Here is a 461373-nt window from a genome sequence, read left to right on the forward strand (position 1 = left end):
TGGTTGCTTGGCCGTGACGCCCGGCGAGACAGCCAAGGCCTCGCTCAACACGTGCGCGCGATCTTTTCAGCCCTCCGCGCCACTTTTCTGCGTTCGGCGCCGTTCCCTATATCGCGGCGTCGTGCACTCCGCGACGCCTAGACCTTGCCGTCCTAAAGCGGCTTTGCCTCGCCGTGAAAGAGGACGAGAATGCGAACCTCGTGAAGCAGAAGCCGACCGGGCTCTACACTCGCACCGCATCTGCATTCTTTCTGGATAGCAACAAACTAAATCTGCCCGCGGTAAAAAAAGTCGCCTATGTCGATGCCGTCAATATCGAACTCCAATATGCGAGGTCCGGGGTAGAATTCGGTGCGGCATCGCGTCCGCAATAACTTGCCGGGATAACGGACTTCTGCCCGCTCGTTTCAAGACGCAAGCACTGCCGGGTCGTCGAATACACTGCCTGCCGTAAGCAGCGACGCATCTCCGGGGTCCCAAGTCGACGCCATATTGGCTCGACAAGCTGCCGCTGTCCGTTTGGTCAAGGATAGCGAGATGACATTGGGCCGGTTGTAGTCAAAAAAGTTGCCTGAGGGGGTCACCTTGTCCGGTGTCTGACGGCTGCACGAGCCTCTGTCAGTTTGAGAACAGCGGCGTCATTCGCCGGACCAAAGAATCTTACGTCCAATCAGTGGCTTAGATTGGGGCGCCATTGGCACGACCGTTGCTACCGAAATCTGGCAACATTAATTGGCGGAGTGCACGTAGATGCGTAAGACTACCGCGCTTCTTTGCTTGCGTTCGCATGCCTTGTTTCTGAGAGAGAAAGCCCCGCGCGACGTCCGGTGCAGCTAAGCGCACGAAGAGACCTTCCTTTTCGCCTTGCGCAACCGGCGCATGAGACAATCGATCGGCCCAGCAACAATGCTGGTCAGTAGAAAGCATGCTGCCGCCACGGCAATTCCAATGGGGGGTCTCGGATGACCACGTGCGCCGGCGAGCAAGCCTGAAGGTGCAGGATGCATCTCACACTCGGAGTCCTCGGGGAGAACGCCGAGCCCTTGGGCCGCAACGCAAGGCAGGCGTTTGGACCGGAAGGGGGCTCCATCGGTCGCGGGCGCGGTTGCTACTGGCGGCTTCCAGATCCAACCAACACGCTGTCAGGACACCACGCGTTGATCGCATTCAATGGCATCGGTTTCACGATTACCGATACAAGCACCAATGGTGTGTACATCAACACGGTGGACGCACCGCTGGGACGCGGCAATACCACGCCGCTAGCTGATGGCGATACGCTATACTTGGCGCATTACACCCTCTCGGTAATGATCGAGGACGATCCTGTCGAGGAACGTCAACTGCTAGGCTTGACGGGGTCGAAAGCGGTGCGTGTCGGCCGTACAACGCCGACGTTGCCGTCTCCTGCATTCACCCAAAAGTCCGCAACTGCAGCCGTTCCGACTGCCGGACCGTCGGTAAACGATGCGTATCTTCCGCCCGAACCCTCAAGAGTGACCGGCCCGCGCCAGATCTTCTATTCAGCGGCACAATGCGAGCCGCAGGCACCTCATCCGCCATCCTTGCCTGGAGGCAAGCCGCTCAGCAGCGACATCGAGGCTGTGGATCCGACACTGGCGGATCTTCCTCGGCGACCGTCGAGCGCTACCACGACCCAGAGGCCATCCTCGCACGCGCAATCGGGAAATGTCGGATCAATTCTGTTGTCATCGGTCGACACGCCATTTGTCAAGCCATCCCAACCGCTGCCCTCTGCCCCTTTCAATGGCAGGAATGTACTGCCGAATGGCCACCCTGCGCCAATCATCCCTGAGGATCTCGATCTTGGCGATCTATTGCCGGGGCCGGTCTCGTGCTGCACGCCGTCGGTGTCATCGCAGCGAACAAAAGCGCGCCTCAATGAGCGGAACGAGCTCCGGATCGCGCCTAAGCCGACCGCCTCTTCTCCGACGAATCACTTCGGGAAATTGCCGAATTCTGGTTCAAGGACGCCGCCGCCCGATGAGCGGGAGCTCGATCGGCTGCTGCTGAGACTAAAGGAAACTGCTCCGCCGCGCGTGGTCGGCACTCCTGAGACAAGAAGCTCGACAAGGAGCGGTGCTCCGCTGTTGCCTACGAACCCTCCTTCCGACACAGACGAATTGCAGGCGTTCTGGGATGCGCTTGGTTTCAATCCGGATCTTGTGCCGCCAGCACAGCGTCGAGAGTTTTTTGCCGAACTCGGCCATGCGGTCGCTGAGATGACGAACGGGCTGCATTCGATACTGGCGGCGTGGGCTATGCTCAAGAATGAGTGCCAAATCAGGCCCACGCAGACACGCGCCGGGAATGACAACGCAGTACAGTTCACCAACAGCAGTCACGTCCTCCGCGAGGCGCTCGCAAAGGATCACGGATTCCGGTTGCTCTCCCGGTCGGTGCGCGCAGGCTTCGATGACATCAAGGCCCATGAGGTCGCGGCAATGGCGGCAATGAGAGGCGCGGTCAGCAATGTGCTCACGCACATGAGCCCCCAGCGTATCGAGAGCGACGGTGCAATCAGCGGGCTTTTCGGCGCTCGCATCAATAAGGCCAAGTTGTGGGACAGATTTGTGGAACTGCACGCATCGATGGTCAATGACATTGATCGAACCGCTCGCTCCTTTGTCGCAGAAGAGTTTGCTCGAAGCTACGAAACGCGACGCTCAGAATCTGGCCGCAATGAAGGGAAGACGGCCTAATGGCGCCGCCGAATACAGCCCATCGGTTGTCCGTGGTTGGCGGTGCGTTGCTGATGGCCGCTGCAGCCACCAATTGTTCGACTGACAAGACCGCCAAGACGACGCCGATAAAGTTCGTGATCGAGGCCGATGAATTCGTCAATCCGAACGCGCACGGCAAGCCGTCGCCGGTCGTCGTCCGCATTTATGAACTGAAGTCGACGACCACCTTCACCCAGGCGCAGTTTTTCGAGCTGTTCGACGATGACACCAAACGACTTGGGCCGGATCTGGTGGCCAAGCGCGAAGTCGAGCTGGCGCCTGGCGATAAGATGGACTTCGAGCGCGATACGCCGATCGAGACCCGAAATATCGGCGTGATCGCGGGCTTCCGCACGGGCAACGATGCCCAATGGCGCTCAACTGCCGAAATCAAGCCCGATCGTGACAACAGAATCTCGGTAAAATTGACTGCTGAAGCTGTCAGCATTGAGCACGAAGCCAGCCGAAACTGGTGGAAAATCCTATGACCGGTTCGTCGTGACCACTAGCAGCCGCCGGGGGCACATGCACCTTTTGGAAAGTCAGCGAAGAGGCGACTGAACTGGTGTCTGCGACAAGCAAACCGATCTGGTCCGAAGGCATGTTGGTGCGGCCGCAGCACTTTCAGCAATATGACCGCTGGGTCGAACAACTAGTCGAAAACCGCGTTGCTGGTCTGCTCGGCTACGGCTGGGGCATTCGAAAAATTGCCTTTGATCGTAATCTTCTGGCGCTTGGCCAAGTCGCACTTACCGAACTTGAAGCCATTATGCCCGACGGCACGGCCCTTCATGCGCCGGAGCATGTCCGCCTTCCGGCCGGACGAATCCCTCCACCGGCTGCGAAAGATCTGCTGGTCAAGATCGCGGTGGGTACGCGCCGGCAGGCCGGCAGCGACGTCTGTTCCGGGAATGCACTCGCGCACCGCTACGATCAGGAAGTCTTGCAGATCCGCAAAGCGAGCGCGCCTGAAAAGGCTCCGGTCGATATCAAGGTTGCGTCGCTATCAACACATCTTATCTTTGACGGCGAGGAGCAGGGTGATCTGATCGCGCTGCCTATCTGTCGCATCCGTGATATCGATCCGGCTCGCGCGATTACGTTATCCGACACCTACGTTCCGCCTGCCATCGACATCCACGCAGCCAAGTCGCTGGTCGCGCTGTTGAACGAGGTCAGGTCGCTGCTGCGGACACGCGCAGAGGCGCTTGCTGCGCGCGCGGATCCCTCGCGCGCGACGGCGGACGGAGCCGGACTGATTGATCTTGTCACTTTATCGATCGTTAATGGCGCAGAAGCCGTATTCGACCACTTCGCAGCAACACGTGGGCATCATCCTGAAACCCTCTTCCGCGCATTGCTGAGCCTTACCGGACAGCTATCGAGCTTCGTTGGCGACCGCCGGAAGCCGCAAGAGGTGCCTTCCTATCGGCATGAGGACCTCGAAAGCTGCTTCACGCCGTTGGCTGATATTCTGCGTGGGCTGCTGGCTGTTGTGATCGAAAGCGCCGCAATATCGCTTCCGTTGCAGGACCGAGGCTACGGCATTCTAACCGGCCTGATCACCGATCGCACCTTGTTCCAGAACTCTCGGTTCGTTCTCATCGCCGTGGCAAGCGTACCGGGCGAGGCGTTGCGCAACCAGCTTCCGGCGCAGATGAAGGTCGGCTCGGTCGAGCAGATTCGCAATCTCGTCAATCTTCAGCTCCCGGGTGTTCCGATTCACGCGCTCGCCGTGGCGCCGCGCGAGTTGCCCTACATCCAGAATGCCGTCTATTTCGAGCTGGACCAGTCGGTGGAGCTGTGGCGGATCCTGCCGCGCTCGGCGGCCTTTGCGTTCCACGTCAGCGGTGACTACTCGGATCTCCATCTCGAGTTCTGGGCCATCCGTGGGCAACGTACGTGACGGGCCCGAAACACATGGATGAACCGACAGTCATCGGACGCAGGCCAGTCGGTCCGACCCGTAACACTCAAGTCGGGCAATCCTCCGCTTGCGTTGCGCCGAAGATCACCTTTCCGACGGGCGCTCTGCCGTCGCCTGTATCTGAATCCGACGAGGTGTGGCCAGCTAACCATGCCGAGATGGTCATGCAAGGCCTGTTCGAGCCAAAGGCAATGGAGGACGCCTTGGTCGCGGCCGCGACGCCGATCCTTTTGGTCGTCGCACAGCTTCGCGTCGTCAACAACGCCGATATCAGCGTGCTGCGACGTGAGATGGTCGAGGAAATCCACCGCTTCGAGGTGCGTGCGGCCAAAGATCAGGCGAGCGGCAGCGATGTCACAGCCGCCCGTTACGTGATATGCGCGTTGCTGGACGAAGCGGTGATGACCACGCGCTGGGGCAGTGAGAGCGCCTGGAGTGACAACAGCCTGCTTAACCAGTTCCATAACGAGACGTGGGGTGGCGAGAGGGTTTTCCAGATACTCGAACGCGTGCAGGCAAAGCCGGCTAAATACCTCGCCTTGCTCAAGCTCATCAACATCTGCTTGTTGATGGGGTTTGAGGGCAAATATCGCGTGGTGGAAGGAGGCCGCGAGCGGCTTGAAGACCTGCGTTCCGACGTTCGGCGTCTGTTGCGGGACTATACGAGCGAACCACCGGCCGAACTATCGATCCGATGGCGCGGCGTTAAAGTACGTACACGGATGCGTCGCTACGTACCGTTATGGATCATCTTCGCCGCTGCGGCCGTCATTGGGCTGATCGGCTATGGTGTCTTTCATTGGCGCCTATCGGACGAACTCGCGCCCGTTGAGCAACTGCTCGTCATGATCGGCCAGTCTGGACCACGATAAAAGGGAGGTGCAGGTGTTTGGCGCTCGATTCGCGGCCCTCTTTTCGGTTCGAGGCATCATCACGCTGGTCACCTTGTTGCTGGTCGACGCGTTGATCTGGTTCGGCGGCCCCCACCTTGACCTGTTCGATCAGCATCCGCTGGTTTCGATGACGGTTCGCGCGGCCACAATCGGCTGCCTCTCCCTGACGGTCGTCGTCACCATCCTTGTCCGTTACTGGCTGGCGCGCCGTGCTAACCGACGTGTTATCAAGTCATTGATGGCGAGCGAGGGCCTCGTCACGACCTCCAAAAATCGTGGCGAGGAGGAGATCGATCTCATCCGAGGACGCTTCGAGGGCGCGCTGAAGGTCCTGCGCGATACGGTGTTCGCCGGCAAGCGCGGACCGAGCTATCTGTTCGAGTTGCCCTGGTACATCATCATTGGACCATCAGGGGCCGGAAAGACAACGATCCTGCGCAACTCGGGGCTCGAGTTTCCGTTGGCCGAACGGCTCGGCGTCGATCCGGTGGCCGGTGTCGGCGGCACGCGAAACTGCGACTGGTGGTTTACCGAAGAGGCAGTGTTTATCGACACGGCAAGCCGTTATACGACACAGGATACGGATGCCGAGGTCGATCGCGCGGCCTGGCATGGCTTTCTCGATCTTCTTACCGTGCATCGGCGCCGGCGACCGATCAACGGGATCTTGGTTGCGATCAGCCTGCGCGATCTCTTATCGGGCGATGACAACCGGCGCAGGCTCGTCCAGTCGATTCGTTCGCGGATACAGGAGCTCGCCAAGACCTTTAGTATGCGTATTCCGGTCTATGTTCTGGTAACCAAATGCGATCTGGTAGTTGGCTTCACCGAGTATTTCGACGATCTCGACCTTGATGGTCGTGCCCAGGTCTGGGGCAGGACCTTTCCTCTAGAGGGACCAGGCGATCAGATCGACGGCGCCGTAACCCTCGAGATTCAGCAACTTGCCGAGCGGCTCGAGGGCAACTTGGCGTTCCGCATGCATGACGAACGCAATCATGACCGTCGTGCAATGATGTATATGTTCCCGAAAGAATTGTGGAGCATCGGGACCGCGGTCAGCGCCTTCGTTAGCGAGGTCTTCCGGCCGAGCCGATTCGAAGTGCAACCGATGCTGCGCGGGGTCTACTTGACTAGCGCTGCCCAGGAAGGAGGGCCGATCGAGAGGATGAGCGGTGCGATCAGGAGGAATTTCGGTCTGCACGCAAGCCCACCCACGCCGTCCATCGGACCAGGAAAAACATTCTTCATCAAGAAGTTGCTGACCGACGTGATCTTCGCTGAGCAGGGACTGGTCGGCCGCAATCTCAAACTCGAACGTAAGCTCGCGATGGTGCACTGTGGCGGCTATCTCGTGGCAGTCATACTGGCGGTCGCCGCACTGACGCAGTGGTATGGCGCCTTCGCCCGCAGCGAAGCACGCATCGCTGAAACCAAAATGGCCGCACAGACAATGCAAGCGCGCCTGAACGAACCACGCGAGCCGCTGGATCTGACTAGGCTCCTGCCGACCCTCAACGCCGCGCGCCGGCTGCGTCTGGCAGCCGGCGAGAACACTTGGGTTGCATGGCTCGGTGGCCTCGGGATTTCGGCGACCCCGGTGCTCGCGCCGGCTGCGCAACGAACCTATGACCAGATTCTGGTCGACCGCCTGCTGCCGGTTTTTGCTGGAAGGCTTGCCGTTCGGATTGATACGGTATTGCGGTCGGGCAACGATACTCTGCTGGACCAGGCCAAGGAAATGTTCCGCATCTATTTGATGCTGGGCGATCCGAGGCATTTCGATCGCGGCAAAATCGAACAGGCTATGCGAAGTGAAGTGGCGCTTACGTTTGCGCTCGAGACGACATCAGCTGGCGAACTGCAGGAGCATTTTTCACGTCTTATTGAGTTGCTGCCGAGACCCATCACGAGCGACCGGAAGTTCGTGATTGCGGTAGGCTTGCGGCTGATGGAACGTCCTCTCGTCGAGCAGGTCTACGCCCGGCTTTTGCGCGAAGCCGCTGAGAACACGCAGCTCCGGCCAATCGACCTCGTTAGTCTGCTGGGAGCCGGCCAGCTGGAGATAAAGCCCCAGGCTGTTTTCCCCACAATTGGCCAGCAGGAGCTCCCTTCTTCGGGCGGCACTGCGATCATCCCGGGCATCTTCACACGGGATGGTTTGATCGATTTCCTGCTGCCGCACCTTCCACTCATCGTCCAGGACGAGCAAAGCGGCGACTGGGTGCTTGCTGGCAGCTCGTTCGATGTGGCGGACACACAACAGCTCGTGCGCAAGGTCGTCGATCGCTATGTTGCCGATTACATTCGCATTTGGACAAGCGCGCTGAGCAGCGTTCGCGTCGTCAAATTCGACGATATGCAGCGTGCCTCGGCGATCCTGCGCGGGCTGGCCGGCCCGGAAAGCGCACTGCAGCAGATCATTTCCCTCGTACGCGACAATACGAACCTGCCGCCGCCCGGAGAGCAGACCGCGGTCAAGGCCAGGGAGACAGCGGCCGCCGTATTCTCGGCGGCATTCGGCGACGCCCCCTGGCCGGGAACACGGATCACCGAAGCCTTCCGGCCTCTGGTTCAACTGGGCATAGGCGGAGCCTCCGGACAGGCGGCCAGCATGGATCACATCCGCGATCTTTTCGGCGGCCTGTATGCAACGATGGCCAATATCGCGACCTCGCCCGATCCCGGCCAGGCTGCATTTCAGCTCTTTCAGCGACGCGTCAGGGATCCGAGCAACGATGCCTTTGGCGCCTTGCGCGCTGACTCGGCGCTACGGCCCGAACTGGTCCGTACCATCATGAACGACATCGCGCTCTCGACATGGAGCGTCTTGCTTCGACAGGCACACGGTCATGTCAATGCCGTTTGGACACGGGAGGTGGCGCCGATCTGCCAAGCTGGCATCTACCAGCGTTATCCATTGTTTGCGACCGCGACCGAGGACGTAACTTTAAAGGACTTCAGCGATCTCTTTCGCCCCGGCGGCATTCTCGATGATTTTTTTCAGAAGTACCTGTCGCCATTCGTCACCGAGGTCAGAACCGGCCTTGGGCCGGCAACTATCGACGGCGCGGCGGCGCCGATCCATGCCGATGCCCTGACTCAATTTCAACGCGCGCGAGAGATTCGCAAGTCCTTTTTTAGCGGCTCGGGCTCCACTCCAGCCGTGAAGTTCAGCATCAGACCGGCCTATCTCGCCTCTAAACTTCTGCGCGCGACTTTTGTCATGGATGGCAAGGAGATCGTCTATCGTCACGAGGCGCCCCGAGCCTACGACCTTGAATGGCCGAGTCGAACCGATGCAAGCATGGCTTCCGTCGCCCTTGTTTCCCTGGACGGAACCGAGGAGAGGATTGAGCGCTCAGGCCCTTGGGCTCTGTTCCGTCTCATCGATGCTTCGCGGCCCACCTCGCGTGGCGCTCCCGACCGTTTCACGATCACGATCGGTCGACCTGACCGGCCCGACGTGACCTATGAACTGCGGGCAGAAAGTGTAAGCAATCCGTTCAGCTCGGGTGTCCTTCGTTCGTTCCGATGTCCGGATCACCTATGATAGGAGCGCCGTGAGAGTTCTTCTTGGCTTTTAGGGAGGAGGAGGGCACTTGCCGCTGACGGCACCTTGGCGCGAGCGGTGGGGTCGGCCGCAACGCTGGTAGCCGCCCCTGGTGGCGATGAGTAAGCGACGCGACACGTTCCAGGCAGACCCCGATTAGATCGTAACGGCAACACCGTATCATGAGTCCAACGGATTATTGGCGGTCGGACGTTCCGACGGGCAGGGGCCTTCCTTGCGCTTTTGCGCAACATGCGACCAGCGACATGAATGCGATCATAGAATGCCTACTTGAGGCTGTGCTGTGAGTGAGGCTCCCTTGGGATACGTGCTCGGCGGCCGCTTCGACCTGGCAGAGATTATTAGCGAGGGCGGCACCAGCACCGTCTATCGTGCGATTGATCGGATCGGCCTGTGGGCGCGTGAGCAAAATCCAGAAGTCGCAGTGAAGGTCATCCAACCACATGCGAAGATGCGCCAGAAATTAGTCGAGTTATTGCACCGCGAGGCGCGTCTTTTGCGCGATTGCGTACACCGGAATTTGGTGCGGATCTACGATTCCGACTACGATGGCAAGTACCATTACCTGGTCATGGAGTTCTTAAAGGGCCGCTCGCTGGCGCAGGTCCTGGCGGATCGTCAGGGACGGGCGCTTTCGCCCTCCGTGTCCCTTCAGATCGTACGCGCCGCCGGGCAGGGCCTCGTTCACATGCATAGTCTAGGGATCGTCCATGGTGACCTCAAACCGGGAAACATATACATGACCTCGACCGGCGAGATCAAAATTGTGGACTTTGGGACAGCCCTCATGCTTGACCTTCCGCCGCAAGGCGACAGGGCCACCGCTCTGCTCGACGACATTGGACTATTGACGCCGGCTTATGCGTCGCCAGAGATGCTGATGGGTAAGTCACGGGCAGAAAGCGACGATGTCTATTCTCTCGCGGTGGTCGCCTATCTGACCCTGACCGGCAACCACCCGTATGCCGAGCGGCCAGCCGACGAGGCACTTAACGCAAATCTCACACCGGCGCCGCCGCCGACTATTTCGTCGGCGCAGTGGCGGGTGCTCGCTTCGGGCCTTGCCCTCAACCGCCGTGACCGGATCGACACCGTCGGTGAGTTCGTCCAGCGTCTTGCCCGCCCGCGCTGGTTCTATCGATGGTGCGGTTAGCAATCGCGGTTGCCTTAGCAAGCTTAGGGGCGATGGATGACAAGGATGCGGCCGTCTGGTCCTGATTCGGCTGTGTATCGCTCGCGGTGGATGTGGAACAGCGTCATTGGGACCTGATGGGTCGGCAGAAGTCCGAACTCTCTCAGTACGCTGGTCAGGAAGCGGTCGGCCACGCGCGGGCCGTGGATCCAGTCACGCCCGACCCTCTCTCCGATATCGGGCAATGGCCCGATTTGGTTTATCGGGTCAACTCGAGGGTGAGGCGGCAGCCCCAATTCGCTGTATCCAGGCGTGAGAATAAAATTTTCGCCTTGCGGATTATTTGGGGTCACGGGTGCCCGGCCTGGCCACAATACCGCAGCATAGCGCATACCGTTGATCAGCACACTTTGTGGCCGCAACGACGCTGGAAGGAGGCCGCTTTCTCGCAATTCGGCGATCAGCGGGTCCGGGGCAACGCCGCCCCTCCAACCGGGGAGGACATAAGCTCCGAAGTCACGCCGTGCCGAGTTAGCCTCTGCGCCGGCTGCAAGCATCGGTCCATCCGAAGGCATTGTGGGTGCCACTGGTGCTGACGATGGCCCGGCAATTTCGAAGGCTTGAAACATCGCCCCCCTCGCATGTGCCCAGTTCTCGAACTGGGCGCGGTGGAAATCCCGAAGCATATCTCGCAAATTGAGCAGACGGTTGCGAAATCCGCCAATCGTGGGTGCGTCGCGCCCTATATAGTCGCGTACATAGGCTTGTATGTCCGTATCCAGCGACGGCAGCGCAATCCGATCAGCCATTGGGGGTCTGTTGGTTTCGCGGATCCACTCGAGGAAATCGCTCATATCGTCTGCGGCATGATTGGCGCCGCGGGAGCGGCTGCTCGGGAGCTTCTCAGTAAGCCAATTCCAAAACTCCTCATAGAGGCGCAAGTCCACGTCATAAGCGCCGGGTCCCCGATTGGAGACGCTACTGTCTGTGGTATGGGTGCTACCGCTATTGGTGGTATGGCTGCTACTGCTGCCCGATAACGACGGCCTGGCTCCTTCAAAGCCCTCAAACATCAAATGCCTTTGACGAGCCCAGTTCTCAAATTGAAGGTCCCGAAGCATATCTCGCAAGTTCAGCAAGCGGTCACGAAACCCACCAATCAGCGGTAGATCGCGCCCTATATACTCAGCTGCATAGGCTTGCACGTCGGCGTCTAACGACGACTGTGCAATCCGGTTGGCCATTGGGGGTCTGTTGGTCTCGCGGATCCATGCAAGGAAGTCATATACATCGCCTGCAGCAACCGCGGCACCGTAGGAGCGGCGGCGCGGAAGCTTCGCCGCAAGCCAGTTCCAGAAATAGTCATAAAGCTGTGTATCCACCCGATAGGGGCGCGGCCACTGACTGGAGCCGGTGCTGCTGTCACTCACGCGAACCTCCGGCGAAAGATGCAATTGCAGCGTCGAGGCATGCTCGCTCGATCCGATGGGCGATGTTACGTGAGTTCGGTTGGGCCCGATGCCTTAAAATTGAGAAGCAGCGCGATTTACCGTCGCTTCTTCGCGATCAATCTTCCCGCAGCCCATACTTGCTCGTTAGGCAGCGCCATATATGCCGCGATGACCACGAGAACTCTGACGACCACAATCATCTTGGCTCCTTGATACTCGTTCTCCCGTTCTCTCATAGAAAGCAATTTCATGGGAGCAACAGCGAATCGATCGGCGGCAGTCAAGCCTGAGAGACGAGAAGCTCACGCGGGCGGCTCATCTGCCGCCCACGCTCTGCGGCTTGGAGTCCGTGGCCGTCCTCTCGCGTCGTAATGTCCGCGCCCTCGGTAGCTCCGGAGTTATCTCGGCCTTGCATCCAAAGCGGTTCGAAGATAGAAGCCGCAATCTTCGGCCGCGCCTGAACTGATCATAACGCTCCCCTCTTGCGAGCGTAAGGCGCTCGCGCCTTTCTGAGATGCTTAGGCTAGGAGAAGATATCCAATCCGAGCGCGATGCCGGGAAGTGAAACAGATCAGCCTGCACCGTCTGTTCGGTTACAAATTATCGACAGACCCTTCTGCCGGGCAATTCTTAGACCCGAAGTGCGATTTCCAATCTGGTATCTCAGCACCCGTCGAAGACTTATTTTCCAGCGCCGTACTTCGTTCGCCGATCATCTCGGGCCGTCCATCTGGATGTCGGCCATTTAAAAGTATCGATCCTTCTCGATCGACAAATCATGTGATCCGGCAAAAGGACCTCAGGGTTCGGGCCAGCTTGACGCCTTGTGGGGTATCTGACAGTCGCGCCGCCTCTGTCAGCTTGAGAACACTAACTGGCAAACCGCAGCTTTTCAAAACCTGATCAGCAGCTCAAAGAGGAAATGCCATTGGCACAACTGTTGCTATTGAGATGCAGAAACACCGATGCGCAGAGTACACGAACCGCTGGACGAATGACGAGCGCTTTCCCTTGAACCCACGCGCGTCGTTTCGAGAAGGAAACCCGACATATCCCTAGCGTACCTGAGACCACACGCAACAGGTGCATGGGCCAGTCGATTGGGCTCACAACAATGGCGCAACAGAGGTGGCCAATGCTAGTGCCTCAGCCAATTCGAAATGCATCACCACCCGGCTGTCGGTCCCTTGCTGAGGGACAAGGCTCATCGCAAGATGCGTCTTGCACTCGGAGCATTGGAGAGGCGATGAACTCTTCACAATCAAGGGCGCCAGATGCACGGTTGGGGCGTGCACCATGCGGCGCCAGCTATTTGCAATTTTCTATTCATGGCAACATTCACGGCAACGAGAAACTGACGTTGGGCTGGCTGGTCGCCTACCATTTCGCCAGTGGAACGGCGGGCTCCTTCGGGCACCGACGCGACCGTATCGAGCCTATCGGCGAGTTCGCCTCGCGCCTCGATCATACCGGGTCTGCCTCTGCTGTCGGCGTTTGCTGTCGTCGTAAAACGGGTCGGAACGCGAAATATCGTTTACGCTAGGTGCTTGCTCCTTATCCGCGGCACCGTGACAAACGTTGTTAGCTCTGCCGCAGTTGATTTGGTGCGCCGATGTCCAACAAATCCAATCTCAGCATTGACCTAAACATTCGCAGCAAGCGCAGCATTGAGCTCAACGTCCAAGGGTTCGAGGGCACAGAGTGTATTTCCTTGCCGTTTAGCTACGTGATTTACGCCACGACATCGAGCGATGTCGATACCAGCTCTTTGATTGGCGAGCGCGCCACGCTGGTTGTCAAAACCGCATGTGGGCGATGGCTTGCCTCGGGCCTGTGCGCCCAAATCGAGGAACTCGATCCTACGGTGACCGACCTGCGGGTGCTCCAATTTGTCCTGCGACCGCGCTTTGCGGTCGCCGAACTCTCCGTTGCGAGCCGCATTTATGGCCCTGACCAACCCATGGGTGTCGACGACATCATCAAATTGCAGTTGGGCAAGTTGAGCATCGCAATTCCCAGCGAATACAATCTTGATCGCTATCCGAAGCGAAATTTTAATGTGCAATACAACGAAAGTGATCTGACGTTCATCTCGCGTCTTTGCGAACGGAATGGAATTTTCTACTTCTTCAAGCAAGAAGACGACGGTGAAACCGTCGTTTTTGGCGACAAGAATCTGGCCTTTCCCAACGTCAAGTTCGGCGATAAGTCGAGGATTCTTTACGCGCGCCCGCACGAACGGCGGGCACCGCGAAGCGTCGACGAAAGCGCCGTTCGTTCGTTCCGGCAGCGCCGGGTTCTCTCGACAAAGACGATCGCGCTCCGCGATTACAATGAAACGGTGCCTTCCGTCGTCTCCGTCGATCAGCAGGTCGGGCAAGGCAGCGGTTTCGTGGGCAAGGCCTCACGCTTCGGCGGGCATTTTGCGGACGAAGCCGAAGCGACCGCGCTGGCCCGGATCCGGGCCGAACAGATCTGCGCCGGCCAGACAATGTACATCGCTCACAGCGACGCGCCGGAGCTACGAGCGGGCGTCATCTTCGAACTCGAGGGCCATCCCCGCTTCGATGGCAAGTATCTCGTTATCGCCGCGGATCACTCGGCCTATTGCCCGGCCCCGATTGGATTCCATGCATCCACGCAAAATGGGCGAGCCTACCAAAACATGGTCCATTGCATCCGCTCGGACGTACCTTATCGACCGGTTGCGATGACGCCCGTGCCTCTGGGCGTTGGCCTCCACAGCGCCACGGTCGATGGAGAAGCCTGGAATGGGCGGGCCGAGATTGACGACCAGGGACGCTACCGGCTGCAGTTTACATTCGCCGAGGAACTGGCAAAAGGCGCTGGCAGCGACTATGTGCGCAAGCTCGAACCTTATGTAGGTCCGAATCAAACCGGCTTGCATTGCCCGTTGGTACCTGGAACGGAAGTTCTGGTCGGCTACTTGAACGGTGACATTGACCGACCCGTTGTGATCGGCGCGGTCCACAACCCAGATATGAAGGGAGGCGTGACTTCGGACACGCACTTGTTCAATCGCCTCAAATCGCAATCTGGTTCCAGAATCGAAATCTTCGACGGACCTGCATCACCTTCGCCCTATGACCGCCTGGCGTCCAGCGGCTCGTGAGATCGACCCGCTATTGGAAGCGGTCGCCAATACGGCACGCGCAACCATCTTGCCGACAGCGTGGATCAACATACCGCCGCCATCGGCCGATGGCATTCGGTCGCAACGGCTTCGTGATGGACGAGAACTGCGCCTCAAATTATCTACGCACTGCCTCGGGCAGGAGCAACGCGGACCTCGCGCGGTGCTCGTCTACGCCCTGAAGGGCAATGTCATTATCGATAACAGCATGGGCTACGGTGTGGCCGGGCGGGCCATCCTCGACGTTGCCACGCGTGCATTTCTCGATGTCTCGTGTCAATTGAAGCAGGTTGGCCACGTTACGCCCTGACAGCTCGTTGTCACGATCGCGAAACGATGTCGTCGCTTGATGGTGCCGGTATCTGGACGACCGCGCAGCGCTGTGCCGTCAGATCGAGAAGGCTCGCGAGAGTTAGTAGCGGATACGCGGCGCTCTTGGCATGGATTTTGCGATATTCCATCGCGCCGGTGCGTGCCGGCGTAGGTCAGAAAACAGGAGAGGAAAGTGTCGCTTGAAGCCTACTTGAAGATAAAGGGAAAGAAGCAGGGTGACATCTCCAAGGATGCTTCCAAGCCGGACAGCATCGGGCAGGTGGCCAAGGGTGACTCGGGTAAGCAAGGGAAGATCACCGTCGTCGCCTTCACCAGCGGCATCATCGTTCCACGCGACGCGACGAGCGGTGTAGCCACGGGCGCTCGCAACCACCGGCCGGTGCTCTTCACCAAGTTCTTCGATCGTGCCTCGCCGTTGCTATGGCAGGCGCTGGCAACGAACGAGGTGCTCGAAGATGTGGTTTGCGAGTTCTATCGCACCGACCCCGGGGGCATGCCGCAGCCGCAGAACTTCTTCAAAATAAGCTGGAAGAACGCGACGTTAGTCAAAGGCAAGGCTTATGTACCGCTGACAATCAATCCGAAGAACAATTTCTTTCAAAACATGGAAGACTGGTTGTTCACCTACAAAGAAGTGAAATGGGAGCACGTTCCCGGCAGCACCAGCGGCGAGGATAAATGGTGACAACCCCGCCAGGTCTGCAAAGCCAACGACGATGACTTGGTCCGAGGCGCCGAGAGGGCAATGGTGGATATATTGCACACATCGACGCGTCCGGGCCTTCGAAGTGGTCATGCCGGGTCTGCCTCATCGCAGTGTTTAGACACAACGAAGAGTGGGTAGATCGGTCCAGCCTTGCTTAACAGAATGTTGGATAAGCCTTGCAGCATTGGCTCCTATTGCCAATGGGTGCGGTGAGACCAGGTGGTTTGAGCAAGCCGGGCTCACATGCTTGCAGCTCGAACGAATTGTCCGACGCACAACGTAGACACGCGGCAAAAATCCATCAATTCATTTGGTGGCTTTAGGATATCGCGGTGCATGAAGTCGATCGTCTTCGGACCGAAATGTCGCGCACGGCACGAGGGGCCGCAATCGCGCTGTTGATCCTGCATCATGGCCGTGATTGACGAGCATGAGATGTGACTTGGGAGTCGGCACTCAACCGGCGGATCGTTCGTGGACCGCCTGACAGCTTAGCTCGATGACCGCGCTCCACGAAATGGGCAATTCCATTGCTTCTCTACGTTCCCACGTTTGCCGGATCGTTGGCCAAGGGCAGGTATCCTCAGTGCGCCTCATCAAGCGGACCATTCACTTGCTGCGCTTCGCTCCCAGGTTTGGCCAGTCGTCGCGGACAGGCCGAGACTCCGAGTTCGGTGACCGCGCTCAGCGAGGCGGGCGACATCTTTCTGCAGATCGCGACGGGCTTCAATGCCGCCGCGCGCGATCTGCAATAGGGAGCTCAGACGACGCCCCAGTTCGGCAGTTCAGCGGATCGCCGATCGCGCGTTAGGCGGGATAGCAGACTAGAGGACTCACCCCGTGACGTCGTTGTCCGGTAACAATAGCCTTTGCAGGCCGTGCTCTGCGAGCACCTTCTGCATGAGCTCACCCTTGATCTCGCGGAAAATTTCGTCGCGGATTCGGGCTCGGAGGGGCGGCTCGGCGTCGCTGGTCCGCTGATGATCAGCCAGCCATTGCGCCAATCGGCTCTCAAACTCCTCGCCCATCCGGTCTTCCATCGCAGCATAAGCGTCGGGTGCGATGCGGTTCACCAGCGTGTCCCTGGGCTGCCGGAGGGTTGCCAGGAAATCGGCGAACTCCGCCGCCTCCTGGTTGCGCACGGACGTCTTAGCCGCGGCAAGATCGCCCTCGGTGACCTAGAAGACCCCACGAAGCGCATGTCCGGCGCGATGCGTCGTCCACGAAGGCGAGGTGACCTTTTCGCGCGCGATCCCCTCGAGCGCGACCAAGCGGAATATAATGTGGCCCTGCTGAAGGAGCTTGTCGAGATGCTCATTATAAGCTCCGTCCAGAACATCAGCGTTCACGCGTGCGTTTTGCATGCCATTCCAGTTCAACTTGATGCGATCCTCGCAGCTCTCGCTAGCTGCGACGGCCGCCTGGAGGAACTGCTCGCGCAATGTCGGGCTTCCCGCTGCCTGCCGCAGGTCTTCGGCCACCGCCTGCCGGAATGCGTCATAGTTCACGGTGTCCCGCAGCCTGTCGAGGAAGCGTGAATATTCCTCGGCTCCCGGCTCGTCGGCGAAGCTCCGCCAGATGCCGCCGCGTCCGGCTCGTCGACCCAATCCGCGACTGCCTCGGCCAGGAGCCGCTCCCGATCTTGTGCTGTTTCGTCGGGATCCGAGAAGAACACGTTCGGGCCAGCATAACTCTCAGCCTTCGTGGCCGCCATCAGGTTGGTCCGCACCCGCGCAGGCAGCGGGTTATCATTCAGATCAACGAGGCAGCCAGAGCCGAGCTGCGTTAGCAGGGGCTTGGGTAGGCTGGTCAACCGATTGTTATCGACGTGCAGTTGACGGGGTCCTGCCGGGAGAGTCGCGGGCAGGCTGGTCAGTCGGTTCCCGCTGGCGCTGAGCAGCGTGAGGCCCGCTGGAAGCGTTTCGGGGAGGCTGGTCAGCTGATTGTTTGGGACATACAGGCGCTGGAGCCCGACGGGAAGGGGTTGCGGGCAGCCTGGTCAGCCGGTTGCCGCTGGCGCGAAGGCATTCGACGCTGGCCGGGAGATTGGTGGGCAGGTTGGCGAGCCAATTGTTTCTGGCGTGGAGGGTTTGCAGACCGCTCGGAAGGATATCGGGCACGCTCGTCAGCTGATTGCCGTCGATATTCAGGTGTTGGAGCCCCGCCGGGAGGGCCGCAGGCAAGGTGGTCAGGGACAGCAAGGAAAGATCCGGCCACGGCGGCTCATGGGGCGCTGCTTCCTGCCAAGCTTTCGTTCGTCTTACCGCCTCTTGCCGATTCTCATGGTCGCCCTGCACCGCTTCGGCCGCCCAGGCCTCAAGGATCTGGTCTTGCGACGATTCGCCTGGAGCCGGAGCCTCGAAGTAGTTCATCGGATCGTCGGCGGCTGACGCCCGCGGCTCTGTCAAGGCCTTGCCCTTCTGCTCCGCGCGCTCCAACCTCTCTGATCCCCTTGTTCGGGAGTTTCGCAAGCCCTGCCAGCGCCCCGCTGGGCTTGTTCTGTGTTCATCAATGCCTTCTCAAGCAAGCAAATGCGCGACGACTCGTCTCCAACTCGATCGCTATCACCACGAATTGGTGATCACCGACGATTGATGAAGCAGGCGATCAAGGACCGCGGCCGAGCAGTTAGTGAGACGTCGTACGTCCGCACAACATCTGCGGCCGTCGCCGTGGTTGATGTTGTGAACGGGTTTCGTCACGCTCCTCGTTCTAGATCCGACCAGGTCAAACGGTGACTCCTAGAGCGTTTCACGTTTTAATTGAAGCGTACCTAGCGTTTGCGAAGTAGTTTTTGCATTCGTCTGGCTGGATGGTTTGGATGAGTTCGCCAAGGTGTCGGCTGATCTCGTCGATGGTGCGTTTTTGGGCGGCGCGCATCCAGTGCTTGACCTTGGCGAAGGCCTGCTCGATCGGATTGAGGTCAGGTGAGTACGGCGGCAGATACCAAAGTCTGGCTCCGGCTGCCCTGAGGATGCGGCGGAGCGCAGTCGATTTGTGGCTGCCGAGATTGTCCATGATGACGACGTCACCAGGCTTCAACGATGGCAGCAGGATCTGCTCGACATAGGCGCGGAGGCATTCCCCGTTGATCGGCCCGTCGAATAGGCAGGGAGCCGCGAGGCGGTCGTAACGCAGCGCGCCCAGGAAGGTCATCGTGCGCCAGTGGCCATGTGGCGCGAAGCCGCGAAGGCGAGCTCCTTTCGGTGCCCATCCGCGCAACGGAGCCATGTTGGTCTTGATCCAGGTTTCGTCGATGAAGACGAGGCGCTGAGGATCAAGGCCAGCCTGCCACGATCGCCAGCGTCGCCGTCGGCGGGCCACATCAACGCGGCCTTGTTCAAGAGCGAACAGCGTTTTTTTTGAACCGCAGCCCCTCGCGGCGCATGAACAGCCACACCGCATTATGCGCATCCAAAAGCGGACGAGCAACATTATTGCCTTGAACGTGACACTTTCATTGCGTTCAAGCCGCTTGATCACGTGCACGATGGGTTCGAGCCTCTTGGCTATTGCCGTCCTCCCGCCGATCGGACTCGTCCGCGAGGAAGCACCAATCGCAGCTTCAGCAATCAGCGACTTGCGCTCACCGCGATGCTGTGGGCGCGCGCCGCTTGGTCAATCGGTTGTTTGCGTAGCAGGGTCTCGAGGTGGCGCCGACCTTCGTCGATCGCGCCGGACCAATGCCCGAACCGTTCCTGCATGACAACTTCGAATGAAGGATACCACAGTGGCTTTCCGCCAGCCTGAGCCCAATACCACGGATAACCGCGCGGCACGAAAACCACGCCGGAAACGCCGAGCGCTCCGGCGATATGGACAGCGAAGCTGTCGGGCCCGACCACTGCGTCGAGATTGGCAATCGCTGCGATCATTTCCGCAGGGCTCTCGATGTGCACGCCAGCATCGATCGGACGACTCCATCGCTTCATGTCATGCCGTTGCGCGCCACTCGTCAAACTGACAGGCGTGACGGAGTTTGGAGTCGCAGCTGCGACTTGCTCCATCGATAGGCCGAGCGCGCCACCCTCCCACACGATGCCCACCAAAGGCCTTGCGAACGCAGCCAATGCATCCCGCCATTTGGTGAGCAGTGCGGCCTCGGGGCGCAGGTAGGGAATGCCATCGGCAATGTTGCGGGCGTCGGTCGGCAGAACGCGTAATAATGATTGCAGCGGCATAGCCGAGATCGCGGGGCTCGGTTCGTCCAAAATCACCTGCTCGGCGAGGTTGGTAAGAAGAGCCTGATGACGTGGCTGCGCGACCACATGCACGTCTTGCGGGCTTGGCAGCCGACGCAAGAGACGAGCGAGTGCGATCAACTCAAGGGCGCCCATCGTCGGCGGCACGACTATCCGCCTCACAGGTGCCAAGGCGGACGGCTCGGGCGTCGGGAAGCGGCCGAGCGTCAGTTCAAGCGTCGTCTGCAAAGACTTCGCTGCGTCGTTCTCAGGTCGCATGTGCATGACGTGAGCGACAAGTGTGAGGGATTCGTCGAGCCGGCCAACGAGCTGTAGGACACGCGCCAGAGCAAGCGCGGCGACAGGATCCGATTTGCGAGAGCGCACGAATTCCGTCAGTTGCGCAATGCCGCGGTCCACCTCACCCTTGGCAATCGTAACGCGGGCCAAGATTTCGCGCGCACCAACATTCGCGGGCGCATAGGCGAGCAGTTTCTTGCAGGTGGCCTCAGCTTGCGACCAGAGTCCAGTTGCGGCGCGGCAATAAGCCAGGTGCAAGAGCCCAGCTGTATCGAGCGGGGCGCGCAGATGCGCGCGCGCGGCAAGGCTGAGCGCCTCGTCGAGGCGCCCGCGTTCAAGCTTGAGCACCGATAAATTGCCCAGCGCATCGGGATCGTCCGGAGCAATCTCAAGCGCACGAACCAGGGCGGCTTCAGCCGCCGAGCTGTGGCCCAAGGCGAACTCGATGGCGCCAAGTTGAAGCAGCGCACGCGCATTCCTGGGCTCGTGGTGGACGACGGTCTCCGTCACCGCACGGGCTTCCGCAACCTCGCCGCGGCTCAGCAAGGCCTGAGCGAGCGCCAGCTTGATTTCCTCGTTGCGCGGTGCGAGAGCCGCCGCGCGTTCGAGGCAAATCACCGCCGCCTCAGCGCGGCCGAGCAATCCGTGGGCGATGCCGAGATTGGTGGTGAGACCGGCGTGTTCGGGGTAGATGGTCGCAGCTTCAGACAGCATGTCGAAGGCAAACTCGATCCGCCGGCGCGCAAGCGCCAGTGTGGCCCTCGCATTGAGCGTATCGGGATCACTTGTGGTGGTGACCTCCTCCAGCAGCACCTCCGCCTCCTCCAGACGGCCGGCGGAGATAAACTCCTGGGCGGTTCTAACCCTCTCCTGCCAGGTCGGAGCCGACATGCCAGTGGATAGCATCTGCGCTATGCAACCGTGACGCGCTTGCCATCGAGGCGGAGATCCTCGCTCACCGCGATGACCTTGCTGTGCGCCATCTCGGAGGCAATGCCGGTGACCCTAATGGCCTGGGTTTCGGTCTGCAATGTGTCGATACGCTCGATCACCGCGACACGCTCGACCGCTTTTACCGTAAATTGCTCGGCGCTCGCTTCCTGGATCCGGGCTGAGCATCGGAAACGGTCCGCGATCAACGTGTAGAGCTTGCCGATCCAGGTGCCTTTGTCCGCGAGCACAGCGAGCAGCTTAGTCTGCAAATCGATACTGCCGGCACGCAAGGACAGGCGCTGGCGTGCGGCGATCGTGATGGTCTCGCACTCAATCGACATACTGCGCTCCCCGGGCAGGGAGACCATCCCACCATTGGGAGCCGTCCGCTCCAGCACAGTGACGATAAAGACTTGCTCCACGTTGGTGAAGAGCAGCACCGCGTCTTGTGGCATGGGCCGAACCAGGCAGCCAAGGGCGACCGTCGCCGTGTGACGGGCGCCAGCGACCTCGACTACGACCGCAGAGCCATCCTCGCTGACCGACACGACACGGGCGGTGTGATGCCCAGGCTCAAGCAAGCGCTCGGCCATCGCCAATATGTCGTTGCTTGTGGCACGGATCGGCATCGTCATCCTTGTTCTCCAGCTCGCTACATGAAATTTATCGACTTCTTTTGTATGACTTCCTCATTACCGGAACTGGACGTGATCTCAGCTTTTCGGCTCACAAGCTTGTACTCTTCCGTGTTCGACTGTCCCTTTCTCAATTCTTCTTCTGATTTGGATACGCTGGTCTTGCAGAATTTGATGTCGCGACCGACCGACTTGAAGTCTTCGACAGGAGCGAGTTTGAAATCGCTTGTCCTGAGAATCTTGGTGTCGCTGTCAGCCGACTTGAAATCGGGTCCAAAAACACACTTGGTCGAATTTCCAATCACTTGCTTGACGTCGTGTCCCTCGACGATGTCAAGTTTGTTGCCGGTCGTCATAGAGTTCATATCACTGAGATTGACCGAACATTCTCGCGAGATCTTGAAGGTGAACGCTTCTCCAAAGAACATGCTGACGTTCTTGGCCATCGTCAGCGTGGTAGCTGCGCCTCTCATGCAGGTGAATTTAGTGCCTTGAAACAATTCCTTGGTGTCGCCCATCGTCTGCTTTTCCGAGTTGCCAACGGTCGTTTCCAGCTTATGGCCGTTGTTGATGAGCTTGACTCGGTTCGAGGCCGTCAGGATGATGTCCGCGGGCGTCCCATTAGCGCCAGCACTGATTGACACGCCATTCTCGGCGGAGATCTCATAAGTGCCTTTCGAGACCTGATGTTGGGAGTTGCCGTTCGTGACCTCCGTGGTCTGACCGCGACCGATTTTGAGCAGCGCAGCGCCTTCAATGTTGGCCTGGAAGTCCTTATTGGTGAAGGCAAGTAAGCCGGCATTGTCGCTTTCATGTTTGCCGATCGTAGCTGGACCTTCGCCAATAGTCGTTGTGAGACCAGTGACAAGTTTTTCTTCTTCGCCCGAATAAGAGCCCAGGCGCAGATAAGTTGACTTCGTCAGGGGAGAGGTCAGGCTGTCTGGAACGACCAGTCGCGTATAAGCATTTGGCATGGCGGATATCCTAATCGGATGGCTGTCGGCACATTAGCGCTGCGCCGTCAAACGGGTCTGAGAGGGTGATATCGAAAGTCCGAACGCGTTCGGGTTGGCGCCGTTCTGCTTCGTCGGCATCCCCGTTTTGCTTGCCGGTGACCCGCCGATTGACAAATTGTCCGATCCCGCTTTGGCGCGGCCTGGACCCATGACAAGGCCAGAGATGACGCCGAGGGCCACACCTGCGCTATCACCCGTCGATGTCGCGCGCTCGGTCGTCATGTTGTGTGCAGGCATACACATGATCAGGCACCGAGACTGCGTAGGAATAGCCGTCGTGTTCATAGCGACGTTTGGATAGGGGGTAGGCACAACGGCGAGTCCGGCTGGTGTGTTGCAGACGTCGGGAAACGCTTGATCCTGCGCCGACATCGGGCCACTTGAATTGACAAAAGTCATTTGTTTAGCTCACTCCATAGAGAGGGATGACGCGGCTTGCATCATAGAGTTCGGCGACGGCGCGTTCCGGCACAGTGTTTAAGACACTCCCATGCTGGGTCGCGAACCGACTGCCTTCGGTCGACGCGCAGTGAAAGTCAGTTCGCAGAAATCGCGAGCCGGAAAAATCGCTGCCGTCGACCATGGCGTGGTGCATCAGCGCATACGACATGTCGGCGCAGGCAAACGAGGCGCGCCTGGCCGATGCACGTGTGAAAACGGCTGTTCCCAATTGAGTGCCGGAAAGATCGCAGCCGTCGAGGCGCGCTTCTACGAAGATGCAATGCGTCAAATCGGCATTGCGCAGCCTGGCGGCTTGCAGGTCAGCCCTGACGAACAGTGTGTTCGGGGCGGTCGCGCCGGAGAGATCGGCGCCCACGAGGCTCGCGCCCGTCAACACGGAGCCGGACAGGTCTGTTCCGGACAGGTTTGCGCCTCTCAGCTTGGCACCGCTCAGATTCGCTCGCGCGAGCATCAGCCCGGAGAGATTCCGCTCCGACAGATCGCATTCGGAGAAATGGACCGTGTCGCAGCGCAGTCCCGTGAGCTGCGCACTACGCAAATCAGCCTGCGTTATGGCGGCGTTCGTCAGCGTGGCGTTGTCGAGCACGACATTGGCGAGGTCACAATCCATGAGAGCGCTTTGAGATAGGGTGGCCTTGCTCAGGATCGTCCGGGCCAACACGCAACGCATCGCTGTCGTCTGGCTGAGCCGCGTTTCGCCGAAGTCGCTCTGGCCGAAATCTGATGTCATGAACGTCGACTGGGTCAAGCGCGCCCGCCGCCAGTCGGATCCGCCAGCGTGGCAATCCACAAATGTGCACTTGTCAAGGTAAGCATCGGCGAAGGAAGCGCCCCTGAAATCGCAGTCCTGAAACGTCATGCCGGTCAGGCGGGCACGCGTGAACTGGCTGCCGCGAAAAGAGGAACTCAGCACAACGCCATCGTTCAGGCGTAGTCCAGATAGTGTCTCGCCATCGAGGTTAGCTTTGCGTACGGGGAACTGATGGTCGATCGACTGCAATAAGAGATCAATTGACATGGCGCGTGACCATCAGGACCGTGCGGTCGATATTTGCGTTACTCAAATCCGTCGCGACCAAGGAAGCATCCATCAGGTCTGCGCCATAGAGATTTGCATGGCGCAGGCTGGCGCCGGCTAGGTTGGCCTGGTTGAGATGCGCCTCGAGCAGGTTGGCCGCATAGAAGTCGCTGCCGCGCAGATCGTTGGCGGTGAAGACCGCGCGTTTCAGCGAGGTCATTCGGAAGGTGGCGCACGCCAGCGTCGACTTGCCGAAATAGGCACCGTTCAGTCGAGCCATGGTGAAGTCTGCGCCACTGAGGTTGGCCGTCTGAAAGGAGAGCGCCTCGGCGCTGCTACGGCCGAACCGGGCATCGCGCAGATCGATGTCGCCGACGAAGCTGACTTGGTCAAATTGCGCGTTCGAGAGATCGAGTTGGGCCGCTGCCACCTTGAGAAAGCAGGTTTGCTCAAGTCGCGCGCCAGCAAAGCTCGCACCAGACAGCGATAAATCTATGAATTGTCCGCGCTCGAGGACGGCGTCCCCCCAATCCGTGTTATCGAGGACGGCTTTGATGAAGGAGCATTGACGTATTTGCGCAGAGCGGAGGGTTGCCCCGATCATCGGCACTCGCAAAACTTGGAGCTCGCCAAGATGCGCTTGGTCAAAGCATGCGCCCACCATGCGCGCACCGAGAAGATTGGTGCGGACAAGCTGGCTGCCCGCGAAACGCGTTCCGCGGCAGTCGGCTTCACCGAGATTGGCTTCGGTGAGATCGGTGGCGCTTAAATCAGCGTTGATGAGCGTTGCGCCGGTCAGCGCGGCTTTCATCAGTTTCGCACCGGCCAGGTTGGTCCCGTTCAGCTTCGCGCGTTCAAGGAAGGCGCCGGAGAAGTCCGCGTTCGCGAACCTTCGCCCGGAGAGGTCGGCGGCGGCGAGATCCCGACCAGCAACCGGGCCGCCGCGTCGGAACTCCTCTTCCACCAGATCACCCAGCGCGCGTGCGACAGCCGGTGCCAGCATCGTGTCAGGCTTGAGCGGCTTGGGTGAGGCAAGCCTTGCCGCGGCTATGCCAGCTGCCAACTGCCCTTCCGCTTTGTCGATCTCGGTCCGTAGGTCAGTCAACGCTTTCGTAGATTGCGTCTTCGCTGCGGCGATCCCAGCTGCGGGCTCGTCAGCGCTTGCGGTTCGATGCGGAGCACTCAAGGCGCCAAACGGCGCGCCATCATCGGACGGTAACGCAGGAAGGCCCCTTCTGAGCGCCGCTTCAGCATCGGTGAGTGCCGTACGCGCGCGTTGGGCGGCGTCAGGCGGTGGATCGGAGGCTTCGATCTGCGCCAGTATCTCGTCAATGGTCAGGCGCGTCGGCGCCTCGGGTTTAACGCTCCGCGCTTCTTCCGGCAGGACCAGTGCGGGAACATCGGGAAGAGAAAAAGTATCGTCCGATACGGCGCTGCGTATCGGCTCGAGCGGTCGTCCAGCTGCCAAGTTAAAAAACCGAGCATGCGCGAGTTCGAATTGCTTTTGCTCGTCGAGCGATGGCCTTGCCGTATCAAGGATTTCGTCACGCCAGTTTTTCGCTCGCGCGAGCTTGTCTTTAATATCGCCCATGAAGCCCGGATCAGCGTCCGGAAGCTCAGCGAACGGCGGAGCTTGCGCAAAGCTTGCGTCGATCGACTGCGCGGCGTCCGTGGACGAGATTGCGGCAAGCAACGCGTCGATATCGCTCGATTCGGCATTGCCACTGGCAATCTTTTCATACGCCGCTCGGATTGGTTCATATTGAGCGTCAAGCTTGTCGACATCAGATTCTGCCTTGGCCTGGACCGTGTCCAAGGCGTCGAGGATCTCGTCCAATTCTATCTCGCCACTCTCGAGTTCCTCCGGCAACAATTCCGGAATGCTTGACGGTTCGATCGACGGTATCTCGATCGTCGGACGCAGCGAAGGCGGAAGCTCTATACGCGCGAACTCCTGATCGAGCGCCAAGCGCATGGAGGCCAGCTGCCGCGCTGAGCGCTCTTCGGCCAAATGGCGACGCCGCGCGACGCGGCGTGCGCGTTCGACAGCCGAAATCTCAGGGGCAAGTTGATGTTCCGAAAATGCATAGCGTGAGGCACTCGCCGGGTCGAGCCGCAGCCGCCGGACATTCAGATAATGATCGAACGGCCGCGGCGGCTCGCTTTGTCGCTCGTAAGCGACGATAACGTCGCCAACGTCGCTGCCGTCCAATTCCTGCACCGCAATCGCGGTGCGATAGATCATGACGCCGCGGCGGGCTCCCGCGAACAGCCACAGGGTATCGATGTGCGTCTGCAGTTCCGTGACGCCACGCATCGCATCGCGCCAGCCGATGAAGCAGCGCACGCGAAAGGTCGGCAGGCGGCCTTCGATCAACGGATGCTCGGCGGAGAAGTTCTGCAGCGCGTAGGGTTCTCCGCCGCAGATGAAGCCGCTCAAGCGCTGGTCTGGTGGCGCGAACAGAAAAAGGCGCGGATCGGCATCGCTCGCCAGAGCGGGGGCAACTGATTGCAGCCACGTGGCGTCATAGGTTCCCGCGTATTGTAGGCGCTCCTGATCATCAATCGCGATTGGTCCGAAGGTTGCCGGCGGTGCGATCGTGTCAATGAACTGAATCGCATGCTCGGGGCTTTCGACGTTGGGCAGGGCCACCAGTTCGCCGGCCATGCTGCGGCGGAGAGCCTCATGGCCCGCGCCGACCCGGTTCGCCGCGTAGCCGGGCCCGCCAAACGCGCGTTGGCGCGTGAGCGGCATTTGCTGGAACGGTTGCACGGCTGTCGGTCGCCAGCCGGAGGTGGTCATCTGCCAATAACGGTCGCCCGTCACCAGAACGTGCTTCTGGATCGGTCCGAGTGTCCAGCCCAACATCATCCGCTCGGTCGTCCGTTCCTCAGGCGCCGCCGCATGTCCGCCGATGAGCAGCTCGGCTTGCGGCTTGGGCATGCCGATGTCGAGAGGGGTGCCGAGCGGAAGCTCCTTCGCGGCCATCACCCAAAGCTCCTGCTCGCTCTGCAGACGATCGGCGCCCGGGTTCGCGAGGTCGAACATCGCGAAGACCGAAATGATGAGGCTCGCCCCTGGACGACAAGGCTCGCATTTGGTCAACAGACCTAGCGTGCGGGGCTTTACAAGAATGGGCATGAAGCCGGCCGAGACGATTTTGGTTTTTTTACCAATATTTCTCGATCGTGACGGACTTTCGGCCCCAACATCCAACCGCGTCTTTGTGCCACATACCAAGTTAGGTAGGCGGCCATTCAGCACCGTGTTGCATAAATGGTCGCTCCGCACCGCGACGGTTTGATGGTCGAGGTAGCCGCGATTTGCTCCTGCGGAATCATCGGCCCGTCAAGGCCGCTCGAACGGCCAGATAGAGACGAGAGTGCGCCTCGCCGAAAAGTACAGGCCGTTCTGTCTGCAGAAAACCGATGCTTCGTTGGCTTGCGAAAGCTGCCTCCGCGCGACGAAGCCGTTGGCGCATTCGGCGCCGGAATGATCACGTTCGCCTTGCGGGGAGGGCCTACGTGGTACGCCCGTTATTCGAAGCCGCGCGCTATATTCATTAGCAGCCGACGAGCCCGCATGAAATCGTCGAAGGAGGGCGGGTGTCAGACCGTAAAAACCAGCGATCAGGCGTGGCAAATTGATCGAACGCCCGGCAAACGCAGATCCAGACGGGAAAGGATGACTTGTGAATCTCGTCGTCGTCTCGAACCGGGTTGCCGGCAGCAACGCCCTTGAACCAAGGACAGGCGGGCTTGAGGCCGCGCTGGTTCCCGTGGTGCAACAATCCGGAGCGATTTGGGTGGGGCCGAGGCGCCCGTCGGAGGCTGAACCGCCAGTAATGCCGCTCGGCGTAGGTAAGCTCGTGAGGGTGGATCTGCCTGCCGAGGATTATCGCAACTATTATGAGGGCTTTTCGAATTCGGAACTATGGCCGGCGTTACATTCGCTGACGGAACGGGTCTCCTCCTCGGCAGGTGGTTATAATAGCTATCGCAAAATCAACGCCCTCATGGCGGACGCGCTGCTCGAGTACAGAGACCGGGACGCGTTCTGGGTGCATGATTATCATTTCTTCACGCTCGGCGCTGAGTTGCGTAATCGGGGCGTCGAGCGACCGATCGGCTTCTTCCTGCATACGCCATGGCCGGCGCCCGACGTGCAGTTGGTACCGCATCACCGCGAACTGATCGAATCGATGCTTGCGTATGATTTGGTAGGCTTTCAGACCGACGAGGACCGGCAGAATTTCCTTGCCTGCGTCCGTGCCGATCTCGACCTCACACCCAGCGAAGACAGTGTTGTGATTTCACACCGTGGTGGCATCACAAGATGCCAAGTATTTCCGATCGGCATAGATACAGAAAAATTTGCAAAATATGCTGCAGACGCGAGTTCGAATGCCGATGTCTCGTCGCTACTGGAAGGTCTCGATCGTGAGAAGCTTGCCGTCGGCGTCGACCGGCTCGACTACACCAAGGGTCTCGACAATCGCGTTCGGGCTATCAATCACGCTTTGAACAAAGACCCGCGCAGCATCTCCCTTTTGCAGATCGCGACCTTCTCACGATCCGGCATCAAAAGCTACGATGACTATCAGCAGGATGTCGCGCGTCTTGTCGACGATGTCAATGTTCGCCACGGCGCGGATGGCTGGGTGCCGATCCGTCACGAAACGAAGCCTCAGAGTCAGCCGGTGCTCGCGGGTCTGTACCGCGCCGCACGTGTCGGCGTGGTAACATCGTTGCGTGACGGGATGAATCTCGTAGCGAAAGAATATGTTGCCGCGCAAGACCCCAGCAAACCCGGCGTGCTCGTTTTGTCGAAATTTGTCGGCGCGGCCAAGGAACTCGACGGCGCGCTGCTCATCGATCCCAACGACATCGAAGACATAGCAGAGAAGATTTCGATCGCACTTTCAATGTCACTGCCCGAGCGCATCTGCCGCTGGGAGAAGATGATGGCGAAGCTTCGAGCGTATCCCATCCAGAAATGGTCGGCGCACTTTATCTGCGAGCTGGAGAAAATTCGGACCGAGAAACTCGCAAGGCAGAGCCCGCGGGATGTGGGGGAGTCCAGCAGTTCGAAACGAAAGGTCGAGGGGAGATTGGCCGGAGGCGGAAGCCATTTTGACCTGCCGCGGCAATGGACATTCCCCGCATTCGGTGTGCGGGCTAGAATATTAGATGAGGATTTCGAACCACTCGTCGGCTTAGGTGGACAGCAGGGCCCCCAACCTCGGATGTCGGCGATAGATCTTAGCCCTTGGGTTCCCTTGGGCTTCGATCACGGCGTGCGATCGGTTTCGGTACCGGATTCCGTGAGAGACGAATTGGTCACCCCCGGTAGCCCGCCGAGGAGTTCGCAGCCGTCACATCTTTACGTCCATGGCCGGGCCTATGCGGCGGTGTCGCCGGCAACGAGAAGGGAGGCAACTTTGACCAATCCGTCGGGCACTACCATTGCTCTTACCGTTCCAGTTGGAGCGGAGCCCTACTGGTCGTCAAGCACAGGCGTCACAGCCTCACTGGCATCCGCGCGAGGGGCATCGTCGTCTGCCATGGCAGGGCCCGGGGAGGAGGAGCAACTGCCGGATTTCGGAGATGTGGTCGGCGATAACTGGACCCACAGCGACTGGCACGACGGTAAGAAACAGGTTCCGGCGCACCTGGAGGATGCACTACGTGAACGAGGGCGGCTGCCGACCGCGCGCGGCGAAGAAGTTACGATTTTCCAAATTCACCGTCACCTCTACGCGGCCGAGTTGAAAGGTGATCGCTATTATCTCACGTACCACCCTAGTGGCTGAAATCGAGGACCATGGCCGACTGCATGGGAAACGGCGAACGGGCTGCGACGCGTTCCTGAGAAGTGAGGATCACCCGACGGTCTCATTTTCGGGCCCTAGGATAAATTTCGCTTATATGGCGCCAGCGTCATCGTAGTCCTTTGACACCTCGCGGTGGCCCGCGATCACTTTGAACGTCGGGTCGGTTAATTTCTTCGCTGATTACTATGATTGAGCTCCCGCCGTCAGGTCTGTGTCAGTTGGTCCAGTAACGTTGCTGTGCGCTGGTTCTCAGCACGGCGCCAGCATGCCCTTGCTTGGAAAGCTTCATCTGATGGTAACATCGGGTGAGGCTATTGCTTGTCCAGTTTGCCGGCGCGAGTGAAAACGAAACTCCCGCGAGCGAAGGTGGGTGCGCGAATAGCGCGAATATTTCCCGGCCGTCTGGGGTTAACCTGCGTCGGTGCTTAGTCAATCGTAACAGGGGGTCTCCATCCAGCGCTCACAAACAGCTCACCGGAAAGGTCGTCGCTGTGCTTGAGGATCGCTAATCCCGCCATCGGCAGCGGCGGCCGGCCTGTCCTCGTAGATCGCGCCGAACCGCTCCTCGAGGCACCACCAGTCCCGGATCGTCTGCGGCTGCGCTTAGCCGGACGGCACGCTATTTGCGTAGCTTTGAGCCCGTCAATTTAGCGAATGCTGTAAAGTGCGAGATATACGTGAATGCTCCGCTTGCCGGCCAACAGCATGGCTATGATGGTCAATTGAACATGCGACCAGATTATTGCGCAAACATCCGGCCGCACGGGATTAACGCTTGTTGGTATGCCTCCGCTCGTATGGTGTCATACTACTTTCGCCCAGAGCCCTCGCCTCGGGTTTGCCTACGCTTCGGCGGCCCGACTTAGGCCTCAACGTTCGCGAGTTTGACTGGTGGCTCTCTGCGAAGGATTAGAGAGGCTCGTAGAGCCACCTGACGGATTTACGCGCGATTTTGTCGTTGAGACATTGGAGACACGAGGGTCGATCTGGGCTGCGCTGCATCTGCCGTCAGTGGATCCGCATGTATTCGTACTGACTGGTCTGGAAGCAAACACATTGTACTACAACGATCCTTGGGAGCCAGAGCGCAAGCTAATTGACTTCTCTGATTTTCAGTTCGCAGGAGCTTTTCGTCAACAATCGCGATCCTCTGAACACTCCCCGATGTTTAGGCCCGGCATTTGCTGGGGTGGATTGAGTTAGAATCGTTCGGGCTGGGAAGTTCAGCATTTGCAGATGTATTCATAGGATGTGGGACCCTTCAGGGTCTTCAAGTCAGCGACACGAAGGGGAGATTTGGGAGTGGCTGATGAACCCACGCGGTTGCCGCTTTCGACGGAGTTTCGGTTGGGAGTGGACTTAGTTAACCAGTTGCCAGGCCGCAATTGGAATACACCTAGCCCTCTCCAGAGGGCGCCGTGGCCCACCTATATGGCTGAGCAAAGTGTACGCGCGCCTGCGGCTCCAAATTTAGCAATGTACGTACGAGCTTGGCAGCACGGCGACAAACCCGCGTCACCCGAGCTCAGGGCCGCAATGCTCTCCAATGGAGTACTGCCGAGCGCGTCTCGGCCGGAAACAAATTTCACGATCGGCCACGTGAACTACACGGCCATGTTCCGCCTAATAGGCAGACCAGACGAGATCATCGTCCGCCAAGCCGACACGTTATTGCCCCGCGTACATGACACCATTTTGGGCGGTGTTAGGGGACGTGATCATTTGCTTCCAACAGAAGACAAGGATTCGATAGCTACTCGACGGACTGACCGCCCCCCAAGGTCGCCGGCCTACGATATGGAGTACATGACAGTCGATGGGGACGTTCGTCACTCTCTCAAGCCGGCGCTGCCTCACCTCAGGAGCCTCACGTCTGACGGGCAGGAACTCCAATCGGTTGGGCCCAGGCCCCTCATGATGGGGCGCCGAAGAATGGATACTTATCTCGACGACGCCCGGATCATCAACATCGACAGCTATATCAATTATAACTTGTCGTCGCTGATCAATTCTTCAGGCCCCAATGGGGTCGAGATACGCGGAACGCCTCAACAATTGCACAACTACGAAGACATTGTTGCGAGAGACCATGAACGGGCGAAGGGCTTTGTTCGCTTCACCATCCAGAAGCTGGAAGCCTACCTGGATCCCGTCACGCGTGAAGACGTGGAGCAAGACGTGAGAGCGGCACTGGGCCGATATTTTGGTATCGCGGGCACGAGCAAACAGGACGTCGCCGACATCCGAGAAATCCTCGCGAACTACAGGAAGGTGCACAGCTATCTCAATCGCGACGAGCCACTAACGCGAGCGCAGCGTCTTAAGGCGTGGTTTGTCGATTTTCCTCTTTATCGGATCCGGCCGAAATCCAATGGCACGTTGGCTTACGTCAGGGGCGGCCCCATCCACTGGCCGGATTGGCGTATCGTTCCGCGGTCACTGCGGTCCCGTTCGGTTAGCTCGGGATGGTCGGGTTTGGTGCTGTTTCTGGCGGGAGTGAGTGCCTACCAACGCGGTGTTGCGACGCTCCGTGGCGGCAGGTCAGTTGAGGAACGGTACGTAGAGCGTGCTGCGGCGCTAGGTGCGGTGTTGTTCGGCGGATTTGCCACGTCATTGATCGGCGGGTCTTATGGGGTAAATAAACTCAGGCGCTTGACTTCCGAGAGCGGGATCAATCTGCATGAAGGGCACTTCGCCTACTCCGATCGCTTCCGATCCTCAACCGTCGTGCACGAGGCAACACATCTGTTGTTGGGCACCGACGACCATGCCTACGAGCACGAACCGAGATTCGGTCAGCTATCGACAACCCAACACATAACCAACGCCGATAGCTACGGCCGGTTCGCTGAAAGGGTCAGCCGCTCATGAATCTGCCATGGAATGCCGTCGGAAACATTCGATCCCAATTGTACTCCGGTTGCCGCCTCATACCGATCGATCCGGCTGAACGAGCGGCGCTCGCTCTGGAGTCTGGGACGAACCAGGTACTAATCGCGTGGCGCAAGAAGGAAGGGCGGCGCTTCGCCTATGACACCGCTCAGATCGAAGCACTCTTCATCGAGCTCCCCGAGCTTCCGGTTCCGACCGCCAGCTGGGCAGAATTGGGCTGGACGAAGCTCGGTTTCCAGACCGGCAATCTGGCCCTGTTCTTCGCTTCGATTACCGCAAGCGGCCGCGTCGGGGTGAGATGGGGCAGGGACTTTCTCACTCTCTTGATGCATCGCCGCCGCGCCGAAATTTGCGTCGATGCTCGTTTCACAGATCCGTTTATCGATGATTCCCACACCGACACGCTCGACGTTCACTGGACCTTCAGCGTGGATCTGCAGGCTTCTGCTATCACCGCTTTGCGCACGACCTCATTCTGGCACGCCGATGCCGTAGGGGCCGACCACGCAATCAACCTCCGAGGCTGAGATCGTCAAAGCGAATCGAGGATGACGAAGTTGCCTTTGTTTTTGACGGTCAGCACTTCAGCAGCCTTGAACCCGCAGTCGCTGACGTGGCCTGATGGCGGCAAGTTTCATCAAGTCGCCACGATTGGTGGGGACCTTGACAAAGACGAAGACTGCCTACGCGGCTGGAGAACTCTGACAAGTTTGAGGCTTGTAGCATCGCTGTTCTAAGTTGACTGGGGTGCGTCGCGCCCCGCAAGTTCCCGAATTCGAGGAATTGATCGCGACCGTCAGCTTTTGGTCAGGGCACGGGGTTAGTCAGTCGCTGCCCGAAAGGTGCCTGGGCAGCCCCACGAAGTTCCTTCACCGGTCATGCTCGATCAGGTGGAGGGAGGGGCAATGTCGTAGCGTTTGACGAACACGTATTGCACCTCGCGCGCGACGTTTGGTCGGCAACGCGTTAATGACAAATCACATATCTAGGTGTCCAAATGCGGCATGAATATCGCAGCCTTAGTGTTATCGTTCGGTCCCCGTCGGGCGCGAAGGACGATACCGGCGAGATAGCGGAAGGAGAACACAAGGTCGAGGATGGATACGTACTGCTTAACAAGTTCAAAGATAGTGGTGTTGCGTATCAGGCCGCCCTTGGCAACGACGATGATCCCATCGCTGTCGCGAAACGACACTTAAAATCCTGGTGGCAGACGCAGGACGTTTGCAGGAGCTTGGAGCCGCCTAAGCGGATTACTTGAGCCTATATTGGTGCGTCACAAATACGGCATCTGGAAACACATGCGGACGCGCTCCATCATCCGCGATGGCCGCTGTTCCCTGAAAGCGCTGTAATGGCCCAATACGCCGTCACGGCAGACGATGCCGATGTCTATCTGTCATTCGCCGCCGAGCTCGCGGATTCGGTCAGGCCCATCGCGCTGTCCTATTTCCGCACGCCGCTGGATGTCGTTGCCAAGTCCGATGCCAGCCCGGTGACGATCGCCGATCGAGCCGTCGAGTTGCGTCTTAGGGAAAGGATCGAGGCGCGCTTTCCGGAGCACGGCATCATCGGCGAGGAGATCGGAGCCAAGCCCGGCGGAGCGTTCACCTGGATCGTTGACCCGATCGACGGCACCAAGAGCTTTATCAGCGGCTTTCCCTTGTTCGGCACGCTGATCGCGTTGACCTATCAGCAGCAGCCGTTCTGCGGCCTGATCGACATCCCCTTTACGGGCGAGCGGTGGATGGCGAAGCCCAGCGTGGCGCGGTTTGGCGATGGATTGGCTCGGACCAGCGCATGCGAGAGCGTCGCCGACGCGCGCTTCTACACCACATCGCCTGACATGTTCCGCAAAGGCGAGATGGAGCCATTCGAGCGGCTGTCGCGAGTTGCGCGGATGCGCCGATTCGGCGGCGATTGCTACATCTCCGCAAATGGCTGTTGAAGCCGGAAACCGGCCAACGGTAGCTTGAGGAGGTGGCGCCCGGCCTGACACCTGAAATGGTCGCTGCGGTCTCGAAGATCATACGGTTACAGGATCTGATCTCGGTGGCGTCGAAGCGGGAAGTGGTCACGACATTCCGCTCGACGATCGGGCTCAAGGGACGGCTTTCGACGCGCAATCAGCCGAACCACCCGACCGATGATGCCTATGGCATCGCCGCGTCGGCCATCGATGGGCTCTTGATGGGATCGGCGACGCGGTGATCGGGGTCAATCCAGCTACCGATACGGTGGATGACTATATCCGGATGGTTTCTCTGCTGGACGAATTGCGCAGCCCCCTGTCGATCCCGACGCAAACCTGCTGTCTGGGCCATGTGACGATGGCCTTGAACGCCATCGCGGCGAACGCGTCTGTCGACGTTGTGTTCCAGTCCATCGCCGGCTCGCAGCTGATCCCGCCGGAGGCGGAGACGGTCGAGCAAGCCGTTATGGGGCATCAGACATTCGGGGTTTGGTGCAACTCCGACTGCCGCATCCAACCGCAGCCCATTAGCGACGGGCTATTTGAACACCTTCTCGAGAAGGGTCAATTGAAGGAAACGCCTCTCGACGAACTGGTTACCGAAACTCTCGAAGAGGGCAGGAATGTACCAAATGAAGAGATTATCGACATGTTCGAGACCCTGCATGAAGGGCTCGTACGTGCCACAAGCACAGTCGCTGACGAGATTGCGCGGCGCAGACGATGAAATCCCGGCGCGTGAGGGCTACGGTTGAGATGCCCAGCTCTGGTGGTCGCCGGGGGAACAGCATCGTCAGTGCATCGGAAACGATCCGACTCAAAGCTGACTGTACGGCAGCGCGCATCGACATGGAGTTGGCCATACCGCGGATGATCCGGACCCCCGCTGGGGAGATCGATAACCTCGTGTCCGTGGGCGACCGGATTTTCGGAATGGCTAGAGCATAAGCTGCACATGGCGGTCAAACAGGATTACGACGCGGCTGACCGGGTCACCGAAAGTCACTCCGCGTCGCTCCAGCGGACGCCAAGGATATATTCGTCGCCGCCGCCGTCTTCCCTGCGTTTCCATCCGTCGCGCTGTATCTCGCAATGGTTTGGTGCGGGGCAGGCACGCCTTGCGCAGTGCATTCGCGAGAGATCCGAAGCGATGGCGGATATGTTTGGGACATGGCAGGTCCGGGCAGCGTTCGATAAGCCGGTTCGAGATCCGGCCTTCGCAGCATGAAGCTGCTGCAGCCCCATGATGACCGCAGCCTCCGTCCAGTCCGTTGTTTCCAAAAAACATCCTGGTCGTGGGATCGTAGCCCGCAGCGGCGTAGGCAGCACAAAGCGAGCCAAAGTGGCGATCGACGGTGTCCGCAGACGGAGCACCCTTTGTGCTGTTGAGTAGCCGTTGGTATAGGTGCTCGTTTCTATCAAGCAGTCTCTTCAGTGAGGCGACAATCTTCTCTTTGTCCCAAGGGCGATTGCCGACAGCCAGACGCTCCTGTGCCTTGCGGAATTGTGCCGGCGGCACAATCGGTTCGAATGCCTGAAAACGCGCCCAAGCCGATTCCGGATTCTTTATCGCGCGGCCCTGCAATCTCTTCGTCGTGACATTGTAGGTCATCCGTCCCACGCAGAGTTCGCTGGCGAGAATGTTGTGTATGGTGTATCCCTCCAATGAGGGGAGTTGCGACGCTATATCGTCGACGAGAAACCCGGTCGTGGACAGGTCAACGAGGTCGATCCCAAAGCCTGGCTCGCTGACGTCCTCGCCCGTATCGCCGATCTTCCCGCATCGCGTCTGCACGAATTGTTTGACGGACGCGAGCGCTGCGGGTCCTAGGGGTAATCCTAGGAGAAGCGCTATGACGATTTCGCGGGCAGAAGTGATCACATCGGTCGAGCGGCGGCGGCGGTGGTCGCAGGATGAGAAGGAACGGCTGGTTGCAGCATCGCTAGAGCCCGGAGCCACCGCTTCCGAGGTGGCTCGCATGGCCGGCCTTCATGTGAGCCAGCTGTTCAGGTGGCGCAAAGAGCTTTGCAAGCAAGGCAATACCAGTATGGCGCCGTTAGTGCCGGTCGAGATTGGGCCGTCTGTGCCGCCGCGGGATGCGGCCGAAGCGCCATTGACGACGGCGTCGGCGCGTCGGCGGAAGACGCCAGGGCATCATCGAGATTTCAAGTGTCTTGCCTTCCCGTGCCACACCAACGAGCCGCTCGATAAAGGGCGTGGGCGTCCGTTTTCCCTTGGGCGCCATAATTGTACCGCCGCCGCGACGGCGCGACTTGGACAATTTGGACGTTCGCAATCGCGATTACGGTGGCTCTCACATCGGCAGGCTCGCTGGGGCGTCCGTCAATCTAAGTGAAGCGCCACCTGTCTCCGCTAGGATTCGATCGACCGGCAACTCGGTGCGAGGGCGCGGCCTCGGTCGAACGTTCCCGCAGCACAACTTGCGTTTGATGACGATATCGACGCACGAGCATATGTAGCCAGCGACTCTGGCGCGTGATGATCGGGACGCGCCAAGGCCAGCGTTCATCGGTTATCCAAACAGCAGGCGCGAGGGCCTCAGTGCCGTTGTCAGAGTAACGCGTGTTCAGATAAGGATGAGAAGCTCGCGCTCCGAAAAGGGGCCGTGAAGACGGGCGTTCTTGCAAATTGGCGGTCCGTCATCATACCCATGGAGGGCGAGGACATGCGCCGCCCGCGCGATAACTAACCGACGCTCCAGCATCCTCGAATGCAGCAAGGCCGCGGGCGTGGTGCAGAAGAAAGTGCAGCTTCCAAGCGTTGCCGTAACGAGGCATCTACAATCTAAAATGTTTCATCGCATTATTAGATGGTGGGCTTGGCGACGCCTTATTGATCGGATGTCACTTTGCAGCGGGGCAGCAAGCGGTTGACCAATAATGTCGCGCCAAAACTGTCGTGTGTTCTCGAACCCATCGAGTCATCTCTTTCGCTCCGCGCCGGCGCTGCCAATTGTAGTCGCTGCAATTTCGCAACGCGTGTTCGGTGAGCCTGATCAGAGAACGTTTGGGTTAAGCGATGGAAACTTAGACATCGCAATAGAAGAGGATGCCAGCGGACGATAGTAGATTGAAATACTCAACTATTGCGTTTGCATGGTCTGGACCTCTAAAGATCCTCTACCTTGATCATCCATTGCTCGCCCGGTCGGGAGTCCAAACGTTCCGATCGCGAATGCCATCCAAAACATGTTCCTGAAAAAGAGCTGGCTTCTTGATGAATTCTGGAGAACCGATGTGAGTGTACTCGTGTGGAATCAACCGGCCGCTGGAAACAGCGGTCACGTCGGCAACCTGCGTGCAAGGCCCGCCAAGCGGCTCAGAGGCCGCCGCATGAGGGGCTGGATGTCTTCGGTTAACTCCATGCTTCATCTTGGCTTAAATCTTCATGGTGCTGGTGGTCATTCCGCCGCGTGGCGCTGGCCGGGCACAAATCCAAGCGCCTTTTTCGACATCGAGCACTACGTCCGCGCTGCGAAGATCGCGGAGCATGGTTTGCTGGATGCTGTATTCCTCGCCGATACCCCCGCGATAAGTTCCGACATTACGCACCAGCCGCCGCTTAATGGGCTCGAACCGACGCTGGTTCTCGCTGTGATTGCACGAGAAACGGAGCGAATTGGCCTGATTGCGACGGCGTCAACTACCTACAACGAGCCATACAATCTTGCCCGGCGCTTCCAATCGCTCGACGTCATCAGCCGCGGCCGCGTTGCGTGGAACGCGGTCACGACGTCGAGTCCGGCGACGGTTGCAAACTTTGGCGGTCGAGAGATCGGGCGAGCGGATCGCTACAGACGTGCGGAGGACTTCGTTGAAACGGTCCGTGCTCTCTGGCTGAGCTGGAGCGCCGAGATGGTCATCGCCGATCAGGCTGCGGGTGTTTACGCAGATCAGAGTCAGTTCCGCCTGCTCGATCCCGCTACCAATAGTTTCGGCATCCGAGGCCCACTTACGCATCCCGCCTCGCTCCAAGGCCACCCAGTCATTGTTCAGGCGGGCGGTTCGGATCCCGGACTACGGCTTGGCGCCCGCAGTGCAGATGTCGTGTTTGCGGCAGCCGGGGACTTGTCAACGGCTCTGCAGGAGGCAGAGCGCTTGCGCGCGCTCTCTCGGCAATTCGGCCGCCCTGCGGCTCCGCTCATCCTGCCAGGCCTTGTCACCTGTATCGGGGGCACCGAGGAGGAAGCGGCTCGTCGCAAGGAAAACCTTGACGGACTGCTCGATCTGGAGCGCGCCATCGTCGCTCTTGCACGAAGCATGGGCGTGGCGGTCGAGAAGCTCAGCCTCGAAAGGCCAATCCCGGAGGAGATTTTGCCTACTGCAGATGATGTTCCGTTTTCTGTCGGTCACCATCGCACGATTGAGACTCTGGCGCGTCAAGGTCGGACGGTTCGCGAAATCATTAGCAGCGTTCAAGCGTTTGGCCACCGCTTGCTCGTGGGTGCACCCGAGCAGATCGCGGACTCGATTGAAGCATGGTTCCGCGCTGGCGCGGTTGATGGTTTCAACATCATTCCGGACGTGCTGAAAGATGGCACTTCAGCGTTTGTCGACAATGTGGTGCCCATCCTGCAGAAGCGCGGGCTCTTTCGCAAAGAATATCGGGGGCAGACGCTGCGAGAGCATTTCGGGCTTTCCATTCCTTTCGAGCCGGCACGAGCCACAGCTAGCTCACCGTTATGACGCTTCCTCAACATCAAATGATTTGGAGACGGGATATGCATTCATCAAATGCGAGGTCGACGAGGCGCTTCACTGGAAAGCCGAACTATCCAGCAAGAACCGTGAAGGCTACCCTCCTCGTGCTCTTGGGCCTGTCGCAACTGCCGTCAAGCATTCATGCTCAAGAAGGGTCAGCCGGTAGCGTAAAGCGAGGAGGCATTATTCGTTACGGGCATTTTCAAGAGCCGGCGTGCCTCTTCGGAGGATGGGTGCAGCAATGGTATCTGCAACGCCAGTACAGCGATAATCTGGTCGCCCGCAGCGAGGATGGCAAGATTGTGCCATGGCTGGCCGAGTCATGGACAATTTCCGATGACAAGAAGATATACACATTCGAGATAAAGCCGAATGTGAAGTTCACGGACGGCACTTCTCTGGATGCGCAGGCCATCGCGGACAATATCAACGGATGGCTCAGCAACGACCCTGATCTGCGTAATCCGACTGCTGCTCCGTATCTTAGCGATAGCTTCGAATCGGCAAGCGCAATCGCTCCTTTGAGGTTACAGGTAACCTTGAAGGTGCCATTTCAACCCTTGCTGAATGTGTTTGCTCAATCCTCACAAGGCATTCTCTCACCATCCGCGCTCAAACGCGGACTTGCGGTGAACTGCGAGAACCCAGTCGGCTCAGGTCCATTCATTGTCGACAAATGGCGTCATGGACGGGAGGTCACCTTCCGCCGTAATCCCGACTACAACTCGGCGCCGGCCACCGCCAAACATCAAGGGCCGGCTTACATTGACGGAATCAGCTGGAAGTTCCTGCCAGATCAGACCGTCCGGTACGGCTCATTCATCGCGGGCGAGACCGATGCCATATACGATATCCCAGCTATCGCATGGAAGGAGGCCAATTCCCGTTTTCCAGTATTGCGGCACATTACCGGCGGTACCCCTCTGCGCCTGGCGTTGTATACGGCCCGGCCCCCATTTGACGATGTGCTCGTCCGCAAGGCGTTTGCCTATTCTACTGACCGAAAGGCCGCAGTCGACACATCATTCCTTGGCTCTTTGCCATTTGAAGGCAACGGTGCGCTGAGTCAGAGCTCGCCGGAATACCTGCGCGAGCTCGGGCAGTCGTATACGTACGATATTCGGAAAGCCAATCAATTGCTTGATCAGGCGGGTTGGACCGAGCGTAATCCTAGCGGCGTTCGTGTTAAGAATGGCAACCCGCTCATCGTGCGCGTGTCCTATTCGAACGCTTTTCTGAAGCCAGATGGCGAGCAAGCCTTGCAAGTTATCCAGCAGCAGGCAAGAGCGGCCGGTTTTGACGTACGTCTTCAGCCTACCAATCCAGCTGATTTCTTCGCCGGAAGAAACCTCGGACCCGATGATTATGAGATTGTTCTCCTCTATTGGGTTGCCCCCGGCGCGGAGATATTCCGGATCTCGTGGAAGCCCGATCAGAAGGGCGAGACCAATCGCTTCAATCCCTCACGCTATCAAGATCTGACGCTTTGGGACGTCATTCAAAAGGCGGAGCAGGAACTCAATGGGGCGCAACGTACCGCCCTCTATCAGCAGGCGGAACGGAAGATCGTGGATGAGGCCCCTGTGATTGGCCTCACGGTGCTAGACGTAACGTTGGCGACCAAGCCGAACCTCAAAGACGTTTGGCTTGACCGCGGCTCGGTTGGCGAACCCGTTTTCTATGACGCTCATTTCGATGATGGGAAGTGACGCCGTGAAGATAGTAGCCCATCATCCTATTGTTTGGTTCGCGCGCCGGATATTCTCCGGCGTGGTCGTGGTGTGGGCGGCCGCAACCTTTGCGTTCTTGATTCAATGTGTGCTCCCTGGCGACCGCGCCCAGATCATCATCAATGCGACAAGTGGCAACGTCGGACTCGCGTCCTCGGCAGAACTTGCGGCGATCAATGCGAAATACGGATTTGACCAACCGCTCGCGATTCAATACGGAAAATACATACTGCGAATCCTTCATGGAGACCTTGGCGAGTCATACCAGCAGCATCGGCCTGTCGCAGGGATCATCGCGGAACAGATTGGCCCTACCATTATTCTGGCGGTCACCGCGCTGCTGTTCGCATGGATTATCGCAATCCTGACGACCTTGTTCATCGCCGGCAGAGACAACATATGGGCGAAGTTGCTCAATGACACGCAGGTCTTTTTTGCAACCGCGCCGCCCTATTGGCTGGCCACAATTCTGCTGGTCGTTTTTGCGGTAAAGCTGCGCATTTTCCCGGTCATCGGTGGAAGTTCTCCGACCGGGCTCATTCTGCCGACACTTGCGTTGGCTCTTGAATTATCGGGCTTTTTCGGACAAGTCGTTCAGAACGAGTTCACGCGCGTGCTCGAGCAGCCCTTCGTTACGTCCGCGCGCGCCCGAGGCATGAGTGATTTCGGCGTCAGGCTTCGCCATGTCCTCCGCCATGCCGCATTGCCTGGCATTACTTTATCAGGTTGGGCGCTCGGCAAACTTCTTTCGGGCGCGATTTTGATCGAGGTGGTTTTCGCCCGTCAAGGCCTAGGTGGAGTCCTTGTTGCTGCGACGTCCTCGCGAGACGTTCCGATTGTCTCGGGAGCTGTTTTGATTTCTGCGGGCCTGTTCGTTCTTGTCAGTTTGATTGTCGATCTGACTTACCGGGTCGTCGATCCCAGGATCAAGTTGACATGAGCATGTTCGCCGAAGCCACCGTGTCTCGGCCGCTCAAAGAAGTCCTGGCAATCGTCCGCCATGTTCCGTTCCGAGTTGCCGCCTGTCTTATCATCATTGGCCTCTTTGCCCTCGCGGCTGTGGCGCCAAAGGTGCTGCAGACGCACGATCCGCTCGCTATTGATTTGAGATCGTCATTGCAGTCTCCGTCGATCGCCCATTGGTTGGGAACTGATCAATTGGGTCGAGATCTTTACTCTCGAGTAGTCGAGGGGGCAGGCCAATCCCTGGCTATTGGACTAGGCGCAACGGCGCTGAGCATGTCCATTGCGATCGTTTTCGGCGTCACCGCCGCACTTTATGGTGGCGTATGCGACAGCATCCTGAGCCGGGTTGTCGACGTGCTCTTCGCAATTCCCACGCTCCTGCTCGCCCTTGTGTTCGTGACCGTTTTTGGGCCGTCGGTACTGACTGAGGTCATAGCTGTCGGAATCGGCACAGCGCCAGGCTATGCGCGCATGATCAGGGGCCAGATGCTTGCCATCAAGGGGACAGGGTATGTGGAGGCCGCTAAGGTGCTGGGCCATCCATTTCCCCGTATTGTCTGGAGGCATATTCTTCCCAACGCCATGAACCCGCTGACGGCAATGGTGACGATCGGCGTAGGTCAGGCGATTATATGGGCCTCCGGTCTTGCTTTTCTGGGACTCGGCGTCGCTCCCCCGGCGCCTGAATGGGGCGCGCTGCTCAATGCCGGGCGCAATTATGTAATCTACGCCTGGTGGCTGGAGATCATCCCCGGTCTGGCAGTTACGGCGTTTGCCCTCAGCCTCACCATCATCGGGCGCCATCTACAGGACCATCTGGAAGGAAAAACGTGAATGTCGCAGGGTCGCCTCCAGCCTGTCCCGCAGCAGCCGGACCTCCTCACGGTCGATTCGCTGCGTGTTTCCTTCGGTCGCGGCATCGACGAGAAAGCGGTTGTGCGCAGTATATCCTTCTCCCTCCAACCGGGACGGTGTCTTGCGATTGTCGGTGAATCCGGCTCGGGCAAGAGCGTGACTGCGCGGGCTCTCATAGGCCTCGCTGGTCGCTACGCCAATGTTCATGCACGCCAGCTAAGCTTCGACGGGACGGACCTGATGGGTCTTAACGATCGTGCCTGGCGGCGCATCCGCGGCAACGAGATTGGCTTTGTATTTCAGGATGCACTCGTCTCACTTGACCCGCTTCGCCGGATCGGCAAAGAGATTGGTGAAGGCTTGCTCCTCCACGGCGCGGTATCATCACGCGAGGAGCTCGCGCAGCGCGTCATTGCTCTCCTTAAGCTCGTCGGTGTCCCTGACCCCGAGACCAAGGCCGAGCAGCTGCCGCATCAATTATCCGGCGGCCAGCGTCAACGGGCTCTCATCGCGTCGGCACTTGCGCTCGATCCCCGCATCCTGATCGCCGACGAGCCGACGACCGCTCTCGATGTGACGGTGCAAGCTCATGTGCTGTCACTCCTTGAGGAGACCAAAACGAGGGGCAAGGCTCTGATCCTGATCAGTCACGATCTGGCGGTGGTCTCCCGCGTAGCGGATGAGATCCTCGTCATGCGAGGAGGCGAGGTCGTCGAACGCGGTAACGCCGTCCAGATATTCAAAGATCCGGGGCACCCCTATACTAAGCAGCTGCTGGACGCCGTGCCATCAGGCCGGCCGCGCGGCTCACGCCTCTCACCATCGACTATTGTGCGTTCGCCTGCCCGGCAAACGCAGCCAGCCGTGCAATCGCCGCCGAAATCTTGTCCCATCCTGCTCGAAGCGACAAGTCTGGTGAAGCGCTTCAAGGGCCCGGATGGCACTTTACGGGCGGCTGTGGACGGCGTCTCCTTCGAACTGCGATCCGGCGAGACTTTGGGCATCGTAGGTGAGTCCGGATCAGGAAAGTCAACGATGGCGCGCATGGTCCTGGCGCTCGAGGAGCCTGATGAGGGAGCCGTTCAGTTTGCAGGCCGGCCTTGGACCACGCTCGCCGAGCGCGAACGGCGAGCTCGGCGGCGGTCGCTATCGATCATTTACCAGGATCCTCTTGGCTCGTTTGATCCACGTTGGACGGTCGGACGCATCATATCGGACAGCCTTTCGAGCGACGTTGAGACACGGCGCAAGCGGCAGGAGCGTGTAATTGAGCTGCTCGATCTGGTTGGGCTATCCCAGGCCTTGCTCGACCGACGACCGCTCGAGCTCTCCGGCGGCCAGCGCCAGCGCGTTGCGATCGCCCGCGCGATCGCACCAAATCCTGCGGTAATCGTCTGCGATGAGCCGGTTTCGGCGCTCGACGTATCGATCCAGGCCCAGGTCTTGGACCTGCTCTGCTATCTGAAGGACCACCTCGGCGTAAGTTATCTCTTCATCTCGCATGATCTCAGTGTTGTTCGTCACATCAGCGATCGCGTCATAGTTATGCGCCGGGGGAGAATCGTCGATAGTGGCGCCACTGAAGAGATATTTCGCAATCCACAGTCTGAATATACCAAGAGCCTTATCGCCGCCATGCCGCGTCTTGTGCGCGACCACCAGATAGATCATTCAGCTACGATCCTCGAAGAAGGCATCGCATGAATGCCTTCGAATTCGATGCTTTATCATAAAATTGTCTATCTCCGATCGCGGGGGCATTCGCCTTTGCGCACCGAGTTGGTCACGATTGCGGGCTCGTTCATCGCTCGAGCCTGGACAGTCTCTGGCACGGGTTCCCACTAGATGGACCGGTCGGCGCGCGGAGCAGGGCTAAAGCGCGATGAGATTGGAATGAATCGTCATCGCGCTTTAGGTTGTTGTTTAAGCATGATCTTTTCGGAAAACCGCTTCGCACTTTTCCGGATCATGCTTTAGCCGAGTTCGAACACTCGCTAACCCTGAGGTCGGCGATCCGCAAATGTCGGATTGCCATCGATTGCGTGCCCGCAAGGAGGGGCGGCTCTTGCGCTCCTGCAAACGAGCTCGCAATCTTCGCTTTCACGATAGCCTTGCGATCATGGTGCGGTCCCTGACAACGAGAGCGTGTTTGTCAGGTTCAAAACATTCGGCGTCAATATCGATTTCATGACGCCTATTCAGCCCTTAATTGCGACTGATGCGGCTGGCACGGTCATTGCTATCGGAAATGAGGTAACGCCGAGTAGGGGCTGACTTCAGCCCTGTGAACGATCACTTTTCCGCCCGGAAGCCGTGGGTCCATTCTGAAAAAGGAGCAAGACCTTGAAATTTTCGCGCTCGGTTTGATGGAGAGCGATTTGGATTTGCCTATAAGAGCCGACGAGACAAACCGCAACTTCTGGACATATCGGTACTGTCAAACGACCGTTGCGTTGTCAGAGTTGCGGGGCTCGGTGAACAATCTCAGCGAGCGGCACTGGGGGGCGCATGACTAGAATTCGGCTGACGTGCTCAACTGTGCCAGCTGCGAAGGTCACCGACTCAATAGGCGCCTCATCGACGCATCGTGTCGCCATTTCGCCGACGAGTTCGCCACAGGTCGCATAGCGTACCTCCAAGGCGGAGCAAAAAGAGGTCAATAACAGGCCCCCCGTAATCCGGGCAATACGGAATCGTCGTCATGTCGCAAACGATCGGCGCTGATAGCAAGTGCACCGCGAATGAAGGGGCAGAGCACTGGTCAGATCCGAAACACAATCTTTTATCAGATGGCGACTTTGTTCGGTACTGGAGCCGAGCTGCCGATCGGCTGCGCGCGGTGGCCGCCGTCGGGAGGCGAACCCAAGAGGCGATCAGAAGGACCGGGATTGGCTTGCAGCTATCCTCCGAGAACTTTAACGGTCACGACCTGTCAGATTTCCCGTTGCGACGCTGTACTCTCAATCGTGCGCAGCTCTACGGAGCAAAGTTGGATCGGGCAGACCTTTCTGGGGCGAATCTTATCTGTCCGGGGCTAGAAAGGGCAAGTTTCCGCGGGGCCAAGCTCGATTTTGCGTATATGCATGCGATTGCAGCGCAGGTCTGCAACTTCGATGATGCCAGTCTGCGCAATGTAATTGATGCAACAGGCAGCCTGTTTCACGGTTGCAGCATGAAAAGGACACGCTTTGATAACGCCATGCTCAGCGGGCTTCTCGCTTACCAATGCGACGCGAGTGGTGCTGTATTCGATGGCGCGGAGCTACAGGGTTCGACCATCAATGAATGTTTCCTTCCTTCCGCTTCCTTCCGCTTTGCCAAGCTGAGCCAACTCACGATCACGAAAGCACATCTGGCGTCTTGCTCGTTCTTCCAGTCAAAGGGGAACTGTTTATCGATTGTGCGTCCCACCTCGGTCGATGGTCTTGTCCTGGAAGGCGCTCATCTTCCGTATCTGAGACTCTCAAAGGTAAGCGGCCGCATTGCAGCGAGAGCCATGAGCGCACCATATGCTGATATTCACTTGTCAAATCTTCCAAATGCGGAGCTTGAGCAGGTAGACCTGACCGAGGCGCGGCTTTTGTCCGTAAGCTTGTCCAACGCAAACCTCGTCGGTGCCGTGCTCAACGGTGCATCCATTCATTCCTGCCAGCTCGATGGAGCGAACCTGTCTCTGGCATCAGGCGAATGCATTTCGATAACAGAGAGCACCATGCGAGCAGCCAAATTATCGGGCTTTCGTGGCCGCTGTGCCTTTGTGCGCGACTGCGACCTCGAGCATGCGGACTTATCCCAGGCTTACCTCTACAGGTCGATGATCACCGGTGATCCCCCGCAATCAATGGCACTGCATGAGGCAAATCTCGAAGGATCGAATCTCGTTCAGGCATATCTCGCCGCAGGAATGACGAGAACCAATCTGGAGGCAACGCGGGCCGCGTACGTTCGCATGAACCAATCGTCCTTGCGCGAGGCGAACCTGAGTGGGATGTCGCCGTTCCAGGCCAGCTTCGTAAAGGCGGACTTTTCGGGCGCTAAGATAACCACATTCGAGCCACCGTTCTTTGCAGACCGATGCCCGGGCCTACAGGCCGCTCTGAAGGGGGATGAGCCACGCGAGCCATCAAGCTATCTAACTGAATTCTCATCGTTGATCAGACGGGGGCGAGAAGGGTCCACCTGACTGCTTCGGAGACTGCAAAATAGAAGGGAATGCAGTGTCGGTGAGCTTAGGACAGGTCTGGGCGGTCGTCCGAGCTGTGAGCGAGCGCTAAAGCGCTATGGGGCTCGTTGGCATTGCCGGCGGATACGAGAGGCAGGGCAGACCTTCTGCGCGATACGACCGATCAGATCGCTCTTTTGGCGTTCAAAGAGACTGGAGTAGGAAAATGCATCTGGCATGTCTTTCCGCAGGTAAAGCGTTCATCCGGGAGGTGGCGAGAACAGGGCAGACGATCGGGACGGTACATACTCTCGGCGCCCTGCATCTTGGGCATGCAGAACTGATCAGAAGGGCGGCATCGGAGAATGACGTCGCGATCGTCACAGTCTACCCGAACAAGATCCAGCTTAGACCAGGTGGGAGCTACGATTTCAATTTGGACGAGGACATTGGACTTGCATTGCGTTCGGGAGCAACTGCCGTAATTTCCTCCAACGACACCGAAATGTTCCCGCCTGGCTATCGAACCTTTGTATCGCAAGGCGACTGTGATTTGCGTTTAGGGGGCCGTGATGCGTATTTGAAGGAAGCCGTTACCGGGGCAGTCCGCTGGATCTGCTATGCTAGGCCAACTCGCAGCTACTTCGGCCTGAAAGATATCGGTCAGGCGATCCTGGTGAAGCGCGCCGTCGCAGACCTCCTTCTGGATTGCGAGATAAGGTTTGTGCCGACGGTGAGATACAAGAATGGAGTGCCCATTTCGTCGCGCTTGAGGCGATTTAGCCGTTCCGAGCTTGATGAGCTGTCGTGTCTTTTCACAGCACTCAACCATTCGAGGAAAGAGATCGCCCAAGGGTTATCTACCGTCAAGGATCTGGTCGCGTCGGCTACATCTCAGATCAAGTTCCGACACTTTAAGCTCGATTTTGTTCGAATCGTCGGCGCTGACAACTTCGAAGACCTGGAGCAAGTCAAGCTCCCTTTCATCATTTTTGGAGCGGCAACGGCTCATGGTCTCAGGATCTTCGATAATATCTACGTTCCAGATCAGGATACTCTCGTGAAGGGTCCTTCGGATATCTGGATCGATCTGCCTGAACAGTCCTAGCCAGACGATTAATCGTAACCGGCATGAGGCCCCCACCTAGCCACCCCTCGGCTTGCGCGCGATACAGCCTGGCATGAGCTGATCGGTGGAGGTGGAACGATGGCAAATGCCATGCTTGATGCCAGGCAGGAAGATGACTCCTATCGTCGCGTCGAGGTGATCACTGGGGAGCGCCGACGGCGTCGGTGGACGGGCGAGGAGAAGGCCCGGATCGTGGCGGAGAGCTTTGGGGAGGGTGCGAACATCTCCGAGGTTGCGCGGCGCAATGGCGTTTCGCGCGGGCTGCTTACGGTGTGGCGACGCCAAGTTGCGGCGGCGGTGGTGGGCAAGGCGCCGAACTTCGTGCCAATCCAAATTGATGCCGAGAGCGGTAGCGGGACAGCCAGCGAGCCCGAGCGTATTTCGCGGCTACAGACGAAGCCTTTGGAGATCGCCGCGCCGCCGGCCAAGGTTTGCGGGGTTGTCGAGATCGAGGTGAACGGGGCGCGCATCCGGGTCGAGCCGGGCGTGGAGCTGGCGACGCTGTCGACCGTGCTGGCGGCGCTTCGGGGCGTCCGGTGATTGCGCTACGCTCTGACCTCAAGGTGGTGCTGGCGACACAGCCGGTCGATTTCCGCAAGTCGGTGCATACGCTGTCGGCACTGGTGAGCGAAGCGCTGCGTGCGAACCCGTATTGTGGCGACGTCTTCGTGTTCCGCAGCAAACGCATGGACAGAGTGAAGCTTCTGGCGTGGGACGGCAGCGGCATGGTGCTGGTGACGAAGTGGTTGCACCAAGGGCACTTCACCTGGCCGCCGATCCGCGACGGCGTGGTGCATCTAAGTGCGACGCAGCTCGCGATGCTGCTCGACGGACTCGAGTGGACGCGCGTCTCTCCCAAGCCTGTGAAGCAGCCGGCCGTTGTCGGCTGAGAGGAGAGGATTTCGCTGGAGCCTCTGGCGCGCGCATGTATCGTCTGGTCATGGCGATTCGTCCCGACGCTCTCCCGACCGATCCGTCAGCTCTGACCGAGATGGTGCTCGCGCTTGACGCCGAGAACGAGAAGCTGCGCGTAGCAATGCAGACGCTCAAGGAGATGATCTTCGGGAAGCGCTCGGAGCGGCTTGCGGTGCTCGTCGACGAACAGCTTGCGCTCGAGCTGGGCGATCTTGAGGCCGACGCGAGGCTGTGTGCGCCCGCCAACGACGATGTGGCTGTGGCGAAGCCATCCGGCAAACCGCGCAAGAAGGCGCGCCGCAACATCGGCGCGCTGCCCAAGCACCTGCCGCGCTGTGAGCAGGTGCTGGAGCCGGAGGCGACCGCCTGCCCGTGCTGCCAGGGCCAGCTCCACAAGATCGGCGAGGACGTCAGCGAGGTGCTGGACGTGATCCCGGCGATCCTGCGGGTGCTGCGGACGATCCGTCCCAAATATGGCTGCCGCAGCTGCACCGATGGTGTGGTCCAGGTGAAGGCGTTGCCACGCCTGATCGAGAGCGGCATGGCCTCGACCGCACTCGTGAGCCACGTGGTGGTCTCGAAGTTCGCCTGGTATCTGCCGCTGTACCGACAGGTGCAAATCCTGGCCGGCCAGGGTGTCCATCTCGACCGGGCGACGCTCGCCGGTTGGGTGAAGCGTGCAGCCTGGTGGCTCAAGAGCCTTTATGAGCTCCAGCTGCGCGCGATCCAGGCCGCGCCGCGCCTGTTCTGCGACGAGACGCCGATGCCGGTGCTCGATCCCGGACGACATCGCACCCGCATCTGCCAGTTCTGGGCGCATGCGATGGATGACCGGCCATGGGGCGGCCCCTCGCCGCCGGCGGTCGCCTACGTGTTCGCCGGATTAATCATCCATGACCTTGAGAAAGCTATCCGTTCCGGCCGTATCCCAAGGCGAGGGTTACCGTATGAAGGTGTACTCGGCTTGATGTTGCCTCCAGCGCATAGCCATCTCTAACCAGCGCTGAGAGCTCTCACTGATCCCTGAGTAGATCGACTTGGAAAGTCAATGCGATCCTTACTGCCCGACATGGTAGGGCGAGGCTAGCTGCACTGTGAGGTAGCCTGGTCGAGCGGCCCGTCGCAGCCAAGCGCTGCGGCAGCTTGAAGCGATGAATCGCGCCACACCGTAAACTCGCGAGAGCAGAATCTGCAGAGATGATCATGACAAGGCGATCGGAAGATTATAGGGCTGAGGATTCGTGTGTTATCCCGCTGAGCAAGCTGGATGTAAGCGAGGGCAAGCGCTTTCAAGACGACAGCATCTGGGCTTGCTTTGAGCGGTTGCGAAAGGAAGATCCCGTTCACTACTGTCAAGACAGCGCTCATGGTCCATATTGGTCCGTAACGAAATACCGGGATATCGTAGCCGTAGACACAAACCACAAAGCGTTCTCGTCAGAAGAAGGTGTCACTATTGTCGACGTGCCTGGCGAGCACTGGACCCCGAGTTTCATCAAGATGGGGCCTCCAAAGCACGCCGAGCAGCGCAATACCGTGAGCCCGATCGTCGGACCGGAAAGCTTGACGAAGCTCGAAAGCTTGATCCGGTCTCGGGTCAGGGCGATTCTCGCGGGCTTGCCGCGCAATGAGGCCTTCAACTGGGTGGACATGGTGTCCATAGAGTTGACGACGCAAATGCTCGCCACGCTGTTCGACTTCCCATTTGAGGATCGGCGACTGCTGACCTATTGGTCAGACGTCGCTGTTACAGCTCCGAAAGCAGGCCATGCAATCGACAGCTGGGACAAGCGAAGCACCATCTTGTCCGAGTGCCTGGACTATTTCACCCGGCTTTGGAACGAGCGCATCAAAGCCGAGCCGCGCCTCGACCTGATTTCCCTGATGGCGCATTCGCCCGCCACACGGCAGATGGAGCCGAGCGAGTTTCTCGGAAATCTGATTCTGCTGATCGTTGGGGGAAACGACACCACGCGCAACTCAATTACCGGCGGCCTCCTGTTCATGAGTCAGTACCCCTCCGAGCTGCGAAAGCTAATTGACAATCCCAAGCTGATCTCAAGCGCCGTGCACGAGATCATTCGGTACCAGACGCCAATTGCACATATGCGCCGTACCGCCGCGATCGACAGCATCGTAGGCGGAAAACAGATCAGGAAAGGCGACAAGGTCGTCATGTGGTACATCTCCGGTAACAGGGACGAAGAGATCATTGAGAATGCCAACAATTTCGTGATAGATCGCAAGAATGTGAGGCAGCATCTCTCGTTTGGATTCGGCATCCATCGCTGTCTTGGTCGACATCTTGCGCAGCTGCAGTTGAGAGTCCTCTGGGAAGAGATTTTGTCTGCGGAATTGTGGTTCGAGATTGTCGGCGAACCCGAGCGGATTGCATCTAACTTCGTGCACGGCTATTCCGCTCTCCCCGTGCGGATTGCAGCCTAGGCCCAAATTGTTCGGCTCACGCAGGCGGCGGAGCGGGCTTGTCCTGAACCATCTTTGGTTTCTGCAAGCAGCGCAGCTGGGGTGATCGACGGGAAACAATGCTGCATGTAGGAAGCCAATTGCCGGCCCGGCAGACGCTTGGAAGGACCTGCGAGAAGCGATAGGTGAGGCGCGCGTCTCGACTCGCGCTTGGCATGCCGAAAATTGAAGCTCAACTGCTACTCCGATGCAGGTCTCTGGGCTGCCTTGAATAGCCGGAACCATAGAGGTCGATGACCTTGATGTTGAAAATTGCAGCTATGGCAGCCATTTTCCTTGGAGAAGCGCTTTCGATATGCGCCGAGTTGATTGCCTCAAGGCAATTCGCAAAGACCGGTGGCGATCTGGCGATGCTTTGGCCGATGTTTCTCCTGGTATGCTCGGGTGGCATCCTCCTCGTTTTCGGATACGCACTGGGCTACATGCATCTGAAGAATATCTGGATCATTGTCGCGATATCGGTGGGAGCTATCCTGGTCGTAGAGCCGATACTCGCGGTTCTGCTCTTCAGAGACGTGCCGACCGCCGGTTCGCTGATTGGGCTGGTTCTCGGTGCGTTTGGTGTGCTCGCTGCCATAGTTCTGTGAAGGTGATTTCACCAGGCCCGGATGAGCGCCGCACTTTTGCGAAATGCAGCCTGAGGATCTGCGGAAGGTCGATTCAGCCGGTTGGTACGAGGAAAAATATCGATGCTGATCGACCTTCAGCTTCTCGTCGTCATCGGTGTGTGGCCGCTAGATTGTTAAGCTCTTATGTCAAAGTCCACTTACCGTTAGCAGGACGCGTGTGGCGAGCGTAGGTCTGCCAATCTATAAGCTGGCCATTTCTGCTTGACCAAAATTCGCCGATTAGCCTCGACTGTTCTCCCGGCTACCAACGTTTGGGGACGACTTGACTCAGTCGGTGTGGACGGAGCTAACGGCAGAGGGCGACGCGCGTAGCGGAGCGCGTCGAGGCCAGGGCACCTCAGCCGCGATTACGTCGCGGCTGCTTACACGGACGCACTTACCCGCATCGCTCTCTTCAGCGACATTGGAGGTCCGATGGAATGGAACTTCAGGTGACATTGGCTTTCTTGTGCATTCGAAAGAACGCGTTTTGGTCAGCTAGTCGTCAGTCACATGGTCTATCCAGACGGGCTGCACATTCGCGACTTTTATCGGAGACGAAGCATGACAGGCATTGGCCGAGCCGGCGCATCGGAAGTTGGGGCCGCAGGAGCTGGCAATACCGGAGATGTGAGCGGTTCGAGCGTGGAGCCCAGCCTGTTCCCGGGAGGACGCAGTCAATCTTTCGATGTCATCATCGAGCGGATGCGCTCTGGGCCTCAAGACAGGACCGCGGCGCTTGACAACTCAAGTTCGGAGGTGGCAGCGCCCACCCGAGACGAGATAAAGGCAGCAAGGCGAAAAATGGGCGGCCTGTTTGAGGAGCTTGAAGCTAGCCGTCGAGCGGCCCCGCACGCCCAGACCTTCCAAGAGGCGCAAGAGCTGATCGATCAAGTCGTCAAAGCAGGCTCAACAGTTCTGGAGTACTACGCGGATTTGCCTGCCAATTTGGCGCGTCGCATTCTGCCCGACGATCGGGCTCGCCGGCTCCGCGATGACACGCTGAACGCGGCCGAAGAATGTAACGCAGTGGCCACCCGGATTATTTACGAGCTGGAGGACAAAAGAAAGGAAGCATTAGGCTGGCTCCCGAAGATCCAAGACACCGGTACGCCCGCCCAGGTGGCCGGCGCGTTTAAAAGCGTGGCGAAACGCTATGCAGCCTGCATGGAATGGTGGGGGAAGAAGGTGTTGCGCTCGGAGCGGATGCAGTCTGTCTGCGCGGCTACTGCCAACTTGCCAAGCAGCACGCCCGAGATGCGCAAGGCCGAAGAGGCCGCACTAAGACTGCATACCGGCTGGGCTCTCAATACGAAGTGCATGTATCTGCAAGCGCGGATCGCTCTCGCGGAGCTCTTGATTGACTCGCGAGCGAGCACGCTCGACCCAGACGTGCGCGATGCCTTGATGGAGGAGAGCGGGCGGGCGCGTCTGCTCGGGACCTTCGTCGAGGATGTTTTTCCGGCATTCGTCTCCACGTGCGACGCCGTTCTGTACCGCGATGGAGCAGTGCTTGACGCGGAGCATCGCGCCGTTCTGGAAGGAGTCATGGAGCGGCTTTCGGAATTTGCATCCGGGCTGAGCGGCATCGTTGCCAGCCTGAGGCAGATCGGAACGGGAGCTGAAGTTCCCCTGCAGTTGCTAGACGAGATCGTGGAAGGGGCGTGGGTGACCGCGAACGAGGTTATGCGGCTGCTGGCATTGCAGCCAAGTACGCCAGCTACAATCGAACCGCCCGCTTGGGCCGTGCTGCCGGAAAATACTGCCGGGGTGAGCCAAGGCACTCCAGGTCGCAGAAAAGGAAAAGGAAAAGAGAAAGGAAGGCGCGCAGCGGCTGCCGGCGAGGGGAGTTCAACGGCCAGCTCATCCGAGTCGCAACGGCCCGATGGCGCTACGGCCCCGGCGCGCAAGGTTATCGTGCGCTCAGATCTCGGTACCAAGAAGCTCGCTACCACCGAGGAAGCACGTGCCTCATCCGCTGCAACCGATCACCTCCAGATGTGGCAGGCGCCGCCGTCCAAGGAAGCTTTGGCGGGATTACTTGAGCGATTGGACAAGCTGCTGCAGTTCGATCTGCCGGCTCAGCAGAGGGCGGTCTCGCAGACGCGCCAGATGAAGCCCGAGGACGCCGAACACGTCTTGGATCGGGTTATCACGCACTTGCAGACGCAGGCCGCCGAGATTGAGGCCTGTGTGGCCGCGCTGCAGGAGCCTCGCCGACGTGGCTTGCTCACGCCTTCGCAACTTCCCGAAGTGCACGATAAAATAGTCCGGCTCAACGGGATGGGGTCCGAGCTGCAGGGGCAGGCAAAATCATTGAAAGCGCGGAAGGCAGCGATCACGAGCGATTGCATGAAGACCTACCCGTTTCCTTCGCAAGAGTATCTCGAGCAGTTGCGCGCGGCGGGGGAACTGGAGTCAGTGGGTCCACCGCAAGCGTTGAAGGGAGAGCCAGGTAAGCTATTCGAGATCAAGCTGCAGCCCAAGGCGCTTGGCAGCGGCGCAATGCCAAGGCCGATGTGGGTGCACATCCATACCGAGCGGCCGGTTTATGCTTGGCAATTGGCAACGTTGGGCGATCGCGCATTCGCCGCATGCCACGTGAAGTCCGACGAACAGCGCGGATACAATCAGCATTGGCAGAACGCTCGAGCCGCCGAGGGCCACGAGAACGTCGTGATCCACCGCGGCAAGCTGACGCCTGCGTTCTGTAGGTCCTTGTTGAGCACCGCCGCTGGCCAGCCGTGGCAGCCCCTTCCCGATCCCGGGCACGTTTCAGCGCACATGGCTCGACTGGGGATCTAGTGAGTGGGCTGTCTTGCGGTGAGCCGTTCGGTGGCAGCCTTCATGCCTTCGGATCGGCTCGGTGGATTGCCTGAGCAGCGCCGAGCCCTCTTGGGCCCATCTTACAAAAAGATGGAACTGGGAGAGAATGCACCTCACGCGAGGGGTAGCAGACGGCGATCCCGGAGGATTGTCCACAAGCAAGCTGCCATTCCGAGGTGTGGCAAACATCGGCGCTCGGGCGAGAAGCTAGGCCGCTGAGCATTGCAGACCGAAAACATGTACCTGATGCCGGCGGCGATCCGCTCGGATGTAACAGTGCTTTCGCCTGTTTGCCCGCTGCAAGCTGGCGCGCAAACCCTCGGCGGAGCTTCAACGGATCGCGGACGGTTCGGTGGCACGGGAGCTGAGCATCACGGCCGCTTTGACGAATCGGATCGGGCGGTGCACAACAACGCGGCCTGTTTGCTACTCTTGCATAAGGCTACGACGGCCCCAGCATCAAGCCTCCTTGGCCCCCAAAGATGCTGGGGCTGTCGTTCTTCCTCGAGCGTCTCTAGCCAAGTGGCGTCGGAGCTGCTTCGCTTCAACTGCAATGGCGCGCCGAGCCGCCCCGACGATCCCAATATATGGGCGTATGGTCTGTCATGTCGCTGCTTGTTCAGTCGCCGTCACGAGCGACCGACGGCGGCATCGCCCGAACAGCAGCTTCCACCGCCCGATCAGCTTGGCGGAGGCGGTCCATTGAGTTAAGGCCCGAGCTCACGATAGCAACCCGTACATAGGTCTGACCGTCTTTTTTAGCTCGATGCCATGCGCCCTAAGCACCCGGTGCATCGCCGCGCCTTTGATCTCGCGAGCGATCTCGTTGACAATTTGAGGTCCGACCGTTCGCTCGGCATCGGCATCGCCCGTTAGGCCTGCTTCGGCGAGCCGTTGGTTCAGCCGAGCGTGAAACTCGTCCTCCATCGCGTCGACGAGCTGCTCCTCAATTGCTGCATGATCTTCGGGAACACGCTCGCGGGTCAACCCGGCTCTCCCCTCGCGGCGCCGCATGTGCGGGACCATGCAAGCCGACTGTCGCCTTGCTCGGACGATACAGTCGGATTCAAGAAACGCTTAACTCGAGTGCTCCCAGACATGCATCGACCACTCCGAGGCTCCTCCAGCGTTCGATCAAGCAGATTGCAGGTTCCGAGCGGGCTAACATCGAGCCGTACGGTGATGTCCGGACTTATCCATTCCCTAGATAGATCTGATCAAGAAAATCAATTTTACCGCTTACAGCGTCCTCATATAGACGCGAGGAGGGTTGGGGCCAACCTAGGGAAGCGATTTCTCGGATGAAAACGTCTGTGTTAGTGACAGCGAGCGCCCTCGCGCTTGCAACGGCGGCGGTGCCTCCTTTTGCCGCAACAGTTGCCGCGCAACCGGTCGCCGCCAGGGTGCATTTGGCCGATACTTCGTATCCTCAGTGCGCGGACGACCCGTTGGATGGTATCTGCGACCTGTTTTTTTGTTTGACCGATCCCTCGTGCGTGCGACACTGAGAACGGAAAACAACTCAAGCAGAGAATGAGGATCGAGCCTCGTGCGGCCGCTTGCTCCAACAGCGGCCGCGCCCTCATGCCGTACAGTTACAATGGCAGATGGTGCAGGCAGCGCCATCTTATTCAAAGTGATCGCTCACTTTCAGCCAGTCGGTGGCTACCGCGCAACCGCCGCATCGGCGAAGGTTGGGTAGACGGGAAAAGCCGGCTTAGAGCGCCACGCTGTGTTCCGCTGCGAGCCCGTGCTCGATCCAAAACTGATCAAATCATAAGCATCTATTGCTTTTCCATGCCGCGCACATGGCTCTTCGGTTCGATGGTTCGCATTTCGGACGTCATGGATGTCCATTCTTCCCGCTATGCCTAGGGTAGCCGTCGTGGCGTCAGGAAGGATCGTTTTTGGTTGGGTCTAAAATTCAGTGGCGCCGTCTCCGGCATCATGAGCATGGCAAAGAGCCCGGCCGCGCTCGCGAAAAGCATGTACCATGCGGGCACGAGTGCGCTCCCGGTAAGGTGGATCAGCCAGGTGACGATTGGTTGAGCTGTGCCTCCGAAAATCGCTATCGCAAAAGCGTAAATCGTCGCGAAGGCGCCACCACGAATGTTTCTGGGCAAACCTTCGGCCATGCTCACGTAGAAGGCGCTATACGGAATCGTTCCGATCAGGGTGAGGGCGCCGAGACCTCCTAGAAGTGCGAAGGCACTGCGGCTCTCTGCAATCCACAAGAATACCGGATAGGTCATCAGCAATGCAGTAACCTGCGGCCATATCATGATGCGACGACGGCCTGCGCGGTCGGCGAGCAGGCCGCCCAGCGGTGCTGCAGCAATTCCGACCGCATTGCTGATGAGCGTGGTACCAAAGGCGACCGGCGCGGAAACGTGGAGAGTGTTCATCGCGTAGGTGGTCATATATCCGGTAACATAAGTAGTGATCGTGCAGCTGGCCAAGATGACAAATCCCAAGCACATGATGCGGCGATCGGCACGCGATTGGCCTCCAGGCTCGGAGACCAGAACAGGCGCCTCGGGCCGGTGCAACGTTTCGGGCAGGACGCTCCGCAACCAAAGTCCAAACGGCAACGTAGCGGCGCCGAGCAACAGCGCGATCCGCCATCCGTACGCATTTAGAGCTTCGCTTGTCATGGTGAGCGACAGTATTTCTCCAACCAACGCTCCGGCCGTCGCAGCTATCTGTTGGCTCGCGGGCTGAAAAGAGACAGCAAGACCGCGCGCGTCAGCGGGGGCCGCTTCCATCAAGTAGGCGGTCGTCGGACCCACTTCACCTCCGAGAGCAAAGCCTTGCAGCAAGCGTGCAAACACGACCAGCGACGGAGCGGCAAGTCCTATTGTCTCATACGATGGCGTGATAGCTAACAATAGGACCGCGGCACTCATCATGGTGAAGCTGGCGGTCATCGCGGGGCGTCGGCCGGCCCGATCCGAATACGAGCCGAGCACGATGGCCCCGAGCGGTCTGGTCACAAAACCTGCGCCGAAGGTTGCGAGTGACAGCATCAGGCTAGCGAACGAGTCGGTTGCCGGGAAGAACGCCTGACCGATCTGTATCGCGAAAAAGCTGTAGGTCCCGAAGTCGTAGAATTCGAGAATATTGCCGATGGTTGCGCCCAACACGGCGCGGCTCGTCAAGCGTTCGTCTGCGGGATCGAGGACCGGCTCCAGCCTCTCTCGAGTAGATTGCCTCGACATCCTCGACCTAATCTGAAGCGCGCTCCCTCACCCAAACATTTTGGCCAGGGAGGTCGTACTGTTGCATTCCACTCGCCGAACTCGTCCCTCACGGCCATTGCGCCAGTCAACATGTGGGCTGAAGCGTGTCACGACGAAGCTCACCGTAACGTCTGCAATAAAAATGCCTGTCTCCGCGCCACCATTTAGCCCTTGATCTGATGGTGGGCCTGGCCGGCAGGACAAATATGCGGACTTGCTGCAGTTGTCGGGCGCCGCAGACATTGAGCGGCTGTGGCGAGTTTGCGACAAATTGGCGGGCGCCGAACACGAGTCTCCACGACTCGAGCCATTTCAGCGTCGCCTGGTTGCGTCCACACCTTAAGGAGCAGTGGGCCACGCCCTTCACCGCCAGGCGCTTGCCCCCACTCAGGGCGCCTGCGGCGGTTTCTCGCGCGCGTGCAACATCACCATTTATAGGTGCTTCACTTACGGCCGCTCACGGGTCGCTCGCATCTGGCGACAATAAAGACCCAGACCGTCCGTCATCCGTGCGTTCGGCGCCGCTCGCCGTGCATCTCGGCTATCTCCGGCGCGAGGGGGACCCCGCGACGGGGACAAGGCGCGGCGTATTCGGCCCCGTGCCGACGATGCCGATCTCATGTTGTTCGGTGAGCGCTGCAAAGTTTCAAGGTCGTACATCTTGGTCAGCCACTTGGGGAGCTGTTAACGCAAATCAGTGACGCCTCACGTAGGAGCTACCGTTCGTGTGCCCGGACGGGCGAGCACGAATGCGGTCTACGTTTCTTCGCCAACGGACCGTTGGAATGAGAATTCACTCGTGTCCTGAATAAGGAAATTATCGTAATTCGTACACGCGGTGTTGAAGTCGCCGCTGAAATGTCCGCTTCGTCTAAGCGCGCCCTGACACGGCCGCCATCTGCATGACGCTGAGCGTCAATAGCAGCCGGGACAAGGTTGGCCGTTCGTATTGCCTCACCTGAGGATGTAACATTCCGCTTGACCGATGTAGCTCCGGCTGTCAGTCGGAGGTTGCATCATGGCGCGCAGGATCGGAGGCACTGGAGACGTCGCGGAGTGGCCATTACACGCAGTGGCAGCCGCAGCTCCGGGATCAGCGGCACCGCCGCGCCTGAATGATCGTCTCGGCTGCTTTGCGTCTGAGCGATCGTTCTTCATCCAATCAGGCGAGCAGTTCGCTCCGCGGTTGCCGGACCCTCACGTAGGTCGCGCTCTCGTCTGTTTTCGCGCTGGCGCGGCTACGGTTCAGGCGGAACGAGATTTGGCTCGGAGATGATCGCAACAGACGTGGCAGATGCGGCCGCGGGTTTGTCTCCCTTCTTCGACCTTTGTCAGCTTCTCGAAAGCCAGCCTCTTTAACATTCGAACTTGGCCTCTCGATGACGAAGCCGCCCATGTCTGAATTCGTAACGAACTTCAGCTCACTCCCTGGGGAGATCTTCAAGAGGCCTTTGTTCTCATAATAGAAAGGAGAGCTTTATGGATCCGAACCCGATCAACAATGCCCGTTCACCAGAATCACCAACGGCGCACGTCTGGACACAGGAAGATCATGATTTGTTCAGTCAGATCATGAATGAAGCTGGACCATCATCATCTGCTGCACCTGAGGAAGCGGTAGATGTCTCATTCGCCGCTCCCCAGAGATTTTCACACGGTTCGCAAATCGCGCCTGACTTCATGGTCGAAAGGCTGTTCCACCAGGGTCTCTTGCCGGACTCGGACCAGCCGACGATGACCTATGAAATCCGAGGTCACCGCTACACGGCCGGTTTGGATGGGTCCAATCGCGTTCTTCTTTTTCATAACCCTGCGGAGGACCAAGTGGTTGGGGCCGGCCGGGCGGGGCTACCGGAATTCGGAGCTTTCTGGACGGAGCACCGGCGCTTCGGAACGCCGCTACCACAGCAATGGGCCACACCTGCCCTGATGGACAAGCTGCGCGAAGAAGGTTTCATGCCGACCGAAAATAACCCGACAACAATCCAGCTTAACGGACGGGCCTACAAAGCCGAATTAGCCGAAGGAGGGTTCGTTAAGCTTACGCGGGTATGAGACGAAATCCGACGGTGAAGCGATCGCGCCGCTGCGGTCACTTTGGTTGGCCTTACCCGGATAGACAATTCACCGCTTAGCAGTGGATTGCTCGCGCCGCCAGTGGGTACGCATCATCGGACCCGCTGGCAGCGCACGAGATGCACGGTCATCCTGGCCATTTCGTCTGGGTGGTGCGGGACCCGTCATCCGGGCTGCAATATTGCCCCCCGTATTGCCTCACCTGAGGATGTTACTTGATCGTGTCCCTAGGCGTGGTGTAACTGGCGGTGGGACACCGCGTTCGCCGGCGAGGGCCGGACAAGTCAGCTGGCGATTGCCGGGAAGCTGACGGCGGGATCATCGCTCAACGGCGCGATGGTTTCCAGCGTCATGTAGCGGGCGCGCTGGACGGCCCATTCATCATTCTGCTCGAGCAGGATCGCACCGACGAGGCGAACGATGGCGTCCTCATTGGGGAAGATGCCGACCACCTCGGTGCGGCGCTTGATCTCGCCGTTGAGGCGCTCGATCGGGTTGGTCGAGTGCAGCTTGGTCCGATGCTGGGGCGGGAAGGTCATGTAGGCGAGCACATCGGTCTCGGCCTCGTCGAGGAAGCCGGCGAGCTTGGGGAGCTTGGGGCGGAGCTGGTCGGCGACCTTTCGCCATTGGGTCTTTGCGGCCTCGGCATCGTCCTGGGCAAACGCGGTGGCGATGAAGGCGGAGACGACACGCCGGCCGCTCTTGCCGGCATGCGCGAGCGCGTTGCGCATGAAGTGGACGCGGGGGTCGTTGAAGAAGTGGCCAATAGATTTCGCGCGATGCAGCGACCGGCCCCGTCGTGGCCCTCGCATCAAAACCCGCTACGGGGCGATCTGAAGCCGCAAACGCACTATGAGGACAATCCAAGGCAGAATAAGCGCAAGCAGAGCGGCTGCCAGCCGCTTCAGATTGATGGCGGCGGCCGTCAGGTAGGCTTGGATCTTCATGTTCGGTAGACCGCGCCGTATGGCGCGCGCTAGTCCGTGCCAGGTTTTGGCTTCGCCGTGGAAGCCCTCTGAGCGCCAGCGATGGCGTTGATAGAGCCGTCGATCCTGCTTACTCCATCGCTCGCGACGGCGGCGGGCGCGGAGCAGTGCCGGATAATCGTCACCGACAACGACCGCTTTGTTAACTCGCCCTTTGGATAGGCAATCGCCCTTGAGCGGACACCGGGCGCAATCCTTCGCCTTCGAGTAAAAGAAACGGCCGTGCTTGATGGGCCGCGCGGGGCGCAAGATACGTCCTCGCGGGCACTTCAAGATGTCGTTCTTGGCGTCGTACCGGAAGCGTCTGAGCGGTACGCGACTCTTGATTGGTTCGGCTTTAGCTGGGATCAGGGCATCGATGCCGCGCCGCTCGAGCGCACCGTAGACTTTAGCGTAGGCATATCCCGCGTCGGCGGTGACCACCTTGATGTCGATGCCCGCAATCGCTTCAACCTCATCGACTTGCGGCTCGATCATCTCCCCTTCGTTCGTTTGTCCAGTCGTGACCGCGACGTCCAGAATAACGCCGACCTTGTCATCGACGGCAGTGTGCTGCTTGTAAGCGGGCTCCAGCCGCCGGTTTCGGGCATTGGTGGCCATTGTCGCATCCGGATCGGTGGTGCAGATCTTCTTGTACTTGCCGCTTTGCCGGCCCTTCCTCTCAGCCTCGCTTTCATCTTCGCTTTGATTCTCGCTCAGCACATCCACCACATGCTGCTCGGTGAGGCTGTCCCAACTCACGTTGGCGCGGATCAGCGACGCATCGATGTGAACCACTTCGGCTGTTGCGATCTTGGCCTTCAGGCAGGCCTCGACCGTGCGTTTAAAGATCCTACGGAATCGCTCTTCGCCCCAGCGCTGGCGGATGCGCGTCAGGCTGGAATGGTGCGGTAGCTGCTCGTGCAGGCCATAACCAGCAAACCAGCGAATGGCGATGTTGACCTGAGCCTCACGCATCAGCTTGCGATCGTGTACGATGCCGGTGAGCAGACCCGCGAGCATCAGGCGTACCGCGGCTTCTGGATCGATGCCTGGCCGACCGTCGTTCGCGCAATAGCAGTCGGAGACCTCTTCCCTTAGCCAAGATAGGTCGAGCACACGATCGACCCGCGCCAGCACGTGCTCATCTGGGACGAGCTGTTTGAGCGAGCCAGTGATGAAGAGCTCCAACTGATCCCGCTCCTTGCGCCCCAGCATCTCGTTTGCTCCGCCGATCGCGAATCGCCGACGAAAACGAAATCAGCCAATTGCAGCTTTTTCAACGACCCCACGCGGCAACGCTGCCAGGAGGCGTTGAGCACCTTGGCGACGGTGGCCTTGATGCCCTCATGGGCATCAGACACGACCAGCTTGACGCCGCGTAGGCCGCGGCGCGCGAGCTTGCGCAGGAACGCGGTCCAGAACGTCTCGGCCTCGGACGGGCCAATATCCATGCCGAGAACTTCGCGCCGGCCGTCACTGTTGACGCCGACCGCGACAATCACCGCGACCGAGACGATGCGGCCCTGCTGGCGCACCTTCACGTAGGTGGCGTCGATCCACAAATACGGCCAGTCGCCCTCGATCGGACGGGCGAGGAACGCCTTCACCTTATCGTCGATCTCGGCGCAGAGCCGGCTCACCTGGCTCTTGGAGATGCCGCTCATGCCCATGGCCTGCACGAGATCGTCGACCGAGCGGGTCGAGACGCCCTGCACGTAGGCTTCCTGCACCACCGCGGTAAGCGCCTTCTCGGCCATGCGACGGGGCTCCAGGAAGCCGGGGAAGTAGGAGCCCTTGCGCAGCTTGGGGATGCGCAGTTCGACCGCGCCGGCGCGGGTCTCCCAAATGCGGTCGCGGTAGCCGTTGCGCTGGGCCAGGCGCTCGGGGCTCTTCTCGCCATAGGCGGCTCCGGTCTGGCTTTCCACTTCCAGCTCCATCAGGCGCTGGGCGGCAAAGCCGATCATCTCGCGCAGCAGATCCGCATCAGGGGTCTTCTCCACGAGCGTCCGCAGGTTCATCATCTCGTCGGTCATCGGTGGTTCCTCGAATCAGGTTGGTGTCAGCAACCCGACCCTACCGGCGAATCGCCGGTGACCACCGCAAAGCCGTCCGCCCGCTACGGCGCTATTGTAGGGCGCGCGTGCGGACGGCTTTGCTCTACCGAGCTACACCATCACTGGGGACACGACCTGTTACTTTCGCTTGACCGATGTAGCTCCGGCTGTCGGCCAGTCCGAGGTTGCACCATAGCACGCAGGATCGGAGGACTGGAGACGCCGCGGAATGCCTATTACACGCGGCCAGCGCCGCACATTTAGCCGCGCGCCGGATGATCCTCTCGGCTGCTTTGCCTCTGAGCGATCTCAACAAGCGCTGCACGATGGTGTGCTTGCGGTGGGCCGAGCTGTCCGGTGTTGCTCAGCGAGGCGGAGACTTGCCAGCGCGCTCAGACGGGGCTACTCGGCCACCAACCAGCGCTCGATGTCGGCTGGGCTCGCGCAAATTGGGCAGCGAAACCGGTGACCGTGCAAGGCATACGCGGGAGCGGCGTAGGCGGTGCCGGTGCGAGCCTACATGGTCTTGGCGGGCGCGGAGGTATTCTCAAGGAGGTCGCAGCAAAGGTCACGTAGCTGCAACGATCGTCGCGAGTGGCGCAGTCGCTTTGCGTAGCAGTGAGATTGCGCGAGCGTATCGGATGGGAATCCTGTCAAATGGCACTACCAGATCTGGGCGTTTTGCAAGCACTGCCTCCTCCGTAGGATCACAGCAAAATCGCATGCACATAGGCGTGTGCAAACAGCTTCGAACCGCGGAAAAGAGCGCTATGACTAACATCAATCTCAGCTCCCCGTCTATTGCAGGTGCACGCGGCGGACAGCGAGCCATCACCGACCAAATAGTCCTTAAATGGAGAGCGCTGGCCCCGAGACATCGAGGTTTCCAGATGATACGAGGAATGAAGCCGATGGCGCGGATGGCTGTAGCAAGAAGGCGCGCGCTCGCCATGTACGATCTCGACCGGTGCTGCGCAATCTGGTGGCTCTATCGTCTCCATTTCGGGTTCACCCGCGACGTGATGTTGGGGCTCGTCGCGGTCACGGTTGCTCAGAAGAGATCCCGCTGCGGAATTTAGGAATCGTGGCGTCGAGCGCCTTCCATAAGGCTCGGCCACCGAACCTACCGCAGGTTACGCGTTTGGCTGGCGGACAAAAGCGTTGCTCAACGCTAATCGCCTCGAGTCTCTCCCCAGCCAACAAAGCGGCAAATCACATCGAGTACCGGCGGCCTGCGCAGGGGCGCTGATGGTGCCGGCAAACGCGACCAGCAGGCCGCGAAGTTCGAACCTGTGCTCGCACTTCACACCACAACTTGAAACCGGTCGACGGATGATCCTGCCCACAGCCGAGTTGTGAGTGGCCGAACGGTGGCGCAAGCGATCGTCGAGGATCTACGTACTGCGACGATGAGCAAGGCGGCCGCTGCGCAACATGCCGTCCTTACTAAGAACCGATTGTCAGGTTTGAGATTGTCAGGTTTGAGCCGGACGTCCAAAAGTCGACACTTACATGGGTCGGAAACGCCTGGAGAACCTTCAATTTTCAAGCGGCACGCTGCTTGCTCCATCGAAAGCCAGCGGACGCAATTCCCGCATGCCCGCGCTTTGAAGCCGAGTATGCATCTTCCGAATGCTTCCACTCACCTAGCAAGACGCTCAAGTCCGGCTGGCTAACTTCAGGACACTCCCATGAAAAATTCGCTTTTTCTCGCCGCGTCACTATCCATGAGCTGTTTGATGGCCGCGGGACTGTCCCAGACGCTAGCGCCTGCGACAGGCGCTGAGGATCCTTTTCTTTGGCTTGAGGAGATCGAAGGGCCGCGCGCATTGGCTTGGGCTCACACCGAGAACGACAAGACACTCAGCGCGCTCCAATCCGATCCACGTTACCAGCGCTTTTACGGGGAGGCGCTCCACGTTCTTCAGGCCAAGGACCGGATTCCGTACGTCTCATTGGGACGGCGCGGTCTCGATAATTTCTGGCAGGACGAGAACCAGGTGCGCGGCGTCTTGCGGCGCACGACGCTTGAAAGCTATCGCACCCAGAGCCCGCGATGGGAGACCATCCTCGACGTGGATGCTCTCGCTGACGCGGACAAGAAGAACTGGGTCCTTAAAGGGGTGAGCTGCCTTCCGCCCGAAGAGCGCCTATGCTTGCTCAACCTGTCCGAGGGCGGAAAAGACGCTGTGTTCGTCCGTGAGTTCGACGCAGTTGCCAAAACCTTCGTCACGAACGGCTTCGAACTTCCCGAAGGAAAACAGGAGGTCACTTGGGTAAACAGCGACACGGTCCTAATTGCACGAGATTGGGGCGAAGGGACCATGACACAAGCCGGTTACCCTTTCGTTGTGAAGGAGCTCAAGCGCGCTCAGTCGCTCGCGGAAGCGCGCGAGGTCTTCCGTGGCGAGGCGACCGATGTCGGGGCCACTCCATTCGTGCTGCGCGACAGTGAAGGCAGGATCCATGCGACCGGCGCCGTGCGCGACATCAGTTCGTTCGAGCATGAGTATGTGCTCTTTGGGCCCGAGCCGATTAAGCTCAATCTGCCAAAGAAGGCAGCCATCGGCGGCATCGCCAGTGGTCGCCTGCTGGTGACGCTCAACGAAGACTGGATGCCACCGTCCGGAGACACCCCCTTCTCAGCCGGCTCGATCATCTCGTATGACCTGGCCGAATGGAAGCAGGATCCGCTGCGCGCCAGACCCACGCTCGTTTTCAAGCCTGGGCCTCGACAAGCGCTCAGCAGATTCACCGCCACAAGAAACTTGTTGATCCTGACGATTCTCGACAATGTTCAGAGTAAGGCGTTCGTCTACAAGTACCATCAGGGCGCTTGGCGGGCCACGCCGATCCCGCTTCCAGAGAATGCGAGTGTCGGTCTGGCTGCAGCATCGCATGAAACGGACGAGGCGATGTTCACGGTCTCCAGCTTTCTTAGCCCGACGATGCTCTGGTACTTCGACGCTGCAACCGAACGCCTTGAGACACTGAAGGCGACACCTCCTAGGTTCGACGCCTCGAGACTTGTCGTCGAACAATTCGAGGCAATCTCGCGCGATGGCACCCGCATTCCTTACTTTCTGCTACGACCCAAGAGCGCAAGGTTTGACGGATCAACTCCAACGCTTCTCTATGGCTATGGTGGGTTTCAGACTCCGCTCGTCCCCTCTTACGTGGGCCTCACCGGACGACTCTGGCTCGAGCAGGGCAACGCGTATGTTGTGGCGAACCTGCGCGGCGGGGGTGAGTTCGGGCCCCAATGGCACCAGACTGCCCAAGGAGCAACGAAGCAGCGCACATGGGATGATTTTATCGCCGTCGCGGAGGACTTGATCCGGCGCAAAATCACTTCTCCCCGCCGGCTGGGCGTAGTCGGCGGTAGCCAAGGAGGCCTCCTGGTAGGGACCGCAATCACCCAACGACCCGAGCTCTTCAATGCGGCCATCTTACAGGTTCCGCTGTTCGACATGGTTCGGTTCACCAAGCTGGGCGCCGGAGCCTCCTGGATCGGCGAGTATGGCGATCCCACCATTCCCGAACAGCGCAAGTGGCTCGAGGCCTACTCGCCCTATCAGAGGTTGGTGCCAGGCAAGACCTACCCGGCCCCCTTCATTCTCACGTCCACAAAGGACGACCGCGTGCATCCAGCGCATGGCCGCAAGGCAGCGGCGAGGCTCGCTGCGTTGGGCCAACCGTACCTCTACTATGAGAATACCGACGGGGGGCATAGCGCCGCCGCCAACCTCATTGAACAGGCACGCCGGATCTCTTTAGAATATACTTATGCATCCCGGCGGCTTGTCGATGAGTGAGGTCGAGGACTAAGATCTACTTCAATGATGACGATTGGCGGACGACGTTATCGGCAGCGGCGTCAGCAAGCCCGTCTTTGCTCATTCTCCGCAGACTATGGTATCGCCCTGGGGATGAATCCGAGCGATCAGCTACGCCCTCACTCTCGCCTATCAGTCCGGGTAGGTCACTCAAGGCCGATTTCTCGTTAATACCCACGAGGCCTTCCGTGTGAACAGCCCTCAGGGGCAAAGCCGGTGCGTTAGCCTCTTGATTCCGAGGCTAACTTCATTGGCAGTGCGGATGCGGATAGGGATAGCGCCTTGACTGAGAGCATGTCTGAGTGGTTGCAGGAATTTCCGTGGCAGATTGAGCGGATATTGATAACCCACACGCACCATTGACCGACTGCGCAAAGACCTGTCAGCTTGCGGTAAGCTATCACAGATACAGAGCCCTTTGGGGTTAGCGGGATGTGGCAGGGACAGCGCTATTGCTCCAGATCGATCAGCGCCGAGTCACCTTTCCGCTAGTCTCAACGGCAGTGCGGATGTGGTAGGGACTAGTTGGCCTGGCTTCAGCCCCGGGTGGGTTAGGACCGAGCCGCACCCGCACTGTTTTACATCTCGCTCCGACCGATCGCGGTGGCTATCTCGACAAGCTTCGCAGGTACTCTGGCGAAGGTCGGTACACCACCTGAAAAGCTGAGGGCCACGTGCTTCCATTTCTGCCGCGACGCGCGCAATGAGTGGCGTTGGACACTACATACCGCCACGAGAGCCGCCTGAATCGCGAGTTCGGCCGCAAGCGCTTCGGCGATGAAGGCTATGCCATGGAAGAGTTGGTCCGAGGCTGGCAGCATGAGCCTGAACACGACCGCCGTCCGGATCAGGGTAACGCTCAAGGACGTGAAGCCGGAGGTGATGCGTTGCCTTGTCGTACCCGTCACCCTGCGCCTTGATCGACTGCATCTGACGCTTCAGGCGGCGATTGGCTGGACGAACAGCCACCTCTTCGAGTTCCTAGCTGGCGAAGGGCGTTGGGGCATCCCTGATCCCGACGGTGATTTTGCCCCCCAGCCGATCGATGCCCGCAAGGCGCGGCTCTCCGATATCGTTCAAGAGGCAGGCGCCAAGACGATCCATTATCTCTATGACTTCGGCGACAGCTGGGACCATGTGATCAAGCTCGAAAAATGGTTCGACAACACGACGATAGAAAGACTTCCCCTCCTGCTCGAGGCCACCGGTCGTTGTCATCCGGAGGACGTCGGCGGTGCGCCAGGCTATGCCGACTACCTCGATGCCATCGGCGACCCTACTCATCCAGAACATGAAAATATGCGCCTCTGGGGGCCCGAACAGTTCGATCCCAACGTCGTCGACCGGAAGACGCTCGAGGCCGCCGTCGCGACGGCTTCTAGATTCACCCGCGTGTATTGCTTGTCAGTCATTTGGTCCTCAGTCCCCGTTATCTGGCGGCGCCGTGTAGGGCAGCCTCTCAACCGATAGCTGCTTCTGGATTTCTTGCGGCATGCGCTCGGCGAGTTGCTTCTCCGCCTCGGTCTGCCATGCCTTGCGTGCGGCAGCATCTGGTTGCGAAATGGCTGTGTTCGGCATTTCGGAATATAGCCCATGCCTGAGTATCGATCCTTGCTGCGACGGATAGCCACGAAGGTGCCCCGGTTTGCGTGCACCAAGAAAGCGTTCCGGACAGTGAGCTTCGTGCTCCCGCCTGGGGTGAGCCTAAACGTACTGGCCCGTAGTCCGGCTGCGTCAATACTTGCGCCGATTGTGTTCAAGATACCGATCCGCAGCTTTGATGCCGTGAACGAAGCGCTTAGGTCGGACTGTGTGGTCCGCCGCAACTTGGTTACGCCGGGCTTGATCCGAGCGACATGCACACCCGCTCGGCCGCGATTGTCTTCAGGGCAACCTGGTGATTCCGAGGGAAGTCGCCCCCGTTCCGAGATGATGTCGCCCCTTTGGTGAAGGATCCGGCGGGGCCGCTGGTAGCGCGTAGAGTGCCTCCTTTTGCCTGAAAGCAAGGGGGCTTCATGCCGGCGCAGAGGTAGCGATGCGGAAGGTGCGGGAGATTTTGCGGCTCAAGCTCGGCGTGGGGTTGTCGCACAAGGCGATCGCCCGGAGCCGGGGGATCGCACCTTCGACCGTGCGGCTGACATTGGAGCGCGTCGGCGCTGCCGGCTTCTCCTGGCCGCTGCCGGATAATGCGACTGATACGATCCTGGAGGAGAAGCTCTATGGCCGGGCCGGAACGAAGCAGGGCCATCGACGCCGCGCCGAACCCGGCCGGTCGGCACGAGACACGATCATGTGCAGCGCGGCCACCCGCTCGGCATGCCCGTCGGCCTGCGTCAGGCAGGCGTCGACCAACAGGCCGTGGCGGTTCTCCATCAGCCCATGCCCGATGAAGCACAGCTTCGTTTCCTTGCCCTTACTCTTGCGGTAGAGCCTGGCATCGGGATCGGTGGTCGAAGCATGGGTGTCGTTCGAGCGGGTCTCACCATGGAAGTCCGCTTCGGCATTGCGCCCACCGCCTCGCGCCGGCGGCTCGCCAGAGCCGTCCTTCGGCTTGACACTCTTCATCGAGGCCCGGCCTCGATCAGCGTGCCATCGACCGAGAAGTGATCGCTCGACAGAAGCTTCGTCACCTTGGGCTGCGCCAGCACCGCCGCCAGGAACTTGGCCGCGATGTCGCCTTCCAGCAGTCGGTCGCGGTTCTTCGAGAACACCGAATGGTCCCAGGCCGCGTCGTCGACGCCGATTCCTACGGACCAGCGGAACAGCAGGTCGTCTTCCAGCCGCTCCATCAGAAGCCGCTCCGAGCGGATCGAGTAAAACGCCTGCAACAGCATCGCCCGCAGCAGCTTCTCCGGCGGGATCGACGGCCGCCCAATTGGCGAATAGAGCGCGGCAAACTCGCGCTCCAGCGCCGACAGCGCCTCGTTCACGATCGTCCGGATCGCTCGCAGCGGATGATCACGCCGCACCCGCGCCTCCAGGTCCAGTTGCCGAAAAACTCTCCCTGCGTAAATTCGCCAACGGAATCGAAGTCGCAGACCCAACTCAATCTTGAATCCATGCCGCCTAGCCCGCTCCGGCACCAACATTCGGCGATAGCACTTTAACCCACGATAAGTCGCACCTTGGATCGAAAGACAAGTAATCGCAAGTCAGTTCTTCACCCGGTTGAACGTCACGGGCTGTGAAAATTCGGCAATGATCGTCTTGGTACGTGTTTGGTTGACTGCTGTGATTCATGAAACGGGCGTTGTCAGCATTGTACTCTAGAACACCATCATCAACGTCGAGGTCTCTCGGATAGGCATGCTTGTCGAGTAAAGCTTGAAATGTCCGAGGTAAACTTTCGTACTGTTCAGGTGTCACGGCAATGTCAACGAGTGGGTTGTGAACCCAAATTAGTGCACCTTTAGGCAAAAGAGTAGCAGCGAAAAGTCCAATACCGCCAAACTGGTCTGGCTTCAAAATAGTTTCAACAATCAACACTGACATATCTCCCAAAGTCACTAACACCAGCAAGCTAACTAACGTGAGCCGTGCAATCTCCTGCAAAAATTGGTAGGATTGTTTAATCGTATCGCCGTCACAATCTCGGTTTTTCTTCGATCTCTGCATTCGTTTCGGCAGCGGCTGCTACGGATCAGGATCTCGGCTATCGCTCGATGAGGAGATGCTGCAGGACTGACCACGGTTCGCCTTCCGCGGCGCCGACGTCCTGGAGGTGCTGGAAAGAGCCGGCAAGAAAGTGGGTTTCCCGGTAACGTTCGGCGTCGATCACGGCAGCAAGTTCGTGTCGCGCGATCTTGATGGGTGGGCCTATGAGCGCGGCGTCACCTTGTCTCGCGTCCTGGCTAGCCGACCGACAACGTGTTCATCGACGCCTTCAACGACCGCTTCCGGGCCGAATCCTTCGATGCCAACCGGATCCTGTCCCTTGCGGATGACCAGGAGAAACCGGAGACTTGGCGCAGATATTATAACGAAGAACGGCCCCATGGTGCGATCGGCGATCACCCCGGAATTTTGCTGCACAACCACGTCGGCGTCCAGCCCGCCAACGTGATCGCGGCGCAAAACTCTAATTCTGGGTGGTCCAAAGTTCGGTATCGCTGCAAAAACCCCGAGGCCGTTGCCCGATGAAAGTTCAGTGGCAGGTACCGGGCAATTTGCCCAGGTATCCAAAAACGATGCGGCGACGCGTGACCGCCGCTGGCCGCGCGGCTCGTAGAGCTCCTGGTGATCGTCCACCGCTTTCGCCGCGACGCCGTCCTGTGCGGACGCCAGACCTTCACTGAGCGTTTCGCCGACGGGATATTGGCGTCATCCGCGCGGCGCACGGCGCGGCTGGACTCGACGGTCCAGCATCTCGTGTGGTGCTTAGCGGTCGACGGACAGGGGCTTTGCAAAACGGCTGATGCTGCCCGTAAGCAAGGACAGGCCTATGCGTTTTGTCCGACGCCACAACCGTTCGCAGACCGATTGTCTCAAGGTCATCGGCACTCACCAGGCTCGGCTGGGGCGGCGCATGAACGAAACGGCTATGTTCTCCGCGTCGAGACCCCAGAGCGGAGCTGAACGCAAGGTAGACGTTCATTTCCCTGAATCGAAGGATCACCTCAAGGGATCATAGCCAACAGTTAATCGAGCCATCCACCAGTGCCTGCCTTACTTGTTCGGCCCGTTCCTTGGACAGCTTCTCGGCCAAGCTGTGATCCTTTAGCGTCGGGAGTGTTTCTCGGCATCTACATTCGTGGATGATGGATGAGCCGAACGTCGTTGGGCCCTCCCGGCCCCAAGAGGGCGGTGTAGCGCTCGCCGCGAATGTCGTAGTTCTTTTCCGGCTGCGCCGCGTCCGGCAAGAGGCCCCAGCGGCCGAGCTTCGAGATCATCGTGATTGGGGCGGGTTGGGTCCCGTGCGAAAAGCCCTCAGGAACGGCGAATGATGCGGCGTAAATCTCGCGGGCCGCGGGCGGCGTCGTCTCAGCTCTGGCGGACACCGGAGCGGCTTGCTCCATCGTCTGTGCAAGCAGTGCTGGCGAGGGCCGATTCGCCGGCTGTGCGCTCGGCTGCGAAACGCTTTCCGGTCGAGATCCGAAATGAATGGTTGCGCCTGACAGATTGAGTGGAGAGCTGCCCCTCATCGCCGCCGCGGGCACGAACAGCGCCGTGAAGCGGTCGTTGTGAACTATGAAAGGAGCGGGTGGGGTGTCCTGGCTCGGCGGGACGCTGCTACCCTCATGCGCGCCTGACGTGCGCTGGTCGTCCTGCCGCGAGTTGAAGGAACGAACGGCCGCTCCTGAATCCACGGCGTGGTCATGACGCTCGGTGGTCTCGAGAGACGACGATGAGCCGGCGTTTTCCAGCATCGCCCACAGCAGATCCTGAGCGTAGTCTTCGGCAGGAAGGATCAACGGACCGCTGGCCCGAAACGGTGTGCCAGCCTCTTCAATCAGCTCGCGAGCGGCTGAATTGCTAGGCTCGCTGGGCTGGTGCCCAATGGCATCGGCTTGCGTCTGGCTTAGTGTCCTCTGCCTCTTCGCAGGCCTCAACTGGCCGGTGTAGTCCTCACCCATCAGGGCAGGGGCGTCCTCGCGTCCGGTGACTGCGTGTTCAGGGTGAGAACCGTCGGCCCTCTGGTGCTCAAGTCCCAAGATCTCGGCGAGTCTAAGGCCTTGTTCAGACAGATGAGGATAGTAGGGATTAGCAGAAACAGGATCCTCTGCGACCGCAGAGGTGCCAACTTGCGGCACTTCTTCCAAGTACGGTTCAAACTCCGCTTGCTGCTGTTGTGCTTGCGGCGCCGCGGCGTTGTAAGCAGCGAACTCTGGGTCGAATGGGTTGATGCTGTTAAAAGGGTCCATGTCCCCCCCTCGGTTCGAGTGTGTCGCTCTCGCTCTATTAGGATCAGCTGTCGACAAGCTGACGCACTCAGAGAATTCGGTGAGCCAAATGAGCCTGCCCGATCGCCACACTTCGCTCGAAAAACGCGCAAGATGCCGGATTGCGCTTCAAGTGGCACGCCCTTGCGGCATTTCGCGGTGTCCTGATGGATCGAGGCCGACCTGAACTAAAAGCAGTTCAGACCTTTGCCGGCCATAGCAGTCAAGGACCGCAACTGCCATCTGTTCAAATCGGACGACCACAACACGGCGATGGATGTGATCGCGAAAAGACTCTTTCAATCAAAGGCATAAAGGTCTTGGGACCGCTCATCGACATGCCGCACTGGGTGGCGGCATTCAGCAGATGTCGGATTGCGTGGCCGAACGAACGCGCCCGCGCGATCCTGGTGAATATTTATCGAAACGCCGATTGTCGAGCGGACAGAGTGTTGTCTCGATCGAGCGGTGTCCCATAAAGGGCGCCATAAAATGATTGCAGACTGATCGCCTGTCTCTTGGGACCCATGCCTATTGTGAGGCAGAGACTTATGGTGGCCGCCTCGCGACTTAACGGAGGGAACCGAATTAGAGGCTTTCACCCGTACTGTCGACCTAAGATAATCTGGACTTCGGCTCGCGCTTTCCCAACTGCAAGCGCATCGAGATCAGATATGTTCACTCGATCTCGTGGTATTCGGCCCGGTCGAAATCCGAGCCGAACAGCGCTGCTGCGGCGTCGTAGAGCGCGACGGTATTGACGGTTGACTGCATGGCGTACCAGGCGCGCAATGCCTCGATCGCCGATGCATGGGCTCGCAACTGTCGCGACGGGGGTTGGCAATCGAGCACCTCCAGCTTGGGCGGCTCCCGCTTCGCGCCGCTCTCGAGGATATTCCGATTGATTGTCATTTCTCTGCCTTTACCGTCCTAGTTGGTCCGCCAGACGCTATGCGCTCGCGACCAGCCCGCGAGTCTGCGCCGTGTTGACGGATCATTTCGCGATGGGACCGTTTGATGAAGGCGCGCTCGACGCAAAAGCCGGCGGTGACTGAAGCGGCTACCGCTAGGCCGCAGGCGACGTAGTCATCCAGCAAACTCCAAATTATGTTACTGCCGGCGACGACGACAAAAGTGAGTCCCATGGCGGTATTGCGAAATGTTTTAACCATGCTTGTTCCTCCAGCCGATCCGCGAGGGATGTTAACATTGCAACCAGGACGTTCCGCGGCGTTTGACGGGCATGATCCGTCGTATTTCTGCTAGATCAGCTTGTGCTCGCGCGCGGCTACTCTCGAACATCAAGAGCGATGTGGATGACGAACCGGCAGAAGACGAGGAGACGGCTCCTGCTCAAGCTCCTCGAAATTCTTGATGTCTAGGCCCGAGCGGTCTTGACCTGTTGGCAAGCAGATCAGGCACTTCCCCGAGCTGCGGGTCCAACGCTAATCGCAGCGCCGTATGGCCAGTTGAGAGACCAGATCCTCGGCGCGATGAGAGATTGCGAAAGATTGCGACAATGTGTCGTTATTCTGGAGCGAGTTGTCGTCTGCCTTGAGGCAGCCACTCAAGAACAAGATCGCCGCGTCTGTGACGCGGCGCGATCAATGGAGCATTTAAACCAGCTACTGATGCAAAAGCGCGAGCAGTTGGCCAGGTCGCCCCTTCTTTGCGGAGCTGGCTTCGCGGGGCCTGAACATGCGCCTGCATTGATCATCTCCCACTATGGCGCTCCTGTGATGCTGCTTTCTTGACTTACCCAATGTTACCCAACTTCGATCTGAATGGGTGCATATGGGCGGAAAATGGCGGTTAGCGTTCCCAACACTCGCGGCCCTGGAAGAGGAGGGGCACGTGAATTGCGGGCCAATGAGCCCAGAGGAGGGACTAATGCCAAGGACGCTAGCCGCTTTGCGCGGCCATTCGGCTCATTTTGTCAAAACCGCTCTGACATGCTCAACTCTCTTGGCGAGTGCGGCCGCATTTCCCGTCCAGACGAAAGCGGAGGATATCAACTGGCGCCAGTTCGAGGGCTCTTCGATCGTATGGGCTTACGACATCCATCCGTATGCTGACGCCGTTGCAGCACAGCTGCCTGAGTTCGAGAAGCTGACAGGCATCAAGGTGACACCCGAGCTTTATCCGGACGACGCCTACTGGAACAAGCTGACCATCCAGCTGAGCACAAAGTCGCCCTCGTGGGACGTCGTCGGCACGGGGATTCAGCCGGCTTGGGATCTCGCGCCCGGTCAACTGCTCGAGCCGCTCGACGGCTATCTGAACGACCCCAAGCTCACCTCGGCAAGCTATGACTACAAGGACTTCTTCCCCGCATTGCGGGACGCGCTGACTTGGCAAGTCAATGGCGGGCAAATCGAAGCAGGCCGGGGTCAAGTGTGGGCTATCCCGCACGGGTTCGAAAACATCCAATTGTTCTACCGGAAGGACATTCTGGACAAGCACGGTATCAAGGTTCCGACAACCCCGCCGGAAATGTCCGCGGCTTGCGAGAAGCTGAAATCTGCGGATCCGGCGATCACACCTCTGGGCGTGCGGGGAGTTCGCTTTTGGAGCAGCATCCACACGGCCGCAATCTCGATCGCCAAGTCCTACGGTGTGCACGACTTCGTCGTCAAGGACGGCAAGTTAGAGACTGGTCTCGATTCGCCCGAGTCGGTCGCCTTCCACAAGGACTATGTGGAGATGATCAAGAAGTGCGCTGCTCCATCCTTTGCCAACGACAACTGGTATCAGGTGGTCGATGGCATCAGTTCGGGTCGGACGGCGATGGCGATCGATTCCAACATGTTCGGGTTCTGGAACGATGTCGCGGGCAAGCCCGCTTCGGGCAAAATTGCATTCGCTCCTCCTCTGCGCGCTCCGAACGGTCAGAATTTTGAATCGAACATCTGGATCTGGTCCCTGGCCATGAATGCAGCTTCTCAGAAAAAGAGCGCAGCCTGGCTGTTCATTCAGTGGGCGACGTCAAAGCAGGTCGAGCTCAACGGTGCCGTCGCCGGGAAGCTCGTCAATTCTCCGCGCGCCTCGACCTGGAGCGACAAGGTGTGGCTCGACTATGCGGCGAAACCGGAATTCACGAACTTCGTGGATACCTTCAAAAGCGTGCAGGGCAGGGCTGCATTGGCCTTTACGCCGCGCGCAGGATTTGCCGAGGCAATGAACGCCTGGGCAGTCGCCATGCAGAAAATGGTCAACGGCGCGGACGTGAAGGCGACTTTGACCGACCTCGCCTCCGAGATCCGCTCCTCCATGTAAGGCGGTTGGGGGCGGCATAAGGGTTTGCCGCCTCCACCACGCCCGAGTATCTTTTGAGAAGTGAGCGATGGACCTTCAAGGCATCGACGCAATCGTGACGCTACAATCATCGGCAGACCAGCTGGCCTCGTCCAAAAGCGAGCAGGTGCAAAAGGCCGAGCAGAATGCTCTTGATTGGTGGAGCCTTGCCGCGATTGCCCCCGCAATCATCATTCTGCTTGGATTTCTTTTTCTGTTTTTCTATGGGGTCTTTCAATCACTGACCGATCTCAAGTTTGGCCGTCCCGTGGTTCGCTTCATTGGATTCACCAACTATGAAGTGGCAATCAAGACCCAAGATTTCTGGAATAGCGTGCGGGCGACTATGGCGTATGCCTGCTCCGCCGTGCTCGCCGAAGCGTTCTTTGGGCTTGCGCTCGCCAAATTGTTCGCAAGTGGGGTGTTCCTTGCCCGGCTGATGCGGCCCGTCATTCTCCTTCCCCTGGTCCTGCCGCCAATGAGCGTCGCCTTGATGTGGACCACAATGATGGATCCGCAGAATGGGATCCTGAACTATTTGCTTTCGCTCGTTGGGATCGGTCGGTTCGCATGGATTTCGGACGCCAGTACGGCGATGTTCTCGCTGGTTCTCATCGACATATGGACTTACACACCATTTTTTGCGCTCATCATCTTCGCCGGCTTGCAGGGCATCAACGATGAGGTCAGAGAAGCCGCGCGGGTCAATGGCGCGCGTGGTTGGGCAACGTTCCTCCATATCGAGCTTCCCCTCATCTCGCCGTACATTCTGATCGCCGCGGTATTTCGGCTGATCGAATCGCTCAACCAGTTTGATATCATCTTCGGAACGACCCAGGGCGGCCCGGGCGACAGTACTTCCGTGCTCTCGGTTCGCGCCTACATCACGGCCTTTCAAAATCTCGCCTTCGGGCGTGGTGCCGCGCTCATGGTTGTCAATTGGATGATCGTGCTTCTTGGGGCCTTTGCCATGGTGAGATTGTGGCGGTTGGTCCGGCACCGCGTAAGCTAGAGGAGGCTGACATGCGTTTCAATCGCTCAACGCCTGCAAGCTTGTTCCTTAATCTGCTGATTGTTGCTTGTACGCTGATCCTGACATTTCCGTTGGTCTGGATCGTGATGATGTCGCTGAAGCAGCAAGCTGAGGTCATGACCTGGCCGCCTCGCTTTATCTTCACTCCAACATTTGAGAACTTCCGCGTTTTGTTCGATGCCGCCCACGCCGGGGCAACAAGCTACGGCACCATCAAGGTTGATTTCCTGACCCCGGTCACCAATAGCGTCGTGATCTCGCTTGGTGCGGTGCTCGTATCGCTCGTCGCAGGGGTACCGGCAGGCTACGTCCTGGCGAGGCGTGATATCCCTATGAAGGAGGACATCGCATTCTTCATTCTGGGCTTCCGCTTCGCGCCGGCGCTCCTTGTCGTCATACCGCTGTTCAGCGTGTTCCAGACAGTCGGCCTTTATGACACCTATTTCGGTATGATCTGGGTCTATCAGGTCGTCACGCTGCCAATGATCATTTGGCTGAGCCGTTCATATATCGAGGACATCCCAAAGGATATTGAGGAGGCGGCCGCTATGGATGGCGCAAAGCCATTCCGGGTTGTTTGGCACATCGTTCTTCCGCTTCTAAAGCCCGGCTTGATAGGCGCTTCTTTGCTTATCTTCCTGCTTGCGTGGCACAACTTCGCGCTCGGCCTAATCCTCAGTTCGACGAAAGCACCAGTCACGGTCGCCTTGCTCAAGCTGCTCAATCCGGGCGTTCAGTTCTATCCGGTCATGGCTGCGGGTCTGGTGGTGACCATGATTGTGCCGGTCATCCTGATCATCCTTGGCCAGCGTCATCTCGAACGTGGTCTTACCTTCGGGGCCGTGAAATGAGCCCCAGACCATTGATGTTCTTCGGAACGACCAATCTCGACCTCTGCTTCAACGTCGAGCGGCTTCCAACGCCGGGTGAAAGCCTGATGGGAAGCTTGAAGCGGAATGCGGGAGGCAAGGGCGCCAATCAGGCGGTCGCCGCCGCTCGATTGGGCCTTCGGCCGAGCTTCTACACCCGACTTGGCGATGACGACGCCGGTCGATCCTTGCTGCAAGCGCTGCGTGAGGCAGGTGTCCGTCTCGATGCCATTGCCCTGTGCCCAGGGGAGATATCGGGTTCTGCTCTCGTCCTGGTCGGCGACGACGGCTCCAATATCATTGTCATAGACCCGGGAGCCAATGCAAATGTGACACCAAGCATGGTCGAAAAGGCGGCCGAATTCATTGAGCGGGACGCAATCGTCGTTGCCGAGATGGGCATGCCGGTCCCCGCGCTCAATCATCTCTTTGCAATGAAGAGCGGCAAAGGATTCGAGCTCATTTTCAATCCGGCCCCCGTGAGGGCAGGCCTGTCCGCGGCGGCGTGGAGGAGTGTCGATTTCGTCACTCCAAACCAGACGGAAGCTTTCGAGCTCACCGGTGTCGAGGTGCACGACTTCGACAGCGCAGCTCATGCGGCCGGAAAGCTTCTCGATCTCGGGCCAAGAGCTGCCCTGATCACGCTTGGTGCGCAGGGGGCCTACTACGCCGATGCCAGCGCGTCTTTTGCGCTCAGGGCATTTCCTGTGAAGGTCGTTGATACGACCGCGGCGGGCGATGCTTTTAATGGAGCCTTCGCAGCGTCTCTTGCCCACCGGTTGCCGATACGAGAAGCGATCAAAAAGGCGCTCGCGGTTGCCGCCTTATGTGTGACGCGACGCGGCGCCCAAAGCTCGATGCCCAGCAGTGGAGCCGTCGAGGAATTCTTAAATTCTCAAACGATCTTGGAGTTGGAATGACCGAACAGTTCTCAGTTGCAGACAGGACCGTGCTCGTGACCGGTGCGGGTGGGGGCATTGGCTCAGCCATTGCCAATGCTTTCCGTCAAGGCGGTGCGAACGTCCTGGCAACCGACGTAAATGTGGAAAACCTCCGGGACATTCTGACGCGCTTGCCGCACGGCAATGGCATCCTGCCTATGAGCATGGACGTCTCACAAGAAGATGATGTCGGCAGGGTGCTTGATGAGATCGCCAAGCGCTTCGGCAGGCTCGATGTCCTGATCAACAACGCCGGAATAAAATCGGCTCAGGCGCTTCTAACCGGCAATGCCGATAGAATCGAAAAAACCATACAGATCAACTCCGTCGCGGTGCTTCGCTGTGCCAAGCAAACGATCGAGCGCTTCATGAAGAGCAAGGGCGGCCGCATCGTCAATGTCGGGTCCTCGTTGTCATCTCAAGGCGCGGTTTTCAACTACCAGGCTGGCGGCGCTGATTATTGCTTGTCAAAGGCCATCGTGCACGACGTGACGAAGCTGCTCGCTTATGAATGTGCTCCGCTCAAGATCAACGTCAACGCGATTGCACCCGGGATCATTGATACACCCATGCACGGGCGTCCGCGGGAGGAGACCGAAGCGCGTCACAGTGGCCGAATTCCGCTGGGCCGGGTCGGATTGCCGGAGGATATCGCAGGCCTCGCGGTGTTCCTGGCCAGCCCCGCGGCCTCCTACATGACCGGGCAGATCGTCCATGTGAATGGCGGGATGCTGATGAATGGTTAGCACCGGCTCAAACGTGAACTGGCCGCCAATAGAAGGGATCATCTCGGACCTGGATGGCGTCGTCTATCGTGGCAGCACCGCAATCGCGGATGCGATAGAAGCATTTACGCGATGGCGGGAAGCCGGCGTGCCGTTCTGTTTTGTGACGAACAATTCCACGCATACCCCTGAGGACGTCGTCCGCAAGCTGAGAGGATTTGGTCTTCCGATCGCACCGTCAGAGGTCGTTACAAGTGCTATCACCGCCGCAGAACTCATTCGAGCGAATTATCCGCAGTTGACGCGAATCTATGTCATCGGCGCTCCCTCGCTTGTCACAGCCATGCGCGATGTTGGGCTGGAGGTCACTGACCGAACGCCCGAAGCCGTTGTGATGGGGCTTGACCGGGATATCACGCACGAGAAGATGCGAATTGCCGTTGAGGCGATCCTCAATGGCGCTGTCTTCATCGGAACCAATCCCGATCTTCTGCTGCCGACGGCCAGCGGCTTCGAGCCTGGGGCTGGTGCGACGATTGCAGCTGTGGCTGCCGCTACGCAAGTGCAGCCTTCGATCGTCGGAAAGCCGCAAGTGCCGATGATCGAGACGGCGCTCTCACGCCTTGGTACGAACCGCGGTTCGACCATTATGATCGGAGACCAAGTTTCTACGGATATTCAAGCCGGAAAGAGGGCGGGTCTTGCCACGGTGCTTGTTACAACCGGCGTCCCGACGCGTCAGGATCCGTCCTTGATGGCCCCCGACTTCATCGTATCGAGCTTGCGCGAAATCGAGGTAAGTGCTGCTCGCGCGGCCGAGGTGCGACAGAGGAGGGCATAATGGCCAATGTTCGCCTGGAGGGCCTGAAGAAGGCCTATGGGACTATCGAGATCTTGCGAAATCTCGACCTGACCATCGATCACGGCGAATTTGTCGTCTTCGTTGGTCCGTCCGGGTCAGGCAAATCCACGCTTCTGCGCATGATTGGCGGGCTCGAGCCCATCAGCGGTGGGCGGCTCCTCATCGACAATGAGCTCGTCAACGACATCGATGCGGCCGATCGCAACCTCGGCATGGTCTTTCAGAGTTACGCTCTCTATCCGCATATGACGGTGAGAGAGAACCTGGCCTTTCCCCTGCGCATGGCCAAAGCCTCGAAAGCCGAGATCGCCGCCAAGATAGCCAAAACAGCGTCGCTATTGCAGATCGACCATCTATTGGATCGCAAGCCTCGACAACTTTCAGGCGGGCAACGCCAGCGCGTCGCAATCGGGCGCGCCATCACGCGAGAACCAAAAGTGTTCCTGTTCGATGAACCCCTGTCCAACCTCGACACCGAGTTGCGCGTGCAAATGCGGGTTCAGATCGCCAAGCTCCACAAGCAGCTCGGAAATACCATGATCTATGTGACGCATGACCAGGTCGAGGCGATGACCATGGCCGATAAGATCGTCGTCCTCAAGGACGGCAAAATCGAACAGGTCGGCAGCCCCCACGATCTATATCACAATCCGGCCTCGCGTTTTGTGGCAGGATTCATCGGCTCGCCGAAGATGAACTTCCTGGGCGGCAAGGTCGAGGCAGCTCACGAGCATGGCCTGGACGTCCGACTGGAGGCCGGTTCTACAATCTCCGTTCCGGTCCAGCCGGACCAAATGCTAGTTGGCAAGCCGGTCACTGTCGGAATCCGCCCGGATGACTTCTCCTCGCCGGCACCCAACCAGCAGGAGATCTCCATTGGACTCGAGGTGGATTTCGTTGAGCATCTCGGTAGCGTCACGTACATCTACGGTTTTGCTGGAGACGAAACGGTCGTCGCCAGGGCGCCAAAATCCGGCTCGCGCAAAGGCGCCGGAAAGCTCACCCTGACCGCCGCTCCAGCCGATTGCCACTTGTTCATGAGCAATGGAAAGGCGCTTCGGCGGTTGCAAGCGCCTGCGACTTGGAGCTAGTCTTGACGTCGAGCCGTGCGATGACGCCGGCTCTGGATCGACACGCGGACCACTGAGGTGAAGGGAGCCGGCATCAGGCAGTTCTTCCGGAATTCCCGTTCGTTTGTCCTTGGTGCGGGGATCGGATCGGGCATGACGGCCAGGGCCGCGGAGCGGGCGGGCGCCGATTTCGTGCTCGCACTCAATGCTGGCCGTTTTCGTGCCATGGGCGGGGCCTCGCCCGCCTCCATTCTTCCAATCCGCAATAGTAACGAGTTCGTAGCGGGGTTCGGACGGACCGAGATCCTGCCAAATACGAAACTGCCGGTCTTCTTCGGCACCTGTACATTTGACCCCGAGCTTGATCTGGATCGATGGCTCGACCGGATCATCAAATGGGGATTTGCTGGCGTGACCAACTTCCCGTCGGTCATACACATCGATGATGACCGCAGGTCGTTGCTCGAGAAGTCTGGCCTTGGCTATTCCCGGGAGATCGAGCTCCTTGTTAAGGCTGCAAAACGCGGCCTGATGACGATTGCCTATACTCGCAGTCAATCTGAAGCGCGTCGAATGGTCGAAGCCGGCGCCGAGGCCATTTGCATCAACTTCAATCTAAACCGCGCGGTTGAAAGCGGGTCCGATCCGTCGATCAGCCTGTCTGAACTTGCAGCGCGTACGAATGCCGTTGCGCGCGTTGCTCAAACCGTCAACAAGAGCACCATCTGCTTGCTTGGGGGCGGCCCGATCACAAAGCCGGACGAGCTCCTGGACATCTGCCGCGAAACCGGAATCCAGGGGTTCATCGGAGGCTCTTCGCTGGACCGCGTGCCTCTGGAGATGTCGGTCCTCGAGGTGACGTCGGGCTTCAAGACCATCCACCTGTTGCGCGAGAAGGTGGATCTGCTCGAAAGGAAGCTGCAGTTGAGTGGCTTCAGGCACGGCGTGATCGCGCAATCCTCGGCAATGAAGCGCGTCCTCGAGATGACCAAACGCGTTGCGGCAACCCCAAGCCCAGTCCTCATCTGGGGAGAGGCCGGCTCCGGCAAGCGTAGAATAGCAAGCCTGGTTCACGCGTTCAGCGACCGCAGGCACGCCAAGGCGACGCTGTTTCATTGCCGACCCGGTCCGGCGATGGATACACTCGGCCCTTTTTTCGGCGCCGAGCGCCTTGAGAGTGGCAGACGCCAATTGTCGCTCCTGGAGGCGTCGAGCGACGGCGCTGTCTTGCTGCTGCATGTTGATCAGCTTTCGCGCGAAGGCCAGGAGCGCCTCGCCGATTACCTGGAGACAGGCGGGTTTACCCCTCTGAACGGGGTAACTGTCATGCGTTCCCACGCCCGGATCATTGCGACCGCGACGGTGGCCCGAGGCGCCGGCCTTGAAACGGTTCTGTGCCCGCGGCTTCTCGACCTTTTTACCGGGCTGGATGTCCAGCTACCTTCGCTACCCGACAGGCTTGAAGATCTGCCGCAACTCGTTCAACACTTTACCGTCGAAGCCAAAGGAGATTCCAGCGCCCAGACGCTCACGATAGAAAACTCTGCATTCCTTGCGCTCGCCGGGCACGATTGGCCAGGCAATTTGCGCGAGTTGCGGCAGGTCGTGAACCAGCTCGTGACCCTGCCATCAAGTCACATCACCGGTGAGGTGCTAAAGCCGTTGTTGCAGCCACCTTCAGGCGCACGGCCCGCGGCCTCGCTGTCGGAGCGAGACTGGATTATCGAGGGCCTAAAGAGAAACCGGCTTCACCGCGGCAAGACTGCTCGCTCTCTCGGGCTTTCGCGCAAAACCCTCTACAACAAAATCAAGAAACTGCGGATCCTCGAATAAGGCCTCATGCCCGTCGGAGGGGCTGCTTGGCCGTGGCGGCATGCTCCAGGGAGAACTTCGGTACCGACGACGATCCATGAGAGCCAAGGCTTACGAGCCCGATGTCCGATCCAATCGGCAGCGCAAGCGCCTCGGGTCGCAGATAGACGGACCCATCCAGCTGCGAACCTAGCCGTTGCTCCGCTGCTGTCATCTTTGCCTCGTCCGCCGCGACAAACAGGACTTTGAACCCTCGGCTTGCAAACCACTCCATACGGCGAAGCTCGAGCTCCTGACCGCGATCGAGCGGCACTCCTGCCGGTGTCCGTTCAATCATGGAGGCAGGCGGAAAGTTCGTCACTCCGGTCATCCTTGCATCTTCCAACAAATCACCAAGATCTTCCCAGCATGCAAACGGGTCGATCATGACGATCGCCGCATAGCAGGAAGGGGGCACTTTGGGGCCCGCTTGCAAGTCCCGCAGGAGACAGTCGTTCCAGTCGATGACGGGAAGCGTGGCCATGACCAGCATGGCGTTCTGTGGAAGGGTCCGCAGTGACGGCGCATAGATCGTCATCTGATCACCGCGAGACGAGGAGAGGCTTGCGGCAAGGCGACCTAAGACATTGGCTCTCACGGTTTCTACCCAACCCTACCCAATTGATGCTTCCGCCGATCTTACACGCCGCTTCATCCAGGTCTAGACCACGACGTCGATCGTTACCGGAGCAACGTCCTGTCCTTCTTTGGCGCAGGAGCCAGGTTCGGCTAGGCAGGGATGGTCGTCGGCGCCGTTTCCTCCTGGCTGCTTAACTGGGCTCTCGCCGTCCTGAGTGTCGGATGCGATTTGCTGCAGGGTACTGAGCGAGCTCCGCTCGCTCAGAAAGAGGGCCCGTAAAGCGTCTCGGGTAAAAAAATTCGGGCGAGCTATCTGCGCCCTACGGATCCGCTAGCAGACCGACTCGTCTGCTTCCTCCCTGACTGGCGCCGCTGCTGGAAACTCCGGCAGCGGCATCTTTTTGACTCGGAGCGCGCCTCGCCGCGCGCTCGGGAACTGGTGTCGCGGAATTGGACGTCCTTGCGATCATGCGGGCGGCTTAATCCATCAAAGATCCGCCAGTTACGCTTGCCCCGGTCGGTTCATGGGAAGCGGCTTCCAATCCACACGGTGGCGCTCAATCACCTCGTTTCGGAACTGCTGTACCTCATCGGGCGCCTTCATCGAAACGCAGAGGGCCCCGTCAGGTCGCTCCATCGCGAGGGATCCTTTCGATGATGCGGCAGGCCCCGGCACGCTCTTGGCTGGCTAAGGACCTCGGACGCTAATATCCCCCAATGAGCCTACCATGTGTGTTAGTTCAATGGGTTAACCGACCTTCGCCGTGCAATCGAATCCTTGCGCACCCGACAAAAAACCATCGCCATAGGATTCGTCGCATCGCATCTAGCTTGCGCAAGCGCAATCATTTATACGGCACATATACTAATCTGCTACAAGCTCCGCGCTCGATTTTCCGTGGCGCACCCTTAGATAGCACGAATCAGCGAGCGACGCGCGGCAGCGGCAGCGGCAGCGGCCGCGACGGTACGGCGGACGGGAAGGACATAGATGGCTGCTCAGAGTGACCCGCCCTTTTCGTCGACGGTCTCGTCCGTGATCGACGCTTTCATGAAAAGGCTTGAGGACCATAAGACTTTGCCGTCGGCATCGCTCACCGCGTTGCGACAGGCGCTCACGGAACACAAGCTTGACGCAGACAGCCTGCGGGAGGCGATCTTCACCCCTGCGGAGCAGAACGATGATCCAGATTGAGGAAATCGAGATCGTCGAATTCCGCGGCATCCGTCATCTGAAGCGTTCGCTCGGGCGCAGGAGCCTCGGCGTCGCGGGACCGAACGGTACCGGCAAGAGCGGCATCGTGGATGCCATCGAGTTCGCCCTCACCGGAAACATCACCCGGCTCGGTGGCACGGGTACGGCTGAACTGAGCGTCAAGGCGCACGCCCCGCACGTAGATTCGAGCAAGAAGCCCGAGAACGCGCTGGTTCGCCTCAAGGTCTAGCCTAGTCGTTTTTGCCGGGCAGCGATGGATCGTTCAAGATCTGGACGAAAAGACCAACACGCTTTTCGTCGCGCCTCACCCCGGGGGCGTCGTGCCACGGTTTGAGCGAGCGGATGGAGAACGACTGCACGATCGCTTGGCTGCGGAAATGAGGGCTGTCTATCTCGCATCGGACGAACCGGCTTATCTTGACGAACGGGCGCGGGTTCTACTGGCAGAGGGACGGGAGGCTTTTCGGAGCCTCGAGCTTGAGAAGACGAACGTGCTTCAGGAGGAGAAGGACGTCCACGTCTTCCTGTGGCGCGGATCGCAAGTCACGGCTGTATTTGGAGCTGCAGCCGCCATGGTGGGCCTTCCGGGCCATGTGCATGACTTGGGCCTGACCCTTTCCGAAACAACCGTTGAGACGGCGCGATCCACGCTCGCGAGTTTAGCGGACGTCGCTTCGGACGCTGCCCGCGTAGCCGGGGCAGTCCAAAACATCGCCGCGGGGAAATTCAAAGATCAGGTGCCGGGCGAATTGGCGAAAAGCCTGTGGGTTCGGCAGAATGTCGCGGATATTGATGCGATCCCGAAGATCAATCTTACTCAGAAGCTCTTGTTCTTCGGGTGTTAAAGCAATGTGGTACCTGTTCATGCGGTTGTTTTGGGGCACGCCCAACTCTCCGTTCGACTAAGGCGAATGGCGGGAATCGATATGCGCTTATCCTACTTTCCAGTCACGTTCGCCTGCGGCTTCCAACATTGGGACCTCTAGACTGGGAATCTCCGGCATCGCCTTGCCGGCAATCGCTTGCAGGTCACCAACCATGCCGACGGTCGATTCGATCACGGCCAATATTTGCGTTTCGCGCTTGGCCCACTGCCTTCCCAAAAATTTGCGCTCCTTATCCAAATCCTCGCGCATTTCGTTAAACTTCTCGACCACGGCATCCACCCGTTGGCGGAATTTTGTGCCGGTCAGGTATTGGTAGACCTGCTCCATCTTGGTCTGCTGTCCCTGTTGAACCATGCGCGAACTGTTGACGTCGATAAGTCCCTGGCGGAGAGCCACTGCAACCGGGAGCGCACATCGCGGATGAGCAACCCAGATGCCGTCGATGAGATCGAAATGCTCTACATGCTTTGGTAGAGCCAGTGAGACGATAAGCGCCACGTCCGCGCCACAGCGGCGTTGATCATCGCGAAGTTTTGCAAGCCAGCCGTCGCTCCATGCCTTAGTCCGCTTCGACTCCCATAGGATGATGCCGGCGGGTTGACTGATCGAGCCGTTCACCTGCTGCATCACGTCGGCACCGAGCTCACCCTTGCCGACAGGCTCAATCAGATCTGTGGGAAACCTTCCCCGGAGCAACTCCTCCAGCTCAAGTTCGAGAACCTCACCTTGCGACTGTTGCGAACCTTGCTCGGCCTTGCGCTTCAACTCTTCGATCGTGCGGGCCATGGATTCGATTGTTTGGTCCTTTTCCGCAACGCGCAAGCGCGCGGCTTCGTCGGCATCCTGCCTTGCCTTAGTCTGGATTTCCCCGATGGATGCGTGCACGCGTTTTTCTATGGTTAAGTCGAGCTCCCGCTTTTCCTCTTCGAGCGCTCGTTGTTGTCGCATCAACTCGGCTTGTTGCTTCTGGGCCTCGGCCAGCTTGAGGTTGTTGTTGGCCAAGCTGGCCCTTAGCTCTGCAGCCTCCGCTTCCTTCGCTTGTAGCTCAGCGGCAGCCGCCTCGCGCGCCTTCCTTCCCTCGCTAGAGGCAAGTTGCGCCCTCTCTATCGCCAATCGTTGTGCGACCCGGTCTTCAAGTTGCTCGCGTTCCCTCGTAAGTTGCTCGCGTTCCAGCCGCAGCGCCTCGACTTTTCGAGCCAACTCGGCGTCCTTGCTCGCCAGCTGTTCCTGAAAGCGCTGACGCGTTTCCGCGAGCAGCGGAGCAGCCAATGATTCCGTCAGGTGGATCTCGTGATTGCAGTTGGGGCATTGCAAGGTCGGTTCAGTTGAAGCGCCGGCTGCGATTGCTTTAAAGTTCATGAACTTCCCCATTCCGACCGGTCCCGATTGAAAATCATCCAAGTGCGATTGGGCCGTCTGCGGCGGCGATGTCTACATGCTGTTTGCCGGTCGCCGCCCTTTTCCACGCAATCTGCACTTTTGAGCCGGGCAGAAATCGCCCGCTCTTTGGCAAAGAACTGGCTTTGCCGCATTGAGCGAGGTTGAAAGGGCAGTCTTCGATGTTCCTGTTATGTACTCGCGAGGCCGCCGTCAATTGGTTTCCCATCTGATGCATGTCGGGATCGGATGAGCGGGCCCATGTTGAGGCGCAAGGTGCACACGGGTAATTCTCAGCCTTTTTAGGGAAGTCTTGGCGTGTTAAGGCGCCAATATGCGACTTTGCGGTAGCTTAAGGCGCCAAGTAGTTGACATAGCCGAGAGGAGTGTTATATTTCTCGGTGCCATAAGGCGCCAATAAGCCTTTTAAGGGAGCCTTAAGACGCCATGCCTCCTCGCAGTCAGTTTATCAGCGCACCACCCTCTGCCGTTCAGGAAGCGATCAAGCGCTTGGGCAACAATCTCCGGACCGCGCGCCTGCGCCGCAACCTGAGCCATACAGAGCTGGCAACTAAGCTGGGCGTAGATCGGCACGTCATCGCCGATGCTGAGAACGGGAAATTGAGCACCAGTGCCGGCGTGTATCTCGGCATGCTGTGGGCAATGAATCTTCTCCCGTCTCTTGCCGACGTTGCCAACCCGAAGAACGATGAGGAGGGGCTCGCTCTAAGCGGCCTCGATGAGCGCGAGCGTGCGCGACAGGGGGGGGGACCAAGCAATGCCTTCTGAGGAATGTTTCGTCTATATCACGCTGCCAGGCCAGACAGAACCGGTTACGGCCGGGCGGTATCAGCTCGACACGACACGCCAAGGTGCCGCCGTTGGACAATTCGTCTATGGCCGCAGCTACCTCGAGCGAAAGGATCGCGTCGAGTTCGATCCGGTCGAGCTCAAGATTCAAGTTCCGCCATTCCGGACAACGAAGCTGCGGGGCAATTTTGGCGCGTTGCGCGACAGCTCTCCGGACGCCTGGGGACGCAAGCTGATCGAAACTCGTCTGGGCAATCCGTCGCCGAGCGAAATTCAATATCTGCTCAATTCACCCGACGATCGCGCCGGCGCTTTGGGTTTTGGTCTCAACGTGCAACCGCCGGCACCTGTTCGTACGTTCAACAAGACGCTGGACTTGGCGCGTTTAATCGAAGTAGCCGACCAGATCGTTGCCGCCGAGAAGGATCCAGCAGCAGCAGCACCAGCAGGTGCTGACGCTGAACAGGCAGAGGCGTTGATGCGCGCGGGCACTTCGATGGGGGGCGCGCGGCCGAAGGCTACTGTCGAGGACGAGGATGCGCTTTGGCTCGCGAAATTCCCCCACCGCGACGATCGATGGAATAACCCTCGGGTCGAGCACGCCATGCTGACCCTTGCTCGCGGGTGCGGGATCTCGTGCGCAGAGAGCCAGATGACCACGATCGGCGATAAAGATGTCGTCCTGATTAAACGGTTCGATCGGAATAAGGCGGAGAAGGGTTACCACCGCAGCAGGATGGTGAGCGCCTTGACGCTGCTCGATGCCGATGACACGCCTGATACTGTCGATAAGCGTCGAAGATGGTCATATCTCCTGCTGGCTGACGAAATTCGGCGAGCCGCATCCGGAACTCAGTCGAAAGATCTGCCAGAGCTGTTTCGGCGGGTGTGCTTTAACGCTCTCATCTCCAATACCGACGATCATCCACGTAACCACGCCATCTTGGCAAAGGACCAAGCGTGGTCTCTATCACCGGCATACGACCTCACCCCGAACCCGATGATTGCCTTGGAGCGCCGGGACCTGGCGATGGCGTTTGGCAACTGGGGGCGTTACGCCAACCGGCTCAATTTGCTCTCGCAGAGCGAACGTTTCCTCTTATCAAAAGAAGAGGCAACGGCAATCGTAGACGGCATGAAAGCGACCATTGGGGAGTCCTGGTATAGGGTCTGCCGACAGGTTGGCGTCAGCGAGCGTGACTGCGAATTGATCCGTAGCGCGTTCGTTTACGAAGGCTTCGGTTACGATTTGGCGGATCCGACGATCGCAACCGACGACGCCGAAGAGCTGCCAACGACCCGTCCGCGTTAAAACGAACGGGAAATCTGCCGAAGCGCGATGATCGCGCGCTCACAGGCGGCCGCCACAAGGCGCCAACCGACGGTGGACAAGACATCTAGGTCGCTAGTCCTGAGCGTGGCCGGAGGAACGCCGCAGATGCCCGATAATATCTGAATAGCGGCCAGCTTTTTCGACGCGTCGGACTAACTGCGCCAGGATCGGTAGCTTGCTTCTGGCTGTTCGAAACGCCTCATAGTCGTCCGTTAAGAATCTGGTTTGAGCGCAGGTGTAAGAGGGAGCAGCTGCATCAAAGCGTTCAAGATTAGGTGCAGCAGAAGCTTCAGCCAGGCGAGGACGAGGCGAAGATTGTGGCCGACGGCGGTCAGGACGACATTGGCCGCATCGCCGTCGCGGCCCTTGAGATGGCAGCGGCCGAGGTGTCCGTCGGTCTTCATATGACAGATCACGGGCTCGATGGCGGAGCGGCGCCTGAGTTCGCGTTTGATCACCCCGAAGACGCCACGCTTCTGGCAGGAGATGAAGACGCGGCGCGGGTTTTCCGTTTCGTGACCGCGATAGCCCTTGTCGACATAGGCGCGCTCGATTCCGCAGCCAGTGAGCGTCTCGGTGCTGTTGATGACCTCGCCGAGCGTGTGCCCGTCATAGGGGTTACCCGGCAGCGCCTTGGCGTGCAGCACGAACTGGCCGCCCGGGGCGCGGGCATTGCTGATGACGATCGAAGCCTTGACGCCGAACTCATAAGGCGCTGAGGCCTTGCCCTTACCGATGCATTCGACCTCGGGTGCGTGGAAGGAGTAAAGCTTGTATCCGCGCTGCCGCTGCTCCTGGGAGCGGATCTGGCCTGCGCGCGAAAGCGGTTGCTCGAACGCAGCTTCGAGTTCTGGCTGGCCGGCGATCTTGCGGCGGATGTCTCGGATCAGGCGGCCGAGCCGCGACCGCAGCAGGCGCAATTGCCGACGATGGCGCTTGAACTGTTTGGCATGGGCATAACGACCCGCCATCATCGCCGCCTGCTTGGCGATGCGCCGATAGGATTGCCGCAGCTCAAGGCCATGCGCGCGGGCCAGCCGGTTGAACCCCCTGATCGCCGCATGGACCAGCTTGGCATCGGTCGGGAAGGTGATGGCCTTGGGCTGCACGGTAGTGTCCACCGTCACCCGCTTGAGATCGCGCGTCCGCAACGCGCCGGTTGGCACCTACCCAATTTTACCCAGTCGCGCTCGTATCCGGCCTTATGAGCCATTTTACTTCGATCTAGACCTCCAAATGTCCAGAAACGTCCAGGAGGAAGATCGTGTCTCACCATTGCGCGGGCGACCAGAGGTCGGTCCGGGATGGTCACGCCTCCGATCTTGCGGGCAAGGTCGCGATTATCGCAACCTTGGACACAAAGGGCCGCGAAAGCACTTATCTCGCGCGCGTCATCGAACAGTGGGGCCGCAAGACTCTTACGATCGATGTAGGCACATCAAACAGAAGGTGCAGAAGCGAGGCGGATAGCAGCGATGCACGGGTGGCTGCACCCGCCGAGCTCTTACGGGAAATAGCTGCAAGCGCGCGTGAAGAAGTCAAGGAGCTCCTGCGATCAGGTGCGATCGACGCAGTCGTCGGAGTGGCGGGCGGCAAAGGCAGCGCAGTCTTCGGTGAAGTTGTATCGGATTTGCCATATGGATTCCCAAAGCTGCTGGTGAGCAGCGCGAGGCCAGCCCTCCTGGCCGAACTCGCCCTCCACAATGACATCATCCTCTATCCGACCCTGGTCGATCTCTTCGGAATCAACGCGTTCACCGAGCGCGTTCTCGACAACGCAGGGCGGGCCATTGCGGCGATGCGCTATGTGCCTGCTCGAGAGCGGCGGAAGACAAAGACTGTAGCGATCACGGCCTTTGGCGTGACGACCCCGGCGGCAAATCGCTGTGTAGCGCGGCTGGCAGAGGCAGGCGTCGACGCGATTGTCTTTCCGGCCAATGGCGCCGGGGGCCGCAAGATGGAGCAGCTCGTGTCCGCCGGTGAGTTCGATGCGGTGATCGATTTGACCACAACCGAGCTCGCTGACGAGCTCGTCGGCGGCACCGCCAGTGCAGGTCCCGATCGGCTCAAAGCAGCTTCTCACCGGTTGATACCTCAGCTTATCGCGCCGGGAGCTGTCGACATGGTGAATTTTGGCCCTCCCTCGAGCGTGCCTGCCGAGTTCAAGGGGCGCCAATTCTATTCGCATACTCCCTTCACGACGCTCATGCGCACGACCGTCTCGGAGAACGAGCGCATAGGCAGGCTCACAGCGGAGCGCCTTTCGCAAGCAAAGGCGCCTGCCCTCGTGTTGTGGCCGGCCAAGGGGGTGTCTGACTATGACCGAGACGGTGGAATCTTTCGAAACCCTGAAGCCGATAGAGCCTGGTTCGACGCTGTCAGGCAAAACCTACCGCCCTCGATTATCGCCCGCGAGCTGGATTGTCACATCAACGATCCGGAATTTGCAGACGCGGCCGCATCGTGGATCGTCGAACGATTGACACCAGGAGGGTCCTCGCGTGCGGATGTTTGATCGGGCCGAAATACTCGCAAAGATCACGGTTCAAGTTGCGGCGGGAAAGGCAGTGCTTGCCGCGGCGAGCAGTTGCGGGCTCGTCGCAAAATGCGCAGCTCTCGGCGGGGCTGATATGCTCGTGGTCTACAGTACTGGGTTATCGCGGCTGATGGGGCTGCCGACGAGCCGGATCGGCGATTCCAATGCGCGGACGCTTGAGCTAGCGGCGGAGATCCGCAATGTCGTCTCCTCCGTTCCTGTTATAGGCGGTGTCGAGGCCTGGGATCCCCTCCGGCTCGACCTGGATGACCTTCTGGACAAGTTCTGGGCTGCCGGCTTCTCCGGCGTGATCAACTACCCGACCATTTCAACAATGGGTGAGAAATGGCGTGAGCGTCGAGACCGCGTCGGGCTCGGCTTTGAGCGTGAAGTTGAGATGATCGCGGCGGCCCGCAAGAAGAACATCTTCTCGCTCGCCTATGTCGCAAGCCCGCACGACGCCAAAGCGATGGTAACGGCGGGAGCCGACTGCATCGTCCCACATGTCGGCGCAACCCGCGGCGGGCTTGTGGGGCATGAGGAGGGACAGTCGATTGAAGAGGCCATCAGGCGCATCAACGACATCAATGCTGCAGCTCAGGCCGTCCGCCCGGACGTCACCCTTCTCTGCCACGGCGGCGCAATCGCTGAGCCCCAGGATACCTCGGAAGTCTACCGATCGACCGGATGTGTCGGCTTCGTTGGCGCCTCCTCCATCGAACGGATCCCGATCGAGCGGGCGGTGAAGGCTGCAGCCGAAGAATTCAAAGCCGTTCCGCTCCCGCGAGAGCGTCAGCATTCACTGCAGACTCCGCACCGAGGCACGAATGAATAGCCCGATCACCGAATTGAACAATGCAGCTTCCTTCTCCAAAGCGAGCAAGCCAACGCACGATTCGCAGACGGACGTGCTCGTGATCGGCAGCGGCGCCGCCGGACTGTCCGCAGCGCTCTATGCGGCAAAGGCCGGACTTCGCGTCACGGTTTGCGAGAAGTCTAACCGGCTTGGCGGCACGACCGCGCTCTCGAACGGCATGATCTGGGTTCCATGCTCAATGCAGGCCCGAGCCGCGAAAATCGATGATTCGATTACGAAAGCGAAGACCTATCTGCAACACGAACTTGGCAACTACTATCGCCCGGAGTTCGTGAACGCCTATCTTGAAGACGGCCCAACGGCGCTCGCCAGCTTGGAGAATGGGAGTGAAGTCAAGTTCACACTGGCCTCCGCTCCGGATTATCATTCGAGCCAAATCGGCGGGGTCGACAAGGGCCGGGCGCTGAGCCCAGTACCTTACGACGGACGGCTTCTTGGCAAGGATTTCGACCTGATAGGTGATCCGATTCGCGTCGTGCTCGGCGGTATGATGATTTCGTCCGGCGAGGTCAGAAGCTTCCTCAACCCCTTCCAGTCGGTTGCCTCGTTCAAACACGTCCTCGGCCGGGTGAGCCGCTACGCAGGCGACCGGCTGCGCTACAGGAGGGGCACTGAACTCAGTGGCGGCAATGCGCTGATCGCGCGGTTATTGGTAAGCCTTCGTAGATATGGCGTTGAAATCTGGCCACGTTGCCCGGCGATCGAACTCACGAGGGAAGGCGGGAGAGTTACTGGCGCAATCGTCAAGCGGGATGGCGCCGATCTCCCGGTCCGCGCCTCGCACGGAGTGATCCTGGCAACCGGCGGCTTTGCGCGCAACGGAAAATTGCGAGCCCAGCTCAGCGGAGCCCACCAGCACAATGATACGCTCGCCCACAGCGATGTCACTGGCGATGGCATTGCGCTCGCAGGCAAGCTCGGAGCTGCGATCGATAATGACGTGGCATCGAGCGGCTTCTGGACGCCCGTCTCGATCCTCAGGAACGGCCGCTCCTTGCAAGTGGTCCCGTACGGCTGGCTTGATCGTGGCCGTCCAGGCGTCATCGCGGTGGGGCCAAATGCCAAGCGCTTCGCCAATGAATCCAATTCGTATCATGATATCTGCCTTGCCATGTTCAACAACGGTTATCCGGCGGACAAGCGGTTCTATTTCATCTGCGACAAGGAATTCGTCCGCCTCAGGGGCATGGGATACCTGCTCCCCTGGCCATGGACATTGAGCATCAAGAAGTATGCTCGGTTGGGCTACGTCGAGATTGGCCGGACTATTGCGGAGCTTGCGGCGGAATTGGGCCTCGACCCCAACGAGCTCGAAAAAACCGTTGAAGAACACAATGCCCACGCAGCTGAAGGACGCGATCCGCTCTTCAACCGCGGTGAATCGGCTTTCAACCGTACGCTGGGAGATCCGGCGGTCGGAAAGAAAAACCCGAACCTTGGGGCTATCAAAACCGGCCCATTCATCGCACTCCCAATTGTCCCGGCAACCCTTGGAACGGCCACCGGCCTCTCAACCGATGCAGAGGGACAGGTCCTGAATGGAAATGGCGCGCCGATCGCAGGTCTTTATGCCTGCGGCAATGACATGACCTCGCCGATGCGTGGAATCTACCCAGGGGCAGGCATTACGATCGGCCCGGCGATTGTGTTCGCCTACCGCGCAGTCGACAGCATCGTGCGGTCGGCGCGACAGGAGCAGCTCGCGGCGGCATCGGGAGCGTAAGCCGAATGTTCTCTCCTGTTCCCCTGCGACGACGGACCGGGGGTAAAGTCAAGGGTGTGGATGGTCCAACCAGCACCGCTTTGAACATCTTATGAACAGCCCTGCCGGGTTTCATGCAACTATGATCTCATGATTTGGAGGGGCACGATGCGCCGCTCACGCAACGCCAAGATCGTCGCAACCGTCGGCCCGCATCAAAGCTCACCGGGAGGCAGTTGCGAGCCTCCGGTGATGCTGAACTGGTCGGTGAAGGAGTTCGCCGACCGAAGCGGGTTGTCATGCGCCGTCATCAGGCGGCTAGAAGAGTATAATGACACGCCTCCGGCGTCCGACGAGTTGCTTCAAACCTTGTAAAACACGTGTGCAAGGGAATTGAATCTACATTTCCGCTGATTGGCAAGGCAGGTGTTCGGCCGCGGGCGCAATGTCGGTTGCCCAGCGAACATTACTCAACATTACTCAGATCTCCCCTACGTTTCTCTAGGAAATCTCGCGCTGGGTGTCGTGAATGAAGTGTCGACAGGCGAGCCGCCCAAGAAGCTCACGTTCGCCTGCAACTCCCATTGCCGGGATGACCTTCTAGGAGCGCTCTCGTGGCAGAAGCCCTTCGCATTCCAACGAGTAGCCCACGCCGTCAAGCGGTCGGCGTGAAGAGGATGTGCTCGCAATCGCCGGGAATGTGACGCAGCAGCATGGACACGCTACCTATCGCCATCTTCGAAATCTTGAGCTTCGGCGCGATCGTTGTGCTGGTCGTGCTCGGCCTCGGGATCATTGCCAGCATGATGGGTATCTTCAACTTCGCCCAGGGCGAGTTTGTCCTGCTTGGCGCCTACGTCACTTATCTCGTGCACAGCGTCGGTTTTCCGGTCCCGCTCGGGATGCTTGCCGCGCCCGTCGTCGTCGGCGCGCTTGGTTTCATCCTGGAAAAGCTCGTGGTGCGACGGTTCTATGCCGCTCCAATCGTCGCGATGCTTGGCACCTATGCGCTCGGGCTGATCATTCGCGAAGTCGTGCGCGGCCTGATCGGCGGACTCTATCTCTCGGTGCCGGAGCCAATCGGTGGCTCCATCACGATCGGAAGTCTGCACTTCGCCACCTGGCGCGGCGTCATCGTCATCGTCACTTTGCTGGTGATGGCCGCGAGCCATGTACTGCTTGCCTACACCTCGTTCGGGCTGCGAGTCCGCGCCTCGCTGGAGAACCCGTCGCTGGCGCGTGCCTCGGGCATCTCCACGGGCATGATCTACAGCCTCACCTTTGCGTTTGGTGCGGCGCTCGCGGGCCTCGCGGGCGCGCTGATCGTGCCAGTCTTTTCACTGTTCGCCGATCTCGGCATCCGCTTTCTTATCCAGGGTTTTGTTGCCGTGATGGTCGGCGGCGTCGGGTCCTTTGCGGGCCCGGTCGCTGGCGCCAGCGTCATCGGCACGTTCAGTGCCTCGCTGCCTTGGCTGATGTCACCGGTCATCGCCGACGTTCTGGTGTTCGTGCTCGCCATCATTTTTATCAAGTTCCGGCCGGAAGGCCTAGTTTCGGGAAGAGGGGTCAACCGATGATCAACGCCAGCCGTCAACCAAGCCGCCGCCGCTTTCTTGGTAATTTTGCCCTCGCTTCGGCAGCAATCGCGACGGGCCCGGGCAGCTGGCTGATCCGCCCGGACTGGGCAAATGCTGCAGAAGGCCCGATCAGGCTCGGCATTGCTACCGATCTTACGGGGTCGCTCGGCTTCGCCGGCAACACCGACGCCAATGTCGCTCGCATGCTGGTCAAGGAAATCAACGATTCCGGCGGCCTGTTGGGACGCCCCATCGAACTCCTGATTGAGGATACTGCCTCAGACGAATCCGTCGCCGTGGGAAATGTGCGCAAGCTGATTCAGCGAGACAAGGTCGACTTGGTGCTCGGCGGTATCTCGAGCTCGATGCGCAATGCGATCAAGGACGTCATTATCTCTCGCGGCAAGACGCTCTATATCTATCCGGAAGGTTACGAAGGTAAAGAGTGCACTCCTTATCTGTTCTGCACCGGGCCGGTACCGGCTCAGAATTGCGATCAGTTCATTCCCTGGTTGATCAAAAATGGTGGCAAACGCTTCGCGCTGCCTGGCTCCAATTATGTTTGGCCGCAAACAATCAACGCCTATGCGCGCAAGGTGATCGAGAGCAGCGGTGGTGAGGTCATATTTGAAGAATACTACCCGCTCGATCAGATCGACTTTTCCTCTACGGTAAACCGCATCATATCCAACAAAGTAGACGTGGTTTTCAACGCCATTGTCCCGCCCGGCGTTAGCCCGTTCTTCAAGCAGCTCTACCAAGCCGGCTTCTCCAAAAACGGCGGGCGGCTAGGCTGCGTCTATTACGACGAAAACTTCCTGGAAATGAACGAGGCTCACGAGATTGAAGGGCTTGCGAGCAGCCTCGACTACTACAAGGTGCTCGCGGTGGAGGATCCAGTGAGCGCCAGGATTCAATCGGCTTACGACAAACAATTCCCTGCCAAGTTCCGGTTCTCGGCAGGCAGCGCCGCGACCGGCACCTATCGTGGACTGAGACTGTGGGAGGCTGCAGTAAAGGAGGCCGGTACAATTGACCGCGACGCCGTAGCCGCCGCCCTCGACCACGCGAAGATTGCGGAAGGGCCGGGCGGGCCTGCCGAGATGGCGCCCGGCAAGCGCCACTGCAGGATGAACATGTACATTGGAGTGGCGAAAGGCGGCCAGTACGAGATTGTCTCGCGTAGCGCCGGCCTGGTCGATCCGAAGGAGTGCTGATGTCATCGACCGGCACTGGCATACAGCCCCCGCCACGGGTCATTGAAGCTGCTCATTCGCCCGTCCTGGCATCTGCCTTCGCAGGGCGAAAGAAGGTGCTTCCGATTCTCGAGCTAGCGTTGCTGATTGCCGCTTCGATCGCACCTCTCGTGCTGCGGGATTACATCACCGTCTATGCGACACGAGTGCTCATTCTGTGCCTCTTCGCGTTGTCGTTCGACCTGGTGTGGGGCTATGCGGGCATCTTGAGCTTGGGGCAGTCGTTGTTCTTCGGCATGGCTGGCTACGGTGTGGCGCTGCTTTCACGCGATTTCGGTGTCGGATCGATTTTTGCCGTTCTTCCGGCCGGAACCCTGATAGGCTTTGTGGCGGCATTGTTGCTGGCAGGCTTCCTGCTGCTCGGCCGTCACCCCTCCAGTGTGGTCTTCGTTTCGCTTGGTACTATGACCGGAGCTTACGCAGCTGACCGGCTGGCGAGAGGTTCACATTATCTTGGCGGTCAGAACGGTATCCCTTCGATCCAACCGATGACAATCGGCTCGCACGAATTGAGCGAGGGACCAGGTTTTTACTACCTGGTGCTCGCCATTCTAGTTCTGATCTATCTTCTGTCGCGGTTTCTGTTGCGATCCCAGTTCGGCCTGGCGCTGGCGGGATTGCGAGAGAACGAACAGCGGATCGCCTTCTTCGGGTACAAAGTGCAACATTTGAAGGCGATCATATTCGCAATCAGCGGCGCGATTGCAGGTACTGCCGGTAGCCTTTATGCGTTTCACGAGGGGTTCGTCTGGACGAACATGCTGGGCGTGGTCATGTCGACCCAGGTCGTGCTCTACGTCTTGTTCGGCGGCTCCGGGACATTGATCGGTGCGGTCATCGGCACCGCGATTGTCGAGGGACTCAGCTTCTGGCTCTCCGACAACTATCGCGATATCTGGCCGATCCTTCTCGGCGTTCTGCTGTTGCTCGTCATTCTGTTCCGGCCCCTCGGCTTGATCAGCCTCGTGCTGGGCGAGCGGGAACGTGTCGGTAGTTTCGGCCCGAGCTTGACGGAGAAGCGCAATGCCGCTCCTTGAAGCCGCCGGCATCTCCAAGGTCTTTGGCAAGCTCACCGCGCTGGACGGAGCGGCGCTCACGGTCGGCGAGAGAGAGTTTCATGGCCTGATCGGGCCGAACGGCTCGGGCAAGAGCACGCTGATGAAGTGTCTTGCAGGTGCGCTCGTGCCGACGCGAGGCAAGGTGATGTTCATCAATACTGACGTCACCTCGTTTACGCCGCCAGAGCGTGCGCGAGCCGGCATGAGCCTGAAATTCCAGATCACCGCCGTGCTACCGACCCTCACGCTTTACGACAACATCCTGCTCGCGCTGCAGGCCCGGTCCTCACTGCTGGACCTGGCGTTCTCGCGCACTCGAGGACGACTGCACGAGGAGGTCATGACGATGCTGCTCCAGTTCCGGCTCGCCGATCGCGCCTTTGATGCTGCGGCGACCCTATCTCACGGGCAGCAGCAATGGTTGGAGATCGCGATGGCTCTCGCATGCCGACCGCGCCTGCTGCTGTTGGACGAGCCCACCGGCGGCATGAGCCTGGAAGAGCGCCGCGTCACCGGCGAATTGCTGCAGCCGATCAAACAGCATTGCTCGCTCGTCATCGTGGAGCACGACCTGGATTTCATCCGCGACATTTGCGACCGCCTGACCGTGCTCGATCAGGGCAAGGTGCTGGCGTCAGGAACGGTTGCCGAGATCCAGGCCAACAAAAGCGTCCAGGAGATTTATCTGCGCCGTGCCTGAATTCCTCAATATCAAGCATCTCGATGCCGGCTATGGACGCAGCCAGGTCTTGTTCGGTGTCAACATGGCCATCCCGCCGCATGGCGGTGTGGCCGTCCTCGGCCGCAACGGCGCCGGAAAGAGCACGCTCATGAAAGCGATTGTGGGCGAACTGCCGGCATGGAAGGGCGGCCTGCAGTTCAACGGCCAAGACATCGATCGCCGCCGGACCGAAGTGCGGGTGCGGGCCGGCATTGGATATGTGCCGCAAGAGCATTCAGTGTTCGCGCGCCTCTCCGTGCGTGACAATCTCGCCGTCGGATCGCTTTTGCACCCAGATGGATCGGCAGTGGACCGGGTGATGAGGATGTTTCCAAAACTCGGCCAGCGCCTGGATCAGCCGGCCGGAACGCTCTCCGGTGGCGAGCGCAAGATGCTCGCAATCGGGCGCGCTATCCTCGGAAACCCCAAACTCCTCCTGCTGGATGAGCCGACCGAGGGCGTCTGGATCGGCGTCATCGAGGAGATCACCGAGCGCTTGGTCGAGCTAGCCAGAGAGATTGCCATCATCATCGTCGAGCAACATCTCGACCTCGCAATGCGTGTAGCGGAGCACGCCTATGTGCTCGATCGCGGCCGTGTCGCGCTTTCGGGCCCGTCGCAGCAGCTGCGCAACGACCCGCGGCTGTTGACGTATCTAGCGCCGTAGAGGCGTTCGCGGGCGGCCACCTCCTGGCCGTAGGTGGCGCATTCGAGTTCCTTGCGATGGCTGAACAGAGAGGGGCTATGTCCGAAAGTATGAGCGATTTTGTGAATGCGTGCCAAGTCGTCGATGTCCATGAACATCACATGCCCGAGGTCGCACACAGCTCGGACGTAAATCTGTTGAAACTGTTCCAACAGAGCTATGCGGCTTGGACGAGCCACGTGCTGCCATCCGAGCCCAAGGCAACGATCGAAATGATATCTAGCCCTACCGAGCCGACCACCTGGGAGGCCCTTGCTCCGTTCCTCGAGAGGAGCGGATCGAACGCATTCGTCCGTAACCTTGTCCGCGGAGTCGCCGAGCTTTACGGCGTCGCCGACACTGGAATCACGCGCGACAACTGGGAGGCGGTAGACGCTTCAGTGCGCTTGCGCCACAAGGAGGCGACATGGCCAAGTGAAGTGATTGGGCGCGCCGCCATCGGAAGGATCGTAACGGACCCTTTTCTCGATCCGTTGATGGATCCGCGGCCGGTCCTTGGGCAAAGTTACGATGCGGTCCTGCGGATTAACGCATTCGCCCTCGGCTGGCACCCCGAATCCCGCGATCATAATGGAAATTGCGGCCATACGTTGCTGCGGCGCCTCGGCATGGAGGTGAAAACCTTCGATGATTATTGCGACGCAATCCGCGAGCTCGTAGCCGGCTGCTCCCGGCGCAATCACATTGCGCTCAAGAACGCACTCGCCTATGACCGGGATCTAAGCTTTGACGAACCGAACGAAGAACTGGCTCGGCAGGCCTGGGGACAAAGTTCGCCATCGCCGGCAGCGCGCAAGGCTTTCTGCGACTTTGTCGTCGACTTGTTTTGTCAACTCGCAGGCGAGGCCGACCTGCCAGTCCAAACTCACCTTGGAACGGCAATCATAAGCGGCTCCCACCCGCTACGTATGACCGGGTTGATTGAGCGTCATCCTCGGACCCGCTTTCTGCTGATGCATTTGGCCTATCCCTGGAGCCGGGACTTGTTGGGAATGGCCTTTGTGTATCGAAATGTCTGGCTTGATCTGTGCTGGTCTTTTCTGTTGAGCCCGTCACATTTCAAGCTCGCCCTGCACGAGGCCATTGAAGTATTGCCAGATGACTCGCGAATGATGATCGGAGGAGATTGTCTTCACGTTGAGGAGACGTTTGCTGCGATACAGGGCGCGCGCCGGTTAATCGGCGAAGTTCTGAACGAAAAAGTCGCGAACGGTTACTTTCGGTCGCGCGACGCAAAGCGCTTGGCGATCAGAATCCTTGGCGAGAACGCGAAGCAGTTCTTCAGACTATCCTGAATGCTGCACTTCGTTACGCGAGTTTAGGTGGTCTCTATTTGTCGACGTCTGAAAACACGGATCGTTTGCGGGTATCCCCTCTCTGTAAACTTGAACGGGCCCTCCCAGCACCCCCTCGCAGACTTGCGAACAGAGATCCTGAAAAGCCTTCCAGCCGATCGTCTCAAGCGCGAGCGTCGACCAAGGTCCTTCGGCTTTCGCTTCGATCGCACTGCTCCCTTGGATTTCGTCCATTGCGTCCTGCGACGGCAAGCCGATGCTCGGTCCAGGCTTTGCAGACAAGCGATCGAACTGGCTCTGGGTTAGAGGATTCTCTAGCAGTGGGCGGCGCGACTCGCTACCCTGAGTGGGTGAAGCACAGATGCTGATCGCAGTCGCCGCGATATGGTGGGCCCTTAATCGCTCGCCCGTAGCACTCGTAATCGGAACGACAGGCCGGGCGCCTTCGCCTCTGGGGTACTTCTGAGTGACGTTGAACAGATCGCAGTGACGGTCCACCACCAACGGCTTGACCGCGCGCAGATGTTCTTGATATGTTCTATGGCGGGTTATTTCCGCGCCCTTTTCTGAAATGCCCCCAACCGGGCGTTAACCATCGCGTTGCTATCACTGGGTTCGGCACGCCGCGACGCTTGCGGTGATATGCGGAGGCGGTCATGGCCGAGACACAGATCGAATGGACCGATGCCACCTGGAATCCCGTGGCAGGGTGTTCAATAGTCAGCGCCGGCTGCACCAACTGCTATGCCATGGAGATGGCGAGGCGCCTGCAGGCGATGAGCGTCCCTAAATACAAGGGGCTGACTCGTCGAAGCGGCAAAAGAACCGTTTGGAACGGTGTCGTCCGTGAAGATGCGACGGCACTCGAGATTCCCCTGCGCTGGCGGAAGCCGCGGAAGATATTCGTCAATTCGATGTCGGATCTCTTCCATGATCGCGTTTCAGAGGCTTTCATCCTGAAGGTCTGGGACGTAATGGCTCGCACGCCGCACCACCACTATCAGATCCTCAGCAAGCGCCCCGAGCGCATGGGAAAGTTCGTCGGATCGAAAATCCGGAAGGTGTTGCCGAACGTTTGGCTGGGGACCAGCGTTGAAAACGCTGACGTGGTTCACCGCATAGACCACCTGCGATCCGCTCCTGCAGCGATCCGGTTCATATCGTTTGAACCTCTGATCGGCTTCGTCGGTCCGGTGAACCTCAGGGGTATCGATTGGGCTATCGTCGGGGGAGAAAGCGGTAAGTCGGCACGCCCGATCCGAGAGGAGTGGATCGACGAAATCTTCGACCGTTGCGCTGTGCATAATACAGCGTTCTTTTTCAAGCAGTGGGGGACTTGGGGGAAGGACAACAAGCGCCGTTCTAAGAAAGCCAACGGGCGTATCTACCGCGACCAAGTTTGGGATCAGATGCCCCTTGCGGCGCCCTTGTCCTGACTTCCTATGCAATTGCCGCCCGGCGGTAGGGGTTCGAACGGATCGGTTTCAGGCAGGCGGCGGATGAACTGTGGTTGTGCCGCAGGGCGTCTGTGGAAAGTCGGTATGTCCTGAGTCGGGGCTCGGCACGCTAGACGCGAATCGACTAGGTTGGTCTTCCGAAAATCCCCGAGAAGAACGTCGACGATATGAGTGGACAGTACGCCTGGAAGCTTGGTCGGCGTCCCCCCGTTCTGGGAGAGCATAGCCTCGCCAAGCACGAAATCTTCGAACACTACGTAAAGATCTACATCGATCGCGTCACGCGAAGCCCGGCTCAGACGATGCTCAACCTGACCATCGTCGACGGCTTTTGCGGCGGTGGGCTCTACCGGTCGGGATCGAAAGAAGTAGACGGATCTCCCCTCCGGCTTTTGAAAGCCGTCGAGGCCGTGGACGAGGCGCTCTGCGCCGCCCGCTCGAAAGGGTTCGATCTGAGGGTCGACTTCTTTTTCATCGACGAGAAGCGTCACCATATCGAGTTTCTCAACGACGTGCTTCAAAAGCGCGGATACGGATCGAGACTTGGGCGGGATATCTTTGTTCGCAAGGCCCTCTTTCAGGAGGCGCTTCCCGATATCGTGGCTCACATCCGCAAGAAGGGCACGGCGCAGCGCTCGTTGTTTTTTCTGGACCAATACGGTTGGAGCGATGTCGCTTTGGGGACAATGCGCGAGGTCATGAGCTCGATCGAAAAGCCGGAAATCTTACTGACGTTCGCGGTCGATGCCCTGATCGATTTCCTTTCGGAAAAGACAGGCGAGACGCAGGCGCTCCTCAACGTCGAACTCGAGCGGGAAGATGTCCGCGAGTTGACAGGCATGCGCGATGCCGATGGTTGGCGCTATCTAATTCAAAATGGTCTCTATCGCCACATTCGCGATCGGGCCGGAGCCCGTTTCTACACGCCCTTCTTTATTCGCTCGGTCGAGGCTCACCGATCATATTGGCTATTGCACCTGTCCAACCACCGGCAGGCGAGGGATGAAATGGGAAAGCTGCACTGGCGGCTGAACAACCATTTCCAACATCATGGCGGGGCCGGTTTCCATGCTCTCGGTTTCGATCCGTCGAAGGATTTGCGCCAGGGCATGCTCACGTTCATGTTCGACGATGACGCTAGAAGGCGTTCGGAAGCTGCAGTCCTGGAACAGCTGCCACCCATGATTCATTCAGCCAGTAGGGCGGGACGCGGCCTCCTTGTGGAGGAGCTATTCGCCGGGAACTGCAATGATACGCCTGTAACTTCGGAAATCCTCCAGAAGCAGCTCGTGCTCCTGCGGGACGAAGGAGAGCTGTCGATTATCGCCCCCGACGGCTCCAGAAAGCCGAGAGCAAAAACGATCGGATGGAGGGATCGCTTGTTCTTGCCTGAAGAGCGATCGTTATTCAGCAGGCTGGGTTTCTGAAAAGTTGCGGATTTGAAAAATGCAAGTAATATCAATGCGTTGTTCTCGCCGGCGCGCTTTAGTCTATATTTCCTGCGAATTGCGCCGATCAGGGCTCGCGGCGCGCGCAAATCCCGGTTAGGAAGCGCGAACGCGACGACATATGAGAGGATCGTATCGGAGGCATTTCCGAAGCAATCTCAAACTTCTGTGGAGCTCTTAGGAGTTCCGGGAGTGGGATCAGGAAAGCGACTATCGGCGCAGAACGTTTGGGGATAACTTCGACGAAGTCGCGCTGCGGCGCGCGTGAGGGCGGAGCGACATCTTGTTTTCACTATTCGATGCGGAGGGGGGCAATCCGCCGACCTCGCGGACGCGAGCGGTCCAACCCGTCCGCAAAAGTGCCGCGCCCGACCTCAATCTGTCGCCTATCCTCTCGCGGGACGCTCGAGTCCTATTTCTGGACGTCGAGACCACGGGCCTTAGTTGGTTCTACGACGAGATCACGATCATCGGCTGGGCCATCGACGGCACCTACAAGGTCCTGGTGAAGGGCGAGGACCCGGCCCCCTTGCTCAAGGATCTCGCCTCGGCTACCGTTCTGGTGACTTTTAACGGCACTCTGTTCGATCTTCGATTCCTTCAGAAGACGTTCGGCGATCTGGTGCTGCCGGGGATCCATGTCGACCTGCGTTACCTTTCACGCCGGATCGGACTCGCTGGTGGGCAGAAGAGGATCGAGAGGGAGCTCAAGATCGACTTCCGAAACGATCTCGATGACGTCGATGGCGCTGCAGCCGTGCTTCTGTGGCACGATTACCTGCGCGGAAGCCTGCCGGCGTTGCAGAAGCTCGTCCTGTACAATCGAAGCGACGTCCTTGGTATGGCAGCCATCTTGGACATCGTGATGGCTCGCCTCAATCTGCAGCGTGATTTCTGGCTTCAGCCTCAGGCGTTCGAGGAGATCGCCCGGCGCATCTTCGGTCAACCGGCCCCGATCATCTCGGACCGTGCGCTCCAACCCAGTGTCGTGTTCCGCAGCTTCGCGTCGATCTTCTCTGCTACTCCGGCCGAGCAGGCCCGGATCGTCGGCATCGATTTGACCGGTTCGGAGAAGCGCGGCTCCGGATGGTGTGTTCTAAACGGTGCGGTCGCCGAGACGCTTACGGTGCATACCGATGAGGAGATGGTCGGTCGGATAATCGATCTCAAGCCGGATCTGGTCTCCATCGACTCCCCACTCTCGCTTCCGTTCGGACGCACCGTGGTCACCGACGATGATCCAGGTCGACAGCAGTACGGCATCATGCGCAAGTGCGAACGCGAGTTGAAGCGGCGCGGCGTCAACGTGTATCCGGCGCTGCTGCCGAGCATGCAGGGACTGACAAGGCGCGGCATGTTGCTGGCGGCCAGGATCCGAAGCGAAGGAGTCGCGGTCATCGAAAGCTATCCTGGCGCGGCCCAGGATATCATGGCGATCCCGCGCAAGGGAGCTGGGATCGAATATCTGAAGCGCGGCCTCTCCGATTTCGGTATCGAAGGACGATATTTTTCGGAAGACGTCACGCATGATGAGCTCGACGCAATTACTGCCGCGTTGGTCGGCTCTTTCTTCCTCGCCGGCAAGTACGAAGCACTCTGCGGCCCGACCGAAGGCGCCTTGATCGTGCCGAAGCTGACCGACAGGATCGATGCTCCTCTCGTCGTGGGGATCAGCGGACGCATCTGCTCCGGAAAGACTACCGCCGCCAGGATGCTGGAAGAACAGGGCTTCGCGTACACGCGATTTAGCCTGGTCATAGACGACGAGATCAGGGAAGCGGGACAGACTCCCGATCGCGCGACACGTCAGCAGTTCGGCGAGCGGATCCATAGCGAGAAGGGCCAGAGGTGGCTATGCGAGCGTGTCCTTCAACGCGTGGGAGGCCATAACCTGATCGTGATTGATGGGCTTCGTTTCCCCGAGGACCGGGCGTATTTCGTGGAGACCTTCGGAGCCCGTTTCATCCATCTCCATATTTCCGCATCGGATGAGGTCCGCCGCGACAGATATGCAGAAGATGCATCCGTTTCGTTCGAGTCGGCCGACGATCAGCCGGTCGAGGCCGGTATCGGGCCGCTCGCGAAGTTGGCTCAGATCCATTTGACGAATGAGGGAAGCTTGTCCGAGTTGAAACAGTCGCTAGATCAGGTCATCTCGGAGATCTCGAAGAGCGGCAAATGCCTGTCTCAGTAATCGTTGGTGGCCAGTACGGTTCGGAAGGGAAAGGCAAGGTCGCGCTCGCGATTGCCCGCGGGAAGGGGGCTCGCTGCGTCATCCGCGTGGGCGGAACCAACTCAGGGCATACGATCGTCGACGAGTGCGGCAAGCCGCGTCCCTTCCGTCAGTTGCCAGCGTCCGTCTTCGCAAAGGATACGATCGCGGTACTCCCGCCTGGGGCCCTCATCGACGCCGAGATATTCGAGAGGGAAGTCGCCGAGCTCGGGTTGGGGCCGGACCGCGTCAAGGTCAGCCCATTTGCGAGCCTGATCTCCGCGGAGGATCGTGAGGCGGAAAGATTGAGCGGGCTCGTCGATCGGATCGGGTCGACCGGATCGGGAACGGGTGCCGCGCTGGTACGCCGGATCGGCCGGGCCTCAACGGTTCGTCTGGCGGGGGATGAACCGAGGTTGGGGCCTTATCTCGATGATACCGCTCAGCTGATGCGTGACGTTCTGGCCAAGGGGCAACGCATCGTCATCGAAGGATCGCAGGGATTCGGGCTTTCCGTGCTCCATGGAGGCTTCTACCCGCATGCAACCAGTCGGGACACAACAGCCGCCGCGTTCGTCTCGGAGGCTGGTCTGAGCCCGTTAGATGTCGACGAGATCGTGCTCGTCTTGCGCGCTCACCCGATCCGGGTAGCAGGTAATTCTGGCCAGCTCGAGGATGAGATGAGCTGGAAGGAACTCGCGATCGAAGCGGGCCTTGCCGAGGACTATAGAGAGCTTACCACCGCTACGAAAAAAGTCCGTCGTATCGGCCGTTTCGAGGTCGACGTCGTACGAAGGGCCATCGCCGCAAATCAGCCCACCTTGATCGTTCTGAACCATCTCGACTATGTCGATCCTGCCCTCGCCAAAGGCAAGCGAAGCAGCCTTGCGCGCGATTTTGTTGCGCGCGTGGAATCGCGAATTGGAGCAGCGGTGACGATGGTCGGATTCGGACCCGATTCGCTGGAACCGAGATCCGTTCTCGAAAAGGATGGCCGAACTCAACCCACCTCGAGGCAGTCCCTCAAAGCCGTCTGAGAAATCCGTTCGATCGAAGCGGCCAGGACCTTCGCGTGCTCGTTCTGAGCCACAATCCAAAAATGTCGACAGGATCCGCGACGCGCCAAGAAATGTCGAAGGAGCGGAGCATCGGGAAATCGCTCGCGGAATTTCGCCTTCAGTATGTCGGCTTGACGCGCGACCGTCGCCGTCCGGTTGAGGTGGTGATAGATGATCAGCGAATGTCCGGCATCCCAGAAATCGGCAACTTCGTTCCAGAAAACATATTTTCCGCTCTTTGGAGAGTGCCGGTGGACCGATGCCGTCTCTAGTCCGTTGTCCGGATCGAGAAAGACGAGCTGATGATCCTTCGCACTGTCCAACGCCTTCCTGAGCCAACTTGCACGCTGTCGGGCCCTTGCCGCACGAGGAAGTTTAATCTCGCTCTTCCGGTCAGAAATGATCTTGTCGAAGAAGGTCGTGTCCGGGGGCAGAATTCGCGATCTGGCGATTGCCCGAACGTTCCTTCGGTTGTTACTCACGATCTTCCCAAGCGCGGCGTGCAGGTCGGGATCCAGCCTGGCGAGACTTGGATCCTTGAGATAACTCACGTGGCGACCATCTGAATTGTGATCCTCGTCCGAGAACAGATACCAGATCACGGCCATTCGGAGCCTGGTGTGTTCAGCGATCGCGCGAAGCAAGGCGAATTTCGCGAAGTCTCCAACGTCTCCGACGTATCGATTTTGCACGGGTGTGTCTCTAGCAAATCGACCGGACTACGGTCTGCCCGCAGGAACGGTCCCGAGTTGCTTCTTCAAGACGTCGTTCTCCTTCTCCAAAGCCGTGACCCGCTGCTCCAGCGATTTGGCGATCGAAATCGCATCTGATACATCTTTTCCCACTCCGGTCACCTTCGCGACACGCTCGTCCAGGGTCTTGAAGGAGGGCGGCACTATCCACTGCACGGCGACTGCCGCAAGCAGAGCGAAGCCGAGGCAGAAGGCTAGACTGCCATACCAATAGTTCCTCAAGAAGCGTCGAACCTCGCGAGCCGTCTGTGCGAGGACCGTAGGATAGCGATCGAGATGTAGCCGGGCCAGGCGAAATTGAAGATGCGCGAAATAAGCCATCAGAAACGCCGCGACGGCGAGGCCCAGCGTTATAGGGCCCAACAGTGTCGCATACTCGTCGAGTGCGTTCGCTCCGGCTTTCGAGTAGATCGCCAAAAGAGTTAGTGCCATGGCGAACACCGCAAAGGATATTTGAGTGAATTGAATGAACCGCCCCTCCAACGTCTTCACAGACTCCTCGAATTCCTCGATCTTTCTACCGGCGCGCGTGAACAAGGCGCTTTGGAAGTCGATGATCTCGAATTCCTCAAGGATCACGCGTTTGGGCGGCTGAGGATATCGGACGAGTTCGTCCTTTGGCTTGCCCGGGTCGAAATGCGTCGTCCGGGAAAAGTCCATGAGCGCCAGCTCTTGACCCTTGTACAAGGTGACGGGCTTGTCCGAGAGATTGTAGATGGGGCAGAAGAGGTACCCGGCGTAGCCCGGATCGACCTGTGGTCCTCCGACCCACAGCAGCCCGGCATAGGCATGTTTCACTCGGATGTTCCACCGCGCGATCATGAAGCGCGGTAGCCGCACCCTTTCTCCGGTCTTGATGACCGCTACCTCGAACGGCTGGATCGTGATGTGGCTCTCCAGCGGCAGGTACCGGCCCGACATGAAGTATTCCTCGCCCACCGTGAGCTCGTAGCCGGCGGGCTTGAGCAGCTCTTTCTTGAACGGCTCGATCATGTGGTGGTTTTGGGCGAAATAAGTGATCTGGTCACTCAGAAGGATGCCAGGCGAGCCCTGGATGGGATCCACCTCCAAGACGGGATACTTCGTGATTTCGGCAAGCTCGTCAGCCCGCTTTTTAGCCAAATCTGCCACTAAACCTCCCGTTTGATCGGAATCGCGGGACCGGTATACTACGGAGATGGTTATCAGGAGAATATTGACCACCATAATCGGTCGGACCACCATCGCGATGGACACGATCGAGGAAAATGCTCCGCCCGACCAAGGCGTCTATCATCAACTGCCCCCGAGGACGTGGCGGAGAGCCGCCAGGTTGATCGAGCGTTTTGGCGCGGATGAAGCTCTGGCGGAGCTCGATCGGCGCGCGGAAAGTTGCGTGGATCGACGGGACGTGCCCTCCGCGATACGCTGGCGCAACGTGATGGCGGCCATTCATGCGATAAGTTCGGATGAGGGCGTCAAGAGCCGGATGAACTAGCCTAGCGCGGCCTGACCCACCATTCGGTGGAGTATCCGGATCCGCATTCCTCGAAGACCGGCACGAGAGCCTTGCAGATTGCGTGAACGTTCTTCTCGAATTGCCAAGGTGGATTGCAGATCACTAAGCCGCTTCCGATCAGTCCTTCCCGACTCTTCGCATATGCGAGGAATTCGACGCAAAACGTCGGGACCGCCTCGATGAGAAGTTTCTTGAACTTGGCGATCTGACTGCGTCCTGTGATCGGGTACCAGAGGGCGTAAGTACCAGTCGGCCATTTACGGAAGGCCGCATTGAGCGCCGCGGCTGCAAGCGAGAGTTCATCCGGTTTCTCGAACGGAGGATCCAGGAAGACCAGCCCGCGCCTTTCCTTGGGTGGAACGAACGTGTGCACCGCAGCGAATCCTTCTCGCTGGTGGACCCCGACGCGGCCGTCGCCTTCCATGGCTTCCTTGAGCCGCGCGGCTGCTCTGGCTTCCAACTCGCAGGCGACCAAGCGATCTTCGCTCCGAAGCAGATGACGTATGATTGCCGGCGAACCCGGATAAACCTTTAGCCCGTCTGGATTGAAGTGCTCGATGACGCCGAGATATCGTTGCAGGGCTCGCGTCCGTTTTGGATAAACCAGTCGGATTCCACGATCAGCCTCGCCCGTTCGCATAGCTTCGGGTGATTCTAGGTCATAGAGACCAGACCCCGCGTGGGTGTCGACGACACAGATCGGCTTCGGCTTCAACTGAAGGTGATCGATCAGCGCGCAGAGCAAGGCATGTTTGAAGACCTCTGAATGATTGCCTGCATGAAAGTCGTGACGATAGTTCATGACGTTGCTAACTCTGCCTTTGGATACCCGGGACTCGGGTCGACCGCGCCATCAATTCGACCCTCGGCCTCGCCCTTACCTCGCCAGAAACCGCTCCGCCCGGCAAGACTCTCTTGCGCGACGCTGATGGCAACTTGAGCGACCATCACCAGAGGTCGGACAATGCAGCCCGGGCCGGAGTCGAAACCGATGGAGGGGACAGAAGGGACCAGCTTCCGGCCGGACGCCGCTTGTCTCATCGGCGTCATCGGGCGAGATAGCCGAGCCAGGGACGATGCGCGTAAGCTCCGCGGGCGAGCCTCTCATCGTGGCGCGAATGCCGTCAGCTACGTGGAGCCCCCATTCAGATCAGGGAGACGCCCGCAGAACGGCCGACGCGATGTCGAGCACCCGGGATGAAAGCGAGCAGAGAAGGAAGAAGCCAAAAAGCGCGAGTATCGCTCCGGGGGCGCTCCGGACCAAGAGCAAATGAATAAGCTCGGTCCTCGCTCTCGATCTGCTTTCTTCACGTGCCTCGGCCTTTTCTTCGGCCGCTCGCGTTGGCAAAATCCGCAACATGGCTTCGACGTCATCCCGCACGTTGCGCAGAAGGGTGGCGCCGACGTATGACACCACCGTAGCGCCGATGACGCCGATCGACATCGCCAGAAATAGTGTTGCTTCCTGCATGAGGACCTTCAATGCCGCCTCCTAGCCATAACCCGCCTCCTGCGCCGGACCAGACCGACACGCTGACTTTCATTGCGGAGGTCGAGTTTGCTGATACGGAAGCTGTAGCCGAAATTCGCGCGGCTCGTTACCGGAAGAAGGACGTGGACATCGATCCATTTCCAGATATCCCGCCGGCGCTTTTGTCGTCCGAGCACGTCAAGGCCTATGTCCGCCAGACCGGGATGATACACCCGTTCTCCGAAGGCCACCTCAAGTCTGCCTCGTACGAGGTCAAGCCAGGCGGACGCTTCATCTATTGGGATGAAAGCGGAAACAAGATATCCACGCTTGTGGCGAAGGACGGCACCATCACGCTGCCGCCAAATTCCATTAGTTTCGTTCAGATCGACACTACATTCCGCCTCCCTCAGTACATCGCAGTACGTTTCAACCTGCGCATAACGCATGTGCATAGAGGTCTTCTGCTCGGGACGGGCCCGCTGGTCGATCCTGGCTTTCACGGAAAACTGCTTATCCCGCTTCACAACCTAACGTCGGATGAGTACACCATCCGAGGCGACGAGGGACTGATATGGATGGAATTCACGAAAACCTCGCACGAGGCGCAGCGTGGTTTCGTCAAGGACTTCGTTCCCGAGGAGTTCGAGAAGACCGATCCGACCAAGAACTTCCAGCCTCCAGAGTACTACTTTGACCGCGCGAGCAAGAACCGGCCGATCAGAAGCTCGATCCCCGGCGTAGTCGCGGAGGCTCGTTCTCAGGCAAAGGAGGCGGTGGACGCGGCGAGGAGAGCTGAGCGATCGAACACAATCTTCGTAGGAGGCGGGTTGCTGGCTGTCGCTGGTCTAGTCGTGGGCTTGTTCTCCTTTTTCGAATCCGTCAAGGCGAATGCCATAGCTGCCTACACTCTCGCGACGACCGTCTCTACCGCCGCGATGCAGGCCGGTACCGACGCGAAAAAAGCGCAAGACGATGTGAAGGACATTCGTAACACCGTCGACGCCAACAGCGCTAGGATTTCCGCTGATGAAGTACGACGCTTGCGCGAGCAGCTCGATGACACCCGGGTAGAAGTCCAGGTTCTGCGCCGTGAAATGGATTCCATAATTGAACGGAGCGGGGCCAAGACGAAGGGCGTGGACGAAGCCAAGTAATTGTTGAGAACTTGGCGCCGCTCCGAATCGAGGCCACAGCGGAAGACCTTGGTCATGCAACTTCGAGGCAGGCGGTAGTACCCCAGACGCAAGCCGAACCATGACGGGATTGCTCTGCGCACGGCTGCGGCGGGATAAGCTCCCGCCGTGATCATGTAGCTTGACGCAGTCTTCCGGAACCGCATTTGGAGATAATAATCGCGCCTTCAAGCGATCCATTGCGACTCAGATGGCTGCCATGGCATTGGCGGAGAGGCAAACTAGGGCGGTTCTGATAGCTGGGCGAGTTTCGATGGCAGATGGTAGCGAAACGACGACCGAAGATTTTGCAGGCAACGAACAAAATACCATCTTCACGATCTCGATCCCGGACCTTCGCGAAGCATCCGAGGAGACGATAGCCCAATTCGCGCGTGATCGCGATGGGCGTTGGAGCGCCCCGACCAAGGACTTGCTGCTCCAGTTTCAAACGACGCGACTCGATTTGAATAGCTCGTGGGCCTGCACCTGGGCGGGGTGGCCTGGCCGGGTTTTGGTTCGTCCATTGGGAGGGCGGTCAACTTTTCCATCTGAGGCTGCGCGGCGGCGGTCCCAATGTCGAAGGGGTCGCCCGAAAGCTGTCGGTTGCAGACCAACCGCGTCTTTTCCGGGCGCGTAACGACGACGCTATGGACGACGTCTTTGCGCAATACCAGCCGATCCGGCGGCGGCCCTTTACAACCGTCGAACTCCAACGTGGCCCTGGGGATCTTCGTCGGCGTCGGCATGCACTACGGCATCGACGCACCCCTGGCACACCTAACCAGCGCGGGTGTCGATCTGACAGGGATGATTATGGTGAGGCGTTCGCCCGCCAAAGGTCAGCGCAGATTGGCTGCTCGGATCTCCCGATTCTCTGGGACCGAGGTCCATCTGTCGGAAACGGACGACGACCGGGTTGTCGCCGCCGAGGACGTCAAGCTGGAGGGCCTCGAAGGAAAATTTCACCCGCTGCCTGACGACGCTCCTTGGTCCGGAAAAGCAGTTTCCTGGCAAGTTCCGGTTCTCGGCAGGCAGCGCCGCGACCGGCACTTATCGAGGAGTGAAGCTGTGGGAAGCCGCAGTAAAGGAAGCCGGTACAATTGACCGCGAGGCCATCGCCGCCGCGCTCGACCACGCAAAGCTTGCGCAAGGGCCTGGCGGGCCGGCGGAGATGGTGCCGGGCAAGCGCCACTGCAGGATGAACATGTACGTTGGTGTGGCAAAGGCCGGCCAATACGAGATCGTCGCCCGTAGCGCCGGCCTGGTCGAGCCGAAGGAGTGTTGAATGCCCCATGTTACGCGGGCCAGCTTCGCTGGCGGCGCATGCGAGCAGATCGCGCTAGCTAGTTCCCGCGATAGTTCGGCGGCCTCTTCTCAAAGAAGGCGCTCATGCCTTCCTGCTGGTCAGCTGTGCTGAAGGCAAATCGGATCGCTTGGCGCTCAAACTCGAGCCCGGCGTCCAGCGTGGTCTGAAACGCGGCGAGAACGGCCGCTTTGGCAAGTTCAGCCGAACGGGGAGGCTTTTGCGCAATCAGATCGGCTACTTCGAGCGCACGAATCTGCGCCCTGCCGCTTTCGACAACTTCCGCCACAAGGCCGGCCTGCATCGCAATCCGCGCCGTGATGGATTGGCCGCTCAGGATCATCATCATGGCCAGCGATTTGCCAGCCACGCGTGTCAGCCTTTGCGTTGCGCCGTCGCCCGGCAATATCCCGATGTTAATCTCAGGCTGCCCAAATACCGCCCCTTCGCCTGCTATCACGATATCAGCGAGCAGTGCCAATTCGTGGCCGCCGCCGAAGCAAATGCCCTCGACTGCGGCAATGAGAGGCTTGGGGAAACTGGCGACATCCCTCCAGGCAGAACGTCGTGCGGAATTGTCGATTGCCTCAAAGCCGCGCTCTCGCATTTCCTTGATGTCGGCTCCGGCAGAGAAGAACGCATCGCTGCCACACAGCACGACACAGCGGACATCTTCGTCGATTGCGGCATCGCGCAAGGTGGCGCCTAGATCCAAGATCATGTCGTTGCTCAAGGCGTTTCGTTTCGATTTCCTGTTCAGCGTCAAAAGGCGCACGTGGGGCGCGACAGATGTCGACAGGATGAGATCGGACGTCTTGGTCATGGAGCGGTTCTCCTGAAGGAATACGAGAACCAGCCCCTTAGACTGAAATCGATTTCGTAGCAACGAGCGATGTTGAAGCCGGTTTTTGACTGAACCAGCCACAGCGGCGCTGGCGCCCATGGCTCAACGCTGTCCGCGGTGACCCGTGATGTCAGCTCCATCCTTGAAAAACAGCTTGACTCCCAGTTACCAATTCTTATTAGTTCTGAAATCGATTTCAGAAATCGATGGCAGAGCTGCCCGATACTGCGGGAAACCGGAAGCATGCGGCCGGCAAGAGTGGGCCGCATCTGAGCGATCTCATTGACGCTGCGACGTCTTTTGACGCCGCGCCGTCCAACAAGAACATCGGCTTCTTCAGAAGCGCGCTTAGAGCAACAGGAGGAAGGCTAGCCATGGGAATGGCACGGAATCTCGCGCGCGCTTTATGCGAGCCGCCGCGCAAGTCGGAGGCAACGATGGAGGCGTCCTGCGCCATTAGGGTCGTGCAATGGCCCCTCCTGAGGCGAGGCCCGCAAATACGTGAAGCGAGGCGCGCTTTCCGCCGGCATCCCGGGCACCTTTTGCGCCTGGCTTCCGCGGGTCCGGCCTGCTCAAGGCCGCCGCTCTCGTAGACCCCGCTGCGGCGGGCGCAGTTGAGCCGACGAGCGGCTGCTCGTTCTCGCGCGACCCGCAACATCATTAACGTCATCAATGGAGCCCGAGGACCCATGAACATCATTGCTCAGCCCAGCGCTGTACCCATCCAGCTTGACAAGCAAACCGTCAACAAGCGGATGACCGCCGGCCTTGGAGGAGGGGTGGCGCTGGAGTGGTACGACTGGAATGTCTACGGCGTAATGGCAGCGTTTCTCTCGCCGCACTTCTTCCCTTCCGATGATCCCACCACCTCGCTGTTGGCAGGGCTGGCCGTGTACGGGGCGGGTTTTTGCGCTCGGCCGCTGGGCGCGGCTTTGCTGGGCCCGATCGCAGATCGCATCAGCCACAAGCGCGTGATGTTGATCTCGGTTACGGCCATGGCGGTTTGCTCGCTTTTCATATCCTTGTTGCCCACCTACAAGGACCTCGGCGTCGCGGCGGCCGTAGCGCTGCTGATCATGCGGCTGATTCAGGGGCTTGCCACAGGCGCTGAGGCTGGTGTCGCCAACGCCATTGCAATTGAATTGGCGCCACCTGGAAAGGAGGGACACTACCTCGGTCTGATTGGTGGCACATTCATCCAGTTGGGAAACCTTGGATCCAGCCTGGTTGCCTTCCTGGTAAGCGCCTCGGTCGCACCTGAAGCCATGCGCGAGTGGGCCTGGCGTATACCCTTTGCGGTCGGTGGCGTGCTCGGCCTTTTGATCATCTATCTGCGCACGACGGTGCCGGAAACCTTGATCAATCGAGCCATGCATCGGCAAGACGAGTCTTCGCGCATTCAGCAAACGACTGGCGGCGTGTGGAAAACGCTGTGGAGCGTCCGCCTTTCGCTGCTCGCCGTCATCCTGGTGATCGGGTCGGTGCAGATCGCCAACTATGCCTGGAACACCGGTCTGCCCAACATGGCCAACACGGTCTTCAAGGAGAACAGCACGTATGTGTACGGGATCATGACGCTGATGGTCCTGATCTGGATGTCAACGGCGCCTCTTGTCGGCGCTTTCGCGGACAAGGTGCGACCCTCGCGCGCGTTCACGCTGCTGCGCCTGTCGCTCATCCCATGCTTCTTCCTGACACTGCTCTATTCGGAAAAAGGCATCGTCACATTCTTCCTTGTCACGGTGTTCGGCGGCGCGATCGTGGGCTTCAACATGGCCCTCTATAACTTCATCGCCACCACGCTGATGCCGCGCGCCGTGCGGACCACCGGAGTGGCTCTCGGCTATGCGCTCGGCGTCTCTCTGTTTGGCGGGACGTCACCCTATCTGCTGGTCTGGTTGCAACGCGAGCACATCGGTTGGATGTTTCCCGTCTACGGATCGTTGATCGCGCTGCTGAGCGTGCTGGTCTACCAGATCGCCAAGAAGCGCGGCCGCCTCTACATCGGTGAATGAACACGCTCTGCCCCTGCGCTTCGCACGTCCGCGACAGACGCAAAGCGTCCACGTCAGGTGCAAAACATACGGGCTCGCGCGTAGCTCTTCATGCTGGGCATGAGCATGGGAGTGGCGCAAGCGTCCTGGCGCGAGCAGCCGTTCACAAGACAAAGACTGCTTGCGAGGCACTTAAGTTGCTGAAACTGGAGTCCGAAGCATGAAAACACCTTCATCGCCGCACTTCACGCCTGTGGACTTGAAGCGATATTTCAACGCCAGGCGCGCAAATGCCGGTGAAGGTTTCGCCGACCGCCCGGGTGACGCCGGCTGGATCGATTCGCTTCGCGGGCTCCAGACCCATCGCGGCATGCCCTTTCTCTTCGGCAGCGAAACAGGGCCGGATGTGCTGGAGCTGCGCCCCGGTGCCCCTCCTGCCGTAATTGCGTTGCCGCGGGCAATGGCGAGCTATGTGTTATTCGTGCAAGTGGCGGCAGACCGCCCCAGTACAAGCCCCGCGGGTTTCGGAGAGATCGGCCCGGCTACGCTGCCTGTTGAAGGTAATCCACTCGGCGAGCGGGTCGCGACATACGGGCTCCGCTACGCCGACGGCAGCGAGACCGACGTGCCGGTGCTGCGCCGCTTCGCGATCCAGCAGAACCACATCTCCTGGAGTGCGAGTGCGTTCGCCGCCCTGCCGCTACGCGCGCCCATCGTGCATGCAAGCACCGGCGAGGATTTTGTACTCGGCAGAGCGCCCGGGGCGAGCTTCTTCCAGGGCGAGGCCCGCACCCAATCGGGACGCATGGATCGACAAGGTGAGAACCTGTGGCTTTACGCGCTCCCGAATCCTTATCCAGACAAGGAGCTTTCGGCGCTAAGCTTGCGCGCGGAACAGGAAATCTCGCTTGTCTTCGCGGTGACCACGACAGCGCTCACCCAGCACCCACTGCGCCTCCAGGGCCGTCGCAAGCTGAAGGTGAGGCTCCCGCCCGGGGGCCATCTCAACAAGCTTGGCGAGCTCGATGTCGACGATCGAGGCGAGCAGATCGGCATGGATCTCGGCACGGTCATCTCGGCCCGCGCTGTGCTCGAGTACTCCAGAGCGGATTGGCTGGGCGCCAAAGTTGATGTGCAGCCCGTGCGCTCCGCGAACGAAGTTATCGTCGAGTACTCCGCGCATCCGGACGCAAGGCTCTATTTGCGCGCCGATGATGGCCGCTTGCACATGTTCGAGCTTCGATCGTTGGAAGGCGGCGGTAACGCAGGCGGCGCCTCGCTCAATGTGGCGGCAGTCGAACCGGCCACAAGGCCCGTCAAGATCCGCATTGTGGAGAAGGGCAGTGGCGTGCGTGTTGCCGCGCGGCTGCATGTCCATGGTGCGCACGGAGAGTATCTGCCACCCAAGGGACATCACCGCAAGGTCAATACCGGCAGGTTCGAGGACTTCTCGGGCGAATTTGCCAATGGGCTGAACCAGTACGCCTACGTGGACGGCAGTTGCGAGGCGGACCTGCCGCTCGGGCCCGTGTTCGTAGAGATCTGCAGGGGTTTTGAGGTGCGCCCGCTGCGCACCATCGTCGAAATCACTGCAACGACGGACAATCTCACTTTTGAGCTCGATCGTGTGCTGCGCTGGCGCGAACAGGGATGGGTTAGCTCTGATACGCACGTCCATTTCCTGAGCCCGCAGACAGCGCTGCTTGAGGGCAAGGCGGAGGGTGTCAACGTCGTCAACTTGCTCGCCGCACAGTGGGGCGAGCTTTTCACCAACGTCGCCGACTTCGACGGACGCACGACTATCGGGGCAAAGGATTTCGGCGGGGACGGAGAATTCCTGGTTCGGGTCGGCACGGAGAACCGGATGCAGGTTCTGGGGCACATATCGCTGCTCGGCTACGAAGGTGAGATGATCAATCCGCTCTCTTGCGGCGGGTCCAACGAAGCTGCGATCGGCCATGTTCTGGAAGCGACCATGGCCGACTGGGCGGAGCGCTGCCGTCAGCAAGGGGGGCTGGTCGTAATGCCGCACGCGCCGAACCCGCAGGCGGAGCGGGCGGCCGACATTGTGCTCGGCCTTGTCGACGCCATCGAAATGATGTCGTTCAACCCGCGGACCGCGCAGATCAGCGCATTTGGTCTCGCCGATTGGTATCGCTACCTCAACATAGGGTACCATCTGCCGCTGGTAGCCGGCTCCGACAAGATGGACGCGGCCGCACTCCTCGGGGGCTCGCGGACCTATGTGCGGCTGGGCGAACGCGACTTCACCTATCGCGACTGGATGGATGCCGTACGCAGCGGGGACACGTTCATCACGGTCGGGCCTCTGGTTGAGATGACCGTTGAAGGACGTCGCCCTGGAGGCACGGTGGCGCTTCCCCGTTCAGGCGGCACCCTCACGATCGAGTGGCGGATCGAATCGGTCAGCGTTTCGCCGGCCCGGGTGGAGCTCATCTGTAACGGCACGGTCCTCGAGGAGGTTCGATGCGGGGGCTTGTCGTGCAAGGGGCAGCTCTCCCTGCCCATCAGCGAGTCATCTTGGATCGCGCTGCGCGTTCGGGGCAGTGTCGCCGGACGCGAGGCCGACATTGCGGCGCACACCAGTGCGGTATATGTCAAAGTAGGCGGAATGCCCATCTTTGCCACCGCGGATGCAGTGTCGGTCCTTGCACAAATCGAGGGATCGATCGCCTATATGGACACGCTCGCTCCCAAGTCCGACGAAGCGCGACACGCGCGGTTGCGAGCTGCCCTGGAACTTGCGCATCATCGCCTGCATCATAGATTGCACGAACTGGGCGCCAGCCACCACCATGCGCCCGTTCACTCCGTTCACGTTGAACGCGAGCACTGAGAAATCTTTTGTGCCATTGATGATCGCGCAGGCAGCGCCTCGCAAGCGCAGCCACCTCTACTTACGGGCGATTAGTGAAATGGGGCGAGCTGCTTGCATCACTGGATCCTGGGACGCAAAGGCCAGGCTACGGTTCTGAAATAGTTATCAGGACCGTGACCCGATCAATGATCTCGACTGCGCCCGCGACGGGCGGGAGACCGCGGCGGGGCGCTCGATGAGCGCATGACGAGCCGGTACGGCAACACGACACTTCTCGGAACAGGAATTCCGGCAATGGCATTGATGAGATAATCGGCGGCTCCCCGGCCGATTTCCGCAGCCGGAACACTGACTGTTGTGAGCGGCGGGTCCATTTGCGCCGCCAGCTCCACATCGTCAAATCCTGTGATGGAAAGCGTGGCCGGTACGGCCAGACCCATCTTGCGAGCCTCTGCCATTGCACCGATGGCAAGCGTGTCGGTGGTGCAGATGACTGCTGTCGTGTCCGGGTGATCGGTGAGGAGTTGACGAAGGGCACTACGGCCTTGGGCAAGCGAATAATCGGCCTTGACGATCTGGGTTGGCTTGAGCGGGAGGCCGGCGTCCGAGAGCGCGCGCTGAATTCCCTCGAGCCTGGCGCGGGATCTGTCATTGGACGCGGCAACAACGTTGGCAATCGCGCCGAAACGGACGTGTCCAAGCCTTAGCAGATACTCCGTCATCTCGCGGGTGGCGCTTTCGTTGTCGATGCCGATCGCGGGGATGCCGCCGCCGGCCTTGGCAACATAGGTGGTGATGACGGGTACGCCTGCCTGTTCGATCAGGCTCCTCAGCTCCCGTCCGTGGGAAGCTCCGACCAGCACGATTCCATCGATGCCGCGTTCAATGAGACTTTGCAGTTCCTGAAGTTCACGCCGCTGGTCATATTGCGAATTCGCAATGAACAGCGTGTAGCCGCTTTCGCTGAGGCGGTTCTGGAGTGCTTCGACCCCTTCTGCAAAGATGCCGAGCGCCAGCGTCGGAACGATGACGCCGACGGTCCGCATGCGTCCCGATTTCAATGCTCTGGCTGCGCTATCGCGCGTGTAGGCCAGGTCATTGATATGCCGCATGACTCTGTCGCGAAGCTCTGGCCGTACGATATCGGGGTGATTGAGAACCCGCGACACCGTCGCCGGCGACACATTCGCCTTCCGGGCAACGTCCTCGATCTTCACGCGTGGCTGCTGGCGGCCTTTTGGCGCGATTACAGGTTTCTTGTCCATTTGCGTTGGTCAACCAGGAGAAGGAGAGGGTCTCCGCTCAAAGAGTTAAACCATCACGACCGCCACCTTCTCAAGTCCTGTATACGAGCCATCGGCGCTATTTTCTGGCCCTCTCATGCGCAGATGGAGCGGGACGAAGTGAATCTCATTCGAAAGGTGGTTGATTCGCTTGACTCCGGTTCTTGCACGGCCTAATTCTGAAATCGATTTCAGAAATCGAGAGCCAAGCAGCTCGATTTCAGGTAAAACCGAAAGCAAGGATGCATGGTCGATCTCTTGAAGGGCATTCGTGTCCTCAGCCTCAATCACTTTCTGATGGGTCCGGTCGGCGTGCAGTTTCTCGCCGACCTCGGTGCGGACGTGATCGCCGTGGAACCGCCCGGAGGGGCCTTTCAGCGGAAATGGGGCGGGGCGGACAAGCGGGTTGATGGCCAGTCGATGTTGCTTCTCACGGGAAACCGCAACAAGCGAAGCCTCACGCTCGATCTGAAAAAGCCCGAAGCCGTGGCCATCGCCAGACAACTGATCGCGAAATCGGATGTGATCGCAGAGAACTTCCGCCCGGGTGTGCTCGACAAGCTTGGTCTCGGCTACGAGGATGCAAAGAAGATCAATCCGCAGATCGTCTATGCCGCTGCCTCCGGCTACGGTCCTGACGGGCCCTACGTCGATCGCCCAGGCCAGGATCTCTTGATCCAGGCGCTATCAGGACTTGCGATGATCACCGGAAGTCGCGAGCAAGGGCCGCGGGCTGTCGGCGTTTCCGCCATCGATCATCACGGCGCTGCCTTGTTTGCGGCGGGGATCCTAGCTGCCCTGGTGAGGAAAGCGCGCACGGGGCAGGGCTGCCGCGTCGATGTTAGCCTACTGTCGGCTGCGCTCGACCTGCAGATGGAATCCTTTACCTGCTACCTGAACGGCCAAAGGCCTGAGGACGTCCGTCAGCCGGGACCGGTGGCCGGCTGGTACTATGGCGCGCCTTACGGCATCTATGCGACACGCGATGGACACATTGCGATCTCTTTGGGATCGCTGGAGGCGCTCTCAGACGCGCTTGGCCTTCCGGCCGACCAGCGAATTCCTGACGAGGAGGCGTATCGCCGGCGGGACGAGGCCTCAGCCATGATTGCGGCCAGTGTCGCCAAACGCACAACCACCGAATGCATCGTCTTGTTCGAAGCGCGCGGAATTTGGCACGCCGCGGTGAACGATTATGCCGACGTCGTTGCGGATCCGCAGATCGCGCACAACAGGAATTTTCAGGTCGTGACCGGCGCGACCGGAACTCCCATCACCCTTGTCAGCCATCCCGTCCGCTACGACGGCGAGCAGCCGGACGTGCGTTTGCCGCCGCAAAAGCTCGGTGCGCAAACGGAAGAGATTCTCAAGGAGCTGGGCTATGACGCCAAAAAATTGAAGGATCTTTACGATACGGGCGCCATCGGCACTGGGGGCTAGCATCACTAAACGAACAAAGAGACTTCTCGAAGGTAGCACGCTCAGGTCAGGAGGGCATGGTGATCGGCATAAACGTGCGCGCGGCTTTCCCCGCGGTGCTGGTGACGAGGCGTGCTCCTCGGCAGCGATGCAACCAAGCACGCTTGGAAGTCTGGTGAACACTAACCGTTCACGCCAGTCCAGGATGTGTTAGTAGAGAGCTTTGAGTTGCCGCCAGGCGAAAGCCGCGCGGCGAGTTTTATGTTGGACCAGAAGCCATGTCGGAAAGCCAATATCTGCCCGCGCGCGAGCGTATGCTGAAGCGCATTGCCGAGACCAGGGACACTGCACGCTCGGGCTTGCCACACTGGGCGAGTGCCGCCGACGGAAAATGGACGTTTACGCCCGATGGTGATTGGACCGGCGGGGCATTTGTCGGTGAGCTTTGGCTCGCGCATCTTGCTGATCCCAGGCAGTTCCCACTCGAAGACGCGCGTGCTGCGCTAAGCCGAATGTTGCCGCGTGCCGAGCGGCTTACGGCCTTCAAGGGCTTCGGCTTCTATCATGCTGGCGCCCTCGGCAGCATCCTGTTCAAGGAAGAAAACGCGCGCGCGGTGGCTCTGACAGCAGCAAGCTCGCTTCGTGATATGTTCGATCCACACCTCGGACTGATACCGTTGGGCAGGGATGCCGAAGAGGCGAGCGCAGTCGGAGCCTCCGAGAGCAGCATCGATTCGCTGCAGGCGACAGGTCTGCTCTATTGGGCCGCGGACCAGCTTTCCGATGCTCGGATGGAGGAGGTCGCCAATGCACATATGCGGCGTGTCCTCGAGATCCATGTGCGGCAGGACAATTCAGTTATCCAGTCTTCCACCCTTGATCCACACACCGGCAAGGTGCTCAGAACGCACACGCACAAGGGATATAGCGATATCAGCACCTGGGGCCGGGCGCAGGGATGGGCGATGCTCTACACCGCTCACGCTGCCATGGTCCGCCCGGACGAACCGCTATGGCGCGACTACGCCGTACGCCTTCTTGACTGGTGGATCGACCATGTCCCTGCGGATCTCATTGCCTTCTGGGATTTCGACGATCCGGCGATCCCCAACACCAGCAGGGATACTGCGGCCACCGCTATCGCTGCTGCCGCGGCGCTGCGCCTCGCATCCGCACTTGGTCCTGAGCGCGGCGCCAAATATCGATCATTTGCGGAGCGCACAGTTACTCAGCTGAGCTCGAAATACCTGACACCGACTGCTCCCGATGACCCGCGCCCGCCTGGAATGCTCACCGGCGGCTGCTTCACCCGAAAGGCGATCGTGCGCGATATCGATGCGGCCCAGAACGTCGAGCTGATCTTCGGAAGCTACTTCCTGTTTGAATGCCTTGCCATCCTGACGGATCTGGTGCCGCCTGGCCGGATCTAATGAGGAGGCGCGAAAGGCTTCCAACGCGAGCAAAGCCTCAAACCAATCTTGTTTGTGACGCCACGCCAGTCAATCTGTCCAAAAACTTCGACGGCATCGGCTCCACTCCTTAGATGTTTGCGATGGCATGATCGAGTTCGACAGCAACTGAATGCCTCCTGTCTGGAATCCCTTACATGAGAAATGCGAAAACTCCCATCTATCGCGGCTTGTTCCCGGTCGCTCCGACGCCGTTTACGGACTCTGGAGATCTCGATCTCGAAGGGCAGCGGCGCGTTCTCGATTGCATGATTGATCAAGGCGTGGACGGAATCTGCATTCTGGCCAACTACTCCGAGAAATTCCTGCTGTCTGATCAGGAACGCGATATTCTGGTCGAGCTCTGTCTTTCGCATGTCGCGGGCCGCAAGCCAGTCATGGTGACCTGCAGCCATTTCAGCACCCAGATTGCGGTGCAGCGCGCCCGCTATGCGGCCGAACGTGGCGCAAGCCTCCTCATGCTGATGCCGCCTTATCATGGTGCAAGCCTGAAGGCGGATGAAGGCGCCATGATCGGGCATTTCGGCCGGGTCGCAGACGCAGCCGGGATTCCAATCATGGTCCAGGACGCGCCGCTCTCCGGCGTCACATTGACGGTCCCGTTTCTCGTCCGGCTCGCTTGCGAGGTGCCGCTCGCCAGATATTTCAAGATCGAGGTGCCGTTTGCGGCTGCCAAGCTGCGCAGTCTGATCGAGCTCGGCGGTGAGGTCATCATTGGTCCTTTTGACGGGGAGGAAGCCATCACCATGATGGCAGACCTCGATGCCGGTGCGATCGGAACAATGTCAAGCGCGCTGTTGCCCGATCTGCTCCGCCCCGTGCTCGATCACCACAAAGCGGGACGCAGGCAGGAAGCCGCTCTTGCCTATGCAAAGGTGCTGCCGCTCATCAATTTCGAGAACCGCCAGTGCGGCCTGCGCGCTGCCAAGAGCGTGATGGCTGAAGGTGGCGTGATCAAATGCGAAGCCGTGCGGCATCCGCTCGATGGGCTCCATCCGGCGACGAGAGCTGGATTGATCGAGCTTGCGCGTGAGCTCAACCCGCTGGCTCTTCGTTGGGGACATTGAGGCATGAACAATCCGGAACAAGCGGTGCAGGCACAACCTGTGTACCCCCAGATCAAGATGTTCATTGCCGGGGAATGGATGGAAGGGGAGGCAGAGCGTTCGGAAGAGATCCTCAACCCGGCGACCGGACAGCCCATTGGTGAAACGCCTTATGCCTCCCGCGGCGATCTCGATCGTGCGATCATGGCCGCTAAGGAGGGCTTTGAGATTTGGCGAAAGGTTTCAGCCTTTGACCGATACAGGACGATGCGCAAGGCCGCCGAGCTCATACGCTCGCGCGCAGCCGGCATCGGATCGATCATGACGCTCGAACAGGGTAAGCCGCTGAGCGAGTCGAGTGCTGAAACGCTCCTTGCTGCCGATATCATCGACTGGCTCGCCGAGGAAGGGCGGCGCGCCTATGGGCGGATCGTGCCGGCGCGCTTTGGCAATGTCGCCCAGCTCGTGACCAAGGAGCCGGTCGGGCCGGTTGCGGCATTTACGCCCTGGAACTTTCCGATCAACCAGGCCGTACGGAAGATCTCCGCGAGCCTTGCAGCCGGCTGCTCCATCATCGTCAAGGGACCTGAAGAAACGCCAGCGAGCTGCATGGAGCTGGTGCGTAGTTTCGCGGATGCGGGCTTGCCGGCGGGCGTGATCAATCTCGTCTTCGGGGTGCCATCCGAAGTTTCAGATTATCTCATACGCCATCCTGTCGTCCGGAAAGTCTCCTTCACCGGCTCGACAGTAGTCGGAAAGCATCTCGCAGCCCTTGCCGGCGCCCATATGAAGCGCGCCACCATGGAGCTCGGCGGGCACGCGCCTGCCATCGTTTTCCCGGATGCCGACATCGAGAAAGCCGCAAGAATTTTGTCGGCGAACAAGTTCCGCAATGCGGGCCAAGTCTGCGTCTCGCCGACGCGGTTTCTGGTGCATGAGAGTATCTATGAAGATTTCGTCAAGAGGTTTGTTGCCGAGGCCAGCGCGATCAAGGTTGGCAATGGTCTTGAAAGAGATAGCCGCATGGGGCCGCTCGCCAATGCGCGGCGGCTCGATGCAATGGAGAGCTTTGTCGCGGACGCTCTCGATTGCGGCGCCCAGTTGCGCACCGGCGGCAAGCGTATCGGCAATGCGGGGTACTTCTTCGAGCCGACGGTCCTGACCGATGTTCCACCTCAAGCGCGCATCATGAATGAAGAGCCGTTCGGCCCTGTCGCGCCGATTGCGCGGTTTAAAACCTATGACGAGGTCGTCGCCGAGGCCAATCGACTGCCTTTCGGGCTCGCCGCCTACGCCTACACGCGATCGGCCGCAACGATCGCCGCGATCGGGGCCGATCTTCAATGCGGCATGGTGTCGATCAATCATCATGGGCTTGGGCTTCCCGAAGTGCCCTTCGGAGGAACGAAGGAGTCCGGCTTCGGTTCGGAAGGTGGCCTTGAGGCAATCGAGGGCTATCTCGACACCAAATTTGTGAGCCAGGCGAGCTAGAACCGGAATAGCAGGCGCAAAACCGGAGCAGAACGATTTGCTCGACAGTGCCGCCGGATCGCCTCAAGCGCTCCGCTCTTCTCCGCTGGCAGACCGGTACGTCTGCCTTCTCCCCAGACTTGAGCCGCTGTCGGAGAAATCCGGCAGCGGTCCTTTTCTTTGCTGGACTGACACCTTCTTGTTCATCCAGGCGGGAGCGGAAATGAGATACTTTGTCCGGCAAATCAGCGCGGACGGATAACACTGCGTGTACCAAAGCCCTTAAGTATCCGCGCCAATGATAGCCCGCGAGCACCACGAATATTGGCGCGGCCCAGCATGACCATCGCCTGGAATTTCTCGGCGATGACCATCTCACGCGCATAAGCGCGCAGATGCGGAGCAGGAAGATCGTGGAGAACCGACAGGTCCATTTCCAGTAGACCCGGTTCGACCGCATCAACGAAGGCGATGGCGAGAACGATACAGGTCTTGGCGGTATCGACCAATGCGTCGGCGGTGATACGCAGGCGCCATAACTCGGTTTCCTCGCGAATGCGATTGACCTTGACGCTGTTTGGATCGAACTCCACCCCATCGTTATATGAAACGCCGCTGACTTCTTTGAAGATGCGGACCATCTCGTCCTAATCATCGTTCTCGATGCCGAGGGAGCCGAGGGGGCACCACGGACTCGTGGAAAAATGGCCCGCTTGGAGCCATACCAAGCGTTTACGATCGGGCCAAATGTGGTAGGGTCAGTTCACCTTTGCCAGCGACAACTGAGAGGTTGAGTTCCTGCGCGGCAGCATCCAGGACCGGCACGGGAACGGCACTCTCGCGCGCTAGGCGCACAGCACACTCGATATCCTTTGCAGCATTCGCAATCGAGATTGCCAGTGCATCTGGTTTCTCTCCCAACAAAAAGGCGGCGAAGGCTTGGAATATTCCACTGTTCGTAGAGCCCCGACTGACCAAAGAGCGTAGTGTTACAAGATCTATCTGAAGACTATCCGCGAATTGGCAGACCTCAGCGGCGACCGCAGCTATGCCCATAGTCATGCTGTTGTAAACAAGCTTGAGCTTGTGGCCGTGTCCGACATCTCCAACATGCATAACCGTCTCGCAAAACGCAGCAAGAATGCGTTCAGCGACGGGAAAGATTGTTGGATCCGATCCAACCATCGCATTGAGAAGGCCGAGCTCTGCTTGCTCGGGGCTTCGTGTTACTGGAGCATCAATAAAGCTTAGACCTCGACTTCGCGCCGTTTTCGCCAATGCAATGGTCGAGGCGGGATACGAGGTCGTGCAATCAATTATCAAGCCTCCTTGGCGCATGTGAACAAACAGTCCATCCTGGTCGAGGCACACAGTCTCAACTTCGCGGCTGGACGGTAAGGACAACACCACCACACTTACATGCTGCGCCAACTCAGCGATCGACGTATGCTCGCGGGCCCCTGCACTTATCAGGCGATCAGCACCGAACCGGTTCTTGTTGACTTTGATGTGGAGCTCGCTTTGCTGACGCAGCAGGCTGATGCCTATACCCGTTCCCATGCGTCCCGCTCCGATAAGCCCTATGCTCTGCTTGATCGTTTTGGGAGCCGCGTTCGCTGATGATCCTTTGCTCATGATTTAGCATTCCGAAAAGAAGCCATGCCTTTGTAGGATGGGCAACAGCTCGTGATGGTTGTTGATCGTGTAGTCTGGACGCGCGGCTTGCAAGCGCGAGGTCGAAACAAATCCTCCGGTAATGGATATGCTTGTCAAGCCGAGATTGCGTGCAATATCAGTCTCGACGGGCATATCGCCGATGATGAAGGTTGATGAGGGCTTCAGGTTGTGCCTGTGCATATAAAGCCGAAGCCGCTCTCCTTTGCTCATCGATTTGTATTGCGTGGCGCGGCTTTCAAAAGCGAGCACATCGGTGATGTAGTGATCCACTCCAAGCCTCTTCAGCTGGGACTGTAGAGGCGCGACTATGTGGTTGCTGAGGATGGTGAGTAGAGCGGATTCTCGTCGCGCTATCTCGAGCACTCTGCGCGCCCCCTCACGTAGATCGGCCTTATCCGCAAGATGCTCGTATAAGTCGTGAAACAGTGCGCCATCGTCACGCTCCACTGCCTCAATCTCTTCGCGCGACATTCCAAGGCTATGATAGAGACGAGAGAGGGGAACATCACAATGCTCTCGAAAGCTGTTTATATCGATGCTCGGACGACCAAAGCGGTCCAACATCACATTGGTCGTTTCGAGCACCGCATAGGTGTCATCTAGCAGCGTTCCGTTCCAGTCAAATACGAGAGCGGGTTTCATGATCCTGACCTCAGACGGGGTTGACAGGAAGAGCGGCCAGCAAAGCTTCCAAGTTTCTGTCCGCGCGCTGCCGTCCAGCGGGGGTCGGCATCTCCAACGTGAAGGGTGACAAATCGATGCCCTCTAACCTGTTGGCCAATATGGATAGAAGGGCGCGGAAGGGCAGATAAGTTATTGTTGCTGCTTGGATCGCCGTCGCAATGTTGCTTTCAATCAGTCTGAGGGCTGGCGCGTCCATCCTGTGAAAGCGAAGGCACTGGGCGCGCAGTTCGGGCGGCAACCGCTTCAATGTCTGCCAGAATGCGAGCTCATCCAGCGTATCAATACCCATGCCGTAGTAGTTTGGAGCAACTATAGGCGGCGAACCAATCGCCCAATGTACGGCCGTGGCTCCCGCGGCAAGGAGCATCGTTGTGACGGCTTGGCTGGTATCGCCTCGGATGAGGGCTTCGTCGACAACTATTATGGTCCGTTTAGCGACGGCAGGTTCCGACACGCGATACTTCTGAGCAATGCGAGATTGCCGGGCCCTGGATTTGCCCAGGAGCGTTCGCTCAGGAAATTGCGCTGCCACTACGTCACTACGCTCGGCGAGCAGGCCCTGTTCGGCGAGAGAGTCAAACAGACCATCGGCGTACGGCCCCCCAGTATTTGGCATGGAGGACACGATTGGCGGCATCAAGAGTGGCTCTGCTTGAACTCGCTCCGCAACGAGTCTCCCCAAGGCGAGCCCGATGTTGTAACGGGTGTGGCGATGTGAATGGCCCTCGACCGACGTGTCCGGACTTCCCAAATAGAGAGTTTCGTAGGCGCAGAGTTTGGCGTTATATGGTCGGCTGTTCAGAGCATGATCAACGCTGCCGCCTGTCTTAGCGTCCACGTGCTGTATGCTCCCAGGCAAGAGCTGCTGGGCCTCACCTTCCAAGCCAGCGAAGGCACAAGTTTCAGAAGCAAAGAGCAACAATCCGTCATTTGTCCGCATAGTCTCCAATGGTCGCAAACCGCTTCGATTGCGGTATGCAACAAGATCTCCGTTCTTATCTAGTAAAAGCGCGGTAATGGCACCATCGATACGATCATCAAGCTCGCGAAAGATAGCTTCGTAGTCTGCGGGCAAGCCGTGACGCCAATAGTCTCGTTCGCAAGATCGTTCAATCCACCTCAGCATGAGCTCGGCGTCTGTGGTGGTATCTATCAGTGGTCCCTCGGCGAGCAATTCGCTCCTGAGTTCATGAGCGTTCACCAAGGCGCCATCCAGAGAAATTGCAAAATGGCGGCTAGGAATTGACTGCACATCGCCGTCATCCCTAGTTCCACAGGATCCGCCACGGATCTGCGCGATTGCAACATGAGGCCGAAAGCGCGGCTCCTGTTCGATGAAGTCAATGCGCACTGAATTGTCGTTCGATTGAAACGCCCTTCCACATCGGATCCCACGCTCTTGCATGAAAGCAGAGACCGCGACACCTGCTTGCCCACGGAGCGCAAGTGTCGGAATCATTTTCTTCAGCTGATCAACAACACGCGACGATGGTTCGCTTGAAGCGCATCGAAACGCACCGGCGACACCGGACATTAGTCACCCACTTATTAAGGAGCCGATCTGGCGGGGCGCCTCGCATGGCCAATGTGCCTATGAAGGCGGAAGTTCGCTTCATCGTTAAGCAAGCGTCGTACCACTCCTTCGAAAATACTGGCTGGCACTTCTGGAGCGAGGAGAATTGGAAGACGAGCCGCTCTAGCCACTCAGTGAGTGCTGTGCGTCGTTCAGGCTCTCACACGGTGTTCAATATGCTACGACGGTGTGCGAAAATCGCCACACCGGAGCGAGAAGGTACGAGCGCTTGAAGTCGGTGAAAGCCTGCTGATCTTCCACTCATGCCTTCCAGTCTGCGGTAAGCACCAAAGCGGGTCCTTACGGACGACCAGCATTAGAAAAGGCTCTAAGCAGGGCTGGTAGCGGCGCGTTGGTATTTTCGTGTTTTGCTAGTAAGAGTCGGCAGATGATGCAGAGCGAGTTCATCGCGCGATGCCGATACCGCGAGCCGGGTCCTGGACAGCCGAAGTGCGCCCGTCCGTCTGCGCGACAGAGTAACGAATGGACTTATAGGCACCGGACCCTCGAGCCACTTTCAGCTCGCCGGCGGCTACATTGAGCGGGAGACATACCAACGGCTTTTCGGCGCTCGCGACATGGGTCTTAACATCCTTTCTAATCTACGTGATGTATCCCCCACCTCGCGCCGACGGGGCTTTCTTCTTCTATCTTGATCTGAACAGGCTTGCATCTGCTTTGCTGGACGAAGGTCGCGTTGGAGTGACGGATGATGTTGCAAGCTGGCTCCTGAAGCAAACCAATGTGGCTTGCGTTGCGGGAGACGCGTTTGGCGACGTCAACGGCCTGCGACTCTCATTCGGCGTCCCACCGGCGGCATCGGCGATCGGACTGAAACGCATCGTCCAGGCGCTAAATAGCCTTAGGTCAGATAGCCGCCGGTCCGGTCCCAGATGAAAGACATGGTTATGAATATCTGCACTTAAGCTGATGACTGGCACTTCGCAATATAAGCAGCTCCTATGTCCGTTAACGGCGAGCATCGGTTGAACTGTGACATCAAAGACCGCGATGCGTCCCCCGCCTCTGGAGGTCACGTCTCCTGATCTGGTCTGGAATAGAAGGATCGGTTAACGATCTCACTACCCGGTAAGTTCTGCTGCACTCGTTCGCTCGACGTCGGAGAAGACACAAGGGGCGCAGTCGCACGCACGCAAGTTGTCGCGGTAGGCGGGAGTGCTTGGTCCGAAACCGAACGCGTTCGGTGTCACGAATCGGTCAAGCCGCTTCCAACTCCGACTTTGATCAGACAAGCGCCAGCGTTTCCTTTGATTGGAACTGGCCCAGAGCGTGCATCGTGGCAGACGGGAGCCCCATCGGAGCCTCGCGACATGAGCAACAGTTGCGGCGCCTTCAAATCGAGTGGATCACCGAAATTAGGTTCGGAGACAGTATGCGCATCTGCGGTATCAAACTGACTCATGACGGAGCAGTCGCCCTTGTCGAGGACGGACGGCTTGTCTTTTGTGTCGAGCAGGAGAAGCTGGACAACAATCCGCGATATAAAAAAATCAACAATCTCGATGCGGTTGTTGTCGCCTTGGCAGAGCACGGTTTAGGTCCGCGGGACGTTGATCGGTTCGTCATCGACGGATGGTGGGGCGAGGTTGAGTCACAATTTGAGGTTTTCAGTGGGACTGCACCCATTACCCTTAAAGGGGCGCCGTATGTTGAGGGCGAGGCCGAAAGCCTCCTCACAGCGCACGACGGCTCTGGGCTGATGCTCAACGGGAGCGCCTTCCCTTATCAAAGCTATCCGCATGTCACAGCCCATGTGGCTTCCGCTTTTTGTACTAGCCCTTTCGCCAAGGCCGGGCAGCCCGCGTTTTGTCTGGTGTGGGACGGCGCCTCCTTTCCACGTCTCTACCATGTAGAACGTCGCGCAGCCAGATTCCTCGAGTGCCTCTTCCCCCTGATCGGGCATGCCTATGCTGCCGCAGGCTATCACTTCGGACCATACAAGCAGTCGAACCGGACCAAGTGGGACCTCGGTGTTGCGGGCAAGTTGATGGCCTATATCGCGCTCGGTTCGGTCGATGAAAGCATCGTCGAGGTGTTCCAGGAGCTCTACGAAAAGCACTTTATCACGTTTACGGAGCCAGTCGGTCGTTGCAGCGAGGACGCCGCGCTTGAGCCTGTCCATGAGTTCTTCGATGCCAGCGCGCTACGGTTCAAAGCCAAAGCCCCTGAAGATGTGCTTGCATCCTTTCATTGCTTCCAAGAGCGTCTGCTCGTTAGCAAACTCGCGAGTGCTATACAGAGACATTCGAGGCTTCCCGCGCGCAATCTGTGCATAGCCGGCGGCTGCGGTCTCAACATAAAATGGAATAGCGCACTGCGAGCTGCCGCCTTGTTCGATGCTATCTGGGTGCCACCCTTTCCGAATGACAGTGGCTCGGCAATAGGTGCCGCTTGCTCGGCATTGGCGGCGGACCAAGGCTTTGTACCATTGGAATGGTCCGTCTATAGTGGTCCAGCCGTGGAACGAGGCGACGTGCCGCCCGGATGGGGCGGCTCACCATGTAGCATGCGTGAACTTGCAACCATTCTCGCCAGCAACAAGCCGGTCATTTTCCTTGCCGGCCGCGCAGAGCTTGGACCTCGGGCTTTGGGTAGCAGAAGCATACTCGCCGCGGCGACATCGCCGCGAATGAAGGACCATCTCAACGACATCAAACTTCGCGAGCACTTCCGGCCTGTAGCGCCAATATGCCTGGAGGATCGTGCGCCGGATATTTTTAGTCCTGGAACGCCAGATCCTTACATGCTTTTCGAACACCTAACACGAGCGGAGTGGCGGGATAAGATCCCCGCTGTTGTGCATCTGGACGGCTCTGCGCGATTGCAGACTATTTGCAGGACCTCTCAGCACAAAATCGCCGAACTTCTCGTCGAATACGAAGGCCTGACGGGGATTCCGCTACTGTGCAATACCAGCGCCAATCACAATGGACGCGGGTTTTTCCCGAATGCGGCATCTGCCTGCCAGTGGGACCGCGTTGACCACGTGTGGTGCGATGGCATGCTGTGGACGAAACGCGAGGGCGGCGACTGAGCGCTGGCCAACGGCATCTTTCTCTCTCAGCGCGCGGAAGCGGGACCGTACGCCGAAGATCGTATACCTCCGCGAGAGCTTTCAATTACCCACAAATTCTCCTCCGACCATGGCGCCCAGCGCGATGTCGGTGAGGCGTGACAGCCCGCGCCACATGACCGTATTGCCGGGCGGCGGATCGCTGGCGCGGGCGAGATAACCGCCGAGCCGGGCGATCTTGATCAGATAGTGCGAGAGCGTTCTCCGTCTTGCTCTTGGTTTGTCGTTGACGAGGCGATCGAGCACGCCGATTTCAGTCGCAGTCAACGCGAGGGTTGGTGGCGCGTCTGGGGCGGAACGGTTGAGCATCGTCATCCAGAAGACCCGCCAACTCAGGATGCAAAAGAGCGAGATCAGGTTGGTCAGACGCTGGGCGGTCCTAAGCTTCGACTCCTCAGCTTTGCAGCCCGATTTGAGGATCTTGTGGAACACCTCGATCTTCCATCTCAAACCATACCATTCGAGCTTCTCAATGACGTCGGTGCGGGAACCAACAGGCAGGTCGGTGATCAGCTTCCAATCGATCTTCTTTCTGTTTTTCGGCGTCCCGCGCTCTTCGGCATGGATCACTGTCAGGGTCAGAGCGGGATAGCGCTTCTGCTTTCCGATCGGCGGCAGAACGCGAATCTTGCGATACCTGATCTCAAGAACGGCTTGGTCGGGATCGCCGTTGCTGTCTCTGACTTCGATGCGATGGAGCCCTTTGACGGCGACCTCGTCCATTTCGTCGGCGATGGTGTGATCCCCGTCTCCAGCCAAGCGGTCGACGCAGGTCCTGATCAGGAAATGGGTTCCGATCTCCTGTGCTGCGCAGAAGAGTTCGTAGATGTCACTCTCGCGATCACCAATATGGATGCATCGTCCCGGATGATCCAAGAGTTGCGTAGACTGCTTCAGATTTTCCAACCACCGGACGCTTTCCTTTTTCTCGATGGGAATCCGGGTCGGATTGATCTTCTTTTTAAGCGCTGCCGTCCCCTTGAATTTCTTCCGGGTCCAGAACTTAACGGCCGCCAACCCCAGCGGCACCCCCTCGATTGTAACCGCGAGGCTCGAATGCATCAGGATGCCGCAAACCGTGTGCGATCTGAGGCGACCTGCCTTATCCCGTCCACTGTTTATGCTCTTGGTGATGCCGATCGCTTCTGACTTCTCGCGTTGATAGCTGAACTCGGTTGTATCGTGCAGCACAAGAACGAGATCTCCAGTGGCGGCGGCACGATCACGTGTCGATTGGAAATGGCCGGCCAGAATGTCCGCTTCGCTGACCCGGTCGTTAGAAAAGAAGCGGTAGGCAGCCTTCGTATTCGCCCAATCCTGGCAGACGAGCGGAATGCTTTGTCCCATGGCGCTTCCAATCTGCGTGAGCAGTTTGCGGAATCTGTCGCCGAGCCGCGCGTCCCTAAACTCGCATCCACTACTCTCTCGATCAATCCAACATTCCCCGTCCAAGGACCGCAAACAGCCTTTTGCCGATCGATCCGTTAATGTCAGCCCCATAGAGCACCCCCTCGCGAATCAGGTGCTCAGCAAGGAATCACAAGTGATTCTTTCGATTCAAGATTTCGCCGATCAGCGGATCAGCTCGAGTGGTCAAAGTTATGGGTAATTGAAAGCCGCGAGAGGCCGCCTTGTTGGACGAACGCGATTGCTGCAGGCCCCAGGGGTGATCCTAGGAGAAGCGCCATGACTTTCGAGGGCGGAGGTGATCACATCGGTAGAGCGGCGGCGCGGTGGTCGCTGGATGAGAAGGAGCGGCTTGTTGCAGCATCGCTGGAGCTCGGCGCCATTGCTTCCGAGGCGGCTCGCATGGCCGGCCTTCATGTGAGCCAGCTGTTTAGGTCGCGCAAGGAGCTTTGCAAGCACACTGAAGCGAGTAGATAGCGCCGTTCGTGGCGGTCGAGATTGGGGCGTCTGTGCCGCCGCCGGAAGTGCCCGAAGCGCCATTGACGACCACGGCGGCGCGTCGACGAAGGACAGGGCATCATTGAGATTGATCTTGGTACCGGGCACCGCATCCGGATCGATGGCGAGGCTGATGGCGACGCTACGTCTGTTCTCGATGCTTTGGTCCGCCGATGATCCGACGAATGCGCCACTTTGGGTAGGGTAAGCCTGTAGTGTGACCGGTAAGTTATTGATGTACTCAGGTCGAGGCTCACTCTTAATCAATGGCCCTGTCAGCGTTCTCTCATGCAACAAACCTTGGAGCATCTTGTTCAATCAATCGCGATAATCGGATGTTGCGCCTCCCCGCAACCACCGATGCTTGCGATAGCAAGCCATCCAGAGCCCCGGCTTGCGAAAGGAAGTCGGGGTTTTTCTTGCCCGCCGCAAAGCGCAGGATCGCGGCCAGGTCACCCCGCAATACGACAGCTAGCTCTTCGCCATTGCGGACGAGTGTCACCTGATCGACCAACGTTCGGAAAACCTCGGCCGCTTCGGCTGTCTCGCCTTCGCTTTGCAGGCTCTCGTACAGGGCCGCCACGCGTTGATGGTAGATCCCCGCCATATTCGGGTGGAGGAAGGGCGGCGGCTCCTCCGCGTTCGCGAGGAGGTCGATCAACTCGGCCTTTCGCGCTTCCAGAGCGCCAATCTTGTCCTTCAACTTCGCTCCCGGCACGCCCTCAAGGATAGCTTGAATCGCTTTGTCGGGTTCGCGCTCAGTCCGCTCGAACTCGCGCCGCTGCGCCTCGACATCTGCTCCGCGCTCGATCCTCAGCCGATTAGCCGATTTACCTCCCGGGTAAATTCTTGTCAGAATTCCTTGAACAGTTCGGGCTCCATGAGATGCGTCCGGAGGCCCCTCAACACGGACGCCTCCAGCGCGTCGCGCCGGATGTTCAATCGGTTATTGCAAGTTCCCTTGTTGCGCGCCGTTGCGCAGCCGAGCAAGTCCTTCGAAACCATCGTGTACCCGCCGCCGCAGAATCCGCACTTCGCGAGGCCGGCTAAAAGGTATTTGGGCCGGCGGCGCTCATTAAGTTTGTTCTCGCCAGGCGCTGACGGCTCGCAGGCGAGCGCCTGCTGACGCGCCTTAACCGCATCCCATGTTTCCTGATCAACAATACGCAGCTCGGGGACTTCTTGGATCACCCATTCGGATTCAGGATTCAGGCGAGAAACGCGCTTTCCGGTATCCGGGTCTTTGAGATAGCGGAGGCGGTTCCAGACGAGACGGCCGACATAGAGCTCGTTGTTGAGAATGCCAATGCCGCGTTTTGGATTGCCGTGAATGGTCGATGGACCCCATTCAGCGCCTTGCGGTCCAGGTACACCTTCGCTGTTCAGTTCGAAAGCGATTGTGCGTGAGGACTCGCCCCCGAGGTATTCTGAAGATCCATCGGACGAGAGCCGCTTCGGCGAGCACCACAGCAAACCTTCCGCGCATCGCAGGTCAGCCGGGCACGTCTTGATCGTGATGTCGAGGGTGGGGCGCTGCGTATCCTAAACGCCGAGAGATAGTCGTCGCCGCATTCACCACAAGAGGCGCCAATTGCAGTTCGCTTTGCGGAGTAAAATGAAAAACCGGCATTGTGACGGCAATTGCGGCCGCAACTCGCCCCCTTCGATCGTGGATGACGGCTGCGATAGAGGCGATCTCTGGAATGAACTCTCCCACATTTAGCGCATATCCTCGCTCCCGAATGCGGCAGAGTTCACGTTCAAGTACGCTCGCATCAGTGATCGTCCGTTCCGTGTAGGATACGAGGCCGAGTGCCAGAACCTCTTCCAGGGTCGGGACGGGCATTTGCGACAGCATGGCCTTTCCAGTAGCAGTGCAATGCGCTGGGTTGCGGCGACCCGGTGCAGCGACATGCTTAATCGAACCAGGGCCAAGAACATGCTCGATGTTGATGGCCTCCGTCTTGTTCCAAAGGCTGAGCGAGGCCGTTTCCCTCGAACTCTGGGCAAGTTCTTCGAGATAGGGTCGCGCCACACTGACCACATCGAGATCAGCAAGAAGCCTGCTCGCCAGCGCGATAAGCTCAACCCCGAGGACAAACCGTCCAGTTTCGGCCTCGCGTTCGACAAATCCGTTGTGTTCGAGGGTCGCCAGAGTCCTCGAAACTGCGCTTACATGCTTTCCTAGCCGTCGCGCAATCTCGTTTACACCGATTGGCCTTTCACTCGCGCCGAGAACTCTCAGCAAATTTAATGCGCGTTGCACGGTCGTAACCTCACCGCCGGCTCGGTCGCTTGGGAGACGTTTGCCAAAACTCATCGAAATAACCTCAGCTGCACTTGACAGTTCGTCATGGGCCTGTCACTTTGTGCAACATAATTGCATTATTTGCAATACCAAAAGGGAGGTGTGAATGTCTGGCGGTGAACCGCTGCGCTTAGAGCGACTTTGTAAACAGTATGGCGGCGTGCAAGCGGTTCATGATGTCTCGGTCCAGATCAAGGCTGGCGAGTTTGTGTCGTTTCTCGGGCCAAGCGGATCCGGTAAAACAACGACGTTGATGATGGTTGCGGGATTCGAAACACCTACCGCTGGCCAGATCTTCATTGGAGCTCGACCGGTTACTGGGCTGCCAGTGCACAGGCGAAACATTGGGGTAGTGTTTCAGAACTACGCGCTGTTTCCCCATCTCTCCGTTTTCGAGAACGTGGCATTTGCGCTGAAGATGCGCGGAGTATCGGGCTCTGAGCTTCGAGCGGGCGTCGCCGAAACGCTCAATCTTGTTCAGCTCGGTGGCTACGAGGGGCGTATGCCTCACGAGCTGTCCGGTGGTCAGCAGCAGCGAGTTGCATTGGCGCGCGCGCTTGTGTTCCGCCCAAGCGTAATCCTCATGGATGAACCGCTCGGAGCGCTCGACAAGCAGCTCCGAGAGCACATGCAACTCGAATTGAAGCGTCTACAGAGATCTCTGGAGACAACCGTAGTCTTCGTCACGCACGACCAGGGTGAAGCACTCACAATGTCTGATCGGATTGTTGTGATGAATGAGGGAAAAGTCGAGCAGATCGGAACGCCGGAAGAGATATACGAGACTCCGCGAACGCGCTTTGTTGCTAGCTTCATTGGTGAATCTAATTTCCTCGACGCTCATCTTAACGAAAGAACTGATCAGGGCCTCCTGCTCGATGTTGGTGGCTTGCAGGTTCGATCGACCTGGCAGGGGGTCGAGCGCCAGACGGGACCCGTGACCCTCATGATTCGACCCGAGAAGATCATTCCTCTTGTTGCCGGTTCGCGCGCCGACAACGAATTCGAAGGCGTAATCCAAGAGGTCGTCTACTGCGGAAACGTCGTTAAATACCGCGTCCAGTTGTGCACTACGCCTCCGGTGTTTGTCACTGTGGCGGCTCCGCGCCACGCCTGCTCCCCTCGATTCCAGATCTCCGAACAGGTGAGAATTGGTTGGGATGCACGGGATGGACGACTTCTTACTGGGGAGGCGAAACGCACAACCAAAGGTGTCGAGAATCACGAGGCCTGGTCGGCATTGTTTTCCACCACGGATGTAAATCGCATGGCAATCCTGCCTTCATGATTTCCGTTAGGAGAGAGTTCATGTCGTACGAGATTATCAACTCCGGGCGGCCGACCCGACGTGAGGCGTTAAAGGGGTTCGGTGCCGCGGCGAGCGGAGCGGCGCTCGCGATTGGCGCCCCGGGCATTCTCCGGGCGCAAGCATCGGCACTTGTCGTGGTCTCCGGCGGCGGAGTGTATGAGGAGGCGATCCGCAAAGCAGTGATTGATCCTTTCCAGCGTGAGACGGGCATCAAGGTGACCTATGTGTCTCCGGCCGAAGAAGCGAAAATCAAGGCGCAGGTCGATAGCAACAATGTGCAATGGGATGTGGTGGAGTTATCCCGGCCCGCTTTTCGACCGGATGCGTCCAAATACCTCGAGGAAATCGACTATGGGGCGTTCGATAAAGAAACGCTGGAAAACCTTCTGCCTGAAGCAAAGGCAAAATACGCCGTAGGCTCATACGTCTTCAGCACGGTCATGGGATTCTCAACGGCCGAATACCCGGCCGACAAGCCACGCCCACACTCATGGGCCGAGTTTTGGGACACCAGCAAGTTTCCGGGGCCACGCTCCCTCAGGTCATGTGCGAACGGAGATCCGACCACTGTCGAATTTGCGTTGCTGGCGTCCGGGTTTCCCAGGGACAAGCTGTATCCAATCGACTTCGACAAGGCATTTACGTCCCTCGATCGCATCAAGCCGCACATTACGAAATTCTGGACCGATGGAGCCGCCGCGAACCAGCTCCTGTCGGATCGTCAGGTCGGGATGGCCTCAGCATTCAATGGCAATATAGAGTACCTTAAGGCCCAGGGTGCCGCCGTTGATTACCAGTGGGACGAAGGGGAGCTTAGCGCGCTTCACTGGGTCGTGCTGAAGGGCACGAAAAACCGGGATGCGGCCATGCGGTTTGTGGCCTACCAAGCCACCGCGCAAGCGCAAGCTCGACTTAACAATCTCATTTTTTATGGTCCGTTAAATCGCGCCGCCTTTAAATACATAGAGCCCAAGATCACAGCCAAGCTACCCACGGCACCCGAGAATATTGACAGACAATTCTTCCGTGATCTGGCATATTGGGGTGCTCAATCGTCCTCTGGCAAGTCGAATATCGAAGTGCTCGTCGAGCGCTGGATTAAGTGGGTGGCCAGCTGATGGCCACCTCACTCCATGCCTTGAGATCGGCCATCGCGTGGTCGGTCCACAATCGCGAACCCTCGCTCTTGCTTGCTCCGGCTGCGCTCCTGCTCGGGATCTTCTTCTTCATCCCACTCGCTGGTCTTCTCTCTCTCAGCCTACTCGATCCCGGTCCGACCTTCGCGCATTACCAAGAGTTCTTGGGTAACCCAACGAACTGGATCATACTTGCCCGCACCTTCGCGCTGGCAACGAAGGTTACGCTGATCTGCCTTCTATTGGGATATCCACTCGCCTTCTGGATCGTCTCGGCGCGCACCTGGGTTGCCGCCGCGCTATTGCTTGCGGTTGTGTTGTCGTTCTTCACGAGCTACCTCGTGCGTACATATGCATGGATGGTGCTCCTCGGACGCTTTGGCGTTATCAACCAGTTATTGATGGCGCTCGGCCTTACCGAACGGCCCCTCGACCTCATCTACAATCAGTTCAGCGTGCTTGTAGCGATGGTCTACATCCTCATGCCGTACACGGTGCTGGTGCTCACGAGCGTAATGAGAGGGATTCCACTCGGTCTGACTCGCGCTGCTGCCTCGCTCGGAGCCTCTCCGGTCCAGAACTTCTGGCGCGTATTCTTTCCTTTGAGCGCACCGGGCGTGATCGCGGCCGGGCTGCTCGTTTTCGTATTCGCGCTTGGGTTCTATATCACGCCGGCGCTGCTCGGCGGTCCGAATACGATCGTACTGCCGATGCAGATCGACACTTATGTGAATGGAACTCTTAATTGGCCGCTTGCCGCCACCGCTGCTACCGTGCTCCTCGCAGTCACACTCGTGTTCTATTCAGTTTCTAACTATTTCGTCGATAGCGAACGCCTGTTGAGCTCTCGGCAGGGCGCTGCCCAATCAACAATCTCTACCGTTCGTCATTCAACCAGCGGTTATGTGCGGCTCATTGATCTCGCTACGGCTCTAGCGCGCACCGTCGGAAATCACATCCGCTTTCCGACTGGCGTCACCAGAAATTGGGAGCGTGCCGCGCTTGGTGGTAAGCTATTGCGAGGGATGAGCTTGATTCTTATTGCGTTCCTCGTCAGTCCCATCCTGATTATTATTCCGATCTCGTTCAGCTCTTCACGGTTCCTTGATTTTCCGCCTCCTAGCCTCTCACTACAGTGGTACGAGGCCTATTTCAAAAGCGAAGCTTGGGTCTCCGCCACCGTTCAGAGCTTGGTCGTCGGGATCGCTACCGCGCTTGTAAGTCTTGCCGTCGGTTCAGCAGCTGCGATAGCACTCGTGCGCGGCAGTCCGCGAATGCGCCGTATCGGGTACCAGCTTTTGCTCGCACCCCTGATCGTCCCGGTGATCATCAGTGCGGTGGCGCTCTACTTCCTCTTTGCGCGACTGCAACTCGTCAATACGTCTCTCGCGTTGGTGATAGCGCACAGCATCGGTGCCGTTCCGTTGGTGGTGCTGATCGTCGCCGCGAGCCTGCAGGCCCAGAACGTACGGCTTGAGCACGCTGCCGCGAGTCTCGGGGCCTCGCGCATCGTTACAATCTGGCGAATCGTGCTCCCACCCATCCGTCCTGCACTAGTAGTCGCCGGGTTCTTTGCTTTCCTGGCATCATTCGACGAGGTGGTATTGTCGCTCTTCGTAAGCGGACCGAATACCAAAACTTTGCCGGTCCAAATGTGGTCGGGAATTCGCGAAGAGATCACACCCACGATTGCAGCGGTTTCAAGCCTACTGATAGCGTTCACAGTCCTCATATACGCCGGCGTTGAGGCAATGCGCCAAGTGGGTGAGCGGCGGGGCAAATAAGCGAGCTGACAGTGAAGGAGCCAACGTCGGTGAGTAGACCTGAGAACAGCAGGATGGATTTCCCTTACGCAGAATATCGGGCACGCCTGCAGCGTACGCAAGAAGAGATGGCCAAGCATAATCTTCCCGTACTACTGCTGCATCAACCAGAAAACATCCTGTATCTGACAGGATTCTACACGACTGGCTATTTCTCTTATCATGCTTTAGCCGTCCCGAGCCGCGGCGACCCGGTGCTGATCTTGCGCGATATGGAAGTCCCGGCCGCGCGCAGCACGTCATGGGTAAAATGCCACACGATCTATGCAGACGCCGCCGATCCGGTCCCCGTTTGGCTCGAAGCGGCGCGAAGAGCGGTCGACGGTCTCGGCTTAGCAGGCGGACACGTTGGGGTGGATGAGCACTCATGGTTCTTGACGGTGGAACGGTGGAAGATGTTGCAGGCGTTCCTACCTAAAGCAACTCTCGTCAGAGAGCCGCGAATTGTCGATCACCTTCGGCTGATCAAATCGCCGCGGGAGATAGACTACTTGCGCAGCGCCGCCCGCCAAGTTGAAGTCGGCATGCGCGCTGGGATCGAGGCAATCGGCCCCGGCGTGACGGAGCGAGTGGTCGCCGGAGCCGTTTTCAATGCGCTCGTGAGCGCCGGATCGGGATTGCCCCTGAGCGGCATCATCACGTCCGGCAACCGAACGGATCTGCTTCACGGAGACTACTCCGATCGACGCCTAGAACAGGGCGACACAGTCTATTTCGAGCTCCAGGGGATCTATCAAAAGTATTGGGCTCGCTTAATGCGCACGGCGGTCGTGGGTGAGCCAACCGGCGAGCAGCGGCGCATCGCTGAGACAATCATCCGCATCCAAGATGAAGCAATAGCGCTAATGCGGCCCGGCACATCGGCCGACGTAGTCGACAGAGCTTGCCGCAAGCCGCTCCTGGCCTCTGGCCTTCGCGAAACATACACGAACCGCGCTGGCTATTCGCTTGGTCTGAATTATCGCCCCTCCGCCGGCGAGTTCATCCGGGAGTTTGTTCCAGGTGTGGAATGGGTAATAGAACCTGGGATGGTGTTCCACATGCTGATGATGGCAGCCGGCATGGGCTTCAGTGAGACGGTGCTGGTTACGGATCAAGGACCGGAACGCCTAACCGGAATGGAGCGCAAGCTCTTCTCGCGTCTTTGAGGATCATCCCAGATGGCTAAGCTCGCGCGCTCGGTAATAGGTATCGTCAGTAATTTCGACGTGGAGAAGGATGGCTACTTCTGTCCTGTCCATTATGTGCGCGCAATCGAGGCAACCGGCGCGCTTCCGATCATATTGCCTTATGTCAAAGCAGCTGAAGTGGCTGCGGTACTCGACCAGATTACCGGCCTCGTGCTTACTGGCGGTGGAGATTTTCCGACCGAATTCTATGGCGCATCTCCTCACCCGGCAGTTCAACGAATCATTCCAGAGCGCGACAACTTCGAATTCGCGCTTGCCCGTTCAGCGCTCGATCGGAGCATACCTATTCTCGGTATTTGCCGGGGAATGCAGATTTTGAACGTTGTAGCTGGAGGTACTATTTATCCTCATACCCTCGATGAGCTGACACACGCAATCGATCACCGCGACGGTACACCATTGGATCAAACCGTTCACGAGGTCCACTTGGAGCGCGACACGCAGTTATGGAGGCTCTGTGGCGAGCAATCGTCGTCCTTCCGAGTAAACAGCCTACACCATCAAGCCATCAAGCGGCTTGCTCCAGACTTCGTGATTTCCGCACGCGCCGCCGACGGAATTATTGAAGCAATCGAGCGGCCCGACCGACCTTTTGTAATCGGCGTACAGTGGCACCCAGAATGTATGTACGAAAGTGAGCCCGCTTGTCGTCGATTGATTGATAACTTTGCCAAAGCGTGCGACTGGATCCAAAGAGAGCCCGCACGGCCTTCGCCACCCTCGCGTGCGCGATCTTGAACGCGCAATCCCTCGCGGCGCTGATCAAGCAGCAAACATCACCATGGTTCAAGAAGGGGGCGATGGCGAGCGAGCGCGAAGCCGTCTCCAACACAAATTCATGCTGCAAGAATGGTAGTTCGTGACTGGTAGTTACGTTGGTCTGCATGTCGAAACACGCTGGTCCAATTCGGTGAAACAACATGGCTTCTACAGTTCACGGGCAAGCAGCGATACTACGGCATTTGGTAGGTGACGGATCCGTACATGGCCATAAAAGTACTCTGCGCAGGCGTAGCACGCGCCTTCGACATATAGCTCGACTAGGTTCCGTGTCACTGCGGCAGGCTACCCAATATCTTAGGGAGGCAACGGACGGCCAAGCTTTGCTATCAAATTTGGTGTATCGGTGTTCGTCGGACCAGCACCTTTGTTCGTTCCTAATGGTCGTGGCTATCGCGACGATCTCGTTATCAGTGTTTGCGATTGGAGCAGACAGCCGGCCTGCACCCCGTTTTATTTGCCAACAACGTGATCTATTGGGAGCGTTCTAGTGCCAGTCATAACTGAACTCGCTAATTTCAGTAGCAGCTACGCAGCGAACGCATTGCCAACGGGTACTCGGCGGACAATCTCATTGCTCACGCTAGACCTCATCGGTGCTGCCGCTGCGGGTCTGCGATCGCAGCTAGCTGATGCGGCCAGAAACTCGGCACTGGAATCTTACGGCGAAGGCCACATAAACATTTGGTTGACAGACAAACGGTCTGGCGTCGTCGGAGCCGCGATGGCGAATAGCGCTGCGGCGAGCGCACTGGACATCGATGATGGTCATCGCGCCGCGGGGGGCCACGCCGGTGCAGGTGTTATTCCGGCAGCCTTGGCAGTGGCTCAGGCTATTGACGCCTCAGTTTCCGAAACGATGGCAGCGATCGCGCTTGGATACGAAATCGCCCTCCGAATCGCGAGCTCTCGTCCTGCTAAGACAATCGATACGCTCGCGAGCGGACGCTGGGTCGGCTATGGAGGTGCCGCCGCAACCTGCCGTCTCTTGGGCTTGAATGCAACGCAAACTGCTCACGCGTTGGCGATTGCTGGGTCGGAAGCACCGATCGTATTCTTGGGCTCAACCCCCAAGTTCGAGGGCAGCACGATCAAGGAGGGAATTCCTCCTGCTGTGGTTGCAGGTGTCACCGCCGCTTATCGCGCGCGGTCAGGCGCAACCGGCCCCCTTAATCTTCTTGATGACAATGATCGTTTCACGCGCGATGTCCTAATAGGCAATCTTGGCTCTTCGTGGGAAGTTCAAAATTGCTATTTGAAGCCATATGCATGTTGCCGCTATATGCATGCAGCTATCGATGCGATCCTTGCCATGCGTCAGGAAGGGGAAAAGATCCGGAGGCTGCGGATTGAGACGTTCCAACAATCGATGCGCCTCGCAAACGAGCGCGCCCCGAGCACCCTGGAAGGGGGGCAATACAGCTTCTACTTTAATTGTGCACTGGCCGCTTTATATGGTTGGGAGGCGCTACAGCCTGTTCAAGTTGAACGTCTTACTGACGCACGTGTACTCGACTTGGCTGCGCGTATCGAACTTGAGCCGTCGCCCGATTTTGCTACCGCGTTTCCAGTGGGAACGCCGGCCCGAGTCGTCATGGATCAGGGCAAAGGGCCGGAAGAGATGGTCGTCTTGCATCCCTTGGGAGACGTTGCAAACCCATTATCTACCGATCAGATCGTGGCGAAATTCAAGAACATCTCGAGAGCGAACATTCACCCGCGGTGGCAGGACGAGATCCTCTCGGCGCTCGCTAGCCTTGACACCAAAGGTTTTCCGCCCCTTCTAGCTGCCCTGTCGCCACCGGACAATCGATATTCGACATCTCAAACCCGCAAACTTGAACCTTCGGCTTAAGTTCGGGCACGAGCCAAGAGAGCAGCACGCGCGGGCGACGTCCGTTATCAACCAGTGGGTTGGCGTGACCACTTGGCCGTCGATCTGGTCGATGCGGAAGCTGCTGACGCAGTAATGCAGCGAAGCCCAGATGATTTCGATGACGGCGCCGAAGACGCGACACAAGTCGGGTGCTGTATCTATTTCGGCGTGGGCCGCAGGTAGCACGGTCACGGCCTGAGCAGCGCAGTGTTGTTTTTGTAGAACTTGATGAACTTGATTTAGGTTTTCGATACCGAAGTCTGTAAACGCCTTGACGCCGTCTTCTCCGATGCCAAACATCCAGATGACCCCGTTCTTGAGTTCCATTCCGATCGCGAAGCAGCGTCTGCACTTGGTCGCATCTGAGAACACGGGATCTCGTCGACTTTCGTCATGGATTCGGGCGCTTACAGATTGTAAGGGGCCGCATACGACGAAGGGAAAAACGGTTTTTACAACGAGCGTTGTGAGTCGTAAGCTCAGGCGCCCCATTCGCGAGGGACAGAAATTCGAAAATCTACAAAGTGGTCGTTAGGCCGGCTCATAGTGTAGGTGCGGACTGCTTTGTGGTTGTCAGTAGGTTTTCAATCATACGGGCGGTCTCGAAGAGCTGAGCATCGGATCCGGGTGCGCCAACAATCTGCACAGCGACGGGCAGGCCACGGCTCGGCAAGGCGACCGGCAGGACTAGCGCAGGCGCGCCTACCAGATTGAAAAATGAAGTAAACAGCGTAAGCGCATTTCCAATCGGAAAAGTCTCCCCGGCAATGTTCACCTCGACAGTCCCGACTTGCGGCGCCGTAATCGGGCAGGCAGGTGTCAGCAGGACGTCGAAATTCTGCATGTTCTGCGCAAAGGCTCGCCTGTAAGTTCCTACCAAGCGCATACACTGGATATACTTTTCTGCAGGCAGCAACTGCCCCAGTATCATGGCGCCGCGCATATCGGCACCGAATCGGTCGCTCGCGCTGGCGAGATTGGCGCCGTGGTAGGCAACGGCTTCGGCCAATTGAATTATCAATGAAACTGTACGTGCCTCCGACTGGTCCGGGACTTCGATCGCACCGAAAGTGGCCCCCGACCGCCGCATCTGCTCCTTGGTTAAGAGGAGCGCGTCGCGCACCGGCGCCTCGCATTTCTGCTCGAAGCCCTCGACTAAGGCAACTCTCAGCGACGCGGCGGAATATGTCGCTGGCGAGAGTTTTGTGATCTGCCTCACGACAAGCTCCAGGTCCTCAACTGAGGTCGCCAGTACGCCGGCATGGTCCAGCGACCAGCAATAGGGGATAACGCCGTCGAGACTGATCAGGCTATAGCTCGGCTTGTACCCGGCAATGCCGCAGAGCGCAGCCGGAACGCGACACGAGCCGCCTGTGTCCGTGCCAAGCGCGAATGGCACGATGCCAGCCGCGACCGCTGCTGCGGAGCCACTGCTTGAGCCCCCGGCCAGCCTTGTCCCGTCATGCGGGTTGACGACCGTTCCGGCCCAGCCGTTCTCGCCGGTCGCGCCATAGGCGAATTCGTGGAGATTGGTCTTGCCGATGAGGACGGCCCCGGCTGCGTCGAGCATGCAAATCGCCGCCGCCGACGTGCTCGGTACATTGTTCTCTAGCACCTTGCTGCCACCGGTGGTTCGGATGCCGCGGGTTTCGAACATGTCCTTCACGGCATAAGGAATTCCATCAAGCGGGCCCAGGGCGCGGCTTGCCCTTCGCCGCGCATCAGCTTTCCTCGCCTGGAGCAGCGCGTGGTCCGTTGCCACCGTAATAAAGCTCCGCAGCGAGGGATTGGTCCGCTCCGCCGCAGCAATGCAGTTCTCAACAATTTCGACCGCGGACAGGCTGCCGTCCTCGAGTGCGGCCGCGATAGCCTTGATTGAGGTCAAATTAGTCATAAAATGAGTCTGATGTTTGCGCTACGGCACCAGGCGCGACTTGGCTCAAGCCTCTGCAAACGAAAGTCGCTGCTACCGTTGCATGTGGGTACAATCCGCGGCAGATGGGATACCCGCGGCAGATCTTTGTATCTCTGCGGGCAAACAAAGGGCCGGGTACGCTTCGTTAAATCGAAATATTGGTAGACCGTGCCAGCTGTCGCATAGACAGAGCCGTCGAGGCCCGTGAACTCGCTAGTGCCAGTCGTCGCACGCGGCTGAAGATGTTCCCACATGAGCGCTTCCGGATCGTCAGCATCGATACAGATCGTGTGGATGCTTTGCGTCGCGAGATAGCCGTACTCGGCCGACCCAGGCGAGAATAGACTCGGATCAAAACGAAGATGCCCAGCGCATTGGGCGTGCAGTAGATCTTTTCCATTTGGACCTTCAGGGAGGTTGCGTGCTCGTCCTACCATTCGCAATTAACCCCCAACTGTAGGCGCGCTTCGTTGGTCCGAGGCCCAAATCGCTAATACGCCATTTTCGGCCGTGTCTGACCTCGACCTCAGATTTTTGCGTTGAATGTCTCCTTGTCAAGGGCATCTGAGGTCGGCGCTCGAATCCGAGGGCACCTCGCAGATGTATTAACATCTGGCTGTTCCTGCGTAGTTGGCACGCATTTTGAGAGTCCCTCGTTGCGAGGTGGCATGAGTGTCGACCGATATTCATGTTGTGGTTCGCGTCGCGACCTAGAAAATGAAGGAGAGAAAAGAGCATGTCAGATCCGTGTCAGATCGCATTCCGTGGAAAGGGACATCTTGGCAACTCCGAAACTCCCACGGCATCCTCGCCGCTCCTGTCGAATTCAGCCAGAACCATTCTGATCGACGGCTCCGAACTCAAGGCCAAGCGGCAGTGAGGAGCAAGTGCGGTGCACAGCAGCCTTCAAGGAACGAAGCACGATTTCACATCTGTCTATAATTGTCGCTGGCCCCACTCCTATTTTCGCGCCCATCTAGCCCTGGACTATGTGATTCCAGATCGGGCCAAGCCCATCTTCGAAAGGATCTTCGCCGATTATCGACGTGTTCGACGCAAAACCAGGCTGAAGATTATCGATGTCGGTTGCTCCTATGGCGTGAACGCTGCTTTACTGCGCACCGATCTCGATCTCGATGAACTTTATGCCGCCTATCTGGAACCCAGCGGCTCTCTCTCTGGCCGACAGGAGATCGAGCATGCCAATTTCTTTCGCAATCGTGGTCTCCGCAACGACATCCGGTTCGTCGGCGTAGATCCATCGTTCCGGGCTGTTCGTTATGCGCAGAACCTGGGCCTTTTGGAAGCTGGCATCACGGCTGATCTGGAAACCCGTGACTTGACCGTCGAGGAATATGGCGCTCTCGCGGATGCGGACATTCTCATCAGCACAGGCTGTGTGGGCTACGCCACCGAGCTAACCTTTGCACGTGTGTATCATGCTTCGGCGATTTCACGCCCCTGGGTCATCACCTTTGCAATGCATCCCTTCAGTTATGACGGCATAGCCGCAGTCCTTCGGGATTTCGGGTTGGAAACCAACCTCATCGACCGGTTTAGACAACGCCAGCGACGCTTCTCCACGCCAGCGGAACGTGAGACAATCCTGAACGCCATGGCCAAACGCGGCATAGAGGATCGCTTAGAGCGCACGACCGGCTATGTCTACGCATCCTGCTACATCTCTGCACCGCCAGGCGAAGCGCTCTGCTGCTCTCATGGCCAGGCGCATCTTAGGGGGTCGTGACCGCAGTGCGGTTTAGTCGATTCGAAGATGGAGTTCCGAATGGTACAAGGCTGATGGCAGCACTCGGGAGGAGCTTAAAGCCGTCACGCTACGCACGGATATCCCGCGGCAGATTGGCGAAGTCGGATAAGCGGGGATCGTCGGCATCCAACCTTCCATGTTCTCGCGGTGTCCGATTGAAGACCCCTATGTTCGCAAGCCGACATAATTGGATCTACGCACTTCATCGGCGCGGCCCAAACCACATCCTTTCCGTCTTTGCTCGTCGCGACCGCTTTGGTGGCGCGCCGATTGCAGGGAATGGAAGCGCTTCGGGTCTAGATACGCTATTGCTCTTGATTGGCGAAATCCGAGCGCATGAACGTGATAGCGGGCAATCATCCAGGGAGTCGCTCATGCGAGTAGCCATCGCGCGGAATAATGATCACATGGGTGTGATCAACCGATTCGGTCAATCTTGTCGTGAGGAGTACGATCGCAACGCGGTCGACCGAATAGTAGCGGCCCTGCAGGAAGGCGGCCACGAAACATTGCTCTGTGAAGCCGACAAGGGACTACTCGCCACGCTCGAACGGTTTATGCCACCTGATCCGCAAGCTCCGCCCGCCGGCATCGTCTTCAATTTGGCGAACGGAATTCAGGGGGAGTGCCGGTTGTCCCACGTTCCGGCCATGCTCGAGTTGGCGGGAGTGCCCTACACTGGTGCGGGACCGCTTGGGAACGCGCTGGCGCTCGACAAGGTGATCACCAAGACGCTGATGCGCGATCGCGGCGTGCCGACACCGAACTTTCGTGTCATGCGCCGCAGCACCGAAACAACCTGCGATTTGCGATTCCCCGTGGTGGTAAAGCCCCGTTCCGAGTCCACCAGCTTCGGATTGCAGATCGCACATGAGCCCGCTCAGCTGAGGCAGGCAGTAGAAGCGATCGTGACGCAGTATGCGCAGGATGCGCTTGTCGAAGAATACATCGAGGGGCGGGAAATTTATGTTGGCCTGTTGGGAAACGGGGAGCCCGAAACCCTGCCGCTGGTAGAGCAGGATTTCGGCGACCGCGAAATGCGCATCTTTACTAACGACGACAAAGAGCGCATGGCGCTCGCGCCTATTTGCCCGGCACAAGTCGATAGCAGGCTTGCGACAATGCTGCGGGATATGTCGGTCGCGACGTTCCGTGCGTGCCAGTGTCGCGACTATGCCCGCGTCGACATTCGGATCGACCGCTCTGGCCAACCATTTGTACTGGAGATCAACTCGATACCGGCGCTGCGCGGCATTTATGTTCAGGCCGCGAGCGCCGCCGGATATAGCTTCTCGAGCTTGATCAATCGCATCCTCGATGTGGCCCATACGCGATATTTCGGGGTCGGCGCCCCCCAGTCGGAACGCGCGTCGACTCGCGACGCAAGTGCTCCGAATTAGCAGCATGTTAGGCTCTCGTTCTGCCGCTCGCATGGATTCGATGCAGGGCGCTTCCTTGGCCATGTGCGGATGCGTCACCTACCAGATGCCGCAGTATTGCTGCTTGCCCGTGAGCTGTAGAAGTCTTTTTCAGCGAACGGCATGCAGAGCAACGTAACGACGCTGACGGTCTCGAATTACTTTCGGGCGGCAGATGAAATTGGACGCAAGTGCGGTCTCCAGCAACACCTTTGAGGAGTATCACGGAAGTGCCAGCAGATTTTCTTAACTCACGGCACCACCCCACAACTGGCGTTCGGACTGTTCAAATTCGTAGAATACGATTCGATAGCCGAAAAGCGTGGTCCTGCCGCCAGTCGAGAGCGGGCGACCAGCACTTTCTCAGCGTAGCTACAGAACCACTACTAACCCGAGTGAGTCGCTGATATTGGTACGCTCCCCGGAAAATTTGATGGCAACCTAATCGCAGAGTCTGAGGTCAGGCACGGCTGAAAAGTTGATGCCGATGTGCGCTCGGGCTGAGTAAACCATGCAAGATCGGAGTTAACAGCCAATGGCAAGAAGAACGCTCATCCTGCTTGAAGGCACAAGGAGCAACGGTCTCCGATACGTCCAAGCGGCACAGCGTCTTGGTCTTCATCCAATTACCCTGTCTGCGGATCCAGCTCAGTACGACTATCTTGCGGCAGAATGCAACGAGGCAATCCATGTCGATACAGACAATCAAGATGCGCTGATCCGCGAATGCGCCCGGCTACGTGCGACCCGTGACGTTGCCGGTATTACGAGCGCCGAGGAAACAGTCTATGCGACAGTTGGCGCGCTCTGTCGGCATTTCGATCTACCGGGACCAAATCCCGCGTCGATTGAGCGATGCTGCGACAAATTCGCTCAACGTCAGATCCTCGCGGAGGTAGGCGTTCCAATACCTGCTTATCACTTGGCGGCGAATGCTACGGACGTAGAAAGCGCTGCCGCAGATATCGGCCTACCGGTAATTCTTAAGCCAGCCGTAGGCCGCGGCAGCAGCGGTGTCCGATTGTGCCGCAACATCGATGAGTTAGCCCAACACACGGCCTATCTACTGGGCGGGAAGCATACATGGCGGTCCTCGCCAAGGATACTGGTCGAAGAATTCGCACAAGGCCGCTATTATTGCGCCCATATAATGGGAGATGAGTTAATTGCGATTGCCGCCGCCAGCTTCGGCCCCCCGCCGCATTTCGTGTTCCGTGAGGGCATCTTCCCAGCCCCGCTGACTGATGACGAGCATGCGCGCATCGCCGATGTTTCGCTGAACTGTTTGCGAGCTCTCGATCTTGGTTGGGGGCCAACGAACATTGAACTCCGGTGGACGAAGCGTGGCCCAGTCGTCATTGAAGTCAATCCGCGTATTTCTGGAGGTCCTCACTCGATTCAGGCGGCTTACGGTATTGATCTCGTCACCGAGCACATCAAGCTTGTCATCGGCGACGAAACGGATTTGCGCCGAAAGCATTCGCACACTGCGGCTTGGCGCTCCCTAATCCCTGATCGCGATGGCGTCCTCGATTGGATTGATGGCGACGGTCGGGCCGCTGCTGTGCCAGGTGTCACCGAGGTCAAACTGTTTGTTAAACCCAAGATGCCGATCGTCAGGAAAGGAGATTACCGAGACTCTATAGGACACGTCATGGCCGCTTCACCTAGCCGTGCCCGGACCGCGGCGATACTTCAGCGTGCCGTCGACTTGATCAATTGGTCAATCACGCCATTTCCGACTCCAGGCGAACAGGAACAATCTCCGGTCCACGAGCCCTTACCAAGTGCACGCGGCGCCTGGTAGGGGATGATGTCGCCGAATAACGGTTCAACCGAGAGCAGTAAAGGGCGGGTGTTTTGACGGGATCGTCAGCTAGGGCAAGATCCAAGCCGCAGGCACGCAGGCCGTAGACGATTATCTTCCGGTGCGCGGCTATATTCTCTGGCGCGTTGCAGGCTGCGATTGTCCTAATGCGCTGCGGATGATGGTCGAAGCCGAAGAAGCCAATCGCGGCTAATCGCCGTACTCAGCGAGTTTCCTGAAGAGCTACTCATGTCGAAACCCTTGTTTGAAAAGATCGCCTTGGTCGGCATCGGCTTGATCGGCTCTTCGCTGGCGCGCGTCATACGCCGCGAGGGGCTAGCCGGCCATATAGCCATTGCAACTCGTAGCGCCGAGACCCTAAAGCGCGCCGAGGAGTTGAAACTCGGCGATGGCTACACGACCGACGCGAAGGGAGCGGTGCGCGGGGCCGACTTCGTCATCGTCTCAGTGCCCGTCGGTGCTTCCGGCGCCGTGGCTGAGGAGATCGCACCAGCGCTTAAGAAGGGCGCTATCCTCACCGATGTCGGATCCACTAAAACCTCCGTGATCGCTCAGATGCAGCCCTTCGTGCCGGAGGGCGTACATTTCATTCCCGGCCATCCGCTGGCCGGCACGGAGAAGTCAGGCCCTGATGCGGGTTTTGCCGAACTGTTCGAGAACCGCTGGTGCATCTTCACGCCGCTGGAAGACACCGACCCCGCCGCGCTGGAGAAGCTCTCCGAATTCTGGCGCCGCTGCGGCTCCAACATCGACACGATGGACCCGCAGCACCACGACATGACACTGGCGATCGTCTCGCACCTGCCCCACATCATCGCCTACAGCATCGTCGGCACGGCAAATGACGTGGAGACGGTCGCACAAAGCAAGGTCATCAAATATTCGGCCTCGGGTTTCCGCGATTTCACTCGCCTCGCCGCTTCCGACCCCACAATGTGGCGCGACGTATGCCTGCACAACCGCGACGCGATCCTCGAAATGCTGGGGCGCTTTTCGGAGGATCTCGCATCCCTGCAGAGGGCGATTCGCTGGAGCGAAGCTGACAAGCTGTTCGGCCTCTTTACCCGCACGCGCGCCATCCGCAGTTCGATCATCGAGGCGGGGCAGGATATCGACATGCCCGATTTCGGCCGTCAGGCAATCGGGCGTCCGCAGATCGCGCAACAGCAGCAGTATAGGGCTCCGGGCGTCTGCCTCATACCCAGCCCCGCAGCGGGGCCATAATGTTCTTGATGCAGGGCGAGTAGGCCGCAGGACGCGCCGCGTGTTTGCCGCAACGGCTTGAGCGGCCTATTGGTACATAACGCTGTTCGAAGATGCGAAAAAGGATGCACACGGGCTTGGATGGACAAAAGATTCGCACGTGATCTCTCGGGGCAAACGCTTCAACAAGAGAGCAGAGTTCATCGTTGGGAAATTGAGGAACGAGATCCGGCTTGCCCACACGGGCATCGTCCGCTTGCGCAAGCAGATCTGCCTCCAATTGATGGACCGACGGCGATGTGCTTGCCGAAAGTGACGAGCGTCGTTCCTCTGGACATCAGCGCCGCTGGAGGCGGCAAGATCTGAACGCTCGATCGGTTTCTGCTTTGGACTTAGGGTTGGAATGTATCCTCATGGCATGGCTCTCGTTCCCAATATGATAGCGGATTGGAGCGATACTTCTGTCCGAAACGATAGCGCCGAATATTCTTCACGCGCGGACCTTTGGCCGTTCGGTCAGCTGGAGCCTCGAGTCAACCGACGCGCTCCTGACGTCTGATATTGGATTTGGGATTCCTATCATTTCGATTGCGTCCAGTTCGATATTTTACTGCCTCGCGGAGACGCGATGTTTAAACATTGAGGAAAACAGTGTGCGTGTAGGACAACGGCGACAAGATGATGGCGCGATTATTGATCTATCGATCGATTGGCGCGGCGTCGATGCGGGCATGAATCGGCATGCTCTCCTTTCCTGAAAAGAGCATCGGCGCTCTGATCACGTTGTCCTTGGCGCAGGTCATTGGTTGGGGCACGATCAGCCTGCCGCCTATCATCGGCACGCAAATTGCTGCCGACCTGCACATGACGCTCCCGTCAGTGTTTGCTGGCACGTCGACGCTCTATGCTGCGATGGGATTGTGCTCGCCGTGCCTCGCTAAGCCGTTGATTCGGTTTGGCGCCCGGCCTGTGATGATCGCCGGGACAGTTGTTGCAGCTTCCGGCTTTCTTCTATTGTCGATGGCGCAAGGGCTAAAGCTCTATTTTTCAGCCTGGACGGTGCTCGGTATTGCCTGCAGTGCATCGCTTTCGACAGCAGCTTACATCGCCGTGCATGAGATCGTTGGACGGGACGCCAGGCGCGCCATCAGTACGCTGATGCTGGCGACCGGTTTGTCCAGCAGCGCATTTTGGCCCATTACGTCGCTGATCACCAGTGCGGCGGACTGGCGCACAACGTGCCTAGTCTATGCGGGTTTGCTGCTCCTGGTTTCTACCCCATTGTACGCGTTCGGTCTGCCCGGCCGCCGTTCGCAGGCACCCCGGCCGGCGTCCCAAGAAGTGGCGCCAATTCCTGATCCGATCCAACCAAGAGGCACACTCTGCTTAATTATGGCGGCCAGCGGCTTGACCGTTGTCGTGACGTTTGGCTTAAGCACTGTGCTGATCGAAGTGTTGAAAGCTCAAGGGCTTCCGCCGTCACAGGCTGTCGCGTTAGCCTCCGCGCTTGGGATGGTTCAAGTGAGCGCTCGTGCGATTGATTTGATGAGCGGCGCACGCTGGGATGCCATCACAACTGGCTTGGTTGCCGGCACAGTCCTGGCTTTGGCAATAGTGCTGTTGATGATCAGTGGCGGACAGTTTCTCGGCAGCGCCGCGTTCATGCTGCTCTATGGCATGGGGAGCGGGGCGCTCACGGTCGTGCGCGCAACGATGCCGCTCGTCTTCTACGAGAGGGCCGATTTCACTAAGGCGTCCTCGCAAATCGCGTTGCCACACGATCTGATTTCAGCCGCCTCGCCTCCCATTCTCGCCGAGTTGCTGGTTCGGTTCGGTAGCGGCGCGGTGCTGGAAGTTACCTTGCTGTTCTCGTGCGGCGTGCTCGTGAGTCTGGCGTTGCTGCGCGGTCAGCGTCAACGTTTAGCAGTCGCGGCTGCACTGAAAACAGATGTGCAAAGACGCCATCGGGCCTGCGAATAGCATGGAAAGAGGAGTCGGACTCATTCGCACCGAGAACTCTCAGCAAATTTAATGCGCGTTGCACGGTCGTAACCTCCCCGCCAGCTCTTGCGGTCGCTTGGGGAGACGTCCTCCACTTGACAGGTCATCGTGTACCTGCCACGTTATGCAATATCGTTGCATTATTTGCAACCCATAGGAGTTGTGAGTGTTGGGCGATAAAGCGATGCGCTTAGAGCGACTTTGTAAACAGTAAGACGGCATGCAAGCGGTTTTGTCTCGTTTTTCGGACTAGGCGGATCCGGCAAAACGACGACGTTCATGATGATTGCAGGATTCGAAACACCGAGCACAGGCCAGATCTTCATCGGAACTCGACTGGCAACTGGGCTGAGGCGAAACGCTCAAACCAAGATTTAGTTGAAAATCACGGAGCCGGGTTGGCGCTACCACCAGCTGCGGATCGCCGTGACGCCCCCTGGAATTTCACAGGGCCGCGTTGAGAACACCAGTCGGGTTCGTGAGTGAGGTATTCTTCAGATGAGATTGAGCGAGTATGTCGATCATGATGCCACCGCTCTGGCGTCTCTTGTAACCGGTGGCGAACTTACGCCTTTGGAGTTGATGCGGCTGGCTCGGGAAGCGCATGATGAGGTCAATCCTCGCATCAATGCCATCATCGAATTCTATGAAGATGCCGACGCTGTTGCCGGCGCGGACGGCGGCCTCTTTCATGGTGTACCTTTCCTCCGCAAGGATATCGGCGCCACCGAAGCTGGCCGCCTTCAGGAACAAGGGAGTCGTCTGTTCAAAGGCTATCGCCCTCAGACCGACAGCCATTTTTTTCGTCGCGCCCGAAATGCAGGGCTCCGTACAATCGGCAGAACAACATGCCCGGAGCTTGGTACCTCAGGAATGAGCCAATCCGTTCTGAATGGCATTACCGGTAATCCATGGAATTTGGAACGATCGGCAGGTGGCTCGTCCTCTGGAGCCGCCGCGGCTGTTGCGGCCGGCATCACTCCTATTGCACATGCCAGCGACAGCGGCGGGTCGATTCGCATTCCCGCCTCTTGGTGCGGCCTTGTCGGTCTGAACCCATCCCGCGGGCGTGTGTCTGGTGGGCCGAACGACCAAGACGCGCTGCTTGGCCTTAGCCGAATGTTTATTCTCTGTCGGACGGTGCGCGATATGGCCGCCGCATTGGACGTTTTTTCCGGTCCTTATCCCGGCGATCCATTTATCATTGTCCAGCCGAGCCGCCCCTATGTGGACGAGCTATTTCGACCTAGCCGCACTCTCCGGATCGGAGTCGCGCGAACCAAATGGGGAGGGATTGATGTCGAACTGGAGGTCCTTCAAGCAGTCGATAAAATCGCCGCGCTTCTGGAGGAAATGGGCCATCTGATTATGGAGATCGATCCTCCATATGATCCCGACGAGAGGACGAGGATATCGCTGGGCAGCTACGCTCTTAATGCCAAATCACTTGAAGATGCGGCGCGGGCCATGGGCCGAACAATCGACGCGGACAGCCTGGAACCGGTCAATCTCAAGCTTTATGAATATAGCCGTAACTCTCCACCTGCTTCCATGGGAGACCTACTTGAGGATATCCGAAGATTCCGGTTCCGCCTCGGCGAGGCGATTGATGCTTTCGATATTCTGCTGACGCCTACGATGCCCGTCGTTGCCCCGTCTCACGGAGGCATTTATTGTACCACAAATCCAACGGTTTCCGCGATGGAATTCATGGACGCGGATGCTGCGACCGCGATCTATGGGTACATGGGTGTGTTCAATATCACTGGGCATCCATCGGTGTCGCTGCCGTTGGCCCATAGCACTAACGGTTTGCCAATCGGCCTTCAAATCGTCGGCCGTTTCGGTGACGAGGCAACCTTGGTGCGCATCTCGCGCGACCTGGAACAGGCATGCCCATGGCGCCACCGAACACCAAGCGTGCGAGCGGGGCGCAGCTAACAACTGTCGCGGTGGTTTTCGCTCGGGACAACGCATGACTGCTACGGTTGCAGCGCACTCGGGAAAAGACGGCCAAGCATACTGCCGCCCAACCAGCGAATTTCCTCTATCTGACAGGAGCTGGCTTTTGGTCCTTATCACGCTGTAGCGTTCCGAGTCACGGCGACCCGGTGCTGAGATGCCGATGATTGCCCTCGGCGATTGCTGCTGCTCAGCGCTAGTCGGATCAACAATTATGCGCCCCCAGCATAGTATGGAGCCTTGGCCCAAGAAACAAAACAAACTGACCCGCAATAACCTATAAGGGAGACTGGGCATCAGCTTCTTGAACCTTTTTCGGTCTCGGTCTCGGCTCGGCCTGCTCATTGCGGTTAGCGAGCGGACTCTCGAAGAACAACAAAGTCCAGCACTGGTCGATCTCTAGAAGTTGTTGAAACGACGCTAGCCATCACCTTTCTAAGTTCGCGTGCGCGCACTAGATTCGGATTCAATGCAATGTCGGTGCGATGTCTCCTAGTTTGACGGTCTACCGCGTCATGGCCCATGACGGTGCGACAGGCGGGCCTTTGCGTGAGTTGTGTTTTCAAATGACCGGACTCTGGGGTGGGTCGCGCGATAGTTAGTCGTCGAGCCCGTGATCGGTCACCTGAAGAGCGACGGACATCTCGGCCGCTGCTACCTCAAGGGCCGCAAAGGCGATACCGCCAACGTCGTCCTAACCGCCGTTGGCCACAATCTCCGCCTCGTCCTCGCCTGGCTGAGGCTTCTGCTGAGCCTAATCCTGAACGCTTTGATGCGGCTGCTTGCCGCCCAGGCCGCACTCAAATGCGCTTCTTAACGGACGACTAGTTAAGGAGTACGCAGTCGGCGCTCTCTTTTTGGGGTCTTACCGAATAAGGTTACATAGGCGCGTGAAAAATGTGATGCGCTGGAAAAACCTGTGGCAAATGCGATCTCTGAAACGGAAAGCGGGCTCTGTTGCAGCAATCGCCGGGCGTGAGCCAGCCGCAGATTTCGATAGACCTCCGAGTATCCCGCATTCATATGTTCGGAGAAAAGGCGGTCGAGGTGGCGCTGGCTGACACCCGCATAGATGGCCATCTGCGCACGATCGAGCGGCTGCTCGATCGCGGCCTCCATCTTCTCCAGAACGTTCAGCAGGACGGGATGATTGACGTGGAAACGCTCCGCCGCCGAAGCGCGTTGGGGCGCGGCCGGCTCGGCCACCTGCGTGTGAAGATACCAGTCGCTGACCCGCCGGGCAAAATCGGCGCCCATTCGGTCGGCGATCAGCGCATGCATCATGTCGAGGGGCGCCACGCCGCCACCACACGTGATGCGGTTTCCGTCGAGCACGAAGCGAGCCTGTCTCGGAGCTAGACGAGGGAAGGCCTCGATGAGAGCCGCCGCGTGCTCCCAGTGAATAGTAAAATCCCGTCCATCGAGCAGTCCCGCTGCGGCCAGGATGTAAGGTCCGCCTGAAATTCCTCCCAAGCGCACCCCGCGTCGGGCCAACTGACGAAGAGCCGCATAAAGCGCGGGTGATCCCAAGGCCGAAGGATTTCCGCCCGCGCAGACGAAAATCGTGTGCAGCGGCGATCGATCGAGACGCTGGCAAGGGACAATGGCGCCCGATGAACTCGCAACGGCTGCTCCATCGAGGGAAAGCGGCCTGACATCATAGAGAGACTGGCCCGCAAGCAGGTTGGCGGCGCGCAGGGGCTCGGTCGCGGAGGCATAGGACATCAGCGCGAAGCCGGGCAGCAACAGAAAACCTATGGTTTGCGTCAACCTGCTGCTTTGCTCGACCATGGCTGCTGCGTGTCTTTTTGTGGCTCTTCTGTGAAATTTTGACGACAAAATGGTCGCTATACAAGGCCGAATGACGTGGAACACCCCATGCGCTACACAGCCTTCTCCATCTTCCTGAACGGCCTTCGCGGCAATAAGACATGGAAACCTGCCTGGCGCGAACCGACGCCCAAACCGCACTACGACGTGATCATAGTAGGCGGTGGCGGGCATGGTCTCGCCACCGCCTACTATCTCGCCAAGGAATTCGGGATCCGCAACGTCGCTGTTCTAGAGAAGAGCTATATCGGTTCGGGCAATGTTGGCCGCAACACGACGATCATTCGCTCGAACTACCTGCTGCCCGGCAACAATCCGTTCTACGAGCTTTCCATGAAATTATGGGAAGGGCTAGAGCAGGACTTCAACTTCAACGCCATGGTCTCGCAGCGCGGCGTGTTGAATCTCTTCCATTCCGATGCCCAGCGCGACGCCTATACGCGGCGTGGCAATGCTATGCGGCTGCACGGCGTCGATGCCGACCTGCTGGACCGGACGCAGGTCAGGCAGATGCTTCCCTTCCTCGGCTTCGACAATGCGCGCTTTCCGATTCGCGGCGGCCTTATCCAGCGACGTGGCGGCACGGTGCGCCATGATGGCGTCGCGTGGGGCTATGCCCGCGGCGCTGACGCGATGGGTGTCGATATCATCCAGGACTGCGAAGTGATCGCCATCCGCCGCGAAAATGGCAGGGTGACCGGTGTCGAAACCTCCAAGGGTCTTATCGGCTGCAGCAAACTCGCCGTTGCGGTCGCCGGCAATTCCTCTCAGGTGGCTGCGATGGCGGACATCAAACTGCCGATCGAAAGCCACGTGCTGCAGGCCTTCGTCTCGGAAGGTCTGAAGCCCTTCATCGATTGCGTCGTTACCTTCGGCGCCGGCCATTTCTATGTCTCTCAATCCGACAAGGGCGGTCTTGTCTTCGGCGGCGACATCGACGGTTACAATTCGTATGCCCAACGCGGCAATCTCGCCAGCGTCGAGCACGTCATTGAGGCCGGCAAGGCGATGATCCCGGCTCTGTCGCGAGTCCGCGTGCTGCGTTCATGGGCTGGCATCATGGACATGAGCATGGATGGCACGCCGATCATCGACCGCACCCATATCGACAATCTCTACCTCAATGCCGGCTGGTGCTACGGCGGCTTCAAGGCGACACCCGCCTCCGGCTTCTGCTTCGCCCATCTCATCGCCAGAAACGAACCGCACGCCGTGACGCGCGAAATGCGTCTCGACCGGTTCGAGCGCGGTTATCTGATCGACGAGAAGGGGCAGGGCGCCCAACCCAATCTGCACTGATTCGGGAAAACAAGGACACCGAAATGGCAAGCCTCATCCCCTGCCCACATTGCGGGCAAAGGCCCAAGGAAGAATTCACTGTGAAGGGGGCGGCGCTCGCCCGTCCGGCTGCGGATGCCAGTCTCGAAGTGTGGTTCGACTACGTCTATCTGCGTGACAATCCACGCGGCCGCTACGACGAACATTGGCATCACACGTCCGGCTGCCGCCGCTGGCTGATCGTGACGCGCAACACCGCAACCCATGAGATTGAAGACACGTGTGACTCCGCCGCTCGCGAGGAGACGGGGCAATGACGTCCTATCGTCTCAAGACGGGCGGCCTCATCGATCGCTCGAAGCCGTTATCTTTCACTTTCGACGGCAAGCGCATGACCGGAGTCGAAGGCGACAGCCTTGCCTCGGCTCTGCTTGCCAACGGCCATATGCTGATGGGCCGATCGTTCAAGTATCACCGGCCGCGCGGCGTGCTTACGGCTGGCGCATCCGAACCCAATGCGCTGATGACCATTGGCCGGGGCGGGCGTACGGAGCCCAATACCCGCGCCACTATGCAGGAATTGTACGAGGGCCTTGTCGCGCAAAGCCAGAACCGCTGGCCTTCGCTTAACGTAGACGTCGGTTCGTTAAATAGTCTGCTGTCGCCTTTCCTGTCCGCCGGCTTCTACTACAAGACTTTCATGTGGCCAGCAGGCCTTTGGGAGAAGCTCTACGAGCCGTTCATCCGCCGGGCCGCCGGCCTCGGCAAGGCGACCTACGAGGCTGATCCTGACCGCTACGAAAAGTGCTGGGCCCACTGCGACCTGCTGGTCGTCGGCGGCGGCGCCACCGGCCTTGCCGCAGCGCTGACCGCCGGCCGTGTCGGCGCTCGCGTCATCCTCGTCGACGAGAATGCGATGATCGGCGGCGGGCTTCTATCCGAAACCGCGACAATTGGCGGCCTGTCGGCAGTCGAATTCGCCAGCCAAGCGTTCGCCGAACTCGAACGCCTTCCCAAGGTTCGGCTTCTCTCCCGCACGACAGCCTTCGGCTGGTATGACGGCAACGTGTTCGGGGCCGTTGAGCGGGTCCAGAAGAACGTTCGCGAGCCGCGCAGCGAGGTGCCAGTCGAGCGGCTGTGGCGCATCGTGGCAAAGCAGGCCATTCTCGCCACAGGCGCCGAGGAACGCCCGCTGGTGTTCGGCGGCAACGACATTCCCGGCGTGATGATGGCAAGCGCTATGCGCGCCTATCTCAACCGCTATGGCATTGCCCCGGGCAAGTCGGTCGCAATCGTCACGACAAACGACAGCGGCTACGCATTGGCCCGGGATCTCGAAAAGACTGGCGTGCGGCTTGCAGCCATCGTCGAAAGCCGCCCTGGCGGCGCTACAGCAGGCGTGTATGGAGGGTCGGCTCGCATCATAAACGGCGGCTTCGTCCCTGACGCCGAAGGTGGTCAGGCACTCTCTTCCATTACAATCGTCCAGGACGGCCGGAAGGAAAAGCTGGCCGTCGACGCACTCGCTATGTCGGGCGGCTTTAGCCCCGTCATCCATCTCGCTTACCATCGCGGCGGTAGGCCGGAATGGTCGGATGCTGAAGCTGCTTTCGTGGCGCGGGAGGATCACAAGGGGCTTTCGTTGGCCGGTGCCGCTGCCAAGTCAAGCGGTCTTGCCGGCTGCCTGGAGGCCGGAGCCGGGAAGGCCGCCGCGCTGCTAGGCAAGCTCGAGATGAAGGCGGAGCCCGCCACGTTCGGCGCGGTCGAAGGCGACATCGTCGCGCCACCTGCAAAGCCGGTCTGGATTATTCCCGGCATAAAGGGCAAGGCCTTCATCGATTTCCAGAACGACGTCCATCACAAGGATATCGGCCTTGCGGTTCGCGAAGGCTATGGTCACGTGGAGCTTGCCAAGCGCTACACCACCAACGGGATGGCGACGGACCAGGGCAAGCTTTCCAACGTCAACGCGATTGGCCTTCTAGCCGAGGCGCGGGGCGTATCTCCGGGCGAGGTTGGCACCACCACCTTCCGCCCGTTCTATACTCCGGTTTCCTTCGGGGCGCTCGCCGGCATCTCGCACGGCAAGCATTTCCAGCCGGTGCGCAAGTCCCCGTTGCACAATTGGGCAGCGAAGAACGGGGCGACTTTCGTCGAGACGGGTCTCTGGTATCGTTCCGCCTGGTTCCCGCTTGCCGGCGAAAAGACCTGGCGCGAAAGCGTCGACCGTGAAGCGAGGAACGTACGCATCAATGCGGGCCTTTGCGACGTCTCGATGCTGGGCAAGATCGAAATCACCGGCAAGGATGCCGCGGAATTCCTCGATCGCGTTTATTGCAACCCCTTCAAAAAGTTGCCCGTCGGCAAGGCGCGTTACGGCCTAATGCTGCGCGAGGATGGCTTCATTTACGACGATGGCACCACCAGCCGCCTCGAAGACGAACGCTTCTTCATGACGACCACGACCGCCCTTGCGGCGGGCGTGATGAATCATTTGGAATTCTGCGCACAAGCGCTATGGCCGGAGCTCGACGTGCGGCTTGCCTCCGTGACCGACCAGTGGGCCCAGATGGCAATCGCCGGGCCAAAGTCGCGCCTTATTCTGCAGAAGATCGTCGACGAGGATATTTCCAATGAAGCGTTCACCTTCCTTGCCGCCAAAGAAGTCTCGTTGTGTGGTGGCAGGCTTTCGGGCCGACTCTTCCGCATTTCCTTCTCTGGCGAACTGGCCTACGAACTGGCGGTTCCCGCCGGCTACGGCGAGGCCATGGCCGATGCGCTGATGGAAGCCGGCAAGGAGCGCGGCATCTGCGCCTATGGGGTGGAAGCGCTCTCGGTGTTGCGCATCGAGAAGGGCCATGTCACGCATAATGAGATCAACGGGACGGTCGTGCCGGCCGATCTCGGCTTCGGCAAGATGGTCTCAGCCACGAAGGCGGACTTCATCGGAAAACGGATGCTCGAACGCGAGGGTCTCCAGGACCCGAACCGGCATCAACTCGTCGGCGTCGTGCCGCTGGAGTTCGAGACTTCCTTCCGCAGCGGTTCACACATTCTCGAAAAGGGTGCGGCGGCCACGCTCGAGAACGATCAAGGCTATGTAAGCTCAAGCTGCTACTCACCGCATGTCGGATCCACGATCGGCCTAGCGCTCGTTAGGCGCGGCTCGTCTCGTCATGGCGAGGAAGTGCAGGTGTGGAACGGCCTTCGCAACGAATACACGGCGGGCCGCCTCTGTCACCCCGTGTTCGTCGATCCCGCCAACGAAAAGCTGAAAGTCTGAGGTCAGATGTCCGGATTCGCGATCGAACACGGAATAGCGCTTGGCCAGAAGTCCCCGCTGATCTCGACCAGCGTGACGCTCAGGGCACTTCCCGAGGGCCACGTGCTGCACGTGCTTTCTGCGAACGCGGAGGACGATCTTTCCGAAACAATCCGCGGCGCGCTCGGACGCGAGGCGTTCGCCGTACGTGGCGGGTCGCCCGGTCAGTGCTTCGTGGTCGGCGACGAGCCTATGTCGACGGCAGCACTCGCCGACATCGTACAAAAGCTGAAGCCGCATGCTGACGTCGTTGATCAGAGCCACGGCCGTGTCCGCATAGCCATCGCGGGAGCAAAGGCCCCCTCCGTGCTGGCCAAGGGTACCGCGGTGGAGCTTGAGTCAGACGCCTTCCCGGTGGGCCGCGCGACAACGACGCTGATCGGCCACATCGCAACGCACGTCACCCGCGTCTCGGAGGATGGATTCGAGCTGATGGTGCTGCGAGGTTTTGCGGAAAGTCTATGGGACGAACTCACCGAGCTGAGCGCAGAATTTCGCTGACTTCACATCAACGGACGCGTGCTTGGCCACTTTCTCGCCAACTTGCCGATTCGACAGGAGTAGATATGACGACCAAGCTTATTCTGACTGTTAAGTGCAAGTCGGCACGGGGCATTGTAGCCGCGATCTCGACTTATTTGGCAGAAAATGGCTGCAACATTGTTGCTAGTTCGCAATTCGATGATTGCGACACCGATATGTTTTTCATGCGGGTCAGCTTCGTCTCCGAAGAAGGCGTTAAGCATGCGGCACTTACGGAAGGTTTCAAACCTGTTGCCGGTAAGTTCGGTATGGACTGGGAGATTTTCGATACCTCGAAGCGCATGAAGGTGCTCTTAATGGTCTCCCGCTTTGGTCACTGCCTCAACGACCTGCTCTACCGCTGGAAGATCGGCGCATTACCGATTGACATCGTCGGCGTCGTGTCGAACCACTTCGATTATCAGAAGCTCGTCGTCAACAACGACATCCCCTTCCACCACATCAAGGTGACGAAGGAGAACAAGCCCCAAGCCGAAGCGCAATTGACTGAAATCATCGAGCTGACGGGCACCGATCTTGTCGTGCTGGCTCGTTACATGCAGGTCCTGTCCGACGGATTGTGTTCAAAGATGTCAGGCAAGATCATCAATATCCACCATTCCTTCCTGCCGAGCTTCAAGGGAGCAAACCCGTACAAACAGGCTCACGAGCGCGGCGTGAAGCTGATCGGTGCGACGGCCCATTACGTCACCGCCGACCTCGACGAAGGTCCGATCATCGAGCAGGATACCGCGCGTATCACTCATGCCCAGTCGGCTGATGACTACGTTTCGATCGGCCGCGACGTGGAAAGCCAGGTTCTGGCCCGCGCCATCCATGCGCATATTGACCATCGCACCTTCATCAACGGCAACCGAACCATCGTGTTCCCGGCGAGCCCGGGCAGCTATGCATCCGAAAGAATGGGTTGAGCGATGGTACAAGTAATCGACGGCAAACAGATCGCCGCGTCCGTCATCGACAAAGTGAAGGCGGCCTCCGCGGAGCTTCAGGCGCAGAATGGCGTCAGGACCGGCCTCGCCGTGATCATCGTTGGCGATGATCCTGCAAGCCGTACATATGTCGGTGCGAAAAGCCGCATGGCGAAGGATTGCGGCTTCAATTCGGTCCAGCACACCTTGCCGACTGAGACAAGCCAGGAGGAGCTTGCAGCGCTCGTGACGGCGCTGAACGCCGATGAGTCCATTCACGGCGTGCTCGTGCAGCTGCCATTGCCGAGGCATCTTAACAGCGAAGCGATCATCCAGTCGATCCTGCCGGAGAAGGACGTCGACGGGCTGAATGTCGTTAATGCCGGCAAGCTTGCGACTGGGGATCTGGAAACGGGCCTCGTGTCCTGCACGCCAGCCGGTGCGATGCTTCTGATCCGCCGCACGCGTGGCGGGGACCTTTCCGGCCTCACTGCTGTGGTAATCGGCCGATCAAATCTTTTCGGCAAGCCGATGGCTCAGCTGCTGCTCAACGCCAACGCCACCGTGACCGTGGCGCACTCGCGGACCAAGAACCTGCCAGATGTCTGCCGTGACGCCGACATCCTCGTCGCCGCCGTTGGCCGCCCGGAAATGGTCAAAGCCGATTGGGTGAAGCGAGGCGCTACCGTCATCGACGTCGGTATAAATCGGATCGACACGCCTGAACGAGGCAAAGGCAAAACCCGCCTGGTGGGAGATGTGGCCTTCGCTGAAGTATCCGAGGTCTGTGAAAATATCACGCCTGTTCCCGGAGGTGTCGGTCCGATGACGATCGCCATGCTAATGGCAAATACTGTGATCGCGGCGCATAGGACCGTAGGACGACCGTTGAAGATATTCTAAACATGATGATCGAATCACGCCGGTACGACTGCCAAGCCTGTAAACCGCGGCACAGAATTATCGAATTCCTCGCTTTCTGTATGATCCCGATAACTTCAACCTCGTGACGACCGCGCAGGGCAAGCTGGGCGATTTTCTGACGTGGCCGTTGCACTATCGGCGATCCGGTCGTCGTGGATTACTTGCCGAAGACAGATGAGAGGCGGACCGCGAAGCGCGACCTGTGGCGCGTTAGATTTCGGCTAACTGCAATATTCTGGGGCCGCGTTATTTCATCCGTGACGCTTTGATTTTTTGAGAAGCGCGAAGGGCGGGAGCCGCAGTCGTCCTTTGCCAAGCTCATCGCCACCTACTCCACACCGCCTCCAGTAGCAGATGAACTCGGCGGTCTATTAGGCAGCACGTGACTGCCAACAACCAAGCAACGATACCGTTGCTCAAGCCGCCATTCATGTGGCGGTTCTGCACTCAAAGCGATTGGGAAGACAAAGAAAGACAGATGGCGCACGATCTAAGGCAGCAGTGTTGGCGCCCTCCTGCCGGAAAAACTTGCACGTGGACATGGGGATTGATCTTTGTCTTCCATTGGTCAACGAGAAGGCGTGCCGATTTGGGTCTGCCAACCGCGCGTCCTGCTTCAGCTTCAGTCTTAGATCTGACACTCACGCATCCGGTACGAGCCGAGTTCGATTCGGGCACGCGCGGCGACAGACTCTCACGAAGCTTAAAACTCGGGACATCGAAAGCGTTTCTCAGGATCATGAACTGTCTGGGCCGATGGCTCATGTATGATTCAGGTTGTACAACCTGGCGCTACGGCTTCGAGCCCTTTCTGGCGGCCGTTGTGGCGAAGCTGGCGGGTGGCATGCACTGATTCACGATGCGAGAAACCGCTTTGCATCTTCGGGATCTCCTGCCGCCGCAAGCGCGCCACCGGTCGCCCGGTCGCGCACCAACAATATCTTTGGTAATCACAGCGCCCGCCGATTTCCCTTCTATCGCGATCGATCGGTGCGATCCGCGCATTGAGTTCGCAATGGTTCAAGAGCAATGCGTCGTAACGAAATAGCCGCTCACGAAGCGCTCGATGGAAGCGAGGATGTCATCGATTTGGTCCCCCGGAACGGTTTGGGATCGGCTTTTTGTCGCTCGATGAACGAGGCGATGTCGGCCCTGAGGGCAGCTACGCTGGGATAGACGCCGCGCCTGATCTTCTTATCGGTGAGGAGCGCAAAGAAGGGCTCGACTTGGTTGAGCCATGACGAAATGGCCGGGGTCAAGTGCGACCGCCAGTTGCAGGTGACAGGAGGGCCCGCACTTATCGTGCGGGTGTTTCTGCCTTTTGCTGTCGGCTATTACCTCTCCTATCTCTTCAGAACAATGTGATCGCCGCCCCCTTAACATTGGAGTTGGGGCTCGACGCTGGTGATCTCGGCTTGCTCACCTCAGTCGATTTCCTTACGTTCGCGGCTGCGCAAATAGCGATCGGCATCCTTTTGGACGGTTATGGTCCGTGGCAAATCCAGAGCATTCTGCTGGTTGTTGCTGCAGTGGATGCGGCATTCTTTGCGGCATCAGACAATTTGCTTGTGCTGTTTGTCGGTCGGGCATTGGTCGGTCTCGGCGTCGCTGCAAGTCTGACCGCTGGACTGAAAGCTCTCGCCGAGGCAGTTATTACTGACTTGCATCGGGCTGCCGCAATGGCGTCCGGTCTTCATCCAGGCGGGCGCTTCCGATCGCAGCCGCGATTTCGCGGCACGATCGGCCGCGATCATTTTCGTGACGTCGCGGTCGAATTCCGCAACGACCTTCGCGCCCGCGCGGTGCGGTTCGGCCGCGATCCGAATACGCTCAAGGTGCTGCCCGGCATCGTCCCGGTGATTGGCGATACGGAGAAGCAGGCCAAGGCGCTCCAACTACCGCGAGGTCTCCGAACTGCCGCGGCGCTCCGGCTTGAGCCAGGCAGAACTGGGACAGCGTTACGGCGCGGGAAGAACCACCAGCGGGTTTGCTGGCACGCCCGGGACCGAGTGGTTCCGGCCGGCGCCTGCGACGCTTTCATGTTGCAGGTCCCATATCTTCCAGGTGGTCTGGAGGGGCTCGTGCACGGCCAACATCGCGCCTGTTCCGGACCGAGTGCGACAGTTCGCCCATAGCCCACCGGACGCTCTACTCTTGCCCGAAAATCCCAGGGTTGCGACCAGCAAGTCATCCACGATCGCGCGAGTTCTCGCGACTGATGCGCTTGCCGATCTCGTGGGCCTTGACGAAGGTGGTCTGCCGGTTCCAGACGATGCGCATACAATTCATTGTGCTGGATGCCGTTCATCCGCTTGCGATTTCCCGCGATCGTCGAGGCGTTCCAGACCCCGCCGCGGGACCCTGGCACTGCCTTCCTGTTCAGGGCAGTGGCGATGTCCGAGGAGACCGGGCGTCGAGGTAGTCCGCGGAAATCTGCCGGACGATCGCAGCTTCCGCTTCGTCGATCTCAACCTCTCCGGCTTTGCGCGGGGCGGGTGGTGGTCGTAGCTCCGGCCGCCGTGGCGGCGCCCGTCGCGAATGACGCGGCCTGACCGCGCCGGGTTTTGTGGGCCAAATCCCTCAAGAACAGGCAAACAGACCTTTGACGCCGACCTGGAGATCGTCAGCGACGATGTTGTCCTGGACAGCGATCACCTGGACGCCGGCAGACCTGGTTCGTTGTGAAAGCCGCCCAGGCCTTCGAGGTCGCCTGAGATGGGGTCGAAAGACTTCGATCACATCGAACTTCCGGCTCCTGGCATTCGGCATCAGGCGCTGAAAGCCCGTGCGGTTGACGGTGGAGGGGCCGGAAATGCCGTGATCGGAGTAGACCTCAACGACGATGTGACCCTCACGCTTGCAGAATGCGCGGCACAGCGCGACCTGATCCTCAATCGACTTGCCGCTCTGCTTTTCATTCTCACTAAACATTGTGTAGATCGCCGCTCTCATCATCATCGCCTGCACTGGTTTGACGGTTCTGCTGATTCTGGCGGCTATCGCTGCGGCGCGGGCAAGGGCGCGCACGAGTTTGCGCATTGTCTCGCTGAGCGCGTTTGTCCCGCTTTGCCAACGGGCACTGAAATGTGGGCCGGCCATGAATCAGCATCCCCGCGCCCGCGGCCGCGAGGGCCGCGTGGCGAATCCTGAAACGGCCTCCAAAGACGGGGCCCAGCGCCGGAGTGCAGGACGATATGTTCCTGGGCCGGTCCAAAGCACTCTGGTGGAAACCGATGCTCAGTAAGCGTAGCCCGCGACAAGAGTAGCGCCCCGTGACAGGATTGAAGCAATTCAGCCAAGATTGCATCAAACACGTTCGATGTCCTTCGAACAATGTCCTCGAGACCGCAACGGACATCCGCGCCGGCTCGGAGGATCTGGCACCCTTACATGCCACTTGAAACCGCGTGCTGTTGGCGCAACTGTGCAAGGTCGCGTGTGCTTGTATGCCCTCGCACTCGCGTCCGAAGCAGGGTGATATTTCTCGAGAGTCACGGCTGCGGGAGATGACCGCTGCCTAACCTTGTTCGCTCGACCTGCCGATACTGCCGAACTCGATTCTGTGTTTGATTTTACACATTCGTGTTCGCGTTACTCTTGTGCTCTAACCGCCAAGGGGATCAGAAACAATGTAATAGCGCCTGCAGCTTCGATGGCATCATTTCTGCAGGGAGGACTTGGAACGGAGCTCAAGGGGGATTGAACCGAAAGCGCACTGGAGATCTTTCGGCCCACGACTTAGCCGCACCCTCAGCGAGCCTTATTGCTCCTTTCGTATACGGGGCACCTTAACGATCGCTCCGTTAGCTCAGAGGAGGAGGAAGCCGTGAACCGCCGGAAAGACACACTGGGACACGAGATCCTGCAGGTAGCGGATTACGAACGAGCCCTCTCGATTAACGGCTACTATGCTCAGCTCACGGTCAATGTCGCGGACGTGCCGTTCTGGATGTCAGATGGTGAGGCCTTTGCTTATTGCCGAAGCGTAAGGGGCCGGCGCCAATTCATCCTCGTGAACGCTGTCAAGGGCGCAAAACAGCTGGCCTTTGATCATGATAAGGTGGCTGCCGCCCTCACCCGAGCAACGCAGAGGCATTACGACGCTGACAATCTGCCATTCTGTCGCTTCGACCTGGCTAGCGATGGTCGCGAGATCAGCTTCGAGATCGATAGCACCAGGTGGAGCTGCGATCTTGTGAGCTACACTTGTCTAAGCCAGAGCGCTTCCTCCAAAGTCGATGAGGAGAACCCCTATGGCAGCCCTCCGGTAGAAAATGATCCGAAGGAAAAAAGCGCGTCTCCTGATGGTAAATGGCTGGCCTATATCAATAGGCACAATCTATTCCTGTGCAGCAAGGATGGCCCGCAGGACATGCCCTTGACCTGGGACGGATCCGAAAGCAACTACTATGGGTTGTCGACACTGAGTTGGTCTCCGAACTCGCGCTATCTTGCGGGATACCGGTTCCGCCCCGGATACGAGCGTAAGATTCATTTCGTCGAATCGTCGCCGACCGACCAGCTTCATCCGAGGCGCCGGACGATGACGTATCCTAAACCTGGCGACCTGTTGACAGTATCACATCCGGTGCTCTTTGAGATCGGCAGCCGACGCGAGATCCAACTCGACAACAATCTATTCCGAAATCCGTACGAACTTTCGCCGATCGAGTGGTGGGAGGACAGTCGAGGTTTCACTTTTAAGTATAATCAACGAGGTCATCAGCTCTATCGCCTTCTAGAAGTGGTAGCAGCCACCGGAGAAGTCCGCTCGCTGATCGATGAGTGGAGCAAGACCTTCATCGACTATCAGCCACTGAACATGGACCAGGAGTGCACTGGCAAAATCTTTCAGTATAACGTCGCAGACGGGAAGGAGATCATCTGGGCGTCCGAGCGCGACGGACACGAGCATCTCTACCTTTTCGATGGCCGAACCGGCGAGCTTAAAAATCAGATCACCAGAGGCAATTGGGTGGTCCGCACGGTCTATTTTGTTGATCCGGTTAGGCGCCAGATCTGGTTTGGCGCGAGCGGAATGAACGCAAGCGAAGATCCTTACTTCATCCATGGGTACCGAATCGACTTTGACGGGACGGGCCTGAGTGCGCTCACGCCTGGAGCGGCAAATCATCACATCGAGTTCTCGCCAGATGGCCGCTACTATGTAGACCTGTGTTCACGAATCGACCTTCCGCCGAGCTTGGTCTTATACCGAACCAGTGACAATTCGAAGCTCATGCAGGTCGAAAGCGCCGACATTTCGGAGCTCGTGGCTGCTGGCTGGACGCCGCCGCTCAGCTTTCATGCGAAGGGGAGAGATGGCGAGACTGATATTTGGGGTGTCATTCACCTTCCCACTAATTTCGATCAAACCAAGCGATATCCGGTCGTAGAGAGAATATATGCTGGCCCTCACGGTTCTTTCGTTCCGAAGTCATTCTCAGCCTCGGCCGAGCCGCTCGCGCAACTTGGATTCGTCGTTGTACAGATCGATGGGATGGGGACGAACAACCGCTCGCGAGCGTTCCACGACGTCGCCTGGAAAAATCTGAAGGACGGTGGCCTTCCCGATCGAATCCTGTGGCACAAGGCGGCAAGCGCAAACTATCCGTGGTACGATATTTCAAACCTTGGCATTTTTGGTGCGTCCGCCGGTGGTCAGAATGCGGTGAGCGCACTCCTCTTCCATTCTGAGTTCTACAAGGTAGGTGTCGCTAATTGTGGTTGCTATGACAACCGAATGGACAAGATCTGGTGGAATGAGCAGTGGATGGGCTGGCCGGTTGGCATCGAATATTCACAATCCTCCTCCGTCGACAACGCGCACCGATTACAAGGTAAGCTGTTGCTGATTGTCGGCGAACTGGATGAAAACGTCGATCCGTCGTCCACCTTCCAACTTGCCGATCGTCTTATCGACGCAGGAAAATTCTTCGACATGCTTGTGGTGCCGAACGGAAACCACGGAGTGCCAGGCAATTACTGCAAACTAAAGCTCGTGGATTTCTTCGTTCGCAACATTCTTTGGCAGATACCACCTAACTGGAACGCGGCTTCGATCGAGCCGCTGAGCCGGTGCTGGATGCGAGGACGCGATCGCCAACAACTAATTAGCTCGATCGAATCTCACAAGTGATGTCCGCGTTCTACGGCGGGACGATTTTGGCCCGGTCAGCGTTCGTGTGAAGCGCGGATGACGGTAGGTCATGGGCACCTTCAGTTCGCGGGCAGATCGGAAGACGCCGCGTAGAAGCTCAACAGCAGAGAGCGGAATGGTTTACCTCTTGGATGTAACGGATCATGAGTGGGGGATGTACCAAGTCCTTCGCACCAACTCATAGATAAGCATATTGAGGGCGTTGCACTTCAACAGGATCCCATGGCTGGGTACCTAACAGTTGATGACGCCTTCGCGTTTCCCGACATTTGCAGGCCATCCACCACATCAGCAGTGATGAGGCGCAGCCCAAGTCAGCGGACATCGTGGTGATCGGTGGTGCGATTGTTAGCGCCAGTGCGGCCGTATCCTGGCGCGGCGGGGCCTATAGCTAGCGCTTGTCCAAAAGGGGGGATGTCGGTTGCGAAAAGTCCGGCCAGAGTGTGGTTAGTGCCGTCGGCAGAACCGCGATGCGCGTGAATTTCCGCTCGCCAATCTTGCAACTCGCGAGCTTCAAGAAGCGAAGCTCATGCTCCTGGGCAGGTACCGATTCTCCTGCAAAGAACAGTTTGAGAGTCGTTTTCGCGACCGGCATGCAATTTGCTGAAAGATCCGGAAACGAGAGGGGCTTGATGACAAGCAGTGACATCATTCGCCAATTACACCAGCGCCGGCGCGTCTTTTCAAGGACTGTAGGAGAGAGCACAATTGTGAGGATACTGACAAAGCCCAAACATGCCGTCGACCGGGTCCACTACGCGATTGTGCGTGTGGTCCGGCGGGTCCTGCGCGTCCTTACTCGGCTATCGCAGTCGATTGCGCCATTCGGCCCAATCGACGCCGGCCTTGATGGGGCGCACCGTGAGCCGCCAATGAGTTCTCCGGCAGTCCATGCGGCTGAATGGCGCCTGGACGGCAAAGCGCAAGTTCCTCTAACAACCGCGCGTCGAATGGAGCGCATCAGGCGAAGTAAGGCCAACGACAAACCGTTTCACTCATACTAGGAGCTTCAAATGGGTCATCAAGTTTGCACTGTGCCCGAGTCTGTACAGCTGGTTTTTCAAGATGGCGGTAAGACGCCGCGCGGTTTCGTGGCGGATCTATTCCGGGAGGTGTTCGGCAGACATCAGCGCGATGCCTACGCCCTTTCCATGTTGATCGAACGGCGGGACAAGGCCGCGTGCGGCCCCTTCCCACCGTCAGTTGCAAAGGCGCTCTTCGATGCGGCGCAGGAACGAATCCGAGCTGAAGGACATACGTTGCAAATCACCTCCGAGCCTGTTGGCGAAACCGAGGCGCCAGATCCGTCCGAAATCCACTTCGAATTGGCCCGTGACGCGGTTGCCTGGCATTTCGCTGATATCCCGCCGAACAGCCTCGTGACTATGGTGCGGCAATTTCCCGGCCACATGCGCGCGGACATCCAGATCGCAATCGACAAGCTGTTCGCTTCGCCGGTCCGCTTCTTTGGCCTGCATCAGCGATGGGTTTTGGAGAAGCTGTCATTCGCGGAGCTCCGGCGCGCCGGAGACGATGCCGTCTTGCTGGCGTCGCCACAATACCACGAGATCGACATCGGCGAGGCTACGCCAGTCAAATGCCTGCACAATGGGCTGTGGCTATCCGAGGCGAACGAGTTTCGTTACGCTGTCGTGCTGTACTATTACCGCGAGCCAGTGCAACAATGCGGGACCGACCCAGAGGAGATGATGCACATTGAGGTCGCGGTGCCCGCCGGCGGGGCCGGCGAGTCTTTCGCGCAGCACTGCTTCGTTGAACTGGAGAGAGCGGTACGATCCGCCGGATCGTACCGTGGCAAGATCCTGTCCCTCGAGAGCGATTCGAATTACAGCGGCCGTTCGCGCGGCGTTACGGTGCATCGTTGGCCCCGGGTAGACCGCGCGGACGTGATCCTGCCCGAAAAGGTGCTCAAACTGCTCGATGGAAATGTATTGAGCTTTGTCGGAATGCGCGATGCGCTGCGCCGGCTCGGCCAATCGACACGCAAGGGCATCTTGCTTTATGGCCCGCCCGGCACCGGCAAGACCCACACGATCCGATACCTCGCAACTAACCTGGCTGATCAGACCACTCTAATAATGGCAGCCGGGGAGGTCGGTGCGCTCGGTGAATATATGAACCTCGCGCGGCTGTTGCAGCCGGTATTGGTGGTGATCGAGGACGTCGATCTGATCGCGCGCGACCGCAATGAGATGCGAGACGCGCGCGAAGAATTACTGCTCAACAGGCTGCTCAATGAGATGGATGGGCTGAAGGAGGATGCCGACATCCTGTTCTTACTTACCACCAACCGATTGGAAGAGCTCGAGGGCGCGATCGCGGCGCGGCCTGGCCGGATCGACCAGGTCATCGAGGTGCCTTTACCTGATGCTCATGGCCGCGACAAGCTGGTGCGGCTCTATGGCAAAGGCCTTCCACTCACGGAGGCTGTTGTCAATGAAGCCGTGCGACAGAGCGAGGGCCTCAGCGCCGCCTTCATCAAGGAGTTCATGCGGCGCATCGCGCAATCGTCCATCGCGCGCGATGGCGGCAAAACGGTCATCTGCAATGATATCGATCAGGCGCTGGACGATATGCTGCCGATGAGGGGGCGCGGATCGCGGGCCGAGTAAGCTGGACCGTGAGCCGCGACAAGGGGCAGGAGCGGCCACAAAGTGTGCGCGCAGTTGTCCAAAATAGGTCAGTTGGCCGACGTTCAGATCGGCGGCGAGCTGACCGGCGAGTTGGGATCCCGCAGGCGGCTCGTGCGTCAGCGCATGCAGGCGGACCATGAGGCGGCATGCTTTCCGGTGAACCGCCGCGTGTCAACAAGTGATCGGATTTTGATTGTTCGTGCCCGGTTCCGGGACCACGTGCTTTCCGCCGATAGCGCTGAACATCTGTGCCATGCATGCCATCACGCGCCGGGCCGTGGACTGGGATTAGCAATGATGCGGCGGAAGGTGTGTCTCCTACCGGATCATGGTGCCCGCCTTCTTGTGGCCGCTCAGAGAGCGCAGTTGGGCTTCCGTCAGACCAGCATTGGCGCGCTCGACGTTACCGCCGTGCCGGATGCCCAATAAACTTCACGTTCTCGTCGGTGCCCGCGAGCTGTCTGATTTTCGCGATGCTATGACGGAAAGTAATCCGCCTTCCACGGAAGATGAACTTTGCGGGTTCGATCGAGTGTTTCGCACGTCACGATGAGCGTGCCCAAGCGTGGAGTGTTGTCCATTCCCCAATCGGCTGTGCCAATCCATGCCCGCAAATGGCAAGCGTACTCTCAGCAAACGACTGAAGAGCACACAAGGCTTGCCGCGCTGCAGCAGCATTCTGTGCTCGCTCGCCTGTCTTTTTGTCCTGGACGATGAATTTTTTATTGTCTCGTTGATTCGGGTGGCCGATGGTGTAAGATACAACCTGTTGATGCACGTATTACTGATTGTTTTCTAGAGCGCCTACTATCCTGAGCTAAAGCGCTATTTTCCGCTGTGCGCCGAGGAAGCGGGAGCGGTTTGACAAAAGGGTTCGCGGTTCAAGACCTAAAACTGCATCGTCATCAGGGAGAAGTAGAATGACCGGGAGCGAAGGAGCGCCGGCTGCGATGCCGCGCGCAACGGTGTCTGCTGAACATCGGGCCATAACGGAGTTCCAGGGCGACTGGAACGTCACGCAGAAGCAGTGGATCGGGGCGAAGGGTGATACGCCGATCGTGAACTCTGGGACGTGCGTATCTCGAGTCTTAATGGATGGACTTGCGGTCATCCTTACGCTTGAGCTGCACGGGCCCACAGGGGATTTTCAAGGCGCTGGTCTGTTTACATGGAATCTGAGCAAGCGTCGTTACGAATCCGCCTGGATTGATAATCTCAGTCACGATGGTCTCATGAGCATGCATGGCCAACCCACGCGCTCAGTCAATGCGGCCATTGTGGATGCAGCCGGCCGACCTTCCATAACCGAGCGTGTTTGGCAGTCGCAGCCCGCCGACGTCAGCTTCTTGGGGCCCGCAGGGAGCTCGCTCGCTGCAGCGAAATCCACAAGCGAGCAGCAAGCAGCCGGCATTCCTCTCAGTTTGAAGGAGAACCGCATTTCGAACGATGAGTGGATACTGACGTTTTCAGCCAACGTGAACGGGAAAGAGACTGTCGTAATGGAGAACCATTACACCCGTGCCGGGCCCCGCGGCCCATCGATACATGACACGGCTGCTTCAGCTTTTGTACCGCAAGCAAGCCTTGGTGGGGCAAGCCAAGCGGCAATGTCGCATCCCGCCGCACTATCGCATCCGGCTGCCATATCGCACCCTGCTGCACTGTCGCATCCTGGAGCGCTATCGCACACGGCTGCATTCTCGCATCCGGCGGCACTGTCTCATCCTGGAGCATTGTCACACCCGGCTGCATTGTCGCATCCGGGTGCGCTATCCCACCCAGGCGCGTTGTCGCATCCGCCAGCCTTATCGCATCCAGGTAGCGTGAGATAACGTCGCGTGAGCAGACATGACAGCCCAATCGCCAGCAGCGTGGTTGGACGACACTGTCTTCCGACCACGAAGGGAGACAAGCGGACGGGTTGAGATTAGACTCAAGTCTAGACTGGTCTCCTCTCTATCGGATCATAGCGGTCAGCCGCATGACGCCGCTGTCCTAGCAGCGGCCGCTTTGATGATGTGCCGGTATGGCATGGGCGAGGAGGGGGCCGTTCTGACGCAGGCCGGCGGATGCGCGAGCGGCTCTCTCATCCATGTGAGGCCAGTGCTTTCTCCGGGGAAAACTGTCAGGCAGTTGATCAAGTCGATCGCCGAGCAGATGGTCGACGCGGGGGCTGCCGGACAGCGCATGCCGCCTTTCGCAGGAGGCGGCCTTTGCCACAACATCGATGTCTTAGACCCGGACTGCCACCGATGCCTTGTTTTCTGGCTTGGGAGCAATGCTGTCGAGGAAAAAGAACGGGATATCCGTCGCGCGATTGCGGATGGATGGGCGACGATCATATTCGCGCTGGGCGAAGGGCCCGCTGGGCTTTCGCTTCGGCTCGAATATCGAGCCGACCTGCTAAGCAGGCGGTTGGCGCGGCAAGTTGCGAACCATCTCTTGCGGGCGATGCTCGACATGGAGCGCAATCTCGATCTGCCGGTTGAACGTTGTCAGATACTGTCGGCGAACGAACGACGACGGCTGCTACACTGGGCACGCGGTCCCGAGCGGCAATATCCGCTTGAAGGAGGGCTGAAGGCACTGTTCGAAGCGCGCGTGCGCGATCGACCTGAAACAGTCGCGCTCATGGATGAGGAGGTCGAGAGTGAAACGAGATCCATAACCTATCGTGAGCTGAACAGCTTAGCCAACGATATTAGCAGAAAAATGCTGAGCGCGGGCGTGGCGCCAGGGGATGTCGTTGCAATAAAAATGAGCCGCTCGATCAACTACGTCGGCGCACTCATTGCGGCCATAAAAGTGAGCGCCGTCGTTCTGCCTATCGACGAAAGCTATCCGGACGACTACGTCCGACGCATGGTTCAGGAGACCGCGACCGTCGCGATATGTGTATCGCCGAAGGATGCAGAACGCGCCGTCGCATTCTCACCCAGCGTGAAGACGGTTCCGGTCGATTGGCAAGGCAAGCGGTTGGCACGCGAGGCGTCTGAGCCAATCTCCGCGCCCAGCCAAATGCGAGAAGCGAGTTCGGGTGACGCGGCGCTGCACCAGGAGGAGTCAAGCGGGTCTTCCGACTGCAGCGTTCCCACTTCCAGCGGGTATGATGAGGCCAACTCGCGCTTCCTGATCATGTATACCTCCGGATCGACAGGAAGGCCGAAAGGGGTGGTGCACTGCCAGCGTCAGGTCCTCAATCGGCTGTACTGGATGTGGGAGACCTACCCGATCGCAGCTGACGAGTTGTTCTGTCAGCGCAGCCCTGTAAGCGTCATGCCGTCAGTGTGGGAATTTCTGGGCGGGCTGCTCTGGGGCGTGCCGACCGTTCTTGCGCCCGCGTCGGTCACGCGGAATCCCGCCCTTCTGGCGGGATTCATCGCCAGGCATCGGCCGACCCGTTTTACCATTTTGCCGTCCCTGCTCATGCGGCTGTTGGAGCGAGACAGCGTCAGTTGCGAGCTGGCATCGCTGCGCCTCGTTACGATCGGCGGCGAGATGTTCTCGCCCGAGCTCTATTGTGCATTTCGCGAGCGGCTTCCCTCATGCCTTTTTGTCGAGGACTACGGCTGCACCGAGGTCAATACGATCTGGCACTATGCGTTGGGATCGCAAGAGAAGCAGGTCAGCGCCCTGCCCGGCGGGCGGCCGATCTCAAATCTCAGCGTCTACATCGTTGATCGATTTGGGCAACTGGCGCCCCGCGGTGCAATCGGCGAGCTGGCTGTGGCCGGAGGCTCTCTTGCGGTCGACTATGTCGACGCGCCCGATGAATACGCGAAGCGCTTCATCGTCAATCACATTGATCAGTCCGCCGGACCGCTTCTCTATCAGCCCGGCGATCTCGCTTTCGTCGAGCCGGCCGGGTCGATCAAGTTGGCGGGTCGGGCCGATCATCAATTGAAGGTCCGCGGGATGCGTGTCGAGCCTTCCGAGCTCGAGACCGTGATGCTTCAGCACGAGGCTGTGGCGGAGTGCTGCGCCGTCTCCCGCAACGACGACCGCGAGGGTGGCGAGCTTGTACTCTTCCTTGTGCCTCGTGGCAATGCGCGCGTGTCGGCCACGGAGTGCCGCTTATATCTGGCAGAACGCCTGCCGTCCTTTATGATTCCGACACGGGTCCTGATCAGGGACCGTCTGCCGACCACACTGAGCGGCAAGCGTGACCGAAGAGCCTTGACCGTCGCCGCGACCACGGCATTGGTGGAATCCGACGATTCGGCGGACCCTGCACTGATCCGCTCGCTGTTGGCTGAAGTCCTGGGACAGGATCCGGCCGACATCGAGGACAACGTGCAATTCCAGATGCTCGGCCTGGACTCGTTGCGCCTCCTCACATTCGCGGAGCGGCTGTGTGGCCTTGGCCTGCCGGTCAGCGCAGCCACGCTATTTGACCATTGCTGCGTGAGCGCGCTGGTGCGGCATCTTCGAAGCTACCAGCCCCTACCGGGCAAGGTGCACAAGGTGCAAGTGGGGCGGGCCTCGCGGCTCGAGGATATGCCGAGAGCGCCTCTTGTGACTGGCCGAGACAGCGACATCGCCGTGATTGGCATGGCAGGCCGGTTTCCCGGCGCCGAGACGGTGGATGAGCTGTGGTCAAATCTCGCCGAGGGCCGCGATAGCGTGACTGAGATACCCGCCGAACGCTGGCGGATTGCCGATCACTACGATGCCGATGCAGCCGTTCCCAACAGGTCGCTCAGCAAGTGGGGCGCCTTGTTATTAGGCGTTGAGGAGTTCGATCCGCTGCTGTTTCGGATATCGCCGGCCGATGCAGCATTGATGGATCCACAACTCCGGATCGGCCTGCAGGAAGCGTGGCGCGCATTTGAGGATGCAGGATACTCACCTGCTGCCCTGGAGGACATGTCGGTCGGTATCTTTGCGGGCTTGCGCAAAGGGGACTTCGAAACCCTTCTCGATCGCACCAAGCTGGCTCCCGACAAGGCTACGATCCTAGGCAATGATCCCTCCATGTTCGCGGCTCGCCTGGCGCTTCGCATGAACCTGAAGGGGCCGAGCCTCACGATCGACTCCGCCTGTTCGTCGTCGCTATCAGCGGTGCACCTTGCCTGCCGTAACCTGCTCGAGGGAGAATGCGAGCTTGCGATCGCGGGCGGTGCATGCATCATCATGTCCGTCGATCATTACATTGCGACCAGCAAGCTCGGCATATTCTCCCCGACGGGCAAATGCCGTGCCTTCGACGCGGCCGCCGACGGGTTCGTGCAGGGCGAGGGAGCTGCGTTCGTAGTCCTCAAGCAGCTGGAGCACGCCCGCCGCGACGGAGACAATATCCACGCCGTCATCAAGGGCTCCGCCCTTGGCCATGACGGTCGTACGAACGGGTTGGGCGTGCCCAGCGCGCGGGCCCAAGCCGACGTGCAGCGCCAGGTTTATAATCGCTACGATATCGATCCCCGCACGATCACGCTCGTCGAGGCGCACGGTACCGGAACGCCCATCGGAGATCAGATCGAGATCGAGGCCCTGGCGCGATCGATCGGCGACGAGACGGGAACGCGCGCTCCGTGCGCAGTCGGATCAATCAAGACGAATATCGGCCACTTGACCGCCGCCGCCGGTGTTGTGGGCCTGATCAAGACGATCCTTTGCCTGAGACACCGTCAGATTCCGCCGAGCCTGAATTTTTTGCAGCCCAATCCGTCCATCCCCTTCTCTGATACCCCGTTCTATGTCTCGGACCGGCTTCACGACTGGTTGCCGCCCGCGGGTGTGCCGCGCCGCGCGGCCATCAATTCCTTCGGGCTGAGCGGCACGAACGTCCATTGCGTGGTGGAAGAAGCACCGGAGCCGCCCGATCGCGATCGAAGCGATGCTCCGGCGCATCTGATCCTGCTCAGTGCGCAGACGCCGGACTCCCTGGCGCGGCAGGCATCTGCGTTGCGGGAGTTTGTCGGCGCGCACGGACCCAGCCTCGAACTCCGCGATGTGGCTTACACCCTGCTAGTCGGTCGCGAACGGCTGCCCTGCCTGCGGACCATCATTGCCGCCGACTGCCGTGAGCTTGAACGACTTCTGCTCCCCGATAGCAATTCCGGTCCGGATGACGGTTGCAGCGTGCCTCCAGTCAGTGTCGATGAGGCGACGCTGGTTACGCGGAGTGAGCGCATCGTTTCGGAGCTCCGCTCCGGCAGGCCGTCGGCGGAACGGTATCGTGAATGCCTTGTCGAACTGGCGACGCTCATTCAGCGCGGCCTGCGCCCCGATCGGATCGATCTGTATCCGCCGGAGACGGCGCGGCGGATTTCGCTGCCGACTTATTGTTTCGAACGGCAGCCCTGCTGGCCGGCCCGCGAACTTCTGCTGAACCCGCAGCCTGCATTGTCCGCTGCATCGGATCGGCAAGGCGCCGCCTCGACGCACTCGCTTCCGCTGGGCGAGGTCCAGGACGACGGCGAGCTGTTGGACCACATCCGGCACGAGGTCGGGAGTCTCCTCGATATTCCGGCATCATCGATTGATGCGGCGGCCGGTCTCGACGCGTACGGCTATGACTCGATGGCGGCCGTCGACCTGAAGGCGAGGCTTGAGGCAAGGCTCGGCCGCGAGATCCCGATTGCGCTGCTGGTCGACGCGCCGTCGCTCAATGAGCTGGCCGATCGGCTCGCGTGGAGCGCGCCGGGTGAAGCGGGCAGCCGTCCGGCGGCGCTAGCCGAACAAGACAGAGCCGCGACGGCTGCTGACGAACAGTCTGAAGAATTCGCGCTTACCCCGGTTCAGGCCGGATACTTGTTTGGCCGCATGGCGGATGGCGTCGGTGCCCATACCTATCTCGAATTCGAGATGGAAACGCTCGATGTCGCGCGGCTCTCGCGTGCGTGGAACCGGCTGGTCGAGCGCCATCCAATGCTGCGGGCGGAAATCACGCCCTCCGGACGGCAGCGTGTACTTCCGCGGGTGCCGGTCTACGAAATGGCTGCGCACCATCTCCGCGACGAGCGCGAACTCGGTCCGCATCTTCGGAAGATGCGAGCCAGGCTTGCGAATCGCCTCTATGATCTAGGGCGCTGGCCCTTGTTTGCGATCGAAGCGACGATCTGTGCGTACCGTTCAGCCATTGTCCATGTGAGCATGGACTCCTCGATTGCGGACTGGGCTAGCGCCGACATCATCTACCGCGAGTGGCATGCGCTCTATCAACGGCCCGAAATCGAACTGTCGCCGCTCGAAATGACGTTCCGCGACTACTGTTCGCAACTGGCGGTATTTCGCGCGTCGCAAGACGGCCGTCGTCAAGCCAAATACTGGCGCGACAAGCTCGAGGCCTGTCCGAATAGTCCCGACTTGGGCGCAGCGGCGGCGCCGACGGGAACCGGGCCGACGCGCTTCCAGCGCAGCTCGGCCGTCGTCGAGGCGGATGAATGGGCCTCGCTGAAGCAGCGCGCTGCGGCTATCGGCGTGTTTCCGACCAATCTCGTGTTGGCTTGCCTTGCGCAGACGCTTGCGCCGCAGCAGGGCGATGTGCCTTTCGCGATCGTTCAGACACACGCTCACCGGCGTTCGTTCAGCGAGCAGATTGGATCGATCGTCGGGCCGTTCACAAGCACGAGCGTCGTCATCGCTGAGCAGATCACGGGCCGCCCGCTCGAGGACGTTGCCGCGCGTATGAATGCGCAGGCGACCGCGGACCTTCAGAACCGGGACGTGTGTGCAGCCAGCGTTCTGGGCGACATCGCGCGGGAGACGGGCCATCGTCCAAGGCTAGCGGTGGTGTTTACGCCGCGCCTGGGTATTGGCCGGCGCGCCGAGCCGTCGGCCCCGAGCTGGCTGGACCATGTATCCTACGCAAGGGCGCAGACGCCCGGCATCGCGCTCGAATGCAGGGTGAGCGAGGCTGCCGAGCGCCTTCAGATCTGCTGGGACATTGCCGAGAGCAGCTTGCCGGTCGATCGAGCGGCGACGCTGTTGGAAGATTTTCGCTTGCGGCTGAAGGCTGCCGCGGCTTCGCCGCGCAGGACCGCTGGCGCTGTTCCCGAGACGGCTCACTTGACCGCACTGCAGCGCGCCTATCTGGCCGAGGCGGTTCGTGTCGATAAGCGGCCATGGGCCGAGGGGACTGTCTATCAGGAATTCGAAGTCGGGCATTTTGACCTTGGCCGTTTTCGTCAGGCGCTGCGGCGCCTCACGGACCTGGAGCCCACGCTGACGGCGGAGCTCTCCGAAAAAGGCGCGTTGCGGCTCAATCGGGAGAGATGCGTTACACTGACTGTCAACGATCTGGTGCTTGCCAGGGACTCTTCGACACGGCTCGCCAACATCCGAACTCGGATGCTGGCTACGCAGGCTGCGAACACCCGCATCCGTGCGCAGGTCTCGCTTCTGGGCGGGGCCAGGGCACGCGTTCATCTGGCGGTCGACATGATCATCGCCGATGGCTTCAGCACCCTGCTTCTCTATGTCAAGCTGTTTCAACTCTATCGACAGGCCCATGTCGATGGGTCTCTCGTGCAAAGCGCGCCGGCGCCAGCGGCAGGTCGCTCGCCATCGGACCCCGTCCATTGGGAACAGCGCTTCCTAGATGTCCCGCCTGGACCGAGGCTGCCGCGTCCGAAGCCCCATGCAGCCGGCGGCCTTGATGCGGAGCTTCCGGTGGCGCGTCTGGCGACGGATCTGGATATATGGGAGGGCCTGCGTGAGCGCGCAGCGCAGCGCTCGCTGCTGCCCGACAGCGTTCTGATCGCTGCCCTGAATCTGGTATTAGCCGGGTGGAATGAGGCTGATCGTGCCTTCAAGACGATCTTGGCGCTGACCTCGAGGCATCTTGTTGCTCCCGCTGCTCCTTTGGCCATTGCCGATTTCACCGCTCTGTCGTGGGTCTCCGAACCGGTGGGCGAGCGCAGCTTTGCCCAGCGCGCGGCGGAGGTGCAGGAGCTGATTGCCGCCGATTTGCAGCATCGCGGATCATTTCCGATGGAGGCAATGAGCAGGTTGGGTCAAGGCGCGCTCACCCAGGACAGGTCGCAGCACTGCGTGGTCTATACGGGCGCACTCAGCGAGCCGCCGCTTCGCTGGCCTCAAAATATCAAGCTCGGATATGGTACAGCGCTGACGCCGGGCGTTGATCTCGATTGCTTCGTGCACAATCTGGACGGACGCTTGACCGTTCATTGGGACTATCGGCGCGCCGCAATCGCGGAAGCGGCGATAGCCGCAATGTTCGATGCTTACGTCACGCTGCTTGAGCGGCTTGCCACCGACGATCTCGCATGGGGCGCCATCCAGTCCTCCTTCAAGCCCCCCTTTGTGGAAGTGGTTGGCAGGGTTCGGCAAGGGTGGATGCGGCGATGACAGAGGCGGAAGTTGTCAGCACCGACGAAGCGCCGGTCAAGCGGATGCTGATGAAATGGAATGACACGGCCCGCCCCTATGCCGGTGACGTGCGCCTGGAGAGTCTGATAGAAGCCCGGGCAGCGTCCCACCCCCACGACATCGCCGCCGTGTCCGAAGATGGCGAGCTTACATTCGCCAGCCTGGACCGGCTTGCAAACAAGCTCGCAAATCACCTGCTTGCGGCAGGTGTCGGCAGGGGCGACTATGTCATCATTTGCCTCGAGCGAACCAACGCTTTCCTGGTTAGCGTTCTGGCCGTGCTGAAGACGGGCGCAGCGTTCATTCCGATCGAGATCGAAGAGCCGCCGTCCCGGATTGCCGAAATTGCCACCGCCGATGGGGTGGCCTTTGCAGTAATTGAGCAGGGCGTTGCCGGCTCTTTCGAGGCGCTGGGACTCTACACGATCGTTGTGGACCTACAGCAGCTTGAGCAATCGCAGCTTTCGGAAGCGCGACCGCGCGCAAGCCTGACGTCCGGCGATCCCGCTTATGGAATCCCGACATCGGGCAGCAGCGGCGTGCCCAAGATCGTGGTCGTTGCGCATAGACCCCTGGTCAATCTCATTGAATGGACCGCCCTGACCTTCGGAATAGGTCCTGGGGACACTGGCCTATGGGTCAGCCCCGCCTCCTTTGACCTTTCGATTTTCGATCTGTTGGGCTTGCCTGCGCTCGGCGCGAGCGTTCGAATCGTGCCGCGTGACAAACGGAAGGATCCCATCGCCTGCGCCGAGATGCTGCAGCGCGAGCCGATCAGTTTCTGGAACTCGACGCCGGCCTTACTGCAAACACTCGTTCCATTTCTTCTCCAGCAAGATGGTGCGAGCAGCATCTGCAAACTGAGGCTGGTGTTCCTCAGCGGCGACTGGATACCCTTGAGCCTGCCCGAGCAGTTGCGCTCGGCCCTCCCCAAGGCACAGGTCGTCTCGCTCGGGGGCGCGACCGAGGCGACGATATGGTCGAACTACTTTCCGGTTCGCGACATCGACCCGACATGGACGAGCATTCCGTACGGGCGGCCGATCCAGAATGCCCGCTATTACATTCTCGGAGAGGATCTCGCGGTGTGCGACGTCAATGTCGCCGGCGAGCTCTATATCGCCGGCGATTGCCTGGCAGAGGGCTATCTCGGCGATGCCGAACTGACCGCGTCCCGTTTCGTTCCGGACCCGTTCGCCGGCGGTGCCGAGCGCATGTATCGCACCGGCGATGCCGCGCGCTGGTGGCCTGATGGCATGATCGAATTGTTAGGGCGGCTCGACAACCAGATCAATGTCCGTGGCTATCGCGTCGACCTTGGCGAGGTCGAGGCTGCGCTGCGGCGATGCGGCCTGTCGCAGGCCGTGGCCGTCGCAGTTCAGGGAACGGCTGGCACCAGTCGTATCGTCGCGGCCGGAGTGCCACGACAGCAGACTTCTGCAAATCCGACCGAGTTGCGCGCCGCACTGACGCGTCTGCTGCCGACCTACATGATTCCCGACAACATCCGGCTGATCGAATCGATTCCGTTGACGGTCAACGGCAAGCTCGATCGCCGGGCAGTCGCGCGGCTGTTTGCCGATTCCGAACCGTCTCTACCGGATCATGATCGTAGCGCCGCTGCGGCGCGCAGCACCCTCACGGCCGCGACGCTTGACGTGTTTCTCCGCGGCGAGATCAAGACGCTGCGACCGGACCTTCCGGACCACGTTGCAGGCGATCGTCCGCTCGGCGAAATCGGGCTGGGGTCTCTCGAATTTGCGCTGCTCTCGGGGCGCCTGTTCACGGTGTTCGGAATCCGGATGAGTCCGGTCGAATTCTACCGGGGTGGAACGCTGTCCGCGGTGGCAGCGATTGCGAGCGCGCTGGCGCCCGAGCCGGTCGTAGCGCCTCCGACTGCATCCGATCCGATCAAGGCAGAAGCGGTCGGCACGGATCGAATAGCAGGCGCTGTTGCGATCGTCGGCATGAGCTGCCGCGTCGCCGGCCTGGAGAATCTTCACGAGTTCTGGGAAGCCGTTCGGTCCGGCCGCGACTGCCTGACGGCCTCGTCCGAGGTTGGTGGACGGCCGCAGCAGCGCGGTCGCGCCGGACGGGGCGGCTTCCTGAAGCATATCGCCGCATTCGACGCCAAGTTCTTTGGCATCACCCCGCGCGAGGCAGAAGTGATGGATCCGCGCCAGCGGTTGCTGCTCGAGTCCGCGTGGACGGCAATCGAACATGCGGGCGAGGATCCGAGCGCGCTGGCGGGCTCACGCACCGGCGTGTTCGTGGGCGCAACCGGCGATGACTTCTCGAGGCTCGCCCACCGGGACAGCGACAATTTGACCGGGCACACTCTGACCGGTATCGCCCCCTCGTTATTGGCTAACCGGATCTCCTTTGCATTCGACCTTCGGGGGCCGAGCGAGGTGGTGGACACCGCCTGTTCGAGCTCCCTCGTCGCTCTTCATCGGGCGGTCCGCGCGATCGCGAGCGGCGATTGCGAGGCGGCGATTGTCGGCGGTGTCAGCCTGATGCTGGACGACGCGACCGATCTTTCGCTCCAGCGCCTCGGCATGCTCTCCCCGGACGGGGCCTGCAAGACATTCGATGCGAACGCCAACGGATACGCGCGCGGCGAGGGCGTTGCGGTCATCTACCTAAAGCGGGTCGATGCTGCTCAGGCGCGGGCCAACTGCATCTACGGGATCGTTCTCGGCTCGGCCGTCAACCATAATGGCCGCAGCGCGTCGCTGACGGCTCCCACGCCGGAAGCCCAGAAGGACGTCATCGTTCAGGCGTACCGTCAGGCCGCCATCGATCCGCGAACCGTCGGGCTCATCGAAGCGCACGGCACGGGCACCGTTCTCGGTGATCCAATCGAGACGCGCGCGCTGGTCGACGCGTTTGCCGAGCTCTATCGGGAGCATGGGCTCGAAGGCGGCGAACGGCACTGCGCGCTGAGCGCCGTCAAGGCGAATGTCGGCCATCTCGAAGCCGCTGCCGGATTGGTCGGTCTTGTGAAGGCTGTTCTTGCCGCGCGTTTCTCCGTGGTGCCGCCTATTGCGCATTTCAAGCGGTTGAACGGCTACATCGATCTTGCAGGCTCGCCGTTCTATATCGCAGGTGACGGCGGCACCTGGCCGGTCAAGGCGGCCGATCCCGACACGCCCCGGCGAGCGGGCGTCAGCTCTTTCGGCTTCGGCGGGACCAATGTGCACGTCGTGCTGGAGTGTCCGCCGCCTTCGTCTCCCGCGCCGGTCGATGCGATTCCGCCACAAGCAATCTTCGTTTCCGCACAAGATGCCGGAACGCTTCGTGTCTACGCCGAGATCCATGCGAGTTATTTTGCAGAGCTGATCAAGACGGGCATAGGAAGCGGTCGGCTGATCGACATCGGTTTCACGTCGCTGAGAGGCCGTCCGACTTTCAAGCATCGGCTGGTATGCATCGTCGATACCCTCGAACAGGCGTGCGAGACGTTCCGCAGCATGATCGGCGCTGCAGATCTCGAGCGTGTCTGGAATGCCGCCGAGGGCGCGGAGTGGCTGGCGGAGACAGCGCGTGCCTGGGTGGCAGGCAAGGCGGCGGATTTGCGTGTCCTGGAGAGCCGCATGGGGTGGGGTGGCGCCAGTCGCACGGCAATCCCGACCTATCCGTTCTTACGCACGGTACACTGGCCGGCGTGGGCGCCGCGCGCACCAGAGCGAGCCAAGGGAAAGGGACAATCCGAGGCCGCGCTGGCGCCGTTCGCGGCGCTGATAGCCGACCACAGGATCGAAGGGCGCGTCCTGATTCCCGGCGCCGTTTTCATCCATTTGCTGGCGGACCTGACCCGCTGGTTGACCGGAGCGGACGCGATCAGGCTCGAGCGTATCAAGTTCCTTGGCAACATCGCCTCCGATGACGTTCCGGCAGCCTTGAACCTGAGATGGGAAGAGAACGAGAGCGGCTACACATTGGCGGTGCGCGCCAAAGCCGACGGCCCACCGCTGTGCCAAGCCGTTGGCGCAGAGGCCAAACCGAACTCTGTCGAATATGCGCTTCCGACTCTGCCGCCGATCCTTTGCCGGGCCGAAACCGTCTACGCGAGCCTGCGCGCCCATCAGGTCGAGCTCGGCCCGACGCTGCGCGCCGTCCTGAAAGCGTCATGCGACCGGGAGCATTGCGTGGCAACTCTATCGCTCCCGGCGGCGTCGGCCGCTCCAGCAATCCTGGATGGCGCCTTTCAGGCGGCGCTGTACTGGCAGCTCGAATCCGGTCAGCCGGAGGGCCTGCCCATTCCCTTGTCAATCGACACGCTCACGATCCATGGGCCACTTCCGCAGAGCGCGACGGCGATCGTTTCCGCTGCTGACGGCGGCGAGGCTGCACCCCGCATCACCAATCTCACGCTGCTCGACAGGGATGGACGCTGTTGTGTCCGGGTCGAAGGCTTTGCCGCGGTGCTCCGCTCTGCAGCCCCGAAGCCCGTCGTGTTTGCCAAAACACTCGGCAATGTGTCGCTGGTGCTTTCCCCATTGGAACGGGAGGTCCGGTCGGACGTGCCCTTGCTTGTGTGTGGCTGCGGCGGATTGGCCGACCGCCTGAAGGCGCGTGGCGTGGCGACGCGCTACCAACCATTGGACGACGCCACGACAAAGGAAGGCGATTGGGCGCGCCTGCTGGGCGGCCTGGAGGGCGATCGCGATCACGCGGCGCTGACCATCATCCTCGAGACCGGTCTGGCCAGCTGGAACATTGACCTTGCGAGGCTCGCCGCGCTTGCCAGGGCGATCGCGCGAAGGCGAGAGCGTAGCCCAGTGCAGCTGCTCGCAGCACGATTGGTGGCGTCCGACGGCGACCAGGACAGGTCGATCGAAGCTGCCATCGGGGCATTCGCTCGCTGCCTTCGGATAGAAGAGCCGACGCTGATGGTTTCCGTCGTAGGGCTTCGCACCCCGCGGGGCGGCGATTGGTCGGATCCGGATGTTGCCAACGCTGTTCTGCGTGTCGTTTCGAGCCCATCGCTACCGCCGGAAGTCGTGGTCGATTGCCGGGACGGCCAGCTCCTCATCCCTTGTGTCGAGCGGATCGAGCCGGCGGCATTGTCGCAGTCTCCGTTCCGCCCCGGCGCCGTCTATGTCGTGACCGGCGGTCTCGGGGGCCTGGGTCGCCTGATCGCGCGCGACCTCGCCGGCCGCTTTGGCGCCCGGCTGATGCTATGCGGCCGCTCATCGCGCGAGCAGGCTGAGCCGCGGCTCGCGTCGCTGCGTCGTCCCGGCGCAGAGATCGAATACCTGCAGGCGGATGTGACGGTTCGCGACGAGGTGCGGACGCTGATCGATCGCACGCGTTCCCGCTTTGGCCGCATCGACGGCGTCTTCCACGTCGCCGGCGTTCTGCGGGACGGACTGGTCTTGCGGCTGGCTGCGGACGATCTTGCCAATGTCGTGCGCCCGAAGCTGCTCGGCGCCCGATATCTCGACCTCGAAACACGGGACGATGCGCTGGACTTCTTTGTGTTGTTTTCGTCACTGGCGGCGAGCATCGGTAACGCCGGTCAAAGTGGCTATGCCTTCGCCAACGCTTGGCTCGAAGGCTTCGCGGGCCTCCGCGCGGCGATGGTGCGCAAAGGCCAGCGCAGCGGACGCACCCTCGCCGTCGGCTGGGGGCCGTGGCGTGACGGAGGCATGAAAATCCCGCCGCGCATGCTTGATCGCCTCAGGGAGCGCGAGGGGCTCGGTGAACTCCAGACCGCGACAGGCCTCGCCGCTCTCGAATGGGCGCTCATGGCCGATAGAGAAAATTTGCTCGTCGTCGGCGGTGATGCCGAAGCGCTCGGCAAGTGGGTTCCGCAGCGCTTCCGGTCGGCGATGCCGGAGTCCACTGCAGAACTTGCCAAAGGCGGGGCTGAAACGATGCGCAACGAAGAGCTTTATAGCAACGCCAAGACCGCAATAGTCGACGCGATTGCCGCTGAGTCCAAACTGCGTCCCGACGAGATCAACGCCGACGCCCGCTTTGAGGAATACGGCATCGACTCCGTCATCATCATGGCCGTCACCGAACGGCTGGAGCGCACCTTCGGGCTTCTGCCAAAGACCTTGTTCTTCGAACACCAGACCGTGCAGTCGCTGTGCGAGCATTTGGCGGAGAATTACCCGGACAAGCTTGCTCCGCCGCGTAACGAAGCGGACGGGGCGTCTTCCCGAAGCCATCGCAATTCCTCGCAGTCCGCCCGCCTGACCGAGGATCAGGCGAAGGCGAAGCTCGCCCGTCCAGCACCGGTCGATAACGACGATATTGCCATTATCGGCATGAGCGGACGCTTTCCGGACGCCGATGATTTGGACGGGTTCTGGCGAAATCTTCGGGAAGGACGGGATTCCGTTTCGGAAGTGCCGGCTGACCGATGGGACCACCGGCTTGTCGTGTCGCCGGGCGACGCCAGCGTCGGCCCCGCTTCCGGCTTCCGATGGGGCGCCTTCATCCAGGATGCCTTCGCGTTCGATCCGATGTTCTTCCGGATGTCCAAGCGCGAAGCCGACATGATCGATCCGCAGGAACGTCTGTTCCTCATGAGCGCCTACCACTGTCTGGAGGACGCGGGATATCCGTCGTCTTCGGTCGCCGGCTCCGAGATCGGCGTCTTCGCCGGCGTGATGTGGGGACAATACGAGATGTGGGGACTCGAGAAGGGGGATGCCGCCTCCTCCTATGGCTCGATCGCCAATCGCGTGTCGTATTCCTTTGACCTCAAGGGGCCGAGCCTCGCGGTCGACAGCATGTGTTCGTCGTCGCTTACGGCGATCCACCTCGCTTGCGCAAGCCTGCGCAGCGGCGAGTCCACGGCGGCACTCGCCGGCGGCGTCAACGTCAATGCGCATCCGAGCAAGCACTTGTTCCTGTGCAAGCGCCATTTTGCCGCGACCGACGGCCGCTGTCACGCGTTCGGTGCCGGCGGCGATGGCTATGTCGCGGGCGAGGGTGTCGGCGTAATCATGCTGAAGCTCCGGTCGGCGGCCGAGCGCGACGGCGATCGTATCCTGGGGCTGATCCGTGCCACCGCGATCAATCACGACGGCCGCACCAGCGGCTACACCGTGCCGAACCCGAAGGCGCAGACAAGCGTGGTGCGCACCGCATTGAGCAGGGCCGGAATAGAACCGGTCAGCCTCAGCTATGTCGAGGCCCATGGCACCGGGACCTCGCTCGGCGATCCGATTGAGGTGTCGGCGCTTGCGGCGGCGCTGCAGCCATGGGACGAAGCGGACAGGCAATGCGCCATCGGTTCGGTGAAGTCGAACATCGGTCACGCGGAATCGGCGGCCGGGATCGCCGGCGTCATCAAGGTTCTGCTGCAGATGCACCACAAGTCGCTGGTGCCGTCGATTCACTCGAATCCTCCGAACCCCAACATCGCCTTCGAGAGCACGCCGTTTCGGGTGCAGCGCGAGCTTGCGCCCTGGCCCGCACGACATGCGGTGCCGCGCCGGGCCGGAGTCAGCAGCTTCGGCGCGGGAGGCGCAAACGCCCATGTCATCCTTGAGGAGTGGATAGGGACGCGAGGGATCGTCGATGCGTCCGGCGACGAAGCCCATCTTGTGCCACTGTCGGCTGCCAGCGAGGAGCGGCTGCTGGAATGTGTTCGCATGCTGCTCGGGGCGCTGGAGCAGGCACCGCTCGACCCGGCAAAGGAGGATCCCTCTCCGCGGGTGGCCGTGTCCGCCGCAAATCGTGAAACCGTCATTCTCGACGTCATATCGAAGACATTGTCGCTCGATCGCCGCTTCCTGAACGCCGATGACCGCTTCGATGAATTCGGCCTGTCGGAGCCCGCCGCCGCGACCCTCGAAGCAAATATCGCCGACGCGCTTGGTGTCGCGCTCGATGAGGTTCGCCTGGCCGACTGGGCCGATCCGGCAGAGCTTGCACGGCAACTCGACCGCGCAAAGTCCCCCGCGCGCGAGCAGCTTCCGGATATTGCCGATATAGCCTACACCCTGCAGACGGGGCGTGACGCGATGCGCTCGCGTCTTGCCTTCGTCGCGCGCTCGCGGAAAGAGCTCGTCGAGCTGCTCCGCAAGGCGCTTCTCGAGCGCGCCGAAGACCCGCGGATATGGCAAGGAACGGTGGCCAGGGCGCGGGAGCGGACGGAGGGCGGCACCGAGCAGGTCTTCCTGCGCAATCTGATCCGCAATCGCCGCCTGGAGAAGCTGGCGCGGCTCTGGTGCGAGGGAGCGGACATCGACTGGACGGCGCTTTACGGACGGGGCACGCGCCGGCGCCTGTCGTTGCCTGGCTATCCCTTCGCCAAGCTCATCTGCCGCGTTGCGGAGCCGACCACGCTGGTTCGCGGCAAGGCCGGCGCCCTGGACCCGTTGATCGACGCCATCGACCCGGAGAAGAGCATCAATAGCGGTCTCACCTTCCGCAAATCGCTCTCCGGCAGCGTGCCTGGCGTAAAGGACTGCATCGCGGACGGGAAGCCGTCGCTCAGTCCTGCTTGCATGCTCGCAACGGCGATGGCGGCGGCACGGCTGAGCGGCATTTCCAAGACCCATAGTCTGAGTGATGCGAGCTGGACGGGCGCCCCTCCGCTGAGTGCCGATGTCCGTGACATGCTCGTCGAACTGATTCCAGGCGAGGCCGGAATCTATGACATCAGGGCCCGCCTCGACGGGAATCAGGCTGAGCCCTGCTTCACCGCGGTCATGCGGCCGCAAGCCAATGATGAGGCCGAAGCGGACTGGCGGCCGACCGGGCAAGATTCGTCTATATCGCCTATCGAGCCGGCCGGCGGCAATTCGGCGGAGGAGAACGAGGGCCTGCAGCTGATGGACCTGCTGCAGCAGGGCTTGCGGGCTGCTGCATCGGCCAGGCAAGAAACCGGGCCTTTCTCCGGCGCGCGATTCGAGCGGCTGACCCTGCATGGAAAGCTGCCGCGCAAGGGACGGATCGTGGTCGGACCGTGGAAGGGCGCACAGCGCTTGCTGGTTCTTGGCGACGATGACACGCCGCGCCTGAGTATCTCAGCGCTGCAATTCGGTGACCGCTCGATACGATCCGCTTGGCTCCCGCGCGAGGTGGTCTGGGTCAGGACGCCTGAGGCGCCCGAATCCGTGGATGCGACGCCCGGCACCGACCCGGATGGGACAAGCATCGTCCTGTGCGCAAGACATCTGGAAGAGGCGCGCCTGGCGCTGATGCGTCAGCTGGTCGCGCACAGGGTGCAATTTGTCAGTCTCGAGGAACTGGGTCAGCCCGAGGACATGGCGAGTGCCATCGCTGCCACGCCGCATGTCTCGGAAATCCTCCTGCTCATTGGAGGAGGCGGTCCGGTCCTGACGCCCGACCGGCTCGCGGAAGCCGACCGATCGGCGCTGCAGCCCCTGCGCTGGCTTGCGAAGGCTCTTGCGGCCGTCAACAGCAAGGAGCCGTGCCCGGCGTTGCGCGTCATCACGGTCAACGCCCATCGCATAGGGGACGAGGAAGTCAATCCGATAGCGACGGCCGCAGCGGCGCTCACCGTGGCGCTCGGCAGAGAGTTGCCACGTGCGAGGGCGACATGTGTCGACGTCGCGCTATCGGCGGATGGAGCCATGCAGGATGCCGATGTGCGGCAAGCGCTGCGGGTTCTGCGGGAAGACCGCGGCGTCCGTTCCACCGCCGTCATCAGGGGCGGGCAGGTATTTCGCCGCGCGCTTCGCGCGACGCCGCCGCGGCGGCCCGGTGCGGCACAAGTGTTCCACAAGGAACATCGTTGCCTCGTTATCGGTGGCAGCGGCGTGGTCGGGCGCCGGTTGTCTGAGGCGCTGGCGCGAAAATACGGCGCTCACATTACCTGGGTTGGGCGCCGGGATTCCGATTCCGACATCGCGGCGGCCATGGCCCAGATCGAGGATCTTGGCGGCAAGCTCACCTATGTTCGCGCCGATGCGACCGATACCGACGGATTGCGCAACGCCTTCGTCAAGGTCTGGTCCCAGGTCGGACCGGTCGAGGCGGTGTTTCACTGCGGCCTCGACTTCAGCATCGGGCGCCTGTCCACAATGGAGGAAGCGGCATTCGAGGCCTCCGTCGGTGTCAAGATGATTGGCAGCCTCAATCTGCTCGAGGTACTCGAGGAATATCCGGTGCAGCAGGTCGTGCTGATGTCGTCCGCCGAGGCCTTTGCCGGGAACGTTGGGTGGGCAACCTACAGCGCCGCCTGTGCGTTTCAAGACGGGCTCGCTCAGGCGCAAAATGGCCGAATCCTGAGCGTCAATTGGGGTTATTGGGAAGGTTCGACCCGCGGCAATCCCGCGACGCTTCATGTCAAGGGCGTGCGCATGCTGAATGCGGACGAGGCGCTCGGCGCGCTGGAGCACGCCTTGGAGAGCGGACTTCCCCAGCTCGTCGTGTTCGATATCGGGCAAGCTGCGCTGCAGCGCATGGGCTTTGTCATCGAGCCGGAGGCGAGTCCGGCGCAGCAGGCGCAACCGCGCGCATCCGCGCCCGAGATCGACGAACTGCCGAGGGTTGAAACTGTGGCCGCACCCGCCTCTCCGGCGGGACCGGTCGGGGCACGGCTGGATGGCCTGGGGCGCGAGCCCGCCGTTATCGAGGCGTTGCTCAAGGATCTGCTGGGGCAGGTGCTGAGGATCGCCGCCGACGAGATCGATCCGGAGCGGGACATCGTCGATTACGGCGTCGATTCGATCCTGATCATTGATTTCTTCACCCTGGTCGAGGAGGCGTTCGGTCGGCTGCCCGTCGACGACCTAATCGAGTTGCCGACATTGCGCGAGATCGCGAGCTATATCGGTACCGCGGTGGGTCAGCGCGCAACGACGGTGCCGATCAACGGCAAGTCCACACTTGAATCGGCGATCGAGGGTGACGGCGCGCTTCCTCCGGGCATCACCCTGGTCGATGCGGCGGTGGCCGAAGATGCCGACGTCGCGCTAAAGGAATATCCGCAGCGGCTGGAAGAGCCGCCGCCCGAGCCACGCAACACCTCGAAGCGCAACGGTGTTGGCGCGCTTCATTTCTGGACCGTCGGCAAAAATGCCGACGCCCTGATCGAGGTTGCAAGCCGTGGCAGCGGTCCGCCGGTGCTGTTCCTGCCGGGTATCGGCCTGACGGCGCCCGTGTTTCACGAGCAGTTCAAGCGCCTCTCGTCCGATTGGTCGCTGTTTGCGCTCCATCCGCCCGGTCACGGCCGGAGCAAGGCGCCGAAGAGCACGGCAATATCGGCCTTGGCGGATACGATTGCGGACACCTTGCATCAGCTTGGACTAAACAGGCCGGTCCACATCGTGGCCTCCTGTTTCGGCACCGTGCCGGCCCAATATCTGGGAGCGCACCACGCCGACCTCGTTGCCTCCTTGACCCTGTGCGGTGCCGTGGCGGAGGATCTTGCCGTGCCGGCAATTCCCCTCGAGGGACTGTCCGTCAAAGAAGCGGCCGCGCTCACCAAGGCGGCGGCGGACTCGCTGTCCGCTGACTTCGAGCGCCTGCTAGGCGTACCCGAGAACGCGCCGCGGCGCGAGGTCATCGAGAGTGCCCGGAGGCTACTGCTGAATAGCCAGCGGGCAAGTCCAGCCGTTGGAATGCGTTACCTGAACGAAATTCTGTCGCTGCGCCCATCGGAATGGGCACCGAAGATCGCCGCTCCGACGCTGTTCATTACAGGAACCTGCGACACGGTGGTTGCTCCGGCAGTATCCGTCAGCATCGCGGGCAAGATGCCAAACGCCAGAGTTCTAAGGATAGCTAATGCCGGCCACTATCCTTTCCTCACCCATGCCAGCGAGTTCAACTCGGAACTTACCAACTTTCTCAAGAGTGTAGAGCACTGAGTATCCGTCAAATGGCAAGGAAACCGAGGCTTCACCCGGAAATGTCGATCGAGGATTTCAGACAGTATTACTGGATGAAAGCCGATCTGCAGAAGTTCGCGCGCGAGCTTGGTGTGTCGACCGGTGGATACAAGCCGGAATTGGCGTCACGAATTGAGCGCCGATTGCTCGGAAAGCGTGCGGTGGCGGAGCCGAAGCAGTCCTCGACCAAGGAACGTGATTCGGACAGGAAGCTGACGCGCGATACGCCTGTTGTAAACTACAAGAGCGACGAGAAAACCCGCGCCTTCTTCGAATCGCAGATCGGCCCGGAGTTTCATTTCACCTACCAGTTGAACCAGTATCGATTTGCCCACAAGAACCTGACCTACGGCGATCTGGTCGATCAGTGGATCGCTGAGCGCGATAAGCGGCGGAATCCGGATTATGTGCCGCCGATCGCCGCTCACGGAAAGTACAATCGCTTCATACGCGCGTTCTTCGCTGATCCGAAAAACAAGGGCAAATCGATGAAGGAAGCGGCCGCGGCATGGAATGCCGTCAAGACCACTGCCGGCAACCAGAAATATGTGCGGTCTCGAAAGAAAGCCGGAGGCCAGCCGTGAACCTGATGAGCAGGGATATTCGCTCGGCAAGGGCGCGGCTGCGAGGCGAGAGCGATCTCGGCATCGGCAACTTCCTTTGGAAGGCTCTCGAGGTCTATCCGGACAATATGCGATCCATCATCTGCGCCCGCCCCTTCGAGACGGCTTGGGGAGAGGTGTGCCGGGACCTGACCCTGGGTGACTGGGGACGCCTGGCGGATAGCTACGCCCGCCGCTACGCAAGCATCGGAGTCAAGCCGCAAGATCCGATCGCCGTTTACTGCGACCAGGGTCCGAAATGTCTGCTGCACTTCCTGGCACTCACGCGGCTCGGCGCCATTCCCGCGCTTGTCAACGGGCGCATGGATCAGAGCGCGGCCGCCCGCTACATGCATTTCGTCGGCGTGGCCGGCGTATTTACCGACGAGGCCAGGCGAGCCGCACTGCAGGCCGAAAAGGATGTCCAGCTCGGCTTCATCGTCGTGGAGAGCGATCTGCGCGACGCAACACTGGGCGATGCCAGGCCTTACCTGCATCATGCCACGGATACGTGCCTGATCACTCATTCGTCGGGAACGACCGGAATTCCGAAGGCCGTCCAGCTCCGTCACAGCGACTTCTTCTATCCGATCGCGCGATCACTGGAGACGCAGCGCGATCCGGCGACCCAGCGTGCGATCTGCGCGCTTCCTGCGTCCCACAATTCGGCGATCTCCGCCGTTGCCATCGCAATGATGAACGGCGAGGAATTGATGTTGATGTCGGATCTCGACGGCCGCTCGGTGCTTGAGACCATTGAGCGGCATCGCCAGACTGCCATCGTTGCCTTCCCGCAAACCTATGTCGATCTGCTCGCCAGCGAGCCAGAGCGATACGATCTGAGCTCGATGGCCATGTGGATCAATCTCGGTGACGCGGCACACGGCAGGCATATTCGTCGCTTGACATCGTTCGGCACGCGCTGGACAGGCGAGGCCTGGACGAAAGGCTCGCGCTTTATCGATGGTCTCGGGTCTTCGGAGATGGGATCGATGCTTTTCAGCATGATCCATTCTTCGGACGAGAGCGTCGCCCGCTGCGTCGGAGAGCCGCGTCCCTGGGTCGATGCGGTGATCCTCGATGCCCACGGCAAGGCACTCGCAGATAGCGAGCCGGGGATGTTAGCCGTGAAGTCGCCCGGGCTCTTTGCGGGGTACTGGAACAACACGCTATTGACTGGCAGATCGCATCGCGATGGCTATTTTCTGACGGGCGACATCGCGTACCGGGACGAGCTCGGCCGCTTCCATCATCTCGATCGCGTGCCGGATGCCGTCATGGCCAAGGACGGGCCGATCTACACGCTGCTCTATGAAGAGACGATCATGGATGCGGTCGATGCAGTCGTGGACTGCAGCGTGGTCGCAATCGAGACCGAGCCGGGTGAGGTCGCAGTCATTTGTCTCGCCGTGTTGGCGAAGGGTAGCCGCGCCGAGGCCCTGCGGTCGGATATTGACGGCGCGCTCGCTGCAAGGGGGCTGAGATCCTTGGACAGGTTGCGCATCGTCACTCAGCAGGAGATGCCGGTCGGCGTCACCGGCAAGGTCCTCAAGGGGCAGTTGAGGCAGCTGCTGCATTCCGAGCTCAAGTGCACTCAGACTGCAAGCGCGACCTCCAACGCGGGCGCAACAGATGCGCCGGCGCAAGCGACAGGGGTGGGCGCGGAGCAGTATTCCGCCGCCGTTCGCGGCGAGTGGCGGGGTGATTATTCGGGTTCGGGCGTCATTGACATGGGCAACATGTCCTGCCCGATCGGTGCGCCCGCAGCGGCCGGGGGAAGCGGCGATGGCGTGTCGCCCTCGATGATGCTGGTCGGAGCCGCAAGCGGATGTTTCCTAGTGACCCTCGCGGCGACGCTGCGCGCACACCGCATCGGTGTAGCAAGCATCAAGCTCGAGACCGAAGCGATCTTTCGCGGCTCTATGCCGCCTGAGCTGCATGCCATCATCCACAGGCCGTCCGTCATTGTTCCGAACTCGCAGGCGACGCGGCTCGCGGCCGTCCATCGCTGCTTCGATCTGGCGAAGGCCGGCTGCGTTGCGACCAAGGCCATGGGGAGCGTCAGCTTCAGGGTAGAAGGCAGCGCGGTAGTCGAGACTGTTTGAATTGGAGATTTTGCAGCGCAGGGAGGACGGCATGGACGCCTTGGCTTTTGGAGACAAACGGCGTGCGATGCTTGTGCATCTCAACGGCATGGAGCGCGTCATTCCGTTGGCGGGAGGATACTTGAAGGCCTACGCGATGGCCGAACCGGATCTGGAGGCACGCTGGGACATCCAGCTGTATACCATGTATGCCGATGCGATATCCGCCTCCGAGCTGATTACCGACATCTACGAAGCGCAGCCGGACCTCGTCGGCTTCAGCATCTATGTCTGGAATGCGGGCCTGGTCCGACGCGTCCTCCCGGCACTTCGCCACCTGATGCCGCGCGCATCCTTTGTTCTGGGCGGCACAGAGGTCCTGAACCGGGCCGCCGACTTCATCGATCCCGGCTGGGAGAATGTGCTGGTCTGCAACGGGGAGGGCGAGAAGACATTTCGCGACCTGCTGCGCGTCCTGCTCAGCGACCCGCCGGCATTCGACCAGATCGGAGGTGTCTCCTATTTCCAGCGTGGCGAACTGAAGACGACAAAGCCATATGCGCGCATCAGGTCGCTCGACGAGATTCCCTCTCCCTTCCTGAAAGGATACTTTGACAGGCGGGACTACTCGGTGGCGCTGCTGGAGACGAACCGCGGATGTCCCTATCAATGCGAGTTCTGTTTCTGGGGTGGAGCGACGGGCCAGAAGATCACACGCGCGAGCTACGATCGCCTGCACGCCGAAATCGAATTACTGGGGCAGCACAAGGCGCGCTCCGTCTACATCTGCGACGCCAATTTCGGGATCTTCGAGGAGGATGTGGAGTTGGCGCGCAAATTCGTCAAGACCAAGGAGGAGATGGGATATCCGCGCTACGTGCGCTACAGCTCCGCCAAGAACAATCCGGAGCGTGCCCTCGAGGTCGCCAAGACGCTGGCTCATGGCGGGGTGCTATCCGTGCAGCCGCTCTCGCTGCAGAGCCTGAACGAGCATGCCTTGAAGCTTGCGGGCAGGGATGCCATTCGCCATGAAAGCTATTACCGGCTGCAGGCGCGGACCAACGAGTTGGGTATCGCCTCGTTCATTGAGCTGATCTGGCCACTGCCGGGAGAAACGCTGGCCACCTTCAAGAAAGGACTTCAGGATCTCTCCCGCATGGATGCGCGGGCCTTATCGGTATATCCACTCGTCTGGCTCAACAATGTTGGCTACAACGGCAAGGAAGACGAGTACGGAATCGTCACGATCGCGAGTGGCGATCAAAACAGCAGCGCCAGAACGGTCATTCAGACGCGGGATGTTTCCTTCTCCGATTGGGTCGAAGGGCTGTTGTACACGAATGCGGTGCACATTCTGCACGGCTGCCGTGCGCTCTACCACACCTGCACGCTGGCAGAAGGATTGGGCGTCGCGACGCGCGGGGATATCTTTGCGCGCTTCCAGGCATGGATGGACCAGTCGTCGGGCACCGAGCTGTCGCGTCTGTGGCATCTCGGCCGCCAGAAGATCGACGAGATCTATTCGACGCTGTCCTGGCCCGGCCACCTGATCGAACAGGTTTTGCATTTCCGGACGGAGTTCGACGAGTTCCTGCTCAAATTTGTTGCCGGGAATCCGGATCTCTTCGGTGGGCCGTTTGCAGAGACCATCGCGGCGGCGGTCGAGTTTGACATGCTGGCGCGTCCCTACGTCTATCGTAACACGCTCCTGAGTTCGACGGGCCACCTGCGTCGGCTGAAGGTGCTGGAGAAACGGCAGCGGGGATGGGTGATCGAGTGTCCGTATGACATTCCTCGCGAAGCCGCGTTGCTGCGGGAAGGAAAGCGGACGGCTCCGGTCATGGAGCGCACCGTGATCGCGATCGATCACGAGTGCGGCCAGATGTATCGAATGGCGCGGCGAACCCAGAAGGAATACTGGGACGAGTGCCGGCTGTTCGTCCTCGAGATGGGCAATCACTATCCGACCTGGCGGCACCTGCCGCAGCAGGACATCCCAGAGCTGGCTCCCGCCGCAGTCGGCAAGGCAATGAGCGGAGGATGAGTGCGCCGTGACAATACAGGCTGTCTGCGCAGGATTGTCCGCAACACGCGAGCCTGGTGTGTGGTTTGATACCGCCGGGTATGACGCTGAGACATTGAGTCCGCTTCTTGAGCGGATCGCGGATCCGCCGTTTAGCGCGATCCTTCTCTATCCCGAGAAGGCGCACAAGATTCACCAGGCCGCTCCAGGGCGGTTGCGTCGCGTCCTGCAGATCGACAGCGTAGCGGAATTGAGAAGCGCTGTGGAGGCGGGCTGGCTGCGGGCGCCCGACGAGCCATCCTGGATTGTGGCCAGTCGATCCGTCGAGGTTCTCGAGGAGGCGCCTGCGCATCAGTTCGAGCGCTGCCTGCGTGCCGAGGTCGCAAGCGCCGGCGAACTCCGCGACGCAATCGAGTTGGGACGCCGGTATCGGTGGTTGCTGTTGCAGCTGAAGGACGTCACCAATATTCCCCTCGAACTTGCGATCGCAACGCTGCAGGGCGGTTCGACCAGCCTGGTCAGGATCGTTAGCGATCCGCAGGATGTGGACGGTGCCATCCTCAGTCTAGGCGTCATGGAATCCGGGCCGGATTGCGTTATGTTCTCACCGCGCACGGCCGGCGCACTCGACGACTTTCTTGAACGTCTTAAGAGCTGCCGGTCGGGCAAGGTCATCCTGAGCACCGGCACAGTGTTGCGTACCTCTTCGGCCGGGATGGGCCATCGGAGCTGCGTCGATCTCGTCACCATGTTCACAAAGACCGAGGGGATGCTGGTGGGGTCGACCTCTCATGGCGGCCTTCTGTGTTGCCCGGAGGTCTTCCCCATGCCCTACATGGATTTGCGTCCGTTCCGCGTTAATGCGGGAGCCATTCATAGTTACGTCTACGGTCCGGGCGGCCGGACCAACTATCTCAGCGAGCTGCGCGCCGGAAGCCCGGCAATGGTAGTCGGCCTTGACGGCAGCACCCGAAATTCTCGGGTTGGCCGGGTCAAGACCGAGGTTCGCCCGTTGCGGCTGATCGAGGTCGGGTTCGCCGAAGACGCCATATTGAATTTGTTTCTGCAAGACGACTGGCACGTGAGGATCTACTCCGATCGTGGCCAACCGATCTGCCTGTCGGATATGAAGCCCGGCGACAGGGTACTCGGCCATTTGGGAAGGCCCGGGCGGCATGTCGGGATACGCGTCGACGAAACGATCTTAGAGCGCTGATCCTCGCGCCGTACAACGCTTCCCAGACGGGTCGACAACAGCGCTGGGAGCTTGGGAAGGCGTAGACAGATCGATGCGGTTCAGTGAGGGAAAAATGCAGACAGCAACCCTGTGCAGCCAGAGCATTGGAAAGCAGACTCGCTGGTCTCGATTCACCGATCGTGCTTCGGGTCGATCGTTGCTCTTACCCATCGACCACGGTTTGACCCGGGGGCCCCTTGCGGGACTCGAAAGCATCCATGCGCTCGGCACGTGGATCAGCCACCCCTCGATAAACGGAATCATTGCGCATAAGGGGACGCTGGCGAGGCTTGTCGAAGCGCGCGCGCTTGGTGCGGCCGGGCTGATGCTGCACGTGAATGGCATGCCGGATTTCGCCGAGCAGCCCGACACCAAGGAAATCCTGACGACCACTGAAGCCGCATTGCGTTTGGGCTGCGACGGTGTGTCCCTGCAGCTCAACTTCCGACGCGACAACGCCGCGCACAACCTCAAGCTCCTCGGCCGGATCGTCGATGAGGCCTCGGCCTGGGGGCTGCCAGTTCTGGCCATGATCTACGACAAGGACCAGACCGCTCCTGAGCAGCGGTCGCCCCGGATGCGCCATCTCATTCGCATCGCCTGCGAGCTCGGCGTGGACGCGGTCAAGATCGAGGCGCCGACCTCGATTCGGGATATGCCGTTGCTGCTTGACGGGCTTGTCGACGATATCGCCGTATTCTTCTCGGGCGGTCCGCTAGGCGATCTCGATCAATTGCTGGCCGTCGCATCGCACGCGGTCGCGCTGGGGGCTGCGGGCATGTGTGTCGGGCGGAACGTGTTTCAACATGCCGACAAGAGCAGGGCGCTGCGGCTCTTGCATGAAGCGGTCTGCAGCACCGGCGCGGCCGATCGGCAGGAAGCACGTCTGCGACAGGTGTAGCGCTAAGACATTAGTCATGAATTGAGGAAGCGGGCCTCAGATGTACGGAAGCATGGAATTGAAGGGTGTCCTCTCCGGTGCGCGCTACATTGCCAGTCTCAAAGATGAGCGAGAGGTCTGGCTCGACGGAGAGCGGGTGGATGTCACCAGCCATGCCGCGTTCGGCGGCATGCGCGACGAACTGGCCCGCCTCTATGATCAGCAGCATCAGAGCGGGACCCAGGAGATCATGACCTTCGTGTCGCCCGAAAGCGGAAGGCGCGTTAGCTACTCCTACCTCTTACCGCGAACACCGAACGACCTCCTGAAGCGGCGCCGCAATACGGAGCACTGGTCCAGGGAGACCTGGGGACAAATGGCCCGCATACCGGACTTCATGGCGAGCGTTGTCGTGGGACTGTACGATTTCCGCAACAGCCTCGCGTCGGTCAATCCCCAATTTGGCCAAAACGCGGTGGAGTACTACGAATATTGTCGCGATGCCGATCTCGCCATCACGCACAGCATCGTGGACCCACAGATAGATCGATCAAGCAACCCCACCATCGATCCCGATCTTGCGCTGCGCGTGGTCAAGGAAACGAGCACCGGCATCGTGGTTCGCGGTGCCAAGCAACTGGCGACCCTCGCCCCATTTGCGCACGAACTCCTCGTCTATCTATCGGCTTCATACGCCCAGCGCGGGCAGCGCGAGTTCGTCTCGTGGTTTGCGGTTCCGCTACCCACGCCAGGACTCAGGGTGCTCTGTCGCGAGCCGTTTTCCCTGCATCAGAGCGGGCACGGCCACCCGTTCGCGCGTCGATTCGACGAGCAGGACGCGATGGTCATCTTCGATAACGTGCTGGTGCCCTGGAACAGAGTCTTTCTGCTCTACGACAGCGACGTCGCGACCCGTGGACTGGCAAGCATCAATGCCTGGTCGCTCTATGCGAGCCAGGTGCGCTTCCATCAGAAGCTTGTGACCTTTGTTGCCGCGGCGACACTGATGGCAAGGTCGATCGGCGTGGACGAGTTTCGCGGCATTCGCGAGAGTCTGGGGGAACTCGTCATGTATACGGAAATGGTCCGTCTCGGCCTGCGCGGCATGGAAGCGGATGCGCGGCGCACCGAAGGCGGCTTGTGGGCGCCGGGAAGTGATCTGCCCCTCAGCTGCTTTGCTGCGCAGATCGCGCCTCGGTTGCAGGAGATCGTCCGCGGCATCGGAGCGTCAGGCTTGGTCATGCAGCCTAGCGAAGCCGACTTGAGGCAACCCGCGCTGCGACCGTTTCTGGAGCGTTACATGCGCGGCAAATCGATCAATGTCACCGAGAAGTCCCGGCTGTTTCGCCTTGCCTGGGACCTCGTCGGCGACGGATCAGCGGCGCGGCAGGACCTCTACGAACGCTGGCATCGCGGTGATCTCGCGCGTAATCGCACCAATCTTTTTCTCACGTTTGATCAAACGTCGGTTGTCGAGCGGATGCTGAATGTCATTCGGGCATATCCGGATCCTTAACCTCATGAGACCGACAGGGGACACAGTCCGCCGTTTCAGGCTGCAAAGGAAGGCGTTGGGAGAACCGCATGTTTCGAGAGGTCCCTGTGCGACGATCGAGGGCTTTGCTACTTAATTTCGAGGCGGACGGCATTGCCGGATACGACTTCCTGTCACGCATGAGCGGACATTTGCATCCTACCAGCATCGCTATACTGAGCGCATTCTCCGACTGGAGACCGCTATCAAGCTGCGTCAGCGAATTGAGTCACAAGGTGGGAAGTTATTCGGTTGTCGCGAGGGAGGTAATACGGCTGCTGGACTACGGCTTCCTGATTGTCGCTGGCACTTCACTCGGAGACCGGAACGAGAAGTACGATCGGGAGTGGGCGTGGGGACCAATAGCTGGCCTCTACCACTTCTCGATCAAGTACACCCAATACCTTGATGCAAGCAGCAGCATCGCAGTGATGGCCGAGCGGGTTCGAACATTGCCGCAGATATCTCTCTTCAAGACTAACGCAGGTGACGCTCGGGTCGTCTCTCTGCCGCCACCGCGGGACGATGGATGTTTTGCAGTAATGAAACGTCGCCGCAGCTATCGTGGCTTTGACGGGCGCCCCGAAGCGGCGATCACAAAGGAGCAGTTGCGCGACTGCCTATTTTCGGGCCTCGGCATCGTGGGATTGGCGATGACGGATATCGGAGAGCTTCCGCTTAAAATGACGCCGTCGGGCGGCGCCAGAAATCCCTACGAGGCCTACGTCTTCGCATACAATGTCCGAAATCTTCCGCGCGGCGTTTATCACTATTCAGCGCTCGAGAATTCGCTGGCGCCGACGCCGCTCGACAAGCTTCCTTTGGTCGAGGCGGTTCTTGGCGGGCAAGTGTGGTTTTCCGGCGCGGCAGCGCTGATCCTACTGGTTGCAAATTTTGCGAGAACAGCATGGAAATACCGGCACCCGACGGGATTTCGCGTGGTGCTGATCGAGGCCGGACACATCGCGCAAAACATGCTCCTGGCGGCTACCGCAAACGACCTTGCCGCCGCGCCCACCTGCGCATTAGATGACGCCGTCATTGAGGACGCGCTCGATATCGATCCGGTGATGGAGTCTGCGATCTATGCGGTCGCGATTGGGACGCGTTCGGAAGCTTCAACGATCGCCGACCTGGTTGATTGGTCAGTTGTGGAGCATTAGCCATGCGCTGGGTGGCGGAGCAGGGTACGGGGCGAGGGATTCGGGAGCAACACATCGACATCCTTCTGAGCCGACCCGAGCAGGCGAGCACAAGGCTGCGGAACGCGGTAGGTGAGGTCCTTGATGAAGAGGAGCGCCAGCGCGCTCTGCGCTTCGTCTTCGATCGCGATCGCGACTTGTACATCTTCAGTCACGGCCTACTGAGGCTCGTGCTTGCTCGTTACCTAGGAGTGGATCCCCGAGAGCTCTGCTTTGCCCTTGCTAAGGGAGGACGACCTGAGCTGGCTTGGCCGTCATCGACACCGATCCGTTTTAACTTGTCGCATACCAAGGGACTGGTCGCGTGCATCGTCACTAGCCGGGCCGATTGTGGCGTGGATGTCGAACGGATCGATCGGGTCGATTATCGTCGTTTGGTCCCGAGTGTTCTCGCTACCGAGGAGCTATCGGCGCTAATGACGCTGACGGAGGAGTGTCGGCGGCATCGGTTTTTTGAGATATGGACTCTGAAGGAAGCTTACCTCAAGGGGCGGGGACTGGGGATATCTTATCCCGTTCGCAATATCTCGTTTTCTGGTTTTGATGGGACGCGCCGGTGTCTCGTCACTGCGGACAGTGAGGACGATGGCAGCGCTTGGCGATTCTGGAGCAAAACCTTAACGCACACACACTCTGCTGCCGCCGCGGTGCGAACAACGGGGAATGACATCAGTTTCTCTCTGATTTCTGCTGAGGATCTGCCATGACTGCTGTTCTTCTGCATCGCGGTTGAAGTGGAGTTGCCCAGCGCGATCTTCTTCGTGAAGTGTGGGCGCCAGCTAGACTAGTGGGCCGGCTGTTGTGGTTCCTGTGTGGGATGTTACTGGGATGGGGCGGGTCAGCGTGCGGTTGAGGATCATGATCGCAAGTAAACGCGAGTCGCTAGACGCAGCCAAGGTCTGATCTTCCCCCGAAAAAGTGGACGGGTTTAAGCAGCTTTTAGCTCCATCTGGATCGGAGAGATATATTCGATGGCGGGATGGAGCCTGGTTCGATTGTAGAAGCCCTCGAAAGGCAAAGATATCGCGCTGAGCCTCGGCACGGGGTTGGTACGGGCGATGATGGACGAGCTCGGTCTTGAGGGTGTGGAAGAAGCTCTCCATCGGGGCATTTCGGTCTCGATGTAGGTGATATCGGCCAGCCAGATCTGGTTCCGAGCAGTGGCGATGAAGTTGCGGTCGAGCAGATTCGGGGCGATCGGCAGGTCGTGGCGGCTGTCGGTGGTCCGCACGCGGCGTGGCCGCGCCATGATCGCCCTGATACCGTGACGCCGCATCAACCGCTCGATGCGACCACGGCTCGCCCCGCGCCCTGCGCCTTCAACTCGACATGGATGCGCGGGCTGCCATAACGCCCGCGGGTGTCGCGGTGGACCCGTCTGATGTCGTCGACGAGGTCACGATTGGCGGCAGATCGTCGGCTCTCCGGGTGCGAGCGCCAGGCATAATAGCCGGCCGGCGAGACCCCAGCACGTCGCACAGGAGCGTCACCGGATAATCGGCGCGGCGATCTTCGATGAAGCGGAATCTCATGTCCGTGTTCCAGCAAAGATCGCGATCGACTTCCTAAGAAACAGCCGGATCGGGCTCGCCTGGAGTTGCGTGTAACACGAAGCCCAGAGATTTGGCTCGGCGCTGAAGGTTGGCGAGGACACGGTCGCGATATTGCTGCTCATAATGATCCGCGCCGGGGTCTCTGTAGTGCATGCCGTGCCGGAGGGTGTTGTAGAATAAGACTGCGATCTTGCGGGCGGTCGCTGTCACCGCCTTGACTTACCCGCACGTGCGGACAGTCGGCGATAGAATGCACCGAGCGCCGTATCGCTTCGTCCGACGGTTGTTGCTGCCAACCGCAACAGTGCGGCCGCCCGACTGGACGATCTCCGTGTGCGCGAGGACAACACCTTGCCGCCAGAGATTTTGCTGCCCGGTGCAAGGCACAGCCAGGAGGTGAAGTGCTTGGCGCTCGGCCATGCCCTCAGATCGGTGCCACATTCACCGACAAGCTTCAATGCCAGTGATGGACCCAACCCATGGATCTCGGTCAGATCGACGCCGAGGGGTTCACCGCAGCCATGTGCATCTTTGATCCGATGTCGATAGCGGCGGCCCCGACGTTGACCGGCCTAAGTTCCGGGCAGTCGCCGGCCGTCCTCTTCTTGAGCACGGCAATCCTCCCTTCAATGATGAGCAGGAGGGTCTGGGCAATGCCAATCGTCATCTTCCTAATCGCGCCAGGGCGACGTCACCACTCTCAAGTTCGCATGCACCCATGGACCACGTTTTTTAACGGGAATTGTGCCTCCAATAATCGACCGGCCGCTACCCTCCCAGCCATCGAGGATAACACAAGGCTGTTTCTACGCCGCACAGGCGCGCCACGGTGCTGGACCGTTTTTTAAAATGTCGCGCTCCATGCGCAGCCGCTCGTTCTCTCGCTGCAAACGCGCGATCTCTGCCGCGTGGTCCGCCGACGGCAGCGTCGCCTGCGTTGTGGGGCGCCGCGTCGCCGCCGTCGGCTCCAGCCGGGCCCCGCGCTGCTACACCCACCGCCGCAGCACGGAATCGCGCAGGCCAAGCTCCTTGGCCACAGATCCGATCGAGCGCCCGCTCGACGCTACGAGATCAACCGCCTGCCGCTTGTAGTCGTCCGTAAACGACCGACGTTGACGTCCTTCCATTCGACACCTCCTGGCTCCTCGAGCTTATTACAGGTGTCCATCAATTCGGAGGAGTTTCATACCAGAAGCAGAGCGTGTCATGCGAATGATGACCGCAGAACAGCTTATTGACGAACTGGTCCGAGCCATTTGTCCACCAAAGGGTAATGTCATTACCTTGCGTGAGTTCGAGCCTAAGTGGGAAACGGACCCGAATTGGATTTCGGGCACGGGTGAATGCCGGCGGACGCGCTTGAGCACTATGCGACAGCGGTCGAGAAGTTGAGAAACAAGCACCCCGCATCAATTGGTCGGATGTCGAAAAATTCGACGGTGAGATTCGGCATCTGGCGCGCTACTCGGTGTGACTGAACGGCCTCCGATCCGCTCGCCAATTTTAATTGCTTCGGGCTTCCGTCGTAGCTGCTACTGTTAGTAAGGCGGCAAAAAGAACCATCATATGCAGGGATGAACATGAGTGTTGCACTATTGGCCCCCGTCGCCGAGATCGGGACAGGCTACGGTGGAAGAAGCTCGTAAGGTTGCGTTTGGAAGCAAGAATTGGGAGCTGTTCTATAAGCTTGAGGAGCTACTGAAAGGCGCTGAATGCGACGTGCTCTTCTATGCGTCCGATGCAACAAGCCCGATCAGCCCTCCGACTTGGTCCGGCCGGTTTATAGGTTTCAACCGAGCGGTGAATGGTGCGCACCGCGATGGAATGAAATACCGACCCAGGAGCACACTGAAGTATCCGATGGATAACCAAGGGCATTGGGTCGTGTTTTGGGAAGTCACGAAACTCGAAAGGATGACCCGCGGTGTGAAGATCAGCTTACTTCGTGGGTTCGAGAAGCCCCATCTGTACCTAAAAAACTTCATCCCCAAAGGACCTGTATTGATCCAGGCGGTGTAGCCGCTTCCGCTTTCAAATGGGCTGCGCGCTATCAACCCCACCCTGGTATTTAGATGTGGCCGTCGCTCCGTAAGTTATTATTGTTATTGCAGTTTTATCCATTCATTGAACATTCAGGGGCGCGAACTTATATTTATCGATAGTCGAGAGGAGGCTACCATGATCCAGGTCGATCCCTGCGGCTAAGCATAGATGCCCCAGGGCGCATGCACGAGTTTCAAGCCGGCGCGAGCATTCACCGCGCCGGTTTATTTTTTCGCCGTTCCGCTTGGTCTGCACTCGCTTAATTTGACCTCCTGCACGTCTTGCGGACCGCTCCAGCCCTTCACGTCGAAGCAATAGTAGAAGCCGGACGTGCTTGGGATGTTCAGATCCGTGCAGCTAACCGATCGACCATCCACGTCGAACTGACAGTTCCTCGCGCCGACGTCTTCACGCGATTGACGTTTAATGAGGACGCCTTTTCTAAAGGAGCCTTTTGGAGGACTGAGTGATACCTGATCCGGGAGAAAGATCTGGAGCTTGAGATTGCGTATGGTCCTATCCGCAAAGACCTCTATCCCGTCCGGTGCTTCGCTGGAGTCGTTGGCAAACTCAACCGAGAAATTTGCCCGACGATCACGAACGGGCAATCTGAATTTTAGATATTCCCTGGAAGCGGTATCATCACCCGTGAAGAGCCTCTCGACACTTTCCTGCGGCTTGATACGTTCCAAGTTGTCGCCGATCAGGCTGGTCACGACAGGATTGCGGTCGCGTGGAGCACGGAACACCAGTTCAGATCGATTGAAGTTGTACGAGTATTCGAACGACACCTGATCAACGTAGCGGCGCGGAGACCCGGGTTGTCGCGTCGAACTCCCAAAGTTATGAATTCGCACAACATCGACGTAGCAATCGCGCCACCAGCACGCATACTCCGATTGATTTAGCCAATATCCCAGAACCGCGATTGCACTAAGTGCGACCAGCAACGCTCCGCGGTGAGTGGCGCTCCAGAGTATTGCCGGGATGTACCATTGCCGTCTAACCGGAGCTGGCTGCAATGTATATTTCTTAGACGCGAGAATGTTGATCCAGTACTCTGAGCAGAACTCTGGCGTTAGAAATCCGCTGTGCCCTACGTCGTGAAATGAGTCTTCGACCGTGGGATCGCCGGCGCCCACGACACCTGAAGCGCCGTAGTCGCGTGATAAAAGTTCCGCGAGCGCCGGAAATGGATCACGCGCGCCGCAGAAGTTTACGATATTGCCGGATATTTGTCCGGTACCGTACTTGAGCTGCCGCCATGCTGAGGATGCCCTTGGGAAGATCGAGCCGCACATTATGATATTGTGCACCCGCAACTTATTGTTCTCGCGCAGCGCGTTAAAAAGCAGCCACGTACCAAAGCTATGCGCGATGACGTTCACGCGGTAGCGCTCCTGAAGATCGAGAAGATCTCCCTCCACCAGTCGGAGCGGCTTGGCTGCGAAAATAATCTTGAGCACGAACATGACCGTGCTGAACCGCATGTAATTGCGAGCGCCGGCCTCGAAACCCGTACTCTTCTCAATCTGCTGCTCGAGTTGAGTTTGCCAGAACGCGTTGGTCCTGATCCCATGAAGAGAATAGACGTAGTCCGCCTTGCTCTCTTTTTTGTGTGCAGGTTCCGTTGAGTGTGCTGCCATTTGACGCCTCGTCAAGCTCACGACCTAAAAGACAGAGATTTTGTGAAGGTAACGGGCTTGGAACGAAGCAATGATCGCCACCCCTCCAAAACCCCAACTATACTTTACCCGCTACTCCAAGTCGCTCTGACAGGAAGGCGATGGTCTCTTGGAGGGCCCCCTCAGACTTGCCGGCCGTCAGCGTTGAGTGGCCGCACCCGGGGACCGTCCATTCTTTAAATCTCGGACCGAGTAGCGTTCTGATCGTAGCCATCCGTTGAGACGGGCAAATGAAATCGCGTTCATGACGTAAGCCGAGCACGCATTGGCCCTCGTGCTGGTCCGCTCCTTTGACCAAGTCAGAAACGTCGTCATCTGTGAGGCCAAGGGAAGCCCGGTGAATAAACAAGGGAAGGCTCGGCTGAGCGACTACGCCCGCCCGAACGGACGCGTTCGCGATGAGCGCCAGGGCGAACCCTCCCGTTAGGCACATGCCAACGACCGCTACGCCCGGGTAAGATGGATCGTCTGCCTTTAGCTGGTCGCACAGAGCGCGGCACCAGCCAACGATTGGACTCGTCTCGTTGCGGGCAAGCATATGGATTTCTTTGCTGATACAGGCCCTGGCACCATTCTTTAGCCGTTCGATCGAATTTGGCTTCACCGGGCCAAATAGCAACGGAAGGTGCACCTTTGCAGGAATGTTTCGCGCAAGATGAAGCCCGAGCTTCAAGCATGGGTCGGTGAGCCCGAACAGTTCGTGCAGCACGACTACATTGGGGCCTTGCCCGGTAGTGTAGACCTCATGACCCGGCCCTTCTTTAGGAAAGACCCACTTGGTGTAGCCGTCTGGCTCTGCGGACATTCTGCAACTCCGCATCTGATGTTGCGCTCGTCGTCGGCAACTTCTATTCACCGAACTTCGCAGAAAGAGAAACCTTGACCGGATCTACATTCGCGCCGGTGGTTTCGAGCTTTCCTTTACGATAGCTGAGAGTGAGCCCCAGATACCCGTGAGGATCGAGATCATACGTGAGTCAGCACCTGATTGTGCAGGAAAAAGATCGGATCGACAGCGCCGTCCTGGCTCTCCCGATACTCAACGCGTAACTTTGGAGAGATGGTCAAAAACCAGTATGGGCCGAGCGGCCGCGGCGTGCCGAGATATGCGAAGATGCTGTTTCCTGCTCTGGAGTGGGATTGCCGAAGGGCTGGTATTCGAGACCGACCTTCCAATTCTTAGCACGACCTGCAAAGTCGCCGTCTTCTTCGGCGAGAAAGCGGAAATAGTGCATTGCCTGGAGAAAGTTCGCCAAGGCGAGCTCTGCGGAGAGGCCGCCCGTCAAATCGTCGACGCTATTTGTCGCTTTCGCGGGGTTGGTGTTCGCGAGTCGGTCGAACACTGCGTAGCGGACAATGAGGGCATGAGTGATATAGGGCAGGAGGCTGGGCTCTTCCCAACTGAACAGGCGCTCTGGCACCAACCCACGCGCGGTCCAAACATCGTTATGCGCTATTCCATCGCGAGCCCAAGAGAACTCTGCGCCCGTCGCCTTCTTCAAGGAGGACGGGCTCTTGAACGAACCCAGGTTGTCCATGGAATTGCGGACCAGCAGGGTATTGTCCCAGCGCCACGTATTGTAGGCCTTCTCGGGGGGCCTAGGTTTTAGGCTGGGGAGAGGGGAAGATGGGCTGCTTTTCAGCGGAGCGGCATGCGCCCATACTGTGGTCGGCTTTGCTCCAGCAGTTGTCGGAGGAGGGGCGCTACCCACCTGCTTAGTGAGCGCTGCCAAGCAGTCCGCCGCGCTTACAGACTTTCCGTTGATCGTACACGCAACAGCTTGCTGTTCACCTGCAACGGCCCGAGCTATGGGCGTGCAAAGGCACGCCGCGAAAACAGCGATCCGAAACAACACAATGAAACCCTACCAGTTAGAGCGGCCAGTGAATTTCATCGGGAGGTGCTGACCTGCCGCCGAGCTTTCATCCGGCCGCGGTTAGAGTCTCGGGGTTTTGTACGCCAATTGGCGTGGGTGGAGCAACGGACGATCGGCGGAGCTGGTCGGGGTTGCGTAGCCGGTCGTCCGTTGCGGTGAGGTGGGCGGCGTAGGCCGCAGGGTGAGGTATTTCAGCGACGAGTGAGGCCGCCGAATATTGTAATCGGCAACCCAGGTGGCAAGCTTGGCACGGGCGTCATCCAGATCGAAGAACAGGGTCTCGTTGAGCAGCTCATCGCGCATCCGGCCGTTGAAACTCTCGATGAAGCCATTCTGCATCGGCTTTCCCGGCGCACTGAAGTGCCAGTCGATGGCCGCGTCCTTGCTCCAGGCCAGCATGGCGTTGCAGATGAACTCGGTGCCATGGTCGGACACGATCATTCCTGGATTGCCACGTCGTTCGACGATCGCCTTCAGTTCGCGGGCGACGCGCCGTCCTGAGAGCGAACGCGCTGTTCGGCGGCACGCCGTAGATCTGTCCCCATTTCTGCAGGGTCTGGTCGCTGTCCGGAAGCAGATTCCAGAGATAGTTGGCTACCTTCGCGCCGGTGTGCTTCTTGGCGGCAAAAGGCAGGGACATCGAAAGCGGAATTTGAACCCTGTCGGCCGCGCGCCAACGATCGGCGTACTCGATGGCGAGGACGCCGGTATCCATCTGCTCGAGACGGCCGATCGGGACCCCGCCCATCAGGACGTTCATGAATTTGCTCATCGCCGCCGTCCCTTGAGGAAGCTCGGCTCGTCGAGCGCCAGATCACCGGTATCCAAGTCGTCGTTCCGTAGAGATCCCGGCACACTGTCGATGTTCAGGTTGATCCCCAGCGTGGCGAAGGCCTTTAGCACCGTTCCGAGGCTCGGATTCTCCAGGCGGCCGGTCTCGAACTGCGAGATCCACTCCTGGGTGGTCCCCAGCGTCTGGGCGAGTTGCTTCTGGGTCAGCTTCCGCCGATGGCGGGCTTCCCGGACGGCAAGTCCTAAGTCGCTGATTGTCTTCAAAATCATGCCGGTCATCCCGTATGAGATTTAAGATATATAGGACGGATATGATTTTTACGCAATATCGGCCGATATTGGTTTTACCTAATACTCTGGGTATAATGAGCTAAACCTCATATTGGTGCGGTCGGCGCTCGTCTCGCCCCGCGCCGCGGCGACCAGCCTGACCGTAGTGATCTGAACGACTTCGCCGCTCCTGGTTGCGGGTCTCGCCGCACGACGACCGTGCCGCAGCCCGGGTGAGCACCGTGGCGGTCGTTTCTATGCCCGCGCTGAAAAGCGCGGTATTATGGCGCAAACGCCACAAGCAATTTGAATGTCGCGCACATCTCCCCGGCAAGGAGATCACTATGGCGCGACACAGACTCACGACTAACCCGTACACCCGCCCGGCCATCTTTACGCTTGAACGGCTTCACGCCGAGCTAGCCGGGGCCATCCTTGAGAACCGGCAGAAGCACGAAGAACTAAGTGAGCAGATGCGGCACGTGAAGGCCGTCATCAAGATGCTCGACCCGGCCTACAACCTGGCTGGCATCAACGTGAAGCGGCGCAAACCAAACCGCTGGGTCAAGCGGGGCACTCTTTATAGGAGGGCGCTATAGGAGGGCGCTGGACGTTGCTCAGGACGGCCACGGAGCCCATGACGCTAGGTATCCAGCACAGCCTGTCCAACCATGACGGTAAGGGCGTAGAGCGGGTTGGCGAGGCTAGGCCATATCGCTGGAGACTGGTCGATCATCCTCTAAACGAGCCCACATTTGGCCGCTGACAGGTCATCTGATAGGCGCTTTTGATAGGCGCTTTCCAATGGTTAATTCTTGGTTACTTCGTTGAAAATCGCTCAATTTACCTCACTTTAGGATGAACCCGCCAATCTCCACGCGGAACAAACTGATTGCTTTCGCCGTTCGGTTGGGCGAGAGTATCTGTATTGCAACTTCCAGTGCGGCTTAATTTCAGGTCGGAGAGCACCAATGACCGCATGGCGGTATGAACGAACACATTGGATTGTCGATAGGGATCACCCGTCTAAGACGGTGGCGCGCATTGCGGCTATTGTGCTGTCCTTGGTGCCGCTGGTGATGGCGATTGTGATTTTGAAATAGACGATCGCTTCTCGCAAAGTATAGCGGTTCCAAGTCCAACAGAGATTCCAAAAAACGCATACCCAAGCAGTGCCTGAATTGCGGCGATCAATCGCAATTCAGGTGGCGGCGTGAAATCCCCATAGCCCAATGTCGTCCAAGTGATGACTGAAAAATAAAGTGCGCTCTGCCCGTCATCGATGAGGGAAATGGGGGTGTCTCCGTAAAGCAGTCCGAAGCCTCGGTAGATCCCTGCAAAAACAAAAATCAGAGTGCCACTCTGGATTAGCAGAGCGAGCACTGTTCGCTTTGGTCCTAGTCGTCTGGAACGCAAATTCGTCGCATTAGTTGATTGCTCGAATCTCTAGAGAGGAGAGCGCCAGTGGCGAATGCAGGTGTGCGAGGCCGGCCGATTGCGCCGTTGGTGCTTAGTCCGCAGGAGCGGACGTACTTGGAGAGGCAAGTTCGTCGTCATCGTGTTGCCCGGTCGCTATCTGAGCGGTGCCGCGCGATCCTGCGATGCGCGGATGGATTGCCCAGCAAGTCTGTAGCTGCCGAACTCGGCCTTCACGAACACACCGTTGGCAAGTGGCGCCGCCGATTCTTGAAGGATCGCTGTGATGGCCTGCTTGACGAAGCCCGCCCTGGCCGCCCTCGCACCATCGACGACGATCAGGTTGCCGCCGTGATCGAGCGGACGCTGCGGACGACGCCGACCGACGCGACGCACTGGTCGATCCGCTCGATGGCGGCGGAAACTGGCTTTTCCCACACCACCATCCGCCGAATGTGGTCGGCGTTCGGCTTGCAGCCGCACCGTAGCCAGACATTCAAGTTGTCGAGCGATCCGCTGTTCGTCGACAAGGTACGCGATATCGTCGGCCTTTATCTATCCCCACCGAACCGAGCCCTTGTCCTCAGCATCGACGAGAAAAGCCAGATTCAGGCCCTCGATCGCGAGCAGCCGGTCTTGCCGATGATGCCTGGCGTGCCGGAACGTCGCACGCACAGCTACGTGCGGCATGGCACGACCACGCTGTTTGCAGCGCTCGATGTCGCCTCGGGGTTCGTCATCGGCAAATGCTACAAGCGCCATCGGGCAGTCGAGTTCTTGAGGTTCCTCAAAGAGATCGACGCTCAAATCCCTGAGGGGCTCGCTGTCCATATCGTCATGGACAACTACGCCACCCACAAGACGTCCAAGATCAAAGCGTGGCTCGCTCGCCGGCCGCACTATCATGTCCACTTCACGCCGACTTCTGCGTCCTGGATCAATCAGGTCGAGCGCTGGTTCGCTGAACTCACCAGAAAGCAAATCCAGCGAGGTGTTCACACCTCCGTCAAGCAGCTCGAGGCCGACATCCGTACCTTCATCGACCTGCACAACAAAAATCCGAAGCCCTTCAAATGGACCAAGTCTGCTGACCAGATCTTGGCTTCCGTCAAACGCTTCTGCCACAAAGCCCACCAGACTTTATGTGGTGAACTTTAGATTCACGTGACTAGATCATGAATTCTAAAGCCGATGAACGAGACCACCGTTGCCATCAGCACGGCGGCAATCGTCAAATAACACATCTGCAAGTTGGCGCGGAAATCAGTGGGATTGAATATGAAAGCCGCAACTGCGAGAATCACGTTCCCGACTAGAGGGAAAATTACAAAAAGCAGCGTGCTTTGGAATCGTCGCATGCCAATGTTCTAACTACCTGAAATTGTACAAACATATTGCCAGCATGCCAGACCCTTGAAAAGGGAATTCTATGGAATATCCCGCTGCCAATAGCCGGTGAAGTCCACTGACTTGCCGCGCTTCAACGCCAGCCCAGCAATCCGGCTGACCTGATCGCCATTCGAGACGCGGTGACGTCGATGTACCAGGATCTGGGCCTGCCGTCGCTCCATCTGTAGCCGCGACGTTTCAGGACATCCTTCAGATCGAACGGCGACTGCTCGGCCGACATCCTTACCGTTCTCTTTCGGGCTTGCTCTAGCAGCGCCGGCGCGCCTGCGGATGGTAGTCAGGATCTCGATGAGGGCGTGACAGTCGTCGACGGCCTGTGCGCATGGTGAAAGAAGCCGGCACCGTTCAACAGGTATTGGGCTCCCGCGAATCCATGGTGGCGCCATTCCACCTCGGTCGCCGAGCAACCCCATGCCTTGTGCTCGAACACGGCCCAGAAGCGAAGGCTTCGGATCCTAAACTAGGGCAATCAGCAGCAACGCAACAGTGACCGGCCCGTACGATCATCCTCGCCCTCCCTCTATATTCTGTTTGGCTTGGAGAGAGAGCAGGCCTGAATCGTGCAGGCGACGCAAATTAACAATCGTGCGCTGGTGCAAAGTGCTGTGAGACTGTTGCCCGACTGCTTCGGTGCTGCACCGTCAAAGGCTGGACAGAGCGTGAGTTCTTTAAGACGTGGGGTCGTTCGCGGCTGTTTCCGCGGCCCGCACTGACCGCATTGCTTTTGACGTCGTCGACCTCAACCGCGATTGCGAAGTCAGGAGGCGGTATCATCCAAACAGCACCGCCACTGCGACGTGATCGAGAAGGCTGGAAGTAGAGCGCCAGCCGAGCGTTGAACGCAGGGCGTCCTCCGGTATTAAGTGTCGAGCATCCGTCGACGAGCGCCGAAAAGCAGACAGTCAACTATTGGTCGCCGCTCGCGCTCTCGCATAAAAGGCCTGAAGTTTTCTGGACAAGGAGTTGCTCGGCGCGGCCAGAGCCGCATCGAACATCCAGTTTATTAGCCCCAACTGCTCTTTTTGCGCGGCCATCCTGCTGATCGTTCTTAATCCTTCGCTCCATGCAGACGGGCAGGCGAGCCAATTCCCGGCAGAGGCGCGAAGGCGCGCCAAATAGTAGCCATCGCGGCAGCTGGTCGTAGAACATCTCATGCCGGCCGGTCTCTGCGCACATGCTTAGAAACCGCGACAGCGGAGACTCCATGGTGAGGACGCCAGCCGACTTCGCTTCCTCAAAAAGCCGTTTCTGCATACTCGCCATGGCGTCGACAAACTTCCAGGGCGCGCGTCATTGACGGCTGTTCCTGCTCTCGAGACCGCAAGTAGGCGCGGAGACGTTCGGGGCGTTCCCTTGCCGGTGGATGTGACCGAGGCGCGGTCTCTTGGTCAGGATCAGCCACGCCCCCAGAGTGCCCGATATAGCCACATCATCTCCATCGGCAGAGCCGATCAGTTCCCGAAACGCGAAACCATCAGCAGCAAATTCCATCTCGAAGCGACTTGCATCTGTTGTCTTCTCGATCGACAGGGCTCCAGCCGCCACATGCCCGCACTCATGCAGGAGAAGGAACTGGATCGCGAAGAATCTACGTTGCGCCCAGCCTCAAGTGGGTGCCCCCAACGCCGAACGTCGGTGACGAGTGGAATTGCGCCAAGTTCCCTGATCACATCCGGCGTGTCAGCTGTCCCGAGGTGAACGTACCGGTGGATCATCATTCCGAACTGCCAGCCGATCTGTTTAGAGAACCTCCTGGCGAGATCGGGCCGGCTGGAGAAGCGGACCAGCCGACGCCTTAGCCGCAGCAGCCACGGCTCTGAATCCTTTCCAACCCCCTTTTTGGTCAATGCGTTTCCGAGCGTGTCGCATAGACTTGTGTCGGCGGGCAGCATGAGCATTTCGGCATCGCTCGAGATTAACGGCATGGCCCCCATCGGCAACGCGATCACGTAGCCGAGTCCTTGTGATGACCTGGAGGAGTAGACGTGTCCGTTGAACTCCGCATCGTTGACGGTCCGGACGCGATCCCCGCGCCCGCTCGGCAGGTTTGGCGGAGAGCCGGAGACTTCGAAATCAATTCTCGAAGGCGTTGTGCACCCAGTCTGTCCGCTTCAGAAACGAGGGGTAGCGATCGATAAACGTCCCACCCGCAATGCCAAGGACCTTGAATTGTGCTTCCAGATCCGGAGGCGCCCACAATAGGTTCGACCCACCGCCGCCGGGCGGCACGAGCTTCAGTATCCAGTCCAGCAACTCGGTCGTTTTCTGCAGCTCGGCTAGGAGTTGCTGTGGCGTCATCGCTTTTTTCCGGTCCCGGGCAGATCAGTCGCTTTTGTCTTTGGCTGGAACGCACTCTTTGCAGAGCGTCGCCACGCCTACCCGGAAGAAGAGTACCGCGACGCCCGCAAAGACTAGCGGACTCATGGGTACAGTGCCTGCAATCGCCATCGGAACAGGTCTGGCAGGACGGCAAAGATCAGCGGCATGAAGTTATTGAGACTACGGTGTCACGACCTGTCCCGCCCTTGTCATCAAGCTGTTCTGGCTCGCAACCGTGTACGGATAGTGCTGATCATTTCGTGGATAGTCCGGTAGGTGGCCTAGCCGTTCGCTAGGGCCGTCTTGTGGATCACGATCCTGAGGTACGGCTTAGTTACCGGATTGGGAAACGCGAACAAATCTGTCGAGCCTTCGACGAACATGTTTGCCCCGACGGGCGTGAGGGACGGCAGATGATCTTCAAGATCATCCACATGAGGTCGATTTGGAAGCAAGCCGGTCCGACGGATAGAACGTGTAGCGCCCGCTCAAATCGACCGCGATAATCTCAATCGCTACAAAGTACGTCCCGACCCGGTGAACATCCTGGGTAGCACCCGGCGCGACTGCAGCATCTTTAAGATGCTCCCATTTCCAGCGACCAGGAATCAGTTCAGTCTCTCAGGTAATTGAGCACACTGTTGCAGGCGTCCTTGGCCTCAGCGAAGCTCTGCAGCGGGGAGCCGAGCACCCTGATCGAGCCACGGCTCTGGTCAAGCGGACGCCACGAAGCGACGTAGCCGAACCTTCCGCGAAAGCCAGGACCCGTCGGGCTCTGCAAGCTTATAACGAACGAGTAGCCGCCGCTGCGTGCACTCCAAATTTCCATGTCTTCGACAGCGCGGTGGAACTGCAGGGGCATCACGCACCGTTCGCCTGGGCAACTCGACAATGAAATTCTTCGGGCGGACCCACTGGCGTAGAAAATCCGAGACTCTAACCGCATGAAAGCGCTGTGACAGGTCAGCTGCTCTGCCAGGCGAAGCTGTCGTCTAAGTCCTCTTCAATCACCCCGGCCGCGTATAACTGATCGAGCAGGTCGGCTACTGCGAGCACGCTCGTTCCGTCAGTCGTGACCTGCCTAACCAGCTCCGACGCTGTGCAGTTGCCGTACGCGATTAGATGGCCAACGGAAATGGGAGCGATGTCGTCGAGTACGCGGTGTTCCATGTTGCGTGAGCGGAGATGAAAGGATCGGTTGCTGGCCTTGTATTGCAGGTCCCTGCGGAAGCGGATCGGCAGTTCGGGAGCCGGACTCTCGAGCATATGCTGGTCAATCATGTTCTGCAGCCCCTCCCGGAACTCGTCAGGCGTCCTGAAGAAGCGTTCACTCAAGACGCGGTAGCCGAGAGGCCAGCGTTTGCTACCCCGCACCGGCGTCACCAACTGTAAACGTCCCTGCAGCATATTTACGAGAAAGCCGGAAACACAGGCGATCGTCGTGTGATCGCCCTCCAGCAAGGCGATTGCATCATCTTTGTTAGCGGCCCTAAGTTTCTCGCTCCGCTCGCGCGCGCGCCCGGCAAAAGCCTTTGCAGTCAGCGCCTCCTTGCCCTGCAGGACGAGTTCGACACCGATCAGCTCCTCAGGCGAAAACGCCATGTGAATCTGGTTGAGATGTGTTGTGCTTAGCACGGAGAAACGATTCGTCACGGCGCGATAGCGCTTGAACAGTTCGAGCACGCGCGTGGTGAGTGCGCGATCCTTGAGCGGGGCCGCCGTCGTTGTTTGTGGCAATGCGCCCGTGATCTGATAGTAGTCGAATAGAAAGCGGTCGTAGTGTGGGTTGTCCATAGGCTCTGTGGCCCAGTAGCAGAAACCAGTACGGGCTGCCGATCCAAACATCTCGCTCGCGATACCAACCACGCCGCGCCAAAGCGCTGCATGCTCTTCACTATATTCGTAATAGCCTTTGAAGCGGTCGGCCGAGAGGCCGCAGAACCAGCAACCGACGGAGCAGCCGTCGCTCAGCTCGAAAGCGATGATGGGGTAGGTGACCGACGCCGCCGTTCTGCCCAATTCGTCGTTGCAGCGCCGGATTTGGCGCTCGCGCCAAGCATGAAAGCGAGGGTTGATCGTCGACATCTCGCCCTCTTCGCGCAGGAGGTCGCGATGGCGCAACATCTCGCAGATAAACTCGTCCCACATCATAGCCAGGGGCCAGCGCGTAGACTCCGGCTTGAAGCGGTGTTTCAGGTAGCCGCCGCGCCAGAGCGGCAGCATCTTCATTGGGTCGACTTCGATGCCGTAGCGCTCTGTTACCGCTCGAGGAGAATCAACGTTCTCCGAAAGCGCCCTGCGGAACTGCAAGTCACCAGCCAGCCGCTCCATGAAGCGCTTGACGTGCGACAACGTGCGCAGTTGCTCGGGGGTACGCCGGTCAAAAATCTGTCGGCAGTGTTCGGTGGCAGTGTGCGTCATACGTTACGGGTGAGCCCTGAAGCCGCATCTCTAAGCCTGAAAGCAATGATCTCACTCCTGACGAGGCGTGCTTTCAGTTCTCTTCGCACCGGATCGCTTTCTTGAGGACGAGCCAATGCGATCAGAGTTAAAATATTTTAGGCCGCGACAGCGACAACAACCACAATAAGTAAAACGATAGCGACGAGGTCACGGCCGGCTTCCGCGGCTTGCACGGCGCTCGTAGGTGCCTCCGACGTGGAACTAGCCAACGCAGTGGTATGCACAATCCTGCTTAAGCCCGCACCGCTCAAGTCCTGCTTGCCGCCGACAATCGCGTCGAGCTGCATCAACTCGTGTCGGCCTGGCACTCGGATGCTGCTCCTAACCTCGTCAAGCGTGAAATCGTAGCCGTGGCTCTTTCCGACCGCTACAATCGGTGCAAGACCTGTAGCACTCTGCTTAAGGCTTTCCAGCAGACTACCCTCTTTCGCTAGATTCTTGACAAACCGTTCTACCTCAGCCTGCGACATAGCCGGGCCTCTGCTATATGTTGCTACCTATCCGTCGCTTTGGAAGCGATCGGTGATAATGCCGTAACAAGGCAATCGGCATGCCAAACTGAAAGTGCTGCTTTTGCGCTTTGTCTGACCTTGCGTATCGTCAACTTGCCGACATTGGTCTCGAACCTAACAAGCGCTCAGTAGAGCGGGATGAGATCTCATTGTCGGTAACCAGCCCAGCAGTGCAAGGGGGCGCCATTTACAAAAGCTCGGTCAGAACCGTGCTCAGCAACCTCTGTTCGCGGATTAGAGACGTCGCGCATTCCGTCCAATACGCCCGTTCTGCGAGAGGCTGGAGGTGAAATCCGGCTGGCCTATTCACCACACCATCCGTATCCTGGCGAAAGGCAAGTGTACAACCGGCCGGTTCTGCACTTGTGTGCGGCATGGCCGGCCACCGGGCCTGCGGCGCCGGGGGCAGTCTAGTACGCCTCGAGCGACCGACGAGGCGATCATCTCCAGAAGCTTCTTGCCGCCTTCGCCGGCGTCCTGTACGCCGATTGCTACAGCCGATGCGAACCGCTGTTCGACCCGCAGACGAAGTTGCGGCCGATTACGCCGGCATTTTGCATTGCCCATGCGCGGCGGGGGTATCTTCGAGCTGGCTGACATCGAGAAGAACGCTCAGGAAGGTAAGAAGGGCAAACCGCTCTCTCGGGTCGACCTGCAGGCGGTCAGACGCCTCGGTTATGCGCGAGCAAATGGCCGGGCCTTCAACTGCAACCAGATCGGTGGCGAGCTTCACATTGTTCCTAGAGGGGGGCCTGACGGATGTCACTGCCTTGCGATCGCGGACTATCAGATAAGGCAGGTATGACATGTTGAAGGTTGTGGTACCCTCGGAAGCTCGCTGATCGCAGGTGAGCAGCGCACCACGCTTCGTTACCAGCGAATGCAGCAGCGCGAGCGAGCTGCAAACCGTGCTCGCCACCGATCTGCCGGACCTGTCCACGTCTGCAGCTCGGCTTCGCGGTCGACGTGCCGGGCGATCTGCCTGCGCATCGTCGACGAGGCCACGGCGTCCGAGAACGCGGCGAGCCACTGCACCTGGCCGGACGTGCTGATGTAGTGAGACTTGCAAACCGCATCGCAGACCGAGATCGACGGCCGCACGGTCGCGAACCCGTTCTGCTGCGACACCTGGTGACTGTCGGGCACCAGGAGCATCACGCGATGTCCGCAGCCGCAGGCGCAGGAAAGCGCCGCAACCTCGAATTCCGGGGAGTGGTAGAGGACGCCCTGTTCGAGCTGCTTGGGCAGGCGTTCGACGGCCCGATATGAGAACCTCACCATAATCCTAGTCGATCTCCATCGTCGCGGTATCGAAGATATAGGACGTCTTCTCATCGAGACGGTCGAGCAGCTTGAAATGCTGCTTGAACCGGACGACGGCCATGACGGCGTTCAGCGCGTTCAACTCCGTGATCTGCGCCTGCTTGCGGTAACCGCCGTTCACGGCCTAGTCGATGGTAGGGGACGGATCTATCGGCTCGCCGTCGGCCCACATTCGTTCGTTCCAGGATTCGCACGACAGCTTGTCCGCCGTCCGGAGAAGAGCTTCGCCCTTGACGCGGGCCTCGACGGATTGCGCGGCTAGAATCGTTGTCATCGCGCGCGCCTTGCCGAGCTCTTTCGTGAGGGCCTTGCGGTCGCCGCCACTGAGGGGCGTGGGATGGTGCTTTGGCGCCACTCGCCGGCGACCTACACGAACTGCGGCCAGCAGCCATCCTCTTCGTAGCGTCCGGTCCGCTGGCGGCAGGTGGCGTCGAGCAGCCGCTGCCCGACGTCCTTCCAGCCCGCATCCGGACCGTATAGCCGGCAGGCATCGGCTTTCTGGATTTCGACGATGCGGCCGCATCGACTGCAGGAGACCCGCAGCACGTGCTGGTCGATCTCCGAAAGCCTCCGCGACTGGATCGGGGGACCGGCCTGTCTGGCGTCGGCGCCGGCGTCCTTCAGGAAGGCATCCCAGTATTCGGCCGGCATCGGGTCCGCCGGGCCTGTCTGGCGCGCGTTGGGTGCCTCCTGTCGACGGCGCCGGCCATCTTTTCCGTCTGCTTTGGGGTCAGCATGCGCCAGCTCGCGGGTCTTTCGGCAGCCATGTCTCATTAGAACATATGGAGAACATGAGAGCCAGTGAAAACCGCCACTTCTGTGAAAAGCCAAAATAAGCCTCCCCGCGATCGCGCCATGTTATGGTTTTTTATAAAAACCAAAAATATAAATAGGGAATCGGCCTCTTAGTTTGGGTTCCCATGAAGCGCAGCGATCTCAGCCATACGATCCGAGAGACCCTGAAGCGGCTGCCGCCGCCCTACGATTCCCATTACGGGATCGTGCCGCCGGCGCCGCCGGAAGACGGCGTGTTCGCTCCCGGAGCGACGAAGGCGCTCGAAGCCGCTCAGGCGGCCTTCGGCAAGGTCGACGCCATCGCGGCCCAGATGAACGACCCCTACATTGTCAGCCGGGTCCTGACCAGACGCGAGGCGGTCAGTTCCTCGTCGATCGAAGGCACTCAGAGCACTCTCGACGGATTGCTTTCCGCCGAGGAGACCGGCGACGACGGTGCCCGGGACGAAACGCGCCAAGTCCGCAACTACGCTGTCGCCTTGGACGGATTCATCCCGAGAGCCGCCAAGGAAGGCTACTGCGTATTTACGATGGACCTGATCAGGGATCTCCATCGGGCCGTGATGAAGGACGATCCGGATTATCAGGACGTTCCCGGCGACCTTCGCGCGCGCGTCGTGTGGATCGGCGGGAGTAAAGACATCGCATATTCGAGTTGGAATCCTCCGCCTCCTGCCGATGTTCCTGATTGCCTCGCGCAAACGGTCGACTACCTCCGGAACGAGGGGATGCAGCAGATGACGCAAGAGTTCATTACGCGCATGGCGATTGCGCACGCTCATTTCGAGGCGGTGCACCCCTTCCGGGACGGCAACGGTCGTGTCGGTCGCCTTCTGCTTCCGCTCATGATGGCTGCGGAGAAGCATGTGCCCCTGTACCTTTCACCTTACGTCGAAAGCAAAAAGGGCACGTACTACGCCTCGCTCAAGGATGCACAACAACGGCTCGAATGGGAGCCCGTCATCACCTTCATGGCCGACGCCGTGACCGGTACCGTCGAAGAACTCATCCGGACGCGCACGGCGCTGTCGGAACTATCCGAGCGATGGAGGGGCCGCCGAAAATTCCGAAGGGGATCTGCGGCCATGAGAGCGCTCGACGAACTTCACAATTATCCGGTCGTGACGGCGAAGCGGCTTGGCGAACTGCTCGATGTCACCCCCGCACAGATAAATAAGGGCATTGCGCAGTTGGTGGAAGCCGGCATTCTGCACGAGCGGACCGGATACGCACGCAACCGAGTTTACGCCGCTCCTGAAGCGCTCGCAGTCATCAATCGTCCCTTCGGTGAAGAGCCTGTTCTTCCAGAATAGGATGATTCGACGGGCCCCAACGGACCGTGACCGACACCACATGCGATGACCTGACTGCTGCACCGCCGATTCCGCGTCGGATTCCACACAGAATAAGTCAAACGCGCCCGGGCCGCTACGTTCTCACCGAGAAGCGAGTGAACGCGGTGAGCGTCTGCAGGCGAGGCGTGATCTCGCGCAGATAGATCTCCGACTTGAGGAAGGCGATCTCGACATCGACATCCGCCTCGCTGACGTCGATGTACCAGGATCTGGGCCGGCCGTCGCTGCCGTCGCTCCAACGGTAGCCTCTACGCTTCAGGACATCCTTCAGATCGAACGGCGACTGTTCGGCCCACAATCCTTACCGTTTTCTTTCGCGCCTGCTCCAACAGCGCCGCAAGCGCCGGTGCGCCCGCGGATGGCGTTCGACGGAAAGGATCTCGACGAGGGCGTGACAGTCGTCGACGGCCCTGTGCGCATGGTGAAAGAAGCCGGCACCGTTCAGAAGGTAGCCAAGTTGAGCTCCCGCGAATCCATGGTGGCGCCATTCCACCTCGGTCGCCGAGCAACCCCATGCCTTGTGTTCGAACACGGCCCAGAACCGTTCGGCGAATTTCCTGTCGAAGGCGGCATTGTGCGCGATCACGATGACCGAATCTTGCACGAAGGATTCGACGGCGGCTGCCTCGATGCGATGGCCGGCGACCATCTCGTCGCTGATTCCGGTGAGCGATGTCACCTCCGCAGGAATCGAGTATCGACGGCTCGTTGAACGAGGCGAAAACGTCGCGGACGCCGACGATGCGGCCGTCGGCGACGTAGTCGAACTTGACCATGCCGAGTTCGATGACCTCGTCTTTCTGTAGGTCGAGACCGGTGGTCTATCGATCGCGGAATCAAGCGTCGAAGGACACGATAGTCTTGGGACTGACCAAGCGCAGAAGCCATCGCGGCCAAGCTGAGATCCCCTTGCAACATGACTCCTTAAACCCTCCCCAGCGACGTCTGCCAGATCACATCAAGGAACGTATCACACGATCGGGCGGGTTGACTGATTCCGAAGGCAATAACCCGATTTCCACATCGGCCGCCCTTCTGGCACCGATGCCCGCGACGCCGCCGTGTTTCAACGTCGGATGACCCTCGCGCGCGCGGTCGTCCCGGTCCTAGCTTCAGCCGTGCTCCTCGCACTACAGCGCGGGGATCGCGCGGAGGCCGTCATGATGGAGCGCGACACTCGACAACGACCGGCCGCACGATGATCCCTCCCGGAAGGCTCGCAGCCTGGTCCTCGAGTTTCGCCCTGGCTTCGCCCACCGACATCTTCGGCGCGGTCCTGCCTCTTTGGGATCCCACTTGTCCGTCTCGAACCAGCCGACCAGGAATATTCCCGCTTGTGCGCGTAGGCGGATCATGTACTCGCGGACTAGCTGCGCCTCGAGCGCGGTGAAGATATCGTCGTTCCAGCACCCCTTCGCTTCGATGACGGCAGTAATCGGTTCGAACGATTCCCCGCCTGGACGGCGCCGAACAGCATTGATCAAGATATTTATACGCTTGCCGACGGGGGCTCCCGGCACTCGACCGTCTTCGACCTCGCGGTTGGCGAAGATGCCGGCGTCTGCGAGCTCCGACTGAAGGAAGCGTACGACGATGTCCGAGAAGCCGTTCTCATCGATGGGCCTGAAGACGCTCGTCGAACCCTGCCGGTCCCAAAGATCGCGCACCGGCGTCTGTGCGCCGTGAAGCGATAGTTCGAGCCGAAGAAAGCACGCATGGAAGCTTCTTTTCGGATGCGGTCCGTCAGATCGAGCGGCGATGCTGGTCGAAACCGCTCGGACTTTTCCGCAAGTTGCGAGTAGGCCGATGCTCTCCTACGTATGAGCTACGGATGCTCTTCCGCGTTCGTCGACGTAGCTTCGCTACGTTGTCAGGAGCGGCCGCCGCAGAAGGTCGCCTTCACGACCCGCGCGATAGTGGGCGACTGACCAATTTCAAGAGGGGACGGTTCAGCGCCCATCAAAAAAATCCATCCAGTGAGAAGGATTGACCGCCGTCTGGTCCGGCCCAATGTCTTTTGGACGCTACGCCTAAGTCGATAGAGGAGGTGAACATGGTCACTGAGGTTAAGGCCGACTGTTGAACACGGCCGGGCCGAGGGCCGCGTGTCCCTGGGCTCAATAGCCCATGCGATTGTTTTGGGCGGCGCTCGGTCGTGCCGCTCGGCCGCGTATTCCCGCTTCGACCCAACCTTGGATCTAGACATGACTTCATCCGCTCTCCACTTGGCCGAAGCTTCGCGGGTATTTGAACAGCCGGCTCCGAGGCACAGCCCTTGGCGAGCGACCGCTGCCGCTGCCCTTTTGGGCCTGCTGGCGGTCACTGCCATCCCCGTGAGCGAAGGTTTCTTCACCGGCGGTCGCGCTGCCGTGGAGCAAAAGCTTTCGACCGTTGGCGCCCGGGTCGAAGATTTCGTACCGGAAGAGCGAGGCAAGCTCTCCAAGCCCATCATCGGCGGCTTGCTGGCGGGTGCCGCTTCGACCGTCGGGAAGCGGGTTGCAGGTACCTTCGTCGACGCTTCTTGGCCGGTCGCGCAGGCTTGGTTCGATCGAAAGACCCACAAGACAGATCAAATGATCTGGGCCGGCCCGCTGCACGTCGTCGACGGAAAGCCCGATGGCCGTGACGACTCGGTGACGACATTGAAGTTCGATGGCGACGGCAACCTGGCTCTCGCGTACCGCCTCGCCCGGTTCTTCGCGACGATGGGCCTCGACGTCGGCAAGTTCAGGATGTCCGCGACGGCCACGATGACGGATGCCGACTGCTCTTGCACCTACCGCTCGTACGGGCCGGAGATCGAAGTCTGGACCACGGGTGTCGTCCAGCAGACGTGGCTCTCCGAGAAAAACAAGCGAACCTACTTTGTCGTCGCCGCAATGGACCCGAGCGGACAACTGGCATCGGGTCAGGTCACGGCGAGCTTCGGAGGAGTTACGATGACGCGCCCTACCGTCTTCGGGTCGTCCCATGACAAACTGAATGCGGACAAGCGGCTTGACAACTATTGATATGACCCTGCGTTTGCCGAGGGAACGTGTCTAGTTAGGCGGCTGCCCCCTTACGCGATCAATGACGGGAGTTCGTCTTTTCGTACGTCGCCCCGCGGATTTTCGGTCACTCCTCAGGCGCCGGACCGCTTCGGAGGGCCCATTCGTGGCCGGTCTTCTGCTTCATTCGCGCGAGTAGCTTCTCGATCCTCTCGAGATATATGGACTCGACGGCGCTCACGAGATCCGGCCACTCCTTGGCGCCTCCGATATGGTATCCGAGCGACAGTCCAAATTTGAGTTCAAAACGATTGTCCTCGAACGACACCTCGAGCGCGTTGGAAACCGAATCGTGTTCGTCGTTGTGCGCGAAACGTTTGTTTCTCAAATCGACTACCCGATCGTGAATGCTGCGTAGTTTTTCCGGGATGCTGTCGTAAGCATCTCAAGTTCGAGGAAAGCCTCCATTTTCAATTCGAACTTGTAGGCAGACAAGCGCTTCTGCACATGCTTCAACGCCACCACGGCGGCGAACGAGTGCAAGACCCTGACAAGCTGTGACAGCTCGTTGTCGACGGACTTAAGGATGACGCGCCCATCATCCGCCATCGCCTGAAAATGATCTCTCCATTCCTCGGGGAGGTATTGCAGCGCCTCTTCGGGCAGAACGTAGTACTCTCCCGCATCTTCCTGATGAGAGATCAGATCGCCCTCCGTCTGTGCCATCAGCGTGGATTCCTTGTTCATTGTGGCGGCGACGCGTTCCGCGTGATCTTTTGTGAGAAAGCAGCCCAGCGAGTTGCAGTAACTGTTCCTCACGATCTAGAAGGGCCAGGACTCCTTGCCCTTCATGCTGGCGGTCTCGGCGTAGAATGGCGGCCTCATGCCGATTCCGCGCCGTGTCTTCAGCATTTCTCGGGCGAAGTCATCAACGTCTTCGTCTGTCACTTGCGATGTTTCCGATCCAGAGATTCGCGGCTTGTGCGGTCGACGAGACTTCGTCTTCCTTCGCCCTCGCGACAATCTTCAGGGAGTCGCCCGGCAGCGGCCGCTGCAATGCCTTGGCTTCTGCCCATGGCGCGGTCATCCAAGTCTCGACCGGCGTGGTCAGGATCACCGGCATCGCCTTCGGGTGGATAGCGCCCACCTCCGCGTTGGGCTCGGTCGTCAGGAACGCGTAGGGGTCGTTGGTAATTTCGCCTTCCTTGACCTTCCGGACCGAAGTCCAGTTCGTCCAGATGCCCGCGAAGCAGGCGAGTGACCGTCGAGAGCGAACCAGATGTCGCCGCTGAAGGAGTTGAACGGCGCCACGCACGATGCTCTGGACCCAGCCAACGCGCCCAATGTTTGCTTTTCTCGTCACGGATATTCGTCGTGCCGCCATCCGGCTCCATCCGGAGGAGTTCCTTGAAGTCGACCGGCTTACCTTTGGCTTCCAGCTTCACTGCGCCTTTTTTGGTCGCCTCCATTTGCGCATGCTGCGAGGACGGCATAGCCCAGCGCGCGGTTGCGAGCTCGCGACTGTCGGCGCCGGTCCGGACGATCGGTGCTTTGTAGTCAGGAAAGAGTCCGGGCATCGGTACGAGATCGCTGACTTAGCGGTTGACCACGCAGAACACGGCGCTGATCGCCGCCTCATTGGTGGTGATGGAGTAGATTGCACATCTTCACATTTCCCGAGCAACGTGACGTGACCGCTGCGCAAACTGTAGCAGGGTCGCCGAAGGGCGGCGAGCGGGGCATGAGTGAGGGCGCGAAGCCTCACACATAGCACCGCGAAGAACACGCAGACGACCAACAGCGCTATCACGGCAGCGCGAGGCATGTCAGTCGCCACCGGATCCAGACAGGACGCTCGCTCGCGTCCTGCAAAGTTCACCGTAGAACAGATGGGAGGGGCTTGATCGTGTGTGATCATTTACGTGCTTCACAATGGTAGAGGTGAGTAAGAGAGAGCGATCATGAGGAAGATAAATCACCGCTTGTGATCTGAAATCCGGCGTGGCGTTCCATGTCGTGTCGCTCATAGTGAGGCAAAAATAGCCAGCCGGAATTTGCCGCTTGCAGTCTGAGAGCGCAAAGACGCCTTGTTGTCACAGGGGAGCGATATTCCTGGGCGGTCGGCGCTCTGTTTCTATTCCATGTGCTCAACTGCCACGAAGCCAAACGGTATGCCCCCCGTTAGGAAAATCTACGTCTCCGGGCAGAACCAAAGGCAGGTCACCCGCCGGGACACCTGCATTCGTGCCAAGTGCAAACTCGAAAATCGAGGGATTAAGTCCGTTGTTAAGCTGCATCGCAAGTTGCAGCCTGTTTATTTTGCGCTTCTCCCGCTAGTCCAAGGCATGACAGCAGGTGATCAGCTGATGAAACAAGTCGCGCATTGAACAACTCCAAGTCGCGAAAATATGATTATAAACCCGTTGAAGTAGTGAATAGTTTTATATACATCTGCAGGTAGATTCCTCAGGGCGGCGGGTCGTATCCGCTTCGCGAGTGCATGCCGCGAACCAGTTCGAATCTTTGTCGTGCGCATGAGGCCGTGCAGGATGGAGGCACGACGCAGTCGTTGTTCGAGGATTTTCCAAGCATGAGTTCTGAGACGAGGCGAACTTTGCGCGAGCTCAAAAAGAAAGCTGGTTTCGTTTCATGGACTGGACATGGATTGCCTCTATGATCTGCACTGTTGATCAGGCTGCAAATTGATCTGGTGGCCTCATATGCGAGTGTCCTTCGATGAAAGCGGCACTAGCCGTGTCGACACGCAGAGGGAGTCAGATTCTAAGATGCTGGTGGTGTGTATCGGAATTCAGCCGTCTCATTGAGCGGCACGGTGACCCACGCTCAGACAATTCGGGAGTGTTGCATCAAGATGTTTTGCCGGGTTTGTCGCGTGACGCGACCACCACTGAGCTTTTTTAGACATCCACAGAAAGAGGCGTCGTCATGAGTGGAACAATGGCTGTTGAAAATGTCATTCCGCGAGCAGACATCATCAAGCACGCGGAGCGGCTTGGTGCCGAAATCAAGAACATTGCGCTGTCGGACGATTTGCCTGACGATGTCATCGTAGCGTTCAACCGGCTTCTGCTAGAGCATAAGGTCATCTTCTTCCGTGACCAGGGACATCTCGACGATGCACAGCAGCGGCGTTTTGTGCTCCGGCTCGGCTCGCTGATACCGAATCCCACAACGGCGGACACAATAAGCGGTTTAACGATCCGGCAGGAGCTGTCTGATCCCGCCTGCAGTCATCTCAACCAGATGAACGATGAGCGGGTCCGCACAGCCATTTCGGTGCTGCGGCTCGCAGCGGTCCCGCCTTTTGGCGGCGACATTGCTTGGTCGAGCAGGGCGGCCGCTTATCTTGATCTTCCTGATCCCCTGCGGATGCTCGCAGATAACCTCTGGGCTGTGAGCTTCGTCGCATCTGATCTCACTACGACAGAGAGGGCCACCGAAGCCAACAAGCGGCCTTGGTGGGGCGTATCCACTGGAACGATCTACGAAACGACACATCCAATTGTTCGTGTTCATCCCGAGACCGGCGAACGCATGCTATCGCTCGGTCGTTCCGTGAACAACTTCGTCGGCCTGCAGCGCTATCCCAGCCAAAGACTGTTTGAACGGCTGCAATCCTATCTCATTGCGCCCCGGAACACCCTGTTCTGGAACTGGAAATCAGGCGACGTCGTAATCTGGGACAATCGCGCGACTGAGCCGTACCCTGTCAGCAAATCCAGCAGCCCTCACTGGATGATGGATCAGCTTGCGATTGACGCCCGCGTACCGCACGAGAAAAGGCCAAAATCAAGGGCGGCAAAGGCTGCCTGACATTGTCGGCACCTCCCGGATCACGTCAACGCCTGGAAACCCAAGACTAAGTTGCGGCCCTGCAATGTCGAGCGGAGCGGCCGGTCTTACGCGAGGAACGGCTAACGGACGCAGCTGCCACCTGCTAGGCTTCTTCCAGGCCCAACAGCATTAATCTTCAGGCATCGTCTCTGCTCGCCGGTCAAACCGATGACGCTGCATTTTTGATGATCTGATGCATCCGTTGGTTCTCGCTGCGCGAGCAGCATCCCCTTCATCGTATCGGGATAGTCAGGCCCGGCGTAGCTCACACCCAATTCAGAGCATATTCGCCACCATCTCGCGATGCGTCGGATGGCCTTGATTCACAGCGCCCGGCGTCGGCTGAAACTATCGCGCTCGCGATGGTGCCTGCGTCTTACGTGTCCCATAAACAATCCGTCAGTCGAGCCTTTCCAGCAGCCCCTAAATTGCGCCCCTGCATGGGCACCACACCTTCCCGATCTTCGTCCAGCGGAAAGGTCCCATCCTCGAGGCGCACACCAGCTTGATCCTCCAACCGAAAGCTCTGGAGGACGGATCTGCTCTCATGCTCTTGCGCAGCAGGATAGCAAAGCCCCTCCATACCCTCGCGGACTCCCGGTTCGGGCTGCCATCGCCCGAACCGCACCGTCGACCCCAAACAGGCTCTTCGAAAACGTCGGGTTCAAGCGGCCCTCGGTAGGTTTACGCGAGGGGCTCAAACGTCATTTCGAAGATGCTCGGCCTCATAATAGGCCGCTCCGATGGAGCGCTAAGCAGGAACCCTGCTGGGGCCACATCGGCTGGAGCAGGAGATCGGAAGCGCCGGCTGTAGATTCATGAAGCAGGTGGGCCGCTCCGGCTCGATTCCGCCCAAGCGTTAGCCGAACATGGCTCGCTCAATAATTACGTCTTGTTTCGGCCAAGCCTTGCCGGCTTGCGCCCTCTGGACATCGGCTTAGGAGGCATTGCTCCTTTAGCCGGCTGTGTGAATAATTCGGACAAGTGAATACCCAAAGTCGCGGCGATGCGCTCCAGGAGATCAATAGTCGGGTTCTCTTTCTTCTGCTCAATGCGCCCCATGTATGAGCGGTCGATCCCGGCATCATAGGCCAATTGGTCTTGCGGAATGCCGCGCTCTACGCGGATCCGGCGCACATTCCAGGCCACAAGCGCACGAGCGTTCATGCGCAGAGGCAGCCATTCCGATGATTATGAAACCACTGGTTATAGACAGACTATTACGATAAGCTCGCAGCAGTAGTGGCTGTCCTCCCCAGTTGCTTCGAGGAAACAGGCAACGGTGAGATACAGACGCAGCTAGCGCGTGCCGGTCTTCTCGTTGACCATCACAAGCGTTCTCGCGGGGCAATAGCTTGCCATTTGCGGCAGAGAAGAAATAGCGCCCAGAGGTACCTGCGGCGTTTTTCCCGAGACCGCGACTATATAGGACGAATGTTCAACTGTGGGTCGAAAGGAAACGAATATTCTCCAGTTGGCCGGTTCTGGTTATTGCGTTTCACGAGTGCGACCGGGCCCGTCACCACGGACCACCACGCCTTCCGCCAGGAACAGCAAGGACAACCCAGTTACAGCGCACATCTGCAATCGCTTGCAGTACGGACTGCGATGAAAAAGAGAAAGCGCAGGATGGAGCCACCAGGTGAATGTGAGCCGATATGCGATTGCCATCTCAGCGCGAAAAGGAAGTCGGCGTGCGACCATTGGACGGGTGTCAAAACGATCTCAGATTAGTTATGTTGCTCTGATTTCGGTAGATTTTTCAGCTGGGTAGGAGTTTCAGGCAGTGCCGGCCGAGCCGAAGATCGCAGAATTGGCGCCCAGCGTCGACGAGCTCACGTCATATGACAGGGAGCACGCTGTTGCCTACATGCGACTGCTTGATGCGGACGCTGACAAGGCAGATTGGCGCGAAATCGCGCGAATTGTGCTTGGGCTTGACCCCACCGTTGAACCGGATCGTGCGCGACGCACCTTCGAAAGTCATCTGACTCGGGCCAAGTGGCTAGCGGGTCACGGCTATCGCGATCTGCTACGTAGCGGTTGGCCGAAACAATGATCAGCGCGGATGTCAGGGTCGCCGGAATACGTCTCGATCGCAAAAGTCGATCATTCCATCGATTAAGTGCGTGCAAGGCGCGCACACGGTAAGCAAGCATCCGGAAAGGGCCACAATCATCGGATGCATTTCGCCGCGTCTGAAGATTGTGCGGGAAAGGTGCGATGCCGGATACTGACTGGAGATCTGAGGAAGCGTACAGCGGCCTGAAGAAGGCGGATGCTGCCGACCTGGCCTGGGAGTGGCTGCGCCGGGATCGCGACTACCAAGAGGATTATAAGCGGCTATCTCGCCGCGAACGTTCAAGCGCAGCGGCGGGCGAGTTCCGACGCAAGTGGGGACTCTCGTTTTCCTGCTGATCCGCAAAAGACCTTCGACAAGCAAGCAGTCTTCTGGGCACCCGAGGTGTTGCCGACCGTACTGGCTGTGCGGGCGACGAGCTGCATTGCGCCCAAAACCTATCAACTCGATTTCGACAATCTGCCGGGCAGCGAGCTTCGCCGTGCGCCGGATGGTTGGCATGCGAGCGTGCCGCTCGGGGGCACGAGGCATCGCCTTTGGCTAAGAGAGCTTCCGGCGAGCGGATATGCTGTCGTCGTTGATCTGCCGGTCGACGCCGATTTCGAGCTTCGCCTAGGTGCCGCACGTCGATTTTGGCTCGCCCTTGAGCGTCGGGCGCTCGGAATGCCTCCTCTTGCTTTGCCTGCTTTGAAGCAGCGTCGGCTGATCCTTGCGCTGCGCGCAGTGGATGGATGGCACGAAGGAAATAGCTATCGCCAAATCGCGCAAGGCCTGTTTGGAAACCATCGTATTGCCGAGCGCGCCTGGAAAACAGGCGATTTGCGCAGCCGAACCATTCGACTTGTTAAGCTGGGGCGGCGCCTCATGCGCCTTCGCTGGCGAGCATTGCTTAGCAAACGCAGGGGCAGGGATGACAAGTAAAGGGGTGCGGCGCAAATAAAAAGACCCACCTTCCGTTCCGTCAGCCAATTCTTCTGCTGCCATGGCACGATGTCGGCCAGGATAAAGTCTTTGCGCTCCGATCCCTCATTGTTGGCGTCTTGATTGCTGCACCAGAGCGGCGCCATCTCCTTAAGGTTTGAAGACTGTGCTCGAATAGTTTTCTTGAGTTGAGCGTTCTCGACCTGAGCATTGATCTCCCGCTGTACCGGATCGAGGGGGCGCCGCTAGACGTCAGGCAGCCTGCCCAAGTGCGACCCTTTTGCAAAGACGAGCCAGCCATCGGCAAAAAGAACGCGCGATCTCGGGGTGCGCGCTGCGGTCTACGGCATAGGCGCGATATTGCATGCCACTTGGAGTGCGGGTGCCGGGGATGATTTGCAAAGCGCCCCCTCGCACGAGATCACTGACGATGATTTCCGGCGCGACAAGAAGGCATTTTCCTGTCATGACGGCCGGCAAAGCAAGATAGTTGTGATCATACCGCGCGCCCGCTCGTATGTCACTTGAAGACAGGTTCATGGCCCTCAGCCATGTCGGCAGGATGTCGGGACGTGATGTGATGTTCAGTATAGGGGTTGCGCGAACAATCGAGAGCTCTTTGCCCCCGACGAGAGTTGGCGGCCCGACGCACACCAGCTCCTCTTTGTAGATCTCCCAACTGTCGGCGGGTTCGACGACGGAAAGATCCCGTGTAATCAAAATATCGAAATCATCCGAAGATGTCGGCGGCGCCAGCGAGCTGACGATGTCCACGATAACGCCACCCGCTTCAGAAGAGAAAGCCTGCAGATTTGGGATAAGAAGAGAGAAAGCAAAGGTTGATAGCGACGTGCGGACCACAATCCGATTCGTTCCTGCGCCTGCACGGCGTCGCATTCTCTTCGCGGTGAAGCTCACGGTTTCGAGCGGTTCAGACACTGCGTTTGCGAATAGCCTCCCGAACTCGGTCAAATCGCTGCGCCGTCCACGCCGCTCGATGAGATCAGCACCCAGATAATCCCGCAGTACAGACAAATAGCGGCTGACCGAACTTTGCGTTGTTCCCAAAGTGGTGGCCGCGCGCGTGACGCTGCCTTCCCTGGCAACGGTCACAAACGCGCGGATGGCATTTAAAGGAACTTCATCGTCTTGAGTCGCCATTGTCTGCTCCGGCGCCAGAATGAACATCCATCACATTATTCGATGCCCATAGCCGGATAGCCGCGTATCATGGGTCGGCCACGCACGAAATCCTCGTGGGAGCGTGATACCTGCGCCAGTACCGCACAAGATCTGCGTCTCAACTGGCGTTTGTCAGGGGCTAAGTCCTTTTGCCGCGCGCCGGCTTCGGCTTGCGACCTTTAGGTAAGGTTGCAGGTGGCGGCGCGCCCTTGGATGGCCGAACAAATAGCTCGGAGACAGCTACGCCGAGCGTCTCGGCAAGGCGATCGAGAAGGTCGATTGTCGGGTTCGCTTGTTGGCGCTCAAGTCCGCTCATGTAGGAGCGATCAACTCCTGCATCGTAAGCCAATTGCTCTTGCGGAATACCGCGCTGGACGCGGATCCGGCGCACATTGTAAGCCACAAGCGCACGAGCTCTCATGCGCGAAAGCAGCCATTTCGATGGTCATCAAACCACTGGCTATAACCTACCTAAAAACATCACCGGATTGGAAGGTTTTAGATCGAATTATTCGATGCGTGCCACCGCATCGTCTTTCCCGGACGCGACTGGGGCGGCCCGTACAAGCGCCGGTATGTCGACCGTCTTTCAATTCGCGGCGGCGCAGGTTTTCCGGGCGCTGGCCGAAGCTCACCCGAACTGCTGCCTGGGCAGCGGTTCGATTCCGCTGCCCAACTCGCACGAACCGCCTCGAGGCAAGCAAAGATGCTGACCGAGCGAGGCGATGCTCCTCCATTGATCGAAATGGAGTTGCAGCTCCGATGAAATGAGCCGGCGCAAACTATCGCGATCGCAGCGACAGCCGTTCAGCCAAGGTTATAGTGGTCTTTATCCCTGGATCAGCGCAGACAGCGCGTTTCAGGGACCCTAATCTCGTTCATTCTCTGGACTCAGAGAATTTCGTCTACCGGTACAACATCTTTGTGGACGTTCCGCACGCCGCCATCAGCCATGATAAGGAATTTTAGGCTCTCTCGTATGGGGCGACAATCAGGATGAGAGCGAAGTCTCACCTTGATCGCCGCCGCCCACTCTCGTCCGCTCAAGAGGCACGACGGCGAACTCTCTTAGCTGAGGCTCAAGGAACGCGCGCCGGTCGGGTTATCAAGTATAACGACCAGTTCAAATCAAACGCGGTACGGCAAGTCGCAACCTACTTTGGCAGCAGCCATTGACTGCACAAGAGTGGCGTCCAGAGGGCAAAGTCTCGCAGTGTCGACTTGGAACGCGCAGGCGATACCGCGAGGGCAAGCGGCGAGACGTCGCGAATTGGATCCGCCACTATCAAGTCGAACAGATGGCCACGCGTATCGTTACCCATGATGTATGAGCCCGAACGAATTGGGATTCGGCGCGCGCTTGAGACTAGCTGAGAGGTTTCGGCTTGGGCGTTGTCCGGACCATTCGAACGCCGCGGGCCGGCATACCCCAAGGTCACTCAGCTGAGAGACTTCGATGTTGCCGAGCGGTGCCAAGAGCGACGAGGGTGTCAGGAAAGAGTTGTTGCAAAACACGGAGAGCAGCGCAGACGCGACTGGCGCCATGGAAAGAATCCGATGCTGCTCCTGCCAGCCGCCATACTAGCGAAACTAGCGGGTGGCTCGGCGATCGGGCAGTGAAACCCTGAAAGCGCTGTTCCTGGCAGATGCCGCAAGCCTCTGTGGTCAGCCAAAGCTGGCCACCTTTGCTCCCGTGAGGGTCAAGCCGCTCGCGGTGCTATCAAGTAGTATGGTTGAGAGGTACCGCAGGGCACCTACCTGGTGGGCAAGCCTTCAAAGACGACGCTGTCCCTACCGTGCCAGCGACGTCAAAGGTTAACGGCGACGTGACTCGGCGCTCAGGCCCTGCAAAGCGCTGTCCCTGCCACGCGCCGCTAACTGTGCCAGCCTTGCCCGATTCGGTATCAAGCCTGACACGTTGCCCCGTTCAGGGTGCTGCAAAGTTGTAGGCTTAGTACGACTGCCAATCACCTACCTGAATTGGTTGGATCGTCCGCTACTTTCTACGCTGGTCCGCTACCTCGCGGAGAAATTGGAGGTGCCCAGCATACTAAACCGCTCCGCTGCATGAAAAAGGCTTACACGCGGCCGCTCATGACAGAGCCCGAGAATGTTGGCGGTGTAAGACGGGAGGCATGGAAGCGATCGCTTGAAAGACCACACGCGCCGCTAAATTAACGTCGTCAATCTCCCCCGGCACAAGCGAACCGGGTGTCCGTGCCTGAAAAAGCATGACAGTGCGGCTACCAGGGTCGTTTCTCCGACAGCGGAAGCAGCGCGGGCGCGACTCGGCGCCGGTCGATTGGGACTGGATCGGCGCTATCCCTGCCGCGCCTGCGCTGCAGATTGAGGTTAGCAGGAACGTGACTCGGCGCTGTCCCATTCTGGTAAGGCGCTGTCCCTACCACGCCTCGCTAACCCTAACGGCTCTGTACTCAGGCTAGCTTTCCAAAAGCTGACGAACCTGTGCGGCAATTCACAAACAAGCGGCAGCTGTTGTGGCCGTGCGGACCCTGCTCACTGACGGCCGCTGACCGCCCATCAGCGCGCGCAGCCAAAAATGAAACCGATCGCTCCCAAGCCTGGCACAAAGTATTTTCTCTATCGACATAGGCGGGGGCAAGTACAGACTTCAGCGAGCCCGATCATCGCGACCAGAAAAATCGGTCTTAGAGCATGCGTGTGCGCACAGCATGATAATGCATTGGTAGGTTGTTCAGTTGAAGCACCGGCCTCAGAGAGTGCGTGGTGCGCGCCAAATTCGTATTCACTTGGCCTCAATATTCGTGAAGGCCGCATCAGGCTGCGCAACGTGCTGTCGACCGTGCCGGACCAGTGTTGTGGGCGGGCAGCTTTGCCGTATACCCTGGCCATATCGCGTGTCCAATCGATGAGGTGGTCGGCCGGCGAGTTGTTCAAATGACGAATACACATTCGTTGACCGCATCGCCACAGCGGCAGGAAGTCGCAGTGGATTACGGTCTCCAAATAACGGCTGAGGAGCGGGTTCATCAGGCGCGAATAAGCTCAGGATCGTCAACCGGCCATCGATGAGTCGAGGCGATCTCACATGGCTCCGGGCCCGCGCCGCCAGAGCCTACGCCGTTTTCCGAGGTGCAGCCAACGCCATCGACTCCGATCGGTTCGATGCGCCAGCATCGGGTCTGCGAACTAACGCGCGCCACCGCGTAACTATCGCATAAGAGTGCTGTCAATTGTCACTACCAGATCTGGGTGTTTGGGGAAGCAGTACTTGCATCGTAAGGTTACGGAAAGGTCGGATGCACATATGCGTGTTCCCATCAAGCTTCGACGCGCAATGCCATGACAAACATGAACCTCAGTTCCCAATCCTTTGCCGACGCATGCGCGCGACAGCGGACCGTCACCGACCAAAACTCACCAAATTTAGAGCACTGGTCCCGAGACGTTCAGGTTTCCAGATAAGACGTGTCATGAAGCCAATAGCGCGGGTCGCAGCAGCAATAAAGCGCGCTCGGGCACTCTCCGATCTCGACCGGTGCTGCGCAATCTGGTGGCTCTATCGCCTCCATTTCGGCATCAACCGCGACGTGATGTTGGGCCTTGCCGCGGTCACGATCTCCCAGGAGAGATCCCGCTGCGGCATTTAGGCCTCGTGACATCGGCCATTTTTCATGCGAGCGCTGGCACTGCCCAACCAAACCTGCCACCAAGTTGCGCGTTGGCTGGCAGACAAAAATCTCAGCCTCACGCCAAACGTCTCAAGTCTCCCCCAGCCACTAAGGTCGCAATCACATGTAGTACCGGCGGTCTGCCCGGGGGAACACACAATGGCGCCTGGAAATACGGTGAGCAGACCGCAGAAGCCGAACTAAGCATCAGCAGGCTGAGAATTGTGGGCTGGATGATGCTGCTCATGCACTCCAGCATCGTTGAATTGACGGGCCCTGAGCGGAGAGCGCCAAAATCCGACCGCTTGATTTGTAAAGTCTGCCGATCGGGAGCAAGGACGCGACGCTCGCATTTCACCAGATGATCTCAAGCGGAAAGGAATATGCCGCGCCCGAGACCGCAAAGGCCGTATAAAGTGGTCGAGTAGCTCATCAAGCAAGTCTGGCGAGCGCATTGCGATGGATTAATCCTGCCGCAGAGGCCCGTGGGCAGGCTGCGTCTCTGTCGATCGAAGTCTCCGTGAGCCATTCGTCCCTGCGGACGGCCAACAGTTCAACCGTCCGCCGCTCGGGAAATATGCCCTCGGCCCCTATCCACAGCGGTTTGTGCTCGCCCCCGGGGCGCTACGCGATGATACGACGCCTCGGTTTCCAGCTCGCGTTATCCAAAGTCATAAATCAATCTCCGTTGACTAACGGCCAAATAGGCGGAGCTATTCGGATTTAGGTGACGAGGTGATCGGGCGCTTTGCCGGTGCCAGCACTTGGATGACCTCAAGGCGGTGCTTGGGACTGCTGCTGCGAACTTCGATAACTCGTTGTAATGTTGAGGCGCCGCCGGGGCCCTGTTGCGGCGATCACCGGCTTGAACACCATCGGTCTGGCGGTGGTTACGGTAAGAAGCCTTTCGTCCGTACAAGCTGTATCGCCGGGGTGGCCAACACGCTCTCGATGGGTTGGTGGTGCCGGCTCAAGGGCCGGGAAATCGGACAACTACGCTCATCACAAGCCGTAACGAGCCTGTGGGCGCGTTGATTGCGAGGGCCATGCAGACGATGGCAGGTCCACTACAGGAGTTGGTAGGTGCCAAAGTGGACGCGCCGTCCTAGCGTCCTCCTGTTCCTCTGCCGATCACCGAGCCAGAAGCGAACACCGGAAAGCTCATACGGACAAAACCTTACGACGTGCGGAATCAGGGTGGCTGCGCATGCACACCTCGATGACGAGCTCCGGCGTTCCGATTCGGGCGCCGAAGAAGGCGACGAATGGCGGGGCGCGTGACTACGGAAAATGAATCAGCCAAGAAGCAGTCTATGGAACGTCAACCGGTTGACGCGATCACGGCGATCAATCGGCTTGCAGGTTCGGATCCGGAGAGAGTTGCGCTGAGGCGCGGCGCAGACGAACTCACATATGAGGCGCTACGATCAAGATCGGATGCCCTTGCAAGGACCTTACGAGAGCAGGGTGCTCGCGGCGCGGTTGTCGGCTATTGGGGAGGGCGGAACCTCGACTGGGCGACGGCGGTCATCGCAATTTTGAAAGCTGGATCAACTTACCTACCGCTCGATCCATCGCTGCCGGCTTCCCGTACATCATTCATGATCGAGCAGAGCCGCTGCGCTTTGTTGATGGGCCGAGACCGGCCGGAATCGCTCAGCCTATTCCAGGAGAGCAGCAAAGCAGCTCCTCAATTCGTAGCTATAGAGGCGGCACTGCGCCGGGTGCAGACCTCGTCTGTTGTGCCATCGCCGAACGTGGATGGACTTGCCTATATTCTGTTTACGTCTGGTTCGACGGGCCAGCCTAAGGGCGCAATGATCGAGCGCGCCGGCCTAAACAATCATTTGGCGGCAAAGATCGATGCTCTAAGTCTCACTCGGACGGATTGCGTCGCGCAAACGGCATCGCACTGCTTTGATATCTCGCTTTGGCAGCTTCTCTCTGGGCTTTGCGTCGGAGCCTCTACATCAATCATCGATGATGCGACACTGAGATCGCCGTCATCGCTCCTTCAAGCAATTCAACGATGCGGCGCTACGGTCGTCCAATTCGTTCCGTCGATGTTGGCAGTGTTTGTTGAATATCTGCAATCGCTTGCCGCGGCAGAGCGAGCCATGGACGGCTTGCGGATTATTTCTACGGTCGGAGAACCTCTAACGCCCGGATTGGCGCGTGCGTGGCTCGCCTTGTATCCCCGCGTTTCCATTCTCAATCATTACGGGCCGACCGAGTGCGCCGACGGCGTGACGCATCATCTGGTTTCTGTGCCGCCTGCGCTGGCTGAGCCTTATGTGTCGATCGGCAGGCCAATTCAAAACGTTGAGGTTTATGTCGCGGACGGACCACGGCTCTGCAATGTAGGAGAAGTCGGCGAAATCTGTGTTAGCGGCGTCGGTGTCGCTGCCGGTTACGTCAATGACCATGTCCGCACCAAGGATGCGTTTGGGCCAAACCCGTTCTCAAACGACCTGTCCTTCCAGCGGTTATATCGGACCGGTGATCTTGGGCGCCTCCGTTCCGACGGCCTTTTGGAATGTCTAGGTCGACGGGATCGTCAGGTCAAAATTCGCGGGCACAGAATTGAGCTGGGAGAAATCGAAGCTCGTTTGTCCGCTCATCCCTTGGTGCATGGCGCCGTCGCAGTCGCCTCTGCCTGCGCAGGTGTAAAGCTTACGGCGCGAGATATAGCTGGGTCGGAGGCCCAAGCCGAATCGCGGCGGCTGGTAGCGTATGTGTCGGCTCCAGCTGAACTGGCGGAAAGCGACCTTCAGAATTTTCTTGCTGAGGCACTCCCCAGCTACATGCTTCCGGAAAGAATCATCCGCGTCAGCAGTATTCCACTGACCAGGAACGGAAAGGTCGACTTTGCAGCATTGCCTGACCCGGGGAGTGTTCGGCCGTTATTATCAACGCCCTTCGAGGAGCCGCAATCAGACCTCGAGGTCCGGCTACGTCAAATCTGGTCCAGCATTTTGCGTATCGAGAACATAGGTGTGAATGACCAATTCATAAGCCTTGGCGGAGACTCGCTCCGCGCAATGCTTATATTGGGACAGTTGCAGACCTTGCTCGGAGTGAGAGCGGATTTCAGACTGGTCCTGAATGGCACAATTCGATCCCTTGCCGCTTCGATCGAGGCTCGCACTGAGTTCAATCCATGCACGGCTTTGACCTGCCGAAAGCTAAACCGATCACCTCTGACGCACCTCCAGGAGCACCTTTGGTTTCTGGCACAGCTCGATCCATCTGCGCGGAACTACATCATTCAAGGCGGGCTGCGGATTAAGGGAAACATCGATTTAGCTCGGTTCAATCGCGCCTGGACCGAGGTCATTCATGCCCACCAGGCATTTTCGGCGCGCTTTATCGACGAAGACGGTCCGGTTCAATGCTTTGATGCTTCGCCATGCACCAATCTTGAATTGATCGATGCATCTCATCTCACCTCCTCCGAGGCTGAGGAGCTCATCGCACAGTTTCGGCGAACGGAGCTGAAAGAAAATTTCGATCTCGCACAGGGCCACTTGTTTCGCGCGCGCATGGTCCAGTGTGGTCCCGACAATCATCTCATATTGATCACCGCTCACGAAATCATCCTCGATGCCTGGTCGATTTCTGTTCTGCTCAGAGATCTTCAGCAGAGATATTTAGATCCCGTGGCGCCTTGGCCAGAAAACCGTGCATCACTCTCGGGCTACGCGGCGTGGGAAAAACAACACGTTTCTCCAGAGGCGCTGGAGAACCAACGTCACTATTGGCGTCGTCAGATTGGTGATGATCCGCCGGTGCTTTCGCTTGGAACGGGACGAGCGCGCCCGCAGACTAATTCATACCGCGGCGCCTCGCATCCAGTGCTGCTTGGCAGCGAGTTATCCAGTCGGGTAAGAGAATTCGCGCGCCGAAATGGCTGCACCACGTCGACAACACTGCTGGCGTGCTTCCAGCTGCTGCTACGAATGTATAGCGGTCAGGACGATATTGTCGTCGGCATGCCACACGCTGTACGGGATCAACCTGGCAGTGCCGACATCATCGGCTTTTTCCTGAATATGCTGCCGATCCGTGCCGCGATCGATGCCGGTCAATCCTTTGCTGCTCATGCCACGCGCATCCAGGGCCTGGTCAGCGATGCCATCGCAAATTCGGCCTATCCATTCGGATGGGTGGTCAGGGATACAAGGTTATGTCGCGAACCTGGGCGATCACCGATCTTCCAGGTCATGTTCAACATGTACTCCGAAGCCGCCGAGCCACTTGGTCAAGACGAGTTGGCTCTGACATTCCGCGAGTACGACACAGGCTATGTTAAATTCGACTTAACACTGTACGCGCAAGATCAGGGCGATGAAATTGCGCTCCAGCTGGCGTATGCGGAAGACATATTCTCGACTGATCTGGCTGTTCGCATGGCCAACAATCTGCGCTGTCTGATTGCCGCCTGCGTTGATAAACCGCTTGTGCCCATTGAGGAACTAAGCTGCCTCAGCGCCTCAGACCTCACTATACTGGATTCGCTGGATGGGTCGACCCAACGATATGAATCTGAATGTCCGCTTGTTGAAGCCTTCGAGCAGATCAGCGTCTCTAATCACGGCAAAGTAGCATATTTTGGCGAGTTCGGGGAGGTCACGTTTGGCCAGCTGCGTGAGCGCGTAGTAGCTATCCGCTCGTTACTGCGGGATATGCAGGTGGGGGCCGGCGATCTGGTCGCCATGCTTGTTGACCGATCGCCGGACGTTGCCGCTGTCATGCTTGCGGCGCGAGGCTTGGATGCTGTTGTTGTGCCGATAGCTCCGGAATATCCGCGTGATCGGATCCAACATATCCTGCGAGATAGTGAGCCAAAGCTCTTGGTTCACGCGAATATCACGAAGCCTGGCTTTGAGATACCGTCGATTTGTCTGTTGACCTTAGAAACGTGCAGTGTGTCGAGGGATGATTTCGCGCCTAGCGACACACCGTCGGATCACCGAATTGCGAACCTCATATACACGTCCTCCTCAACGGGCCGCGCGAAGGGAGTTCTTATACCAGAAGCGGCCATTCTCAACCGGCTGAACTGGATGTGGCGGTGTTTTCCCTTCGATGGTACCGACGTCATGGTTATCCAGAAGTCCGCCTGTCTTGTTGCGTCCGCTTGGGAGTATTTTGGTGGGCTTCTGAGAGGTGTGCCCACGCTGATCCTCACCCAAGGGCAGGTGCTAGATCCGGATCTGTTGTTGTGCAGTTTGGCAAAACATCGCGTGACACGCTTTTTTGCCTCTCCGCCAGTCCTGTCCGGTCTCATTGGGTCCCAGGAACGGCAACCGCAAAGGACCGCCTTGAGATTGGTCACGAGCAGTGCCGAACCGATGCCTTCCTCGCTGCCCGCTCGCTGGCGTGAGGCTTTTCCGGGCGTGCCGTTGTGGAACTTCTATGGTGCGACGGAATGTGCGTCCAATGCAGCCGTGCACGAAACATCGGATGCCGATGACAACTCGGCGCTCATCCCAGTGGGGCGGCCAATCGACAACGTCAAACTCTACGTGCTCGATTCACGATTGAGGAGAGTGCCTGTGGGAGCCGCCGGCGAACTGTGCATCGCGGGCCGCTGCCTGAGCGCTGGGTACTGGCGGGATCAAGATCGGACTGATCGCTGTTTCGTGCCGAATCCGTATGATGGCGGACAATACAACGTGCTTTATCGAAGTGGGGACATCGCACGCATCTCAACCAGCGGCCTTCTTGAGATTTGCGGCCGATCGGACAACCAGATCAAGGTGAGGGGCTTCCGCATCGAGCCGGAGGAGGTCGAAGTTGCCCTTGAGTCTCATCCGGCAATCGCAAAGGCGGCGGTCTTCGCAGAAGGCATCGATGACGATCGCCGCTTGACGGCGAGCGTGGTGCCCGCTCGCAAGAATCTCAGCGCTGGAGAGATTCTCGCCCATCTGCGCAACAGGCTGCCATCTGCCATGGTTCCCGCAGCCTTCAGGTTGGTTGACAGTATTCCCCTGACGACGAGCGGAAAGATAGACCGTGCTCGCCTATCCTCCGTTCCTTACCGCGAGGTAGGAACCAGTCCATCTGCCGAGCCCCGCACCAGGAACGAACGAGTTCTTGCTCAGATCTGGGAGGATCTATTAGGCGCCAAGGGGGTAGGAATCGACAGCAGTTTCTTTGATATCGGCGGCGATTCTCTTCTGAGCGTGCGTTGCGTCACGCTGGCGTGCAAAGCCGGGCTGAATCTCACCGTCAACCAACTTTATCGAACACCAACCATCAGGGAGTTGGCGGCCGGGGAAGCGGAGGCGGCACCCCACAACGTCGCTTCCGCGGACGGCTTGCTGCCTGTGCCCCCCATAATATCGTTTTGGAATTCTCTTCTCGGTTTTGACGAGCATTTTAACATCGGCGATCTGTTCTTCTTGCGCGGCGGCATCCTGAACATCAAGATCCTGGACCGCGCTCTCGCCCATGTCATCGAGAGGCACGAAGGGCTCAGGCTGCGCGTTGCCCGAACCCAAGATGGACTACGGCTGGGGATTGGGCCTTGTCCGACTGAGCGCATCGTGGAGGAGATCGATCTCGTCCGGATGACCGGCCCAGACCAGCGCAGGACAATCGAGACCGTCTCGGCAAAACGTCAACACATGTTCCGGTTTGACGGTCACACGCCTCTTGTTCACGTCGCAGCCTTCCGAACTTCGGAAAGCGGCGACTACTATCTGCTGGTGCTGATGCATCATTTCGTAGCAGATGGGATGGGCTATCGGCTATTCCTGGAAGCATTGGAGGGCGCTTACAACGCCCTTGCTGCAGGCCATGATGTGAATGGTCCCGAGACCGTACAAAGGCTCTCTCCCTGGTTGAAGCGCCTCGAGCACTACGCGAACAGCGAAGCACCAGACGAACTCAAGTACTGGGAGGGCATTGACTACGATCAATTCAACTTCCGTGTCAGCGATGCGTCATCGGGCGGCACGAGTGTTGCCGAAGGAAGCGCGAGAGAGCTTCACGATGCAAGGCTCGGAGGTCGTCGGGAGGATGCGAACGGCCGTTCGCTTCGGGTAGATCAGGCCAAGTACCATCTTGAGATCGACGGGGAAGCGACAGCGGGTCTCCTCAGTATTGGAGCCGGATCAGCGCATTGTCAGGACTTTGATGTGTTTCTTGCTGCCCTGTCCGGTGCGTGTGGCGCGCTGTTCGGCAACTACTCGCTCTGGATTGATAGCCTGACCTCGACACGAGGTCGGCTGTTTGACGACTTCGATTCATCTCAGATCATTGGCCTTATCAGCGAGCTCGTTCCGCTTCCATTGAATGTCACAGGAAGGGAGTCGCGTTCCGACCGTGCTCGTTCAATAAACCGCCAGCGCAATGCGCTGCCGCGTGGGGGAATAGGCTTTCGGGCCCTGAAATTCCTGAACCGAGATCCAGCCGTGCGGTCTCGGCTCGATCGCCTGCCGCTGCCCAGAATTGGGGTGAATTATCGCGCCGGTTTGCAGCGCCATTTCCCACGCCGTTTTCTAGACACAGACCCTTATCCACTTTGGATCGGCGAAAACATGCATCAAGTGGCGGCGATCCACGTCTTCTGGTTCGATGTCGGATATCAATCGGGACATCTACAGATTGACATCACGTATGATCCGAGCATGGTCGATTATGAGGTGACCCGCCATCTTTGCGCGGTCTTGCAACAGGAGCTGTTGCAGACGATCAATGAATTCGTAGCGCTGAGGGCGGTGTGAATCATGGATGAGCGGAATGCGGAGCTCGCCGTCAAAACCGATCGCGATGCGATGCCGAAGAAAAGCCGGCACGTGGATCTATCGGACCAAAAGCTCCCGAGCCTTCTCCTTCGGCTAGCCATTCCCACTGTTATCGGCTTGTCGATCACCGCGTTACAGCAGCTCCTCAATGCGATCTTTGTTGGGGCACTTGGCGCGCAGGCGATCGCAGCTGTCAGCATGACCATGCCGATCGTGGTCTTTCTCGCGGCGGCGGGAGAGGGGATCGGTGTCGGAGCCGCCTCCTTCATATCTCGTCATCTTGGTGCTGGTAAGGAAGTGGAGGCGAGTCGAGGTGCGAGTACCGCGCTTGCGCTCGCCGCTCCGATCGGTGTCATTATGACCACCCTCCTGCTTTTAGGCCTACGAAGCATCTTCGTCGCACTCGGGGCAACTCCAACCATCCTTCCCATCGCGCTTGATTATGCCACGATTCTCTTGCTGGCGTCTCCTGTAATGCTCCTAAACATCGTCAGCGGCTTCATCGCCAGGGCCGAAGGCAACACACGATTCAGCATGTGGTCCATGTTGAGCGCTTTCATATTGAACGCGTTCCTTGATCCCCTTTTCATCTTCCTACTGGACCTCGGTGTGCGAGGCGCAGCCCTAGCAACGCTGCTATCTCAGATCACCGCCATTAGCCTCTACATCGCGTACTTTGCCAAGCGGCGCGGGATCGTCCTCGTCAGGATATCTCAGGTCTCGTTGCGAGTAGATCGCATCAGGCAGCTCGCGTTCATTGGAGCTCCGGCAGCAATGACGAACATCTTATCCGCTCTTGCCGGCATGTTCCTGTACGGAGCTGCAGCTCAGTTCGGTGACGAGTTCATCGCGGCGGTGGGAATAGCTGTAAGAATCTTGACCATCGGCGCGCTGCCTATCAACGGCTTTTGTGTCGGCTCTCAAGCTGTCCTGGGGTTCGGTTGGGGCGCCCGCGATTTTACCCGTGTACTGAAGGTTGCGAAGTTCATGCTCTCTATCACGATTGCGCTTTCCTTTGCGTACTCCGCGACCGTTATGGTTTTTGTCCGGCCTTTGGTCAGGTTGTTCAGCGATAGCGATAAGGTCACGGATATTGCGGTCTCGACCTGCATCGTCTTTCACCTGTTTTTTGGATTTTACGGTGTTCAGAGTGTCGTGACGGCGATGCTTCAGTCGCTCGGGAGAGCGCGACTCAGCGCGGTCGTGTCTTTCGCGAGGCAGGGATATCTCTTCATACCGGCGGTACTGTTGCTCCCCGGCATCTCTGGCTTCAGCGGAGTGTTGGCCAGTCAAGCTATCGCGGAGCTAGGCGCCGGAACGATTGCGCTGTTCGTCATGTTGCGCCAGTTCGCTGAGCTCAGGCGAGGAGGACCGGCACATTCAGCCAGCGATTGAGAGGGCTCCTTGACTTGATTAGGCATCATCCGACGATTGATACACCCCTCGTGGGTGAAACAGCCAGCCGTCCTCTGTTCCGCGCTGGTTGCCAAAGTCGTTGTCATCCTCGGTGAGTACGAGGTTGGCTAGTTCTTTTGGGATGATTAAGCAAAGAGTTCACGTCGACTGCGCCTTGTTTGTGGCCACAAGGGTTGCGTTAACCTTGTCGATGCGGCCGTGCCATTTGTGCGGAAGTGTGAAGCCGCGCTGTAGGAGAAGTCCTCGCTGCTGCAGCTAGCGTGGGCGCTGTCGTAGCAGATGAATCCCAGAATATAAGCCAGGATAACGGGGATCCGTCTCCTCGCGTGATCCCATTCCTGCGACAAGGCTTTGACATGCTCGGCCTGATACTAGCCCATCTAGCTTTTGCGACATGGCGGAACGGGTGCAGGCGCCGGCGATTGGTCTTTGTTCGATTAACTCAGCTGGTGCTCGTAGGCGGCGACCTTTCCCTGATATTCCTCATACCCGCGCTCTTGCAACCACCGCTCTCATAACAAGCAAGCGACGGTTGCGTCTTGATCCTTGCAGCTGGTTGATAGCTCTTCTCTAGCTCGTCGGCGTAGGCAGCCCGTGCAAGTTTGGCATCCGTAAGCGTTTCAAATGCGGTCGCGACCGAACCATTCAGAAGGTGGCCAACTTCAGCTGCAGCCGATCAGCATTACTCTGCCTTTCGCGGGACTGATCAAAGTCGTCCTTCGGCACGCAGTCCCGAAGGCGGCCGCTGCTCAATGAGATGATATCTTCGGCGGGTACCTTCGCTTGTCGAGTGCGGACGATATCGCGGAAACGGAAACCTTTGAGGTCGCGTTTAACCAGCTGGAGAGTGATCGACCGCATCTTTTGCGTATCATGACGCCTGATGAGCGGTTGGCCGGACGTGCCTACGGTCAGAACCTGAAACCGCCCCTGTCGATATGATCCGCGTGCTGGAACGTCGCTGGCGGTTCACATATCCACAAGTGAACATTGAAACTGCGCGTCCGGCATTCGACCGCCAGGTCAGGGCGTTCGGCCAGCAGTCTACCTTGGACTTGTCGCAACTGCGGGTCGGTCTCGTCGGGTGCGAAGGGACGGGCTCTGCCGCTTTTAAGTTCTATAACGAAAGCCCCGTGAAGCGGATGACGAACATTTTAGTCTCCGATTAGTCTCAAGAGCCGCCGAATTCAGGCGGCTAGGGTTTAGGCGACATGGATACACAAATGACGTAAGCCGTTAGAACAACTTGTCCATTTGAGGCGACATGTTCGGTACGAGGAGAGATCCAAAGAGGCTACCGCGACGACGGGGACTGCCGCGCATGCGGAGGCGGAGGAGTAATCGAGCGCCGTGACGCCGAGAGCATCGATTCGAGAGACCGGGACGCGCCAGGGCGCTAAGAACTTCCGGCGGATCGCCCTCGAACGCCTCTCCGTTGCATTTCGCCTTTTTCTCCGCGACCGTGAAAGGTGCTGAAGGGGGCACATGCTAGATATGAATGGCGCCCCTGCAGTTCATGACCGGAGACGCTATCGAGAAACGTGAGCTGTGGGCGATCGGCGAGACATGTCATCGCCGTCACGGGCTCAATCCGTTGCAGCTCGCGAACGTGCATCGGGCTCTCACCGACGGGTATTGCGCTTGAAGTTGAGCGTCGAACGTAATCGCCTCTCCAGTGAGAGCGATATACATCTGGATCATGTAAACCCGGGAGTTCACATCTCGCAATAGTCTTCGCGCTTGAAGTCAAAGCGGAAGTGACATCGCTGGTAACTGCCATCCCGGCAGGACAAGTACTTGATTCACTGGAGCCGGCAGCGAACCGCTGCTCGCGCAGTGCACGTCATCGTCTGGTCGAATCCCGGTAACGATCATGCGCCTTGTAAGCTGCGAGGTCTCTCTCCTTGTCAAACTCATCCGCGACGTCGATGTCGTTGCTCCAAATTGTGCATTGAGGTCGCGCGCAACCGCGAGATTGACCAACAACTCAGCAACAACCCGTCCATACATTAATCAAGGCGAGCCTTGGCCGACAGGCGAATCATGGTAGCCGTAGAGGAGATCGCAAGTACGTGGCACAACCAACTTAAGATCGCGATCGGTGCAACACCGAGTTATTCGCTCTCTTCGGTCTGTACGAAAGATACCAGCTTCATTGCTAGTCGCGATCAGCGAAGAGTAAAGCTCCCAGTCGATTGTAACTATGCGCGAGCAGTCGATACCTAAAGGTTCGAGCGCTTAGCCAATGATCTTGGACAGGGCTGGATTTACCAGTCGGCAGCTTTTAGCTGTCCCACCCAGCGACCAAGTATGCGTAAGCTGAAGTCTATCGTGGGTGCAGAGCAGGTGCCTGCGGCTACCTGAAGTCGATTGTCCGAGACCTCTTCACCGGCAGTATGCACCATCGTGAAGCGCTTCACTCGTTTTCAAGTGTCTATGCTAGGCGCTGCCTTCCCGCAACAATCGCAGCATCGCCCATGAGAATGGGACGATCGAGAGCTCGCATGGCCATCTCAAGCGGACGATCGCTGATACGCTGCTGTTGCGCGGCACTGCCGACTTCGATGATCTCGCCGCCGGCCGCGGCTTCATCGACGAGATCGTCAGCCGCCGCAATATCCGCAACGCCAAGCGGATCGATCAAGAGCGCGCCACCCTGCAGGCATTGCCAGATCGCCGCACCTCGGACTACGAGGAGGTGGGTCCGGGTCACGTCCAGCGGCGGCTTTACCTTGCGCAAGGTGTTCTAGACCGTGCTGTCACGCCTGATCGGCCACCAGCTGCGGGTGCGGCTTTACGACGATCGTCTCGACGTGTTCGTCGGCGGCACCCATCTCGTCACCCTGCCGCGTGGGCGGCCGCATCCCAACGGCAAGCACGACCAGGTCGTCGATTATCGACACGTGATCCATTCCTCGCGGCGCAAGCCAATGGCGCTGCTCTATCTCGTCTACCGTGATCGGCTGTTCCCGCGCGATGCCTATCGCCGAACCTTCGATCGCTTGCGCGAACGGCTGCCGGACAAGAAAGCCTGCCGACTCATGGTCGATCTGCTTGCGCTGGCGCACGAGCGCGGCTGCGAGGCCGAACTTGCCGGTCAGCTCGCCGCCGACCTGGACGCCGGCGAACTGCCCCGACCTCGGACGGCTGCGCGCGCACTTCGCGCCCGATCCTGCCCGTGTGCCGCAGGTCGTGGTGCAGCTTGCCCCGCTCGCCAGCTATGAGTATCTCATCGGCGCCAGCCAGACCGGAGACGCCGCACGAACACGGACTCAATCTGTTGATCAACGAGCTGCGGCTGCCCGCCATCAAGGTGCTGTGGCCGCAATTCGCCGAGCAGTCTGACAAGGAAGGTTGGCCGGCGGCCCGCTTCCTCGCCACCATTGCCGAGCACGAGATCGCTGAACGCGGCCGCCGTCGCATCGAGCGCCACCTTGTCGACCCATGCTGCCAGCCGGAAAGTCCTTCGACAACTCGACTTCGAGTCCGTGCCGATGGTCTCCAAGGCGCAGGTCACCGCGCTCGCCGCCGACGACGGCTGGCTGGGCAAGGGCGCCAATTTGTTGCTGTTTGGACCTCCCGGTGGCGCAAAGAGCCATCTCGCAAGTGCCCTCGGCCTCGCTCTGATCGAGAATGGATGGCGTGTTCTCTTCACCAGAACCACCGATCTCGTGCAGAAGCTCCAGGCCGCGCGGCGCGAGCTCAACCTCGAGGCCGCCATTTACCGCGCCTTGATCGCTTCGATCTCCTGATCCTCGATGACCTGCCCTACGTCACCAAGGACCAGGCCGAGACCAGCGTGCTGTTCGAGCTCATCAGCGCACGCTACGAGCGGCGCTCGATCCTGATCGCGCCCAATCCGCCCTTCGGCGAATGGGTTAGGTCTTCCCGGACCCCGCTATGACGCTCGCCGCCATCGATCGCCTCGTTCACCGCGCCACCATCGTCGATATGAACGGCGAGAGTTATCGCAGGCGGACCACCCTCGAACGAAAACGCGGACCTGGACGCCCGCCGTCAAACGCGACACCAAAACAATCGCTGATTCACGCTCCGCGACAATCAGAGCCAACAAACTATCGCGCTGCGACAATCAACGCGGCAATCATCCACCTCACCGCGACACCGACTCGCCATCCTGCTTCCCACCCAGATTATCGCGCTATACGTCGGCGTGAACTAGGTCGAGCGCTGTACAGATGCGGTTGCGACATCGTACGAAACGTACGGATCTGAGGTAACAACAACACGACTGCAGAGCGGCCGTCTGGGTTTGTCCGTTACGTACAGAGTTTCTGCGCCAATAGCGGACGCAATCTGTCAACGTAAGTGGGCGAGCGGCGGAATAATCCGCACCGCGACGTTCACTGGTTCAAGCTACTGGTTGACGTTCGACGATGGCCCTGCAGGTCGAGAATGATTGGGGGCTGGGGCGCAGGTGGTCGGTTCTTCCGCAGCCGGCACCTTACAGGCCAGACAATTTGGAGGACTTTTATGAAAATGGTGAAGAGCCTTTTGCTCGGTTCGGCGGCGGGATTGATTGCTGCAGGCGGAGCGCAGGCGGCCGATCTGCCCGTTAAGGCCAAAGCGATCGAATACGTGAAGATCTGCTCGCTGTATGGAGCTGGATTCTACTATATCCCGGGCACCGACACATGCATCAAGCTGGGTGGTTATCTGCGCGCCGACACTGTGCTGGCCACAAGCTCTGACTTTAGCGGCGCCCTCGGTGGTGTAGCTGGTGCCCGCAACCGATTGAGCAATTACTACACGACCCGGACCCGCCAAGATTTGCAAATCGATACGCGCACCGCGACCGAATACGGCGTCGTCCGGACATTCGCCGAGCTCGCGTTCACTTGGACCGCTGGTACCTATAGCGGTGCTGGAACGACCGCCGTAAATGGCTCCACGGCTTACACGTCGTCGGTCGGTTCTGCGGTCGCTGGTGGATCGCTGGGTATGTACTACGCTTTCATCCAGTTCGCCGGCTTCACATTTGGTAAAGCGGAGTCGCAGTTTAGAACCCCCTGGGCAGAATATCCCGCAAACAATCTTGAGTTGCCAGGAAGTGGCGGATGGGATCCTGTGAATCAGATCACTTACACCGCTGATTTCGGTCAGGGCATCACGGCTTCTATCTCCGCCCAAGATCAGGTCGCAAACTATACGACCAACATCTGGAACGTGAGCGGTGCGACGGCAGCGGGTATTTCGACCGGTTCTTATGGAGCCAACGATATCGGCGGTTCGCGAGCGCCAGACTTCGTGGCGAAGGTCCGTGTTGACCAGGCGTGGGGTCTCTTCCAGGCGTCGTTTGCCGCGCACCTCAATCATGCGGCCTATTATGGCGCTTCCGAAGTCACCGACCATCCGGGGGACAAGTGGGGCTGGGCTGGACAGTTGGCCTTGTCGATCAAAAACATCCCGACCGGCGCAGGCGACACGATCAATTTGACCGGCGTATATACGAACGGCGCGAGTGCATACAACTTCCACGACTTTCTGCCTTCAACCTTCGCGATGTACGGTGGTACCGGCCTTGCTGGTGCATACCAAAGTCTCGGGTTTAGTGGCGTGTCAGACTCTGTGTTCGTCACGGGCGCTGGACAGGAGCTGACCACAACCTACGGATTCAACGGCGGCTATACCCACAATTGGGATCCATACTGGAACACATCGATCTTCGGCGCTTGGGCCGCTGTCCGGTACAATAACACGGCCAAAGGCTACATCTGCGGCGCGGTCGTCGCAACTGTCGCTCTCTCGACTGGTCTCGCCGGCTGCAATCCCGACTTTAACTACGCGGCCGTCGGCACGAAGACGTCCTGGACTCCGGTCAGAAACCTGACCTTCACCGGTGAACTCGCTTATGTGATGCTCGATCAAAAATATGCAAGCGGAAGCACTGCGGCTCTCCCGCTGCAATCGGGGATCGCAAAGCCTGCTGCTGCCTACGAGCTGAAGGACCAGAACAGCCTCGTGCTGCTGCTCCGCGCTCAGCGCAACTTCTAAAGTCCATTCAACCTAGCGAAGGAGAAAACGCGACTTCATAGATGTAAATCTAACCTCCAAGAAAGGCCTCCGGCATGCCCGCCGGAGGCCCTTTTGATTTCGGAGTAAATCCCGTTGTTCGGACGCGAACCACGGCTACGGCGTAAGCCTCCGGTGATGCTTTCAATTACCCACAAATTCTCCTCCGACCATGGCGCCCAGCGCGATGTCGGTGAGGCGTGACAGCCCGCGCCACATGACGGTATTGCCGGGCGGCGGATCGCTGGCGCGGGCGAGATAGCCGCCGAGCCGGGCGATCTTGATCAGATAGTGCGAGAGCGTTTTCTGTCTTGCTTTTGGTTTGTCGTTGACGAGGCGATCGAGCACGCCGATTTCAGTCGCAGTCAACGCGAGGGTTGGCGGCGCGTCTGGGGCGGAACGGTTGAGCATCGTCATCCAGAAGACCCGCCAACTCAGGATGCAGAAGAGCGAGATCAGATTGGTCAGACGCTGGGCGGTCCTAAGCTTCGACTCCTCAGCTTTGCAGCCCGATTTGAGGATCTTGTGGAACACCTCGATCTTCCATCTCAAACCATACCATTCGAGCTTCTCAATGACGTCGGTGCGGGAACCAACAGGCAGGTCGGTGATCAGCTTCCAATCGATCTTCTTTCTGTTTTTCGGCGTCCCGCGCTCTTCGGCATGGATCACTGTCAGGGTCAGAGCGGGATAGCGCTTCTGCTTTCCGATCGGCGGCAGGACGCGAATCTTGCGATACCTGATCTCAAGAACGGCCTGGTCGGGATCGCCGTTGCTGTCTCTGACTTCGATGCGATGGAGCCCTTTGACGGCGACCTCGCCCATTTCGTCGGCGATCGTGTGATCCCCGTCTCCAGCCAAGCGGTCGACGCAGGTCCTGATCAGGAAATGAGTGCCGATCTCCTGTGCTGCGCAGAAAAGCTCGTAGATGTCACTCTCGCGATCACCAACATGGATGCATCGTCCCGGATGATCCAAGAGTTGCGTAGACTGCTTGAGATTTTCCAACCACCGGACGCTTTCCTTTTTCTCGATGGGAATCCGGGTCGGATTGATCTTCTTTTTAAGCGCTGCCGTCCCCTTGAATTTCTTCCGAGTCCAGAACTTAACGGCCGCCAACCCCAGCGGCACCCCCTCGATTGTAACCGCGAGGCTCGAATGCATCAGGATGCCGCAAACCGTGTGCGATCTGAGGCGACCCGCCTTATCCCGTCCACTGTTTATGCTCTTGGTGATGCCGATCGCTTCTGACTTCTCACGTTGATAGCTGAACTCGGTTGTATCGTGCAGCACAAGAACAAGACCGTCAGTGGCGGCGGCACGATCACGTGTCGATTGGAAATGGCCGGCCAGAATGTCCGCTTCGCTGACCCGGTCATTAGAGAAGAAGCGGTAGGCTGCCTTGGTATTCGCCCAATCCTGGCAGACGAGCGGAATGCTTTGTCCCATGGCGCTTCCAATCTGCGTGAGCAGTTTGCGGAATCTGTCGCCGAGCCGCGCGTCCCTAAACTCGCATCCACTACTCTCTCGATCAATCCAACACTCACCTTCCAAGGACCGCAAACAGCCTTTCGCCGATCGATCCCTTAATGTCAGCCCCATAGAGCACCCCTCGCGAATCAGGTGCTCAGAAAGGAATCACAAGTGATTCTTTCGATTCAAGATTTCGCCGATCAGCGGATCAGCTCGAGTGGTCAAAGTTATGGGTAATTGAAAGCCTCACCGGAGGTTACGCTACGGCGGCCGCTGCTCGAATGAAGAACGCACGCTATTAATTGTGTCTCGCCGTGGAAGAAGGCCACCACGTTAGGTGAGGGCGGCATCCAATCGACGCGCTGACCCAATTCTAGTGCGGGTCCGATTATTCCGCGCCGATTGGTTTGGCTTGGTGAGAATGGATTGTTGCAACGCCATGCAGTTGCGTCCGAGGGGTTATCCGCCCTTACATCGTCAGTTGGCAATGTAAGGCGATCGTCGGCAGGGCCGGCGCCTCATCGCTTCATCGTTGGAAAGCCCGTGGGCGAAACAGGCGCCGAGACTGGCGCGACGAATTTTGGCAACTGCTTCCGACGGCGTTTCCGTGAGCGCGGCTACCGAGTCGCTTATCAGTCGAACACGAGGGCGATCGCCCGTCAAATTTACTGCGTCTTGAACGATCGGAATAAATATCACACGAATTGGGTCAATCGAAGAACAAGAAATCTCGAGTGCTAGTGAAGCTAGTCGAAATGTGAAATTGTAGATCCGCTTACAGCATACGCGCCGGATATCAGTTTGTAACAACTGCATGCCTTTTGCTCCAGGCCGCGACGCTCTCCAATTTGTAGCACGCCTCGTGTTTTACGAATTAGATGTTCTTCTTCAAAGCGGTTTAGCGTCTCGGTTACTCCAGCGCGACGCAGGCCTAAGACGGACGAGAGATATTCATGGGTGACTGGAAGCACATTAGCGTGCACAGCATCGCTCGCCAAACAGATCCAGGATGCAAGCCGCTTTTCGCGATCATGTCGAACGCCGCATAGCCCTGTCTGAGCGCTATGCAGGCTCAGCGCTTGAACGTACCGAAGTAGGTGTTCTCGGATTTCAGGGCGCTTGTCCATCAAGCGATACAAATCCTCGACGTGGATCCTGTGCGCGCTTCCCGGAAACAGTACAACCGTTTGATAAGTCGAAACGTGTCCCCCGAATAACACGGTAGCTCCGACCGCCCCCCGACTACCTATTGTAGCCGTCTCAAGGATGGATCCCGCCGCAACAATCCTCAACGACACGAGACCAGATTCTACGAAATAGACGTGATCAAGATGCCTTTTAGGTTCTTGCAGAAGCATACGCTCCCTCAGTACGACCGGCTCCAAGAACTCTCCTATGGCCGCGAGGTCTTGCAACGAAAGCGCTGCCAGGATCGTGTTCTTGACAAAAAACCGCGTATTCGAACGCAGGGCATTGAAGTGATGGTTCGTGACCTGCGTGCCGCCAGCCCGCACAAAGGTGGAAGCTCCGGAGATGTCAAACATATCCAAGCCGCCGGATACGTCGCTGGTCATAATGCCCCCGTCTCCTGGTGGTCACCCCGCCGACTTTCACGAACTATTGAAGACGAATCATAACGACGCATTCGTCCTGATTAGTGCGAAAGTAGGTCTTTCGGCGACTAAATCCCGCGCCCTGATGCGCCGTTTCGGCGGCTTTCTGCAGATGCAGACCGCGAAGACCTGCTCCCTTACAAGTCCACGCCTCGGCGGCTATGCCGTCCGCCAGCGCATCCGCAAGCGGATCGAGGAGGCTTTCGGCTGGATCAAGACGGTCGCCGGGCAAGAGAAAACCAGCTTCCGTGGCCGTGATCGCGTCGCATGCGCCTTTACCTTCGCTGCCACCGCCTACAATCTGGTGCGGCTGCCCAAGCTGGTCGCGGAGACCGGTTGATGGCCAAGGTGCCCGGCTTCGCCAATGCCTTTGCCGGCCGCTGCGCATCGTCGTGATGGACGTCTGGGGCAGCGACTTCCTCGATCTTGTCGAAGAGGCGCATCTCACCTTCGACGGCAAGTCCGATGGCGAAATTGCCTTTGGGCCTCTCGAGGGCTTCCTCGACCTCCGCTACGGCACCCGTGAGGGATCGGCCTGCGCCGAGTTCTCGTGGGAAGGGCACGACGAGAATCATCCGTCTCGTGGTCGCGGATGGGCTATGATCGGCACTGCGGGCAGGCTCGTCGGCCACTTCTACATCCACAATGGCGACGACTCAGACTTCGTTTGCGAACGCGGATGAGTTCTTCAACAGCCTGCTAGGCCTGCTTGCGGAACCCTTAGCATCGACACGACATCCAGGGCTCGGGCGGGGCGACGCCCATTACGGCCATGGTGTTGAGGCGCTGCGGCCAAAGATGTGTGCACGAATCCGGCACGCCCGGATGCTCCGGATTTTCGGCGTTGGCGATAAAATGCGCGAAATCCGCGTCGGAAAACAGCCGCTGCGGCGATCCCGAAGGGCCCGCAAGATCGGACACCGATTAGATTGGCGAGGTCGGCCGCCGACTTCGGCGGAGGAAAGAGAATAGATACGTCATTGGGCGCAAGCGGCCTTGACGCGGCTTACGCCGGAGCCGTTCCTACCTCCCAAGCTGCGACGAACATCAACCCCGCCGCTAACAAGCTTGCGAGCCGTCGCGGAAACAGAGATCCGTTGATTTGACCCCTCGCGATCATTGGAAAATCCCCCTGTAAGAGCAAAAATTTAAACATCAGCTGTCGAACAACTACATCTCGCCGCTACGCGCCTCGCCAAGGCAAAGCGGGCGACCGGATCAACCCTTCATTCCTCACCGTAGAATTGGCTTTGCAAGGTCTTGAGTTTCGTCGGATGCAACGCCTCATCGATACAGCCGAGGAACATCTCACTGCGTGCATTGACCCGCGCGTGATCGGCTGGATGCGTCATATCCGTTTGCAACGTGCGCACCGTTGTCCAGTCGTTCGCACGATCCTTGAGCAATTCGAACAGCGTTCGGCGGTTGTCCGGGGGAGATAACCGGCCGTCCTTATACCGGTGCAGTCGGAAGTGAGCGAAAGTAACCTTAGCCGAGATCTTCGCATCAAAATAGCGCGTCGGGTAGCGTTAGCAGATCAAGTCCTTGCAGCTCGCGTAGCTGCACCATCTGATCCTGCGCTTCCTGATACTGCTCACGGCCGACCAATTGATACACTCCTCTCGGGCGAAACAGCCAGCCGTCGTCCGTTCCGGGCTGGTTGCCAAAGTCGTTGTCATCATAAGCGAGCACGAAATTGGCCAGTTCCTTGGGATGATTCAGCAAAGAGTTCACGTCGACCGCTGGCTTGTTTGCGGCCAGGAGCCTTGAGTTGTTCTTGTCAATGCGATCGCGCCATTTCTGCGGAAGTTGAGAAACCGCGCTGTAAGAAAAGTTCTCGCTGCTGCGGGTAAAGTCGGCGCTGTCGTAAGAGACGGATCCTAGAATATAGGCAAGGATACGGGGATCCGTTTCCTCGACGCGATCCCATTCCTGCAACAAGGCTTTGACCTGCTCGGCCTGATAGTAGGCCATATAGCGCTTGCGATATGGCGGAACGGGTGGAGGGGCCGGCGAATGATCTTTGCGCGATTCACTCAGCTGGTGCTCGCAGGCGGCGACTTTTTCCTGATATTCCTCATAACCGCGCTGTTGCAACCAGTTGCTCTCATAACAAGCAAGTAATGGCTGCGGCTTGATCTTTGGAGTTGGTTGATATTCCTTCGCTAGCTCGTCGGCGTAGGCAGCGCTAAGCTCGGACGCTGCCACTGCTCCCGCCGCCGCAACGACAATGCCACTAATCGCGGGCCCAACGCTTCGCGCGATATGGGCACCTGCTGGCTCACCGGGGATTGCCAAGCGGGGCCCATGAGGGCCATGCCGCTGCCGGCAATAAAGCAGAATGCTAGCAAAAGGTTGGGCGTCGTGAGGCCGGACGAGTCAAAAGCGGTCAGCGCGGTTGCTCCGGAGAGCTCAATCGAGAGCGCAATTAGCCCCACGACAAGACGGTAACGCATGTCAGCAATTGCGCCGGCAGGCATCGCAATCAGCATGATAGCAAGCAGGATCGCCGTCTGCACAAGCGCACCTTGGTCCGCAGAGGTCAATCTGGGTCATCGCCCAGGCTGGGCCGACTCCTTTGATCAGGATGCCAAGATTGCTTAGCAAACTCGCAAGCCAAATGCGGCGGAAAATTGGATAACGCAGCGGCGAGGTGATGCCGTCGGTGCCGGACGGCACGAGCTTGGAGGGGTGCGCGTCATCTCGGTTTCTTACCCACCTCCGACACTTTTTTGCGATCCCGCATCAGTGATGCAGTGAGGCCGCCCAAAAATTATTGACTGCCCTATCAATATCCTTCGAATTGCATTACCATTTGCAGTACCTCATGAACCCCAGCGCCCGGAGCGACGAATAACTCGCAACTGCCGCGGCCCCGACAGTTTGCCTCTCGCCGTGACAGACTGAGCGCCAAGCGCTCCTCGCCGTGCCAGCTTTGACCATCGCGCAGCGCTATTGCACGAGGGGGCACGCAATATTCATGAGCTTCGCACGTCGACCAGAGAAGATGTATCTTCGGTTCGCCGATGAGGAATATAGAGTACAGGAGTGTCGATTCCGATTAGCTGCGTTTTACGCAAGTAAGCGGCGAAAAGGCGCGGGCGCATGCACAGTGAGGAGAAGTAGTAGCACAGGTCCCCTGACGCGGCTCGATTGTAGCACAAAAGTGCGGGCCTTACGCGGGTCCTTACGGCCTCGTTTGCTGTTCTTCCATAGAAGAACCGCGCCGTAATTGCGCGGGCTCATCCATGCCATCGGCACAGAGAAAAAATCGGCGCAAGAGGTAACAAGATCGATTAAAAATTAACTGAGGATTTGCAGTCGATTTTATGCGCCAGGCGAACTCAAGTGCTGATCAGAACAGGATGTCAGGTTGACAACAACCTCGCTGCTGATGCGGATCACTGATGTATTTCTGGACCTTCCAGCTGGAGGCGCGCGCGTGAAAACACGCTTAGTCGTTGGGCGGAGGTTCGATGGGAACGGCGAAGCCCGCTTTCACGCGATCCATTATGACCATTGTTTTGAAGCCCTTGATGTCAGGGTTTTCATAGAAGAATCGTCGGGTAAACTGCTCATAATCCTCCATCGTACGCGCAGTGATGTAGAGGACGAAATCAGCATCGCCGGTGACGTAAAATCCATTGACGACCTCATCTGACGTTTTGATGGCTTTCTTGAACCTGTCGATGATATCTGAACGTTCCCGTTCCAGGTTCACCAGCACTAGCATCTGTATAGGTCTTCCCACCGCCCTCGCCGAGACGATGGAAACGTCGGCCTCAATGACTCCTTCCGAACGGAGTCTCTTCAGTCGGCGCTGACAGGCAGTTGGGGAAAGCCCCGCCATCTCGCCGATGACCTCGGAAGTCAGACGGTTGTTCTTCTGCACGATCTCTAGGATCCGGGCGTCAATTCGATCGTAACTCATAAATGTCTCCAGTCTCAGCCGCATTACCTCGCAAACTACCGGCGCGTTGCAGGAAATCCTCCGAACGGAAGGAAAATGCGACGCAAATCTGTTTGCGACATCAATATCCTGAATGCCACGGCAATTTCAACAAATCACGCACGGTTTAGATGACTCATCAGGCTTTCCGGCACAAAAATCCTCATCTGCCCGGTCTTGCTATCCGACACCTCGAGAATTTCCGTCGTCGCGACTTTGTGGCGGGGCGTGCGCTGATCGACGGTCAATGGATTGCGGGTGAGCAAAGAGGGATTGTGGTCGATCCCGCTACCGGGGAAGAGATCGCGGAGGTTGCCTCTTGCTCTGGCGCAGACATGAATCTGGCAATAGCGGCGGCTGAACGGTCGTTTGCTTCTTGGCGCGATTTATTGCCGGTGCGGCGTGGAGAGGTGCTCAGGTCTTGGGCCTCATTGATGCTCGACCATTCGGAAGAGCTCGCAATCCTGGTCACGAGCGAGCAGGGCAAACCACTGGCTGAGGCGCGCCATGAAATTGCGTACGGTGCTGGATTTCTCGAATGGTTCGCTGCGGAAGGAGAGCGCGCGTACGGTGAGACAATCCCTAGCCACAAGCTCGGTAGTCTACTTCACGTCAGGATGCAGCCGATCGGGGTCGCGGCGGCCATTACTCCGTGGAATTTTCCTATCGCAATGATCACTCGAAAGGCGGGGGCTGCTCTTGCGGCCGGTTGTCCGATTATCGTGAAGCCTGCTCCGGAGACGCCGCTCTCGGCCCTCGCCCTGGCTAGACTGGCCGAAGAAGCTGGGATTCCGCGCGGTGTACTTCAAGTGCTCGTTGGTGAGCCTGTCGAACTGTCGACCTCGCTGTTGCGCGATGCAAGAATACGTGCGCTATCGTTCACCGGCTCTACGGAAGTCGGGCGTTTGCTCCTGGAGGGGGCGGCGGAAACAGTCAAGAGGGTGTCGCTCGAGCTGGGCGGGCATGCCCCCTTCATTATCTTCGATGATGTGGATCTCGAAAAGGCTGTGAAGGGTGCGATGGCCGCAAAATTCGCAACCTCCGGTCAGGACTGTCTCGCCGCAAACCGAATCTACGTACAAAAGAACATCTACGGTGCTTTCGTCGAGGCATTTGCTGGGGCAATCGCCCAATTGAAGGTCGGTCACGGCCTAGTATCTGCGACTGACATCGGGCCGATGACCAAGTTGTCGGTCGCCAACAAATGTCTGTCCCAAATCGACGATGCCGTGAAAAAGGGCGCGCGAGTATTCTCGTCCAATCAGGGGGCTGGTTTGGGTCCAAACTTCGTTTCTCCGACACTCTTGAGTGACGTCACGGAAGACATGCTGATTGCGCGGGACGAGACATTTGGGCCAGTGGCTGCCGTGCTCCCGTTTGAGTCTGAAGAAGAAGTCATAGGCCGAGCCAATGCTAACGAGATGGGGCTAGCCGGGTACGTCTACACGGACAGCTTACGCCGGGCGCTCCGACTTTCCGAGCAAATCGAGTGCGGGATGCTCGGTGTCAATACGGCATCATTCACTGGACCGCCGATACCGTTCGGTGGGTGGAAGCAATCCGGTCTTGGTCGTGAGGGTTCGAGACACGGCTTAGGCGAATACATGGAATTCAAGTACGTCTGCTTCGGCGATCTAGCGAATTAGGAGAACTGGCATGACCGATATCAAGAGTATCTCTGAACGAGATCGCTCCAGTGTTCTGCATCCCTTTACTCAGCTCAAGGATTTCGCGACAGGCAAACTCGGCGATCCCACCATCGTCACGGATGGCAAGGGTGTCAGTATCAAAGATGCAGAAGGACGCAGTTATATTGACGGGTTTGCTGGTCTCTATTGTGTAAATGTCGGCTACGGCCGCACCGAGGTCGCCGAGGCTATCGCGCGCCAAGCATACCAGCTGGCTTACTATCATAGTTATGCTGCCCATACGACCGAAGAGCTAGCAACTCTGTCGGATCGTCTCGTGCGCATGGCGCCGGGTGCGCCGAGCAAGGTCTTTTACGGTCTGTCTGGATCTGACGCCAACGAGACACAAGCAAAGCTCGTCTGGTACTACAATAATCTGCGTCGTCAGCCCAGAAGAAAGAAGATCATCTCGCGCGAGCGGGGTTATCATGGCTGCTCGGTGATTTCCGGCTCGATGACCGGAATGTCCTTCTATCACGACCACATGGATCTACCTTTTCCGGGCATTCTGCACACCGGCAGCCCTCATCACTACTGGGGAGCTGAGCCGGGTGAAACGGAGGAGTCTTTCTCTCGCCGACGTGCAGCCGAACTGGAGGAGCTGATCCTGCGCGAGGGCCCAGAAACGATCGGGGCCTTCATCGCTGAGCCCGTGCTGGGTACGGGGGGCATCACGCCGCCGCCGACCGGGTACTGGCGCGAAATCCAAACAGTTCTCAGGCGATACGACGTACTTCTGATCGCCGATGAGGTGATCTGTGGATTCGGTCGAACGGGCGCAGACTTCGGCAGCATCCTCTACGGGATGGAACCAGATTTAGTGACTGTCGCCAAAGGTCTGACATCAGGTTATATGCCGCTCTCGGCCGCCATTGTCGGTAAGCGGGTTTACAGCGTCATGGAGGAGGCCGCCGATCGAGTCGGTGCGTTCTCCCACGGGTATACCTACTCCGGGCACCCAATTGCGGCTGCTGCGGCCAACGCAGTACTCGATATCTTCGAAAAGGAGGAGCTAACCAAGCGCGCAAGGACCGTTGGTTTGCACTTCCAGAAGAGGCTGAAGGAACGATTTGCTCAGCTCGAGATCGTTGGGGAAGTGCGAGGTGTGGGCTTGCTCGGTGCGATCGAGTTCGTTGCAGATCGCCAAACGAAACGGCGATTTGATCCGCAGCTGAAGGTGGGTGCCCGCATATCGAAGGCGGCCCGTGATAGAGGCCTTATTGCGCGAGCAATGCCGCATGGAGATATTCTCGGTTTTGCTCCCCCTCTCATTGTATCCGAGTCTGAGATAGATGAGATGATTGATCTGGCGCATCGAGCCACGAAGCAAGTGATGGACGAGCTCGCGAAGGAATCGCAATCCACTTGAAGAAAGATCCTGGTCTGCCGTTGGTAATCCGAACAGGACGTTTACTGGGGCGGACTTTCGTTGAATCGTGCTCCGCCAGCAACGGCCAGAGTGTTGCAGGAGCCTAGTCGTGCCGCGCGCAACGGAAGTAACCGGGATCACGTTTCAACTAGAACGAGTTTGTCATGCTCGGCGGACCTCTGCACACACGATCACCCAGTTCTGGCGGACGGCCTACCACGAGGGCATATGAACGAACCTCACCCGTGAACCTAGTGTAAGCGTAGCTCTGAGGCCCATTTGATTGGCGCCTGATGTCTATTTTGAGCGCGTGGTGCGCCGGCGCGGCTTCCATATGTCGGACAACGCATTGACAGCGGCCTCAAGCGCCTTCCGGTCGACGACGTTGGGATCGAACTGCTCGGGGCCCCAGAGGCGCATTTGTTCGTGCTCCGGATGGGTGGGGTCGCTGATGGCGTCGAGGTATTCGGCATAGCCTGACGCACCGCCGACATTTTCCGGAGGACAACAGCCGGTAGCCTCGAGCAAGAGGGGAAGTCCCTCCGTTGTCGTGTTGTCGAACCACTTTTCGAGCTTGATCACGTGGTCCCAGCTGTCGCCGAAGTCGTAGAGATAATGGATCGCCTTCGCGCCGGTCTCTCGAACAATATTGGCAAGCCGCGTCTTGCGAGCATCGATGGGCTGCGGGCCAAAATCTCCATCGGGATCAGGGATACCCCAACGTCCGTCGCCAGCCAGGAACTCGAAGAGATGGCTGTTCGTCCAGCCAAACGCCGCCTGAAGCGTCAGATGCAGCCGATCAAGGCGCAGCGTGAGCGGCACGACAAGGCATCGCATCACCTCCGGTTTCACATCCTTGAGGGTCACCTTGATCCGGACCGCGGTCGTGTTCAGGCTCATGCCGCCAGCCTCGGATCGTGTGCATGCATCGTGTAGATCGACGCCCCAGGGAGCAGTTCGTCCAGTCGCGCCGCAGGCCAACCATTGACGAGCTTCGCGAGAACATCAGCGAGCCAGTGCTCGGCACTGACGGTATTGAGCTTACAGGTCTCGATTAACGAAACCAGGACTGCCCAATCTCGGCGCCCTCGTCGCAACCCGCCTAACTTTACGCGGTCGAGAAAGCGCTGCGCGGCCGATCGGAGGCCGAGCGCCGTGCTGGCAGGCAGGCGCACGCCCGACCTCTCGCTACAGCCCTTGAAGCAGTGGTTTGAGGCCAAGCTTGATTACCTTGCACAAAAGAGCGACACGGCGAAGGCCTTGCGTTGCGCGTTGCATCATTGGGACGGCCTGATGCTCTACCTTGATGACGGGCGCATCGAGATGGACACGAATGCTGTCGAGCGTGCGATGCGGCCGATCAAGCTCAATGCCAAGAACTCCCTTTTTGCCGCGATGCGCTCAAGAGCCTCGCGGGCAACCGGAGCTGGCGCCGGAGCAGCCTCGCGCTCGATCTTCACAAACTGGCGCCTCAGATGCGACCAGCAGAAGGCGAGCGTTCCGGACAAGGCGTCCGCACGCCTCTCTCGGGTCATGGTCTTGTAAGCCTGATAGCTGTCGCAGTGGATGATGCCGCGATAGCCCTCGAGCAGCTGCAAGCCATAAACGGCCCCACGGCCCGGTGCATAGGCGTAAACCACGCCAGGTGGGTCAGGTCCGGCCCAAGGCCTGTCGTCGCGTGACAGCGCCCAGAAGTAGCCGGTTTTGGTCCTGCCGCGCCCCGGATCCAGCACCGGCGCCTGGGTCTCGTCGACACAGAGCTTCGAAGAGGCGAGCAGAAGCTGGCGCAGACAATGCCACAAGGGCTTCAATACCTGGGCGGCGTAGCCGACCCAGAAGGCGAGCGTGGAACGGTCGATGGCGATACCGTGGGTCGCCAGCATCTGCGCCTGACGATAGAGCGGCAAATGCCAATGATACTTGGCGTCAATTACATGCGCGACGAGACGCTCGGTGCGCAGTCCCCCCTTGATCAATCGCTCGGGCGCAGCGTGCTGGAGGACGACGCCATGACAGGCGCGGCAGGCCAGCTTGGGCCGGCGGGTGACAATCACCCTGTATTGCACCGGAACGACGTCGAGCCTCTGGCTCTCATCGTGACCAATCTCAACGAGATCGCCTTTGCAGCACGGGCAGCAGGTTGCAGCCGGCATCAGGGTTTCGACGATGCGCGGCAAATGCCCCGGAAGCTGACCACGGTTGGCTTTGCGCTCGGCCGTCCTCTTCTCGCAGGTTCTGGGATTGGCGCGATCCTCGGCTGCTTCGAGGGCCGCGACGGCCTCTTCGATGTCCTCCAGAACAAGCTGCAGCTGATCAGCGTCCAGCTTTTCCGACGATCGACCGAACTGCGCATCCTTCGCAAGCTTGAGCAACCGCTCAAGCCTGGCGCAGCGATCCAGCAGAGCCGCGGCAAAGACACGCAGCTCGGCTGTGCTCGGCAGCTCATCAGGCAAATCACTCATTGGCCCAACTCTGCCATGCTTCGCGCCGAGATGCAGCGAAGATTTGTATCGTTACGCAAGCGCTTTCGGCTGCGGGATTCGAGGCGCGTGCATCCGCGTCCAATCCATGCCGGCCAGAAGCGCGGACAGCTGCGCGGCATTCATCCGCATCACGCCGGCTACGATGGGAGGCCATTTGAAGCCGCCGCCATCGAGCCGCTTCCAATACATCACAAGGCCGCTGCCATCCCAGACGACAATCTTCACCCGATCGGCGCGCTTCGCACGGAACACCACCGCCACGCCCTTCATCGGGTCATGGCCCAGCGTCTCCTTCGCCAACAGCGCCAAGCCCTCCGCACCTTTTCTGAAGTCCACAGGTTGCGTCGCCACGTAAATCATGAGGCTCGCGGGCGGCGTCAGCACGAACGTGTCCGTCGAAGCGCCAAGAACACATCCCTCAACACAGCAAGGCGAGGCGTCCCTCGCACCTCCACTCGTGCCCCCTGGAGTTCAACCGTCACAACCGCTGCTTCCGGCGACCCGGTGGGCTCAGCGGCCGCCGGTAGCGCCCATTCCGATACCAAAGGCACGAAAGATAACGTATCCGCCGAAGGCGGCAGCACCAACTGACCCAAACGCGCCCGGCGCCGCCAGTCGTGCACCTGCTGGGGCCGGCACCCGTGGCGACGCGCGACATCTGTGACAATCGCCCCCGGCTCAAAGCTTTCCGCGGCAATCTGTGCCTTCAAATCGTCCGGCCAGCGCTTTCGACCTGCGCCTGCGTACACTTCGATACGCGGTGACAACGGTCGTCTTATGTCGTCCGAATGGTCGTCCATTGTGAGCACCCTTGCAGAAGATGACTCTTCTAGCGGCGCTCTCACGACTGCGTACGAAAATTCTCAAGGGCCTCAACGCCACGCTTACAACCTAGTGATCGAATCAGCGACATTAGCTTTGCCACCCCGCTCCAGAGATGCGCGAGCCTCAATGGAGGGCATACGGGATGGGCGCCAAAATCCGCTCACGGCATGAGATGAAAGTCGTGATCATCGGCGCCGATATTGCTGTGCGGATGACGGCGCTGGAAATTCAGAGACAGGCCGGCAAGTCGTCATCATACCCAGTCGTCCGTTAAGAATCTGGTTTGAGCGCGGGTGTGAGAGGGAGCAGCTGCATCAAAGCGTTCAGGATTAGGTGCAGCAGAAGCTTCGGCCAGGCGAGGACGAGGCGAAGATTGTGGCCGACGGCGGTCAGGACGACATTGGCCGCATCGCCGTCGCGGCCCTTGAGATGGCAGCGGCCGAGGTGTCCGTCGGTCTTTATATGACCGATCAAGTTCACGTTTGATCACCCCGAAGACGCCACGCTTCTGGCCGGAGATGAAGACGCGGCGCGGGTTTTCCGTTTCGTGACCGCGATAGCCCTTGTCGACATAGGCGCGCTCGATTCCGCAGCCAGTGAGCGTCTCGGTGCTGTTGATGACCTCGCCGAGCGTGTGCCCGTCATAGGGGTTACCCGGCAGCGCCTTGGCGTGCAGCACGAACTGGCCGCCCGGGGCGGGCATTGGTGGTGACGATCGAAGCCTTGACGCCGAACTCATAAGGCGCTGAGGTCTTGCCCTTACCGATGCATTCGACCTCGGGTGCGTGGAAGGAGTAAAGCTTGTATCCGCGCTGCAGCGGCTCCTGAAAGCGGATCTGGCCTGCGCGCGAAAGCGGTTGCTCGAACGCAGCTTCGAGTTCTGGCTGGCCAGCGATCTTGCGGCGGATGTCTCGGATCAGGCGGCCGAGCCGCGACCGCAGCAGGCGCAATTGCCGACGATGGCGCTTGAACTATTTGGCATGGGCATAACGACCCGCCATCATCGCCTCCTGCTTGGCGATGCGCCGATAGGATTGCCGCAGCTCAAGGCCATGGGCGCGGGCCAGCCGGTTGAGCCCCCTGATCGCCGCATGGACCAGCTTGGCATCGGTCGGGAAGGTGATGGCCTTGGGCTGCACGGTAGTGTCCACCGTCACCCGCTTGAGATTGCGCGTCCGCAACGCGCCGGTTTGGTGCGCCACCCTGAGACGCTCGGCTAGTAAGAGCTCAAGCTTGCTGCCGAGCCGCTTGCGCCAATGACTGAGGTCGCTTCGTTCGTGCGGAAGCTCGTGCTGAAAAACTCAAACCCGGTGAAGTGCTGGAAATACGGGTCGTAGACCCAGCGCTGGCAGACGCCCTCGTCGGATAAGCCGTAGATGTGTTTCAGCAACAGCAGCCCAATGACGAAACGGCTCTCGATCCCCGGTCGGCCCTTCTCGCTGTAGAGCGGTGCGATCTCGCGATCGATCCAGTCCCAGTCGATCCTGGTACCGAGCTGCACCAGCTCGTGCTTCAGATTGATGATCTGATCGAGCCTGGCGCGAAACAGATCGCCTTCCGTCGTCTCCGGCTTCTTGGGTCGCATCGTTCCCCTCCGGTGCGACCAAGGAATCACGACTGCCGATTCGAGGAAATCTTCAAAATGGATTTGCAAGCTTTCGAGGCTTTAACCCTCGAAAGCTTGCAAATCCAAAACCACCGCCGCCCCGAAAAAACGACTCCTATTCAACGGTTTGGGCGCTTTTTCACAGGCGACTGCCCAGCTGAGCCTGGCGGCAGACAGGCTGCGTCATATGGCAACGCCGAGTGGATTAGCCCCGCAGCCATCATGCCGGTGTCGGTGCCCGGACCATGGCGTCGCATTCCAATGTTCTTGATGGATGGGTCAGGAGCATTCGCAATCCCAGGCTGCAGATACCACATCTTTTGCCTTGGCTCTTCAGATTTGTCTGGGCAGGGCGGAATTGGAAAAAAGATTGAATAATGCGCAAAGGTGGGCTTCGAGCTTTGCCACCACAGTCCAAGGGATCATCAGAATGTCGCGGCCGAGGCCGGCGTCAGCGACCTCATTGAACAGAACGGGCATCTCTGTCGCGACAAATCGGAAATTGATAATGACTTCGCGTGGATATGCGCCGGCGGTTCGGGATCAAAGTTAGGGAACTTCACAACGCGGATCTTCGAAAATTCGAGCCGAATATTTTTGAGCGGTATGTTTATCGACGAGGTTGTCACTGCATAGATGTAAGAGCATACTGCGAAGCGATCGCCGAACTCATCCGACAGCACGGTGGTGAATTTATTCGAGCCCAGGCAACGGGCTTTGAAATCCCAAGTGGTCGTCTGACAGCCGAAAGAATCGGCGAGCTCGTTGTGAAATGCGCGCAAGCCTCGTAACGGCAGGTATTGGTTCGAAGTAATTGGCGATCGAAGCCGGTGATCGTGTCCCCTTGAATCGGAGCGAGGAATCATGTCGTGATTGCGGACGGAGCGAAGACTGTCATCCATCCGATATTGCCATCCCATGGAAAGATGGCCATTACGCCCATCAAGGATTACGGATCGCGGGCCGAGTCGAACTCGCAAGTATCGACGCTGCTCCCGATTTGCGGCGAGCCAAGATCCCTCATCGGTGAGTATCACGTGTTTCGCCTGTCCATTGAAGACGCTAAGGTCATTGACAGATGGATGGGCCATCGTCCTTACTCCTGACGGTCTACCGTGCATTGGCGCGGCCCCGTGCTGTGGTGGTTTATTCTGCGGATTCGGCCAGCGCCACTCCGGCGTGACGCAAGCGCCGGCAACGGCAAAATTGCTTGCGGCACTTGTTGCGGGTCCGCAGCCTCACTTCGATATCATCGGCGATGACCGCGCACCGATTCTGAATGAGCGATTACGAATCCTGCTTTCGATCTTAATGTCATCGCGTGGATAAGGACAGGACGATTACTTGCCGCGGCCTGCGGCCGAGACACTCGCGCAAAAGTCGCCATATCGGCCAGCGGGAATGCGAAGCCGATCTTGCTCATCGATCGTGATGAACGTCACGAAATACGACGGTAGGAGTATCAGTTTTAAAGGCCTAAGCAGCTCGATGGCGGTCCGTGTCCTCGGGCCAATTCGGCTGGTCGACCCAAGTGATTTGAACTCTCCGTGAACCATTGACGATCCGACAGGAGTCCTCGTCATTGAGAGCCCGCGCAATCTTGATGGCCTGTACCGCATAGCGCGATGCGCGACCAGCCGCGACGAGCGTTCGCAACTGCGTCCGTAGCACCGGATTGACGAATTCTTACCCGGAGGGGCACTAGATGTGCGAAAGCTTCAAATTCTCGGGATGCGGCGCATAATTTCGGCAACGGAGGCCATGAATTAGCGAAATTCATCCTGCGTGCCAAGTAACTTTGACGCAAAGAAGAAAGATTCCGGGCGGAAAAGAGCGCGGATCAGCACCGCTGGGAGCGAAAGAATGAGAGCTATCACGTGAACTCCGAGCGCGTAGAGCAGGCGAGTTGGTCTATCTTCGCAAGTGGTGGGCTAGATTGTCCGCCGATGAGGTGTCGGATGGCTGCTTCTCCAGGCACCTCGATTTCAATCAGTAGATCCCGGCGCTCCCTTTCAATCCCATTCTGGATGATGCTGCGCCAGATGGCCACGAGAATAGCCGGCACTAACCCGGCGATCTGAAGGGGCGGTTCAAGCGCCAAGCTTGGGTGCGGTGGACCGCCGCAAACCGACCAGTAGAAAGGGAATTGTCATGCGGATTTCTCGACGTGATCTCATCAAGTCGGGTGTGGCCGCCGGAGCGGCCGTATCGATCCCATCGGTCCTGCGGGCACAGGCGACGCCAACAGCCGCGCGGAGCGTCCGGATGGTGATGGGGTCTGGTGACCTCCGCGTTTTTGATCCCATCTACACGACGGCTACGATCACGAACCACCATGGCGCGGCGATTTACGACACGCTGTTCTCGCTCGACTCCCAGTTCATTCCACAGCCCCAGAAGCGGTGCGTTTCCGAGAACAAGAAGACGTATACTTTCGAGCTCGGGGATGGTCTCGGTTGGCACGATGGCATGCCGGTCACGGCAGCGGACTGCGTCGCTTCGATCCGACGACGGGCCCAGGTCGCTTCTGGCGACCAGTTGATTCTGGAGCGGGCCAAAGACATCTCGCAGAAAGACATCTCGCAGAAGGACGACAAGACTTTCACGATCGCGCTGAAGGAGAGGCTGGGGCTCCTGATCGATATTCTGGCGACGCCTTTGTCGTTGTCCCCGTACATGATGCGCGAGACGGACGCGAAACCGCCCGCCACAGAGCAGGTGACCGCGAATATCGGATCGGGTCCGTTCAAGTTCAACGATGCTCTTGCGAAGCCGGGGGTGGGCTACGATCGCAACGAGAAATGCGTGCCGCGCGAGGAGCCGTCCGACGGACCGCCCGGTGCGAAGATCGTCAACGTCGATCGCGTCATATGGGAGAATATCACGGATGAGCAGACTGCTTTCGCGGCCTGGCCGGCGGGGGAGATCGATTTCCTTGGAGCACCGCCCGTCGATTTTTACTCGGTGCTCGAGGGTGATCCCAACCTAAATCTCCAAATTCTGGACAAGGCGGGTAGTAACGTATACGCGCGCTTGAACTTTCTGCAGGAGCCGTTCGACAATGTAAAAGCGCGCCAGGCGATGCTTCATCTGATCGATCAGGAGGGGTTCGTGCGTGTCACGTCCCCCAACCCAAGATACGGCCCGACCGTCACTTCGGTATTTGGAAACGACACGCTCTATTCCAACGACGAGAATAGCGGATGGTATAAGAAGGGCGGCGATCCGGAAAAAGCCAAACAACTGTTCAGGGAAGCCGGCTATGCCGGGGAGAAGATTATCATTCTCCGACGCACGAACATAGCGTTTCTAAGCCATGCCTCGCAGCTTCTGGCAGCCGAATTGCGAAGGATCGGGGTCAATGCCGAGCTTGCGCCGAGCGACTGGGGCGGGGTCGTCACGCGCCGGACCAACAAAGGCCCTATCGAGAACGGGGGCTGGAATATCTTTATCACCAGCGGTAGCGGCTTTAGCCGACGCGATCCAGTTGGTAATGTTTTCTTCCTTGCGAACGGCGACAAGCCCTGGGTTGGCTGGCCGAAGAGCGACGAATTTGAGGCTCTTCGAACCAAATCGGCAGATTTCGATGCGCTCGAAACGCGCCAGGCGCTGGCCCGCAAGATGCAGAATGTATGGTGGGATTTCGTCGGGTCCGTCATGTTGGGGCAGACGTTCTGGCCAATCGCGGGACGCAAGACTCTCACCGGTCTCATCGGCATGCCATCCGTTGTCCCGATGTGGAAAATGCAGAAGGCCTGAGGGCGCAATGGCCGCTTATATACTTCACAGAATGGTCTGGACCGTCGTAGTCATGGCGATGGTCGGGATCTTCGTCTTCCTGCTCCTCAGGCTGGCGGCTGGCGATCCTGCGGCCATCCTCGCCGGCGATTCGGCTACGCCACAGATGATTGAGGGTATCCGCGAAAAGCTTGGATTCAATGACCCTCTCCCAGTTCAGTTCGTGCATTGGGCGCTGGGCATCCTCCGCGGCGATTTCGGGACGTCAATTTTTACCGGGCGGCCTGTGCTCGAACTCATCTCCCAGCGGCTGGAACCGACCATTTCCCTAACGATCCTGACAATGATTGTTTCGGTGACGGTCGGAGTCTCGTTCGGCGTCTTCGCCGCTTGGCGAAGTGGCGGCCTTATTGATCGCATTCTTTCTGCCTTTGCGACGCTCGGGTTTTCGGTTCCTGTGTTTGTCGTTGGCTATTTTCTCATTTACTTGTTCGCGATCAAATCGCAGTGGTTGCCGGTTCAAGGATACCAATCTGCTGGCCAGGGCGTGGGGCCATGGCTCTTGCGACTGATCCTGCCAACCTTGACGTTGAGTGTTTCGTATGTTGCGTTCATCGCCCGGATCGCGCGGGCGAGCATGCTTGAAGTTCTCTCGGAAGACTATATGCGAACCGCCGCTGCCAAGGGCGCCTCTTCATATTCCATGCTTTTCCATCACGCTCTGAAGAACGCGGGTGTTCCGATCCTCACCGTCATCGGCTTAAGCTTCACCTCATTGATTGGTGGCGTCGTCATCACGGAAACTGTGTTCAATATACCTGGTGTCGGTCGCCTGGTGGTCGATGCGATTAACAATCGCGACTATCCTATCATTCAAGGCATGCTGATCCTCGTTTCGGGCCTGTATGTCGTGGTCAATTTAGCGGTCGATCTTACGTACACTCTGGTCGATCCGCGCATCCGGTACTGATATGACCCTCTCCTTCGCATCAGTTGAAACCGAGCCGATGTCCCGGCTACGAGTACCCAACATTCCACGTCTGGCAAAGCGGTATCCGCTGGTCTTTGCGGGCGCAGGCCTTTTGGCCCTGTTGATCATATTAACGCTCTCTGCCCCGCTTTATGCTGGCGATCCACTCACCATGGATCCACTCAAACGCCTTCAGCCGCCTTCAGCCGAGATGTGGTTTGGGAGGGATAACTTGGGCCGAGACGTGTTTGCGCGAACTGTCTTCGGCGCCCGGATTTCCCTCGTGGTGGGATTGATGTCGGCGGCGAGCGCAGCTCTCTGCGGGCTTCTGATCGGTGTTGTCGCCGGCTACGTTCGCTGGTTGGACAATGTTGTAATGCGAGTGATGGACGGCCTGATGTCGATCCCGACGATTCTGCTCGCGATTGCTCTTATTTTTCTTATGGGCCCGGGGATTGGCATCCTCGTCGTTGCCATCACGATCCGCGAAATCCCAAGCGTGACGCGGCTGGTTCGATCGGTGGTTCTCAGCGTTCGGGAGCGTCCCTATGTGGAGGCCGCGCTCTGCGGCGGAGCTCGCCTGCCGAAGGTGCTGTGGCGGCATATCCTGCCGAGTACAATTCCGGCTCTTATGGTCCAAAGCGCAAATGTCTGCGCAAGTGCGATTTTGATAGAAGCCGGGCTAAGCTTTCTTGGGTTCGGTGTGCCGCCCGAGATCCCCAGCTGGGGCAACATGATATCGACTTCGCGCCTATATCTCGCGATCGCCCCTTTGACGGTCTTTGCCCCCGGCACCTGCCTTGCCGTTACGGTGCTTGCCGCCAATCTGCTCGGGGACGGCATGCGCGACCTGTTTGATGTCCGCTCAACGCGGAGACGCTGACATGCACATGCCAAAGACCACAGGTGAGATCCTTCTGACAGTTCGAGACCTCCAGACGCACTTTTACGGCGACGAAAGCGTCACACGTGCCCTCGGTGGTGTCAGCTTCGAGGTTAGAAGTGGTGAAACGCTCGGTGTTGTCGGCGAATCCGGATGCGGGAAGAGCGTCACCGCTCTTTCGATACTTCGTTTGCTGCCGAAGCTGAACGCCAAGACAATAGGCGGAGAGATCCTCTTTCACGGACGCGACCTTCTGAAGCTCTCCGAACGGGAGATGCGAAAAATACGTGGCGACCGGATAGCAATGATCTTCCAGGAGCCGATGACAAGCCTGAATCCGGTTCACACTGTCGGTCGCCAAATCGCAGAAGCGGTTCAAATCCACAGGGACGCCTCACGCTCAGTTGCAAGAGAAAAGGCCCGAGAGATGCTGCGTCTTGTCCGCATCGCGGACCCGGAGCGTCGCGCAGACAACTATCCCCACGAATTGTCTGGTGGCATGCGCCAACGTGCCATGATCGCCATGGCTCTTGCCTGCTCACCGGAACTATTGATCGCCGATGAGCCGACGACTGCGCTCGACGTTACCATCCAGGCGCAAATCCTGCGGCTGATCATCGATCTGAAGAAGCAGATGGGGACAGCGGTAATGTTCATCACACATGATCTGGGCGTTGTGGCTGAAACATGCCAACGGGTGATCGTGATGTATGCTGGCCAAATCGTGGAGCGAGCGACCGTAACAGATCTGTTCGCGCGCCCAACGCACCCCTACACTCAGGGACTCATGCGTTCGGTGCCTCGTCGACGGCAGGGTCCTCGGCGCCGCTTGTTAGAGATTCCTGGCGTTGTGCCAAGCTTGCATGATCCCATCGTCGGTTGCAGCTTCGCACCTCGCTGCCCATTCGCGATAGATATTTGCCGCGAGAGGACACCTGCCATGCGTGATGTGGGGCCTAGCCACGCCGCGGCCTGCTGGCGTTCGGAAGAGGTAGTGCGCGTATGAGCGATCCTCTGCTCAAGGTCGAGAATCTGACCAAGCATTACGCTCTTGGCTTGGGATTCCTGAAAAGGACCATTCCTGTGGTGCGGGCGGTCGAGGATGTATCCTTCTCCGTTAAGGCGGGTGAAACGCTCTGCATTGTAGGCGAATCCGGTTGCGGAAAGTCCACGATCGCGAGGCTCTTGATGCGGATCGTCGAGCCTACGAGTGGGCACGTGCTGATCGACGGGACCGACATTGCCGATCTGAAGAGGCAGGCGCTTCGGGCGTGGCGCCGAAGGATGCAGATGGTCTTTCAGGATCCGTACTCATCCCTCAATCCGCGCCTCACTGCGGGACAGATCATTACTGAACCTATCGAGAATTTTGAGCGTCTCAGCAGGAGCCAACGCAAAGCGCTTGCTGCCGACCTTCTGAGCAAGGTCGGAATGTCGCCCGAGATGATGCATAGACTTCCGTCCGAGTTGTCGGGCGGCCAGCGGCAACGGCTCGGCATCGCGCGGGCGCTGTCACTTCAGCCCTCGCTCATTATTGCCGACGAGGCAGTGTCAGCCCTTGACGTTTCCGTGCAAGCACAGATCTTGAATCTGCTTATGGATCTCCAGCAGCAGATGGGCATTGCCTACATTTTTATCTCGCATGACCTTAGCGTTGTGGAGCATATCGGTCATCGTGTCGCGGTCATGTATCTCGGGCGGATCGTGGAACTCGCCCCATGTGATGCCCTCTTCGCCAAGCCGGTCCACCCCTACACTGAGGCGCTGATTGCGGCCGCTCCGGTGCCCGATCCCACGGGGGGGCGACTTGAGGTACCCTTGGAAGGGGAGGTGCCAAGCCCAATTAATCCGCCTAGTGGCTGCGCTTTTCACCCGCGCTGCCCGCTCGCGGTTGAGCATTGCCGCCTTGCAGTGCCACCTCTGGTACCGATGGCAGACGGGCGCGTCGTGGCCTGTCATGTGCGCGCTCCCGCGTCGCACCTCCCCGGTCGAGCCGCTACGGGGGAGAACTCCTCGCCGGCGCCTGTAGCGCAGCCATAGCCCCTTTCGTGAGAAGACGTCTCGGCACGTTCCGCGCGTTACTCGGAGTCCAAGCGCGTCAGCCGGAACTCTGTTTGGGGTCGGCAACAATGGTACCACCATCCTGAGGCACGATCGGGACTGGCGTAGCGTTGCCGTTTATCACACAGGTGTTCATCAGCGCCAAATATCCATGAAGGTCTAGTGATGTTGGCTTCGGGAGAAAAGCTGCGACGACAACTGCCGAAGATTGAGCGGCTATATCGCTGCCGGCGCAATCAAGATCCGTCCTAACAACAGCTCTAGCAGGCTGTTGAAGAACTCATCCGCGTTCGCAAACGAAGTCTGAGTCGTCGCCATTGTGGATGTAGAAGTGGCCGACGAGCCTGCCCGCAGTGCCGATCATAGCCCATCCGCGACCACAAGACGGATCATTCTCGTGGTGCCCTTCCCATGAGAACTCCGCACAGGCCGAACCGTCTCGCGCGCCGTAGCGGAGGTCGAGGAAGCCCTTGAGAGCCCCAAAGGAGATTTCGCCATCGGACTTGCCCTGGAAGGTGAGATGCGCTTCCTCGACGAGGTCGAGAAAGCCGTTGTCCCAGACGTCCATCTCGACGATGCGCCAGCGGCCGACGAAGGCCTTGGCGAAGCCGGGCACCTTGGCCATCAACCGGTCTCCGCGATCAGCTTGGGCAGCCGCACCAGATTGTAGGCGGTGGCAGCGAAGGTAAAGGCCCTTGCGACGCGATCACGGCCACGGAAGCTGGTTTTCTCTTGCCCGGCGACCGTTTTGATCCAGCCGAATGCCTCCTCGATCCGCTTGCGGATGCGCGGGCTGATGACATAGCCGGCCGTGCCGGGTCGTTCGTCCGTCAATCGCCGAGCTGCGGCCGCTGGTGTTCTGTGCAACATGCGGCGTGACGTTCATCGAGGGCAACTCATTGACGAAGTCTTCTGCATCGTAGGCTTTGTCGGCGCCAAGCGTGATCGCTGTCGGCCGGTCGGCATAAGGCTCGATCACGTGCAGCGCCGCCACCCGCGTGCCATCGACCGAGAAGTAATCGTTCGATAGAAGCTTCTTTACCCTGGGCTGCGCCAGCACTGCCGCCAGGAACTTCGCCGTGATGTCGCCTTCCAGCAGCCGGTCGCGGTTCTTCGAGAACACCGAATGGTCCCAGGCCCCGTCGCCGACGCCGATTCCGACGAACCAGCGGAACAGCAGGTCATATTCCAGCCGCTCCATCAAAAGCCGCTCCGAGCGGATCGAGTAAAACGCTTGCAACAGCATCGCCCGCAGCAGCTTCTCCGGCAGGATCGACGGCCGCCAATTGGCGAATAGAGCGCGGCAAACTCGCGCTCCAGCGTCGACAGCGCGTCGTTCACGATCGTCCGGATCGCTCGCAGCGGACGGTCACGCCGCACCCGCGCCTCCAGATCGACGTAGCTGAACAGCTCGCCCGTTCGACGGTCGCCGCCGCGCACGCACCACCTTCAAATCCCGTCGGAGCCAATGAATCACGGTCGCTCGTCGGCGGCGAGCACCTTTTTCAACGGCCTGCTAGAGCCGTCACGAGTAGCGATCGATACAGATCTTTCTTTCGTGCTGAAGCCTTGATCCTTTCTGGCCAGCGGAGTTCAAGGCCGCTGGCAGACAATAGCTGTTCACAACACCTGGGCTCTCACGGGGGCGTCAGGCGCTTCGCTCCGGTTCCGTCATCACACTCTAGTCTAGGACGGATATCGCGCCTGGGATGAAGATACACTGGAGCGGTTGCGCGTGAGTGCCTCGAGGGCGACGATTTGCGCGAGTTTTAGTGAGTGTAGTTTCAAGTGGCCGCGGACGAAGCGCCTGCGCCACGTGCTCCTCGAGCGTGGCGTGATTCTGATAGCCAAGCTTCGAATCGCCCTTTCTGCGTTGAACTCAACCGTCAACGATTTACGCATGAAAGCTTTGCCTCATCCGCAGAATTTCGGCAACGGACGGCCAATAATAGGTAAATTCCGCTCATGACGCACAGTAATATCCAAGAAAAGATGAAGGTTCCATTCGACTAGGTATCCGGTGGGCTTGAGTGGTGTCTCGGCGAGCTCTGCGAAGAGCTTTGAATGAACGCAATCAGGGATAGCTCCCCAATGTATTCTCATGAGCTTGATTGTGTGCAGGGCGCCGCCGGAGCTCAAATATCAAACACGCGGAAGCGTAGGCCATTTGTCGAGGTTCTCAGTTCAGTCGCGATACGCGAGCAATAGGAGGACACTGAACGATGATTAATCTGAAGCGGGTTCGGCAGCTTCTCGAGGCGCGGGCCCCGGGATACAGCTTGCCGCAAGAATTCTACACCGATCCGGAAATATTCGAGTTCGATCTAGAGGCGATACACGCGCGCTCTTGGTTCTTCGTCGGACTTGAGGCTGAGCTTCCCGTCGATGGGAGCTACTTGGCTACGACAATCGGGCGTTCTCCCATTGTGGTGGTTCGCGACAATAATGGAGAACTGCGAGCTTTTCACAATAGCTGTCGCCACCGTGGTGCGCAAATTTGTGAGACGGGATATGGCCGCAAATCGCGGCTCGTTTGTCCCTATCACCAATGGACGTATCGGCTCGATGGTTCACTGCAGGGGGCCGGCAGGATGCAGGAGAGCTTCGATCGTAAGAGCATCCACCTGCTACCGATTCACGTCGAAGCGGTCGCCGGGACGATCTATGTTTGCCTTGCAGAGCAGCCACCACCCTTCGATGAATTCAGAGAGAAGGTCGGGCCGATGATGGCCCCAAGCCACCTCACGAATGTCAAGCTTGCGTATGAAGCAACGCTCGTGGAGCGAGCGAACTGGAAGCTCGTCCTCGAAAATGCAAATGAATGCTATCACTGCGCGGTGGGTCATGCGAGCCTTACCTCCTCGGCCTACCCGTTCGCGACCCGCCGAGACATCGATAGCTGGCGTCCTATTGCGGATGAATTCGCGGCCCGCATGGCCGCCGCTGGAGTAGCGACGGGTCAAGCGCCAGGAGAGCCGCTCAACGCTCTGGCAGGAGAGTGGTGGCGCGCACATCGCTTTCCTCTCAAGGCGGGCTGCAACTCGCTTACCATGGATGGGAAGCCTTCTGTCGGCAAGCTGCTCTGCGAGCCAGAGATCGGCTGGTTTCGTTGGTCGCTAAGCCCCCATGCCTATTTGCACGCGCTTTGCGATTACGTTGTCACGTTCAGTGCCATGCCGACAGCGGTGCAAGAGACCGTCGTCACCTGGAAGATGTTTGTCCATAAGGATGCGCAAGAAGGCATCGATTACACGCTCGAGGGACTCACTACGCTTTGGGCCAAAACCAATCAGGAAGACAAGGATCTTTCGGAGCTCAACCAGCGGGGCGTGAATGGCAAGGGATACCGGCCAGGTCCCTACTCGCAGGAGGCAGAGCCGATGCTCATACGCTATGCCGACTGGTATTGCGCGGAAGCTCGGAAGTATCTCGATCTGGCTGCGGCCAATAACGCCGCCGCTGCTTAAAACGCGAGGAGAAGCGGGGCAGGCCGGGTGTGCGAGGAGTCGCACACCTCAGGCCCTTCCGATCAAGGTGGGTCAGCAGTGATGGTGAATTCTGCTAATCCTCGCGAAAGCCGCCGAGCTGCGACCTGGGAGGACGCCGGAATTTATTACGGAGGCGAAATTCCCATGATCTAGCCAGTTCAGCCGCGCGTTGCTCACACGTAGCTGCTGCGCTCGTTTCTGCTGTTGGGCGCCTAAGGTGAAGAAGTCGTGGCCTTGAGTAGCTCTTCGGCATCTCGTCTCAGCTCTGCCGCTATCTTCGTTCGCGGCAGTGAGAATGCCTACGATGTCAAGACGACGATACGATCAGGCCCAAACAAGTGCGACATTCCTTTCGGCGGCAGTTTCCCGGCTTGAGGTGAGGACGGGAGCGGCGCTCATCGTTAGGGCTTTGCCGCCGACCATTACGTCAGACGCTGCGAGGGGGGCCGATCGGGCAAGTACTGAACGGGAATTGCTATTTAGTGCTGTTGATCTCCTTGAAGACTGATCAAGAAGACTCCAATGGAAGTCTCGACAGAACTTTAAAATAGAGAAGCGAGGGGGCAGGTTTTGCGCCTTGCATACGAACCCACATGAAGGAGACGTAAGCGCATCAGTTCACGGGACAATGCACCCGCCATTGTTCAAGATCGGAAGAATGTAAACGTCTATCGGGTCGTACAGCATAGTCGCTCCCGGACCAGAAGTGAATTTCACCGCGAAGTCCCTCTGTGATGCAGTAAATCCTTCGATTAACGAAAAATCCCGCGAAATAGTTGCCTCTGATACGTGTATCGTAAATGCAGATGATTTGTTCGGCCGCGCTCGCCGATGGCAGGCAAGAAAAGAAACATCGTGGTTGCCGCCACTGGAAGGGCGACTCGACGCATATCCTTAGGTATCTATCATGAATGCCATCCAAATAGACGGAAAGGCGATCGCAGAGACTCTTCGGGCTCAGGTGGCCCGCGATCTAGCGTTGCTCCAAGCCAAATTCAACGTGATTCCGGGCTTGGCCGTTGTGTTGGTGGGGAAGGATCCGGCTAGTGCGGTCTATGTGAAAGCGAAAATCAAACAGGCGCAGGCTGTGGGGTTCAAGTCTCAGCAATTCCTGCTCCCGAGTAACGTTGACGAGATCGAGCTCCTGCGACTGATCGAGGAGCTCAACGCTAATGATGCCATCGACGGCATCCTGGTTCAGCTTCCATTGCCCGGGCACATTGACCGATCGCGGGTGCTGGAGACCATCGACCCAGCCAAGGATGTGGACGGCTTTCATCCTTACAATGTTGGCCGCTTGGCGGTGGGGCGGCCAGCTCTTGCACCTTGCACCCCACTCGGGGTTGTCCATCTGATCAAGACCGTCGTGAGCAACTTGAATGGCCTCGATGTTGTGGTCATTGGTCGCTCAAATATCGTCGGAAAACCGCTAGGACTTCTGCTTGGCGACGCTGGGTGTACCGTAACCAGTGCCCAACTCCAGACGCGAGGCCTGCCGGACCTCTGTCGAAAGGCTGACATTGTCGTCGCTGCTGCCGGCTGCGCGAGCTTAGTCCGGGGCGATTGGCTCAAGCAGGGGGCGATCGTCATAGATATCGGCATCAATCGTGCGATTGATTCGACGGGCGCCGCTAGACTTGTCGGAGATGTAGCGTTCGCTGAGGCGAGCAAGCGCGCGAGCTACATTACGCCAGTGCCGGGCGGCGTGGGGCCCATGACTGTCGCTTATTTGCTCGCGAACACCGTTACCGCGGCGGTGTCACGCCGGAGGTTGTCATTGGTGGGTAGTCATCCTGAAAGCGACCACCCCTGGCTATCTGCCTCCGAAAGCAGGTTCGTACAGGTCAATTCTCGGAATGCTCTCGACAAGTGCGACATGACCGCCTTTTAGCCAATGATTCTGCAGGTGCCCTGTTGTGCAGATTGACCTGAGATGTCCCCGCCAAATACGAGAGAAAATGTGTTTGCATCGGCTGGCGCAAACCGCTCGAGATTTAGTGACGACGTTGACGCGGCTTCGAGCTCTCCCGCAAACCGGAATTCTGGAGAATTGCGCGCCAGGGCTCATCAAGCCATGCGGGGGGGGGCTTGCGCGATGTCGAAGCGGGGTCCTCCATGACTCCGGTTCTTTTCGCGCTGATGCCGATCGACGGTCTGATCATGTGCGAAACACATCAATGCGTCGTGCCGAGCCGATCGTTTCCAACCTCAGCTCACCTCGCGGTGGCCCGCGTGAGCGCCAAAGGTCGACAATACAAAAGCTTCACGCTTTGTCCATCGCGCGCGGGCTTTCTGCTCCGCGAAGCCTAGATTGACCAAATTCGGATCTGGAGCTCGATAATATGGCAGAAAGATGCAACTTTCCTCGTTGACCCAGGTCACGGAAGCGAGATGCACGGAAAGGGTAGTCGATTTTGCCTACATTTGTACGCTCCAGGCTCTGTCGCCCTTATTCGCTGGTAAGCGTCTCCTGCGCGGCAATTGTGTCAATGCGCTTGATATCGCGCGATTGGCTCCCGACGTGCCGCATAGCCAAGCTCGGTATGGTCGGCGCCTATGACCGCGTCAACGGCATCCACGCGCTGATGCCGGCTGCCCCCACACCCCTCCCTGTAGTCATTTTTTCTGAGTCTTAGAATGCAAAGCAAGCTGCCATCCCACGCGGAATACGTCATTATTGGCGGTGGAATCATTGGTTTATCCATCGCCTATCATCTCACTCGGCTCGGGCATCGCGACGTTCTGCTGCTCGAGCGCGACCAGCTAACCTGCGGGACCACTTGGCACGCGGCCGGCCTAGTCACCCAGCTTCGAGCCAGTGAGAACATGGCCAAACTGGCTCAGTACACCGCGGGGCTGTTCCGAGAACTCGAGGAACTGACAGGGCAACACACCGGCTTTCGGCAATGTGGGTCGATTACCGTCGCAGCGACGCCCGAGCGGCTCGAGGAGCTTAAGCGAGGTGCGTCAATGGGGCGTTCCTTTGGCCTCGATGTCGAGATTATCGATGCTGCCGAAGCCAAGCGACGTGTGCCCTTGCTCGAAGTGGCAGATGTACTTGGGGCAGCATGGATCCCCTCCGATGGCAAGACGAATCCGGTGGATACGGCCAGGGCGTTCGCCGCCGGTGCGCGGCAGGGTGGAGCGAGGATCCTGGAACGCACTCCAGTCACGCGCGTTCTCGTCGAAAAAGCGAAGATCACCGGTGTTCAGACCGCGGAAGGGATAGTACGGAGCGACAAGGTCGTCATCTCTGCCGGAATGTGGAGCCGCACTTTGGCTGCCGAACTGAATTGGACGGTGCCGCTGCATGCGGCAGAGCATTTCTATGTGATGACAGAGTCCATTGCAGGTTTGTCACCCGATACTCCCACGGTACGTGATCTTGATGCGTGCTTCTACGCAAAGGAAGATGCTGGCAAATTGCTCGTAGGTTTCTTCGAACCCAAGGGAAAGCCCTGGGGTATGGAGGGGATCCCGCGTGAGTTCAGTTTCGACTCTTTACCTGACGACTTCGAACATATCGAACCTCACCTCGCCAATGCCGTGCGTCGTATGCCGGCGCTGGAAAATGTGGGGCTGCAGCTGAGCTTCAATGGTCCGGAGAGCTTCACGCCTGACAATCGGTTCCTGTTAGGGCCTGCCCCTGATATCAGCGGGCTCTATGTCGCCTCGGGTTTTAATTCTTGCGGTATCGAGTCATCTGGCGGCGCCGGCAAGGTTATGGCTGAGTGGATGTCGACCGGCGTGCCCGCCAGTGACTATTGGGAAATGGACGTGCGACGTGCCATGCCATTCCAGCGCAATCGACGATATCTGCGCGATCGAACGGGCGAGGCAGTTGGGCTCCTTTATGCACTGCATTGGCCTCACAAGTCGCCGAAGACGGCTCGTAAAGTGCGCGTCTCGCCGCTACACGATCGGTTGGCAGCCGCTGGCGCGAAGTTCGGCGAGGCTGCCGGGTGGGAGCGGGCGCAATGGTTTGGTGCGCCTGAGTCGTCGGGGAGCGCCCACGCCACGTTCGTTCGCGACGACTGGTTCAAGGCGAGCGGGGCGGAGCACGAGGCAACTCGTTCCGGGGTCACGCTGTTTGATCAGACTTCGTTTGCGCACCTCCTGGTGCAGGGTCGTGATGCGCTGGCCCTTCTCCAGTGTCTCTCCACCAATGACGTTGATGTTCCGGTGGGCCGCATCGTGTACACGCCATGGCTCAATGAGCGAGGCGGCATGGAGTCCGACGTCACGATCGCACGAATAGGCGATGAGGAATTTTTGGTAGTTACGGCGGCGGTGCAGCGCATCCGGGATCTCGCTTGGCTGCGAACGCATGCCAAGGGTGCGGGACACGTATTCGTCACCGACGTCTCGTCGGGGTACGCGTGCCTTTCCGTCATGGGTCCGCGCTCGCGAGAGCTGCTCATGCGCGTGAGTCCTGCGGATTTTTCCGATGCTGCCTTTCCTTTCGCTACGGCCCGAGAAGTCGAGATTGGCTATGGCATGGCGCTCGCTTTCCGCATGACCTTTGTGGGAGAGCTCGGATGGGAGCTGCACGTTCCGGCCGAACTGGCGCTGGGTGTCTACGATGCGCTGATCACCGCGGGAGGCGACCTCGATCTGCGCCACGCGGGTTACGTGGCGCTGAATACGTTGCGTCTTGAAGCCGGTTATCGCGACTGGGGCGCAGATGTAAGTGATGAGGATTCTCCGCTCGAAGCGGGATTGGGTTTCACAGTCGCCTGGAACAAGGCTGAGGACTTCATCGGGCGGGCGGTTCTTGAGTCGCAGCGCTGGCAGGTTCCGCGCCGCCGCCTTGTGCAATTGGCCGCGCCCCGGGCGGCGCCGTTGATGTTCGGAACAGAGCCGGTCTGGCGCAATGGATCGCTCGTTGGCTACCTGCGTTCCGCGGGGTTCGGCCATACGCTCGGCTGCGGTGTCGGCATGGGATATCTACGCGCGGAGCACGGAGTGACTGCCGAATGGCTGACCAAAGGATGCTTCGAGATAGAAATCGCGGGTGAACGGCACGCCGCCATCGCGTCTCTTCGCGCTTTCTACGACTCAAACCGCACCAGAGTAAAGGGCGAGTGTCGTAAGATCGAAGACCTGATCGGCCAAGAGCTACTCACAGCACGCTCTGAGGGATAACTTCCAATCCTCCTTTGTTTCAACGAAGTTTACGGAGAGGCCGCCGCCGGGCGGTAAGCGCAATGTCAGACCGCTCCATGGTCCTCGTTTTGTCGTGCCCCGATCGTCCAGGCATCGTGTCGGCGGTCTCGAGTCTTCTGTTTGAAGCTGGTTGCAATATCCTCGACGCTCAGCAGTTTGACGACACCGAGACAGGTCAGTTCTTCATGCGCGTTGTCTTCGATCGCCTCGAGCAGGCTAAATCGGAGGCGGAAATCGCGGCCTCAATTGAGGAGCTGGCCAAGCGCGTCGTCATGACATTTACTTTGCGGCAGAGTCCCGCAAAAAAACGTGCTATGTTGCTCGTTTCGAAGTTCGACCATTGTCTGGCGGATTTGCTTTATCGCTGGCGAATCGGTGAACTGACCATGGAAGTGACGGCGATCGTTTCCAATCACGACCGTGAGCATCTGGCTTCCACTGATCTCGGGGGGCTGCCCTTTTATCATTTTCCCGTCACCAAGCAGACGAAAATGGAGCAAGAGGCGCGAATCTGGCAGCTCGTCCAGGAGACCAACACAGACCTCGTTATCCTCGCGCGCTACATGCAGATTCTGTCCGATGGGTTATCGGCCAAGTTGTCGGGGCGCTGCATCAACATTCATCACTCGTTTCTACCAGGCTTCAAGGGGTCCAAGCCTTATCATCAGGCCCATGAGCGGGGTGTGAAATTGATCGGTGCCACAGCCCATTATGTGACCTCCGATCTCGACGAGGGGCCGATTATTGAGCAGGATGTCGAGCGGATCTCGCATCGCGATACACCCGATGATCTCGTGCGCAAAGGGCGCGACATAGAGCGGCGGGTACTGGCCCGCGCAGTGCGCCATCATCTCGAGGATCGCGTGGTGCTCAATCGCAAGAAGACTGTCGTCTTCACCGGCTGACCAGAGCTGTGACCTGCAAGAGCGGATCTATCAAGCTGCCCTGATTCTGCGCAAGCCCCTTCAGATCGCCTCGTCCGAGTCGACGGTCGTAAGATTGATTTGAGGCGATACAAGCCGTCTCACTCTCGTTGGAATACCGACGAGAGACGACGCTCCTCGCCTAACGTGAGTGGCGGGGCAATAGCATTGGTTGGACGCATTCCTTGCCAATAGACAATGGGAGCGCGCGACGATACGCGCAGCGATACCGCGCTATTTGTACCGATCTTCCGACGGCGCCTCAATTGGCACGGCGAAGCCAGCCTTTACGCGATCCATAATCACCATCGTCTTGACTCCCTTGATGTCGGGATTCTCGTAGAAAAATCGTCGGGTGAATTGCTCATAATCTTCCATGGTACGCGCGGTGATGTATAGAATGAAATCGGCATCGCCGGTGACGTAAAATCCGTTGACGACTTCGGCTGACGATTTGATTGCCTTTTTGAACCTGTCAATTATGTCTGAACGTTCCCGCTCCAGGCTCACCAGCACAAGCATTTGAATTGGGTTTCCCACTGCCTTCGGCGAGACAATCGAGACGTCCGCTTCGATAATGCCTTCGGAACGAAGCCTCTTCAGGCGCCTTTGACACGCGGTGGCAGAAAGCCCGGCCAGCTCGCCGATAACATCGGAAGTTAGACGATTGTTTTTCTGGACGATCTCAAGAATACGAGCGTCTATTCGATCGTACTGCATAATCGGCTCCAGCCCTTGAGGTAGATCTCGCCGCAAAAGAGGTCAGGGGTAAAAGAAATCATCCTAAAGACAACACGACGTGTTGCAAACGTGCCTAGGCGATTTTCCTGAAGGCACACGCAATTTTCAATGGGTCGGATTGGATAATGTCTAGAAAAACCAGCTCTCCGGCATTTTGGGGCCCCGGTGCGATCTAGCTCAAGGCATGTCAATGGCCGAACGGCCGATCGCCGACGGCCTTCACCAGAGCATTGTGGGCAGCTATCCACACCCAAGTACGCCTGCCGCACTCAGGGTCATTATTCCGGAGAGGCTTTTGTCGAGAGAAACGTTTGTCGGCTTCGATGACCGGCCCCATCATGGCGCGCCACGTCCCTGATCGCCGTCGCGCCTCCGCGTTTCGGTAGCACTCCTCAAACAACTGATTAGCTTTGTAGTCGAAATGACGGCACTCCTGCGCGATCGACCTCATGAATCGGAGCGGGGTGCAGTCGACGGCTCCTCACAACCGCTGTGACTCTTCTGATGGTGGCTTGGTAGCTTTGTAGTCTCTTTCCAGATCGGCCAAATTACAATAGCGAGGCTAACTCGCCATTTCGAGAGGCGGTTTTGTATCGGGCCCGATCGGGTTCATGAAAGGATTTTCACAGCGAAACCGCTTGAACGTCTCCTTTGCTGCCGAAAGAAGAGCTGGATCCGACAGAACGTCGGCTGCGACGCCCGCCATAGCCTTCGCTGCGAGCGTAATGCCTTTATGAGCGGCTGGAGATTTACCCTGAGCAACGAGCTGCCAGGAATGGAAAGGTGTTCCGGTTGCGAAGCAAGTGGCACGGCATTGCACAGTCGGGACCACCCAGCTCACAGTTCCCACGTCGGTTGATCCGAGCGCATCCGAAGATCCGCCGTTGAGTGGGCAGATCTGCTCGCAAAAAGGCTCGGAGTCAGCCGGCAGCCCAACCCGCTCGTAGGCGGCACGAATATCGGAAGGCACAAAGGTTTCCTGAATTTTCTTGGCGAATTCCTTGTCGGTGCGGTCAAATTCTGGCGCGCCCAACTGTAACAAGTTCGCGTGCATGGCTTCTTCCAGCGGGCGGTTTCCGACCAGGTTTGCCTCGCCAGAAAGCTGCTTTATCTCGACCCTCGTTTCAGTCATCAGGGCCGCGCCCTCGGCGATCTTCTTGACCCGTTCGATCAGTCCCCACATTTCGCCCAGATTGAGCGCGCGGACCAAGTGGCGCACAACAGCCCGTGGCTGCACCACGTTTGGCGAAATACCTCCGCCTTCGACAAGAGCGTAATGAATACGAGCCGACGAGGGCATGTGTTCACGCATGTAGTTCACGCCAACGCTCATGAGCTCTACGGCATCCAGCGCGCTGCGTCCGAGGTGAGGCGCCACAGAAGCGTGAGCGGCGCGGCCGTGGAAGGTGAATTCGAACTCCGCGCAGGCGAGTGACATCGGGAGAAATACGCCTGTGAAGCCCGAAGGGTGCCAGCAAATTGCAACGTCGGCGTCATCGAAAGCGCCAGCGCGCACCAGAAAGCTCTTGGAAGATCCGCCTTCCTCAGCAGGGCAGCCGTAGTAGCGCACCCGACCGGGTAACCCGGACTGAGCCAGCCAATCCTTAACCGCCACCGCAGCCAACAGAGAGGCCGAGCCGAGCAAATTATGGCCACAACCATGTCCGAGACCGCCCTGAACCAGGGGACGCTCTTCAGCAATGCCGGCCTCCTGGCTCAAGCCCGGTAGTGCATCGTACTCACCGAGGATCGCAATGACGGGACCACCCTCGCCAGCCTCTCCCATGATCGCTGTCGGTATTTCCGCCAACGCTTCCTTCACCGAGAAACCCTCGGAGGCGAGCATCCCGCTGTGCTCTTTTGAGGCAAAAAACTCCGTATAGTTTAGCTCGGGGTGGTCCCAAATCCTGTCGCTCAGCTCAAAGAATTTCGATTTATGTGCGTCGACCCGGTCCCAGACTTCCTTCGCGCTCCTCAGCATCCGTCCTTCTCCGCTCGGAAATATTGCACCCAGTCCATCCTAAGTGGCCTCCGGCGCTCTCTTACGCAGTATTTCCTCTCTTGGAGAGTGATTCCTGCAAACACTAGCTAATGGCGCAGAAAAATATGCGTCCTTTCGCGGTTTCGTGGAGCTATCGAGAGGGCAAACGCAGAACAGGGCGGCGAGGTAAAGATCTGCTATCTCCGATGATACTCTAATTGAGTGCCGGATCGCCAGGAATGTGAGCGCCGCTGACGGAGATAGATTGCCAACTTTAAGAGTGCTGCGCGGACCGAAGGCGCACTCAAGTTTGTTGGAGCGGCTCGCTCTGATTGACGCGAGGGGCGGTGCGTATCTCTGCAATCGAATGGCTCGGCGGACGCCTGTCTCGGCGTGGACCGTCACCACCGGACGACTAAGGGTTCGACTTCGCGGCACCGCATTTCATGATTTCGGTAGCCTCGCCGCCGCAGCGTTCGGCCTTGGTGAGCTTTGTCTCCAGATGCCGGGCACTGCTGCGCCGTTATCGGGATCGGTGGCCCGGCGAAGTGTCACATGACGATAGGAAACGAGAGTGATGGCGGAGCATGCCCGAATAGGTGCTTGCGCCAAACCCTCCTCGGTCCTTGGTCGGCTCAGGTTGATGTTCCAAATTTCATATCACCTCTCGTGCCTTTAAGCGCAAGCTCGTGCTGCGTATGAAAGCTTTGCTTGCTGCCCATCCTTCGCAGGATTTCGGCAAGGAATGGCCCAACATCACGCAAATCCGGCTCAGGCGCTCATTAAGCTTGGCGAATAATAATGGTTTCCCAGTCGCCTAGTATTATCAGGCGTGTCACGAGCAGGCTCTTGCGGAGAGTTGTCAATTGAAATTGTGAGCGGTTCGTTAGCCCGCGCCGTCTCTGGAAGCGCAAAAAGTGGCGCGCCAACAAACGACTAGGAGAAGCGGAATGACTGATTCGAAAACCGCCCCACGGTACACAGTGGGGTCGGGATGGAATGCGCTACTGCCGCGGCGAGTCCCCCACGAACAGCTCCCAAAAGAGAGGAGATATCATGCGATCGTTGTCGGGGCCGGGTACACAGGACTGGCGGCGGCCCGTCGTTTGGCTGAATTGATGCCGGAAAAGGATATTATTGTCATCGAGTCGTCGGAGATCGGAGAAGGCTCATCGGCGCGAAACTCGGGTTTCTTGTCGCCATCGGCGATCGAGCCGCGTCCAAATGCGTACGGCTCAGCAGAGGATGATGCAAATCGAAAAACGCGTATCGTGCTCGCCGGGCTCGAGTGGCTACGGACTGTTGTTGAGGAGCATAAGGTTGATTGCGATTGGGATGAGAAGGCCCCACGCATAGTTGCTGCTGCTACTCGCCAAGGAGAGCTCAGGCTCTTGCGCTCACGACAAGCTTTGGAAAAGAGGAATCTAAAATACTTGGAGCATGATGCCCAGGGACTTAGAGCTCTTCTTGGGACTGACTATTACCAATACGGCTATGAGACGCTAACGCGCGCTTTTGTACAACCGGCGGCGCTTATCCGAGGTCTCGCTGACACGCTTCCTTCCAATGTCACCGTGCTCGAACATACGGAGGTCGAGGCTGTGGAGGGATTGGGCCCGTTCACAGTGCGGACGCCTCGGGCAGAGTTTGTGGCCGACAAAGTATTCATCGCGAACAATGCGCATGCGAGGGCTTTAGGTCTTTCTATAGATCGAATGGTCTTCGTTTACACCTATGGTGCGCTTACCCCCGAGTTGGACAACAATGAACTCGCGAAGCTGGGCCATTTACCCGAATGGGGCGTACTCCCACCAACGCCTATGGGAACCACTTTGAGAAAATGGAAGCGACGCTTCCTGATACGCAGTGGTCATTCTTATGAAAGGGAGAGCGACCTTGAGAAGGTGCGCGCGACTTTGACGTCGTTGTATCGACGCCGATTTCCGGGCTTGCGTTCTTACGAGTTGGAATACGTTTGGGCCGGAGGGGTGGCTGTCACCTCTAATGGCGGAAACTATTTCGGTGAACTGAAGCCGGGACTTTACGTCTCCGTTGGCTGTCAAGGCGCTGGGGTCTTGAGGGGCAGCATTCATGGAAAGCTGCTCGCAGAAATGGCTTGTGGATCTCAGTCTCCGTTGTTGGCTGATCGACTTACGCTAACCGGCCCCAGCTGGATTCCGCCGGAGCCGTTTCGTGGAATCGGCGCCATGGCAAGGATGGCTTGGAAGCATTGGCAGGCCGGGCGCGAATACTGAACGCCGGGCTTGCTGCAATTGTCGCAAAGCTGCAGGACTTGAACTGAATGCTTGGAGAAACGTGGGATGACGATTGGAATCGGAGCGTTCGGACCAATGGCCGGCCTTGCCGTCTATCGCGCACTGCGTGTTGCAGAGAAAATTGGCACGGGCTCCATCGGGGGCTTTGCGACGTTCGCCGCCATTACTGATGATGGTCGCCCCATCTTTGCAGTGACACAACGAGGCGGTGCCGCGACTGCTTTCACCGAAGGTGAGACCACAGGCGTCGAGCCCTGGCCTGAGTTCGCTGGCGCCAAATTGGCGGCGGTAATTTCGTCCGGTCCGGACCGCCCAGGAGATCTCACCAGGTTCATCCCCATTGATCCGGCTGTCGGCCTTGTGACGGGCCACCGCAGTCCGAGCACAATAGGAAGTAACGGCAAGCCGATGAATGCCGACGCGCTTGCACGGATGCGGGCTGGAGCCTCAGCAAGTGAAGTGGCCATAGCGGTTACAGGTGAGAGCCCGCAAGCGGACTGCGGAATCATCTGCGTGGATATCAAAGGACAGATGGGCGTCAGCAACACCGTCCGCGTTGTCAACCGACCAGATGTTGCCCAGGTGGTCCGTCATTACAAGCGGACTGGAGCTGCAGTGGCTGTACTCCATAACGCTATTTTTCCCCGGATGGCCGTTGCGGAAATCGCTGCCGCAGTTGCTATGGAGACGATGGCAGCCGATCTGGAGTCCGAAGGGTTCATAACAATTACCGCGGGAACGCCAATTTGCAAGGGTGAGCAGGATGCGGTCTTCTGCAATGAATCGGGCCGTGTTCTACGCGTGACGACCGCTGATGCTGAAGCTGGCCTCCGCGCTCGGCTACGTATAGCCGCCCCTTATCTCGCAAGTGCAGTTTGGCTAGGCGACACGCTGGTTGGCCGCACTACGTTGGAGCCAATCGCGATCGCCGAGGACGGCAGACTCATTACCTTCGATGGCAAAGACGAACTGCGCATTGGCTTTTGTCGGGAACTAAGCTCAGTGCCGCCGCTCATTCATCACGGAGTATTTGATGACAGAAAGCTGTAAAGATTCAACCCGCGCTGTTGCGCGCTTCGCTTCAACTCTCGATTGGTCTATCGTGCCAAGTAAAATAAAAGCTGAAGCTTGCCGTCGTTTGCTGGATTCTGTTGGCTGCATCCTATCGGCTAGGCGTACGCATGTGGCGCCGATCGATGGCATGGCTGACTTCTTGGAGGATGGCGATGCCGCGTCTGTCGTGGAGCGAAAACAGCGCATAAACCTTGCGGGAGCGTTATGTGCAAACGGGCGACTTGAGAGCTGCATGGACCTTGATGAGACGTTGCCGGTCGGCCACCACTTTGGTGCGGCCGTTTTTGTTGCCGCTCTCGGTGTAGCAGTGGCGGGCAAGGCGACCGGTTCCAAACTCCTTCAGTCTGCAACTGCAGGCCAAAAGGTTGGTGGTCGCGTTGCGAGCGCACACGGGGCACGCGGCTTCGGCGGGGGAGGGTGCGGCCGGCGTTGCTGCAATCTTTGACGGCGATCGCAACCTGATCAAATTGTGTGGTACAGAGTCTTTCGACTCTGATGCTTTGCTCGGCGAGTTTGGCTCGCGATGGATGCTTGCTGGAATTACTTACAAAGCCTGGCCACCTGTCGTTGGATGCGTCAGGCGCTCACCGCGCTCCTCAAAGCCGCCAAACGGAGGATCGACCTCAGCAGATCGAACGCGTCATCCTCGTTACGAACTCGTTGGTATCCGGTCCTCGCTTTGCCAATTCTACACCAAGCACATGGATTTCGCGGTAATACAGTTTTCCGCACGCCGTGGCCATGTGTTGCTCGACATTCCTGTCGGACCGGAATGGTTGGAAGAAGCGACGGACGATAGCCGAGACGTCAGGGAATTGCGAGAAAAAGTGACGTGGAGCACTGGAAGCCTGCGGATGGGTATGCAAACCACATGGTACGCGGACAGTTACGGAACATGCCCGCGCCGATGCTCTGGAGAGCGAGGTCGCCGATCGCAAGGCCCGCAATGCCGATGCCGGATGCGCGCATCGAGCGGCTGAGGCAGAAAGGCTTTCGACCGCGCCCGGTTCGGCCGACGATCTGAAAAGCTCGGCTCGGCGACTGGCGAGGATGAACAGCAGGCCTCGTCTTCGAGGACATCGAGATCGGCATCGCCGCGATCAAGGCCCAGTTCAGCAAGGGCCGGGCGCAAGCGGACGGCAAACGTGCACCGCGTGGCGCAAGGGCTTTGCACCGCATCTATCGTCGAGCTCGACCGCCAGCTGATGGCGCAATGCATGGGCAAGCTTGGCTTCGAGCTTGAGTCGTGGCCGACTACATCTTCGGCGAGATCAAGAAGGCCGACCGGGTCTTTTGCCGAGGAAGCCACTTTGCCGACGCTCCGGGCTCCGGATCGACGAAGACGGCCTACTCATTGCACATGCCCGGGATGACCGAACGTTTGACCGCAGCGGTCTCCCGATGGTGGCTTATTGCGCTTCGAAGACGGCCGCTCAGGCAAATGCGGGGTCCGGCACCTCAATCGTTATCGCGGCATCCTGCAAATGATGGGATATGCCGCCTATATCAAGCTCGCGCGATGCGATCGCGGGAGTGATGGCGTCATTAGCAGGCTGCTGGTCACACACCAGACGCAAGTTCTACAAGCTCCATGTTGAGAAATCTCGGAAGTGGCAAGGGCGTCGATCGGGCGGATGGCTCTGGTCGTGCGCGGTCAAAGCCCCAGCGCTCGCGTTGCCGCGCTCCAGCAGGCATCCGCGGCGGTCGTCGCAGATCTCTTCGGACTCTGGCAGCAGACTTGCGGCGCATCTCGGGCGAATCAAAACTCGCTGAAGCGACCGCTGTGCGGTCTCGCGCCGTGCCCATCTTCGAACGAGTCCTCACCAATGATCGCATCAAGCTCGAGTCTAACACCGTCGAACGCACCATCAGGCGAGGAACAGAAAGAACAGCCTGTTCGCGGGCAACCACGGCGGCGGACGAACCTGGGCAACCATCACAACACTGCTGAAGACGGCGAAAATGAAACAACGTCGACCCGTTCGCTTGTTGCCTTAACACTTCAGCGTATCGCCAGCGGCTGGCTGAGCAGCGAAATCGGCGCATGTCATGGAACCACGTCAGCCTGACGGCCTCAGCTCGCCGCTTACGATGGATCGCCTGCGAGCCGGGCTTCCTCTTGCTGGTCCGCGTGCTCCCACGCCTATTCCTGGAGCTCCTGAAAAATGCATTCGACGGTGGCAAGCTGCTGTTCTTCTCCGACTTGCAGCGCCTAAACGAGCCCAAGCCCTTCAGGCGCTATTTGACGCCGCCGCCAAAGCCGAGCGGGCCGTCTTTACCAAACCGCTACATCGACATGCCCGACCTACGCGAGCACAAAAAGTTCGCCCTGCACCAAGTTGCATGACTTCCCTTTTTGCAGAACGTGCTAGTTGCTGATGCTGAGCTAGCGGACTCGCGTTTTCTTGGGTCGTTGGGCCGATAACCAGATCCTAAGCCGGCGACTCCATGTCCGCCGACCTGCGCGGCAAACACCGGAAGTCTGCAAGATCGTCGCATCAATTGCGCCATCCTGCACCGATTTGGCAAACTAGCCCAAAAACTGCATAGACCGCACCACAATATAGTGTTGCTGACTGGGAGGAAAGGCGAAGCTTACCAAAAGGGGGCTGAAGGCTAATCTTGCCGGCTCCCTTCTCCCGAGACGCAGGAAGAGATCCTAAAGGCATCGCGTCGTTGCGAGATACCCACCGACCGCCAAATCCCTCGGTATCAAAACGGGTGGTGGATCAGCCTCACGAATAGCTCTAACAACGGGAAACTGAAGGATGGCAATTTCTCGACGTGACCTCATGAAGGCGGGCGTTGCCGCCGGAACGGCCCTGTCACTTCCGCGCGTCTTGCGAGCACAAACCGCACCAAATGTCGCGCGTACCGCTCGGATGGTAATGGGCGAACTCGGAAGCTTCGATCCGATCACTTCGACGACTTATTCGACTGGCGCTCATGCTCTGGCGATTTACGATATGCTGTTCTCACCAGATTCCAAGCTCGTTGCGCAGCCTCAGATGGTGGGGAAGTGGGACGTTTCGGATGATAGGAAGACCTATATATTCGAGCTTCGGGACGGCTTGGGCTGGCACGATGGCACTCCTGTTACTGCGTCGGACTGTGTTGCCTCGATCCGCCGCTGGGCCCAGGCAGCGCCCGGCGGACAGTTGATCATGGAGCGGTCGAAGGACATCTCAAAGAAGGGTGACAAGATCTTCACGATCGCGCTCAAGGAGCCGTTGGGGCTTCTTCCTGATCTTCTGGCAAGCGTTGCAACGCCGTGCCTGTTCATCATGCGAGAGAAAGACGCGGATCGCCCGGCTTCTGAGCAAGTGACTGCGAATATCGGATCGGGCCCGTTCAAGTTCAACGACTATCTAGCCAAACCTGGTGCAAGCTTCACGTACGACCGCAACGAGAAATATATTCCGCGCAACGAGCCCGCAGACGGGCTTGCCGGCGGGAAAGTCGCCAAGGTGGATCGTGTCGTCTGGGAGCAGATTTCTGATCAGCAGACTGCTTTCGCTGCGATACAAGCCGGTGAAGTGGATTTTCTCGGAGCTCCGCCGCTCGATCTACTCTCTACCATTCGAAACGATCGCAATCTCAAACTGGAGGTTATGAATAAGGGCGGGCTTGATTGTTACATGCGGTTGAACTTTCTGCAAAGGCCGTTCGACAACGTGAAGGCGCGGCAAGCGATGCTCCATCTGGTAGATCAACGGTCGTTCTTGTCTCTCCTGAGCCCCATACCGGAGTACGTCCACCCTCTTACCTCCTTGTTTGGGATCAGTTCGCCCTACACTAACGACGTTAATACAGGATGGTACAAGCAGGGTGGTGATCCCGAGAAAGCCAGGCAGCTCTTCAACGAAGCTGGTTACTCCGGCGAAAAGATTGTCATCCTTCAGCCGACGCCCATCAAATGGATAAGCGAATGTGCGCAGCTTGTCGCTGCGGAACTGCGCAAGATTGGTATAAATGCCCAATTGGCACCGGGTAGCTGGGCAGACGTACAAGCGCGTAGCGCAAACAAAGGTCCTGTCGAGAGTGGTGGGTGGAGCATCTTTATCTCCGCTAGTTCCGCATACGCCGACTCCAATCCTCTCATTAACAATGCCTTGGCCGCGAACGGCGACAAGGCTTGGGTTGGCTGGCCGACAAACCGCGAATATGAGACCTTGCGGGCCAAATGGGCGGATGCCACGCTGGAGGAGCGTCAGGCGCTAGCCCGGAAGATGCAAGGTATCTGGTGGGATTTTGTTGGCTGCGTGATGCTAGGTCAATTTGCGACTCCAATTTTGCGTCGCAGCACGTTGACCGGCCTCTTAAGCACGCCAAGTCTCATACCGATGTGGAACATGCAAAAGACGTGAGGGTACAGTAGCAACCTGCGATTCATCGAATTCGCAAGCGACGGCTGAACTGCGGAAGATTCGGCTCAACGCTGTACTCGCGATAAGCGACTGCGGTGGAGTCGCTAGGCGTAAGGGCGAACAAGGGACCGATCGAGAGCGGCGAATGGAGCATCTTCATCTCGAGTGATTCCGATTGCCGGCTGAGCAATCCGATCGGCAATGTCATCTTAGCAGCGAATGGTGGCAAAGCGTGGTACGGCTGGCCGAACAACGAGGAGTAAAGGTTGTTTCATTTGTTACACGAGACTCTCAACAGTTTGTCTCTTGAATGATTGTCATTGCGGTCCTGCAGGTTGTAGGTCAGCTGTGAGCTGCCGCCGGTTTGATGGGCACCCGATTAAGCTCATCCCACCCTTGCGCTCGAATTGAGCCGGGGAGACAGCCGATGGGCGAATGGCTGCGGGTCGTGTTGTAAGATCTCTCGATGTAGTCGAACACGTCGGCTCGCGCCTCGTCTCTGGTCCTATAGGTTTTGCTCTCAGTACGTTCGGTCTTGAGCGACGAGAAGAAGCTCTCTATCGCCGCAGTGTCCCTGAGGTTGCCGAACGGCTCATGCTGCAGACGATGCCGTGGTCGGCCATCAGGCGCTGGAACTGCTCGCTTGTGCACTGTTCAGGCGGTCGTCGCAACACTATGGAGTTGGAGGTTGCGATCAGCATTCGAAGGCGGCGATTGGCACGGTCTGGGCGAGCGCCATTACCATCGCCCAGTCGAAGAGGTGCTCTCAAGATGCGGGGCCATTTCACCCGGGAGATAGGGCGCGTTCTCGGTCGAGCCGCCGCGACAATCTCGAGAGAACTGCGGCCCAATGCAGCCAGCCGCAGCGGCGGATTGGAGTGTCGAGCGACGACTGCCCCCTGGCATGCGGATCGATCGGCTCGCCGGCCTAAACTGACTAGTATGACCGGCTCCTCTGTTTGACACTGGAGAAGGCGTACCTATTCAGACGGTGAGGCTCACTTCATAGTCGGCCAGGAAATCTTGGAGATTCAGGATACACTCCACCCACCTGACTTTGTCCCCCGCGTTGAGCAATGCGCGGGAGCGCTCGACGGATAGTAGTGGTGCAACTTTGGCATTACGATCATTTAGGAGCGCGGTGAACCGAGTGTGCAACATTCTATCGTAGGATGGATCCTGGATAGGTGGGAAAATGCTCTTAACTCGCTGCACCACCATGTGCGGCAGCAGGTCCGCCGTGGCGGCACGCAGCAGGCTCTTCTCGCGACCGTCGAATGTCTTGTGGGCCCAGGGGGCGCCGAAGACGTACTCAACGAGCCGGTGGTCACAGTACGGGACCCGCAGCTCGACACCTGACGCCATGCTCAGCCGATCATCGACGTCGAGCAGCTTCGGCAGAAAGCGCGTGAGAAAGAGATAACAGACCTCGCGCATGCGACGTTCGTGCGGATCAGCCGAGGCGGGCCCGGTCAGGACGGGTACTTCCGCAAGTGCCCTCCGGTACTGTTCGTGAAGGTAGCCGGGGAAGTCGAGCTTCTCGATGAGTCCAAGGTCTAGGGACTGCCGCGCCGTATCGATTTTGGCGATTGACCAAGGAAACGTGTCGGCCTTAATATGCGCGGGATCGTGGAACCATGAGTAGCCGCCGAAGAGTTCATCTGCCGACTCTCCGGAAAGAGCCACTGTCGAGTGCTGCCGGATTGCCCGAAACAGCAGATACCACGATTTCTCGGTGTCGGCCGAGGTAAACGGCAGGTCGCGAGCGTGGAGGATGCTGGTCCGCACATCCCGGTCCATGAGCTCGTCCGCGGACAGCGTCACGTCCGTGTGGTCTGTACCAACGAACCGCGCGACCTCCTGCACGTAAGGGCCGTCGGGGGTAGCACACATGGGGCCGGGGATAAAGTTCTCGGTATAGCCCACGAAGTCAACGGCGAAGGACCGTACCTGTTTGTCGCTGAACCGTGCCGCCAGTGCGGTCACAGCCGACGAGTCAAGCCCGCCCGACAAGAGTGTGCACAGCGGCACTTCAGCGTTGAGCTGCCGCTGGATGGTATCCTCGAGCAGATAGCGGACGTGCCGGATGGTGGTGGGTAGGTCGTCCGTGTGATCCGTGTCGGTAAGCTGCCAGTAGCTCGTCTGTTGGATGCCTTCGCGGGTTACGCGGACGATATTGCCTGGCCGCACTTCATGCATGCCTCGGAAGACGGTGTTATACGGGTCGGCGACAGAGCATAGCGTGCGACGAAGCCCGTCGGCGTCCATGACCCGCTCTGCGAGACTATTGGCGAGGATTGCCTTTGGCTCGGAGCCGAACAGAACTCCGTGCTTGGTGGGGTAGTAATAAAGCGGCTTGATGCCGAGGCGGTCTCGTATGAGAAGCAGTTCGCGCTTGGCGGTATCCCACAGTCCGTACGCGAACATCCCGTTGAGTTCACTTACAGCCCTCCGCGGGTCGGCGTAGCCCCATTCGCGGTGGGCGTGCAGCACCACCTCGGTGTCGCTGCTCGTGTCAAACTGATGGCCTAGCTCGACTAGCCGCTGACGCAGCTCACGGTAGTTGTAAGTCTCGCCGCAGTAGATGAGCACCAGCGTTGTTCGACCGCCCTCCTGGAGCTTCATCGGCTGCCGACCGCCCTGCATGTCGAGGATGGCTAGGCGGCGGTGCCCTAGTGCGGCGGGTCCGTCGATCCAGGTTCCCTCGTCGTCCGGGCCGCGGTTGGCCATGCTGGCCGTCATGTCGGCAAGCTCCCGTCTCGCAGACGGATCTCCAAGATCACGATCGAAGTCAATCCATCCACAGATCCCGCACATATTTTGGTTCCTTGCCTTTGGGTAACAATCGCGCAGCTTCCGGGCTGCTGGGCAACCCACCTCGTGAAGACGTGATACGTCTTCATGCGGCCTTCTCAATTCAGCAGACTCAATGAATGGTGGCGGCACTCCCGATGCTGATGCTCTAACGCGGCCCCCCTGCAACGTGCACCGACCTGTTCTGGTGGGCCGCATCAATTCTCGTGAAGCTCGAGACGAGAGCAAGCCAGATCGACTTCTGCGGATTCCGCTCGATGTCGCCCAGCATTCCGAGATGATCTCGCCCACCATTCCGATTTGAAGTCGCCCACCCGTTCCGAGATGATGTCGCCCACCAATCCCGGATGATGTCGCCTCGGGTGACGAAGCCTCTTCTGGCTCCCATAGGGCAACCCTTTCGGCTTGCGAAGGGGGACCATGGATGCCGACGGAGAGGCTTGCGATGCGCCGTGTGCGCGATGTGATCAGGATGAAGGCGGCTGGGCTGCCGAGCCGCGAAATTGCGCGGCGGATGGGCGCGGCGCCCTCGACAGTGCGGTTGACCATCCGGCGGTTCGAGGCCGCAGGCCTGAGCTGGCCGTTGCCCGACGAACTCACGGACGCGGCCCTGGAGGCCCGCCTGTTCGCCAAGACCGGCAACGGCAACCGGCAGGGTCACCGCCGCATTGCCGAGCCCGACGGGGCGGCGGTGCACCGCGAGCTCAAGCGCAAGCACGTGACGCTGTCAATTCTGTGATGGTGTGGACGCCCCCCTCGACGGCATCAATGTGCCAAGATGGTGGGTGTTGAACAGCCCACCGCAGAGAAGGAGCGTCCGCCATGGAAGTTAGCACGATCGGACTGGATTTGGCGAAGAACGTATTTCAGGCGCACGGAGCGGATGCTGCAGGCGCCACTGTTTTCAGCAAGCGCTTGCGGCGTCACAAGGTGCTGGAGTTCTTCGCCAAGCAGCCAGCGTGCCTGGTCGCGATGGAAGCCTGTGCCAGCGCGCATCGTTGGTCGCGCGAGATCGGCAAGCTCGGCCACACGGTTCGTCTCATTCCGCCAGCTTATGTGAAGCCCTTTGTGAAACGGCAGAAGAACGACGCCGCTGATGCCGAGGCGATCTGTGAGGCCGCCCAACGGCCGACGATGCGCTTTGTTGCCGTTAAGAGCAGGGAGCAACAGGCCGCCGCGGTCGTGTTTCGGGCGCGCGATCTTCTGGTGCGACAGCGCACCCAGGTGATCAACGCCCTGCGTGCCCACCTCGCCGAATACGGCATGGTCGTTCCTCGGGGGCCCTCTCACATGGTCAAGCTCATTGAGCTGGCGGCAGATCCGACAAGCGATTTGCCAGAAGCTGCCCGAGTAGCGCTCGAGGTGCTTATTGACCTGCTGCGCTCGCTGCATCACAGGATCAAGCATCTTGACGCCGAGATCGCACGCCGTGCCCGGGAAGACAAAACCGCGCGGCGGCTGGTAACTATTCCCGGTGTGGGTTCGATAACAGCGACCGCATTTGTCGCTCTGGCCCCTGCGGCCACGACCTTTAAAAAAGGCCGCGACTTCGCTGCCTGGCTTGGGCTCACGCCGAAAGAGAACTCGACCGGCGGAAAGCAAAAACTTGGCGCAACGTCGAAGATGGGTGAGCGGACGTTGCGGCGCTTGCTCATCATCGGAGCTTGTGCCGTCGTGCGGCACGCTCGCCGCCACGGCACTCCCCAAGGATCGTGGCTGGCGCGGATGCTCTCCCGCAAGCCGTCTATGCTCGTGATCGTCGCTCTCGCCAACAAGATGGCCCGCATCGCCTGGGCTCTTTTGGCGAAGGGCGGGCTCTACCAAGCTCCGGTCGCGTCGACATAGTCGACCGGCCAGAGGTCGTCGAGGGTGTAGGAAGGTCAACGGAAGGTACGGCGCAACAGTCGATGAGACGGGATCGGAAAAGCCAGCTCCTCCCACAGTGCCTCCGAGTTCGAGCACGTTTCTGTGATTTGGCCCCGATCCGCGAACTCCCATACGGGCCCGCGACGCATGACCGGTCGCATCAGAGGCCGGACAGATGTCAGCACCCGACTACGCGCAGCGCCTCACGAAAGATTCCTCTTGCGCTCACGGGGGCGTCCACAGATGTCGGCGCTGGTGAACGAAGCGCTGCGTGCGAACCCGTACTGCGGCGACGTCTTCGTGTTCCGCAGCAAACGCATGGATAGAGTGAAGCTTCTGGCGTGGAACGGCAGCGGCATGGTGCTGGTGACGAAGTGGCTGCACCAAGGGCGTTTCACCTGGCCGCCGATCCGCGACGGCGTGGTGCATCTAAGTGCGACGCAGCTCGCGATGCTGCTCGACGGGCTTGAGTGGACGCGTGTCTCACCCAAGCCTGTGAAGCAGCCGGCCGTTGTCGGCTGAGAGGTGAGGATTTTGCTGGAGCGTGTAGCGCGCGCATGTATCGTTCGATCATGGCGATTCGCCCCGACGCTCTCCCGACCGATCCGTCAGCTCTGACCGAGATGGTGCTCGCGCTTGGCGCCGAGAACGAGAAGCTGAGCGATGCAGACGCTCAAGGAGATGATCTTCGGGAAGCGCTCGGAGCGACTTGCGGTGCTCGTGGACGAGCAGCTCGCGCTCGAGCTGAGCGATCTCGAGACCGACGCCACGTTGCCTGTGCAGGCCAACGACGATGTGCCTGCGGCGAAGCCGCCCGGCAAGGTGCGCAAGAAGGCGCGCCGCAACATCGGCGCCTGCCCAAGCACCTGCCGCGCTGCGAGCAGGTGCTGGAGCCGGAGGCGACGGCCTGCCCGTGCTGCCAGGGTCAGCTTCGCAAGATCGGCGAGGACGTCAGCGAGGTGCTGGACGTGATCCCGGCGATCTTGCGGGTGCTGCGCACGATCCGTCCCAAATATGGCTGCCGCAGCTGCACCGATGGCGTGGTCCAGGTGAAGGCGTTGCCGCGCCTGATCGAGAGCGGCATGGCCTCGACCGCGCTCGTGAGCCACGTGGTGGTCTCGAAGTTCGCCTGGTATTTGCCGCTGTATCGGCAGGTGCAGATTCTGGCCGGCCAGGGCGTCCATCTCGACCGGGCGACGCTTGCCGGCTGGGTGAAGCGTGCAGCCTGGTGGCTCAAGAGCCTCTATGAGCTCCAACTGCGCACAATTCAGGCCGCGTCGCGCGTGTTCTGCGACGAGACCCCGATGCCCGTGCTCGATCTCGGACGACATCGCACCCGCATCTGCCAGTTCTGGGCGCATGCCATGGATGACCGGCCATGGGGTGGCCCTTCGCCGCCGGCGGTCGCCTACGTGTTCGCCACCGAGGAGATCGCCGGACAATTGACGGGTTTTTCCGGCATTCTGCAGGTGGATGGTTATGCCGCCTACAAGGCGCTCGCCCGCGGCCATGGTGGCGCGATCTAGCTTGCTTTTTGTCTCGCCCATGCCCGACGCAAATTCGTCGAGGTCTACAAGATGATGCAGTCGCCATTCGCGCGCGAGGTGATCGAACGCCTGCAGGCGGTCTATGCGCTCGAGGCGGAGATCCGCGGCAGCAGCGCCGAGCAGCGGCTGGCCGCCCGCCGCACTAGGAGCGCACCGTTGATGGCAGCGCTCAAGGCGCGACTGACCGCCATGGTCGACCAGCTCTTCTCGCAGCCGAAGCTGACGGAGGCGATCAACTACACGCTCAATCACTGGGACGGGTTGACGCTGTTTCTCCGCGACGGCCGCGTCGAGGTCGACAGCAATACGGTCGAGCGTTCCATGCGCCCGATTGCCATGGGGAGACGCAACTCATTGTTCAGCGGTAGCGAAGGCGGTGCTGAGAGCTGGGCAATCCTGGCGTCGCTCGTGAACACGGCAAAACTCCATGAGCTCGATCCGCAGGCCTATCTGAACGACGTGCTGGAACGCATCGTCTCAGGGCGAACCAAGAGCCATCAGCTGCACGAGCTGCTTGCCTGGAATTGGAAGGCGGCCCGCGAGCGCGTTGCACAAGCTGCCGCATGAGCCCACGTCGCCATAAAACATCGTAGTCGATGGCCGCCGCGATGCCGCTTGCGGAACTCGAGCGATGGCTCCAGGCTCGCCTCGATCAGCATCCTGCCGCCACCAGTCTCCCCATGCTCGACGGCTACGTCGCCGCGATCGTGGCTGGACCAGTGTCGATGAGCCCACTCGACTGGATCTGCCCGCTGCTCGCCATCGATGCCGATGCTTTCAACCACGGCGGCACTCCGGAGTTCGCGGCGATCTCCGCCGTTGCGCTGCGCCATAACGACATTAGCAGCACCCTCTCGACCGCGCCCGATCAGTTCGCGCCGATGCACCGGCGCAAACCCAATAGCGACGTCGATCCGCGACCCTGGTGTCAGGGATTCTACGCCGCGATGCGGCTCAAGCTGTCGGCGTGGGCGCCGTTGCTGGACGCCAGCAACGTCAATCATGGCCTGCTTCTACCCATCCCGCTGCACTGTCGCGACGATCAAGGCCGTCCGCTCCTCGGACCGCCAACAAGCGGCCGCGAGACTCGGGGCTTTCTGCGCAACGCCCACGCTGATATTCCAGCGGCCGTCGAGGCCATGCGCCAATACTGGATGCCGATCCGCTACCCACGCGCCCGCTGATCACCGCAGACGTGGGACCTCATACCGGTTACGGATGACGTATGTGGCGACAGTGATCCTGCCGTGTCGATCTGCTGATCCTCGATGATTGAGGGCTCGAGCCGCTGGATGCAGGCGCCGTCATGACCTCCTGGCAATCCTCGAAGATCGCGACGGTCACCGTTCCACCATTGTGACCAGCGAGCTTCTCTGATCCCACCTGTGCCGACGCCGTGCTCGATCGCCTCGTCCACAATGCCCATCGGCCCGACTTCACCGACGAGAGCCTGCGCCGAACTTGGCAATCCGCCCGAAAAGGCCTGAGCCCGTGACGCTTCGACAACGCAATCGCGTGCCCACATACCCCCAGCAACCGCAGAAGAAAACAGGTTCAAGCCGCGATTCCAGATTGACCATGCGGTCTAACGTAACCGGCATGAGCTCCCACGTCTGCGGAGATCAGCGGGCGTGTGGGTAGCGGATCGGCATCCAGTATTGACGCATGGCCTCGACGACCGCTGGGATATCGGCGTAGGCGTTACGCAGAAAGTCGGCGGTCTCGCGGCCGCTTCGGGGGGATCCGAGCATCGGCTGCCCCTGATCGTCGCGACAGTGCAACAGAATGGGCAGAAGCAGGCCGTGATTGACATTGCTGGTGTCCAGCAACGGCGCCCACGCCGACAGCCTGAGCCGCATCGCGCCATAAAAACCCTGGCACCAGGGACGCGGATCGACGTCGCCATTGATTTTGCGCCGGTGCATCGGGGCAAACTGGCCAGGCGTGGTCGAAAGGATCTGGCTGATCTCGTTATGGCGCAGCGCGACGGCGGAGATCGCGGCGAACTCCGGGGTGCCGCCGTGGTTGAAAGCATCGGCGTCGATGGCGAGCAGCGGGCAGATCCAGTCGAGCGGGCTCATCGACACCGGTCCGGCCACGATCGCGGCGATGTAGCCGTCGAGCATAGGGAGACTGGTGGCGGCAGGATGCTGATCGAGGCGAGCCTGGAGCCATCGCTCGAGCTCCGCAAGCGGCATCGCGGCGGCGGCCATCGACGCGGATGCTTTATGGCGACGTGGGCTCATGCGGCAGCTTGTGCGACGCGCTGGCGGGCCGCCTTCCAGTTCCAGGCGAGCAGCTCGTGGAGCTGATGGCTCTTGGTACGTCCGGAGACGATGCGCTCCAGCACGTCAGTCAGATAGCCCTGCGGATCGAGCTCATGGAGCTTTGCCGTGTTCACGATCGACGCCAGGATCGCCCAGCTCTCGGCACCGCCTTCGCTGCCGCTGAACAACGAGTTGCGCCTCCCCATGGCAATCGGGCGTATGGAACGCTCGACTGTATTGCTGTCGACCTCGACGCGGCCGTCGCGGAGAAACAGCGTCAACCCGTCCCAGTGGTTGAGCGCGTAGTTGATGGCGTCCGTCAGCTTCGACTGGGAGAAGAGCTGGTCGACCATGGCGGTCAGCCGCGCCCTGAGCGCCTCCATCAACGGAGCGGCCCTGGAGCGGCGGGCGGCCAGCCGCTGCTCGGCGCTGCTGCCGCGGATCTCCGCCTCGAGCGCATAGACCGCTTGCAGCCGTTCGATCACCTCGCGAGCGAATGGCGATTGGGTCGTCTTGTAGACCTCCACGAATTTGCGCCGGGCATGGGCCAGACAAAAGGCGAGCTGGATCGCGCCGCCATGACCGCGGGCGAGCGCCTTGTAGGCGGCATATCCGTCCACCTGCAGAATGCCGGAAAAGCCCGTCAATTGTCCGGCGATCTCCTCCGTGCCGCGGCCGTCGGCGAACACGTAGGCGACCGCCGGCGGCGAGGGGCCGCCCCATGGCCGGTCATCCATCGCATGCGCCCAGAACTGGCAGATGCGGGTGCGATGTCGTCCGGGATCGAGCACCGGCATCGGCGTCTCGTCGCAGAACAGGCGCGGCGCGGCCTGGATCGCGCGCAGCTGGAGCTCATAAAGGCTCTTGAGCCACCAGGCTGCACGCTTCACCCAACCGGCGAGCGTCGCCCGGTCGAGATGGACACCCTGGCCGGCCAGGATTTGCACCTGTCGGTACAGCGGCAGATACCAGGCGAACTTCGAGACCACCACGTGGCTCACGAGTGCGGTCGAGGCCATGCCGCTCTCGATCAGGCGTGGCAACGCCTTCACCTGGACCACACCATCGGTGCAGCTGCGGCAGCCATATTTGGGACGGATCGTCCGCAGCACCCGCAGGATCGCCGGGATCACGTCCAGCACCTCGCTGACGTCCTCGCCGATCTTGTGGAGCTGGCCCTGGCAGCACGGGCAGGCGGTCGCCTCCGGCTCCAGCACCTGCTCACAGCGCGGCAGGTGCTTGGGCAGCGCGCCGATGTTGCGGCGCGCCTTCTTGCGCGGTTTGCCGGATGGCTTCGCCACAGCCACATCGTCGTTGGCGGGCGCACACAGCCTCGCGTCGGCCTCAAGATCGCCCAGCTCGAGCGCAAGCTGTTCGTCGACGAGCACCGCAAGCCGCTCCGAGCGCTTCCCGAAGATCATCTCCTTGAGCGTCTGCATTGCTACGCGCAGCTTCTCGTTCTCGGCGTCAAGCGCGAGCACCATCTCGGTCAGAGCTGACGGATCGGTCGGGAGAGCGTCGGGACGAATCGCCATGATCAGACGATACATCCGCGCGCCATAGGCTCCAGCGAAATCCTCACCCCTCAGCCGACAACGGTCGGCTGCTTCACAGGCTTGGGCGATACGCGCGTCCACTCGAGCCCGTCGAGCAGCATCGCAAGCTGCGTCGCACTGAGATGCACAACGCCGTCGCGGATCGGCGGCCAGGTGAAACGTCCTTGGTGCAACCACTTCGTTACCAGCACCATGCCGCTGCCGTCCCACGCCAGAAGCTTCACTCTGTCCATGCGCTTGCTGCGGAATACAAAGACATCGCCGCAATACGGGTTCGCGCGCAGTGCTTCGCTCACCAGCGCCGATAGCGTGTGCACCGACTTGCGGAAGTCGACCGGCCGGGCCGCCAGCACCACCTTGAGGTCTGACCGTAGCGCAATCACCGGATCCCTCGAAGCGCCGCCAGCACCGTCGCAAGCGTCGCCAGCTCCACGCCCGGCTCGACCCGGATGCGCGCCCCGTTCACCTCGATCTCGACCACTCCACAGACCTTGGCCGGCGGCGTGGCAATCTCCAAGGGCTTCATCTGTACCGGTGAAATACACTCGGACTCGCCAGCTATGCCGCCATCGCTCTCGGCACCAATTTGGATCGGCACGAAGTTCGGGGCTTTGCCGGCCACCGCCGCCGCAACCTGGCGTCGCCACACCGTGAGCAGTCCGCGGGAAACGCCGTTGCGCCGCGCCACCTCGGAGATGTTCGCACCCTCCTCAAAGCTCTCCGCCGCGATCCGGGCCTTCTCCTCGCTCGTCCATCGTCGCCGCCGGCGCTGCCCAGTGATCACCTCGACGCGACGATAAGAGTCACCTTCCTGCCTGGCATCAAGCATGGCATTTGCCATCGCTTCACCTCCACCCATCACCTCATGCCAGGCTGTATCCCAAGCGAACCGCGCGATGACGAGGTGGAGGCCTCATGCCGGTTACGGTCTAACCGATGCCAGAGGACGATGAACTTGGCCGTTTAGGACCTGGAGCTCGTCTGGGGGGCATGACGGCCATCACCGTCAACCGAGGAATGTACTTCGGGGAGCCGAGACCAGCACTTTACGCCCAATTGGATGTCAAAAGGGCTGGGTCTTAAGAGATAATATTTACGGGGAGCTTCTGGCAGAGATGGCTTGTGGCTCTCAGTCTCCGTTTTATGTTAGCCGGCCCGACTGGATCTCGCCGGAGCCATTCCGTGGAATTGATGCAATAGTACGAATCCTGAGATCATTAGCGAGCCGGACGCGAATCCTAGACCGGCAGAATAGGCGTTCATTAAGCAGCGTGGGTCTTTAACGATGAGCGCTCAATTGATCATGGGTCTAACTTCGACTAGCATTCAAGCTGAACTTGGCCCAGCACAGCCCGGCCGACAAATAAGGTGTAAGCTTCAGATCCTAGGATCAGCGGCCGAATTTCGGCTGCATGAGCCACTAAATTCGATGAATTCGGCGTCAAGTGGCGGCTATTTTATTCTGCCGAGTGCGCTGAACGCTCGGTCCAACTTGCTTCGCGGCGGGACTTCCTTCGCTGCAGCGGTTTCGCTCGGAGTTTTTCGATGGATGTTACGTCTACCGATCTGACTGGCGCTCTTGCTCGGTTTGTCTCGACTCTCGACTTAGCTGACGTGCCATCTGATGTGAAAGCTGACGCTCGCCGTCTTCTGCTCGATTCGGTCGGTTGCATATTGGCGGCCGCGCGCACGCGGATGGCCCCGATCGTCCACGGACTGGCTGAATTTTTGGGAGATGGCAATGCGGCATCCATCGCGGGCCGCAAACAACGCGCTAGTCTTGCGGGGGCGGTATATGCCAACGGGCGTCTTGCGAACTGTATGGACCTGGATGAGACGTTCCCGGTAGGTCATCACTTCGGCGCAGGCGCGGTCGTTGCCGCGCTGGCGCTAGCGGAGCTACGCAAAGCAACCGGCTCGCGGTTCCTGCAGGCCTTGATTGCGGGATATGAACTGGGTGGGCGCGTCGCAAGTGCGTGCGGGGCGCACATTTTCAGCAAAGCTGGTTCTGTTTCCCATTTCTCTGTGTCGACTGTCCTCGCGGCTGCGGGCGTCGGGATTCAACTAGAAGCTCAGGATGAGGTTTGGGCTCGGCAAACACTTGGCATAGCCGGTTCGAACACTCCGCTACCGAGTATGTGGCCGGGCAAATCAATGGATTTGCCGGATTCCAAATACCAGGATGCGGGTTGGGCCGTGCTTGCCGGCCTATTTGCGGCTCGGTCAGCCACCCTTGGCGCAACTGGCCTTTCTGCTATTTTTGACGGCGAGCGCAGTCTGATCAAAATGTGCGGCACGGATTGTTTCGACCGGGATGCGCTGGTCGGCGACCTTGGTTCTCGATGGATGCTGCCCGATATTACTTACAAGCCATGGCCGACGTGCCGGTGGATGCATCAGCCGCTCACCGCGCTGGTTGCGGCCGCTTCAAAAGCAAAAATCGATCCTCAGCAGATTGAAAGCATCTTGATCGGCACCAATGTGTTGGTATCTGGTCCCCGCTTTTGCAATCCTAAACCGCGCACCTGGGTTTCACGGCAGTACAGCTTTCCTCACGCTGTAGCGATGGTGCTGCTCGGTATTCCTGTGGGGCCCGCATGGTTGGACGATGCGACTGACGATCTCCAATACGTCAAGGAATTGCGAGAAAAGGTTCGGGTCGAACCCTGGGATGTTGCTAACGATTATCGGAGCCGAATCGTGCGAGGGCAATTGCGCAATATGCCCGCTCGCATTACGATTTTGATGCGTGACGGCACGCGACTTGCGACTGAAACGGACTTCGCGCTGGGCGATCCGTGGAAGAGCGACACGGCATACGGTGACGAACACGTCATCGAAAAATTTCGCGTTGTAAGCGGGCTGTCGAAAGCGCGGGCGGACCAAGTGATCCACGCCATACTGAATATCGAAGCACAACCAGACGTCGAACCTATTGTGTCGGTGCTGCGCGACCCTGGAGAAGTTTTCGGCCGGTGAAGGTTAATCGCCGGTGCGGATCCGTAATACGCGCAGAATGCACGTAAAACGTGCGTCATGGTGGTCTCCTAACAGATCTCTTTGGGCGGTGGTTGAAACCGCGACTTGGCGCAGAATTACGCTCAGGAGAACGCTGCAGGCGAGCTGTAGGTCGCAATGCACCAAGGCAGCGGGATGTCCGGCGCATGCGGAAATCCGGCGGGATTGGTGCAAAAAAGACGCAACTATCCGGCTCGGGGTGGGAACTCGCCATAAAACTGCAGGCAAGCTCCAATAGCATTCGAAAACCGCCGATCCAGAGTCGCGTGTGCAAGATTTGGGTCGGGCAGAGCCTGACGACAATTCAACCAACAAGTAGACGCGATTCGACCGCACAGTCGACTCAAGAGAGGAAGGGAGCCATGGCAATATCTCGACGCAAGCTCATTAAGGTCGGGGCGTCTGCCGGGGCGGCTTTGTCGATTCCTTCAGCCCTATGGGCGCAGGCGGAGCCCGCCGCTGCGCGGACCGTCCGGATGGTGATAGGGAGCGGTGACCTCCGCGTCTTCGATCCGATCTTTACCGCGGCATATGTCACCGCCAATCATGGGTTGGCGATCTACGATACGCTGTTCTCGCTTGATTCCAGATTTATGCCGCAGCCGCAAATGGTGGCCAGCTGGGCCGTTTCCGACGACAAGAAGACCTACACATTTCAGCTCCGGGATGGTCTGAGCTGGCACGACGGCGTCCGTGTCACTGCGGCGGACTGTGTGGCCTCAATCCGTCGATGGGCCGAAGTGAATCCCGGCGGACAGCTGATGATGGCACGGGCCAAAGATATTTCAAAGAAGGACGACAGAACCTTTACGATCACGCTTAGGGAGCCTCTGGGCCTTCTGATTGATATCCTGGCGAATATTGCCACGCCCTGCCTGTTCATCATGCGCGAGAAGGATGCGAGTCGTCCCGCAACAGAGCAGGTCACCGCGAACGTTGGGTCTGGGCCGTTCAAGTTCAATCATGCTCTTGCTAAGCCGGGCGCCAACTTCACTTACGATCGCAACGAAAACTACGTGCCGCGGAAGGAGCCGGCGGACGGATTGGCGGGCGGAAAGGTCGTCAAGGTTGATCGTATGATCTGGGACAATATCGCCGATCAGCAGACTGCTTTCGCTGCTTTACAGGCGGGCGAAATCGACTTTTTTGGAGCGCCGCCACTCGATCAACTCTCGACGATCAAGAGCGATCCCAATCTTGAGCTCCAGGTTCTGAATAAGGGGGGCAACGACTGGTACCTGCGCTTAAATTTCCTACAGAAGCCGTTCGACAATGTGAAGGCACGTCAAGCGATACTGCACTTGATCGATCAGGATGCGTTCATGCGCACCGAGTACCCGCCGGAATACATCAGCGCCGTCACTTCGATATTTGGTACCGGATCGGTCTATTCGAATGATGAAAATACGGGGTGGCATAAAAAGGGCGGCGATCCAGAAAAGGCAAAACAACTTTTCAAGGAAGCCGGATATTCGGGCGAGAAGGTTGTAATTCTTCAGCCTACGAACATATCTTTCATAAACAACGCGTCGCAGCTTCTGGCTGCATCCCTGCGCAAGATCGGAGTGAATGCCGAACTCGCACCAAGCGACTGGGGCGGAGTTGTTGCGCGTCGGCCAATCAAGGCGCCGGTTGAAAAGGGTGGTTGGAGCATCTTCATCTCGAGCGATTCCGATTATTCGCTGGGCAATCCGATAGGCAACATCACCTTGGCAGCGAATGGCGACAAGGCGTGGTACGGGTGGCCGAACAACGAAGAATATGAGGCTCTGCGGGAGAAATGGGCAGATGTCGAAACGCTCGATGAGCGCAAGGAGCTGGCCCGTAAAATGCAACGAGTCTTTTGGGATTTTGTCGGTTTCGTTTTCTTGGGGAAGAGTGTATCGCCAATCGCGCACCGCAAAACGCTCACAGGCGTCATTGGAATGCCGACTCTCGTTCCAATGTGGAACATGCAGAAGGCCTGACGTGTAACGGCCACTTCATTTGCGGCACGACTCTCGTGGATGATCGGTGTCACGCTGGTCCTGTTCTCCAGACTGTCGTCCGGCGATCCACGAGGTGCCAGCTGCTCGCTGCCATGCACATGGCGACAGATCTGTTGATCAGAACGGCATTACAGCAACAACAAAGTAAAAAGTCCGTAGAAAGTTGCCGCTGGAGAAAGTTATGGAATTCCATTCACACGACAACGGAAAGCAGGACGATGGTTATGATGCTGTCGCTTCGATTGAGACGAATGTGGCGGATGGCTTCACAATGGTAGCAATCGGCGACCTCATTGTCACACGGCCGCTGACGAAATATCAGGGAGCAAGCTTCGCCGCCGTTGTCAAAATTCTCCAGAATGCCGATGTCACGTTCGGCAACATGGAAACAAACATCTTCGACATCCGATCGTTCAAGGGAAGTCCGCAGGCTGAGTATGGCGGTGCGTATCACGTGAGCTTACCAGAACTCGGCCCCGATTTGAAAGCGATGGGATTCAACATCCTGGGTCGTGCAAACAACCATGCCCTTGACTGGGGCGTTGAAGGGATGCGCGAGACGAGCCAAGCGCTCGATCAGAACGGGATCGTGCATGCAGGCACTGGCGAAAACCTCGCACAAGCGGGCGCCGCCCGCTTTCTAGAGACGCCACGCGGTCGCGTCGCGCTGGTATCGTTTGCTTCATCTTTCACGCCGCTATCTCGTGCCGCCGATCCAGCTGGAGAGGCACCAGGCAGAGCAGGTGTAAACCCACTTCGTTTGGCGAAAACCACCATTGTTTCGCCGGAGATGCTCGAGAGCTTGAGGCGGATACGCAATGCATTGCCCGGCTTCAAACCCAGCCGCGAGGATCCAAACCGGGTCGTGCTCTCTGGAATGACATACAAAACGGGCGACATCGCCAGCTACAGCTACGAAGCCGATCCGCGCGATCTTGCCAGCATCTTGCGAAACGTTCGTCAGGGCAAGCAGTTCGCCGACTTCTGTATCGTTACGAACCACGGTCACCAGCCCGGGAACTGGTATCAGGAGCCACCTGACTATGAACAGTCGCTTGCACATAGGCTAATTGACGCCGGAGCGGACGCATATGTCGGGCATGGACCGCACCAATTGCGAGGAATCGAGATCTACAAGAGCCGGCCGATCTTTTACGGCTTGGGCAATTTCATCATTGACGACCTCCGGACGCCCGTGGGGGCTGACATGTTTGCTGCTTACGGTAAGGATCCACGAATCGACACAGACGCCGAAGTGACAGCCGGCGAGATGACAAGAGGGTATGAGACGGATCCAGGATTGTCGGACCCAGTCTTTTACGAGAGCATAGTGACGGTCAGTCGTTTTGAGCAGAATCGGCTTGCTGAATTGCGGCTCTACCCGATCGAACTCGACCGCTCCAAGAGGCTTGCCAACCGCGGAGTCCCGCGGCCCGCGCCTGCGCCTCAAGCAAGAGGCATTCTGGAGCGTCTACAGAAGCTCTCGAAACCGTTCGGAACTCAGATCGCCATTGTGGATGATGTTGGAATTATCATTGTGGGGCGGGGATAACCTGAGATCGGTTACTCGAGCTGCTCTCCCGCAGGGACGAGATTGGAGTACTCGTCCGTTAAGAGGGCGAATTGAGCGGGGCGGGACGGCTGAACGTGCGCCATAGCTGGAGCAGGATGAGGCACAAGAGTTCTCTGAGCCAGGCGAGGATGCGGCGGAAGATACTATGGGGTGACCGGCAAAGGCGTGAGAGTATTGAGGCTGGTCATGAGCAATGGAGCACCCCATGCAAAAGGCAAACGATCTCGGCCGGTCTTCCACGGTCCTGGAACAAGATAGCACGCTGATCGCAGTCATTGAGATGAGCCTCTCAAGCTGGCTCGTCGCTGGAATCGTTCCCGGGTTGGATCGTCATCCGTTGAAGAAGCTTGGCGCCGACGAAGACGCGCTGCTCCAGTTGCTACACCGCTGGCGCGAGGAGGCGACAAAGTGTGGGCACGCGATCACACGCATAGCGGGCGCCTTTGAGGCGGGGCGCGATGGTTTTTGGCTGGCTCGCTGGCTGCGGGCTCGTGGCGTCGAGGCCTTCGTTATCCACTCAACAAGCGTCGCCGTCCCCCGCGAACACCGGCGGGCTAAAACCGATCGGCTCGACACCGAGCATTTGAAGCGCGCTCTGCTCGGTTGGCTACGCGGCGAGCCGAACCATTGCCAAATGGCAGCAATCCCTAGTCTCGATGAAGAGGACGCCCGGCGTCCGAACCGCGAGCGTGAGAACCTTGTCAGCCAACAAACCAGCATTGTCAATCGATTGAAGGCATGCCTCATTCGCCTGGGTATTCGCAATTTCAAGCCGACGTTGCGTTATGCGTCAGAGCGACTTGAGACGCTGCGCACGCCGGAAGGGGTGCCTCTGCCGCCCAACACTGTCGCCGAGATGCGCCGGGACATGGCACGCCTTCGCCTCGTCAGGGAGCAGATCAGGGAGATCGAGGCGGCTCGATTACAGCGTTTGCAGGTTTCCGAGAGCGGAGCGCACGCGATGGTCAAATTGCTGGCGCGCATCATTGGCGTTGGAATCGAAACAGCGGACATGCTCGTGCATGAGATCCTCTCCCGGCAATTGAGAGATCGCAGAGCAGTCGCGCGTTATGCGGGCCTCACGGGCGCTCCTGATGAAAGCGGCAAGCGAAGACGGGAGAAAGGCCTTGCACGCGCCGGCAATGCTCGGGTACGGCGTGGGATGATCCAACTGGCCTGGCGCTTTCTCCTTTTCCAAAAGGACAGTGCATTAGCCCAATGGTTCCGCACTCGCGCGGCCGACGCGCGCGGCGCGCGCAAGACCATGATCGTGGCGCTGGCGCGTAAATTGCTCATTGCATTCTGGCGCCTGACGACGACAGGCGAAATACCTGTAGGGATCAAGTTGCGCCCGGTAGCATGAACGCGAGACAAGACACCTCGATTGGGGCTTTGGCGAAGCAACCGCTAAACCCTGATACTCCGAGGTGGCGGTGACCCGAGCCACAACTTGGTCCATATGACCTCGCGGAAGAATGGGCCCGCTGCCCGAGCTTCGCTTGCGATGCGCATTGCTGCATCATGGTCGAAGATTGCGTTCGACCGCATACAAGTACGCGGCGCGATGGCCCGCCGGATATTGCAAGCTCCCTCGGAATGTCTCTCAATCGCCATGCCATGGAGAGTTCGTGGTTACGCCCTGCCGCCCGACCATGCTCAGGCCCACCAAGGGGGATGGGCCCCCCTCTCCGCCGCCATCGCTCGCCAGCGCTGCGCTTTGGGGCAAGCGAGCGACGGCGGCTCCGAGGGGATGGCTTCGTCGGGACCCCAACGATCAATTTGCTGAACTTGACGTCACACGACTGCCCCACCCAAAGGAAAAGAATTGCCTAAGAGCTCTTGACAGGAAACACCCCATACAAGTTGTGGCCGACGGCTGAGAGGATGACGTTAGCCGCATCGCCCGGCGCGGGCCTTGAGGTAGCCGCGGCCGAGGTGACCATCGGCCTTCAGGTGTCCGATGATGGTTCGATGGCGGAGCGGCGCAGCTCGCGCTCGATGACACCGGAGACGCCGCGCTTCTGGCCGGAGATGAAGGTTCGTCGGGGGGATTTTGTGCGTCGTGGCCGCGGTATCTCTTGTCGACCTAGGCCCGCTCGATCGCGCAGCCGGTGAGTGTCATCGGTGCGGCCGATGACGTCCGCAAGGTGTGACCGTCGTACGGGTTATCGGGTAGCGCCCTGGGTTGCAGCACGAACAGGCCACCGGGAGAACGGCGGTTGTTGGTGACGATGGAGGCTTTGACGCCGAACTCGTAAGGCGCGGCTGCTTTGCCCTTGCCGATGTCCCGGCCACGCTGCGGCTTGCTGGCGTTCCGAAGAGGTCTGAGCGCATGAGCAATCCGGTGCTGAAGGTCGTGAATCTGACCAAGCACTATCCTCTCGTCACGGGATTCCTGAAGACTGGTCCGGTGGTGCGGGCGGTAGAGGACATCTCATTCTCTGTTTCAGCCGGCGAGACGCTCTGTATCGTCGGCGAATCCGGCTGCGGCAAGTCCACCGTCGCGCGGCTCCTAATGCGGATCTCGAATCGACGGGCGGGCGCGTGCTGATCGAGGGCACCGACATTGCGGGCTTGAAGACGCACGCGTTGCGGGGCACCGGATGCAGATGGTCTTTCAGGACCCTTACTCGTCGCTGAATCCGCGCCTTACCGCCGGACAGATTATCGCCGGGCCGGTCGATAATTTTGAGCGCCTTGCGGCAAGCAGCGCCACGTACTTGCCGCGGACCTGGGTATCCCCTTTGTCTTTATCTCGCATGACCTGAACGTCGTGCAGCGTATCGGTCATCGCGTCGCAGTCATGTATTTAGGGCGGGTCGTGGAGCTCGCCTCATGCGAAACACTGTTTGCTAAGCGGGTCCATCCCTACACGGAGGCGCTTATATCTGCGGCTCCCGTACCCGATCCGACGCGGGTTCGTTCGGAGGCCCCGGTGGAAGGTGAGGTGCCAAGTCCCATCTATCCGCCGCGCGGGGGCGCCTTTCAGCCGCGCTGCCCACTCGCGATCGAGCGTTGCCGCGTCGCACTGCCGCCTTTGGTACCAATGCCCGATGGCCGGACCGTGGCCGTGCGCGCACCCGCGAAGGCAGCGCTAGCCGAGCAAACCGCAACCTATTGTTCTTCCAGGCAGACGGCTCAGCCTCAGATTCTTCTCTCAGGAAAGTTGGAGAAGCCATTGAAGCCACTCGGCCTCAAGGATATTTAATTTGCCTCCATGTCGTAGTCACGGTTGGACCATCAGAAATATTTGAGTTTGAGCTTTAGTGCCGCTGGTATTGGTGGGTGTCGCAACGATCAAAGCGCGTCTAAAGTCCGAGGGATCCATATTCGGTGTACAATGCTGATTAGTCATAGGCTGGCAAGCAGAGCGCAGATGACTTTCCATGGGCGAATCGACGGATTGGAGACCCTATGAACGGGCACTCAGACCAGGTTTCGTTCCGGCGGGCTGCGGGTTATGATACAGCCGGCTCGATTGCAGCGAACGTGGCGGACGGCTTCACGATGGTAGCGGTTGGCGACCTGATTGTGACGCGGCCTCTGACTAAGGGCGGCGATCAGGGCTTTAACGCAATAGTCAAGATACTTCATGACGCCGATGTCACGTTTGGCAACATGGAAACCAACATCTTTGACGTGCGGACGTTCAAGGGTAGTCCGCAGGCGGAATACGGCGGTGCATATCACGTTAGCCTTCCAGAACTCGGACCTGACTTGAAGGCCATGGGTTTTAACCTCGTCAGTTACGCGAACAACCATACATTTGACTGGGGCATTGAAGGCATGCGCGAGACCAGCCGTGTGCTCGATCAAAATGGAATCGTCCATGCGGGAGTTGGCGAAAACCTCGCGCAGGCCCGTGCCCCTCGTTTTTTGGAGACCTCGCGCGGTCGGGTCGCACTAATCTCTTTTGCAACGACGTTCACGCCGATGTCTCGGGCATGCGATCCGGCTGGCGGCGCGCCAGGGCGGCCCGGGTTGAACAGCTTGCGTCTGATGAAAAGCGTCGTAGTTCCAGAGAATATGCTCGATAGCCTAAGACGAGTAGCGAGCGCATTGCCCGGCTTCAGCCAAACCTTCAGGGAATTGGATGCCGTTATGCTAGCTGGCGTAACATACAGGGCGGGGGCTAAAGCTGGCTACAGCTTTAAACCCGACCCTCGCGACGTCAGGGCAATCCTTCGAAACGTGCGACAAGGCAAGCAGTTTGCCGATTTCTGTGTCGCCACCAATCACGGCCACGAGCCTGGCAATTGGAGTGAGGAGCCGCCCGATTACGAACGATCGCTTGTTCATCGGGTAATTGACGCTGGAGCCGACGCATATGTTGGGCACGGGCCGCACCGGCTGCGGGGTATTGAGATCTATAAGGGCCGCCCCGTATTTTATAGCTTGGGCAACTTCATTATGGATGACCTGAGGACGCCCGTTGGCGCAGACATGTTCGATGCGCACGGCAAAGATCCCCGATCCAACACGGATGCTGAGGTAACGGTTAGCGAAATGTCAGGAGGGTATCGGACGGATCCGGGTTTTTCCGATCCGGTTTTCTACGACAGCATCGTCACGGTCAGCCGATTCGAGAATAACCAGCTCACAGAGTTGCGGCTTTATCCAATTGAACTTGGTCACTCAAAGAGATTTGCCAATCGCGGCGTCCCTCGCTTGGCGCCTGCGCCGCAAGCAAACGTCATATTGGAACGCCTAAGGGCGCTCTCGCAGCCATTTGGGACCGATATCGCAATCGAGAATAATACCGGAATGGTCAACCTGCAGCCGAGCTCATCATAAGTATTAGTCTTACTGAGTCAGAAAGCCGCGATCTGGAGGGTTGAGAATCGGATATCAAGGGAGATTCAGCGAGGTCGAGGAGGCCGAGATGGATCGCCGAGGAAGAGGAACCAGCGAGACGCGATTTTCGGCTTACTTTGATAGCCTTGTGAGCGTGATCGGGCCTGCCGATCGCGAGCGCCCATTTCGGGATTATTGCACGGGGTTGTTGATGCCCTGTGAACGCAAGAGCGTAGAGCCGATGGCAGCAGTGACGGCGCCGGAGCGGACTGCGGCCCAACACCAATCGCTACTGCACTTCATCGGTGAAGGACGGTGGTCGGAGAGAAGGTCCTGGCCAAGGTGCGGGAGACAGTGTTGCCTGCGGTCGAACGTAACGGACCGATCGAAGCCTGGATCATCGACGACACGGCGTTCCCCAAGAAAGAGACGCATTCTGTGGGGGGCACGCCAGTATTGCGGTCAACTCGGCAAACAGGCCAATTGTCAGGTCGCGGTGTCCCTGTCGGTTGCCAATCATCATGCCAACTTGCCGGTGGCCTATGGGCTCTATCTGCCGGAGGTTAGGGCCTCCGACGCTGCCCGCTGCAAGAAGGCCGGCGTGCCCGACCAGATCGTCTTTCAAACCAAGATCGAGATCGCGCTCGACCAAATCCGCGCAGCCTGCGCCGCGGGCTTGCCGCGTGGCGTCGTTCTGATTGACGCCGGCTACGGCAATGACAGCGAGTTGCGCGCCGCCCTCACTGCGCTTGAGCTTTCCTATGCCGCCGGCATTCTCTCGAGCACCACAGTGTGGACGCCCGGCACGGGGCCTTTTGCCACCCAAGCCCTACGTGCCCGGCCGCGGACGGCCGACCAAGCAGCTTCGTCGCGATGCGAAGCATCAACCGATCAAGGTCAAGGATCTTGCCTTGAGTCTTCCGGCCAAAGCTTGGCGGACGATCGCTTGGCGCGAGGGAACGAACGAGCCTCTCAAATCCCGCTTTGCACGAGTGCGCATTCGCATTGCGCGGCGCGACTTCAATCGCAGCGAGCCTTGGCCGGAAGAATGGCTTCTCATCGCGTGGCCCAAAGGTGAGAAGGAGCCGACAAGTACTGGCTGTCGAGCCTCCCGCCCGACATCGGCCTTGACCATCTCGTTGATCTTGCCAAGTTGCGCTGGCGCATCGAACGCGACTACCAGGAACTTAAGCAGGAGACTGGTCTTGACCACTTCGAGGGGCGGGATTGGCGCGGCTTTCACCATCACGCCACGCTCTGTATCGCCGCCTACGGATTCCTGATCTCCGAACGGGAGACGATTCCCCCCTCAGGATCTCATTCCTCCGGCCGTTCAAAAAATCTCCGCTTCCCGAAAATTACCGGCCAAGAGGTTCTGCCGCTCAGGACCGAACGTCATATCCCCAACTCGATCGCAACAATGCGACGCCGCTTGAGTGTCGCGCTCCTCAGCCGCATGCAAAGGTGTCCTTGCTGCGTCCGGCTCATCAAAGGGCGCGACCCGCCGATCCACTTATGACACAGTAAGATTTGTCGTCCGTTAAGAAGGCGAGTTGAGCGGGGCGGGACGGCTGAACGTGCGCCATAGCTGGAGCAGGATGAGGCGCAAGAGTTCTCTGAGCCAGGCGAGGATGCGGCGGAAGATACTATGGGGTGACCGGCAAAGGCGTGAGAGTATTGAGGCTGGTCATGAGCAATGGAGCACCCCATGCAAAAGGCAAACGATCTCGGCCGGTCTTCCACGGTCCTGGAACAAGATAGCACGCTGATCGCAGTCATTGAGATGAGCCTCTCAAGCTGGCTCGTCGCTGGAATCGTTCCCGGGTTGGATCGTCATCCGTTGAAGAAGCTTGGCGCCGACGAAGACGCGCTGCTCCAGTTGCTACACCGCTGGCGCGAGGAGGCGACAAAGTGTGGGCACGCGATCACACGCATAGCGGGCGCCTTTGAGGCGGGGCGCGATGGTTTTTGGCTGGCTCGCTGGCTGCGGGCTCGTGGCGTCGAGGCCTTCGTTATCCACTCAACAAGCGTCGCCGTCCCCCGCGAACACCGGCGGGCTAAAACCGATCGGCTCGACACCGAGCATTTGAAGCGCGCTCTGCTCGGTTGGCTACGCGGCGAGCCGAACCATTGCCAAATGGCAGCAATCCCTAGTCTCGATGAAGAGGACGCCCGGCGTCCGAACCGCGAGCGTGAGAACCTTGTCAGCCAACAAACCAGCATTGTCAATCGATTGAAGGCATGCCTCATTCGCCTGGGTATTCGCAATTTCAAGCCGACGTTGCGTTATGCGTCAGAGCGACTTGAGACGCTGCGCACGCCGGAAGGGGTGCCTCTGCCGCCCAACACTGTCGCCGAGATGCGCCGGGACATGGCACGCCTTCGCCTCGTCAGGGAGCAGATCAGGGAGATCGAGGCGGCTCGATTACAGCGTTTGCAGGTTTCCGAGAGCGGAGCGCACGCGATGGTCAAATTGCTGGCGCGCATCATTGGCGTTGGAATCGAAACAGCGGACATGCTCGTGCATGAGATCCTCTCCCGGCAATTGAGAGATCGCAGAGCAGTCGCGCGTTATGCGGGCCTCACGGGCGCTCCTGATGAAAGCGGCAAGCGAAGACGGGAGAAAGGCCTTGCACGCGCCGGCAATGCTCGGGTACGGCGTGGGATGATCCAACTGGCCTGGCGCTTTCTCCTTTTCCAAAAGGACAGTGCATTAGCCCAATGGTTCCGCACTCGCGCGGCCGACGCGCGCGGCGCGCGCAAGACCATGATCGTGGCGCTGGCGCGTAAATTGCTCATTGCATTCTGGCGCCTGACGACGACAGGCGAAATACCTGTAGGGATCAAGTTGCGCCCGGTAGCATGAACGCGAGACAAGACACCTCGATTGGGGCTTTGGCGAAGCAACCGCTAAACCCTGATACTCCGAGGTGGCGGTGACCCGAGCCACAACTTGGTCCATATGACCTCGCGGAAGAATGGGCCCGCTGCCCGAGCTTCGCTTGCGATGCGCATTGCTGCATCATGGTCGAAGATTGCGTTCGACCGCATACAAGTACGCGGCGCGATGGCCCGCCGGATATTGCAAGCTCCCTCGGAATGTCTCTCAATCGCCATGCCATGGAGAGTTCGTGGTTACGCCCTGCCGCCCGACCATGCTCAGGCCCACCAAGGGGGATGGGCCCCCCTCTCCGCCGCCATCGCTCGCCAGCGCTGCGCTTTGGGGCAAGCGAGCGACGGCGGCTCCGAGGGGATGGCTTCGTCGGGACCCCAACGATCAATTTGCTGAACTTGACGTCACACGACTGCCCCACCCAAAGGAAAAGAATTGCCTAAGAGCTCTTGACAGGAAACACCCCATACAAGTTGTGGCCGACGGCTGAGAGGATGACGTTAGCCGCATCGCCCGGCGCGGGCCTTGAGGTAGCCGCGGCCGAGGTGACCATCGGCCTTCAGGTGTCCGATGATGGTTCGATGGCGGAGCGGCGCAGCTCGCGCTCGATGACACCGGAGACGCCGCGCTTCTGGCCGGAGATGAAGGTTCGTCGGGGGGATTTTGTGCGTCGTGGCCGCGGTATCTCTTGTCGACCTAGGCCCGCTCGATCGCGCAGCCGGTGAGTGTCATCGGTGCGGCCGATGACGTCCGCAAGGTGTGACCGTCGTACGGGTTATCGGGTAGCGCCCTGGGTTGCAGCACGAACAGGCCACCGGGAGAACGGCGGTTGTTGGTGACGATGGAGGCTTTGACGCCGAACTCGTAAGGCGCGGCTGCTTTGCCCTTGCCGATGCACTCCACCTCCGGGCGTGGAAGGAATAAAGCTTGAAGCCTCGCTGGCGCTGCTGCTGCGAGCGGATCTGCGAGGCCCGGCTGAGAGGGAGGGCGAACGTGTTCTCAAGACAGCCTGACCTTCGATCTTGCGGCGGATATCGCGGATGATCCGGCCCAGTCGGCTACGCAGGATGCGCAACTGCCGCTGATGCCGCTTGAATTGCTTGGCATGGGCGTAGCGTCCCGCCATCATTGTCGCGGTTTTGGCAATGCGAAGATAGGACTGCCGCGGCTTGACCCCGTGCTTCCTCGCCAGACGGGTTGATCCCCTTGATCGCCGCGTGTAAGAGCTTGGCATCGGTCGGGAAGGTGATCGCCTTCGGCTGCACGGCGGTATCGACTGTGACCCGCTTGAGCTCCTGGCTGCGTAACGCGCCTCGTGTGCCACCCGCAAGTTCTCGGCCAGCAGCAGCTCCAGCTTGTCGCCGAGCCGCTTGCGCCAGTGGCTCAGGTCCGAGCGCTCGTGCGGGAATGCGTGCTGGAAGAACTCTTCGCCGGTGAAGTATTGGAAATATGGGTCTTGGACCCAGCGCTCGCACACCCCCTCATCGGACAGTCCGTAAATGTGCTTGAGCAACAGCCCGATCATGAAGCGCGGCGCGATCCCGGGCCGACCATTCTCGCTATAGAGCGGCGCGATCTCGCCGTCGATCCTCCCAATCGACCTTGCCGGCGAGCTGAACCAGCTCGTGCTTCATATGGATCATTTATCCCGCCTGGCCCGGAACAGATCGCCCGATCCCGTCGTCGTGTGCTTCTTCGGTCGCGTCGCCACCTCCGATGCGACGACGGAATCATGGTTGGCGAATCGACCGAATCCTGAAAATGAAATTGCAAGGTTACGACGCCCGAAGCATCAAAGCCCTGCAAACGCAAAACAGTCCAAAACGACAAACGCGATTCTAGCTCAATCGCTTAGCCACTCTTCACGGACGACGTATTATTCCGACCAGCCGAAGGGGCTGAGCCGCTCGGTGCACACCGATGCGACAACCAGTGCTGGAGTGATTCGGCCACGCGATCGAATTTCACGTAAAACCTGCCACTCTCGCAAGCCAAATTCAGCGCCTGCGAAGTGAGCGAGGCCGCAGACCAGTTCAAGCTGACTATTAACGGTAAGATGGCGCGTTGCCGCACGAGGCGTGGACGAGATCGGAACCCCCGTGCGTTCATCAACGAAGCGCATACGACATCGCGTAAAACGCCGTCGACGTCGCCGCGATGATCATGATCGGCACCATACATGGGAGCCCGGTGACCAACATCATCCGCTGATCTACAGAGATGGAAGCAGGCAGGACATGTTGTTCTGAACGTCGTGCTCTCGTTATAAGGTGTGTGCGTGAACTGGCCGAAGCGCCGCTGCGAGGTGACGCCGAGTGAAGCATCCGGACAGGCAAGCTCCGCGGACTTCAACGGTTCCGAGACCGCAAGGCGTTTTACCTCGCGGGGTGCGATGCCTTCGCCGAAACGACCTCGGAACAGGCCGTGACGATTTTGATTTCTACTCCGCGTGCGTGCGTCAATGAACGCCTTATTCGGCAGTCGCGCGGTCGAAAATGAATTGCCCCTCCATGCGCCGCCAAAGGTCATGTATGCGCTCTTGAGGGCGGCAAACCAGTGCTCCTACTTGATGGCCCGGAATGAACGGACATGTATCCGTCGCGATTGCCAGAGCGTCGCCACGAACACCCATGCTAGGACCGTCTCCCGCCGCTGTGAACCAGACGCTCGCCGAGGTCGACCGGGGCGACGTGGCGGCGCTCGCGTGCCGTCAAATCGCCACCGAGCGATGACCTCGGAATAGGTAAAGCTCCGATTGCAGACGGCGGCCGTCGAGCGAACACGGCCACGATCGCTCGAATGGATGAGGGGATCCAACGGCAAAATACGTGCTTTCGACAGGCTTGATCTCATCGTCCTTTTGCACACCTAACATTCTCATGCGCATTGGTAGCTCTCAGCTTAGGTAGGTGCAGGCAGCGGGATGTCCAACTATCTTGGTCTTCAAACGCATGGCAGAATGGACGGATAGCAGCATGGCAGAAACCGGCGAGAAGAATAAGGGCCGAATGTCAGGGAGGGTCTTGCCATCGCCAGCTATTCCGCCGTGAGGCGAGCGCGAGCGCTTCATCCAGCCCGCTCCGAGTCATGTAGCTGATCAGAGCCACGTCTGCTGCACTGAGGTAACGTCGGAAGTTCATCGCTCCCGACGCACGATGACGAGACATGTATACCATTCCGATTTGGGTAGGACTAAGGAGAACATGATGAGCCTCCTCATGCTTACCGCCACTCAGTCAGTTGAGCGAGCGGCTGCAATCATCCAAAGAGCATTCTCCTGCGTGCGTTGCAGAGCAGTGTTAAGGACGATCAATTCTACTGAAGCTTATGGACTCGTCAGGTCACGCGCAGTAGGGGAATCAGATATCTCGCCTATGAACGCCAGCGGATGGGACTCACGAACCATCACCGGTGTGGTGATCTCCTCGGATTTGAACGACTTAAAGTTCGCTTTTGCAGAGTAGGCGAGGCATTCTGATGGAGCACTCGCATTGGATGGTGTACTCTCAAGATCAGCCTCGGCGGCGGTTCATCCGGCCGAGCGCCGCAGCGCCATCCCAATGTACCCGCAACCAAGTGGCGACCTGCGCCAGCAATGGCCTGCGCACTAGCTCCACTACGGTCTCTCTATCCCTCTGGCCACCCCGCGCCCCAGTCTGTGCTTAAAGCGGCAGTGGCAAGTGCCCTCACATGAAAGGACCAACGAATGGCATCCGACTTGCTCTATTTGTCTAATGCCCATGTGCAGGAATTACAGATTACGGCTCGCGAGGCGCGAGAGGCGGTGCTTGCCGGTTTTCGTGACAATTCGCTCGGCCGCAACGTCGGCCTACCGAAATCACCCATTAGCATTGGTCCCGGCTCCTGGTTTATCTCGATGAACGCGGTGTCCGAAGCCGGTGGTATCGGAGCCGTGAAAATGGTCGCGGTCGCTTCAGACCAAGCCCATCGCACAACGTCCAGAGTTAACGGCCTGGTCTGCGTCAGCGATTATAAGACTGGGGTACCCCTCGCGGTTATGGATGGGAACTCCATAACGCTGATAAGGACAGCTGCGACGTCGGCGCTAGCGGCCGTCTATCTCGCCCCTGAGGCGCCTGTGACCATTGGCTTCGTCGGGTGTGGCCAACAGGCGCTAAGCCACCTTGACGCGTTTGTCGATGCGTTTCCATCTCTACGCAAGATCCATTTACTGAGCAGGAGTGGCCGCTCTGCTGAAAGAGTCGCGGTCGCCGCGTCTGAAAAGCGTCTGGAGCCGATCATATCGGAGGACCCAAATGCCCTGGTGAGTCAAAGCGAAATTGTTGTCTCCATGGTCCCGAGTTCGCCTGGATTGACGCCGTTTCTGGATGCTCGATTGATGCCGCCCTCGTCGTTCGCCGCGGCTGTGGATGGAGCCAGGAGCTGGGTATCCGAGGGGCTCTCCGCTTTCGACAGACTTGTCACGGACAGCTTGGAGCAATCTAAATCGCCAGTTGACGCGTCAGGACAGCGCGTCAAATCGGCAAGGTTCCAAGACGACCTTGTGCATCTTGCATCTGGTTCGTCGCGACCCGATGCACCAATCAGAGCCTTATTCGCGTACCAAGGTTTCGTGATCGCAGACCTGGCGTTGGCAGAATTGGCGATCCAAAAGGCGCGTGCTTTGGGGATCGGAACTATTCTGCCGCTATGACAATACAAAAGAACAGGCGGAACAGCACGACAGAGTGCCTCTCGACATTGCGGGTACGCCACGCGTAGCCCCAGGCAAATGGAGCGCCTGACGCCTCACCAACAAGGAGCGATCAGGCGGCTGTGGCGGCTGGGCCTTAAGCGCCAGAACTCCGTAAAGACGTTACCATCGGATTTGCGGCAGATGATGCTGTGTCTAATCGCTGCCGGGGCGTCAAGCGATCTAATCGCTGAGGAGACACTGCCGGGTACATGGTTGTCTTCGCGGTCGGCATCAGCCGCCGCATGATGGAGCTTCGCGGGACGAGCCTTCAATGTGGACGACGCACTTTGCTGAGTCAGCAGTGCAACAGCATCAGCGGAATGGCTCGGCTCACGTCCCGGCAGGGACGCCTTAGGCGTTCAGGTTCGGAACGCTATCCGGACTTATGCGGCAGCTCCGGCATTCGGATTAAACAGCTCGCCGGTTTTAGGCATCGTATGCATTATCACCGCCATTTTGCGCGCCACGGCCACGGCAGCTCTTTTGAAGCCGATCCTCTGCCGGAGCTGCAGACCCCACGTGCGCAGAGTGCTGTCGGTTGAGCGTAACCGGTATGAGCTCCCACGTCCGCGGTGATCAGCGAGCGCGGGCGTAGCGGATCGGCATCCAGTATTGCCGCAAGGCCTCGACCGCCGCCGGAATATCGGCGTGGGCGTTACGCAGAAAGTTCTTGGTCTCGCGGCCGCTTCGTGGTGGTCCAAGCAGCGGACGGCCCTGATCGTCGCGACAGTGCAGCAGGATGGGCAGAAGTAGGCCGTGATTGACGTTGCTGGCGTCCAGCAACGGCGCCCACGCCGATAGCTTGAGCCGCATCGCGGCATAGAAGCCTTGGCACCATGGTCGCGGATCGACGTCTCCACTGGGTTTGCGCCGGTGCATCGGCGCGAACCTGTCGGGTGCGGTCGAGAGGGTGTTGCTGATGTCGTTGTGGCGCAGCGCGACGGCCGATATGGCTGCAAACTCCGGGGTGCCGCCGTGGTTGAAGGCATCGGCATCGATGGCGAGCAGCGGGCAGATCCAGTCGAGTGGGCTCATCGACACCGGTCCGGCCACGATTGCGGCGACGTAGCCGTCGAGCATGGGGAGATTGGTGGCGGCAGGATGCTGATCGACGCGAGCCTGCAGCCATCGCTCGAGTTCCGCAAGTGGCATCGCGGCGGCGGCCATCGATGACGATGCTTTATGGCGACGCGGGCTCACGCCGCGGCCTGTGCGGTGCGCTGGCGCGCCGCCTTCCAGTGCCAGGCGAGCAGCTCGTGCAGTTGATGGCTCTTGGTTCGCCCGGAGACGATGCGCTCCAGCACGTCGGTCAGATAGGCCTGCGGATCGAGTTCATGGAGCTTTGCCGTGTTCACGAGCGACGCCAGGATCGCCCAGCTCTCGGCGCCGCCCTCGCTGCCGCTGAACAACGAGTTGCGTCTTCCCATGGCAATCGGGCGCATGGAACGCTCGACCGTATTGGAATCGACCTCGACGCGGCCGTCGCGGAGAAACAGCGTCAGGCCATCCCAGTGATTGAGCGCATAGTTGATCGCCTCTGCCAGCTTCGACTGGGAGAACAGCTGGCCCACGATCTCGGTCAGTCGCGCCTTGAGCGCCGCCATCAACGCTGCGCTCCTGGTGCGGCGGGTGGCCAGCCGCTGCTCCGCACTGTTGCCGCGGATCTCCGCTTCGATCGCATAGACCGCCCGCAGGCGTTCGATCACCTCGCGCGCAAACGGCGACTGCGTCATTTTGAACACCTCGACGAATTTGCGTCTGGCATGGGCGAGACAAAAGGCGAGCTGGATCGCGCCGCCATGGTCGCGGGCGAGCGCCTTGTAGGCGGCATAACCGTCCACCTGCAGAATGCCGGAAAAATCCGTCAATTGTCCGGCGATCTCCTCGGTGCCGCGGCCGTCGGCGAACACGTAGGCGACCGCCGGCGGCGAAGGGCCACCCCATGGCCGGTCATCCATGGCATGCGCCCAGAACTGGCAGATGCGAGTGCGATGTCGTCCGGGATCGAGCACCGGCATCGGAGTCTCGTCGCAGAACACGCGCGGCGAGGCCTGAATTGTGCGCAGCTGGAGCTCATAGAGGCTCTTGAGCCACCAGGCCGCACGCTTCACCCAGCCGGCAAGCGTCGACCGGTCAAGATGGATGCCCTGGCCGGCCAAAATCTGCACCTGCCGGTACAGCGGCAAATACCAGGCGAACTTGGAGACCACCACGTGAGTCACGAGCGCGGTCGAGGCCATGCCGCTCTCGATCAGGCGTGGCAACGCCTTCACCTGGACCACGCCATCGGTGCAGCCGCGGCAGGCGTATTTGGGACGGATCGTCCGCAGCACGCGCAGGATCGCCGGGATCACGTCCAGCACCTCGCTGACGTCCTCGCCGATCTTGTGGAGCTGGCCCTGGCAGCACGGGCAGGCGGTCGCCTCCGGCTCCAGCACCTGCTCACAGCGCCGCAGGTGCTTGGGCAGCGCGCCGATGTTGCGGCGCGCCTTCTTGCGCGGTTTGCCGGATGGCTTCGCCACAGCCACATCGTCGTTGGCGGGCGCACACAGCCTCGCGTCGGCCTCAAGATCGCCCAGCTCGAGCGCAAGCTGTTCGTCGACGAGCACCGCAAGCCGCTCCGAGCGCTTCCCGAAGATCATCTCCTTGAGCGTCTGCATTGCTACGCGCAGCTTCTCGTTCTCGGCGTCAAGCGCGAGCACCATCTCGGTCAGAGCTGACGGATCGGTCGGGAGAGCGTCGGGACGAATCGCCATGACCAGACGATACATGCGCGCGCCAGAGGCTCCAGCGAAATCCTCTCCTCTCAGCCGACAACGGCCGGCTGCTTCACAGGCTTGGGAGAGACGCGCGTCCACTCGAGTCCGTCGAGCAGCATCGCGAGCTGCGTCGCACTTAGATGCACCACGCCGTCGCGGATCGGCGGCCAGGTGAAGTGCCCTTGGTGCAACCACTTCGTCACCAGCACCATGCCGCTGCCGTCCCACGCCAGAAGCTTCACTCTGTCCATGCGTTTGCTGCGGAACACGAAGACGTCGCCACAATACGGGTTCGCACGCAGCGCTTCGCTCACCAGTGCCGACAGCGTATGCACCGACTTGCGGAAATCGACCGGCTGTGTCGCCAGCACCACCTTGAGGTCAGAGCGTAGCGCAATCACCGGACGCCCCGAAGCGCCGCCAGCACGGTCGACAGCGTCGCCAGCTCCACGCCCGGCTCGACCCGGATGCGCGCCCCGTTCACCTCGATCTCGACAACCCCGCAAACCTTGGCCGGCGGCGCGGCGATCTCCAAAGGCTTCGTCTGTAGCCGCGAAATACGCTCGGGCTCGCTGGCTGTCCCGCTACCGCTCTCGGCATCAATTTGGATTGGCACGAAGTTCGGCGCCTTGCCCACCACCGCCGCCGCAACTTGGCGTCGCCACACCGTAAGCAGCCCGCGCGAAACGCCATTGCGCCGCGCAACCTCGGAGATGTTCGCACCCTCCCCAAAGCTCTCCGCCACGATCCGGGCCTTCTCCTCGCCCGTCCACCGACGCCGTCGGCGCTCCCCAGTGATCACCTCGACGCGACGATAGGAGTCATCTTCCTGCCTGGCATCAAGCATGGCATTTGCCATCGTTCCACCTCCACCGATCAGCTCATGCCAGGCTGTATCGCGCGCAAGCCGAGGGGTGGCTAGGTGGGGGCCTCATGCCGGTTACGGTTGAGCTGCGCGTCAGAATGACCGCAGCCGCTTCGTACAGAAGCCCTCGCAAATGGTGGTCGCCACGTCGGGATATATGGCCGTCATAATCGACTTCTCCGGATTGGTAGCGGCGCGTTGTCAGGCCGATCCAGGCGCCAACAGATCGGGATTTCTTGAAGTTGTCCGGCCTCTCAATGGCTGTTGTGAAGGCGGTTGCGGTGATCGCACCGATGCCGGGAATAGACATAAGGATGCGGCAAGCCTCACTCTGGCGCGCGTCCCGGACCAACTGGCGTCCGAGTTCGGCGGCGCGGATGCGAATGCCACGCCAGGCTTCCAGCATCGGAAGCACGATCGATGCAAGTCCGTCCTGATTGGCAAGAAGGCTCCGGACGTTCTTCTCGAAGGTGCTTCCCTTTCCGGCGGGAACCAGCAGACCGAAGGGTTTCATGACACCGCGGATCTGATTGGAGAGCTCGGTAGTGATCCGGACCAGCCGAGTGTGCGCCGCGACAAGCGTGCGTGTCAGCATACTGTCGAATCCCTTCACGCGCACCTCACGAAAGAACCTGACTTCCGCGAGCTGCGCCAGACCATCGGCGTCATTCGCGTCCGTCTTGTTCGCCGCCATGTCAAGCGCCGCGTTAGCATGTCGCGCATCGATGCAGATCGCCGGCAATCGGTGCGAAGAGTATGATAAAACCATACCGACAGCGGTCCGGTCTCGAACACCACTCGCTTTACGGCCGGCGCCCGCTTGCGGATGAGCTCGGCGACGATACTCGGATCAGATGCGCACTTGCCGCGCCAGATCCGTTCACCTGCTCGGCGGATCGAGACTGCCGTCTCTTTCATCGACACGTCGAGACCAATATATTCTTCGATGGCTGTTCTCCATTCGATGCTTGGGCCCGGCGTCCAGTCATGAGCCCGTACTTCCATCCTATCGGGGAACAGCCACCAGCTTCCATTGGGCGACTCGCTCCCGCGATTACCCCATGTGGACGGCTCCTCCACGGGACGAGAGTGCCAAGGAGTGGGCGCCCTTTAGGCAGTGTGGACTCTTGGGATTCTCAAATCAGATGGAAACATGATTCAAGGCTTTCTTTTGGGAGGAAGTCTTGGGTGTCATGGACCGGCTCGTTCTGAGCGATACGCAATGGGACCGCATCTCTGGCCTGATCATCGGTCGGCCGGATCAGCGTGATTCGACAGGCCGTGACAACCGGATGTTTGTCGAGGGCGTGTTGTGGGTCGTGCGAACCGGTTCGCCGTGACGTGATCTGCCCGAAGCATTCGGCGAATTGAACAGCGTCTTCCGCCGCTTCAGCCGCTGGAGCGCCAAAGGGGTCTGGCTGCGTATCTTCGAAGCGCTCGCAGATGATCCGGACTTTGAATACCTGATCGTTGACTCCACCATCGTCCGCGCCCACCAGCACGCTAGCGGCGCAAAACAAGCGCTTCCATCACCGCTTGGGACGCGCGCGTCTCTTCCTGGAGAAGATCGCGCGTGAGAACCGCAGGCTCTTTGTGCATTGGTAACTCGGCGATGGCGGCAAGCTCGCCTGATGGGGAGCCGGGTGAGGCGAGAGTCTCACGCCCGGTTCTGCGACAGGCTGGAGGTGAAATCCCTCCGGCCTACTCTCCCGACCGTGCCGGTGCTGGCCAAGGGAAAGACCGATACGGGCCGGTGCTGGATCTACATCCAGGACGATCGAGCGTTTGGGGGCGCGGGCCCACCGGCAGCCATGCTCTAGTACTCACGCGACCGCAAGGGCGAGCATCCCCAGGCGCATCTGGCCCGGTATGCCGGCATCCTGCAGGCCGACGCCTATGACGGGTACAACCAGCTCTATCTGGCGGGGCTCCAGCCCGGACCGATCCGGGAGGCCGCCTGCTGGTCGCACGCACGGCGCCCGTTCTTTGCCATGGCCGACGTTGAAGAGAATGCCCGGCGCAAGGGCGCCGGAAAAAAGGAAATCCCGCTCTCTCCGATCGCGATCGAGGTCGTGCAGCGGATAGATGCGCTGTTCGAGATCGAACGCTCCATCAATGGCAGAAGCCCGGAAGGGCGTCTGGAAGTGCGACAGACGCTGAGCCGGCCTCTGGTCGAGGACCTTCAGGTCTACATGCGCGAACAGCTCGCCAAACTGTCTCGTGGTCACGACCTGGCCAAGGCGTTCAACTACATCCTCAAGCGTTAGGCGAGCTTCACGCTGTTCCGGGAAGATGGACGCGTATGTCTCTCCACGGATGGTGTTGAGAAGCTCTCCCGTCAGTTCATGACAACTTTTTTGGCTTCTCCTTCCAGGCCGCCACCATCCGCTCGTACGCCTGCTCGACGCGTGCGACGTAGCCAGCTTCCCGCTCGCGGAGTTCCTTGATCCAGTAGTCCCGACCCGGGCCAGCCTTGCCATAGGCACGGGGCGCTCCAGCCTTGAGTGCCACCTTCCGGAGTTTCATCGCTGTAAACGCTGGGCGCGCGTGAGCATAATCTTTCCCGGTCGTCAGGATGTGCCAGATCATCACTGCGAGCTTACGTGCCGTTGCGACGGCCGCGACTCCAGGCCCATGCTTCCTCTGAATGCGGTTGAAGAAGGCCCGCAGCGGCCCTGGCGCCGTCTTGGCTGACCAGGCCGCTTCAACCAGCATCTTGCGGGCGTCACGATTACCCTGTTTCGAGATGCGACCATGCCTTGCCGGGTGCTCTCCCGATTGTCGAATCCGACGGGTCAAACCGAAGTAGCTGCTTAGCTTATCCGGTGACGGGAAGCGTGCGATGTCGCCGATCGAAGCCAGCACAGTCGAAGCAACGACCGAACTCACGCCGGGAATCGTCATCAGCTTGAGGGCCCGTGGATCATCCAGAGCCTCTTGCGCCACGACTTTGTCGATCTCCAACAGCTGTTTTGTCACGCGTTCGAGTTCCGCGATCAGACGCTGGAGCATCGCATATTCTTCCGGTGGAAGAGGCAGACTCTCGAGCCAACGTTGCCCGGACTTGCCGAAGAGGTGGCCTTTGTAGGGCGGTATGAGATTGGCATGTAGGATTGCCTTCATGCGTCCCTTAATTCTGACGATCTGCGCCAAGACGCCAGCGCGCTCCGCTATCTGGCGCCGGCGGCCGTAGGTATCCTCGTCGGCAACCCAGACCTCAGGCAAGAAACCGGCAGCATGCAACTTTGCCAGGGTTTCAGCATCGATCTTATCCGTTTTGATCCGCGCATAGGCGATCGCTCGAACAAGCCTCGGGTTGGCGACCGCGACGCGCTTAACATGCGGGCGCAGAAGACGTTCGACCGCCGCGCTGTTGCCCGTCACCTCGATGACCACTTCATCCTCTCGGCTGAGTGTTTTGGCGAACGCGACAAGTCTATCGTGGACAAGATCTACGCGGAGTTGTCGGGTTATCACACCGTCCTCCAGAATAGCGACCTGGGCGAAGGATCGATGGATGTCCATGCCGACGATTCTCATGCTTGGTTCTCCTTTGTTTCGGAGCCAGTGGGGCTTGCACGACATCTACGGATCCGCGCTCACAGCGCAGCCGGGCAAGTCGTAGGGGGCGGCCAAGTAACAACGCGAGCTCGCAGCTCATGGACAGGACGGCCTGCCACCGTTTCATGCTCCAGACGCCTCTATCCCGGCCTTGGTAAGCTAACCCGGAAACGAGGCGTCGACAGCATCATGCCCTTTAACAATGCTGCCGAACGGGGCCTGCGAGGCATCGCTCTTGGCCGGAAGTCCTGGCTGTTCTGCGGATCGGATCGCGGTGGACGGCGCGCTGCGTCGATGTACAGCCTCATCGTCACGGCAAAAATGAACGGTATCGATCCGCAGGCGTGGCTTACGGATATCCTCGCCCGGATTGCCGCCCATCCGGCCCATCGGCTGGACGAATTTCTGCCGTGGAATTAGACGCCGGCATCAGCGATCTCTGCTCGAGCCGCATGACCACTCACGTCAACAAGGGCCATCACGTCACCACCATCACCCAAGTCGCGAAGGACCTTGGCGAAGACGAAGATTGGCTACGCGACATCTCGATCGAAATGGAGATCGAGGACGGCGTCATCTGGGTCTATGGTGTTGGAGAAGACGGCGTCAAGGCGTTCACCGACTTCGGAATCGAGAACCTGATCGAGCTGATCAGGTTCTACAAAGAGAACCCTGGACTGCTCAAGCGGTAGGCCCTGCGGCCTACGCCGAATGGATACCAATAAGCTGACGGCCGCTACCCTCCAGGTCGACAAGATAGCATCGGTGCTGGCCGTTTCTACCGCGCACAGGCGGGCTGCGGCCGGTGGTGGCTTTTTAGGATATCCCGCTTGGCCTTCAACTTGGCGATCTCACGGCGCAACCGCTCGATCTCCTGCTGCTCCGGCTTCATCTGCCCGTGGGCCGGGAAAAGCCTGCACCGGATCGGAGCCGAACTCCTTCACCGATTTGCGCAGAACGTTCTCATGAACATCCAGGTCGCGCCCGGCCTGCGCTACCGACACTCCACGCTCCCTAACCAGCTTGACAGCCTCCATCCTGAACTCGCGACTGAACTTCCGTCTCTTCATCGCCCACCTCCGGCTTCATGAAACACCTAACCTCGATGTCCATCAAACCGGCAGCAGATCAAACGACGTGATCTTCACTTAGTGCAGTGTTTCAGCCAAAGCTCTCTCAAACAGCTCTAAGCCTTCATCCATCGTCTCATGGTCGATCGTGAGCGCAGGCAAAAACTTTACGACTTGATCCACGGGCCCGCATCGTTCGAGCATCACCCCTTTCTCGAAGGCCTTGCGCGTCGCAGCCGCAGCTATTTCGGTCGCTTGACAATCAAAGCCTAGAGCAAGGCCTCGGCCTCGGACAACAAAATTATTCCCATACTTCGATGCGATGACCTCGAGCCGTTTTCGCATTAGTTGCGCCATTTGCTGTACCTGCTGCGAAAACGTCGAGTCGCGCCAATAAGCATTTACAGCGGCGGTAGCAGACACCAGTGCGACATTGTTCCCTCGGAAGGTCCCAGTGTGCTCACCTGGTTGCCAAGCATCAAACTCCTCTTTGATCAGCAACATTGAAAGTGGGAGGCCATACCCACTTAACGACTTGGACATCGCAACAATGTCGGGCGACAATTCTGCAAACTCGAAGCTAAAAAAGTTCCCCGTCCGACCGCATCCCATCTGGATATCGTCGACCACCAACAGCGCGCCAACTTCATTTGCAATCCCCTGAATTGACTTCAACCATTCCTCACCAGCTACATTTATTCCGCCTTCCCCTTGCACGGTTTCCACGAGAATGGCTGCCGGACGATCAAGGCCACTACTTTCGTCTGCCAGTAGTTTTCGCAAGTAGTTGGCAGTATCTACAGTTGGACCAAAATAACCATCAAAAGGCATGAAGGTTGTGCCGCACAGGGAAGTGCCACTACCAGCGCGATAAAACCGATTACCGCTTGCGGCGATCGCTCCTAAGCTCATCCCATGATAGCCGTTTGTAAATGCAATGACGTTTTGACGCCTGGTAACTTTGCGTGCGAGCTTTAAAGCTGCCTCAATGGCATTTGAACCCGTTGGCCCCGTGAATTGGAAGCGATATTTCAGACCGCGGTCCCGAAGTATGACAGATTTGAAAGTATGCATAAACTCAAGCCTTGCAGGAGTCGCCATATCGAGACCATGGACAACGGCATCCGATGCTAGATACTCCGTGATAGCTTCCCTAATTGCATGGTTGTTGTGGCCATAGTTCAGCGCTCCAGCGCCAGAGAAGAAGTCAATGACCCTTCGGCCGTCCTCAGTTAGCATAATAGAGCCGCGTGCACGGCTGAAAATGGCAGGAAACGAACGTGAGTACGAGCGAACGTTAGACTCGAGGGTTTCCGAAGCGTCCATTTTGCGCGACTGGTTGATTGCTTCATCCATGGTTGTCTCCTCGAGCGCTGGTTCGACCGAACGAGCGCATTGCTTTCACAGGTCGACCTATAACAAGCAGCTCTTCAGGAACTGTGTCTTGCCCGAGAGAGGTCTCCCGGATCCGCTCAGTTAGCTGAGAAGCGGTACCGGCGAACCTACTAAGAGTGGTAGTACTCCTGAGTTGTGGCTATCTTGGTCTGGGTTGGCGCGCTGTGCGCCCGTATTGACGAACCTGAAGGATCAAATGGCGCGCAGATACAGGAAGCGCTCTTGGCCGTTACGTCCAGGTGGATGAAGGATACGCCGATCAACGGTTGTATCTCACTCCGTGAGCGTCGAGGCTGATAGGGACGCCCGCAGCCGAATCTGTGGGAGCGTGAACAGCAGCCGGAGGCATTGTCCCTGAGACTAGGCGACCTGGTTAGCATTACTCGCGCTGGCGAATGAGGCACTCGGAAGAAGCGTGTCAACCGGGGCCGCGCCAGGGGAGGGCACCGGCGTCATCTCGCATCGCCGTTCGAGATGCCATACCGCTTATTGCACCAACTCGAGGCACGCCCAGAGATGTCAGTGAATATCGCGCCCGCAGCCGCTGAGGTAAGTGGAGAGCTCTGGCCACAGCTGTAACTTGCCGTTCCGATAAACCCGTCGAGCGGCTTCCGGATGATGAAGCGGAACTCGGTCCCCGGCTGGCCCGGTACGATCACGTGGCCGCCGGAGCTCGATCGATCTTGAGAATGCCGAGACGCGATGAATGTCGTGATGCCAGAGGCTTCTCTGCTCGGCAACCAAGAAGCGGTCGAGCCACAGGGCGTACATCGGGCCGCCGCCGTAGTCGCGTAGGGCGGTTCTCGGTACGAGATGTATTGATGAGTCGCGACTTGCCGAAGTGGCTCAACGGGTCGTCAGGTCGCTACTGTCGGTTCCGACTCCAGCGCACTTCCGTCCCGTCACCTCGGACGTACAAGCGCCGGATCCCCATCACCTCGAAATAGGGATATAGAAGTCTACCGATACAGCCTGTCCCTGGCGGCCGAGCAAACGCCGGCGTCAGGAGCGATTCGCTCTCAGCGCCAGCGAGGCATGGGGTTTGCTACTTCCGTCCTGGCGCATGCTGACAGACAGCACCTCGACCGGCGGGCCGGCGACTTAGCACAACCCCTTCACTTCTCTCAATGCAGGGCCGAGGGCGCGTGACCATCGAATGGCAGCGTTGCCATTTCGCTGCCAGCTTCGCCCAGATGATACTTGTGTGCCCATCTGCCGAGAAGGTAATGCCAGCGGAGCGTCGGGGCTGGTGTTCGACCCGGGCATAGTTTCAGCGGATCGTATGAACGACGAAAGCGAGGGCATTGACGTACTGGCATGGCTCACGGATATCACCGCTCACGAATGCCCCCGTTCAACGCATTTAAATTTATTGATAAAATCAATACGCAAGCGCGCAAGCTTAGTATGCAAGGTTAGTATGCAAGGTTAGTATGATTGAACCGGAGCCGATAGGCTGCGCCAGGGGCTAATGGTGGCGGCTTCCTTTATCTGTGAAGAGTCCTTCGGCGTCCCAAGGTGGGCTGACGGCAAGGACATCGCCGCTGCAACCTATCATGCCTAAGAGCTGCGTCTTCTTCGATCTATGCAAGAAGTCTGTCGGACAATTCTATGCAGGCACTGGAGGGATCTCTCAGAACAGCATGGCTGTACACGCTGCGTGGTCGCTCCAAACCTTGGCGTAATTTGCGCGAATTGTCTGCCCACTAGAGAAGGTAGTAGCTTGCGCCATTATTATATTCAATAGTCCATTCTCGCCTCCGCGCGGCGTGCTCATTGTGAATTAGAACCGACTCTCACCATCGTCACGCGTCACAGCGAGGGCAGAGGGGGCATGAAATCAGGAGGACGGTCGCGCGTCCTTCCGTGGACGATCGGAAAAGTACTTCCGGAGAACAACCAGAATACATCAGGTTCTGTGTTCGAACTCTTCCGCTTCTCCGGTCCAATCGGCTCGAAAGTCGCGGCGGAGCAGCATGATTGTGAAACGGGCTAGGACTGAGGAGGTAACAATCTGGAAAGCACGGTCCTCTCGCCGAAACCTGGACTCGCTCGACGGAATATACCAGAAATTCTGAGCATCATGGAGCTTTGACATCTGCAATCGCTCCAGTTCCGATCGTGTCCACCGCACTTAACGACCAACGCCACTGGCATTGCGTCAGTCCGGTTCATGCTTGACTAACCCTTTTCCGCCGGAGCCAGTAAAGCGGGGCCGATCGTTTAGTGTGACTCTTGGGCGATCCACGCGAACGTTGTGCAACTTCCATGACTAAGAAATGCATCGAAATACCCGATTCTAGTTGTTATGACTCGATTGTTTTTCTTGGTAGGAACTGCCGAGGTAACTGGGTTGCGCGCTCGCAGACCGGCGCGTTCGGCGGGTTGTTCTTGACGCGCCGGCACGCGCTGAAATATGCGCTCGCAAAGAATGGCTACCGTCCCGAGTCAATTGTCGAACTGTCATTCTCAATTGAACTAGACATTTCCGGAGGACCAATAGAGACAGGCTGAGCTTCTCAGCAGCAATTCCGGTACGCGCTGTTGTTCGATCTGCTTGAGTACGGAACATATGTTGCTCTGCGCGGCATGGCCTGCGCTCTTCCGAGATTAATGATAACTAGTGCGACACGTTGCAACCGAATTAACCGCTTTCTCTTTCGTGTGTCTGCCATGCTGTGACTGCCTTGCGCTCGCCTCATCGTAGTTTCGAGGCCTGCAATAAACGAACTACGACGATCATGCGCGCCCGCAGACGATCGAGGGCTACGTCCATTCCAATTCGAGCCGACCGCTCCGTCGCCTCCTACGTTCATTTTACGCGCGCTTCGCCTAGGCGCGATGGCACATGCAGATTGCCAATTTCGCTGCAGCTCTCGCCAGCCGCAACCGCAGCTGAAAGGCTTGTCCGGTGGACTGATGGGGACAGTAGGGACGTCATCTCGAATTTGAACGCACCTGACCTGCCACTGAATTTTCATCCCGCGGCAGTTAGAGTCTCTGGGTTTCGTGCAGCGAGACCGAACTTTGGACCAGCTGGAACTAGAGTTTTGCGCCTCTGATCACGTTGACGGGCTGGTAGCGCCGACGTGTTTTTGCAGCAAAATCGGCGGTCGATTGCCGATCGCCCCGTGGGGCCGTTCCTCGTTATAGTATCTGCGCCAAGTCTCCACTTTTTCCTGGGCATCCGCAAGGGACAGGAACCAATGGGCATTGAGACATTCAGCCCGAAAGCGCCCATTGAAGGCTTCGATAAAGGCGTTGTCGGTCGGCTTGCCTGGCCGTGAGAAGTCCAGCGTGACACCGCGCTGGTAGGCCCACAAATCGAGGTCGCGCGAGACAAACTCGCTGCCTTGATCGACGCGGATCGTGGCAGGGAATCCCTCTTCATTGCAAAGCCTTTCCAGAACATCCACGACATCGGTGCCGCGGAAGGTGAGCCGCGGCTCCAGCGCCGGCGAGAAGTGAGAGAAGATATCGATGATCGTGAGCACCCGGAGCTTGCCGCCGGTTGCCAGCTGGTCATGGACAAAGTCCATCGCCCAGATCTCATTGACCCGCGTCGCTGGCCGGCGGTCATCGCGCAGCTTGGCCTTGACCCGACGCTTTGGCGATTTGTTACGCAATTGCAGGCCCAGTTCGCGATAGACGCGGCGGGTCTTGTTCTGGCCGTGACGCCATCCTTCGCGGTGTAACAGCACATGGACACGGCGATAGCCGTAGCGTACGCGAACATGGCAGATCCCCTTGATCCGAGCTTCGAGGGCCGCCTGGTTAGGGCGACGAGACTTGTAATGATAGGTCGATCGGTCGAACTCGAGAGCCGCGCAGGCCTTGCGGATCGACACCTGCCACTCACCACAAACGTCGTCGACGAGCTTGCGCTTCCGACCAGGCTTCACAGCTTTCGGCGGATCACGTCCTGCAGCATCTCCTTGTCGAGCGATAGGTCCGCCACCAGCTTCTTCAGCTTGGTGTTCTCGTCCTCGAGCTGCTTCAACCGGCGTATCTCGGTCGGCAGCAGTCCGTCGTACTTTTTCTTCCAGTTGAAATAGGTCAGCCTGGCTGATCCCGGCCTTGCGGCAGATATCCGCAACCGGGATCCCGTCGTTGCCCTGCTTCAGGATAAACGCCTTCTGGGCGTCCGAAAACTTCGAGGCCTTCATCGGTATCCGCTCCTCCCAGCCGAGGGGATTCGGCAGCGAAAACTCTAGCCAAAAATGGTCCAGTTTGCCGGCCTCAGGTCAGGCGACGGGGCAGTCATGGGTCGCCCCATCACAATCAATATCCAAGCTCATGCAGGCAACTCCTTTAGCGATTTGGCGAAGAGGCGAAGCGGATCGCGTATCGCTGACGTCAAGCAGAGAACGAATTCCCCTGAGCGCGGGTCGGAACCGATGCAGCAGTGACGTCGAGCTATCTTGCCAGTCGACTCTGCAGCTGAACTCAATCTATATTAACGACAATCTTTCCGACTGCCTTTCGAGTGGCCAGTTGGGCAATGGCATTGCCCGCTTCTTCCAAGGGGAAGCGCGCCGATATGAAAGGTCGCAGCTTGCCAGCTTCATACCACTCGAGTAACTCGTCCGCGGTGTGACTAAAACGGTCGACACCGCGGTCAAGCCACGGCCCGAAGAACACCCCAACGATTTTGCAACTCTTAAGTAAAGGAAGATTGAGCGGAATCTGTGGGATGCCTCCCGTAAATCCTACAACGAGGAAACGGCCATCCCAAGCTATCGCGCGCAAAGCCGCCTCTGAATAGTTTCCGCCTACAACGTCACACACGACGTGAGCTCCGTCCGGATCGCAAGCCGCCTTAAAAAGGCGCGCAAGATCTCTCTGGGACGATGCATCAAACGGCGCAGGTGGATATATCACCACTCGATCTGCTCCGTGCTCTCGGGCTTTTCTCGCCTTCGCAGGTGTAGAAACGGCTGCCACAACGCGAGCACCCATCGCTTTTCCAATCTCAATTGTCGCAAGCCCAACGCCACCAGCGGCTCCAAGCACCAGGAGAGTTTCACCGTCTCTAAGGTCGCCCCGCTCTTTCAACGCGTAGTAGGAAGTGCCGTAGGTCAAAAAGAACACGGAGGCTTCGTCAAACGGCATTTTGTCTGGTATCACCGCACATCGGCTCGCGTTTATGGCAATTTTCTGCGCCATCGCCCCCCATCTTGAAAAACCCATGACGCGATCGCCTGGTTCAAGCGATGAAACGCCGCCGCCGATCGCTTCGACTATGCCGGAAAATTCGCCCCCCGGAGAAAACGGTCGCTTTGGCTTGAATTGATACCTGTCCTCTATGATCAGCGCGTCCGGAAAGTTTACTCCGCTGGCTTTGATGCGAACGACAATCTGGCCGACGGCAGCCTCCGGATCGTCGACCTCTTCTAGAACAAGCGTTTCGGGACCGCCTGTCGATCTGCTAATCATCGCTTTCATTCCTACTCCGTGCCATTGTACAAAGTTTCACTCGAATCGAAGTAGCGCATGACTTGCCAGCATCCTTTACCTACGCCACCAATTTGGAGCGCCCAATGCACGCCGACACCTTAGCCTTAGCGCGGCATACAAGGGTTTGAGTGGCAGCCTTTCTGAGTCAGCAAAATTGATCGGCAAGATGACTTACTTTGATTGTGAATAAATCTCGCTGCTCACCTCTTCGCCCGTTACCCAAACAAGCCAGTCCTCATCAACGATGTGGTATTCCACCAACCGCAGTATAGATCCCCCGGGTTCACAATGCGCATATCCGTTTTGCGCAACAACGCCTTTATCAATCCGCCAGCGCGGTGCAAGGGCACATATAAAGTCTGGAGCCCACATTGCGAAAGACACGCCGCGAGCTATCCCAGATGCGATCTTCGCTATGCCCTGTCCTCTGAAGTCTTTGCGGACCCAAAGGTCTCCATGATAAGCAACTTTTCCTGTTATCTTCCTCGCGCTAGGTGCCGTGCAAGTACAGCGGTCCGAAGCATGCGCATGTGCAGTCGGTTCAGCGTAAAAGGCTTTCAGCGAATTAAGATGTTCTGCAAAATTTGTGCGCGACAGATCATAAAGTCGAGCAGCCTCTAACAGGGCAACCTCATCATCCTTGTCGACGCCTTTGATCCAATATCCGTCGCCGGGTTTGATTGGCGATCGATCTGGCTGGAAATTTGGATATGTCGGCCCCTTTGTTGAAGCGGAGCCAGTGATCCGGATGTATTCGTGAAAGTCGAATCCTATTGACAGTTTGATGCCCTTTTCAGCTGCTGCGGCGTCATATACATTAAGGAAGCGCGAAACTTGCAATAGATTGACCAGGCCTCTCATTGCCATACCATTGTCTTTCGTCGAGCTGCATCTTTCCATCGAATTGCTGACACGACTATCTGACCGAGTCTTGCAGATGGGGGCATCTCATGGCCCCGTACTACCGCAACCGGCGCTAGATACTAAGTAACAGCTTCTTTGATCTGTTAGTTATGCTTTACTTAGGCAGTCTGGGGGGCGTATCGATCGAACGTTTTGATGTGACCTAACTTGCACGGCGATCATCTCCAAAATGAGCCATATGTTCAGGTACATGAAAGCCGGCATAAGCGAACCTACTAATGCTGGTGGTCTTTGATTCAGAACCATGTCTTTAGCCTAGCACTACTTTGGCAGATTGTGTTTTCGCCGCTGTTTTTCACGGATTTGCCTTCGGCAATATGGGCAATGCTGAGACGGCGGCCGAAGGATGAGATCAACGATGGCGTGACGTACGGCTGGCATGGTTGGCTGAGGCGGAGGCCCGTAGATTCTTTTTTTTCCGCCCCGCGTATGCGAGGCGACGATGTTGCAGGAAGGCGTAGGCAATCATTGTCATCAGGGCGTGGCGATGGAGACCTTGCCATGATCGCCCTTCGAAGTGATCAAGTCCAAGTTCCTCCTTCAACTGCTGATGCGCCTGCTCACAAATCCACCGTGCCTTGATGGTGGCGGCCAGCGTGCGCAGATCCGTCGCCGCCGGAAGATTGGCCAGATAGTATTTCTTCTCCCCGGACGCACGTTGCTCGCCAATGAGCCAGGCTTCGTCGCCTGGGAGATGCTGCTGACCTTTATCCCATATCCGCTGCGGAGGGCCGTCGGCGGTCCGGACACGGACCGCAGCAAATTGGGCTTTAAGCCGACCTTTCGTCCCGCTACGCCAACTCACGGTTTTCCATTTGGCGCCGGCCAGCATTTGCTCGGCCGCAATTGATAAGATATCGGGCACGTGGTGCTTTCGTGGTTTGCCGCGGGCTTTGGTAATCGGCCAAATGAGCTTCACATCGACCGGATACACTTTCAGGTGCCGAGGGATTCCGACAGCCCAGACCAGCCCGCGCTCTGTTAGCCCTTGTCGAAACGGTGCGCTGAGGCCGTATCCTGCATCCGCCAGCACATATCCAAAGCGCACGTTGGCTGCTATCGCGCGGTCAATCTCGGCCAAAGCAATCTCCGGCTTGGACCGTGGCGTTCGATGTTCGACTGGCACGCGAGCGCGCTTCAAACGAGATTCGTCGCTTGTCCAACTGTCAGGCAGAAAGAGACGTAACGCGACCATCACGGGTACGTCGCCGCTCGCAAGCGTCAAAGACACCAGTGTTTGGCAATTTGCCGTTTTACCGAGAGCCGAGGCGTATTGAGCCGGCGATGTCCTCGCGCACATGATCGGCGTCATAGGCCGTGTCGGCGATGACGACCTCGGCGGGCAGTCCCTCGATTAATGCGGCGGCTTGCGGTGCATCGCCCTTCTGGCCTGCGGTGAGCGTGAATCGGACAGGACATCCCAGACCACGAACGGCCATATGTATCTTCGTGCTCAGGCCGCCGCGCGAGCGGCCAAGCGCCTGATCTTCAGACCCCCTTTTTTCGCCCCGGCGGCGTGTTGATGCGCCCGGACGATGGTGGAATCGACGATCAGATATTCGAAGTCTGGATCATTGGACATCGCCTCGAAGATCCGCCACCAAACACCCTTGCTGCTCCATCGGCTGAAGCGCCGGAACACGCTGTTCCAGTCTCCGAACACCTCCGGAAGATCGCGCCAGGGAGAGCCCGTACGCACGATCCAAAGCACACCTTCCACGAACATCCGGTTGTCACGCCCGGTCGAGCCTTTCTGGTTAGGCCGGCCGATGATCAGCGGCGCCATTCGTGCCCAAGCCGCGTCGCTCAACACCAAACGATCCATCACACCCAAGGCCGCCTCCCAAAAAGAAGCCTTGAATCTGATTTGCTCTCAAAAGGGAATCCTTAGAGTCCACACCGCCTAGCCCGCAGGCGCGCGTCATACGCAGTAATCCTTGTAGTGGTTCGATGAGTGGCTTCCTAGCTGGGAGCGGGTGAGGCGAGAGTCTCACGCCCCGGTTCTGCGAGAGGTAAAATCCCTCCGGCCTACTCACCCGACCGTGCCGGTGCTGGCCAAGGGCGAAACCGATACGGGGCAATGCTGGATCTACGTCCGGGACGACCGGCCACGGGGGGACGGACCCGCCGGCAGCGATGTTCTAATACTTATAGCGCGACAATCTGTATGGGAAGCGCGCGACAACCAGGATGGCGGTGTCGCGGCGATAGAGATGGTCTCGGTTGTCTGAACAGCAATTCCGCGTCGATAAGTGGAGCTTCTGCCAGAGTTAGGCCGCCACGCGGAACGGCAGCGGGTTGAAGTAAGCTTGATCCGAGGTGCCGCGATCAAGGCTCGAGTGGGGACGCCGGCCATTGTAAAAGGCGAGGTATCGGCCGATCGAGGCAGGGGCGTCGGATACGGTGTCGTAGGCGCGCAGATAGACCCCCTCATATTTGACACTGCGCCACAGCCGCTCGACGAACACGTCGTCGCGCCAGGCGCCCCGGCCGTCCATGCTGATGGCGATGTCATGACTGGCGAGCACCCCGGTGAACGCGGCGCCCGTGACTGCGAGCCTTGGTCGGTGTTGAAGATGCTCGGCTTGCCGGGGCGCGCGAGAGCGTCCGCCACCGTCTCGACGCAGGATGCGGCTTCCATCGTGGTCGAGACGCGCCACGACAGCACCCGGCGGCTGAACCAGTCAAGCACCACCGCGAGATAGACGAAGCCGCGCGCCATCGGCATGTAGGTGATGTCCATCGCCCAGACCTGGTTCGGGCGTGTGATCTCGATCCCGCGCGGCAGATACGGATCGATCTTGTGCCCCGGTACGGGTTTGGTGGTGCGCCGACGGCGGTAAAGCGCCTCTATGTCCATCCGCCGCATCAGCGGTTTGACATGCCGGCGGACGCTCTTGCACCCGTCGGCAGCCAGCAGGTCTCGCAACATTTGCGAACCGGCGAAAGGAAAGTCCAATGCAGCCGGTCGAGCCGTCCCATGATCGCGAGATCGGCGGGCGCCACTGGGCGCGGTAGATAATAGACACTGCCACGGCTGATCTTCAAAACGTCCGCCTGTTTCGTGATCGGCAGGTCGTGCTCACGGTCGATCATCGCTTTGCGCTCGGCAGGCCGGCTTTGCTGAGCGCGCCTTCTAAAAAATCGCTCTCCAGCGTCAGCTCCCCAATCTTGGCGTGCAGCGTTTTCACCTTCACCGCGGGCTCGCTCGTTCTGTTGTCACCGCCAGCACCAAATACGTCGGCCGCCGCTTCCTGAAGCTGGGACTTCCACTGCGTGAGCTGGTTCGGGTGCACGTCGAAATGCTCAGCCAGCTGGGCCAGCGTCATCTCGTCCTTGATCGCGGCTAACGCTACCTTGGCCTTGAATGCCGGTGCGTGTTGCCGGCGGGTTCGTCTGCTCCTCGTCTCTCCTGATTCGCCAATCTTGCCCGCCGTTAGGCAGAAACTCCACTTATCGCCCTGTCCGGATTGCCGGAACCAGCTCTGATGATTGCCGCGATGATTGTCTCGCGCAAGAGTTTTGTTGGCTCTGATTGCGGCGGAGGGTCAATCAGCGATTGTTTTGGTGTGTCGCGTTTGACGGCGGGCGTCCAGGTCCGCGTTTTCGTTCGAGGGTGGTCCGCCTGCGATAACTCTCGCCGTTCATATCGACGATGGTGGCGCGGTGAACGAGGCGATCGATGGCGGCGAGCGTCATAGCGGGGTCCGGGAAGACCTAACCCATTCGCCGAAGGGCGGATTGGGCGCGATCAGGATCGAGCGCCGCTCGTAGCGTGCGCTGATGAGCTCGAACAGCACGCTGGTCTCGGCCTGGTCCTTGGTGACGTAGGGCAGGTCATCGAGGATCAGGAGATCGAAGCGATCAAGGCGCGGTAAATGGCGGCCTCGAGGTTGAGCTCGCGCCGCGCGGCCTGGAGCTTCTGCACGAGATCGGTGGTTCTGGTGAAGAGAACACGCCATCCATTCTCGATCAGAGCGAGGCCGAGGGCACTTGCGAGATGGCTCTTTGCGCCACCGGGAGGTCCAAACAGCAACAAATTGGCGCCCTTGCCCAGCCAGCCGTCGTCGGCGGCGAGCGCGGTGACCTGCGCCTTGGAGACCATCGGCACGGACTCGAAGTCGAGTTGTCGAAGGACTTTCCGGCTGGCAGCATGGGTCGACAAGGTGGCGCTCGATGCGACGGCGGCCGCGTTCAGCGATCTCGTGCTCGGCAATGGTGGCGAGGAAGCGGGCCGCCGGCCAACCTTCCTTGTCAGACTGCTCGGCGAATTGCGGCCACAGCACCTTGATGGCGGGCAGCCGCAGCTCGTTGATCAACAGATTGAGTCCGTGTTCGTGCGGCGTCTCCGGTCTGGCTGGCGCCGATGAGATACTCATAGCTGGCGAGCGGGGCAAGCTGCACCACGACCTGCGGCACACGGGCAGGATCGGGCGCGAAGTGCGCGCGCAGCCGTCCGAGGTCGGGGCAGTTCGCCGGCGTCCAGGTCGGCGGCGAGCTGACCGGCAAGTTCGGCCTCGCAGCCGCGCTCGTGCGCCAGCGCAAGCAGATCGACCATGAGTCGGCAGGCTTTCTTGTCCGGCAGCCGTTCGCGCAAGCGATCGAAGGTTCGGCGATAGGCATCGCGCGGGAACAGCCGATCACGGTAGACGAGATAGAGCAGCGCCATTGGCTTGCGCCGCGAGGAATGGATCACGTGTCGATAATCGACGACCTGGTCGTGCTTGCCGTTGGGATGCGGCCGCCCACGCGGCAGGGTGACGAGATGGGTGCCGCCGACGAACACGTCGAGACGATCGTCGTAAAGCCGCACCCGCAGCTGGTGGCCGATCAGGCGTGACAGCACGGTCTAGAACACCTTGCGCAAGGTAAAGCCGCCGCTGGACGTGACCCGGACCCACCTCCTCGTAGTCCGAGGTGCGGCGATCTGGCAATGCCTGCAGGGTGGCGCGCTCTTGATCGATCCGCTTGGCGTTGCGGATATTGCGGCGGCTGACGATCTCGTCGATGAAGCCGCGGTAGGCCACAAGATCATCGAAGTCGGCAGTGCCGCGCAACAGCAGCGCATCGGCGATCGTCCGCTTGAGATGGTCATGCGAGCTCTCGATCGTCCCATTCTCATGGGCGACGCCGCGATTATTGCGGGAAGGCTCCATGCCGTAATGGGCGCAGAGGTCCTCGTACCTCCGGGTCAGATTGTCCTGAGCATTCCGGTCCAGATTGCAGAAGACGGCCGACAGACTGTCGGTTCGATGCTCCCGTGGCGCGCCGCCGAGCGACCATAGAGCATTCTACAGTCCTTCGGCCAAGGCGACGAAGCTCTCGCCACCGAGCACGACATGGGCGTGCTCAAAGCCGGAATAGGCCAGCCGGAAGTGATAGAGGCGATGATCGAGCGGCACCTCCGCGATGCTGCCCCCGAGCTCGCCCATGTGGGTGAAGTCAGACAGGCCGACCTGACCCACGTCGTGGGTCTGGCGGAAGATGACTTCCTGCTCCGCGCCGTGGATTGCTCGCCAGGCGCGGATCCCGCGCTCCTGCGCGCGGCGGATTCCAGCCCCGAGCTCAGGGTGGCGTAACATCTCCTCGAAGATCGCGACAGCCTGCGCGCCGGGGCCGCCTTCAACATCGGCACGACCTCGGTCTCAAACACACTGGCCAACGGGTCCGGCCGGCGAGGACTGCGGGCGCCCTTCTTCTGCGATGGAAGGCGGGGATCCTTCTCGATCCGATAAGCGGTTGACGTGCTGAACGACGCCTTGGCGGCGGCTACCGGCGGGGTATCGGTCTGACGGTACTTCATGTAGAGCCTCATCTGGTGATCGGTAACGTGTCGGCCTAGCAAGCGAGTGATTCCTCTTGGCGGAAGAACCACTTGCATAACCAGCCGGCCGCGATCATCAGTCGGCGCGGCCCCCTGTGGACCGCGCCGGCGCCGGGACCGTAACTCCGGTCGGGCTACGCCCTCCCCTCGTCACGAGCCCGGCGAAGCTCTCTCATCCTGAACTGTCACCCTGATTGCCGCGCGACAATTACTCACGCGACAAGGGCGAGCATCCTCAGGGGCATCTGGCCCGCTATGCCGGCATCCTGCAGGCCGACGCGTAGGACGGGTACAACCAGCTCTGGCGGGACGCCAGCCTGGCCCGATCCGGGAGGTTGCATGCTGTTCGCACGGACGGCGCGCGTTCTATGCCATGGCGGACAGCGAAGAGAATGCCCGGCGCTAAGCCGCTGGCAAAAAGGAGATCCCGCTCTCGCCGATCGCGATCGAGGTCGTGAGGCGGATCGATGCGCTGTTCGAGATCGAACGCTCCATCAATGGCAAGAGTGTCGAGGAGCGCCTTCAGGTGCGGCAGACGCTGAGCCGTCCCTTGGTCGAGGAGCTTCAGGTCCAATGCAGGAGCGCGCCTCGGCGGCACGCGCAACGACACATCTTGAATGCGCCGACGAGTTATAGCGCCGGTACGTTCTGATCAATGGCCGAACACGATTGTAATACCGAGCTACTCCCTAAAAGCTGCGGACTCGACAGATCGTTGCACAAGCGCGAGTCGATAGTTAGCAGCGTCGAGCCGTCCAATTCATGCTTGCAGCGGCACGCCCAAAGCTTTTCGTAGAATGGTGAGGCGGCAAGCCGGATTTACGGTGCAGTTTCGCAATCCGTCTCTCGAGAAGAGGGGCTTCGTCATTTTCGTCGCGCCGATTTGCAGGTCTCCCGCTAAGCTTCGCTAATGAGCCACTCGCATATGCCCGCGGATAACCTCGTCCGCATCAATGGCCGCGTACTCTTCCTAACAGAAGATCCCGCGCTTGTTCTCGCGCAGCTAGATGGGAAATCGTTGAGCATAACCAGTGCCGGCAAATTGCGGGACAATATCTCGACCGATGAGATTACGCCGGTTACTGTGATGTTCTCCTTTGACGATAAGCTCGGACAATATCCCTACGTCGGCTTCGAAACCCGAGGCGAGCGACCGATCGGCGTTGATGACATACGCCGTGGAGGCTTTGCTGTAACGGTCGCGGGCCGGCGTTACGGAAAAGGCTCGTCGCGAGAATCGAGTCCTCTAGCCGAGCTTCACGCTGGCATACGTTTGGTCATCGCCGAGAGCTTCGAGCAAATCTACCAGCAAAACTGCGACAACCTCGGTATTCTCACGAGCACAAACTACTCGCTCATTGACAGCATAGAAGCGGGCGATCCGATTCCGATTGAGGAATTTCTTCAAGGGCGCGACGATCTAACCTGCCGCATAGTCCGGGCGGGTGGATTATTGCCCTACGCACGAGCACAGGTCTGGAAGCTACCTGTTGTTCAACAAGGGAATACAAACGCGGTTTCACCGAGAACACTGGTTGAGAAGATCCTTGAGCGCCACCTCCACCCGAAAACATGTCATCTTGAACCCGGCACCGGCATTTTCGTGAGTGCCGACTGGCGATTCAGCCACGACTACTTCACTGGAATGGCCGCACACTTCATGCACAGGGCCTTTGGTGAGCCGGCGCCGCTGTTTAACCCCGATCGCGTTGTCGCGTTTCACGACCATTTGGTTCTCGCGCATCAAAGTGTCACACATCAGCATGACGATTTGCTTGACGGTGTGGCCGAGCTGGAAGAGGGCCACCATCGATTTACGAGGCTATATCCTGTTCGATCCCATGAAGCTTTGCAGGACGGCACGGGTTCAGAAGGAATCTCTCACGCAATTATGGCGGAGCGGTATGCGCTGCCGGGACAAATCGTCGTCGGGACAGATTCCCATACCCCCCACTCCGGTGCCCTGGGATGTCTGGCTTTTGGCGTGGGCGCAACCGAGATGGCCAATAGCTGGGTTACCGGCTATGTGAGATGCAAAGTTCCCGAAACACTCCGTGTTGAGATCGATGGCTTACTTCCTCATGCGGTTACCGCAAAGGATATTGCACTCCATCTACTGCAGCAACCTGACATGCGCGCCGGAATGGGTATGGGTTGCGTCTTCGAATACTGTGGTTCCACGGTTCGATCGATGCCAGTGGACGAGCGCGCGACACTCACGAACATGGTCGCTGAGCTTGGAGGCTTCACGGGCATAGTCGCGCCGGACGAACAGACGGTAGCCTTCCTCCGGGACCGCCGCGAAATCGAGTTCCGTATCAAGCCATGGATGACCAGCGACGCTAATGCACGCTATCGCGCAAGGATTAGGGTTGAAGCAGGGGCGCTGTCCCCAATGATCGCTAGCCCGGGTGATCCTGGTAACGGAATTTCGGTTACACAACTGACCGCGCCAGTAAAGATCGACATTGCATATGGAGGATCTTGCACGGGGGGGAAGCGGAGCGACTTCGATGCATATCATGAAGTCCTTCGATGGGGTCTCGACCACGGCTTACGGGTCGCTGCCGAAACTACACTGTTCCTGCAGTTCGGCACTCTCGACGTCTATCAATATTGTGCGGACCGCGGTTTCCTCGAGACGTTTCGGCAGGTTGGCGCCGTCCTGCTCATGCCTGGCTGCGGTGCATGCGCTAATTGCGGGCCAGGCCAATCGGAAAATGCGGGGCAAGTGACCATAAGTGCCATTAACCGCAACTATCCAGGTCGATCAGGACCGGGCCAAGTCTGGCTGGCGAGCCCATACACAGTTGCAGCAAGCGCTATTCAAGGAAGGATCGCTCAATTCCAGTAGCGAGAACGCCACGAACGGCCATCTTCCGCATTTGGAACTACGCTCAGAGTGCGTGTCAATTGATTCAGGAGAACGTCATTATTTCGAAACTCGGGGATCAAACTCGTTCAAACATAGCTGAAAAGCCCTTGCATAGGCGTGCCACACATCTTATGCGGCAACGGGCGCAGTCGACCCGTTATGCGCGCTAGGGCAAGCTGGATACAGTCTTTCCTTCAACCACGGCAGGGATGTAGATGCCGTAACGGCCCCGCGCCCAGCAAGAGGCAAACCGTCCCCAGTAGATGATGAGATCACGATCTGAGTTCGCTCTAGCAGGCTGTTGAAGAACTCATCCGCGTTCGCAAACGAAGGCTGAGTCGTCGCCATTGTGGATGTAGAAGTGGCCGACGAGCCTGCCCGCAGTGCCGATCATAGCCCATCCGCGACCTCAAGACGGATCATTCTCGTCGTGCCCTTTCCATGAGAACTCGGCGCAGGCCGATCCGTCTCGCGCGCCGTAGCGGAGGTCGAGGAAGCCCTTGAGAGCCCCAAAGGAGATTTCGCCATCGGACTTGCCCTGGAAGGTGAGATGCGCCTCCTCGACGAGGTCGAGAAAGCCGTTGTCCCAGACGTCCATCTCGACGATGCGCCAGCGGCCGACGAAGGCCTTGGCGAAGCCGGGCACCTTGGCCATCAACCGGTCTCCGCGATCAGCTTGGGCAGCCGCACCAGATTGTAGGCGGTGGCAGCGAAGGTAAAGGCCCTTGCGACGCGATCACGGCCACGGAAGCTGGTTTTCTCTTGCCCGGCGACCGTTTTGATCCAGCCGAATGCCTCCTCGATCCGCTTGCGGATGCGCGGGCTGATGACATAGCCGGCCGTGCCGGGTCGTTCGTCCGTCAATCGCCGAGCTGCGGCCGCTGGTGTTCTGTGCAACATGCGGTGTGACGTTCATCGAGGGCAGCTCGTTGACGAAGTCTTCTGCGTCGTAGGCTTTGTCGGCGCCAAGCGTGATCGCTGTCGGCCGGTCGGCGGCGTACGCCGGTGGCTGACTTTTCACGCAGATATGCGACCTTTGCGTGGCGAGCGACAACGCTTCTCTCGCTATGACCGAGCGAGGGTTGGCCGCGGCATGCCATCCCACTGATCCACATGCAGCGCATCGTGATGGAGCTGCTGATAATCGGCTCGCCTCTCAATGCGCACCGGGCGCTCGAGTTGGATACGTCAACGCCAATGGTGCCGCAGCGAGAATTGCGGGTCGCGGCTATGGCTGGCCTTGAGAATAGCCGCCAAAGCGCTCCTGACGATGCGGGCGACCCGCGAACTCGTGTACCTTTCCACCGACATGGCCCATGTGCGGCGTTGCGCGCGGAGGGACACCTCTTCGGGTTCCCTTAACTTAGCGAGAGCCCGCGGGAGAAACCCGGTGCATTCGCGCAAAAGCCGTCGTCTCAGTGGCAGGGCCGCTGATGGGTTATCGGCTCACATAAAGATATACCCATGCGTACCGGATCTATTCACAGCCGTCATGTCATGCACGAAGTCGATGCCCATCCAGCTCGCTCGATAGCCCTCAGCTACTCGGCGCTGATCTATCCCGCGTTCCTTCAATGGGTCGGGTTAAGAGCCATCAGGATGCAGGCTATTTGACCTGAACTGATGAAGCAAATGGAAACGTTCGAGCGAGCCGCGTAGTGCTTCAACTCTGTTCAGCTCATCGAGCAAGACGGCGATCGTCATGCGGACGTGGTTCAAGCTTCCGAGCGCAAGACATTGCTCTCTGAAAGTCGTGAGTAGCTTAAACCACCAGAACCGGGTCGCGCTCGACGACGGCAACGATCGCGTTCCGATGGACAGTATCGCCAGGTTTGAAGTGGACTGCAGTCACGGTGCCATCCACCTCGCTTACAATGCGGAACTCCATCTTCATTGATTCCATGATGATCGCCGCGTCGCCTGCTTTCACGCGCGCGCCGACGTTGATGTTGACCTTCAGCACCACGCCCGTCATCGGGGCTCGCAGTTCGCCGCTAACTTCCGGAGTCGTATGGAGGTATTTTAGATAGGAAACTACGTATAAGGCGCGAGCCCGACGAGGATCGTGGACGTAGATGGCGTTGTCCCGTGGAAATATACGTACGATCTCGCGGCGTGAATTTATCGCGGCTATAAAACTGTCGTCACCGAGCGCCGACAGTCTCACTGCAACCTTGGCCTCATTCACGCCGATCAACATCCAGTTGTCGGCTTGCATCGGTGCGAAGCGGATCTCCGCGCGCTTTCCTGCGCTATCGAGATACAGGATGGGGATCGGCGCCATTCCGTCGTCGTCCGACGCCATGTGCCAGCCGGTCAGCTCCCTGGACAGCCACGGTCGTTTGGATCCAGTCTCCCGTTGACGCATCATCCAGAAATAGGCTGCCATCGCGAGCGTATCGGTGTCGCTATCATGGACCTCATTCGATCCATAGACCTGGTCATCAATGAAGCGCGTATGGAATGTTCCGTTCCTCGTCTCGGGTAACGCGATTAACCGTCCGAGGAACTCTCTGTTGGTTGTGACGCCGAAGATCGATGTCTCATTAAGCGCACGACGAAGCCGATCTAGTGCCTCGTTGCGAGTATCGGCATGCACAATGAGTTTAGCAAGCATCGAGTCATAGTAGGGCGTAACGATTGAACCACTTTCGACGCCGGTTTCGACGCGTATATCACCAGAGGGAAACCTGACGTGCGCAACCTCTCCGGTGGATGGCATGAAGCCGTCGTTCGGGTCTTCCGCGCAGATGCGAGCCTCTATCGCATGCCCGCGGCATATCACCGTTCCTTGTGCGATCGAAAGCCCGTCACCGGCTGCGATGCGGAGCATGAGCTCGACGATGTCCTTACCGGTAACCATTTCGGTCACGGGATGCTCAACCTGAATCCGGGGGTTGACTTCGAGGAAATAGTAGTCTGCGCCGCTGACGAGGAACTCGACGGTGCCGACACCCCGGTACTTGAGCCGGCGACCGAGCTGGACGGCATCCTCAAGCATGCGCTCGCGAAGCCTAGATGGCAGGTTGGGCGCCGGCGCCTCCTCGATCAGCTTCTGGTGACGGCGCTGGAGCGAACATTCGCGCTCGAACAGATGGATCACGTTTCCGTGGCCATCTCCCACGATCTGCACCTCGATGTGCCGGCCGCGCTGAATCAGCTTCTCGACGATCAGGCAGGCGTCACCGAAGGCATTCTTGGCTTCGCGCATCGCGGACTCAATTTCCTCGCGAATTCTATCAATAGATGAGATGACCCGCATGCCCTTGCCGCCGCCACCGGCTGCAGCCTTCAGCATGACCGGCAGCTCGAGTTGGCGGACTGCGTCTTCGATTTCGGCGGGATCCTCGCTGGGAGATTGGCAGCCGGGGACCGTGGCAATGCCAGCCGCAACGGCCTCGCGTTTCGCAGACGCCTTATCGCCAAGGCGTTTGATAGTGTCCGGCGTAGGCCCGATGAACACGAGGCCGGCACCTTCGACAGCGTGAGCGAACGCTGCGTTCTCGGCTAGGAAGCCAAAACCCGGATGAATGGCTTCGGCGCCGGTGGTCCTGGCGGCGGCGATCACGGTATCGATTCGCAGATAACTTTCTGAAGCCGGGGCGCCACCTATCTCGATTGATTCGCCAATGGTCTTGACATGCAAGGCGTCGGCATCCGCGGCGGAATGGACACCCGCCACCGCGACGCCGAGACGGCGGCAGCTGCGCGCAATGCGGCAGGCGATTTCACCCCGGCTGGCGATCAATATCTTCTTGAACACGGTGGAACTCCTGGGTCTACATCCGCAACACGCCGAAGTTGGTGTGCCGATGCGGAATGCGGCCGGCCAGATCGAGCAGCAGCGCCATCACCTGGCGGGTTTCAAGTGGATCGATCACCATGTCGCACCATGTATTGCGGGCGAAGTTGTATGCATTGGCGAAGTCTTCAAATGCGCGCCGAGTAGGGGCCATATAGGTCTCGCGTTCGGCGCTCGTCCAGGTTGTTCCCTCGCGCTTGTGGACCTTGTCCCTGACCATCTCGAGCGTGGTGGCCGCCTGGTCGGCGCCCATAATCGCGGAACGGGCATTAGGCCACATCATCATGGCGTTCGGCCGGAACGCTCGCCCGCACATTGCGAAGTATCCAGCGCCATAGGCGTTGCCAATTATCAGCGTGTACTTCGGCACGTTGGCACTGGCCATTGCAGTGATCATCTTGGCTCCGTTCTTGGTAATGCCGCCTTCCTCGGCCTCGTGGCCGACCATGAAGCCAGTGACGTCGGCCATGAACAGCATCGGAATGGCCCGCTTACAGCAGAGGTCGATGAAGTGCGTCGCCTTCAATGCGCTCTCGGAGAACAGCACGCCATTGTTGCAGAGGACACCGATCTCGAAGCCCATGATCCGCGCGAAGCCGGTCACTAGAGTGTCGCCATAGAGCGGTTTGATCTCGTGGAATTCGCTGCCGTCGACCAGTCGGGCGAGGATGTCGCGGTTGTTGGTGGGAACGCGAGGGTCCGAGCTGATCAGGCCGTAGATTTCCGCTGGGTCGAACAATGGTTCGTGTACGGGGGCGACCGTCCACCTCTGCCGGGGAACCTCGCCCAGATTGGCCACGATCTCACGAGTGATGGCAATTGCGTGCGCGTCATTCTCGGCAAGGTGATCGGTTACGCCGCTGATGCGACTATGCATTTCGCCGCCGCCGAGCGCTTCGCTTCCGACCTCCTCGCGCGTTGCCGCGTAGACGAGCTGCGGACCTCCCAGAAACATGGCGCCTTGGTTTCGGATGATAACCGTCTCGTCGCAGAGTGCGGGGATATAGGCGCCGCCGGCGGTGGAGGGGCCGTGCACAATCGCGATTTGCGGAATACCTTCGGCGGACATTCTGATTTGGTTATAGAAGATGGAGCCGAACTGGCCGTCATCGGGGAAAATGTTGGGCTGGTCGGGCAGGTTGGCACCTCCCGACTGGACCAGAGTTACGCACGGAAGGCGGTGCTTCCAGGCGAAGCGTTGAGCGCGGACGTGCTTCTTGCATGTGATGCCGTAATAGGTTCCTCCCTTTATAGTGGGCTCATTGACGATGATCATACATTGGCGTCTCGAGATCATTCCGACGCCGGTGATGATGCTGCCGCCGCCCGGCACACCCTCGTACATGCCTTCACCGGCCAGCTGGCAGAATTCGAGGAATGGTGATCCGGGGTCGATCAAGGCCGCGATGCGCTCGCGCGGCAAGAGCTGATCACGTGCCTTGTGAAGCTTGCGCGCCCGCTCGGGTCCGCCGATCGCAGCCGCGGCCCGGCGCCGCCGAAGATCGGAGATGCGGTCAGTGTAGGCGTCGCGGTTGCGGATGTATTCCTTACTCGAAGTGGTTACTTCTGATTTCATAATTGGCATTCCGGAGATCCTGGCAGCTGGACGACATTTCGCTTTCGATGCTCTTGCCGAATGTGAGAGCTTGGTTTCAGTGTGCTATGTTCCTGAGAGGTGCGCCGGCCCAAGAGCATCTCGCAGACACTCATCGGCAGACGACGTCCTCAAACTAGAACCATCATGGTGTCCCAGTTCAGTAGCTGAGTTGCGCTATTACAGATCCGATATGTCCGCGTAAGGAGGGAACCGCAATGCGGGGCCCTGATCGAGCGACTATCGAAGATCTTTATCGCCTAAGAGCGCAGATCGACCTATAAGGCGTTCAAACACCTTAGAGAGTGCCAGATCGACGCTGTCGCTGAGTGAACTCGATCGACCATCGTTGAGCGAACTGGTGCCTTGAAGTTCTCCGATAATTGTGGAGCCGCCTGATATGGGCGGCGGCTGCGAATTCTCTATGAAATGCGGACATTCTGGTCGCGATCAACTACCAATTCAAGCAATTGATCTTCGATCCCAGATGAACAGCACATAGTCGATGATCAAGCATGACCAGCCGGCAAGGGATCGGCATGCAATGGGAAATTACGGTTCGTCCTTGTCGCCGCCTCCGACGCGCCTCTCCACCGCGTGCCGAGCACGAATTTCCCTTCGTGATTTGTTGCATGGAAGAACGAACCCCGATCTCTGGCTGTTACCGCGACGTCTGTAGTGATATGGCCCCACCCCTGAATATGTACTTCAATGGCGACGATACAGCAGATCAGCGGCCATATCATCACGAAGAAAACGCTGGCAATCCAGGTCAGTAGTGCGAAGCACGCTGAAGTCTTTCGGTTCAATCGTCGGAGCATATGCACGGTGCTTTGCGGCAAGGTGGCTTTTTCTTTCTTATTCTTGCCTCTATGGCTTCGCTCGCCATAACTTAAATACGTAGTACCAGGTCGCCATCTGCTTGCTTGCCCGAATGGGGCAGAGCTAGCAACATTGGTAGTATGCGCCACAACGTCCGCATCGTAGCGTCCCTCAATAGCAAAAGAAGCGGGGCTCGCCATTAGTTGCGGAAGTAGAATTGAGGGGAGATGCGGTCGAGCGCACAATTGGCGCCTGGTGCGGCCAACGCCGATGCGGCGAGCCGGTGCAAGTTGGCGTGAAAGTGTTCTCTTGCAAGCTGAGCAGTCCTCGAGACTGTTTTCACAAAAATACAACTGACAAAGAAGGACGATACCATGACTTCTATGACGTCGTCGGCTGAGAAAGAAAGAATCATTGTGCTCGACACGACATTGCGTGATGGTGAGCAGGCGCCAGGAGCCACAATGAGCCTCGATGAAAAGCTCCAGATAGCTGAGACGCTTGATGAAATGAGGGTTGACGTCATAGAGGCGGGATATCCGGCCGCATCGGAAGGAGACTTTAAAGCGGTACATGCGATTGCCAAGCAAGCAAAATGCGCAGTCGTATGTGGACTTGCGCGGGCTAGGCTAGAAGATATAGATCGTTGCGCTGAGGCTATTAGGCCTGCAAAGCGCGGCCGCATTAGTACGTTCATTTCCACTTCGCCAATCCATATGACATGGAAGCTTCAGATGAGCGAGGAGCAGGTTTACGAGTTGGTAAGCGCTCAAGTAACAAGGGCGAGAACTCATACCGACGACGTAGAGTGGTCCTGCGAAGATGCGACGCGCAGCAAGCACGACTTTCTGTGCCGGTGCATCGAGGCGGCAATCAATGCCGGAGCGAGTACGATCAATCTGGCAGACACCGTTGGTTATTCCATGCCTCAGGAATACGCCGCTATGATTAGAATGGCTCAGGATCGCGTACCCAACTCCGATAAGGCGAAGTTTTCAGTCCATTGTCACAACGATCTTGGGATGGCAGTCTCGAACTCACTTGCCGGAATTTGCGCTGGCGCCCGACAGGTCGAGTGCACGGTCAATGGAATCGGCGAACGCGCGGGCAACGCATCTTTGGAAGAAGTCGTCATGGCCATTAAGGTTCGTAACGATATACTGCCTTACTGGACTAATATTGACGCTCAGATGCTTGCTCGCGCCTCCAAGCTAGTAAGCGAGGTGACCTCATTTCCGGTTCAGTACAACAAAGCGATTGTTGGCCGGAATGCGTTCGCGCACGAAGCCGGGATTCATCAAGATGGCATGTTGAAGAACGCCCGGACGTACGAAATAATGACACCGGAGAGCGTTGGTGTGGAGCGCGCGTCGTTCGTTATGGGAAAACACTCGGGTCGCCGTGCATTCGCACGGAAAATGCAAGAGCTTGGCTACGGGCACTCAGAGCATGTACTTGAACGCGCGTTTGTACAGTTTAAGGCGTTGGCAGATCGGAAGAAACACATCTCGGATGAGGACATTAAAGCCTTAGTTGCTGCTGAGCTGGCGGAGCGGTGATTCCGGGAAGATGCTGCAAGATAGTGCAGGCGGCTGCGGATTTGCCTGGACGGCAGTTGCGAGGTTTCACCGCAGTCGCCTAACTCAATTGGTGCCGGCGTCCAAATCGGACGAGCGTTGGACGCTCATAGGTTCATAGTTGCTCTTGCTCTGTCAGTGCGCAGCCTCGTAAATAACAGCCGACATCCTCGATTGCTCGCATGGTGCGCTTGTCAGGCCGATCATTCGCGCGGCGTATGGATATCCGTTCGCTTCAGCTGTTTGTAACCGTTTGCGAGTTGGGCTCGATTGGTAGGGCGGCAGATCGGGAATCGCTGGCGGTCTCCGCAATCAGTAAGAGGCTTACTGACCTGGAGGCGGTCATCGGCGCGCAGTTGCTCTATCGTCATACAAGAGGCGTAAACGTTACACCTGCTGGTGAGGCACTCCTCCATCACGTGCGTGCCATTCTGCTTAACATCCGAAAGATGCAGATCGATCTCAGCGAGTATGGTGACGGTGTTCGAGGACATGTCAGGATTCAGGCCAACCTTTCGGCGATTATTCAGTATCTTCCGGAAGATCTCGGTACCTTCCTCATTTTGCAGCCAAAAGTGAAGATCGACGTAGAGGAACATCTCAGTGTTCACATCGTTAGAGCCGTCGCCGAGGGCGCCGCGGACCTTGGCATCTGTAGCTCGAGTATAATTCCGGCGTCCCCGGGCTTGGAAACAGTCCGCTATCGAAATGATGAACTCGTCTTAGTGGTGCCGCGGAAACACGCGCTTGCGCGGCAAAGTACGGTGTCCTTCGGCGCGACCTTGGCCTTCGACCACGTCAGCTTGCATAAGAACAGCTCGATCGCGCTTGCTATGCGCGATGCGGCGGCCGCTGCAAACCGCCACATCCAGAGTAGCATTCAAGTAACAAGTCCACATGCAATGTGCCGAATGATTCAAAACGGCTTGGGCGTCGGGATCATGCCCCGTCGAGCATTCAACTTTGAGCGGAGTGTGGGCGACCTTGTATGTGTAAAGCTTCGAGAGCCCTGGGCTATGCGCAGTCTGAACCTTGTATCAAGAGACTTCGCTGGGTTGCCGCTCACTAGCAGGCAACTGGTCGATCATCTTCGATCGTCAGATAAGTAGCACTGCTGTCCTAGCGTAAGAGAAAGTCGATGAAAGGTCAGCCGGCCCGGCTTGTTCGAGCGCATCCACCAACGCCATCGGTGGCTTCTCGGGTTGTCGCAGCAATGCCGGTGCCCAATGAGGCGGACGAGCGCTAGCCACCGACTGGAAGCATCGACGAGATGCCCCGATGTTGGGACCACGTGCTTAGTTGGAAGGGGCTGCTCCGTTTGACAGACGGAGCGCATGCGTCGATGGCGGTCTTGCGTGAACGGATGCAGGCCGCGAAGGCTGTGGACATGGTGGACCACGCTGACGCGTTGACCACATACCCACAGCAACTGCAGCAGACAGAGTCTCTGGCAGCGTGATAGAAAGGATCTGGAGAACCGGTTGAAGCAGTCCCGTTTCGCGGGTCCATCTCACCCGTTGATATCAGCTCGTATCGAGTCGTCCGCCAAGAACCTCGATTTTAGGCTCGGAAGGTCGACGCCCGAGACCGACGCTGGCGAGGATTTGGAACAAGTGCTGTTCGAACTCGTCAGTGCACGTACTAGCGTCGTTCAATGCTGATCACCGCCACCAGCCGTTTGCCGAATGGACAAGGTCCTCCCGGGTGCCAAAAGATGACCACGGCTGCTCGACCGATTGACCGGTCACCGCGACATTGTCGAGTCCGGCTACGATAGCTGTCGGTTCAAGAACCGAGATGACCATCACGCCACCGCCCGAAAGCCCGCGTGATTTTGCACTGCATCTGGGTCGACGGCACATCGTTCGAATGGGGACACGCGAAGACGGCCTGAACTTCTCTTACAAGCTGCTGGTCCCGTCCGCCGGGCCAGCGATGTGCCGCTGGGACGGTGGTCGTGGTGACCCCGTTCAATTGGCTGGTGGCGGCCCCTCCGCACGTCGCTACACACGTTGAGGCACTCGATCCGAACACATCTTGAGGCGCTCACGACCTCGCAAAGCACCATGAGCCCGGCTGCGTCATCAACCCCACCACGCTTAAGCCGTTAACGAGGGCGATTTACGAAATCCCGCTAGGTGTTTAGTCCCGAGCTTCGATGGTGCATCCTTGTCGCACGATTCGAAGGGTGCGCTATGGGACAGAGTTTACACGGCTGCGCCACCAGGACGGAGGCAGTCCGTCGAGCAATACAAAATGGTCAAGAGAGCCTGAGAGCACTCGCCAAGCGCTACGGCATCAATCAGAAAACTGTCGCGAAGTGGAAGCAGCGCGAGACCGTCGCCGATCGTTTGACAGGACCTAAGGAAGCCAAGTCGACAGTCCTTTCCATCGAGGAGGAGGCGATCATCGTCGCTTTCCGGCGACATACGCTGCTGCCACTCGACGATTGCCTCTATGCGCTGCAGCCAACCATCCCGCATCTGACGCGGTCATCCCTGCATCGCTGCCTCCAGCGCCACGGCATCAGCCGATTGCCGGAGGTTGAGGGCAGCCGGCCTTCGAAGAAGAAGTTCAAGGCTTATCCGATCGGCTATTTCCACATCGACATCGCCGAGCTACAGACCGCTGAAGGCAAGCTCTACCTCTACGTCCCAATCGATCGCAGCAGCAAGTTCGCCTTCGTGCAACCGTCAGGAAGACGGGAAGGACCTCAGCCTCGGCTTTCCTACAAGCTCTGATTGCGGCTGTCCCCTACAAGATCCACACGGTTCTCACCGACAATGGGATCCAGTTCACCTTCCCGCCGCGCTATGCGGACGGCCCGACGGCAAGATACGTGACGCATATGTTCGATATGCGATGTCAGGATAACGGGATCGAACATCGGCTGATCAAGATCAAGCATCCCTGGAGCAATGGCCAGGTCGAGCGCATGAACCGCACGATCAAGAAAGCGAGACCGTCCAACGCTACTATTACGATCGACACGATTAGCTCGAAGCTCACCTTGCCGACTTCATCACCGCCTACAACTACACTCGGCGGCTGAAGACCCTGAAGGGCCTCACACCCTACGAATATATATATACGCAAATGCTGGACGTCCCAGCCAGAACGATTCAAACTCAACCCGCTCAGCAAATGCCGGGACTAAACACCTAGGCGGTCGTCTCGCCATCCGCGATCGCTCCGCCTCCGCAACCAGCTCGGACGGAGTAATTGCTCCCCGCGCGCCACTGAGAAAGAATGGTACCATGACAGCCCCCCTAATTAACGGGCGGATTGACAGCTAAGGCCTATATCCGAGCAACGTCGTATGGTGACCTCGTTCCACAAAGGAACCAGATGGTGAATAGGACAGTAATAAGCGACGCATACGTGTCGTAAACTCGCCATGACGAGCTCCGAGAGTGCCTGGGGCGGCCAAGGAGCTTGAATAGAGGTAGCCAAGAAGATCATCAAGGCACCAGTGATGCTCGTAATAGTGACGAAGTTCTGTGATTTCGCTAAAATCGGAGGCGCGAAGCACTTCTCGAGAGGGAGCCACTATAGGCCGAACTGCTCCAGGACCTGCCGGAAAACTTCCTCCCCAGAACTCCTTGATGTCGCTCATCATCGCAGCGTACCATTCTCCAGGTTCCGACCCATCCCGCTCGCGATTGGTGATCACAACGCACCCTTCCGGGTTAAGCAATTGGGCGAGCTTTGCCAGCACTTTGATTTGATCCATCCAGAGAAAGGAGCCCGCGACGGTTGCGATATCAAATGAGGACGCTGGTTCGTCTATGTCTTCGGATCTCGAAACTACAAAATCTATATTCTTCGCTCCTGCGGCTTCCGCCGCTCGTTTTCCCTCCTGAACCATTTCGTCACTTGGATCGACGAAAAGCACGCTCGCAACCGAGCGCGCCAAGGGAATAGCGACCTGCCCCGTGCCTGCACCTAAATCGAGGGCACGAGTTCTGTTGGAGAGGTTGCAAAGCCGGACCAATGATCGAAAGAAGTCTTCTGGATAAGTTAGCCCGTGCCGCGCGTAGTAGGGCGCTGCACCACGATACAGTTCACTCGCCACGATCATGTCTTCCCTCCTAGGTGTCCTCTTGCCGAACGCTTTGAAATGACAATCCACTAGCACGAGGCACGGCGACCGGTAGGTAACACGGGTCCTTCATGTAGAGTATCTACTAACGTTGGTAGTTAGTCGCGGCCGAAAGCTTGTCGGTAGGATTGACCAACACCGCGCCCAAGCCCTCACATTCACTAGATGCTCGATCTTGGGCATGTGGTCAACGCGTCAATGTCCCCCATGTCCAAGGCAACTGCAGCAGACAGAGTCTCTGGCACCGTGATAGAAAGGGTCAGGAAAACCGGTTCAAGCGGTCCCGCTTCGCGGGTCGATTTCACTAGCCCCCCGAATCCTGATAGGTGCATTCTTCTGGTCGGCTTGTTAAACCCCGCCAGTTCTCGCATCGAGTAGCCCACTGCACTCTCACTGGCACATGTTGGTGCGGCGTGTCGTATCGTTCCCGTTCGTGGAAGCGAATGGAACGATGCCCGCGCTACTCTACTGTATGGTCAAAAGGATTTTGGAATGAACGAACGTCCCCGCCTGCTGGACGCGGCGCTTCGGCAGCTATGTCCGCCGCGATAGGAGAACGTCGAATCGTTTCTGTCGGTTTTTTCTAAAGCACAGCGCTTACGAGCCGGAAGATCGAGTAGACCGCCATGCTTCGATGAGCGCCATAATGAGGCACTTAACATGGCAATCTCCTGCTTCAGGCAGCAAGTCACAAAGGGAAATTCGAACAAGGCCGATGCAGTCACTGCCTGCTTCTAATCTGCAACTGCGTTAGCCAATTTTGAAAAAGGCCTCGTTTTTTGAGGAGAAGACTAACATGGGCGATCCTATCCAATTCTGGAATAAGGGAGGCGAAGCATTCGCTAGGGTGGCTAGCCATCCAAACTCCTTTTTCGCGCGGCGAACTGCCCTTGTCGCGGAGTTCGTCTCCGGCCATATCTCGCCAGGGCGAATGCTTGATATCGGTTGCGGAGCAGGCCAGCTCTGCTTTGAGCTTGCGATGCACGGATTTGACGTGTACGGAACCGATCTGTCCGCAGTGCAGATCGAAATGGCAATCCAACGCGCACGCGGACTCCTCGATGCTCCGGATCATCGGTTCCGGTTGTGCACACCTAATCTATTACCTTTTGAGGAGCACTTTGACCTCATTACCGCCATTGGAGTTATGCCCTACGTGGAGGATCACTCGCGCTTTCTCCAGCGCTCGCTATCACTATTAAAGCCGACCGGCATGTTCGTTGCATCGTCTACGAACCCACTAAGTCTCTTCACATTGATGGCTGTGACCCGCCACGTGTGGTCGTTTCGGCCAAACCGAGCTTGGTTTTCAGTGCTTGCAAATCTCGTACAAACGGGTTTGTGGTCGGGTACTTGCGTGGATCCTCGGACAGCGCGCCAGTGCGGAAGCGCGGCTGCTCTGGATCGGCTCTGCGAAGAGTCCGGATTAACAATTGTTGGAGCGTTGGATCTATATAACGTCGTCTGGAGTTTGTTGGATCGATCACCTTTTCAAAGAAGACGACTCGGTCGGATGCTGTCCCGACATCTCGGGTGGAATCATATTGGAGCTTATCGGCTACGCAAACGTTAGCAATGTCTCAATCAGATTGTAGCGAACGTAGGCGAAACTGACGACCACTGGCAATGACAAGCTTGGGCTGGTTCGAAGCTTCAGCTAGTTGATTACCTTAGATTAAGATAAAGCACGGCCGAAACCGCACTGCGTACGCATCCGGCGAAGCTTTCAATTACCCACAAATTCTCCTCCGACCATGGCGCCCAGCGCGATGTCGGTGAGGCGTGACAGCCCGCGCCACATGACGGTATTGCCGGGCGGCGGATCGCTGGCGCGGGCGAGATAGCCGCCGAGCCGGGCGATCTTGATCAGATAGTGCGAGAGCGTTTTCTGTCTTGCTTTTGGTTTGTCGTTGACGAGGCGATCGAGCACGCCGATTTCAGTCGCAGTCAACGCGAGGGTTGGCGGCGCGTCTGGGGCGGAACGGTTGAGCATCGTCATCCAGAAGACCCGCCAACTCAGGATGCAGAAGAGCGAGATCAGATTGGTCAGACGCTGGGCGGTCCTAAGCTTCGACTCCTCAGCTTTGCAGCCCGATTTGAGGATCTTGTGGAACACCTCGATCTTCCATCTCAAACCATACCATTCGAGCTTCTCAATGACGTCGGTGCGGGAACCAACAGGCAGGTCGGTGATCAGCTTCCAATCGATCTTCTTTCTGTTTTTCGGCGTCCCGCGCTCTTCGGCATGGATCACTGTCAGGGTCAGAGCGGGATAGCGCTTCTGCTTTCCGATCGGCGGCAGGACGCGAATCTTGCGATACCTGATCTCAAGAACGGCCTGGTCGGGATCGCCGTTGCTGTCTCTGACTTCGATGCGATGGAGCCCTTTGACGGCGACCTCGCCCATTTCGTCGGCGATCGTGTGATCCCCGTCTCCAGCCAAGCGGTCGACGCAGGTCCTGATCAGGAAATGAGTGCCGATCTCCTGTGCTGCGCAGAAAAGCTCGTAGATGTCACTCTCGCGATCACCAACATGGATGCATCGTCCCGGATGATCCAAGAGTTGCGTAGACTGCTTGAGATTTTCCAACCACCGGACGCTTTCCTTTTTCTCGATGGGAATCCGGGTCGGATTGATCTTCTTTTTAAGCGCTGCCGTCCCCTTGAATTTCTTCCGAGTCCAGAACTTAACGGCCGCCAACCCCAGCGGCACCCCCTCGATTGTAACCGCGAGGCTCGAATGCATCAGGATGCCGCAAACCGTGTGCGATCTGAGGCGACCCGCCTTATCCCGTCCACTGTTTATGCTCTTGGTGATGCCGATCGCTTCTGACTTCTCACGTTGATAGCTGAACTCGGTTGTATCGTGCAGCACAAGAACAAGACCGTCAGTGGCGGCGGCACGATCACGTGTCGATTGGAAATGGCCGGCCAGAATGTCCGCTTCGCTGACCCGGTCATTAGAGAAGAAGCGGTAGGCTGCCTTGGTATTCGCCCAATCCTGGCAGACGAGCGGAATGCTTTGTCCCATGGCACTTCCAATCTGCTGAGCAGTTTGCGGAATCTGTCGCCGAGGCGCGCGTCCCTAAACCCTCCACTACTCTCTCGATCAATCCAACATTCACCTTCCAAGGACCGCAAACAGCCTTTTGCCGATCGATCCCTTAATGTCAGCCGCATAGAGCACCCCCCGCGAATCAGGTGCTCAGAAAGGAATCAAAAGTGATTCTTTCGATTTAAGATTTCGCCGATCAGCGGATCAGCTCGAGTGGTCAAAGTTATGGGTAATTGAAAGCCGGCGAAGGCCTTTGGCTAGGCCGTTTTGGCGGAAGGCTGATCGCACTTAAGCGGCGTGAGCGACGCGTTGAGGCTGCCAATTCCAAGGCAGCAGGTCGTCAATGCGTTTGGCAGAGTGATCCGGTAGGCGCGCCAGCACGTCGGCAAGCCAAGCCTGCGGGTCGATGAGTCTGTAGATGGCAGCCGCACGCCGGCCGCCCTCATCGGACCCGGCGAAGGTCCAATCTTTTTCTGCCCACGGCGACCGTCCGTAGCTCACGCTCCGCAGCATTGTTAAAGGGCATGATGCTGTCGACGCCTCGTTTCCGGGTTAGCTTACCAAGGCCGGGATAGAGGCGTCTGGAGCATGAAACGGTGGCAGGCCGTCCTGTCCATGAGCTGCGAGCTCGCGTTGTTACTTGGCCGCCCCCTACGACTTGCCCGGCTGCGCTGTGAGCGCGGATCCGTAGATGTCGTGCAAGCCCCACTGGCTCCGAAACAAAGGAGAACCAAGCATGAGAATCGTCGGCATGGACATCCATCGATCCTTCGCCCAGGTCGCTATTCTGGAGGACGGTGTGATAACCCGACAACTCCGCGTAGATCTTGTCCACGATAGACTTGTCGCGTTCGCCAAAACACTCAGCCGAGAGGATGAAGTGGTCATCGAGGTGACGGGCAACAGCGCGGCGGTCGAACGTCTTCTGCGCCCGCATGTTAAGCGCGTCGCGGTCGCCAACCCGAGGCTTGTTCGAGCGATCGCCTATGCGCGGATCAAAACGGATAAGATCGATGCTGAAACCCTGGCAAAGTTGCATGCTGCCGGTTTCTTGCCTGAGGTCTGGGTTGCCGACGAGGATACCTACGGCCGCCGGCGCCAGATAGCGGAGCGCGCTGGCGTCTTGGCGCAGATCGTCAGAATTAAGGGACGCATGAAGGCAATCCTACATGCCAATCTCATACCGCCCTACAAAGGCCACCTCTTCGGCAAGTCCGGGCAACGTTGGCTCGAGAGTCTGCCTCTTCCACCGGAAGAATATGCGATGCTCCAGCGTCTGATCGCGGAACTCGAACGCGTGACAAAACAGCTGTTGGAGATCGACAAAGTCGTGGCGCAAGAGGCTCTGGATGATCCACGGGCCCTCAAGCTGATGACGATTCCCGGCGTGAGTTCGGTCGTTGCTTCGACTGTGCTGGCTTCGATCGGCGACATCGCACGCTTCCCGTCACCGGATAAGCTAAGCAGCTACTTCGGTTTGACCCGTCGGATTCGACAATCGGGAGAGCACCCGGCAAGGCATGGTCGCATCTCGAAACAGGGTAATCGTGACGCCCGCAAGATGCTGGTTGAAGCGGCCTGGTCAGCCAAGACGGCGCCAGGGCCGCTGCGGGCCTTCTTCAACCGCATTCAGAGGAAGCATGGGCCTGGAGTCGCGGCCGTCGCAACGGCACGTAAGCTCGCAGTGATGATCTGGCACATCCTGACGACCGGGAAAGATTATGCTCACGCGCGCCCAGCGTTTACAGCGATGAAACTCCGGAAGGTGGCACTCAAGGCTGGAGCGCCCCGTGCCTATGGCAAGGCTGGCCCGGGTCGGGACTACTGGATCAAGGAACTCCGCGAGCGGGAAGCTGGCTACGTCGCACGCGTCGAGCAGGCGTACGAGCGGATGGTGGCGGCCTGGAAGGAGAAGCCAAAAAAGTTGTCATGAACTGACGGGAGAGCTTCTCAACACCATCCGTCGACATGCAAAGCCGTCCGTCATCAAGGAAGCGGCTAAATACATCCCAGCGACTGAGGCGTATCCGTCCGGTGAATCTTTCAATTATCCATAACTTTGACCACTCGGGCTGATCCGCTTATCGGCGAAATCTTAAATCGAAAGAATCACTTTTGATTCCTTTCTGAGCACCTGATTCGCGGGGGGTGCTCTATGCGGCTGACATTAAGGGATCGATCGGCAAAAGGCTGTTTGCGGTCCTTGGAAGGTGAATGTTGGATTGATCGAGAGAGTAGTGGAGGGTTTAGGGACGCGCGCCTCGGCGACAGATTCCGCAAACTGCTCAGCAGATTGGAAGTGCCATGGGACAAAGCATTCCGCTCGTCTGCCAGGATTGGGCGAATACCAAGGCAGCCTACCGCTTCTTCTCTAATAACCGAGTCAGCGAAGTGGACATTCTGGCCGGCCATTTCCAATCGACACGTGATCGTGCCACCGCCACTGAAGGTCTCGTTCTTGTGCCGCACGATACAACCGAGTTTGGCTATCAACGCGAGAAGTCAGAAGCGATCGGCATCACCAAGAGCATAAACAGTGGACGGGATAAGGCAGGTCGCCTCAGATCGCACACGGTTTGCGGCATCCTAATGCATTCGAGCCTCGCGGTTACAATCGACGGGGTGCCGCTGGGGTTGGCGGCCGTTAAGTTCTGGACTCAGAAGAAATTCAAAGAGACTGCAGCGCTTAAAAAGAAGATCAATCCGACCCGGATTCCTATCGAGAAAAAGGAAAGTGTCCGGTGGTTGGAAAATCTCAAGCAGTCCACACAACTCTTGGATCATCCGGGACGATGCATCCATGTTGGTGATCGCGAGAGTGACATCTACGAGCTTTTCTGCGCAGCACAGGAGATCGGAACGCATTTCCTGATCAGGACCTGCGTCGACCGCTTGCCTGGAGACGGGGATCACACGATCGCCGACGAAATGGACGAGGTCGCCGTCGAAGGGCTCCATCGCATCGAAGTCAGGGACAGCAACGGCGATCCCGACCAGGCCATTCTTGAGATCAGGTATCGCAAGATTCGCGTCCTGCCGCCGATCGGAAAGCAGAAGCGCTATCCCGCTCCGACCCTGACGGTGATCCATGCCGAAGAGCGCGGGACGCCGAAAAACAGAAAGAAGATCGACTGGAAGTTGATCACCGACCTGCCTGTTGGTTCCCGCACCGACGCCATTGAGAAACTCGAATGGTATGTGAGATGGAAGATCGAGGTGTTCCACAAGATCCTCAAATCGAGCTGCAAAGCCGGGGGATTCGAAGCTCAGGACCGGCCAGCGTCTGACCAATCTGATCTCGCTCCTTTGCATCCTGAGTTGGCGGGTCTTCTGCATGACGATGCTCAACCGTTCCGCCCCAGACGCGCCGCCAACCTTCGTGTTGACTGCTACTGAAATCGGCATGCTCGATCGCCTCGTCAAGGACAAACCAAAAACAAGACAGAAAACGCTCTCGCACTATCTGATCAAGATCGCCCGGCTCGGCGGTTATCTCGCCCCGCCAGTGATCCGCCGCCCGGCAATACGGTCATGTGGCGCGGGCTGTCACGCCTCACCGACATCGCGCTGGGCGCCATGGTCGGAGGAGAACTTGTGGGTAATTGAAAGCTTCGCCGGAGGATACCAATAATCTGCTCTTTCGTGAATCGTGCTCGCTTCATCTGTCCGTCCTTCTTTTGACCTGAGGCCGGAAAACTGGACCATTTTTGGCTAGAGTTTTCGCTGCCGAATCCCCTCGGCTGGGAGGAGCGGATACCGATGAAGGCCTCGAGGTGTTCGGACGCCCAGAAGGCGTTTATCCTGAAGCAGGGCAACGACGGGATCCCGGTTGCGGATATCTGCCGCAAAGCCGGGATCAGCCAGGCTGATCTATTTCAACTGCAAGAAAAAGTACGACGGACTGCTGCCGACCGAGATGCGCCGGTTGAAGCAGCTCGAGGACGAGAACACCAAGCTGAAGAAGCTGGTGGCGGACCTATCGCTCGACAAGGAGATGCTGCAGGACGTGATCCGCCGAAAGCTGTGAAGGCTGGTCGGAAACGCAAGCTCGTCGACCCGAACCCGCGACGAGCGTATCGGCGCCAGCGGCGGCAACCGCAGCAGCATTGTCGCGCGTGACTCCGTCATCGACCTCGAGCCGGATCGGCCGGTCGCCAATCATGCTGCGAACAGCCTGATCTTCCCGATCTGGGAGTCGAGGAAGGACTAGCCGCCGAAGCCTGGATTGACCGTCATCACCAGCACGAGGTCGAGACGATCGAGCACGTATTCGATCGCGCTCTCTGGCGTCGCCCGGCACAGGCTGACGCCGGCTTTCTTGCCAAGGGCGCGGATTGCCTGGAGCGAGCGGTCGAGATGCGGACCTGCTTCGGCATGAACCGTGATGATATCGGCACCAGCCTTGGCGAACGCCTCGAGGTACGGATCAACAGGCGCGATCATCAGGTGCACGTCGAAGATTTTCGATGTCACCGGCCGGATCGCTTTGATGACGTCGGCGCCAAAACTGATGTTCGGCACGAAATGTCCGTCCATCACATCACAATGGATCCAGTCGGCACCGGCTGCGTCGATCGCTGCGATCTCCTCGCCGAGGCAGGCGAAATCCGCCGCCAGGATCGAGGGAGCGATGATGATCTCATTGGTCATACTTTGCACTCCGTGCGTCGGCCCCGCCGCTGAAGACGCGGCTCGCCAACACATCGGCGGCATCGACGGTTTCGAGATCTGCGACATCGAGCATGCGATCGAGATCGGACACCAGGCGATCGGCCTGCCGCAGGCGGATGCGGTCCACAACGTTGCGGATCGAGCGCGCATTGGAGAAGAACGGCTGGCTCCGGCGCAGCGCGATGTACTTCTCGAATGCCTCCCGTGCCGCTGCCGAGAACCGATAGCCGCGCTCCTTCAGCATCAGCTCGGCGATGACGAGCAGCTCGGATTCGGCATAGTCAGGAAATTCGATATGGTGGGCGATGCGCGAGCGGAAGCCTGGATTGGAGGCGAAGAAGGTCGTCATCCGCTCGCCATAGCCGGCGAGGATTACGACCAGATCCTCGCGCTGGTTCTCCATCACCTGGAGCAATATCTCGATCGCCTCCTGGCCGTAGTCGCGCTCGTTGTCTGGCCGGTGCAGATAGTAGGCCTCGTCGATGAACAGCACGCCTCCCATCGCCTTCTTCAGGATCTCCTTGGTCTTCGGCGCGGTGTGGCCGATATATTGGCCGACGAGATCGTCGCGCGGTCTATCGCGAACTGAGCCTGCAATTGCGTAACAAATCGCCAAAGCGTCGGGTCAAGGCCAAGCTGCGCGATGACCGCCGGCCAGCGACGCGGGTCAATGAGATCTGGGCGATGGACTTTGTCCATGACCAGCTGGCAACCGGCGGCAAGCTCCGGGTGCTCACGATCATCGATATCTTCTCTCACTTCTCGCCGGCGCTGGAGCCGCGGCTCACCTTCCGCGGCACCGATGTCGTGGATGTTCTGGAAAGGCTTTGCAATGAAGAGGGATTCCCTGCCACGATCCGCGTCGATCAAGGCAGCGAGTTTGTCTCGCGCGACCTCGATTTGTGGGCCTACCAGCGCGGTGTCACGCTGGACTTCTCACGGCCAGGCAAGCCGACCGACAACGCCTTTATCGAAGCCTTCAATGGGCGCTTTCGGGCTGAATGTCTCAATGCCCATTGGTTCCTGTCCCTTGCGGATGCCTAGGAAAAAGTGGAGACTTGGCGCAGATACTATAACGAGGAACGGCCCCACGGGGCGATCGGCAATCGACCGCCGATTTTGCTGCAAAAACACGTCGGCGCTACCAGCCCGTCAACGTATCAGAGGCGCAAAACTCTAGTTCCGGCTGGTCCAAAGTTCGGTCTCGCTGCACTTCGGGCCGGACTCTAACTCCATCTGGAGGAAATGCGCAGTGGCAGGTCACGCCCCCAAGGGGGCCTGATCAGTCCCGTCCTTGCCAATCTGTTCTTGCATTGTGCGTTCGACACATGGATGGCGCGGAACTTCCCGGCCGTCATCATGGTGTCGATACGCAGACGACGCTCCCATCGAACGCCTATAACTCAAGCCCGCGCATCGTTATGTCGGGAATGTCTGGTTCAGGACAATGCGTAGATCGTACTGGGACGGCCAACTGCGTACCAGCCACAGAAACCATGGACTATTCCCGATGGTGTGACCGCAAGGAGACATTCGTCGAGTCGGTTGAAGGAAACGACAAAATTGTCGTTTCCCGCGTCTTCAGCACCCAAGACAGGCCAACCAAGTTCATACCGGAGAGGGTACTCTGGCTCGGCGAAAAGCCCAAAGTAGTCCTTGTTCACGACAAGCTGCTGTTGTCGAGCTGAACGCAATAACCCAGTGTACGATCGCGTGATCAGTGAGCTTATTCTCGGCAACGCGCGCGAGCAGTTCGCCGCAAGCCCTGCAAGGTCTTCCCTTCTCCGCCAGCTCAGAACGATAGGCGTCGCACTTGAGCGAGATTCCGACCCTAACCGCCTTGCCGAAGCAGGCCTTACGAAGGAGCAGCCCATCGCAAGGGTTCGAAACGATGGGGTCCTTTTCGTTTAAATCGGCTTTGTCGCGTTCGGCGCGTCTGATCAAAGCCGCTTGTGTCAGAAGGGCGACATCGAGCGAGCCAAGTATTCCGCCTGACCGCAACGAAGCACATGAATTCGCAAAGCACGGTCGCACAGCTTTCTCTTGGCACGCCGATTGCTGGCGCGTGAGGATCCAATAATACAGTGGCGGCTAAGAGTACCGTCCAAGCGACAATCGTGTTCCGCCTATCTCGACAGCTCTCACGACGAAACCGATTGAGACGACAGGAAACGAGCAGCAGGAGCGGCCAAATGCTTTGTGAAAGCCAAAAGCTCCGAAGTTCGAATATGGGAGCATCATGTTCGGACCGCTGATCTCAATGTGGGCGCGAGCGCACGGCTCGACTACCGTGGCCGATATTTTCGGCCGTTGCGTGTGTGCGAGCCACCCCGCGTTGGGGTGCGGCCACCGGATTAGACGAGGAGGATCGCCCAGAGCAGGCGACGAACTGTCGCTTGATCATGCGTGCCTTTGCGCTGCCAGATTTCTGCTGATGAAATCACGACGGTACCCTCTGCCGTGGTATTCCACCAACGTTTGACACTGCGCTTCCATATTGGTTTTAGAGCCGCCTCGGAGAATCGGAGTCAGTCGAACCACGAGGTCGCGACCAGCAAGCGGTCCAATGGCGGAACCGTCCAGGTCTAAATGACGGCCAAAAGAGTCTAGCGCATGGATGCCGATTGGCGCTTCTGAAAATCTGGCGCGGTCGTGCAAAGAAAAGGACCTGGCATGTTTATTATTGAGCTCCAGGCGAACGATATGCATGCTGCGCTCGGCCGTCTGCTCGACCAGACCCGCGTTCATGATCTTCGAATCGGTGCTGTCAGCGCTCGAATGATAGCGGACGGATGTCGGATTACGGCTTCCCTTGAGATCGGTGACCGGGGCCCGGTCGATAAGGTCGCTCGTCGCCTTGAAACTATGGTCTGCATCGTTTCGGTCGATGTACGAAGCAGTGCAAATTGGCTCAAGCCTGACGTCGCGAGCTAAAACTTGAAAGTCCAGATGCCGCACGTGACCAACCATCCACGACTGATGCTTCACATGCTCGAGCTAGGCGAGCGCCCGGGAGGCACGTGTGATTTCTTGAGGTCTGCATTTCGCAGCGCCGAAACGCCGGAAACGCGAGGAAGTCGCACGACCAGCAGGAAGTCATGAGCCACCGTCGTCGCTGCGCAGCACTGCTCGAGCCAGTAGCTGAAGCGACGATTCTCCTGGCGATCGTTCGCGTGAGTTGGAAGCCTAGCTCCATCCGGCTCTGCCAACTTCATAGTTGTGCGCCAAGAACCGCCTTGTGGCCCGACGTTCGCTCATCGCGCAGGAGTTTCCGGAGATGCGAGAAAGCTTTCTGCTCTGCATTCGGCAAGTTAGTTTTCTTTGTGAGGAAGTCAGCAGCCGAGGCGCCGCATACGTGCTTGGCGGGTCTGAATCTGCGATATGACGAGCTTGTAACGGGTACTGCGCGCCTCTCGATCAAAGTTGATTTGTCGGGTCGGCCCGGCAGGATCGATACAGACGAGGGCGGGACGATAGAATGGAAGAGCCGGGCGCTGTGGGTCTATGATCTCCGGCTTGCGTTCAACGCGCTGATCGACGCCGTCCATCTACTGGGGTGCACAGTAATTATAATTAACGAGCGATTCGCCACGTTAGTAAATGGACCTGAATGAGCATGCCCTAATGGGTCGGAGTAGCCGACTCGGCCCCACGTGAAGCCAGATGACCAATGACGAAATGACCCAGGATCGCCGGCGGACGGCACTATGGCCGCTATACTTAATAAAGGGAGATGTAGATCATCCGCGCTTTGTCAACTACTACCTCCAGGAATTGATCTCGATGATCGAAGCGCGTCACCTATCCATTGACGGTCGTCGGCAAGATCAGATGAACAGCGGCCGAGTAAAGTCGCTGGTTAGGGAGGCAAGGAATGGTTGGTCGGGTAAACGCGGCACAAGGAATCTGCATACAGGATCAATCGCAACCGTTCCTCGTCAATGTTGATCACTCCACTAAGCGCTCGATCTCCGATATGCTACGCGTCCAAATCTGCTCGAATGCTGAGCTCTCGTTTCTCATGGAGGTGCATGACGGATTCTCCGCCGCGATCGCCGAGCGCACAGGCTTCGAAGGGTTGTGGGCATCGGCTACATCAATAGCCTGCTCCCTCGGATATCGCAAGGCCAGCGAAGCTTCATGGAATCAAGTTATGGGCATAATCGAAAGGATCGTCGGCTCGACTGAACTGCCGGTGCTCGTTGATGGAGACGTCGGTCTTAGTAATGTGAATAATGTGGGAGTTATCGCCCACGAGTTGCGTCGCTCTGGCGCTGCAGGCCTCGCACTGGAGGATAGCTCGAGCCTGAAGACGAGGCAGCTTGTACGCGAGCAATGTCGTGAAGCAGATGTCGATAAAATCTGCAGCCGCGTGCGTGCAGTAAGAGACGCAGTCAAAGATGATTTGGTCCTCGTGGCGGGCTTTGAAGCACCGAACGACGAGTATGGAATGGAGGAAACGATGCTGCGAGCTCACAATTGCGCAGAAGCGGGTGCCGATGCAATCCTTCTTCACTCATGTAAGGGTGCCGTGGACGAGATAGTTTCGTTCTTGCATGCGTGGCGGAGCCCGCTGCCCATTGTAGTAGTTCCAGCAAAAGATGATCGAATGACGCTCTTTGCTTCTCTAAGTGTTCCATTATCTGCGATTATCTGGGGAGATCACTCGATGCATGCTGCGATAAATGCAACAAGAAAGCTCCGATGTCGCCTCGCGATTGATGAGAGTGCCGCAAGCATTGAACGCAATGTCGCAATCGCCGACAATCTGATTGAGCTTTTGATGTATGACGAACTAGCACGTGAGCAAGCACGTTTAATGTCGCGAAGATGACCTCTCATTTACGCATGGATGGGAGTTAAAAGCTGATTAAACCCGTCAACTTCTTCGGGCAGGGGAGATCACTCAGGGCGACGACAAGATCGATACCTCGCAAGTTTGAAGGCGGCTCAAAGGAATAGACCAAGACGAACTCTTCGCTGACGCGCTCCAATGTTCCACCTCGCGATGCGAACTGCTTCGATCATTTTTGGGAGCGCGAGATGATCGAACGCAGATAGCGCATCGTCCTAGCCCTTCTTACGGAGGGCAGCCGTGCTTGAGCATGAAAGCACTCACCTGTCGACCCGCGGCGCTTCAACCGTAGCCGCTCGGGACGCGGCGGAGATCTGGCGTGGCTTTCATCGGGAACTCACAGTGCGAGTAACTCTCCAGCGCGCGGCAGCCCGGCGAGGGCAACAGCGTGCCGGCGGTTTGTCTCCACGCGATCGGCCGGCTTCCTCGGGGTCCTGGATGGCGCAATCAGGGTGCGCTTATGGCATGTCATAAAGCCATTGCCGAAGCGGGCCGGCCTCGGAACAGAAATACGCACCACCAAGCGGCTGGCGATCCGTTCAACGGTCGGCTCATGTCGGTCGCCAACGTGTCGCCCTTGCCGAATAGACGAATCTCTCTCATCCACCTGTTCTCCGCGATCGGGGTGGGGCTTTTCTGCTTTTGCGATCTCCATTCCAACAAATGGCTCCCTTTAATCCGCCCGGCCCGTTCTCTGATGAAGATCGGCTCGGTACGCTGGGGTAACCCTCGGACGTGCAGTGTAGGGCGAGACACTCAGAAGGCTGACATTCGGCCTTGCGAGAGATTGCGCGATCTAAGACAACATCGCTAACGGGCAGCTTCGGGTCGAGACCGCAGCCCGTCCAGTTGGGCCGCGGGTCACGAGCCCACCGGGGGTGTGGGTGGGCATGGATCGAGTTGCAAGTCAATTTTACGAGAGCTAAGCCGCAGTTGAATGTGCTGGCTCCGGTTGATAACTCTTTACCAGGCTCTGGGTATGCGGTCCGCCCTTATCTCCTGGTCCTGCATCCGCGTGTTGCGTTGGGGGGCGACCAGCTCGTTTTCGAATGTGAACCCGCCGGGCTGCTTGTCTTCCAGGTTAAAGTAAAAACGAGGCAGTTGTTCACTCGTTTTCTTAGGACTAGCGGGCGCTCCTGCGGCATGAGTAAAGCAGAGGTTCTCCGATGTGAGGCCTCTTGCCGCCGAAATCGTGTGACTGGTTAGGGGAAAATGCAAAGCGCTTTCAACAAGGCAACTGTGTTCGTTCAGTAGGAGCCTGAGAGGCGATCTGAGCCTTCGAAAGCGATCGAGCCGCAAGACACATTTCCGCCGCACACTGTGGTGCCTCGTTCTCTTCCGGCCGTAGATGCAAATCGCGGGGAAAATAACTGCGCCAACGCCGCATTGATCAGCTGCGCCAGCTGGCATTCACAAATCAGGCCGAGTCATAGATATGTGCGACCTTGCCGAATGGGGAACTAATGGCAGAATTGATGTGCTTTTGGCGCAAGGGGCGTTGAATCTGAATGAAGCTCAGGGCCTTTTGCACGGTCCTGAATTTCCTTTCTGCCGCAAGGTGACGAGTTCAATCGCGGTCATGCTGAACCAATTCTACTTTCCAGCGGCCGTTGCCCTATTTGGCAACGATCAAATTTTGTGCGGCCATATTGTTCGAGTGTTGCCGCCATGGTACCGGCTACGCGCGGCTGCAAGCGCATTGCACAGGAGCACGCTGGCGCTGCGGCCTTCGGAGTTGTGTCCGGCGCTGTTGTGCCGCGCCCGATCGGTGCAGTCGCCGGCGTAGTGATTGGCTGTTCCGCCGGACCGTCTTGGGCCGCGTGAATGGCCGGGACATGGGCGAGCGGAAGCAACGCAGTCCCTGGGGACGCTACGCCTAGCCATGACGATGTCGAGACGGCAGTGAGGTGGAGCGGGCTACCCGGCCTACGGCCGCAACCGGTCGACCGTCCGCGCGATCAGCGCGGCCACTTCCGGCACCTTTGGCCCAATCCGAAACTCCGGCCCCGCAACGACCACCGAAAGCCTGCGGTCGCCGATCGGCAGCGGGATTGCCGCGCCGGCGAGGTCGCGGCTGTAGTCCGCAAAACTCTGGCAGTAACCGCGCGCGATCGAGTTACGCAGCTCGGTCTCGACCGCTTCGATGCTGATCGGGGTCGAGGGGCCGTATTGCTTGAACTCGATCTTGCGATAGACCGAGTCGCGCTCCTCCTGCGAATATTGCAGCAGCAGCGCGCGGCCGCTCGCGGTGGCGTGGATCGGCAGCGATGGCCGATGGTCGCGAAATAGCGGATCGCCGCCTGGGACTCGACGACGTCAATGAAGACAGCCATCACGCCAGCCGGCGCCACGATCGATGCGGTCTCGCCGGTCTCGGCCGAGAGATCGGCAATCAGCTGATGCGTCCACGGTGGCAGCGGCTCGACCTCGGAGATCATCCGCGCCATCGCCAGCCACCGCGGCGTCGGATAGAAGCCCGCGCGAGGGCGCGGTTCGTAGAGATAGCCTTTCACCGAGAGCGTCGCGAGCAGGTTGAAGGTCGACGAGCGCGGCCAGCCGAAATGATCGGCGATCTCAGCAAGCGTCGCCGGCTTCCTCGTTTGCGCGAAGAATTCCATGATCTCCAGGACGTTGGCGGCTTGGCGAGGTTTGCGTCCTAGGATTTGCCGAGGATCGTCTTCGCGGCGCGAAGATGCGGCTTGTCGATCATCTGGCCGTCGAGTCGCAGCGTGCCGGAATTGGGATTGCTCGCGAAGGCCGCGATCACCTTCTCCGCCCAGGCGCGCTCGGCCTCGGTCGGCTCGAACGCCGCGTTGACGACATCGACATGCTTGGGATGGATCAGCGCCTTCGCCGAAAACCCGTCGCGCCGCGCGGCGCGCGTCTCCTGCTCGAGGCCCGCGAGGTTGTCGATGTCGGTATAGACGGTGTCGATCAGTGCGACTTCGGCTGCAGCCGCCGCCATCAGGCAGAGATCGCGCGCGAGGCGATAGGGGCTGTGGAACACGCCGCCGGAGGCCTTTTCGGTGGCGCCCAGTGACGCCGAAAGATCCTCCGCGCCCCACATCAGGCCGGCGAGGCGAGGGGAGCAGTTCTTGTAACTGCCGAGGCCGAAGATGGAGCTCGCGGTTTCCGTCGCAACACAGACGATGCGGGTCGCGCCGACCGAAATGCCGGATGCCGCTTCCAAGGCTTCGAGCCAGGTCGCGACCTGCCGCACGTCGTCGCCGCCTTGCGATTTCGGCAGCACGATGCCGTCGGGCCTGCCCGGTATCACCGCGGCGAGATCGATCAGCGTCATGCCGGTGTCGAGCGCGTTGACACGGACATAGAGCTGATGGGGGCCGGGGCGGCTCTTCAGCATCGCCAGCGTGAGGGTGCGCGCTTCCGGCTTCTTCTCGGCGACGACGGAATCCTCGAGATCGATGATCAGCGCGTCGGCATTGCCTTCGCTGGCCTTCTCGAATTTGCGCGGGGAATCGCCCGGCACGAACAGCATCGAACGCATCAGACCGGCCTCTTGTGCATCAGCGCCATGCGGCGGCATTTGCCGACGATCTCGTCGTTCTGGTTCAAGGCGTGATGCTCGAACTCGACGATGCCCGCCTTGGGCCGCGATTTGGATTCCCGCACCGAGAGCACCTTTGTCGTCGCCCGCAACGTGTCGCCATGGAAGACCGGTTTTGGAAAGGTCACGTCAGTCATGCCGAGATTGGCGACTGTGGTGCCCAAGGTCGTATCATAGACCGTCATGCCGATCATGATGCCGAGGGTGTAAAGGCTGTTGAAAATGCGCTGGCCGAATTCGGTCTTTTCGGAGAAATGCGCGTCGATGTGCAGTGGCTGCGGGTTGAGGGTCAGCAGGCTGAACATGGTGTTGTCCATCTCCGTGACCGTCCGGGTCAGCGGATGCCTGAACTCCTGGCCCACGGAAAAGTCTTCGAAATAAGTCCGGCCATCGCGGTTTCCTCCCTGTGTCTTGCGATTTGGCCCGCGCCTGCGCTTAAGGCGGCGCGGCCAGGTGAACTGCTCTTTGCTCAGCGAGCTTGTCGATCTCCTCGGCCGAGAAGCCGGCCTCGCGCAAAATGTCGCGGCCGTGCTGGCCGAGTGTCGGCGCGGGACCGGCGGGCTCCGGCTGCGTCACGCTCCAGGTGGAGGGCACCCGCATCTGGCGGATGCGGCCTTCCACGGGGTGATCGACCGTCCTGAAGAAACCGGTTGCCTTCAGATGCGGATCGTCCAGAACGGTCTCCAGCGTATGCATCGGCATCACGGGAATGTCGGCGCGCTCCAGCAACTCGCGCCATTCCGCCGTGGTGCGCGTCAGGAAGATGTGGCCGATCTCCTCGTAGATTTCGTCGATGTGCTCGGTGCGCGCGGCGTGGTTGGCAAAGCGCGGCTGGTCGAGGAAATGCGGCGCTCCGATTGCCTCGAAGAAGCTGCGCCAATGCTTGTCGTTGTAGATGAGCACGCAGAGATAGCCGTTGCTGGTCTTGTAGGGCCGGCGATAGCGTGAGAGCAGGCGGGCGTAGCCGCCATGATCGAGCGGGGGATCGTAGGTGAGCCCGCCGAGGTGGTCGACCAGCACGAACTCGGTCATGGATTCGAACATCGGCACGTCGATGCGCTGGCCTTGGCCGGTGCGCTGCTGATGCATGAGCCCGCCCATGATCGCATTCACCATCATCAGCCCGACGATGCGGTCGGCGATGGTCACGGGAACGTAGCGCGGCGTGCCGTCGCCGGCCGCAGCTAACAACGTGGGGATAGTCGCCGCGCCCTGGATCAGGTCGTCATAGGCAGGCTTGGCGGCATAGGGACCGGACTGGCCGTAGCCGAATGCGCCGACATAGACGAGCGACGGATTGGCCGCGGCCAGCGTCTCGTAATCGAGCCCGAGCCGAGCCATCGCCTGCGGGCGCACATTGTAGACCAGCGCATTGGCGTGCTTGGCGAGCCGCAGCAGCGCGTCACGCCCTTCCGGCTTTTTGAGGTCGAGCACGATACTGCGCTTGCCGCGATTAGCATTGAGAAACATCCCGCCCATGCCGGGCGTGCGGCCGGGACCGATCTGGCGAACGATATCGCCCTCGAGGCTTTCGACCTTGATGACGTTGGCGCCCATATCCGCCAGCACCTGGGTGCCGTAGGGGCCCATTAGAACCGAGGTCAGGTCGAGAATGGTGAAGCCGCCGAGGGGTCCCATAAAGCCTCCTTTTGGTTCATATAGGTGGAGTTATAGTTCAGAAGACCTAGGGTCAATTCGATGGGTATGCCCCACGGATGCATAGCGCTATGCTCTAAATTCATATACTTGACACGTTTTCCTCAAGCAAAAACGGAGCGGGGGAGCCGAACGGTGCTGCAGCAGGCTGCTGCCGCCTTCGGCGTGGGGACGCGTCAAGGAGAACCAAATGAAGAAGAACCTGGTCTGCGCTGGAGCCGCGCTCGCGCTTTCGCTGCCTGTCTCGACATTTCAGGCGCGGGCGCTCGAGCTGAAGGTCGCCGATAGCTTCCCCGCCGGCCACTATCTCGTCCGCCTGCTGCTCAAGCCCTGGATGGACGACGTCACCAAGCGCACCAACGGCGCGGTGACCTTCACCTATTATCCGAACCAGCAGATCGGCAAGGCGGCAGACATGCTGCGTCTGACACAGTCGGGCGTGGTCGACATCGGCTACATCGGGCCGTCCTATGTCTCCGACAAGATGCCGCTGTCGGAAGTCGCGCAATTGCCGGGCGCGTTCGCGACCAGCTGCCAGGGCACGCTCGCTCGCTTACTGGAAGACCGCGCGCGAAGGCATCTTGGCCAAACAGGAATACGCGCCGAACAAGATCAAGCTGCTGATGGCCGTGGTGCTGCCGCCCTACCCGGTGTGGACCGTCAAGTCGAAGGTGGAAACCAGCAAGGATATGCAGGGCCTGAAGCTGCGCACCACGGGCGGTGCGCAGGATCTGACGCTGCGTGCGCTCAATGCCGTGCCGGTGCGCATGGCCGCGCCCGATGCCTATGAGTCGCTGTCGCGCGGCACCATGGATGGTCTCTTGTTCCCGCTCGACAGCGTCGTGTCCTACGGCCTCGACAAGCTGGTCAAGCACGCCACCGAAGCGTCAGCTTCGGCAGCTTCATCGTCGCCTATTCCATCAACCAGTCGGTCTGGGACAAGCTGCCCGACGACGTGAAGAAGGCGATGAACGAGGCCTCGGAGGCGATCACGCCAAAAGCCTGCGCCGACGTCGACAAGGAAGGCGAAGTCACCAAGAAGCACATGCAGGACGAAGGCGTCACCTTCGATCCGCTGCCGGAGGCGACGCGCGCCGAGATCAAGGACAAGCTCAAGGATGTCGGCAAGCAGTGGGCCAGCGGGCTCGACAGCCGCGGCAAGCAGGCCTCTGCCGCGCTGAAGGAGTTCGACGACCTGCTCGCCGCGGGCAGCAAATAATCCCAAAACGAGAGGGAGGCGCGAAGTGATCGAACGGGCGGGGCAAGTGCTCGGCGCGCTGGAGCGCGCGCTGACGGTGATTGCGGTGGTGTTCCTGTTCGTGATCATGCTGCTGGTCGTGACCGACGTGTTCATGCGCTATGCGCTGAACAGCCCGTTCGCCTTCACCTACGATCTGATCGGGCTCTATCTGCTCGCCGGCGTGTTCTTCTTCACGCTCTCTGACGGCCTGCGCGAGCATGCCCATGTCGGCGTCGACATCCTGCTGTCGCGCTTCTCGCCGGCGGGACGGCGGCTGTCCGAGATCGTCACCGCGCTCGCCGGACTGTTCGTGTTCGTCCTGATCTGCAAGGTCGGGTTCGAGCGCGCGCTGGAGAATTACGAGCAGCACGACGTGCTGTCAGGCGCGATCCCCTGGCCGACCTGGATCTCGGCGGCACTGATGCCGTTCGGCTGCGGCGTGCTGGTGCTGCGGCTGGCGCTCCAGCTCGTTGGCAACGTGCTGAGCCTCATCAGCGGCCGCGACCTCTATCCGCTGCCGCCGGTGACCGGCGTCGGTGAAGCGCGCAGCTTCGAGTAACGGCAGCCCTCCATGACACCTTTCATCGTTCTCGCCCTGCTGTTCGGCCTGCTCGCGCTCGGCACGCCCGTCGGTTTCGCCATGGCCTTTTCCGGCTCGGTCGGCCTCGTCATGGTCGGCGGCTGGTCGACGCTGTTCGGCATCCTGCAAACCGCCCCGCTTTCGACCGTCTCGTCCTACGAGCTGATCACCATCCCGATGTTCCTCTTGATGGCGGACCTCGTGCTGCTCTCGGGCGTCGCGGACGATCTGTTCAAGACCGCCTCGGCCTGGGTCGGCCGCATCCCCGGCGGCCTCGGCATGGCGACCGCGCTCGCCGGCGCCGGTTTTGGCGCGATCTGCGGCACCTCGACCGCCTCCGCCGCGACGCTGTCCTCGACCAGCCTGCCCGCGATATCCGCCAGGGCTATGAGCCGAAGATGGCCGCCGGCGTGGTCGCGATATCAGGCACGCTGTCGATGCTGCTGCCGACCAGCGTCGCGCTCGTCATCTTCGGCCTGGGCCGCTAGCACGGTCCGGCCGCCGCGGCTCCAATCAAGGAGGTCAAGAACGTGAATTTCGCGCTTACCGACCAACAGGAAGCCATCTGCGAGGCCATCGCCAAGATCTGCGAAGGCTTTCCCGACGCCTATTGGCTGAAGAAGGACCACGACGGCGGCTTCCCGCACGATTTCCACAAGGCACTGGCCGATGCCGGCTGGCTCGGCATTTGCGTGCCGGAGGAATATGGCGGCTCCGGGCTCGGCATCACTGAGGCTGCGATCATGATGCGCACCATCGCGGAGTCCGGCGCCGGCATGTCCGGCGCCTCCGCCGTGCATATCAATGTGTTCGGTCTCAATCCCGTCGTCGTGTTCGGCACCGAGGAGCAGCGCAAGCGCATGCTGCCGCCGATGGTCGAGGGCCGCGAGAAGGCGTGCTTCGCCGTCACCGAGCCGAACACCGGCCTCAACACCACCCAGCTCAAGACCCGCGCCGTCGCCAAGAACGACCGCTACATCGTCAACGGCCAGAAGGTCTGGATCTCCACCGCGCAGCTCGCGCACAAGATCCTGCTGCTGGCGCGCACCACGCCGTTGGAGGAGGTGCGCTCGCCAACCCATGGCCTCAGCCTGTTCTACACCAATTTCGACCGCAACAGGATCAAGGTCCACGAGATCGAGAAGATGGGCCGCAAGATCGTCGATTCCAACGAGCTGTTCTTCGAGGACTTTGAAATTCCGATGGAGGACCGCATCGGCGAGGAAGGCAAAGGCTTTCAGTACATCCTCGAAGGCATGAACCCCGAGCGAATCCTGATCGCGGCGGAGGCCGTTGGTCTCGGCAAGCTCGCGCTTTCGCGCGCGACCGAATACGCCAAGACGCGCACCGTGTTCAACCGCCCGATCGGCAAGAACCAAGGCATCCAGCATCCGCTCGCGGTGAACTGGGTCGAGCTCGAGGCGGCCTGGCTGATGGTGATGTCGGCAGCGTGGCAATATGATAAGGGTTTGCCCTGCGGGCCCGGCGCGAATGCCGCAAAATATTTCGCAGGCGAAGCAGGGTATCATGCTTGCGAACAGGCGGTGATGACGCATGGCGGCTTCGGCTACGCGAAGGAATTCCACGTCGAGCGTTATCTGCGCGAGGTGCTGATCCCGCGCATCGCGCCGGTCAGCCCGCAGCTCGCTCTCAGCTTCATCGCGGAAAAGGTGCTCGGGCTCGCGAAGTCGTACTAGCTGGCCGGGAAGGATCGCCATGAACCTCGCTCACCACCTCCTGCGTGCCGCCAAGGCAGATGCATCCGCACCGGCCTTACTCAAGGGGCTTACGCCGGTTGCCGACTACGGCCGGCTCGCCGCGAACGTGGCGTCGCTGGCTGCGTCGCTGCAGCAGCGCCTAGGTCTCGCCCGAGGTGGCCGCGTCGCGCTGCTGATGAAGAACGTGCCTGACTATGTCGTCTGCCTCTATGCCTGTTGGCACGCCGACCTCGTCGCAGTTCCCATCAACGCAAAACTGCATCCGCGCGAAGTCGCGTTTATTCTCGATAACTCCGGCGCTGCGGTCATCTTCGTGACCGAGGACATGGCGAGTGTCGCTTCGGAATCTTTGGTGCTCGCCACGACCAAGCCGCGGATCATCGAGATCGGCTCGGCCGAGCATCGCGCTCTGGAGGATGCGGATGGCATAGCCATCGCCGATGTCGCCATCACCGATCCTGCCTGGATCTTCTACACCAGCGGCACCACCGGCCGGCCCAAGGGCGCGGTGCTGAGCCATCGCAATCTGCTTGTGATGTCGCTGAACTATCTCGCCGAGGTTAACCCGATCGTATCAGGCGAGGCGCTGCTGCACGCCGCGCCGATGTCGCACGGCTCCGGCCTCTACATGGTTCCGCACGTGCTCGCCATGGGCGCGCAGATCATCCCGGAGAGCGGCCGCTTCGAGCCCGACGAAGTTTTGGAGCTGACGGCGAAGCGCGAGAACATCTCCTTCTTCGCTGCGCCCACCATGGTGCGACGCCTGACGGTCGCGGCGGATGCGGCGAGCGCGATCGCGCCCGGGCTGAAGACCATCATCTATGGCGGCGGCCCGATGTACGTCGCCGATTGCAAGGCGGCGCTTTCAATGTTCGGGCCGAAGCTGGCGCAGATCTATGGTCAGGGCGAGACGCCTATGACCATCGCCTACCTGCCGAGATACATGCATGCCGATAGTGGGCATCCCCGCTATGAGCAGCGCCTCGCCTCTGTCGGCATTGCGCAAAGTGTCGTTCAGGTCCGCACCGTGGACGAGTTGGGACGCGACGTCGCGGCGGGCGAGATCGGCGAGATCATCGTGCGCGGAGATACCGTGATGTCCGGCTACCGGCAGAATCCAGAGGCCACCGCCAATACCCTGCGCGACGGCTGGCTCTACACCGGCGACATGGGTGCGTTCGATTCGGACCGATTCCTCTCGCTGAAGGACCGCTCCAAGGACGTCATCATCTCCGGCGGAACCAACATCTATCCACGCGAGGTCGAAGAGGTATTGCTGCTGCACGAGGCCGTTGCCGAGGTCTCCGTGATCGGCCGGTCGCATCCGGAATGGGGCGAAGAGGTCGTGGCGGTCGTCGTTCCCGTTACGGGGCGGGACGTGGCGCGGCGCGACCTCGACCAACTTTGCAACGCGTGGATCGCGCGCTTCAAACGGCCGAAGCACTATTACGTCACTGGCGAGTTGCCGAAGAACAGCTACGGCAAAATCGTGAAGACAGAGCTACGCACACTCCTGAACGAGTCCTCCGCGCGCCTTGCGCTGATGGACTAGGTGTTTAGTACCAAGCTTTGCTGGTGCATTCTTATCGCACGATTCGAAGGATGCGCTATGGGACAGGGTTTACACGGCTGCGCCACCACGACGGAGGCAGTCCGTCGAGCAATACAAAATAGTCAAGAGAGCCTGAGAGGTCTCGCCAAGCGCTACGGCATCAACCAGAAGACTGTTGCGAAGTGGAAGCAGCGCGAGACCGTCGCCGATCGTTCGACTGGCCCTAACGAAGCCAAGTCGACCATCCATTCCATCGAGGAGGAGGCGATCATTGTCGCTTTCCGGCGGCACACGCTGCTGCCACTCGACGATTGCCTCTATGCGCTGCAGCCGACCATCCCGCATCTGACGCGGTCATCCCTGCATCGTTGCCTCCAGCGCCACGGCATCAGCCGATTGCCAGAGGTCGAAGGCGGCAAGCCCTCGAAGGAAGAGGTTCCGATCGGCTGTTTCCACATTGACATCGCCGAGCTCCAGACCGCTGAAGGCAAGCTCTACCTCTACGTCGCAATCGATCGCATCAGCAAGTTCGCCTTCGTGCAACTGGTCAGGAAGACGGGACGGACCTCAGCCTCGGCCTTCCTCGAAGCTCTGATTGCGGCTGTCCCCGACAAGATCCACACGGTGCTCACCGACAATGGGATCCAGTTCACCTTCCCGCGCTATGCGGACGGCCCGACGGCAAGATACGTGACGCATATGTTCGATATGCGATGTCAGGAAAACGGGATCGAACATCGGCTGACCAAGATCAAGCATCCGTGGACCAATGGCCAGGTCGAGCGCATGAATCGCACGATCAAGGAAGCAACCGTCCAACGCTACCATTACGATCGACACGATCAGCTCGAAGCTCACCTTACCGATTTCATCACCGCCTACAACTACGCTCGGCGGCTAAAGACCCTGAAGGGCCTCACACCCTACGAATACATCTGCAAATGCTGGACTTCCAGAACGATACAAACTCAACCCGCTCCAGCAAATGCCGGGACTAAACAGGTGCCATGCCTCATGTAGTCATGGCTCCTTCGGGCCGCCTGGTCGGGACGCATTTGCGGCATCGGCTGGCTGCGGTCCAGCGGCTGGATTTGGGACTTCTCATCCACACACAAAACGATGGCGTGCTCCGGCGGTGAGACGTAGAGGCCACGACATCGCGCACTTTGGCCACGAAGTTTGGATCAGTCGAGAGCTTGAACGTCTCCACCCGGTGCGGCTGGAGCCCGAACGCCCGCCAGATGCGTTGTACCGTCGAAACCGATAGGCCGCTGGCCTTCGGCATGTCGCGGGAGCTCCAATGAGTGGAATTCTCAGGGCAGCTATCTCCAACGTCCTCACGATCACGGCTTCGATGCGGGCATCGTCAATCGTGCGTGGCGCACCGGAGCGCGGCTCCTCGTGCAGCCCGGCCACGCGCTGCTACATCAAACGCCGCCGCGACTTGCCTACGGTCTGCCGGTCCAGCCCCAGCTTGGCCGCCACTTCCGTGTTCTGACCACCCTCCGCACAGGTCAGCACAATCCGGGCTCTCAGAGCCAGCGCCTGCGCCGTCTTCCGCCGCATCGTCAACGACATCAGTTCGGCACGCTCATCATCGCTCAAATCAGGGGAGCAAGTTGCTGGGCCGCCATTGGAGACTTCGTCGCTGTTCCCCTCGATCCTTGGCACAGCGACGCGAATCTACTGCGAATCCAGGATGGCGAACTTGTGACTCGGCACACTAGATCGATATGGGTAGGATGGGGCGGCTTGCGGCAAATGATGTCGCCGTTTTCCAGCGCGCTATGTCGCGCACAAAACTTACGATAGGGCTAAAGGCATGCACAGTGTTGACACATTCCGGGACCTGCAGGTCGAGGCGACTGAGTGGCGTCACTATCTCCACGAAAATCCAGAGCTCGATTATCGATTGGACAACACGGCCAGGTTCGTGGTCGAGAAGCTGGCTTCCTTTGGCATCAATCAGATCGAAACCGGAATTGCTGAAACCGGCATCGTCGCTCTGATTCAGGGCGCGCACGGACACGGCTCGACGATCGGGTTGCGAGCTGATATGGACGCGTTGCCAATTACCGAAGCACCAAACAAGGCGTGGTCGTCGAAGATACCCGGCCGAATGCATGCGTGCGGCCATGACGGACATACAACCATGCTGCTGGGGGCTGCGAAATATCTCGCGAGTACCCGAAATTTTAGGGGTGCCGTCGCTTTGATCTTCCAGCCCGCAGAAGAAGATGGTGGGGGTGATAAACTGGGCGGTCAGAAGATGGTGGAAGCCGGAATTATGGACCGTTTCCGCATTTCCCAGGTTTTTGGCATGCACAATGACCCGGGAATGGAAATCGGAACTTTCGGTATTTGCACTGGGCCGATGATGGCCGCGCAGGACGATTTCGCCATCATCGTCAACGGTAAGGGCGGCCATGCGGGCAAGCCTCACAACACAGTCGATCCAGTTGTTATCGCAGCACAGATTATCATTGGCCTGCAAACTTTGGTTTCACGCAACACTAATCCGATCGAATCGCTCGTAATTTCTATTACTAGATTTGAGGCGGCCCAAGCTTACAACGTCATCCCTGACAAGGTTACATTGGGCGGGACCGTCAGGACGTTTGTACCCAATTTGAGGGATTTCGCCGAACGGCAGATGCAAGTAACAGCGGAAGGCATTGCGCGAGCATTCGGCGCAGATGTCGAATTCAAATACCGTCGATACCTCCCCGTCACCGTGAACCACGCGAAGGAGACCGATCTGGCGATCAAGGCGGCGCGTGGTCTCGTTGGGCCTGCGTCTGTAGACGACAAACTGCCCTTCAGAATGGGTGGGGAGGATTTCGCGTACATGCTTGAGGCTCGCCCAGGAGCATACATTTTCGTTGGGAACGGACCTACCGCCTTCCCACACCATCCGGCATATGATTTTAATGACGAAGCACTGCCGTATGGTATCGGGTACTGGGTGAACCTGGTTGAAATGGTGCTGGCTCCGTGACGGTCCTCGCGAAACTAAACTTGAGATTCGCGGGCCGGCCGCCCGGCGTGCCTCCTCTAAGATTCACATAATTTCACGCCCGCTTGTCGCTTCGCCAGCGAAGAGGCGCGGTGAAGGGCGCTCGAGGAACTGCGCATCGAACGGGAAGGCCGGCGTTACGCACGACTAAGCGCGCTAGTCGACATAAAGAATGATCTTTCTTTTGACCGGCCGATTGAGCGGATAGCGAGAGATGCAAGAGTGGCATTGGTGCAAGTTGCTGAGGTGGGGTCAGTTATACCGCGCAACCGGCTTTTATTTGCTTAATCTCGCCGAGAGGTCCGAAGCCGGAATACTCCAACACCGTGCCGTTTACGGGGAGGCCTCGATGAGCTCAGCCCAAACGTGGGCTTGAGTTATCGATTAGTGGTGGATCGCACCGCGTAGATACGCTTGCAGGCGCAATGAGGGGGGATCTAGCGCAAGGATCAGAGTTGACCGCTCGCGCCGCACTTTTGCTAAAGGACTCAACGAGCGGATCCGGTTCAGCTCGGCGCGTCTGCCGCTGTGCTTCTTACACTTCACAGCACACCCTGGGGTCTGTGGTAGCTGAACCGCCGACGTCCGGCCCCCAACTCCAGCTGCCGCTTGGCAGACCAAAGTCATCTCCCCGCGTCGAACGAAGCGGTGAATCCCTGCTTCATGGCGACCGCTCTGGGAGTGCGGGGCGGCGAATATCCATGCCTTCAATCATTCGGGATCGGCGGTCCTCCTCGAGCCACGCGTTCAGCAGTGCTTTTCGAGCACCTCGCAGATGGTCGAGAGGTCGAACATGGCAAGGCCCAACAGGCGCTTGAGCTTACGCCCTCTAGCAGGCTGTTGAACAAATCGGTAGCGAAGCGTTTCGCATCGTGATTCACAAGAACCACGATTTAACAGCGGGAGCGATGCGTGAGAGCCTCTAGCAGGTCTGCATCGTAAACGCCGGACAAGCCTCAACACAACGCACTACGCTCCGATCATCGGAATGGGAAAAGCTCCCTAACGGTAAGAAAAGCGATGCGACGCTTTGTCAGTTTTGTTGGATTCGCCACGCTCGGGTTTCGATTGTGTCGCAGAGCCGAACGGATTGAGAAAAAATAAAGCAGGCGTCCGGCGCATCAGAGCGGCCGTCTTAGCTCAAGCGACCACTAGCGCGTCTACTAGAATTGGTAGTTTGCGGACAATTCGGACCTCGTCCATTAAGTTGCAATTGTGTTTGGCAGCCGCAAGGACCCTGATGCCGATCGCCCCCGGGCAGAAAGAGGAACATCGAGGTTCGATGATCGCATACCTATCTGACCGCGCAAATGCCGTTACTGCCCTGGGACTCTTCTGTTCTGGTGCAGCGACGGGGCTCGTGGCGAAAGGACGCTACGAGGCGGGAGTAGCGCTCGGACTCTGGGCGATCATCGCTGATGATGTCGACGGCGAAATTGCCCGGCGCACCAAGAATCGTACAATGGCCACTAAAGCCGTTGGTAAAGCTCTCGATGCGTTCTCGGATCTCATTTTTGGATCGGTCATCCCGTCTATTGTCGTCGCTTCTTTCATGGAGTCTCCAGCATCTCCAATCTTCACAGCGCTCCTGTTACTGATCGGAGCTCTTCGCCTAGCATATTTCGACCATTTCGGATTGGACGATCGCGGTTATTCGACCGGTCTACCTCTCTCTTACGCTCTGCCAGTGCTCGCGGCGATCTTGCTAATTGACCACACTATTGCGCCGCTTGAGTTGGGTGTGGTTCTTCCCGCATTCTTTGTACCGCTATCGTTGCTCCACATCGCCCCGTTCAAGATCAAAGCCTCTGGCAGTCTTGTGCATGTGATAACCATCGGCGTGGCGGCCACTGCGTCTGCTGGATTATTGATGACGAGTAGAGCGGGTCAATAGGCGGGCTTGCAATGTCGTAAGGACGAGAAATGTCGAGCTCAATCAAGCGCGTGGTATTTGCCGGCACCAGGGGACTTGCGACCCGCTGTCTTCTGTTCGTCATCGAGACCTGCGGCAAAGACCACATCGCCGGCATTCTCGGCGCTTCCCGGTACGAGAGAACTTGGTGGAGGCACGAAACCAGTGAGGAGCTTTGGGAAGTCGCAGATCGCTTCGGAATACCCTATTTCGAGTCGATAGATGATGTTCCTCCTCTCGGAACGTTTCTCGTAAGCGTCATGTGGAATAAGATTTTCCCGCCCCATATCCTCGCGCGGTTCGACGGAGGCGGTATCAATCTTCATCCAGGCCCACTCCCTGAATATCGCGGCAGTTTTGCGCGGACGCATGCCATCCTCAATGGCGAGAAGAGCTTTGGGGTAACTGTCCACTATCTCTCAGAGCGGGTCGATAGGGGCGATATTATCGGCGAATTGCAGTTCCCCGTGCTGCCTTCTGAGACAGCGCTCTCATTAGACACCAGAGCGCAACTTTATGGCTACGCGCTCTTCTGCCAAGTGTGGCTGCGTTTATTGGACGGATCGGCGACGTGTCGCTCACAAGACGAGTTGATCGCTCAAGAAAAGCGCAAGGCTTGCTTCTATCCCATGCGCATGATGACCGCACTTTTGGATTCGTCAGACGTTCCACGCACGGCCGAAGAACTCGATCGACTGTACCGCGCTCTATATCTTCCACCACGCATTGAGCCTCCGAAGTGGCTTGTCGAGCGCGTCATGACCAATGAGGTTCGGACGCTGGTTCGGGATGTTTACCCCCAGCGGTAAGGCTTGACTTGGCGCGCAGCGCGGCAGCTCGCCCGGAACATGAGGGCCGCGCTTCTCGAGGACGTCCGCGACCGCCGGAGTGTGCCTGCAAATTGCCGCTCATTGACTGAACGTGGTCTTGGCTCTGGAGGTTGCTTTGTAGCATCCAGTCAATCGAGAGAGTGCCGGCAAGCCGGCGTGTCGACCGTATAGAGCTAGCTTAGCACGCGGAGGAGGCTAGGTGTGTGTGGAATTTGCGGATACATCGGACGGATTACTGATAAGTCAGTGACCGAGCGGAACCTCGCGCGTTGCGCTCAGGCGCTGGCCCATCGGGGGCCGGACGCGAGTGGCAGCTGCGTGACCTCTTCCTTTGCCTTTGCGCATCGAAGGCTCGCGATCATCGATCCGGATCCGAGGTCAAGTCAACCGTTCCTCGATGAGGAGTTCGGCTTGGCCGTCACGTATAACGGGGAGATCTACAATTACCGTGACTTAAGGCGGGACTTGCTTCGGCGCGGATACCGATTTCGCACAGAATCGGACACGGAGGTACTTTGCAAGGCATATGCTTGTTGGGGGATCGATAGCGTCAAACGTCTGCGGGGAATGTTTGCTTTCGCAATCTACGATCAAAAGACGGGGACAGCGTTCCTTGTGAGAGATCGGCTCGGAATTAAGCCCTTATACTACGCTCGCGCAAACAATGGCCTTGTCTTTGCCTCCCAGCCGTCAGCTATCCTGCAGTGGCCAAGGGTCCGCTCGAAGCTCGATCCGGTTGGATTATCAAGCTTTCTCTCCTACCGAGCCGTCTTCGGCGAGAGGACGTTATTTGCAGATGTGCGAAAGCTGCAGCCTGGAACCTGGCTGAAAATTAAGGCTCAATCGCACGAGCAGACGCGTTGGTGGGATCCTGCCCGCCTCGATGAGAGTGGCGATTGCAGTTCTCTGGAAACCTTGATCGGCAGCGCCGTGGAGGAACATTTGCTGCCCCACGCTCCAGTCGCAGCGCTGCTTTCCGGAGGGCTCGACTCCAGCGTGTTGGCTTTCGAGCTTTCAAGGCACTCGTCGCAAAAGCCGACGTGCTTTACTGGAATCGTACCGGGTGATGTGTACGATGAAAGCCCTTATGCGGTTGAGGTCGCGAAATCTCTCAAGCTCGCCCACGTCTTGGTCCGGCTGCCCGGGGCAACGAGCCTGGATGTCGTTAAACGCCTTACCGCATTACGTGGTCATCCCGTCGGCATGCACAACGAAGCGGCGATGTATTTGCTTGCTCGAGCAGTCAGCCACTCTCACAAGGTTCTCCTTACCGGCGAAGGGGCCGACGAGATATTCCTTGGATATAGCCGGATCTTCAGGTTGTCCTTCGACCTTCGTCGACAGGCGCTGCTGGCCGCGCTGCCAGATGTCATTGGCCGCCCGGCGCGACGTCATCTCGGCCTTCCCAAGTTCAAAGCGAGCGAATTCGAGTTCTTCCTTGCGCGCTACACTTACTTTCCCCAATCCGAGAAGCTGGGGCTGGCGACACCGGCATGGAGAAAGGACATCGTTCACGATGCGGGGCTGATCGACTGGATGAACAATGCCTATCACTCAGGCGGGGCCACTCCGGTCGAGCGCATAAGGCAATTCTTTGTACGGCATCATCTGCCGGCGCTGCTCGAAATGGTCGACAACACCACAATGGCGGCCGGGGTGGAGTCTCGCGTTCCCTTCACAGACCACCGAATCGTTGCGCTGGCTCTGCGCATGTCGTTCTCAGAACATCTGCGTTGGAAACATGCCTTCGCCCCGTTTCGGGCGGCCTTCACGCCTATTGAGAAATTTAGCGAAACGCTTGACGTCTCCAAGGCCGCGCTGCGCACCCTTTACAGAGATCGTCTGCCCGCAAGTGTGATTACGAGAAAAAAGCTCGGGTTTCCGTTGCCGTTAGGCAAGTGGGCGACAGACCAGAGCTCGGAGCCGTTTCGTGACTTAATCTTCAAGGAATCTCCCGCGATCGCCGATTGTCTCGATATTGGCGCTCTCCGGCGATGGTATGCACACCGTTCTCAAGCGGCAAACGATGCATTCGGAAAACAACTCTGGTTGATCTGCAATCTAGAGGTCTTCCTTCGTCAACTGTCTCCATAGCTGTTGGTAGGACCGGATGCGGGGAAGCCGAGGCAATCCCGAATGCCTCACCGCTTAGCGAGAAGACGAGCCGGTGTGGAAACAGGAGAATGCCAACCGCCAGAAATGGATGCACGATCGCGCTATCCAGTGCGCATGACGCGTTCTGAGGAGTGCTGGAATTGCGCCGAACTACGCGATGGATTAGGACGCGAGATGGACGTTGACGCTGCGAGAGGCCTCTCGTGGTCGCGCGCGCCCGGCGAGAAAGCGCGTTTTGACGGACCGCGCAACAACGCAGGACAGACCTCATGATGGCCGGTTTGCTGCTGTCGAACGCGGTGTATACCGGCCCTGCCGACCGCAGGCCGCTCGATGGCACCATTGGAGGCTGACTAATCGTCGTTATAGCTTGGGCTTTTGGTGGCTACCAGATGCATCAGCGTTCGGGACCAGAAGCGCTCGGCGTGTCAGGCCGAGGTTGATGGCTAGGATAAATCCGGGGAAGCGGAAGCGCGACATTCGCCATTTTTGGAAGGCCCGCAAGAATGACCGCCGTTTCCCGGCTGGGACCGAATTCGGTCATGCTGGCAAAGCTTGCGTGGTCGACGCGCGTGGCAGCATCTGCCTCGGCGGGATCTTTGAGAGGATCATTGAAAAATACGTGATCGGCGTCGGCCCCGGTCACCACCACCCAATGAGTGATCATTTTAGCTTCGAACTCAATGCTGACCATCACGATGGGATACCACCCCACCGCCATCCATTTCGAGAGGTCGTCAAGGCTGTAAGTGCCAAGATGGACGGGGATGTCGCGCTGGTATGCTTCGGCGAGATCTCGCTCCTGGAGAATCTGCATCACCTCCATCTCGCCGCCTTGCGAAGCGCGAGACTTAAGAAAAAGCCCATCATGGCTCACGACAACAAGCGCTGCGAAGCCGCGGCGTTTGAGGGCTAATGCCAGACCAACCGGTCCGCAGCCGCCGTGAATGGTCGTTGCCTCTCGCCAGATCTCGAGCTCAGCTGTTTCATTCGGCTGATATCGCTCGTCGAGAGCGGACATGACCATCATCAGGGAAGATGGTCCACAGGTGAACTTCCTCTTTTGCCGATACAGAGGAACGTTCCTGACCATTTGATTTGTTGAGCTTTCGAGGTCGGGACGCGACATGACGTCATCTCAGATGGACGTGAAAGAAGCTGAGCGAGGTCCCGTCTGGCGCAGCGCCTCGCTGATTGTCATGAGAGCAATCGCTGTCGCCGCGATGACGAGACCCGGCGCGAGGGCAATCCACCATGCGGTCATCAAATAGTCTCTGCCGAATCCCACCATATTGCCCAAGCTCGACATCGGCGGTTGTATCCCCAGTCCCAGAAAGCTCAGGGTGCTTTCCAGGAGAACCGTCTCGGTGAGCCCAAGGGTCATGCCGACGACGATGGTAGGTGCACAGGCTGGGAGAATATGCCTTGCGTAGATATGGACCCGCGAAGCGTTGTAGGTCCGCGCCGCCGTTACATGGAGCCGATTGCGGGCTGTCAAAGCAAGGCCCCTCGCTATGCGGGCGTGGCGCTCCCAACCGTGCAAGCCCACAAGACACACAAAGAGTGCCAGCGAATTGCCAAATATCGTTATGACAAGAAGTGCGGTCATCATGAACGGCACAGCAGCCTGCATATCGACCAGTGCCATGACTCCTTCGTCAATCAGCCCGCCAAGCTCGGCAGCGAGGAAGCCCAACGAAACGCCCAGCAGGGTGCTAATGAAGGTCCCGCCCACCGCAACGAGCATGCTGATCTGGATCGAATATATCAAGCGAGCCAGCACGTCCCGCCCGAGCTCGTCGGTGCCCAACAAATGTTCCAGCGTGCCGCCGAAGAACAGTGGTGGCGAAAGCCGTGCATCCAAGGAGATCTGTGCTGGATGATAGGGGGAGATCACCTGGGCCAGTGCGGCAATCAACAGACATCCGACAATCCATATTGAGGCACCATGGAGTCCTAGCTTGCGTGGCTTAAGCGGATCGCGGCGGGCCTTCGAAGAACGAAAGATGTTCCAAGTCCATTCACGCGCCCAGGCGGTGCTCATCTATGTCTCCGAGGATTTCGACCGCGGATCGAGCCAGGTGTAACCGAGATCGACGCCCAGGTTGGTCATGATCATCGCAGTGCCAGCAAGCAGGACAATAGCCTGCACCACTGGAACATCCCTGTTTCCGACGGATGTGATGAAGAGATTTCCAATACCCGGCCATGAGAAGACCGTCTCGACCACTGTCGAGCCGGTTACCGCTCCGCCGATGAGCAGGCCAAGTATGGTCAGGATCGGCACCGCCGCATTGGGCAGTACGTGGTGGATCAATATCCGCCAAAACGGAATGCCGCGCGCAAACGCAGCCAACACATACCGGCTATCCAGCGATTCGCGAACAGCCACGCGGGTGTAGCGGGCAAGCACGGCGGAGCTTGCGGCCGCCATGGTTACTGCCGGCAGAGCCAAGCTGCGCCAGCTCTCTGCACCGCCGGTCGGCAGCCAGTTGAGCTGGATTGAGAACACCAGCATCAGCACGATCGCCAGGAAGAAGCTGGGAACGCACAATCCTACGACGGTTCCGATCGTGCACGCACGGCCTATGAAGCTCGATGGAAACACCGCGGCAGCTATTCCTCCCGCAACGCCCGTGATCGCCGCCAAGGTAAGAGCAGAGCAGGTGAGTATCAGCGTCAATGGAAGGTGGCTGATGACGACACCGAGCGCATCCTGTCGATAGACGTAAGAGACGCCTAAGCTTCCTCGGACGACGTTATGGAGATACGCTAGATATTGCGTCAGGATCGGGCGGTCGAGCCCCAATTCGCCGGAGTAGGCGGCGCGCATGTCCGCCGTCGCGTCCGGCCCAAGCAAGACGGTGACCGGATCGCCCGCGCAGCGCATAAGAATGAATACGCTTGTTACCATCAGAACGAGCGTGACCAATGCGCGGGCAATTTTGCTCGCAAATACCTTCTGGACGTTGCGCCTCATGCGGCTATCACCTCTCCGCCGCCGAGTGCCGACGCCCTGCTGGCTGCGAACAAGGCTTTGAAGGTGATGCCGTTTCAAGGCCGAGCCCAGAATTGGGTACCGCCCCGAGCAGGGACTTCATGTAATCCGTCCTTGGGTCGAGCAGCACCTCATCGCGTGAACCGCTCTCAACGATGCTTCCGCGCTTTAGGACAGTGATCTCTGAGCAGAGATAGGCAACGGATCTGATATCATGACTTATGAATAAGAGGGACAGGCCCCGGCTCTCACGCAGATCCGACAGAAGGTTCAGGATCTGAGCTTGAACGGTCATGTCGAGCGCGGAGACGGGCTCGTCACAAATCAGAACCTCGGGATCGAGAATAAGCGCCCGCGCTATATTGACCCGCTGCGCCTGTCCGCCGCTTATCTGATGCGGCAATTTGCCAAGGATCTCGCCCGATAGGCCGACGGCCGAAATTGCTGCAGCGAGCCGAGCCTGACAATCGGAAGACTTCATTTTGAAGTTCACGAGCAGAGGCGCGATGATTTGTTTGCCGATCGGGGTAACCGGGTCCAGTGCGTCGAGAGGGCTCTGAAAGACAGGTTGGACATGGCGGCGGAACGCAGCCAATCGATCCGGCCTCAGCTGCTCGCCGTCAAAAAAGATCTGGCCCGATTGTGGCGCTGTCAGCCCAAGCAGAAGCTTTGCGATGGTGCTTTTGCCGCTGCCGGACTCTCCGATCAGCCCATGGGCTTTGCCACGACGGACGATCATGTTGATCTTATGCAGCCTCGAGCCGCCAAGGACCTCCGCAGCGGAGCGCCGAGCAGCCGGGTAGCAAAAATCGACATTGCGCAGCTCGAGAATGGGTTCGAAGGACGCGCGCGCTGTACGAACGTGAGAAGGCTCCATGGGCGATGTCATTCATGGCTCCAAGTTGTGGCATGCCACCAGCTGTTGTGCGATGCCCTGCAAGGCGGGCCTTGTGTGCCGGCAAATGTCCAGCGTTCCCGAGCACCGAGATGCGAAATTGCAGCCGGCCTGGCGCTGAGCAGGTTCAGGGAGGCTGTCTGCTGGGCCGTGCAGACGCCGGGGACGCCGTGAGAGTGGGGGGACAGCGGAGAATAGCGCGCGCGTATAGGGGTGTAGGGGAGTTCGAGCGACGAGATCGGCGCGCCCGATTTCGACCACCTGGCCGGCGTAGAGAACGCCGATACGATCCGACCGCTGCAGGGCAATGCCCAGATCATGGGTCACAAAGAGGATTGCCATGTCTGACCGGAGCCGTTCGAGCAGGTCAAGAATCTGTTTTTGCGTGGTGACGTCGAGAGCCGAGGTCGGCTCGTCTGCGATGAGAAGCTTCGGCTTCATCGCGAGCGCCATTGCAATCATGACGCGCTGATTCATTCCGCCGGACATCTCGTGCGGGTATTTTCTCATCGTCTCTTTGGGATCATCGATCCCCACATCGCAGAGTAGATCTGCAGCCCTTTCGCTCGCCTCTTTCTTGCTCAAGCCGCCGATCATCTGGACAGTCTCGCGAAGCTGGAATCCAATGGTCCGAACGGGGTTAAGATATAGACTTGGCTGTTGGTAGATCATTGCACGCCGGCGCCGATCGACATCAGAAAGAGGCCTGCCTTCGATATGAATATCGCCGAGACATTTCAGCTCGGAACTTGCTACTCCCATGATGGTCGAACACAGGACGCTCTTTCCGCTGCCGCTTTCGCCGACAAGCGCGAAAAACTCACCTTTCCGCAGCTCGAACTGAATGGCGTCCAGGAGGCGCGTCTCGGGTCGGTCTGCAAGAACAACGGTTAATCCAGTAATGCTCACGAGCGGCGGGCTGCCATCCGCCATGGCTGGGCGCCCGGCATTCCCTTGCTCAAAAGTTTGGACAAAAGGTGCTTCAAGTGCATGCGAACTAGTTCGGTCCATGATTCCACCTTCCGAGCAGACAATAGTCTTCTGCGTCCGGCCCAAGGCGTTCTCGGCTAGACGTTGATTGCGCCTGGCCGAAAATCCATCAAACCGGTTGGCGTCGGTGCCCACCTGATATTGGCGCGCTTTCCGAAGAACTCGCCAAGCGAATGGAGCACCGTTCCTGGTGGATCAATCTCGTCGAATATGTCGAGCATCTCTTGATAGGCAACTCGCCTTTGGGCTGGGTCCTGCGCCGTCAGCAAAGTCGTCTCTAGCACATTGAATCTGTCGTTCCGCCAATATCCACCCCTCTGAAAGTTGCTCTGAGACCCCCAGCGCGAGACGAACGATGCTGTGGGATCGGGGTAGTATGTCCCATCGGACGAGTTGTTCACACCGCGGCCCAGACGGTCTTCGACTTGGGCCCAATTCTCTTTCATTTGGATATCGATGTTCAGGCCGACAGCCCTCCACATTGCTGCGATGGCTTGAGTTTCGATAAGCTCGGCCGTGTAATAGTTGCCGACCGTTTTGAAAGGAATTGCTGCCCCGTTATAACCGGCTTCGGCAAGAAGTCGCTTCGTCTCTTGCGGATTGTACCGTGGGATTGGCCGATCAGGATTGTAGAGAGCGCCGTAAGCAGGGTGTTGATGGGAAGGCGGCACACTTATGCGCTTGCGCCAAATACTATTGACAATGGTCTGCCTGTCGATCGCCAGATTCATGGCGCGCCTGATGCGCGGATCCCGCAGCACCTCATTGGTCGTCGAATCATAGACCAGCGTGCGGAAGGACATCGTGTCGCCTCCAACCACGTCCAGCCGGTTGTCCGCGGCGAGAATATCGAACTGATCTGGCGCTACGGTTGTGATGATATCGAAGTCGCCAGCGCGAAGGCCGGCGACGCGTGCCGCCGGCTCCCGCACCATCCGAAACTCGATTCCCTTCAGCGGCGGCCTTCCACCCCAGTACCCCTCGTGCGCCTCGAGGCGTATGTAGCGGTTTTCGACGGCCTCAACGACCCTGTAAGGCCCCGCCGCTATGGGAGCCCTGGCCCATTGATCGAATGTCGCCGCCTTCAGATAGGCCGATTTCGAGACGATGCCGGCTCCATAGGAGGTCAGGCGTTTGACAAAAACAGGGTCGGGCGCCTTGGTGCTGAACTCGACAGTATGTCGACCGGTTGCCCGCACCGCGCTCATCGACGGAAAGCTGATCTGGCCAACGCCATAACCCGGACTGTCCTTTGCCAGCATACGCTCCGCACCGAAGGTAAATGCGACGTCCTCTGCCGTTAACTCTTCACCATCGTGGAATCGAACCCCTTTCCGCAGAGACACGCGATATGTGGTGCTGTCGAGAGCCTCGAGGCTTTCAGCCAACATTGGCCGAATCTGCCCGTCCCGTTGATAGTCGATTGCAAAGAGCTTGTCGTAAATGCTCTCGAGCACCCGGAAGCTCACGAGCGCTGTAGCACGGGGATGGAGCGGATCGAGCTCAACGCGCAGATCCTGCATTGCGATCCGCAGTGCCGTTCGGCCAGCGTCTTGGGCAAAGACAGTGGTCGATGGAACCAAGCTCAGCCCAGCGACCAATTTGAGAACCGCGCGTCGATTACAGGTATTCATCACACATCTCTTCGTTGCACAAACCATCGAGTGCCGAGCTTCTGGACCATGCAGCTTCGCGTACTCACGCTCGGGCCGGGCGGCTCGCACAATGGTTTTCTGAGGAGCGGTTCGAGTATTGCGAGATATAATTCACACCATGTGACACCATCATGACAGGCCTAGGTGCCTAGGTAGCTGGACAAGGGGGCTTCCACTCCCGTAGGTTGAGATTCGGGAATCGGAGCTGGAAGGTGGCCGAATGAAATTCTTAATTGTCGTGCTGGATGGCCTTCGTCCTGACCAGCTAGACGAAGCTGTTACGCCGAATCTCGCCGAGCTGTCCAAAACCGGCCTTCGACTTGCCCGCCATGCCTCATCTTTTCCCAGTGAGACGCGGGTTTCATCGGCCGCGCTGGCCACGGGCGGACATAGCTCGGCCCATGGAATCATCGGCAACCGTTTTTTGGCAAACGGTCGGTCGATCGACGGATCTTCGCTCTCGGCGCTCCTGACGCTCGGCGGCGAACGCGGTGGCGTCCTCACCGCCACGACGATCGGCGAAGTCTTGGCGGCTCATAGTCGTGCGATGCTGTCGATCGGATCTCAGTCGCAGGGCTCTTTTGGACTTTCGAGCTGGGGGAGTTGGCAGACAGGTGCGCCGGCGTTCTGGGTTCACGACCCATCAAAGTTCAGTGGCAATGCGGCCGTTCAACGGACTGCGCCAACCTTTCCGATGCTCCCTCCCGACGAGCGGCCCGCGCGTGCTGCCATCGAGCGTGTCGTCGATCTATTCTTCTCGTTCCTCAAGGAAGAAGCACTTCCGGAGGTCAGCCTGCTCTGGCTTTCGGAGCCGGACATTACATATCATATGTTCGGTCTTCAGCATCCTACAGCGCGTGAGGTTCTCCACGAGGTCGATCGCCAGTTTGGACGAATTTTCGCTTGGTGGAGCGAGAAAGGAGAGCGGGAAGGAGTACAGCTTATTGCTGCATCTGATCACGGACACGCCATCATTGGAGAAAAGGTCTCCGTGTTGGAACACCTGCAGCGGTCGGGATTCAAGGTCGGATACGAACTCACGCCCGATGTAGACGCCGCAATAAGCGCTCAACGCGTTGTCAACATTTGGGCCCGGGACAGAGAGGGTCATCTTCTGACAGAGCTGTATCACGCCCTGTCCGAGGAGCCATGGTTTGGCGTGGCTTTCTCACGTCAGGCTTCCGATGGCTCTCCACTTGTCGCGAGCACCCTCCCGCTTTCGGCTGTCATGGCCGAACACCAACGAAGTGCAGACCTGTCGTTTGTTCTCGCCGATTGCGGCGCGGCCAATCGGAGCGCTTCCCCCGACGCCGTGTACTACGATGGGAGCTATCCGATCGGGGTTGGTATGCACGGAGGGCTTTCGGCGCACGAGCTGTCTTCACTATGCATCCTTGCTGGCAATGCCTTTAGAAGCGGAGTTGTTGCGTCCCCAACCAGCATCGTTGATCTGGTGCCGACGATCCTTTCCAGCTTGGGACTGCCGCTACCGTCGACTGTGCAAGGCCGTATCATCGATGAAGCTTTGCAAGATCGCGAGGACTCAGGCCAGGATGATGTCGAAGATGCGAGCGTCTCAATTGCCTCTTCAGCGCGCCGGGCAACTGTCTTCCGGAAGCTATACCGACAACGTCTTTACCTGAGAGGAGCGGCCGTAACCCGGCTGGAACGACCGAAGAATGGTAAGCCGGACGCTAACCCGGCGCAATTGGACGCCTGACCCACGGACCATTGAGCTATGTATCAAGGAAAGCGCTGGGAGTTTGTTCGATCGAACATCGAAGAAGCTATTGCCTCGAGCCGATTTCGGCCAGGCGAAAAACTTCCGAACGACGTAGAGCTTGCTCTCGAATATGGTGTCAACCGGCACACTGTAAGATACGCCATTCGGGCACTTGAGCAGGAAGGACTGCTACGTGTCGAGCAGGGGAGAGGCACCTTCGTTGTCGAACATCCAAAACCCTATCTTCTCTCCCCTCAAACCCGGCTGACCGATAATCTCCTCTCGCAAGGCCGCTTGGCGCGTCGTAAGATACTGTCTGCTGCAACGATACCGGCAGACGAGCGGCTCGCCGACTACCTCGACTTGCAAGCGCGTGACGATGTGCTGCGCATCGACACGCTGAGCTATCAGGACGAAATCCCTATCGTCATTGCGCATAGCTACTTCCCGGCGAAACGCACTCCCGGACTGCTGGACAAATTCTCTGGCGCCAACTCGATCTCGACGGCTCTCAGGCGGATCGGCATTGACGACTACTCGCAGCAATGGGTGACGATAAGTGCGCGTCTGCCTTCCGCGCAGGAGGCGCGCCTGCTTGAAATGTCGACTTCAGCGCCGGTCTTCGTCAAAGAGAGCCTTGACTGCTCCGGCCGTATTCCGATCAAATTTGGCGAGAATGTACTGTGCGCACCAAGAATCAGCTTCAGATTCGACTTCAAAGACATTTGTTCCGCGGAGCAGTCGCGTGCAGGAAAGCCTCGATCCGGAAAAGCGCAGACGAGGAAATCGAAATCATCTGCCTCCTTCAAGGTCTAGGTCCCGTCCCATTCCTGCGGTCGAAGCGGCTGCGGGCCAAATGATTGTTTCGCTGCCACCATCGCTGAGATGTGTGTTCCCGCTTCGTGCCGGGACGAGCCGCTCGCGTTCTGCTGAGGCAATAGGCGGCGGTGTTGGTTGCGGCCCCATCAAGCTTGTGGGTCTTGGCATCGTTACGCGGCCGGCGTCAGACGCAGCCGCGAATGTCCTGAAGAGGCGCAGCGGCAAACGTCGTGAACCTCACCCCCAGGCGGTTGGATCAGACGTATCGGCTTTTGCGAAGATGCGCTCGGCGGTACGCAGATCTTCCGTATCATCGATTTCGTACCACCTGAGATCATCGCATCTCACGGCAGCAAGCTGCAGGCCTTGTGTTTCCACGAGATAGGAAAGAAGTTCCTCCGTGTAGGCCTGGGTAGCTCCGGCCTTGATCATATCGTCTAGGGCCGGAACGACCTCTGTCCGCAGAGTAGACGCAGACAGCCGCAACAGATTCATCGTCTTGTAAAGAGGCGGGTCATCCGCGATGAGATTTATCGCTGTTTGTTTCAAACGAAATTCTGAAATGAAGCCAAGATCGGACAACAGGACCGCTGATCCCTGCATCAGCTCACCGAAGGGAGCGACAGCAGCCGCGTCGGACGCTTCGCTGGTGAGCAGCTGCCGCAATACATTTTCCTCGAAGAAGACGTCGCCCTCAAGAAGAAAGCAGTCTCCGGGAAGCAGAGCGTCTCGCGCCAGCCATAGCGAATAGGCGCTCCCAGTACGGTCGTAAACAGGGGATTCGACGTATTTGATTGCAACACCGCCAAAGCGGCTGCCGCAGGCGTCTTGGATCGCCTCTTTGCGATAGCCGACAACAATCGTCGCCTGTTCCACGCCGACACGCCCTAGGTTATCTAGCGCGTTGTGCAGGATGGGAGTGCCATGGATTTGGACTAGCGGTTTCGGGTTTAGATCCGTTAGCGGCCGCAGTCGAGAGCCCACTCCAGCGGCGAGAATGAGAGCATGCTTGGGAGCATTCAGAGGCATTTCATTCGCCTTCTTCATCCCGCGTGTCGCTGCGCGAGCATTGTGAACGCCTCTGTTCAGCCTTACCTGCCGCACCTGTCAGACCACCCCAGAGCTTGAAGGAGGTAGGTGTGAATCGCCATTAACGCATACCTGCATCAGCCGTTGTGTGAGCTTCCTTAGGCAGCAGAGACAGATATTTGGCCACGTCCAGAGCTGTCGAGAATGTTAGGTCGCGGCCTGGCTGGGTGACACTGGAGCGAGACGGACGACGGCCGAGAGACGCATCGGGTGGGTTTTGAACAAAGGAAGCTTTGGCTGGTAGACTCTGCCGCCATGAACTAGCTGGGCTGCAGATATTGCTTTTCGGCCGTGGCAAGTTCGTCATACCTCAGGAGTTCGAATATCTCGCTAAGCGGTGCGATATGAGATTCAATGCCCGCAACGCTCTCTTGAGCTGCGATGCTATCGCAGACGCGCCGCATTGCAGCTGCCGCAGCTCGCATGGAGTGATTGGCCCAGACGACCGTGGAGATCCCCGCATCACGAAAGGTTGACACTGGCGTTCGATAGTACGTAGTCGGAACAATCACAACGGGTAGCCGGTTCCGCCACTCGCTGACAAACGAAAGCATTTCGTACGCGGTACTTTTTCGCGAGTGAATCAAGATTGCATCGGCGCCTGCCTCGGCATAGGCATGAGCACGCAAGATGGCTTCATTCAATCCATGTCCAGCGATCAGCGCTTCGATCCTGGCCACGAGAACAAGATTGTCGGCGATTGCATCCTTTACAGCCCGCAGACGACCGGAGAATTCATCGATATCGGCGAGCGGATGCCGCTCACCAATGAGCGAGTTCAGCTTCGGGAAGCAGCTGTCCTCAAGCGAGACGCCCGCCGCGCCAGCCTGATGAAGTTTGCGTGCGAGGAGGCGAGCATTGTTGAAATTGCCGAAGCCCCCGTCACCGTCAACGAGCACAGGTAGCTCGGTTGAGTCCACTATGCGTTCGACGCTCTGGACGAGCTGGGTCCATGAAGCTTCGTTGGCATCGCGATAGCCGAGCGAACTGGCAATCGACAAGCCAGAGGCCCAGAGCCCCTTGAATCCCGAGCGCTGGGCGATCGTGGCAGACAGGCCATCATGCGCTTCCATCAGAAACGACAGATCATCATTCGAGCACACCTGGGCCCGAAGCATTTCGACAGGCGACTGGCGTGCGCATTGACGGCCTGCCATATGCCGAACGGCTTGTGGTTGATGCTGCATGCCCAAATCCTGGAAGCCGATCGTCGACTAGCGCCGACGTCACTGTTCATATCTTTTTGGGGGAATGCCGATCAATGACCAGCATTGGTAGTTTTTTGAGACGCGCAGATTTGCATAATTGCGTAGGAGTGGCGCCGAACGCAAAGCTTTCGCTATGGGGTTGATTGGGAAAGAGGGGCCTTGGTTACAAATGGATGACCTGGGTTCGCGAGCCTGGTCCTATGGCCCCAGGAAGAATTCCTCACTCCTTGGCGGGGAGGAGTGCTTAGTGAAAGGGTGATATCCGCCTTACATAGAGTTGGACACAACATCGACAGCCACGATTGTCGTAATGCTGATGTCGTATTTACGACACATGTCGCAAGCCCATCGACAGGGCTGCAGTGGGACGGCGGCCTCGCGCGAATATCGCGGCAATCGCCAAGAATTTGTCCTGCCTCGCCGATGCTTGCTGGCGCCGGAGTGGCATCGCATTTGCTGATCCCTCTCCTGTTCTCTCGAGTCCAGGAGAAATTCATGGCGGATGAGAAAGAGGTTGTGCTGTCGGAACGGGAAAGACAGTGTTTGCGATGGGTCGAGGAGGGGAAGTCATCCTGGGCTATCGGTGTCATTCTGAAAGTGAGCGAGAACACCGTCAACTTTCATATCAAGAATGCGATGCGAAAGCTAGAAACGTCCAGTCGGACTCAGTGCGTCGTCAAGGCGCGGCGCGAGGGTCTTATTTAAGGTAACGGCCGCGGTTGCGCCGCCGCTCATGCAGATCTGGCCTGCTTCTATTTCGTCGCTGATCGTCACCGGGCGCCGTGGACCACCAGGGGAGGTGAGATCACGGGCTCATGACGCTCTTGCAAGCTCGACGGCCGCTCGTATCCCTATGTTCACCTTGTAATCGGTCCGTCCCCCTGCTGCGGACGCGGCGGTCGTATGCGTGTCGCAAATTGAAGAGAGGTGATCGTAGCGGCTGACGTACTGAAGTCGTGGTCGTCGGAAAGGCGGTGTAGACGGCCTGGGCCGGACACGAAGACAGCAATGATAGTCCGCGAACCCATTTCCAAAAGCGTGCTGTTGGTAGACGTTGCACCATATTCCAGCGCTCTGCGCTCAACCAAGCGCGGGCGATCCTTACGAAGCGTGGCTAACTTAAATGCAAAAAGTTGCGTTCTTCTGATGATATTGCGGATTCGAGATAAGCTGGACATGTTAGCGGCGGACGCGGCGATCCGGGCGTTTCTGAATCTCGGTGCGAATGAGATGGCCTTCAGCCCGCGAACGCATTCCACCTCAAATAGTCCGATGCAGATGAAACCGGCTGGTTCGTTGAATTGTACGCTATGATTACGTAATGAAACGCGTGCCAGATGGCATAGTCGATGGTGCGTGCTTCTCTCATCTTAGGTCGTCGCACGAAGCGAAACACGACGGCTAATGTTCAGGTTTATAAAGATGTGACGCGACCTAATTGAAGGTTGCAGTGCGCACGCTCAAGAATATCGTTTGCGAGTGCCCGGCTCCGACGGGTCGGCGGATGCAGAAGGGCAGTCAATCCTTCGTGTTCTGCAGTTCACGGCCTGGGAATTTCGAACTCGATCTCACGCGCCACTTCGATGATGTTCTCTGGATCGCCTCCGTTCTTGAACAGAGCGTATTTCAGAGCTTCAGCGCGGTCGATAAAAAGCCCGCCAAACGCGCCCCGCGTTTCGCGCGCAACCCAGTTGCCGGCCCGATTTTTGCCGACAAAAACAATCGCTCCAATATGGGTTGTTCCATATGAGTGTGAGCTGTCATCTGACCGAAGGAGCATGGTGATTCAGGTCCTTGATTCCCATTCAAGTGACTGCGCTCCGCCGTTGCTCCGGCTCGCAATCGTAAAGCGACTGTCGATTTGTCGTGCTACTCACATCGCAGCATTCGAAACCAGCATCAGCGACTTCAAAGTTCGGCTATTCGCCGCCAATCGGCTGTGGCCTCGGCTGGGCGGCAAATATTCCTCAACCTGGACGAATAGCTCAAATGGGAACGGAGTTCTCCTATCAGTTCTGAGAAGAGAGATGGGGTTCCGCGAGGATGCGCTGTTCGGGCGCGACAACTGCGAAAAGTACCGTGTGCGTCTTGCGGGGTGTCGCTGTTGATTTGGGGCCAGACGATGCGGTCGATGCTTAAGGGCTGTATGATGGCCGTCTATATCGTACCGGCGGAAGACCAGAGCGGGCGCTCGATGTTGGCGAGCAAGATCTGCGACATCCAGAGGATTGACTACTCCAGAAATCGTCAATGCGCGCTCGCGCCATTCAAATGGTGCCGATCAGGACGGTGATCTCGCCACAGCGCCCGAGTCCTCCTAGGCGGAGGTCCATTGCGCGTCCCGGCTACGAGGGCAACGCTCTGCTTGCACTCATCAACTCAATGAAGCCAAACGTCGTCTTGCCTTAATCCGGCATCTCGTTGACTCATCCGCCACGACTGCCTTGAACTCCTGGTTGGATGCAGCAATCCGACCATTTTGCTCGACTGGTCAGCTTCCGGAAAGCTGGACCTGCCATCGTGGCGTAGTGGAGATATCTTGCGGCTGATCTGCGACTGCAACGAACGCAAACATCGTCGGAGGGAGTTACGAGATGGTTCGGATCCATGAGGCGCCCGACACCGCAACGTTGGATTTCAGCAGTACATCAGGCTCGACCCAGCAAGATGAAACCTTAGGCCAAGCGGCCTTTGACCTGCACCTGCACGACATGCCGTTGGAGCAGGAGCAACAAGGAGCTGCAGGCCCTCCCGATGCTGTTGTTTCGGCCGACATGGAGGACCGCCTCGATACGGCCAACCAGAAGCCCGAAATGAAGCTGGTTGTCATTTCAAACCGCGTTGCGCCGTTCGACCCCAATAAACCCCAGACCGGCGGGCTTGCGGCGGGCCTCGAGCCGGTCGTGGAACGTTCCGGTGCGGTCTGGATGGGCTCCTCGGAGAACCGCGGCGACGGGAGCGAGCAGCCGCTGCCGCTCGTGAAGACCGGTGCAGGCGATGTGGCGAGGCTCGATCTGCCGGAAGCGGACTATTCAGGCTATTATACAGGGTTTTCGAATTCGACGCTATGGCCAGCATTGCATTCTCTGCCCGACCAGATGGCGGGCTCCACAGCCGATTATGACAGCTCGGGCTCCGATTATGACAGCTATCGAAAGATCAACGAGTTTATGGCGCGTGCGGCATTCGACTTGAGGGATAGGGACGCGTTCTGGGTGCATGATTATCATTTGCTTCCGCTCGGGGCCAATCTGCATAGCCTCGGCATCGAGCGGCCGACCGGCTTTTTCCTGCATACGCCATGGCCGGCGCCCGACATGATAGAGCGCGTACCCAACTATCGCGAACTGATGAAGTCGATGCTGGAGTACGATCTGCTCGGTTTTCAGACGAACTGGGATTTGAACAATTTCCTGGCCTGCCTGCGGACCTATTTCGGGCTGGAGAGCAAGGATGGTGTCGTGACCACGCAGCGTGGCCAGACGCGACTTCAAAAATTCCCAATCGGTATCGATCCCAAGCAGTTCGCAGAGTATCTTGCGGCAGACCTTTCGCCCGCCGAGCAAGAAAAAGTCTCGTCACTATTGCAAAACTTCGAGGGCGCCAAGTTTGCGATCGGCGTAGACCGGCTCGACTACACGAAAGGTATCGACAAGCGGGTCGAAGCATTCAACCACCTTTTAGCGGCCGAGCCGGCCAGCATCTCGCTGTTGCAGATCGCGCCGCCCTCACGCGCCGACGTCGACCAGTATCGGAAGTACAAGGAGCACGTGGAGAATGCGATCAGCCACGTCAATGCCGAGCATGGCACAGACGACTGGAGGCCAATCCACTACACGAATGACTCGTTCAGCCAGGCTGCGCTGGCGCGTCTTTACCGCGCGGCACATGTCGGTGTGGTTACGCCGCTGCGCGACGGGATGAATCTAGTATCGAAAGAATATGTTGCTGCACAGGACCCGGAGAATCCTGGCGTTCTGGTCTTATCGAAGTTTGCAGGTGCGGCTGAAGACTTCAACGACGACGAGGCGCTGCTGGTGGATCCAAACCACCCCGAAGAGATCGCAGACGCTATTAAGAAAGCGGCCAACATGCCGCTTGAGGAGCGTGTCAAGCGCTGGCGATCGATGATGGATAAGATTGAATCCTACACCATCCACGACTGGTCGGCGGACTACCTCCGGGAGCTGGACAAAAGCCGCGTCACGGTCCCGGCTGATCATATCCTCCTTCCCGGTTTCGGCTGGAGCAACGAGGCTCAAATGCCCCTATACCAGAACTATAACAAGGCCGTCACCGCCTATAACGAGATCGACCCAGCGGATGCCGCTTTCAGGGAGGCTGCCTATGCAGACGTGGAGTCGGCCTTTGAGGCTTTAGCGGCCCCACTGAAGCATACACAGGACAGACTCTGGGATCTGCCGGCGGCGACAGCTTCACGCGATGGTCGTCGCGGACAAGAGCGCGGTGCCCGCGAGGACTGACCGGGCGAAAAGCATAGCACCGAGGATGACAGGCTTCTGTAGCAGGACAGAGGAGCAATCCAGGTCTTTGGCGCTGACGCGGTTCTTGCGGGCGGCGCAGGCGCGCATGAAATCAGGCATCATGCGAGTGGTCCATGACCAGAATAGGGCGATACAGTGAACTCATGCTCCATCTGTAAACGACGCTGATGCGAGTGGTGGCGGCGACAGCCGGCGGGCTGCTGCCCGTTGATCGCTCCGCCCCGGAAAACGGCGCTTGCTCTGGAGCCGCAACAGCAACGTTACGGAACAGTTCGCAGTGAGGGTTGCACCAGCCTTGGACCGGCCCGGATGATCCGGCAGCAGCGGGCATTCTCGATCGAAATCTCGCCCTTGATCTCGTTTGTGTAATAGGGCGTCGTCCATGAGACCACGGCTCGTGCGTCGGTCCCAACCCGGTGATCAGGATTGTTTAAGCTGGACCGTAGCTCCTCAATTGCTGCTGATGCCCAGCTTCATTTCGCCATTTTGTTGCGCAGAAGAACCGGATGCTTGTACCGGTTGTTGATTGTTGGCTCAATCTCAAAGACGTATTGCAACGTGGGCGGCTTCTTTGGCATTTTTACTCCCCCCTGTCGAGCGCAATCCTCTCGGCAATCAGTTAACGAACCGAGCTATCGGCGTGACTTCGTTTTCGCAAGGAAAAAGCTCCTTCAACTCGGCAATGCTTCCAGCTAACGGGTCGGAGATCGCCATGCATGCCACCCTTACGATGATGTCGATCTGGCTGCTGATCAATGCGCTGGTCTTTGCCCCGATGATGCCCGTCGACAAGTCCGCCCGGTGACGCCGACAAGGAGGACCTCAGATGCGGAGGTAAGCAGCATGGCTGCATCCCGGTCTTGCCACTGAACATCCAAAACGCTGGTGCTGTCTTACAGGCCGTCCGCCGACACGCTGTGATGTCCGCTTGGCAACTAATGTCGGCAGCCGAACATGGTCGCGCAGCCCCGAACGGCTGAAACTTGCGACTCTTCAGCCGGCACGCAGCTTGCAGTGAACGTGGCGCGACATAGCGCAAGCCGCGCTATGTCTTGCGCTTGCCTGCTTTCCGCCGCTTCTGCTTGACGCGCCGGGCCCCGCGAGCCTGGGCGCTCGACCTCAGCCGGAGCAAATCCATGAAGACATCACTCCTCTTCGCCACGCTGATGTCGATTGCCAGCTTCATCTCCACGACGCTTTCACAGGAGCGAACCGACGCGGCACTGACTGATGATCCATTCCGTTGGCTCGAGGAGATCGAAGGGCCAGCCGCAGTGGCTTGGGTTCGCGCCGAAAACGAGAAGACGCTCGGGGTGCTTCAGTCAGATCCTCGCTATCGTCACTTCTACGAACAGGCGCTCGCCATCCTGCAGAAGGATCGGATCGCAGATATTCCATTGGAAGGGCGCGGTTTGGAGCATTTCTGGCAAGACGAGAACCAGGTGCGCGGCGTCTGGCGGCGCACCACGCGTGAGAGCGATCGTAGCCAACTCCCAAAGTGGGAAACCATCCTCGACGTGGACGCCTTGGCCGTCGCCGAGAACAGAAATTGGGTCTTTCAAGGTGCGAGCTGCCTTCCGCCTGAAGAGCGCCTCTGCCTGATTAGTCTTTCCGATGGCGGCACGGATGCCGCGTCCATACGAGAGTTCGATCGCACCGCGAAGACCTTCGTTGCGGACGGCTTTTATCTCCCAGAGGGCAAGCAGGACGTCAGCTGGGTCGATGGTGACACACTCCTTGTTGCACGGGACTGGGGCGAGGGGAGTTTGACGCAAGCGGGCTACCCCTTTGTGCTGAAAGAGCTCAAACGCGCTCAGCCGCTCAGTGAGGCTCGCGAGATCTTTCGTGGCGAGCCCACCGACGTTGGGACGTCCGCCTTCGTGCTTCGTGACAGCGAGGGTCATATTCATGCGACCGGCGCGGCCCGCGCAATCAGCTCTTTCGAGTCCGAGTATGTGGTCTTCCGCCCCGATGTTCTCGTCAAGCTCAATCTGCCGAAGAAGGCCGAGATCGCCACGCTCGCGTGCGGCCGCCTGCTTGTGAAACTTGACGAGGACTGGACGCCGTCCGAGGACAACCGCTTCACGGCGGGCTCGGTGATCTCGTATGACCTCGACGAATGGAAGCAGGATCCGCCGCGCGCCAAAGCCTCGCTTGTCTTTCAACCTGGGCCCGGCCAGGCCCTGAGCGAGTTAACCGCCACAAAGAATTTTTTGATCCTGACGATCCTTGAGAACGTTCAGAGCAAAGCGTTCGTTTATAAGTACGATCAGGGAGCTTGGTCCGCGACGCCGATACCGCTGCCGGAACATACAGGTGTCAGCCTGTCAGCCACCTACGATAAAGCGGACCGGGTCATGTTTACCGTCTCGAGCTATCTTGGACCAACGTCAGTCTGGTATTTTGATGCAGAAAGCAAAAGGCTTGAGGAATTGAAGAAGACACCGTCTGCCTTCGATGCGTCCAACCATGTCCTGGAGCAGCTCGAAGCCACTTCGCGTGATGGCACGTCAATTCCGTATTTTCTGGTGAGGCCCAAGAACGCAAGGTTTGACGGCGCAATTCCGACACTTCTCCATGGCTATGGCGGCTTCCAGACCCCGCTTCTGCCCTCTGATCTGGGGCCGGGGGGCGGCTCTGGCTCGAACAGGGCAATGCCTATGTCGTTGCGAACCTGCGCGGAGGCGGCGAATTTGGCCCACAATGGCATCAAGCCGCCCAGGGGGCAACGAAGCAGACGACATGGGATGATTTCATTGCCGTTGCCGAGGACCTGATCCGCCGCAAGATCACGAGTTCACGCCGGCTTGGAGTAATTGGCGGCAGCCAGGGTGGCCTCCTCGTTGGCGCGGCAATCACCCAACGTCCCGAGCTCTTCAACGCGGCGATCATCGAGGTGCCGCTGCTTGACATGCTTCGATACACCAAACTAGGCGCGGGCGCCTACTGGATCGGCGAGTACGGTGACCCCGCCATTGCCGAACAGCGTGCGTGGATCGAACGCTACTCGCCCTACCAGAAGCTGGTGGCGGGCAAGACCTATCCCGCTCCCTTAATTCTTACCTCCACCAAGGATGACCGCGTGCATCCAGCGCACGGCCGCAAGGCTGCCGCGAAGCTCGCCGCGCTGGGCCAGCCTTACCTGTATTACGAGAACATCGACGGGGGACACAGCGCCGCGGCCAATCTCAGGGAACACGCGCGTCAACTGGCCCTTGAATACACCTATGCATCGAGGCGGCTTTGTTCCGAGTAAAGTTCGGTCAACAGGCTGATCGAAGCAGACAAAATCGAGACCATTGGTTATCTCAACGTCTTCACGTTGCTTCGCTGAAAATCATCGAAGCCAAGGCGAGAGGCTGATGAGCCGCCGGCGGCGCGACGAAGTTCGTCAGATGCGCAAGTTACCGGTTTGAACAGGCTCCGCCGTTGTCGAGCGGGTTTGCCGGCTCCCCAAATACAACAGGACGAGCGGATAACTTGCCAAATGCGCTTCCTTGAGGATTGTCTCGGCGGACCCGGTTCGTTCGACCGGGCTCGACGTGCGATTGACATCCGAAGACGAACAGCCAAAGCGCAGCCATGCGAGCGTCTTCGTGCTTGAGAAAACATGCCAGGTATCTTCATGCAGGCATGCTCGGATTGATAATCCTGCTCCAGGCTGCGCAAAGGAGTTCACGGCCGCCCTGTTGTTCAACGTCGATGAAAGCCATCCGCCGGCTCTGGATGAGAGCGGAATGTTCGAGGCTCCACAGCTCTTCTGTAAGCCGGTGGCGGCGATGAGTGAAGCGAAGGTCAAAACGTCAGCTGGGCTGAAGCCCTGAGGCGAAACTGTCGTCGACGTCAGGATTTTGGTCGCTTGGACGATGCGGCCGCAGCTAGACCGGGCGATAAGAAAACGAGCACGTGACCAGCGCAGCGACGCTGGGCATCTCTTGCTGACCGTCTTGATGGCCGGGAGACTCTTCGCTAGATCACAATGGTTCACTATGGAGATGCACCGCCGTGGCGATGGGTATTGTGAAGTGGTTCAACTCGACCAAAGGTTATGGCTTCATCAGGCCTGAGGACGGAGGTCCCGATGTCTTCGTGCACATCAGTGCCGTCGAAAAGGCCGGTTACACCACCCTCGAAGAGGGGGCCCGGGTAAGTTATCAGCTCACGGCCGGGCGTTCGGGTAAGATGTCAGCCGAGGATCTGAGGGTTGGCTGATCTGACCCGCCTCCGGTCACGGCGCGGCTAACAATGCACGGCTCGTGCTCCCCTGTCCAGGCGTGATGCACGTAGCTCATGAAGGTGCTCGCACAACCGAGTTCGTCCGTTATGGACCATACTGGCCGGCTGCGCTGCGGCTGCAGGTCTATTTCCGCTACGCCGATGCCATGAGCCTTCGAGGGTTGGTGTAAACAAGATCACATTGGCTTGATGCCTGCGGCGGCCGTTCTCCGTGGATGACATAGTTGGACGTTGAGTTCTTCAGCAGGAGGAACGCGGCGGTGCGGGCAAGCAGATCCTTCGGCACGTGGCTGACCACGGCGCGCGCGCTCCTTCCAGTCCTGCGCGATGAATTCGTTCAGCGCAGAAGTCCTGAAAACGAGCGGATAAAATTCCGGCGTGCCGGGATGGTTGTTGCGGACGCGATGCCGGGCCGAGTTCTGCCGCGCGTCTGCGAACTGGATGTCGGTATCGACAGCATCTACATACGAGACCTTATCCGCGGCGGGCAGTTTCAGCTCGCGGCCAAGCAGCCATTCGTACAAGAACCAGATCCGGCGCGCGTAGAGGCCGGTCGGCTTCTGCCGCACGAGCTCTACGATGTCTCCTTCGGTGACGGCGAGGAAGAGCCGCTTCAGAACCGCGAGATCGAGGCCCTCGTACTTGAAGGCAAAGGTCAGGTGTCCCTCAAGCGAGGCCTCAGGCGCATGGCGCGGCGTGTAGATGCGCCAGGCGCCCTGTTCGATGAGGCGGTGCTTCGTGGATCGCCGAAAGGGTCCGGGGAAGCGGGACAGGCAGCTTGTAGGCGTGGATCAGGGGGGCGTAGCCCACCGGAACGGCGGTTTTGGGTAGCCGGCGGTCGTGAAAAACGTTCACTTGTCCTGAAAATTGTGCGCTCATGCAAAATTTCCTGAAAATGATACCCGACGCGTGAATTTCCTTAGCAGAATCCCCCTCAGATCAAATTTCCATCCTACCTCATAAAATAATCTCAAAACACAATTCTCGTGAAAATCGTTATCGGTCGCGCGCGCCACCTGCGCATGGGACGGTCTCGACGTTGGTCCCCGTGAAAGTGAAGATCCTCAATTCCCTGGCGCCGTTCGCAAGTCTACGCGCCAGATTGGCTGCTCCATCGGTGCGACGGAGAAAATGGGGCGATCGCCGGAGGGGCAAGACTGACCGGGCCCGTGTCGACGCGTTCACCGACGCGGAGATCGAGGCTACGATCGAGAACCATCCCGATTGGCGGGACTTTAAAGATATCGATTAGTCCGATGCGGTGCTGGTGATACCTCGCCGCATCATTCGAGCAAATCGCTGCAAAGCCGACGCTCTCCGACATCAGCACGCGGGCTGGCGGGAGCAGTAGGGCGACCACGAAACATGGTCTGGAACAGTCGGTATTGTCTGCCGTATGGCACTAGCGGGGAGACGCGCAGCTCGCACGTTCGCGGTTGGTTCGGCCTTGGAAACTTCCTTCCAAAATGGGTAAAACCTTCCGCGAACGATACCGATCCTAGTTGGGCAAAACACCGATAACGAAATAAGACTTATCGTTGATGGCCCAATGAAATGCGTCAGCGCCTTTTGACGCACTGAGCCTACGGTTCGATTCATTTGCTTGGCGATTTTTACAACGGGCGTCTTCGCCTTCGAATGGGCGCGCAGTTATTTAACGTTCGCTGTGGTGTATGCGCGGCGGACAAACTTCTTGGTTTTCTTTGCCATTGAGAATCCCGGCTCGTTATTGAGAGCGGCGCTTCTAGCGGTACGACGAGATTATCAATGTTGGGTACCTCGCAACCGCCTGTGAGGAGCCTTTTCGAGCCAGCCTGTGAGCACGGCGAACGGTGGCTGCGTCCTCTCTGAAGGACGCAGCAGGTGTGGCGATGTGCCTTCGTGTAGGCTTGGATTTGATCAATTCAGGCTTGGCAACTCTCCACGTAGGAGAAACCTGTAACCGTGGTCGGCCAGCCAATTGGCGCGGGCGAGGCGGCTCTCATAGGCCTGGGCGCTCGCTGACGCTCACTTTCGGGACTAATGTGCAGCACGGACTCGGCAATTCTCCCGCCAATCGGCTCCCTCAGGCATTCGCGTCCAAGAGCCGCCAGTAGGTGATGAAACGTTCATAATCATAGGGCGTCAGAATGGAGTCTTCAGGAGCGGTGTCGGCGACAGATGGGTCCAGGGGCGGCTGTTGCATACTCACTCGAAGCATTAGGATAGGATAGTTTCACCCGCGTCGCCGAAGGCTGCGAACTGCTGGGCGAGTGTGATCGCCCGCGCCATCTCGTCGTCCCGGTAGTCGAGGTCGCGGGCTTCGTCGCCCACGCTTACGAGAATTGCGGCGATCAGTTCCGGTTCCGGCGGCAGCGGGATGTATTCCTTCGCACCGGCATGGATCGCCGCGACCGCTGCACCGACGTCGTTGGTAATGCCGCAAGCAACGATCGGCACGTGAATGTGCTCGGCTTCCAGCCGCATGACGAGGTCGCGGATGTCGAGCCCGACATCGACCAAGAGCAGGTCGCGGTCCTTGCCGCCACGCAATACTCGCATCGCCAATTCATGATCCTCGGCCTGGGTGACGGTCGCGCCATTGTCCATGGCGATCTTGGTGGCCATCGTGAGCTGGCCCTTCAACGTGCCGACAACGAGAAGCCGCATGCTATTGTCCTATACGTCTGTTCGCGTTGTCCACGACACGAGTCCTTCCGTGAAAAGTCACAATATGCCTTGCGTCGTCATGGTGACGCCGAGCTTGTCTTTCACCAGCACCACCGCCGCCACCAGGCGGTGATTCCTCAATCAATCTACGTATGGTTGCTGAGTACCCGTCGCCGGTCAAGCTCAAATTGAGCACCGCGCCGTGACCCGGCTGCCGGATCACCCGCCAAGTGCATTCACGAACTCCTGCCTTGGAATTGGCCCCCTCAGAACTCGCTCACGCGGCGTGAGCACCCATCAGCTCGCCGGCCGAAGATAACCAGGGTAAGCGCTGCTCCGGCAATCTCGGCGGAATTGCCAACTCGCGACTAGGCGGTTGAATCTTTGCCAGCAGCGAGACGCTCGGCTTCTTCTAATGCTGCAGCTTGTGTCTTCAACCGATGTCATTCTCTTCAGTGTCAGGCAACCAAGCGGGCAGGAACCACCAGCCTCCTGGTCTTCCGTAACTGGCAGTGCTTCGGACCGATCCGATGCCGTTAGCGATGTACCAGCCAGAATCGATCCCATCCTGTCGCCATGAGATTTCCGACATCGTCTGTGTCCGTCCTCGATAGAATGTACGCTCCGGCCTAGGTCGCCTTGCGCCGAGTTCTGGCGACTTCAATAGGCCGAGGGTAGAAGCTCGTCGAGTGGCACCCTGAGGATGTCCGGCGTCATATGCTTGCGGATCGATCCTGCTAACCAGCGCCGCCACCGGATGAGTACGGATAGGCAAAGGTCGCCCCAGCTCCGGAACAGTTAAAGGCTAGGCTCCTGGTGACTACCGATCGCGACGCGCCTTCAGCCAGCGCATCGGCGGCGTCCCTGATCGCGCCATAGATTTGATCAAGATCTGCCGCCGTGACGCAATAAGGCGGCATCACGTTCGGCGACTTCTTCTTTGGCATCACGGCTTGAAATCATCAGGCCGGAACGAGGCCGCGAACGCGCCATGCAACGTCTCTGCCGTGAGAGGCGAAAGCCAGGGCAATCGCCCTAACCAACGCACCCGCCCGATCTCCCGAATTGCAGTTTGAGCCTCGCCACTTCTTTCGCCAATGAAAGCAATCCCAAGAATTTTGATCTCGCGTTTTCGCAAGGCCTCTATTGACAATAGAGCGTGATTGATGGTGCCGAGACGCGTGCTTGCGCAAAGAACGACAGGAAGCCGCCATCGCTCGAAGACATCAATGTAAAGCGTGTCGCCGATCAGCGGCACCATCAACCCGCCGGCCCCCTCGATGACGAGTGGCCGCTCCCCAATCTCCGGCGGATCGAGCGAATCCGGGTCGATGCGAACTCCGTCAATTTCGGCGGAATGATAGGGTGAAGCGGGGGTTTGAAGGCAATAACGCTCCGGCACGATCCGATCAGCCGAAAGACCGCCCAGCCGAGCGACAACTTCACTGTCGGTTTCGCCTTCCTGGCCGGCCTGAATCGGCTTCCAATAGTCTGCGCCGAGGAGATGTGCAAGCCCCGCAGAAAAAACCGTCTTTCCGATCCCGGTATCTGTACCGGTCACCACGATTCGTTGGCTCATTGTCTCCAGTCCCTCGTCTCCTCAGTGAGCGCATCGAGCATTGCACGCACGTCTTCCTCCCTAACGTTGAGCGCAACTGAAATGCGCAAACGGGCCGTGCCCTCCGGCGCTGTTGGCGGACGAATTCCGCGGATATCGAAGCCGCGAGCCTGAAGTGCGGAGGCGAGCTGCATTGCACGGGCATTGTCGCCAACGATGTAGGGAACGATCTGGGAGTGCGAAGGACTCCGGAGCCCGCGCAAACCGATCTCCCGATGCGTGAACGCGACCAGGTTGCCCAAGCGTTGCTGCCGGTCAGTTTCCTCCTGCAATATTAAGAGTGCCTCCCGCGGCAACGGCCATCAATGGCGAGGGCGCTGTAGCGAAGATAAAAGGACGGCAGCGATTGACGATAAAGTCGCGCAGCACGCCGGAAGCAGTGACTAACGCCCCTGCAGCGCCGAGAGCCTTGCCGCAGGTATGAACGACCAATAGATTCTCGCGCCCCTCGTAGGGCACGGCAAGCCACGCTCCTTGGAAACATCGCACCACTTCGGCGTCGCTCAGAGAACTCCGATTTTCGAGCTTCGGCGCTCGTCCTGACGTGGGCCTAACCGATCGGACGGATCGCGACCCAGCTTCAGCTTCAACTGTGCCAGGTCGATAAATACGTCCGCCTGTCGCCGAAGTTCTGCAGCTATCATCGGCCTCTGGCTGGCGATCGTGGACACGACAGTCACCCGTACGCCGCGCCGCTGCAGGGCCTCGACCAGGGAGCGGAAATCGCCGTCGCCCGAGAACAGGACCATCTGGTCGATATGCTCGGCAAGCTCCATGGCATCGACCGCAAGCTCGATGTCCATGTTGCCATTGACCTTGCGGTAGCCGCTGGCGTCAATGGTTTCCTTGGTTGGTTTGGTGACAACCGTGTAGCCGTTATAGTCGAGCCAATCGACGAGCGACCTAATCGACGAACATTCCTGTTCCTCGATAATCGTCGTGTAATAGAACGCGCGCAGCACTGTGCCACGGCTCTGAAACTCCCCGAGCAAGCGCCTGTAGTCGATGTCGAAGCCAAGCGCCTTACAGGTTACGTGGAGATTGGCGCCGTCGATAAAGAGCGCGATTTTGTCGACTGGTGACATCGGCTTTTGACCCCCCGCCACTCATTACCTTAGGCCGCGTGCGATCCATCCAAAAAAGAATCCGAGGTTAAGAGATAGCTCAAGATTGTCTCCCACCAGAAGTTGACCAACGCTGTACAGCACAGAGAACGCGACAATCAGGGCGGAGAGATAGGCCGCAAGTTGAGTCCAGAATTCACCGTCACGATTGAACATCATCGCGCTACAGCAAGATCAGAAGCAATCGCTGCCATCAATTACAACAAGGCACGTTTGATCAGTCCACCCGTCATCCATGCGTCTTCTGACCTATGCCGCGCTTCGACTAAAAGTTAAGAGCCCCGCCCCGTGGAGCACAGGGCGGGGCCGCTCGCCATGCCCCCCAAGGCGGGAAGCCACGCTGCTGGGAGACAGCGCACTACGGCGGCGTCGCTCATAGACTCAGGGGCGCTCCGATTGTCGTCCGCCGTCACTCTTGACGACGTTGCGCAAGACAATTTCAGAGAGCTCCACAACCAGCTGCTTGAGATGCGCAATCTCTTGCTTGCAGCGCCTCAATTCGCGCTGGTCATCTGTCATCTCCGATGTTTCAGGGTGGCTGCTATCGCTGTCTTTCATGACGGATGTAGGACCATCGGATCGGCGTCACCTTCCGAACGGCAAGGGATGACTTCACCATACGATGTTAGGGTCGGGAACCCCAGCGATGAATACCTTACTCCCGCAGGCTGTGCTCCGACAAATACAGTACGCAACGAACGAACAATCTCGTTTTCCGGAAGGACCAAGATCAGCTTGGAATGAACGTGACACTAGCGGAGCGCGGGGACGTTTTTTTTGCATTTTATGCCGGGGAGGCGACGAAAAAACGCGGAAACGCGCCGATCAACGCTGTGGTAGATACTGCATCAGCGTTTGGTCACTCCTCGCACGGAGTCTCAACTGGAATAGCAAAGCCTGCTTTTACGCGGTCCAATACGACCATCGTCTTGAAGCCCTTGAAGTGCGGGTTCACATAGAAGAATCGCCGAGTGAACTCCTCAAAGTCTTCCATGCTAGTGGCGGTAACGTATAGGACGAAGTCCGCGTCTCCCGTGACGTAGAATCCGTTGACGACCTCGGCTGACGATTTGATGGCCTTTTTGAATCTATCGATGATATCTGAACGCTCCCGCTCCATAGTCACGAGTACAAGCATTTGAATAGGCCGTCCCGCCGCCTTCGGCGAAACGATCGAGACATCGCCCTCGATGATACCTTCCAGCCGGAGCCTCTTCAGGCGCCGCTGACACGCGGGTGGCAGACAGTCCGGCAAGTTCGGCGATCACCTCGGACGTCAAACCACGATTTCAAGGATGCGGGCGTCGATTCGGTCGTATGGCATTTCGGTTCCAGCTTGGGTGAATTTCACCGAAAAATGGCTGAAGGGCGCAGGAAAGCGTCCAAAAACTGTTCCAAAATGCATGTGGTGATTTCAACAACGCCAGCGATCAGACTGCAGCCTTATAAGCTGCGGTAAGAGCTCCCATCAGTTCAGAGTTGCCAGTGATGTTGGCGTGGCATGGGGGGAAGGCTGTGTAAGTATTTCGCGACGACGCATTGCCGCTCTCTGCGTCGATGTACGCGCGCTAACCATCACCTGATTTAAAACTGTCAGTGATCGTCTATGCCATGAGCGTGCCCCTTTTCTTTACGTCGAGTTAAGCCGACCCGCCTAGAGAGCACCGCCAGGTCAGAAAGCTTCGGGTTCGGGGGGCGTCATGGGTGCTGCCAAGAAGCAAGGCGCGAGAATAAACACGAAGATGTTCGAGGATGTGTCGGTGCTGCGGCGCAAGTGGCAGACTGCGCTCAAGCCCGGTGAAACCCTTCCCGGCTATGAAGACGTGATGCTAGGCAGCCTCGGGCGGCTCGCCGATCAAATGGTGCTGCTCAAGTGCGAGAACGATGCGTTCACTGTTTCGCGAACTGGCCGCTATGCGCAGCAGTGGCTCGGCGACGAGCGCCGGGACATTCCGATAGCCGCGCTGCCGCCGGATTGCGCCACCGTCCTGAGCGAGGCCGCGTCGCATGCGATCGCAAACAGCCAGCCCTATCTTGCGGCCGTCCACTGTGTGCGCGATGGCATGGTGCGGACCTATGACGTGCTGGCGCTGCCGACCTTCTCTCGGTGGGGCGGCACCTTGGTCGGCGCTTACGTCAACGAGCGCGGCGCGCAATACAATCTCCTCGATGCGATCTTCGCGACCACCGATGATGGTGTGATCTCGCTCTCGACCATCCGCGACGCGATCGGTCAGCCATCCGATTTCCAGATCGTGCACCACAATCAGGGCGCAGCAAGGCTGCTCAAGGTGGCTCCTCAAAGCCTCCAATGGCGGCGGCTGAGTGAAGGCGATCACCTGCTCTGTTCTGAGGGCCTGGTCGCTCGGCTGCGCGAGGCGGTTGCCAAGAACGAGCGCGACCAGTTCGAAATCGACAGCGACGATCGTAGCCTGCGCTTCGCTGCAACCGTATTCGGCGACATCCTGTCGCTGACGATTTCTGATGTGACGCCGTTGAAGCGGCGCGAGGCCTCGTTTCGGCTGCTGTTCGATTCCAATCCGATGCCGATGTGGGTGTTCGATCCCGAGACGATGAGCTTTCTGAACGTCAACGACGCGGCTGTGCGGCACTACGGCTATTCCCGCGAGCAGTTCCTGAAGATGAGCGTTCGCGACCTCTGGCCGGAGGATGAGTGGGCCAGCCACACCGAGGTGCTGCAGGAGACTAGCGAGACCTGCCAATCCGAACAGCACTGGCGGCATGTGAAAGCCGACGGAAGCGAGATCTGCGTGCTCACTTTCGGACGGCGCCTCACCTTCGACGGTCGCGATGCTTATCTGGTCGCTGTCGTCGACATCACCGAACGGCGCAAGGCCGAAGCCCGCATCGCCCATATGGCCCACCATGATGGTCTGACCAATCTGGCCAACCGCGAGCTCTACCAGGAGCGCCTGAGGGACGCGTTGGAGGCAAGCCCGGCACCCGGCAGGCGCGTCGCGGTGCTGTGCATCGACCTCGATCTATTCAAGAACGTCAATGATTCGTTCGGCCATCCCATGGGCGATCGCCTGCTCAAGCAGGTGGCCGACCGGCTGCGTTCGCAGGTACGCGGCAACAACCTCGCCGCGCGGCTCGGCGGTGACGAGTTCGCCGTGATCTTTCCCCAGGCCTCGCCGAATGAGATCAGCGACTTCGCCACAGGCCTCATCAGCGTGCTGAGCGCGCCTTACAAGATCGACGGCAATGAAGTGGTGATCGGCGCCTCCGTCGGGATTGCGCTCTCGCCGGGCGATGGCGCGAGTAGCGAGGATTTGATGCGCAACGCTGACATGGCGCTCTATAAAGCCAAACAGGACGGGCGCGGCATTCACCGCTTCTTCGAGCGAGAAATGGATCACCAGGCGCAGAAGCGCAGGGAGATGGAACTCGAATTGCGTCGCGCCTTTGCCAATAGCGAGTTCGAGCTGCACTATCAGCCGCTCATCGATATAGCGAGCGACAAGATCTCAGGCTTCGAGGCGCTGCTGCGCTGGCGACATCCGGAGAAGGGTATGATCTCGCCGGCCGAGTTCATCCCCGTGGCCGAGGACCTCGGGCTGATCACCTCGATCGGCGAATGGGTGCTGCGCGAAGCCTGCAACGAGGCCGCGAAATGGCCGCGGGAGATCAAGCTTGCAGTCAACCTGTCGCCGGTCCAATTCCGCAGCCGCAATCTGGTGCAGGTGGTGGTTTCGGTGCTTGCCAATTCTGGCTTGTCGCCCAAGCGCCTTGAGCTCGAAATCACCGAAACGGTTTTTCTGGAGGAGAGCGACGCCAACCTCGCGATCCTCCATCAGCTGCGTGATCTCGGGGTGTCCATCTCCATGGACGATTTCGGCACTGGCTATTCGAGCTTGAGCTATCTGCGCAGTTTCCCGTTCGACAAGATCAAGATCGACCGCTCTTTCGTCAAGGATCTCGCGCAACGTTCTGATTGCGTGGCTATCGTGCGCGCGATCTCGGGGCTCGGGCGTAGCCTCAACATCACCACCATCGCAGAGGGCGTGGAGACGACCGACCAGCTCGACTGGCTCCGCGCCGAGGGCTGCAACGAGGTGCAGGGCTTTCTCTTTAGCGGCGCCAAGCCGGCCGCCGAGATAGAGCAGCTGTTGCTTCGTTTTGGGGCGAGGGCGTCGAGGGCGGCGTGAATTTTGGCGTAGCTGCGCGTTCCGACCAGCGTCGGTCCATCACGTCACCGAGCAATTGAAATCCGTCAAAAGAGGCGGTCGGACGCAGGATTTAAGCGTAAGCATGGTGCGAAACGCTCATCCAAAGCCGAAATATTCAGGTGCGAAAACGAGATTGTTCGTTCGCTACGTACGGTGTTTGTTGTAGCAAAGGCGCCCAAACTTGCCATTGTAGACTGCGCGATGGGCATACCCAATTCTTCGTTCACGGCAGGGAGTGAGCTGGCACTGCCTGCCTAGAGACGCCATCGGCAAGCATTTCGGCGCTCGTAGCTTCTTCGTAGTTCTGCGAGATGGTTAAACCGTCGGATACGTCAGGCAAGCATCCCGTCTGTCCCTGCTAATCGGCAAAGAGCTTGTCCAGAAGATGCGCCAGCCGTACTCCAGCTTTAAGAAGACGCTCGCGCACCACCGCCGTATTGGCGGCGATGTAGGCGTCATCGATCTCGACGTGAGTGCTGTCGGGCTTCGTGCATGCCCCCGATTGCAGAACGCAATAGTGCGTCTTGATGTCTTCCGTGATCGCAAAAGACTCGTTGGCCCAGTCGCGCGGATCGGATTGAACCCATTCCTCCTTCATGGCTGGCGTCAGCGTATCGATAAGATCGGACACAGCCGTCGATACGTCCGTGCCCACGGCCTTTATGACCAAACATGTGTCCCAGGTTGCGTGTAACACGCCGGAACATTGACCACTTACACTGATGTCGTTTCCGCCCCTGTCGTCTGCGAACGAGACGTGCAACGGCTGGTGGATGTCTCCGACCCAATGTCCGAGAAATTTCAGAGCGATCAGGCGGTCTGCCGGCTTCCCCCTGGCCCCGACGACAGTCGAGTCATTTTCGATTGCGCTCAAGGCGCACGGGATCGCCCCTGGGCAACCTTCCGGCGGTAACTCGTGCGCCGTGCACGGCAGGTTTAAGAAATGCTCGGAGGCGCGCTTGCGCGGATGATCCGGGTAGACGCACGACTCGCTGAATGTGTCATATTCCTGGTCGTTGCGAACCAGCTTGCGGATTGCTGCCCGAGTGTCGACCGTCGCCAGCCGATAGGCTATTTCGCAAACAATCTGATGTCCTTCATCTCCCCACGCGCAGGCCCGGTCTGTCAGCGAGACCAGCGCGATGAACAAAATCGCGATCATCCGCATATTATGGTTCTCAGATATCAGCTCTTTCGAGCCGTTCGCTTCCTGGGGGTCTTTGCTTTGGCCTTCGCTTTCTTTTTCGGAGCGGCTTTTTTCTTGGCCCTTTTCTTCACGACGGCTTTCTTCCTGGCGGCGGCCCGCGCAACAGGCACTCCGCCATCCTTCGTCCCCTTGGAACCGCGCACGCCCTCGCCGGCGAAGACGTCCGGGTCCTTGGCGGCCTCGGCCTGCCAGGTCTTTTGGGGATTGGCGAAGAACATTTCGCGCCGATGGCTTTTTGCCTTGGATGGATCGAAATAGTCGTTCGTCCATCGATCGCTGTCATCAAGCAGACCGAATTTCGTCTGGCCGCCATGCTTCGCGATGTCATTTGCGGCATCGCGTGAGTAGAAGTGCCGGAAAATGCGGTCGAACTCCGTGAGGTAGATGTCCGCCACTCGCGTACCCCACATCCCCGGGGCTTTTGTGCGCACTGATCGCGGCTGGCGCAGCCGTCGAAAAGCGGTCAGAGCGCATGCGAAATGGTCGACGACGGGCCGGTCCAGCCAATCACACCACTGATTCGGAAAGCTTATGCTGAGCCCTTGGTCAGCAAAAGCCTGGAGGTCGGCGAGTGAAAGGTCGTCAAAATCCTGCAATGGGGATCATTTCGGACGGTAGAGCAGCACGCGACCGGTTGGTATCAGCTGGAGTAGAATATCATAGTCGGCGACATTGGCGGTCAGGACGACCAGGCCGAGCTTTTGCCCCTGCAGGAACAGCACGCAATCCTGAAGCGCGCGCAATTTGCCGTCCTTTTCATATCCCTGGAGGCGGCAGAGGATCCCTGATAGCAGCGCGGCTCGTCCCAGCACGTCTATGTCCGGCGCAAAGATCCGATGCGGCGGCATCGCTTTGATCTGCTTCCCGATCACATCGAGGACAGAAGCGGTTCGCGCGTCGGAAGGATTGAGTGCGCCGACCGTGTACATCAGCTCCTGGATGGCGACAGTCGAATGATTGACTTGTCGGTGCGTGATCAGGTCGTCCAGGATCGAAGGCGAACGATCTTGCATTTGATCGATATAGACGCAGGTATCGAGCAGTAGCCCCTGTCCAGCGGTCAGACCAACGCTGACGAACGGAAGTTCATCGTCGGTGCGCCGTGCCAGCGTGTTTTCCGGATCGAACCGCGCCCAACGTCGCGCCGCGTCAAAGTCGAATTCCGCCACGTTAGAAACCGAGCTTCAACGCTGGGTCGACCTTGCCCCGAGACTCCTTGAACGCTTCTGCGAAGTTGTCCTCGAGTGCGACCGTCGCCAGTGCAAACTCGATCAACTCCGTATCCGCCTCGATGCCCGTCTGGTGCTTGGCCTGCCGGACCAAGGCCGGACTAACCCGGCCACCGATGCGGCTGCCTTTTTCACTCAAAAGGCCAGATCGTTCCGCCGCCAGCATGACCGCTTCAAATCGCGCCTTGCTCGCGATAAGCCCGCTGGTCCCCAGCTCTCGCTTAAGGGTTTTTATCAGTACCGAGCCACCCTTGGATGCAGCTCTTCTCCGTTTCGCCCGGAGGGGCGTGGGCTTGCTCGCCGATCCTTTTGCCATAAAACTTATCCGTTGTTGAACAAAAATGAAATTTGTCTAACAAAGTAGTCTTTTGCTGCTTCGACTTCAAGGCGTCTGATGGCTGTGCCGGCCTCGAGGACCAAGTCGACTATCAATAGAAGAAGTTGTTGGGCGCAGCTGCGCTGTCGATGCTGCTCGTCGGCGGTGCTGAGTTGAACTCGCGTACGGACAGGAGGAAGCCTCCGCCATTTGGTCCGGCTGGCAATCATGGGCACGCCCGATCACCTAGCCTCTTGTTTTGACGGCGTTTCGCCGCAGCGAGATCGTCCCCTATATCGCCCATGCGCTGCCGGTTAGTGAGCCGCACAAGATTGCTGGGATCGTTGTGGGGCCGGCAGCGCCGCTCGAGACCGAGCGGACGCTAAGGACCTGCTTTCCGGGCCGCTCAGGCGCGCTTTCAGGGAAATGTTCCCGCTCGGTAACTTTTGTGCTCCTTCCACCGGAACTGAGCGAAGAGTTCCCGATCGGTAACTTTACGACGAGGGAACTATGAACACGCCTCCAAAGGGCACTCCCCCTCGGGCGGAACCGAGGCTCCGGGCGAGACCGGTGTCGCACGCCAAGCTGCCGAGTTCGCTGCAGCATTCGGTCGTCTCATCCAGGAAGAACGCAAACGCCAAGGCCTCCGGCAGGACGAGCTAGCCATGGTGCGCGGGACAGGAAAGCGCTTCATCGTCGACCTCGAGGCCGGAAAAAGCACCTGTCAGCTCGGGCGCAGCCTGCACGTGGCAAACGTGCTCGGGCTGCGCATTGAGGATGTTCTCAAGGATGCCCAAGCCCGCCGCGCGAACACTTCCAAGACACCGGACATTCCCGACAGCGACGAGGAGGAGCCTCATGGACCGTCTTCCGGTCTACTTTGAGACGCGAGAGGTCGGCTGGATCACGGCCGCCGACGAAGCGTCAGCCTTCACCTATGCCGAATCCTGGCGCGGGCTGACCGGCGCCTTCCCTGTGTCGCTCACCATGCCGCTCTCGCGGGCGTCGCACGATGCCTCGGCAATTCTGCCATGGGCGGCAAATCTGCTGCCGGAGAACGCAACTCTCGGGACCGTAGGTCATATGCTCGGTAAGTCGCCGGACGATATCATCGGTCTTCCTGCCGAGATGGGCCGCGACATCGCCGGCGCGCTCTCCGTCGGACAAGCCGGCACCGGGCTGATCGCCGGCAAAGGGCGAGAGATCCCCGACAAGGCCTCGCTCGAGCGCATCCTCAATGAGCTACCCCACAGGCCCTTCCTCGTCGGCGAAGATGGCGTGTCGATGTCGCTTGCCGGTGTGCAGACGAAGCTCGCCGTCGCTCTGGATGGCGACACCCTGTACATACCGATCGACGGCGCGCCATCGACCCACATCATCAAGCCCGATGGCGAGCTCTTGCCTGGCGCCGTCCAGAACGAGGCATTCTGCCTGACGCTCGCGCGCATGATCGGAATCCCGACTCCAAAGGTGACGACCGGGACGGCAGGCGAGCGTAGCTATCTGCTGGTTGAGCGCTATGACCGCCGCCGTGACGGCAAGAGGTGGCGGCGGCTGCATCAGGAGGACTTCTGCCAAGCCTTCGGCCGGCCGCCAGCTGCCAAGCACCAGAACAACGATAGAGGCCTAAAAGGACCATCATTGGCCGACATGATCGGCCTGACCCAGCGCCACATGACAGCACAGGACACAGCCCGCTTCGTCGATCTCGCCATCTTCAATCCGATGGTGTGGAACACGGATTCCCCCGCCCTCGCTGATGCTATCGGCGCGCGGCGCCGCCATGGCGCCAGGCTACGACATCGTCTGTGCGGCGCCATATCCGAAGATCACCCGCAACATGGCGCAGAAGATCGGCGGGCAGAAACAGGCCGACCAGCTCGGACGCGATCACTGGGAGCGCGTCGCCATCGACTGCAAGCTCTCTCCAGCGCAGACGATCCGGCGCGTCTCCGAGATTGCTCAGGCCGTCACGCACCATGCAATGGCGGCCGAGGCCGAGGTCGAAGCCATGCCAGCCGGCGGCGATCCCGTCCTGGACACGGTGGTCGAGGCGGTGATTTCGCGCACACGCGGCTACCTAGAGCGCCTAAAGCAAGCGGATCCAGCGCCGGAAGACGCAGCAGCCCCAACGCCCTAGGACTAGACGCATGTCGCGGCGAAAGCCGAGCCCGCCTGCCTCGCCGCCTGACGTGGCTGCACATCGTGCTCAAGGCTCATGGCACAGCGAGGGCTGGGGTACTGGCCGAAATAGACCACTCGGGATTTCAAAGTAGGCCACTGAAATTACACACCGTAGTTATACTGACTCCAACTACCATTGCGCGAACCTATCTCTGGACTCCACCAGAATGGAGGTAGGGAATATGTCCCGAGTTACCGAAGCTGAAGTTGCCGAAGCGGCCATCAAAGTTCTTACCGATCGAGCTACAGGTCGTGCGACCATTAAAGAGTTGATTGAAGAAATTCCGAACTACCTAACGCTTTCAGCCGAAGACCTTGCGCCATCACCGACCCGGCCAGGCGAGGCGTTATGGGAGCAGCAGGTGCGCAACATCACCTCACATAAAGCGTCGCCCGGAAACGCCATCTACGAAGGCAAGCTTGTCGCCATCCCCGGCGGCTTGGCGCTGCCGGGGCGCGAGGTTGCAGCCTAGCTAGGAGAACTTCGCCTTATAGCCGGGTTTGAACCATTTCAGTTCGGTTTTGCCCGGCGCTTCTTTATCCCAAACAAACCATGCATAAGCCGTCGTTCCGCTGCCCTTGGGCTCCACGCCGCTAGGATAGAAAGTAATACGCTCGCTGAAAACCCAGACCCGAGCGGGCGGTATCTTTGCGAAGATCGTATTTGCGCGGTTCGCGCCCTCTAAGAAGGCAAGCCGCAACAGCAGTGCGAACTTGCGGTTCGAATGCTTGACGCCGCTGGCGACAAAGCCCTCAGCGCAGTTGTAAGGCGGATTGGTTACGATGTTGTCGGCTGACCATTTCGGCTCAAGAAAGTCAAAGCCGATCTCGCCATAGCCGCGATCGTATAAATCAGAACTGCGAACGGGCTGCCCGGTCTGCTCTAGCACCCGGGACATCGTCCCATCACCACACGCGCTTTCCCAAATCTCGCCGGTGAATTTTTCATTGTCGATCAGAGCAAACGTTGCCCACGGTGGGGTGGGGAAAAAATCAGGCCCGCTGAGATCAGCGAACCTTTTCATTGTCGGCTTAAAGCCGCCGTTCAAATTGTAAGTTGGGTCTGCCATTCCGAATCTCCTTGGATGGCAGAGTATCAGAATCATTGATTCAGCAAGGGTTTTTAGTGAGTCATTATGACTCACCCCTGCCTCCCTCCCTGAATGACCGTGAACTTCCGGCGACGATCTGGCGGCGTCTTAGTGGGCAGTGCAGGCGCCACGGAGAGTGCGGCGTCAACAAGCTGGTCAACGCTCCATGCCTTGTCAGCCACGCCTAGCGCCTTAACTGGCGTCGTGCGCAGGGCCTCATGGACGCGGCACAGATTGTAGTGCGCGACGTACAGCGCGACCGCCGCAACGTGGTTGTCCAGCTTCTTGCTAAAGCCGTTGGTGAGGCGGGTGAACCGGCGCGAAGCCATGCGCAGCGAAAGGTTCTGACGCTCAACATAGCTGGCTGAAACGTACTGATCGGGATTGCCAGATATTACGTCACGGCTTACCACTACTACGGCGGCGGGCGAGTAGCGGCCCTGCGCTTCCTTCACCAGATGCGTTACCGAGTAGGTCTTTACGATCACGCCATGAGAGGCGTCCGGGCCGAAGGCATTGCGGATCGCTCCGTGGTAGGGATGGAAGCCGTCCGTTGAAATCTCAGGCTGGCCGATGACGCGGCTGCGGACGTCATGCAGGAAGTCCATGGTGCTTTCGGCGTTACGTTCGCCTTTGACGTTGATCTCGTGGCTGCACGTTCTTTTGCTTCTTGTCAACGAAGCAAAGGCGCTGCGGAACGCGATCGACGAGCCCTTGAGGAACAACAGGGAGACCAATACGCCAACTGGTAATGGCGAGAGCTACACCTCGACAGCAACGCTTTGCCAAGCTATAACGAACATACAGTGAACGAGTCCTTCCAGTTGCAGCAGCCTTGCGATACATCTCGACTGAGGTATGCCCACGGCAGATTCTGAGTGTAGGGGCGGCAAGCTGCATCCCTTTTTGGATGATGCCGATTCAGGGAGTGATAGCGATTGTCCTTGTTCCGCCATTTGCATGACGACGCGTTTTTGGCCTTCTCGCGCGATCACAAGCACCTGTACGCGGCCTGTCTGCTCGACCTCCATGAACGCTTCTTTTCAGGCGCGCCGTCGTTTCCGACCCCTCAGCAGGTCGTCCATGCCATCTACGACGTCATGCGCGCCAACCCCGCCCTCTGGAATGAAGGCGATGATTTCGGCAGCCTGCCGGAAATGATCTCCGCGGGACGCCGCCGGATCCGGAAGGCCGACGTCGCGCTCGCTTCCGAGAAGGGCGACAAGGCGCTCGGTCTTGCCCGACAACTGTACGCCCGGCTGCTCGCCTGGGGATGGCTTGAAGAGGAGGAATACGGGCTTCGCGTTACCGTGGACATGGCTATGGGACCGCTGCTCGTGATCCAGCGGCTCGCGAGCCTCAACAAGGATCTGTCGCAGCGATTCGGCGGCTTGATCGTACAAATCCGCCTCAACCTGGAGGCCGTCGAAAAACTGAGGCCCGAGATCACCGACCGCAAGCAGCGCGAAGCCGCGCTCGCCGTCCGCGAGGCGCGCAATCAGGCCGACCAGTTCACCAAGAGCCTGCGGGCCATTCTGGCCGACCTAAAGCGCGTCCGACGGACCGTCATGGAGTCGAAAACAGTCGCTACCCGGCTGGAAGCCTTTTTCGAGGAGTTCGTCGACCAGCTCCTGCTGAAGGATTTCGAGTCCATCCTCACCGTCAACCATCCGTACCGCTTCCGCGACGCCATCGTCGATCTCGCGCGGAGGATCTCCTACACCCCGCAAACCATGCAGGTTCTCGCAGAGGAGTACACAGCTTCCAGCATGGCAGCCGACCTCGAGGATGGCCGAATGGCCGCGGCCGACGACCTGCTGGCCATCGAAAGCATCTTCGATCAGATCGGGGAGATGTTCGAACGGATCGAGGCCTTCCGCAGGCAGCTCGAAGCCCGGGTCCGCAACACCATTAAGTACGCCGAGCGGGGCGGGCAGGGACTCGTCGGCCGGGCCGGCGACCTGGTGCGGCGCCTGGATGCCCTACTGCGGGACGGCAGACACCACAAGGCGACTATCGAATGGAGCATCGAGCCGCTGCGGTCCCCCTGGTCGGAGCACCATCAGGCGCCGGCCAGGCAGCCGCGCCGTCCCGTCGAGGCAAGGGAGCTCGCCGAGCCGCCGTCGGACCCGCTGTACGAACTGCGGAAGAAGCTCCGTCTCGAGTACATCGCTCGCATCGCGCCCCGCCCCGAGGATGTCAGACGATTCCTGGAGGGCCAGGTGCCGCCATTCGCGACCAGGGAAGCCCGCTTCATGGAAATCGATACCGTGGACGACTTTCTCGCCTTCGATTGCGCCCGCCGATATGCGTTGACGGGCGAGGTTCCGGCGCAGGTCGCGGCCGGGTTCGATCTGGAGCCGCGCCCAGACACGCCGCCCCACGACAGCGAATGGCTTCGATGTGCGAACTTCGTGGTCAGGCGATCCGGCCCCCTCCGGAAAGCAGAGGCAGCCCATGCTCAGTGAGTTCGAAAACGTCGAGCGCTCCTTCGGCGCGGAAAAGGCAGCCGACCTCCGCAAAACGCTGCACTTCCTGCTACGGCGGCAGTTCGTGTTCGCGGGAGATCCCCGGACCGGGACAGTCTACAACACGATCATGGATGGCCGCTTCCGCGACGTGGTCGACGGCTTCTTCGACAGTTGCGGATACCGCGTCCATCGCGATCCGGAGGCGCAATGGGCCGGCATCGTCGCCATGGACGAGGACGTGCCGCTGCCCCGAATGAAGCTCGACGAAACCATCGTCATGCTGGTGCTGGCGGCATACTGGCAGCAGGAGGTGAACGTCGGAGCGGTCGAGGACCGGGCCGTCGTGGTCGCCACCTTGAACGACCTGTTCGACCGCTACCGCGAGATGGCGCAACACGGCGGCGGAGGCGCGATCTCGGCCGCCCGCTTCCGGGACATCCTGCGCGAGGCGACCCAGCGCAGTTTGGTCGAGATCGGCGACTACGACGATGAGCAGCAGGACTGCGAGATCAGGATCCGCCCGATGATCAAGCTGATCAGTGGCGGCGATGCCCTCCAACGGCTTGAGCGCTACGTCCGTAGCGAGGAGGCGCGGTTTCCGCAGCCCGCAGGAGACGAGGCATGATGGAGCTACGCCACCTCACGATGGTGAACTGGCACCTGTTCGACGTCGCCGACATCGACGTGACAGGACACGTCGGGGTGCTGGGCGAGAACCGGTCCGGCAAATCGACGATCCTCGACATGGCACAGGTCGTCCTCACCGGCGCCAGCCGGCGGTTCTTGCGCCTGAACGCGGTCGCCGGCGACAGCGGAAAATCGCGCAGCGGCTCGAAGCGCAGCGTCGTCGATTACTGCCTTGGGACGCTCGGCGAAGACCAGCGCCGGCGCGACGAGGCGCGCACCTACATCGCGCTAGGATTCGAAGACACGGAAGGCGATCGACCGCCGGTCACGATCGGCATGGCGCTTGAGGCGCGCAAGTCCGACAGCAGGGAGACCGTGCTGGCACTGTTCGTCGCCGTCGGGACCGTTCTGAGCTCCAAGGACTTCATCGAGCAGCGGGGAAAGTCGCAATTCCCGGCGCAGTGGGAGGACGTGCGCGCCCGGATCGTCGCTGCGGTCGGCGAAGGCAACTTCGTCAATCATCGCGACCGGGCGAGCGACTACGTCCGCGAGTACATGCGCCATCTTCTGCCGCACTCGCCCTATGGCGAGCAGAACGCCAGCGCCCTGCAGAAATCGATCGTCAACGCGATGACGCTCGACCACAATCAGACGGCGACGCAGTTCGTGCGGAACTACATCCTCGAGGACAGTCCGATCGGCATCAAGGAGCTGCGCGAGTCGATCCAGACCTACCGCAACATCAGCGAAACCATCCGAAAGATGCGCCTCAGGCTCGAAGCCCTGAGGGCGCTTCGGGTGGTTCTCGCCGCACTGGAAGAGGCGCTCGAGACCAAGTTCAGGGAGGAGTGGATCGCAAAACGCGCGACTTGGCTCGCGGCGCGCGCGACAAACCTGGACTTCAAGACCAAGCGGCGTACCGAGATGGCGCGCCGGGACGCCGCAGCAAAAGAACTCGACTTCATCGACGAGGACGTCAAGGTTATCGATAACGAGATCGAACGCCTCACGGCCGCAATCGCCGAGCACGATGCCAAGACCGGCAGAAAGTCCCTGCAGCAGACCGCCGATGTGGCCGGGCAGGCGGCGCACCGCGCCTCGGCGGACTTCAAGGCTCGCATGGAGAGCATCCGTCGCCTGGAGCCGCTACGCGCGATGTGCGCGGACGGTTTCAAGGACTTCGTTCCTGCGCTTGAGCGTCTTCTGACCGCCACCGCCGGGGCCGACATCGGGCGCGTCTCCGACGAGCTCTCCGCGGCCGAGAAGTCCTTCGCGGCAAGCGGCGCGAAATGGCTGCCGAAGATCGACGAAGCGCGTCAAACGATCATCGCGGAGCTTTCCGGGCTCCGAGGCCGGCGCGACGAGGTGATCGAACGGATCCGGCAGCACGCCGCCGGAGGCGCACGGGCCTATCTCGGCGACGACACTGAACTCCTCTGCCGCAGGCTGCGGCAGAGGGGAATGGTCCCGCGCGTGCTCTGCGACATCATCGAAGTCGCCGAACCCGAATGGGTGGGAGCCGCCGAGGCGCTCCTCGGCCGCGACCGGGAGGCCGTGTTCGTGGACAGAGCGGATATCAGCGCCGCCACGGCAATCTTCAAGGAAGGTCGCCGCGAGTTTCGCCATGCATCGCTCGTGAGCCTAAACAAGCTCGAGCAGTTCAGGGCCAAGCCGGAGCGCGGCACTTTCCCCTCGATCTTCCGGAGCCAGGATCCGGACGCGATGGCGTTCATCATGCGCCGCTACGGCACGGTTCGCCTCGCCGACACGCTCGACCAGTTCAACAGGCCCGGCCGGGCTATCATGAAGGACGGCCTCTATGACGACGGACTCGTCAGGACCCATCGCTGGATCGAAGCCTCGCAGCACAAGATTGGAAAGGCGGCCCAGGCGAACGCCCTGCGCTCCCTGCAGGATCAGGCCGAGGAACTGGATCGGCTCCAAACGGAAAAGAGCAAGGAGGCCCAGGCGGCAGAGCAGGCCTTTGCCGCGCTGAAGACCATCTGCGAGGGACGTGACGATCTGAAGGCTTGCGCCGCTGCCTTCGCGGCCGCGCAGACCGAGATCGCCGAAGCCCAGGCCAGACTCGAAGCACTCGACGGCGCGGGCGACGGCGGACTTCGCGACAAGAAACGAGCGCAGCAGAAGCTGAAGGAGAAGAGGCTCGATGAGCGAAAGATCCAGCAGAAGGCGTTCGGCGAGCATGACGGTGAGGTCAGATCGGCGGAGAGGAGGCTCGGAGAGGGCGAAAACGTGCCCGGCTCCGAGCTCAACCTGCGGGTCGCCCGGTCGATCTATCGCAAGACCTTCCCGCTCTACTCCGCGGCGAAGGGCAGGATCGTCTACCGCCAGCGCCTCGATGCCGCAGCCCAGAAGGGCTTCGCGGAGAAGCACCGCGCCATCGCGGACAGGGCGCTGAAGGATGCGGACGCCTCGGACGCCGAACGCCTCCGGATCGAGCGGCGGGTCCGCGAGCTCCTTTACGATTACTTCGACCAGTTCGGGATGAGCTCGCAAGTCGGCGCGGAGAGCGAGCCGCTGCGGGAGGTGAAGCCCTGGATGGAGCAGCTCATCGCGGATATCGAGTCCAACGAGCTGCGCCAGTACGAACGGCAGGCGCGGGAAGCGGCGGAAAAGGCCTCCACCCTGCTGCGCGGCGAGTTCATCAACGCGCTCACGGCCCGGATCGGCAAGATGGAGCGGGAGCTGCAATCGTTGAACCGCAGCCTCTACGCACATCCCTTCCATAACGAGCGCTATTCATTCCACCGCACCCAGGTCGTGGAATTCCAGCCGATCCTGAAGATCATCGAGATCGCCAAAACCTCTCCGGAGGCGCTCGATATGCTGTTCCGGGGCGACGTGCCCGACGACTTCCCGCACAAGGATACGATCCTTGCGCTCGAGGCATTGCTCGAGGATCCAGTCAAGGACTTCACCCAGTTCGAGGACTACCGCAACTTCTACACCTTCGAGATTCACATGGAGGATGTAGCTACGGGTCGATCAACCCGCTGGGAGCAGCGGCGCGGCACCGGATCCGGCGCCGAACAGCAGGTGCCCATCTACGTCGCCATCGGCGCTTCGCTGGCCGCCGTCTACGGCAGCGCGGAGCGTCGTGCCGGCAAGCCCGCCGGTTTCGCCCTGGCCATGTTCGACGAGGCCTTCTCCAAGATGGACGGCAAGAACCAGCGGCAGATGATGAGCTTTTACAAAAACCTCGGCCTCCAGTTCGTGATCGCGGCGCCGTTCGAGAAGCGGGTCGCCGTGCTCGAGCACATGGACACAATCGTGGAGGTGGACCGCATCGGCGAGCAGTCCAGGGCCACCGTGGTGGAACTGAAAGAGAAGGCCAAGCGCGAGCTGATGGCCATCGATCCGGACCTGATGTCCGAAGATGAGCTCGCCACCCGTCTGGCCGCCGAGTAGCCATGGCGCGACGTTTCACGGACGCGATCGGCCTGCTGAACGACCTGCTCGATCGCTTCGAGGCCGGGGCCGCAAGCCCAATCGCCCACCCCGACTATGCCGCTTTCTCGTCGGTAGTCGCGGCGGACGCTTTCCTGAAGCAGATCGGGAAAGCCGAAAGTGCCGGCTCGGTCTCCATTGGCTGGGGGCGCGGCGCGAAGCGGGACCAAGTGGCGCACGTGCGGTTGGCCTCGGCGGAGATCTTATACCGATATCTCGACCGCACCCCGGCGTCACGCATCGCGGAGGACGCCGCCACGCGGCTTGTAGCCGGAGTGGCGCTGCACGAGTCCCTGAAGAACAGCGGCTCTCAAATCGCAGAGGTGTGGGCGCGGGGTAAGACGTGGCACGGATTCGCTTCGTCCGATGTCGACACGCTGCGCCACGCATTCGTTCTCGCCCAGGCGATCCTCGATAACAAGCATCTGGACGTCGACTACAAAACTTTCTCGCGACGTACGGTGGGGCACAGCAAGATACTCGAGCGCATCGAGGGTGCCGTGGTCCGGCTTTTGAGCGGCATAATGGACTTTCCGCCTGGCGCCCGCCCCCGCGAGGCACTGCGAGCGATCGGACTGGAGCGCTTCGCGCCGCCGCTGCTGATCGCGGGCAAGATCGACCTCGACGGAGCCGATCTTTCCAGGATATCTCCGCATTATCTCGGAATCGCTCCCAAGGAAGCAGATCGCGTCCGCTTCCGGGAGCCGCCGGCCTACGTTCTGACGATCGAAAACTTCGCAAGCTTCAACCGGCACATCGCCGAGGCGGACCCCGGCCGATTAGGAACGACCATGTATGTCGGCGGGTACCCCTCGCTTGCCACCCAGCAGGCGCTGCGGACGATCGCAGGATTGGTATCCGAACAGACGCCGATCTTCCATTGGTCGGACATCGATCCGGACGGCACCTGGATCTTCCACACCATCGAGCGCGCCGTCGATCGACCGATCCGTCCCCACCTCATGAGCGTCGAAGTTGCCGAGCGCTTGGGACAAGTGCCGTTCAAAAAATCGGCACCCGCTCGATGTCCACCAGACTCCGGTATCGCGGCTCTGGCAGCGTACCTGGCGGAAGATGGAGCCAAGACGCTCGAGCAGGAAGAACTCGATCCAGTCCTGCCAGAGCTTCATTAGAAAATGCGCGCGGATCAACGCGGTATCGATGCGGATGAGCTTCCTCGGTCGACGATCTCCGTCGGCCTTTGTTGAACAACAGCTGCGTTCCGCAGAGCGAACGCCATGAGTAGGGCGGCTCCTTGCCGTGCTTCGACAATCCCATTGGCACCATGGCGACAACGCCCCGAAGTACCGCCTCCCCTCCAGAAGTGAAGAACGGGAATCTCTGTAACCGTGTGTTAGTCCGTTGGTTCGATTACGATAGCCCCAGTCGGTCAACGGTTTGTCGACAATCACCCAAACAAGACCACTATGTTGGTGCCGTCTCCAAACGCGCGGCGATGATCGCCTCGCCGATCGACACTTGATGTCGTCCTCCGTGGTGATGCCGACCTCGGCCCTAGCCCGGGTCCCAACCCGCTGTACCTGGCCATGTCGGGCAGCGCGGTAGCGCAGGAAGGGCAATTGTCAACTTGTCGCAAGATCAAGCGATTGGTCGATCGCGCTCGGCATTCAGGCATTCGTCTCGGAGGAGTAAACTTAAGTTCGTTGGAGCGAGATTCGGCGTCGCTCGACGTGCTTAGCGCGAAGGCGCGATCGATGGCTCAAGGCTCAGGCTGAAGCATCATTCGTGCTTGCGATGGGAGCTCTGTCCGCCAAAAGCTGCGAGCGCAGTACAGGGAGGGCCGCGTAGACGGCCTTGCCGATCGATAGGCCAATCCAGATACCAACTGCGCCGAGGTCAGTTTTCAGGCCGAGCACGTAACTGAGCGAAAGCCCAATCAGCTTTTTCTGCTGTCTTCCTCATGAACACGCTCCCCCGGATTGCGCTTCAGCTATCCTTTGCCCTCGCTGACACGATCTTATCGCTGCGGTCGTGTTCGCATCGTCGGCGCCATGGCCAGCGATAGCATGTTCTCACAGAACAACGGACCGCTCAAAAATGGTGAGAGCATTCTGGCCGACGTCCGCAAAATCTTCTCTCTATATTGACCGCTGCTATAGTGAGCGCTGCTATCACCGTCGTGGTTGCGGCTTTGGCTGTATCGTTCAAGACGTCGTTTGTTTCAAACCCGACAACAGCACCGCCTGCAACTACGTGCTGCGGGAAAACCGACATCGTTTCTTCGTAAAAGCGCTCAAGAGGCATTGGCATGCCGGTTGCTTGAATATGTGACGAAACCACTTGTGACCATGATGCTCGTTCGGCACCCAATCCAGGTGTTCAGATGAAAGTTGCCCGCCTGATCGACGGCAAAGGTCTCCTGATGCGCTTTCCAAACCGCGCGCCTGCGTCGCGAACTCTGCCATATTCGGATCGCGCTTCGGTTTGCCGGCCAGAATCCGCTTGTCTTGTAAAGGGCTCGCGACGAATGGCGGTCCTCAACAAGATGGTGCACACCAGGGTAAAGGCCTTATACCTCAGCAGCGCGATTGTTTGCGTCACTTTTGGCCGGTGGCTCAAGCGCGCGCATCTGCGAGATGCCGAGCCTGGGTTCGTGGAGCTAAGCGGCGGCCTTCAATCGGTCCTTTGTAGATGGTCAATGAGCTGATGCAGGACGATCTTGAGAAAATACTCAGGCAACAGGACGAGCTCAAGGTCAAGCTGCTTCGCGCCCAATCGATTGTCGCCGAATGTAAGGCAGGATTGGCGGATCTGGAGCGGAGGCTTGAGCGTCGAGCGGTCTCATCGCCGATCGATGAACGCCAGCGCAACTCTGCGGCAAACAATTCAATACTTAACGCACGACCGCCCAAATCGCGGAGCGTCAATGATCCTGTTCATCAGAATGCTGCTGTGGCGTTTTCGAGTCGATCATGGGACCGCTGAAAGCTGCCGCCGCGCACGTTAGCGGCGAAAGGTTTCGTCGCGGAGTTGGTGAAGATCTCGAGACGCATGGGGTTGAGAGCCCGGCGGGCGAACCGGACAACTGGGTGCGGCCCTGTCGATAGGCTCGGCTTTTTGGTTGACCGCGGTGCGTTGGCCAGGGGATGCGCGCAGAGTAGCACCACATATGAGACGTATCGCCGCGTCTTTGGCTAGAGCGTCTTGTTTCGGGGGCCGCTCACGTAGAGGTTCTGAAGGGAATGTCAAAGCTCTCCACCTTGAGCCAGCCGGTTCGGTCTTTTTGTCCGTCTTACGGCGTTTCAAATTACCGCAAGACGTGTCTGAAGGGCGAGGGGCGCTTCAATGACACGATGGTCGGCTATGGCAGTAGGGTAAGGCATGCGGGTCACCGGCGGAGCTGACCGCGGAAGCCGACCATGCCTCATCCGGCATCGCATGGAGGATGACGAGAACTGGCTGACTATGTCCGCAAACGATCACGATGCGATCAGGAGGGCAGGAACGGCAGTCACCTAAATTCGTGAGAACCAGGAAGAGGGTTCCCGGTGCGAATGCGATCCGGTGCCGGCCGTAGCCTCGTCAGCTTCTCGAAAGCTTCTCCGAATACGGACTAACCCAGTGATCCTGGACGGGAGGCTGGCATGGACTCGCACAATTTCGCCATATCCAATGCAGCACCTCCGCCATCGGTACAGCACGCCGTTCCAGACGATCAACCGAACCAGGCGGGAGAAGACGCCTTCGAGCAGCAATTAGATGCGGCGCGCGCGGCCGATTCCGCTGGCCTTGCCCGGCGCCCCGGCCGCAAACCGCCGCCGAATGTGTCGCGCGCGGATTTTAATTACATTCACGAGATGATGAGCGGCGTCAGTGCTCGCCGAAAACTGTCGCCGTTGACGGCCGAGAAGTATGCTCAAATGCTTTACAAGGTGGCGAATTACCTCGGCGAGCGCGGCCAGTCGCTCGAAGCCAGTGATGATAATACACTAAATCAGCTCTCTGACACCGTGTTCAAGGAGAATAAGCACGTAGGTATGGCTTTGCGGGCACTTCAAGAACAGCGCGGAGGTTCACCTGCAGTCAGGGTCAGGCGCGCGCGTGCCGCGACTTCGATGAGTACTGGCCGCACACGTGTTGCTCCAACTGAAGTTGATGCGCCGCTTATCGAAAGCGTCATAGACGAAGGTATCAAGAGCAAGCACTGGGCGCCGGCGACCGTCCAGCATCATGACACGATGCTTCGCAAGCTGTCGAACAGTCTCGGGATGCGGGGCGAGACGCTTGCTGGAACAAGCGATGATGCGCTGTACGACTATGTTAAGGAAGCCTTCCCGAAGAACTGGAAGAGAATGACGGGTTCGCTCTGGGCGCTGCGTGAGCATCGAGGGGGCTTGGACGGTTCGGAGCAAGGGTCTTCCGCATCAGACGGCCCTGACCAGGCCAAAAGCAGCGCCGCCGCCGGCTCGCCAAGGTCGGATCTCATCCCGGAGGCGCTTTGGCGGCTCCTCGATGATGATGATCGCGTCGAGCCGTCCGTCATGGCCGAGAATCCCGAACTTCTGAGGCAGGAACAGGAGCTTCGCGACCAAATTGAGGGCGGGTGGGATGATCAATCCATCCTTCTGCCGGCTTCCACCGATCGGGAAGAATTCACTTCGGATCCAGAGGATCTCATGGAGCGCCCGGCGAAACGCAGGCGAACACTGGACCGTCAATCAGTGCATTCGCCGGTCTCCGTCGATCCAGGGGAGCTCACCTTGGACGCCCGGCAGTTTGCTCCCGCGGAGCCTTCCCAGTTGCTAGCTAATGAGTCTGCGCAGTTGGATCCGGATCCACTCGCCGATGAGCTCGCGGATCCGGCAGATCCAGGCGCCTTTACTTTCGCGCCCCTGCCGCTTTCTCCGGGGGAGCTGTCGCGGTTGTTGGATATTGAACCCACGCCGTCTGGGCCGGATCAACTCGCGCAGGAGGTCGCATGCTCGCTAGGTGCAGAAGCTTCTGTTATCGCTCGAGCCCCCCTTTCTCCTGGGAAGCTTTGGCGACTGCTGGATGACGAATCCACACCACCGCTGCCAGATCAGCTATTCGACCGGCACTCAAGCTCAATAGATCAAAATGTATTCAGTTCCGATTCCCTGCCGCTTTCTCCAGGGGAGTTTGCTCGACTGATCGATGATCCATCGGGCGGAGTGGACCAGTTTGCCGGCCACTTGCCGCTTCAGGCCGATACCGCGGCACTCGATTTCGAGTACCTGCCATTCTCACCAGGCGAGCTCCGTGGACTGCTGGATGATGAGCCCGTGCCGTCCGGGCCGGATCAGCCGCTCGGCAATTTGCCTGTTTCGGCTGATCCAGATGCGTTTATATTCAACGAGGAGCAGATGCCGCCAGGAGAGCTTCGCCGATTGCTTGAAGATGAGCCGGCATCCTCAGCGGCGGATCAACCGCCACGCCGGTTTCCGAGCAACTATTAGAGAACACGAGCCATTGTCGCAGACGCCCTGAACTCGCTATCGCGACCGCTTAAACTTCCGGGAAAACCTGCAAGCATTTAGCTTGTATCGAACGTATCGCCTTGCGTTTCGGCGAACCGGCTTCGCCTGCATCACTTGCTGAGCGAGCGCCAGCTGGCGCGAATATCGGCCGCATTTTCGACTGTGGTTGGGAGTGCTGGATGTTTCGACCCCTTGCGATCTGGCAGCGGCCAAGTAGCCGGGGCTCAATCGAAGCGCAGCGGATCGCCTTCGACAATGTTTAGCGCCAGCGGCGATGAACAGTCCATGTCCCTAACCCCGCGAGCGCTCGATCTCAATGTTTGGATTTGGTCTATCGCACAACGCTTCGTCTTTTTCGTGCATAGGCAAGGTGCTACGGCGCGATCGCACAGTCGAGGCCTCTGCTGCGTCTTATAAATGTCATCTTGCGCGGGCCAGTGACGCGCGCGGCGGCTCGATCGAGCCAGCGCTCAATAGCAGACAAGGCACGCGGCAAGGATGCGTGTGACAAAGCACGAGCACGTCGATGACAAAGCGTTTTCGCAACTGGGCCCTATTGTCCATACTCGCCTCCATGGTTGTCTGCCCCGCCGCAAAAGCGCAAGACCGCCGGACTATCGCCGAACCTGTTGCACCTCATACGGTCTGCGATCGCCCTGTGCCTTCCGGCAAGAACGATACAGTTAGCCTACAGGACGCCATTGAACATTGCCCGGCTGGCGCTGCAGTTTATCTCGGGCGCGGCGAGTTTCACTCAGGTCCACTCGAGATGAAATCGGGCGTGACTTTATGGATCGGACGCGGTGCGGCGCTGATCGCCATCCCCGAACCAGCTGCTTACGACAAGGGCCGGGGACAATGTGGTCGCATCATGGGTAAGGGCGACGGTTGCCGGCCATTCATCAGCTTTTCCAAAACGCGTGGCGGCGGCATCTACGGCGAGGGCATCATCGATGGTCAGGGCGGCGCAATGATGGGCGGCGGGGCCGAAACCTGGTGGCAGCTGGCCCGCCGCGCGCAAGCTGAGGGCGGCAACCAGAACGCCCCGCGCTTGATCCAGATCGATCATGCGCAGGACATCACGTTCTCTGGTATCACCTTGCGCAATGCCCCCAATTTCCATGTCGCGATGAACCGGGTCGAAGGTGCCACTTTCTGGGGCCTCACTATCGATTCACCGGCGGATGCGCGCAATACCGACGGCATCGACCCCGGCGCGAGCCAGGATGTGACCATCACCCACAGCTTCATCCGCACGGGAGACGACAACGTTGCAATCAAGGCCGGCGACAATGGCTCAAGCAGCCATATCTCCATCCTTGATAATTATTTCGGCTGGGGGCACGGCATGTCTATCGGCAGCGAGGTGAATTCCGGAGTTAGCGACATACTGGTGCGTAATCTCACGCTGGACGGTACGACGTCGGGCCTGCGCATCAAGAGCGATGTCAGTCGAGGCGGTCTGGTCGAGCGCGTGACTTATGAGAACGTGTGCCTGAGGGGCAACCGGTGGCCGGTGGCGTTCGATGCAAAATATGATCCGCGCGCGCAAGGCACGAGAATTCCGGTCTATCGGCAGATCGTTCTGCGCCATGTGCGTGGCGACAATGGTGTGCTGCTGATGCGCGGCGTAGACGAGCGGCATACCCTCGACGTTGCACTCGAGGATGTCCGATTTGCCAATTCCGCGACTTGGCAACTCGAACACGCGAAGGTGACCGCAAGTCCCTCTGACGTGTCGCCGCCGCTGCCGGGACGAGCCACAGAACCGCTGCGCGGATCGGAGGCATGTGCCATAGCATTCCGCGAGGGCAATCGCTAAGTACGACACCCGGCGCCGAACCCGGCTGGTGAGTTCGGCATCGGCCGGCCTAAATCGCTGGTCTTGCAGAACCTCAGCCTCATGTCCGGTACTTCGTTGCGGGCCGCCGCCGGGTTTGCAGGACCGCAATTGCGAGAGTCACGTGGGGATTCTGGGCTGGCGAGGAAAATGTGTTTGACCATGCACGGCGGCTATCCCGCGGCGGTATCTCATATCGACTGCGTCGAGCGTGTCGCGAACTCAACGAAGAGTGAGATCACATGCGAATTTTCGTGCCTTCCGCTGCGCTTCTGGCCGGATGTTTCTGCATCCCGGCAGCGTACGCTGAGCCGCTATTCGTGTCGCATGCCGGAAATGCAGACTATCACTCCGTGCAGCAAGCCATCGACGCGTTGCCGGCGGAAGGCGGAAATGTCCGGATCGCGCCGGGCGTCTATCGCGAGAAGGTCAAAATCTCCAAATCCGGTATTCATATCGAAGGGACTGGCAGGAAGCCGGAGGATACGGTCATTGTGTATGGCGACGGCGCGATCAATGTAGGAGGAACCGCCCGTTCGGCGACGCTGGATGCCGCTGGCGATGACTTTCGACTCGAGAATCTGACCATCCAGAACGACTACGCCCTCAATCCGGCCAATCCCCCCTCGCAGGCGGTAGCGCTGTCCGTTACCGGAGACAGGGACGTCGTTACGCGCGTCCGCCTGCTCGGTGCCCAGGACACGCTATTTGCCGGCAAGGGACCAAACGGCAGAATGTCACGACAATACTTCTCGAACTGCTACATCGAAGGGCATGTCGATTTCATATTTGGCAACGCCAAGGCCTGGTTCCGGCAATGTGAGTTGCACGGCATCGCAAATCAAGCGGTCATCTATACTGCTCAGAGCAAGGCAGCGCCGGATGAGGACAGTGGCTATGTTTTTGATCATTGCAGGCTAACTGCCGACCCCGCTGCGGGCTATATCGCACTTGGCCGCCCTTGGCGCCCCTACGCCACAGTGGTCTTCCTGTCGGCGAAGATAGATGCCCCCGTGATCGGGGAAGGGTGGCGCGAATGGACGCCCGGCAAGACCGATACGTTGAGGACAAGCTATTATGCCGAATACAGATCCTTCGGCGCCGGGGCCAACCCCTCAGCCCGCGAGCCTCGCTCCCATCAACTGACAGATGGCGAAGCTGCGAGATGGTCGCTGAGCGTGTTCTTCGGAGGCGCGACAGATTGGCTGCCAAGAGAACCATATCGATGGAAGACAAAGCAACGGTGACGAGACGACGGCGATCGTCTGATGAACGACGGGGGAGTGCGGATATGACGACGGCGTGGGCTGCCACCGACAACGCGCTGGGCATCATATTTGTGGGTCATCGAAAGCCTCACCAGACGGTTACTCACGAACAGGGAAACGCGCAACTGCGTGCGATAGCCCAGTGCTTGATGAACGCGATGCACGGTGTGGAAGGCGATCAAGTTCACGATGCCTGCCTTGCCTCGCTGCGATCGGCAGAGCCCTTGAGATAGGTCGGTGGCGCGGGGCGCTACAGCTCCTGGCTATGTCAGAACTGGCCGTGAACGCCGCGATCCATCGGCTCTCGTGATCGATCGTTGATCCGGCGCCACCGAGCGAATAGGCCTGGATGGGTCGCTTCTGCGCCGAAACCCTTTCCATAGAGCCAACGAGTGTCCCCGGATAGGTTCGTAATTTCGTGTTGCTTCTCGAACAACGGAGGGATCGATCGTGCGCAACTCCTGTTGGAGCTTCGAAGGTGGAACCGGCGGTAGTAGCGATTCAGCCGTCAGGAGTGGAAGGAGCCGTTTGGCATTTCCACGAGCTCACCGCTGGGCCGATGCAGCCGCCACGTGCGCAGGATCTTGCCGCATCCCTTTTTCCGGGCCCTTCTTCCTGACCGCTGCGCGGAACGAAACGAACCGGTCATCATGTCGATTGTCCGCCATGGTCGCCCGAAAGCGTTAGCCAGGGAAATCAAACTGCCCGCATAGCCAGAGCAAAGCTCTGGATGGTTCCGTCCTCCACTTCCGATGCGCCGTGAGGCCTGCTGAGATGTTCGGGCTAGCTCTAGCGCACCACGGTCTTCAGGTACTGGTAGGCCTTGATGATCTCGACCAGGCGATCCTCCGTGGAGCGGTCGCCGCCATTGGCATCGGGATGGTGCTGCTTGACCAACGCCCTGTACTTCGCCTTGATATCGCCGAGCGTCGCATTGGCATTCAGGCCCATCACCTGCAACGCGTTGCCCTCGACATTGAAAATCTTGCGCGCCTCAGGCTTGGCCTTCGCGCGGTGGCGGGTACCGGCGCGTCCGTTCAGCTCGACGAGCGTGCAGAGGGCATACCAGTCGTCCTCGAAATTGGCAGTGCTGCCGGTCATTTTGTGTGCGCTGATGCTCTCGCCCATCTTCCACGTCGGACGATGGCCGGTCAGCGCGTCCCTCTGGTAGCGCGCAACCGCTTCCGCGTCCATTCCCGAGAAGAAATTGTAGGACTGATTGTATTTGCGAACATGCTCGATGCAAAAGTGCCAATAGTCGCGCGCATTGCCGCGGCCCTTGGGCGCGGGATGGGTAGCCTTGTTCTGGCAGCCAGGCCATTCGCATAGCGCAGTGGTCTGGCGCTCCTGCGCTTCCTGCTTATTGATGCGAATGGAGTCGAAGATTTTGGATGTGTCGATCAACATGACCTGGCTCCGTTGGCGGAGCGGCAGTTAACAGAGCCGCTTCTATGCTAGAGACTTGGTTTGGACGGCAAGTCGGGTCTGACTCGGCCTTTGCGTCCAGTCAGTCGCATGATGTAACAGGCACTTCCTAGCAATGGACATGCCAGGACGCGCGAGCTTGGTTCAGACCATCATCTCTTTGCGATTTCAGATCAGCTCAATCGCAATTTGCTGTCGGGTTCTGCACACGGACGTCTTGAACGGGACCGGTGCGAATACTCTCAAAGGTCCAGCGAAGGGCAATGCTCGGTAATGTGCGCAGCGAGGAACGCGAGCGGCGTCTTCTTAATTTTGTTTAGAAGCTCGGAAAGTCTTCCGTCTTCGTAGCGAAACAGAAAGCGCAATGTCGCGATCTGAAGGGAATTCGGCCCCGCTCGTTCACGGATCAATGCAAGTCACAGCGCCGGCCCGCCGCTGACGAAGCCCCCCTGCTCACCGGCCGACCCAGCAAAGTCTCGGACGTTTCGCTGTTGGAGCGGGTGGATGCTGGCGCTGGCACGACAGCCGTGTTGTAGGAGGTGCTTGGCAAGGCGCTGGTCCACGTCCCGGATGCAGCTCTAATGGTTATGTCGAGGCAATTCGTTTGCGGGGAGTCGGATCCTATGAAACACCAGTTTATCGCCAATTGCTTCAGAGCATCGTGTGCTGAAGCGTCACCTAGCGCGGCGATGTCGCCTTTAGACAACCGTTTTTCGAGCCCTGGCGCTTTTGGCAGTTTGGCGACGACGGGACATGCACCGTGAATCAGAAATTGGATCTCGATTATGCCCTCGTCGGGTACTGGAATGCATGACCCAAAAACAAGCGAGACGATCAGTCAGCGAATATCCGTCCTTAAGGATCGGGCAGAAGAGCATTTCGGACATCGTGCATGAGTACAACCCGCCTGTTGTGGGAGTTGCAGCCCTATGCGCATGCGGTGCGGCCGGCCCGCAGTGGCGGCGATGGCTTTCGGCAGCGCAACTCTATTTGCCCGAAAAGTTGCGGAGCCTGGACCTCACGCCTTTACGAAACAGCTCTACCAATCTAGGGAGCGACCGCGGTCAAGACGTGAAACGCAATCGGTGCGAGTTCGTCATTAAGTGGAAGCCCATGATCGGTTCAAACTCTCCTCCAGCCTGCGCACCTCCTCCGCGGCTCGACGGCGACAATCATCGTTGCCGCCGCTAGCCCTGCCCAACAGAAGGTCACATTGATCCCAGGGCGTCGCATTCGCCTGTCGCGCCGTCCGCCCGCATTCTATTTGCAGATCAGTATCTGCGGTGATCCGGCGGACCAGAGTAGGAACCCAATAGAGGATGGCGCAGCTCTCGGCCCTGTGGGGCGATTCCGGCCAGCAACCCGTCAAAACAACTGCTTTGCATCCGCGAGACCGGTGCGCAGCGATCCCCGGGACATTTCCGTCCGTTATGTACAAGTGCCCCATTGCCTACACGTCTGCTTGCACCGTCTCATCATTGGATGACGAAACGCCAAGCTTCCCGCAGTAAGAAGTCATATCGAGAGACATAGGGTTGGATGCCGCGCGGTATGCGGCGCGGGCACCGACCATGAGGGGCAGCCCGGCCGTCGGATCTCAGTCAACTCCTGCCTTCGTCGACTGCCTGTCGGAATAATTTTTTGCGGGGTCGTCGGTGGTTGGATTAACCGCTCGAATCCACGCGGTACATGCTCGGAGATACTGTAATGCGTTTTGAGAGCGTTTTGTCCGTCCGCTACGAAGATTTTCTGCGCAGCTCAGGTGGCAGGCGCGGTAATTCAACGTTCGTGTCGCCAGTGCAGCCTGCAATTTAAAACGATGTACGCGGTCAGTCGTTGATGCGCGCAAAGCGGACGACCTGCATTTAAAGAAATTTGTTAACTGCGGCCGATTTACAACCTTAGCGAACACGCGGTCGCTGCGCATGTATGTCGAGTTATCCGCAGAACCATTCGCATGACTGCGCGCTCGTATTTTTGAGGCACTTTGGTCGAGGTTCGAAATGCTCAACGTCGTGAAGTTTCGTCGACCTGGTGCGCCCATGCGGCGCACTGAGCCAATGCAAACAATGGCGATTGCTAAGCGTGACGCGCCATTAGCGCCGTTCGCAATAGCATGTGATTCCGGTCGAGGTGCAAATCAGCGGCTCAAAGCCGCCCGCGCCAATGCCAAGCTCACGATCGCGCGTGCGATTGCCACGCTGGAGGAGAACCATCGCCAGATACGAGCGGCCATACACAAGATTGCCGATTCATCAGCTAGGGCCAGGCTGGAAGCCGATCTCGATCTAATCGAGCGAGAGCTTGCTCTCGCCAAACGGAAATCTGCCAGCCTTTAGAGCTGACGGTCCTCGTTTTACGATGGGATCGCTGAAGTACATTCGAGGTAAGACGACCACCCTTTAGCAGAGAGCCACAACAAGTGTTTGCAAACATCAAAATCACCGGTCGATTGATAGCTGGGTTTGGATCGCTTCTTCTGATGTCCGTTGCAATTGTCGGTTACTCGATCCATACCTCCCGGAGCGCGAACGGATCGTTGGCGACTGTGGTTCGCCAAAAAGACCACGTAGCCGAAGATGAGCGCATCGAAAAGCAAGTATTTGAAGCTCGGATGCATGTATGGATGGCCTTGGCAACCGATGATCCATCGCATTGGGAGAAGGCCGCAGATACCTATAGGCGAACATTTGCACGGCTTGAGGATCTCGCTGCCGACACCAAGGACTTGGGCCGCCGGGTGCGAGTGCTGGATCTCAAAAAAGCTGTCGAGGACGATGAAACGAAGGCGCTCGGGCTGAAGGAATTTAGAGGAAGAAATAGCGCGCTAGACACGCCCGCGGCGAAATCGGCCGCAAGTGCCGCACTCGCCGCCGGTGGTCGGGTTGACGAACTCTCAGAGCCGCTCGCGATTGATTACGAGAAGGCTTCGAAAGCCACTGCGCTAAAGGCGGAAGATAAGCTTGGATTGGGCGTGATGATAGCCTTGATCCTTGGCGCTCTCAGTTTGCTGCTGGGTTTCATCCTCGCGGTGCTTACCTCGCGCAGCATTAGCGACCCGATCCGGAATCTGACAGCATCGATGCTCGAGTTGGCCGGTGGCAATTTCGATGTTGTGCTCCACGGTCTTGGTCGCAAGGACGAAATTGGGGAAATTGCGAATGCGGTCGAAAGGTTCAAGGTGAAGTCGGCCGAGAAGGCGGAGGCGGAAACCCAAGCCAAACTAGCTCATGATCGTATCGCTGCTGAGCAACGAAAGTCCGACATGCGCAGGCTTGCAGATGCGTTCGACGCGGCCATCGGGGAAATTGTCGAAACCGTTTCCTCGGCGTCCACAGAACTGGAGGCGTCGGCTCGCTCACTGGCAAACACTGCCGAATCCACACAGCGACTCTCGACCGCTGTAGCCTCGGTCTCCGAACAGGCGTCCGCGAACGTTCAGTCCGTTGCATCGGCCACAGAAGAAGTGTCGATTTCCGTAAATGAGATTGGCCGGCAAGTGCAGGAGTCAGCTCGTATTGCGAGTGAAGCCGTTCGAATAGCCGCGAGCGCTGACAAGCGCGTTCTGTCTCTCTCTGAGGCCGCCGGCAAGGTCGGTGACGTCATCCAATTCATCAACACAATTGCATCTCAAACAAATCTTCTGGCCTTGAACGCGACAATCGAGGCAGCCCGCGCCGGAGACGCTGGGCGAGGGTTCGCAGTCGTTGCATCAGAAGTGAAAATGTTAGCGGACCAGACCGCGAAGGCGACGAAGGAGATAAGTGATCAGATTTGTGGAATTCAGTCATCCACCAAGGAATCAGTGGCAAGCATCAAAGAAGTCACCAGCGTTATTGGCCGAATCTCAGAAAGTTGCTCGGCCATCGCGTCTGCTGTGGAAGAACAAGGCGCTGCAAACCAAGAGATTGCTCGGAATGTGCAGCAGGCGGCAATTGGTACGACCCAGGTCGCCACAAATATCGCCGAAGTCAATCGAGGTGCGGATCAGACGGGCACCGCGTCAACGCAGGTGCTTTCCGCTGCCAGGTCCCTAGCTGAGGATAGCAATCGTCTGAAGCTGGAAGTGCAGAGATTCCTGGCCAGGGTAGCGGAAGCTTAGCAAAGCTTTGACGCTCCTGAAGAAGCGCTGCTCCAGTGCGCATGTCCCTTTATCTTGGTCGGATGTATTTTCCACGCCGACCTCTCGGGGGCGCGACCGACGGACAAGAGCCCAATAGGGCTTGAGGGCAGCAGCTGCCGACAATAGGTACTTCATCTCGTGCAAAGCGCCACTTTGCGTGGAATGAGTGCACCCAGGAATGGAATGATTGCCGCTTTTCGTCAGGTCGAAGTCAAAGCTAGATGCGGCGGTGGAACACGTTCGCCCAGCTCCGAACTTGGTCAAGCGACGTCTGTTACTGTACGTCTGATGGCTCCAGCGGCTTCGACCGAAAGAAACCGAACCTGCCGGAATGTGTTCAGGCCGCCATCAGCTCGGCTGGCCTTTCACCTACAAGGGCGGCCAATCGATAGGCCTACAAGTCCACTGCGGTTGATCTCAGCAAGCAGACTGTCGGCGCGATGCCTCGCCGGAGTTCCAACAAGCCGTGTGCCCGCTGTCGCATCCGTCGCCACCGGATCACGAATGAACTCATCCATCCGGATAATGAAATGGACGGAAAGGCCTGCGAAATCCTCCTCCGGCCTCTTGGTGCTTACCGTAGAATCCTCGTGATCAAACTCCAACTCGCCCAAACTATCGCTGCAAGCCAGGCGATCATTACGATGGTGGCAACTCCCAGGAATCCGATAGGAACTAGCTGATTGCCATTTCGCCGCCGTTCGCCTGCATCCAGGGTAAGAGACGATCAGAGCTGCCCGCCTGGCATACACCGGTGAGCTGAGACAACCATCCGGGTTGAGGACCTAGGAGTGACCGGGCCGGAAGCTGCTCTAATACTGCAAAGGCCGCTTCATAGGGTGAGGCCGTGCTCATTGAGCACCTTATCTCTGAGAGCCCCCTTGATCTCACGGGCGATCTCTTTGCGAACTGCGGCGCCCAACTCTATCTTGGCATCCTCGACAAGGTCAGCTTCGACCCCGATCAAACCTTTGTCGGTGAGCTGTTGCTGCAGCCGGCTGTGGAACTCCGTGCCCATTGCAGCAAGGAGCTGGTCGTGCGCCCTGGTGTGGTCTTCGGGTGCGATACGACTCACAACGTCGTCCCAGGGTTGCCAGTCCATCGCCAAATAGTCGGCGAATTCCGCCGCCTCTCGGTTGCGCACGGATGTCTCTGCACTGTCAACGTCAGCGTCGGTCACACCGGAAACCTCAAAGAAGCGCATGTTCGGGGCGACGTGTTGCAGTCCCAGCCGCTCGCGGAGCTTATTTTGATAAGCAAGAGAGACCTCAATGGCGTCGATGTCTTCGACGTTGCTGCCCGAGCCTAGCGCGTGAACCTTCTCGCGCGCAATTCTGTCCAGCGCGTCCAGGCGGAACATGACCCGCCCCAGATCGATGAGATCGGGAAGCCGGGCCTTGTTGTTATAGGCGCCGTTCTCGACCTCTGCGATGAGGCGTGCGGTCTGCATGCCGTTCCAGGTCAAAGTTCTGCGATCCTCGCAGCTCTCGTTGGCGTCCAGGGCCAGTTGGAAGTAGCGCTTACGCAATTCCGGGTTTTGCGCCACTTGGCGCAGATCATTGGCCACTGACTGCCGGAATTCTTCGTTGCCAGAGTTCACGGACTCGAACAGTTTGCCAAGGAAGAGCGCGTATTCCCGGGCGCCCGGCTCTTCAGCGACGCTCTGCCAAGCGGCCAGCACCTCTCGATCACCCTCCTGTGGATTTCCCCGGAGCCAGTTTGCGACCGTTTCAATGAGAGCATCGGGCTGTTCATCGTCTGTCTCGGACAATTCACTTTCGTCATTGTGCGAATGGTAGACGGTTGGACCGGCATAGTCCTCGGCGCTTAGGATTGTATCCAGGTTCGCGAGCACCTGCTCGGGCAGAGGATTGTCGGTCAGAACTATGCTGCCAGGAGCGACCAATTGCGTCAGCAGGTCGTCCGGTAGGCTCGTCAATTGGTTTTGGCCGACGTCGAGAAAGTCCAGCGAAGCAGGGAGGTGCCGCGGCAGACGCGTCAGTTGGTTTTCGCTGACGTCGAGAAACTGGAGGGTGGCGGGAAGGGTCTCCGGCAGATTCGCCAACTGATTGTGGCTGGCGCGGAGAAACTGCAGCGAAGCAGGGAGCACCTCGGGCAGTTCCTGCAGCTGATTGTGGTTGAGGTCGAGATGCTCGAGCTCAGCAGGTAGGACCCCAGGCAGGCTCCTCAGCCGGTTTGAGCTCGCGTCGAGGCCTCTGAGCTCGGTCGGGAGTTCGGGCAGGGTGGTCAGCTGATTGCCCCTAACGTCAAGACGCCGGAGCGAAGCAGGCAGGCTATCGGGCAGAGTGGTCAACCGATTGAAGGGCACATCAAGCGCAACGATAATGCTCGGAAGTCTTGGCAGGCTTGTAAGGGACAGCGATCCAAGATCCAGTGTAGTGGTCTCACCCAGAGTATTCACTCGGCGCACCGCTTCTTCCCGATCCTCGAGCGGGCCTACCTCCGGTTCAGCAGCCCAATTCTCAAGCACCTCATCTCCCTCGCCCTCAATATGGGCGGAATCTCTGGAGTTTGCTGCGGAGCCTGTCACGACCGCGTTCCACTGCGCCGCGTCTTCGTCTTGCCCGTCCTGCTGTCCGGAAGATACAGAAGGGATGCCACCGTTGCTCTGAATATGTCCTGTCTCAATTGGATCCATCCCACCCTCCTCACGAAATTGAGCGCAGACTCAGCCCACGGTGACAATGCTCTAGGACCAGTAGCTTTCGATAAGCTGACAGACTGTCGCCGTAAGTGGCATCGATGGCAACGAAGCTGGCATGACCCTGGGTGCAGGATTTGATCGGCCGATCCGCTGACCGTAAGATATTTTCCGCTGACGCGTTTCCGCGCATAACCACCCAGCAGCCGCTCAAGTATAAAGCCCACGCGCGGCGGCGGTGCCTTTCTCCAACTACCTGCGAAGCAAGAGCGCACGCTCTCCAACGCCCAACGTCCGCGTCGGTCCTCTCTCGTGCCAAGACAATCGCTGCCGCGCTGGTATTTGCCGTTGGTGGGGAGCCCAACGATCTGGGTGTTTTTGCGGCGACACTCGTCAGCTGATCGACAGGTGGGCCTGCTAAGGGCGAAGGCTGCCACCGTTGACGGTACTCCGGACTTGTCTGGCCTGCGAGATGGCAGACTGCGGGCAGCAGTATCGATCTATTGTCCAGGTTAGGCTCGTATCGGCCTGTGTCGAAGAGGTGCTGGACGGCAGTCGCGGACCACGCGCACACGCCTTCGAATGATCATTTGCTCTGCGGACCTAGCTGCTTCGCGGCCTTGGGAAGCGGAGGTGTACTCGTTAGTTCTGACGATGGAGAGATTGATGGACACAGGACACGCACAGCGGAGCGCGGCTTCCTCCCCGGACGCATTTGAAGAGGTGGAGCAGGAAAGCTACCTCGGCGGCTTCAATCGTGCCGTCGCGAATTTGGTCGAAACGTTGACAGGGTATCGGACCCCAGCCTCCGCGCGCGCACAGATCCTGGACAATTGGGTTGCCGAAGAAGGGCAGTGCGAAGCCGAGAATAGGCGACAGGGGCGCAGACGAATCAGGAATTCGGATAACACAGGCTCGCGCTCGCTGGATTTGTCCTCGCTCTCACTGACCGCTCTGCCCGCCGCCCTTCCGCCAAGGTTGCTGGAACTGCGCGCCAGGCACAACGAGCTAAGCAGCCTGCCTGCCGCGTTCCCACCCGGTCTCCAGCGTCTTCTCATTAGCCATAATCGCTTGACCAGTTTGCCGGACGATCTTCCGGCGACCCTCTCTGAGCTAGAGGTTGCTGACAACAGCTTGACCAGTCTGCCGGCAAACCTTCCGGCCGGGCTCGAGATCTTGAACGCAAACGACAACCGGCTCATCAGCCTGCCGGATGCTCTCCCGAGCGGGCTCACCTCGCTTGCGGTCAGTGGCAATCAGTTGACCGACCTCCCGGTGTCCCTCCCCTCGTGGCTCGTTGAACTCAATGTCAGCGGCAATCAATTGGCCAACCTCCCCGACCCACTTCCGAGCACGCTCCAATCACTCAATGTCAGCGGTAACCGGCTGACCAGCCTGCCTGAAGGTCTTTTAGATGCTCTTGTGCCGAATAATAGCCTCTACTACCCGCATCTGGAGAGACTCGAATTGGAGGATAACGCGCTGCCGGACGACATCCTCGCTCATCTGGCGGCGGCTGAAGCGCCACCGCAGCTTGCGCAGCAATCCCTGCATGAAGCTGCCGCACACTGGCTCGCAGACGACCCGGCCACGCTGGCCGAATGGGAGCACTTTGCGGACGAGCCCGGCGCCCAAGACTACGCACAGTTCCTGGAGAGGCTACGAGGCAGCGTGAACTACGGCAATAACGGGTTTCGGCAAGCAGTGGCTGACGATCTACGGCAGGCGGCCGCCAATCCGACGTTGCGCGAGCAGTTCTTTGCACAGGCTTCCGAGGCCAACACGAGCTGCGAGGATCGGGTCACCTTGCACTGGAATGGTATGCAGACCGCGCGCATCAACGCTGACGTCAAGGACGGGGTATATGACGATCGGCTTGGCGATCTGATCCAGCGCGGCCGTGTCGCCTTCCGCTTGGAGGCGTTGGACGAGATCGCGCGCGACAGGATCAACTCGCTCGCGAGCGGCAACCCGAACGTAGACGACATCGAAGTCTATCTGGCCTATCAACATCGGCTGCGCGAGCCGTTGGAGCTCTATCATCTCGCCCCTGATATGCGCTTCCTAGAGGTCTCTCACGTCAGCGAGGATGATGCGACGGAGGCGCTCGACCTGGTCCGGGAGCGGGAAGCAAGCCAGTTCACCGACTACATGGCAAGCCGCTGGCAACCCTGGGAGACGGTGCTGAGGCGCATCGCTCCAGACGAACATGCCGCGATGGGAGACCGGGTGCTCGACGCCATGGGCGACGAGTTTCAAACCCGCTTGACTCAGCGACTGGTCGAGCATGGTCTTCTAGGCGATGCGGATGCCGAGCGGGTGCTCGGAGCCCAAGTCCGAAACGAGATCGCTGGCGAGATCAAAGGCGAGGTCATGCAACGTGTGCTCGCAGAGCGTGGCCTCGAACTATGAGGCTCCCAAACCGCCGCAGCGATATCCATTATTGCTCCGCGGCGGTACCCAAAGATCGATCGTGAAGGCTCGGCCATCGCTGCCGAGGTGCTTTCGCGCTTTGGCAATGCGCTGCCGTCGATGAGGGTCTTTCGGTCTTGCCGAGTGACGAAAATTTCGAGGGCGTATCTACGTCCAGTCGAAGGCGCTTCGCGACGAGAGCTCCTCGGTCGAAAAGTTGTCGAGGAGACCAAGGCGTGCAGCGGTGAAATCATCGGTTGCGGAGGCGCTGCCGCAGCCAGCCAGCTCGGTTTGACGAGGCAGCTAAATGTTCGGGCGGCGATGCTTGAATTCGGCGCACGATCGACAGGCGATCCATTGTTCCGTCCGTCGAGGAATTCGTCAGCTCGAACTGGAGGCCGGCGAAGAGGTGCGGCAAAATTGGAGCGACCCCGTCCCTAGTCAGGCGAGTGCCGATCCCAGGCCACTCTCGCGCCCAGTAATATCCTGATCTCGTCAGCTTTTCGAAAGGTTGCGGCTACAACAATCAAGAATCTGACTCTTGCTGAACGAGCTGCTATTTGGCCGTAATCCAGACCGTACGGATTGCTGCAGGGTCTATGCAAACATGAGGAGGGCAGGATGGATCCGGTTGACCCATTCTTCGATTCAGGAGCCTGGATGCGAGAGTACGCCGCCCTGCAGGGGCGGAGTGGGCAGCGAACGGGCAGCCCAAGCGAGCAGGGTGACTTTGAAGGGCGGCTGCAGGACTTGAATCTCGATCCGTCTGATCAAAGCAAGTCAGCTTCGCCTGAGCGGTCTCCCGCAGGAGGTGGTCGAGCAGTCCGGCGGGAGGATTTCGGCGGTTCGATGCGGGTGCCGCCGCACTCCGCTTTCAGGGAGAGTGCGCTAGGCGGCACGCGACGGAGCGTAGACATTGCCAGCTTCCAGCTTCCCACTTCGGCGCAAGTGCCGCAGTCTAGTTTGCGAGATGATCTGTTCAGCAGCGCACGTTACAGCTTTCCGGACGCAGAGTCTGCCGCCTCGGCCAAGAGCGGAAAAAGCCGTGGATTATGGTCACGCTTCAAGTCGGGAATCGGCAAGGCCCTTGGCGGAAAGTCGTCGCGTGACGCGGGAGAATCTGACGTCTTTTCGACGAATGTACGAATTGATTATGCCAGGCAGCCGGGCCGGACGCGCGGGGTCAATTCGGCCGATGAGGAGCTCATTGAAGATTTCCGAAACAAGGCGGCGGGTAATCTCAGCGATGGCACTATCAAGAATGCGGCAGCCGATTTGCGCCATTTGAGCGCGCGCCTGAGCGACGCCGGCAGGCCCTCAATTGCCGATCGAATTCGCCGCGAATTTGAAAACGCGCAGCTGGTAAATCCCGATGTGGAAAACCACCAGCTAGAAGCTGAGCTCGATGAGGACGTCGACACCTACGCAAAGGACCGCGGCAGGCGAATCAAGGCGGCCCTGAAGAAGCTTCGTGAAGTCGGTGCCGGAAACACGTTGGCAGCCGATGTCCGCCGGCTGGCTCCTCATGCTGAGGACGCAACCCTCATTCGCATGTGGGCGGCGGCGGAAAAGGCGACAGACAGGATCGACCCAAAGACGATCGACAGGCAAACTCGCCGCATGTTCAGGCTGAGTGAGTGGCTGCAGACGCATGATAGACAGCCGATCGCCGGCCGACTTTCCACCCCTGGGCTCGCTCAGGACGTCGAGGAGTACAAGCACGAGACCGGGGACAGCAAGATCAACGCTGATCTGGTCAGGCTTGGGCTCTACCAGCAAATCCTTGAGGCGAACAGGGCACTGGGATTGCCCCCTCCTGAGGACCCGGGTCAGCCTTCTGCGGAAGCTGCTCGTCAGGCCCGCTCGCCACAGGAGCTTCCCGCAACGCCTGCCACGCCGAGCGCGGGAGCTTGGGAATGGCTTGGAGAGCAAATGCACGGATCTGGCTCATCGATGCCGGCGCCGCAAAGCGGATGGCGGGCCGGCTCGTCCCAGCTGCTTCCCGCAACGCCTGCGACGCCGAGCGCGGGAGCCTGGGATTGGCTCGGCGACCAAATCCATGAACCTGCCTCACCAGCGCCGGCGCCGCACTGGGCTGCGCAAGCTCAGCCCCCGCTCGAGCTTCCTGCCACTCCAGCCACCCCGAGCCAGGGAGCCTGGGCATGGCTTGGGCAACAGATGCAAGAACCCGCATCGCCTTCGTCCGTGAGGCCTCGATGGTCAAACATCTACGGCGGTCTCGAGTCCTTCGTTGATCTGGATCCACCCACACCCCACGACTTGCGTGACGATGCGCGCTCCGCGCCAGCACCTGAATTTGCGGCCGCCTCGCCGTTCGCAGGACAGCCGGGGGCGGCTTCGGAGCTGCGGGACATTGGAGCAATCGTTGGCGCCAACTGGCGCCACGGCTCCCAGGCGGCTTCAGACGTGCTGATCGATGTATTGGGCAACATCAATCTGCTGCCAAACCAGTTCGAGCCAAGTCAGTTTGCAATCAATGGGGAGCGCTATTCGGCGACATTTGGACCGGGCGGTCGCAGAGATATTCGCCTGATCCATCACCCGCGCGCCGCTGGGATGAACGAAGCCGGGCCATCCCGGCCGCTGCATCGTCCACGGCCAATCGTAAGCGCAAGGCAAACCGGGGAAGGTGCAGTCGATCTTGGCCATCTTATCCGGGGCGGCTGGGAGCATAGGGAGCGGTTCCTGCCGCCTTACCTCGTGCGCGTTTTGGAAGGCGAGGGCATCATGCCCCAGCCCGGGCGGCCGACCTATTTCGAAATCCGCGGAATGCCATATAGAGGCGAGTTGGTGGAAAGCGAAGGACGCCAGCGCGTTCGCGTTTATCCCGAACCTCGGTGAAGAAGCAAGTTGGCTGCAATTCCAAATGCTCGGCGGGCAGCTCGCGTGAGACGTTCTATCAGGCCGCGCTTGACCGGCGATGCACCCAATCGATGCAGATCGCAGAGGTGGGGCGTGAATACACGCCTGATTTCGACGGCGATGTTGGCTCAGTCAGTTTTCTCAAGCGGCAACCTCTCCGCTGTCCGTACATCAGGCCCGAGCCTGGCTCAAAAAATTTCGAAGCGACAGTCTCTCAAAAGAGCGCGGCGTGAACCCGATCGGGCCAAACGACCCATTCGACACGGAAGTGTGGATATAGGGGTACGCTGCCCTGCAAGATCCGCATGTGAGACAACATCCGGCAGCTGTCAAATTGAATGACAAACGGCCTCCTGCGCGCATCGTTTGCCTCATTGTGTCGCTTCATCATTAGTTCGCTGTGCCGTATTCGTGGTGCTGAAACATGAGCGCGTCGGACCGTTCGCTGCCATGATTTAAGCCGGGGCCGAAGCGTTCTCAGAAGTTTATCATGATACCGCACTTGAATAGCCGATGCTCACGTTAGCTGGTACCATCACGTTTACTGATAACGCACAGGGAGGAACGAGCACGCCTGTTTTCAGAATTCCCCAATTATCGCTGCCAACAGCCTGATCCGGAGGCGCTAAGTACGGACCCAGCGGCAAAAACCACGAATCCCCAGAGAAACCAAATCACAAGAGCAGGCGGCACAACGAGGAGGGAGGCTTTTCCGGTTGCCGTTCTGAGTCTTGATGGTCGGGACAGGCTTCCCATGATCGCCAGAGTTTGAGGCGACATCGGTCCGTTAAAGCCACGAAGACTAGCTTCGTCCACGGCTATCTCGCACCACAACCGCTAATCGATCACCCATGGCAGAAGAGCCTGCCAATGGGAGAACCCGCCTCTACTCGGTACAACAAACAACCCCGATGCCATGTGGGGCGGATCGACCCTCGCCAAGAAATGGGCGTCAAGTAGACGGTTGGCCTCGACGATGGCTCGGGCAGGGCAATAACATCGCGGCATCCCCGACGGTCGCTCCTGCGAACTCTGCTCTGCGCCGAAAGCGATGTGCCCTTGCACGAAAGCGGACGTCTCGCCTCTGGTTATTCATCATCAAGCAGTCGCCGAAGCTCCCCTGGAGAAAACTGCTCTGGCTCGAAAGTAAATTCTTCTGGATCAATGGAAACAGGAGGAGCGAAGTGATCATCCCTTAGTCCGTGAAGCGCGTCGTGCAAGTCCTTTTCCAGTTGCCGCAGCTCCTCTGGAGGGACGGAGACGGGCGAGTCGCTGGGTTGATCATCGAGATGATCCAGTACTCGCCGAAGATCTGCCTGAGGGAGCTGCTCCGAATCGGATGCGACTTGCTCCTGGATGAAAGCCGAGTTGGCGGGTTGATCATCTCGCCCCTCGGTAAGCTCCTGTGCGTCTTCATCCTCGAGCAGTCGCCAAAACTCCGCTGGAGAGAACTGCTCTGGATCAATGATAAACTCTTCTGTATCAAAGGAAAA

Annotated in this window: 296 protein-coding genes and 71 pseudogenes (1 of these 367 running past the window's edge); 217 read left to right on the forward strand and 150 right to left on the reverse strand. The window is 59.1% G+C overall.

What is annotated here, in order from left to right:
• Positions 1–200 precede the first annotated feature (200 nt).
• The 7 genes from MTX21_RS32930 to MTX21_RS32960 all read left to right on the forward strand — a co-directional run bounded on the left by MTX21_RS32930 (position 201) and on the right by MTX21_RS32960 (position 10291).
• Positions 201–374, forward strand: coding sequence for a hypothetical protein (locus MTX21_RS32930; protein ID WP_280968715.1), 174 nt, complete (start codon positions 201–203; stop codon positions 372–374).
• A gap of 627 nt (positions 375–1001) precedes the next feature.
• Positions 1002–2723, forward strand: coding sequence for a type VI secretion system-associated FHA domain protein TagH (gene tagH / locus MTX21_RS32935; RefSeq protein WP_280968716.1), 1722 nt, complete (start codon positions 1002–1004; stop codon positions 2721–2723).
• Positions 2723–3232 (forward strand): type VI secretion system lipoprotein TssJ, encoded by a 510-nt coding sequence (tssJ, locus tag MTX21_RS32940; RefSeq protein ID WP_280968717.1) that lies wholly within the window; start codon positions 2723–2725, stop codon positions 3230–3232. Before tagH ends, tssJ begins: the two co-directional genes overlap by 1 nt.
• Before the next feature lie 77 nt (positions 3233–3309).
• Positions 3310–4650: a type VI secretion system baseplate subunit TssK gene (gene tssK, locus MTX21_RS32945; RefSeq protein WP_280968718.1), complete on the forward strand. Its 1341-nt coding sequence runs from the start codon at positions 3310–3312 to the stop codon at positions 4648–4650.
• Between the two features lie 185 nt (positions 4651–4835).
• On the forward strand, positions 4836–5543 hold the full coding sequence (gene icmH, locus MTX21_RS32950) for a type IVB secretion system protein IcmH/DotU (RefSeq protein WP_280968719.1): 708 nt from the start codon (positions 4836–4838) through the stop codon (positions 5541–5543).
• Between the two features lie 7 nt (positions 5544–5550).
• On the forward strand, positions 5551–9117 hold the full coding sequence (gene tssM, locus MTX21_RS32955; RefSeq protein ID WP_280968720.1) for a type VI secretion system membrane subunit TssM: 3567 nt from the start codon (positions 5551–5553) through the stop codon (positions 9115–9117).
• 328 nt (positions 9118–9445) lie between these two features.
• Complete coding sequence (locus MTX21_RS32960; RefSeq protein ID WP_280970874.1) at positions 9446–10291, forward strand: serine/threonine-protein kinase; 846 nt, start codon at positions 9446–9448, stop codon at positions 10289–10291.
• Positions 10292–10314: 23 nt separating this feature from the next.
• Here MTX21_RS32960 and MTX21_RS32965 read toward each other — a convergent pair whose 3' ends face one another.
• Positions 10315–11700, reverse strand: a complete 1386-nt coding sequence (locus MTX21_RS32965) for a hypothetical protein (RefSeq protein WP_280968721.1) — start codon at positions 11698–11700, stop codon at positions 10315–10317.
• Positions 11701–12967: 1267 nt separating this feature from the next.
• On the opposite strand from MTX21_RS32965, the gene MTX21_RS32970 reads away from it, so the two are divergent.
• The 4 genes from MTX21_RS32970 to MTX21_RS32985 all read left to right on the forward strand — a co-directional run bounded on the left by MTX21_RS32970 (position 12968) and on the right by MTX21_RS32985 (position 15893).
• A complete protein-coding gene (locus MTX21_RS32970; protein ID WP_280968722.1) occupies positions 12968–13264 on the forward strand; it encodes a hypothetical protein in 297 nt (98 codons plus the stop codon).
• Positions 13265–13333: 69 nt separating this feature from the next.
• Positions 13334–14854, forward strand: coding sequence for a type VI secretion system tip protein TssI/VgrG (gene tssI / locus MTX21_RS32975; RefSeq protein WP_280968723.1), 1521 nt, complete (start codon positions 13334–13336; stop codon positions 14852–14854).
• Positions 14855–14867: 13 nt separating this feature from the next.
• A complete protein-coding gene (locus MTX21_RS32980; protein ID WP_280968724.1) occupies positions 14868–15185 on the forward strand; it encodes a hypothetical protein in 318 nt (105 codons plus the stop codon).
• A 195-nt stretch (positions 15186–15380) separates the two neighbouring features.
• Positions 15381–15893 (forward strand): Hcp family type VI secretion system effector, encoded by a 513-nt coding sequence (locus MTX21_RS32985; RefSeq protein ID WP_280968725.1) that lies wholly within the window; start codon positions 15381–15383, stop codon positions 15891–15893.
• 854 nt (positions 15894–16747) lie between these two features.
• Here the strand turns inward: MTX21_RS32985 and MTX21_RS32990 are convergent.
• The 8 genes and pseudogenes from MTX21_RS32990 to MTX21_RS33025 form a co-directional block, all read right to left on the reverse strand.
• Positions 16748–17056 carry a hypothetical protein gene (locus tag MTX21_RS32990; RefSeq protein WP_280968726.1) on the reverse strand — a complete coding sequence of 103 codons (309 nt, stop codon included), beginning with the start codon at positions 17054–17056 and terminating at the stop codon, positions 16748–16750.
• A 36-nt stretch (positions 17057–17092) separates the two neighbouring features.
• Complete coding sequence (locus MTX21_RS32995; protein ID WP_280968727.1) at positions 17093–17521, reverse strand: NEL-type E3 ubiquitin ligase domain-containing protein; 429 nt, start codon at positions 17519–17521, stop codon at positions 17093–17095.
• Positions 17522–18665: 1144 nt separating this feature from the next.
• Positions 18666–19344: pseudogene (locus MTX21_RS33000) on the reverse strand (IS630 family transposase); the annotation flags it as partial.
• Positions 19345–19486: 142 nt separating this feature from the next.
• On the reverse strand, positions 19487–21208 hold the full coding sequence (locus MTX21_RS33005) for a tetratricopeptide repeat protein (RefSeq protein ID WP_280968728.1): 1722 nt from the start codon (positions 21206–21208) through the stop codon (positions 19487–19489).
• Positions 21209–21306: 98 nt separating this feature from the next.
• Entirely contained in the window at positions 21307–21963 is a 657-nt protein-coding gene (locus tag MTX21_RS33010; RefSeq protein ID WP_280968729.1) for a DUF3540 domain-containing protein, read from the reverse strand.
• A gap of 17 nt (positions 21964–21980) precedes the next feature.
• A complete protein-coding gene (locus MTX21_RS33015; RefSeq protein WP_280968731.1) occupies positions 21981–22937 on the reverse strand; it encodes a hypothetical protein in 957 nt (318 codons plus the stop codon).
• A gap of 445 nt (positions 22938–23382) precedes the next feature.
• Positions 23383–24459: a pentapeptide repeat-containing protein gene (locus MTX21_RS33020; RefSeq protein WP_280968732.1), complete on the reverse strand. Its 1077-nt coding sequence runs from the start codon at positions 24457–24459 to the stop codon at positions 23383–23385.
• Positions 24449–27601: a DUF2169 domain-containing protein gene (locus MTX21_RS33025; RefSeq protein WP_280971326.1), complete on the reverse strand. Its 3153-nt coding sequence runs from the start codon at positions 27599–27601 to the stop codon at positions 24449–24451. The genes MTX21_RS33020 and MTX21_RS33025 overlap by 11 nt, the downstream gene beginning before the upstream one ends.
• Before the next feature lie 550 nt (positions 27602–28151).
• On the opposite strand from MTX21_RS33025, the gene MTX21_RS33030 reads away from it, so the two are divergent.
• The 3 genes from MTX21_RS33030 to MTX21_RS33040 all read left to right on the forward strand — a co-directional run bounded on the left by MTX21_RS33030 (position 28152) and on the right by MTX21_RS33040 (position 33712).
• Complete coding sequence (locus MTX21_RS33030; RefSeq protein WP_280968734.1) at positions 28152–30272, forward strand: trehalose-6-phosphate synthase; 2121 nt, start codon at positions 28152–28154, stop codon at positions 30270–30272.
• A 1953-nt stretch (positions 30273–32225) separates the two neighbouring features.
• The gene (locus MTX21_RS33035) at positions 32226–33164 is read left to right on the forward strand and encodes a M35 family metallo-endopeptidase (protein WP_280968735.1); all 939 of its coding nucleotides are present in this window, start codon (positions 32226–32228) and stop codon (positions 33162–33164) included.
• Positions 33161–33712, forward strand: coding sequence for a hypothetical protein (locus tag MTX21_RS33040; RefSeq protein ID WP_280968736.1), 552 nt, complete (start codon positions 33161–33163; stop codon positions 33710–33712). Before MTX21_RS33035 ends, MTX21_RS33040 begins: the two co-directional genes overlap by 4 nt.
• Before the next feature lie 458 nt (positions 33713–34170).
• On the opposite strand, the gene MTX21_RS33045 is transcribed toward MTX21_RS33040, so the two are convergent.
• Complete coding sequence (locus MTX21_RS33045) at positions 34171–34380, reverse strand: hypothetical protein (RefSeq protein WP_280968737.1); 210 nt, start codon at positions 34378–34380, stop codon at positions 34171–34173.
• 159 nt (positions 34381–34539) lie between these two features.
• Here MTX21_RS33045 and MTX21_RS33050 point away from each other — a divergent pair, with 159 nt between their 5' ends.
• Together MTX21_RS33050 and eutB are read left to right on the forward strand one after the other, a co-directional pair.
• A complete protein-coding gene (locus tag MTX21_RS33050) occupies positions 34540–35133 on the forward strand; it encodes an inositol monophosphatase family protein (protein ID WP_280968738.1) in 594 nt (197 codons plus the stop codon).
• A pseudogene (gene eutB / locus MTX21_RS33055) lies at positions 35118–35581 on the forward strand (ethanolamine ammonia-lyase subunit EutB); the annotation flags it as partial. The gene MTX21_RS33050 and the pseudogene eutB, both read left to right, overlap by 16 nt.
• 513 nt (positions 35582–36094) lie before the next feature.
• Here the strand turns inward: eutB and MTX21_RS33060 are convergent.
• Positions 36095–36823: a recombinase family protein gene (locus MTX21_RS33060; RefSeq protein ID WP_280971327.1), complete on the reverse strand. Its 729-nt coding sequence runs from the start codon at positions 36821–36823 to the stop codon at positions 36095–36097.
• A gap of 48 nt (positions 36824–36871) precedes the next feature.
• Here MTX21_RS33060 and MTX21_RS33065 point away from each other — a divergent pair.
• From MTX21_RS33065 to MTX21_RS33130, 14 genes and pseudogenes are all read left to right on the forward strand, one after another.
• A pseudogene (locus MTX21_RS33065) lies at positions 36872–36988 on the forward strand (transposase domain-containing protein); the annotation flags it as partial.
• A gap of 1535 nt (positions 36989–38523) precedes the next feature.
• Positions 38524–39864 carry an NtaA/DmoA family FMN-dependent monooxygenase gene (locus MTX21_RS33070; protein ID WP_280970875.1) on the forward strand — a complete coding sequence of 447 codons (1341 nt, stop codon included), beginning with the start codon at positions 38524–38526 and terminating at the stop codon, positions 39862–39864.
• Between the two features lie 101 nt (positions 39865–39965).
• Positions 39966–41588 carry an ABC transporter substrate-binding protein gene (locus tag MTX21_RS33075; protein WP_280968740.1) on the forward strand — a complete coding sequence of 541 codons (1623 nt, stop codon included), beginning with the start codon at positions 39966–39968 and terminating at the stop codon, positions 41586–41588.
• Positions 41560–42549, forward strand: coding sequence for an ABC transporter permease (locus MTX21_RS33080; protein WP_280968741.1), 990 nt, complete (start codon positions 41560–41562; stop codon positions 42547–42549). The genes MTX21_RS33075 and MTX21_RS33080 overlap by 29 nt, the downstream gene beginning before the upstream one ends.
• Positions 42546–43409, forward strand: coding sequence for an ABC transporter permease (locus MTX21_RS33085; protein ID WP_280968742.1), 864 nt, complete (start codon positions 42546–42548; stop codon positions 43407–43409). The genes MTX21_RS33080 and MTX21_RS33085 overlap by 4 nt, the downstream gene beginning before the upstream one ends.
• Positions 43410–45134, forward strand: a complete 1725-nt coding sequence (locus MTX21_RS33090; protein ID WP_280968743.1) for an ABC transporter ATP-binding protein — start codon at positions 43410–43412, stop codon at positions 45132–45134.
• A 997-nt stretch (positions 45135–46131) separates the two neighbouring features.
• Entirely contained in the window at positions 46132–47613 is a 1482-nt protein-coding gene (locus tag MTX21_RS33095) for a pentapeptide repeat-containing protein (protein WP_280968744.1), read from the forward strand.
• Between the two features lie 205 nt (positions 47614–47818).
• Positions 47819–48700: a pantoate--beta-alanine ligase gene (locus MTX21_RS33100; RefSeq protein ID WP_280968745.1), complete on the forward strand. Its 882-nt coding sequence runs from the start codon at positions 47819–47821 to the stop codon at positions 48698–48700.
• Between the two features lie 99 nt (positions 48701–48799).
• Entirely contained in the window at positions 48800–49261 is a 462-nt protein-coding gene (locus MTX21_RS33105) for a transposase (RefSeq protein ID WP_280968746.1), read from the forward strand.
• On the forward strand, positions 49258–49611 hold the full coding sequence (gene tnpB / locus MTX21_RS33110) for an IS66 family insertion sequence element accessory protein TnpB (protein WP_208089702.1): 354 nt from the start codon (positions 49258–49260) through the stop codon (positions 49609–49611). The genes MTX21_RS33105 and tnpB (MTX21_RS33110) overlap by 4 nt, the downstream gene beginning before the upstream one ends.
• A 35-nt stretch (positions 49612–49646) precedes the next feature.
• Positions 49647–50633 carry an IS66 family transposase gene (locus MTX21_RS33115; RefSeq protein WP_280968747.1) on the forward strand — a complete coding sequence of 329 codons (987 nt, stop codon included), beginning with the start codon at positions 49647–49649 and terminating at the stop codon, positions 50631–50633.
• 206 nt (positions 50634–50839) lie between these two features.
• Positions 50840–52081, forward strand: a complete 1242-nt coding sequence (locus tag MTX21_RS33120; RefSeq protein WP_280968748.1) for a cytochrome P450 — start codon at positions 50840–50842, stop codon at positions 52079–52081.
• A gap of 272 nt (positions 52082–52353) precedes the next feature.
• Positions 52354–52707, forward strand: coding sequence for a hypothetical protein (locus MTX21_RS33125; RefSeq protein WP_280968749.1), 354 nt, complete (start codon positions 52354–52356; stop codon positions 52705–52707).
• A gap of 585 nt (positions 52708–53292) precedes the next feature.
• Positions 53293–55533 carry a hypothetical protein gene (locus MTX21_RS33130; protein ID WP_280968750.1) on the forward strand — a complete coding sequence of 747 codons (2241 nt, stop codon included), beginning with the start codon at positions 53293–53295 and terminating at the stop codon, positions 55531–55533.
• A 741-nt stretch (positions 55534–56274) separates the two neighbouring features.
• Here MTX21_RS33130 and MTX21_RS33135 read toward each other — a convergent pair.
• Both MTX21_RS33135 and MTX21_RS33140 read right to left on the reverse strand, forming a co-directional pair.
• Positions 56275–56541 (reverse strand): hypothetical protein, encoded by a 267-nt coding sequence (locus MTX21_RS33135; protein WP_280968751.1) that lies wholly within the window; start codon positions 56539–56541, stop codon positions 56275–56277.
• A gap of 884 nt (positions 56542–57425) precedes the next feature.
• On the reverse strand, positions 57426–58772 hold the full coding sequence (locus tag MTX21_RS33140; RefSeq protein ID WP_280968752.1) for a citrate-proton symporter: 1347 nt from the start codon (positions 58770–58772) through the stop codon (positions 57426–57428).
• 1500 nt (positions 58773–60272) lie between these two features.
• Here MTX21_RS33140 and MTX21_RS33145 point away from each other — a divergent pair.
• Positions 60273–60848 (forward strand): hypothetical protein, encoded by a 576-nt coding sequence (locus MTX21_RS33145; RefSeq protein WP_280968753.1) that lies wholly within the window; start codon positions 60273–60275, stop codon positions 60846–60848.
• Between the two features lie 305 nt (positions 60849–61153).
• Here the strand turns inward: MTX21_RS33145 and MTX21_RS33150 are convergent.
• From MTX21_RS33150 to MTX21_RS33160, 3 genes and pseudogenes are all read right to left on the reverse strand, one after another.
• Positions 61154–61612 (reverse strand): annotated as a pseudogene (locus MTX21_RS33150) (transposase); the annotation flags it as partial.
• Between the two features lie 78 nt (positions 61613–61690).
• Complete coding sequence (locus MTX21_RS33155) at positions 61691–63052, reverse strand: IS1182 family transposase (RefSeq protein WP_280965647.1); 1362 nt, start codon at positions 63050–63052, stop codon at positions 61691–61693.
• Between the two features lie 71 nt (positions 63053–63123).
• A pseudogene (locus tag MTX21_RS33160) lies at positions 63124–63870 on the reverse strand (IS256 family transposase); the annotation flags it as partial.
• Between the two features lie 1712 nt (positions 63871–65582).
• Between MTX21_RS33160 and MTX21_RS33165 the strand changes: the two are divergent.
• Both MTX21_RS33165 and MTX21_RS33170 read left to right on the forward strand, forming a co-directional pair.
• The gene (locus tag MTX21_RS33165) at positions 65583–67706 is read left to right on the forward strand and encodes a prolyl oligopeptidase family serine peptidase (RefSeq protein ID WP_280968754.1); all 2124 of its coding nucleotides are present in this window, start codon (positions 65583–65585) and stop codon (positions 67704–67706) included.
• 840 nt (positions 67707–68546) lie between these two features.
• On the forward strand, positions 68547–69197 hold the full coding sequence (locus tag MTX21_RS33170) for a plasmid pRiA4b ORF-3 family protein (RefSeq protein ID WP_280968755.1): 651 nt from the start codon (positions 68547–68549) through the stop codon (positions 69195–69197).
• An 816-nt stretch (positions 69198–70013) separates the two neighbouring features.
• Here MTX21_RS33170 and MTX21_RS33175 read toward each other — a convergent pair.
• A pseudogene (locus tag MTX21_RS33175) lies at positions 70014–70741 on the reverse strand (IS5 family transposase); the annotation flags it as partial.
• Positions 70742–70793: 52 nt separating this feature from the next.
• Complete coding sequence (locus MTX21_RS33180; RefSeq protein WP_280968756.1) at positions 70794–71342, reverse strand: SET domain-containing protein; 549 nt, start codon at positions 71340–71342, stop codon at positions 70794–70796.
• A 70-nt stretch (positions 71343–71412) separates the two neighbouring features.
• On the opposite strand from MTX21_RS33180, the pseudogene MTX21_RS33185 reads away from it, so the two are divergent.
• A pseudogene (locus tag MTX21_RS33185) lies at positions 71413–71762 on the forward strand (integrase core domain-containing protein); the annotation flags it as partial.
• Between the two features lie 707 nt (positions 71763–72469).
• On the opposite strand, the gene MTX21_RS33190 reads toward MTX21_RS33185, so the two are convergent.
• Both MTX21_RS33190 and MTX21_RS33195 read right to left on the reverse strand, forming a co-directional pair.
• Positions 72470–73588: a hypothetical protein gene (locus tag MTX21_RS33190; protein ID WP_280968758.1), complete on the reverse strand. Its 1119-nt coding sequence runs from the start codon at positions 73586–73588 to the stop codon at positions 72470–72472.
• A 696-nt stretch (positions 73589–74284) separates the two neighbouring features.
• Positions 74285–74518 carry a hypothetical protein gene (locus MTX21_RS33195; RefSeq protein WP_280968759.1) on the reverse strand — a complete coding sequence of 78 codons (234 nt, stop codon included), beginning with the start codon at positions 74516–74518 and terminating at the stop codon, positions 74285–74287.
• Positions 74519–75496: 978 nt separating this feature from the next.
• On the opposite strand from MTX21_RS33195, the gene MTX21_RS33200 reads away from it, so the two are divergent.
• The 8 genes from MTX21_RS33200 to MTX21_RS33235 all read left to right on the forward strand — a co-directional run bounded on the left by MTX21_RS33200 (position 75497) and on the right by MTX21_RS33235 (position 84233).
• Positions 75497–76882 (forward strand): sugar ABC transporter substrate-binding protein, encoded by a 1386-nt coding sequence (locus MTX21_RS33200; RefSeq protein WP_280968760.1) that lies wholly within the window; start codon positions 75497–75499, stop codon positions 76880–76882.
• A gap of 67 nt (positions 76883–76949) precedes the next feature.
• On the forward strand, positions 76950–77912 hold the full coding sequence (locus MTX21_RS33205; protein ID WP_280968761.1) for a sugar ABC transporter permease: 963 nt from the start codon (positions 76950–76952) through the stop codon (positions 77910–77912).
• Positions 77913–77923: 11 nt separating this feature from the next.
• On the forward strand, positions 77924–78784 hold the full coding sequence (locus MTX21_RS33210; RefSeq protein WP_280968762.1) for a carbohydrate ABC transporter permease: 861 nt from the start codon (positions 77924–77926) through the stop codon (positions 78782–78784).
• Between the two features lie 14 nt (positions 78785–78798).
• Positions 78799–79722, forward strand: coding sequence for a ribokinase (locus MTX21_RS33215; protein ID WP_280971417.1), 924 nt, complete (start codon positions 78799–78801; stop codon positions 79720–79722).
• Positions 79719–80489: an SDR family oxidoreductase gene (locus MTX21_RS33220; RefSeq protein ID WP_280968764.1), complete on the forward strand. Its 771-nt coding sequence runs from the start codon at positions 79719–79721 to the stop codon at positions 80487–80489. Before MTX21_RS33215 ends, MTX21_RS33220 begins: the two co-directional genes overlap by 4 nt.
• Positions 80482–81309 (forward strand): HAD-IIA family hydrolase, encoded by an 828-nt coding sequence (locus tag MTX21_RS33225; protein ID WP_280968765.1) that lies wholly within the window; start codon positions 80482–80484, stop codon positions 81307–81309. Before MTX21_RS33220 ends, MTX21_RS33225 begins: the two co-directional genes overlap by 8 nt.
• Entirely contained in the window at positions 81309–82421 is a 1113-nt protein-coding gene (gene ugpC / locus MTX21_RS33230) for a sn-glycerol-3-phosphate ABC transporter ATP-binding protein UgpC (protein WP_280968766.1), read from the forward strand. Before MTX21_RS33225 ends, ugpC begins: the two co-directional genes overlap by 1 nt.
• A gap of 57 nt (positions 82422–82478) precedes the next feature.
• Positions 82479–84233: a phosphoenolpyruvate hydrolase family protein gene (locus MTX21_RS33235; RefSeq protein ID WP_280968767.1), complete on the forward strand. Its 1755-nt coding sequence runs from the start codon at positions 82479–82481 to the stop codon at positions 84231–84233.
• 4 nt (positions 84234–84237) lie between these two features.
• On the opposite strand, the gene MTX21_RS33240 is transcribed toward MTX21_RS33235, so the two are convergent.
• Positions 84238–84789: a hypothetical protein gene (locus tag MTX21_RS33240; RefSeq protein ID WP_280968769.1), complete on the reverse strand. Its 552-nt coding sequence runs from the start codon at positions 84787–84789 to the stop codon at positions 84238–84240.
• 1032 nt (positions 84790–85821) lie between these two features.
• Between MTX21_RS33240 and MTX21_RS33245 the strand changes: the two genes are divergently transcribed.
• The 3 genes from MTX21_RS33245 to MTX21_RS33255 all read left to right on the forward strand — a co-directional run bounded on the left by MTX21_RS33245 (position 85822) and on the right by MTX21_RS33255 (position 86891).
• The gene (locus MTX21_RS33245) at positions 85822–86025 is read left to right on the forward strand and encodes a hypothetical protein (protein ID WP_194389660.1); all 204 of its coding nucleotides are present in this window, start codon (positions 85822–85824) and stop codon (positions 86023–86025) included.
• Positions 86012–86275 (forward strand): AAA family ATPase, encoded by a 264-nt coding sequence (locus MTX21_RS33250; protein WP_280968770.1) that lies wholly within the window; start codon positions 86012–86014, stop codon positions 86273–86275. Before MTX21_RS33245 ends, MTX21_RS33250 begins: the two co-directional genes overlap by 14 nt.
• Before the next feature lie 148 nt (positions 86276–86423).
• On the forward strand, positions 86424–86891 hold the full coding sequence (locus MTX21_RS33255) for a DEAD/DEAH box helicase (RefSeq protein ID WP_280968771.1): 468 nt from the start codon (positions 86424–86426) through the stop codon (positions 86889–86891).
• An 87-nt stretch (positions 86892–86978) separates the two neighbouring features.
• Here MTX21_RS33255 and MTX21_RS33260 read toward each other — a convergent pair whose 3' ends face one another.
• The gene (locus tag MTX21_RS33260) at positions 86979–88292 is read right to left on the reverse strand and encodes a DUF2130 domain-containing protein (RefSeq protein WP_280968772.1); all 1314 of its coding nucleotides are present in this window, start codon (positions 88290–88292) and stop codon (positions 86979–86981) included.
• A 465-nt stretch (positions 88293–88757) separates the two neighbouring features.
• Here MTX21_RS33260 and MTX21_RS33265 point away from each other — a divergent pair, with 465 nt between their 5' ends.
• Both MTX21_RS33265 and MTX21_RS33270 read left to right on the forward strand, forming a co-directional pair.
• A complete protein-coding gene (locus MTX21_RS33265; protein ID WP_091963993.1) occupies positions 88758–89099 on the forward strand; it encodes a helix-turn-helix domain-containing protein in 342 nt (113 codons plus the stop codon).
• The gene (locus tag MTX21_RS33270) at positions 89089–90432 is read left to right on the forward strand and encodes a HipA domain-containing protein (RefSeq protein ID WP_280968773.1); all 1344 of its coding nucleotides are present in this window, start codon (positions 89089–89091) and stop codon (positions 90430–90432) included. The genes MTX21_RS33265 and MTX21_RS33270 overlap by 11 nt, the downstream gene beginning before the upstream one ends.
• A gap of 233 nt (positions 90433–90665) precedes the next feature.
• Here MTX21_RS33270 and MTX21_RS33275 read toward each other — a convergent pair.
• Positions 90666–91610, reverse strand: a pseudogene (locus MTX21_RS33275) (IS5 family transposase); the annotation flags it as partial.
• A 107-nt stretch (positions 91611–91717) separates the two neighbouring features.
• Between MTX21_RS33275 and MTX21_RS33280 the strand changes: the two are divergent.
• From MTX21_RS33280 to MTX21_RS33340, 13 genes are all read left to right on the forward strand, one after another.
• Positions 91718–92968, forward strand: coding sequence for a Tm-1-like ATP-binding domain-containing protein (locus MTX21_RS33280; protein ID WP_280968774.1), 1251 nt, complete (start codon positions 91718–91720; stop codon positions 92966–92968).
• Positions 92961–93824 (forward strand): phosphoenolpyruvate hydrolase family protein, encoded by an 864-nt coding sequence (locus MTX21_RS33285; RefSeq protein ID WP_280970876.1) that lies wholly within the window; start codon positions 92961–92963, stop codon positions 93822–93824. Before MTX21_RS33280 ends, MTX21_RS33285 begins: the two co-directional genes overlap by 8 nt.
• The gene (locus tag MTX21_RS33290) at positions 93817–95589 is read left to right on the forward strand and encodes an FAD-dependent oxidoreductase (RefSeq protein ID WP_280968776.1); all 1773 of its coding nucleotides are present in this window, start codon (positions 93817–93819) and stop codon (positions 95587–95589) included. The genes MTX21_RS33285 and MTX21_RS33290 overlap by 8 nt, the downstream gene beginning before the upstream one ends.
• A 692-nt stretch (positions 95590–96281) precedes the next feature.
• Positions 96282–97145, forward strand: a complete 864-nt coding sequence (locus MTX21_RS33295) for a branched-chain amino acid ABC transporter permease (protein WP_280968777.1) — start codon at positions 96282–96284, stop codon at positions 97143–97145.
• Complete coding sequence (locus MTX21_RS33300) at positions 97142–98362, forward strand: substrate-binding protein (protein WP_280968779.1); 1221 nt, start codon at positions 97142–97144, stop codon at positions 98360–98362. The genes MTX21_RS33295 and MTX21_RS33300 overlap by 4 nt, the downstream gene beginning before the upstream one ends.
• 65 nt (positions 98363–98427) lie before the next feature.
• The gene (locus tag MTX21_RS33305; RefSeq protein WP_280970877.1) at positions 98428–99438 is read left to right on the forward strand and encodes a branched-chain amino acid ABC transporter permease; all 1011 of its coding nucleotides are present in this window, start codon (positions 98428–98430) and stop codon (positions 99436–99438) included.
• Positions 99425–100159, forward strand: a complete 735-nt coding sequence (locus tag MTX21_RS33310) for an ABC transporter ATP-binding protein (RefSeq protein ID WP_280968780.1) — start codon at positions 99425–99427, stop codon at positions 100157–100159. The genes MTX21_RS33305 and MTX21_RS33310 overlap by 14 nt, the downstream gene beginning before the upstream one ends.
• Positions 100152–100847 (forward strand): ABC transporter ATP-binding protein, encoded by a 696-nt coding sequence (locus tag MTX21_RS33315; RefSeq protein ID WP_280968781.1) that lies wholly within the window; start codon positions 100152–100154, stop codon positions 100845–100847. Before MTX21_RS33310 ends, MTX21_RS33315 begins: the two co-directional genes overlap by 8 nt.
• Positions 100848–100924: 77 nt before the next feature.
• The gene (locus MTX21_RS33320; protein WP_280968782.1) at positions 100925–102181 is read left to right on the forward strand and encodes an amidohydrolase family protein; all 1257 of its coding nucleotides are present in this window, start codon (positions 100925–100927) and stop codon (positions 102179–102181) included.
• Between the two features lie 656 nt (positions 102182–102837).
• Positions 102838–103617, forward strand: coding sequence for a phage Gp37/Gp68 family protein (locus tag MTX21_RS33325; RefSeq protein WP_280968783.1), 780 nt, complete (start codon positions 102838–102840; stop codon positions 103615–103617).
• Positions 103618–103805: 188 nt separating this feature from the next.
• Entirely contained in the window at positions 103806–105065 is a 1260-nt protein-coding gene (locus MTX21_RS33330; RefSeq protein WP_280968784.1) for a three-Cys-motif partner protein TcmP, read from the forward strand.
• Between the two features lie 304 nt (positions 105066–105369).
• Positions 105370–107280, forward strand: coding sequence for a ribonuclease H-like domain-containing protein (locus tag MTX21_RS33335; protein ID WP_280968785.1), 1911 nt, complete (start codon positions 105370–105372; stop codon positions 107278–107280).
• Positions 107265–108335, forward strand: a complete 1071-nt coding sequence (locus MTX21_RS33340; RefSeq protein ID WP_280968787.1) for an adenylosuccinate synthetase — start codon at positions 107265–107267, stop codon at positions 108333–108335. Before MTX21_RS33335 ends, MTX21_RS33340 begins: the two co-directional genes overlap by 16 nt.
• Here MTX21_RS33340 and MTX21_RS33345 read toward each other — a convergent pair.
• Positions 108299–108964, reverse strand: coding sequence for a hypothetical protein (locus MTX21_RS33345; RefSeq protein ID WP_280968788.1), 666 nt, complete (start codon positions 108962–108964; stop codon positions 108299–108301). The genes MTX21_RS33340 and MTX21_RS33345 overlap by 37 nt on opposite strands.
• Positions 108965–109075: 111 nt before the next feature.
• On the reverse strand, positions 109076–110344 hold the full coding sequence (locus tag MTX21_RS33350) for a hypothetical protein (protein WP_280968789.1): 1269 nt from the start codon (positions 110342–110344) through the stop codon (positions 109076–109078).
• On the opposite strand from MTX21_RS33350, the gene MTX21_RS33355 reads away from it, so the two are divergent.
• Positions 110337–110585: a hypothetical protein gene (locus MTX21_RS33355; protein ID WP_280968790.1), complete on the forward strand. Its 249-nt coding sequence runs from the start codon at positions 110337–110339 to the stop codon at positions 110583–110585. The genes MTX21_RS33350 and MTX21_RS33355 overlap by 8 nt on opposite strands.
• A 1-nt stretch (position 110586) precedes the next feature.
• On the opposite strand, the gene rlmJ is transcribed toward MTX21_RS33355, so the two are convergent.
• Positions 110587–111408, reverse strand: coding sequence for a 23S rRNA (adenine(2030)-N(6))-methyltransferase RlmJ (gene rlmJ / locus MTX21_RS33360; protein WP_280968791.1), 822 nt, complete (start codon positions 111406–111408; stop codon positions 110587–110589).
• A gap of 348 nt (positions 111409–111756) precedes the next feature.
• On the reverse strand, positions 111757–112089 hold the full coding sequence (locus tag MTX21_RS33365) for a hypothetical protein (protein WP_280968792.1): 333 nt from the start codon (positions 112087–112089) through the stop codon (positions 111757–111759).
• Between MTX21_RS33365 and MTX21_RS33370 the strand changes: the two genes are divergently transcribed.
• From MTX21_RS33370 to MTX21_RS33380, 3 genes and pseudogenes are all read left to right on the forward strand, one after another.
• Positions 112089–113234, forward strand: coding sequence for a hypothetical protein (locus MTX21_RS33370; RefSeq protein WP_280968793.1), 1146 nt, complete (start codon positions 112089–112091; stop codon positions 113232–113234). The genes MTX21_RS33365 and MTX21_RS33370 overlap by 1 nt on opposite strands.
• A gap of 594 nt (positions 113235–113828) precedes the next feature.
• Entirely contained in the window at positions 113829–114359 is a 531-nt protein-coding gene (locus MTX21_RS33375; protein ID WP_280971195.1) for a hypothetical protein, read from the forward strand.
• A pseudogene (locus MTX21_RS33380) lies at positions 114250–114540 on the forward strand (transporter substrate-binding protein); the annotation flags it as partial. The gene MTX21_RS33375 and the pseudogene MTX21_RS33380, both read left to right, overlap by 110 nt.
• Before the next feature lie 58 nt (positions 114541–114598).
• Here MTX21_RS33380 and MTX21_RS33385 read toward each other — a convergent pair.
• A complete protein-coding gene (locus MTX21_RS33385; protein WP_280968794.1) occupies positions 114599–115381 on the reverse strand; it encodes an enoyl-CoA hydratase-related protein in 783 nt (260 codons plus the stop codon).
• Positions 115382–116091: 710 nt separating this feature from the next.
• Between MTX21_RS33385 and MTX21_RS33390 the strand changes: the two genes are divergently transcribed.
• Together MTX21_RS33390 and MTX21_RS33395 are read left to right on the forward strand one after the other, a co-directional pair.
• Entirely contained in the window at positions 116092–117417 is a 1326-nt protein-coding gene (locus MTX21_RS33390) for an MFS transporter (protein ID WP_280968795.1), read from the forward strand.
• A gap of 199 nt (positions 117418–117616) precedes the next feature.
• Positions 117617–120253: a CehA/McbA family metallohydrolase gene (locus tag MTX21_RS33395; protein ID WP_280968796.1), complete on the forward strand. Its 2637-nt coding sequence runs from the start codon at positions 117617–117619 to the stop codon at positions 120251–120253.
• A 164-nt stretch (positions 120254–120417) separates the two neighbouring features.
• On the opposite strand, the gene MTX21_RS33400 is transcribed toward MTX21_RS33395, so the two are convergent.
• The gene (locus MTX21_RS33400) at positions 120418–121500 is read right to left on the reverse strand and encodes a LacI family DNA-binding transcriptional regulator (protein ID WP_280968797.1); all 1083 of its coding nucleotides are present in this window, start codon (positions 121498–121500) and stop codon (positions 120418–120420) included.
• 264 nt (positions 121501–121764) lie between these two features.
• On the opposite strand from MTX21_RS33400, the gene MTX21_RS33405 reads away from it, so the two are divergent.
• The 4 genes from MTX21_RS33405 to MTX21_RS33420 all read left to right on the forward strand — a co-directional run bounded on the left by MTX21_RS33405 (position 121765) and on the right by MTX21_RS33420 (position 126943).
• On the forward strand, positions 121765–122958 hold the full coding sequence (locus MTX21_RS33405; protein ID WP_280968798.1) for a CoA transferase: 1194 nt from the start codon (positions 121765–121767) through the stop codon (positions 122956–122958).
• A gap of 257 nt (positions 122959–123215) precedes the next feature.
• The gene (locus tag MTX21_RS33410) at positions 123216–124367 is read left to right on the forward strand and encodes a hypothetical protein (protein ID WP_280968799.1); all 1152 of its coding nucleotides are present in this window, start codon (positions 123216–123218) and stop codon (positions 124365–124367) included.
• Between the two features lie 176 nt (positions 124368–124543).
• Entirely contained in the window at positions 124544–125473 is a 930-nt protein-coding gene (locus MTX21_RS33415) for a dihydrodipicolinate synthase family protein (protein WP_280968800.1), read from the forward strand.
• A gap of 3 nt (positions 125474–125476) precedes the next feature.
• Positions 125477–126943: an NAD-dependent succinate-semialdehyde dehydrogenase gene (locus MTX21_RS33420; RefSeq protein ID WP_280968801.1), complete on the forward strand. Its 1467-nt coding sequence runs from the start codon at positions 125477–125479 to the stop codon at positions 126941–126943.
• Positions 126944–127167: 224 nt separating this feature from the next.
• On the opposite strand, the gene MTX21_RS33425 is transcribed toward MTX21_RS33420, so the two are convergent.
• The 4 genes from MTX21_RS33425 to MTX21_RS33440 form a co-directional block, all read right to left on the reverse strand.
• Complete coding sequence (locus MTX21_RS33425) at positions 127168–127563, reverse strand: nucleotidyl transferase AbiEii/AbiGii toxin family protein (RefSeq protein ID WP_280968802.1); 396 nt, start codon at positions 127561–127563, stop codon at positions 127168–127170.
• 91 nt (positions 127564–127654) lie between these two features.
• Positions 127655–128557 carry an NAD(P)-dependent oxidoreductase gene (locus MTX21_RS33430; RefSeq protein ID WP_280968803.1) on the reverse strand — a complete coding sequence of 301 codons (903 nt, stop codon included), beginning with the start codon at positions 128555–128557 and terminating at the stop codon, positions 127655–127657.
• Between the two features lie 3 nt (positions 128558–128560).
• Complete coding sequence (locus tag MTX21_RS33435; RefSeq protein WP_280968804.1) at positions 128561–129241, reverse strand: HAD hydrolase-like protein; 681 nt, start codon at positions 129239–129241, stop codon at positions 128561–128563.
• A gap of 10 nt (positions 129242–129251) precedes the next feature.
• Positions 129252–130817 (reverse strand): hypothetical protein, encoded by a 1566-nt coding sequence (locus tag MTX21_RS33440; protein WP_280968805.1) that lies wholly within the window; start codon positions 130815–130817, stop codon positions 129252–129254.
• 1432 nt (positions 130818–132249) lie between these two features.
• On the opposite strand from MTX21_RS33440, the gene nodU reads away from it, so the two are divergent.
• Positions 132250–133911 (forward strand): nodulation protein NodU, encoded by a 1662-nt coding sequence (gene nodU, locus MTX21_RS33445; RefSeq protein ID WP_280968806.1) that lies wholly within the window; start codon positions 132250–132252, stop codon positions 133909–133911.
• An 81-nt stretch (positions 133912–133992) separates the two neighbouring features.
• Here the strand turns inward: nodU and MTX21_RS33450 are convergent, their stop codons facing one another.
• Entirely contained in the window at positions 133993–135450 is a 1458-nt protein-coding gene (locus MTX21_RS33450) for an IS4 family transposase (RefSeq protein ID WP_280968807.1), read from the reverse strand.
• Between the two features lie 186 nt (positions 135451–135636).
• Between MTX21_RS33450 and MTX21_RS33455 the strand changes: the two genes are divergently transcribed.
• On the forward strand, positions 135637–135834 hold the full coding sequence (locus tag MTX21_RS33455) for a transposase (RefSeq protein WP_280968808.1): 198 nt from the start codon (positions 135637–135639) through the stop codon (positions 135832–135834).
• Between the two features lie 307 nt (positions 135835–136141).
• Here MTX21_RS33455 and MTX21_RS33460 read toward each other — a convergent pair whose 3' ends face one another.
• The 3 genes from MTX21_RS33460 to MTX21_RS33470 all read right to left on the reverse strand — a co-directional run bounded on the left by MTX21_RS33460 (position 136142) and on the right by MTX21_RS33470 (position 138175).
• Positions 136142–136558, reverse strand: a complete 417-nt coding sequence (locus tag MTX21_RS33460; RefSeq protein ID WP_280968809.1) for a hypothetical protein — start codon at positions 136556–136558, stop codon at positions 136142–136144.
• Between the two features lie 149 nt (positions 136559–136707).
• The gene (locus MTX21_RS33465) at positions 136708–137328 is read right to left on the reverse strand and encodes a recombinase family protein (protein ID WP_280968810.1); all 621 of its coding nucleotides are present in this window, start codon (positions 137326–137328) and stop codon (positions 136708–136710) included.
• 19 nt (positions 137329–137347) lie between these two features.
• Positions 137348–138175: an IclR family transcriptional regulator gene (locus MTX21_RS33470; protein ID WP_280968811.1), complete on the reverse strand. Its 828-nt coding sequence runs from the start codon at positions 138173–138175 to the stop codon at positions 137348–137350.
• A gap of 94 nt (positions 138176–138269) precedes the next feature.
• Here MTX21_RS33470 and MTX21_RS33475 point away from each other — a divergent pair, with 94 nt between their 5' ends.
• From MTX21_RS33475 to MTX21_RS33500, 6 genes are all read left to right on the forward strand, one after another.
• Complete coding sequence (locus MTX21_RS33475; RefSeq protein ID WP_280968812.1) at positions 138270–139451, forward strand: ABC transporter ATP-binding protein; 1182 nt, start codon at positions 138270–138272, stop codon at positions 139449–139451.
• A gap of 20 nt (positions 139452–139471) precedes the next feature.
• The gene (locus tag MTX21_RS33480) at positions 139472–140590 is read left to right on the forward strand and encodes an ABC transporter substrate-binding protein (protein WP_280968813.1); all 1119 of its coding nucleotides are present in this window, start codon (positions 139472–139474) and stop codon (positions 140588–140590) included.
• On the forward strand, positions 140590–142392 hold the full coding sequence (locus MTX21_RS33485) for an ABC transporter permease subunit (protein WP_280968814.1): 1803 nt from the start codon (positions 140590–140592) through the stop codon (positions 142390–142392). The genes MTX21_RS33480 and MTX21_RS33485 overlap by 1 nt, the downstream gene beginning before the upstream one ends.
• A 53-nt stretch (positions 142393–142445) precedes the next feature.
• Complete coding sequence (locus tag MTX21_RS33490) at positions 142446–143579, forward strand: Xaa-Pro peptidase family protein (protein WP_280968815.1); 1134 nt, start codon at positions 142446–142448, stop codon at positions 143577–143579.
• Positions 143580–143591: 12 nt separating this feature from the next.
• On the forward strand, positions 143592–144359 hold the full coding sequence (locus MTX21_RS33495; RefSeq protein WP_280968816.1) for a gamma-glutamyl-gamma-aminobutyrate hydrolase family protein: 768 nt from the start codon (positions 143592–143594) through the stop codon (positions 144357–144359).
• A gap of 532 nt (positions 144360–144891) precedes the next feature.
• The gene (locus MTX21_RS33500) at positions 144892–146256 is read left to right on the forward strand and encodes an MmgE/PrpD family protein (protein ID WP_280968817.1); all 1365 of its coding nucleotides are present in this window, start codon (positions 144892–144894) and stop codon (positions 146254–146256) included.
• Here the strand turns inward: MTX21_RS33500 and MTX21_RS33505 are convergent.
• Positions 146185–146604 (reverse strand): hypothetical protein, encoded by a 420-nt coding sequence (locus MTX21_RS33505; RefSeq protein WP_280968818.1) that lies wholly within the window; start codon positions 146602–146604, stop codon positions 146185–146187. The two genes, MTX21_RS33500 and MTX21_RS33505, sit on opposite strands and share 72 nt — an antisense overlap.
• A 214-nt stretch (positions 146605–146818) precedes the next feature.
• Positions 146819–148171, reverse strand: a complete 1353-nt coding sequence (locus tag MTX21_RS33510) for an amidase (protein ID WP_280968819.1) — start codon at positions 148169–148171, stop codon at positions 146819–146821.
• Positions 148172–149084: 913 nt separating this feature from the next.
• On the opposite strand from MTX21_RS33510, the gene MTX21_RS33515 reads away from it, so the two are divergent.
• From MTX21_RS33515 to MTX21_RS33555, 9 genes and pseudogenes are all read left to right on the forward strand, one after another.
• Positions 149085–149939 carry a hypothetical protein gene (locus MTX21_RS33515; RefSeq protein WP_280968820.1) on the forward strand — a complete coding sequence of 285 codons (855 nt, stop codon included), beginning with the start codon at positions 149085–149087 and terminating at the stop codon, positions 149937–149939.
• A 395-nt stretch (positions 149940–150334) separates the two neighbouring features.
• Entirely contained in the window at positions 150335–151360 is a 1026-nt protein-coding gene (locus MTX21_RS33520; RefSeq protein ID WP_280968821.1) for an ATP-grasp domain-containing protein, read from the forward strand.
• 553 nt (positions 151361–151913) lie between these two features.
• Entirely contained in the window at positions 151914–153185 is a 1272-nt protein-coding gene (locus MTX21_RS33525; protein WP_280968822.1) for an acetyl-CoA carboxylase biotin carboxylase subunit family protein, read from the forward strand.
• Between the two features lie 100 nt (positions 153186–153285).
• Positions 153286–153399: pseudogene (locus tag MTX21_RS33530) on the forward strand (histidinol-phosphate transaminase); the annotation flags it as partial.
• Between the two features lie 35 nt (positions 153400–153434).
• Positions 153435–154430 (forward strand): prephenate/arogenate dehydrogenase family protein, encoded by a 996-nt coding sequence (locus MTX21_RS33535; RefSeq protein ID WP_280968823.1) that lies wholly within the window; start codon positions 153435–153437, stop codon positions 154428–154430.
• A 720-nt stretch (positions 154431–155150) separates the two neighbouring features.
• Positions 155151–156389, forward strand: a complete 1239-nt coding sequence (locus tag MTX21_RS33540) for an MFS transporter (RefSeq protein ID WP_280968824.1) — start codon at positions 155151–155153, stop codon at positions 156387–156389.
• A 252-nt stretch (positions 156390–156641) separates the two neighbouring features.
• Positions 156642–156746 (forward strand): annotated as a pseudogene (locus MTX21_RS33545) (ATP-binding cassette domain-containing protein); the annotation flags it as partial.
• 162 nt (positions 156747–156908) lie between these two features.
• Entirely contained in the window at positions 156909–158351 is a 1443-nt protein-coding gene (locus MTX21_RS33550; RefSeq protein ID WP_280968825.1) for an amidase, read from the forward strand.
• 625 nt (positions 158352–158976) lie between these two features.
• Positions 158977–159189: pseudogene (locus MTX21_RS33555) on the forward strand (IS5/IS1182 family transposase); the annotation flags it as partial.
• An 11-nt stretch (positions 159190–159200) separates the two neighbouring features.
• Here MTX21_RS33555 and MTX21_RS33560 read toward each other — a convergent pair.
• Positions 159201–160163, reverse strand: a complete 963-nt coding sequence (locus MTX21_RS33560; protein WP_280968826.1) for a GlxA family transcriptional regulator — start codon at positions 160161–160163, stop codon at positions 159201–159203.
• Between the two features lie 87 nt (positions 160164–160250).
• Here MTX21_RS33560 and MTX21_RS33565 point away from each other — a divergent pair, with 87 nt between their 5' ends.
• The 7 genes and pseudogenes from MTX21_RS33565 to MTX21_RS33595 all read left to right on the forward strand — a co-directional run.
• The gene (locus tag MTX21_RS33565; RefSeq protein WP_280968827.1) at positions 160251–161501 is read left to right on the forward strand and encodes a sarcosine oxidase subunit beta family protein; all 1251 of its coding nucleotides are present in this window, start codon (positions 160251–160253) and stop codon (positions 161499–161501) included.
• A gap of 23 nt (positions 161502–161524) precedes the next feature.
• Positions 161525–161797: a sarcosine oxidase subunit delta gene (locus MTX21_RS33570; RefSeq protein WP_280968828.1), complete on the forward strand. Its 273-nt coding sequence runs from the start codon at positions 161525–161527 to the stop codon at positions 161795–161797.
• Positions 161794–164763: a sarcosine oxidase subunit alpha family protein gene (locus MTX21_RS33575; protein WP_280968829.1), complete on the forward strand. Its 2970-nt coding sequence runs from the start codon at positions 161794–161796 to the stop codon at positions 164761–164763. Before MTX21_RS33570 ends, MTX21_RS33575 begins: the two co-directional genes overlap by 4 nt.
• 6 nt (positions 164764–164769) lie before the next feature.
• Complete coding sequence (locus MTX21_RS33580; protein WP_280968830.1) at positions 164770–165303, forward strand: sarcosine oxidase subunit gamma family protein; 534 nt, start codon at positions 164770–164772, stop codon at positions 165301–165303.
• A 65-nt stretch (positions 165304–165368) separates the two neighbouring features.
• Positions 165369–166256 (forward strand): formyltetrahydrofolate deformylase, encoded by an 888-nt coding sequence (gene purU, locus MTX21_RS33585; protein WP_280968831.1) that lies wholly within the window; start codon positions 165369–165371, stop codon positions 166254–166256.
• 3 nt (positions 166257–166259) lie between these two features.
• Entirely contained in the window at positions 166260–167159 is a 900-nt protein-coding gene (gene folD / locus MTX21_RS33590; protein WP_280968832.1) for a bifunctional methylenetetrahydrofolate dehydrogenase/methenyltetrahydrofolate cyclohydrolase FolD, read from the forward strand.
• A gap of 1266 nt (positions 167160–168425) precedes the next feature.
• Positions 168426–168820 (forward strand): annotated as a pseudogene (locus tag MTX21_RS33595) (MFS transporter); the annotation flags it as partial.
• Here MTX21_RS33595 and MTX21_RS33600 read toward each other — a convergent pair.
• Positions 168734–169075 carry a hypothetical protein gene (locus MTX21_RS33600; RefSeq protein ID WP_280971196.1) on the reverse strand — a complete coding sequence of 114 codons (342 nt, stop codon included), beginning with the start codon at positions 169073–169075 and terminating at the stop codon, positions 168734–168736. The pseudogene MTX21_RS33595 and the gene MTX21_RS33600 overlap by 87 nt on opposite strands.
• A 685-nt stretch (positions 169076–169760) precedes the next feature.
• Positions 169761–170279 (reverse strand): recombinase family protein, encoded by a 519-nt coding sequence (locus MTX21_RS33605; protein WP_280968833.1) that lies wholly within the window; start codon positions 170277–170279, stop codon positions 169761–169763.
• A 727-nt stretch (positions 170280–171006) separates the two neighbouring features.
• On the opposite strand from MTX21_RS33605, the gene MTX21_RS33610 reads away from it, so the two are divergent.
• The 14 genes from MTX21_RS33610 (at position 171007) to MTX21_RS33675 (ending at position 207424) form a co-directional block, all read left to right on the forward strand.
• On the forward strand, positions 171007–173319 hold the full coding sequence (locus MTX21_RS33610) for a S9 family peptidase (RefSeq protein WP_280968834.1): 2313 nt from the start codon (positions 171007–171009) through the stop codon (positions 173317–173319).
• A 1034-nt stretch (positions 173320–174353) separates the two neighbouring features.
• Complete coding sequence (locus MTX21_RS33615; protein ID WP_280968835.1) at positions 174354–175973, forward strand: ATP-dependent Clp protease adaptor ClpS; 1620 nt, start codon at positions 174354–174356, stop codon at positions 175971–175973.
• Between the two features lie 72 nt (positions 175974–176045).
• Positions 176046–176423 carry a hypothetical protein gene (locus tag MTX21_RS33620; protein WP_280968836.1) on the forward strand — a complete coding sequence of 126 codons (378 nt, stop codon included), beginning with the start codon at positions 176046–176048 and terminating at the stop codon, positions 176421–176423.
• A 491-nt stretch (positions 176424–176914) separates the two neighbouring features.
• Positions 176915–177826, forward strand: a complete 912-nt coding sequence (locus MTX21_RS33625) for a DUF1579 family protein (RefSeq protein ID WP_280968837.1) — start codon at positions 176915–176917, stop codon at positions 177824–177826.
• Positions 177827–178127: 301 nt separating this feature from the next.
• Positions 178128–185306, forward strand: a complete 7179-nt coding sequence (locus tag MTX21_RS33630; RefSeq protein WP_280968838.1) for a beta-ketoacyl synthase N-terminal-like domain-containing protein — start codon at positions 178128–178130, stop codon at positions 185304–185306.
• Entirely contained in the window at positions 185303–197134 is an 11832-nt protein-coding gene (locus MTX21_RS33635) for an amino acid adenylation domain-containing protein (protein ID WP_280968839.1), read from the forward strand. Before MTX21_RS33630 ends, MTX21_RS33635 begins: the two co-directional genes overlap by 4 nt.
• A gap of 41 nt (positions 197135–197175) precedes the next feature.
• Entirely contained in the window at positions 197176–197739 is a 564-nt protein-coding gene (locus MTX21_RS33640; protein ID WP_280968840.1) for a DUF6434 domain-containing protein, read from the forward strand.
• Between the two features lie 5 nt (positions 197740–197744).
• A complete protein-coding gene (locus MTX21_RS33645) occupies positions 197745–199862 on the forward strand; it encodes an AMP-binding protein (RefSeq protein WP_280970878.1) in 2118 nt (705 codons plus the stop codon).
• Between the two features lie 31 nt (positions 199863–199893).
• Positions 199894–201885, forward strand: coding sequence for a cobalamin-dependent protein (locus MTX21_RS33650; protein WP_280968841.1), 1992 nt, complete (start codon positions 199894–199896; stop codon positions 201883–201885).
• Between the two features lie 58 nt (positions 201886–201943).
• Complete coding sequence (locus MTX21_RS33655) at positions 201944–203080, forward strand: 3-dehydroquinate synthase II (protein WP_280968842.1); 1137 nt, start codon at positions 201944–201946, stop codon at positions 203078–203080.
• A 94-nt stretch (positions 203081–203174) separates the two neighbouring features.
• On the forward strand, positions 203175–204002 hold the full coding sequence (locus MTX21_RS33660) for a hypothetical protein (protein WP_280968843.1): 828 nt from the start codon (positions 203175–203177) through the stop codon (positions 204000–204002).
• 40 nt (positions 204003–204042) lie between these two features.
• Complete coding sequence (locus tag MTX21_RS33665) at positions 204043–205497, forward strand: 4-hydroxyphenylacetate 3-hydroxylase N-terminal domain-containing protein (protein ID WP_280968844.1); 1455 nt, start codon at positions 204043–204045, stop codon at positions 205495–205497.
• 68 nt (positions 205498–205565) lie between these two features.
• Positions 205566–206678, forward strand: a complete 1113-nt coding sequence (locus MTX21_RS33670; protein WP_280968845.1) for a SagB/ThcOx family dehydrogenase — start codon at positions 205566–205568, stop codon at positions 206676–206678.
• 2 nt (positions 206679–206680) lie between these two features.
• On the forward strand, positions 206681–207424 hold the full coding sequence (locus tag MTX21_RS33675; protein ID WP_280968846.1) for a 4'-phosphopantetheinyl transferase superfamily protein: 744 nt from the start codon (positions 206681–206683) through the stop codon (positions 207422–207424).
• A gap of 221 nt (positions 207425–207645) precedes the next feature.
• Here the strand turns inward: MTX21_RS33675 and MTX21_RS33680 are convergent.
• The 4 genes and pseudogenes from MTX21_RS33680 to MTX21_RS33695 all read right to left on the reverse strand — a co-directional run.
• Positions 207646–208213, reverse strand: a pseudogene (locus MTX21_RS33680) (IS3 family transposase); the annotation flags it as partial.
• 69 nt (positions 208214–208282) lie between these two features.
• Positions 208283–208776 (reverse strand): annotated as a pseudogene (locus MTX21_RS40145) (transposase); the annotation flags it as partial.
• On the reverse strand, positions 208761–208937 hold the full coding sequence (locus tag MTX21_RS33690) for a hypothetical protein (RefSeq protein WP_280968848.1): 177 nt from the start codon (positions 208935–208937) through the stop codon (positions 208761–208763). The pseudogene MTX21_RS40145 and the gene MTX21_RS33690, both read right to left, overlap by 16 nt.
• Before the next feature lie 175 nt (positions 208938–209112).
• Positions 209113–209397 (reverse strand): annotated as a pseudogene (locus tag MTX21_RS33695) (transposase); the annotation flags it as partial.
• A gap of 502 nt (positions 209398–209899) precedes the next feature.
• Between MTX21_RS33695 and MTX21_RS33700 the strand changes: the two are divergent.
• Positions 209900–210289: a hypothetical protein gene (locus MTX21_RS33700; RefSeq protein WP_280968849.1), complete on the forward strand. Its 390-nt coding sequence runs from the start codon at positions 209900–209902 to the stop codon at positions 210287–210289.
• A 248-nt stretch (positions 210290–210537) separates the two neighbouring features.
• Here MTX21_RS33700 and MTX21_RS33705 read toward each other — a convergent pair whose 3' ends face one another.
• The 4 genes and pseudogenes from MTX21_RS33705 to MTX21_RS33720 form a co-directional block, all read right to left on the reverse strand.
• Positions 210538–211959 carry a hypothetical protein gene (locus tag MTX21_RS33705; RefSeq protein ID WP_280968850.1) on the reverse strand — a complete coding sequence of 474 codons (1422 nt, stop codon included), beginning with the start codon at positions 211957–211959 and terminating at the stop codon, positions 210538–210540.
• A gap of 1103 nt (positions 211960–213062) precedes the next feature.
• Positions 213063–213500 (reverse strand): hypothetical protein, encoded by a 438-nt coding sequence (locus MTX21_RS33710; RefSeq protein ID WP_280968851.1) that lies wholly within the window; start codon positions 213498–213500, stop codon positions 213063–213065.
• A 421-nt stretch (positions 213501–213921) separates the two neighbouring features.
• A pseudogene (locus MTX21_RS33715) lies at positions 213922–214382 on the reverse strand (integrase core domain-containing protein); the annotation flags it as partial.
• A 261-nt stretch (positions 214383–214643) separates the two neighbouring features.
• Positions 214644–214937, reverse strand: a complete 294-nt coding sequence (locus MTX21_RS33720; protein ID WP_280968852.1) for a helix-turn-helix transcriptional regulator — start codon at positions 214935–214937, stop codon at positions 214644–214646.
• 242 nt (positions 214938–215179) lie between these two features.
• Between MTX21_RS33720 and MTX21_RS33725 the strand changes: the two genes are divergently transcribed.
• The 3 genes from MTX21_RS33725 to MTX21_RS33735 all read left to right on the forward strand — a co-directional run bounded on the left by MTX21_RS33725 (position 215180) and on the right by MTX21_RS33735 (position 217511).
• Positions 215180–215536, forward strand: coding sequence for a hypothetical protein (locus MTX21_RS33725; RefSeq protein WP_280968853.1), 357 nt, complete (start codon positions 215180–215182; stop codon positions 215534–215536).
• Between the two features lie 372 nt (positions 215537–215908).
• Positions 215909–216040: a hypothetical protein gene (locus MTX21_RS33730; RefSeq protein WP_280968854.1), complete on the forward strand. Its 132-nt coding sequence runs from the start codon at positions 215909–215911 to the stop codon at positions 216038–216040.
• 361 nt (positions 216041–216401) lie between these two features.
• Entirely contained in the window at positions 216402–217511 is a 1110-nt protein-coding gene (locus MTX21_RS33735) for an IS630 family transposase (RefSeq protein WP_280964225.1), read from the forward strand.
• 373 nt (positions 217512–217884) lie between these two features.
• On the opposite strand, the pseudogene MTX21_RS33740 reads toward MTX21_RS33735, so the two are convergent.
• The 4 genes and pseudogenes from MTX21_RS33740 to MTX21_RS33760 all read right to left on the reverse strand — a co-directional run.
• Positions 217885–218211: pseudogene (locus MTX21_RS33740) on the reverse strand (3'-5' exonuclease); the annotation flags it as partial.
• Positions 218212–219836: 1625 nt separating this feature from the next.
• A complete protein-coding gene (locus MTX21_RS33745) occupies positions 219837–220061 on the reverse strand; it encodes a hypothetical protein (RefSeq protein WP_280968855.1) in 225 nt (74 codons plus the stop codon).
• Between the two features lie 984 nt (positions 220062–221045).
• Entirely contained in the window at positions 221046–222503 is a 1458-nt protein-coding gene (locus tag MTX21_RS33755; RefSeq protein WP_280968857.1) for a radical SAM family RiPP maturation amino acid epimerase, read from the reverse strand.
• A 137-nt stretch (positions 222504–222640) separates the two neighbouring features.
• Entirely contained in the window at positions 222641–223015 is a 375-nt protein-coding gene (locus MTX21_RS33760; RefSeq protein WP_280968858.1) for a Nif11-like leader peptide family natural product precursor, read from the reverse strand.
• A 355-nt stretch (positions 223016–223370) separates the two neighbouring features.
• Between MTX21_RS33760 and MTX21_RS33765 the strand changes: the two are divergent.
• A pseudogene (locus MTX21_RS33765) lies at positions 223371–223730 on the forward strand (transposase); the annotation flags it as partial.
• Positions 223731–223927: 197 nt separating this feature from the next.
• On the opposite strand, the gene MTX21_RS33770 reads toward MTX21_RS33765, so the two are convergent.
• From MTX21_RS33770 to MTX21_RS33785, 4 genes and pseudogenes are all read right to left on the reverse strand, one after another.
• Entirely contained in the window at positions 223928–224338 is a 411-nt protein-coding gene (locus MTX21_RS33770) for a DUF6527 family protein (protein ID WP_280968859.1), read from the reverse strand.
• Positions 224339–224342: 4 nt separating this feature from the next.
• A complete protein-coding gene (locus tag MTX21_RS33775) occupies positions 224343–224501 on the reverse strand; it encodes a hypothetical protein (protein ID WP_280968860.1) in 159 nt (52 codons plus the stop codon).
• A 6-nt stretch (positions 224502–224507) separates the two neighbouring features.
• Positions 224508–224735 (reverse strand): annotated as a pseudogene (locus MTX21_RS33780) (hypothetical protein); the annotation flags it as partial.
• Positions 224736–224746: 11 nt separating this feature from the next.
• Complete coding sequence (locus MTX21_RS33785) at positions 224747–225031, reverse strand: hypothetical protein (protein WP_280968861.1); 285 nt, start codon at positions 225029–225031, stop codon at positions 224747–224749.
• 269 nt (positions 225032–225300) lie between these two features.
• On the opposite strand from MTX21_RS33785, the gene MTX21_RS33790 reads away from it, so the two are divergent.
• The gene (locus MTX21_RS33790) at positions 225301–226488 is read left to right on the forward strand and encodes a Fic/DOC family N-terminal domain-containing protein (protein WP_280968862.1); all 1188 of its coding nucleotides are present in this window, start codon (positions 225301–225303) and stop codon (positions 226486–226488) included.
• 115 nt (positions 226489–226603) lie between these two features.
• Here MTX21_RS33790 and MTX21_RS40150 read toward each other — a convergent pair whose 3' ends face one another.
• The 3 genes from MTX21_RS40150 to MTX21_RS33800 form a co-directional block, all read right to left on the reverse strand.
• Positions 226604–226828 carry a hypothetical protein gene (locus MTX21_RS40150; protein WP_348637459.1) on the reverse strand — a complete coding sequence of 75 codons (225 nt, stop codon included), beginning with the start codon at positions 226826–226828 and terminating at the stop codon, positions 226604–226606.
• A 3-nt stretch (positions 226829–226831) separates the two neighbouring features.
• Positions 226832–227209, reverse strand: a complete 378-nt coding sequence (locus MTX21_RS40155; RefSeq protein WP_348637460.1) for an exonuclease domain-containing protein — start codon at positions 227207–227209, stop codon at positions 226832–226834.
• Positions 227210–227660: 451 nt separating this feature from the next.
• Positions 227661–228197 (reverse strand): hypothetical protein, encoded by a 537-nt coding sequence (locus MTX21_RS33800; protein WP_280968863.1) that lies wholly within the window; start codon positions 228195–228197, stop codon positions 227661–227663.
• Between the two features lie 537 nt (positions 228198–228734).
• On the opposite strand from MTX21_RS33800, the gene MTX21_RS33805 reads away from it, so the two are divergent.
• Positions 228735–229541: a hypothetical protein gene (locus tag MTX21_RS33805; protein ID WP_280968864.1), complete on the forward strand. Its 807-nt coding sequence runs from the start codon at positions 228735–228737 to the stop codon at positions 229539–229541.
• A gap of 106 nt (positions 229542–229647) precedes the next feature.
• On the opposite strand, the gene MTX21_RS33810 is transcribed toward MTX21_RS33805, so the two are convergent.
• The 3 genes and pseudogenes from MTX21_RS33810 to MTX21_RS33820 form a co-directional block, all read right to left on the reverse strand.
• Positions 229648–229908: a hypothetical protein gene (locus MTX21_RS33810; RefSeq protein WP_280968865.1), complete on the reverse strand. Its 261-nt coding sequence runs from the start codon at positions 229906–229908 to the stop codon at positions 229648–229650.
• Positions 229909–229913: 5 nt separating this feature from the next.
• Positions 229914–230267 (reverse strand): hypothetical protein, encoded by a 354-nt coding sequence (locus MTX21_RS33815; RefSeq protein ID WP_280968866.1) that lies wholly within the window; start codon positions 230265–230267, stop codon positions 229914–229916.
• Positions 230268–230448: 181 nt separating this feature from the next.
• A pseudogene (locus tag MTX21_RS33820) lies at positions 230449–231178 on the reverse strand (SOS response-associated peptidase family protein).
• A gap of 1300 nt (positions 231179–232478) precedes the next feature.
• On the opposite strand from MTX21_RS33820, the gene MTX21_RS33825 reads away from it, so the two are divergent.
• On the forward strand, positions 232479–233354 hold the full coding sequence (locus MTX21_RS33825; protein ID WP_280968867.1) for a TauD/TfdA family dioxygenase: 876 nt from the start codon (positions 232479–232481) through the stop codon (positions 233352–233354).
• 906 nt (positions 233355–234260) lie between these two features.
• Here MTX21_RS33825 and MTX21_RS33830 read toward each other — a convergent pair.
• Positions 234261–234542, reverse strand: a complete 282-nt coding sequence (locus tag MTX21_RS33830; protein WP_265440779.1) for a helix-turn-helix transcriptional regulator — start codon at positions 234540–234542, stop codon at positions 234261–234263.
• 619 nt (positions 234543–235161) lie between these two features.
• Here MTX21_RS33830 and MTX21_RS33835 point away from each other — a divergent pair.
• The 3 genes from MTX21_RS33835 (at position 235162) to MTX21_RS33845 (ending at position 236376) form a co-directional block, all read left to right on the forward strand.
• The gene (locus tag MTX21_RS33835) at positions 235162–235434 is read left to right on the forward strand and encodes a DUF2285 domain-containing protein (protein WP_279372434.1); all 273 of its coding nucleotides are present in this window, start codon (positions 235162–235164) and stop codon (positions 235432–235434) included.
• Between the two features lie 164 nt (positions 235435–235598).
• Entirely contained in the window at positions 235599–235793 is a 195-nt protein-coding gene (locus MTX21_RS33840) for a DUF6499 domain-containing protein (protein ID WP_027576978.1), read from the forward strand.
• A 46-nt stretch (positions 235794–235839) separates the two neighbouring features.
• Positions 235840–236376 (forward strand): DUF2285 domain-containing protein, encoded by a 537-nt coding sequence (locus MTX21_RS33845; RefSeq protein ID WP_280968868.1) that lies wholly within the window; start codon positions 235840–235842, stop codon positions 236374–236376.
• A gap of 252 nt (positions 236377–236628) precedes the next feature.
• Here MTX21_RS33845 and MTX21_RS33850 read toward each other — a convergent pair whose 3' ends face one another.
• Together MTX21_RS33850 and MTX21_RS33855 are read right to left on the reverse strand one after the other, a co-directional pair.
• Complete coding sequence (locus MTX21_RS33850; RefSeq protein WP_280968869.1) at positions 236629–237537, reverse strand: LysR family transcriptional regulator; 909 nt, start codon at positions 237535–237537, stop codon at positions 236629–236631.
• Positions 237538–237697: 160 nt separating this feature from the next.
• A complete protein-coding gene (locus MTX21_RS33855; protein WP_128931963.1) occupies positions 237698–237979 on the reverse strand; it encodes a helix-turn-helix transcriptional regulator in 282 nt (93 codons plus the stop codon).
• Between MTX21_RS33855 and MTX21_RS33860 the strand changes: the two genes are divergently transcribed.
• The 3 genes from MTX21_RS33860 to MTX21_RS33870 all read left to right on the forward strand — a co-directional run bounded on the left by MTX21_RS33860 (position 237978) and on the right by MTX21_RS33870 (position 250360).
• Positions 237978–238271, forward strand: coding sequence for a hypothetical protein (locus MTX21_RS33860; RefSeq protein WP_280968870.1), 294 nt, complete (start codon positions 237978–237980; stop codon positions 238269–238271). The two genes, MTX21_RS33855 and MTX21_RS33860, sit on opposite strands and share 2 nt — an antisense overlap.
• A 4205-nt stretch (positions 238272–242476) precedes the next feature.
• Positions 242477–248944 (forward strand): non-ribosomal peptide synthetase, encoded by a 6468-nt coding sequence (locus MTX21_RS33865; protein ID WP_280968871.1) that lies wholly within the window; start codon positions 242477–242479, stop codon positions 248942–248944.
• Between the two features lie 3 nt (positions 248945–248947).
• Positions 248948–250360, forward strand: coding sequence for an MATE family efflux transporter (locus MTX21_RS33870; protein WP_280968872.1), 1413 nt, complete (start codon positions 248948–248950; stop codon positions 250358–250360).
• 666 nt (positions 250361–251026) lie between these two features.
• Here the strand turns inward: MTX21_RS33870 and MTX21_RS33875 are convergent.
• Positions 251027–251242 (reverse strand): hypothetical protein, encoded by a 216-nt coding sequence (locus MTX21_RS33875; protein WP_280968873.1) that lies wholly within the window; start codon positions 251240–251242, stop codon positions 251027–251029.
• A 535-nt stretch (positions 251243–251777) separates the two neighbouring features.
• Positions 251778–252161: a hypothetical protein gene (locus MTX21_RS40160; protein WP_348637461.1), complete on the reverse strand. Its 384-nt coding sequence runs from the start codon at positions 252159–252161 to the stop codon at positions 251778–251780.
• A gap of 669 nt (positions 252162–252830) precedes the next feature.
• Between MTX21_RS40160 and MTX21_RS33885 the strand changes: the two are divergent.
• The 3 genes and pseudogenes from MTX21_RS33885 to MTX21_RS33895 all read left to right on the forward strand — a co-directional run.
• Positions 252831–253726, forward strand: a pseudogene (locus MTX21_RS33885) (IS21 family transposase); the annotation flags it as partial.
• Positions 253662–254410: pseudogene (gene istB / locus MTX21_RS33890) on the forward strand (IS21-like element helper ATPase IstB); the annotation flags it as partial. The pseudogenes MTX21_RS33885 and istB (MTX21_RS33890), both read left to right, overlap by 65 nt.
• A gap of 465 nt (positions 254411–254875) precedes the next feature.
• Positions 254876–256396 carry a porin gene (locus MTX21_RS33895; protein WP_280968874.1) on the forward strand — a complete coding sequence of 507 codons (1521 nt, stop codon included), beginning with the start codon at positions 254876–254878 and terminating at the stop codon, positions 256394–256396.
• Positions 256397–256558: 162 nt separating this feature from the next.
• On the opposite strand, the gene MTX21_RS33900 is transcribed toward MTX21_RS33895, so the two are convergent.
• Both MTX21_RS33900 and MTX21_RS33905 read right to left on the reverse strand, forming a co-directional pair.
• Positions 256559–258016 (reverse strand): IS4 family transposase, encoded by a 1458-nt coding sequence (locus MTX21_RS33900; RefSeq protein ID WP_280971328.1) that lies wholly within the window; start codon positions 258014–258016, stop codon positions 256559–256561.
• A gap of 617 nt (positions 258017–258633) precedes the next feature.
• The gene (locus tag MTX21_RS33905) at positions 258634–259461 is read right to left on the reverse strand and encodes a Crp/Fnr family transcriptional regulator (protein ID WP_280968876.1); all 828 of its coding nucleotides are present in this window, start codon (positions 259459–259461) and stop codon (positions 258634–258636) included.
• A 196-nt stretch (positions 259462–259657) separates the two neighbouring features.
• On the opposite strand from MTX21_RS33905, the pseudogene MTX21_RS33910 reads away from it, so the two are divergent.
• Positions 259658–259840: pseudogene (locus tag MTX21_RS33910) on the forward strand (transposase); the annotation flags it as partial.
• A pseudogene (locus MTX21_RS33915) lies at positions 259840–260183 on the forward strand (hypothetical protein). The pseudogenes MTX21_RS33910 and MTX21_RS33915, both read left to right, overlap by 1 nt.
• A 543-nt stretch (positions 260184–260726) precedes the next feature.
• Here MTX21_RS33915 and MTX21_RS33920 read toward each other — a convergent pair.
• The 4 genes and pseudogenes from MTX21_RS33920 to MTX21_RS33935 all read right to left on the reverse strand — a co-directional run bounded on the left by MTX21_RS33920 (position 260727) and on the right by MTX21_RS33935 (position 263431).
• Positions 260727–260906 (reverse strand): hypothetical protein, encoded by a 180-nt coding sequence (locus MTX21_RS33920; protein ID WP_280968877.1) that lies wholly within the window; start codon positions 260904–260906, stop codon positions 260727–260729.
• Positions 260907–261006: 100 nt separating this feature from the next.
• Entirely contained in the window at positions 261007–261708 is a 702-nt protein-coding gene (locus MTX21_RS33925) for a hypothetical protein (protein ID WP_280971197.1), read from the reverse strand.
• Positions 261700–262179 (reverse strand): annotated as a pseudogene (locus MTX21_RS33930) (MFS transporter); the annotation flags it as partial. The gene MTX21_RS33925 and the pseudogene MTX21_RS33930, both read right to left, overlap by 9 nt.
• A gap of 775 nt (positions 262180–262954) precedes the next feature.
• Complete coding sequence (locus MTX21_RS33935; RefSeq protein ID WP_280968878.1) at positions 262955–263431, reverse strand: Lrp/AsnC family transcriptional regulator; 477 nt, start codon at positions 263429–263431, stop codon at positions 262955–262957.
• A 149-nt stretch (positions 263432–263580) separates the two neighbouring features.
• Here MTX21_RS33935 and MTX21_RS33940 point away from each other — a divergent pair, with 149 nt between their 5' ends.
• Together MTX21_RS33940 and MTX21_RS33945 are read left to right on the forward strand one after the other, a co-directional pair.
• Positions 263581–265095, forward strand: coding sequence for an NAD-dependent succinate-semialdehyde dehydrogenase (locus MTX21_RS33940; protein WP_280968879.1), 1515 nt, complete (start codon positions 263581–263583; stop codon positions 265093–265095).
• A gap of 10 nt (positions 265096–265105) precedes the next feature.
• Positions 265106–266506, forward strand: a complete 1401-nt coding sequence (locus MTX21_RS33945) for an aminotransferase (RefSeq protein WP_280968880.1) — start codon at positions 265106–265108, stop codon at positions 266504–266506.
• Positions 266507–266803: 297 nt separating this feature from the next.
• On the opposite strand, the gene MTX21_RS33950 is transcribed toward MTX21_RS33945, so the two are convergent.
• Together MTX21_RS33950 and MTX21_RS33955 are read right to left on the reverse strand one after the other, a co-directional pair.
• Positions 266804–267406, reverse strand: a complete 603-nt coding sequence (locus MTX21_RS33950) for a plasmid pRiA4b ORF-3 family protein (RefSeq protein ID WP_280968881.1) — start codon at positions 267404–267406, stop codon at positions 266804–266806.
• A pseudogene (locus MTX21_RS33955) lies at positions 267403–267582 on the reverse strand (transposase domain-containing protein); the annotation flags it as partial. The pseudogene MTX21_RS33955 and the gene MTX21_RS33950, both read right to left, overlap by 4 nt.
• Before the next feature lie 30 nt (positions 267583–267612).
• On the opposite strand from MTX21_RS33955, the pseudogene MTX21_RS33960 reads away from it, so the two are divergent.
• Positions 267613–267898: pseudogene (locus tag MTX21_RS33960) on the forward strand (transposase); the annotation flags it as partial.
• On the opposite strand, the gene MTX21_RS33965 reads toward MTX21_RS33960, so the two are convergent.
• Genes MTX21_RS33965 through MTX21_RS33975 form a run of 3 tightly spaced genes read right to left on the reverse strand, consistent with a single transcriptional unit; the run spans position 267805 to position 269789 of the window.
• On the reverse strand, positions 267805–268968 hold the full coding sequence (locus MTX21_RS33965) for an IS66 family transposase (protein ID WP_280968882.1): 1164 nt from the start codon (positions 268966–268968) through the stop codon (positions 267805–267807). The pseudogene MTX21_RS33960 and the gene MTX21_RS33965 overlap by 94 nt on opposite strands.
• 51 nt (positions 268969–269019) lie before the next feature.
• Positions 269020–269349 carry an IS66 family insertion sequence element accessory protein TnpB gene (tnpB, locus tag MTX21_RS33970; RefSeq protein WP_280970881.1) on the reverse strand — a complete coding sequence of 110 codons (330 nt, stop codon included), beginning with the start codon at positions 269347–269349 and terminating at the stop codon, positions 269020–269022.
• Between the two features lie 17 nt (positions 269350–269366).
• Positions 269367–269789 carry a transposase gene (locus MTX21_RS33975; RefSeq protein ID WP_280968883.1) on the reverse strand — a complete coding sequence of 141 codons (423 nt, stop codon included), beginning with the start codon at positions 269787–269789 and terminating at the stop codon, positions 269367–269369.
• 167 nt (positions 269790–269956) lie between these two features.
• On the opposite strand from MTX21_RS33975, the gene MTX21_RS33980 reads away from it, so the two are divergent.
• Positions 269957–270088 carry a hypothetical protein gene (locus MTX21_RS33980; RefSeq protein ID WP_280971329.1) on the forward strand — a complete coding sequence of 44 codons (132 nt, stop codon included), beginning with the start codon at positions 269957–269959 and terminating at the stop codon, positions 270086–270088.
• Here the strand turns inward: MTX21_RS33980 and MTX21_RS33985 are convergent.
• Positions 270085–271399: pseudogene (locus MTX21_RS33985) on the reverse strand (IS5 family transposase). The gene MTX21_RS33980 and the pseudogene MTX21_RS33985 overlap by 4 nt on opposite strands.
• 57 nt (positions 271400–271456) lie before the next feature.
• On the opposite strand from MTX21_RS33985, the gene MTX21_RS33990 reads away from it, so the two are divergent.
• On the forward strand, positions 271457–271798 hold the full coding sequence (locus MTX21_RS33990) for a hypothetical protein (RefSeq protein ID WP_280968884.1): 342 nt from the start codon (positions 271457–271459) through the stop codon (positions 271796–271798).
• A gap of 47 nt (positions 271799–271845) precedes the next feature.
• On the opposite strand, the gene MTX21_RS33995 is transcribed toward MTX21_RS33990, so the two are convergent.
• Positions 271846–272511, reverse strand: coding sequence for a hypothetical protein (locus MTX21_RS33995; RefSeq protein WP_280968885.1), 666 nt, complete (start codon positions 272509–272511; stop codon positions 271846–271848).
• 1060 nt (positions 272512–273571) lie between these two features.
• On the opposite strand from MTX21_RS33995, the gene MTX21_RS34000 reads away from it, so the two are divergent.
• From MTX21_RS34000 to MTX21_RS34020, 5 genes are read left to right on the forward strand one after another with little or no spacing between them, the layout of a single operon-like run.
• A complete protein-coding gene (locus MTX21_RS34000; RefSeq protein WP_280968886.1) occupies positions 273572–275179 on the forward strand; it encodes an ABC transporter substrate-binding protein in 1608 nt (535 codons plus the stop codon).
• Positions 275180–275186: 7 nt separating this feature from the next.
• Complete coding sequence (locus MTX21_RS34005) at positions 275187–276128, forward strand: ABC transporter permease (protein WP_280968887.1); 942 nt, start codon at positions 275187–275189, stop codon at positions 276126–276128.
• 1 nt (position 276129) lies between these two features.
• A complete protein-coding gene (locus MTX21_RS34010; RefSeq protein WP_280968888.1) occupies positions 276130–277011 on the forward strand; it encodes an ABC transporter permease in 882 nt (293 codons plus the stop codon).
• A gap of 1 nt (position 277012) precedes the next feature.
• Entirely contained in the window at positions 277013–278017 is a 1005-nt protein-coding gene (locus tag MTX21_RS34015; RefSeq protein WP_280968889.1) for an ABC transporter ATP-binding protein, read from the forward strand.
• Complete coding sequence (locus tag MTX21_RS34020) at positions 278014–279051, forward strand: dipeptide ABC transporter ATP-binding protein (protein WP_280968890.1); 1038 nt, start codon at positions 278014–278016, stop codon at positions 279049–279051. The genes MTX21_RS34015 and MTX21_RS34020 overlap by 4 nt, the downstream gene beginning before the upstream one ends.
• 301 nt (positions 279052–279352) lie before the next feature.
• On the opposite strand, the gene MTX21_RS34025 is transcribed toward MTX21_RS34020, so the two are convergent.
• Both MTX21_RS34025 and MTX21_RS34030 read right to left on the reverse strand, forming a co-directional pair.
• Entirely contained in the window at positions 279353–279697 is a 345-nt protein-coding gene (locus MTX21_RS34025) for a hypothetical protein (RefSeq protein ID WP_280968891.1), read from the reverse strand.
• A pseudogene (locus MTX21_RS34030) lies at positions 279697–280512 on the reverse strand (transposase). The gene MTX21_RS34025 and the pseudogene MTX21_RS34030 overlap by 1 nt, the downstream one beginning before the upstream one ends.
• 782 nt (positions 280513–281294) lie before the next feature.
• Here MTX21_RS34030 and MTX21_RS34035 point away from each other — a divergent pair.
• The 5 genes from MTX21_RS34035 (at position 281295) to purU (MTX21_RS34055) (ending at position 288631) form a co-directional block, all read left to right on the forward strand.
• Entirely contained in the window at positions 281295–282539 is a 1245-nt protein-coding gene (locus tag MTX21_RS34035; RefSeq protein WP_280968892.1) for an aromatic ring-hydroxylating dioxygenase subunit alpha, read from the forward strand.
• 928 nt (positions 282540–283467) lie between these two features.
• Positions 283468–284451, forward strand: a complete 984-nt coding sequence (gene folD / locus MTX21_RS34040) for a bifunctional methylenetetrahydrofolate dehydrogenase/methenyltetrahydrofolate cyclohydrolase FolD (RefSeq protein WP_280968893.1) — start codon at positions 283468–283470, stop codon at positions 284449–284451.
• A gap of 197 nt (positions 284452–284648) precedes the next feature.
• Positions 284649–284870: a hypothetical protein gene (locus MTX21_RS34045; RefSeq protein WP_280968894.1), complete on the forward strand. Its 222-nt coding sequence runs from the start codon at positions 284649–284651 to the stop codon at positions 284868–284870.
• Between the two features lie 327 nt (positions 284871–285197).
• A complete protein-coding gene (locus tag MTX21_RS34050) occupies positions 285198–287705 on the forward strand; it encodes an FAD-dependent oxidoreductase (RefSeq protein ID WP_280968895.1) in 2508 nt (835 codons plus the stop codon).
• A gap of 62 nt (positions 287706–287767) precedes the next feature.
• Entirely contained in the window at positions 287768–288631 is an 864-nt protein-coding gene (gene purU / locus MTX21_RS34055) for a formyltetrahydrofolate deformylase (RefSeq protein WP_280968896.1), read from the forward strand.
• Between the two features lie 252 nt (positions 288632–288883).
• Here purU (MTX21_RS34055) and MTX21_RS34060 read toward each other — a convergent pair whose 3' ends face one another.
• Together MTX21_RS34060 and MTX21_RS34065 are read right to left on the reverse strand one after the other, a co-directional pair.
• On the reverse strand, positions 288884–289369 hold the full coding sequence (locus tag MTX21_RS34060) for an Lrp/AsnC family transcriptional regulator (protein WP_280968897.1): 486 nt from the start codon (positions 289367–289369) through the stop codon (positions 288884–288886).
• A 583-nt stretch (positions 289370–289952) separates the two neighbouring features.
• A complete protein-coding gene (locus tag MTX21_RS34065; protein WP_280968898.1) occupies positions 289953–291371 on the reverse strand; it encodes a M20 family metallopeptidase in 1419 nt (472 codons plus the stop codon).
• Between the two features lie 950 nt (positions 291372–292321).
• Between MTX21_RS34065 and MTX21_RS34070 the strand changes: the two genes are divergently transcribed.
• From MTX21_RS34070 to MTX21_RS34090, 5 genes and pseudogenes are all read left to right on the forward strand, one after another.
• Positions 292322–293626: an FAD-binding oxidoreductase gene (locus tag MTX21_RS34070; protein ID WP_280971330.1), complete on the forward strand. Its 1305-nt coding sequence runs from the start codon at positions 292322–292324 to the stop codon at positions 293624–293626.
• Between the two features lie 66 nt (positions 293627–293692).
• Complete coding sequence (locus MTX21_RS34075) at positions 293693–294697, forward strand: hypothetical protein (RefSeq protein ID WP_280968900.1); 1005 nt, start codon at positions 293693–293695, stop codon at positions 294695–294697.
• A gap of 915 nt (positions 294698–295612) precedes the next feature.
• Positions 295613–296790, forward strand: a pseudogene (locus MTX21_RS34080) (transposase); the annotation flags it as partial.
• A 20-nt stretch (positions 296791–296810) separates the two neighbouring features.
• Positions 296811–296972, forward strand: a pseudogene (locus MTX21_RS40165) (IS91 family transposase); the annotation flags it as partial.
• Positions 296973–297489: 517 nt separating this feature from the next.
• On the forward strand, positions 297490–299088 hold the full coding sequence (locus tag MTX21_RS34090; protein WP_280968902.1) for an ABC transporter substrate-binding protein: 1599 nt from the start codon (positions 297490–297492) through the stop codon (positions 299086–299088).
• A 317-nt stretch (positions 299089–299405) separates the two neighbouring features.
• Here MTX21_RS34090 and MTX21_RS34095 read toward each other — a convergent pair.
• Positions 299406–299741 (reverse strand): annotated as a pseudogene (locus tag MTX21_RS34095) (IS3 family transposase); the annotation flags it as partial.
• A 40-nt stretch (positions 299742–299781) separates the two neighbouring features.
• Here MTX21_RS34095 and MTX21_RS34100 point away from each other — a divergent pair.
• Positions 299782–300024 (forward strand): annotated as a pseudogene (locus MTX21_RS34100) (hypothetical protein); the annotation flags it as partial.
• A 48-nt stretch (positions 300025–300072) separates the two neighbouring features.
• Here MTX21_RS34100 and asnB (MTX21_RS34105) read toward each other — a convergent pair.
• On the reverse strand, positions 300073–302451 hold the full coding sequence (asnB, locus tag MTX21_RS34105) for an asparagine synthase (glutamine-hydrolyzing) (protein WP_348637462.1): 2379 nt from the start codon (positions 302449–302451) through the stop codon (positions 300073–300075).
• Between asnB (MTX21_RS34105) and MTX21_RS34110 the strand changes: the two are divergent.
• The 6 genes and pseudogenes from MTX21_RS34110 to MTX21_RS34135 all read left to right on the forward strand — a co-directional run.
• Positions 302348–302638, forward strand: a pseudogene (locus MTX21_RS34110) (helix-turn-helix domain-containing protein); the annotation flags it as partial. The gene asnB (MTX21_RS34105) and the pseudogene MTX21_RS34110 sit on opposite strands and share 104 nt — an antisense overlap.
• Before the next feature lie 86 nt (positions 302639–302724).
• On the forward strand, positions 302725–303747 hold the full coding sequence (locus tag MTX21_RS34115; protein ID WP_280968904.1) for an IS110 family transposase: 1023 nt from the start codon (positions 302725–302727) through the stop codon (positions 303745–303747).
• Positions 303748–304011: 264 nt separating this feature from the next.
• On the forward strand, positions 304012–304290 hold the full coding sequence (tnpB, locus tag MTX21_RS34120; RefSeq protein ID WP_280968905.1) for an IS66 family insertion sequence element accessory protein TnpB: 279 nt from the start codon (positions 304012–304014) through the stop codon (positions 304288–304290).
• A 50-nt stretch (positions 304291–304340) separates the two neighbouring features.
• A pseudogene (locus MTX21_RS34125) lies at positions 304341–305882 on the forward strand (IS66 family transposase).
• Positions 305883–305911: 29 nt separating this feature from the next.
• Positions 305912–306499 carry a UPF0149 family protein gene (locus MTX21_RS34130; RefSeq protein ID WP_280968906.1) on the forward strand — a complete coding sequence of 196 codons (588 nt, stop codon included), beginning with the start codon at positions 305912–305914 and terminating at the stop codon, positions 306497–306499.
• A 62-nt stretch (positions 306500–306561) separates the two neighbouring features.
• A pseudogene (locus tag MTX21_RS34135) lies at positions 306562–306810 on the forward strand (ATP-binding protein); the annotation flags it as partial.
• A gap of 127 nt (positions 306811–306937) precedes the next feature.
• On the opposite strand, the gene MTX21_RS34140 reads toward MTX21_RS34135, so the two are convergent.
• From MTX21_RS34140 to MTX21_RS34155, 4 genes are read right to left on the reverse strand one after another with little or no spacing between them, the layout of a single operon-like run.
• Positions 306938–307528, reverse strand: a complete 591-nt coding sequence (locus MTX21_RS34140) for a UPF0149 family protein (RefSeq protein WP_280968907.1) — start codon at positions 307526–307528, stop codon at positions 306938–306940.
• A gap of 29 nt (positions 307529–307557) precedes the next feature.
• Positions 307558–309117, reverse strand: a complete 1560-nt coding sequence (locus MTX21_RS34145) for an IS66 family transposase (protein WP_280970882.1) — start codon at positions 309115–309117, stop codon at positions 307558–307560.
• Between the two features lie 50 nt (positions 309118–309167).
• Positions 309168–309521 carry an IS66 family insertion sequence element accessory protein TnpB gene (gene tnpB / locus MTX21_RS34150; RefSeq protein WP_280968908.1) on the reverse strand — a complete coding sequence of 118 codons (354 nt, stop codon included), beginning with the start codon at positions 309519–309521 and terminating at the stop codon, positions 309168–309170.
• On the reverse strand, positions 309518–309979 hold the full coding sequence (locus MTX21_RS34155) for a transposase (protein WP_280968909.1): 462 nt from the start codon (positions 309977–309979) through the stop codon (positions 309518–309520). The genes tnpB (MTX21_RS34150) and MTX21_RS34155 overlap by 4 nt, the downstream gene beginning before the upstream one ends.
• Positions 309980–310683: 704 nt before the next feature.
• Between MTX21_RS34155 and MTX21_RS34160 the strand changes: the two genes are divergently transcribed.
• The 4 genes from MTX21_RS34160 (at position 310684) to MTX21_RS34175 (ending at position 317080) form a co-directional block, all read left to right on the forward strand.
• On the forward strand, positions 310684–312117 hold the full coding sequence (locus MTX21_RS34160; RefSeq protein WP_280968910.1) for an MmgE/PrpD family protein: 1434 nt from the start codon (positions 310684–310686) through the stop codon (positions 312115–312117).
• Positions 312118–312518: 401 nt separating this feature from the next.
• Entirely contained in the window at positions 312519–314123 is a 1605-nt protein-coding gene (locus tag MTX21_RS34165; protein ID WP_280970883.1) for an ABC transporter substrate-binding protein, read from the forward strand.
• A 202-nt stretch (positions 314124–314325) separates the two neighbouring features.
• Entirely contained in the window at positions 314326–315696 is a 1371-nt protein-coding gene (locus MTX21_RS34170; RefSeq protein ID WP_280968911.1) for a CapA family protein, read from the forward strand.
• A gap of 226 nt (positions 315697–315922) precedes the next feature.
• A complete protein-coding gene (locus tag MTX21_RS34175; protein ID WP_280968912.1) occupies positions 315923–317080 on the forward strand; it encodes an IS110 family transposase in 1158 nt (385 codons plus the stop codon).
• Positions 317081–317579: 499 nt separating this feature from the next.
• Here the strand turns inward: MTX21_RS34175 and MTX21_RS34180 are convergent.
• Positions 317580–318001: pseudogene (locus tag MTX21_RS34180) on the reverse strand (IS5/IS1182 family transposase); the annotation flags it as partial.
• 48 nt (positions 318002–318049) lie between these two features.
• Here MTX21_RS34180 and MTX21_RS34185 point away from each other — a divergent pair.
• The 6 genes and pseudogenes from MTX21_RS34185 to MTX21_RS34210 all read left to right on the forward strand — a co-directional run bounded on the left by MTX21_RS34185 (position 318050) and on the right by MTX21_RS34210 (position 323377).
• Positions 318050–318925, forward strand: a pseudogene (locus tag MTX21_RS34185) (oligopeptide/dipeptide ABC transporter ATP-binding protein).
• 206 nt (positions 318926–319131) lie between these two features.
• Entirely contained in the window at positions 319132–320511 is a 1380-nt protein-coding gene (locus MTX21_RS34190) for a CapA family protein (RefSeq protein ID WP_280968913.1), read from the forward strand.
• Positions 320512–320722: 211 nt separating this feature from the next.
• Positions 320723–321316, forward strand: a pseudogene (locus MTX21_RS34195) (transposase); the annotation flags it as partial.
• Positions 321273–321419 (forward strand): annotated as a pseudogene (locus MTX21_RS34200) (hypothetical protein); the annotation flags it as partial. The pseudogenes MTX21_RS34195 and MTX21_RS34200, both read left to right, overlap by 44 nt.
• A 245-nt stretch (positions 321420–321664) precedes the next feature.
• On the forward strand, positions 321665–322030 hold the full coding sequence (locus tag MTX21_RS34205; RefSeq protein ID WP_280968914.1) for a hypothetical protein: 366 nt from the start codon (positions 321665–321667) through the stop codon (positions 322028–322030).
• Between the two features lie 189 nt (positions 322031–322219).
• Positions 322220–323377 carry an IS110 family transposase gene (locus tag MTX21_RS34210; RefSeq protein WP_280968912.1) on the forward strand — a complete coding sequence of 386 codons (1158 nt, stop codon included), beginning with the start codon at positions 322220–322222 and terminating at the stop codon, positions 323375–323377.
• A gap of 499 nt (positions 323378–323876) precedes the next feature.
• Here MTX21_RS34210 and MTX21_RS34215 read toward each other — a convergent pair.
• Positions 323877–325115 (reverse strand): annotated as a pseudogene (locus MTX21_RS34215) (IS5 family transposase); the annotation flags it as partial.
• Positions 325116–327110: 1995 nt separating this feature from the next.
• Here MTX21_RS34215 and MTX21_RS34220 point away from each other — a divergent pair.
• On the forward strand, positions 327111–328079 hold the full coding sequence (locus tag MTX21_RS34220; protein ID WP_280968915.1) for an ornithine cyclodeaminase family protein: 969 nt from the start codon (positions 327111–327113) through the stop codon (positions 328077–328079).
• A gap of 425 nt (positions 328080–328504) precedes the next feature.
• Here MTX21_RS34220 and MTX21_RS34225 read toward each other — a convergent pair.
• The 6 genes and pseudogenes from MTX21_RS34225 to MTX21_RS34250 form a co-directional block, all read right to left on the reverse strand.
• A pseudogene (locus MTX21_RS34225) lies at positions 328505–328654 on the reverse strand (IS110 family transposase); the annotation flags it as partial.
• Positions 328655–328697: 43 nt separating this feature from the next.
• A complete protein-coding gene (locus MTX21_RS34230; RefSeq protein ID WP_280968916.1) occupies positions 328698–329288 on the reverse strand; it encodes a UPF0149 family protein in 591 nt (196 codons plus the stop codon).
• A gap of 29 nt (positions 329289–329317) precedes the next feature.
• Entirely contained in the window at positions 329318–330877 is a 1560-nt protein-coding gene (locus MTX21_RS34235) for an IS66 family transposase (RefSeq protein WP_280970884.1), read from the reverse strand.
• 50 nt (positions 330878–330927) lie between these two features.
• A complete protein-coding gene (gene tnpB / locus MTX21_RS34240) occupies positions 330928–331281 on the reverse strand; it encodes an IS66 family insertion sequence element accessory protein TnpB (RefSeq protein ID WP_208089702.1) in 354 nt (117 codons plus the stop codon).
• A complete protein-coding gene (locus MTX21_RS34245; protein ID WP_280968746.1) occupies positions 331278–331739 on the reverse strand; it encodes a transposase in 462 nt (153 codons plus the stop codon). Before MTX21_RS34245 ends, tnpB (MTX21_RS34240) begins: the two co-directional genes overlap by 4 nt.
• A 91-nt stretch (positions 331740–331830) precedes the next feature.
• Positions 331831–332693 (reverse strand): annotated as a pseudogene (locus MTX21_RS34250) (IS110 family transposase); the annotation flags it as partial.
• A gap of 236 nt (positions 332694–332929) precedes the next feature.
• On the opposite strand from MTX21_RS34250, the pseudogene MTX21_RS34255 reads away from it, so the two are divergent.
• Both MTX21_RS34255 and MTX21_RS34260 read left to right on the forward strand, forming a co-directional pair.
• Positions 332930–333265, forward strand: a pseudogene (locus tag MTX21_RS34255) (IS5 family transposase); the annotation flags it as partial.
• A gap of 192 nt (positions 333266–333457) precedes the next feature.
• A pseudogene (locus MTX21_RS34260) lies at positions 333458–334009 on the forward strand (transposase); the annotation flags it as partial.
• A 79-nt stretch (positions 334010–334088) separates the two neighbouring features.
• Here MTX21_RS34260 and MTX21_RS34265 read toward each other — a convergent pair.
• The gene (locus MTX21_RS34265; RefSeq protein WP_280970885.1) at positions 334089–335270 is read right to left on the reverse strand and encodes an IS110 family transposase; all 1182 of its coding nucleotides are present in this window, start codon (positions 335268–335270) and stop codon (positions 334089–334091) included.
• 234 nt (positions 335271–335504) lie between these two features.
• Here MTX21_RS34265 and MTX21_RS34270 point away from each other — a divergent pair.
• Positions 335505–335726: pseudogene (locus tag MTX21_RS34270) on the forward strand (transposase domain-containing protein); the annotation flags it as partial.
• Positions 335727–335758: 32 nt separating this feature from the next.
• On the forward strand, positions 335759–335998 hold the full coding sequence (locus tag MTX21_RS34275; protein WP_280970886.1) for a hypothetical protein: 240 nt from the start codon (positions 335759–335761) through the stop codon (positions 335996–335998).
• 122 nt (positions 335999–336120) lie between these two features.
• On the opposite strand, the pseudogene MTX21_RS34280 reads toward MTX21_RS34275, so the two are convergent.
• From MTX21_RS34280 to istA, 10 genes and pseudogenes are all read right to left on the reverse strand, one after another.
• Positions 336121–336376: pseudogene (locus MTX21_RS34280) on the reverse strand (transposase); the annotation flags it as partial.
• Between the two features lie 78 nt (positions 336377–336454).
• A complete protein-coding gene (gene ectB, locus MTX21_RS34285) occupies positions 336455–337732 on the reverse strand; it encodes a diaminobutyrate--2-oxoglutarate transaminase (RefSeq protein ID WP_280968917.1) in 1278 nt (425 codons plus the stop codon).
• Positions 337733–340833: 3101 nt separating this feature from the next.
• Positions 340834–341937: pseudogene (locus MTX21_RS34295) on the reverse strand (IS3 family transposase).
• Positions 341938–342217: 280 nt separating this feature from the next.
• Complete coding sequence (locus MTX21_RS34300; protein WP_280968920.1) at positions 342218–343216, reverse strand: NADPH:quinone oxidoreductase family protein; 999 nt, start codon at positions 343214–343216, stop codon at positions 342218–342220.
• 183 nt (positions 343217–343399) lie between these two features.
• A complete protein-coding gene (locus tag MTX21_RS34305; RefSeq protein ID WP_280968921.1) occupies positions 343400–344089 on the reverse strand; it encodes a hypothetical protein in 690 nt (229 codons plus the stop codon).
• 358 nt (positions 344090–344447) lie between these two features.
• A pseudogene (locus MTX21_RS34310) lies at positions 344448–345591 on the reverse strand (IS701 family transposase).
• A 14-nt stretch (positions 345592–345605) separates the two neighbouring features.
• Positions 345606–345977 (reverse strand): IS5 family transposase, encoded by a 372-nt coding sequence (locus MTX21_RS34315; protein ID WP_280970887.1) that lies wholly within the window; start codon positions 345975–345977, stop codon positions 345606–345608.
• A 445-nt stretch (positions 345978–346422) separates the two neighbouring features.
• A pseudogene (locus tag MTX21_RS34320) lies at positions 346423–347577 on the reverse strand (IS3 family transposase).
• Positions 347578–347704: 127 nt separating this feature from the next.
• Positions 347705–348471 (reverse strand): annotated as a pseudogene (istB, locus tag MTX21_RS34325) (IS21-like element helper ATPase IstB).
• Positions 348407–350033: pseudogene (gene istA, locus MTX21_RS34330) on the reverse strand (IS21 family transposase). Before istA ends, istB (MTX21_RS34325) begins: the two co-directional pseudogenes overlap by 65 nt.
• A 152-nt stretch (positions 350034–350185) precedes the next feature.
• On the opposite strand from istA, the pseudogene MTX21_RS34335 reads away from it, so the two are divergent.
• Both MTX21_RS34335 and MTX21_RS34340 read left to right on the forward strand, forming a co-directional pair.
• Positions 350186–350547, forward strand: a pseudogene (locus MTX21_RS34335) (transposase); the annotation flags it as partial.
• A gap of 354 nt (positions 350548–350901) precedes the next feature.
• Complete coding sequence (locus MTX21_RS34340; protein ID WP_280968922.1) at positions 350902–352830, forward strand: aconitase family protein; 1929 nt, start codon at positions 350902–350904, stop codon at positions 352828–352830.
• Between the two features lie 331 nt (positions 352831–353161).
• On the opposite strand, the pseudogene MTX21_RS34345 reads toward MTX21_RS34340, so the two are convergent.
• From MTX21_RS34345 to MTX21_RS34360, 4 genes and pseudogenes are all read right to left on the reverse strand, one after another.
• A pseudogene (locus tag MTX21_RS34345) lies at positions 353162–353506 on the reverse strand (hypothetical protein).
• Positions 353506–353842: pseudogene (locus tag MTX21_RS34350) on the reverse strand (transposase); the annotation flags it as partial. The pseudogenes MTX21_RS34345 and MTX21_RS34350, both read right to left, overlap by 1 nt.
• Before the next feature lie 771 nt (positions 353843–354613).
• The gene (locus MTX21_RS34355) at positions 354614–356614 is read right to left on the reverse strand and encodes a biotin carboxylase N-terminal domain-containing protein (RefSeq protein WP_280968923.1); all 2001 of its coding nucleotides are present in this window, start codon (positions 356612–356614) and stop codon (positions 354614–354616) included.
• Between the two features lie 16 nt (positions 356615–356630).
• Positions 356631–358238 (reverse strand): carboxyl transferase domain-containing protein, encoded by a 1608-nt coding sequence (locus MTX21_RS34360; RefSeq protein ID WP_280968924.1) that lies wholly within the window; start codon positions 358236–358238, stop codon positions 356631–356633.
• Between the two features lie 1205 nt (positions 358239–359443).
• Between MTX21_RS34360 and MTX21_RS34365 the strand changes: the two are divergent.
• From MTX21_RS34365 to MTX21_RS34375, 3 genes and pseudogenes are all read left to right on the forward strand, one after another.
• Positions 359444–360622: pseudogene (locus MTX21_RS34365) on the forward strand (2-isopropylmalate synthase); the annotation flags it as partial.
• A gap of 242 nt (positions 360623–360864) precedes the next feature.
• The gene (locus MTX21_RS34370; protein WP_280968925.1) at positions 360865–361755 is read left to right on the forward strand and encodes a LysR family transcriptional regulator; all 891 of its coding nucleotides are present in this window, start codon (positions 360865–360867) and stop codon (positions 361753–361755) included.
• 1086 nt (positions 361756–362841) lie between these two features.
• Positions 362842–363803, forward strand: a pseudogene (locus tag MTX21_RS34375) (IS481 family transposase).
• Positions 363804–363938: 135 nt separating this feature from the next.
• On the opposite strand, the gene MTX21_RS34380 reads toward MTX21_RS34375, so the two are convergent.
• The 4 genes and pseudogenes from MTX21_RS34380 to MTX21_RS34395 all read right to left on the reverse strand — a co-directional run.
• On the reverse strand, positions 363939–364727 hold the full coding sequence (locus tag MTX21_RS34380) for a class I SAM-dependent methyltransferase (protein WP_280968926.1): 789 nt from the start codon (positions 364725–364727) through the stop codon (positions 363939–363941).
• A gap of 742 nt (positions 364728–365469) precedes the next feature.
• Complete coding sequence (locus MTX21_RS34385; protein WP_280971331.1) at positions 365470–365823, reverse strand: hypothetical protein; 354 nt, start codon at positions 365821–365823, stop codon at positions 365470–365472.
• A 651-nt stretch (positions 365824–366474) separates the two neighbouring features.
• Positions 366475–367779 carry an IS4 family transposase gene (locus tag MTX21_RS34390; RefSeq protein WP_280971332.1) on the reverse strand — a complete coding sequence of 435 codons (1305 nt, stop codon included), beginning with the start codon at positions 367777–367779 and terminating at the stop codon, positions 366475–366477.
• A 312-nt stretch (positions 367780–368091) separates the two neighbouring features.
• Positions 368092–368320: pseudogene (locus MTX21_RS34395) on the reverse strand (transposase domain-containing protein); the annotation flags it as partial.
• A 234-nt stretch (positions 368321–368554) separates the two neighbouring features.
• Here MTX21_RS34395 and MTX21_RS34400 point away from each other — a divergent pair.
• The 4 genes and pseudogenes from MTX21_RS34400 to MTX21_RS34415 form a co-directional block, all read left to right on the forward strand.
• Complete coding sequence (locus MTX21_RS34400; protein ID WP_280970885.1) at positions 368555–369736, forward strand: IS110 family transposase; 1182 nt, start codon at positions 368555–368557, stop codon at positions 369734–369736.
• Positions 369737–370107: 371 nt separating this feature from the next.
• Complete coding sequence (locus MTX21_RS34405) at positions 370108–371199, forward strand: IS4 family transposase (protein WP_280968928.1); 1092 nt, start codon at positions 370108–370110, stop codon at positions 371197–371199.
• Positions 371200–371206: 7 nt separating this feature from the next.
• Entirely contained in the window at positions 371207–371434 is a 228-nt protein-coding gene (locus MTX21_RS34410) for a hypothetical protein (RefSeq protein WP_280968929.1), read from the forward strand.
• Between the two features lie 128 nt (positions 371435–371562).
• Positions 371563–371824: pseudogene (locus MTX21_RS34415) on the forward strand (transposase); the annotation flags it as partial.
• 36 nt (positions 371825–371860) lie between these two features.
• Here MTX21_RS34415 and rpe read toward each other — a convergent pair.
• A pseudogene (gene rpe, locus MTX21_RS34420) lies at positions 371861–372453 on the reverse strand (ribulose-phosphate 3-epimerase); the annotation flags it as partial.
• Positions 372443–373045, reverse strand: a pseudogene (locus MTX21_RS34425) (AAA family ATPase); the annotation flags it as partial. The pseudogenes MTX21_RS34425 and rpe, both read right to left, overlap by 11 nt.
• Before the next feature lie 2 nt (positions 373046–373047).
• Between MTX21_RS34425 and MTX21_RS34430 the strand changes: the two are divergent.
• Together MTX21_RS34430 and MTX21_RS34435 are read left to right on the forward strand one after the other, a co-directional pair.
• Positions 373048–373593 (forward strand): annotated as a pseudogene (locus MTX21_RS34430) (integrase core domain-containing protein); the annotation flags it as partial.
• Between the two features lie 147 nt (positions 373594–373740).
• Positions 373741–373855 (forward strand): annotated as a pseudogene (locus tag MTX21_RS34435) (reverse transcriptase); the annotation flags it as partial.
• Positions 373856–374874: 1019 nt separating this feature from the next.
• On the opposite strand, the gene MTX21_RS34440 reads toward MTX21_RS34435, so the two are convergent.
• Positions 374875–375444: a hypothetical protein gene (locus MTX21_RS34440; protein ID WP_280968930.1), complete on the reverse strand. Its 570-nt coding sequence runs from the start codon at positions 375442–375444 to the stop codon at positions 374875–374877.
• Positions 375445–376348: 904 nt separating this feature from the next.
• On the opposite strand from MTX21_RS34440, the gene MTX21_RS34445 reads away from it, so the two are divergent.
• A complete protein-coding gene (locus tag MTX21_RS34445; RefSeq protein ID WP_280968931.1) occupies positions 376349–377308 on the forward strand; it encodes an isocitrate lyase/phosphoenolpyruvate mutase family protein in 960 nt (319 codons plus the stop codon).
• Between the two features lie 1456 nt (positions 377309–378764).
• Positions 378765–379115, forward strand: a complete 351-nt coding sequence (locus MTX21_RS34450; RefSeq protein ID WP_280971198.1) for a hypothetical protein — start codon at positions 378765–378767, stop codon at positions 379113–379115.
• Positions 379116–379255: 140 nt separating this feature from the next.
• Here MTX21_RS34450 and MTX21_RS34455 read toward each other — a convergent pair.
• From MTX21_RS34455 to MTX21_RS34470, 4 genes and pseudogenes are all read right to left on the reverse strand, one after another.
• Positions 379256–379947 (reverse strand): annotated as a pseudogene (locus MTX21_RS34455) (helix-turn-helix domain-containing protein).
• A 38-nt stretch (positions 379948–379985) separates the two neighbouring features.
• The gene (locus tag MTX21_RS34460; protein ID WP_280968932.1) at positions 379986–380837 is read right to left on the reverse strand and encodes a CoA ester lyase; all 852 of its coding nucleotides are present in this window, start codon (positions 380835–380837) and stop codon (positions 379986–379988) included.
• Positions 380837–381259 (reverse strand): MaoC family dehydratase, encoded by a 423-nt coding sequence (locus tag MTX21_RS34465; RefSeq protein WP_280968933.1) that lies wholly within the window; start codon positions 381257–381259, stop codon positions 380837–380839. The genes MTX21_RS34460 and MTX21_RS34465 overlap by 1 nt, the downstream gene beginning before the upstream one ends.
• 73 nt (positions 381260–381332) lie before the next feature.
• Complete coding sequence (locus MTX21_RS34470; RefSeq protein WP_280968934.1) at positions 381333–382535, reverse strand: CoA transferase; 1203 nt, start codon at positions 382533–382535, stop codon at positions 381333–381335.
• A 208-nt stretch (positions 382536–382743) separates the two neighbouring features.
• Between MTX21_RS34470 and dctP the strand changes: the two are divergent.
• The 10 genes and pseudogenes from dctP (at position 382744) to asnB (MTX21_RS34530) (ending at position 395495) form a co-directional block, all read left to right on the forward strand.
• Positions 382744–383772, forward strand: a pseudogene (gene dctP / locus MTX21_RS40170) (TRAP transporter substrate-binding protein DctP).
• A gap of 25 nt (positions 383773–383797) precedes the next feature.
• Complete coding sequence (locus MTX21_RS34490; protein WP_280968938.1) at positions 383798–384352, forward strand: TRAP transporter small permease; 555 nt, start codon at positions 383798–383800, stop codon at positions 384350–384352.
• A 12-nt stretch (positions 384353–384364) separates the two neighbouring features.
• A pseudogene (locus MTX21_RS34495) lies at positions 384365–384852 on the forward strand (TRAP transporter large permease subunit); the annotation flags it as partial.
• A gap of 51 nt (positions 384853–384903) precedes the next feature.
• Positions 384904–386070, forward strand: a complete 1167-nt coding sequence (locus MTX21_RS34500) for an acyl-CoA dehydrogenase family protein (protein ID WP_280968939.1) — start codon at positions 384904–384906, stop codon at positions 386068–386070.
• 19 nt (positions 386071–386089) lie between these two features.
• Positions 386090–387643, forward strand: coding sequence for an AMP-binding protein (locus tag MTX21_RS34505; RefSeq protein ID WP_280968940.1), 1554 nt, complete (start codon positions 386090–386092; stop codon positions 387641–387643).
• Between the two features lie 57 nt (positions 387644–387700).
• Positions 387701–388637, forward strand: a pseudogene (locus MTX21_RS34510) (IS481 family transposase); the annotation flags it as partial.
• 828 nt (positions 388638–389465) lie between these two features.
• Positions 389466–390641, forward strand: a complete 1176-nt coding sequence (locus tag MTX21_RS34515) for a M20 aminoacylase family protein (RefSeq protein WP_280968941.1) — start codon at positions 389466–389468, stop codon at positions 390639–390641.
• A 1258-nt stretch (positions 390642–391899) separates the two neighbouring features.
• Positions 391900–392553: a CDP-alcohol phosphatidyltransferase family protein gene (locus MTX21_RS34520; RefSeq protein ID WP_280968942.1), complete on the forward strand. Its 654-nt coding sequence runs from the start codon at positions 391900–391902 to the stop codon at positions 392551–392553.
• Positions 392554–392582: 29 nt separating this feature from the next.
• Positions 392583–393380: a formyltransferase family protein gene (locus MTX21_RS34525; protein WP_280968943.1), complete on the forward strand. Its 798-nt coding sequence runs from the start codon at positions 392583–392585 to the stop codon at positions 393378–393380.
• Between the two features lie 222 nt (positions 393381–393602).
• The gene (gene asnB, locus MTX21_RS34530; protein WP_280971333.1) at positions 393603–395495 is read left to right on the forward strand and encodes an asparagine synthase (glutamine-hydrolyzing); all 1893 of its coding nucleotides are present in this window, start codon (positions 393603–393605) and stop codon (positions 395493–395495) included.
• A 418-nt stretch (positions 395496–395913) separates the two neighbouring features.
• Here the strand turns inward: asnB (MTX21_RS34530) and MTX21_RS34535 are convergent, their stop codons facing one another.
• The 6 genes from MTX21_RS34535 to MTX21_RS34560 all read right to left on the reverse strand — a co-directional run bounded on the left by MTX21_RS34535 (position 395914) and on the right by MTX21_RS34560 (position 402033).
• Positions 395914–396645 (reverse strand): peptidase C39 family protein, encoded by a 732-nt coding sequence (locus MTX21_RS34535; RefSeq protein WP_280968945.1) that lies wholly within the window; start codon positions 396643–396645, stop codon positions 395914–395916.
• 9 nt (positions 396646–396654) lie between these two features.
• On the reverse strand, positions 396655–397560 hold the full coding sequence (locus tag MTX21_RS34540) for an ABC transporter permease (RefSeq protein ID WP_280968946.1): 906 nt from the start codon (positions 397558–397560) through the stop codon (positions 396655–396657).
• A complete protein-coding gene (locus tag MTX21_RS34545; protein ID WP_280968947.1) occupies positions 397561–398496 on the reverse strand; it encodes an ABC transporter permease in 936 nt (311 codons plus the stop codon). It abuts the gene before it with no gap.
• A gap of 7 nt (positions 398497–398503) precedes the next feature.
• The gene (locus MTX21_RS34550; protein WP_280968948.1) at positions 398504–399403 is read right to left on the reverse strand and encodes an ATP-binding cassette domain-containing protein; all 900 of its coding nucleotides are present in this window, start codon (positions 399401–399403) and stop codon (positions 398504–398506) included.
• The gene (locus MTX21_RS34555; protein WP_280968949.1) at positions 399404–400342 is read right to left on the reverse strand and encodes an ABC transporter ATP-binding protein; all 939 of its coding nucleotides are present in this window, start codon (positions 400340–400342) and stop codon (positions 399404–399406) included. It abuts the gene before it with no gap.
• Positions 400343–400476: 134 nt separating this feature from the next.
• A complete protein-coding gene (locus tag MTX21_RS34560; protein ID WP_280968950.1) occupies positions 400477–402033 on the reverse strand; it encodes an ABC transporter substrate-binding protein in 1557 nt (518 codons plus the stop codon).
• A 241-nt stretch (positions 402034–402274) separates the two neighbouring features.
• Here MTX21_RS34560 and MTX21_RS34565 point away from each other — a divergent pair, with 241 nt between their 5' ends.
• Both MTX21_RS34565 and phnF read left to right on the forward strand, forming a co-directional pair.
• Positions 402275–403774, forward strand: a complete 1500-nt coding sequence (locus tag MTX21_RS34565) for an alkaline phosphatase family protein (protein WP_280968951.1) — start codon at positions 402275–402277, stop codon at positions 403772–403774.
• 18 nt (positions 403775–403792) lie between these two features.
• Positions 403793–404593, forward strand: coding sequence for a phosphonate metabolism transcriptional regulator PhnF (gene phnF, locus MTX21_RS34570; protein WP_280968952.1), 801 nt, complete (start codon positions 403793–403795; stop codon positions 404591–404593).
• A gap of 240 nt (positions 404594–404833) precedes the next feature.
• Here phnF and MTX21_RS34575 read toward each other — a convergent pair whose 3' ends face one another.
• The gene (locus tag MTX21_RS34575) at positions 404834–405625 is read right to left on the reverse strand and encodes a phosphocholine cytidylyltransferase family protein (protein WP_280970888.1); all 792 of its coding nucleotides are present in this window, start codon (positions 405623–405625) and stop codon (positions 404834–404836) included.
• 320 nt (positions 405626–405945) lie between these two features.
• Positions 405946–406803: a phosphoenolpyruvate mutase gene (aepX, locus tag MTX21_RS34580; protein WP_280970889.1), complete on the reverse strand. Its 858-nt coding sequence runs from the start codon at positions 406801–406803 to the stop codon at positions 405946–405948.
• 585 nt (positions 406804–407388) lie between these two features.
• Here aepX and MTX21_RS34585 point away from each other — a divergent pair.
• From MTX21_RS34585 to MTX21_RS34615, 7 genes are all read left to right on the forward strand, one after another.
• Positions 407389–407598 carry a helix-turn-helix transcriptional regulator gene (locus tag MTX21_RS34585; protein ID WP_348637463.1) on the forward strand — a complete coding sequence of 70 codons (210 nt, stop codon included), beginning with the start codon at positions 407389–407391 and terminating at the stop codon, positions 407596–407598.
• 745 nt (positions 407599–408343) lie between these two features.
• Entirely contained in the window at positions 408344–408643 is a 300-nt protein-coding gene (locus MTX21_RS34590; protein ID WP_280968953.1) for a hypothetical protein, read from the forward strand.
• Positions 408644–409487: 844 nt separating this feature from the next.
• Positions 409488–411377, forward strand: coding sequence for a trehalose-6-phosphate synthase (locus MTX21_RS34595; RefSeq protein WP_280968954.1), 1890 nt, complete (start codon positions 409488–409490; stop codon positions 411375–411377).
• Positions 411378–412534: 1157 nt separating this feature from the next.
• Positions 412535–414175 (forward strand): S9 family peptidase, encoded by a 1641-nt coding sequence (locus MTX21_RS34600; protein WP_280968955.1) that lies wholly within the window; start codon positions 412535–412537, stop codon positions 414173–414175.
• Positions 414073–414654 (forward strand): prolyl oligopeptidase family serine peptidase, encoded by a 582-nt coding sequence (locus MTX21_RS34605; protein ID WP_280970890.1) that lies wholly within the window; start codon positions 414073–414075, stop codon positions 414652–414654. Before MTX21_RS34600 ends, MTX21_RS34605 begins: the two co-directional genes overlap by 103 nt.
• 292 nt (positions 414655–414946) lie before the next feature.
• Complete coding sequence (locus MTX21_RS34610) at positions 414947–415222, forward strand: hypothetical protein (protein ID WP_280968956.1); 276 nt, start codon at positions 414947–414949, stop codon at positions 415220–415222.
• Between the two features lie 181 nt (positions 415223–415403).
• A complete protein-coding gene (locus tag MTX21_RS34615) occupies positions 415404–415610 on the forward strand; it encodes a cold-shock protein (RefSeq protein ID WP_201759801.1) in 207 nt (68 codons plus the stop codon).
• A gap of 200 nt (positions 415611–415810) precedes the next feature.
• Here MTX21_RS34615 and MTX21_RS34620 read toward each other — a convergent pair whose 3' ends face one another.
• The 7 genes and pseudogenes from MTX21_RS34620 to MTX21_RS34655 form a co-directional block, all read right to left on the reverse strand.
• Positions 415811–416203, reverse strand: coding sequence for a hypothetical protein (locus MTX21_RS34620; protein WP_280968957.1), 393 nt, complete (start codon positions 416201–416203; stop codon positions 415811–415813).
• A 1666-nt stretch (positions 416204–417869) separates the two neighbouring features.
• Positions 417870–418283: pseudogene (locus MTX21_RS34630) on the reverse strand (sigma-54-dependent Fis family transcriptional regulator); the annotation flags it as partial.
• Between the two features lie 946 nt (positions 418284–419229).
• Positions 419230–419862 carry a dethiobiotin synthase gene (bioD, locus tag MTX21_RS34635; protein ID WP_280968958.1) on the reverse strand — a complete coding sequence of 211 codons (633 nt, stop codon included), beginning with the start codon at positions 419860–419862 and terminating at the stop codon, positions 419230–419232.
• Positions 419859–420357: pseudogene (locus MTX21_RS34640) on the reverse strand (aminotransferase class I/II-fold pyridoxal phosphate-dependent enzyme); the annotation flags it as partial. The pseudogene MTX21_RS34640 and the gene bioD, both read right to left, overlap by 4 nt.
• A 47-nt stretch (positions 420358–420404) precedes the next feature.
• Complete coding sequence (locus tag MTX21_RS34645) at positions 420405–420986, reverse strand: NYN domain-containing protein (protein ID WP_280968959.1); 582 nt, start codon at positions 420984–420986, stop codon at positions 420405–420407.
• 420 nt (positions 420987–421406) lie between these two features.
• Positions 421407–421583, reverse strand: coding sequence for a hypothetical protein (locus MTX21_RS34650; protein WP_280968960.1), 177 nt, complete (start codon positions 421581–421583; stop codon positions 421407–421409).
• Between the two features lie 301 nt (positions 421584–421884).
• Positions 421885–422349 (reverse strand): annotated as a pseudogene (locus MTX21_RS34655) (Lrp/AsnC family transcriptional regulator).
• A gap of 376 nt (positions 422350–422725) precedes the next feature.
• Here MTX21_RS34655 and MTX21_RS34660 point away from each other — a divergent pair.
• A complete protein-coding gene (locus tag MTX21_RS34660) occupies positions 422726–425194 on the forward strand; it encodes an EAL domain-containing protein (protein ID WP_280968961.1) in 2469 nt (822 codons plus the stop codon).
• A 379-nt stretch (positions 425195–425573) separates the two neighbouring features.
• On the opposite strand, the gene MTX21_RS34665 is transcribed toward MTX21_RS34660, so the two are convergent.
• From MTX21_RS34665 to MTX21_RS34680, 4 genes are read right to left on the reverse strand one after another with little or no spacing between them, the layout of a single operon-like run.
• Positions 425574–426383, reverse strand: a complete 810-nt coding sequence (locus tag MTX21_RS34665; RefSeq protein WP_280971334.1) for a S1/P1 nuclease — start codon at positions 426381–426383, stop codon at positions 425574–425576.
• Between the two features lie 17 nt (positions 426384–426400).
• Entirely contained in the window at positions 426401–427018 is a 618-nt protein-coding gene (locus tag MTX21_RS34670) for a hypothetical protein (protein WP_280971335.1), read from the reverse strand.
• Positions 427019–427024: 6 nt separating this feature from the next.
• Positions 427025–427591 carry a DNA-binding protein gene (locus MTX21_RS34675; protein WP_280968964.1) on the reverse strand — a complete coding sequence of 189 codons (567 nt, stop codon included), beginning with the start codon at positions 427589–427591 and terminating at the stop codon, positions 427025–427027.
• A gap of 1 nt (position 427592) precedes the next feature.
• Entirely contained in the window at positions 427593–427967 is a 375-nt protein-coding gene (locus MTX21_RS34680) for a hypothetical protein (RefSeq protein ID WP_280968965.1), read from the reverse strand.
• A gap of 617 nt (positions 427968–428584) precedes the next feature.
• On the opposite strand from MTX21_RS34680, the gene MTX21_RS34685 reads away from it, so the two are divergent.
• Genes MTX21_RS34685 through MTX21_RS34695 form a run of 3 tightly spaced genes read left to right on the forward strand, consistent with a single transcriptional unit; the run spans position 428585 to position 430624 of the window.
• Positions 428585–428851, forward strand: a complete 267-nt coding sequence (locus MTX21_RS34685) for a transcriptional regulator (RefSeq protein WP_280970891.1) — start codon at positions 428585–428587, stop codon at positions 428849–428851.
• The gene (locus tag MTX21_RS34690) at positions 428826–430328 is read left to right on the forward strand and encodes a HipA domain-containing protein (RefSeq protein ID WP_280968966.1); all 1503 of its coding nucleotides are present in this window, start codon (positions 428826–428828) and stop codon (positions 430326–430328) included. The genes MTX21_RS34685 and MTX21_RS34690 overlap by 26 nt, the downstream gene beginning before the upstream one ends.
• A 5-nt stretch (positions 430329–430333) precedes the next feature.
• On the forward strand, positions 430334–430624 hold the full coding sequence (locus MTX21_RS34695) for a hypothetical protein (RefSeq protein WP_280968967.1): 291 nt from the start codon (positions 430334–430336) through the stop codon (positions 430622–430624).
• Here the strand turns inward: MTX21_RS34695 and MTX21_RS34700 are convergent, their stop codons facing one another.
• Together MTX21_RS34700 and MTX21_RS34705 are read right to left on the reverse strand one after the other, a co-directional pair.
• Positions 430625–431221 (reverse strand): hypothetical protein, encoded by a 597-nt coding sequence (locus tag MTX21_RS34700; protein WP_280968968.1) that lies wholly within the window; start codon positions 431219–431221, stop codon positions 430625–430627.
• A 71-nt stretch (positions 431222–431292) separates the two neighbouring features.
• Complete coding sequence (locus MTX21_RS34705; RefSeq protein WP_280968969.1) at positions 431293–431967, reverse strand: hypothetical protein; 675 nt, start codon at positions 431965–431967, stop codon at positions 431293–431295.
• Between the two features lie 213 nt (positions 431968–432180).
• Here MTX21_RS34705 and MTX21_RS34710 point away from each other — a divergent pair, with 213 nt between their 5' ends.
• The 8 genes from MTX21_RS34710 (at position 432181) to MTX21_RS34745 (ending at position 446354) form a co-directional block, all read left to right on the forward strand.
• A complete protein-coding gene (locus tag MTX21_RS34710) occupies positions 432181–433710 on the forward strand; it encodes a Wadjet anti-phage system protein JetA family protein (protein ID WP_280968970.1) in 1530 nt (509 codons plus the stop codon).
• Positions 433700–434338, forward strand: coding sequence for a DUF4194 domain-containing protein (locus MTX21_RS34715; RefSeq protein WP_280968971.1), 639 nt, complete (start codon positions 433700–433702; stop codon positions 434336–434338). The genes MTX21_RS34710 and MTX21_RS34715 overlap by 11 nt, the downstream gene beginning before the upstream one ends.
• Entirely contained in the window at positions 434335–437769 is a 3435-nt protein-coding gene (locus MTX21_RS34720; protein ID WP_280968972.1) for an SbcC/MukB-like Walker B domain-containing protein, read from the forward strand. Before MTX21_RS34715 ends, MTX21_RS34720 begins: the two co-directional genes overlap by 4 nt.
• Before the next feature lie 2 nt (positions 437770–437771).
• Positions 437772–438941 (forward strand): Wadjet anti-phage system protein JetD domain-containing protein, encoded by a 1170-nt coding sequence (locus MTX21_RS34725; RefSeq protein WP_280968973.1) that lies wholly within the window; start codon positions 437772–437774, stop codon positions 438939–438941.
• Positions 438942–440460: 1519 nt separating this feature from the next.
• The gene (locus MTX21_RS34730) at positions 440461–440754 is read left to right on the forward strand and encodes a hypothetical protein (RefSeq protein ID WP_280968974.1); all 294 of its coding nucleotides are present in this window, start codon (positions 440461–440463) and stop codon (positions 440752–440754) included.
• 659 nt (positions 440755–441413) lie between these two features.
• Positions 441414–443246, forward strand: a complete 1833-nt coding sequence (locus MTX21_RS34735; protein WP_280968975.1) for a hypothetical protein — start codon at positions 441414–441416, stop codon at positions 443244–443246.
• A 547-nt stretch (positions 443247–443793) separates the two neighbouring features.
• A complete protein-coding gene (locus MTX21_RS34740) occupies positions 443794–445089 on the forward strand; it encodes a glycosyl hydrolase family 28 protein (protein ID WP_280968976.1) in 1296 nt (431 codons plus the stop codon).
• A 260-nt stretch (positions 445090–445349) separates the two neighbouring features.
• Positions 445350–446354 (forward strand): pectinesterase family protein, encoded by a 1005-nt coding sequence (locus tag MTX21_RS34745; RefSeq protein WP_280968977.1) that lies wholly within the window; start codon positions 445350–445352, stop codon positions 446352–446354.
• 810 nt (positions 446355–447164) lie between these two features.
• Here the strand turns inward: MTX21_RS34745 and MTX21_RS34750 are convergent.
• Entirely contained in the window at positions 447165–447782 is a 618-nt protein-coding gene (locus MTX21_RS34750; protein WP_280968978.1) for a J domain-containing protein, read from the reverse strand.
• Positions 447783–449803: 2021 nt separating this feature from the next.
• On the opposite strand from MTX21_RS34750, the gene MTX21_RS34755 reads away from it, so the two are divergent.
• Together MTX21_RS34755 and MTX21_RS34760 are read left to right on the forward strand one after the other, a co-directional pair.
• Complete coding sequence (locus MTX21_RS34755; RefSeq protein WP_280968979.1) at positions 449804–450139, forward strand: hypothetical protein; 336 nt, start codon at positions 449804–449806, stop codon at positions 450137–450139.
• A gap of 143 nt (positions 450140–450282) precedes the next feature.
• Positions 450283–451902 carry a HAMP domain-containing methyl-accepting chemotaxis protein gene (locus MTX21_RS34760; protein ID WP_280970892.1) on the forward strand — a complete coding sequence of 540 codons (1620 nt, stop codon included), beginning with the start codon at positions 450283–450285 and terminating at the stop codon, positions 451900–451902.
• A gap of 853 nt (positions 451903–452755) precedes the next feature.
• Here MTX21_RS34760 and MTX21_RS34765 read toward each other — a convergent pair.
• Positions 452756–454582: an NEL-type E3 ubiquitin ligase domain-containing protein gene (locus tag MTX21_RS34765; protein ID WP_280968980.1), complete on the reverse strand. Its 1827-nt coding sequence runs from the start codon at positions 454580–454582 to the stop codon at positions 452756–452758.
• Between the two features lie 669 nt (positions 454583–455251).
• Between MTX21_RS34765 and MTX21_RS34770 the strand changes: the two genes are divergently transcribed.
• Together MTX21_RS34770 and MTX21_RS34775 are read left to right on the forward strand one after the other, a co-directional pair.
• Complete coding sequence (locus tag MTX21_RS34770; RefSeq protein WP_280968981.1) at positions 455252–456997, forward strand: NEL-type E3 ubiquitin ligase domain-containing protein; 1746 nt, start codon at positions 455252–455254, stop codon at positions 456995–456997.
• A gap of 621 nt (positions 456998–457618) precedes the next feature.
• Entirely contained in the window at positions 457619–459859 is a 2241-nt protein-coding gene (locus MTX21_RS34775; RefSeq protein WP_280968982.1) for a hypothetical protein, read from the forward strand.
• Positions 459860–460968: 1109 nt separating this feature from the next.
• Here the strand turns inward: MTX21_RS34775 and MTX21_RS34780 are convergent.
• Positions 460969–461373: the end of a hypothetical protein gene (locus tag MTX21_RS34780; RefSeq protein ID WP_280968983.1), read on the reverse strand. The gene runs 1404 nt beyond the window's last position; only the last 405 of its 1809 coding nucleotides appear in the window; its start codon lies beyond the right edge, outside the window; it ends in the stop codon at positions 460969–460971.

Origin of the sequence: Bradyrhizobium sp. ISRA430 (assembly GCF_029909975.1) — a bacterium.
Lineage (GTDB): Bacteria > Pseudomonadota > Alphaproteobacteria > Rhizobiales > Xanthobacteraceae > Bradyrhizobium.

Bases quoted from the DNA above. Each gene is read 5' to 3' on its own strand.
- bioD (WP_280968958.1), bottom strand. From the start codon at position 419,862: ATGAGCCAACGAATCGTGGTGACCGGTACAGATACCGGGATCGGAAAG.
- MTX21_RS33470 (WP_280968811.1), bottom strand. From the start codon at position 138,175: ATGAGTTTTGGCAAACGTCTCCCAAGCGACCGAGCCGGCGGTGAGGTT.
- MTX21_RS33635 (WP_280968839.1), top strand. From the start codon at position 185,303: ATGACAGAGGCGGAAGTTGTCAGCACCGACGAAGCGCCGGTCAAGCGG.
- MTX21_RS33405 (WP_280968798.1), top strand. From the start codon at position 121,765: ATGGTCGATCTCTTGAAGGGCATTCGTGTCCTCAGCCTCAATCACTTT.
- MTX21_RS33425 (WP_280968802.1), bottom strand. From the start codon at position 127,563: ATGGTCCGCATCTTCAAAGAAGTCAGCGGCGTTTCATATAACGATGGG.
- MTX21_RS33345 (WP_280968788.1), bottom strand. From the start codon at position 108,964: ATGGCCGTGATCTGGTATCTGTTCTCGGACGAGGATCACAATTCAGAT.
- MTX21_RS33105 (WP_280968746.1), top strand. From the start codon at position 48,800: ATGGCAAATGCCATGCTTGATGCCAGGCAGGAAGATGACTCCTATCGT.
- ectB (WP_280968917.1), bottom strand. From the start codon at position 337,732: ATGGATGAAGCAATCAACCAGTCGCGCAAAATGGACGCTTCGGAAACC.
- MTX21_RS33210 (WP_280968762.1), top strand. From the start codon at position 77,924: ATGCGTTTCAATCGCTCAACGCCTGCAAGCTTGTTCCTTAATCTGCTG.
- MTX21_RS33755 (WP_280968857.1), bottom strand. From the start codon at position 222,503: ATGACGCACACTGCCACCGAACACTGCCGACAGATTTTTGACCGGCGT.
- MTX21_RS34220 (WP_280968915.1), top strand. From the start codon at position 327,111: ATGGCATCCGACTTGCTCTATTTGTCTAATGCCCATGTGCAGGAATTA.
- MTX21_RS33040 (WP_280968736.1), top strand. From the start codon at position 33,161: ATGAATCTGCCATGGAATGCCGTCGGAAACATTCGATCCCAATTGTAC.
- MTX21_RS34730 (WP_280968974.1), top strand. From the start codon at position 440,461: ATGGTCAATGAGCTGATGCAGGACGATCTTGAGAAAATACTCAGGCAA.
- MTX21_RS34275 (WP_280970886.1), top strand. From the start codon at position 335,759: ATGACCACTCACGTCAACAAGGGCCATCACGTCACCACCATCACCCAA.
- tnpB (WP_280970881.1), bottom strand. From the start codon at position 269,349: ATGATTTACGTGGCGACGCAACCTGTGGACTTCAGAAAAGGTGCGGAG.
- MTX21_RS33325 (WP_280968783.1), top strand. From the start codon at position 102,838: ATGGCCGAGACACAGATCGAATGGACCGATGCCACCTGGAATCCCGTG.
- MTX21_RS34690 (WP_280968966.1), top strand. From the start codon at position 428,826: ATGGACCGTCTTCCGGTCTACTTTGAGACGCGAGAGGTCGGCTGGATC.
- MTX21_RS33625 (WP_280968837.1), top strand. From the start codon at position 176,915: ATGACCGGGAGCGAAGGAGCGCCGGCTGCGATGCCGCGCGCAACGGTG.
- MTX21_RS33140 (WP_280968752.1), bottom strand. From the start codon at position 58,772: ATGTCGAGGCAATCTACTCGAGAGAGGCTGGAGCCGGTCCTCGATCCC.
- MTX21_RS33015 (WP_280968731.1), bottom strand. From the start codon at position 22,937: ATGCCAAATGCTTATACGCGACTGGTCGTTCCAGACAGCCTGACCTCT.
- MTX21_RS34145 (WP_280970882.1), bottom strand. From the start codon at position 309,117: ATGGCGATTCGTCCCGACGCTCTCCCGACCGATCCGTCAGCTCTGACC.
- MTX21_RS33195 (WP_280968759.1), bottom strand. From the start codon at position 74,518: ATGACAATCAATCGGAATATCCTCGAGAGCGGCGCGAAGCGGGAGCCG.
- MTX21_RS34695 (WP_280968967.1), top strand. From the start codon at position 430,334: ATGTCCCGAGTTACCGAAGCTGAAGTTGCCGAAGCGGCCATCAAAGTT.
- MTX21_RS33320 (WP_280968782.1), top strand. From the start codon at position 100,925: ATGTCCGAAAGTATGAGCGATTTTGTGAATGCGTGCCAAGTCGTCGAT.
- MTX21_RS33690 (WP_280968848.1), bottom strand. From the start codon at position 208,937: ATGACGATTGGCATTGCCCAGACCCTCCTGCTCATCATTGAAGGGAGG.
- MTX21_RS34535 (WP_280968945.1), bottom strand. From the start codon at position 396,645: ATGTCGCGTCCCGACCTCGAAAGCTCAACAAATCAAATGGTCAGGAAC.
- MTX21_RS34265 (WP_280970885.1), bottom strand. From the start codon at position 335,270: ATGGACATCCATCGATCCTTCGCCCAGGTCGCTATTCTGGAGGACGGT.
- MTX21_RS33330 (WP_280968784.1), top strand. From the start codon at position 103,806: ATGAGTGGACAGTACGCCTGGAAGCTTGGTCGGCGTCCCCCCGTTCTG.
- MTX21_RS33095 (WP_280968744.1), top strand. From the start codon at position 46,132: ATGTCGCAAACGATCGGCGCTGATAGCAAGTGCACCGCGAATGAAGGG.
- MTX21_RS33100 (WP_280968745.1), top strand. From the start codon at position 47,819: ATGCATCTGGCATGTCTTTCCGCAGGTAAAGCGTTCATCCGGGAGGTG.
- MTX21_RS34015 (WP_280968889.1), top strand. From the start codon at position 277,013: ATGCACATGCCAAAGACCACAGGTGAGATCCTTCTGACAGTTCGAGAC.
- MTX21_RS34010 (WP_280968888.1), top strand. From the start codon at position 276,130: ATGACCCTCTCCTTCGCATCAGTTGAAACCGAGCCGATGTCCCGGCTA.
- MTX21_RS34470 (WP_280968934.1), bottom strand. From the start codon at position 382,535: ATGGGACCCCTCGGCGGCTTCACCATTCTCGACCTGACCTCGGTTCTA.
- MTX21_RS34765 (WP_280968980.1), bottom strand. From the start codon at position 454,582: ATGGATCCAATTGAGACAGGACATATTCAGAGCAACGGTGGCATCCCT.
- MTX21_RS33240 (WP_280968769.1), bottom strand. From the start codon at position 84,789: ATGACGATCTATGCGCCGTCACTGCGGACCCTTCCACAGAACGCCATG.
- MTX21_RS34400 (WP_280970885.1), top strand. From the start codon at position 368,555: ATGGACATCCATCGATCCTTCGCCCAGGTCGCTATTCTGGAGGACGGT.
- folD (WP_280968893.1), top strand. From the start codon at position 283,468: ATGAATGCCATCCAAATAGACGGAAAGGCGATCGCAGAGACTCTTCGG.
- MTX21_RS33860 (WP_280968870.1), top strand. From the start codon at position 237,978: ATGCGCGAAAGCAGCCATTTCGATGGTCATCAAACCACTGGCTATAAC.
- MTX21_RS34595 (WP_280968954.1), top strand. From the start codon at position 409,488: ATGGTTCGGATCCATGAGGCGCCCGACACCGCAACGTTGGATTTCAGC.
- MTX21_RS34070 (WP_280971330.1), top strand. From the start codon at position 292,322: ATGACTGATTCGAAAACCGCCCCACGGTACACAGTGGGGTCGGGATGG.
- MTX21_RS33020 (WP_280968732.1), bottom strand. From the start codon at position 24,459: ATGTCAATTGATCTCTTATTGCAGTCGATCGACCATCAGTTCCCCGTA.
- tagH (WP_280968716.1), top strand. From the start codon at position 1,002: ATGCATCTCACACTCGGAGTCCTCGGGGAGAACGCCGAGCCCTTGGGC.
- MTX21_RS33205 (WP_280968761.1), top strand. From the start codon at position 76,950: ATGGACCTTCAAGGCATCGACGCAATCGTGACGCTACAATCATCGGCA.
- MTX21_RS34740 (WP_280968976.1), top strand. From the start codon at position 443,794: ATGACAAAGCGTTTTCGCAACTGGGCCCTATTGTCCATACTCGCCTCC.
- MTX21_RS33995 (WP_280968885.1), bottom strand. From the start codon at position 272,511: ATGGCCCATCCATCTGTCAATGACCTTAGCGTCTTCAATGGACAGGCG.
- MTX21_RS33265 (WP_091963993.1), top strand. From the start codon at position 88,758: ATGCCTCCTCGCAGTCAGTTTATCAGCGCACCACCCTCTGCCGTTCAG.
- MTX21_RS34410 (WP_280968929.1), top strand. From the start codon at position 371,207: ATGCTCGATCGCCTCGTCAAGGACAAACCAAAAACAAGACAGAAAACG.
- MTX21_RS34775 (WP_280968982.1), top strand. From the start codon at position 457,619: ATGGATCCGGTTGACCCATTCTTCGATTCAGGAGCCTGGATGCGAGAG.
- MTX21_RS33895 (WP_280968874.1), top strand. From the start codon at position 254,876: ATGAAAATGGTGAAGAGCCTTTTGCTCGGTTCGGCGGCGGGATTGATT.
- MTX21_RS33080 (WP_280968741.1), top strand. From the start codon at position 41,560: ATGACGCTCATTTCGATGATGGGAAGTGACGCCGTGAAGATAGTAGCC.
- MTX21_RS34565 (WP_280968951.1), top strand. From the start codon at position 402,275: ATGAAATTCTTAATTGTCGTGCTGGATGGCCTTCGTCCTGACCAGCTA.
- MTX21_RS34115 (WP_280968904.1), top strand. From the start codon at position 302,725: ATGGAAGTTAGCACGATCGGACTGGATTTGGCGAAGAACGTATTTCAG.
- MTX21_RS33850 (WP_280968869.1), bottom strand. From the start codon at position 237,537: ATGGCGACTCAAGACGATGAAGTTCCTTTAAATGCCATCCGCGCGTTT.
- MTX21_RS33085 (WP_280968742.1), top strand. From the start codon at position 42,546: ATGAGCATGTTCGCCGAAGCCACCGTGTCTCGGCCGCTCAAAGAAGTC.
- phnF (WP_280968952.1), top strand. From the start codon at position 403,793: ATGTATCAAGGAAAGCGCTGGGAGTTTGTTCGATCGAACATCGAAGAA.
- folD (WP_280968832.1), top strand. From the start codon at position 166,260: ATGGTACAAGTAATCGACGGCAAACAGATCGCCGCGTCCGTCATCGAC.
- MTX21_RS33840 (WP_027576978.1), top strand. From the start codon at position 235,599: ATGCCGGATACTGACTGGAGATCTGAGGAAGCGTACAGCGGCCTGAAG.
- MTX21_RS33485 (WP_280968814.1), top strand. From the start codon at position 140,590: ATGGCCACCTCACTCCATGCCTTGAGATCGGCCATCGCGTGGTCGGTC.
- MTX21_RS34160 (WP_280968910.1), top strand. From the start codon at position 310,684: ATGGATGTTACGTCTACCGATCTGACTGGCGCTCTTGCTCGGTTTGTC.
- MTX21_RS33090 (WP_280968743.1), top strand. From the start codon at position 43,410: ATGTCGCAGGGTCGCCTCCAGCCTGTCCCGCAGCAGCCGGACCTCCTC.
- MTX21_RS33980 (WP_280971329.1), top strand. From the start codon at position 269,957: ATGGGCGCCAAAATCCGCTCACGGCATGAGATGAAAGTCGTGATCATC.
- MTX21_RS33940 (WP_280968879.1), top strand. From the start codon at position 263,581: ATGACTCATCAGGCTTTCCGGCACAAAAATCCTCATCTGCCCGGTCTT.
- MTX21_RS33790 (WP_280968862.1), top strand. From the start codon at position 225,301: ATGAAGCGCAGCGATCTCAGCCATACGATCCGAGAGACCCTGAAGCGG.
- tssI (WP_280968723.1), top strand. From the start codon at position 13,334: ATGTCCAACAAATCCAATCTCAGCATTGACCTAAACATTCGCAGCAAG.
- MTX21_RS33525 (WP_280968822.1), top strand. From the start codon at position 151,914: ATGGCAAGAAGAACGCTCATCCTGCTTGAAGGCACAAGGAGCAACGGT.
- MTX21_RS34165 (WP_280970883.1), top strand. From the start codon at position 312,519: ATGGCAATATCTCGACGCAAGCTCATTAAGGTCGGGGCGTCTGCCGGG.
- MTX21_RS34450 (WP_280971198.1), top strand. From the start codon at position 378,765: ATGTGCGACCTTGCCGAATGGGGAACTAATGGCAGAATTGATGTGCTT.
- aepX (WP_280970889.1), bottom strand. From the start codon at position 406,803: ATGCTTCGGGCCCAGGTGTGCTCGAATGATGATCTGTCGTTTCTGATG.
- MTX21_RS33815 (WP_280968866.1), bottom strand. From the start codon at position 230,267: ATGAACAAGGAATCCACGCTGATGGCACAGACGGAGGGCGATCTGATC.
- MTX21_RS34305 (WP_280968921.1), bottom strand. From the start codon at position 344,089: ATGAGAGGCCTGGTCAATCTATTGCAAGTTTCGCGCTTCCTTAATGTA.
- MTX21_RS34175 (WP_280968912.1), top strand. From the start codon at position 315,923: ATGCAAAAGGCAAACGATCTCGGCCGGTCTTCCACGGTCCTGGAACAA.
- MTX21_RS33905 (WP_280968876.1), bottom strand. From the start codon at position 259,461: ATGACCAGCGACGTATCCGGCGGCTTGGATATGTTTGACATCTCCGGA.
- MTX21_RS33450 (WP_280968807.1), bottom strand. From the start codon at position 135,450: ATGGGGCTGACATTAACGGATCGATCGGCAAAAGGCTGTTTGCGGTCC.
- MTX21_RS34360 (WP_280968924.1), bottom strand. From the start codon at position 358,238: ATGCCAATTATGAAATCAGAAGTAACCACTTCGAGTAAGGAATACATC.
- MTX21_RS34005 (WP_280968887.1), top strand. From the start codon at position 275,187: ATGGCCGCTTATATACTTCACAGAATGGTCTGGACCGTCGTAGTCATG.
- MTX21_RS33395 (WP_280968796.1), top strand. From the start codon at position 117,617: ATGAAAACACCTTCATCGCCGCACTTCACGCCTGTGGACTTGAAGCGA.
- MTX21_RS33310 (WP_280968780.1), top strand. From the start codon at position 99,425: ATGCCGCTCCTTGAAGCCGCCGGCATCTCCAAGGTCTTTGGCAAGCTC.
- MTX21_RS34720 (WP_280968972.1), top strand. From the start codon at position 434,335: ATGATGGAGCTACGCCACCTCACGATGGTGAACTGGCACCTGTTCGAC.
- nodU (WP_280968806.1), top strand. From the start codon at position 132,250: ATGCGCATCTGCGGTATCAAACTGACTCATGACGGAGCAGTCGCCCTT.
- MTX21_RS33560 (WP_280968826.1), bottom strand. From the start codon at position 160,163: ATGGTCGAGCAAAGCAGCAGGTTGACGCAAACCATAGGTTTTCTGTTG.
- MTX21_RS33730 (WP_280968854.1), top strand. From the start codon at position 215,909: ATGACCGCATGGCGGTATGAACGAACACATTGGATTGTCGATAGGGAT.
- MTX21_RS33420 (WP_280968801.1), top strand. From the start codon at position 125,477: ATGAACAATCCGGAACAAGCGGTGCAGGCACAACCTGTGTACCCCCAG.
- MTX21_RS33165 (WP_280968754.1), top strand. From the start codon at position 65,583: ATGAAAAATTCGCTTTTTCTCGCCGCGTCACTATCCATGAGCTGTTTG.
- MTX21_RS33145 (WP_280968753.1), top strand. From the start codon at position 60,273: ATGGATCCGAACCCGATCAACAATGCCCGTTCACCAGAATCACCAACG.
- MTX21_RS33805 (WP_280968864.1), top strand. From the start codon at position 228,735: ATGACTTCATCCGCTCTCCACTTGGCCGAAGCTTCGCGGGTATTTGAA.
- MTX21_RS34130 (WP_280968906.1), top strand. From the start codon at position 305,912: ATGGCCGCCGCGATGCCGCTTGCGGAACTCGAGCGATGGCTCCAGGCT.
- ugpC (WP_280968766.1), top strand. From the start codon at position 81,309: ATGGCCAATGTTCGCCTGGAGGGCCTGAAGAAGGCCTATGGGACTATC.
- MTX21_RS34755 (WP_280968979.1), top strand. From the start codon at position 449,804: ATGCTCAACGTCGTGAAGTTTCGTCGACCTGGTGCGCCCATGCGGCGC.
- MTX21_RS33505 (WP_280968818.1), bottom strand. From the start codon at position 146,604: ATGGAACTCAAGAACGGGGTCATCTGGATGTTTGGCATCGGAGAAGAC.
- MTX21_RS33605 (WP_280968833.1), bottom strand. From the start codon at position 170,279: ATGGCCGGCCCACATTTCAGTGCCCGTTGGCAAAGCGGGACAAACGCG.
- MTX21_RS33200 (WP_280968760.1), top strand. From the start codon at position 75,497: ATGCCAAGGACGCTAGCCGCTTTGCGCGGCCATTCGGCTCATTTTGTC.
- MTX21_RS33215 (WP_280971417.1), top strand. From the start codon at position 78,799: ATGTTCTTCGGAACGACCAATCTCGACCTCTGCTTCAACGTCGAGCGG.
- MTX21_RS33550 (WP_280968825.1), top strand. From the start codon at position 156,909: ATGAGATTGAGCGAGTATGTCGATCATGATGCCACCGCTCTGGCGTCT.
- MTX21_RS33675 (WP_280968846.1), top strand. From the start codon at position 206,681: ATGCGCTGGGTGGCGGAGCAGGGTACGGGGCGAGGGATTCGGGAGCAA.
- MTX21_RS33580 (WP_280968830.1), top strand. From the start codon at position 164,770: ATGTCCGGATTCGCGATCGAACACGGAATAGCGCTTGGCCAGAAGTCC.
- MTX21_RS33270 (WP_280968773.1), top strand. From the start codon at position 89,089: ATGCCTTCTGAGGAATGTTTCGTCTATATCACGCTGCCAGGCCAGACA.
- MTX21_RS34745 (WP_280968977.1), top strand. From the start codon at position 445,350: ATGCGAATTTTCGTGCCTTCCGCTGCGCTTCTGGCCGGATGTTTCTGC.
- MTX21_RS33190 (WP_280968758.1), bottom strand. From the start codon at position 73,588: ATGGACCCTTTTAACAGCATCAACCCATTCGACCCAGAGTTCGCTGCT.
- MTX21_RS34385 (WP_280971331.1), bottom strand. From the start codon at position 365,823: ATGATCCGGAGCATCGAGGAGTCCGCGTGCGCGTTGGATTGCCATTTC.
- MTX21_RS34680 (WP_280968965.1), bottom strand. From the start codon at position 427,967: ATGGCAAAAGGATCGGCGAGCAAGCCCACGCCCCTCCGGGCGAAACGG.
- MTX21_RS33745 (WP_280968855.1), bottom strand. From the start codon at position 220,061: ATGACGCCACAGCAACTCCTAGCCGAGCTGCAGAAAACGACCGAGTTG.
- MTX21_RS34715 (WP_280968971.1), top strand. From the start codon at position 433,700: ATGCTCAGTGAGTTCGAAAACGTCGAGCGCTCCTTCGGCGCGGAAAAG.
- MTX21_RS34235 (WP_280970884.1), bottom strand. From the start codon at position 330,877: ATGGCGATTCGTCCCGACGCTCTCCCGACCGATCCGTCAGCTCTGACC.
- MTX21_RS33855 (WP_128931963.1), bottom strand. From the start codon at position 237,979: ATGAGAGCTCGTGCGCTTGTGGCTTACAATGTGCGCCGGATCCGCGTC.
- MTX21_RS33220 (WP_280968764.1), top strand. From the start codon at position 79,719: ATGACCGAACAGTTCTCAGTTGCAGACAGGACCGTGCTCGTGACCGGT.
- MTX21_RS33535 (WP_280968823.1), top strand. From the start codon at position 153,435: ATGTCGAAACCCTTGTTTGAAAAGATCGCCTTGGTCGGCATCGGCTTG.
- MTX21_RS34700 (WP_280968968.1), bottom strand. From the start codon at position 431,221: ATGGCAGACCCAACTTACAATTTGAACGGCGGCTTTAAGCCGACAATG.
- MTX21_RS33385 (WP_280968794.1), bottom strand. From the start codon at position 115,381: ATGACCAAGACGTCCGATCTCATCCTGTCGACATCTGTCGCGCCCCAC.
- MTX21_RS33115 (WP_280968747.1), top strand. From the start codon at position 49,647: ATGTATCGTCTGGTCATGGCGATTCGTCCCGACGCTCTCCCGACCGAT.
- MTX21_RS34230 (WP_280968916.1), bottom strand. From the start codon at position 329,288: ATGGCCGCCGCCGCGATGCCACTTGCGGAACTCGAGCGATGGCTGCAG.
- MTX21_RS33640 (WP_280968840.1), top strand. From the start codon at position 197,176: ATGTCGATCGAGGATTTCAGACAGTATTACTGGATGAAAGCCGATCTG.
- MTX21_RS34340 (WP_280968922.1), top strand. From the start codon at position 350,902: ATGCCCGCGGATAACCTCGTCCGCATCAATGGCCGCGTACTCTTCCTA.
- MTX21_RS34020 (WP_280968890.1), top strand. From the start codon at position 278,014: ATGAGCGATCCTCTGCTCAAGGTCGAGAATCTGACCAAGCATTACGCT.
- MTX21_RS33720 (WP_280968852.1), bottom strand. From the start codon at position 214,937: ATGATTTTGAAGACAATCAGCGACTTAGGACTTGCCGTCCGGGAAGCC.
- MTX21_RS34545 (WP_280968947.1), bottom strand. From the start codon at position 398,496: ATGAGGCGCAACGTCCAGAAGGTATTTGCGAGCAAAATTGCCCGCGCA.
- MTX21_RS33010 (WP_280968729.1), bottom strand. From the start codon at position 21,963: ATGACGATGCCGATCCGTGCCACAAGCAACGACATATTGGCGATGGCC.
- tssJ (WP_280968717.1), top strand. From the start codon at position 2,723: ATGGCGCCGCCGAATACAGCCCATCGGTTGTCCGTGGTTGGCGGTGCG.
- MTX21_RS34035 (WP_280968892.1), top strand. From the start codon at position 281,295: ATGATTAATCTGAAGCGGGTTCGGCAGCTTCTCGAGGCGCGGGCCCCG.
- MTX21_RS33250 (WP_280968770.1), top strand. From the start codon at position 86,012: ATGATCCAGATTGAGGAAATCGAGATCGTCGAATTCCGCGGCATCCGT.
- MTX21_RS34550 (WP_280968948.1), bottom strand. From the start codon at position 399,403: ATGACATCGCCCATGGAGCCTTCTCACGTTCGTACAGCGCGCGCGTCC.
- MTX21_RS33935 (WP_280968878.1), bottom strand. From the start codon at position 263,431: ATGAGTTACGATCGAATTGACGCCCGGATCCTAGAGATCGTGCAGAAG.
- MTX21_RS33770 (WP_280968859.1), bottom strand. From the start codon at position 224,338: ATGGTGAGGTTCTCATATCGGGCCGTCGAACGCCTGCCCAAGCAGCTC.
- MTX21_RS34050 (WP_280968895.1), top strand. From the start codon at position 285,198: ATGCAAAGCAAGCTGCCATCCCACGCGGAATACGTCATTATTGGCGGT.
- MTX21_RS34525 (WP_280968943.1), top strand. From the start codon at position 392,583: ATGTCGAGCTCAATCAAGCGCGTGGTATTTGCCGGCACCAGGGGACTT.
- icmH (WP_280968719.1), top strand. From the start codon at position 4,836: ATGCAAGGCCTGTTCGAGCCAAAGGCAATGGAGGACGCCTTGGTCGCG.
- MTX21_RS34245 (WP_280968746.1), bottom strand. From the start codon at position 331,739: ATGGCAAATGCCATGCTTGATGCCAGGCAGGAAGATGACTCCTATCGT.
- MTX21_RS33645 (WP_280970878.1), top strand. From the start codon at position 197,745: ATGAGCAGGGATATTCGCTCGGCAAGGGCGCGGCTGCGAGGCGAGAGC.
- MTX21_RS33665 (WP_280968844.1), top strand. From the start codon at position 204,043: ATGTACGGAAGCATGGAATTGAAGGGTGTCCTCTCCGGTGCGCGCTAC.
- MTX21_RS33990 (WP_280968884.1), top strand. From the start codon at position 271,457: ATGGATTTGCAAGCTTTCGAGGCTTTAACCCTCGAAAGCTTGCAAATC.
- MTX21_RS33830 (WP_265440779.1), bottom strand. From the start codon at position 234,542: ATGAACGCTCGTGCGCTTGTGGCCTGGAATGTGCGCCGGATCCGCGTA.
- MTX21_RS33490 (WP_280968815.1), top strand. From the start codon at position 142,446: ATGGATTTCCCTTACGCAGAATATCGGGCACGCCTGCAGCGTACGCAA.
- MTX21_RS33130 (WP_280968750.1), top strand. From the start codon at position 53,293: ATGACAGGCATTGGCCGAGCCGGCGCATCGGAAGTTGGGGCCGCAGGA.
- MTX21_RS34555 (WP_280968949.1), bottom strand. From the start codon at position 400,342: ATGGCGGATGGCAGCCCGCCGCTCGTGAGCATTACTGGATTAACCGTT.
- MTX21_RS33650 (WP_280968841.1), top strand. From the start codon at position 199,894: ATGGACGCCTTGGCTTTTGGAGACAAACGGCGTGCGATGCTTGTGCAT.
- MTX21_RS34300 (WP_280968920.1), bottom strand. From the start codon at position 343,216: ATGAAAGCGATGATTAGCAGATCGACAGGCGGTCCCGAAACGCTTGTT.
- MTX21_RS33670 (WP_280968845.1), top strand. From the start codon at position 205,566: ATGTTTCGAGAGGTCCCTGTGCGACGATCGAGGGCTTTGCTACTTAAT.
- MTX21_RS33475 (WP_280968812.1), top strand. From the start codon at position 138,270: ATGTCTGGCGGTGAACCGCTGCGCTTAGAGCGACTTTGTAAACAGTAT.
- MTX21_RS33495 (WP_280968816.1), top strand. From the start codon at position 143,592: ATGGCTAAGCTCGCGCGCTCGGTAATAGGTATCGTCAGTAATTTCGAC.
- MTX21_RS33245 (WP_194389660.1), top strand. From the start codon at position 85,822: ATGGCTGCTCAGAGTGACCCGCCCTTTTCGTCGACGGTCTCGTCCGTG.
- MTX21_RS34140 (WP_280968907.1), bottom strand. From the start codon at position 307,528: ATGGCCGCCGCCGCGATGCCGCTTGCGGAGCTCGAGCGATGGCTCCAG.
- MTX21_RS33975 (WP_280968883.1), bottom strand. From the start codon at position 269,789: ATGGACGACCATTCGGACGACATAAGACGACCGTTGTCACCGCGTATC.
- MTX21_RS34665 (WP_280971334.1), bottom strand. From the start codon at position 426,383: ATGCGGATGATCGCGATTTTGTTCATCGCGCTGGTCTCGCTGACAGAC.
- MTX21_RS34210 (WP_280968912.1), top strand. From the start codon at position 322,220: ATGCAAAAGGCAAACGATCTCGGCCGGTCTTCCACGGTCCTGGAACAA.
- MTX21_RS33760 (WP_280968858.1), bottom strand. From the start codon at position 223,015: ATGTCGCAGGCTGAGGTAGAACGGTTTGTCAAGAATCTAGCGAAAGAG.
- MTX21_RS33615 (WP_280968835.1), top strand. From the start codon at position 174,354: ATGGGTCATCAAGTTTGCACTGTGCCCGAGTCTGTACAGCTGGTTTTT.
- MTX21_RS34060 (WP_280968897.1), bottom strand. From the start codon at position 289,369: ATGCAGTACGATCGAATAGACGCTCGTATTCTTGAGATCGTCCAGAAA.
- MTX21_RS34575 (WP_280970888.1), bottom strand. From the start codon at position 405,625: ATGCCTCTGAATGCTCCCAAGCATGCTCTCATTCTCGCCGCTGGAGTG.
- MTX21_RS33050 (WP_280968738.1), top strand. From the start codon at position 34,540: ATGGCCCAATACGCCGTCACGGCAGACGATGCCGATGTCTATCTGTCA.
- MTX21_RS34645 (WP_280968959.1), bottom strand. From the start codon at position 420,986: ATGTCACCAGTCGACAAAATCGCGCTCTTTATCGACGGCGCCAATCTC.
- MTX21_RS33400 (WP_280968797.1), bottom strand. From the start codon at position 121,500: ATGGACAAGAAACCTGTAATCGCGCCAAAAGGCCGCCAGCAGCCACGC.
- MTX21_RS34650 (WP_280968960.1), bottom strand. From the start codon at position 421,583: ATGAAAGACAGCGATAGCAGCCACCCTGAAACATCGGAGATGACAGAT.
- MTX21_RS34370 (WP_280968925.1), top strand. From the start codon at position 360,865: ATGGATATCCGTTCGCTTCAGCTGTTTGTAACCGTTTGCGAGTTGGGC.
- MTX21_RS33390 (WP_280968795.1), top strand. From the start codon at position 116,092: ATGAACATCATTGCTCAGCCCAGCGCTGTACCCATCCAGCTTGACAAG.
- MTX21_RS33290 (WP_280968776.1), top strand. From the start codon at position 93,817: ATGAATAGCCCGATCACCGAATTGAACAATGCAGCTTCCTTCTCCAAA.
- MTX21_RS33340 (WP_280968787.1), top strand. From the start codon at position 107,265: ATGCCTGTCTCAGTAATCGTTGGTGGCCAGTACGGTTCGGAAGGGAAA.
- purU (WP_280968831.1), top strand. From the start codon at position 165,369: ATGACGACCAAGCTTATTCTGACTGTTAAGTGCAAGTCGGCACGGGGC.
- MTX21_RS33430 (WP_280968803.1), bottom strand. From the start codon at position 128,557: ATGAGCAAAGGATCATCAGCGAACGCGGCTCCCAAAACGATCAAGCAG.
- MTX21_RS33155 (WP_280965647.1), bottom strand. From the start codon at position 63,052: ATGCTGGGGCGCAAGGAGCGGGATCAGTTGGAGCTCTTCATCACTGGC.
- MTX21_RS34405 (WP_280968928.1), top strand. From the start codon at position 370,108: ATGGGACAAAGCATTCCGCTCGTCTGCCAGGATTGGGCGAATACCAAG.
- MTX21_RS34170 (WP_280968911.1), top strand. From the start codon at position 314,326: ATGGAATTCCATTCACACGACAACGGAAAGCAGGACGATGGTTATGAT.
- MTX21_RS33705 (WP_280968850.1), bottom strand. From the start codon at position 211,959: ATGGCAGCACACTCAACGGAACCTGCACACAAAAAAGAGAGCAAGGCG.
- MTX21_RS34660 (WP_280968961.1), top strand. From the start codon at position 422,726: ATGGGTGCTGCCAAGAAGCAAGGCGCGAGAATAAACACGAAGATGTTC.
- MTX21_RS33825 (WP_280968867.1), top strand. From the start codon at position 232,479: ATGGCTGTTGAAAATGTCATTCCGCGAGCAGACATCATCAAGCACGCG.
- MTX21_RS33120 (WP_280968748.1), top strand. From the start codon at position 50,840: ATGACAAGGCGATCGGAAGATTATAGGGCTGAGGATTCGTGTGTTATC.
- MTX21_RS40160 (WP_348637461.1), bottom strand. From the start codon at position 252,161: ATGGCAGTTACCAGCGATGTCACTTCCGCTTTGACTTCAAGCGCGAAG.
- MTX21_RS34560 (WP_280968950.1), bottom strand. From the start codon at position 402,033: ATGAATACCTGTAATCGACGCGCGGTTCTCAAATTGGTCGCTGGGCTG.
- MTX21_RS33785 (WP_280968861.1), bottom strand. From the start codon at position 225,031: ATGCCGGCCGAATACTGGGATGCCTTCCTGAAGGACGCCGGCGCCGAC.
- MTX21_RS33025 (WP_280971326.1), bottom strand. From the start codon at position 27,601: ATGCCCATTCTTGTAAAGCCCCGCACGCTAGGTCTGTTGACCAAATGC.
- MTX21_RS34520 (WP_280968942.1), top strand. From the start codon at position 391,900: ATGCCGATCGCCCCCGGGCAGAAAGAGGAACATCGAGGTTCGATGATC.
- MTX21_RS34770 (WP_280968981.1), top strand. From the start codon at position 455,252: ATGGACACAGGACACGCACAGCGGAGCGCGGCTTCCTCCCCGGACGCA.
- MTX21_RS33355 (WP_280968790.1), top strand. From the start codon at position 110,337: ATGGACACGATCGAGGAAAATGCTCCGCCCGACCAAGGCGTCTATCAT.
- MTX21_RS33255 (WP_280968771.1), top strand. From the start codon at position 86,424: ATGAGGGCTGTCTATCTCGCATCGGACGAACCGGCTTATCTTGACGAA.
- MTX21_RS33520 (WP_280968821.1), top strand. From the start codon at position 150,335: ATGCGAGTAGCCATCGCGCGGAATAATGATCACATGGGTGTGATCAAC.
- MTX21_RS33455 (WP_280968808.1), top strand. From the start codon at position 135,637: ATGACTTTCGAGGGCGGAGGTGATCACATCGGTAGAGCGGCGGCGCGG.
- MTX21_RS33510 (WP_280968819.1), bottom strand. From the start codon at position 148,171: ATGACTAATTTGACCTCAATCAAGGCTATCGCGGCCGCACTCGAGGAC.
- MTX21_RS34540 (WP_280968946.1), bottom strand. From the start codon at position 397,560: ATGAGCACCGCCTGGGCGCGTGAATGGACTTGGAACATCTTTCGTTCT.
- MTX21_RS34090 (WP_280968902.1), top strand. From the start codon at position 297,490: ATGGCAATTTCTCGACGTGACCTCATGAAGGCGGGCGTTGCCGCCGGA.
- MTX21_RS34075 (WP_280968900.1), top strand. From the start codon at position 293,693: ATGACGATTGGAATCGGAGCGTTCGGACCAATGGCCGGCCTTGCCGTC.
- asnB (WP_348637462.1), bottom strand. From the start codon at position 302,451: ATGGTCAACCGCACTGTCGAGGGCGCCGCGCCCATCCGCCGCGCAATT.
- MTX21_RS33070 (WP_280970875.1), top strand. From the start codon at position 38,524: ATGTCTTCGGTTAACTCCATGCTTCATCTTGGCTTAAATCTTCATGGT.
- MTX21_RS34735 (WP_280968975.1), top strand. From the start codon at position 441,414: ATGGACTCGCACAATTTCGCCATATCCAATGCAGCACCTCCGCCATCG.
- MTX21_RS33415 (WP_280968800.1), top strand. From the start codon at position 124,544: ATGAGAAATGCGAAAACTCCCATCTATCGCGGCTTGTTCCCGGTCGCT.
- MTX21_RS34600 (WP_280968955.1), top strand. From the start codon at position 412,535: ATGAAGACATCACTCCTCTTCGCCACGCTGATGTCGATTGCCAGCTTC.
- MTX21_RS33440 (WP_280968805.1), bottom strand. From the start codon at position 130,817: ATGTCCGGTGTCGCCGGTGCGTTTCGATGCGCTTCAAGCGAACCATCG.
- MTX21_RS33875 (WP_280968873.1), bottom strand. From the start codon at position 251,242: ATGCGGTCGATCACTCTCCAGCTGGTTAAACGCGACCTCAAAGGTTTC.
- MTX21_RS33575 (WP_280968829.1), top strand. From the start codon at position 161,794: ATGACGTCCTATCGTCTCAAGACGGGCGGCCTCATCGATCGCTCGAAG.
- MTX21_RS33370 (WP_280968793.1), top strand. From the start codon at position 112,089: ATGCCGCCTCCTAGCCATAACCCGCCTCCTGCGCCGGACCAGACCGAC.
- MTX21_RS34505 (WP_280968940.1), top strand. From the start codon at position 386,090: ATGAACCTCGCTCACCACCTCCTGCGTGCCGCCAAGGCAGATGCATCC.
- MTX21_RS33570 (WP_280968828.1), top strand. From the start codon at position 161,525: ATGGCAAGCCTCATCCCCTGCCCACATTGCGGGCAAAGGCCCAAGGAA.
- MTX21_RS33295 (WP_280968777.1), top strand. From the start codon at position 96,282: ATGGACACGCTACCTATCGCCATCTTCGAAATCTTGAGCTTCGGCGCG.
- MTX21_RS34760 (WP_280970892.1), top strand. From the start codon at position 450,283: ATGTCCGTTGCAATTGTCGGTTACTCGATCCATACCTCCCGGAGCGCG.
- rlmJ (WP_280968791.1), bottom strand. From the start codon at position 111,408: ATGAACTATCGTCACGACTTTCATGCAGGCAATCATTCAGAGGTCTTC.
- MTX21_RS33170 (WP_280968755.1), top strand. From the start codon at position 68,547: ATGAGCCTGAACACGACCGCCGTCCGGATCAGGGTAACGCTCAAGGAC.
- MTX21_RS33180 (WP_280968756.1), bottom strand. From the start codon at position 71,342: ATGCAGAGATCGAAGAAAAACCGAGATTGTGACGGCGATACGATTAAA.
- MTX21_RS34460 (WP_280968932.1), bottom strand. From the start codon at position 380,837: ATGCGTTCGATGCTGTTCGTGCCGGGCGATTCCCCGCGCAAATTCGAG.
- MTX21_RS34515 (WP_280968941.1), top strand. From the start codon at position 389,466: ATGCACAGTGTTGACACATTCCGGGACCTGCAGGTCGAGGCGACTGAG.
- MTX21_RS34750 (WP_280968978.1), bottom strand. From the start codon at position 447,782: ATGTTGATCGACACATCCAAAATCTTCGACTCCATTCGCATCAATAAG.
- MTX21_RS33945 (WP_280968880.1), top strand. From the start codon at position 265,106: ATGACCGATATCAAGAGTATCTCTGAACGAGATCGCTCCAGTGTTCTG.
- MTX21_RS33660 (WP_280968843.1), top strand. From the start codon at position 203,175: ATGCAGACAGCAACCCTGTGCAGCCAGAGCATTGGAAAGCAGACTCGC.
- MTX21_RS34380 (WP_280968926.1), bottom strand. From the start codon at position 364,727: ATGATCGTGGCGAGTGAACTGTATCGTGGTGCAGCGCCCTACTACGCG.
- MTX21_RS34190 (WP_280968913.1), top strand. From the start codon at position 319,132: ATGAACGGGCACTCAGACCAGGTTTCGTTCCGGCGGGCTGCGGGTTAT.
- MTX21_RS33260 (WP_280968772.1), bottom strand. From the start codon at position 88,292: ATGAACTTTAAAGCAATCGCAGCCGGCGCTTCAACTGAACCGACCTTG.
- MTX21_RS34000 (WP_280968886.1), top strand. From the start codon at position 273,572: ATGCGGATTTCTCGACGTGATCTCATCAAGTCGGGTGTGGCCGCCGGA.
- MTX21_RS33300 (WP_280968779.1), top strand. From the start codon at position 97,142: ATGATCAACGCCAGCCGTCAACCAAGCCGCCGCCGCTTTCTTGGTAAT.
- tnpB (WP_280968905.1), top strand. From the start codon at position 304,012: ATGTCGGCGCTGGTGAACGAAGCGCTGCGTGCGAACCCGTACTGCGGC.
- MTX21_RS33540 (WP_280968824.1), top strand. From the start codon at position 155,151: ATGCTCTCCTTTCCTGAAAAGAGCATCGGCGCTCTGATCACGTTGTCC.
- MTX21_RS32970 (WP_280968722.1), top strand. From the start codon at position 12,968: ATGAACTCTTCACAATCAAGGGCGCCAGATGCACGGTTGGGGCGTGCA.
- MTX21_RS34440 (WP_280968930.1), bottom strand. From the start codon at position 375,444: ATGGTTGGTCACGTGCGGCATCTGGACTTTCAAGTTTTAGCTCGCGAC.
- MTX21_RS33285 (WP_280970876.1), top strand. From the start codon at position 92,961: ATGTTTGATCGGGCCGAAATACTCGCAAAGATCACGGTTCAAGTTGCG.
- MTX21_RS34315 (WP_280970887.1), bottom strand. From the start codon at position 345,977: ATGGATCGTTTGGTGTTGAGCGACGCGGCTTGGGCACGAATGGCGCCG.
- MTX21_RS33375 (WP_280971195.1), top strand. From the start codon at position 113,829: ATGTCGAAGGGGTCGCCCGAAAGCTGTCGGTTGCAGACCAACCGCGTC.
- MTX21_RS33950 (WP_280968881.1), bottom strand. From the start codon at position 267,406: ATGAGCCTGAACACGACCGCGGTCCGGATCAAGGTGACCCTCAAGGAT.
- purU (WP_280968896.1), top strand. From the start codon at position 287,768: ATGTCAGACCGCTCCATGGTCCTCGTTTTGTCGTGCCCCGATCGTCCA.
- MTX21_RS34585 (WP_348637463.1), top strand. From the start codon at position 407,389: ATGGCGGATGAGAAAGAGGTTGTGCTGTCGGAACGGGAAAGACAGTGT.
- MTX21_RS34155 (WP_280968909.1), bottom strand. From the start codon at position 309,979: ATGGCAAATGCCATGCTTGATGCCAGGCAGGAAGGTGACTCTTATCGT.
- MTX21_RS34390 (WP_280971332.1), bottom strand. From the start codon at position 367,779: ATGGGACAAAGCATTCCGCTCGTCTGCCAGGATTGGGCGAATACCAAG.
- MTX21_RS33965 (WP_280968882.1), bottom strand. From the start codon at position 268,968: ATGAGTGATTTGCCTGATGAGCTGCCGAGCACAGCCGAGCTGCGTGTC.
- MTX21_RS33480 (WP_280968813.1), top strand. From the start codon at position 139,472: ATGTCGTACGAGATTATCAACTCCGGGCGGCCGACCCGACGTGAGGCG.
- MTX21_RS33225 (WP_280968765.1), top strand. From the start codon at position 80,482: ATGGTTAGCACCGGCTCAAACGTGAACTGGCCGCCAATAGAAGGGATC.
- MTX21_RS33865 (WP_280968871.1), top strand. From the start codon at position 242,477: ATGGCGGGGCGCGTGACTACGGAAAATGAATCAGCCAAGAAGCAGTCT.
- MTX21_RS33900 (WP_280971328.1), bottom strand. From the start codon at position 258,016: ATGGGGCTGACATTAAGGGATCGATCGGCGAAAGGCTGTTTGCGGTCC.
- MTX21_RS33870 (WP_280968872.1), top strand. From the start codon at position 248,948: ATGGATGAGCGGAATGCGGAGCTCGCCGTCAAAACCGATCGCGATGCG.
- MTX21_RS34725 (WP_280968973.1), top strand. From the start codon at position 437,772: ATGGCGCGACGTTTCACGGACGCGATCGGCCTGCTGAACGACCTGCTC.
- MTX21_RS34065 (WP_280968898.1), bottom strand. From the start codon at position 291,371: ATGCTGAGGAGCGCGAAGGAAGTCTGGGACCGGGTCGACGCACATAAA.
- MTX21_RS34025 (WP_280968891.1), bottom strand. From the start codon at position 279,697: ATGGCCAAGGTGCCCGGCTTCGCCAAGGCCTTCGTCGGCCGCTGGCGC.
- MTX21_RS33435 (WP_280968804.1), bottom strand. From the start codon at position 129,241: ATGAAACCCGCTCTCGTATTTGACTGGAACGGAACGCTGCTAGATGAC.
- MTX21_RS33035 (WP_280968735.1), top strand. From the start codon at position 32,226: ATGGATACTTATCTCGACGACGCCCGGATCATCAACATCGACAGCTAT.
- MTX21_RS33125 (WP_280968749.1), top strand. From the start codon at position 52,354: ATGACCTTGATGTTGAAAATTGCAGCTATGGCAGCCATTTTCCTTGGA.
- MTX21_RS33565 (WP_280968827.1), top strand. From the start codon at position 160,251: ATGCGCTACACAGCCTTCTCCATCTTCCTGAACGGCCTTCGCGGCAAT.
- MTX21_RS34445 (WP_280968931.1), top strand. From the start codon at position 376,349: ATGGTTGGTCGGGTAAACGCGGCACAAGGAATCTGCATACAGGATCAA.
- MTX21_RS33410 (WP_280968799.1), top strand. From the start codon at position 123,216: ATGTCGGAAAGCCAATATCTGCCCGCGCGCGAGCGTATGCTGAAGCGC.